The sequence below is a fragment of the Pseudobutyrivibrio ruminis HUN009 genome (assembly GCF_000703005.1).
GTDB classification, from domain to species: Bacteria; Bacillota; Clostridia; order Lachnospirales; family Lachnospiraceae; genus Pseudobutyrivibrio; species Pseudobutyrivibrio ruminis_A.
This window is the reverse complement of record NZ_JNLH01000001.1, coordinates 258,187-719,559: the sequence shown is the minus strand read 5'-3', so window position 1 is coordinate 719,559 and position 461,373 is coordinate 258,187. Positions and strand designations below refer to the sequence as shown.

The 461,373-nt window shown below is 39.2% G+C and carries 403 protein-coding genes and 1 pseudogene (2 of these 404 cut by a window edge); 366 read left to right on the top strand and 38 right to left on the bottom strand.

The window, feature by feature from the left end; translation table 11 throughout:
- The 5 genes from BO15_RS0103200 to BO15_RS0103180 all read left to right on the top strand — a co-directional run.
- Positions 1–716, top strand: partial view of an alpha-galactosidase gene (locus tag BO15_RS0103200; protein ID WP_033152369.1) — the final stretch only. It extends 1,498 nt beyond the left edge of the window; the window shows 716 of its 2,214 coding nt (coding positions 1,499–2,214); its start codon lies beyond the left edge, outside the window; the stop codon is at positions 714–716.
- Positions 717–810: 94 nt separating this feature from the next.
- Entirely contained in the window at positions 811–2,130 is a 1,320-nt protein-coding gene (locus BO15_RS0103195; RefSeq protein WP_033152367.1) for an ABC transporter substrate-binding protein, read from the top strand.
- Positions 2,131–2,217: 87 nt separating this feature from the next.
- Positions 2,218–3,108, top strand: a complete 891-nt coding sequence (locus BO15_RS0103190) for a carbohydrate ABC transporter permease (RefSeq protein ID WP_033152365.1) — start codon at positions 2,218–2,220, stop codon at positions 3,106–3,108.
- A gap of 6 nt (positions 3,109–3,114) precedes the next feature.
- Positions 3,115–3,945 (top strand): carbohydrate ABC transporter permease, encoded by an 831-nt coding sequence (locus BO15_RS0103185; RefSeq protein ID WP_420329327.1) that lies wholly within the window; start codon positions 3,115–3,117, stop codon positions 3,943–3,945.
- Between the two features lie 216 nt (positions 3,946–4,161).
- Positions 4,162–5,637: a PTS transporter subunit EIIC gene (locus BO15_RS0103180; protein ID WP_033152362.1), complete on the top strand. Its 1,476-nt coding sequence runs from the start codon at positions 4,162–4,164 to the stop codon at positions 5,635–5,637.
- 82 nt (positions 5,638–5,719) lie between these two features.
- Here the strand turns inward: BO15_RS0103180 and BO15_RS0103175 are convergent, their stop codons facing one another.
- From BO15_RS0103175 to BO15_RS0103160, 4 genes are all read right to left on the bottom strand, one after another.
- Positions 5,720–6,217 carry a hypothetical protein gene (locus BO15_RS0103175; RefSeq protein ID WP_033152360.1) on the bottom strand — a complete coding sequence of 166 codons (498 nt, stop codon included), beginning with the start codon at positions 6,215–6,217 and terminating at the stop codon, positions 5,720–5,722.
- Positions 6,218–6,289: 72 nt separating this feature from the next.
- Positions 6,290–7,138, bottom strand: a complete 849-nt coding sequence (locus BO15_RS0103170; RefSeq protein WP_052169744.1) for a MurR/RpiR family transcriptional regulator — start codon at positions 7,136–7,138, stop codon at positions 6,290–6,292.
- Positions 7,125–8,279 (bottom strand): N-acetylglucosamine-6-phosphate deacetylase, encoded by a 1,155-nt coding sequence (gene nagA, locus BO15_RS0103165; RefSeq protein ID WP_033152315.1) that lies wholly within the window; start codon positions 8,277–8,279, stop codon positions 7,125–7,127. Before nagA ends, BO15_RS0103170 begins: the two co-directional genes overlap by 14 nt.
- The gene (locus BO15_RS0103160) at positions 8,266–8,976 is read right to left on the bottom strand and encodes an N-acetylmannosamine-6-phosphate 2-epimerase (RefSeq protein WP_033152307.1); all 711 of its coding nucleotides are present in this window, start codon (positions 8,974–8,976) and stop codon (positions 8,266–8,268) included. The genes nagA and BO15_RS0103160 overlap by 14 nt, the downstream gene beginning before the upstream one ends.
- A gap of 249 nt (positions 8,977–9,225) precedes the next feature.
- Here BO15_RS0103160 and nagB point away from each other — a divergent pair, with 249 nt between their 5' ends.
- A complete protein-coding gene (gene nagB, locus BO15_RS0103155; protein WP_033152305.1) occupies positions 9,226–9,951 on the top strand; it encodes a glucosamine-6-phosphate deaminase in 726 nt (241 codons plus the stop codon).
- A 441-nt stretch (positions 9,952–10,392) separates the two neighbouring features.
- On the opposite strand, the gene BO15_RS0103150 is transcribed toward nagB, so the two are convergent.
- The 4 genes from BO15_RS0103150 to murC form a co-directional block, all read right to left on the bottom strand.
- Positions 10,393–11,571 (bottom strand): ribose-phosphate pyrophosphokinase, encoded by a 1,179-nt coding sequence (locus BO15_RS0103150; RefSeq protein ID WP_033152303.1) that lies wholly within the window; start codon positions 11,569–11,571, stop codon positions 10,393–10,395.
- Positions 11,572–11,599: 28 nt separating this feature from the next.
- Positions 11,600–12,589 carry an ATP-binding protein gene (locus BO15_RS0103145; RefSeq protein ID WP_033152301.1) on the bottom strand — a complete coding sequence of 330 codons (990 nt, stop codon included), beginning with the start codon at positions 12,587–12,589 and terminating at the stop codon, positions 11,600–11,602.
- A 14-nt stretch (positions 12,590–12,603) separates the two neighbouring features.
- Positions 12,604–13,731: a DnaD domain protein gene (locus tag BO15_RS0103140; protein ID WP_033152299.1), complete on the bottom strand. Its 1,128-nt coding sequence runs from the start codon at positions 13,729–13,731 to the stop codon at positions 12,604–12,606.
- 211 nt (positions 13,732–13,942) lie between these two features.
- Entirely contained in the window at positions 13,943–15,322 is a 1,380-nt protein-coding gene (murC, locus tag BO15_RS0103135) for a UDP-N-acetylmuramate--L-alanine ligase (protein ID WP_033152298.1), read from the bottom strand.
- Positions 15,323–15,591: 269 nt separating this feature from the next.
- Between murC and BO15_RS0103130 the strand changes: the two genes are divergently transcribed.
- From BO15_RS0103130 to BO15_RS0103040, 19 genes are all read left to right on the top strand, one after another.
- Complete coding sequence (locus tag BO15_RS0103130) at positions 15,592–16,866, top strand: glucose-1-phosphate adenylyltransferase (protein ID WP_033154651.1); 1,275 nt, start codon at positions 15,592–15,594, stop codon at positions 16,864–16,866.
- Positions 16,863–17,996, top strand: coding sequence for a glucose-1-phosphate adenylyltransferase subunit GlgD (gene glgD, locus BO15_RS0103125; protein ID WP_033152296.1), 1,134 nt, complete (start codon positions 16,863–16,865; stop codon positions 17,994–17,996). Before BO15_RS0103130 ends, glgD begins: the two co-directional genes overlap by 4 nt.
- Before the next feature lie 2 nt (positions 17,997–17,998).
- Positions 17,999–18,259 (top strand): septation regulator SpoVG, encoded by a 261-nt coding sequence (gene spoVG / locus BO15_RS0103120; protein WP_028235339.1) that lies wholly within the window; start codon positions 17,999–18,001, stop codon positions 18,257–18,259.
- A 5-nt stretch (positions 18,260–18,264) separates the two neighbouring features.
- On the top strand, positions 18,265–18,840 hold the full coding sequence (gene pth, locus BO15_RS0103115) for an aminoacyl-tRNA hydrolase (protein WP_033152292.1): 576 nt from the start codon (positions 18,265–18,267) through the stop codon (positions 18,838–18,840).
- Positions 18,841–18,946: 106 nt separating this feature from the next.
- Positions 18,947–20,191, top strand: coding sequence for a BTAD domain-containing putative transcriptional regulator (locus BO15_RS0103110; protein WP_033152291.1), 1,245 nt, complete (start codon positions 18,947–18,949; stop codon positions 20,189–20,191).
- A 2-nt stretch (positions 20,192–20,193) separates the two neighbouring features.
- A complete protein-coding gene (locus tag BO15_RS0103105; protein ID WP_033152289.1) occupies positions 20,194–20,616 on the top strand; it encodes a hypothetical protein in 423 nt (140 codons plus the stop codon).
- 19 nt (positions 20,617–20,635) lie between these two features.
- Positions 20,636–21,595 carry a transglutaminase-like domain-containing protein gene (locus BO15_RS0103100; RefSeq protein WP_033152287.1) on the top strand — a complete coding sequence of 320 codons (960 nt, stop codon included), beginning with the start codon at positions 20,636–20,638 and terminating at the stop codon, positions 21,593–21,595.
- Between the two features lie 10 nt (positions 21,596–21,605).
- A complete protein-coding gene (locus BO15_RS0103095; protein WP_033152285.1) occupies positions 21,606–22,658 on the top strand; it encodes a type II secretion system F family protein in 1,053 nt (350 codons plus the stop codon).
- A 1-nt stretch (position 22,659) separates the two neighbouring features.
- Positions 22,660–23,013 (top strand): hypothetical protein, encoded by a 354-nt coding sequence (locus BO15_RS0103090; protein ID WP_081828540.1) that lies wholly within the window; start codon positions 22,660–22,662, stop codon positions 23,011–23,013.
- Between the two features lie 2 nt (positions 23,014–23,015).
- Complete coding sequence (locus tag BO15_RS0103085) at positions 23,016–23,510, top strand: DUF4860 domain-containing protein (RefSeq protein WP_033152283.1); 495 nt, start codon at positions 23,016–23,018, stop codon at positions 23,508–23,510.
- Positions 23,500–23,883 carry a hypothetical protein gene (locus BO15_RS0103080; RefSeq protein ID WP_033152281.1) on the top strand — a complete coding sequence of 128 codons (384 nt, stop codon included), beginning with the start codon at positions 23,500–23,502 and terminating at the stop codon, positions 23,881–23,883. Before BO15_RS0103085 ends, BO15_RS0103080 begins: the two co-directional genes overlap by 11 nt.
- An 8-nt stretch (positions 23,884–23,891) precedes the next feature.
- The gene (locus tag BO15_RS0103075) at positions 23,892–24,254 is read left to right on the top strand and encodes a hypothetical protein (RefSeq protein ID WP_033152279.1); all 363 of its coding nucleotides are present in this window, start codon (positions 23,892–23,894) and stop codon (positions 24,252–24,254) included.
- Positions 24,255–24,264: 10 nt separating this feature from the next.
- Positions 24,265–25,371 carry a type IV pilus twitching motility protein PilT gene (locus BO15_RS0103070; protein WP_033152277.1) on the top strand — a complete coding sequence of 369 codons (1,107 nt, stop codon included), beginning with the start codon at positions 24,265–24,267 and terminating at the stop codon, positions 25,369–25,371.
- Positions 25,372–25,377: 6 nt separating this feature from the next.
- Positions 25,378–27,024 carry a SulP family inorganic anion transporter gene (locus tag BO15_RS0103065; protein WP_033152275.1) on the top strand — a complete coding sequence of 549 codons (1,647 nt, stop codon included), beginning with the start codon at positions 25,378–25,380 and terminating at the stop codon, positions 27,022–27,024.
- Positions 27,025–27,026: 2 nt separating this feature from the next.
- Positions 27,027–30,560 (top strand): transcription-repair coupling factor, encoded by a 3,534-nt coding sequence (gene mfd, locus BO15_RS0103060; RefSeq protein WP_033152273.1) that lies wholly within the window; start codon positions 27,027–27,029, stop codon positions 30,558–30,560.
- Positions 30,561–30,647: 87 nt separating this feature from the next.
- Positions 30,648–31,853, top strand: coding sequence for a hypothetical protein (locus BO15_RS0103055; protein WP_033152266.1), 1,206 nt, complete (start codon positions 30,648–30,650; stop codon positions 31,851–31,853).
- The gene (locus BO15_RS0103050) at positions 31,822–33,594 is read left to right on the top strand and encodes an ABC transporter ATP-binding protein (RefSeq protein WP_330372000.1); all 1,773 of its coding nucleotides are present in this window, start codon (positions 31,822–31,824) and stop codon (positions 33,592–33,594) included. The genes BO15_RS0103055 and BO15_RS0103050 overlap by 32 nt, the downstream gene beginning before the upstream one ends.
- Positions 33,587–35,329, top strand: coding sequence for an ABC transporter ATP-binding protein (locus tag BO15_RS0103045; protein WP_033152262.1), 1,743 nt, complete (start codon positions 33,587–33,589; stop codon positions 35,327–35,329). The genes BO15_RS0103050 and BO15_RS0103045 overlap by 8 nt, the downstream gene beginning before the upstream one ends.
- 8 nt (positions 35,330–35,337) lie before the next feature.
- Positions 35,338–36,633, top strand: coding sequence for a UDP-N-acetylglucosamine 1-carboxyvinyltransferase (locus BO15_RS0103040; RefSeq protein ID WP_033152260.1), 1,296 nt, complete (start codon positions 35,338–35,340; stop codon positions 36,631–36,633).
- A gap of 47 nt (positions 36,634–36,680) precedes the next feature.
- Here the strand turns inward: BO15_RS0103040 and BO15_RS0103035 are convergent, their stop codons facing one another.
- Positions 36,681–37,409: an ion transporter gene (locus BO15_RS0103035; protein ID WP_033152257.1), complete on the bottom strand. Its 729-nt coding sequence runs from the start codon at positions 37,407–37,409 to the stop codon at positions 36,681–36,683.
- An 8-nt stretch (positions 37,410–37,417) separates the two neighbouring features.
- Entirely contained in the window at positions 37,418–37,579 is a 162-nt protein-coding gene (locus tag BO15_RS13605) for a hypothetical protein (RefSeq protein ID WP_157752305.1), read from the bottom strand.
- Positions 37,580–37,741: 162 nt separating this feature from the next.
- Here BO15_RS13605 and BO15_RS0103030 point away from each other — a divergent pair, with 162 nt between their 5' ends.
- Both BO15_RS0103030 and BO15_RS0103025 read left to right on the top strand, forming a co-directional pair.
- A complete protein-coding gene (locus tag BO15_RS0103030; RefSeq protein ID WP_033152255.1) occupies positions 37,742–37,981 on the top strand; it encodes a cysteine-rich small domain-containing protein in 240 nt (79 codons plus the stop codon).
- Positions 37,982–38,089: 108 nt separating this feature from the next.
- Positions 38,090–40,141: a methyl-accepting chemotaxis protein gene (locus BO15_RS0103025; RefSeq protein ID WP_033152247.1), complete on the top strand. Its 2,052-nt coding sequence runs from the start codon at positions 38,090–38,092 to the stop codon at positions 40,139–40,141.
- Positions 40,142–40,197: 56 nt separating this feature from the next.
- Here BO15_RS0103025 and ybaK read toward each other — a convergent pair whose 3' ends face one another.
- The gene (gene ybaK / locus BO15_RS0103020; protein WP_033152246.1) at positions 40,198–40,677 is read right to left on the bottom strand and encodes a Cys-tRNA(Pro) deacylase; all 480 of its coding nucleotides are present in this window, start codon (positions 40,675–40,677) and stop codon (positions 40,198–40,200) included.
- 165 nt (positions 40,678–40,842) lie between these two features.
- On the opposite strand from ybaK, the gene BO15_RS0103015 reads away from it, so the two are divergent.
- The 26 genes from BO15_RS0103015 to BO15_RS0102890 all read left to right on the top strand — a co-directional run bounded on the left by BO15_RS0103015 (position 40,843) and on the right by BO15_RS0102890 (position 73,001).
- Complete coding sequence (locus BO15_RS0103015; RefSeq protein WP_033152244.1) at positions 40,843–42,333, top strand: methyl-accepting chemotaxis protein; 1,491 nt, start codon at positions 40,843–40,845, stop codon at positions 42,331–42,333.
- A 172-nt stretch (positions 42,334–42,505) separates the two neighbouring features.
- The gene (locus tag BO15_RS0103010) at positions 42,506–43,423 is read left to right on the top strand and encodes an ECF transporter S component (RefSeq protein WP_033152242.1); all 918 of its coding nucleotides are present in this window, start codon (positions 42,506–42,508) and stop codon (positions 43,421–43,423) included.
- Positions 43,424–43,495: 72 nt separating this feature from the next.
- Positions 43,496–44,686, top strand: a complete 1,191-nt coding sequence (gene coaBC / locus BO15_RS0103005; RefSeq protein ID WP_033152240.1) for a bifunctional phosphopantothenoylcysteine decarboxylase/phosphopantothenate--cysteine ligase CoaBC — start codon at positions 43,496–43,498, stop codon at positions 44,684–44,686.
- 111 nt (positions 44,687–44,797) lie between these two features.
- The gene (locus tag BO15_RS0103000) at positions 44,798–45,421 is read left to right on the top strand and encodes a class I SAM-dependent methyltransferase (RefSeq protein ID WP_033152238.1); all 624 of its coding nucleotides are present in this window, start codon (positions 44,798–44,800) and stop codon (positions 45,419–45,421) included.
- A gap of 74 nt (positions 45,422–45,495) precedes the next feature.
- Positions 45,496–46,515: an SPFH domain-containing protein gene (locus tag BO15_RS0102995; protein ID WP_033152236.1), complete on the top strand. Its 1,020-nt coding sequence runs from the start codon at positions 45,496–45,498 to the stop codon at positions 46,513–46,515.
- An 85-nt stretch (positions 46,516–46,600) separates the two neighbouring features.
- On the top strand, positions 46,601–48,463 hold the full coding sequence (locus BO15_RS0102990; RefSeq protein ID WP_033152234.1) for a DUF4163 domain-containing protein: 1,863 nt from the start codon (positions 46,601–46,603) through the stop codon (positions 48,461–48,463).
- Positions 48,464–48,583: 120 nt separating this feature from the next.
- Positions 48,584–49,513, top strand: coding sequence for a hypothetical protein (locus tag BO15_RS0102985; protein ID WP_033152232.1), 930 nt, complete (start codon positions 48,584–48,586; stop codon positions 49,511–49,513).
- A 199-nt stretch (positions 49,514–49,712) separates the two neighbouring features.
- A complete protein-coding gene (locus BO15_RS0102980) occupies positions 49,713–50,099 on the top strand; it encodes a GntR family transcriptional regulator (RefSeq protein WP_033152230.1) in 387 nt (128 codons plus the stop codon).
- Positions 50,083–50,982, top strand: coding sequence for an ABC transporter ATP-binding protein (locus tag BO15_RS0102975; protein ID WP_033152228.1), 900 nt, complete (start codon positions 50,083–50,085; stop codon positions 50,980–50,982). The genes BO15_RS0102980 and BO15_RS0102975 overlap by 17 nt, the downstream gene beginning before the upstream one ends.
- Positions 50,957–52,924 (top strand): ABC transporter permease, encoded by a 1,968-nt coding sequence (locus BO15_RS0102970; RefSeq protein WP_033152226.1) that lies wholly within the window; start codon positions 50,957–50,959, stop codon positions 52,922–52,924. The genes BO15_RS0102975 and BO15_RS0102970 overlap by 26 nt, the downstream gene beginning before the upstream one ends.
- 937 nt (positions 52,925–53,861) lie before the next feature.
- Positions 53,862–54,143 (top strand): flagellar biosynthesis anti-sigma factor FlgM, encoded by a 282-nt coding sequence (flgM, locus tag BO15_RS0102965; RefSeq protein WP_033152224.1) that lies wholly within the window; start codon positions 53,862–53,864, stop codon positions 54,141–54,143.
- A gap of 17 nt (positions 54,144–54,160) precedes the next feature.
- The gene (locus BO15_RS0102960) at positions 54,161–54,673 is read left to right on the top strand and encodes a flagellar protein FlgN (protein ID WP_052169743.1); all 513 of its coding nucleotides are present in this window, start codon (positions 54,161–54,163) and stop codon (positions 54,671–54,673) included.
- A gap of 46 nt (positions 54,674–54,719) precedes the next feature.
- Positions 54,720–56,537 carry a flagellar hook-associated protein FlgK gene (gene flgK, locus BO15_RS0102955; RefSeq protein ID WP_033152222.1) on the top strand — a complete coding sequence of 606 codons (1,818 nt, stop codon included), beginning with the start codon at positions 54,720–54,722 and terminating at the stop codon, positions 56,535–56,537.
- A gap of 20 nt (positions 56,538–56,557) precedes the next feature.
- The gene (gene flgK, locus BO15_RS0102950) at positions 56,558–58,444 is read left to right on the top strand and encodes a flagellar hook-associated protein FlgK (RefSeq protein ID WP_033152221.1); all 1,887 of its coding nucleotides are present in this window, start codon (positions 56,558–56,560) and stop codon (positions 58,442–58,444) included.
- A gap of 138 nt (positions 58,445–58,582) precedes the next feature.
- Positions 58,583–60,214, top strand: coding sequence for a hypothetical protein (locus BO15_RS0102945; RefSeq protein ID WP_033152218.1), 1,632 nt, complete (start codon positions 58,583–58,585; stop codon positions 60,212–60,214).
- 16 nt (positions 60,215–60,230) lie between these two features.
- Positions 60,231–60,683 (top strand): flagellar assembly protein FliW, encoded by a 453-nt coding sequence (gene fliW / locus BO15_RS0102940; protein WP_033152217.1) that lies wholly within the window; start codon positions 60,231–60,233, stop codon positions 60,681–60,683.
- 2 nt (positions 60,684–60,685) lie between these two features.
- Positions 60,686–60,907: a carbon storage regulator CsrA gene (gene csrA, locus BO15_RS0102935; protein WP_033152215.1), complete on the top strand. Its 222-nt coding sequence runs from the start codon at positions 60,686–60,688 to the stop codon at positions 60,905–60,907.
- A gap of 210 nt (positions 60,908–61,117) precedes the next feature.
- Entirely contained in the window at positions 61,118–61,516 is a 399-nt protein-coding gene (locus tag BO15_RS13025) for a helix-turn-helix domain-containing protein (RefSeq protein ID WP_052169742.1), read from the top strand.
- A gap of 677 nt (positions 61,517–62,193) precedes the next feature.
- The gene (locus tag BO15_RS13465) at positions 62,194–62,619 is read left to right on the top strand and encodes a flagellar protein FlaG (RefSeq protein WP_081828537.1); all 426 of its coding nucleotides are present in this window, start codon (positions 62,194–62,196) and stop codon (positions 62,617–62,619) included.
- Positions 62,620–62,630: 11 nt separating this feature from the next.
- Positions 62,631–65,117: a flagellar filament capping protein FliD gene (gene fliD / locus BO15_RS0102920; RefSeq protein WP_033152213.1), complete on the top strand. Its 2,487-nt coding sequence runs from the start codon at positions 62,631–62,633 to the stop codon at positions 65,115–65,117.
- A 40-nt stretch (positions 65,118–65,157) separates the two neighbouring features.
- Positions 65,158–65,571 carry a flagellar export chaperone FliS gene (gene fliS / locus BO15_RS0102915; protein WP_033152210.1) on the top strand — a complete coding sequence of 138 codons (414 nt, stop codon included), beginning with the start codon at positions 65,158–65,160 and terminating at the stop codon, positions 65,569–65,571.
- An 84-nt stretch (positions 65,572–65,655) separates the two neighbouring features.
- Positions 65,656–66,138, top strand: coding sequence for a hypothetical protein (locus tag BO15_RS0102910; protein ID WP_052169741.1), 483 nt, complete (start codon positions 65,656–65,658; stop codon positions 66,136–66,138).
- Between the two features lie 1,502 nt (positions 66,139–67,640).
- Positions 67,641–69,122 carry a flagellin gene (locus BO15_RS0102905; protein WP_033152208.1) on the top strand — a complete coding sequence of 494 codons (1,482 nt, stop codon included), beginning with the start codon at positions 67,641–67,643 and terminating at the stop codon, positions 69,120–69,122.
- 143 nt (positions 69,123–69,265) lie between these two features.
- The gene (locus BO15_RS0102900) at positions 69,266–69,763 is read left to right on the top strand and encodes a hypothetical protein (protein ID WP_033152206.1); all 498 of its coding nucleotides are present in this window, start codon (positions 69,266–69,268) and stop codon (positions 69,761–69,763) included.
- A gap of 62 nt (positions 69,764–69,825) precedes the next feature.
- Positions 69,826–71,691 carry a glycosyltransferase gene (locus tag BO15_RS13020; RefSeq protein WP_052169740.1) on the top strand — a complete coding sequence of 622 codons (1,866 nt, stop codon included), beginning with the start codon at positions 69,826–69,828 and terminating at the stop codon, positions 71,689–71,691.
- A 155-nt stretch (positions 71,692–71,846) separates the two neighbouring features.
- Positions 71,847–73,001 carry a CgeB family protein gene (locus BO15_RS0102890; RefSeq protein ID WP_033152205.1) on the top strand — a complete coding sequence of 385 codons (1,155 nt, stop codon included), beginning with the start codon at positions 71,847–71,849 and terminating at the stop codon, positions 72,999–73,001.
- Positions 73,002–73,125: 124 nt separating this feature from the next.
- Here the strand turns inward: BO15_RS0102890 and BO15_RS0102885 are convergent, their stop codons facing one another.
- A complete protein-coding gene (locus tag BO15_RS0102885; RefSeq protein WP_033152204.1) occupies positions 73,126–74,403 on the bottom strand; it encodes a hypothetical protein in 1,278 nt (425 codons plus the stop codon).
- Between the two features lie 481 nt (positions 74,404–74,884).
- Between BO15_RS0102885 and BO15_RS13015 the strand changes: the two genes are divergently transcribed.
- Positions 74,885–76,903 (top strand): right-handed parallel beta-helix repeat-containing protein, encoded by a 2,019-nt coding sequence (locus tag BO15_RS13015; RefSeq protein WP_052169739.1) that lies wholly within the window; start codon positions 74,885–74,887, stop codon positions 76,901–76,903.
- Positions 76,904–77,361: 458 nt separating this feature from the next.
- On the opposite strand, the gene BO15_RS13010 is transcribed toward BO15_RS13015, so the two are convergent.
- Genes BO15_RS13010 through BO15_RS0102865 form a run of 3 tightly spaced genes read right to left on the bottom strand, consistent with a single transcriptional unit; the run spans position 77,362 to position 80,487 of the window.
- Positions 77,362–77,889 carry a serine O-acetyltransferase gene (locus BO15_RS13010; RefSeq protein WP_052169738.1) on the bottom strand — a complete coding sequence of 176 codons (528 nt, stop codon included), beginning with the start codon at positions 77,887–77,889 and terminating at the stop codon, positions 77,362–77,364.
- 53 nt (positions 77,890–77,942) lie between these two features.
- The gene (locus BO15_RS0102870) at positions 77,943–79,085 is read right to left on the bottom strand and encodes a glycosyltransferase (protein WP_033152202.1); all 1,143 of its coding nucleotides are present in this window, start codon (positions 79,083–79,085) and stop codon (positions 77,943–77,945) included.
- Between the two features lie 4 nt (positions 79,086–79,089).
- Complete coding sequence (locus tag BO15_RS0102865) at positions 79,090–80,487, bottom strand: ABC transporter substrate-binding protein (RefSeq protein WP_033152200.1); 1,398 nt, start codon at positions 80,485–80,487, stop codon at positions 79,090–79,092.
- Positions 80,488–80,556: 69 nt separating this feature from the next.
- On the opposite strand from BO15_RS0102865, the gene BO15_RS0102860 reads away from it, so the two are divergent.
- From BO15_RS0102860 to BO15_RS0102180, 135 genes are all read left to right on the top strand, one after another.
- Positions 80,557–81,294, top strand: coding sequence for a ComF family protein (locus BO15_RS0102860; RefSeq protein WP_033152198.1), 738 nt, complete (start codon positions 80,557–80,559; stop codon positions 81,292–81,294).
- Positions 81,295–81,311: 17 nt separating this feature from the next.
- A complete protein-coding gene (locus BO15_RS0102855; protein ID WP_033152197.1) occupies positions 81,312–81,722 on the top strand; it encodes a flagellar protein in 411 nt (136 codons plus the stop codon).
- Positions 81,723–81,830: 108 nt separating this feature from the next.
- Positions 81,831–82,268: a hypothetical protein gene (locus tag BO15_RS0102850; RefSeq protein WP_033152194.1), complete on the top strand. Its 438-nt coding sequence runs from the start codon at positions 81,831–81,833 to the stop codon at positions 82,266–82,268.
- A gap of 14 nt (positions 82,269–82,282) precedes the next feature.
- On the top strand, positions 82,283–83,194 hold the full coding sequence (locus BO15_RS0102845; protein ID WP_033152192.1) for a hypothetical protein: 912 nt from the start codon (positions 82,283–82,285) through the stop codon (positions 83,192–83,194).
- 30 nt (positions 83,195–83,224) lie between these two features.
- Complete coding sequence (cdaA, locus tag BO15_RS0102840) at positions 83,225–84,094, top strand: diadenylate cyclase CdaA (RefSeq protein WP_033152190.1); 870 nt, start codon at positions 83,225–83,227, stop codon at positions 84,092–84,094.
- Positions 84,091–85,359, top strand: a complete 1,269-nt coding sequence (locus tag BO15_RS0102835) for a YbbR-like domain-containing protein (protein WP_052169737.1) — start codon at positions 84,091–84,093, stop codon at positions 85,357–85,359. The genes cdaA and BO15_RS0102835 overlap by 4 nt, the downstream gene beginning before the upstream one ends.
- 1 nt (position 85,360) lies before the next feature.
- Complete coding sequence (gene glmM, locus BO15_RS0102830; RefSeq protein ID WP_033152188.1) at positions 85,361–86,710, top strand: phosphoglucosamine mutase; 1,350 nt, start codon at positions 85,361–85,363, stop codon at positions 86,708–86,710.
- Positions 86,711–86,725: 15 nt separating this feature from the next.
- A complete protein-coding gene (locus BO15_RS0102825; RefSeq protein ID WP_033152187.1) occupies positions 86,726–86,992 on the top strand; it encodes an HPr family phosphocarrier protein in 267 nt (88 codons plus the stop codon).
- 32 nt (positions 86,993–87,024) lie between these two features.
- Positions 87,025–88,710, top strand: a complete 1,686-nt coding sequence (leuA, locus tag BO15_RS0102820) for a 2-isopropylmalate synthase (protein ID WP_033152185.1) — start codon at positions 87,025–87,027, stop codon at positions 88,708–88,710.
- 39 nt (positions 88,711–88,749) lie between these two features.
- Positions 88,750–89,610 (top strand): dTDP-4-dehydrorhamnose reductase, encoded by an 861-nt coding sequence (gene rfbD / locus BO15_RS0102815; RefSeq protein WP_033152183.1) that lies wholly within the window; start codon positions 88,750–88,752, stop codon positions 89,608–89,610.
- Between the two features lie 265 nt (positions 89,611–89,875).
- Positions 89,876–90,961: a dTDP-glucose 4,6-dehydratase gene (gene rfbB, locus BO15_RS0102810; RefSeq protein ID WP_033152182.1), complete on the top strand. Its 1,086-nt coding sequence runs from the start codon at positions 89,876–89,878 to the stop codon at positions 90,959–90,961.
- A gap of 1 nt (position 90,962) precedes the next feature.
- Positions 90,963–92,108 carry a UDP-galactopyranose mutase gene (gene glf, locus BO15_RS0102805; RefSeq protein WP_033152180.1) on the top strand — a complete coding sequence of 382 codons (1,146 nt, stop codon included), beginning with the start codon at positions 90,963–90,965 and terminating at the stop codon, positions 92,106–92,108.
- Positions 92,109–92,217: 109 nt separating this feature from the next.
- A complete protein-coding gene (rfbA, locus tag BO15_RS0102800) occupies positions 92,218–93,096 on the top strand; it encodes a glucose-1-phosphate thymidylyltransferase RfbA (RefSeq protein ID WP_033152179.1) in 879 nt (292 codons plus the stop codon).
- 120 nt (positions 93,097–93,216) lie between these two features.
- Entirely contained in the window at positions 93,217–93,798 is a 582-nt protein-coding gene (rfbC, locus tag BO15_RS0102795; RefSeq protein ID WP_033152178.1) for a dTDP-4-dehydrorhamnose 3,5-epimerase, read from the top strand.
- A 23-nt stretch (positions 93,799–93,821) separates the two neighbouring features.
- Complete coding sequence (locus BO15_RS13005; protein ID WP_052169736.1) at positions 93,822–96,659, top strand: GH25 family lysozyme; 2,838 nt, start codon at positions 93,822–93,824, stop codon at positions 96,657–96,659.
- A 10-nt stretch (positions 96,660–96,669) separates the two neighbouring features.
- A complete protein-coding gene (locus tag BO15_RS0102785; RefSeq protein WP_033152168.1) occupies positions 96,670–98,061 on the top strand; it encodes an exopolysaccharide biosynthesis polyprenyl glycosylphosphotransferase in 1,392 nt (463 codons plus the stop codon).
- 23 nt (positions 98,062–98,084) lie between these two features.
- Positions 98,085–99,251: a glycosyltransferase family 4 protein gene (locus BO15_RS0102780; RefSeq protein WP_033152165.1), complete on the top strand. Its 1,167-nt coding sequence runs from the start codon at positions 98,085–98,087 to the stop codon at positions 99,249–99,251.
- A gap of 29 nt (positions 99,252–99,280) precedes the next feature.
- Positions 99,281–100,375, top strand: coding sequence for a glycosyltransferase family 4 protein (locus BO15_RS0102775; protein ID WP_033152163.1), 1,095 nt, complete (start codon positions 99,281–99,283; stop codon positions 100,373–100,375).
- On the top strand, positions 100,347–101,789 hold the full coding sequence (locus BO15_RS0102770) for an oligosaccharide flippase family protein (protein WP_033152161.1): 1,443 nt from the start codon (positions 100,347–100,349) through the stop codon (positions 101,787–101,789). The genes BO15_RS0102775 and BO15_RS0102770 overlap by 29 nt, the downstream gene beginning before the upstream one ends.
- Before the next feature lie 2 nt (positions 101,790–101,791).
- Positions 101,792–103,219 (top strand): hypothetical protein, encoded by a 1,428-nt coding sequence (locus BO15_RS0102765; RefSeq protein WP_033152159.1) that lies wholly within the window; start codon positions 101,792–101,794, stop codon positions 103,217–103,219.
- The gene (locus BO15_RS0102760; protein ID WP_033152157.1) at positions 103,212–104,192 is read left to right on the top strand and encodes an NAD-dependent 4,6-dehydratase LegB; all 981 of its coding nucleotides are present in this window, start codon (positions 103,212–103,214) and stop codon (positions 104,190–104,192) included. The genes BO15_RS0102765 and BO15_RS0102760 overlap by 8 nt, the downstream gene beginning before the upstream one ends.
- A gap of 92 nt (positions 104,193–104,284) precedes the next feature.
- A complete protein-coding gene (locus BO15_RS0102755) occupies positions 104,285–105,451 on the top strand; it encodes a LegC family aminotransferase (protein WP_033152155.1) in 1,167 nt (388 codons plus the stop codon).
- Between the two features lie 116 nt (positions 105,452–105,567).
- On the top strand, positions 105,568–106,614 hold the full coding sequence (locus BO15_RS0102750; RefSeq protein ID WP_081828534.1) for a sugar phosphate nucleotidyltransferase: 1,047 nt from the start codon (positions 105,568–105,570) through the stop codon (positions 106,612–106,614).
- 19 nt (positions 106,615–106,633) lie between these two features.
- Positions 106,634–107,608, top strand: a complete 975-nt coding sequence (locus BO15_RS0102745; RefSeq protein ID WP_033152152.1) for a DUF2142 domain-containing protein — start codon at positions 106,634–106,636, stop codon at positions 107,606–107,608.
- A complete protein-coding gene (locus BO15_RS0102740; RefSeq protein ID WP_033152150.1) occupies positions 107,577–108,320 on the top strand; it encodes a hypothetical protein in 744 nt (247 codons plus the stop codon). Before BO15_RS0102745 ends, BO15_RS0102740 begins: the two co-directional genes overlap by 32 nt.
- A gap of 23 nt (positions 108,321–108,343) precedes the next feature.
- Positions 108,344–108,586 carry an acyl carrier protein gene (locus tag BO15_RS0102735; RefSeq protein WP_033152148.1) on the top strand — a complete coding sequence of 81 codons (243 nt, stop codon included), beginning with the start codon at positions 108,344–108,346 and terminating at the stop codon, positions 108,584–108,586.
- Between the two features lie 140 nt (positions 108,587–108,726).
- Positions 108,727–109,140: a MaoC family dehydratase gene (locus tag BO15_RS0102730; protein ID WP_033152146.1), complete on the top strand. Its 414-nt coding sequence runs from the start codon at positions 108,727–108,729 to the stop codon at positions 109,138–109,140.
- Positions 109,141–109,151: 11 nt separating this feature from the next.
- Entirely contained in the window at positions 109,152–109,886 is a 735-nt protein-coding gene (locus BO15_RS0102725) for an SDR family NAD(P)-dependent oxidoreductase (RefSeq protein WP_033152144.1), read from the top strand.
- A 33-nt stretch (positions 109,887–109,919) separates the two neighbouring features.
- Positions 109,920–110,543 carry a hypothetical protein gene (locus tag BO15_RS0102720; RefSeq protein ID WP_052169735.1) on the top strand — a complete coding sequence of 208 codons (624 nt, stop codon included), beginning with the start codon at positions 109,920–109,922 and terminating at the stop codon, positions 110,541–110,543.
- 12 nt (positions 110,544–110,555) lie between these two features.
- Positions 110,556–111,752, top strand: coding sequence for a glycosyltransferase family 4 protein (locus BO15_RS0102715; RefSeq protein ID WP_033152140.1), 1,197 nt, complete (start codon positions 110,556–110,558; stop codon positions 111,750–111,752).
- Between the two features lie 521 nt (positions 111,753–112,273).
- Positions 112,274–113,137: a hypothetical protein gene (locus BO15_RS0102710; protein WP_033152138.1), complete on the top strand. Its 864-nt coding sequence runs from the start codon at positions 112,274–112,276 to the stop codon at positions 113,135–113,137.
- On the top strand, positions 113,127–114,176 hold the full coding sequence (locus BO15_RS0102705) for an N-acetylneuraminate synthase family protein (RefSeq protein WP_052169734.1): 1,050 nt from the start codon (positions 113,127–113,129) through the stop codon (positions 114,174–114,176). The genes BO15_RS0102710 and BO15_RS0102705 overlap by 11 nt, the downstream gene beginning before the upstream one ends.
- Before the next feature lie 226 nt (positions 114,177–114,402).
- A complete protein-coding gene (locus BO15_RS0102700; protein WP_033152137.1) occupies positions 114,403–115,104 on the top strand; it encodes a cytidylyltransferase domain-containing protein in 702 nt (233 codons plus the stop codon).
- Positions 115,104–116,267: a DUF6077 domain-containing protein gene (locus tag BO15_RS0102695; protein WP_033152136.1), complete on the top strand. Its 1,164-nt coding sequence runs from the start codon at positions 115,104–115,106 to the stop codon at positions 116,265–116,267. The genes BO15_RS0102700 and BO15_RS0102695 overlap by 1 nt, the downstream gene beginning before the upstream one ends.
- A complete protein-coding gene (locus BO15_RS0102690; RefSeq protein ID WP_033152135.1) occupies positions 116,246–117,793 on the top strand; it encodes a ComEC/Rec2 family competence protein in 1,548 nt (515 codons plus the stop codon). Before BO15_RS0102695 ends, BO15_RS0102690 begins: the two co-directional genes overlap by 22 nt.
- A gap of 53 nt (positions 117,794–117,846) precedes the next feature.
- Positions 117,847–119,055 carry an O-antigen ligase family protein gene (locus BO15_RS0102685; protein WP_167541200.1) on the top strand — a complete coding sequence of 403 codons (1,209 nt, stop codon included), beginning with the start codon at positions 117,847–117,849 and terminating at the stop codon, positions 119,053–119,055.
- A gap of 117 nt (positions 119,056–119,172) precedes the next feature.
- Positions 119,173–120,252, top strand: coding sequence for a Gfo/Idh/MocA family protein (locus tag BO15_RS0102680; protein WP_033152131.1), 1,080 nt, complete (start codon positions 119,173–119,175; stop codon positions 120,250–120,252).
- Positions 120,253–120,312: 60 nt separating this feature from the next.
- Complete coding sequence (locus tag BO15_RS0102675; RefSeq protein ID WP_033152129.1) at positions 120,313–121,281, top strand: hypothetical protein; 969 nt, start codon at positions 120,313–120,315, stop codon at positions 121,279–121,281.
- A 1,017-nt stretch (positions 121,282–122,298) separates the two neighbouring features.
- Positions 122,299–122,673, top strand: coding sequence for a hypothetical protein (locus BO15_RS0102665; RefSeq protein WP_033152125.1), 375 nt, complete (start codon positions 122,299–122,301; stop codon positions 122,671–122,673).
- Positions 122,607–123,545, top strand: a complete 939-nt coding sequence (locus BO15_RS0102660; RefSeq protein WP_330372040.1) for an IS3 family transposase — start codon at positions 122,607–122,609, stop codon at positions 123,543–123,545. The genes BO15_RS0102665 and BO15_RS0102660 overlap by 67 nt, the downstream gene beginning before the upstream one ends.
- A 307-nt stretch (positions 123,546–123,852) precedes the next feature.
- Entirely contained in the window at positions 123,853–124,227 is a 375-nt protein-coding gene (locus BO15_RS0102655; RefSeq protein WP_033152125.1) for a hypothetical protein, read from the top strand.
- Positions 124,161–125,099, top strand: a complete 939-nt coding sequence (locus BO15_RS0102650) for an IS3 family transposase (RefSeq protein ID WP_330372040.1) — start codon at positions 124,161–124,163, stop codon at positions 125,097–125,099. Before BO15_RS0102655 ends, BO15_RS0102650 begins: the two co-directional genes overlap by 67 nt.
- A 442-nt stretch (positions 125,100–125,541) precedes the next feature.
- Positions 125,542–126,900, top strand: coding sequence for a sugar transferase (locus BO15_RS0102645; RefSeq protein ID WP_033152123.1), 1,359 nt, complete (start codon positions 125,542–125,544; stop codon positions 126,898–126,900).
- 8 nt (positions 126,901–126,908) lie between these two features.
- Positions 126,909–128,066 carry an N-acetyl sugar amidotransferase gene (locus BO15_RS0102640; protein ID WP_033152122.1) on the top strand — a complete coding sequence of 386 codons (1,158 nt, stop codon included), beginning with the start codon at positions 126,909–126,911 and terminating at the stop codon, positions 128,064–128,066.
- Between the two features lie 171 nt (positions 128,067–128,237).
- Positions 128,238–128,849, top strand: a complete 612-nt coding sequence (hisH, locus tag BO15_RS0102635) for an imidazole glycerol phosphate synthase subunit HisH (protein WP_033152121.1) — start codon at positions 128,238–128,240, stop codon at positions 128,847–128,849.
- A 21-nt stretch (positions 128,850–128,870) separates the two neighbouring features.
- The gene (locus BO15_RS0102630) at positions 128,871–129,641 is read left to right on the top strand and encodes an AglZ/HisF2 family acetamidino modification protein (RefSeq protein WP_033152120.1); all 771 of its coding nucleotides are present in this window, start codon (positions 128,871–128,873) and stop codon (positions 129,639–129,641) included.
- Between the two features lie 15 nt (positions 129,642–129,656).
- Entirely contained in the window at positions 129,657–130,880 is a 1,224-nt protein-coding gene (locus BO15_RS0102625) for a glycosyltransferase (RefSeq protein WP_033152091.1), read from the top strand.
- Positions 130,877–132,037 (top strand): glycosyltransferase, encoded by a 1,161-nt coding sequence (locus BO15_RS0102620; RefSeq protein WP_033152088.1) that lies wholly within the window; start codon positions 130,877–130,879, stop codon positions 132,035–132,037. The genes BO15_RS0102625 and BO15_RS0102620 overlap by 4 nt, the downstream gene beginning before the upstream one ends.
- Before the next feature lie 17 nt (positions 132,038–132,054).
- Positions 132,055–133,017: a GNAT family N-acetyltransferase gene (locus BO15_RS0102615; RefSeq protein WP_033152086.1), complete on the top strand. Its 963-nt coding sequence runs from the start codon at positions 132,055–132,057 to the stop codon at positions 133,015–133,017.
- On the top strand, positions 133,014–134,096 hold the full coding sequence (locus tag BO15_RS0102610; RefSeq protein WP_033152079.1) for a hypothetical protein: 1,083 nt from the start codon (positions 133,014–133,016) through the stop codon (positions 134,094–134,096). Before BO15_RS0102615 ends, BO15_RS0102610 begins: the two co-directional genes overlap by 4 nt.
- A 40-nt stretch (positions 134,097–134,136) precedes the next feature.
- Entirely contained in the window at positions 134,137–134,964 is an 828-nt protein-coding gene (locus tag BO15_RS0102605; protein WP_033152077.1) for an NAD-dependent epimerase/dehydratase family protein, read from the top strand.
- 11 nt (positions 134,965–134,975) lie between these two features.
- Entirely contained in the window at positions 134,976–135,935 is a 960-nt protein-coding gene (locus BO15_RS0102600) for a glycosyltransferase family 2 protein (RefSeq protein ID WP_033152076.1), read from the top strand.
- A gap of 1 nt (position 135,936) precedes the next feature.
- Positions 135,937–136,500 (top strand): acyltransferase, encoded by a 564-nt coding sequence (locus BO15_RS0102595; protein WP_052169732.1) that lies wholly within the window; start codon positions 135,937–135,939, stop codon positions 136,498–136,500.
- A 6-nt stretch (positions 136,501–136,506) separates the two neighbouring features.
- The gene (locus BO15_RS0102590) at positions 136,507–137,916 is read left to right on the top strand and encodes a hypothetical protein (protein WP_033152074.1); all 1,410 of its coding nucleotides are present in this window, start codon (positions 136,507–136,509) and stop codon (positions 137,914–137,916) included.
- A complete protein-coding gene (locus BO15_RS0102585; RefSeq protein WP_033152072.1) occupies positions 137,913–138,584 on the top strand; it encodes a cytidylyltransferase domain-containing protein in 672 nt (223 codons plus the stop codon). The genes BO15_RS0102590 and BO15_RS0102585 overlap by 4 nt, the downstream gene beginning before the upstream one ends.
- Before the next feature lie 16 nt (positions 138,585–138,600).
- Positions 138,601–140,160, top strand: a complete 1,560-nt coding sequence (locus BO15_RS0102580; protein WP_033152071.1) for an aldolase catalytic domain-containing protein — start codon at positions 138,601–138,603, stop codon at positions 140,158–140,160.
- Between the two features lie 22 nt (positions 140,161–140,182).
- Positions 140,183–141,664 carry an MBOAT family O-acyltransferase gene (locus BO15_RS0102575; RefSeq protein WP_033152070.1) on the top strand — a complete coding sequence of 494 codons (1,482 nt, stop codon included), beginning with the start codon at positions 140,183–140,185 and terminating at the stop codon, positions 141,662–141,664.
- 145 nt (positions 141,665–141,809) lie between these two features.
- Complete coding sequence (locus BO15_RS0102570; RefSeq protein WP_157752303.1) at positions 141,810–143,099, top strand: hypothetical protein; 1,290 nt, start codon at positions 141,810–141,812, stop codon at positions 143,097–143,099.
- Positions 143,100–143,211: 112 nt separating this feature from the next.
- Positions 143,212–143,799, top strand: coding sequence for a hypothetical protein (locus BO15_RS13000; RefSeq protein WP_052169731.1), 588 nt, complete (start codon positions 143,212–143,214; stop codon positions 143,797–143,799).
- A 102-nt stretch (positions 143,800–143,901) separates the two neighbouring features.
- A complete protein-coding gene (locus BO15_RS0102560; protein WP_033152068.1) occupies positions 143,902–145,617 on the top strand; it encodes a glycosyltransferase family 39 protein in 1,716 nt (571 codons plus the stop codon).
- Positions 145,617–147,314, top strand: a complete 1,698-nt coding sequence (locus BO15_RS0102555; RefSeq protein WP_033152067.1) for a hypothetical protein — start codon at positions 145,617–145,619, stop codon at positions 147,312–147,314. Before BO15_RS0102560 ends, BO15_RS0102555 begins: the two co-directional genes overlap by 1 nt.
- Before the next feature lie 126 nt (positions 147,315–147,440).
- Complete coding sequence (locus BO15_RS12995; protein WP_052169730.1) at positions 147,441–148,643, top strand: glycosyltransferase 87 family protein; 1,203 nt, start codon at positions 147,441–147,443, stop codon at positions 148,641–148,643.
- Positions 148,621–150,081, top strand: a complete 1,461-nt coding sequence (locus tag BO15_RS0102545; RefSeq protein WP_033152066.1) for a DUF6056 family protein — start codon at positions 148,621–148,623, stop codon at positions 150,079–150,081. Before BO15_RS12995 ends, BO15_RS0102545 begins: the two co-directional genes overlap by 23 nt.
- Positions 150,082–150,148: 67 nt before the next feature.
- Complete coding sequence (locus BO15_RS0102540) at positions 150,149–151,579, top strand: hypothetical protein (RefSeq protein WP_033152065.1); 1,431 nt, start codon at positions 150,149–150,151, stop codon at positions 151,577–151,579.
- Positions 151,580–151,591: 12 nt separating this feature from the next.
- Positions 151,592–152,521 carry a glycosyltransferase family 2 protein gene (locus tag BO15_RS0102535; protein WP_052169729.1) on the top strand — a complete coding sequence of 310 codons (930 nt, stop codon included), beginning with the start codon at positions 151,592–151,594 and terminating at the stop codon, positions 152,519–152,521.
- 3 nt (positions 152,522–152,524) lie between these two features.
- A complete protein-coding gene (locus BO15_RS0102530) occupies positions 152,525–154,198 on the top strand; it encodes a hypothetical protein (protein WP_033152063.1) in 1,674 nt (557 codons plus the stop codon).
- 14 nt (positions 154,199–154,212) lie between these two features.
- Complete coding sequence (rffA, locus tag BO15_RS0102525; protein WP_033152062.1) at positions 154,213–155,346, top strand: dTDP-4-amino-4,6-dideoxygalactose transaminase; 1,134 nt, start codon at positions 154,213–154,215, stop codon at positions 155,344–155,346.
- Complete coding sequence (locus tag BO15_RS0102520) at positions 155,336–155,875, top strand: GNAT family N-acetyltransferase (RefSeq protein ID WP_033152061.1); 540 nt, start codon at positions 155,336–155,338, stop codon at positions 155,873–155,875. Before rffA ends, BO15_RS0102520 begins: the two co-directional genes overlap by 11 nt.
- On the top strand, positions 155,868–157,097 hold the full coding sequence (locus tag BO15_RS0102515; RefSeq protein ID WP_033152059.1) for a hypothetical protein: 1,230 nt from the start codon (positions 155,868–155,870) through the stop codon (positions 157,095–157,097). The genes BO15_RS0102520 and BO15_RS0102515 overlap by 8 nt, the downstream gene beginning before the upstream one ends.
- The gene (locus BO15_RS0102510; RefSeq protein WP_033152057.1) at positions 157,097–158,560 is read left to right on the top strand and encodes a hypothetical protein; all 1,464 of its coding nucleotides are present in this window, start codon (positions 157,097–157,099) and stop codon (positions 158,558–158,560) included. Before BO15_RS0102515 ends, BO15_RS0102510 begins: the two co-directional genes overlap by 1 nt.
- A gap of 14 nt (positions 158,561–158,574) precedes the next feature.
- Positions 158,575–159,525: a glycosyltransferase family 2 protein gene (locus BO15_RS0102505; protein WP_033152055.1), complete on the top strand. Its 951-nt coding sequence runs from the start codon at positions 158,575–158,577 to the stop codon at positions 159,523–159,525.
- Positions 159,525–161,000, top strand: coding sequence for a DUF6056 family protein (locus BO15_RS0102500; protein WP_033152053.1), 1,476 nt, complete (start codon positions 159,525–159,527; stop codon positions 160,998–161,000). The genes BO15_RS0102505 and BO15_RS0102500 overlap by 1 nt, the downstream gene beginning before the upstream one ends.
- An 8-nt stretch (positions 161,001–161,008) precedes the next feature.
- A complete protein-coding gene (locus BO15_RS0102495) occupies positions 161,009–162,544 on the top strand; it encodes a hypothetical protein (RefSeq protein ID WP_033152051.1) in 1,536 nt (511 codons plus the stop codon).
- A gap of 161 nt (positions 162,545–162,705) precedes the next feature.
- On the top strand, positions 162,706–164,046 hold the full coding sequence (locus BO15_RS0102490) for a hypothetical protein (RefSeq protein WP_033152050.1): 1,341 nt from the start codon (positions 162,706–162,708) through the stop codon (positions 164,044–164,046).
- 142 nt (positions 164,047–164,188) lie between these two features.
- The gene (locus BO15_RS0102485) at positions 164,189–165,568 is read left to right on the top strand and encodes an MBOAT family O-acyltransferase (RefSeq protein WP_242843747.1); all 1,380 of its coding nucleotides are present in this window, start codon (positions 164,189–164,191) and stop codon (positions 165,566–165,568) included.
- Positions 165,569–165,580: 12 nt separating this feature from the next.
- A complete protein-coding gene (locus BO15_RS0102480; RefSeq protein ID WP_033152046.1) occupies positions 165,581–166,867 on the top strand; it encodes a hypothetical protein in 1,287 nt (428 codons plus the stop codon).
- Between the two features lies 1 nt (position 166,868).
- On the top strand, positions 166,869–167,813 hold the full coding sequence (locus tag BO15_RS0102475; protein WP_033152044.1) for a glycosyltransferase family 2 protein: 945 nt from the start codon (positions 166,869–166,871) through the stop codon (positions 167,811–167,813).
- A gap of 26 nt (positions 167,814–167,839) precedes the next feature.
- Positions 167,840–168,823, top strand: a complete 984-nt coding sequence (locus BO15_RS0102470; RefSeq protein ID WP_052169728.1) for a glycosyltransferase family 2 protein — start codon at positions 167,840–167,842, stop codon at positions 168,821–168,823.
- 1 nt (position 168,824) lies between these two features.
- Positions 168,825–170,276 carry a flippase gene (locus BO15_RS0102465; protein WP_033152038.1) on the top strand — a complete coding sequence of 484 codons (1,452 nt, stop codon included), beginning with the start codon at positions 168,825–168,827 and terminating at the stop codon, positions 170,274–170,276.
- Positions 170,255–171,898: a hypothetical protein gene (locus tag BO15_RS0102460; RefSeq protein WP_033152036.1), complete on the top strand. Its 1,644-nt coding sequence runs from the start codon at positions 170,255–170,257 to the stop codon at positions 171,896–171,898. Before BO15_RS0102465 ends, BO15_RS0102460 begins: the two co-directional genes overlap by 22 nt.
- A 29-nt stretch (positions 171,899–171,927) precedes the next feature.
- Positions 171,928–172,548, top strand: a complete 621-nt coding sequence (locus BO15_RS0102455) for a hypothetical protein (protein ID WP_033152034.1) — start codon at positions 171,928–171,930, stop codon at positions 172,546–172,548.
- A complete protein-coding gene (rfbF, locus tag BO15_RS0102450) occupies positions 172,548–173,333 on the top strand; it encodes a glucose-1-phosphate cytidylyltransferase (RefSeq protein WP_033152027.1) in 786 nt (261 codons plus the stop codon). The genes BO15_RS0102455 and rfbF overlap by 1 nt, the downstream gene beginning before the upstream one ends.
- 16 nt (positions 173,334–173,349) lie before the next feature.
- Complete coding sequence (rfbH, locus tag BO15_RS0102445; protein ID WP_033152025.1) at positions 173,350–174,702, top strand: lipopolysaccharide biosynthesis protein RfbH; 1,353 nt, start codon at positions 173,350–173,352, stop codon at positions 174,700–174,702.
- 17 nt (positions 174,703–174,719) lie between these two features.
- On the top strand, positions 174,720–176,552 hold the full coding sequence (locus tag BO15_RS0102440; RefSeq protein WP_033152023.1) for a thiamine pyrophosphate-binding protein: 1,833 nt from the start codon (positions 174,720–174,722) through the stop codon (positions 176,550–176,552).
- Position 176,553: 1 nt separating this feature from the next.
- Entirely contained in the window at positions 176,554–178,128 is a 1,575-nt protein-coding gene (locus tag BO15_RS0102435) for a hypothetical protein (protein WP_033152020.1), read from the top strand.
- A 27-nt stretch (positions 178,129–178,155) separates the two neighbouring features.
- Complete coding sequence (locus tag BO15_RS0102430; protein WP_033152018.1) at positions 178,156–179,046, top strand: NAD-dependent epimerase/dehydratase family protein; 891 nt, start codon at positions 178,156–178,158, stop codon at positions 179,044–179,046.
- A 14-nt stretch (positions 179,047–179,060) separates the two neighbouring features.
- Positions 179,061–179,993, top strand: a complete 933-nt coding sequence (locus BO15_RS0102425; protein ID WP_033152016.1) for a glycosyltransferase family 2 protein — start codon at positions 179,061–179,063, stop codon at positions 179,991–179,993.
- Positions 179,994–180,006: 13 nt separating this feature from the next.
- Positions 180,007–182,706, top strand: a complete 2,700-nt coding sequence (locus tag BO15_RS0102420) for a glycerophosphodiester phosphodiesterase family protein (RefSeq protein WP_081828527.1) — start codon at positions 180,007–180,009, stop codon at positions 182,704–182,706.
- Positions 182,707–182,727: 21 nt separating this feature from the next.
- A complete protein-coding gene (locus BO15_RS0102415) occupies positions 182,728–184,086 on the top strand; it encodes a Gfo/Idh/MocA family oxidoreductase (protein ID WP_033152013.1) in 1,359 nt (452 codons plus the stop codon).
- Positions 184,086–185,339 carry a CDP-glycerol glycerophosphotransferase family protein gene (locus tag BO15_RS0102410; protein WP_033152011.1) on the top strand — a complete coding sequence of 418 codons (1,254 nt, stop codon included), beginning with the start codon at positions 184,086–184,088 and terminating at the stop codon, positions 185,337–185,339. Before BO15_RS0102415 ends, BO15_RS0102410 begins: the two co-directional genes overlap by 1 nt.
- Before the next feature lie 35 nt (positions 185,340–185,374).
- Positions 185,375–185,665 (top strand): hypothetical protein, encoded by a 291-nt coding sequence (locus BO15_RS0102405; protein WP_033152010.1) that lies wholly within the window; start codon positions 185,375–185,377, stop codon positions 185,663–185,665.
- A gap of 68 nt (positions 185,666–185,733) precedes the next feature.
- Entirely contained in the window at positions 185,734–187,875 is a 2,142-nt protein-coding gene (locus BO15_RS0102400) for a hypothetical protein (protein ID WP_157752302.1), read from the top strand.
- A 39-nt stretch (positions 187,876–187,914) separates the two neighbouring features.
- Positions 187,915–189,189, top strand: coding sequence for a 6-hydroxymethylpterin diphosphokinase MptE-like protein (locus tag BO15_RS12990; protein WP_052169727.1), 1,275 nt, complete (start codon positions 187,915–187,917; stop codon positions 189,187–189,189).
- Between the two features lie 38 nt (positions 189,190–189,227).
- Entirely contained in the window at positions 189,228–189,683 is a 456-nt protein-coding gene (locus tag BO15_RS0102390; protein WP_033152002.1) for a YhcH/YjgK/YiaL family protein, read from the top strand.
- Between the two features lie 61 nt (positions 189,684–189,744).
- Positions 189,745–190,467, top strand: coding sequence for a 3-deoxy-manno-octulosonate cytidylyltransferase (gene kdsB / locus BO15_RS0102385; protein WP_033152000.1), 723 nt, complete (start codon positions 189,745–189,747; stop codon positions 190,465–190,467).
- The gene (kdsA, locus tag BO15_RS0102380) at positions 190,460–191,263 is read left to right on the top strand and encodes a 3-deoxy-8-phosphooctulonate synthase (protein ID WP_052169726.1); all 804 of its coding nucleotides are present in this window, start codon (positions 190,460–190,462) and stop codon (positions 191,261–191,263) included. Before kdsB ends, kdsA begins: the two co-directional genes overlap by 8 nt.
- Complete coding sequence (locus BO15_RS0102375; protein WP_033151999.1) at positions 191,248–192,228, top strand: KpsF/GutQ family sugar-phosphate isomerase; 981 nt, start codon at positions 191,248–191,250, stop codon at positions 192,226–192,228. The genes kdsA and BO15_RS0102375 overlap by 16 nt, the downstream gene beginning before the upstream one ends.
- A 278-nt stretch (positions 192,229–192,506) precedes the next feature.
- On the top strand, positions 192,507–192,791 hold the full coding sequence (locus BO15_RS0102365; RefSeq protein ID WP_033151995.1) for a hypothetical protein: 285 nt from the start codon (positions 192,507–192,509) through the stop codon (positions 192,789–192,791).
- A 64-nt stretch (positions 192,792–192,855) separates the two neighbouring features.
- Entirely contained in the window at positions 192,856–193,896 is a 1,041-nt protein-coding gene (locus tag BO15_RS12985; RefSeq protein ID WP_242843746.1) for a glycosyltransferase family 32 protein, read from the top strand.
- 23 nt (positions 193,897–193,919) lie between these two features.
- A complete protein-coding gene (locus tag BO15_RS0102355) occupies positions 193,920–195,044 on the top strand; it encodes a hypothetical protein (protein ID WP_033151993.1) in 1,125 nt (374 codons plus the stop codon).
- A 156-nt stretch (positions 195,045–195,200) separates the two neighbouring features.
- The gene (locus BO15_RS12980) at positions 195,201–197,441 is read left to right on the top strand and encodes a glycosyltransferase family A protein (protein ID WP_052169724.1); all 2,241 of its coding nucleotides are present in this window, start codon (positions 195,201–195,203) and stop codon (positions 197,439–197,441) included.
- Between the two features lie 24 nt (positions 197,442–197,465).
- Positions 197,466–198,614, top strand: a complete 1,149-nt coding sequence (locus BO15_RS0102345) for a glycosyltransferase family 2 protein (protein ID WP_033151991.1) — start codon at positions 197,466–197,468, stop codon at positions 198,612–198,614.
- Between the two features lie 40 nt (positions 198,615–198,654).
- On the top strand, positions 198,655–200,721 hold the full coding sequence (locus BO15_RS13460; protein WP_167541199.1) for an adenylyltransferase/cytidyltransferase family protein: 2,067 nt from the start codon (positions 198,655–198,657) through the stop codon (positions 200,719–200,721).
- A gap of 3 nt (positions 200,722–200,724) precedes the next feature.
- Positions 200,725–202,005 (top strand): ABC transporter permease, encoded by a 1,281-nt coding sequence (locus BO15_RS12975; RefSeq protein ID WP_052169723.1) that lies wholly within the window; start codon positions 200,725–200,727, stop codon positions 202,003–202,005.
- Position 202,006: 1 nt separating this feature from the next.
- On the top strand, positions 202,007–202,738 hold the full coding sequence (locus tag BO15_RS0102330; protein ID WP_033151989.1) for an ABC transporter ATP-binding protein: 732 nt from the start codon (positions 202,007–202,009) through the stop codon (positions 202,736–202,738).
- A 109-nt stretch (positions 202,739–202,847) separates the two neighbouring features.
- Complete coding sequence (locus tag BO15_RS12970; RefSeq protein ID WP_157752301.1) at positions 202,848–204,755, top strand: LicD family protein; 1,908 nt, start codon at positions 202,848–202,850, stop codon at positions 204,753–204,755.
- Positions 204,756–204,760: 5 nt separating this feature from the next.
- The gene (locus BO15_RS0102320; protein WP_081828525.1) at positions 204,761–206,704 is read left to right on the top strand and encodes a LicD family protein; all 1,944 of its coding nucleotides are present in this window, start codon (positions 204,761–204,763) and stop codon (positions 206,702–206,704) included.
- Between the two features lie 84 nt (positions 206,705–206,788).
- A complete protein-coding gene (gene rfbG, locus BO15_RS0102315) occupies positions 206,789–207,898 on the top strand; it encodes a CDP-glucose 4,6-dehydratase (RefSeq protein ID WP_033151984.1) in 1,110 nt (369 codons plus the stop codon).
- A gap of 66 nt (positions 207,899–207,964) precedes the next feature.
- Complete coding sequence (locus tag BO15_RS0102310) at positions 207,965–209,389, top strand: MBOAT family O-acyltransferase (RefSeq protein WP_167541198.1); 1,425 nt, start codon at positions 207,965–207,967, stop codon at positions 209,387–209,389.
- Between the two features lie 11 nt (positions 209,390–209,400).
- On the top strand, positions 209,401–210,480 hold the full coding sequence (locus BO15_RS0102305; RefSeq protein ID WP_033151980.1) for a hypothetical protein: 1,080 nt from the start codon (positions 209,401–209,403) through the stop codon (positions 210,478–210,480).
- 35 nt (positions 210,481–210,515) lie between these two features.
- The gene (locus BO15_RS0102300; protein WP_033151979.1) at positions 210,516–210,938 is read left to right on the top strand and encodes a sugar 3,4-ketoisomerase; all 423 of its coding nucleotides are present in this window, start codon (positions 210,516–210,518) and stop codon (positions 210,936–210,938) included.
- A 9-nt stretch (positions 210,939–210,947) separates the two neighbouring features.
- Positions 210,948–211,880, top strand: coding sequence for a glycosyltransferase family 2 protein (locus BO15_RS13745; protein WP_033151977.1), 933 nt, complete (start codon positions 210,948–210,950; stop codon positions 211,878–211,880).
- A complete protein-coding gene (locus tag BO15_RS13740; RefSeq protein WP_052169721.1) occupies positions 211,880–212,410 on the top strand; it encodes a GNAT family N-acetyltransferase in 531 nt (176 codons plus the stop codon). The genes BO15_RS13745 and BO15_RS13740 overlap by 1 nt, the downstream gene beginning before the upstream one ends.
- A gap of 5 nt (positions 212,411–212,415) precedes the next feature.
- The gene (locus tag BO15_RS0102285) at positions 212,416–213,510 is read left to right on the top strand and encodes a DegT/DnrJ/EryC1/StrS family aminotransferase (protein WP_033151975.1); all 1,095 of its coding nucleotides are present in this window, start codon (positions 212,416–212,418) and stop codon (positions 213,508–213,510) included.
- A gap of 14 nt (positions 213,511–213,524) precedes the next feature.
- Positions 213,525–214,571 (top strand): acyltransferase family protein, encoded by a 1,047-nt coding sequence (locus BO15_RS0102280; RefSeq protein WP_033151973.1) that lies wholly within the window; start codon positions 213,525–213,527, stop codon positions 214,569–214,571.
- A gap of 111 nt (positions 214,572–214,682) precedes the next feature.
- Positions 214,683–214,988 carry a hypothetical protein gene (locus tag BO15_RS0102275; protein ID WP_033151971.1) on the top strand — a complete coding sequence of 102 codons (306 nt, stop codon included), beginning with the start codon at positions 214,683–214,685 and terminating at the stop codon, positions 214,986–214,988.
- 185 nt (positions 214,989–215,173) lie between these two features.
- On the top strand, positions 215,174–215,392 hold the full coding sequence (locus tag BO15_RS0102270) for a hypothetical protein (RefSeq protein WP_033151969.1): 219 nt from the start codon (positions 215,174–215,176) through the stop codon (positions 215,390–215,392).
- Between the two features lie 100 nt (positions 215,393–215,492).
- Positions 215,493–215,741, top strand: a complete 249-nt coding sequence (locus tag BO15_RS0102265; RefSeq protein ID WP_207641073.1) for a hypothetical protein — start codon at positions 215,493–215,495, stop codon at positions 215,739–215,741.
- A 147-nt stretch (positions 215,742–215,888) separates the two neighbouring features.
- On the top strand, positions 215,889–216,986 hold the full coding sequence (locus BO15_RS0102260) for an AbiH family protein (protein ID WP_033151965.1): 1,098 nt from the start codon (positions 215,889–215,891) through the stop codon (positions 216,984–216,986).
- A 39-nt stretch (positions 216,987–217,025) separates the two neighbouring features.
- Positions 217,026–218,012 (top strand): helix-turn-helix transcriptional regulator, encoded by a 987-nt coding sequence (locus tag BO15_RS0102255; RefSeq protein ID WP_033151964.1) that lies wholly within the window; start codon positions 217,026–217,028, stop codon positions 218,010–218,012.
- An 88-nt stretch (positions 218,013–218,100) separates the two neighbouring features.
- Positions 218,101–218,493, top strand: coding sequence for a TIR domain-containing protein (locus tag BO15_RS0102250; protein ID WP_033151960.1), 393 nt, complete (start codon positions 218,101–218,103; stop codon positions 218,491–218,493).
- A gap of 19 nt (positions 218,494–218,512) precedes the next feature.
- Positions 218,513–218,971, top strand: coding sequence for a RipA family octameric membrane protein (locus tag BO15_RS0102245; protein ID WP_052169720.1), 459 nt, complete (start codon positions 218,513–218,515; stop codon positions 218,969–218,971).
- A 45-nt stretch (positions 218,972–219,016) separates the two neighbouring features.
- Complete coding sequence (locus BO15_RS0102240) at positions 219,017–219,943, top strand: DUF4760 domain-containing protein (protein ID WP_033151959.1); 927 nt, start codon at positions 219,017–219,019, stop codon at positions 219,941–219,943.
- A 177-nt stretch (positions 219,944–220,120) separates the two neighbouring features.
- Positions 220,121–221,470 carry a DegT/DnrJ/EryC1/StrS family aminotransferase gene (locus BO15_RS0102235; RefSeq protein WP_033151958.1) on the top strand — a complete coding sequence of 450 codons (1,350 nt, stop codon included), beginning with the start codon at positions 220,121–220,123 and terminating at the stop codon, positions 221,468–221,470.
- Between the two features lie 16 nt (positions 221,471–221,486).
- Entirely contained in the window at positions 221,487–222,251 is a 765-nt protein-coding gene (locus tag BO15_RS0102230) for a glycosyltransferase family 2 protein (protein ID WP_033151957.1), read from the top strand.
- Between the two features lie 11 nt (positions 222,252–222,262).
- On the top strand, positions 222,263–222,940 hold the full coding sequence (locus BO15_RS0102225) for a sugar transferase (protein WP_033151956.1): 678 nt from the start codon (positions 222,263–222,265) through the stop codon (positions 222,938–222,940).
- Positions 222,941–222,961: 21 nt separating this feature from the next.
- Positions 222,962–223,453: a pyridoxamine 5'-phosphate oxidase family protein gene (locus tag BO15_RS0102220; protein ID WP_033151955.1), complete on the top strand. Its 492-nt coding sequence runs from the start codon at positions 222,962–222,964 to the stop codon at positions 223,451–223,453.
- 12 nt (positions 223,454–223,465) lie between these two features.
- Positions 223,466–224,440 (top strand): choloylglycine hydrolase, encoded by a 975-nt coding sequence (bsh, locus tag BO15_RS0102215; protein ID WP_033151954.1) that lies wholly within the window; start codon positions 223,466–223,468, stop codon positions 224,438–224,440.
- A gap of 84 nt (positions 224,441–224,524) precedes the next feature.
- A complete protein-coding gene (locus tag BO15_RS0102210) occupies positions 224,525–225,157 on the top strand; it encodes a flavin reductase (RefSeq protein ID WP_033154625.1) in 633 nt (210 codons plus the stop codon).
- A 12-nt stretch (positions 225,158–225,169) separates the two neighbouring features.
- Entirely contained in the window at positions 225,170–225,568 is a 399-nt protein-coding gene (locus BO15_RS0102205; RefSeq protein ID WP_033154624.1) for a hypothetical protein, read from the top strand.
- A 386-nt stretch (positions 225,569–225,954) separates the two neighbouring features.
- On the top strand, positions 225,955–226,125 hold the full coding sequence (locus tag BO15_RS0102200) for a type II toxin-antitoxin system HicA family toxin (protein ID WP_033151953.1): 171 nt from the start codon (positions 225,955–225,957) through the stop codon (positions 226,123–226,125).
- 51 nt (positions 226,126–226,176) lie between these two features.
- A complete protein-coding gene (locus BO15_RS0102195; RefSeq protein WP_033151952.1) occupies positions 226,177–226,602 on the top strand; it encodes a type II toxin-antitoxin system HicB family antitoxin in 426 nt (141 codons plus the stop codon).
- 169 nt (positions 226,603–226,771) lie between these two features.
- Positions 226,772–227,788, top strand: coding sequence for a Na/Pi cotransporter family protein (locus BO15_RS0102190; RefSeq protein WP_052169719.1), 1,017 nt, complete (start codon positions 226,772–226,774; stop codon positions 227,786–227,788).
- A gap of 59 nt (positions 227,789–227,847) precedes the next feature.
- Positions 227,848–228,516: a response regulator transcription factor gene (locus tag BO15_RS0102185; protein ID WP_033151951.1), complete on the top strand. Its 669-nt coding sequence runs from the start codon at positions 227,848–227,850 to the stop codon at positions 228,514–228,516.
- 12 nt (positions 228,517–228,528) lie between these two features.
- Positions 228,529–229,854: a sensor histidine kinase gene (locus tag BO15_RS0102180; RefSeq protein WP_033151950.1), complete on the top strand. Its 1,326-nt coding sequence runs from the start codon at positions 228,529–228,531 to the stop codon at positions 229,852–229,854.
- A gap of 39 nt (positions 229,855–229,893) precedes the next feature.
- Here the strand turns inward: BO15_RS0102180 and BO15_RS0102175 are convergent, their stop codons facing one another.
- On the bottom strand, positions 229,894–230,394 hold the full coding sequence (locus tag BO15_RS0102175; protein WP_242843745.1) for a TspO/MBR family protein: 501 nt from the start codon (positions 230,392–230,394) through the stop codon (positions 229,894–229,896).
- 201 nt (positions 230,395–230,595) lie between these two features.
- On the opposite strand from BO15_RS0102175, the gene BO15_RS0102170 reads away from it, so the two are divergent.
- From BO15_RS0102170 to BO15_RS0102105, 14 genes are all read left to right on the top strand, one after another.
- Positions 230,596–231,585, top strand: a complete 990-nt coding sequence (locus BO15_RS0102170) for a LacI family DNA-binding transcriptional regulator (protein WP_052169718.1) — start codon at positions 230,596–230,598, stop codon at positions 231,583–231,585.
- Between the two features lie 151 nt (positions 231,586–231,736).
- The gene (locus tag BO15_RS0102165) at positions 231,737–233,029 is read left to right on the top strand and encodes an extracellular solute-binding protein (RefSeq protein ID WP_033154620.1); all 1,293 of its coding nucleotides are present in this window, start codon (positions 231,737–231,739) and stop codon (positions 233,027–233,029) included.
- A gap of 63 nt (positions 233,030–233,092) precedes the next feature.
- Positions 233,093–234,505 carry a carbohydrate ABC transporter permease gene (locus tag BO15_RS0102160; RefSeq protein ID WP_033151949.1) on the top strand — a complete coding sequence of 471 codons (1,413 nt, stop codon included), beginning with the start codon at positions 233,093–233,095 and terminating at the stop codon, positions 234,503–234,505.
- Positions 234,505–235,347 carry a sugar ABC transporter permease gene (locus BO15_RS0102155; RefSeq protein ID WP_033151948.1) on the top strand — a complete coding sequence of 281 codons (843 nt, stop codon included), beginning with the start codon at positions 234,505–234,507 and terminating at the stop codon, positions 235,345–235,347. The genes BO15_RS0102160 and BO15_RS0102155 overlap by 1 nt, the downstream gene beginning before the upstream one ends.
- Positions 235,348–235,450: 103 nt before the next feature.
- Entirely contained in the window at positions 235,451–237,475 is a 2,025-nt protein-coding gene (locus BO15_RS0102150; RefSeq protein WP_033151947.1) for a hypothetical protein, read from the top strand.
- A gap of 2 nt (positions 237,476–237,477) precedes the next feature.
- Positions 237,478–238,299: a hypothetical protein gene (locus BO15_RS0102145; protein WP_052169717.1), complete on the top strand. Its 822-nt coding sequence runs from the start codon at positions 237,478–237,480 to the stop codon at positions 238,297–238,299.
- Between the two features lie 84 nt (positions 238,300–238,383).
- On the top strand, positions 238,384–239,136 hold the full coding sequence (locus tag BO15_RS0102140; protein WP_033151946.1) for a hypothetical protein: 753 nt from the start codon (positions 238,384–238,386) through the stop codon (positions 239,134–239,136).
- Between the two features lie 124 nt (positions 239,137–239,260).
- On the top strand, positions 239,261–241,213 hold the full coding sequence (locus BO15_RS0102135; protein ID WP_033151945.1) for a polysaccharide biosynthesis protein: 1,953 nt from the start codon (positions 239,261–239,263) through the stop codon (positions 241,211–241,213).
- Between the two features lie 15 nt (positions 241,214–241,228).
- Positions 241,229–242,272, top strand: coding sequence for an acyltransferase family protein (locus BO15_RS0102130; protein ID WP_033151944.1), 1,044 nt, complete (start codon positions 241,229–241,231; stop codon positions 242,270–242,272).
- The gene (locus tag BO15_RS0102125; RefSeq protein ID WP_033151941.1) at positions 242,265–243,227 is read left to right on the top strand and encodes a glycosyltransferase family 2 protein; all 963 of its coding nucleotides are present in this window, start codon (positions 242,265–242,267) and stop codon (positions 243,225–243,227) included. The genes BO15_RS0102130 and BO15_RS0102125 overlap by 8 nt, the downstream gene beginning before the upstream one ends.
- A 1-nt stretch (position 243,228) precedes the next feature.
- Entirely contained in the window at positions 243,229–244,815 is a 1,587-nt protein-coding gene (locus BO15_RS0102120; RefSeq protein ID WP_033151939.1) for a glucosyltransferase domain-containing protein, read from the top strand.
- 3 nt (positions 244,816–244,818) lie between these two features.
- The gene (locus BO15_RS0102115; protein WP_033151937.1) at positions 244,819–246,123 is read left to right on the top strand and encodes a DUF4910 domain-containing protein; all 1,305 of its coding nucleotides are present in this window, start codon (positions 244,819–244,821) and stop codon (positions 246,121–246,123) included.
- Between the two features lie 9 nt (positions 246,124–246,132).
- Positions 246,133–246,984: an AAC(3) family N-acetyltransferase gene (locus BO15_RS0102110; protein WP_033151935.1), complete on the top strand. Its 852-nt coding sequence runs from the start codon at positions 246,133–246,135 to the stop codon at positions 246,982–246,984.
- 11 nt (positions 246,985–246,995) lie between these two features.
- Positions 246,996–247,235, top strand: a complete 240-nt coding sequence (locus BO15_RS0102105) for an acyl carrier protein (RefSeq protein WP_033151933.1) — start codon at positions 246,996–246,998, stop codon at positions 247,233–247,235.
- A 62-nt stretch (positions 247,236–247,297) separates the two neighbouring features.
- Here the strand turns inward: BO15_RS0102105 and BO15_RS0102100 are convergent, their stop codons facing one another.
- Positions 247,298–249,547 (bottom strand): TraX family protein, encoded by a 2,250-nt coding sequence (locus BO15_RS0102100; protein WP_033151930.1) that lies wholly within the window; start codon positions 249,545–249,547, stop codon positions 247,298–247,300.
- A 75-nt stretch (positions 249,548–249,622) separates the two neighbouring features.
- Between BO15_RS0102100 and BO15_RS0102095 the strand changes: the two genes are divergently transcribed.
- The 21 genes from BO15_RS0102095 to BO15_RS0102000 all read left to right on the top strand — a co-directional run bounded on the left by BO15_RS0102095 (position 249,623) and on the right by BO15_RS0102000 (position 273,400).
- Positions 249,623–251,407: an HAD-IIIC family phosphatase gene (locus BO15_RS0102095; protein WP_033151928.1), complete on the top strand. Its 1,785-nt coding sequence runs from the start codon at positions 249,623–249,625 to the stop codon at positions 251,405–251,407.
- A 91-nt stretch (positions 251,408–251,498) separates the two neighbouring features.
- Positions 251,499–252,719 (top strand): NAD-dependent epimerase/dehydratase family protein, encoded by a 1,221-nt coding sequence (locus BO15_RS0102090; RefSeq protein ID WP_033151927.1) that lies wholly within the window; start codon positions 251,499–251,501, stop codon positions 252,717–252,719.
- A 115-nt stretch (positions 252,720–252,834) separates the two neighbouring features.
- Positions 252,835–253,992: a non-hydrolyzing UDP-N-acetylglucosamine 2-epimerase gene (gene wecB, locus BO15_RS0102085; protein ID WP_033151925.1), complete on the top strand. Its 1,158-nt coding sequence runs from the start codon at positions 252,835–252,837 to the stop codon at positions 253,990–253,992.
- A gap of 2 nt (positions 253,993–253,994) precedes the next feature.
- Positions 253,995–255,038, top strand: coding sequence for a polysaccharide biosynthesis protein (locus BO15_RS0102080; RefSeq protein ID WP_033151922.1), 1,044 nt, complete (start codon positions 253,995–253,997; stop codon positions 255,036–255,038).
- Between the two features lie 121 nt (positions 255,039–255,159).
- Positions 255,160–256,014: a DUF3990 domain-containing protein gene (locus BO15_RS0102075; protein WP_033151920.1), complete on the top strand. Its 855-nt coding sequence runs from the start codon at positions 255,160–255,162 to the stop codon at positions 256,012–256,014.
- A gap of 10 nt (positions 256,015–256,024) precedes the next feature.
- Complete coding sequence (locus BO15_RS0102070) at positions 256,025–256,522, top strand: hypothetical protein (protein WP_033151919.1); 498 nt, start codon at positions 256,025–256,027, stop codon at positions 256,520–256,522.
- Between the two features lie 64 nt (positions 256,523–256,586).
- Positions 256,587–256,979: a DMT family transporter gene (locus tag BO15_RS0102065; protein WP_033151915.1), complete on the top strand. Its 393-nt coding sequence runs from the start codon at positions 256,587–256,589 to the stop codon at positions 256,977–256,979.
- Positions 256,972–257,343 (top strand): multidrug ABC transporter, encoded by a 372-nt coding sequence (locus BO15_RS0102060; protein WP_052169716.1) that lies wholly within the window; start codon positions 256,972–256,974, stop codon positions 257,341–257,343. Before BO15_RS0102065 ends, BO15_RS0102060 begins: the two co-directional genes overlap by 8 nt.
- Before the next feature lie 12 nt (positions 257,344–257,355).
- Entirely contained in the window at positions 257,356–258,888 is a 1,533-nt protein-coding gene (gene murJ, locus BO15_RS0102055) for a murein biosynthesis integral membrane protein MurJ (RefSeq protein WP_033151914.1), read from the top strand.
- Positions 258,889–259,017: 129 nt separating this feature from the next.
- Positions 259,018–260,193 carry a DegT/DnrJ/EryC1/StrS family aminotransferase gene (locus BO15_RS0102050; RefSeq protein WP_033151913.1) on the top strand — a complete coding sequence of 392 codons (1,176 nt, stop codon included), beginning with the start codon at positions 259,018–259,020 and terminating at the stop codon, positions 260,191–260,193.
- 626 nt (positions 260,194–260,819) lie between these two features.
- Positions 260,820–262,031, top strand: a complete 1,212-nt coding sequence (locus BO15_RS0102045) for a hypothetical protein (RefSeq protein ID WP_033151912.1) — start codon at positions 260,820–260,822, stop codon at positions 262,029–262,031.
- A 642-nt stretch (positions 262,032–262,673) separates the two neighbouring features.
- Complete coding sequence (locus BO15_RS13450; RefSeq protein ID WP_081828523.1) at positions 262,674–262,835, top strand: DUF4160 domain-containing protein; 162 nt, start codon at positions 262,674–262,676, stop codon at positions 262,833–262,835.
- 9 nt (positions 262,836–262,844) lie between these two features.
- The gene (locus BO15_RS0102040; RefSeq protein ID WP_033151911.1) at positions 262,845–263,282 is read left to right on the top strand and encodes a DUF2442 domain-containing protein; all 438 of its coding nucleotides are present in this window, start codon (positions 262,845–262,847) and stop codon (positions 263,280–263,282) included.
- A 115-nt stretch (positions 263,283–263,397) separates the two neighbouring features.
- Positions 263,398–264,015: a superoxide dismutase gene (locus tag BO15_RS0102035; protein WP_033151910.1), complete on the top strand. Its 618-nt coding sequence runs from the start codon at positions 263,398–263,400 to the stop codon at positions 264,013–264,015.
- A gap of 105 nt (positions 264,016–264,120) precedes the next feature.
- The gene (locus BO15_RS0102030; protein ID WP_033151909.1) at positions 264,121–265,398 is read left to right on the top strand and encodes an O-acetylhomoserine aminocarboxypropyltransferase/cysteine synthase family protein; all 1,278 of its coding nucleotides are present in this window, start codon (positions 264,121–264,123) and stop codon (positions 265,396–265,398) included.
- 198 nt (positions 265,399–265,596) lie between these two features.
- Positions 265,597–267,120, top strand: coding sequence for an MBOAT family O-acyltransferase (locus BO15_RS0102025; protein ID WP_033151908.1), 1,524 nt, complete (start codon positions 265,597–265,599; stop codon positions 267,118–267,120).
- 8 nt (positions 267,121–267,128) lie between these two features.
- Complete coding sequence (locus BO15_RS0102020) at positions 267,129–268,202, top strand: hypothetical protein (protein ID WP_033151907.1); 1,074 nt, start codon at positions 267,129–267,131, stop codon at positions 268,200–268,202.
- On the top strand, positions 268,202–268,867 hold the full coding sequence (gene ccmA, locus BO15_RS0102015) for a heme ABC exporter ATP-binding protein CcmA (RefSeq protein WP_033151906.1): 666 nt from the start codon (positions 268,202–268,204) through the stop codon (positions 268,865–268,867). Before BO15_RS0102020 ends, ccmA begins: the two co-directional genes overlap by 1 nt.
- A gap of 4 nt (positions 268,868–268,871) precedes the next feature.
- Positions 268,872–270,113: an ABC transporter permease gene (locus tag BO15_RS0102010; RefSeq protein WP_081828522.1), complete on the top strand. Its 1,242-nt coding sequence runs from the start codon at positions 268,872–268,874 to the stop codon at positions 270,111–270,113.
- Positions 270,114–270,115: 2 nt separating this feature from the next.
- Entirely contained in the window at positions 270,116–271,237 is a 1,122-nt protein-coding gene (locus BO15_RS0102005; protein WP_081828521.1) for an ABC transporter permease, read from the top strand.
- Between the two features lie 15 nt (positions 271,238–271,252).
- Positions 271,253–273,400 (top strand): zinc ribbon domain-containing protein, encoded by a 2,148-nt coding sequence (locus BO15_RS0102000; RefSeq protein WP_033151903.1) that lies wholly within the window; start codon positions 271,253–271,255, stop codon positions 273,398–273,400.
- Positions 273,401–273,437: 37 nt separating this feature from the next.
- On the opposite strand, the gene BO15_RS0101995 is transcribed toward BO15_RS0102000, so the two are convergent.
- Complete coding sequence (locus tag BO15_RS0101995) at positions 273,438–274,307, bottom strand: AraC family transcriptional regulator (RefSeq protein WP_081828520.1); 870 nt, start codon at positions 274,305–274,307, stop codon at positions 273,438–273,440.
- Positions 274,308–274,454: 147 nt separating this feature from the next.
- On the opposite strand from BO15_RS0101995, the gene BO15_RS0101990 reads away from it, so the two are divergent.
- The 14 genes from BO15_RS0101990 (at position 274,455) to BO15_RS0101920 (ending at position 296,189) form a co-directional block, all read left to right on the top strand.
- Complete coding sequence (locus tag BO15_RS0101990) at positions 274,455–276,704, top strand: glycogen/starch/alpha-glucan phosphorylase (RefSeq protein ID WP_033151902.1); 2,250 nt, start codon at positions 274,455–274,457, stop codon at positions 276,702–276,704.
- Positions 276,705–277,463: 759 nt separating this feature from the next.
- Positions 277,464–277,946 carry a hypothetical protein gene (locus BO15_RS0101980; protein ID WP_033151899.1) on the top strand — a complete coding sequence of 161 codons (483 nt, stop codon included), beginning with the start codon at positions 277,464–277,466 and terminating at the stop codon, positions 277,944–277,946.
- Between the two features lie 115 nt (positions 277,947–278,061).
- Positions 278,062–278,916: a VanW family protein gene (locus BO15_RS0101975; protein WP_033151896.1), complete on the top strand. Its 855-nt coding sequence runs from the start codon at positions 278,062–278,064 to the stop codon at positions 278,914–278,916.
- A gap of 149 nt (positions 278,917–279,065) precedes the next feature.
- Positions 279,066–280,673, top strand: a complete 1,608-nt coding sequence (locus tag BO15_RS0101970) for a GGDEF domain-containing protein (protein ID WP_033151895.1) — start codon at positions 279,066–279,068, stop codon at positions 280,671–280,673.
- A gap of 88 nt (positions 280,674–280,761) precedes the next feature.
- Positions 280,762–281,343, top strand: a complete 582-nt coding sequence (locus BO15_RS0101965) for a thymidine kinase (RefSeq protein WP_033151893.1) — start codon at positions 280,762–280,764, stop codon at positions 281,341–281,343.
- On the top strand, positions 281,343–283,334 hold the full coding sequence (locus tag BO15_RS0101960; RefSeq protein ID WP_033151891.1) for a hypothetical protein: 1,992 nt from the start codon (positions 281,343–281,345) through the stop codon (positions 283,332–283,334). Before BO15_RS0101965 ends, BO15_RS0101960 begins: the two co-directional genes overlap by 1 nt.
- A 15-nt stretch (positions 283,335–283,349) precedes the next feature.
- A complete protein-coding gene (locus BO15_RS0101955; RefSeq protein WP_033151889.1) occupies positions 283,350–285,125 on the top strand; it encodes an HAD-IIIC family phosphatase in 1,776 nt (591 codons plus the stop codon).
- 7 nt (positions 285,126–285,132) lie between these two features.
- Positions 285,133–285,942: an ABC transporter permease gene (locus tag BO15_RS0101950; protein WP_033151887.1), complete on the top strand. Its 810-nt coding sequence runs from the start codon at positions 285,133–285,135 to the stop codon at positions 285,940–285,942.
- A gap of 119 nt (positions 285,943–286,061) precedes the next feature.
- Positions 286,062–286,883, top strand: coding sequence for a glycerophosphodiester phosphodiesterase (locus tag BO15_RS0101945; RefSeq protein ID WP_033151885.1), 822 nt, complete (start codon positions 286,062–286,064; stop codon positions 286,881–286,883).
- 115 nt (positions 286,884–286,998) lie between these two features.
- Positions 286,999–288,282 (top strand): ABC transporter ATP-binding protein, encoded by a 1,284-nt coding sequence (locus tag BO15_RS0101940; protein ID WP_033151884.1) that lies wholly within the window; start codon positions 286,999–287,001, stop codon positions 288,280–288,282.
- Positions 288,283–288,294: 12 nt separating this feature from the next.
- Positions 288,295–288,783: a hypothetical protein gene (locus BO15_RS0101935; RefSeq protein WP_033151882.1), complete on the top strand. Its 489-nt coding sequence runs from the start codon at positions 288,295–288,297 to the stop codon at positions 288,781–288,783.
- Positions 288,783–292,313, top strand: a complete 3,531-nt coding sequence (locus tag BO15_RS0101930; RefSeq protein ID WP_033151880.1) for a rhamnan synthesis F family protein — start codon at positions 288,783–288,785, stop codon at positions 292,311–292,313. Before BO15_RS0101935 ends, BO15_RS0101930 begins: the two co-directional genes overlap by 1 nt.
- Before the next feature lie 37 nt (positions 292,314–292,350).
- Complete coding sequence (locus BO15_RS0101925) at positions 292,351–294,816, top strand: glycosyltransferase family 2 protein (RefSeq protein WP_033151879.1); 2,466 nt, start codon at positions 292,351–292,353, stop codon at positions 294,814–294,816.
- 128 nt (positions 294,817–294,944) lie between these two features.
- Positions 294,945–296,189, top strand: coding sequence for a nucleotide sugar dehydrogenase (locus BO15_RS0101920; protein WP_033151877.1), 1,245 nt, complete (start codon positions 294,945–294,947; stop codon positions 296,187–296,189).
- Positions 296,190–296,801: 612 nt separating this feature from the next.
- Here BO15_RS0101920 and BO15_RS0101915 read toward each other — a convergent pair.
- The gene (locus BO15_RS0101915; RefSeq protein ID WP_033151876.1) at positions 296,802–297,245 is read right to left on the bottom strand and encodes a MerR family transcriptional regulator; all 444 of its coding nucleotides are present in this window, start codon (positions 297,243–297,245) and stop codon (positions 296,802–296,804) included.
- A 127-nt stretch (positions 297,246–297,372) separates the two neighbouring features.
- On the opposite strand from BO15_RS0101915, the gene BO15_RS0101910 reads away from it, so the two are divergent.
- Positions 297,373–298,374 (top strand): alpha/beta hydrolase, encoded by a 1,002-nt coding sequence (locus tag BO15_RS0101910; protein WP_033151875.1) that lies wholly within the window; start codon positions 297,373–297,375, stop codon positions 298,372–298,374.
- A gap of 92 nt (positions 298,375–298,466) precedes the next feature.
- Positions 298,467–299,327 carry a YitT family protein gene (locus BO15_RS0101905; RefSeq protein WP_033151872.1) on the top strand — a complete coding sequence of 287 codons (861 nt, stop codon included), beginning with the start codon at positions 298,467–298,469 and terminating at the stop codon, positions 299,325–299,327.
- On the opposite strand, the gene BO15_RS0101900 is transcribed toward BO15_RS0101905, so the two are convergent.
- Positions 299,324–300,037, bottom strand: coding sequence for a zinc metallopeptidase (locus tag BO15_RS0101900; protein ID WP_033151870.1), 714 nt, complete (start codon positions 300,035–300,037; stop codon positions 299,324–299,326). The two genes, BO15_RS0101905 and BO15_RS0101900, sit on opposite strands and share 4 nt — an antisense overlap.
- A gap of 199 nt (positions 300,038–300,236) precedes the next feature.
- On the opposite strand from BO15_RS0101900, the gene BO15_RS0101895 reads away from it, so the two are divergent.
- The 11 genes from BO15_RS0101895 (at position 300,237) to BO15_RS0101850 (ending at position 308,164) form a co-directional block, all read left to right on the top strand.
- Positions 300,237–300,563: a putative quinol monooxygenase gene (locus tag BO15_RS0101895; protein WP_033151862.1), complete on the top strand. Its 327-nt coding sequence runs from the start codon at positions 300,237–300,239 to the stop codon at positions 300,561–300,563.
- 10 nt (positions 300,564–300,573) lie between these two features.
- Positions 300,574–301,194, top strand: a complete 621-nt coding sequence (locus BO15_RS0101890; protein ID WP_033151860.1) for a TetR/AcrR family transcriptional regulator — start codon at positions 300,574–300,576, stop codon at positions 301,192–301,194.
- 48 nt (positions 301,195–301,242) lie between these two features.
- Positions 301,243–302,130, top strand: coding sequence for a DUF362 domain-containing protein (locus tag BO15_RS0101885; RefSeq protein WP_033151858.1), 888 nt, complete (start codon positions 301,243–301,245; stop codon positions 302,128–302,130).
- 12 nt (positions 302,131–302,142) lie between these two features.
- Positions 302,143–303,354 (top strand): class I SAM-dependent rRNA methyltransferase, encoded by a 1,212-nt coding sequence (locus tag BO15_RS0101880; protein ID WP_033151856.1) that lies wholly within the window; start codon positions 302,143–302,145, stop codon positions 303,352–303,354.
- Between the two features lie 21 nt (positions 303,355–303,375).
- The gene (locus BO15_RS0101875) at positions 303,376–303,789 is read left to right on the top strand and encodes a DUF3237 family protein (RefSeq protein WP_033151854.1); all 414 of its coding nucleotides are present in this window, start codon (positions 303,376–303,378) and stop codon (positions 303,787–303,789) included.
- Entirely contained in the window at positions 303,786–304,580 is a 795-nt protein-coding gene (locus BO15_RS0101870; protein ID WP_242843743.1) for a M15 family metallopeptidase, read from the top strand. The genes BO15_RS0101875 and BO15_RS0101870 overlap by 4 nt, the downstream gene beginning before the upstream one ends.
- A gap of 160 nt (positions 304,581–304,740) precedes the next feature.
- A complete protein-coding gene (locus BO15_RS0101865) occupies positions 304,741–305,913 on the top strand; it encodes an AAA family ATPase (protein ID WP_033151852.1) in 1,173 nt (390 codons plus the stop codon).
- A gap of 166 nt (positions 305,914–306,079) precedes the next feature.
- The gene (locus BO15_RS13595; RefSeq protein ID WP_157752297.1) at positions 306,080–306,226 is read left to right on the top strand and encodes a hypothetical protein; all 147 of its coding nucleotides are present in this window, start codon (positions 306,080–306,082) and stop codon (positions 306,224–306,226) included.
- A 145-nt stretch (positions 306,227–306,371) separates the two neighbouring features.
- A complete protein-coding gene (locus tag BO15_RS0101860) occupies positions 306,372–306,851 on the top strand; it encodes a hypothetical protein (RefSeq protein ID WP_033151849.1) in 480 nt (159 codons plus the stop codon).
- 33 nt (positions 306,852–306,884) lie between these two features.
- The gene (locus BO15_RS0101855) at positions 306,885–307,826 is read left to right on the top strand and encodes a hypothetical protein (protein WP_033151840.1); all 942 of its coding nucleotides are present in this window, start codon (positions 306,885–306,887) and stop codon (positions 307,824–307,826) included.
- A gap of 101 nt (positions 307,827–307,927) precedes the next feature.
- Positions 307,928–308,164, top strand: coding sequence for a helix-turn-helix transcriptional regulator (locus tag BO15_RS0101850; RefSeq protein WP_033151838.1), 237 nt, complete (start codon positions 307,928–307,930; stop codon positions 308,162–308,164).
- Between the two features lies 1 nt (position 308,165).
- On the opposite strand, the gene BO15_RS0101845 is transcribed toward BO15_RS0101850, so the two are convergent.
- The gene (locus BO15_RS0101845; protein WP_081828518.1) at positions 308,166–309,230 is read right to left on the bottom strand and encodes a WYL domain-containing protein; all 1,065 of its coding nucleotides are present in this window, start codon (positions 309,228–309,230) and stop codon (positions 308,166–308,168) included.
- Complete coding sequence (locus BO15_RS0101840) at positions 309,220–310,539, bottom strand: WYL domain-containing protein (RefSeq protein WP_033151835.1); 1,320 nt, start codon at positions 310,537–310,539, stop codon at positions 309,220–309,222. Before BO15_RS0101840 ends, BO15_RS0101845 begins: the two co-directional genes overlap by 11 nt.
- A 141-nt stretch (positions 310,540–310,680) precedes the next feature.
- Here BO15_RS0101840 and BO15_RS0101835 point away from each other — a divergent pair, with 141 nt between their 5' ends.
- The 9 genes from BO15_RS0101835 (at position 310,681) to BO15_RS0101800 (ending at position 320,031) form a co-directional block, all read left to right on the top strand.
- Positions 310,681–312,936 (top strand): hypothetical protein, encoded by a 2,256-nt coding sequence (locus BO15_RS0101835; protein WP_033151833.1) that lies wholly within the window; start codon positions 310,681–310,683, stop codon positions 312,934–312,936.
- Between the two features lie 19 nt (positions 312,937–312,955).
- Positions 312,956–313,480, top strand: a complete 525-nt coding sequence (locus tag BO15_RS0101830) for a hypothetical protein (RefSeq protein WP_033151831.1) — start codon at positions 312,956–312,958, stop codon at positions 313,478–313,480.
- A gap of 102 nt (positions 313,481–313,582) precedes the next feature.
- On the top strand, positions 313,583–315,154 hold the full coding sequence (locus BO15_RS0101825; protein ID WP_033151829.1) for a hypothetical protein: 1,572 nt from the start codon (positions 313,583–313,585) through the stop codon (positions 315,152–315,154).
- An 18-nt stretch (positions 315,155–315,172) separates the two neighbouring features.
- Entirely contained in the window at positions 315,173–315,958 is a 786-nt protein-coding gene (locus BO15_RS0101820) for a hypothetical protein (RefSeq protein WP_033151827.1), read from the top strand.
- Between the two features lie 492 nt (positions 315,959–316,450).
- On the top strand, positions 316,451–316,606 hold the full coding sequence (locus BO15_RS13590) for a hypothetical protein (RefSeq protein ID WP_157752296.1): 156 nt from the start codon (positions 316,451–316,453) through the stop codon (positions 316,604–316,606).
- 6 nt (positions 316,607–316,612) lie between these two features.
- Entirely contained in the window at positions 316,613–316,855 is a 243-nt protein-coding gene (locus BO15_RS0101815) for a hypothetical protein (RefSeq protein ID WP_033151821.1), read from the top strand.
- A gap of 46 nt (positions 316,856–316,901) precedes the next feature.
- The gene (locus tag BO15_RS0101810) at positions 316,902–318,560 is read left to right on the top strand and encodes a hypothetical protein (RefSeq protein ID WP_033151819.1); all 1,659 of its coding nucleotides are present in this window, start codon (positions 316,902–316,904) and stop codon (positions 318,558–318,560) included.
- Between the two features lie 110 nt (positions 318,561–318,670).
- A complete protein-coding gene (locus BO15_RS0101805; RefSeq protein ID WP_033151817.1) occupies positions 318,671–319,678 on the top strand; it encodes a hypothetical protein in 1,008 nt (335 codons plus the stop codon).
- Positions 319,679–319,764: 86 nt separating this feature from the next.
- On the top strand, positions 319,765–320,031 hold the full coding sequence (locus BO15_RS0101800) for a hypothetical protein (protein WP_033151815.1): 267 nt from the start codon (positions 319,765–319,767) through the stop codon (positions 320,029–320,031).
- 596 nt (positions 320,032–320,627) lie between these two features.
- On the opposite strand, the gene BO15_RS0101795 is transcribed toward BO15_RS0101800, so the two are convergent.
- Genes BO15_RS0101795 through BO15_RS0101785 form a run of 3 tightly spaced genes read right to left on the bottom strand, consistent with a single transcriptional unit; the run spans position 320,628 to position 324,583 of the window.
- Positions 320,628–322,130 (bottom strand): hypothetical protein, encoded by a 1,503-nt coding sequence (locus BO15_RS0101795; protein WP_033151813.1) that lies wholly within the window; start codon positions 322,128–322,130, stop codon positions 320,628–320,630.
- Positions 322,130–323,593: a flippase gene (locus BO15_RS0101790; RefSeq protein WP_033151811.1), complete on the bottom strand. Its 1,464-nt coding sequence runs from the start codon at positions 323,591–323,593 to the stop codon at positions 322,130–322,132. The genes BO15_RS0101795 and BO15_RS0101790 overlap by 1 nt, the downstream gene beginning before the upstream one ends.
- Positions 323,594–323,650: 57 nt before the next feature.
- Entirely contained in the window at positions 323,651–324,583 is a 933-nt protein-coding gene (locus BO15_RS0101785) for a glycosyltransferase family 2 protein (RefSeq protein ID WP_052169714.1), read from the bottom strand.
- Positions 324,584–324,701: 118 nt separating this feature from the next.
- Here BO15_RS0101785 and BO15_RS0101780 point away from each other — a divergent pair, with 118 nt between their 5' ends.
- The 9 genes from BO15_RS0101780 to BO15_RS0101740 all read left to right on the top strand — a co-directional run bounded on the left by BO15_RS0101780 (position 324,702) and on the right by BO15_RS0101740 (position 337,626).
- On the top strand, positions 324,702–325,685 hold the full coding sequence (locus BO15_RS0101780) for a glycosyltransferase (RefSeq protein WP_033151809.1): 984 nt from the start codon (positions 324,702–324,704) through the stop codon (positions 325,683–325,685).
- Positions 325,678–327,528: a glycosyltransferase family 2 protein gene (locus tag BO15_RS0101775; RefSeq protein ID WP_052169713.1), complete on the top strand. Its 1,851-nt coding sequence runs from the start codon at positions 325,678–325,680 to the stop codon at positions 327,526–327,528. Before BO15_RS0101780 ends, BO15_RS0101775 begins: the two co-directional genes overlap by 8 nt.
- 2 nt (positions 327,529–327,530) lie before the next feature.
- Positions 327,531–328,511 (top strand): glycosyltransferase family 2 protein, encoded by a 981-nt coding sequence (locus BO15_RS0101770; RefSeq protein ID WP_033151807.1) that lies wholly within the window; start codon positions 327,531–327,533, stop codon positions 328,509–328,511.
- The gene (locus BO15_RS0101765) at positions 328,511–329,737 is read left to right on the top strand and encodes a UTP--glucose-1-phosphate uridylyltransferase (RefSeq protein WP_033151805.1); all 1,227 of its coding nucleotides are present in this window, start codon (positions 328,511–328,513) and stop codon (positions 329,735–329,737) included. Before BO15_RS0101770 ends, BO15_RS0101765 begins: the two co-directional genes overlap by 1 nt.
- 39 nt (positions 329,738–329,776) lie before the next feature.
- Positions 329,777–331,198, top strand: a complete 1,422-nt coding sequence (locus tag BO15_RS0101760) for a sugar transferase (protein WP_033151803.1) — start codon at positions 329,777–329,779, stop codon at positions 331,196–331,198.
- A 47-nt stretch (positions 331,199–331,245) separates the two neighbouring features.
- On the top strand, positions 331,246–332,544 hold the full coding sequence (locus tag BO15_RS0101755; protein WP_157752295.1) for a glycosyltransferase family 2 protein: 1,299 nt from the start codon (positions 331,246–331,248) through the stop codon (positions 332,542–332,544).
- 125 nt (positions 332,545–332,669) lie between these two features.
- The gene (locus BO15_RS0101750) at positions 332,670–334,223 is read left to right on the top strand and encodes an LCP family protein (RefSeq protein ID WP_052169712.1); all 1,554 of its coding nucleotides are present in this window, start codon (positions 332,670–332,672) and stop codon (positions 334,221–334,223) included.
- A gap of 133 nt (positions 334,224–334,356) precedes the next feature.
- On the top strand, positions 334,357–336,189 hold the full coding sequence (glmS, locus tag BO15_RS0101745; RefSeq protein WP_033151800.1) for a glutamine--fructose-6-phosphate transaminase (isomerizing): 1,833 nt from the start codon (positions 334,357–334,359) through the stop codon (positions 336,187–336,189).
- Between the two features lie 63 nt (positions 336,190–336,252).
- Entirely contained in the window at positions 336,253–337,626 is a 1,374-nt protein-coding gene (locus BO15_RS0101740; protein ID WP_033151798.1) for a S1C family serine protease, read from the top strand.
- A gap of 159 nt (positions 337,627–337,785) precedes the next feature.
- Here the strand turns inward: BO15_RS0101740 and BO15_RS0101735 are convergent, their stop codons facing one another.
- On the bottom strand, positions 337,786–339,366 hold the full coding sequence (locus BO15_RS0101735) for a DUF5722 domain-containing protein (RefSeq protein WP_033151796.1): 1,581 nt from the start codon (positions 339,364–339,366) through the stop codon (positions 337,786–337,788).
- 354 nt (positions 339,367–339,720) lie between these two features.
- Between BO15_RS0101735 and BO15_RS0101730 the strand changes: the two genes are divergently transcribed.
- The 16 genes from BO15_RS0101730 to BO15_RS0101655 all read left to right on the top strand — a co-directional run bounded on the left by BO15_RS0101730 (position 339,721) and on the right by BO15_RS0101655 (position 358,810).
- Positions 339,721–340,725 (top strand): LacI family DNA-binding transcriptional regulator, encoded by a 1,005-nt coding sequence (locus BO15_RS0101730; protein WP_033151794.1) that lies wholly within the window; start codon positions 339,721–339,723, stop codon positions 340,723–340,725.
- 86 nt (positions 340,726–340,811) lie between these two features.
- Entirely contained in the window at positions 340,812–342,128 is a 1,317-nt protein-coding gene (locus BO15_RS0101725; protein WP_081828517.1) for an ABC transporter substrate-binding protein, read from the top strand.
- Positions 342,129–342,219: 91 nt separating this feature from the next.
- On the top strand, positions 342,220–343,071 hold the full coding sequence (locus BO15_RS0101720) for a carbohydrate ABC transporter permease (protein WP_033151792.1): 852 nt from the start codon (positions 342,220–342,222) through the stop codon (positions 343,069–343,071).
- Positions 343,071–343,913 carry a carbohydrate ABC transporter permease gene (locus BO15_RS0101715; protein ID WP_033151790.1) on the top strand — a complete coding sequence of 281 codons (843 nt, stop codon included), beginning with the start codon at positions 343,071–343,073 and terminating at the stop codon, positions 343,911–343,913. Before BO15_RS0101720 ends, BO15_RS0101715 begins: the two co-directional genes overlap by 1 nt.
- Before the next feature lie 10 nt (positions 343,914–343,923).
- Positions 343,924–345,450 carry a 4-alpha-glucanotransferase gene (gene malQ / locus BO15_RS0101710; protein ID WP_033151789.1) on the top strand — a complete coding sequence of 509 codons (1,527 nt, stop codon included), beginning with the start codon at positions 343,924–343,926 and terminating at the stop codon, positions 345,448–345,450.
- A 107-nt stretch (positions 345,451–345,557) separates the two neighbouring features.
- Entirely contained in the window at positions 345,558–346,784 is a 1,227-nt protein-coding gene (locus BO15_RS0101705; RefSeq protein ID WP_052169711.1) for an FKBP-type peptidyl-prolyl cis-trans isomerase, read from the top strand.
- An 88-nt stretch (positions 346,785–346,872) separates the two neighbouring features.
- Positions 346,873–347,016 carry a six-cysteine ranthipeptide SCIFF gene (scfA, locus tag BO15_RS0101700; protein WP_033151787.1) on the top strand — a complete coding sequence of 48 codons (144 nt, stop codon included), beginning with the start codon at positions 346,873–346,875 and terminating at the stop codon, positions 347,014–347,016.
- Positions 347,017–347,115: 99 nt separating this feature from the next.
- Positions 347,116–348,498: a thioether cross-link-forming SCIFF peptide maturase gene (gene scfB / locus BO15_RS0101695; protein WP_033154610.1), complete on the top strand. Its 1,383-nt coding sequence runs from the start codon at positions 347,116–347,118 to the stop codon at positions 348,496–348,498.
- 19 nt (positions 348,499–348,517) lie between these two features.
- Positions 348,518–350,806, top strand: a complete 2,289-nt coding sequence (secD, locus tag BO15_RS0101690) for a protein translocase subunit SecD (protein WP_033151785.1) — start codon at positions 348,518–348,520, stop codon at positions 350,804–350,806.
- Between the two features lie 54 nt (positions 350,807–350,860).
- Positions 350,861–352,150 carry a serine--tRNA ligase gene (gene serS / locus BO15_RS0101685; protein WP_033151783.1) on the top strand — a complete coding sequence of 430 codons (1,290 nt, stop codon included), beginning with the start codon at positions 350,861–350,863 and terminating at the stop codon, positions 352,148–352,150.
- Positions 352,151–352,471: 321 nt separating this feature from the next.
- Entirely contained in the window at positions 352,472–354,304 is a 1,833-nt protein-coding gene (typA, locus tag BO15_RS0101680) for a translational GTPase TypA (RefSeq protein ID WP_033151781.1), read from the top strand.
- A 7-nt stretch (positions 354,305–354,311) separates the two neighbouring features.
- Positions 354,312–354,791, top strand: a complete 480-nt coding sequence (locus BO15_RS0101675) for a cob(I)yrinic acid a,c-diamide adenosyltransferase (RefSeq protein WP_033151779.1) — start codon at positions 354,312–354,314, stop codon at positions 354,789–354,791.
- Between the two features lie 51 nt (positions 354,792–354,842).
- Positions 354,843–355,625, top strand: coding sequence for a GGDEF domain-containing protein (locus BO15_RS0101670; RefSeq protein WP_033151778.1), 783 nt, complete (start codon positions 354,843–354,845; stop codon positions 355,623–355,625).
- A 9-nt stretch (positions 355,626–355,634) separates the two neighbouring features.
- Entirely contained in the window at positions 355,635–356,396 is a 762-nt protein-coding gene (dapB, locus tag BO15_RS0101665) for a 4-hydroxy-tetrahydrodipicolinate reductase (protein WP_033151776.1), read from the top strand.
- A 24-nt stretch (positions 356,397–356,420) separates the two neighbouring features.
- Positions 356,421–357,077 (top strand): alpha/beta fold hydrolase, encoded by a 657-nt coding sequence (locus tag BO15_RS0101660; RefSeq protein WP_033151775.1) that lies wholly within the window; start codon positions 356,421–356,423, stop codon positions 357,075–357,077.
- Positions 357,078–357,187: 110 nt separating this feature from the next.
- Positions 357,188–358,810, top strand: coding sequence for a GGDEF domain-containing protein (locus BO15_RS0101655; protein ID WP_033151774.1), 1,623 nt, complete (start codon positions 357,188–357,190; stop codon positions 358,808–358,810).
- A gap of 620 nt (positions 358,811–359,430) precedes the next feature.
- Here BO15_RS0101655 and BO15_RS0101650 read toward each other — a convergent pair.
- Positions 359,431–359,691 (bottom strand): hypothetical protein, encoded by a 261-nt coding sequence (locus tag BO15_RS0101650; protein ID WP_033151772.1) that lies wholly within the window; start codon positions 359,689–359,691, stop codon positions 359,431–359,433.
- Positions 359,692–359,780: 89 nt separating this feature from the next.
- On the opposite strand from BO15_RS0101650, the gene BO15_RS0101645 reads away from it, so the two are divergent.
- The 8 genes from BO15_RS0101645 (at position 359,781) to BO15_RS0101610 (ending at position 368,607) form a co-directional block, all read left to right on the top strand.
- Positions 359,781–360,791, top strand: coding sequence for a phosphatidylinositol-specific phospholipase C domain-containing protein (locus BO15_RS0101645; RefSeq protein WP_033151771.1), 1,011 nt, complete (start codon positions 359,781–359,783; stop codon positions 360,789–360,791).
- 44 nt (positions 360,792–360,835) lie between these two features.
- Positions 360,836–361,084, top strand: a complete 249-nt coding sequence (locus BO15_RS0101640; protein WP_049960292.1) for a hypothetical protein — start codon at positions 360,836–360,838, stop codon at positions 361,082–361,084.
- Between the two features lie 2 nt (positions 361,085–361,086).
- On the top strand, positions 361,087–363,081 hold the full coding sequence (locus tag BO15_RS0101635) for a methyl-accepting chemotaxis protein (RefSeq protein ID WP_052169710.1): 1,995 nt from the start codon (positions 361,087–361,089) through the stop codon (positions 363,079–363,081).
- A 13-nt stretch (positions 363,082–363,094) separates the two neighbouring features.
- Positions 363,095–364,096 (top strand): substrate-binding domain-containing protein, encoded by a 1,002-nt coding sequence (locus BO15_RS0101630; RefSeq protein ID WP_052169709.1) that lies wholly within the window; start codon positions 363,095–363,097, stop codon positions 364,094–364,096.
- Between the two features lie 135 nt (positions 364,097–364,231).
- Positions 364,232–365,059, top strand: coding sequence for a DUF5067 domain-containing protein (locus tag BO15_RS0101625; RefSeq protein WP_033151770.1), 828 nt, complete (start codon positions 364,232–364,234; stop codon positions 365,057–365,059).
- 11 nt (positions 365,060–365,070) lie between these two features.
- Positions 365,071–365,736, top strand: coding sequence for a DUF5067 domain-containing protein (locus tag BO15_RS0101620; protein WP_033151768.1), 666 nt, complete (start codon positions 365,071–365,073; stop codon positions 365,734–365,736).
- 183 nt (positions 365,737–365,919) lie between these two features.
- Positions 365,920–366,822: an adenylyl-sulfate kinase gene (locus BO15_RS0101615; protein WP_033151767.1), complete on the top strand. Its 903-nt coding sequence runs from the start codon at positions 365,920–365,922 to the stop codon at positions 366,820–366,822.
- 99 nt (positions 366,823–366,921) lie between these two features.
- On the top strand, positions 366,922–368,607 hold the full coding sequence (locus BO15_RS0101610; protein WP_052169708.1) for an alpha-amylase family glycosyl hydrolase: 1,686 nt from the start codon (positions 366,922–366,924) through the stop codon (positions 368,605–368,607).
- Positions 368,608–368,758: 151 nt separating this feature from the next.
- On the opposite strand, the gene BO15_RS0101605 is transcribed toward BO15_RS0101610, so the two are convergent.
- Positions 368,759–369,208 carry a CYTH domain-containing protein gene (locus tag BO15_RS0101605; RefSeq protein ID WP_033151766.1) on the bottom strand — a complete coding sequence of 150 codons (450 nt, stop codon included), beginning with the start codon at positions 369,206–369,208 and terminating at the stop codon, positions 368,759–368,761.
- Between the two features lie 145 nt (positions 369,209–369,353).
- Between BO15_RS0101605 and efp the strand changes: the two genes are divergently transcribed.
- The 22 genes from efp to BO15_RS0101495 all read left to right on the top strand — a co-directional run bounded on the left by efp (position 369,354) and on the right by BO15_RS0101495 (position 383,633).
- A complete protein-coding gene (efp, locus tag BO15_RS0101600) occupies positions 369,354–369,911 on the top strand; it encodes an elongation factor P (RefSeq protein WP_033151765.1) in 558 nt (185 codons plus the stop codon).
- 2 nt (positions 369,912–369,913) lie between these two features.
- On the top strand, positions 369,914–370,114 hold the full coding sequence (locus BO15_RS0101595; RefSeq protein ID WP_033151764.1) for a hypothetical protein: 201 nt from the start codon (positions 369,914–369,916) through the stop codon (positions 370,112–370,114).
- A 756-nt stretch (positions 370,115–370,870) separates the two neighbouring features.
- Positions 370,871–372,256, top strand: a complete 1,386-nt coding sequence (locus tag BO15_RS0101590) for an MATE family efflux transporter (protein ID WP_081828513.1) — start codon at positions 370,871–370,873, stop codon at positions 372,254–372,256.
- Between the two features lie 103 nt (positions 372,257–372,359).
- Positions 372,360–373,505, top strand: a complete 1,146-nt coding sequence (locus BO15_RS0101585; RefSeq protein WP_033151763.1) for an FprA family A-type flavoprotein — start codon at positions 372,360–372,362, stop codon at positions 373,503–373,505.
- 123 nt (positions 373,506–373,628) lie between these two features.
- The gene (locus BO15_RS0101580) at positions 373,629–374,582 is read left to right on the top strand and encodes an L-lactate dehydrogenase (RefSeq protein WP_033151762.1); all 954 of its coding nucleotides are present in this window, start codon (positions 373,629–373,631) and stop codon (positions 374,580–374,582) included.
- Positions 374,583–374,665: 83 nt separating this feature from the next.
- The gene (locus BO15_RS0101575) at positions 374,666–375,229 is read left to right on the top strand and encodes a GNAT family N-acetyltransferase (RefSeq protein WP_033151761.1); all 564 of its coding nucleotides are present in this window, start codon (positions 374,666–374,668) and stop codon (positions 375,227–375,229) included.
- A 4-nt stretch (positions 375,230–375,233) separates the two neighbouring features.
- Positions 375,234–375,536, top strand: coding sequence for a hypothetical protein (locus tag BO15_RS0101570; RefSeq protein WP_330371997.1), 303 nt, complete (start codon positions 375,234–375,236; stop codon positions 375,534–375,536).
- A gap of 32 nt (positions 375,537–375,568) precedes the next feature.
- A complete protein-coding gene (locus BO15_RS0101565; RefSeq protein ID WP_033151759.1) occupies positions 375,569–376,093 on the top strand; it encodes a nitroreductase in 525 nt (174 codons plus the stop codon).
- Positions 376,094–376,123: 30 nt separating this feature from the next.
- Complete coding sequence (locus tag BO15_RS0101560) at positions 376,124–376,465, top strand: phenylpyruvate tautomerase MIF-related protein (protein WP_033151758.1); 342 nt, start codon at positions 376,124–376,126, stop codon at positions 376,463–376,465.
- Positions 376,465–376,845 (top strand): DUF4186 domain-containing protein, encoded by a 381-nt coding sequence (locus BO15_RS0101555; protein WP_033151757.1) that lies wholly within the window; start codon positions 376,465–376,467, stop codon positions 376,843–376,845. Before BO15_RS0101560 ends, BO15_RS0101555 begins: the two co-directional genes overlap by 1 nt.
- Before the next feature lie 16 nt (positions 376,846–376,861).
- Positions 376,862–377,032 carry a hypothetical protein gene (locus tag BO15_RS0101550; RefSeq protein WP_033151756.1) on the top strand — a complete coding sequence of 57 codons (171 nt, stop codon included), beginning with the start codon at positions 376,862–376,864 and terminating at the stop codon, positions 377,030–377,032.
- A 13-nt stretch (positions 377,033–377,045) separates the two neighbouring features.
- Positions 377,046–377,504 (top strand): HD domain-containing protein, encoded by a 459-nt coding sequence (locus BO15_RS0101545; protein WP_033151755.1) that lies wholly within the window; start codon positions 377,046–377,048, stop codon positions 377,502–377,504.
- A gap of 24 nt (positions 377,505–377,528) precedes the next feature.
- Positions 377,529–377,942 carry an EamA family transporter gene (locus BO15_RS0101540; protein WP_033151754.1) on the top strand — a complete coding sequence of 138 codons (414 nt, stop codon included), beginning with the start codon at positions 377,529–377,531 and terminating at the stop codon, positions 377,940–377,942.
- Between the two features lie 240 nt (positions 377,943–378,182).
- Positions 378,183–378,500: a DMT family transporter gene (locus BO15_RS0101535; protein ID WP_033151753.1), complete on the top strand. Its 318-nt coding sequence runs from the start codon at positions 378,183–378,185 to the stop codon at positions 378,498–378,500.
- A gap of 13 nt (positions 378,501–378,513) precedes the next feature.
- Complete coding sequence (locus tag BO15_RS0101530; RefSeq protein WP_033151752.1) at positions 378,514–378,990, top strand: pyridoxamine 5'-phosphate oxidase family protein; 477 nt, start codon at positions 378,514–378,516, stop codon at positions 378,988–378,990.
- A gap of 116 nt (positions 378,991–379,106) precedes the next feature.
- Positions 379,107–379,376, top strand: a complete 270-nt coding sequence (locus BO15_RS0101525) for a type II toxin-antitoxin system RelB/DinJ family antitoxin (protein ID WP_033151751.1) — start codon at positions 379,107–379,109, stop codon at positions 379,374–379,376.
- The gene (locus tag BO15_RS0101520; protein WP_033151750.1) at positions 379,376–379,633 is read left to right on the top strand and encodes a Txe/YoeB family addiction module toxin; all 258 of its coding nucleotides are present in this window, start codon (positions 379,376–379,378) and stop codon (positions 379,631–379,633) included. Before BO15_RS0101525 ends, BO15_RS0101520 begins: the two co-directional genes overlap by 1 nt.
- A 152-nt stretch (positions 379,634–379,785) precedes the next feature.
- The gene (locus tag BO15_RS0101515; RefSeq protein ID WP_033151749.1) at positions 379,786–380,280 is read left to right on the top strand and encodes a hypothetical protein; all 495 of its coding nucleotides are present in this window, start codon (positions 379,786–379,788) and stop codon (positions 380,278–380,280) included.
- A 62-nt stretch (positions 380,281–380,342) separates the two neighbouring features.
- Positions 380,343–381,014: a hypothetical protein gene (locus tag BO15_RS0101510; RefSeq protein WP_033151748.1), complete on the top strand. Its 672-nt coding sequence runs from the start codon at positions 380,343–380,345 to the stop codon at positions 381,012–381,014.
- Positions 381,015–381,118: 104 nt separating this feature from the next.
- On the top strand, positions 381,119–381,886 hold the full coding sequence (locus BO15_RS0101505; protein ID WP_033151747.1) for an alpha/beta fold hydrolase: 768 nt from the start codon (positions 381,119–381,121) through the stop codon (positions 381,884–381,886).
- Between the two features lie 32 nt (positions 381,887–381,918).
- Entirely contained in the window at positions 381,919–382,542 is a 624-nt protein-coding gene (locus BO15_RS0101500; protein ID WP_033151746.1) for a DUF4317 family protein, read from the top strand.
- 86 nt (positions 382,543–382,628) lie between these two features.
- A complete protein-coding gene (locus BO15_RS0101495; protein WP_052169707.1) occupies positions 382,629–383,633 on the top strand; it encodes a PAS domain-containing protein in 1,005 nt (334 codons plus the stop codon).
- A 2-nt stretch (positions 383,634–383,635) separates the two neighbouring features.
- On the opposite strand, the gene BO15_RS0101490 is transcribed toward BO15_RS0101495, so the two are convergent.
- On the bottom strand, positions 383,636–384,289 hold the full coding sequence (locus tag BO15_RS0101490) for a Crp/Fnr family transcriptional regulator (protein ID WP_033151745.1): 654 nt from the start codon (positions 384,287–384,289) through the stop codon (positions 383,636–383,638).
- Positions 384,290–384,394: 105 nt separating this feature from the next.
- Here BO15_RS0101490 and hcp point away from each other — a divergent pair, with 105 nt between their 5' ends.
- From hcp to BO15_RS0101470, 4 genes are all read left to right on the top strand, one after another.
- Complete coding sequence (hcp, locus tag BO15_RS0101485; RefSeq protein WP_033151744.1) at positions 384,395–386,026, top strand: hydroxylamine reductase; 1,632 nt, start codon at positions 384,395–384,397, stop codon at positions 386,024–386,026.
- A gap of 104 nt (positions 386,027–386,130) precedes the next feature.
- A complete protein-coding gene (locus tag BO15_RS0101480) occupies positions 386,131–388,095 on the top strand; it encodes a fructose-1,6-bisphosphatase (RefSeq protein ID WP_033151743.1) in 1,965 nt (654 codons plus the stop codon).
- A 66-nt stretch (positions 388,096–388,161) separates the two neighbouring features.
- Positions 388,162–389,490: an MATE family efflux transporter gene (locus BO15_RS0101475; protein ID WP_033151742.1), complete on the top strand. Its 1,329-nt coding sequence runs from the start codon at positions 388,162–388,164 to the stop codon at positions 389,488–389,490.
- Positions 389,491–389,647: 157 nt separating this feature from the next.
- Entirely contained in the window at positions 389,648–389,974 is a 327-nt protein-coding gene (locus tag BO15_RS0101470; RefSeq protein WP_157752294.1) for a DUF3783 domain-containing protein, read from the top strand.
- An 11-nt stretch (positions 389,975–389,985) separates the two neighbouring features.
- Here BO15_RS0101470 and BO15_RS0101465 read toward each other — a convergent pair whose 3' ends face one another.
- Entirely contained in the window at positions 389,986–391,197 is a 1,212-nt protein-coding gene (locus BO15_RS0101465) for an EAL domain-containing protein (protein WP_033151740.1), read from the bottom strand.
- Positions 391,198–391,444: 247 nt separating this feature from the next.
- Here BO15_RS0101465 and BO15_RS0101460 point away from each other — a divergent pair, with 247 nt between their 5' ends.
- On the top strand, positions 391,445–392,980 hold the full coding sequence (locus tag BO15_RS0101460) for a DHH family phosphoesterase (protein WP_081828510.1): 1,536 nt from the start codon (positions 391,445–391,447) through the stop codon (positions 392,978–392,980).
- A gap of 98 nt (positions 392,981–393,078) precedes the next feature.
- On the opposite strand, the gene BO15_RS0101455 is transcribed toward BO15_RS0101460, so the two are convergent.
- Complete coding sequence (locus BO15_RS0101455; RefSeq protein ID WP_033151739.1) at positions 393,079–393,441, bottom strand: hypothetical protein; 363 nt, start codon at positions 393,439–393,441, stop codon at positions 393,079–393,081.
- Positions 393,442–393,574: 133 nt separating this feature from the next.
- Here BO15_RS0101455 and pepF point away from each other — a divergent pair, with 133 nt between their 5' ends.
- The 19 genes from pepF (at position 393,575) to BO15_RS0101360 (ending at position 421,114) form a co-directional block, all read left to right on the top strand.
- The gene (gene pepF / locus BO15_RS0101450) at positions 393,575–395,371 is read left to right on the top strand and encodes an oligoendopeptidase F (protein WP_033151738.1); all 1,797 of its coding nucleotides are present in this window, start codon (positions 393,575–393,577) and stop codon (positions 395,369–395,371) included.
- A gap of 71 nt (positions 395,372–395,442) precedes the next feature.
- Entirely contained in the window at positions 395,443–398,949 is a 3,507-nt protein-coding gene (locus BO15_RS0101445) for a DNA polymerase III subunit alpha (RefSeq protein WP_033154601.1), read from the top strand.
- A gap of 100 nt (positions 398,950–399,049) precedes the next feature.
- Positions 399,050–400,036, top strand: a complete 987-nt coding sequence (pfkA, locus tag BO15_RS0101440) for a 6-phosphofructokinase (RefSeq protein ID WP_033151737.1) — start codon at positions 399,050–399,052, stop codon at positions 400,034–400,036.
- Positions 400,020–400,826 (top strand): TrmH family RNA methyltransferase, encoded by an 807-nt coding sequence (locus BO15_RS0101435; protein WP_033151736.1) that lies wholly within the window; start codon positions 400,020–400,022, stop codon positions 400,824–400,826. The genes pfkA and BO15_RS0101435 overlap by 17 nt, the downstream gene beginning before the upstream one ends.
- A 137-nt stretch (positions 400,827–400,963) precedes the next feature.
- Positions 400,964–402,193, top strand: coding sequence for an OFA family MFS transporter (locus BO15_RS0101430; protein ID WP_033151735.1), 1,230 nt, complete (start codon positions 400,964–400,966; stop codon positions 402,191–402,193).
- 231 nt (positions 402,194–402,424) lie between these two features.
- Positions 402,425–404,548: an FAD-dependent oxidoreductase gene (locus BO15_RS0101425; protein ID WP_033151734.1), complete on the top strand. Its 2,124-nt coding sequence runs from the start codon at positions 402,425–402,427 to the stop codon at positions 404,546–404,548.
- The gene (locus BO15_RS12965; RefSeq protein WP_052169705.1) at positions 404,548–405,654 is read left to right on the top strand and encodes an NADH-ubiquinone oxidoreductase-F iron-sulfur binding region domain-containing protein; all 1,107 of its coding nucleotides are present in this window, start codon (positions 404,548–404,550) and stop codon (positions 405,652–405,654) included. The genes BO15_RS0101425 and BO15_RS12965 overlap by 1 nt, the downstream gene beginning before the upstream one ends.
- 190 nt (positions 405,655–405,844) lie before the next feature.
- Complete coding sequence (locus BO15_RS0101415; RefSeq protein ID WP_033151733.1) at positions 405,845–407,293, top strand: FAD-binding protein; 1,449 nt, start codon at positions 405,845–405,847, stop codon at positions 407,291–407,293.
- Between the two features lie 27 nt (positions 407,294–407,320).
- Positions 407,321–407,713, top strand: a complete 393-nt coding sequence (locus BO15_RS0101410; protein ID WP_033151732.1) for a C-glycoside deglycosidase beta subunit domain-containing protein — start codon at positions 407,321–407,323, stop codon at positions 407,711–407,713.
- A gap of 17 nt (positions 407,714–407,730) precedes the next feature.
- The gene (locus tag BO15_RS0101405) at positions 407,731–408,786 is read left to right on the top strand and encodes a sugar phosphate isomerase/epimerase family protein (protein WP_033151731.1); all 1,056 of its coding nucleotides are present in this window, start codon (positions 407,731–407,733) and stop codon (positions 408,784–408,786) included.
- A 3-nt stretch (positions 408,787–408,789) separates the two neighbouring features.
- Complete coding sequence (locus tag BO15_RS0101400) at positions 408,790–410,280, top strand: sugar ABC transporter ATP-binding protein (RefSeq protein ID WP_033151730.1); 1,491 nt, start codon at positions 408,790–408,792, stop codon at positions 410,278–410,280.
- 12 nt (positions 410,281–410,292) lie between these two features.
- Positions 410,293–411,240 carry an ABC transporter permease gene (locus tag BO15_RS0101395; protein WP_033151729.1) on the top strand — a complete coding sequence of 316 codons (948 nt, stop codon included), beginning with the start codon at positions 410,293–410,295 and terminating at the stop codon, positions 411,238–411,240.
- 26 nt (positions 411,241–411,266) lie between these two features.
- Positions 411,267–412,349, top strand: coding sequence for a sugar ABC transporter substrate-binding protein (locus BO15_RS0101390; RefSeq protein ID WP_033151728.1), 1,083 nt, complete (start codon positions 411,267–411,269; stop codon positions 412,347–412,349).
- Positions 412,350–412,443: 94 nt separating this feature from the next.
- The gene (locus BO15_RS0101385) at positions 412,444–414,861 is read left to right on the top strand and encodes a GH39 family glycosyl hydrolase (protein ID WP_033151727.1); all 2,418 of its coding nucleotides are present in this window, start codon (positions 412,444–412,446) and stop codon (positions 414,859–414,861) included.
- A 183-nt stretch (positions 414,862–415,044) separates the two neighbouring features.
- On the top strand, positions 415,045–416,115 hold the full coding sequence (locus BO15_RS0101380; RefSeq protein ID WP_033151726.1) for a Gfo/Idh/MocA family protein: 1,071 nt from the start codon (positions 415,045–415,047) through the stop codon (positions 416,113–416,115).
- A gap of 172 nt (positions 416,116–416,287) precedes the next feature.
- On the top strand, positions 416,288–417,709 hold the full coding sequence (locus tag BO15_RS0101375) for an MFS transporter (RefSeq protein WP_052169704.1): 1,422 nt from the start codon (positions 416,288–416,290) through the stop codon (positions 417,707–417,709).
- Positions 417,710–417,916: 207 nt separating this feature from the next.
- Entirely contained in the window at positions 417,917–418,924 is a 1,008-nt protein-coding gene (locus BO15_RS0101370; protein WP_033151725.1) for an NAD(P)H-dependent oxidoreductase, read from the top strand.
- Between the two features lie 26 nt (positions 418,925–418,950).
- On the top strand, positions 418,951–419,790 hold the full coding sequence (locus tag BO15_RS0101365) for a sugar phosphate isomerase/epimerase family protein (protein ID WP_033151724.1): 840 nt from the start codon (positions 418,951–418,953) through the stop codon (positions 419,788–419,790).
- Between the two features lie 40 nt (positions 419,791–419,830).
- On the top strand, positions 419,831–421,114 hold the full coding sequence (locus tag BO15_RS0101360) for a Gfo/Idh/MocA family protein (protein ID WP_033151723.1): 1,284 nt from the start codon (positions 419,831–419,833) through the stop codon (positions 421,112–421,114).
- On the opposite strand, the gene BO15_RS0101355 is transcribed toward BO15_RS0101360, so the two are convergent.
- Positions 421,115–422,392: a PucR family transcriptional regulator gene (locus BO15_RS0101355; RefSeq protein WP_033151722.1), complete on the bottom strand. Its 1,278-nt coding sequence runs from the start codon at positions 422,390–422,392 to the stop codon at positions 421,115–421,117.
- Between the two features lie 146 nt (positions 422,393–422,538).
- Here BO15_RS0101355 and BO15_RS0101350 point away from each other — a divergent pair, with 146 nt between their 5' ends.
- The 10 genes and pseudogenes from BO15_RS0101350 to BO15_RS0101310 all read left to right on the top strand — a co-directional run bounded on the left by BO15_RS0101350 (position 422,539) and on the right by BO15_RS0101310 (position 431,616).
- Positions 422,539–423,486 carry a flavodoxin family protein gene (locus tag BO15_RS0101350; RefSeq protein ID WP_330371995.1) on the top strand — a complete coding sequence of 316 codons (948 nt, stop codon included), beginning with the start codon at positions 422,539–422,541 and terminating at the stop codon, positions 423,484–423,486.
- A 28-nt stretch (positions 423,487–423,514) separates the two neighbouring features.
- Positions 423,515–423,976 carry a hypothetical protein gene (locus BO15_RS0101345; RefSeq protein WP_033151720.1) on the top strand — a complete coding sequence of 154 codons (462 nt, stop codon included), beginning with the start codon at positions 423,515–423,517 and terminating at the stop codon, positions 423,974–423,976.
- 13 nt (positions 423,977–423,989) lie between these two features.
- Positions 423,990–426,032, top strand: coding sequence for an FAD-dependent oxidoreductase (locus BO15_RS0101340; protein ID WP_052169703.1), 2,043 nt, complete (start codon positions 423,990–423,992; stop codon positions 426,030–426,032).
- A 147-nt stretch (positions 426,033–426,179) separates the two neighbouring features.
- Positions 426,180–426,683: a DUF1097 domain-containing protein gene (locus BO15_RS0101335; protein WP_052169702.1), complete on the top strand. Its 504-nt coding sequence runs from the start codon at positions 426,180–426,182 to the stop codon at positions 426,681–426,683.
- Positions 426,684–426,836: 153 nt separating this feature from the next.
- A complete protein-coding gene (gene buk / locus BO15_RS0101330; protein ID WP_033151718.1) occupies positions 426,837–427,937 on the top strand; it encodes a butyrate kinase in 1,101 nt (366 codons plus the stop codon).
- Between the two features lie 159 nt (positions 427,938–428,096).
- Positions 428,097–429,413 (top strand): annotated as a pseudogene (locus BO15_RS0101325) (thiolase family protein); the annotation flags it as partial.
- Entirely contained in the window at positions 429,393–429,860 is a 468-nt protein-coding gene (locus BO15_RS13900; RefSeq protein ID WP_207641085.1) for a Zn-ribbon domain-containing OB-fold protein, read from the top strand. The pseudogene BO15_RS0101325 and the gene BO15_RS13900, both read left to right, overlap by 21 nt.
- A 121-nt stretch (positions 429,861–429,981) precedes the next feature.
- Positions 429,982–430,221: an acyl carrier protein gene (locus tag BO15_RS0101320; protein WP_033151717.1), complete on the top strand. Its 240-nt coding sequence runs from the start codon at positions 429,982–429,984 to the stop codon at positions 430,219–430,221.
- Position 430,222: 1 nt separating this feature from the next.
- Positions 430,223–431,227, top strand: coding sequence for a phosphate acyltransferase (locus BO15_RS0101315; protein ID WP_033151716.1), 1,005 nt, complete (start codon positions 430,223–430,225; stop codon positions 431,225–431,227).
- A gap of 2 nt (positions 431,228–431,229) precedes the next feature.
- Positions 431,230–431,616 (top strand): holo-ACP synthase, encoded by a 387-nt coding sequence (locus BO15_RS0101310; protein ID WP_033151715.1) that lies wholly within the window; start codon positions 431,230–431,232, stop codon positions 431,614–431,616.
- 45 nt (positions 431,617–431,661) lie between these two features.
- Here BO15_RS0101310 and BO15_RS0101305 read toward each other — a convergent pair whose 3' ends face one another.
- The gene (locus tag BO15_RS0101305; RefSeq protein ID WP_157752293.1) at positions 431,662–432,702 is read right to left on the bottom strand and encodes an AraC family transcriptional regulator; all 1,041 of its coding nucleotides are present in this window, start codon (positions 432,700–432,702) and stop codon (positions 431,662–431,664) included.
- 180 nt (positions 432,703–432,882) lie between these two features.
- Between BO15_RS0101305 and BO15_RS0101300 the strand changes: the two genes are divergently transcribed.
- The 3 genes from BO15_RS0101300 (at position 432,883) to BO15_RS0101290 (ending at position 436,970) form a co-directional block, all read left to right on the top strand.
- Positions 432,883–435,468: a glycosyl hydrolase gene (locus tag BO15_RS0101300; RefSeq protein WP_033151714.1), complete on the top strand. Its 2,586-nt coding sequence runs from the start codon at positions 432,883–432,885 to the stop codon at positions 435,466–435,468.
- Positions 435,469–435,571: 103 nt separating this feature from the next.
- On the top strand, positions 435,572–436,453 hold the full coding sequence (locus BO15_RS0101295; RefSeq protein ID WP_033151713.1) for a ParB/RepB/Spo0J family partition protein: 882 nt from the start codon (positions 435,572–435,574) through the stop codon (positions 436,451–436,453).
- A gap of 16 nt (positions 436,454–436,469) precedes the next feature.
- Positions 436,470–436,970: an HAD family hydrolase gene (locus tag BO15_RS0101290; protein WP_081828671.1), complete on the top strand. Its 501-nt coding sequence runs from the start codon at positions 436,470–436,472 to the stop codon at positions 436,968–436,970.
- 33 nt (positions 436,971–437,003) lie between these two features.
- On the opposite strand, the gene BO15_RS0101285 is transcribed toward BO15_RS0101290, so the two are convergent.
- Positions 437,004–438,545, bottom strand: coding sequence for a DUF5597 domain-containing protein (locus tag BO15_RS0101285; RefSeq protein ID WP_033151712.1), 1,542 nt, complete (start codon positions 438,543–438,545; stop codon positions 437,004–437,006).
- A gap of 161 nt (positions 438,546–438,706) precedes the next feature.
- Positions 438,707–439,531, bottom strand: coding sequence for an AraC family transcriptional regulator (locus tag BO15_RS0101280; protein WP_033151711.1), 825 nt, complete (start codon positions 439,529–439,531; stop codon positions 438,707–438,709).
- 140 nt (positions 439,532–439,671) lie between these two features.
- On the opposite strand from BO15_RS0101280, the gene BO15_RS0101275 reads away from it, so the two are divergent.
- From BO15_RS0101275 to BO15_RS0101255, 5 genes are all read left to right on the top strand, one after another.
- Positions 439,672–441,894 carry a glycoside hydrolase family 3 N-terminal domain-containing protein gene (locus BO15_RS0101275; protein WP_033151710.1) on the top strand — a complete coding sequence of 741 codons (2,223 nt, stop codon included), beginning with the start codon at positions 439,672–439,674 and terminating at the stop codon, positions 441,892–441,894.
- Positions 441,894–443,516, top strand: a complete 1,623-nt coding sequence (locus tag BO15_RS0101270) for a glycoside hydrolase family 43 protein (protein WP_033151709.1) — start codon at positions 441,894–441,896, stop codon at positions 443,514–443,516. Before BO15_RS0101275 ends, BO15_RS0101270 begins: the two co-directional genes overlap by 1 nt.
- Positions 443,517–443,619: 103 nt before the next feature.
- Positions 443,620–443,883: a hypothetical protein gene (locus BO15_RS0101265; protein ID WP_033151708.1), complete on the top strand. Its 264-nt coding sequence runs from the start codon at positions 443,620–443,622 to the stop codon at positions 443,881–443,883.
- Between the two features lie 110 nt (positions 443,884–443,993).
- Complete coding sequence (locus BO15_RS0101260) at positions 443,994–444,674, top strand: GTP pyrophosphokinase (protein WP_033154594.1); 681 nt, start codon at positions 443,994–443,996, stop codon at positions 444,672–444,674.
- A gap of 60 nt (positions 444,675–444,734) precedes the next feature.
- A complete protein-coding gene (locus BO15_RS0101255; RefSeq protein ID WP_207641084.1) occupies positions 444,735–445,589 on the top strand; it encodes an undecaprenyl-diphosphate phosphatase in 855 nt (284 codons plus the stop codon).
- 601 nt (positions 445,590–446,190) lie between these two features.
- On the opposite strand, the gene BO15_RS0101250 is transcribed toward BO15_RS0101255, so the two are convergent.
- On the bottom strand, positions 446,191–447,072 hold the full coding sequence (locus tag BO15_RS0101250; RefSeq protein WP_033151706.1) for a serine O-acetyltransferase: 882 nt from the start codon (positions 447,070–447,072) through the stop codon (positions 446,191–446,193).
- Positions 447,073–447,273: 201 nt separating this feature from the next.
- Complete coding sequence (metF, locus tag BO15_RS0101245) at positions 447,274–448,125, bottom strand: methylenetetrahydrofolate reductase [NAD(P)H] (protein WP_052169700.1); 852 nt, start codon at positions 448,123–448,125, stop codon at positions 447,274–447,276.
- A gap of 187 nt (positions 448,126–448,312) precedes the next feature.
- On the opposite strand from metF, the gene BO15_RS0101240 reads away from it, so the two are divergent.
- The 6 genes from BO15_RS0101240 to BO15_RS0101215 all read left to right on the top strand — a co-directional run bounded on the left by BO15_RS0101240 (position 448,313) and on the right by BO15_RS0101215 (position 457,229).
- The gene (locus tag BO15_RS0101240; RefSeq protein ID WP_207641072.1) at positions 448,313–451,009 is read left to right on the top strand and encodes a glycoside hydrolase family 3 protein; all 2,697 of its coding nucleotides are present in this window, start codon (positions 448,313–448,315) and stop codon (positions 451,007–451,009) included.
- A 110-nt stretch (positions 451,010–451,119) separates the two neighbouring features.
- A complete protein-coding gene (locus tag BO15_RS0101235; RefSeq protein WP_033151704.1) occupies positions 451,120–452,469 on the top strand; it encodes an SLC13 family permease in 1,350 nt (449 codons plus the stop codon).
- Positions 452,470–452,542: 73 nt separating this feature from the next.
- Positions 452,543–453,145 (top strand): AAA family ATPase, encoded by a 603-nt coding sequence (locus BO15_RS0101230; protein WP_033151703.1) that lies wholly within the window; start codon positions 452,543–452,545, stop codon positions 453,143–453,145.
- Positions 453,146–453,167: 22 nt separating this feature from the next.
- Positions 453,168–454,772 carry a response regulator gene (locus BO15_RS0101225; protein ID WP_033151702.1) on the top strand — a complete coding sequence of 535 codons (1,605 nt, stop codon included), beginning with the start codon at positions 453,168–453,170 and terminating at the stop codon, positions 454,770–454,772.
- Positions 454,769–456,217, top strand: coding sequence for a sensor histidine kinase (locus BO15_RS0101220; RefSeq protein ID WP_033151701.1), 1,449 nt, complete (start codon positions 454,769–454,771; stop codon positions 456,215–456,217). The genes BO15_RS0101225 and BO15_RS0101220 overlap by 4 nt, the downstream gene beginning before the upstream one ends.
- A 40-nt stretch (positions 456,218–456,257) precedes the next feature.
- Positions 456,258–457,229, top strand: a complete 972-nt coding sequence (locus BO15_RS0101215; protein ID WP_242843742.1) for an ABC transporter substrate-binding protein — start codon at positions 456,258–456,260, stop codon at positions 457,227–457,229.
- Here the strand turns inward: BO15_RS0101215 and BO15_RS0101210 are convergent.
- Complete coding sequence (locus BO15_RS0101210; protein ID WP_033151699.1) at positions 457,226–458,194, bottom strand: GntR family transcriptional regulator; 969 nt, start codon at positions 458,192–458,194, stop codon at positions 457,226–457,228. The genes BO15_RS0101215 and BO15_RS0101210 overlap by 4 nt on opposite strands.
- A 348-nt stretch (positions 458,195–458,542) precedes the next feature.
- Here BO15_RS0101210 and BO15_RS0101205 point away from each other — a divergent pair, with 348 nt between their 5' ends.
- The 3 genes from BO15_RS0101205 to BO15_RS0101195 all read left to right on the top strand — a co-directional run.
- Positions 458,543–459,652: an ABC transporter substrate-binding protein gene (locus BO15_RS0101205; RefSeq protein ID WP_033151698.1), complete on the top strand. Its 1,110-nt coding sequence runs from the start codon at positions 458,543–458,545 to the stop codon at positions 459,650–459,652.
- 75 nt (positions 459,653–459,727) lie between these two features.
- Positions 459,728–461,242, top strand: a complete 1,515-nt coding sequence (locus tag BO15_RS0101200) for a sugar ABC transporter ATP-binding protein (protein WP_033151697.1) — start codon at positions 459,728–459,730, stop codon at positions 461,240–461,242.
- On the top strand, positions 461,242–461,373 hold the 5' portion of the coding sequence (locus tag BO15_RS0101195; RefSeq protein WP_033151696.1) for an ABC transporter permease. 915 nt of this gene lie beyond the right edge of the window; the window shows 132 of its 1,047 coding nt (coding positions 1–132); its start codon is at positions 461,242–461,244; its stop codon lies beyond the right edge, outside the window. The genes BO15_RS0101200 and BO15_RS0101195 overlap by 1 nt, the downstream gene beginning before the upstream one ends.

Sequence of the window (461,373 nt, the reverse complement as noted above, 5' to 3'; positions counted from 1 at the left end):
ATCACAAATACATCATGGGAGTGTACAGCTTGTATGAAAGATTGAGAAAGGCATTCCCACATATCCTGTTTGAATCATGCGCCAGCGGTGGTGCCAGATTCGATGCGGGCATGCTTTATTATGCGCCACAGGCTTGGTGTTCAGATGACACAGATGGACATGAGAGAGTGAAAATCCAGTACGGCACCAGCTACGGCTATCCTGTGTCAATGGTTGGCTCACATGTATCGGCATCACCAAATTTGCAGACACATCGCGCTATGACCATAGATGACAGAGCTAATGTGGCTTACTATGGCACATTTGGTTATGAGCTTGATTTGAATGAAATATCCGAAGAGGATTTCGAAAGTGTAAAAGAGCAAATCAAGTTTATGAAGGAGTACCGTGAGCTGTTCCAGTACGGCAATTATTATCGTCTCCAGTCTCCTTTTGAGAACAATATCTCTGCATGGATGGTTGTTTCGGATGATAGACAGACAGCAATCGTTACTACTCACAAAACAGAAAACATTCCAAACTGGGGAATTGAGAGAATAAAGCTTCAAGGGTTAAATCCGGATATCGTATATACGATAAATGATAAGGACGATATTTATGGTGACTATCTGATGAATGCTGGAATTTCCCTTATGAACAAGGAAAGAAACTGGTATGAGAGCGATGGAGACTACACAACTCATATGTACATCCTAAAAGGGAAAGTCACAAAATGACATCTTTTGGAATAATAAATCCATATAAAGATATGACAAAGAAAGCTAATATGAATTTAGAATAAAAATCGGCAAAACCGAAAGGGAGGTTATTATGAAGGTAAAGAAAGTGACTAGTTTATTGCTTGCTTCATTAATGGCAATGTCAATGATGGCATGTGGTAGCTCTGGGGATGGCTCATCAGATGCATCAGCAGATGGTGGTGATTCTGCAGCAGCAACAGAAATGAAGGGCAGCGTAGAAGGCGAACTTACAGTTTCTATCTGGGATGAAAACCAGAGAGCAGGTTTGCAGGAAATCATTGATGAGTGGTCAGAGCAGTCAGGTGTAAAGGCTACAATCCAGGTAGTTGGCTGGGATGATTATTGGACATTACTTGAGGCTGGTGCTTCAGGTGGTGAGCTTCCAGATGTATTCTGGATGCACTCAAATCAGGCACAGAAATATATGGAAAATGACATGCTCATGGATTTGACAGATAAGATTGATGCCAGCGATAAAATCGATATGGCTAATTACTACGAAGGTATCGTAGATCTTTATCAGTTAGATGGTAAGCAGTATGCAGTTCCAAAGGATATCGATACAATCGCTCTTTGGTACAACAAAACAATCTTTGACGAGATGGGCGTTGATTATCCAGATGACACATGGACATGGGATACATTTGTAGATGCAGCAGCAAAGCTTACAAACGATGAGCACTGGGGATATGCAATTGCACCTTCAAACAACCAGGACTCATTCTACAATGCAGTATATTCAATGGGTGGAGAAATCATCAGCGATGATAAGAAGTCTTCAGGCTATGACAACCCTAACACAATCAAGGCAATTCAGATGTTTGTAGATATGGTTCAGGACGGCTCTTGCCCAGACCTTAACACAATCTCTGAATCAGGCGCAGATGTACTTTTCGAGTCAGGAAAGGTTGCAATGGTAACACAGGGTTCTTGGATGGTATCAGCTTTCAAGGACAACGAATACACAGCAGCAAACTGTGACGTAGCAGTTCTTCCAAAGGATGCAACAACAGGTAAGAGAGTTTCTATTTACAACGGACTTGGCTGGGCAGCATCAGCAACAACAAAGAATCCAGATGCAGCATGGTCTCTTATCGAATGGCTCGGCTCTAAGGAAATGCAGGAGAAGCAGGCAGAGCTTGGTGTAACAATGTCAGCATACGAAGGATGCTCAGACCTTTGGGTTAACTGCACAGACGTATTCGACTTAAGCGGACATATGGATATGCTTGATGCAGACTTAGTATTCCGCCCATATTCAAAGTACACAACAGTTTGGGAAGATATGCAGACAGAAAAGCTTAAAGAAGCTTGGACAGGCGAAAAGGATGTAGAAACAGTTTGTCAGGAAATTTGTGACAGCATGAATCAGACCCTCAGTGAGGAATAACTTCTTCTTTATTATTGTTTAAATTGCAGATAAAGGTGCAGTAGTCCATACTGCACCTTGTCTGTCTTAAAGCAGGAGACTAATGTTATGGATAAAAAAAGAGTTACAAAGCGCGAAAGAAGCGAATTTATTTGGGGATGGCTTTTCATTGCGCCAACAATGATTGGTTTAATCATCCTAAACATCATTCCAATTTTTCAAACTATATATCAGAGTTTTTTCAAAACTGGAGATTTTGGCAAAGGAAATATCTTTGTTGGACTCGGTAATTATCAAAGGGTTTTCTCAGATACTGAAGTATGGCAGGCACTGTGGAACACAATTAAATATGCAGTAGTTGAGGTACCAATCTCTATCATTATTTCGTTAGTATTAGCAGTATTTTTAAATGGGAAAATAAAAGGAAGAAGTGTCTTTAGAACCATCTTTTTCCTACCAATGGTTGCAGCTCCAGCAGCAATCGCTATGGTTTGGAGATGGCTATATAATTCTGAATTTGGACTATTGAATCATATCTTGCCTGGAAAGACCAACTGGATTTCTAACCCGGATATTGCAATCTATTCAATCGCAATCATCGGTATCTGGTCAATCATCGGCTACAATATGGTTTTGTTTTTGGCAGGCTTGCAGGAAGTTCCAAGAGACTACTATGAGGCTGCGTCTATAGATGGAGCAAATGGAGTACAGCAGTTTTTCAGCCTTACAGTTCCACTTATTTCTCCAACAATTTTCTTCGTGCTGGTTACAAGAGTTATTGCCGCTATGCAGGTATTCGATGTTATCTACATGGTAATCGATAACAACAATCCAGCGCTCTTTAAAACACAGTCACTTGTTAGCTTGTTCTATAAATACTCATTTACTCAGGGCAACAAGGGCTATGGAGCAACAGTTGTAGTAGTGCTTCTTGTAGTAATCATGCTTTTGACTGTGCTACAAATGATTGGTCAAAAGAAGTGGGTTCACTACAACTAATGTGAGGTGAAAAAAATGGGACGTAAAAACAAAATAATAATTTATATAATTCTTATAATCATGTCTTTTATAATGCTGGTGCCATTTGCGTGGATGGTGCTCACAGCATTCAAGACGGTTGGCGAATCTACTCAGATGGATCCGTTCGTAATCTTTCCATCGAAGTTTCGAGTAGATAATTTTGTAAAAGTATTACACAATGTAAACTTTGGACGACTATATTTCAACACAATAATGATGATTGCCCTTCGAGTTTTGTGTGCAGTCCTCACAGCTACACTTGCAGGATATGCTTTTGCCAGACTTCAGTTTAAGGGCAGAGATTTCATGTTTGGTTTGGTTCTTTTCCAGATGATGATTCCATCACAGATTTTCATCATCCCTCAGTACGTAATGGTAAGTAAGCTTGGCTGGACCAACTCCTTACTTGGACTTTTATTCCCAGGTCTGGTATCAGCCTTTGGAACCTTCCTTCTTCGCCAGGCCTACATGGGCTTGCCAAAGGAACTGGAGGAAGCAGCAAGACTTGATGGCTGCAACATCGGTCAAACATTCCTGTTTATCATGGCGCCTCTTACAAAATCAGCCATGGTAGCCCTTGGAATCTTCACAGCAGTATTTGCTTACAAGGATTTGATGTGGCCAATGATTGTTTGTCCAGACACAAACAAAACTACCCTTGCCAGCGCACTTTCAAAGATGCAGGGACAGTTCTCATCGAACTATCCAGAACTTATGGCAGCAGCATTAATCGCATGCTTGCCAATGATTATTCTTTATGTCATTTTCCAAAAGCAGTTCATCGAAGGTATTGCTACATCCGGTGGAAAGCTTTAATAAAACCCAAATACATGAAAGGAAGCCCAAGCATATGCTTGGGCTTCTTTTGCGTGAAAGTACTGTCAGGGAAAATGATAGGGGTGGTAGAAATATGAAAGAGGTTTCAGAGTAGGGCGATTTCGTTGACACAGATTTTATCAAATGACTATAATTTAGTTAGTACTTAATAAGGAATCTTATTAGGGAGTTAGGGGATAAAAAGGAGGATAATGTATGAAGTTTTTACAAAAACTTGGTAAAGCCCTTATGCTACCAGTAGCGGTATTACCTCTATGTGGTCTTTTGATGGGTATCGGATACGCTTTATGCCCAGCAACAATGCAAGGAGGAGACATCACCGGTGCAAAAATGCTTATCGGTTTGTTTCTGGTAAAAGCTGGTGCCGCTTTAATTGACAACATGGCACTACTTTTCGTAATAGGCGTCGGTGTTGGTATGTCAGATGATCATGATGGTACAGGCGGTGTAGCTGCTCTTGTTTCATGGTTAATCATGACAACACTTCTTGGCACAGGATTTGTTACAACAATCATGCCATCAATTGCAGAAAGTGCTACACGCACAATTGCATTTGATAAGATTGCAAATCCATTTATCGGTATTCTTGCTGGTGTAATTGGTTCTTTGTGCTACAACAAATTCAAAGGCACAAAGCTTCCAGACTGGCTTTCATTCTTCAGTGGTAAGAGAAGCGTAGCAATTATCTCAGGTCTCATTTCTATCTGTGTTTCTGCTGTATTGCTTTTTGTATGGCCATTACTTTTCACAGGCCTTGTAGCAATCGGTACTGGAATTTCAAAGATGGGAATCGTTGGAGCTGGTATCTACGCATTCCTTAACAGACTTCTTATTCCAACAGGTCTTCACCACGCACTTAACAACGTATTCTGGTTCGACACAATCGGACTTGGTGATTTAACAAACTTCTGGGCAGGCAAGACATCTGCTGATGTTTCATGGGATTTAGGACTCTACATGTCAGGCTTCTTCCCATGTATGATGTTTGGTATTCCTGGTGCTGCAATCGCAATGATTAGACGTGCAAAGACAGGTAAGAGAAAGATTGCAATCGGTATCCTTTCATCTGCAGCTATCTGTGCATTCGTTTGCGGTGTTACAGAGCCATTCGAGTTTGCATTCATGTTCCTTGCTCCAGGTCTTTACGTAGTATACGCACTTCTCTATGGTGTGTTTACAATTATCACAGGCTTGGTAGGATTTAGAGCAGGCTTCTCATTCTCAGCTGGTGCAACAGATTTAATCTTCTCAGCATCACTTCCAGCTGCTCAGAACACATGGATGATTATTCCACTTGGCATCGCAGCATTTGTAGTATTCTATCTTGTATTCTATTACATGATTGGTGCTTTTGATTTCAAGACACCAGGTCGTGAGGACGATGAGGAAGACTATGCTGAAATTGATAAAGATGTAAAACTTTCAGATAATAACTATGCTGTAGTAGCATCAAAGGTTTTAGCTGCTCTCGGCGGAAAAGAAAACATCACATCAGCTGACTACTGTGCTACAAGACTCCGACTTGAAGTAAAGGATCAGTCAGTGATTGATGAAAAAGCTGTAAAAGCTGCTGGTGCTGCCGGTATGATTCGCCCAGGCAAAACATCAGTACAGGTAGTCATCGGAACTCAGGTACAGTTCGTATATGACGAATTCAAGAAATTACTATAATTCACATTCCCATAACTCCATTCTAGAATGTAAAAAGGCCACAGCGAAAGCTGTGGTCTTTTTCTATGTTGTAATATATTTTTTATACGTCTGGAACGTTAGGAACTATGATTTGGACTTCTTGATTTGATGTGGCGTTAATTTGGATATCGCCCTTGGCTTTCGTTCCCACAATTTTGATTAATGAAGTTCCTTCTTCAACATCGATATTTAAAGTTCCTTCTGCTGTAGCATCATCGAGGTTTTCCCAAAGTGTAATAACTTCTTTATCAGGAGTTATCTCAATAATTTTAAAATTACCTTTTTCCACATCAAAGGAATAGTCAAGTGAAAACTCACTGGTTTCATCAGCCGTTAAATACCAAACATAGTCGTTTCCAGTGAAACCTTTAAATTGTAAATCAACAGAGTCAGAAGTGACATTTCCCAGCCTCTCAGCATAGGTATAGCTGCAACTGTCGTCAGCAAGAAATGAATCATCATCATAACCACGACTTTGCATATCAGTAATACTATTACTGCAACCACCTAATAACAATCCGAAGATACTCAATGTTGTAATAATTATATGTTTTCTCATGATAAAAATCCCCTTAAATGTATTTATAGGGATAAGTATACACATATAATATTGCGTGGTCAATTGCTGAATCTACAAAGGAGAAATGTTTTTCTCAATCTCCAATGCTGATAAAGTACGCTTGTATTTTTCAGCTTTGAAGAATGAGTCGTTAGCAAAATAGTAAGAGTAAAGAACATCAATAAGTATCAGCAGAGATATTTGTGGGGAAATCTTGGTGCCCTTTTCAAGCTCCTTGAGGTAGGCAACTTCAACGATTTCATCGCAAAGCTCTGCTAATTTTTTGTCTTTTGAAGCGGTGAAAAGAACAACTCTGGCTCCGTTTTGCTTTGCCTTTTTAATGCCGTCGATAACAACTTTTGTAGTACCGCTGATAGAAAAAGCCAACACTAAAGAGCCTCTTTTTACTAAAGAGGCATTCATGGCAATCATCTGTGAATCCGTAATTGCGATAACATCTAGACCTAGTCTCATAAATCGAAGCTGGAATTCTCTGGCAACATACCCGCTGGAACCCATGCCATACACTGGGACAGTGTACTCGGTGTTGCTGAGCTTGGTGGCGATGCGTCGCATCTGATCTTCATCAATCAAATCAAAGGCCTTCACCATAATGTCTTTATAGTTTTTGCGAACAGAGCGAGTGATATCAGAGATTTCCTTTTCTTCCTTTTCAGTGAAGTAATCCTTGAAATCCAGCTCGTACATGTAAACAAATTCACGGTAGCCCTTAAAGCCGCATTTCTTGGCAAAACGAGAAAGTGTTGCCTCAGAAACGTATAGCAGCAAGGAGATGTGCTTTGATGAAAAATCGCTGATTTCAGTGTTCTCCAAAAAGTAATCTGCAACCTGCTGCTCTGATTTGGTCAAATTATCGTAAGCTTCTCGTATTTTATCTTTAGTTGAATCAACTGTTGACATATTTACCTCTTACTATGACTTTTTTAATACTTAGATCGGATTTATTAATTATAACAAAATCCGCCTGTTTGCCAATAGTGATGGAACCAACGGTGTTGTACACGCCAATAGCTTTTGCTGGATTTCTAGAGGCACACAAGATAGCATCTGCAAGAGGAATGTTCATTTCCTTAACAGCTGTCATCATACAGTCGAAGAGGTTAGTAGCAGAGCCGGCGATGGTGCCATCGTGAAGAGTTGCCAGGCGGCCCTTTACTGTGACCGGCTGACCTCCAAGCTCGTATTCTCCATCAGGCAGTCCTGTGGCACGCATAGAATCACTAATCATAATAAGTCTGTCAGCACTGAAAACCTTGTACATCATATTTACTGCAGCAGGATATACATGGACTCCGTCGCAGATAAGTTCTGGTGTGACATTTTCATTTTCTGCAGCAGCTCCGATTGGCCCGGGCGCACGATGTGTAAATGCAGGCATAGCATTGAACAGGTGAGTAAGATGTTTTGCACCGCGCATAAAAGCTTCCTTGCATGTGTCATAGTCAGCAGTGGTGTGAGCCAAGGATATTCTTGTTTCCTTCTTTGCTTTATCAATAAACTCCATAGCACCTTCAGTTTCAGGTGCAATATCGCATAAACGAACTGAATTACCGCTGGCTACGTTTATACGGTGGAACATATCGTAATCTGGGTTTTGTATATACTTAGGATTCTGAGCGCCCTTCTTTTCAGGTGAAATAAAAGGACCTTCCATATTTATGCCGTGAATAGTGGCAAAACCTTCTGTGTCATTATCGTATTTACGATAGTCGGCAACAGCCTTAGCAATAGTAGTAAGAGTCTCTTCTGGATATGTCATGGTTGTTGGCAGGATAGAAGTGACGCCTACGCTTGCCTCGTATTTTGCCATGGCAGCAAGAGCTTCCTTTGTACCATCACAAGCATCAAAACTCATGCATCCATGGAGATGTATATCACACAAACCAGGGATAACATAGCAATCGCTGGCATCAAATATTTCTGTATCGCTAGATGAAGCAACATCCTGGCCGATATCCGAAATCAACCCATCCTTACAAACAACGTCCACCTCATCAAATTTTCCATCTTCCAAAAACACGCTACCGTTAATTATTTTCATTTTTAATCTCCTTGATTGAATCGGTAAATCGTTTTGTGATTAGCTGAGGCCTGGTGATTGCGCTGCCAATAACAGCGCAGTGACATCCAAGCTCAAAGGCCTTTTGAAGCTGAGCTAACTCCCAAATGCCGCCTTCGCAAATTACAGGAATACTGAGTGAATCGACGAGCTTTTTTAGCATATCGAAATCCGGTAATTCACGTCCGGCAGTTTCTTTGGTGTAACCAGCAAGAGTAGTGCTGACGATATCGAACCCAAGCTGCTCGGCTTTAACTCCTTCTTCGTAGGTAGAGCAATCTGCCATAAAAAGCATATCCGGATACTTTGCGCGAACTTTCTTGAAGAAGCTGTCTAGTGTAATGCCACCTGGCCTGATCCTATTTGTGGCATCAGTGGCAATGATATCAACACCTGCTTCAGCGAGAGCATCGATTTCTGTCAGGGTAGGAGTGATGTAGATTTCTGAATTATCGTAATCCTGCTTCCACAATCCAATAATAGGAACGTCGGTAGTCTTTTTTATCTCGGCAATGTCATCAGGCCCGTTTACTCTGATTCCAACTGCGCCGCCTTCCACGGCTGCTTTTGCCATCCTTCCCATAATGAAACTACTATGGAGAGGTTCACTATCAAGCGCCTGGCAGGAAACCACCAACCCACCGTTTATTTGATTTAAGATTTGAGACTTTTGATTCATAGTTAACTCCTTATGTTTCTATTGTAAGAAACATATTTTTATTCCTCAATGATTTAGCACATTTATGAAAGTACTAACATCAAATGTATGGCAATAGATTATTTGCGTGAAAGCCGTTTCAGAAGTGCTCTGTTTAATTGACGCTAAACTCTGGCGGTCCATATAATGAGTTTACAAAAGAGATAGCGCAAACTCTAAACACATATTGTTAGTACAATAATATCATAATAAAACTGAGGTATTTAGGAAATGAAGATTTACAAAGAAAAAGATTACGATGCTGTAAGCAAGAGAGCAGCGGCCCTTGTAGCAGCTCAAATGAAAGAAAAAAATAACAGTATCCTTGGCCTTGCTACTGGCTCATCACCAGTAGGCATGTACAAAGAGCTTGTGGACATGTACAACGCAGGCGAAATATCGTTCAAAAAAATCCGTACAGTAAACCTGGATGAATATGCGGGCCTTGCCGACGATGATGTAAACAGCTATCACTACTTCATGAACCAGCACCTATTCTCTAAGGTAGACATAGACCCTGCCAACACCCACTTACCAAACGGCATAGCAGCTGACCCTGAAGCAGAATGTGCATCATACGAAGCCATGGTACAATCCCTAGGCGGAACAGACCTTCAAGTCTTAGGCCTTGGCGAAAACGGCCACATCGGCTTCAACGAACCAGGCACTCCATTCACCGAAGTCACTCACCTGGTAGATCTGACTGAAAGCACCATCCATGCCAACTCCCGCCTCTTCGAAAAAATCGAAGATGTCCCAAGACAGGCCTACTCCATGGGCATCAAAACCATCATGAGCGCCAAGCGCATCCTACTCATCGTAACCGGCACAGCAAAAGCCGACGCCCTGGCCAAAGTCATTAACGGACCTGTAACCGTCGACGTGCCAGGCTCAATCCTCCAAACCCATCCGGACGTAACCGTAATTTGCGACGAAGCCGCCGCATCCAAACTCTAAACCGCACCCTACAGGGCCCCAGGAACCACGCCGGGGCTCTTTTTTCAATTCTTTGCACTTCTAACGCCGCTGTTGGTAGAGTGGGCAGACACACACTATTTATAAGTATTAATCTCCACATCAAGCTTAGGAATAATTGTCGCGACATTTGAAGTGAGCCTAGAAAAATAGAAGCAGGTTTTGTTAAGTTTATATACGGGTTGCCATGGACGGCAACCCGAGCCTGATAGTGAAACGGATTGAACTTGAAGGCGGTATATAAAATTACAAAACCTGCTTCGTTATTTTTCTTGGCAAACGGAGTATGAGCGCAATTATCCTAAGCCTTGTGTGGAGACTAATATGTAGACTACAAGTGTCTGCCCTCTACCCACAGTGGCTTCGAAGTGCAAAACCAATAAAAAGAGCCCCTCATAAGAGAGGGGCCCAGAAGGGTGCGGCTTAGTATTCGCCGTTTTTGTACTTTGTGATGAGCTTTTCGATACGTCCGTATGGGTTGAGGAGCTCTGAGATTGAGCACTCGTGGTTGAGAGTATCGATGATGTATGCGATGTACTTTGACATGTCGCATTTGATGAAGTAGTCACGTGCTGTGATTTCTTCAGGAAGGTATGTGAGGTTTGTTGTAACTACCTTGTAGATTACGCCATCCTCAACGGCCTTGTCGAACTTCGCCATTCCGTTTGTGAAGAGTCCGAATGTAGCTACTACGAAGATGCGGCTTGCGTTGCGCTTCTTGAGCTCTGTAGCTACGTCTATCATTGACTCGCCAGAAGAAATCATATCATCTACGATGATAACGTCCTTGCCAGCTACGTCGTTTCCAAGGAATTCATGAGCTACGATAGGATTACGTCCGTCTACGATGCGGCTGTAATCACGACGCTTGTAAAACATACCAACATTAACACCAAGAACTGAAGCCATGTATACGGCGCGCTTTGTACCACCTTCATCTGGAGAGATGATCATAAGGTGATCGTTGTCGAGCTTTAAGTCCTTGCAGTTCTTAAGGATGCCCTTAAGGAACTGGTATGTAGGTGAAACAGTTTCAAAACTATGAAGTGGAATAGCATTCTGTACACGTGGGTCGTGAGCATCAAATGTGATGATGTTGTCTACGCCCATGCTTACAAGTTCCTGAAGTGCCATAGCACAGTCAAGAGATTCACGAGCACTTCTGCGGTGCTGTCTGCCTTCATAAAGGAATGGGATAATAACTGTGATGCGCTTAGCTTTTCCCATTGCTGCTGCGATGATACGCTTTAAGTCACAGAAGATATCGTCTGGACTCATGTGGTTCTCGTGACCACAAACGGTGTATGTAAGGCTGTAGTTTGTAACATCTACGAGGATGTATAAATCAAGTCCTCTAACTGACTGGTTGATGATACCCTTTGCTTCGCCTGAACCGAAACGTGGGCAGTCAGCCTTTACGATGTAAGAATCGCTGCGGTAACCAGCGAGAGTAATGATTGACTGATCACTCTTGCGCTCCTGTCTCCACTGAAGAAGATAGTCGTTAACGCGTTCTGCGATGGCTGTACAGCTCTTGTGAGGAATAATTCCTAGCTCTGCCATAGGTGGTGTGTTTTCCAACACGATTTCATTGTTTGGCATGTTTTGCTCCTTGCTAATATTAAATTAATTATTTTGATATTACTTTTTTGATGCGAATATCATTTCCAATGAGCTTGATTGTCTCATAGTTAGAGAATACTCGCGAAGTAATACGTTCGCTGTAGGTGTCTCTTAAATCTTCAAGAGAAAAATTAGTTGAAATTATAGTTGATTTACTACGAAGTAATCTTTCATTTAAGCATTGAAATAGGCGTGCTGTAGTGAAAGAATTCTGAAACTCTGTGCCTAAATCATCGATGATTAATAAGTCACAATCGAATATTTGATCATGAAGATCCGCTACGTTTGCGTTCTTCTTGAAAGTCTGTTCTTCGAAAACTCTGAAAAGCTCTGATGCTGTGAAGTAAATAACAGATATGCCTTCGTCTAAAAGAGCTTTTGCGATACAGTTGGAAAGAAAGGTTTTTCCACACCCTGTCTGTCCAAGCAACAAGAGATTACCACCTTTTTCTCTAAAATTCTGCACAAAGTTTTTCGCTCTTTCTAGCGCTATTTTAGCATTTGAACGAGCATCTATATCAGAATTATCCTCATAATAATCCTCATCGTATACATTTAAATCAAATGCATTGAAGTTTTCTTTTGCAAGAATGTTGCTGATATTAGACTGTTTGTAGACAATGTTGATGGCTGCCTGCTTGAAGCAATGGCAGCGTTTTCCATTGATATAGCCAGTGTCTTTGCAATCAGGACAATCGTATGGTGGCTCAAGATAATCTACAGGGAAACCTGCAGATTTAATAAGCTGCATACGACGCTCCTTAAGCTGAGAAAGTTTGCGCTTTGAATCTGCGGAAGCTTCAGAAATACTTTTACCTTCAAAGATAGCAGTGATAGAAGATACTGAAACCTTTGATACTTCGTCATCTAGCTCTGAAAGGGCTGGAACAGCAGAGTATAACTCTTTCGTGCGGTAAGAAACAATCTGGTTGTTACGAGACTGCTTGTGATTGTATTCACGCATAAGTGCGTCATACTGCTCATTAGATAATGCCATAAATTAACCTCCCTTTAGTGCCCAAGAAGCTTCTTTTCCAGTGCTTCAAAATCATAATCTCTCTGTGAGAAATTGTGGAACTTGTTGTTGGTCTTTGCGCGGGCCGCTGTGGCGTTGTTTGCCTGAGCTGTTTTTGCACGGTTAGCAGAAGAAAGCTTAGCAACAGTAGCCTTTGTAAATTCCGAATCAAGCTTAGCGATGTCATCAAGAGTCTTTACTCCTGAATTGTGCCAGCTAGTAATGATTGTGTCTGCATATTTAAAGCTTGGTTTATTAGTCTGTGTGATGGTGCGCTCACATGCTTCTGTGATGATATCAAGTGAGAAGCTGTAAACGTTAACCCATTTGTCGATGTAGTTTAACTCTGAATCAACTAAATCGCGATTTCCGATGCCAAGTGCACGCTTGATTGTGTAAGCTGCGTTTGTGTGTGCACTGCTGGATTTAATTGCTTCAGCCACTGTAGTGATTCCATCGTCGGCCCAGTTACGAGCAACAGTGTCCATGTAGTGGATGCTGCTATGACCTTCGTCGATGCTAGTCTCAATGAGATACTGAATCAAATCAACAGACATGTGGAGACTGTCGTACCAGAATAATAATGTGTTCATATCTGTTACAGAAAGTGGTCTCTTGAAGTAAGTCTGTGTAGCGAAAATAAGATCGCTAACCTCATCGTTCTCCTTGAAAGCATCAAGCTGATCTGAGCTGTAGCTTGGTCTGAATGGTACAGTGTTGTTAATAACCTTATCTGAAACTGCAGGTGCACCTGTGGCAGCAGCGACAGAAGCTGGAGCCGCAGTGGTAGCTGCAGTGTAGTTTACTGATGTGAATGAGTGCATATCATTCACATCCACTAGACAGATTCCTGAAAGTTCATTATCTGCAGAGTACTCAAGACGAAGCAAGCCTACTTTCTCCCAATAAGTAAATGCACGCATTACATCTTTTTCTGTGTGGTCTAAGCAGTCCGCCAACTGCGAGATGGAAAAATCATAATCCTCTCTATTAAGACAACGAAGCAGATAAAGGTAAATCTTTACGTACTCTCCATTGGCATCTTTCATGTAATCGTCAATAAAAGTATTAGAAATGCAAGTAAAACCAGTGTTATTACTGGTATGTAGCATGATGTCAGCCATATTCAAATCCTCTCCCTCTTAATGAACCGAATTATATCAAAGTAATTCTGAAAAGAAAAGAGGCGAAACCCCGCAAACCCTTGTAAATAAAGGGTTTGTGGCTTCTGTGGATAATGTGGATAACTAGTTTGACCCATTGAAAATAGGGCATAAAAAAATCCACATTTTCGAGGGGGATAAACCCGGTCAAAAATGTGGATAATGTGGATAACTACTTCTGGAGTAGGTGCTCGCCTACTAAATACACATTTCCTGCGCCCATAGTTATCAACAAGTCATTGTTTACAATATTTTTTTCTAAAAATTTTTCACATTGGTCAAAAGAACCCAAATAATGAACTTCGGTTCCTAGCTTTTCAATCCTATCTGCAATGTCCTTTGAGCTGACACCGTAGATGTCTGGTTCTCTAGCTGCGTAGATGTCTGCAAGAACAACAACATCTGCTGCTGAAAGAGCCTTAGCAAAATCGTCAAGGAAGCTAAGAGTACGAGTGTATGTATGTGGCTGGAAGCAAACAACCACTCTGTTGTGTGGGTAGTTTGCAGCGGCTGCAAGGCTGGCAGCGATTTCTGTTGGATGATGAGCGTAGTCATCAATTACAGTTGCGCCATTGAAATGTCCCTTGAGCTCGAAACGTCTGTGAGCACCGCCGAACTTTGCAAGTCCTGCCTTGATATGGTCAAATGAAATCCCCATCTCAGTAGCAAGTGCAATAGCGGCAAGTGAATTGCTGATGTTGTGGTCGCCAGGTACGTTTAATGAAACGCGGTCCATAGCTTTTCCGTTGAATACAGGAGTAAAGCTAGCAAAGCCCTTTTCATTATATGTAATGTCTGTTGGATAAATATCAGCGCCTCCCTTAAGAGAATAAGTGATAACCTGACATTTTAATCCCTCAGTAAAAAACTTAACGTCATCAATCTCATTATTGATAATAAGAATACCGTCGTCGGAAGTGTTGCCGGCAAACTTCTTAAATGAAGCACGATAGTTTTCAAGATTCTTGAAGAAGTCAAGGTGATCTGCTTCTACATTAAGAATGATGTTGTATTTAGGGAAGAATGAATGGTAGCTGTTTGTGTACTCACAAGCTTCTGTGATAAACACATCGCTGTCACCAACATGAACATTGCTTCCGATGGCATCCAAGATACCGCCTACAGAAATAGTAGGGTCGTCAGCTGTCTCCAGGAGAATCTGGCTAACCATAGATGTGGTAGTTGTCTTACCGTGGGTTCCTGCAACAGCAATTGAACGAGCGTAGTTCTCCATAATCTCGCCAAGGAGCTCAGCTCTTGTAAGCATTGGCTTGCCAGAAGCTTTTGCAGCAGCAAACTCAGGGTTATCCTCATGGATTGCAGCAGTGTAAACAATAAGGTCGATATCTGAAGTGATATTTTCAGCTGCCTGTGGATAACTAATCTTTGCTCCAAGTGCTGCTAAATGAGCAGTGAGATCGCTTTCTTCTCTATCAGAACCAGAAATAGTAAAGCCTGCACCAAGCAATATCTCAGCAAGGCCACTCATGCTTATTCCGCCGATTCCAATAAAATGGACATGTATCTTGTTATTAAAATCAATTTTGTACATGAAAAATTTCCTTCTTTATATATTATTATACCTTCAATAATTTAAACCTAAAAACCTTGAGTTTCAAGCTACATTATATGAATTGGTAAAATTGACAGGGAATTGTCTAACTATTAACGATGATATAGTAAAAAATTATGAATATTATTGCACCAAAATATCCACTTTGTTATACTAAATGTACAAGATTGTGAATTTAATTACAATTCACAACGGGGAGTGCGTTATGCACATCCTTAACTGACACCATGAGAAAGGCAGATGATAGGATGATTAGAAAAGAAATGATTGCCATGCTTCTCGCTGGCGGGCAGGGAAGCAGACTGGGGGTTCTAACTTCAGATGTAGCGAAGCCAGCAGTTTCTTTCGGAGGTAAATATCGAATAATCGATTTCCCTCTGTCAAATTGTATCAATTCAGGAATTGATACCGTTGGCGTACTTACTCAGTACCAGCCATTAGTACTTAATTCACACATAGGAATTGGTATTCCTTGGGATTTGGACAGGAATAATGGTGGTGTGACCGTTCTTCCTCCTTATGAGAAGAGCGACACAAGTGAGTGGTATTCAGGCACAGCCAACGCCATTTTCCAAAACCTTAAGTACATGGAGAATTATAATCCAGAGTATGTTCTGATTCTCTCCGGAGATCATATCTACAAGATGGATTATGAAGCCATGTTAGATTTTCATAAGGCAAAGGGTGCTGACGTTACAATCGCAGTAATACCAGTACCAATCGAAGAGGCATCTCGATTCGGAGTGGTTATTGCTGATGATGAAAAACGTATCAGCGAATTCGAAGAAAAGCCAGAGCATCCAAGAAGCAACCTTGCTTCAATGGGTATCTATATATTCAGTTGGAAGGCATTAAAGGAATCACTCCTTGCTCTAAAGGATCAGAGCAATTGCGATTTCGGTAAACACGTTTTACCATACCTCCACGAAAAGGGAGCACCAATGTATGCCTACGAGTTCAATAGTTATTGGAAGGATGTAGGAACACTTGGATCATATTGGGAAGCCAATATGGAGCTTATTGATTTGATTCCAGAGTTTAACTTATATGAAGAGTTCTGGAAGATTTACACTAATCAAAATATCATTGAGCCACAGTTTGTTGCATCAACAGCAGTTGTTGAAAAAGCAATCATCGGTGCAGGAGCTCAAATTTACGGAGAAGTGTACAACTCAGTTCTAGGCGCAGGTGTAGTAATTGATGAAGGTGCGGTGGTTCGCGATTCAATTATTATGGAAGGCGCAATCATCGGAAAGAACTGTGTAGTAGATAAATCGATTATCGCCGAGAATACAGTCATAGGCGAAGGAACAAAAATCGGACAGGGAGCCGAGGCTGAGAGCAAGCTTAACGCTAGCATCTATTCATTTGGATTGGCAGTTATCGGGGAGAACTCAGTTGTTCCAGCAAACGTTACTATAGGTAAAAATACAGCTATCAAGGGCGAGACTAGCGAAGCAGATTATCCTGACGGACAGTTGGCTAGTGGCGGCTATATTATCAAGGCAGGTGATCGAGTATGAAAGCATTAGGTATTATTCTAGCAGGTGGAAACAGCAGTAGAATGCATGAGCTTACTGAGAAGCGCGCCATTGCAGCGATGCCAGTAGGCGGAAGCTATAGATGTATTGATTTTGTCCTTTCAAATATGACAAACTCACACATCCAGACAGTTGCTGTGCTGTCGCAGTACAACGCACGTTCATTGAACGAGCATCTTAATTCAGCAAAGTGGTGGAACTTTGGTAGAAAGCAGGGAGGTCTCTTCCTATTTACACCAACAGTTACAACAAACAATAGCTGGTGGTACAGAGGTACAGCCGATGCCATTTGGCAAAATATTGATTTCTTAAAGAAAAGACATGAGCCATATGTTATTATTGCAAGTGGTGATTGTGTTTACAAACTTGATTTCAATAAGGTACTTGATTACCACATCAAGAAACAGGCAGACATGACAGTAGTGTGTGCAAAGTTGCCAGAGGGTGACGACATCAACCGCTACGGTGTTGTAGAGATGGATAGAGACGGCAGAATTACAGAGTTCGAAGAGAAGCCAATGGTTGCTACTTCAGATATTGTTTCAGCTGGTGTCTATGTCATCAGAAGAAGAGCTCTCATCGATTTGCTTGAGGAGTGCAATAGAGAGGGCAGATACAACTTTGTAACAGATATTCTCATTAGATACAAAAACATGAAGAGAATCTACGGCTACAGAATGGAAGGTTATTGGGCAAATCTTGCAGACGTAGATAGCTATTTCAAAGCAAACATGGATTTCCTTAGAAAGGATGTCAGAGATAGCTTCTTCCACACTGAACCAGGAGTTTTCTCAAAGACACATGACCTGCCACCTGCAAAATACAACACAGGTTCAAAGGTCACAAATTCATTGGTTGCAGGAGGATGTATCATCAATAGTACGGTTGAGAATTCTGTACTATTTAAAAAGGCCTTTGTTGGCAACAATTCAGTTGTTAAGAATTGTGTCATTTTAAATGGAGCATACATAGGGGACAACGTGCACGTAGAGAATTGCATTGTTGAAAGCCATGAGACATTGCTCAGCGGATCCACATATATTGGGGAAAATGGAGTCCGCATAGTTACCGGAAACAAAAACAGATACGATATGCCAGTTGGGGAGGTATAACAATGCAAATCACAGACATTAGAATCCGTAAGATCGAAAAAGAAGGTAAGATGAAGGCAGTTGTTTCAGTGACAATTGACGAAGAGTTTGTTATTCACGACATCAAGATTATTGAAGGAGATAAGGGACTATTCATCGCTATGCCATCTAGACGTGGTTCAGAAGGCGGTTATAAGGATATTGCACATCCTATTCGCTCAACAACAAGAGAGCAGATGCAGACAATGATCCTTAACAAATATAAGGAAGAGTTCCCAGAGTAAGATTTATGTTTTTAATTGTTGGTCTAGGCAATCCTGAAAGGAAATATGAAGGAACAAGGCATAATGTTGGATTTGAAGCCATCGACGCCATCTCAAAAAAGTTTGGGATAGAAGTCTCTCACAAGGAGCACAAAGGCATTGTAGGAAAGGGCGTTATAAATGGCCACAAGGTTATGTTGGTAAAGCCTCAGACATATATGAACCTTAGCGGAGAATGCGTTCGCGAGATGTGCGACTATTACGAAGTGGACCCAGAGACAGAGCTTCTAGTTATCTCTGATGATGTATCACTTTCTACAGGCAACATCAGAGTTAGAAAAAAGGGAAGTGCTGGTGGCCACAACGGGCTGAAAAATATAATTGCACATACCGGTTCGAATGTGTTCCCTCGAATTCGAGTGGGAGTTGGAGAGTGTGAAAATGGTGACATGGTTAGCCACGTGCTCGGTCACTATGACGCTGAGGACAGAGAGCGTGTTGACGCCTCTATGGACAAGGTGATTGGAGCGTTAGAGTTGTTTTTAGAAGATAATTTGGATGGAGCCATGAACCAATTCAATGTCAAAGAAAAAGTTGAATAGCTGTTATAGCCTGCAGAAAGCTGCAGGCTATTTGGTTATTTACAATAACATTTTGTTATTTTATACTTTTATTTGTAATGAAATGGATTAGCGAAAAGGGAGAACTATGTACGATTCACAAATTCTTATTAAAGCAGATTTTTTAGGTAAGTTAGACATCACATGTAATGATGTACCTATTGTACTAGAACGAAATAACACAACTAAGGTAAATCAGCTTTTCCAGATGCTGATTTATTACACAAACGGTATTGCTAGAGATCAGGTTATTTACAATCTTTTCCATAATGAAGAGATTGCTGATGAATCTAATAGCCTTAGAGCTATTGTATTTAGATTAAGAAAATCCCTGGCTGCCCTTGATATTCCAAATGAAGACTATGTTTACATCAAGCGTGGAACATATTCTATCAATCCATTTGTAACTATCGAGTGCGACGCAGTCAAATTCGAAGAGCTTGCAAAGAATGCCCTTGGTGCAGAGGATGCCAAAGAACAGCAAAAGCTTCTTGAGGAGGCTTGTGCTTTATATGATGGTGATTTTCTTGCTACACTTAGCGGCTATGAGTGGGTTGTTACCACACAGGTAAGGCTCAAAAAGCTTTTTGACCGTTGCTTAAAGCAGCTATTAGAAATATACGAATTACAAAAAGAATACAAAAAGATGTATGAGCTTAGCCACAAGGCTAATGGTATCTATCCTTACGATGGATGGCAGACATACGAGATGCGTGCCCTCATCGAGGTTGGTAACACAAAGGATGCATTAAAGCTATACGAGGATACTGAGACTCTCATGTTCGAGGAGCTTGGTGTTTCTGTTGCATCAGCTATGAATGACCAGCTGGATAGACTAGGCGCACAAATTAAGAACAATACAGATATGATTAGCGAGGTAAAGAGAAACCTCGATACATCAAAGGAAGAAATACAGGGTGCATTTAACTGCACATACCCTACTTTCGTTGAGACATACAGATACATCAAGCGTGTCATCAGACGTTCGGGCCAGGCAGCATGGCTTATGCTTTGCACCATCACAGATGGCAAGGGCTTTGGACTTAATGATTCCGACCGACTTGAAAGTCTTGCTGAGGAGCTTTCAGAAGCAATCCGCACATCAGCAAGAGGTGGCGATATGTACGCCAGATATAGCAACAACCAGTTTGTAGTTTTACTTTTAGATATTACCCAGGAGGACTGCGTTTTGGTTCAGGCCAGAATCAACGAAAACCTCAGCAAGGAATCTAGAAAACGCTACATTCAATATCATCTTGCACCAGTTAATCTTGCAAGCGCAGGAACAGATGCAGATACAGCAGAGCTTCAGGATATGGTTAAAGGGGAATAGTTATGAATATCTCTGACAGAATGAAACGAATGCACAATTGTGTTGGTATCACCATAGAAAATAAAGAAAGCTTTAGTGGCAAGCTATACAACTGCTACGATAAAGCGCCAATCAGCTATACCGATGTTGATGATTTCTTTAATATCATGAATAGCTTTTTGGATACTGTGGAGTTTCCAGCTCAGAAATTTAGATATAGAGCTTTCAAAAAGACATATCCTACTCTTAAGATTGTAGATATCGATCCAAAAGAAAAGCTTTTTGAAACAACGGATTTACTTCCTTTGATAGGAAAAGACAGCTTCATCCTTATGGTTACAGGCAGAGATCATGCTTCATGGCAGGGCAAAATCTACAGCGTTGCACAGGATGAAGAATATGATTTCAACAGTGAAGTGGAGTTAATTAGAATTTTAAATAAATAAGGAACAGTGGAGGAAGCAAGTGAAGAAATACAAATATTTGCTTTCACTGATTGTTCTTACTCTTAGCTTTATAGCTTGTGGAGACCAACAGCCAGCTTTTACTTCCAATTCATCTACCACAGAAAGCTCATCTGGAGCGGTGGCAAAGGAATCAAAGGGTTCCAGGGACAACACCATTCGGGTGCTTACACCAGAAGCCAGTGGCGTTGAGGTATACTCAAATGCGGATGCATCCATAGATGCGAGCAACGCCTCAGAAGGCTATGTTATGGTGAAATACACAGGCTCAGCGGCTAAGGTTAGAATGCTAATAGAAACGCCAGCAGGAAACACTTATAACTACCTGATGGATTTGGATGGCAATTATGATGTCTATCCTCTATCCGAAGGCAGTGGCACCTATAAAATCGGTGTCTATGAAAACTTGCATGATGATCAGTATGCGGCGGCATTTACTCAGTCAGTGAGCGTAACACTAAAAGATGAATATAGTATGTTCCTGTATCCAAATGCTTACGTGGATTTCAATGCAAATTCCAAGGCGGTGAAAAAGGGCCAGGAGCTGGCGGCTAGTGCCAATAATGACATTGAGGTGGTTCAGAACGTTTACCATTACATCACCCAAAATGTTAAGTACGACTATGACAAGGCCGAGACAGTTCAGTCTGGATACATTCCAAATGTAGACAGTACATTGGCTACCAACACGGGAATCTGTTTTGACTATGCATCCCTTATGGGGGCGATGCTTAGGTCGCAAGGTATTCCAACACGGCTTGAAATCGGATACGCCGGCACGGAATATCACGCCTGGATATCCGTATATACGAAGGAGACAGGCTGGATTGATAAAATCATTCAGTTTGATGGAACAGATTGGACACTTATGGACCCAACATTAGGTTCATATGCAAGCAACAGTCAAGTAAAGAAAACTTTAGATGACACTACTTACTATCAACTAAAGTATAAATATTAAAGGTGTAACTATGAGCGAAAAGATTAGAAAACAACTTACTCCCGAGGAACTATATGCATTCTCAGATGAAATGGGAATGATGATTTCCAGTGGTGTTTCAGCAATACAGGGAATCACAATGATGCTTGATGAGTCCCAGGGTGGTGAAGAAAAAGAGCTCCTTACAGAGATGGAGCAGGTAGTTGGAGAGACAGGTTCACTTTCAAAGGCAATCGAAAGTGTTGGGGTTTTCCCAGACTATTTCGTAGAAATGGCAAAGATGGGCGAGTCTACAGGTAAGATGGATTCTGTTCTCATCAACCTGGCAGCACATTATTCAAGAGAGATGGCAATTTCAAATGCAATCAGAAGTGCAGTTACATACCCACTTATGATGGTTTGTATGATGCTTGTAATTATCATCGTCCTTGTAACAGAAATCATGCCAGTATTCAACAGAGTATTTAAGCAGCTTGGTGGCACAATGGACGGCCTTTCAGCTGGTTTCCTTGCTGTTGGAACATTTATGAAGTCAAATGGTGTGATTCTTTTATTGATTCTTCTTGCTATCATTATTTATGTAATTGTTCTCAACAAAACAGAGTGGGGCAAGAATCATCGTAACGACATTCTTTACAAGAGTCGCCGTTTCAAATCAATCCATTCTAAAATTGCAACAAGCCGTTTTGCATCTGCAATGGCAATGACACTTTCAAGTGGTATGGATGTTATGCAGGCACTTGATGTCAGCGGTAATATTGTGGAAGCTCCTGATTTCGAGGACAAGGTTGAAAAGTGCAAGGATTCTTTTGCAGAGACTATGGATATCGGAAAGGCATTTTCAATGTCAGGCATTTTCGGTGGTCTCTACGGACGTATGGCAATCCTTGGTGCTAAAACTGGTAATATGGAAAACGTTCTTGAAAAGGTTGCAACAACCTATCAGGAAGAAGCAGATGAAGAGATTAACGATTTAATTGCAGTAGTGGAGCCAACACTTGTAATTGTTCTTTCAGTTATTGTAGGAATTATTTTACTTTCAGTTATGCTACCACTTTTGAACATTATGTCGGGGATGATTTAACATGGCAAAGACAAGATTTGGAAGCCTAGACGGCATTCATCAAATCAAACAGAAGAACGTGGCCGGTAGCACTATGATTTCTGCAGGGCTGTTTCTTCTCATATTTATCCTGTTTTTGTTTGCAGTATCAAAGGCATCAGCAGGCTCCGTTCAAGAACAGCGCCAAAGCTTAAGTGATGCCATCGACAGGGCAATCATCCAGTGCTATGTCACTGAAGGCAGATACCCTGAGAGCTTTGAATACTTACAGGAAAACTACGGAATCATCTACGATGATGACCGTTTTAGAGTTGATTATGTTATCTATGGTTCAAATATGCGACCAGAGGTTACGATTATAAACCTGGAGGATTAACGTTGAAACAAGGACGACTTAGAAAACATAATATAGACATCATGTTTCTAATGGTCTTATTTTTGATATTCACCTTTTCTGCGGTGAGTGTTCTTTTGATGGCTGTAAATTCCTACAGATCAGTAGTTTTAGCAAATGAAGCTAACTCAAGTGCACGTACAGCAATCGCATATATTCGCGAAGAGGTAAGACAGCACGATGCTGAGGGCGCAGTTTCCCTTGATACTTTCGATGGTGTTGATTGCATCAAAATGTCAGAGGGCAGTGGATTTAATCTTTATATCTACGAGTACGATGGATATTTGATGGAACTGGAGGCAAAGGATACTGCCGGTGCCACAGCAGATTTTGGAAATAAAATCATGGAAGTAAATAGCATCAGCTTTAGTCAGGGAGAAAATGACACTATCAATGTTCAGCTTGAGGATTCCCTTGGTGCAAAGCATGATGTTGTAATAGGCATCAAATCAAAGGAGGGCCAGTCTAATGAAGAATAGAAATAACGGCTCTCGAATTTTTATGACTGAGCTTATGTTTGCAATTTTCTTTTTTATCATTGTATCAGCCGTTTGTATTCAGTGTTTTGCTGGAAGCTTTGCAAAAAGTGGTGAGGCAAAAGAAATCACTGAGGCAGTAAACCTTGCAAGTAATGCAGCAGAGGATTATCTCTGTAATGATGACTATACTGGATTTACTAATTACTACGACGACAACTGGAATTTAGTGGACGATTCAGAGGCAACATACAAGGTCACAAGCCTCGTTATTGAGCCAGAATCAGAGGGCATGTGCCAGACAATGCACGTGGTAGTTTCCACAATTTCAGATGAAGAAATATACAGCTTAGCAGTTGAAAAAGCTCTTAAATAGGAGTGACAATGGAGCATACAAAAAGAGAAAACAGGACAATAATAAATATAGGTACCTCGTTGATGGTTGTTATCCTGATTGGCATGGCATTTGCGGTAATTGCTGCCCTTGCCATTTCATCTAGTCACAACAACTACAATCTCAGTATGAAGCTTCTTAATCATACTGATGAATACTACAATGCATCCAACCAGGCATACGAGATAATTGCAGATTCAGATTGGGCGGATCAGGAATTTACAGTTGATATTAATGAAAATCAGGTGTTAAATGTAAAGGTTGAATCTAAAGAGATTACTTGCTGGCAGGTGCAAAATGTTTCTTCGTGGGAAGCAGACAGCACACAGCCAGTTATAACATTGGAGGATTGAGGGGGATAGAATGAGTACAAATATTGTAACTTACTTAACAGATGCAGTTAGAAAATACAAGGCTTCAGATGTATTTATTGTTACAGGCCGTGAGGTTTCATTCCGAGTAAACGACCTCGTTCTTACTCGTTCAGAATTGGAGCAGGGCTATACAGAAAAGGCTGAGCCAGATGACGGTCCAGTTATGCCAGCAAAAGCAGAGGAGTTGGTTCGCCAGATTTATGAGCTTGCAGGTAGAGATATTACAAAATACATCGAAGGCGGCGATGACGATTTCTCATTTGCAATCAAGGATGTTTCTCGTTTCAGAGTAAATGCATTTATGCAAAGAGGTACTTTTGCAGCGGTAGTTCGTGTCATCACATTCACACTGCCAGATTACAAAGAGTTACTCATTCCAGAATCTGTAATCAATCTTTCAAATGAGTCAAAGGGCTTGGTGCTTGTAACAGGTCCTGCCGGAAGTGGTAAGTCTACCACTTTGTCTTGTATTGTGGACAAGATTAATAAAAACTATAACAAGCATATTATTACCCTTGAGGACCCTGTGGAATACCTTCACAGACACGGCAAATCAATTGTGTCTCAAAGAGAAATCCACTTAGATACAGAGAACTATGTGACTGCACTTCGTGCCTCACTTAGACAGAGTCCAGATGTTATTTTGCTTGGAGAAATGCGTGATGCTGAAACAATTTCCGTTGCAATGACTGCGGCTGAGACAGGACATTTAATTCTGTCAACATTGCACACCATTGGAGCAGCAAACACAATCGATAGAATTATCGACGTATTCCCTTCTGAGCAGCAGCACCAAATAGCATTACAGCTTTCTATGGTTATAAAGGCAGTTGTATCTCAGCAGCTTGTTCCAGCTGTTGATGGTTCGCTTGTGCCTGCATTTGAAGTCATGACAGTGACTCCAGCCATCAGAAATATGATCAGAGAAAACAAGGTACCACAGATTGAAGGTGTCATCTATTCAAGTGACACAGACGAAATGGTATCAATGGATTCTAGCCTTTTCAAATTGGTGCGTGAAGGCAAAATCACAAAGGAGACAGCTATGGAATTTGCTGTCAATGCAGAAATGCTAGGAAGAAGATTAGGAGTTTAGTTAGAAATGGAAAGTTTTAAACCTATGCTGTTTACTTGCATGAAGAAGTATAGCAAGGAGCAGTTCTTTAAAGACTTAGTATCTGGAATCATTGTGGCAATCATCGCATTGCCACTTTCTATTGCCTTGGCTTTGGCCTCAGGTGTTGGCCCAGAGCCAGGATTATATACAGCAATTGTTGCTGGATTTTTGATTTCCTTCTTCGGAGGAAGTACAGTTCAGATTGCTGGACCTACAGCAGCCTTTGCTACAATCGTAGCAGGCATCATTGCAACTGATGGAATGGATGGACTCATCATTGCAACAATCATGGCAGGTATCATTCTTATTATCTTAGGTGTGGTAAAAGCCGGCGCACTTATCAAATTCATCCCATACACAATCACAACTGGTTTCACAGCCGGTATCGCAGTTACAATTTTAATAGGTCAGTTCAAGGATTTCTTTGGTGTAGATTTCCACGGCGAAAAGCCAATCGAAACAATCGACAAATTAAAAGTATTCTTTGGCAACATTGATTCACTTAACTGGCAGGCAACTTTAGTTGGTGTTGTTTGTCTTGCAGTGCTTATCATTTGGCCAAAGTTCTTCTCAAAGATTCCTGCATCAATCATTGCTGTATTCGTCAGCATTGCAATGGTACAGGGACTTCACCTTAACGTAAATACGATAGGAACTCTTTATCCAGATTTGAAGGCAGGCTTGCCAACAATCTCAGTTCCACATTTCTCACTTGCGGTAGTAAGAAACGAAATGCCTAACGCATTTACGATAGCGATTCTTGCTGCAATCGAGTCACTTCTTTCTGCAGTAGTTGCAGACGGAATGGTAAACAGCAAGCACAGAAGTAATCAGGAGCTTATCGGTCAGGGTATCGGTAATATCGGTTCAGTTCTTTTTGGTGGTATCCCTGCAACAGGGGCTATCGCTCGTACAGCTGCCAACATCAAAAACGGCGGTCGTACACCAGTAGCTGGTATGGTTCATTCCATTACACTTCTTATCGTACTTGTTGTACTTATGCCATACGCAAAATTCATTCCAATGCCATGTATCGCAGCAATCCTTTTCCAGGTTGCATACAACATGTGCCAGTGGAGACCTTTCGTAAGACTTGTAAAGTTTGCTCCAAAGTCAGATATCATCGTACTTGTACTTACATTCGTTCTCACAGTAGTATTTGATCTTGTAGTAGCAATCGAGTGGGGCATGATTGTTGCATGTATCCTCTTCATCAAGAGAATGAGCGAGGAGACTCATGTCAGCGGATGGACATATCAGTCGGACGATGCTGAGTTTGTTGATGATTTACGTCCAGTAGAAAAAGAAATCAGAGTATTTGAAATCACAGGACCACTTTTCTTTGGTGTTTCTGATATGCTTGCAGAAAGCATTAACGTAAAGGATTATACAAAGGTGCTTGTTATCAGAATGCGTTCTGTTCCAGCCATTGATGTTACAGCTCTTAGAGCACTTCGCGATTTGGTTGAGCGAGCAAAGAAAAAGGGAGTTACAGTTGTATTCTCACACGTAAATGAACAGCCACGTCACATGATGGAGAAGGCTGACTTCGTAAATACGGTAGGTGCTGAAAACTTCCAGCCAAACATTGATGCAGCACTTGATAGAGCTGAAAAGATTATAGGCAAGTAATTATGAAAACTTTTTTGGAACCATTTAAAAATTTAACAGCTGTTGAGTCTCTTCGCGAGGCTCTAGCTCGTTATGGCAAGGTTTACGATATCACGGGGTGTGCTGATAAAGCGCACCTCATTTTTGGTATTGGGCATGATGTCAGCCACAAGCTGATTATCACTTCTGACGAGCTGAAGGCTAGAGAATTATACGAGGAATATCGTTTTTACGATAATGATGTGGTGTATTTTCCTGCAAAGGATTTCCTCTTTTATCAGTCTGATATTAGAGGTAATGCCCTTACACGTGAGCGAATGAGCGCTATTGAGGCAGTTATAAATAACAACAGCTGCACAGTCATCACCACCATCGATGCCCTCATGAATAAGCTGCCAGATGTGTCTTATTTTGAGGAGGGTGTAGTTGCCATTTCCGATACTGATACTATTGAGCTTGAGGCTTTGCGCCGCAAGCTAGTTGCTATGGGTTACGAGGCAGTGGGCACCTGCGAACATCCTGGAGAATTTGCAGTGCGAGGTGGAATCATTGACGTTTTCCCTCTTACTGCAGATTTGCCAGTTAGAATCGAGCTTTGGGGCGACGAGGTGGACAGCATCCGTTCCTACGATGCCAGCAACCAAAAGTCAATTGAGAATATCAGCTCGGTAATCATCTTCCCGGCAGTGGAGCTTATCCTATCAGCTGATGAGGTAGAGGCAGGTCTTGCCAGAATCGAGGCAGAGCGAGATGAGCGCTACGAAGCATATCGCAAGGAAATGAAAACAGAAGAGGCATATCATCTGAAAACCTACGCCGACAGGGTAGTGGAGGAAACCAGAGAATGGGGCCTTAGCCAGGAGCTTGAGACAAATCTCACTTACTTCTGCGATAAGCTTGGTTCATTCATCGATTTCATGCCAAAGGGCACCTATGTCTTTATCGATGAGGTGCAAAAGGTAATTACAAAGGGTGAAGTTACCCAGACAGAATTTTCCGATGCCATGACTCGCCGAGTAGAGGCTGGCTATATGCTTAAGGGCCAGATGGATATGCTTTACGGTGTGGAGGAAATCTTTGCCAAAATCGAAAAGTGTCCAACCACACTTATGTCAGTTCTCGATGCGAAAAATAAACTCCTTAAATCAGCAGACCATTTCAGCATCGCGGTGCAGGGAGTAAACGCATACAACGGCAGCTTCGAGCTTCTCACCAAGGAGCTACTTCAGTACAAGAAACGTAAATACAAAGTGCTTCTTGTGACAAGCTCTTCAACCAAGGGACAGCGCCTTGCAGAGGACTTGCTTCAGGAAGGATTGAATGCATACTTCACATCAGATTTGGATCATCAGATAAATCCTGGTGAAACTATGCTTTGTGTAGGAAATATAAAGCGTGGCTACGACTATCCTGATAGCGCCTTTGTAATGCTTTCAGATGGGGATATCTTCGGCCACGTCCGTAAGAAAAAGCATCGTGTAAAGAAGTATGAGGGAGAGTCAATTTCATCCTTCTCTGATTTGCATGTGGGCGATTATGTCGTTCATGAAAACTATGGCCTCGGTGTCTACAAGGGTACCGAGCAGATGGAAATAGACAAGGTTATTCGAGATTATATCAAGATTGAGTATGCAAAGGGCAGCAACCTTTATGTTCTTACATCTCAGCTGGATATGATTCAAAAATATTCCGGTCCAGACGGTAAAAAGCCAAAGCTCAACAGTCTTGGCGCAGGTACTCAGGAGTGGACTAGAACAAAGCAAAAGGTTCAGTCTGCCGTTGGAGTTGTGGCGAAGGAGCTTGTGGATTTGTACGCTCTTCGCCAAAACACAGATGGCTTTGTATATGGTCCAGATACTGTATGGCAAAAGGAATTCGAGGAAAGCTTCCCATACGAGGAGACGGAGGGCCAGTTGTCTGCAATCGAGGCAGTTAAGTCGGATATGGAGTCCACCAAAATAATGGATAGACTTATCTGCGGTGATGTTGGTTTCGGCAAAACAGAAGTTGCCATGCGTGCAGCCTTCAAGGCAGTGCAGGAAGGCAAGCAGGTGGCATACTTGGTTCCAACCACGATCCTTGCCCAGCAGCACTACAACAACTTCGTCCAGCGAATGGGCGGCTATCCAGTAAACATTGGGCTTTTGTGTCGATTTAGAACACCAGCAGAGCAAAAGAAAACTATCGAAGGGTTAAAGGCTGGAACAGTAGATATCGTTATCGGAACACATCGTTTGCTTTCAAAGGATGTGGAGTTCAAGGATTTAGGTCTGCTTATCATCGATGAGGAGCAGCGATTTGGTGTAAATCACAAAGAGCGCATCAAGCAGATGAAAAAGACAGTTGATGTGCTGTCACTTTCCGCTACCCCAATTCCTCGTACACTTCACATGTCGCTGGTTGGAATCCGTGATATGAGTGTTTTGGATGAGGCTCCAATGGAGCGTACTCCAATCCAGACCTTCGTATTTGAATATAACGAAGAGATGGTCCGAGAGGCAATCGTTCGAGAAATGGCTCGCGACGGTCAGGTATATTATGTTTTCAACCGTGTCCGCGGTATCCAGGATATGGCGGCAGAAATTGAGCGACTTGTACCGGAGGCAACTGTGGGCTACATCCACGGCCAAATGACCGAGGCCAAGGTTGAGGATGTTATGATGCAGTTCATCAACCACGAAATCGATGTGCTTGTTGCTACAACTATTATTGAAATTGGTTTGGATATATCTAACGTAAATACGATAATCATACATGACTCAGACAACATGGGATTGTCCCAGCTATATCAGCTTCGCGGCAGAGTTGGTCGAAGCAACCGTACCGCATATGCGTTTTTGATGTATCGCAGGGACAAGATGCTAAAGGAAGTTGCAGAGAAGCGACTTGCTGCAATCAAGGAATTCACAGACCTTGGCTCTGGCTTCAAAATCGCTATGCGTGATTTGGAAATCCGCGGTGCAGGCAATCTCCTTGGCGTAGAGCAGCACGGCAACATGACAGCAGTAGGTTACGACCTATACTGCAAGATGCTTAATGAGGCTGTAAAGATTGAAAAGGGTGAAGCGAAGGAAGAGAACTTCAATACATCAGTGGATATCAATATCGAGGCATACTTGCCAGATACCTACGTATCCAACGAAGAGCAGCGAATCGATATCTACAAGCGTATTGCTGCCATCGATTCTGAGGAGGCTCGCGATGAAATGCTGGATGAGCTTGTGGACCGTTTTGGCGAGCCAAAGCGCTGCGTACAGAATCTTCTCTGGGTGGCAATGCTCCGCGTAAAGGCCCACGACGCATATGTCACAGCCATCGAGCAAAAGGGCGACATCATCCGCATCGTCATGTACGAAAAAGCCAAAATAGATGTGGCTCAGATACCAGCTCTCTTAGAGCGCAACAACCCACACATCACATTTGCGGCAGATCCAAAGAACCCAGCCTTCATCTTCAACACCAAGGCCAACACCCGCATCAAACCAAACGAAGTGTTTGATTACCTGCAGGATTTCTTGTTGGATTTGAAGTCTATAAAGGAGGTAAACCATAATTAGCCCCCAATAATTGATTAATTTGGCAGGATTAACTATAATAAAAAGGCTTGAAAAAATATGGGTGGGTTCACTCAGGAGGAATTTATAATGAATAAGAATATTGTTAAATCAGCAGGTATTGCTGCACTTGCAGCAGCAGTTCTTTTTACAGGATGTAGTAAGTTCAATCCTGACACTACTCTTGTAACAATAAATACAGGAGATGGCACAAAGGATACAATCTCCCTTGGCTATGCAAATTTTGCAGCCAGATATCAGCAGTCAATGTACGACCAGTACTTGCTTTCATACTATGGTGAGGGCATGTGGTCAACAGATATGACTGGCACAGGCTCTACAATGGAGGATGATACAAAGGAAGGCGTGTTGGAGGATATTGAAAATCAGTATTTAACAAAGCTTCACGCTGGTGATTATGATATCGCTCTCACAGATGAGCAGAAAACAGCCATTGCAGATGCAGCTGCAAAGTTTATTTCTGATAACCCAGAAGAAACACTTGAGGTGATGGGTGCTACAGAGGAATATGTTAAAGAGTACTTAGAGTACAGAACATACTATTCATTAGTTTCTAATGCAGCAATGGAAGAAGCAGGCGAAAGCATTTCAGATGAAGATTGCTGGATGCGTACATTCTCATATGTGCTTTTCGATACAACAGGCACTAAAGATGAGGAAGGCAATGCAGTTGAATATACAGAAGAAGAAATCGCAGATTTAAAGGCTAACGCTGAAGAACTTGCAGCAGCTGATGATTACTCAGCAAAGGCAGAGGAGCTTGAGACAACAACATCTACATACTCTTACCTTAAGGGTGAGGAAGAGGATGACACAATGGATATGGCCATCATCGAAGCAGCAGAAGCACTTGATGAGGGCGACACATCAGATGTTATCGAAATCGATGGCGTAGGCTACTATGTAATTCACCTTGATGCAGATCATGATGAGGATGCTTCTCAGACAAAGAAGGAATCACTTGAGTCAGATGAATTTGATAAGCTTCTTGAGACATGGAAAGCAGCTATCACATGGAAAGTTGACGAGAAGGCTTGGGCAAAGGTAGAGTTTGATACATTGTTCAAGACACTTGAGACTGAGACAGAAGAGACAACAGAAGAAACAACAGATGATGCAACTACAGAGGAGACAACAGATACAGAAGAGTCTACAGAGGACGCATCAGAAGAAACAGAAGTAGAAGACACAGAAGATACATCAGCAGAAGAGGATACTGAAGAAACATCTGAAGAGAATTCAGATGAATCAACTGAGGAAACAGAAGCAGAGTAATATGAGTTTTATACTTACTTATATCAAAAAATATAAAATACGAGCAATACTTGCCCCACTATTCAAAATGTTAGAGGCGATATTTGAGCTTTTGGTACCACTTGTTATGGCGTCAATCATAAATAAAGGTATCGCAAGCTCAGATACCCACTACATCATTAGGATGAGTGGGGTTTTGCTTTTGCTGGCAGTTGTAGGTTTGGTCTTTTCGCTTACAGCCCAGTACTTTAGCGCAAATGTAGCTGTATATGTAGCAGCTGAAATAAGAAGAGATCTTTTTGCAAAGATTCTTTCACTGTCTCAGGGCACAAAGGAAAAGATTGGTGACGAGGTGCTGACAACACGAATCACAAACGATATCAATCAGATTCAAAATGCCATTAATATGGTTCTTCGCCTTTTCTTACGTTCACCATTTATCGTGTTTGGCGCGACCATTATGGCATTTATCGTAGATGTTAAATCAGCACTTATTTTCTTGCTCGTGGTAGGTGTGCTTTCATTAATAGTGTTTATCATTATGAAGTACACATTACCTAGATACAAAACAATAGCAGCAAGGCTTGAAAAAGTGCTCCATGCCACATCTGAAAATCTAGAAGGTGCCAGAGTGCTTCGTGCATTCAACCAGGTGGATAAGGAAAAGGAAGGCTTCGAAAAGAGAACAGCAGAGCTAGCTTCTATGCAGATTTCCACAGGAAAGATTTCAGCTCTTTTAAATCCAGTCACTTATGTGGCAGTGAACCTGGGCATAGTTCTTTTGATATATGTTTCAATGAGACGTGTAGATGGAGGATTTATCCTTCAGGGTGATGTAGTTGCGCTTGTAAACTACATGAGCCAGATTTTAGTGGAGCTTATCAAGCTTGCCAACCTCATCGTTCTTCTTATGAAGGCATTCCCATCAGCAGATCGTGTACAGGAGCTGATGGAGATGAAGTCTGATGAAAGAATGCACATGAATAGCACGGGCAATACGAAGACCGAAAATGCCGGCTCAATCCAGCTTTCCAATGTATCATTTAGCTACAATGGCACAAACGATTACGATGTAGAGGACATCACTTTGGATATCCCTGCGGGCAGTATCCTTGGCGTAATCGGCGGTACTGGTTCAGGTAAGAGCACATTACTTAAGCTTATGAACCACACTTATGATGTTTCAAAGGGACAGGTTTCCATCGATGGAACAGATGTAAAGGCCATGACTGATGGAGAGCTATCAAATCTATTTGGAATTGTTCCACAGAAGGCATCCCTTTTCAGCGGAACAATAAAGTCCAACATGACTATGAAAAAGCAGGATGCTGATGATGAGGAAATTAAATCAGCACTTAACATAGCGCAGGCTTTAGATTTTGTAGAAGCAAAGGAAGGCGGCATAAATGCAGAGGTTTCCGGCAAGGGAACAAACTTCTCAGGCGGTCAGCGTCAACGACTTACAATTGCAAGAGCATTAGTAGGTCAGCCAAGAATCCTTGTCCTGGATGACTCGGCCAGCGCCCTGGATCTTGCCACTGAGGCAAAGCTTCGTAAGGCACTTCACAGCCTGCCATGGAAGCCTACAATTATTTTGGTTTCCCAGAGAGCATCTTCTGTAATGGATGCAGACCAGATTCTCGTGCTAGAAGATGGAAAGGCAGTTGGCCTTGGCACACATAGCCAGCTTCTTGAAAGCTGCGACACATATCAGGAAATTTACTACTGTCAATTCCCTAGAGAGGAGGCTTGCAATGAATAAAAAGTCTCAATCTCGTATATTAAATCGCGTTTTAATAGAACTAAAAACATACAGTTTTAAAATATTTATTTCACTCATCTGTGCCCTGGCAACAGTTTACCTGACCCTTAGAATTCCAATTCTCACAGGTCAGGCAGTGGATTGCATCGTTGCTCCAGGCCAGATTGATTACAACAGATTAATCCAGGTGCTAAAGATTATGACAGTGACAATCGCTGCCACATTCTTTACTCAGTGGATAATGAATCGTGTCAACAACGACATTACCTACAGTGTTACAAAGAGTCTTCGAGACAGAGCTTTTGTTAAGCTACAGCATATGAAGCTTTCCACTGTGGACTCACATCCACATGGTGATTTTGTCAGCCGAATAGTTTCCGATGCAGATACTTTTGCAGATGGACTTTTGATGGGCTTCACACAGTTCTTCACAGGAGTACTTACAATCCTTGGCACTATCTATTTCATGCTGATGATTTCAGTAAAGATTGCCTTGATAGTAATAATTGCAACACCAGCATCTTTGCTTTTGGCAAAGTTCATTTCCGAGAAAACCTACAAGTTTTTCGGCGAGCAGGCAAAGCTTCGTGGAACAGAAACTTCTTATATAGAAGAAATGATTTCAGGCAAGAATATCATCCGAAATATGGATTACGAGGATGATGCCTTAGAACGATTTGAGATGATGAATGATAGATTGGCAGATGCATCTATGAAAGCCACTTTCTATTCATCAACGGTAAACCCAAGCACACGCCTCATAAATAATATTATCTACGCAGCAGTTGGCGTGTTTGGTGCCATCCTGGCAATCGGAGGAGGCATAACGGTTGGTGGCCTCACCAGCTTCCTATCATATGCCAGCACATACGCAAAGCCATTTAATGAAATCTCAGGTGTAATCACCGAGTTCCAAAATGCTTTGGCCTGCGCTGCCAGATTGTTTGAAATGATAGATGCAGAAGTTGAAGTTGATGAAGGAGAAACATCCATCCCTGATGTAAAGGGCGAGATTCAGTTCAACGATGTATTCTTCTCATATGACAAGAGCAAAAAATTAATCGAGCACCTTAACTTAAATGTTAAAAGTGGGCAGCGTGTAGCAATCGTTGGACCAACTGGTGCTGGAAAAAGTACAATCATAAATCTTTTGATGCGCTTTTATGATGTTGATGCCGGCGAGATTCTTGTAGATGGCGTTGATATCAGAGATTTATCATTGGAAGATTTGCGAAGCAAATTTGGAATGGTACTTCAGGAAACCTGGTTAAAGAATGCATCAGTAAGAGAAAATCTTAGAATGGCAAAACCAGATGCCACAGATCAGGAAATTATTGAGGCTGCAAAGGCAACTCATGCCCACAGCTTTATTAAAAGAATGCCTTATGGATATGATACAATACTTTCATCGGTGGGCGGCTCATTATCTCAGGGCCAGATGCAGCTTTTGTGTATCACAAGAGTAATGCTAAATATTCCACCAATGTTGATTCTGGATGAAGCAACCAGCTCAATCGATACTCGCACAGAACAGAAAATACAATCAGCATTTAATAAGATGATGAAAGGCCGTACTACATTCATTGTAGCCCACAGACTTTCAACAATTAGAGAGGCTGACGTTATTCTGTTTGTAAAGGATGGAAGCATCGTAGAGCAGGGAAGCCATGTGGAGCTATTGCAGAAAAACGGCTTTTATGCTAAATTATATCGGAGTCAAATTGAGAATTGTTAGGAGTTAATATGGAGCAGTATGTTATAAAAGGTGGCACAGCCCTTTCAGGAGAGGTTGAAATCAGCGGTGCCAAAAACGCAGCTCTCGGTATTTTGGCGGGTGCCATCATGACAGACGAGACTGTTACAATTGAAAATCTGCCAAATGTTAAAGATATAAATGTTCTTATTGGAGCAATCGAAGATATTGGAGCATCAGTTACACGTGTGGATGAGCACACTGTAAAGATTAACGGCTCTAGCATCTCTCGTCTTTCAGTAGATTATGAGTACATCAAAAAGATTCGTGCTTCTTATTATTTAATGGGAGCACTTCTTGGCAAATATAAAAATGCAGAGGTAGCACTTCCAGGTGGCTGCCTTATTGGTTCGCGTCCAATCGATTTGCATGTTAAGGGGCTCAAGGCTCTTGGTGCCAATGTAGACGTATCTTATGGCCTTTGGTCTGCACGTGCTGACAAGCTTGTTGGTAACCACATCTACCTTGATAAGGTATCTGTTGGTGCTACCATCAATATTATGCTTGCAGCTGTTCTTGCAGAAGGCAAGACTACTATCGAAAATGCAGCTAAGGAGCCACACGTTGTAGACGTGGCATCATTCCTTAACAGTATGGGAGCAAATATCCGTGGTGCTGGTACAGATGTTATCCGTATCGTTGGTGTTTCAGAGCTTCACGGCACTTCTTACGCAGTTATTCCTGACCAAATTGAGGCAGGTACATACATGTGTGCGGCAGCAGCTACACACGGTGATATCCTTGTCAAGAATGTCATCCCTAAGCATTTGGAGGCTACATCAGCAAAGCTTATCGAAGCAGGTTGTGTAATCGAAGAATACGATGATGCTGTTAGAGTTATCGCAAAGGGACGTAAGCTTACACATACTCACGTTACCACATTGCCATACCCAGGTTTCCCTACAGATATGCAGCCGGAAATCACTGCTGTTCTTGCTATTGCAGAGGGAACTAGCACAGTATCAGAGTCAATCTTTGAAAACCGCTTCAAATATGTTGATGAGCTTGCTCGCATGGGTGCAAGCATCAAGGTCGAGGGCACAGTTGCTATCGTTACTGGTGTTGAGCGTTACACAGGTGCTCAAGTACAGGCATCAGATCTACGTGCAGGTGCAGCACTTATCATTGCAGGTCTTGCAGCGGATGGCATTACAGTTATTGATGATATCAAGTACATCCAGCGTGGATACGAAGATATCGTTGGAAAGTTCTCAAAGCTTGGCGCAACTTTAGCAGAAGTTGATTCAGAGCATGATCTTCAGAAGTTCAAATTAAAAGTTTCATAAAAACAATAAAGGCACTGCATTATGCAGTGCCTTTAATAATCTAGATTTTACAATTCATATTTCGATTTCTTTTTATTAATCTCATTCATGTAGGCCGCAGTAATGATACCAGACGGCAATGCAATCACAGCAACACCCACCAAAGCAGATATCATGGTAATCATACGGCCGATTGGTGTCACAGGAGATATGTCTCCGTAGCCGATAGTTGTAATGGAAATGGTTGCCCAATAAAGCGCGTCAAAAAAGTTATTGAAAAGGTCAGGCTCCAGTTGGAATATCAGCATGGCAGACATAAAAATATATACAGTAATTAAAATCAAAACCGCCATCAGTTGCTTTTTAACTTTTCTGATTACATTAGAAATGACAATCATTGTCTTGGAATATCTAACCAACTTGATTGCACGGAAAGCTCTAAAAAGGCGAAGTAGTCCAATCCAGGATTTGACTGGAGTAAACCAATATATAATTGGAAGGATTGATATGAAATCAAACAATGCTAGCGGCGAAAGAATATAGGCGATATAGGCCTTATAGCTTTTGTAGCCCATCTTATAGTCTGCGGTATAAACACGAGCAACATAATCTATTAAGAATATGAATGTGACAAATAATTCCAGCCAGAAGGTCATTGCCATATCCTTTTTAAAAGTCATAGGAATTAAACTTACGATGATGGCAGTATTCATCATAATATCGTAAGCTCGGCTGGATTTGTCTCCCATGCTGGAAACTTCTACAACTTCATAGACTCTTCGCTTAAAATCTTCCATATTTCCCCTCAAATATTTCCGTATACCAGATTCAGTACACCAAGAACAATAAGAATGACTGTAACGAGGCGACACAGCCCTACAAAGAAGGTTATCTTTTTTACTTTTGTATCTTCATGAATACCAGTGTCATCCACCAGAGTATGGGATTTCCTATCGTGCTTAAACATATTTTTTACCTCACATAGGTGTTTATAGGGCAATCCTAACAAATAGGTGTGAAAAAATAATGATAATCTGATGTATAATAAGAGTAGGGTTTTCCGAGCAAAGCGAAGGAAATACCCTGCTCGAGTAGGTTTTCCGAGCAAAGCGAACAAAGAGGTTTACATATGGAACATTACAAATATTTTCAAAATAGAGAGTGCGAGTATTTCCCTTGCCACAAGACAGATGACCCAGACAATTTCAATTGTCTGTTTTGCTACTGCCCACTTTATCATCTAGGGGACAAGTGCGGTGGCAATTTCACATACACAAGCAAGGGTATAAAGTCTTGTATCAACTGCTTGCGTCCACACCTCAAGGAAAATTATGATGTCATAAAGGACATACTTGTGAAGAATCAGTGAAATAAATAAAATCCTCCAATAATTAACAGAAAAGTAACAATTATGCGTGATAATGGTGAAAGTGAACATATGCAGATTGCGAATCTGTGGAAATAGGAGGAGAGCATCATGGCTAAAAAAGGTAAAAAAACGGCTAATGCGCCAAAAGTAAAACGCAGTATAGGAACCATGTTATTGGTAATACTGCTTCCAGTAATTGCTATTGGCATTGCAGGAATCATAGTGTTTATTTCCTATAATGCAAGAAAGATTATCACAGAAGTATCTCTTATGGATTTGGAGGCAGAGGGCCAGTACAATGCTGCTAAGCTCGGTTCGGAATTCCAAATGCTTACATCCAAAGATGGACAGTATTGTGATACGCTTGAAACAGTTTACTTTGAAGATCATGCAGCAATGCTCAAATATATAGAGCCATCTGCAGACTATGATTCTGTTGAGAACACTGGTATCTACATAGGTTTCTCAGATGATTCATATTTCTTCGCAAATCATCAGGTTCAGCCATCTGACTGGAGACCAACAGAACGTGGTTGGTATGCAGAAGGCAAAGACCAGGAGACATTTGTATGTACAGAACCATATATCGATGCCAATAATGGCGAGCTTTGCGTAACATTTGTAAGAAATGTCAACTGCGCAAATGGCGAGTTTGGTGTTGCAGCCATTGATGTGTTCTTGACAGCATTACAAGAGGACGTTAATGCACTTACACCAATGAAGACTGGTGGTTCCATGGTATTAGATGGGGACTATATTATTTCTTACTTTGACACTGATTTAAACGGTACCTTGGTTTCAGAGTCAGGAAGTAAATATCTTGAAAACGTAAAGGCTTATGTAGAAAGTGGAAGTGACGAACCTGTAGTTATTAATCAAGATTCTACAAATACAGATTACTATGTAGCAGCAGCAACTATTCCTGGAACTACATGGACACTTGTTTCATCAGTAGCAGTGGATGATGTAATGGCAGAAGCAAATAGCTTTATGCTTATATCACTTGGAGCTATGCTTGTTCTTGTTGGTGCAATTATTGCGATTATCCTTATTACAATTAATAAAGTTATTACAAAGCCAGTTAATGGCCTCTCAGAGAGCATCCTTAAGATTTCAGATGGTGACTTTACAACAACGATGCCAGCTGATAAGGGTGATGAAATTGGACTTATCAGCCGTGAAATGACAAGGTTCGTTCAGATTATGAACGGAGCGATTGGTTCTATTCAGGGCCGTGCGGAACAACTGCAAGAGGATTCTGAAAGCTCAAAGAATGCGTCTAGTAAGATGAGTACAGAGGCTGGAGACCAGTCAGTATCTATGGGACAGATTCAGGAGACCATGGACGATATTTCAAATGCTGTTGGCGAGCTTGCTGAAAATGCAACAAATCTTGCTCACGCAGTATCTGATTTGACTGATAATGGAAACAGCACAAACGAAACAATGATGGCTCTTGTTGATCAGGCAAAGATTGGTCAGGAAGATATGACAGAGGTTCAGCGCAGTATGGACAACATCAACGAGTCAATGAGCGAAATGAACGACGTAGTTGTAACTGTTGGAGATTCTGCTAAGCAGATTACAGATATCGTTCAGATGATTGATTCTATCGCAGAACAGACCAACCTCCTTTCACTTAACGCTTCAATTGAAGCAGCCCGTGCCGGTGAAGCTGGTAAAGGTTTCGCAGTTGTTGCAGATGAGATTGGAAAGCTTGCTCAGAATTCTCAGGATGCAGCTAAAGAAATCGGAGATATCATCAGACAGATTACAGGACTTATTTCTGATTTGGCTGAAAAGTCACAGAGAAATATGGAATCTATCAATGAAAGCGGTGAGGTTGTAGAAAAGGCAGGAACAAGCTTCTCTAAGATTTACGAAGATCTTAATTCTGCAGCAGCAGTAATGCAGGATATGATAGGAATGATGGGCGAAGTTAACGACATCGCATCATCTGTTGCAGCTATTTCAGAAGAGCAGTCAGCAAGCTCAGAAGAAATCACCGCTACAATCTACACATTGGCAGAAAGTGCAAACCAGATTGCCACAGAAAGCCAAGGCGTAGAAAACGTAGCCAACTCAGTATCAGATTCTGCACTTGCTATCAATGATGAGCTTTCTAAGTTCAAGATTGAAAGTGACATGCCTCAGGAATAAAGCGAATAGTATAGGTGTAAAAGGATTCAGAAATCATGGATTTCTGAATCCTTTTTTTACTTTATAATATCCTCATACTCAACTCTGATAATTTTAGAAATATCTTCTACTGCAATTTTTACTTGGTGGCCTACCTTGCCAGCTGAGAAATAAATCTGGTCAAAATTTTCAGCAGAGGCATCGATGACTGTGGTAAAGAATTTCTTCATGCCGATAGGAGAGCAGCCTCCGTGTACATATCCAGTAAGTGGGAGTAAATCCTTCTGTTTGAGCATTTCGATAGATTTCTCAGAGACAGCGCTGGCTGCCTTTTTTAAATCAAGTTCAGCGGCTACTGGAACTACGAATACATAGTGATTGCCAGTTTTGCCTGTTGTTACAAGTGTTTTAAATGCCTGGGCTGGATTCTCTGAAAGCTTATCAGCTATCTCTTCTCCAGAAAGACCATCAGCACCTTCTAATGAAAAATGTTCATAAGGAATTTTCTTCTGATCAAGTAATCTCATTACGTTTGTTTTGTCTTCTTTTTTAGCCATATATATGTAAACTCCTTTATAAAAACAAAAAAATACAAAAAATATTTAAAATTACAGGAATAAAATTCACAAAATGAAAAAATTTATGATTTATACTCTAGTATGACAGTGATTTCATGTGGTACAGTTAATAATATATCACATATTAGTATGGAGGACACAATAATGGGTGAGGCAAATGAAAATATGAGCATCCAAACAAGACAGATGTTCGAAAAAAACAGACTAGCTAGATATTGTGGAACAATCACAGCCATGGCATTGATATTTTTCAATGTTAGAGCATTGGTTATGACAGGCATCAATGTGCTGGATATTGTCAGATTGGCTGTGGCAGTACTTGATATTATTTTGTTCCAGGTTTGCTTTAATGCGTTTGGGGAGAAATATCGTTATAAGTATTGCATAACATTATCAATGATAGCGCTGTTCTTAATGACTATTATTCGCCCTAATGATGAGCATATGTATGTTTTCATGTATGCCATCATTTTGATTGTAATGATATACGGTGAGGCTGGAACAGTTAGAATAGGTGTTATTATTGCAAACTTTAGCTTACTGCTCTCGGGAATAAATGAGATTTTAAGAGGTAATCTTGAAGTAAGCGAGCTTATTACACAGATGGTTTTCAGTTTGATTGGTTGTACAATCGCAGTTATCGTTTGTAAGCAGCAGCGCCGTCAGACAACAGAGACTCTTGATACTATTAAAGAGCATGCAGAGGATATAAAAGAGACATCAGAAACAATTGTTGATTTGGCAGAGCAGCTCAATAAGAAATTTGAGGAAGCTAATGAAGTTTCTACAAACCTCAACGATTCTATGAATACAGTTGATGATTCAGTTGCAGAAATTGTTGAAGGTACAAAGAATATTGCAGAAGCTATTGAGAATCAAACAAACAAGACTGCAATCATTCAGGAAAGCATCCAGTCCGTTGGTGAGGAAGCTACTACAATCGATGAGGTTTCAATCCGAGTAGAAGAATCTGTAAATGAAGGTGTTGATCTTATCAACCAGCTTAAGAGCCAGGCTGAAAAGGTTGCAAATATAAATATCGAAACAAGCACAACTACACAGGCTCTTAACGATAGCATTCAGGATATCCAGGGTATCACAGAGACAATCCTTGGTATTTCAAGTCAGACAAACTTGCTCGCTCTTAATGCTTCAATCGAGGCAGCTCGTGCAGGCGAGGCTGGTAAGGGATTCGCAGTAGTTGCTGATGAGATTCGTGCTCTTTCAGAAAGCACTCGCGAGGCTACAGAAGAAATCGCAAAGATTATCGAGCGCCTTACATCCGATGCTCGTTCAGCTGCATCTGCAATGTCAAAGTCAGCAGAGTATGCTAACAAGCAGAACGAACTTATTTCTGAGACAGGTACAAAGCTTGATACTATCAAAGAAGGTACTGATGAACTTCGTAACGGAGTTGTTCAGGTTAAGTCTTCTGTGGATGAAGTTATTTCAGCAAACTCACAGATTATGGATAACATTACAAACCTTTCTGCAACATCAGAAGAGGTTGCAGCAGCTACAGATACAGTTGGATCTGTCAGCGAAAATGCAATGGATGCCCTCCATGATATGAACGATACTCTTGATGTAATCAACCGCATCGCTCGTGAGATGGAAGAGATGGCACTCAAATAAGAAAATTAGTTACAGACCAGCTCCACGGGGCTGGTCTTTTTTGCCAGAAAACAGACATTGTTAAAAATTTATTGTTCTTCTGAAAAAAAGATGGTAATATATGGTTGCTACGCTTTACGCAAGGTTTTACTAGGAGGAGACCCGTCGAGGCTTCTACCAAAAGGAGGAACAAATGCAAAGCAGAAATTCTAAGACCTATGAGCTTGTGCTCACAGCGTTATTCACAGCCATTATTGTAGTAATGGCTTCAACACCACTCGGATTTATTCCACTTGTAGTTATTAATGCAACAACACTTCATATTCCAGTTATCATTGGTTCTTTATTCTTAGGACCAAAGAAGGGCGCATTTCTTGGAGGTGTATTCGGACTCAGCAGTTTCATTAAGAGTTCAATCGCACCAGCAGCATCAGCATTCATCTTTTCGCCTGTAGCTGCGTTGACAATGCTTCCACATGATTCAGTTGGAGCAGCACTCTTAATCGTATTCAAGAGTACATTCATCGCTATCGTACCAAGAATTCTTATCGGTGTGGTACCTTACTTCGTATACGTTGGTATCAAGAAGGCAATCAGCTCTGATAAGAAGGCTGTAGTTGGTTCAATTATCAATGCAGTTGTGTCATTCATTCTTGGATTTGGCGTGTTCGCATTCTTTAATAAAATGATTTCAGAAGGCGTACTTGGAATGTCAGTTTCAGTTGCAAGAGTAATCGGTATCGTTGTTGGTATCGCAGCATTCGCTGGTATTGAATACCTTTTCATGAACAAGGATGCAAAGGCTCTTGGCTTTATCACAGCTGGTATTGCAGGCGCAATGACAAATACACTTCTTGTTATGGGAAGCATCTATCTTTTCTATAAGGTTCCATACGCTGAGCTTTTACAGATTGACCCAGATGCTCTTATGGCAGTAATCGCTGGTGTTATCAGCTTCAATGGTGTTATCGAAGCTATCGTAGGTGCTGTAATTGTTTATTTAGTAGGCATCGTACTTGATAAGATTCAGCCAGCAGGTGTATATTCAGATAAGGCAATGAAAATCAAAGCTGTAGCTTCTGATAATTCAGCAAAGCAGGCAGCACTTTAATATAAACAACTAGGGAGAAATAAGCGTAAAGTAGCAATCTAGTTAGTAGTTTTCGGAGGTATTAAAAGGATTATGTTAAAAGGTAAATGTGTAGTCCTTGGAGTAACAGGCTCCATCGCAGCATACAAAATTGCAAGTCTTGCTTCGGCACTTGTAAAGCTCGGGGCAGATGTAAATGTCATCATGACAAAGAACGCCACCAATTTCATCAATCCAATTACCTTCGAGACTCTTACTTCAAATAAATGTTTAGTAGACACATTCGATAGGAATTTTCAGTTCAACGTTGAACATGTGGCACTTGCCAAGAGAGCCGATATTTTTATGGTGGCACCCGCTAGCGCCAACGTAATTGGCAAGATGGCCCATGGAATAGCAGACGACATGCTTACTACAACAATTCTCGCAGCAAAATGCAAAAAGCTTGTCAGTCCAGCTATGAACACAAACATGTTTGAGAATCAAATCGTTCAGGACAATCTTGAAACACTTCGTAAATACGGATTTGAAATAATCAATCCAGCTAATGGATATTTAGCATGTGGAGATACAGGGGCAGGCAAGATGCCTGAACCAGAGGTACTTCTTCAGTACATTCTTCGAGAGCTTGCCCATGAACACGATATGGTTGGCAAAAAAGTGCTTGTTACAGCAGGCCCTACAGAGGAGGCAATCGACCCAGTCCGCTATATCACAAATCACAGCACTGGCAAGATGGGATACGCCATCGCCAAGGCTGCCATGGAGCGCGGTGCCGATGTCACACTTGTGTCTGGCCCAGTTGCAATTGAGCCACCTATGTTTGTAAATGTTGTTAATGTACGAAGCGCTGCTGAAATGGCTGAGGTAGTTAAAAACGCGGCCGGGGAGTGCGACATTATTATAAAGAGTGCGGCAGTTGCAGATTACAGACCTATCAATGTTGCAACGGAGAAGATAAAGAAAAAAGATGGTGAAGCTAGCTGTATAGAGCTTGAGAGAACGGAAGATATTTTGGCATACCTTGGTGCCCACAGAAAAGAAGGACAGTTTATTTGCGGATTCTCAATGGAGACGGAAAACATGCTTGAGAATTCAAGCGCTAAGCTGAAGAAAAAGAATGTGGACATGATTGTCGCCAACAATCTACGTACATCGGGGGCAGGCTTCGGCACAGACACCAATGTGGTAACTCTTATCACGGCTGATGGTGCCAAAGAGCTTCCAATCATGACAAAAGAAGAAGTGGCACATGCCATTTTCGACGAAATAGTAGGGAGATAATAAAATGGGCAACCCTTAAGTGGGCTGCTCATTTTTTAGGTTGTTTACTTTTGCGGGTTAAATTGATAAAGTGAACAGGTAAGAAAATTACATACATAGAGGAGGAAGAATATGTTAGACAACAAAGGATTTGATTTATGGGCAGATGGATATGACGAGGCAGTTGGATTATCAGAGGAGAGCAATGTTTATCCATTTGCTGGCTATAAGAATGTGCTAGGCTACATCTATGAAGTGATTATGGAAAAGCCTGGTGCAGCAGTTCTAGATATCGGCTTTGGAACAGCCACACTTACTTCTAAGCTATATGAGAATGGCTGTGAAGTATATGGTCAGGATTTCTCGGCTCGTATGATTGAGCTTGCCCAAGAGAAGATGCCAGATGCAAAGCTTTATCAAGGAGATATCACTAAGGGATTGGTGCCAGAGTTACATGAGAAGAAATTCGATTTCATCGTTGGTACTTATTCAATTCACCATCTTAATGATGAGCAGAAAGTGGAGTTCATCAAGGAACTTCTTGGCTTGTTAAATGATGGAGGAAAAATCCTATTTGGAGATGTTGCTTTTGAAACTCGCGAAAAGCTTGAGCAGTGCAAGGTAGAAGAAGGCCAACGCTGGGACGATGATGAAATCTACTTTGTGTTGGATGAATTGCAGCAGCATTTCCAAGGAATTAAGTACGAACCAAAGAGCTACTGCTCTGGGGTTGTGGTGATTGAGAAGTTAAGTTAAAAAACTTGATGCATTTCTAATTCTAATGGACTACAATAATGACAATAGATGTTTTACAAAAGGGAGGACATTTTATGGGATTTTTAATTGTTGTATTAGTCTTAGTTTTGATTGCAGTTGGATTTGGAATCCGCATTGTACCACAGGGATACGTATTTGTCATTGAAAGACTTGGTAAGTATCACAACACATTGGTACCAGGTTTCCATGTAATCATTCCATTCATTGATCGTGTTGCAAAGCGTGTTTCATTAAAGGAACAGGTCGCAGATTTTCCACCACAGGATGTTATCACAAAGGATAACGTTATCATGAAAATCGATACTGTAGTTTACTTCAAGGTACAGGATCCAAAGCTTTACGCTTATGGTGCTGAGCGCCCAATCCTTGCTCTTGAAAATCTTACAGCTACTACTCTCCGTAACTTGGTTGGTGAGTTAGAGCTCGATCAGACACTTACATCTCGTGACAACATCAACTCAAAGATGCGTGTTATACTTGATGAGGCTACTGATCCTTGGGGTATCAAGGTAGGCCGTGTTGAGCTCAAGAACATCATCCCACCAGAAGAGATCCAGCGTTCAATGGAAAAGCAGATGAAAGCTGAGCGTGATCGTCGTGAGACTCTTCTTGAGGCAGAAGGTCACAAGCAGGCTTCAATCACTCGTGCAGAAGGTGATAAGCAGGCCCTCGTTCTTAAGGCAGAGGCCGAAAGAGATGCTGCTATCGCAAGAGCAACAGGTCAGGCTGAGTCAATCCGTCTTGTATACGAGGCAGAGGCTCGCGGTATTGAAATGCTCAAGGAAGCAAACATGGACGAGCGAGTTCTTCTTATCAAGAAGCTTGAGGCTCTTTCAAAGCTTGGCGATGGCCGTGCTACAAAGATTGTAGTTCCTACAGATCTTGCAGGCGCTGCATCAGATCTTACATTCAAGACAGAGATGCTTGGTTTTGGCAACAACACTCCAGTAGACAAGGCTCCAGCATCAAAGCCAGTTGAAAAGAAAGCTGATCCTTGCTGCAATGATGGTGAGAAGAGTGCAACAACACAGCACTTCGCCACAACACATACAGATTTTGAAGGTCAGAACTAATCCTATAAATCATTAATAGAATGCAAAAAAGCCGCACAGCACCGCTATGTTGTGCGGCTTTACAAATGTTTAAATGGAGAAATATATGAAAAAGAGTTTTATATGCCTGATGCTGGCTATATCAATGGCATTCGCAATCACAGGCTGTAAGAAGGATGAGGCTAAACCAGAGGTTTCCATTCAGGAGAAACAGACAGAGGCCAAAACCGAAACAACAACGGAAGAAAACAAACAGCTTGATGATGAGTATTATTTTGAATCAGATTATGACACTGATATTTTCTATACTGTCGACGCCGATGGAAATAAGATGAACACCTATGACAGAAGCGTTATTAAGAAGATTTTAAAAGACAACGGCTGTGATGAAGATGCAACGATTGAAGCAATCCATGATGGAAAGCTGTACTTAAGACAGTATGCCACTGATGATAATGGAAACAGCACATACGAATTCATTGCGCTAGATTTAAGCACAGAAAAGGCTGATGTGTTCTTTGAAATGGAATCAAGCTATTGGTCTAATTACTCGGATTTTTATGACGGAAAGCTGTACATTGCTGGCATAAACAATGATGCTGAAAAGTTCAAGGAGTTCTGCTTTGTTCCATCTGACGATGGCACGATGACTGAGGATAAGGATTCTGAGACAGAGATTGACGGATATTCAGTGGACACAAATGATAACGGTAGAGGAGACTGCATTGCCAGAGAAATAGATATGTTCGGCTATGTCGAGTTGTCCTCATATGATTATGAAAATAAGCGGTTTGCCACAATGGATGCCGAAGGAAATATCACTGAGCTGGATGCCCTTAGTAACAATGCCTCATATGTGATGGCCTACAATGACAAAGTTATTATTTATGACATCGACGATGGTGACGATTACAAAAGCACGTCATATGTCTACAATATTGAAACTGGCAAAGCAAAGCAGTTTGGGGATGCTGAGTCTGTAATAGTAATTGGCGTGACAGATGACAAGGTATATTACGCTACCACAATCGAAACTGACCAGTACAATGTAACTACAAAAAAGATTACAGAATACGATGCGGTAGCAGATACCTATAGTGAGATGTACGAAAGTGAATTTGCGCCAGGAGCTTCATATGCTGATAATGTAATCTTTAGAGCAGGAGCACCATATGTAATAAAGTTGGAAGGGGCCGATGTAAAATGGTACAGAGTAGATGGAGCTGACAAGCTTACAGATATCGACATTTTAAGTGATACAATTCAAGCATACGAATACGGCACCATAATCTACGGAACAAGCAATTTTGTCTGCCCATATTGCGGCACACCTTTGTATTCGTGCTATGCAGAAGCATTTGTGCTTGATGGCAAGTACTCACCGGTGGCAGACCAGATTAATGCAAAGCTGAAAGAGTATATGGATGGCCAGGTTTCTTATGAGCCGGAGTCAGTTGCGGAAGCAGCAGAAACTGACTGCGAGGACCACAAGGAATATCCAGACATATACCATGAGACAGATACATATGATGTTTCAGGTGTGAATATCATAAATGACAGGTATCTCATTGTGGACTTCAACGGATATTGGTATGGCGGCGGCGCCCACGGCATGCCTAGCATGTACGAGTACATCTTTGATTTGCAGACAGGCGAGGAGCTGACATTTGCTGATTTCTATAAAGGCACTGAGGAAGAGTTTAAGACCTTGGTCGCTGAGAAGGTTCGCCAGGATTACTTGGAAAACAGTATAGACGGCGATAATGGCGGATACTTTGCAGCCACAGACCAGGATGCCTATGACACTGCGTACGAATATGCATCTATTAATTCAGGGAATGTTGCATTCCAGGATGATAAGGTCCTAGTATATTTTTATCCTTATGATTTAGGTTCATACGCAGATGGCTTCAAGTTCTATGAGTTCTCATACCAGGAGTTATTTGGAACAGCAACAATGGTTAGATAATCAGTTAAGTAGTAAAATTGTACTTATTCAAATACATTGAAAGTATTATGTTACTACCTATTGACAAGCGGATAAATAATTATTATGATAAGTACAGTTCTTAGATAAGGAGAGAAAAATATGAACAAAGGACTTAGAAAGATTTACGACGAAGTAGGTCAGGCAACAGGTTTACGCATAAATGAGCAAACAGAAGTATTAATGGGAGAAGCAAATGGATTCCATCTCAAGGTGGATATGACAAACAACAACTACATGGTATACGCGTCAGTTCGCAAGAACGGTCAGCTTCCAGACAAGGAATTGTTAAAGAGCATTTGCAAAGCAAATAAGGGCATGATGTCTCTTGGCGTTCAAGGTAATTATGTAATCGCTACAGTCAGAGGCATGACAACTAAAAAGGTCATCGAGAACCTCATCAATGCAATAAAGGCTTTGACAGAAGCTTTCAACATGTACGGTTTTGAGGATGTTTGCGAATCTTGCGGCAAGCCTCACACAAACATTGGCAGCTATTGCGTATCAGGTAGCGTAGCATTCCTCTGCGATGAGTGTTACACACAGGTGACACAGTCATTGCAGCAGAGTGAAGTAGAAATGAGCAACACAAAAGAAAGCGTTGTTGCGGGAGTTGTAGGAGCTTTCCTTGGTTCAGTTATCGGCGTGATAACAATCATTATTCTTGGTCAGCTGGGTTATGTAGCAGTTATTTCTGGTCTCGTTATGGGTGTATGTACTGTAAAGGGATACGAAATGTTAGGTAAAAAGATGAGCACAAAGGGCATCATCATTTGTTCAATCGTTATGATCATCATGACATACTTCGGAGAGAAACTTGATTGGATGATCACCATGATGACAGAGGCAGACTTCTCATTATCAGAAGCTTCCTTCTATTTCTGGGATATTTTGGAATACGCAGATGCAACATCAACATTCATTGCTGATCTTGCTCTTGTATACCTCTTCACAGCAGGTGGTGCAGTTCCAACAATCTTGAATGTTATCAAAGCTAGAAAGCAAGCATTCACTTCTTATCAGATTGGATAAATTTTTTTAGTGAATAGAAATTCAGTGAAAAATTATTCAGTAAAACGTATTAATGAAAGAGTCTATCTACTTAGTTGGATAGGCTCTTTTTGTTACAATTTTACACTTAACCCTTGACGAAAAAAATCAATCGTGCTATAAGTGTATTAGAACACGTAATACAGTGTCATACACACATACCTAGTAGGGGAGGTATTAGATGATTCAGTTAAACTACCGAGATTCGAAGCCTATATATGAGCAGATAAAGGATGGGCTTCGGCGCCTTGTAGTATCTGGTGCGGTAAAGCAGGATGAAAAGTTGCCTAGTGTAAGGGAGCTAGCCACCAACCTGTCAATAAATCCAAATACTATTCAGAAGGCGTATCGAGAGCTAGAGCAAGAAGGTTACATCTACACGATTGCGGGCAAGGGAAGCTTCGCTGCACAGCGAGCTGACGTTGCATCAGGGAGGAATGAAGAATTGATGAAAGAATTCGATGAGATTGTAAAAGAACTTCTGTATCTGTGCGAGGATAAGGACATTCTTATCAAACGTATTGAAGAGCTTGCGAAGGGAGGGACTGAACATGATACAGGTAAATAACGTAACTAAAAAGTTTGGCGATTTTGCAGCCCTCGACGGATTAAATATGCACGTTGAGCGCGGCGCTATCTATGGCCTAGTGGGACCAAACGGCGCTGGTAAATCCACAATCATTCGCCATCTTTGCGGTGTATATAAACAGGATGCTGGTGAAATCACAATCGATGGCAAGCCAGTATATGAAAACACTGAGTTGAAAAAGATGTTCACTGTAATTCCAGATGACATTTTCTATTTCACTCAGGCCAACACCATGGATATGATGAAATTTTATAAGGACATGTATCCAAAGTTTGACGAAGTACTATTCAAGAAAATCATGGATTGCTTCCCAGCTATCAACCCAAAGAAAATGGTTCGTACACTTTCAAAGGGTATGCAAAAGCAGGTTGCATTCATGCTTTCCATTGCAGCACGTCCAGAGCTTATGATTTTGGATGAGCCTGTTGATGGCCTTGATCCTGTAATGAGACGTCAGATTTGGAGCCTTATCATGTCTGATGTTTCCGAGAATGGACTTACAGTCTTGGTCAGCTCACACAACCTTCGAGAGTTGGAGGATGTATGTGACCATGTGGGAATCATGAATAATGGAAAGATTCTCATCGAGCGTTCACTTGATGAGTTGCAGACATCTATCACAAAGATTCAAATCGCATTTGACGGTGATATGCCTGCCCTCCCACCAGAAATAGAAGTGCTTAAGAAGATTACAAATGGACGAGTACACACACTTATTGTTAAGGGCGAGCCTAGAGCAGCAGAGCGAGCAATCGGTGCACTCAATCCACTTTTGATGGATGTACTTCCACTTACATTGGAAGAAATCTTTATTTATGAGTTGGGAGGTGAGAACTATGCAGTCAAAGACATCATTTTTTAACATGGCTTTGTTTAAGAAAAATCTTAGTAGGACTTGGATAGTAGGACTGTTATACTTCATCGCCTTATTACTCATGATTCCTATATCATTTGTGCTTACCATGGCTGATTTTGATAATTCATGGTATGTAGAATCAGGATACACACGTGAAATCATGCTATATCAGCATATGCAATATGTACCAAAGGCAGGACTTGCGCTTACTGTTGCTATTGTAGTCACAGGCATTACATTCTGGTTCTTATTTAATAAGCGCGACAACTACATGATGCACGCATTTCCTGTTAGTAGAAAGAGCTTGTTCTTTACAGGATTTACAACAGCATCCATTGTGAGCCTTGTGCCACTTGTAGTAAACAGCATCATCATGACAATCGTTGCCTTTGTTGAAAAGGCACCAGCTATAGATGCTATTTGGTATTGGACATTGATAGTTGCAGTTGCAACAGAGCTGTTTATTTCCATAGCAGTTTTCTCAATGATGACATCAGGCCAGATTATTACAAGCGTAGTATTCTACTTCATCTTCTGTTACTTATATACATTGATGGAGGTTGCATTTAGAATCACAGCATCATTCTTGATGTTTGGTATGTCATCAGCATTGTCTGATTTAGACACAACAATGCTTACTCCAGCTTTCTTCATCAGCGCAAATTGTGGAGTAAACGCAGTTGTCGATACAGATGATTATGGCAAACTTATAGGCTTCTCATATGAATTGACTGGAGCCAAATATCTTGCTATTTACGCAGTAGCAGCAGTAGTGATTACATTCATCGCTTACATGCTTTACAAATACAAGAAGCTTGAAACAGTACACGATTTCATTGCCGTACCATTCCTCAAGCCAGTATTTACTGTTGGAATGTCATTCTTTATTTCAATGGTTGCAGGTGGATTTGTTGCAGAAATGATTAATGCGGCAAAAACACTTACATACAGCACAAAGTTTGCAATCGCTATCGTATCGGCCATTATCATCGGATGCATACTTTTCTACGCGACACAGATGATGATAGAGAAGACTGTACGAGTATTCTCAGCAAAGAAGTTTATATACTGCGCAGGTTATTCTGCAGCAGCTTTGGTAGTTCTTCTTTGTCTTAGACTTGATGTATTCAAGGTTGAGAACAAAGTGCCAAATGCAAACGACGTTGAATGGGTAGGTTTCAACTGTGATTATGCAATGGTATTTACTGATGAAGACGAAATCGGAACAATGATAGAGCTTCACAAGGGATTCCTTGATGACAAAAAGGAGCTTCGTGATGTAAACGTGCTTTACTCAGATGTACCAGGCAACTCATTTACAATCAAATACAAGCTCAAGAATGGTAAGACCATTGTCCGTGACTACTCAGTTGTAGACACAGAATCAGAAAAGGTTAGTGCACAGTATGTTGCAGCTACAGAGCCAATCCTTGATTTTGTAAATTCGCCAACCATAATCAAAGAGCACGTTATAGGCAACACTTACGATGATTGCACAATCACAGAGATGAGCTTTAGCGGCTACCTCTATGATGAAGGCATTGACGATTATTACTCTACATACGTAGATTTTGATTATCTTACAGACCGTGAGAAGCAGGAAAAATTCGCAAGAGTTTACGAAGCAGTATTGAAGGACGTAGATGCCGGCGAAGTATTTACTACAAGCTTTGGTACCGACTTCTACAATGATGAAGACAAACTATACAATGACTTCAGCTTCACAATCCAGAACAAGAAGACTCCATACTTCTCAGACACAGACTTCTTCTGGGGCTACGAATACTCAAGCTCGTATATCAGATATGAGCAAAGCATCTACGTACAGCTCACACGTGACTGCACCAACACATTGCAGGCCCTCAAAGAAGAAGGCTTCTACACCGATGATGAGGAAATCCTCACATACGGCGAGTATAACCAGCGTATGGGTTATGACTACTATTAAATTGCTTACATCTTAATTCTCTATCCGATACAATTCTCTAACAGCCCCAGGGACCTCTCACCCCTGGGGCACTTATTTTGCCCAAATCCCGCCGCCCCGCCTGGGTAACTGTGGGGCCCTCATCCCTCCCTATGAAGTAGATTGTAATGCCACGCCCACTGATAGGAAGGAATCTACCTACTTATTTACGCTGACAGCGCAAGGATTATAGTTTTTCTTAGCATCACAAGGGAGCATTAAGTGCGTGTCCTTTAATTGGTTTTGCACTTCGAAGCCACTGTGGGTAGAGGGCAGACACTTGAAGTCTACGTATTAGTCTCCACACAAGGCTTAGGATAATTGCGCTCATACTCCGTTTGCCAAGAAAATTATGAAAGGGGATTTTGGATGCTTAGGCGCCGCCCTTTAACTCAGTCCGTTTCGTTGTCGGGCTCTCGGCGCCGTCCGTGGCGCCTCACGCCTATTCATCGCAAAATGCCCCTTTCTAATTTTCTAGGCTCACTACAAATGTCGCGGCAATTATTCCTAAGCTTGCTGTGGAGATTAATACTTATAAATAGTGTGTGTCTGCCTACTCTACCAACAGCGGCGTTAGAAGTGCAAAGAATTTAAAGAACACGCACCATAAAAAATGCGACACGTGATGCTTAGAAAAACATAATCCGCAGACGATGCAAGTAAATAAGTAGGTAGATTCCTGACGTATTAGTGGGCGTGGCATATATAAAGTGTCCCATAGGGAGGGATGAGGGCCCAGCCAACTAGAGGGGCGGGGCGGCGGGCCAAGTGCGATTTTTTCAGAAAAATTTGAAAAAAATTTAAAAATGCTCTAAAGTTTTGGTTGGGAGTACCGATAAATGAGTTGTAAAGAAAAGTGTATCTAGAATTAATGTGACATAAAACGACGTAAACACAGGGAGGAAAGGAGTGTGGCGATATGCGTATAGAGGCTTACAACCAGGTAGCTCAGCTCTATCAGACATCAAACACTAAAAACACATCACAGGCTGCAAAAACAAACAGCATGGGTCGCGATGAGGTTCAGATTTCATCTACTGGTCGTGATTTTAATGTTGCAAAGGCAGCAGTATCTGAGGCTTCAGATATCAGAGAAGATCTTGTAGCTGACATTAAGGCTAGAATTAAGGCTGGCACTTATGAAGTTAGCACAGAGGACTTTGCTGATAAGCTTATGTCTCAGTTTGGTTCTATTCTTTAGTTTTGTGAGGGAAAAGCGTGGCTAGTTTACTGGATGAATTGATCCTAACTATGGATGGTGAAAGGTCGAAATATGAAAAGTTAATTAATCTTAATGGAGAAAAGAAGGATTCTATTATCCATAAGAAGCTTGACGTACTTGAAGCTATTACCATTCAGGAGCAGGCCATTGCAGACTCCCTGCTTAAACTGGAGGATAAACGCGCCCATTTATTGAGGAGTATTGCTTCGGTAATGGGGCATGATGGTGAGCAGGTTACTGTTTCATGGATGATAAATAATCTGGCTAACCAACCTGTAGAGCAGGAAAGACTTACTGTAGCACGAGATCAATTGGTGAAGGTTGCTGATGAAGTTCAGGTGCTGAATTTTCAGACTCAGAACTTGCTGAAGCAGGCAATTGAAATGGTGGAGTTTGACATTACTCTTATTAAGAGTGTGAAACAGGCACCACAGACAGCAAATTATGGAAAAGATGCTACAACTACAGGCGAAATATTAGGTAATATACGATTTGATGCTAAACAGTAGGAAAAGGATGTCCTTAAAGTTTTAGTAAGACTTTGGAGGATAGACTATGGCTAATAGTTTTGGAAGCTTATATGTTGGGGCATCAGGCCTACAGTCAGCATCACATGGATTAAATACAACTGCAAACAACCTTTCAAACGTAAATACTGAAGGGTATGTACGTGAGCAGGTTGTTTACGAAGACAGAGATTATAGAAAAATAGGAAACGCATCGGTCAGCAAACAGTACGCTGGCCTTGGTGTGCAGGTAGGAACAATCGTCCACGCTCGCGATATCTTTTTAGATAAAGCATATCGCTCAGAGAATGGACGATATTCTTTTTATAGCGCTAGTTCAGAAGCAGTGCAGGAAGTTCAGACTCAGCTTCAGGAGACTCAGGGCGAAGCTTTTAGACAAGCAATTGCCGATTTTGAAGAGGCATTTGAAGAGTTCGCCAAGGATCCTTCTGATACAGTTTATCAGAATCTTGTATTGCAGAAGGCTAGTCTTTTTTTGTCTAGAGCTCAGGCTGTAGAGGATGGATTTGAAGATTATCAGACTATTATAAATTCAAAGATTACAGAGGATTTAAATACAATCAATGATATAGGAAAGAAGATAGTCGATTTAAATAAAAGAATACAGGCAATCGAAGCTGCCGGTGTTGAAAAGGCCATGGATCTTCGAGATACCAGAGATTTGCTGTTGGATAAGCTTTCCGGCTTAACAAAAATGAGCTATAGAGAAGATTACAACGGTATAGTTCATGTGGATATTGAGGGCGTGGAGTTTATCGATGAGAACAATTTTTATGAAGTCGGTATTTTAAGGGATAAAAAGACAGGATTTGTCACACCATACTGGCCTCAGCTTTCAGATATTGTAAGTAAGGAAGATGAGTCTCTTAACACATATTATCCTATCTTCAACTTAGGAAATATTAGTGCAGAAAGAGATACAGATAAAGGTGAAATCAAAGCACTTCTTCTTGCAAGAGGAGACAGCTGGAGTAACTACCTTGGCTATTGTGATTCCGAAGGAAATCAAATATCATCCGCTGATTATGAAGATGGAATCTCAAATTCTATCATGATGAATTCAGAAGCAGAGCTTGATACATTGATTCATAGATTGGTTACAGAAATCAATGATTTATATAGCCCACTTACATCAATGTCAGCTGCACTTGGAAACGTTTCAAATGTTTCTTACTCATATGTAGATGAAAATGGCAACCAGGTTGACGTAAACCCTACTGCAGATGAATGGAAAAAAGTAAGAGTTCTAGATGAAGCAAACTGTTCAGTGGGTTCTGATGGAGAACTTCCACCACGTGAGCTTTTTGTTAGAAACGGTTGCTCTAGATATACAGTGGCGACAGTTACATACACTGACGAGAACAATGTAGCTCAGACTAAGCAGGTTTACCTTTACAATGAGGAAGATTTAACCGACACAGCAAAATGCTATACTCTTAAATCTTTGACAGTTAACGAGGATTTAATAAAACAGGAATCATACATTCCAAACAAGGTATATAAGGATCAAACACAGGTAGATATGAAACTTGGTCAGAACCTTAGTGCTATTTGGAATAGGACAGATTTTAACTTAAATCCTAGCGATACAACACCATGTGGATACAACGGATTCTATGTGAAATGGATTGGTGAAATCGCAAATACAGGTAGCGTATACTCTACTACCGAAAAATCATTGGAAGGTACAAAAGAAGAAATCGAATTTAGCCGACAGGGTGTTATCGGCGTATCTTCAGATGAAGAACTAACAATAATGATTAAATATCAGTCAGCTTACAATGCAGCTAGCCGATATATAAACGTAGTAAATGAAATGATAGAACATCTGCTTACATCTTTGTAAAGCAGGAAAGGAAATAGCTTATGTCATCAACATTCTTTGGATTGACAATTGCATCTTCTGGATTAAATACAGCTCAGGCTCAGATTAATACAACTGCAAACAATATCTCTAATGTAAACACTAATGGATATAGTAAGCAGGTTGTAAACACTGTTGCAGCATCAGCGCTTCGAGTTTACCAGGCATATGGCACAACTGGTACAGGTGTTGAGGTTGAGTCCGTAACTCAGAGCCGTGATGCGTACTATGACGAGAAATACTGGAATAATAGTACAGCGTTGGGCTTCTATGAGAAAAAGCAGTATTACATGAATCAGATTCAGGATTACTACAACGAGACAAACAAGGATTCAGGATTTACAACTATTTATACAAAAATGTTTAACGCCATGAGCTCCCTTCAGGGAAGCCCTGGTGATGATACAGTTAGAAAGCAGTTCATTTCTACAGCAAAGCAGCTTACAGAATACTTTAATCAGTTATCAACAAAGCTTCAGGATTTACAGAATTCTATCAACGATGAAATAAAGACAGCAGTGGATGATATAAATGCTGTTTCAGAAAAGGTTGCTATCCTTACAAAGCAGATTAATGTAATCGAGCAGGGCGGTGGACATGCAAATGAACTCCGTGACCAGAGAGCGCTTTTAATTGATAAGCTTTCTAAAATTGTTGATGTTTCAGTTAAAGAAACACCAGTTACAAACACTAATAATCCTGATATGTATACAGGTGCAACCTATTATCAGGTATACATCAACGGTCAGCAGCTTGTAGATACATACGAATACAACAGACTTAGTGTAGTATCCAGACAACCAGACGAGATGTTCAATCAGTCAGATATTGATGGATTATATGAAATCGTTTGGGAAGAAGATGGAAATAAATTCAATGCCACACCTAGTTCAAGCGGCGGCGAGTTAAAGGCAATGTTTGAGGTTCGTGATGGAAATAATAATGAAAACTTGCATGCAAACGTTCAGTCTGCAACTGCAACCTCTATTACTGTAACAAACCTTAGCATTACAGATATAAATGAATTCAACATGCCAAACAAGGGCCAGATAAGCACAAACAATATGTTGTTTAGCTATCAGAGCTTTGATTTTACTACAGATTCTAAAGGCAATGTAGTTTCAATTACTTTTAATTTAGATACTGAGGATGCTATTACAGCCGATGTAGCCGCTACATTAACAGGTCGTTCACTTCAGGTTGGAGATGATGTGGATTACATGGGTATTCCTTATTATCAAAATCAGATGAATCTGTTCCTTAGAAGTTTCTGTCAGAAATTCAATCAGATTGAGCAGAGCGGTGTTGATTTAGATGGAAATGACATGACAGCATTCTTTATTGCAAAGGATGATATAAATTCTATCATCGAACATCAGATGAGAGAAGAGTTGGTGGACAAAGTATTAGACGCAAATGGAAATGTTGTATCTACTACTGGCAAAACATTTACAAATGCTGAAGAGACATATTATCTGATGACAGCGGGTAATGTATCTATCATTAAGGAAACAGATAAGGATGCAAGAAAATTTGCAACCACAGTTAAGGAGAATTACACATCAGGTGTTGATGCAGCTGATCTTGTTGTACAGCTTCAGAGGCTTCAAAGTAAGCAGACAATTTTCAGAGGAGGCGGTGGTGATGCCTTTCTTCGATGTATTTATGCAGACGTAACTATCGATACGCAGGAGTGCCAGATTTTTACAACAAACTTTACAAACATCCAGTCATCAATTTCTCAGCAGAGAATGTCAGTTTCTGGTGTTGATGAAGATGAAGAGGCTTTGGACTTAATCAAGTTCCAAAACGCATACAACCTGGCATCTAAATGTATTTCCGTATTTTCCGAAATATATGATAGGTTGATACTTAATACGGGTGTTTAGTAATCCGAATGAATAGAACAATTTAAGTTTTTCAATGAGTTAGTAGTTATCAAGCTATCATGTTACTCAAGTGAAACATGTGTTGAACTGAGTAATATGATGCTTGAGAACGTAACTAACGGACTAGAGGTAAGTATTATGAGAGTAACTAATAAGATGATAATGAACAATTCAGCTTCGAATATTAATAGCGCGAAAGAGGTAGTCAACACTAGAAATAAGCAGATGACATCTCAGAAGAGAATTGACAAGCCATCAGATGATCCTGTAATCGCAGTTCGCTCGCTGAGACTTTCAACAACATTATCACAGGTATCACAGTATTATTCAAAGAACATCCCTGATGCAAATCAGTGGCTTGATATTACTGAGACTGCTCTCATTAATATCAAAGATGTTGCTACAGACTGCAAGACAATCTGCGTAGGCGGTTCTACTGATTCTTACAACAGCCAGAGTGATAGAAAGACTATGCTTACTCAGCTTGAATCTCTTCAGAAGGCTCTCTTTGCAGAAGGTAATGCAGACTATGCAAACCGTACAGTTTTCACGGGATACAGAACAAACTCAAATCTTACATTTACAGAAGACGAGATGAAGACAAAATATCGAATCGACCAGACTCTTAGCATTGAGGATTTAATGGAAGAGCACAGATATTATTCTGGAAATGTAGTTGTTCCTACAACAGAGGCAGAGGTTATTGCACCAAAGGATAATGCAACTCTGATTTCGGATATTACTGAGACAGACTATTACAGACTTCGCCTTAACTACAAGGATATAGATTCTGTAAATAGTATTAATATAAAGTACGAGGGCAATACCACAGATACACCTGATATATCTTTTGCGTTTACAGAAACAAACGGAGTATACAATGACGATACTTCCGGTGGAGCGTTAACATCCAATGGTTTTTCATTGAGGGTATACGAGAATGAAACTGATTGGGCTAATGCAGATATAACCGATAAGGTAAAGAAGGTTGACGATAACGAAATAGTTTTTATTAGAGAAACAGGCGATATTATTTTTGGTGATACTGTTGCATCTACATTAAAGACTAACAAAGCTGAGCTTGCAGTTCAGTACGATAAGACAGGATTCAAAGAGGGACAGCTTCGTCCAGAGTATTACTACAACTGCACCAAGATGAAAGACAGCACGGGCGCAGAGCTTACATCCAACAATGAATACACAAAATTCGATGCAAATGGAAAAGTAATCCACTTTGATATCGAATATACAATAGCTGCAAATCAGACTATCGCAATTAATACAGAGGCTTCAGATGTATTTGACAGCTCTCTTCAGCGCGACCTTGATGAGATGATGAATGCGGTTCAAAGAGTTATCTCTGCATACGATAAATTAGATACAATCAAGAATATGAAGAGTGAAACTCAGTACGCTTCCGACGAGGATCAGGAGTGGCTTAATAAGTGGGAAGACGCAGCTCAGAAGGAATATGATTACTATAATAACAATATGAGAAAACTTTTTGACTCAGAAATAGGCAATATTAAGTCATATTGTGATAAAATAACATTAGCTTTAACTGATTTGGGTTGTAAGGAGCAGTCTTTAAGCCTCACAAAGGTTCGAGTAGGTGATCAAAGAGAGACTGTTCAGCAGTTACAGACAGAGAATGATGATGTAGATCTATCCCAAATCATCATCGACTACACAGCAGCTTACACCGCATATCAGGCTTCGCTCACCGCAGCAGGAAAGCTGGGTGATTCGACATTACTAAATTACATCTAAAAAAGGAGAAGGGATAATGCAGGTAAAAACTAGACTGTTCGGCGAAATTGAAATTGCAGAAGAAAAAATCATCAATCTCATCCATGGTCTTATTGGTTTCCCAGACATGAAGAGATACACACTCATTTTCGACGAAGAGAAGAAAGACAAAGGTAATATCATGTGGCTTCAGTCACTTGATGAGACAGACTTTGCTATGCCAGTAATGCTGCCTCATGTGGTTAAGCCAGACTATGCACCTGAGCTCAACGTTGATGCACTTGAGCAGCTTGGAGAGCTCACAGCAGAAAATACTTACATACTTGTCACAGTCAGAGTACCAAAGAACCCTAAGGAAGCATCGATTAATCTTAAGGCACCTATCATCATCAATACAGACACAAACATCGGTGACCAGATTATCATCGAGGGCAATGAGCCAGTACGCTACCTTATTCATGACGCAATACATGGAAAGGATGGTGAGTAACGATGTTGGCATTAACAAGAAAAACAGGCGACGCTATCATGATCAACAACAACATCGAGATTACAGTCCTTGAGGTTCGCGGTGATCAGGTAAAGATCGGTATTTCAGCTCCAAAGGAAGTATCAATCTACAGAAAAGAAGTATACTTAGAAATTCAAAAAGAAAACGAGGAAGCACAGGCAATCAGCATGGACGACCTGGAAGCACTCAAAAATTTACTTTAGTAAGGATAAATCCAGCAACTGCGGTTGCTGGATTTTTTTAAAGGAAATTTCTCCTGCGGAGAAATTTTTATTAAATAAGGTCAAAATATATCATTCTACCAAAAGTAGAGTGACAAAAATGAAAACTTGGTACATTATAAAGGCATAGTTTCTTGCTGGTAGTTTCCTGTAAATCAGCAAAAGGGCATAATGATTGAAGGAGGGGGATATATGGATTGCAATGAGTTTGGTATGTTAATACGTGAAAGCAGATTAAAAAAGAGTATGACGCAAAAGGACTTAGCAAAAATTGTAAATGTGTCAGATAAGGCAGTGTCAAAATGGGAAAGAGGAGAATGCTTTCCAGATATTAATCTTTTTGAATCACTTTCGGAAGCTTTAGATGTTTCAATCGATAAGCTGATGCTACAGCCCGATGAGCATAAGAAAAGCAAAAATAGTGTTAAGCGAATAGTTGCTGTAGTTTTATGGGTTATACTAGGAATTACTTTATGCATAGTATATCTAATGCTTCCAGTGGGTGTGTATGTAAAGCGTATTAGTATTTTTTTTATCGTGTGTAGTTATTTGGCGGTTTTCGCCATATTAGTTCATTCATTCAATCATTGATGAGAGTAATGTGTAATCTCTCAATATATGCCTGAATTTTTAAGTGAAAAATTATTATGGATGTTTTTCACTTAAAAAGTCGTAGTGCGGTTAAGTTTATTCTAGAAAAATATAAATAAACTTAAAATAGGTTAAATAATTTGAATTAAAGTTAAGTTTATTTTTGGCAAGTGTTTTTTCACTTAAATAATCATGGGATTGAGTTAAGTGAATATGACATTTTTCAGAATAAACTTAAGTAGCCTAAGAATTGGGACTGAAAAGTTAAGTGAATTTAAAGATAATTATAAATCCACTTAACGGCAAGTTGGACTTTTAAGTGGAAATAATCCAAATAGAAAATACACTTAACTTTCACCCGAGAATTATATAAGTGAAATTTGAAAATGATGTAATTCACTTAACTCACGCCCCATGTCGCCAGCAAAACATTAAAAACCTCATCAAAGAGCCACCCCAAAGGCTATCCAAAAGTCCATCAATTGAAAACACACATCAGAACATCATCATTTTTTTCTAAGAAAAAAGAAAAATTTTTAAATTCTCTATAAACTTTAATATCTCACAGGTCGATATAGCAATTAGAAAACTAATAATTTCCCATGGTACAAGGATGTATATTGTCCAAACGGAGTTTAGAATGGGACTAAATTCTCTTGGGCGTAAGGAGGAAAACAATGAAAATAGGCGAAGTAAGTAGTGCAGTTAGCAACTACCAGGGACAGGGAAGTTCAGCAAAAGCGGCGCCAGCACAAGCAGTGCAAAAAGATAATGCTATAGTTGATTTTTCAGCTGCTGTAAAAGAAAGCAAAGCTGCTGAATTAGAGAATAGAAATTATTCTACACACCCTGAATTTGAAGAAGAGGAGAACTCTTCTAAACAGGCAACTTCTTCATTAAAAGAAGCTGTAGAAAAGATTAACGCCGCACAAGGAAATGCGGAGGCTGTATTTGGTATCCATGAGGGAACAAATCGCGTAATGATTAAGATGGTCGACAAGAGGACAAAGGAAGTCATTAAGGAATTCCCAGCAGAGGAAACACTTGACCTTATTGCAAAGGCTTGGGAGCTTGCGGGAATCATGGTCGATGAGAAGAGATAGGAGGTAGGGTTATGCCTATTAGATTATCTGGTTTGGCTTCGGGCTTAGATACCGAAGCGATTGTAGGTGCCCTCGTATCTGCATACAGTTATAAGAAAGACAAATATGTAAAGGCGCAGACAAAGCTCTCATGGAAACAGGAAGCTTGGAGCACCCTTAATAGTAAAGTTTATAGTTTGTATACTGACGTTGGTAACATGCGTTATTCATCAAACTATTCAGCAAAAAAGACTACAGTTAGCGATACTTCTAAGGCTACAGCAACAGCCAGTGGTACCGCTATTAATGGTACCCAGACACTTAAAATTTCAGAGCTTGCAAAGACTGCATTTATAACAGGAGCGGAACTTGATGGTACAGTCAAAGGAAATTCAACTATGATTTCCCTTGGTATCAAAAATGAAAGTGCAGTAGATAAAGCAAGCATTTCTGTTAGAACTGGTAATAAGGTTACAAATATTGATCTAGACAGTTCTATGACAGTGAATCAGTTTGTAAACAAATTGAACGACGCTGGAGTTATTGCTAACTTTGACGAGAAAAATCAGCGATTCTTCATTAGTTCAAAGACATCTGGTGAAGAAGGCGACTTCTCGATATCAGCAAACAGCTCGCAGGGTCTAAATGCATTGAATAAATTGGGATTGCTGTCTGATGAGGAAGTTACAAGTATTACAAACTCATCTGATAGCAAGAATTTGGCGAAAAAACTGTATGAGTTTACACCAGATGGAAGTTACTACGATTTAACGGAAACAAAGAGTCTTTTGAAAAGCATAAAAGACTATAAGACTAATGATGCAGCTACTTATACAGATGCGCAAAAGGCAGAATTTGATAGTTTTGTTACATATATAGAAGCCAACGCTACAGCATTTGGTGCAGTAGACTGGGCAACTATATCTGATGATGATCTTTCTAGCCTGGCAACTAAGCTTTACAATTCAGCAACATACGATACTACTGGTACAAAGAGTACAGCTATCACAAGAACACTTACATTCACGGTTGGCGAGGATGAAGATAAAAAGGAATATACCTTCGCAAAGAACTTGGCTGAGTGGAAAGAAACATTGGCTGGATTAGCTGATAGCACAGATGAAGAGTCTACAGCTCTTAAGGAATACTTAAGCAAGACATTTGCTAATGAAGTATACAAAACTGAAACTACAGATGCAGGTATTGCAGTTATAAAGTATGGAACAGATGGAGAAATTGACTGGGCGGATATTGCAGCAGATGAAGACAAAATGTCTGCACTTGCCAAGCAGATTTACTCTAAATCAACATATAATCTGTCCAATGACTCAACATATCGTGAGATTTCGAAAGCAGTAAACGCAATTCGAGATGGTTATGTTGCTGTAGCAGAAGCAAAGGCTCTTCCAACATCAAATTCTGAAGAAGCTGCAATTAGAGCAGCAAAGCTGGAAGCTGCTCAGGCTCAGCTTGATGAAGCATTGGCTGATCCTACAAATCAGAAATGGAAAGAATATATTGAGGCGAACTTTGGCGCGAAAAACTCAGAGTATGATTCAAGCTATAGTAATTTCTGGATACAGAGTGACAACCTCGAATTAACACAGAGTGTATTCTATCGAGTTGATTTGGCAGCGAATGTAGCTGCAGGAAATATCACTGTAGACAATTCGAAGACTGCAACAAAAGTTAAAGGTCAGGATGCAAGTATCGAATTAAACGGCGTTACTTATACATCCAATACAAATTCAATTACTGTAAATGGCCTTACAATTGAGGCGATGGCGAAGACTCCAGATGAAATATCTGTCACAGTTGCAAATGATACAGATGCTCTCTATGATAAGGTGAAGGATTTCCTTACTTCATATAACAACTTGATGAATGAGATGCAGAAGCTTTACAATGCAGATTCGGCAAAAGACTACGAGCCACTTACAGATGATGAAAAGGCTGAAATGTCTGAGACAGAAATCGAGAAGTGGGAGCAGAAGATTAAGGATTCACTTCTTCGTAGAGATACAAGTTTGAACGGTATCATTTCTGCAATGACAATGTCAATGATGCAGGTGTACGAGGTAAATGGTGAGAAATTATCATGGTCCGTATTTGGTGTTCATACTCTTGGAACATTAAATGCTGAAAAGAACGAGGGCTATGCATACCATATTGATGGCGACTCTGAAGACAGCAAGACATCTGGTAATGAAGAAAAACTTCGTGCAGCATTAGCATCAGACCCAGACCGAGTTATTGAATTCTTGAAGCAGGTAACATCTGGCCTATACAAGTCGCTGGATGAAAAGATGAAATCTACAGCAGTTAAATCTGTTTACACTGTTTACAATGACAAGGAAATGGCATCTGAGTACTCAAACTACAGTTCATTGATTAAAACATGGACTGATCGAGTTCAGGACATGGAAGATGCTTATTATAAGAAATTTGCAGCAATGGAGTCTGCATTGGCTACATTACAAAGCAATTCTTCTTCAATATCATCACTATTAGGTGGTTGATAGTAAGTATATACAATATTAGATTTTTGGAGGCGATACTATGACACCAACAAATGGTTATGATGCGTACGCAAAAAACAGAATACTTACAGCTAGCCCTGCTGAGTTAACATTGATGCTATATGAAGGAGCAATCAAGTTTTGTAACATAGCAATCGTAGCTTGCGAGAATCACGATATTGAAAAAGCGCACATCAATATAAGAAAGACAGATAGAATTATCGAAGAGTTTGAATTAACTCTCGATGAAAAATATCCAGTGGCAAAGGATTTTCATGCAGTGTATACTTATCTTAGGAGCTGCTTGAGACATGCCATGATCACCAAGGATGCAGCACAGCTCGAGGAAGTGCTTAAGCACCTTCGAACAATGCGCGATACTTGGAAGGATGTAATGAAGCTTACCGCCAATGGAAAAAAGCTTGACGGATCTTCAACAAATATTGCAGGTTAAAGGATGGCCCCTCACACGAGGGGCTGTCTTTATGTGGAGGGTAAGCTATGCACTTGCGCTCGAGATAAAGTCTAGGAGGGAACAATGGATAACAGAGATTACGTAATAATGCTTAGAGAGTCGCTGGAAAAGAAGGCAGATATTCTTAGAGTTCTTCTTATTAGAAACAAGGAACAGGAAGCCATTTTAAAAGATCCTAATTCCACTCCAGACGATTTAGAGAAAAACATGAACATGAAGGCTGAGCTTATCGATAGAATAGTGATGCTTGATGATGGCTTTCAGCAGTTGTTCAACAGAGTAAAGACTATCCTTGATGATGACAGAGCTGCTTATGCAGATGAAATCAAGCTGATGCAGGAGCTCATCAAAAAGGTTACAGACCTTACAGCTGACGTAGAGGCTACAGAATATCGAAACAAAGAGTACGCCAAAACACGCTTCGCAAATGTAAAAAAAGAAGCCCGTGAAATCAAAAGATCCGGCGATGTTGTCAGCTCATACTATAAGCACATGATGAGTCCACAAACCACCGCTGACCCAGCTTTTTTGGATAAGAAAAAATAAATATAGATTTTTGTTTTTCATCAGAAAAACAGAAATCGTAAATACCAAGAAAATAGATTCATCTATTTTCTTGTCCTGCAAAGCAGGATTCTTGCTGACAATTTCATTTTCTGTCGTGGTAATAGGCATAGATATCTGGTTAAGATTACTCTGTCATCCTGTTAAAGCTGATTGAAATGAAGAATGTAGCTCATTCCGGAGAGGAAGCTTGGCAAAGGAAGCTAGGTTGAGAAAAGAATAGGCATAGATACTTGGTTAAGACTATTCTGTCACCCTGGTGAGAGAAAAAGTTAAGTGAAAATCTCAAATTTTTAGGCTTCACTTAAAAACTGAGGGAGCTGTTAAGTTTATATAAGAAAAAATGAAATAAACTTAAAACTAGTTAAATGATTTGAGACAAAGTTAAGTTTATTATGGAGATTAGGATTTTCACTTAATAAAATGTGATATGTGGTTAAGTTTATTTCTATTTTTGTAGAATAAACTTAACTTCACTTCAAATCAAAACAAAAAAGTTAAGTGGAATTATATAAATCATATATAAACTTAACAGCAAGTTACGCTTTTAAGTGGAGATTAAGTAGATTTGAAATCCACTTAACTTTTTGTCGAATTCTATATAAGTGAAAATGAGGAATTATCAAATTCACTTAACTCGATCACTTTTTATCAGAGTGAGCCATCTGTTAGAGACAATGTGTATGCCATGTTCTGTAAAAAGTTAAGTGCATTTCAAAGAAAGGTATATAAAGCTTACTTTTTTTCGAAAAAGATGAGTGTATCTAGGCGGAAGAGCAGAAACACTTATAGGAATTTACATACTATAAAAAGAAGTTGAGTGGTTTTCATGAAAAGCAGAAATAAGCTTATCCTATACTATGGCATAGTTAAGTGTTTCCTGTAGGGATTGATAAAGCACCCATATCTATATAAGTGTTTTATCAACTGCAGTAGAATTCCACTTAAATATTCCAATAAAAAGTAAGCTTTTTCAGTATGTGGGATAATTACGCTTAACTATTGGAACAAACAGGTAAGTGTCTTAAGGAGAAAATACAATATCACGCAACAATTTATCTCTAAAAACCCCCTGAATCCATCTCAAATTTCCTCTCTAATCACCGCCAATTAACCTGCAAATTATGAGAATATAATAGATTTTATGGCAAATTTTACAAAAACTTTGTTATAAATTTTAACAAAAATAAAAGTCGCAGAAACCCAGTAAAATCAAGGGCTCAGCGACTTTTTTCTATTGCACAAACAATAAGAAAATTGGAACAAAATAAAAATTTTTTTCATAAAGGGGTAAAGTTTTTTTGCCCCAGAACGATAAATAAGGTGTAAGGAACAATTGAACACAAAAACTTTACCTTACAAATCGAATTCGAATCTTTTTAAAAATCAAATTTAATAACCAGGCCAGACACGGATGTTGGGCTATCACAAAAACGGATTTAAATGCTAAACGGATTTAGCAGAATCTCATGGAGGAATTTATTATGGTAGTACAACACAACATGCAGGCAGCTAATGCTTCAAGAACATTGAACATTACAACTGATTCTCAGTCAAAGAGTACAGAGAAGCTTTCATCTGGATATAAAATCAACAGAGCAGCAGATGATGCAGCTGGACTTTCAATTTCTGAGAAAATGAGAAAACAGATTCGTGGTTTGACCCAGGCTTCTACAAACGCATCTGACGGTGTTTCATCAGTACAGACAGCTGAAGGTGCCCTCACAGAAGTTCACGACATGCTTCAGAGAATGAACGAGTTAGCAGTACAGGCAGCTAACGGAACAAACTCAGAGTCAGATCGTGATGATATCCAGAACGAAATTTCACAGCTTACACAGGAAATCGATCGTATCGCTTCTACAACAAAGTTCAATGAGACATTCTTATTAAAGGGTGATATCGGACTTAAGAAGATGTATATTTCAGCACATGATGCAGGTCTTGAAGGTACATTAGTACAGAACACAACAAGAGCTACATTTACAATGGAATCGCTTGAAGCTGGTGAGAAATATACAATCGGTGGTACACAGTACACAATCGGTGCTAAGACAAAGGAAGAGGCAGCAAAGGCTCTTCACCTTGAAGATAAGCATGATGAAGGTGCAGAAGGTACAAAAAATGAGTGGAGCTTAACAGCTGGTGATACAATTTCAATCGATGGAAAGACATATACAATCGTTGATGGATCTACATCAGATGTAGCTAACTCAAAGGTAACAAACGGATACCTTAACAACCTTATCGTTGCAGGATCTACTCTTAAATATAATGGTAACGAAGTAACAATGTTTGCACAGCTTGCAACAGATGGTTCAGGTATTGATAAGGCTAATGCAACACTTATCACAGCATCAGCAGCTTACAACATGGTAGCTATCGAGCTTAAGGCAGCTTCTTCAGTAGGTGCAACAGATGGTGCAGCAGATGTTGATAAATCTGGTAATGCATATACATGGGTAGAAAGAACAGTTGAGCAGACAAATGGTGTTGATACAACTCCTACAAAGACTATCAGCTTCTCTATTACAAAGGGCTTCGTAAACGTACAGAACGCTCTTACACTTAACCTTCATGTTGGTGCTGACGCTGCAATGTCAAACAAGATCAACGTTAACATCGAAGCTATGAACTCTAAGTCAATCGGTATCAACGGACTTAACGTTTCCGATGCAACTGGTAAGGCAGCTACATACGCAATCGACGCTATCGCAGATGCAATCCAGAGAGTTTCAGCACAGCGTGCAGAACTTGGTGCTATCCAGAACAGATTAGAGCACTCTATCAAGAACCTCGACAACGTAGTTGAGAACACAGAAGCAGCAGAATCTCGTATCCGTGATACAGATATGGCTGACCAGATGGTTGAGTACTCAAAGAACAACATCCTTCAGCAGGCTGGACAGTCAATGCTTGCTCAGGCAAATCAGGCTACACAGGGTGTTATGAATCTTCTTCAGTAACCTAAGGTTTGAAAACCATAAATAAAATGTCCCCACCTCTTTCATAGGGGTGGGGATGATTTTAAAAAGAAAAATTGAATAGTAACTTTAAAATCGACTGCAACTCCTTCGAAAGAGGGATTTATAGAATAGAGGTAAGGCGTATGGCATATTTCACAAGAAACAAGATGTTAACAATGGTATTGGAGCTTTACACAGCAAACCATAGATTTGCACAGGGAAGTACAGGCGATGACGCAGCAGATTTACAAGTGCTCATCGGATGTCAGCAAAAAGCCTTAGTATTGGGAGAGTACTTGGAATCCATGGGAATGGATTACTCGGACATCGTTGAAAAGTTTGAAAAGTACTGCAATATGATATACGATATAAGTGAGAACCTTAGAGATACAAATCTTATTATTAGTCATAAAATTGATATCGAAATGGTTCTTAGTGAGATTCTTAGAGAAATCGAAAACAGAATAATCGAAATTAGAAGTATCGATGTATATGACTTCAGAGGCTTGGTTGAAGCACCTGGCGAAAAACTCATTGTTAGCAAAGAAATCAATCGCTTGATTGATAGTTGCCTGGGCAAGGTTGAAGGCCTCGTGGAAGGAGAGGAAATGTACCGACCACTTGTAATTGGAACATATTAATATTAATAAAGTAAGGCTCGTCAAATGACGAGCCTTTTAGTGATTAAAGGGTGGAACAATATATGAACAATAAACCAAAAACTAAATTGCTTACAATATCCCTTCTTTGCTGTGGCAGACCAGATACAACTGAGCGCTGCCTCAAGTCTTTGATGCCAATCAGAGAGGTAATAGATTCAGAAATTCAGGTTGTGGACACAGGCTGCAGCCCTGAAACTAGAGCGGTTATTGAGAAATATGCAGATGAAGTTTTTGAATTTGAATGGTGCAATGATTTTGCTAAGGCTAGAAACTTCCAGTTGGATCAGGCCAACGGCAAAATGTTCTTGTATATCGATGATGATGAGTGGTTCCTAGACTGCAAATACATCATCGAATTTTTTCAACAGCCAGATTGCACAAACTACAATATCGGCGGATATTTCCAGCATAATTATCTCGATTTTGAAGGTAAGGAATACCAAGATATAGAAGTGTGTCGTATGTGCTTGGTAACACCAGAAACTCACTTTGAAGGAAAAATACATGAATATATTTTGCCGGCATCAGGAAATGCTATGTTTATGGAAGCCTATGCGGCGCATTTTGGCTATGTATATGAAACGGAAGAAGACAATATAAAGCATTCTATGCGAAACATCCCATTGATTAAAGAGATGATGGAGGAGGATCCGGATAATCTCCGCTGGCCATATCAGCTTGCGCAGGAGCTGAAAGCCATTAAGCAATATGATGAGATGTTTGATGTATGTGAGAATGCGGTAAAACAATCATTTGAGAAAAATGACACCGAGGATTTGCGCTATAGAGGCAGTTTTGTGTGCGGAATGGCAATAGCTCTCCATCAGGAGGAGAAAGATGATGAGATGATTGCCTTGTATGAAAAAGAGGCGGCAAATCCAACCATAATGGAAGTGCCACTAGCATGCTTGGCTTTTTATGCAGCAGCAGCTTATTTTATAAAGCATGATAACGATAAGTGCCTGGCGGCCTGCAATTACTATTTGAAGATGTGTGAAAAGCTCGCTCATGATAAAGTGGCGATGTATATCCAAGGAGGATTATTCTCCTCTGATACATTTGATACCACAAAAAACAATATGATTTATTGTTATATCATGACCATAGGCCTTGATAACAATGATTACGGTCCGTTGACACGCTATTATAGAAAAATAGCCTGGGAGTCAAAGATTGTTCGTCTGAACCGTGGATTTATCGTAATGCTGCTTAAGAAAAGCTCAGAAGTAGGTTATAAGAAGGAAATAAGAGACGTACTAAATAAATTCTTTACCTCATCTGGCTTCAGGGATATGATTGAAAATCAGATTGATAAATTGGCACCAAATATCAGCGAGCAGGAGCTTGAAAACATAGCGGCGGCCTTCAAAAACACTGATGGTGAGAAGGAAATTCGCCTATATATCGACATTCGCATACTGGAAAAGCAGTTTGCAGAAATCGAATATTGGGATAGGTATGATGAGCTTATTGAAGCCCTCGCAAATTATGGCAACATGACATTGACTTGGCAACAGATGCATGACAGCTGGTTACTTGAAGAGGATGATGACAAGCCATTGAACCACTCTACAAAGCTGGGCCAGGGCTTGCAGCAGTTTATTGGTGAGGCAGATGTGGATGTGACCGCCAGCCTAAAAATTCTCAAGAATCTTTTTGGATTCAGACCAGCCATGACAGGGGCACTTGGTGAGCTGTCGCGCCTGTATACTATGCGCATAAAGATTCGTGACGCTAAGCGTAACGATCCAGATAAATTCAACGAAATGTATAAGCTGGAGGAAACCATTCTGGCTCAAATCGCCGAGCTTGACACAGCCGGTCGCAGCGACGAAGCCGTAGCCACCTACCGCCAACTGGTGGATATCTTACAATCGTCGTTCGGCGTGGAATCATTACATATATAGGACGGGCTCGTAGGGTATTGAGAGTTTACATATTTAGATGAGCTAGTAGACAGCAAGCTCTACTATTTCTCAAGTGAGATATGTTATCGAACGGAGAAATCAGTAGGCTTGTAGGCGTAACTAGCGGACTACAGGGCTAGAGGTATGAGAACAATATGAAGATTTTGATGTATCGCTGGAAAGCATACAATTACAAAGATATAAAGCACACATTTGAGGTGCTAGGCTATGAGGTTGAGGAGGTTTATCAGGACCTCCTTAATTATGATGTGGATGAAGAGTTTGCAGAAAAGCTTAGAGGTCTAATTCAGGCCGGCAATTATGATTTTTTCTTTACTGTAAATTACTTTCCGCTGATTTCAAACGTGTGCCAAGAGCAGGGCCTCCGCTATGTTTGCTGGAGCTGCGATAACCCTCTGATTTCCATGTATCACAAGTCAGTTTTCAACGATGTGAACCGCATTTTCCTGTTTGACCTGACAAATGTAGAGGAATTCCGTGGCATGGGAGTGGAGCATGTCTACCATCTTCCACTAGCCGTAGATTGCAATAGACTTGATTACCTGTTTGGTAACTCCACAGATTTGGAGGCCTACAAAAACGAAATCAGCTTCGTAGGCTCACTCTACGAAAAGAATTCCTACGACAAAATGGAATACACATTGCCCGATTATCTTCGCGGATATTTCGAGGCAACCATGGAGGCTCAGCGGGATTTGATGGGCGTGAATATCATCGACAGAATGCTTACACCAGAGATTCTCATGGAGCTTGAAAACTATTTTGAATTGGAAAAATCTGAGGATTCGCTTTCAGATTTAAACCTAATTTTTTCGGTAACAACCCTTGGCTTCAAAATCGCTGAAAAGCAGCGTAGACGTATCCTTATCGACCTATCAAAGCACCATGACGTTAGCATCTACACCAACTCATTTACCAGGGATTTGCTCCGAGTAAACTATAAGGGCAGCGTCGATTATTGGAGCGAGATGCCAAAGGTATTTAACCAGTCCAAAATCAATCTAAACATGACCATCCCAAATATCAAAAGCGGAGTGCCGCTTCGTGTTTACGATATTTTAGGAGCTGGTGGTTTTTGCCTAACAAATTTCCAGGCGGAGCTGCCAATGTTCTTTGAAAATGAAAAGCATCTGGTTTGGTATTACAACAATGAAGACCTATACGAAAAAGTAGACTTCTATCTAAAGCATGATAGCGAGCGAGAACGTATTGCAGCAGCTGGCCGTGAGTATGTAAGAACGAACTGCACTTACGAAGCTAGAATCAAGGAAATGCTAGAACAGATATGAAAAATCCCCTGTAATTCAAAAGCTCTTAGGTTTCTCAAATGAGACGTGTTGTCGAATTGAGAAACACTAAGGCTTGTGAATGTAACAGGGGATAACACAAAAAGCACTGGGAAACCAGTGCTTTTTATAATCCGTAATTCATCATCATACCAGAGTAAGCGCTTGACGCATATGGTGCGCTAAGAGTCTTTCCAGGATTCTTGTACTCTACAATCGATTTATCTACGTAATTCATCGGATTGATAGAGGCCTTTGATGCGGCTTTTGAAACGGAGTTCTTAAGGTTGTTAAGAGTTTCAAAAGCTGTTTCTTTATTATCGCTATTAATTGCATCGGATAGAACATCTTTGTCTAAGTACAAATGCTGCATCTCATCGCTTTCAATACCAACAGCCTGCAATTGAGCTGCCTGGTTCTTTGCAATAGATGAAATCTCGTTGAACAGAGTACGATTCTGATGAGCATTATTATATTTTAATCCGATGTCCAACATTCCGTTATAGCTATCCAGCAGCTGTGTAATGCCATTTGAAAGAGCTTCAGTATCGTTCATAAGACCGATGCTTACTTCGCCATTGGATGGTTTCTTTAAAACAAGCTCATAGGTCTTGTTTACCGTAAATGTATTGGACAATGACTGATGCGAAACCCCATTCAGCTTGAAATCTGAATTGGAAGGCTGCTGTGTAACATTGTCAATTCCAAGGATGTTCAGCTCTCTCCATGAGATTGATGATGAAATATTAAACAATGTGTTTTCGTCATCTGCGACGCCTGTAGATTTGGAAACAATCTGTATAGCCTTGCTTCCGGCTCTGTCATTTGAAAGCAACTTTGCACTTAAACCTACATCGGAAGTATTAAGCAAACGCACAATCTTATTCTGAACGGTAAGATTGGTTTCGTTCTTATTTACATTGAATTGGAACTCATATGAGTGATTTCTAATGTCCAAATCAAATGAGTACTGGCCTTCCTCGAAATCATGTCCTTCCGAAAGCAGGAAATTACCAGTGTTCACCTGAGGCTTTGCAAGAGCATCTACTTCGATTGTGAAATCCTCAGCACCATCCGCACTATCGCCAACGTAAAGCACATCAACAGAATTTGGATCGGATGAAGATGCAATTCGTTTCTCTAAAACGGAAGAAATATCATCGCCAGCAGATGTCAGATTAGATACTGAAAGAGTCATAGCATTGGCGTGCTCTTTAATATCAATGGCAAACTGACCGATGTCCTCAGAATCATTTATCTTGTACAGAGGAGCTTCTTTGTTCGCTTTAACTATTCTGTTGTAAGTGTCGCGTAGTTCGCTTTTCTTATGAGATTCGTAGCGTGATCCTATGTTATTACCATAGGTCGTCATGAAATAATTATACGCAGCATCAATGCGTGCCATAAGACGCCCCTCCTTTCTTCCTTGAAATTTGAGTCATCGACAATCCTTTGTCTACGCCAGGGCAAAGATTTCGATATTTATAGTTACTATCATAATACCATAAGTCAAACTATTTGAAAACCCCATAGATTTAGAAATATTTTCAGATTATTCACAATATGTAGATGTTGGCTAGCCTAGTACGCCTGTTACGTTCACAAACCTGATGAATTCTTCGCTCGACGACATGTCTCGCTTAAGAATTATCAGAGTTTGTGAACTACAGGCTCATAGAATAATCTCATAAGTAACCTCAGAGCTTGATGCCTACAGACTCATAGGATAATTTAAACATTTAGAAACCAATCACATAATCAACACTTTTTAGTACCGTTAATTTTCACAATGCGGTGTTTAACTATAACACGTAACGCGCTGAGGTTGGAGCGCAGATAAATATTGACCATTGGGGAAACCCGATGCAGATAATGGAGGACATAAAATGAGGAAAAGACTTACTGCATTAATGATGACTGCAGCACTTGCTTGTGGTTCATTGATAGCTTGCGGATCAGATTCCACAACAGCTTATGCCAGTGAAACTATCTACGGAGAGGTAACAGCAGTCAGTGATACGGGATTTACAATCACCGTAGGAACTTATGAAAACAATGAACTTACATTGGGTGAGGAAACAGCAGACGTCACAGTTAGCGACAGCACAACTTACTCTATGGCAATGTCAGGCGGTGGAGAAGCACCAGCAGACGGTGAGGCTCCTACAAAGCCGGAGGATGCAGCAACAGAAGAATCTACAGAAGAGACAACAGATGAGACAACAGAGGAAACAACAGAAGAAACTACAGATGAAGAGACAACAGAAGATACAGAGGATTCTTCAGATGATACAGCAATGACAGAAGCTACTGTAGAAGCAGGCGCTGAGACACCAGCAGATGGCGAAGCTCCTTCAGGAGACAAACCAGACGGTGAAGCACCATCAGGTGACAAGCCAGAGGGCGAGGCTCCATCAGGTGATGGCGAAGCAGCAGAGGGCGAAGCACCATCAGGTGGCGGGGAAGCACCAGCAGATGGTGAGACTCCATCAGGTGACGGGGAAGCACCAGCAGATATGGGCGATGCTCAGACAGAACTTACACTTTCTGATATCGAAGTAGGCACACAGGTTGCAGTTACATTCGACGCAGATGGTAACGTTGAATCAGTAGAAATTCTTGGTGGTACTCAGTCAGCCATGGGTCAGCCAGGTGGAAACATGACATCAGCTTCAGACATTACATACTCAGCATTATATGAGTACAGTGCAGATGAGACTGTAGAGGGCGAGACAATCGCCTCTACAGGCACTGATGAAAATGCAATCCTTGTAACAGATGGTGAAGTTACAGTAAAGGATTCAACAATTACAAGAACTTCAGATGACAGCACAGGTGGCGACAATTCTTCTTTCTATGGAGTTGGCGCCACTTTACTTACAACAGGTGGAACACTTACAGTTGACAATGTGACTATTGACTCAGATGCAGCAGGTGGTGCTGGCGTATTCGCATATGGCGATGGTGTGGCTTATGTATCTAATTCAACAATCACAACACAGCAGAACACATCAGGTGGTATCCACGTTGCAGGTGGCGGTACACTTTACGCTAACGACAACACAGTTGAAACAAACGGCGAATCAGCAGCTGCAATTCGTTCAGATAGAGGTGGCGGAACAATGGTAGTTGATGGTGGTACATACACATCAAATGGTTCTGGCTCACCAGCAGTATACTGTACAGCAGATATCACAATCTCAAATGCAACACTTACAGCAACAGGCGCTGAGGCCGTATGTATCGAAGGTCTCAACTCACTTACACTTACAGATTGCGACTTAACAGGTAACATTCCAACAAGCGAGCAGAATGACTGCGATTGGAACATCATCCTTTACCAGTCAATGTCAGGTGATTCAGAAGTAGGTAACTCTACATTCTCTATGACAGGCGGCAGCATCACTGCAAAGAATGGCGGTATGTTCTACACAACAAATACAGAGTCAACATTCATTCTTGAAAACGTTGATATCACATACGCTGATGAAAATGACTTCTTCCTTAGGGTTACAGGAAATGCAAACCAGAGAGGTTGGGGAACAAGCGGAGAGAACGGAGCACAGTGCTCATTCACAGCTATCAACCAGGAAATGGAAGGCGATATCATCTGGGATACAATCTCAACACTTGATATGGAAATGACAGATGGCTCAGTTCTTACAGGTGCATTCATCGATGATGAGTCAGCTGCAGGAAACGGTGGTGATGGATACGCAAACCTTACAATCGACTCTTCATCTAAGTGGGTTGTAACAGGCGATTCAGTTCTTACATCACTTACAAACAACGGAACAATCGTTGATGAAGACGGAAACACAGTTTCAATCGTTGGTACAGACGGCACTGTATACGTAGAGGGCACAAGCTCATACACAATCACAATATCTGAGTACGCAGACTAACATACCCTAAAAGCACATTTGAATTCTCTTGTGCTTCGGCCAGCCTACGGGCTGGCCTTTTGCTATATATAAGGGACTTTTCCTGATTTTATAGCAGAAATAAGACTGGGGTTGCTATAAGAATTGGAAAAAAGAAGAATATATAGTCACACACAGCAGCTTATGACTATATAAAACAAGAATAACTGAAGATGTATAGTCCTAAAGAGTCAAAATGACTATATATACTAAAACTAATAAAAAGATATAGTCAGAAACAGTCAGATTACAACAAAAATGACTATATATTCCTGCTAACACAGAAATATATAGTCATATCACTACTAAATGCACTATAAAATTCAATAACATGAATAATATATAGTCAGAACAAAAAAAGGAGACTATAAAAGCCGAAAGATATGAAAAAATATAGTCATCCTAGGTTAATACAGCAAAAGTAAAAGCCTGAGCACCGACTATTTACTCACTACGTGCCCTGGATTGCCAACAACAGTGGCTCCGGCAGGCACATCGTGAACAACTACAGCATTGGCTCCAATGCGTGCACCCTTGCCAACGGTGATAGGCCCGATGATTGCGGCACCTGCGCCGATGTCTACGCCGTCCTCGATTACTGGCACGCCGCGGCCGTTTGTGCCTATTACGCAGCCTTGGCGGATTGTGACGCCACTTCCGATGACAGCGTCCACATGAATGACGATGCATGAAAAATGATCAATCATGAACCCAGCCCCAATCTGCTTGATGTGGCTTGGAATATCGATGCCGTATTTAACTGCGACACTATGAAAGCGAAGCCTGGTGATGAAGGCAAGTGGCTTCATCCAGCTATGGGAATTCTGATAGCAGAACTTTCTGTACCAGTAGCTCCAAGCATAGCCAGGCTTCATTTTATAGGCCTTGAAACGACCTATAAAAGTATCATCATTTGAATATCTTAAAAAATCACTTCTGAGTAATTCCTTGTATTCTTTTTTTGTCATAAATTATCTCCAATAATGATTGTTAAACAGCATTGCGACTGCCATCATACCTTCTATTGAAATGATTTGTAAATGTCTAGCAGCTTTCCGCAATACTCATCGATATTATTATATTCTATGGCACGCTTGGTTGCACCAGAAGATTTGTTGGCATATAAATCAGCATCAGTCAAAAGAGATGTGATAGCAGCCACAAATTCATCTTTGCCTTCACAGATGAAGCCACAGCTATCATCCATGATTTTTACTAGTCCGCCGCTATTTGTGCTGACGACAGGAACTCCAAGAGACATAGCTTCTAAAGCGACAAGTCCGAAACCTTCCCATTTTGAAGGCATCATCAAAACCTCTGTGCAAGCCATATAATCATAAGAATTCTTTTTGAATCCCTCTAATACAACCATATCAGAAAGTCTATTATCAACAACAAATTGCTGAAGCTCTGGCATCAACTCGCCGTCCCCAACAATTCGAACTCGCTTAACTAATCCGGCCTCAGCTAACTCTTTAGCAACCTCGAGCACAAGCATAGGATTCTTTTGCTCTGTAAGACGTCCCACAAAAAGCAAATCACTGTCGTAGCTCTGAAACTCGGAAACACTCGAAACCCCGGTGCCATCTGAAACATCAGCCCTAGAACCAACCGAATTGCTGGCTTCAGCTGAAACTCCGGCGCCATCAGCCTCAAAAAGCTCCCTCTTCACCTGAGACTTCACCCCATCCACAGAAAAAGGATTTCCCACGATGGTGATAGGACATTTAATCTTGCTGGTGTAGCGATACTCATCCCTGACAGCATCGGAAACCATTAAAATATGGTCGATATACTTGCAGGCCATCAAATAAGAAATTGTCTTATAATGAAATTTTTGAATCCATGGTGGATTGTTGTGTAGATGGGAAATGATAGGCACGCTGCCTTTAAGCGCAAAAGCGCAGAGAACACTGGCTGTGAAATCGTGGGCGTGAACCACTGTTGGATGAAACTTTTCAACAGCTGCCTTTATTGAAGCAACATCGAGCTTGTTGATGCCGTAGTAATTGTCGTAAAGACCGATAGATTTGAGCTTGTCCTCTATAGGACCATGAGGAGCCATATAAATGAACTCCTCACGATCAGAAAGACCTTTTATAATTTGACAGACAACATTTTCTGCCCCTGAATATATGTTGGATTTGATTACATGTAAAATCATGAATTTATTCTCCTGCAATAGAATAGCGGGCGGTATTGCTGCCGTACACATATGTGCTTAAAAATTCTTCGATTTCGCTGAATGACTTAGGGAATTCTACGCCAAATTCCTCAGCAATTTTTCCATTGTATAGCTTAACAGAATCATCTGCGCTTCCGTAGCCGATTTTGATTGTTGTAATATCGTCGCCGTTGAAAACACGCACTGCTTTTTTGCCAGCTGCATATCCAAGTGAATATGGGTCTGAGAAAAGTGTTACAAGTGCATTTTCACCGATTGTTGTGTCGCCTGCAACAACAGTAACTTTAGATTCTGTGGCGATTTCACCGATAATATCCATCTGGTCGGTAAGCATGCTTCCAAATGGGATGTAGATTGCTGAGCACTCATCACAGGCTTCTTGGATGCGAGACTCTAGAGTGATTTCTTCCTCTGATTCTTCAGATAATGAATTGCTTGAAGATTTAGTATTATCTGAATCACCAGATTCTTCTAATTCTTCCTCGTCCTCCGAAGTCTCATCGTCTACCTTGCTAGATGCTCTTACAACCTTGCCGCCAGTCCAGAAATCTGACTGAAGGGCAACTCGTGTTGATGATTGTGAGTTCAGACCTAAAACAGAGTCCTCGTTAAGAGCAACTACATTATTGTCCATTCCCTCTTTCGCAGAGAATGCAACGTATTTACTAGGAGTCAAAGCTGTGGAATTCTGTTCTTCTTCCTCCTCTGAATAATCTGTTGCTGTATCTGATGCTGGAATCAAATATTCCTTCCAAGGGATTCCCGCCTGATCCAGATATGCTTCGAAAATCTCGTTCTGATAAATGGCATCAGTATCTTCTGGTGAGAAGAAAATGCCTACAGTCTGCAAATCATCAGTTGCTTCTATCATAAGTGAAACCTGATCAACAATGCTTGGTTTGCTGCTGATACCGGTAACATTTTTGCCTGTAGTCTTGTCCCAAGATTTACCATCAAGGCTGGCGATTCTAAGTGTGCCTTTGAAATCGATAATTCCAGTGGCGATGATTGGGATAGTGTCTGTAGCAGATGTTGCTGATGAAAGTGTCTGCTTTCCAGCAGTGAAAATCATATCTGAACCGTCTTTTACAGCAGCCTTTGCAATTTCTTCACTGGTTGCATCTTCTGATACAGAAGATGTAGTGATTACAAAATGTTCCTCACCTAGATAATCTGAAAGAGCGTCAGAAAAACCCTTTAGAAGATTTTCATTGTAGGTATTGTCTTCGGATAAGAGTGCTGATATATTATATTGATATGAATCCTCAGTGGATTCTTCATTAACTTCTTTTTCAGACTCGGATTCATTGTTGCTTCCACAGGCAACTGTTGAAAGACCGAGAGTAGCAGCTAATGCTATGCTTAAAAATCTTTTTTTCATATTGTTCCTTTCAAAGATTCAGTTACTAAATAATAATTAGAAATCCCAAATTAGTCAAATAGGAGTCTTATGAAACAATTCGACAAAGGTATTATAGACTTTTGCCTAGAGTTATTATATCCAAAACGATGTGTAGCTTGCGATAAAGTTTTATTAAAAATAGAAAAAGATATGGGAATCTGTAAGGAATGTGCCTCCAAAGTGAAATTGGTAGGCGGAACCTATTGCATAAAATGTGGAGGCCCTATCAACAATTCATCGGAAGAGTTCTGTAAAAATTGCAAGGAGACAAAGCATCATTTTGACCAGGCAAAAGCGGTGTTTCGATATACTGGCGGCATGAAAGATGCCATGTACCGTTTTAAATATTCTAATAGGAGATGCTACGGCAAAGTTTTTGCCACCCACGCATTAAAAAATTATGGCAGTTGGCTGCGCGCCATCAACATAGAAGCTATAGTTCCAGTTCCTATGTATGGTCCAAAAGAAAAGAAGCGTGGTTACAACCAGGCGGAGGTATTTGCGAAGGCATTGAGCAAAGCGACAGGTATACCAATTGCGAATAAAATTGTCAGACGAGAAAGAGATACTGTTGCGATGAAAGAGTTAAATAGCATAAAAAGAAAGAAAAATCTGTTAAAAGCTTTTATATTAACGGAAAATGTTGTACAATTTAGAAAAGTACTTATAGTTGATGATATTTACACAACTGGCACAACGATGGATGAAGTGGCCAGAGTGTTGAAGAGTGGGGGAGTAAAAGAGGTATTTGGTATGTGCGTCTGCATTGGCGAGTGCAGCGACTAAAGTAGGAGGAATCATCTATGGAGGTACGTAATTGTAGAACTTGTGGCAGATTGTTCAATTATATAGGAGGCAATCCTAACATGTGCCCTGCATGTCGCGACGATTTGGAGAAGAAGTTCCAGGAGGTAAAGAGTTATATCCAGGATAATCCACGTGCTACCATTCAGCAGATTTCAGAAGACAATGAAGTTAGCACAAATCAGCTTCGTCAGTGGATTCGTGAGGAAAGATTACAGTTTACTGATGACTCACCAATTGGTATCGAGTGCGAAAATTGTGGCGCTAGTATCAAAACTGGTAGATTCTGCGAAAATTGTAAAAACACTATGGCAAATACTCTGGCTCAATCTATTGAGAAACCAAAGCCAATTGAAGAACCAAAGAAAAAGCCAGACAATAAAAATAAGATGCGTTTCCTTGAAAAATAGTGCATTAATTCAAATACCTGCTAGCAAAAGCTAGTAGGTATTTCTTTTTCAGCCAATTTTATGCTATACTCATTCTGTATTACTAGGTAAAAAGATGAGAGGATTGTTATGATAAATGAAGAGCGCGTAAAGCACATGACATCCATGGCCATTTTCGAAAAGGAATTAGGCCCTGAATATCAGCCTATGCTTCGCTACTCAAAAAAAGAATACATAGCACTACATGGCTGGGGAGGTTTCCTCGCCGGCACGGTTTTTTTTGCAGTTATTTATGTGGGAATTGTTTTGTATATCGCAGGCAATGTCCTTGAAAATATCACCACAATGTATATTTTACTTATGATTTTAATCGGGTTATTGGTATACGCTCTGTACATCATCGTACATGTTCACAATACCCGCCGCAGGGCTGCAAAGCAGTACAGAATGGGCAAACGCCTTATCAAAGAATTGGCAGCTAAATATTCAAAGCTCAACCTCATGTATGAGGATGAAGCTCAACAGACCAAACCATTACTTGCTAGAAACAAAGAAGAAATATACTAAAGGATCAATATAAAATGAACGCATTTATCAGATTACGAGATGACATTAGAAGATTCATTCTCTCAAGAGAAATGATTTTTTTGAAAATATGGAGCGCACTTATTGCCTTCGTAGGTCTTATGTGCATCAAATCCAACTTTGGCTACAATGATACAGTTAGCCAGCTTTGGGTTTCTATTATCATTACCATTATAAGTGCATTTTTCCCAATTCAGGGTGTTTCCCTTATTTTATTGTTAGTTTTATTGGTTGATTTAGCGGAGCTTGGCGCTCAAGTTGCTCTTGTTGCACTAGCTTTGGTGGTCATTGGCTATCTCGTTTGTGCATATTTTAGAAGCAAAAATACTTACAATATGGTCATGGTTCCAGTTTGCTATTCATTGCACTCACCATATGTGATGGCACTTGGCACTGGCCTTATGTCAAATATCAACGAGCTTTGCTCAGTTATTTGCGGAACAGTTACTGCATATTATCTACACGTAATTAAAATTAATGCGGCCGCTATCTTGGATGAGACTAGCGATGTTTCGGTTTTTTCTTTATTAAACGAGCAGCTTATCAAGAGTAAGATGTTCTACTTCTTCCTAGCTGCCATGGTTGCAATGTTTTTAGTTGTTTATTTACTTCGTCAGGCTAGCATCAATATGTCATGGATAGTTGCAAACTTTGCAGGCGTTGTCGTAGAGTTCATTATTATGATTGCCGGCTTTTTGCTCACTAGCCAAAAGGGCGAAATCCCAGGGCTCATCCTTGGCAATATTATCGTTTTAGTTGTAGGTTTCATTTTAAATTACTTCATTCTCGATTTAGACTACTCACGAATTGAAAAGGTTCAGTTTGAGGATGATGATTATTACTATTATGTAACTGCAGTACCAAAGATCAGAATTGTAGAAGAAGAAAAAGAAGTAAAGAAAATATAATCCCCGACAGGGTAGTAAGGAAGTGGATCATTGGTTGATTTTGTCAATGCTGTAGATGCCTTCATCGATGATTATTTCAATGTAAATATTCCAGATGTTTCCATTACAGATGTAATTGAAATTTTCATAATTGCATACTTCGTATATCACTTATTGGTATGGGTGAAAAACAGCAGGGTTTGGATGCTTATTAGAGGCGTCATTTTTATCATGCTGTTTTTTGTGCTTGCAGCAATCTTTCAGATGAACACTATCCTCTGGTTGGGCGAGAGATTCGTCTCAGTTGCTGTTACGGTATTGATCGTGGTGTTCCAGCCAGAGCTTCGTCGTGCCCTGGAACAAATAGGACGTCGTAAAATCACTTCACTATTCACCTGGAACTTGCTCAAGCCAGGTGCTAAGAAATTCGACGATTCAACCATCACCGGTTTGGTATCTGCTTGCTATGAAATGGGAGCAGTTAAAACAGGAGCCCTTATCGTTGTTGAAAACGATATGCAGCTTACAGAATTCGAAAGAACAGGAATCAGTCTGGACGCTCTTGTAACCAGACAGCTTCTTATCAATATATTCGAGAAAAACACACCACTTCACGATGGTGCTGTTATTGTGAGAGGAGACAGAGTTGTTTCTGCAACATGTTACCTTCCTCTTTCAGACAATATGGCTTTATCAAAGGATTTGGGAACTCGTCACAGAGCAGCTGTTGGCATCAGCGAAGTTTCCGATTCCCTTACAATCGTTGTTTCAGAAGAAACTGGAACAGTATCATACGCAAGAGAGGGACGCATCGTTCGAGATGTCAAGGAGGACGAGCTTATTGCAGAGCTTAAGCGCATCCAGAATCCTGATGTTGAAGAGGATGGTACAGCCCATACTTCAGAAGGAGGTATGGCATGAAGCAAAAAATTATTAATGCCCTTACAAAAGATGTAGGATTAAAAATTTTAGCGGTGGTGTTTTCATTCCTGCTTTGGTTGGTTGTTGTAAACATCGATGACCCAACCCAGACTAGGACATTCACTGCTGTTGTTACAGTAACCAATGAAGACGTCCTCAAGAGTGCGGGAAAGCTTTATGAAATAAAAGATGGCGTAAACACAGTTAGCTTCCGAGTTACTGCAAAGCGTTCCATCATAGAAAAGCTTTCATCTTCAGACTTTTCTGCTACTGCAGATATGAACAGCCTGGAAAATGAAGAACGTATACCTGTTACAATTGCTGCAAAATCCTATGCAAATTACATCACTATTTCAAGCAAGCAAAACTATCTATACGTAGTGCTTGAGGATGAGAAGACAGAGCGTTTTGTTATCGAGGCACAAACTACAGGTACCATCGAAACCGGCCTGACAGTAGATTCTGTATCGAGCAGCCCTACTGTTATCACAGTTACAGGTCCTGAGGATGTTGTTTCTACAATTGATAAAGTTGTTGCTTCAGCAAACATCACAGGTGTTACAAGCAACTTTACAGAAAGCGTCATCCCTAAGTTCTACGACTCCGATGGTGAAGAAGTAGATTCAAAGGAACTGACCCTTTCGGTACCTACGGTTAGCGTTAGTGTTGTATTTTCTAATATCAAAACAGTAGATTTAGTAGTTAAAACAAGTGGCACATTATCACCACATCTTACACTTGATTCAATAAAAACTGATCCATCATCAGTCGGCATAAAAGGTGATGTTACAGCACTCAATGATGTTACATCTATCACCATACCTGATACAGTTATTAACCTTTCAGATTTGACAGGTTCATTTACCACCACAGTAGACATTTCGTCTTACTTGCCAGAAGGCGTCACTTTGGCAGATGGCTCGTCATCAAAGGTTACAATATATGTGTTGATGTCTGGCGAAACAGCTTCCACAGCAGAAGTCAGCGCAGACAACATCTCACTTATAAACATACCTGAAGGACTTGCAGTTTCACTGGATGTTACTTCGGTACAGGTTAACGTGTTTGGTACAACAGATATGTTAGCAGCTTTAGACGCAACAGCTATCAAGGGCACTATTGATTGCACCAACCTTACAGTTGGTGAATCACAGACAGTTGTTGTTCAGTTTGAAAATATTGAAGGAGTCACCATTCAAAATACATCGGTGACAGTTACCGTTATAGAAGATACATCAGCGGCAACAGAAAATTCAGAGGAGTAATATGGGAAGATTATTTGGAACAGATGGAGTCAGAGGTGTTGCTGGCTCAGAACTTACTATTGAGCTTGCAAAGGCTTTGGGTCAGGCAGGCGCTTACGTACTTACAAAAGAAGCATCACATCAGCCTACAATCATCGTAGGATGCGATACACGTATTTCTGGAACAATGCTTGCTTCAGCACTTATGAGTGGTATCTGCTCAGTTGGCGCAAATGCAGTATACGTAGGAGTTTTACCTACACCAGCAATCGCTTACCTTACACGTAAGCACAAGGTAGATGCAGGAGTTGTTATTTCTGCCAGCCACAACCCAATGGAATTCAACGGAATCAAGTTCTTCAATGGCGAAGGCTTCAAGCTTTCAGACGCTCTTGAGGATGAAATCCAGGAGCTTATCGAGAGCGATATGAAGGGCATCAGCCTTCCAACTGGCGCAGAAATCGGTAAGGTAGATTTCAGATTCGACCTTGGTCGTGAGTACGTTGATTTCTTAAAGCAGACAGTACCTATCGATTTATCAGGATTAAAGATTGTTATCGACTGTGCAGAGGGCGCTTCTTACAGAACTAGCGTTGCTTGCCTTTCAGAAATGGGCGCAGAGCTTATCACAATCCACAACAATCCAGATGGAACAAACATCAACTCAAACTGCGGAAGCACACACATGGATGAGCTAAAGGCTCGTGTTGTTGCAGAAAACGCTCACATCGGTCTTGCATTCGATGGTGATGCCGACAGAATGCTAGCTGTAGATGAAAAGGGACGTCTTGTTGATGGCGACCAGGTAATGGCTATCTGTGCAAAGCACATGAAGGATAAGGGCACACTTAAGAAAAACACATGTGTAGTTACAGTAATGACAAACCTTGGATTCACTTTGATGGCAAAGGAACAGGGCATCAATGTTGAGTCAACAAAGGTTGGCGATAGATATGTTTTGGAAAATATGCTTGCGAACGGTTATAATATCGGCGGCGAGCAGAGTGGTCACGTTATCTTCTTAGATGACAACACCACAGGTGATGGACTTCTTTCAGCCCTTCACCTACTCAGAGTTCTTGTGGAGACAGGCAAGTCACTTTCTGAGCTTGCATCTATTATGGAAGTATTACCTCAGGCACTTGTCAATGCAAAGGTTCCAAACCACAAGAAGGAAAGCTATATGGAGTATCCTGAAATTGCAAAGGCAATCGGAGAGCTTGAGGCTAAGTTTGCTGGTGAAGGACGTGTACTCATCCGTCCATCAGGCACAGAGCCACTCGTTCGTGTTATGATTGAAGGCAAGAATCAGGAAGAAATCGATGCAGATGCACATGCACTGGCTGAGTTAATTACTAATACAATGTTGTAAACTAGGATAATTGATATGGTTTCAAAAAAGGTAAAGATTGTGAATGCAACTGGCTTGCATCTTAGACCTGCAGGGGTTCTTTGCGAAACAGCCATGAAATATAAATCAAAGGTTACATTCACAACGGATAATCACTATGAAGCAAATGCCAAATCAGTACTTGGCGTTTTAGGTGCTTGCGTCAAAGCAGGCGAAGAAATCACTATCATCTGTGATGGTGATGACGAAAACGAAGCCTTAGAAGATATAATTTCTTCTATCGAATCGGGATTAGGAGAATAACAGACAATAATTAAATACTAGGAGGAAGAATAATGTTGAACTACAAGCGTTACAAAGCAAACCCAGTGTTAGAGTTTCCACAGCGTACATGGCCTAACAAGCAGATCACCAAAGCTCCAATTTGGTGCTCAGTAGACCTACGTGACGGCAACCAAGCCCTCGTCGAGCCAATGAATGTCGACGAAAAAATGGAACTATTCGACCTCCTACTAAAATTAGGCTTCAAAGAAATCGAGATTGGCTTCCCTGCAGCTAGCCAAATCGAATTCGACTTTTTAAGACAACTTGTTAAGGAAAATAAAATCCCTTCAGATGTTAAAGTTCAGGTGCTTTCACAGTGCCGCGAGGAACTGATTGACCGCACTTTTGAGGCAATTCAGGGAATACCAAATGTAATTTTCCACATTTACAATTCCACATCTACTCTTCAAAGAGATGTGGTTTTTAATGCAGACAAAGACGAGATTATCGAAATTGCCAAAGCAGGCACACAGATGGTAAAGGACAGACTTGACCGCTACAACGGCAACCTTCAGCTGGAGTATTCACCAGAATCATTCACCGGCACAGAGGTAGAGTTCGCCCTTGATATTTGTACAGCTGTCCAGGATACATGGAATCATGCAACAGATGCACCTATCATCTTCAACCTGCCAGCTACAGTAGAAATGAACACACCAAATGTCTACGCAGACCAGATTGAATGGATGAGCACTCATTTCAAAGACAGAGAAAACATCATCCTCTCAATCCATCCACACAACGATAGAGGAACAGGTGTTGCCATCACAGAGCTTGGACTTCTTGCAGGTGCGGACCGCGTAGAAGGCACACTTCTTGGAAATGGTGAGCGTACAGGTAATGTAGATATTCTTACAATTGCTTACAACATGTTCTCTCAGGGTGTAAATCCTGAGCTTGAGCTTGATGATATAAAAGAAATCGTGGAGGTATGTGAGAGAGTCACAAAGATGCCTACCGATGCAAGACATCCTTATGCAGGAGAGCTTGTATTTACAGCTTTCTCTGGTTCACATCAGGATGCTATCAACAAGGGCGTTGCAGCAATGCGCAATCGCCAAAACATGTATTGGGAGGTCCCATATCTTCCAATCGATCCAGCTGATATCGGAAGAAAGTACGAGCCAGTGGTTCGTATCAACAGCCAGTCTGGAAAGGGCGGCGTTGCTTTCGTTATGGATACAGTATACGGCTACAAGCTTCCAAAGAAGATGCAGCGTGAATTTGCTGACGTTGTTCAGTACATTTCAGAAAAGCAGGGCGGAGAGGTTACACCTCAGCGCATTATGGAGGCATTCAAGTCTCAGTACTTGGAAAACAAGGAGCCACTTACACTGGAATATGTTGTTATCAAGGACGACAAGGATACAGATGATACAGTTGCTATTCTTGACTTCAGCTACCACGGAGAAAAATTCCACTCAGAGGCTGAAGGAAATGGTCCTATCGATGCTGTTAAGCTTGCAATCAAGCAGTGCATACCAGAGCTTGACTTCTCACTTATTGACTACACCGAGCATACACTTGCTCAAGCACAAGGTTCTGGAGCAAAGGCTGCAGCATACATCGAGATGCGCGACGAGCGTCATGGCAACACCACATTTGGTGTTGGCGTAAGCTCAAACATTACACGTGCATCAATTCGCAGTATGTTTAGTGCTTATAATCGTCTTATAGCGAAAGCTAAAGACATTTAAAATAGCAAACTATTTGCATAAAGTTAAAGAGGAAATAAAATGAGAAAGATTTTAGTAACAGGATGTAACGGCCAGCTTGGTCGTGCCATTCAGAAGGAGTATGGAACTGAAGTAGAATTCATACTCACAGACGTAGTAGAGGGAGAAAAGATTTCTCCGCTCAACATTATGGACCTGGAAGAAGTTCTTAGCTTCGTAGAAGATAAGAAGCCAGATGTTATCATCAACTGCGCAGCAGCTACAAACGTAGATGGATGCGAAAAGGACTGGGATTTTGCTTACAAGCTTAATGCACTTGGTCCTAGAAACTTGGCGATTGCAGCTTCAAAGGTAGGAGCAAAGCTTGTGCATGTTAGCACAGACTATGTTTTCCCTGGCAACGCAACAAAGCCTATCACTGAGTTTGATCAGCCAGCACCAATCAGTGCTTATGGCAAGACAAAATACGAAGGTGAAAAGTTTGTTCAGCAGTTCGCAGACAAGTGGTTTATCGTACGTACAGCTTGGCTCTACGGCGATGGCAAGAACTTCGTTAAAACTATGCTTTCTCTTGCAGAGACACATGATGAGCTTTCAGTTGTTTGCGACCAGCTTGGTTCGCCAACATCTGCAGTTGAGCTTGCCCGCATGATTCACCACCTTGAGCCTACAGAAAACTATGGTATTTTCCATGGCACATGCGAAGGTGACACAAACTGGGCAGATTTCACAGAGGAAATCTTCAAGCTCAAGGGAATCAATGTAAAGGTCAACCACGTTACTAGCGAGGAGTACAAAAAGATGAACCCAGCTAGTGCCGATAGACCTCACTACAGCATCCTCGACAACTACATGCTTCGTCTTACAAGCGGCTACAAGATGGCCGACTGGAAGGACGCCCTCCGCGAATACCTCGCATAAACCGTTAATGGACGCATGAAACCTTTTTCACGCGTTTAATAAATATTTAACGTTAATCGTTGTTCGAATGAACAATTATTATAAATAGTATTGAATTAGAATTTTAAGTAGCTATTTTTTATTACAACTTGGAGAGCGCGAGCAGGGGATACCGTGCCGAGTGTGGGAGGGCCTACGCCGGCGGGAGGACCCACACGAGAGTGCGGAGGGTGCCCTGCGGGAGCTTAGAAAAAGTAGAGAAAAAATAGCGAGAAAGGGTTAGAAAATGAGAACATATTTAGTAACAGGTGGAGCTGGTTTCATCGGCTCAAATTACATTCATTACATGTTTAAGAAATATGATAATGAAATCAGAATCATCAACGTAGATAAGCTTACATATGCAGGTAACCTTGAGAACCTCAAGGACGTTGAAAATCGCGACAACTATACATTCGTAAAGGCTGATATTTGCGATAAGGAAGCTATCCGCAAGATCTTTGCTGAGAATGACATCGATAGAGTTGTTCATTTTGCAGCTGAGTCACACGTTGACCGTTCAATCAAGAATCCAGAAGTTTTCGTACAGACAAACGTACTCGGTACAGCTGTAATGCTTAACTGTGCAAAGGAAGCTTGGGAGCTTCCTGACGGCACATTCAAGGAAGGCAAGAAGTTCCTTCACGTTTCAACAGACGAAGTTTACGGATCACTTCCAGATGATGACAACGCTTTCTTCTATGAGACAAGCCCATACGATCCACATTCACCATACTCAGCTTCAAAGGCTTCATCAGACATGCTTGTAAAGGCTTACATGGATACATACAAGTTCCCTGCAAACATTACAAACTGCTCTAACAACTATGGCCCTTACCAGTTCCCAGAGAAGCTCATTCCGCTTATCATCAACAATGCGCTTCAGGGCAAGGACCTTCCAGTATACGGTGATGGAAAGAACGTTCGTGACTGGTTATACGTAGAGGATCACGCTAAGGGAATCGATATGGTTCAGGAGCAGGGTAAGCTTTTTGAGACATACAACATCGGTGGTCACAACGAGAAGCAGAACATCCAGATTATCCACATCATCCTTGATACACTTCAGGAGATGCTTCCAGAGGGAGATCCACGTAAGGAGCTCGTATCTGAGAACCTTATCAAGTATGTTACAGACCGTAAGGGCCATGATCGTCGTTACGCTATTGCTCCAGACAAGATTAAGGAAGCAGTAGGCTGGTATCCAGAGACATGCTTCGAAGAGGGAATCAAGAAGACAATCAAGTGGTTCTTCGAGCACGAGGAGTGGATGAAGAACGTAACAAGCGGTGACTACCAGAAATACTATACAGATATGTATTCAGGAAAATAATATGAAAAAATACGATTACTTAGTGGTCGGTGCAGGTCTTTTTGGCGCTGTATTTGCTTATGAGGCAATGCAGCGCGGCAAGTCTGTTCTTGTGATTGACCGACGCAACCACATAGCCGGAAATATTTATACAAAAGAAGAAGATGGAATTAATGTGCATGTTTATGGCGCGCACATCTTCCACACTAGCGACAAAAAGATTTGGGAATACATGAACCAGTTTGCTGAGTTCAACAACTACATCAATTCCCCAGTTGCCGTTTACGGCGACGAGCTTTACAATCTTCCATTCAACATGAACACATTCTCAAAGATGTGGGGCATCAAGACTCCTGCAGAGGCAAAGGCTAAGATTGCAGATCAGATCAAGGAGCTAAACATCACAGAGCCAAAGAATTTGGAAGAACAGGCACTTTCTCTTGTTGGAACAGATGTATACGAAAAGCTCATTAAGGGCTACACACAGAAGCAGTGGGGACGTCCATGCGACGAGCTTCCAGCTTTCATCATCAAGAGATTGCCACTTAGATTTACATACGACAACAACTACTTTAACGATAGATTCCAGGGAATCCCAATGGGCGGTTACACCCAGATTGTTGAAAAGATGCTTCAGGGCGCAGACGTTGTTCTTGAACAGGATTTCTTCGATATGGTTGGCGGCGTAGAAAACGCACCAAAGTCTACAGAGGGAACTCTCAATGACGGTAGCCAGGTTTCATGGAATAAGCTTGTTTTCACAGGCCAGATTGATGAGTATTACAATAGCTGCTATGGCGATTTGGAATATCGCTCAGTTCGATTTGAGACAGAAAAAATCGATTGTGACAACTACCAGGGCAACGCAGTTGTAAACTACACTGCAGCCGATGTGCCATACACTCGTATCATCGAGCACAAGCACTTTGAGTTTGGCACACAGCCTACCACAATCATTTCAAAGGAATACTCAAGCGAGTGGCAGCCAGGCGTTGAGCCTTATTACCCAGTAAATAACGATAAGAATAATGCAGTTTACGAAGAATATGCAAAGCTTGCATCAAGCGAGTCAGGTGTTATCTTTGGAGGCCGTCTTGGTCAGTACAAATACTACGACATGGACAAGGTCGTTATGGCTGCATTGTCAGTGGTTGAGGAAGAGTTTTAATGAGCATGTAGCTATCTAGCTCTTGTGAATGCTTAAGCGAGACGTGTTGTCGAGCGAAGCTTTACAAGGCTTGAGAGCGTAACATGCGGATTAGAGATTAGGAGGAAATATGAAAGGTATTATTTTAGCAGGTGGATCAGGCACTAGACTTTACCCACTTACAAAAGCTATTTCAAAGCAGATTATGCCAATTTATGATAAGCCAATGATTTATTATCCATTATCTACACTTATGCTTGCAGGCATTCGTGAAGTGCTTATCATCTCTACACCAAGAGATCTTCCAGTATTCGAGGAGCTTCTCGGTGATGGTAGCCAGCTTGGTATGGATATTCAGTATGCTGTTCAGGAAGCTCCAAACGGACTTGCTGAGGCATTTATCATCGGCGCAGATTTCATCGGCAAAGATGCTGTAGCACTTGTACTTGGCGATAACATTTTCTATGGCCAGTCATTCTCAAAGGTGCTTCAGACAGCAGCACACCGTACAGAGACAGAGCCAGGCGCTACAATCTTCGGTTACTATGTTCGTGACCCAAGAGAGTACGGCGTTGTTGAGTTCGACGAGAACGGCGTAGCTATTTCTATCGAAGAAAAGCCAGCTCAGCCAAAGAGCAACTACGCAGTTCCAGGTCTTTACTTCTACGACAACTCAGTAGTAGAAATCGCAAAGACAATTAAGCCATCAGCACGTGGTGAGCTAGAAATTACAGCTGTTAACAACGAATACTTAAACCGTGGAAATCTTCACGTTGAGACACTCGGCCGTGGATTTGCATGGCTTGATACAGGAAACCACGACATGCTTCTTGCAGCTGCTGAATTCGTTAGCACATTCCAGAAGCGCCAGGGTATGTATGTATCATGCATCGAGGAAATCGCATTCAAGCGTGGCTTCATCAACAAGGAGCAACTCCTTAAGCTCGCCGAGCCACTCATGAAAACCGAGTATGGTAAATACTTAGTAGACGTAAGCAACGGTTTATAAAAAATTAAGCTTGTAGCTATCAAGCTCTAAGTGTTACTGAATGAGACATGTAGTCGAATGAAGTAATACTTAGGCTTGAGAGCGTAACAAGCGTAGAACTTAGAAAGTGTAGAGTAAAAAATGGCAATTACAGTTGAAAAGAACGTAAATGGAATAGAGGGTCTTTGTGTAATAACTCCAAAAGTCTTCGGCGACGAAAGAGGCTATTTCATGGAGACATACAACGAAAATGATATGAAGGCTGAAGGACTTGATTATGTATTTGTACAGGACAATCAGTCTGCAAGCAAGAAGGGCGTACTTCGTGGTCTTCATTTCCAAAAGAACTTCCCACAGGACAAGCTTGTTCGTGTAATCAAAGGTGAAGTTTATGATGTAGCAGTTGACCTCCGCCAGGGATCAGCTACATTTGGAAAGCACTATGGAATTCTTCTTTCAGAAGAAAATAAAAAGCAGTTCATGATTCCAAAGGGATTTGCTCATGGATTCTTAGTAGTCAGCGACTATGCAGAGTTCTGCTACAAGGTTACTGATTTCTATCATCCAAACGATGAGGGCGGTCTTATGTACAACGATCCAGATATCGCTGTTCAGTGGCCAATCCCAGAGGGAATGACAGAGGCAGATTTAATCCTTTCAGAAAAAGATAAGGTAAACGCATCATTTAAGGATTACTGCGCAGAGAGAAATATTAACGCATAGGTTTTATTTGGGAGAATTATAAAATGGAAGAATTATGGGAGAGTTTGAAATTCTTTATAGCATCGCATAAGGCGGCCAGTATTGCTGTTGCCAGTGCTGTTGGTGTTACAGCGGCAGGTGCAGGCGGTTATGGTGTTTACAATCTTGTTACTGACGATGAAGAGCCAGTTGAGGTTGTAGAGGTCACAGAGCAGGCTGCTAATAATGATGTCTATATCCCAGAATTTGTTAATGTAAAAATCACAAGTGAATCATTAGAGAAGGATTTGACAATCTACATCTCGGACGAGAACGACAATCCTATCACAGGAATTCCTTTTGAAGTAAAGCTTTTGACTGAGGAAAATGCGGAAAGCCTCCAGTCATATGTTGATGCAATCAAGGATATTGATGCTCAGATTGCTGAGTACACAAAGGATTATGACTTCTCTACAGACACAGAGGAAACAGGTTCTGAAGAAGAAAGCGATGCCCTCCCAGTGGACGGAGAAGAGATTGACTTCTCTAAGGATGATTCAGAAGAGTCATCAGAAGACAGTTCAGAAGATACAACAGAGACTGCAAGCAATGAGGCAACAGTTACAATACCAACTAACTCGTTCCAGATAATGCAGATTCTTCAGGATAGAAACGCTGCAGTCACTGTCACAGATGAAAACGGTGATGTTGTAGAGACACAGACTGGAGACATCAGCTCAGATCCATTGTATCTTTTATATCTTGATAAAGAGACAGCAGTTCAGGCTTACACAGTAGCTGTTAATGAGGCAGAGGGTACTGTTTATACAGACGATGATATGGACGGTGTAATCACTCAGACAGAGATGGAGCCTGGCGACTATGTACTTTGCTTAGTAAACGACTTGGACACAGAAGTTAGCTACGAGCCTACAACATACACTACTGCAGCTAATGTAAAGGATAAGGTAGAGTTCAAGGTTCAGAAGGAAATCACAAAGCAGATTAAGAAGGATGTGGCTTCCGAGGATGGACAGAAGGCTGCCGCTGCAGAGGTTCCAGTAGAGAACAAGCTTACAGATACAGTTGAGTACGTTGAATCTAAGAAGGTTGAAAACGGCTCAGGTGAGGTTAAGCAGGCCGAGGCAGTTGCTCCAAAGAGCACAGCAAGCACAAGCAAGGCCGCTGCAAAGAGTGGTGGTATCACAAAGGTAACACACGATGTTGTTAAGACAGCATCACGCTACTTAAGAACAAAGGGTTATGTTGCCGCAGCTAGTAAGCTTGATTACATCGATGCACTTATGATGAAGGCTACTATGGTGGCTACTGTAAGTGATGAAGGCGGTCAGAGTGCGGATAAGGCTGATGATACTGCAAATACAGAAACAGGTGGTACACCAACTACTGATACAGGCAATACTGGTAATACAGGTAATGGCTCAGGTTCTGGTTCAGCAGGAGGCAGCGATGCTGGTAATGACTCAGGTTCTGGATCGGCAGGAGGCAGCGATGCTGGTAATGGCTCAGGTTCTGGATCGGCAGGAGGCAGCACTGGTGGTACTGAATCAGGCTCTGGAAGTCAGACTCCAGCATCAAAGCCAAAGCATACAATCACTGTTAAGTATGTAGACGAGGCAGGAAATGAAATTTCTGGTTACAACGCAATCACTGAGACAAAAGAAGAAGGTGCAACATACGAATATGTGGCACCAACAATCACAGGCTATACATTAACATCAACTACACCAGCAAAAGGTACTGTTGGTACTAGTGATATAACAGTTACATTCACATACAAAAAGACAACAACTACCACAACCAAAGAAGAAGCTACCTTGGATATGAGCTACTCAGCGGGCACATTCACAATCAAAGCTTCTGCAAATGTTGGTAATGTCACAATAAATGGCGCAGCTGTTACAATGTCAAATGGAAGTGGTACTTTCAAGGTTACAAAGGATGGAGACTATACACTTAAGGGTGTAGCAACATTCTCTGATGGAGCTACAGATAGCACACTTGCTGTCACATACACAGTATCAGGATATGGCTCAGGCGATTCTACAGAAAAGCTTAAGGATGCAGCTGGCAACCAGCTTTATGTTGATGAGCAGTGCACAAAAGAAGCAACTGCAGCCGATTACGAAAAAGGTAAGAAGTTCTATTATAAAGAAGCTAGCTATACATACTATGGTTGGCAGTCAATTGATGGCAATACATACTACTTCGACAAGAACGGCAATAAGGTAACAGGCACTCAGGTAATCCAGGGTGTTAGCTACGATTTCGGAACAGATGGCGTTTTAGCAAACAAGGGAACAGGTATTGATGTTTCTAAGTATCAGACAAACATCGACTGGTCACAGGCTAAGTCAGCAGTTTCATTTGCTATCGTTCGTTGCGGATACAGAGGAATGTATGATGGACAGCTCCACGAGGATCCATATTTCTACAAGAATATGTCTGGAGCAAAAGCAAATGGAGTAAGCGTAGGTGTATACATTTACTCAACTGCCCTCAATGAGGCAGAGGCTGTTCAGGAAGCATCAATGGCAGTAGCTATGGCTCAGAAGGCAGGCGGATGTTCATACCCAATCTTCATCGATATGGAGGACAAGGTTCGTGGACAGGGCTCACTTTCAACAGCACAGCGAATGGCAATCCTTAATGCATTCGTTTCAACAGTTCAATCATCTGGCTACAAAGCAGGTGTTTACTGTAGCAAAAACTGGATGATAAGCTTGATGGATGCAAACTCAATTCCAGGCTCATGCAGCGTTTGGATTGCACAATATAATACACAATGTACATATTCTGGCAGAAAGAATATTTGGCAGTACTCAAGCAAGGGTTCTGTTCCAGGTATCAAAGGATATGTAGACATGAATAAGAGTTTCTAGTAGGAGTATTATGAATCATAACGTAAGAAATATAGAAACTGGCAAAAGAATGTTTCGCTTCGTAAGTAGCGTGGTTTTAGTCACTGTACTAGCCACGCTCTTTGGCGTTATGTGGTATATGCGTTTACAGATGCTTATGTCACAGCGATTCTTGAGTATCGGTAACTATTTAATGATTGGCCTTTATGTGGTTTTGACAGTTCTCATGATTAACACATTCAAAGGCTTCAACATCGGAAGTGGAAGAATATCAATCCTTACAATGTCTCAGGCTATCGCCATGGGACTTGTAAACATGCTTGAATTCATCATCGTAATTTTGATGACACGTATCAAGCAGTTGATGTGGATGACATTGGCATACATTATTGTGCTTACAATTGCAGATGCTATAGCTGTGCTTGTTATCACATATGTCAGCACAAAGCTTTATCGAGCAGTGTTCCCACCATTCACAATTCTAAATATCTATGGTGATTATCAGAACGACCTGGTTCGTAAGATGAATCGTCGTGCAGATAAATATCGCATCACAGGCGAAATGAGCTGTATGGAGCCACTTGATAAGATTATCCGTGAGCTTGAAAACTACGATGCAGTTCTTGTAAACGATGTTCCATCGGAAATCCGAAACGACATTGTAAAGGCATGCTTTGCAACAGATAAGCGAGTATATTTCACACCAAAGATTTCAGACATCCTTATCAAGGGTGCAGAGGAGGTTAACCTTTTCGATACACCTCTTTATCTTTGCAAGAATGTTGGAATGGATGGCATTTCAGCTACACTTAAGCGTCTTGGTGATATTTTTATTTCCCTTGTCGGAATCATTCTTTCATCACCAGTTATGCTTGTGACAGCTATACTTATCCACAAATACGACGGCGGCCCAGTGTTTTATAAACAGACCCGTTGTACTATTGGTGGAAAAGAATACAAAATCATGAAGTTCCGTTCAATGATTACTGATGCAGAAAAGGATGGAAAAGCAAGACTTGCCAGCGAAAACGACGATAGAATTACTCCAATTGGACATTTTATCAGAGCTACTCGTATTGATGAGCTTCCACAGTTCTTCAATATCCTCAAGGGTGAAATGTCAGTTGTTGGCCCTCGTCCAGAACGTCCAGAAATCATTGCAGAATACATCAAGGATGTGCCTGAATTTGCCTTCCGTACACACGTAAAAGCTGGTCTTACAGGATATGCTCAGGTATACGGAAAATACAATACCACATCTTACGACAAGCTTAAGCTTGATATGATTTACGTTGAAAAATGTTCAGTATTCTTGGACATCCAGCTCATCCTTATGACCCTTCGTGTTATCTTTACAAAGGATGCCACAGAGGGTGTTGCCGAAGGAGCCGTAGATGCCAATGTGCATCAAAAGAATAAATAACATCCAAGAGAAAGACTAGGATTATGAAAAAAGCTTTAATGCATGCACATACTGCATACATGGTGACTCAATTCAATATTGATAATATTAAGATCTTGCAGGACCTTGGCTACACAGTAGATGTGGCTTGCTGTTGGGCAGATGATGATAGCGCTCTTTCACCGGAGGCTATGAAGGCTCGCAGAAAGATGCTTGATGACCTAGGCTGTCGCGTGATTGAGACAGCCAGCCTTAGAAAGATTTTCAATATTTCAGAGCTTTCAAAGGCTTATAAACAGTTGAAGCATGAGGTGGAAACAAACAAGTACGAAATTGTCCACACTCAGTCCCCAATCGGAGGAGTTATCTGCAGATTAGCCTGCCGAAAGGCCAGAAAGCTTTACGGTACAAAGGTTATTTATGCAGCGCATGGTTTCCATTTCTTCAAAGGTGCACCACTTAAGAACTGGTTGGTGTTCTACAATGTGGAAAAGTACTGCAGTAAATTTACCGACCTGTTGATAACTATCAATCAGGAAGATTATGAAAACGCTCAAAAGTTCAAGGCCAAGGAAGTGGCTTATGTGCCAGGTGCGGGTGTTGATACAAACAAATTTGTAGCTAGCCCAGACGGTCGCGATAGAATCAGAAAAGAGCTTGGCATCGACGATGAAACTACAGTTTTATTGTCAGTAGGAGAGCTGATTCCACGTAAGAATCACGTGGAGGTTTTGGAAGCCTTGAAGCAAATGAAGGATGCCGGCAAAGACTACAAGATTAAATATCTTATCGCAGGAAGAGGCAAAATCGCTAACGAGCTTCAGGCCAAGATTAACAAGCTTGGTCTTCAGGAGCAGGTTCAGATGCTAGGCTTCAGAAGTGACGTGGCAGATGTTTTTGCAGCCAGTGATATTTACGTGTTCCCTTCTCATCAGGAGGGCCTTCCAGTTGCATTGATGGAGGCAATGTCAGTTGGCATGCCAGTTGTATGCAGCCGTATTCGTGGAAATGTTGATTTGATTGAAGAAGGCGTTGGTGGATATCTCTTCGACTCTAAGGATGTGTCCACACTTGTGACAGCCCTTGATCGAATGATGGTCAAAGCCGAAATCGACCGCAGAGCCATGGGCTCACACAATGTAGCTGTGATGGAAAATTTCGACAAGAATCACGTAAATGCGGTAATGAAAGAAATATATAGTAACCTATAAACGTAACTATTTGCGGGGGTAGAAGTACTATGAAAGTTTTACATGTATCTAAGTCATCAACTTACAGTGGCATGGAAAACGTTGCGATTAATATAATCAACGCCATGCCAGAAGATATTCACAGCGTGTATCTCACAGCCACAGGCTCTGTTGAGACAAAGCTGCTGGAGCATGACATCGAATACATCGGTGTTGAAAAGGTTGATGAAAATGCTATCAAAGAAGCTATTGATGAGGTAAAGCCAGATATCATTCATGCCTATGAGTATGACTGCAGCCTCATGTGCACAAAGGTGACTGACACTATTCCAATCATCAGCCACATTTATTCTGTGCCAAAATGGGTTCAGAAAATTGGCCCTAAATCCGTAATTTATGGCGGAGCATGTAAGAACTTTACAAAGATAATCATCCCAAACAAAATCGTGGAAGAGAAAGCTTGGTTTAAGGATAAAATGGCAGGTAAGACTGTGGTCCTTGGCACACCTTTCAATGCAGTAAAGATTTTTGAAAAGGGATATTTACCAGGCACAGAGATGTCAAAAGAAAAGCTGGAGAAATATAAATCAGACTTGCTTTTCGTAGGATATCTCACAGATGACAAGAACCCTTACGAGTTCGTAAGAATAGTTAAAGAGGTCAAGGAGACTCATCCTGACATCAAAGCCATTATTGTAGGCGGCGGTGATTTAGGAAGCGAGTGCCTTGAATTAATTGGAAGATACAATCTTTCAGAGAATATTACAATGGTGGGCCTTCAGCACAATCCATACATCTACATGAATCAGACCAAGATTCTTGTGGCACCTTCCAAATTCGAAGGCTTTGGTATGGCAGCTGTTGAGGCAATGGCCTTTGGCAAGCCTGTGCTTGTCAGCAAAGTTGGTGGATTTCTCACCACCGTAAACGATGATTGTGGAAAAATATGCGGCACAGACAAGAAGCCTGTGGATAGAGATGCATTTGTTTCCAATATCAATGAGCTCCTGGACAATCAGGAGATATACAGAATGAAGTCAGATGGCGCCAGAAGGCATGCCAAGGACTTAAATAATTTTGAAACATACATGGAAGAAGTAAAGAAGATTTATGAGGATGCTTACCAAACTGCTAGAAAAAATTAAAAGTGCAGATTTTATACTAGTGACTATTTCCACAGTTATCTGCTCGGGAATATCATTTATATTTAGCGTATACTCAAAGTCACTTGTTCCAGTAAAACCACTGGGTATTTACAGCACCTGCTTACTTGCCCAGACATATATGAATTACGCCCAGTTCGGCGTGCTCAACGCCTACAATAGGGATTATCCTCAGGCCCTTGGCCGTAAGGATTATGAAACAGCAAACAAACTCAAAAACACAGCTACCACATTTATGCTGATGATATATCTCATCATCTTTGTGGTATTTGAAGCATGGGCTTTCTTTTACTATCGCGGCCGCATCGGCATGGACCAGTACCAGGCTTATTACGCCTTTGGATATGCTATGTGCCCAATTATGATTCTGCTGAAGAGCTTTGATGATATGTCAAATGCCACAGTCAGGATGAATGGAAAATACAATTATTCAGCAGCCATCGGATTCCTTCGCACAATAATTGCCTTCGGAATTGGTGTTGCTGCGCTAAACGTAGTAGGCTACTACGGTCTTTACGCCATGACAATGTCATCAGCGTTACTCGGAATTATTATGTTCCGCAAGAATGCACTTAAGGGAGTGCGCCTCAGCTTCGACTTTTCATATATGAAAGTCATGATTATCGGCGGCCTTCCACTTTTAATCAATAGCTTGATTTGGACTTTGGTTCAAAGCGTGGATAAATTTGTTATCCTTGGATTTTTGACTACTGACGACTTGGGAGTTTACTCAGTGCCTTTGATGGGATTCACTACTATGGTGCTTGTCCCACAGACAATTTCTCAGGTGTTTTACATAAAGGTTTCTCATTTGTATGGGGCCAATAAAGATGAAAAGCAGCTCCTTGAAAAGGCTAGCTATTTTACCAACATCACATCAGTTATTTCCGGAGCAGCATGTGTTTGCGTATTCTTCATCATGCCAATATTTGTGCAGATGTTTATGCCAATGTACACAGATGGAACCCCTGCAACTCAGATTCTTATCATCGGCGTTGCAATCTACTCCACAACCATGCTTTTCGGAAACATTTTCAGTGTGCTTAAGCTGAACAAATCATTGATTGCAAACTCAGTTGCACTTTGCATTTTCAATGTAATTTTCTCAACTGGTTTAGTTGTATTTGTAGAGCGCAGCATCAATATGGTTGCCATCGGCACAGGAATGAGCTATGCCCTATACTCACTGCTTTTGATGATAAAGCTTTCAAGAAAGTTCAACTACTCGTTCTTAAAGCTTTTTGCCAACAGCTGGCTACCACTTTTAGCCATCGTAATTCCAGGCATACTTTATTACATGCTCATAGAAAACATCTATGTTGCCGCAGCTTTGGCTTTGTTTACCATACTAGTGGTCTGTGGTATACTTACTAAGTTAATTTTCTTTAGGAGATAAAAATGCTTAACTTATGTTTTATGGGGCGCGAGGCCTTCCTCGACTACACCCCATTGATATTTAAGGATATAAAAGAAAAACACGATAGCGAGGCCAATGGTGTAATTGTTGTGCTGGATTCCAGAGAGAAGCAGTACGTTGAAAGCAAATACGGCGATGCAGTTACTGTTGTTGTCCTTTCAGATTTCATGAACGCCCATTGGGACGAATTCACTTTGGAAAAGCTTTGCGAGTATGAGAAAAAGTACGACGCAGCCCCAATGTGGAAATACATCTATACAGATAGATTCTTAATTAATAGAGATTATGATTATTGCGTGCACACAGCCGCTGGTTTGTTTGCATTTTGGGAGTATGTGTTCACCACATACAAAATAGATTTTTACTTTGATGAGGTTATTGCTACATTATTCAGCTATGCAGGATACCTTGTAGGCAAGAAGCTAGGGGCACATTACTATTCGTTGCTTCTGATGCGTTCCGTTGGAATGGATTTGACTCATCACTATATCTTGAACGAACCATTCGAGATGATTTACAACATGCCAGATGATTATCTGGACAGAGAATACACTGACGAGCAGCTCAAGCAGGCAGAGGAATATCTAGATTCTTTCGAGGAAAAGCATTCAAAGCCAGCTTTCATGAACTTCTCAGGCAAGGTGCCAAAGTTCAAGCCAAGCTTTTTGATTTTGCCACTGTTTTGGATTCGTCAGAGATTCTTCAATCCGCACACATTGGACAAAGGCAACTACATGTACTACAAGGACTACGAGACAGCCTTTGATCCATGGAAATTTTATAGAAGATATAAAAAGAGCAAGAAGTATTACAACAAGGCAGATTTAACAAAGAAGTTTGTTTACTATCCTTTGCATCTTCAGCCAGAGGCATCCACAATTGTTTGCGCTCAGAAATATGAAAAGCAGCTTTTCTTCCTGGACAATTTGGCAAAGTCAGTTCCAGCTGACACTTTGATTTACGCAAAGGAGCACTACTCATTCCTTGGCAGCAGGGACAATAGCTTCTACGAGGAGCTGAAGAAATATCCAAACATCGTTCTTATCGACCCATGGGAGGATTCCTTCGCACTCATCAAAAACTGCCAGTGTGTTGCAACACTTACAGGCACAGCTGGTCAGGAAGCAATGCTTCTTCGTAGACCAGTCATCATGGGTGGCGACATTCTCTACAAGAATGCACCAGGCATCATGCGCATCGAGGATGTTTATGACAATTATCTTGAGGCCATGGCCAATTGGAAGCAGCCATCTCGTGAGGACGTTATCAAATATTTGGCAGCCTACATGAGCTGCGCTAGAGTCGGCAACACATATGTGCTTAGCGCCGACCGCTTAAAGCCAGACAACATTTCACTTATAGCAAAGTCTATGTATGATTATTTTTTAGAGGTAAAAGAAAATGAGTAAAGTTTTAGTTACAGGTTCAGATGGATTCATCGGTTCACACTTAGTAGAAGAGTTAGTAAAGAAGGGCTACGAAGTTCGTGCATTCGTTTACTACAATTCATTCAACAACTGGGGATGGCTCGATACACTTCCAAAGGATATTATGGACCACGTTGAGGTATTCGCTGGTGATGTTCGCGACCCTAACGGTGTTCGCGAGGCTATGAAGGGATGCGATGCAGTATTCCACCTTGCAGCCCTTATTGCAATTCCATTTAGTTATCACAGCCCTGATGCTTACGTTGACACAAACATCAAGGGTACATTGAATATTTTACAGGCAGCCAGAGACCTTGGCACAGCTAGAGTATTAGTTACTTCTACATCAGAAGTTTACGGAACAGCACAGTACGTTCCAATCGATGAGAAGCACCCATACCAGGGCCAGTCACCATACTCAGCTACAAAAATCGGTGCAGATAGACTTGCAGAGTCATTCTACCGTTCATTCGATTTGCCTGTTACAATCGTGCGTCCATTCAACACATTCGGACCACGTCAGTCAGCACGTGCCGTTATCCCTACAATCATCACACAGCTTCTTGCTGGCAAGGAGGAGATCAAGCTTGGTTCACTCACTCCTACACGTGATTTCAACTACGTAAAGGATACAGCTCACGGCTTCATCGCTATGTACGAAAGCGATAAGACAATCGGCCAGGAAATCAACATCGCAACACAGAAGGAAATCTCTATCGGACAGCTCGCCGAGGAGCTCATCCGCCAGATCAACCCTAATGCAAAGATTATCTGCGATGAGGATCGCCTCCGCCCAGAGAAGTCTGAGGTAAACCGTCTCCTTGGATGCAACAAGAAGATTCTTGAGCTCACAGACTGGAAGCCACAGTACACATTCGAGCAGGGTCTCGCCGAAACTATCGCGTTCTTACGTGAGAATATGGATAAATATAAAGTGGATATATATAATATCTAATCGCGGTTTAGCGAATGGAATAAATTTTAATGTTTAGATGAGCCCGATATGTGACATATGGCACATAGAAGGGCGGACTAGAGGTATTAGAAATGTCAGATGAATTTATAGCCCTTTCGGTTCCAAACTTAAAGGGAAATGAGCTAAAGTATGTTACAGATGCAGTAGAAACTGAGTGGGTATCCACAGCGGGCCCATACGTTTCAGATTTTGAGAAGAAGATTGCAGAGTATGTAAAGGCTCCAGGTGCAGTCAGCACTCAGAATGGTACATCAGCCCTTCACATCAGCTTACTCCTTAGCGGAGTTACTCGTGAAGATGCAGTTATCGTGCCAACTCTTACATTCATTGCAGCGGTAAACCCTACAAAGTACATCGGCGCCGAGCCAGTATTCATGGATTGCGACGATAGCCTTTGCATGGACCCAGTGAAGCTTCAGAAGTTCTGTGAGACAGAGTGCGACTTCACAGATGGCAAGCTTATCGACAAGAAGACAGGCCGTCATATCAAGGCTATGGTAGTTGTACATGTCTTCGGAAATATGGCCGACATGGAAGCCATCATGCCAATCGCTGAAAAGTACAACATCAAGGTTGTAGAGGATGCAACAGAGGCACTTGGAACATATTACACTGAGGGCAAATACGCTGGAAAGTTTGCTGGTACAATCGGTGATATGGGTTGCTATTCATTCAACGGAAATAAAATCATCACCACAGGCGGTGGCGGAATGATTGTTTCAAATGATGAGAAGCTTCTTGCACACGCAAAGCATTTGACAACTCAGGCCAAAGCAGATCAGGCCAACTTCATTCACGATGAAATCGGCTTCAACTACAGAATGACAAACCTTCAGGCAGCTCTTGGAATCGCTCAATTAGAGCAGCTTGAAGATTTCATCAAGACAAAGACAACAAACTATCATTTATACAAGGATGCAATTGATAAGATGCCAGGACTTCACGTTCAGGATTTCAGAGAAGGCATCCGCAGCAACTACTGGTTCTACTCAGTAGTATTTGAAAATGACGAGAAGGGCCGCGACCAGCTCATCGAAGCATTAAAGGAAGCGCACATCCAGTCTCGTCCAATCTGGGGACTTATCTCAGATCAGCTTCCATATCAGGGAGCTCGTACATACGAACTTGAAAAAGCACCATGGTACTGGAAACGCGTCGTAAACGTACCATGCTCAACCAACCTCGACGAGGCCGGTGTCCGCCGCGTTCTTGATGTGGTACGAACCTTTAGTAAATAGCAAATTTAGATGAGCATAATCTAATTAACAAAATAATTGTTCTCTGAAAGGAACATCTAGTGACTGAAAGAGAATCTATTTTTTGTTAATGTAAGATTATGCGGAGTATATTAATTATGGAAAATGTATTTATACATGAGGAAGATTCTGTTCTTCAGGCCATGAGAACATTCGATGCCAGCGGCAGAAGAACAGTCTTTATAGTCGATGAAAACAATAAGCTAATAGCTGCACTATCCGAAGGCGATGTAAGACGATTCATCCTCTCAGGCGGAGATTTAAATGATGAAGTGCGCACAATCGCAAACTACAAGCCTCGTAGCCTTAAGGCCGATGAAAAGGAGGAGGCAAGGGATTTCTTGCGCCGCCACAACATCGAAGGCTTGCCAATCGTAGATGAAAATGGTGTTGTCATCGATACAGTCTTCTGGAGTGAAAATCATTATAAAAAGCAGAGCGAGTTATCTTGCCCAGTTGTTATGATGGCAGGCGGCAAGGGCACTCGTCTTTACCCATACACACGCATTTTGCCAAAGCCACTTATCCCAGTTGGGGAGAAGCCAATTGCGGAGCTCATCATGGATAGTTTCGCAGAATATGGCATCAACAGAATGATTCTTGTAGTAAACCACAAGAAAAATATGATTAAGTCATACTTTGGTGAGGTTGAAAAGCCATACACTATTGAGTACGTTGATGAGGACAAGCCACTTGGCACAGGCGGCGGTCTTTCACTTCTTCGTGGCAAGGTTGATGAGACATTCATCCTTACAAACTGCGACATTCTTATCGAGGAAGATTATTCCAAGATTTACGCTCATCACAAGGCTGAGGGCAACATGATTACAATGGTTTGCTCACTTCGCAACTTCCAGGTTGCCTACGGTGTTGTTGAATTTGGCGAGCACGGTAACATCCTTGATATGAAGGAAAAGCCAGAGTTCAGCTTCTTCACAAATACTGGTATCTACATCGTAGAGCCAGAGGTTTTGAAATATATTAATGATGACGAATTTATCGGTTTCCCTGATATCATCAACCGTTTGAAGGATGATGGTAAGAAGGTTGGCGTTTATCCAATCAACGAAAATACATGGATGGACATGGGCCAGTTGGACGAGCTAGGAAAGATGGAAAATCGTCTACGTGGAATTAACAAATAATAGATAGAGAGGATTATCCTTGGAAAAAATAAAGAGTTTCTTTTATCCAATGACAATGGATAAGGCGTTTAAACTGGGGACAGTTTTAGTCAGCGCATTTGGAATCATCTTTTCAATTGTGTTCTTCTGCCTCAACGCATTCGACACTTCAAAGACAAAATTTTACAATGGTTATTTTGCCCTTATATTGATTGTGATGATAGCACTCACTATCTACTTGGCTAGGTTTTTGCTTCTAGATAAAGAGTGGAGTTACTCAAAAATCTACCTGGTATTGGCGATTGGGTGGAGTATCTGCATGCAGTTGGTAATGCCACCTATCTCCGGAGCAGATGAGGTTCAACATTTCTACAGTGCATACCATTGCTCCAATATTTATCTAGGAATGAAAGACCACGATTTCGATACTACTCCAGGTAGCTACGGCAACTGGATTGAAGGCACATCTTATTTCTACATGCGAGCAGAAGACTACTACAGATTGCCTTACATCGATGTTACATTCCCATATCAGTATCAGATTCTGTCTGATGGCAATTGGTTCCATACCGATGACGATATGAAGGAATTGGTACAGTGTTATACAAAGCCTACACAGGCTAGGCGTTATCTGCTTTCCGGACTTGGAATAGCTATTGCAAGATTGTTAGGATTCGGATTATCAGGCCTTGTATTTATGGGCCGATTCATGAACAGCCTTACACTCGTGCTGGCTGGTTGGGTTTGTATCAAGCTGCTTCCTGTTGGAAAGCTGCAGCTGCTGATGTTCTCACTCTTCCCAACCACCTTGCAGCTTTGCTCATCATATTCATACGACAATATGAGTATCCTGTTTTCATTCATTTTGTTGACAGTCTGCCTGTATTTAAGTCAGGAAAAGACAAAGGTTCATGCATGGCATGTATACTTAATCGGATTGATAGTAGTAATCCTTATTCCAAACAAAATGGTTTATACCCTGTTTGCAGTATGGTTTTTTTGCTATTCCACTTAAGAAATGGTGGACAGATGTAGCAAAGAGCAAAAAATGGTATGAGTATGTTTTGGCAGGAGCATTTATAGCAGGAGCCCTTGTAGTAATCAAGAAGTTCGCTGGAAAGTATAAATACCAGTTATATGATATGTTTGTTCTTTCACACAACCATGCAACTATAGAGCAGGATGCTAGCCGTGCAGCATACAGCATGTACGATGTTATGGCAGATCCTATTGGCACACTTAAGTTTGCTTGGGAGGGAATCAAAGTAGATTTCTGGTACAACATCAACCATGTTATTGGTTCTGAGCTTGGTCATATCAAGCTTAATGCACAGGTACCTATGGCTTGCATTATTGTGATGCTCGTAGTTTTAATTGTTGGTTTGATTATTAATAAAGGCAATCGCCTTAAAAAGTGGCAATACGTTATTATTGGACTTGGCCTATTGGCTTGCGTAGTTGCTATTTTTGCAGGCTGCCTGGTTCGATTCACACCAGCTGAGGGCAGTGAGCGTATTCAGATATCTTACCGCTATCTAATCCCGGTTTATATGTGCATGTGCATTGCTCTGGGTTCTGATGCCAAGGAAAATAAAAAAGCATTAGCATTGATTTTGATTCAAAATGTAGCCCTTATGGTTGGCTTGTGCGGTACCATCTACTTCTTAATGCATTTAAGAGATGGCATGGCAGCACCAGAGATTTTGAATTCAATTGGAATATACTAATCAATTGATTTGGAGGAAATAAAATGACAAGAGAAGAAGTATTTGCAACATTAACAGATATATTTAGAGATGTATTCGACGATGATGATATCGAGCTTACAGATGCAACAACAGCTGACGATATCGAAGATTGGGATTCACTTGAACAGATCAACCTTGTAGTTGCATGCGAAAAGAAGTTCAACGTAAAGTTCGACATGAAGGAAATCCAGTCACTTAAGAACGTAGGCGAAATGGTTGACACAATCGTATCGAAATTATCGTAGAAAAGTATTCAAGTAAATAGATACATAACAGATTTAGATGAAGCTTGTAGCTATAAATCTCTGAGTATTGCTCAAGCGAGACGTGTTGTCGAGCGGAGCATGCTCAGGATTGAGAGCGTAACAAGCTGGATGAAAAGTATATGAATAACTATAAATTTGATGAATTAACTGTGGGGATGACAGAGAGCTTCAAGGTGACAATCACTGAGGCCATGCTCGATGCTTTCAAGGGCATCACAGGGGATGTCAACCCACTTCATAATGATGAGGAGTTTGCAAAGGCAAAGGGCCATCCAGGCCGTGTGGCTTATGGCATGCTCACAGCAAGTTTCCTTTCTACATTAGCTGGTGTCTACATTCCTGGTGAGCGCAGCCTCATCCAGCAGGTGGAGACAAAGTTCGCAAAGCCAGTATATATCGGCGACGAGCTTACAGTTACAGGCGAAATCGTAGAGCTTGTGGAAAGCGTTCAGCGTCTTGAATTAAAAGTAACCATCACAAATCAGGATGGAAAAAAGGTACTGCGAGGAACCATGGGTATTCTCGTGGTATAGAGGGAGATTAGATGAGAGAAAACAAGACATTATTCGTGACAGGTGCGTCCTCAGAACTAGGAACTGCACTTATTGAATTGGTGGCTGACAATTACGATACCATCGTGGCTCACTATCGCAGCAGCGCATCACGTCTTCTTCCATTAGAGGAGAAGCTTGGAGATAAGCTTGTTATGGTACAGGCTGATTTTGCTGATGCAATGTCGGTGAGAAAGATGCTTGATTTTATGGCTGAAAGAGAACTCAAGCCTGATCACGTGGTACATCTTGCTGCAGCTCCAATGGAAAATGAAAAATTCAAAAAGCTCGGCTGGTGTGATTTTGCAGCAGCAACTGAGACAGACCTTCGTCCAATAGTTGATATACTGGGCGATTTTTTGCCCTTTATGACAAAGCAAAAATATGGCAAGGTAATCTTCATGCTTACATCATGCACAGTTGGCATGCCACCTAAGTACAAGAGCGTCTACACCACTACAAAATACGCCCTTTTAGGTCTTATGAAGTCACTAGCTGTAGAGTATGCAGATAAGGGGATTACAGTTAATGGCGTCAGCCCAGAGATGATAGAGACACGCTTCCTTGATAATCTTCCAGACCTCATCAAGGAAATGAATGCAGCTGATATGCCTATGGGCAAGAACCTCACAGTTGACCAGGTTGTGCCTACACTTGCATTCCTACTTTCTGACGGCGCGGATATGATCAGCGGCCAGAATATTGCTATTACAGATAGCAAGCACTAATAAACATTCGTAGAGAATTGAATTGGAGAAAATATGAGAAACTTAGTTATTGCAGGAACAGGCGGAGCCGGCAAAGAGACAAAGTGGCTGGCAGAGCGCATCAATGCAGTAAATCCAACATGGATTATTTTAGGTTATATAGATATTGAACCAGGCGAAGATGTAGTTGGCGATGATAGCTTCGTTACTGAAGCTACTGAGGATTTGGATGTAGTCATCGCCATGGGCTCAATGGAGCGCAGAAAGTTTTTGTATGAGCTTTATAAAAAGAATCCTCATGTACACTTTCCTAATCTCATCGACCCATCTGCAACTTTGTCAGATAGCGTCGCAATGGGAGAGGGCAATGTTATCTGCGCAGGCGCTATCCTTACAGTTGATGTAAAAATCGGCAACCAGAATCTTATCAACTTCAACTGTACAGTGGCCCACGATAGCACACTTGGTGATTTCAACACACTCAACCCTAACGCCAACATTTCCGGAGCTTGCACACTTGGCAACCTCATCGAAGTTGGCACCGGCTCACAAATCGTACAGGGCAAGACAATCGGAGACGAGACCCATATCTGGGCTGGCTCTTGCGTTATCAAAAACACGAAGGGAAGATGCGAAGTCGTTGGCGTCCCAGCAAAAACCGTACGCCGTTTCGACTAGCGGGAGATAAATTTGAAAAAACATATTTTGATAATTTGCCAGTACTTCTATCCTGAACAATTTAGGATAAATGACATGGCCTTCGAGTGGGTAAAGCGCGGCTACAAAGTAACTGTAGTTACAGGCATTCCAAATTACCCGGAGGGTAAATTCTACCCAGGCTATGGCTGGTTCAAAAATACAAAAGAAACAATTAATGGCGTGGAAGTCCACCGCATTCCTCTTATCGCTAGAGGAAAAGGAAAGTTTGGCTTGGTAATGAATTACTTTAGCTTTCCATTCTTTGGCTTTTGGTGGAGCTTGTTCACAAAGATAAAGGCTGACGAGGTGTTCATGTTTGAGACATCTCCTATGAATCAGTGTAAAGTGGGAGTGAGATATGCAAGAATGCATCACATCCCATGCTATTTGTATGTGCAGGATTTATGGCCTGATAACGTAGAAATGATTACAGGAATCCATTCGCCACTTGTACTCAAGCCAATCGAGCGAATGGTTAGAAAAATCTATAAAGGCTGCACTCACATATGGGGCACCAGCCCAAGCTTCGTTACAGAGATTCGCAAGCTTGTGGATGAAGACGAGCAGGATAAGGTTTCCTTCTGGCCACAGTATGCCGAGGAATTTTATCAGCCACAGCCAAAGAAAGAGCATAAAGGCTTCAATGTGATCTTCACAGGAAACATTGGTCAGGCTCAGGGTCTGGAAATTCTTCCATATGCGGCTAAAAAAATCCGCGATGAGGGAATCAAAAACATCAGATTCACGATTGTTGGAGATGGCAGAGCTAGAAAGTCATTTGAACACTCCATCACACAAAATGGAGTTTGGGATATGTTTGAATTTGCTGGCCGTGTAAAGCCAGAGGAAGTGCCAGCACTTCTTGCAACAGGCGATGCAGCGTTCATTTCATTTGCAGATGACGAGCTTTTTGCTAAAACAATCCCAGCAAAGCTTCAGTCATACATGGCCTGCGCAATGCCAATCATTGCCTCAGCCCGCGGCGAAACAGCCCGTATTATAAACGAGGCTGATTGCGGTATGTGCTCAGATATCGGGGATGCAGAGGAGCTTGCTGTCAGCATTGTTGCTATGAGTAAGCTATCACCAGAGCGCCTTGCGCAGCTTGGTGAGAACTCTCGCAACTACAACAAATCCCACTTCGACAAGAAGACTCTCATGGATGAGATGGATGCATTTATAGGCTAGTTATTATGTTTTATACATGAATCTACAGATTCTTACTGGAATGTTAAAAACATTTAACTAATATCGCCTCGGCAATCTACGCTTGAGGCGAAACATAAAAATGAAAGTATTAATAATAGAGAAAATCACTATTTAATACCTGGAAATATAGAATACTCAAGCAAAAAGTATTAATAAAAGCATATAGGTTAAATTAATACTTCAGGTCTTTTGAAATAATAGGCATAGATGGAGTGATGGTTATTTATTCTATTTTCCTGGTATTAAAAATATATAATTGCAGTATTTAATACTTTTGAAGACTTCAGGAAAGCAAAAATAGAGATGTCAAAGTATTAATAATCAATTTTAGTAAAAAGTAATACCTATGAAGTCTCTATAAGAGTGTAAATAAAAGATTTCAAAGTATTAAAAGTTAGCTTCAGTGCATAGCAATACTTTTTATAAAAAAATAGGCATAGATAGAGTGCAATATGATTACTCTGTTAACAAGAGTAATACATTTGTAAGAGGTAAGCAGTATGAAAGCTGTTTTAGGGACAGTTATATACAAGCAGGCGGAAGTTTTCCTCCAGGATTTACTCACATCCGTGGATAACCAGCAGGATAAAGACTTCGACTTGTTGATAACTAATGACAATTACACAGATGAGGATTTGATTAGGCTTAATATGATTAATGACCAGCAGGATGCAAATCAAAACCTGGTCCATCTCAATGGCAGAGTCAATTTCCTCAACCTACGCCCGCTGGGCTGCACCATCGCCCAGACTCGCATCGAGATGATTAAGAAAGCCAAGGCTCTAGGCTATGATTTGTTAGTGGTATGCGATGCAGATGACACATTTGTACCAACCCGCATCCAGGCTTTCAAGGAGGCCTACCAATTAGACAAATCATATGCTTTCTACTATAATGGATTAGTTACAGAGGACGGTAAAACAGTCCTTGAAAACATGCCTAAAACAGTTGATAGTGCTAGGCTTATATCCCAGTCCAACTTCATCGGAATGGGCACCACAGCAATCAATCTTCACATGCTGACCGACGATTTCATGGCCACACTTTCAGAGGGAGATTGCCCAGTGTTTGATTGGTATTTCTTTACAAGGCTTCTTATGGACATTGGCCCTGGCAAGCTTGTTGAAAATGCCGACACCATCTATCGCATTCACGATAGCAATCAGGTTGGCACCAGCCACAATGTGGAGCAGGAATATCAAGTAAAGCTTACACACTATAAAAACTTGGCAAAGAGATATCCTTACTTCGAGCACCTGTATCAGGATTTGCAGAAGCTGGATATTGATTCAATAGATACAAGCCATGACCGCAATGGTTATTGGTGGAGCAATATTTTAATGGAGGATTCCTATGAGATTTAATTATCAGGATATGGTAACAGGTGGCAAAAAGCCATACGTAATTGCAGAGCTTGGAGCAAATCACAATGGTGATATGGAGCTTGCAAAGACAATGATTAAGACAGCAAAGGAGTGCGGTGCCGACTGCATCAAGCTTCAGTCTTTCACAAAGAGCAATGTATTCTCAAAGAAGAATTACGACGACAACTATTTCTTAGGCGATGACTATCGCAACAGAACAGACTATACACTTGAGTCAATCGTAGAAGCTTACGCCCTTTCAAAGGAGCAGCATCACGAGCTTAAGGCATACTGTGATGAGCTCGACATCGACTTCACATCAACACCTTTCGACAAGGCAGGCGTGGATCTTCTTGTTGATGAGCTTCATGTTCCATTCATCAAGGTCGCATCTATGGACGTTGAAAACGTACCATTCCTTAAGTACATCGGAAGCAAGGGTGTGCCAGTAGTTATCTCTACAGGACTTACAGGCATGGATGATGTTGTTAACGCTATCGCAGCTATCGAGGCAGGCGGATGCAAGGAAATCTGCGTGCTTCACTGCGTATCAATCTACCCACCAGCAGATGAGCAGGTTAACCTCAACAACATCGATATGTACCGCATGGCATTTGGATATCCTACAGGATACTCTGATCATACATTTGGTGTGGTTGCACCTATCATGTCTATTGCAAAGAATGTTTGCATCATTGAAAAGCACTTCACAATGGACAAGAACATGAAGGGATGGGATCACAAGATCTCAGCTAACCCTGAGGAAATGAAAATCATCTGCGACGCTGCAGAGCAGGGCTACAAGATGATGGGAAGCTTCCGCAAGGTTGTAAACGAAAGCAAGCATCAGCGTGAAGAGTACAAGCGCTCAATCGTAGCAGCTCATGACCTCAAGAAAGGCCACATCCTCACAGAGGAAGACCTCGACTACAAGCGCCCAGGTACAGCAATCTCACCTAAGTTCTACGAAATGCTCATCGGCAAAGAACTTAAGCGTGACATCGAAGCAGACGAATTATTCCAGTGGGGTGATTTCTAAAGGAAGATTCTACTTCGTAGAATCTGTGATTGAATAAATTAATAAAAGTTTAAATAGCTTGTAGCTATCAAGCTGTTGAAAAACTAAATGTGATTTGTAGCTATAAAGCTCTGACTCTTGCTCAAGCGAAACATGTAGTTGAGCGGAGTAAGATGTCAGGCTTGAGAGCGTAACAAATCATTAGAAGAGTATATTCAGATTGATAGTATACAAGCGAGAGGAAAATATGATTGCATTTATTCCAGCACGTGGGGGTTCTAAGGGAGTCCCAGGAAAAAATATTAAAGAGATTTGTGGCAAGCCTCTTATCGCATATACGATAGAAGCAGCCAAGAAAGCAAAGGGCGTAGATCGTGTCATCGTTACTACAGATGATGAGGCTATCGCCGCAGTTGCACGCGAGTACGGAGCTGAGGTTCCATTCATGCGTCCAGCAGAGCTTTCAAGCGATACAGCATCAGCTATCGATGTTTATCTTCATGCAACAGAGTTTGTTATGAATGAAACAGGAGAGCAGATTGAAAAGTTCATGGTGCTTCTTCCAACAGTGCCTCTCCGTACAGAGCAGCACATCGATGAAGCATTGGAGCAGTTCAAAAAGGATGGTGCCACTACACTTATTTCCTTTGCAGAGGCAGAGGTTCCAGCTAGCTGGTATCACAAGCTCAACGAGCAGGGCCGTGTTGAAAACGCAGGTTTTGGCCAGGGCATTACCATGACAAACCGCCAGAACAACGAGACATACATCGTGCCAAACGGAGCTATCTACATCTTGGATTACAAGCTTCTTAAGGAAAAGCGCACATACTACTGCGACAATACAGTTGCATACATCATGAAGCGAGAGGATTCAATCGACATCGATTATCCAATCGACTTTGAATTTGCAAAATGCCTTTTACAAAAAAGATTAGATGAGAATAAATAATGATTTTAATTAGAGCTTTAGCCTTCCTGCTACACTTCACACTTGTGCCTGTAGCAGTGGGCAGACTAATTACATACAGAGCAAAGAGTCAAATATTGAAAAGCCCGATTGTTTGTTACATTGCAGGATTCTTCAGTCTTCAGGCAGTTTTCTATATGCTGAATTTTGGGTTCTGCTGGTACCAGAACAAAACCATGACCACAAAGCTTATTGTGGGAGGCTTTCATAGATTGTCTATCATCTATTCGTTGATAGTAGTAGCGCTTGTTATTCTTTGGATCGTAATCGATGGCAAGAAATTCAAAACGGATTTAGGAATCTACAGGATTGATTGCAGAGAAACATTTGGAGAAATAAAAACAAACAAGCTTAATATCGTATATGCGATAATTCTTGCGGTTCTCATGTTGCTTCAGATTTATGCAGCATACCGCTACGAGATTAACGAATGGTCTTATGATGATTATGATGTTGTGGTTACTTCCGTAGACGATATCAACAGCGATATGATCACCAATGTAAACTTCATCACGGGTGAGGCACCATACACATCACCAAAGCGAGTGGCACAGTCTTGGACCACTTATGTAGCCTATCTTTCTGTTGTATCATCATTTGATGTCACAACAGTTTGCCACACTATTTTGCCTGTAATTATGCTTTTGGTAGCATATGGTATTTATTATTACATGGCTAGATTCCTATTTGCCAAAACGGATGATAGGTTGATTTTTATGATTATCCTATCGGTAACATACATCATGGGAATGTTTTCCCATTATTCACCAACCTTCCGTTTGCTTTGTGCATTGTGGCAGGGCAAAGCGGTGCTCACAGCAGTTGTAGTTCCGTTTATGATTTGCTTTTTAGCTAGAGCATTTGCTGAAGAACTTGATAAGCGAGTAGCACTGACTATTTGCTTGGTGTCACTAGGCGCATGCTCTCTTACAGTCACATCAGCGTTGCTTGTCACTATTATGGTGGTGGGAATGTTCGTTTTGATGTCAGTATACAACCGTAGAATCTACGGCATACGCTATTTGCTTGCCGGTCTGTTTGGCCCTTTTGTTCAGGCAATCATTTATGTAAGCGTAGCACTGTTACTACAAAGACAATGGGAGCCAAATTTCTTTTATAATTTATGGAATGGATTAATGTCATAACAGGAATATCAGCCACATTTTGGGGCAAGCTTGCATATGCATTATTGTTTGTAGTTGCTTTAGGGCTGATTCTATTCTTTGAAAAAGAAAAAATAAAACGATACACATTTCTATGGTATACAGGACTTGTGTTAGTTTTCATATATAATCCGTTGACCTTGATAATCGGCAAATGGATTCTCAAGGAAAACGCATTTGAACAATATTACTTGCGCTTTTATAGTGTGATTCCAGTGCTGATTATTGTGGCATATGGCCTGACACTTTTTGTAATGAGATTTCAAGGTAAGCAAAAGCTTATAGCACTGGTTGTCAGTCTGGCAGTAGTGTGTATCTGTGGCAGATGCCTTTACACTGAGGATTGGTTTACAAAGGCTGAGAATCGCAATAAGGTTCCTCAGGATGTTATCACCATCAGCGATGTATTTGCTGATTATGAAGGTGATACAATCCGTATCATGGCGCCATTGGATGTCACAATTTATCTACGTCAAATAGACAGCAGATTCTCTATGCCATATGGCAGAGAAATTGATGATATAGCATACGAGCTTACAAATCCAACACCTAATCCAAAGGCAGTTGCAGACTACTGCGCTGAAAATAATGTGGATTATGTTGTTGTATCAGCGGCAGAAGATATCCTGAATACATATCTTAATTACGGGTTTGAGCTTTACGGCCGCACACCATATTATGCAGTTCTCACTCCAATCTACGGAGATTGGATTTTGACAGAGTACGATGACGGTTCAGATTTGCAGTGCATGTGCTACACAATGTACAACCAAAAGGATGGTACACTTATCGTCATCGATGGTGGACACGGTGAAAACGACGATACACTTCGCGAGAATATCAAAGCATTGGGAGGCGAGGTCGACGCTTGGATAATCACTCATTATCACATGGACCACATCGATGCTTTCAATGCAATTTACGAGGATCCACAGGGCATCACTATCGATCAGGTTTATATCACACCACTGGATGCTGATTTGTTCTACAGCGTAGCACAGGAATGGGATGATGTTGATTCTTTCAACAAGTTCCAGGAAATCACAGCAGAGGCAGACAATATCAATTATGTCCAAAGAGACGATGTTTTAACCTTCAGTGATGATTTGACTATCACCTTCTTCAATGCATTTGATGATGTGGTTGTAGATTGTCGTGAGGATATTCCAAATAACGATTCGCTAGTTTTTAAAATGGCTACACCAAATCGCAGCATTCTTATTTGCGGTGATTGCCATAGCGAATACATGGCAAACTATTTAGTTGAAACTTATGGTGATGAATTGAAGGCAGATATTCTTCAATGCGGACACCATGGCAATAATAGCATGCCTACTGAAACAGGTTTTTACGAGTTGGTCAATCCAGAAGTTGCAATCTTCGATACGACAGATGCAATCATGACCAGCCCTAACTATACAGCGGGAGCTTTGGCAGCTTATTTAAGCGAAGCTGGAGCTCGCCTTGTTTGGTTCAAATCAGCGCCAAACGTTTTTGTTTTTAATTAATGGAGATTATGATGGATAAGATTTACAAACATAAAAGGCTAATATCCATAATAATGGTAGCTGCTATCGTGTATGCTCGATGCGACCTTGGTATTGCCCTTGGAATGCAATACGTGCTTGCCAATGTAGTGGCAAATGTTCTTGGGGCAGCCTGGTGTTTTCTTCTTTTTGTAAAGGATAAAAATACAACAAAACAGGCTTTACTGAATCCAGCTATGGTATGGCTTATAGCTTTTTCAGTACTAGTATTTATATATGGTCATTTCAAACTTGGCGTTTACACTGATATGTACAGCCGTCAGTACCACATTCTGACAGTTGTTCCTGCTATTTTTATTATGATTATTCTCTTCCACAACAAAGAGGATATGCTTGATGTGATTTCTTGGGCCGGCAACATCGTCATAGTGGCTACGCTTATTACAAGCCTTATCTTTGATCCGGTGTGGGGCGAATGGCTAGAAGGCATGACATCCCGCGTTGGTGCTACACCAGCAGGCACATGTGTTGATACAGGAAATCTGCTATTGGTTATGTTGATTCCACTTTTGTATCAGGTAATCATTAATAGACAGTTCAAAAAGCATTTGCCAGGAGTTTTGCTCGCAATATTCCAGATTGTAGCATCTGGTTCAAAATCGTCAGTGCTTCCAATCGTACTTGTATTTGCAATTATGCTTCTCGGTTCGGCAAAAGATAAAAAGACAGTTAGAAGAAACATTCTAATCCTTGTAGTTATTGCTGTGGCAGGTTCAGCAGCTATTATGTTGATTCCAGCGTTATATGGAATCATCGGAGATAGAATCGTTGAAATGTTTTCAGGAATCGGCGCTACAGAATACGATTTGCACACCAGCACAGGACAGCGAATGGCAGTTATCGCTGCGGTGAAGGAGCATTTCTGGGAACACCCAATTTTCGGCCACGGCTTCTATGCATTCAAGCAAATGCCATATTCATTGCTTGAAGAGTACAGACCAAACGAAGGAACAGTTATTGCATACCGAAACATTCACACCCACATGAATTTCCTCGAGCTATTATTCTCTTTTGGAATCTTTGGGTTTATAATGTATTACTGGTTCCCAGTTTACCTAATCATTAAATCATTCTTTACCAAAAACAAAATGGCAAAGTTGATAATATTTTCATTTATGATTTCATTTGTGTTTATGGACTTGGGCATCGATATGTTCTATAAATACATGACACCATACTATACGTATCTCGTATCGTATAGTCTTTTGAAAAAGGAAAGCTAGGCTGATTTCTAGCTAACAAGCTCCTAGTGCTCTTTTGTAGAACGTTTCATAGTTCAAAAAAGAGTACAAGGGCTTGTGAGCGTAAGAAATCATCACAGCATAAAGGAGGAAATAGTAATGAGATATGCAATTATTGGATGCGGACGTATTTCACCAAACCACGTAGTAGCATCACAGAAAACAGGCCTTGATTTAGTTGCACTTTGCGACCTTGACCTTAAAAACACAGAAGATAAAATCAAGAAGTTCGATCTTGATGCAAGCTATGTTAAGCAATACACAGATTACAAAAAGATGCTTGAGGAGATGAAGCCAGAGCTTGTAGCAATCGCTACAGAGTCAGGTAAGCATGCACAGATTGCCCTCGATTGTATCGAGGCTGGCTGCAACGTTATCATCGAAAAGCCAATTGCTCTTTCACTTGCAGATGCAGATAAAATCATCGAAGCAGGACACAAGAAAGGTGTTAAGGTTTGTGCTTGCCACCAGAACAGATTTAACAAGTCAATCCAGATGATTAGAGAAGCTCTTGAAAAGGGCAGATTTGGTCGTCTTTTATACGGTACAGCTCACATTCGCTGGGCTCGTGACCACGAATACTATGACCGCGCTTCATGGAGAGGCACATGGGAGCAGGACGGCGGAGCACTTATGAATCAGTGTATCCACGATATCGACCTTCTTCGTTGGATGATGGGTGATGATGTTGTTCGTGTCGTAGGTATGACAGACAGATTAAAGCACGACTACATCCAGGCCGAGGACCTTGGTATCGCTCTCGTTCAGTTTGCAAACGGTAGCTACGGTATCATCGAAGGAACTACAGACGTATTTCCTAAGAACCTCGAGGAGACACTTTACATCTTCGGCGACAAGGGTACAGTTAAGGCCGGCGGCGATGCTGTAAACCTTCTTGAAGAGTGGAATTTCTCAGATTACATTGACGAGCCAGAGCAGGTTAAGAAGGAATGCTCAGAGCTTCCTCCAAACGTATACGGCTTTGGTCATACAAAGCTCTATCGTGATGTTATCGACGCTATCGAAAACGACAGAGAGCCATATGTAAACGGCGAGGCAGGACGTCGCGCCCTTGAAATGGTTCTTGCTATTTATAAATCAGCTGCAACAGGAGAATCAGTTGAATTCCCAATGAAGGATTGCAGCACAATGGACTTCGTAGGAAGATTCGACAAATAATTATAATAATTTTGGAATCCGGCTATTAAGGCTGGATTCCGTTGTATATGGAGAAAAGATATGCAGAAGGAATATGGCGGATGCTTGCCACTAGAAATCAATAAAATTAATACGGATTATTTCCCAGGCTTTGACTATGTAGCGTTGAACAGTGGTCGTAATGCCATTGCCTATGCATGTCTTGCATTCAACTACAAAACTTGCTACATCCCATACTACACTTGTAAGACAGTAGAGGCTGGTCTTTTAGAGGCCGGCGTGGAAGTTCGTTATTATAATATTGATGAGCAGCTTATGCCTATCGAGCCTGAAGATGGATTTGATGACAGAGCCCTCTTTGTATATACGAATTACTTTGGCATCATGACACATGTGATGCAGCAGGATATTATTGCAGAGCATAGTCATGTCCTATTTGATAATACTCAAGGCTTTTTTACAGAGCCAATGCGTGGAACATTAAGTGCATACAGTTGTCGTAAATTCTTTGGCGTGGCTGATGGTGCTTTCTTAGTTGGCGCTGATATCCCTCGTTTGGATATTCCTACAGGGGAAAGCGCCGATGCAGCAGGCTTTTTGTTGAAAGCAATAGAAGCAGGGCCAAACGAAGCCTATGCTATGTCAAAAGAAAACGAAGAGCACATCAATGTAGAAGGAATGTGCTACATGTCAAAGTTGACAGAGACAATGATGTCAGGCATCGATTTGGCATCAGTAAACGAAAAACGTATTTCTAATTTCAACAAGCTCCATGAATTATTAGGCCAGTATAACGAGCTGAAACCAGTTCTCGAAAATGGAGCCCCTATGGTTTACCCATTCTTGTTTGAAAAGGAAGGTCTCAGGGAGATGCTTGTTGAAAATAAAATCTATGTGCCACGTTGGTGGAGATGGATTGAAGAATCCAAAGACACAAACGCATTCGAAAAGAAGCTCTCCAAGTATTTGGTACCACTACCAATCACACAGACATATGACGATGCTGATATGGAGTACATCGCAGACATTCTACTAAAAGGAATTCAATAATGATATCTTGCGCCCTGCGGGGCGCTTTTTTGTTGTCAGGGGAGAGGCTATGCTGATGTGGAAGCTAATTGCAGGACAGTGGTTTGTTTGAGTTTGTTGGCTAGTCTGAAGAGCTTGTTTCAACCTGCTAGCCACAGCATATCAGCCATCGGCCTAGCGTCAAGAGCAAGGCCTGCGGCGCTACGCCTCTTGACCCTAGCCCTCCAACTGATATTGGGTGGTCAAGCAGGTTTGAAACTGGGACTGTGGCAAAGCCACCAGTGCCAGGGGAAGGCTTTGCTGCTGTGATGGCTAATTGAAGGGGTTGAGGCTTTCTCTAGTTTTCTGGCTAGCCTGAAGAGTTTGTTTCAACCTGCTAGCCACAGCATATCAGCCTTCGGTCTAGCGTCAAGAGCAAGGCCTGCGGCGCTACGCCTCTTGACCCTAGCCCTCCAACTGATATAGGGTGGTCAAGCAGGTTTGAAACTTGGACTGTGGCGAAGCCACCAGTACCAAGGGAAGGTCGGAGACACGAAGAGTTGGCGGAAGTCTAGATTTTCGTGTCTGGATTTAAAGCGAAAGACACGAAGATTCGGTGCAGCTGGAGATTTTCGTGTCAATTTTTTAAGTGAGAGACACGAAGACTCTGAGGAAGCAGGAATCTTCGTGTCTATGAAAGAGAAAAAAGACACGAAGAATTAGTGAATCGTAGAATTTACGTGTCGGAGATGTGAATTAGAGACACGAAGAAACGGAGTATAGCGTAATCTTCGTGTCAGGGAGAGGTAATGGCGACACGCAGAATTTAAGATTTGTAGAATCTTCGTGTCGGGGCAGTGAAATATAGACACGCAGAAGTGCAGAATTGCAAAATCTGCGTGTCGAAGGATTAGTCGGAGACACGCGGAAATGGAAAAAGTGAAGTGGTAACGTAAAAGTAGACACTACACGCATTATGTAGACATCTGTATTTTATAAAGGTAACATCTATTTATAAAAGTATTCTTGTTTACATAATCAAAGACAGTGAGGTGCTATATGCGATACTCTAAAGAACAAAAATTAGACATAGGACGCCAGATTTATAACCATGAATTAACCAGAGCGGAGGCAATGGAAAAATATGGTTGTAAAGGAACTTTTCTGGATACAAGCATCAGAGCTTATAAAGAATCCATTGGGGTTCCTACATCTACAACAATCAATGGAAAAAAATCTAAATGCAGCAATATAACTGAGCTTTCTTCCAAAGAGGCTGATATTGATGCATATATGGCAATGTCTAAAGAAGAACTTATTGATGAACTTATCAAAGCCAAAGCAAATGAACTGCGAGCAAAAAAAGGATACGAAGTGAAAGGAGTTGGTGTAGACAAGGAGTTCATTTCTTTAAACAACAAGAATACGAAATAATTTTTGAACTGTCTGGCAAGTTCCCTGTAAAACATTTATGTAAGGTACTTGATGTTAACCGTAGTGGCTTTTACAAGTGGAAAAAGCGCCTTGAGCATCCTTCTGACAAAATGAAATCATTTGTCAGTGACATGCTTGTGTTCAAAGAATATCATGCTAAGTATCCATCTCACGGATACCGTTGGCTTAATGCAAAAATAAGACTTGATACAGGTCTCATTATGTCTGATCAACGCGCTCACAGGATATGTAAAGCGGCTGGGATAACAAGTATTGCAAAGCATTATAGATACAAAAAGCCAGGAGATCCATACAAAGTATTTCCAAATCTTTTATTAAGTGGCATGAATATCAATGGTCCAATGGAATGTGTTGTAAGCGATATGACCGCATTCTGTCTTGGTGGAGTTTACTATGAGCTAACACTTTATATGGATTTATGGAACAATGAGATTCTTACTTATTCATTGTCATCAAAGCGTGGAGATAGACGAACGTATATCAGCGGCCTTAATGAGCTTATAAATATCAAATCTCAATACCCTGACCTTCAGATGATTCTGCATACCGACCAAGGGTCCGTTTATGCATCTAAAAACTTTAATGAAATACTGCCACTTTATAACATAATTCACTCTATGTCCCGTGCGGGAACTCCTACTGATAATGCTGCTATGGAAGCGATTAATGGTTGGATTAAGGCAGAGATATTTAGTGATCTACATATAACAAGCAATGCCACTATTGAAAAAGACATTGCCAGCTACATAGTGTTCTTCAATGAAGAACGCCCTGCCTACTCTCTGAGTTATCTGACTCCAAAACAGTATCGAGAGTATTACAGTGGAGAAACTATGTGTAAAAACACGTAAACCTGTCTACTTTTGCTTGACTAGTGCAAAGTGAAAATCTGCGTGTCTTCTAAAAGGACGAAAAGCACGCGGAAAAGAGAAAACGACGAAAGCGCGTGTCTTCCAGAAGGGCGAAAAGCACGCGGAAAAGGAAGATTGCTGAATCCGCGTGTCTAGAAGAAGGAGAAGAAGCACGCCGAAATTTAAAATGAAGTGGTAACGTAAAAGTAGACACTACACGCATTATGTAGACATCTGTATTTTATAAAGGTAACATCTATTTATAAAAGTATTCTTGTTTACATAATCAAAGACAGTGAGGTGCTATATGCGATACTCTAAAGAACAAAAATTAGACATAGGACGCCAGATTTATAACCATGAATTAACCAGAGCGGAGGCAATGGAAAAATATGGTTGTAAAGGAACTTTTCTGGATACAAGCATCAGAGCTTATAAAGAATCCATTGGGGTTCCTACATCTACAACAATCAATGGAAAAAAATCTAAATGCAGCAATATAACTGAGCTTTCTTCCAAAGAGGCTGATATTGATGCATATATGGCAATGTCTAAAGAAGAACTTATTGATGAACTTATCAAAGCCAAAGCAAATGAACTGCGAGCAAAAAAAGGATACGAAGTGAAAGGAGTTGGTGTAGACAAGGAGTTCATTTCTTTAAACAACAAGAATACGAAATAATTTTTGAACTGTCTGGCAAGTTCCCTGTAAAACATTTATGTAAGGTACTTGATGTTAACCGTAGTGGCTTTTACAAGTGGAAAAAGCGCCTTGAGCATCCTTCTGACAAAATGAAATCATTTGTCAGTGACATGCTTGTGTTCAAAGAATATCATGCTAAGTATCCATCTCACGGATACCGTTGGCTTAATGCAAAAATAAGACTTGATACAGGTCTCATTATGTCTGATCAACGCGCTCACAGGATATGTAAAGCGGCTGGGATAACAAGTATTGCAAAGCATTATAGATACAAAAAGCCAGGAGATCCATACAAAGTATTTCCAAATCTTTTATTAAGTGGCATGAATATCAATGGTCCAATGGAATGTGTTGTAAGCGATATGACCGCATTCTGTCTTGGTGGAGTTTACTATGAGCTAACACTTTATATGGATTTATGGAACAATGAGATTCTTACTTATTCATTGTCATCAAAGCGTGGAGATAGACGAACGTATATCAGCGGCCTTAATGAGCTTATAAATATCAAATCTCAATACCCTGACCTTCAGATGATTCTGCATACCGACCAAGGGTCCGTTTATGCATCTAAAAACTTTAATGAAATACTGCCACTTTATAACATAATTCACTCTATGTCCCGTGCGGGAACTCCTACTGATAATGCTGCTATGGAAGCGATTAATGGTTGGATTAAGGCAGAGATATTTAGTGATCTACATATAACAAGCAATGCCACTATTGAAAAAGACATTGCCAGCTACATAGTGTTCTTCAATGAAGAACGCCCTGCCTACTCTCTGAGTTATCTGACTCCAAAACAGTATCGAGAGTATTACAGTGGAGAAACTATGTGTAAAAACACGTAAACCTGTCTACTTTTGCTTGACTAGTGCAAAAATAGCAAAACGGCGTGTTCAAGTAGCCTAAAATTGACACGCTGAATTGAAGGCATAGCAAAAGCGCGTGTCCGAGGCCTGCAAAAAAGACACGCCGTATTGCAGAAAGCGCCAATCCGCGTGTCGCCATCTACTCATAGACTAGTGGCTCCGCCACAGTCCCAGTTTCAAACCTGCTTGACTAACATTTATCTGCCAAAAGTTATGAAGTCAAGGGAGCGAAGCTCCGGAGGCTTGCCCTTGACTGACATAACTTGGCAGATATGATGTGTCTAGCAGGTTGAAACAAAACCTCGCGTTGCCATATTAATAAAATGAGCATTTTAGCCCAGATAATGGTATAATGTTAAGGATTGCATTTTGTAATAAATTTATATAGACTACTGAATGTTGTTTCTAGGAGAAATAAGATTTGAAAAACAAGAATACTATAAGAAAAATAGAGAGCGTTATAGAGCTTGCTATCATGGCAGTTGCATACTATTTCGTTTGGAAATATATGATATTTGATAGGGAGTATTTCTTCCCATTCCTTGGCCGTGGTAAGTATGTGCTTATGGGAATATACTTCATATTGATGCTGGTAATCATTCATCTGTGTGAAGGTTTTAAATATGGCATTTTGAAAATCGCAGATGTGTTGTTCTCACAGTGGATTGCAATCTTTATCGTAAATGCGGTTACATACTTGCAGCTCTGCTTGATGGCAAACATCATGATTCCAGTGAAGCCAATGCTTCTTTTAACAGTTGGGAATTTCCTGATTTCTGGAATCAGCGTATATATCTTCTTCGCAATATATGAGCGCCACTCAAAGGCTAGCAAGCTTTTGATGGTGTACGGAAATAAAGAATCTGTTGGGCTAAAGCTCAAGATGGACACTAGAGCAGATAGCTACAACATCAAAAACATTGTCAGCATCGATGAAGGCATTGATAAGATTTGCCAGATGCTTGCTGACTACGATGGTATCGTAATTTCGGATGTTAGTGCTGAGCAGCGAAACGATTTGTTGAAATACTGCTACATGCACGAAATCGAGACATACATCACTCCAAAGATTTCAGATGTTATTATCTCTGGAGGCGAGGGCATTCACCAGTTTGATACTCCACTTGTGATGATCAACACAACAGGCCTCACACCTGAGCAGGAAATCGTTAAGAGATTCTTTGATGTGATTCTGTGTGTTATTGCTGCAGTTGTCCTTTCACCACTTATGCTTATTGTTGCACTTGCAATCAAGTTTGAGGATCATGGCCCTGTTTTCTACAAGCAGGCCCGCGTCACAAAGGATGGCAAGGTATTCGATATCTTGAAGTTCAGAAGTATGGTTGAGGATGCAGAGCAGCGCCCAGCCACTGATGATGACGACCGTATCACAAAGGTAGGACATGTAATCCGTGCAACTCGTATCGACGAGCTTCCACAGATTTTCAATATTATAAAGGGCGATATGTCAATCGTTGGCCCACGCCCAGAGCGCACCGAGCACGTGGAGAAATACACAGCCGCCATCCCTGAATTTGAATTCAGAAACAAGGTAAAGGGAGGCCTCACAGGTTACGCTCAGATTTATGGCAAGTACAACACATCAGCTTACGACAAAATTAAGCTCGATTTGATGTACATTGAAAACTATAGCTTTTTACTTGATTTGAAGCTCATCCTCATGACTATCCGCATTGTCTTCAAGAAGGAAAGCACAGAAGGCTTCGACAAAGTGGTTAGCGTCGACGAAATATTGGATGAGATCAATTCAAACAGATAGAGGTATTTATGGCAATTTACATTCCTAAAATTAAGAGAGAATATCAGCGTTGCACACAGTGTGTTATGGACACAACTGACTCCATGATTGAATTCGACGAGCAGGGTGTCTGCGACCACTGTCGCAACTTCGAGAAAAATATCAAGCCATACTGGAATCCAAACAAGGAAAACAGGGAGGAGCTTGAAAAGGTAGCAGCTCAGATTCGTAAAGACGGAGAGGGCAAGGATTACGATTGTATCCTTGGTATGTCCGGCGGTGCAGATAGTTCATACCTTGCATATATCGCAAAGGAAGTTATGCACCTTCGTCCACTTATCTATGTTGTAGATACGGGATGGAACCTGAACGTAGCTGTTGAAAATATTGAAAAAATCGTCAAGGGTATGGACCTTGATATGTACACAGACGTTATTAACTGGAAGGAGATGAGCGACTTCCAGCTTTCTATGTTTAAGTCAGGAATCAGTAGCTGCGATGCTCCTCAGGATCATGCAATCTTCGCATCTCTTTACAACTACGCCGTAAAACACGGCATCAAATGGGTGCTTACTGGCTCAAACAACAGTACTGAGTTCGTTCGCCCACCAGTAGAGTGGATTTACATGAACGACCTTCGTATGTACAAGGATATTCATAAGAAATTCGGCAAGCGTCCACTGAAGACATACCCAACCTGTGGCATTCTCAAGTATCGTTTGCTTTACAAATATGTCTACGGAATGAAGCGTTTCTATCCACTTGATTACGTAGTTTACGACAAGGCAAAGGCCGAGGAATTCTTACACGAGAAATATGGCTGGACTAAATACGAAAACAAGCATTATGAAAACGTATTTACCAGATTCTTTGAGGGATATTACCTTCCATACAAATTTGGATTCGACACCAGAAAGAATGTATTCTCAACTCAGATTTTAGCTGGCACAATGACTCGTGAGGAGGCTCTTGAAAAGCTTAAGACCAACCCATACGACACAGACCAGATGGAGCAGGATAAGGAATACATCGCAAAGAAGCTTGGCATTTCAACTGAGGAATTCGATGAAATCATCAACTCCCCAGCCCACACCCCAGACGACTACAAAAACTCTATGTGGATGATTCGTCTCGGCGTTCGTATCTGTCAATTGTTGGGAATAGAGAAGAGAAATATGCGATTCTAAAGGACTGGTCAAGGTGAGACTTGTAACAATGTATGCCGAATCTTGCTTGCAAGAAAGAGGAATACATTTTACGAGTATCATCCTGCATTGCAGGACCAAAACGACATGAGTATTTTGCGAAGCAAAATGCGAATGAGGTTTGGCCTTGAACAGCAATAGATAGGAGATTTTATGGTAGCAATTATAAATTATGGCCTGGGCAACTTAGGTAGCATTGCCAACATGCTTAAAGTAATAGGCGAGAAAAGCGTCATCACTGCAGACCCAGAGAAAATTAAGGCAGCAGATAAAATTATCTTGCCAGGCGTTGGCGCATTCGATGCCGGCATGGGAAAGCTTAACGAAACAGGCCTTGTAGATTTAATTAAAGAAGAGGCAAGAAACGGCAAGCCAATTCTTGGTATCTGCCTTGGCATGCAGCTCCTTGGAAATGGCTCCGAGGAAGGCCAGCTCCCTGGCCTTGGTCTCATAGATTTCAGCTGCAAGCGCTTCGACATCCCTGCAGAAATGAACCTAAAGGTTCCTCACATGGGATGGGACATCGTGGAGTTCAAAAAGAACGTGCCACTTTTAGATGGAATAGAAGGTCGCCAGAGATATTACTTCGTCCACACATATCATGCTGTTTGCAAAAACGATGAAGATGTGATGATGACATGCGACTACGGATATGAATTCGCCTGCGCAGTAAACAAAGGCAATGTGTACGGCGTCCAGTTCCATCCGGAAAAGAGCCACGACTTCGGAATGAGACTATTAGAAAATTTCGTAAGAAAATGTTAGTGATAGCCAAAGGATAAAATTATGTTTAATAGACCAAGAATCATCCCAGTTCTTCTTATTGATGATAGGGATTTGATAAAGACAATAAACTTCAAAAAGCCAACATACCTTGGAGACCCAGTCAATGCGCTGAAAATTTTCAATCGTAAGGGTATCGACGAGATGGCGGTGCTTGACATTTCAGCCAGCAAAAAGGGGTTGGAGCCAGACTTCGAGCTTCTTACAGATATGGCATCGGAAGCATTCATGCCACTTTCATATGGCGGCGGAATCAAGACTTTAGATCAGGTTAGAAAGCTTCTTGCAATCGGCTATGAAAAGGTTGTTTTAAACACAAGCCTTATTGAGGACGAGCAGCTTGTTAAGGACGCAGTTGCACTTGCAGGTTCTCAGTCGGTGGTTGCTTCCATCGATGCAAAAGTGGTAAACGGCCAGTATAAATGCGTCATCTGTGATGGCACAAAGGTCATCGACATGAGCCCAGTAGAGCTTGCAAAGCATGCGGAGGAGCTTGGCGCTGGCGAAATCTTCCTTAACTCAATCGACCGCGATGGCGTGATGCAGGGGTATGATATCGACCTTGTAAATCAGGTGGTTAACGCCGTAGATATTCCTGTTACAGCCTGTGGCGGTGCCGGTGGCATCTCAGATTTAAAGGATGTTATCGAAAATGGTCATGCTCACGCAGCAGCAGGCGGTAGCATGTTCGTATATTACGGCCGCCTCAAGGCAGTCCTCATCACAGCTCCAACAGAGGAAGAATTGACTGATGCAGGAATCTACTCTGAGTAAATCAAGGACGAAACCATGAAAATTTTACTATTAGATGTTAACTGCAAATACAGCTCCACAGGCAAGATAGTGTATGACTTATACCGCCGTCTGAATGCAGATGGCCACGAGGCTCGCATCGCCTACGGCCGTGGAGATGTCATAGATGAACCAGGCATTTACAAATTCGGCCTGGACTGGGAGACAAAAAAGCATGCCCTGCTTGCTAGAATCACTGGCAAAAACGGCTGCTACTCACCAAAGTCCACAGCAAATCTTATCCAGTACATAAAGGATTTTCAGCCGGATTTGATTCATATACACGAGCTTCACGCATACTTTGTAAATATCACAGAGTTGCTGGAGTTTTTGAAGGAGCAGCAGATTCCTGTAGTGTGGACATTCCACTGCGAATACATGTACACAGGTAAATGCGGCTTCGCATATGAGTGCCAGGGTTATAAAAGCGGATGCGGCAACTGCCCATATCTTCGTCAATACGTAAGCTCACTGGCAATCGACAAAACAGCTCAGCTCCTTGCTGAGAAAAAGGCTGCCATGGATGGCCTGAATCTTAAAGCAATCGTCACACCTTCCAAGTGGCTGGCAGACAAAACAAAGGAAACATACCTGTATTGGCAAAACATTCAGGTTATACATAACGGAATCGACACCGACGGGATTTTCTATCCAAGACCAAAGGACGACGCTATCCGCAGCCAGTTTGGCATTCCGGCTGATGCTAGGCTCATCCTTGCAGTTGCACCAAACATCATGGATGTGCGAAAGGGCGGCCAGATGGTGATTGATTTAGCAGAAACAATGCCTGACACACACTTCGTGCTTGTGGGGGCAGATGAAACAAAGCGCCACTCTGCAAATGTGCAGCTTATCGCCCGCACAAAAGACCAGGACGAGCTTGCTCGTTGGTATTCTGAGGCAGATTTGTTTATAATATGCTCGAAGGCGGAAAACTTCCCAACCACATGCATCGAGGCATTGTGCTGCGGCACGCCCGTTGTAGGATTGGATGAGTGCGGTACAAAGGAAACCGCACCTGAGCCTTACGGCACCTTCGTCCGTGTAGATATTGCTGGCGATGCAGATGTGAAATATGCTGCCACTTTAGAAGCACTGCAGAAAGCCATCAGCACACAGCTTGGCCGTGGCCTTACTGCCGAGGAAATCCGCAATTACGCGGTGGCAAATTATGACAATGCGGTAATGTACCGTAATTATTTGGAGATTTACAATAAATGAAAGTTTTACATATAGGAATGCCTTCTCATTTTACAGAAGGCATGTTGTATCAAGAAAATATGCTTATAGCCATGAATCGTAAGGATGGCCATGATGTTACAATCATCACCGATGTCTATCATTACGAGGGCAGCAAGCTTGTGAAGGGGTCAGAGGAGGATAGAATCCTTGATAATGGCGCCCGTCTTATCAGACTTGAATACGACAGAGTTTTCAATAGCGACCTTTGGACTGAGAAAATCCAAAAGTGCCGCAAGCTCAAAAAATATCTTAATGAAATCCAGCCAGACACTATCCTTTATCATGGTGTGTGCGGATTCGAAATGATGGATGTGGCAGATTATTGCAAGCATCACCCAGAATGCCTGTTTTTCATGGATAGCCACGAGGATTACACAAACTCAGCCATGACACCACTCAGCAAGGCATTCTACAAATTCATCCATGGCCATTTTGTTCACAAGGCGTTGCCACAGGTAGATAAGATTCTTTATCTGGGGGTTCAGATGCGTGACTGGCTCAAGGATATCTACGGCATACCAGATAGCAAGATGGAGTTCATGGCTATCGGTGGAATCATTTATTCTACTGAGCAGCAGCGCGAAGCTCGCCAGAACATCATCAACAAATACAGCCTTCCTCAGGATGCAATCATCATGGCTCACTCAGGAAAGCTTTCAGCAGGCAAGCGTACAGCAGAGCTTTTACAGGCTTTTTCACAGGTACAGGATCCACGCCTTGCCCTATTTGTATTCGGTTCCATCCCAGAGGATATGGAATCTACCCTTCGCCCTCTTTTGGAGTCTGATAATCGTATCCGCTTCATGGGTTGGAAGGTCAATAAAGAAATCGAGGAGTTCCTTGCAGGCGTTGATTTGTACTGCCAGCCAGGCGGCCAGTCATCCACATTCGAGACTGCCATGTGCTGCGGATGTGCCAACATGACATATCCACATGAAACCTACAAGGATGCTACATACAGCGATTGCAACGGAGAGAATTATTTCTTCGTTGAAACAGTTGACGACATGGTAAGCGTATTCAAGAGCATCACTGAAACACCGATGCTTTTGGAGCAGACAAAGGCCAAGTCATTTGCATTTGCAAAGCTTCAGTTTGATTACGAAGTAATCGCAAGAAGAATCTACACAGCTTAAAAGCTAAAGAGGATAAAATGAGTAATAAAGAACAGTTTGAAAAATTTTGCCAGGACAATTATGTGTGCATCTATTCAAAGCCATGGTGGCTTGATGCGGTAGTTGGCCCTGAGAATTGGGATGTATGGCTCTATGAAAAGGGCGGCCGCATTTGGGCTGCTATGCCATATTATCTTGAACAGAAAAACGGAATAAAGCGTATCACCAAGCCACCTCTTACACAGACTAATGGCTTGATTGTCAGCTATCCAAAGGACCCACAGTCATTGGCAAAGCGCGCCAGCTATGAGGAAGAAATCTGCGACGCTGCCATCGAGTTTATCGAAAGCATGGGCCTTGATATTTACGAGCAGCAGTTCCAGTATAAGTATCAGAACTTCCTTCCATTTTTCTGGCACAGATATAGCGTAATACCTCGCTACACTTATGTTATCGAGGATACATCTGATATGGAACAGGTTGATAAAAACATTAGCAGCAAATACAAAAACATGATCCGCAAGGGTGAGAAAAACGTTCACCACTTCGGCACTATCGATGCAGATACATTCTACACCGAGCATGAAAAGATTTTCGCTCGCCAGGATTTGCCAGTTCCATTTTCAAGAGAGCAGTGGCATCGTATATACGAAGCAGCTTATGCTCATAATGCAGGTGAAGTTTTCGCAGCACTTGGTGAGAATGACGAAGTTCTTTCACTTAGCTTTTTAGTTTGGGATGAGGAAAGCCTCTATCTTGATGCAGGCGGCCCAATTCCAGAGCATTCAAGATTACAGACATACGACGCACTTGTCCACAAATCAATCGAAAAGGCCCACGACCTTGGCCTTAAGTTCGACTTCGAAGGCAGCGTTGTAAAGCAGATAAATCACAGCTTCCGCGAGTATGGCGGCAGACCAGTGGAATACTATCGTTTCCGTAAGGTCTTCAATCCAGAAATCATCCGTAAGGAAGCAGAGGAAACTATTGCAAGATTATGATGAACACAGAGTTTGATTACAAAGTAGACTTAAAATCCAAGAACATTCTTATTATCATGCCAAAGTTCTATACTTATCAGAATGAGATAAAGAAGGACTTGGTGGCCCGTGGTGCCAATCCTCATTTTTATGATGAGGAGCCTGAAAAGACAAAGTTCTTGATTATGAAAAATATTGAGAGCATTTTCCATAAGCCAAACATCTTTGATAGGTTCAATAAAAAGCTTACCAATCAGATTTTGGCAGAGATGCCAGCTGGCGGATACGATTATATGCTAGTTATCCGCGGTAACGTTCTAAACGAATTGACCATACACGAGCTAAAGCTCCACGCTTTAAAGGCTAACGGAAAATCCATCTATTATTCATGGGATTCTTTCGAAAATATGCGCCACAAAGGCGAGCTTGGTCGACTCTTCGATTGGAGAGGCACATTCGATTCGGTAGATGCAGCTAATTCTGATATGGATTATAAGCTTCTTCCACTTTTCTATTCAGATGAATTCGACGCAAACAATATGGATGAGGTGCAGGAATACAAGTACGATTATGTCAGCGTATCTGCATTCTTCCCATTCCGATACAGATATTTCAAGGCATTCAAGGAAGCCAACAAAGACAAAAATCTTTGCCTTAAGCTTTATTTAAATCCAAGCGTATATCGCGGCAAAAAGCTGAAGGACCCTAAGCTTGTAAAGAATCTTGATATGGATATTGTAAGCTTCGAGCCATTCAGCCCAGATATCATCCGCGATATGGTAAAGCATTCCAAGGCTGTCATCGACCTTGCTCACGAAAAGCAGCAGGGATTGACAATGCGTACAATGGAAACCCTTGGAATCAAGCGAAAGTTGGTAACAAACAACATTTATTTACGTGACTATGAGTTCTATAATGAAGACAATGATTTAGTCATGGAGAATTTACCAGGCAAGTGCGATGCTGCAGAAGCTTCCGGCGATTACTCGGCTTTCGTCCTTCCGGATGCGGAATGGCTAGACAAGCCATACGCGGAGAACGAGACCGTCCGTCGGAGATATAGTATCCATTCTTGGATTGATAATTTGTTTAGTATTTAGATGAGCCAGTAGAAACTGGCGGATTAGGATTGGAGAATTTATGAAGTATTTAATTACAGGTGCAAATGGATATATAGGCCAGGGAGTTGTGAAGACTATGCTGGATCTTGGAGCAGAGGTCGTTGCTACGGATTTCCACACAGACGACGTTGACCCACGCGCGAAGCGTATAGATGCGGATCTCTTCACACTTGAGGACCCATATGGCTATTTTGAAAAGCCAGATGTTGTAATTCACTTGGCTTGGCGCGATGGCTTCCGTCACGCTTCAGAAAACCATATGAACGATTTGCCACATCACTATGATTTCATCGCAAAGATGTGCCGCGCTGGCATCAGAAAGATGTGCGTCATGGGTACAATGCATGAGATCGGCTTTATGGAAGGCTGCATCAAGGCAGACACACCATGTGCACCACAGTCACTTTATGGTATTTCAAAGAATGCTCTTCGCCAGGCTACTATGCTCCTCTGCAAGGAGGCAGGCGTAAAGCTTCAGTGGCTCAGAGGCTACTATATAGTTGGTAACGCTCACAAGGGATGCAGCATTTTCTCTAAGCTTACAGCTGCAGCAGAGGCAGGCGACACCACATTCCCATTCACAACAGGTCAGAATCAGTACGATTTCACAGACTACGATTTATTCTGCGAGCAGGTTGCTAAGGCAGCTATGCAGGATGAAGTGTTAGGCATTATCGAGTGTTGCACAGGCAAGCCAATGAAGCTTGCAGATCGTGTTGAGAAATTCATCGAAGACAATGGATTCTCTATCAGCCTTGCTTATGGCACATTCCCAGATCGTCCATACGATTCCAAGGCGGTGTGGGGTGATAGCTCGAAGATAGATCAAATTATGGCTTTATATTAAGGAGAATATTTATGAAACCAATTTTATACATAGTAATTCCATGCTACAACGAGGAGAAAGTTCTTCCTATCACGGCCCCTATGTTCCTCGATAAGATCAAGGAGCTTGTATCAGCAGACAAAATCGATGATAAGTCACGTGTAATGTTCGTAAACGATGGTTCAAAGGACACTACATGGGAAATCATCAAAGATCTTGCAAAGCAGGACGAGCACTTCGTTGGCATCACACAGAGCCGTAACCGTGGTCACCAGAACGCAGTTCTTGCGGGCCTTATGGAAGCAAAGGAGCTTTGTGATATCACTATCTCTATCGATTGCGATGGCCAGGATGATATCAACGCAATGAACGAAATGGTAGATGCATATTTAGATGGATGCGAAATTGTCTACGGTGTTCGTAACAGCCGTGCTACAGACACATTCTTTAAGCGTTTTACAGCTGAAAGCTTCTACAAGCTTCTAAATGGTATGGGTGCAGAGGTTGTCTTCAATCATGCTGATTACAGATTGGTTTCAAGCCGCGTCCTCAACGAGTTTGCAAACTTCAAGGAGGTAAATCTTTTCCTTCGTGGAATGTTCCCACTTGTTGGTTTCAAGAGTACTAGCGTATACTACGCAAGAAATGAGCGTATCGCTGGTGAAAGCCACTACCCACTTTCAAAGATGCTTTCCCTTGCATTTGATGGTATTACTAGCTTGAGCGTTAAACCTATCCGCATGATTACAGGCTTCGGTGTGTTCGTTGCATTTATTAGTCTTATTCTTTTGATTTATTCAATTGTTCAGCATTTCCTTGGAAACACAAATGCTGGTTGGTCAAGCATTATGGTCGCTGTTTGCTTCCTTGGTGGAATTCAGCTTATTTCTCTTGGTGTAATCGGAGAGTATGTTGGAAAAACCTACATGGAGACAAAGCATAGACCACGCTACATTATTAGCGAGCGCACATACGATAAAGAAGAGAGATAATATGTCATTTATTAAGAATATCCTTAAATCAATTAGATATATATGGCTGTATGTTATTCGCTACCATAAGTTCGAAAGAGTGGGCAAGCATACTGTTATGTTTAAGCCACTTTTAGTACTTAATGGCAAGCATGTTAGCATCGGAGACTATAGCTACATACTCAAAGGCATGCGTCTTGAGTGTGTGGAACGTTATAATGAGCAGTCATTTAGTCCAAAGGTGACGATTGGAAATGGCGTTGAAATTGGTCAGGGTGTTCAGATTTCGTGCGCTAGTTCGGTAGAAATAGGGAACAATGTAGGTATAGGTCCTTATTGCATGATAAATGATGTTACCCATGGCCATGAGCCTACTGGTGTTCCGTATCTCAAGCAGGATATCACTACCAAGCCAATTTCTATTGGTGAAGGAACTATGCTTGGCTACGGAGTAATGGTTTTGCCAGGTGTACATATTGGAAAATATTGTATGATAGGCGCTTACTCAATTATTGCTAAGGATATACCAGATTACACTGTGGTAACTAATCACAGCGACCTTAGAATGAGAAGTATGAAAGAGTAGCATTAAATGAAAGAACCAACAATAGAAAACTTCCTCGCCTTTGAGAGGGAGCATAAATGTAATCAAATAGAAATTGAAGGCATGCATGTATGGGCTTTATATAGATATGAAATCCATAATGCCATCAAGGCCGAGACAGTAGGTCGTACTGAGGGTGATGCTCAGGGCTTCACCAAATCAGAGCTAATCAAAATGGCAATCAATGCATTAAAGCCTTTTACATATAAAAATGTGGATGTGCTTTTCATCGGAAATGGTCGTCGTACCAAGAATGCCGACACTGGCATCTATGAGGACATCTACTGCGATGAGATAGCAAAGAAGTACAACAGCGTAATTCTAGAGCATCCTGAAAATCATGGACATTGCACACCTAACGGCATGGACAATGTCTATTTTACTGATAGGGTGGCATTCCAGACCAACCTTGCAGTAAAGCTTTCAAAGAAATTCAACACTAAAGTTAGACAGCGACGCACAGCTGCAGTCACAGAAAAAATTGGCCCAATCCTTGATGCAATCAAAACAGAGTTTGGTCCAGATTTAAGAGCAAAGCTTATTCCTGATATCGTTGATAGAATGTACTACATCGATATCACTAAGAAATATTGTGGCAAGATTTTGGATAAGGCTAATCCAAAGCTTATCATCGAAATCTGCTATTACGCAATGGAAAGCTACGCTATGAGTATTCTTGGGCACGAGAGAGGGATTCATACTGCGGAATATAGCCATGGCTTCGCATTTCCTACTCACACACCAATGCAGTACAATCCAGAGGATCATCTCACTGAGCTTCCGGATGATGAGCTCATCTACAGCGAGACCCAGCTTCCAATTGTACACCTGCCTGACAATGTAAATATGATTACAGTTGGCTTCCCATTCTTCGAAAAGCAGAGAGCCCACTACCAGGCGGAAAATCCAAAGGATGACAAAACCATCTGCTTCATTTCCACCCTTGCAGAGGGCGAGCAAATCAGCAAGGTGGCAGCAGCAGTAGCAGATATGATTGGTGATGAATATCACATCATCTACAAGCTCCATCCACTGGAGTTTGGCTACTACAAAAAGCGTTATCCTTGGCTTGTAAACGACAAACTCGATGTGATTGACAACAATGAAAATCACATCTTCAAATACCTTGCTTCGTCAAGCGTGGTTGTCAGCACTCGCACAGCCTCAGTTTGGGAGGGCATTGGCTTCGGTTGTGACACCATCCTCTTAAACTATGGTGACACCGCCGTAAATATGGAGTATTTTATAAAAGAAAAGAATGTACCGCTGGTTGATACAGCAGAGCAGGTTGTGGACCTCATCAAAACAGGCCGCGCCGGTAAAGTGGATCCTAACGGCATGTTTGAGCCAAATGCGTTTAACAACATAAGTAACTACATAGAGAGGTATATAAAATGAAAACAGTAGCGTTTGTACCTATTAAGATGAATAATGAAAGATTACCAGGCAAGAACACAAAGTGTTTTAGCGACGGCACACCCCTTGTGCGTGTCATCACTGAAAAGCTTGCAGCCCTCAAGGGTGATTGCATAGATGAAGTTTACTGCTATTGCAGCAACCCAGCCATCAAAGAGTATTTGCCAGAGGGAGTAGAATTCCTTGAGCGTCCTACATTCCTTGATGACAAGTTCTGCAAGGGCCGTGCAATTTACGAGGAGTTTGTAAAGACAGTAGAGGCTGATGTTTACATTCTTTGCCATGCAACAGCTCCTTTCACAACTACAGAGCACATCAAAGAGTGTATCGAGGCAGTGCAGGCAGGCAAGGCATCATCTGCATTTGCAGGACAGAAGCACCAGACATTCTTCTGGAAGGATGGCAAGCCATTCAATTTTGACTTAAGCAATCCACCACGTACACAGGATATGGAAGCATTCTACACAGAGAATCCATCTCCATACGTATTCACAAAGGAGTGCTTCGCAGAGACTCACGCTAGATGTGGTCTCAACCCATACATCGTTGAGTGCGATGCAGCAGAGTGTGTAGATATTGATAATGCTGATGATTTCGAGTTGGCAGATGCAGTATACACATTCCTTAAGTCAAAGGGAAAGTTAAAGTAAGAAAGTAAGGTTTTTTATGGAACAGCACATTAGATTATTAGACTGTACTCTTCGTGACGGTGGCCACATCGTTCAGGGTAAATTTGGCGAGTCAGTTATTAAAAATACAATTAAGAGTCTTGTAGAGGCTGGTGTAGATATCATCGAGGTTGGCTTCCTTTGGGACAGCGTCAATGATAAAGATACAGCTCGTTACTACACAATCGAGGATGTTAAAAGAATTTTGCCAGAGGATAGAGGTCATTCTCATTTCTCACTTATGGCAGATTTCATCGATTTGGAACACTTGGAGCCATGCGACGGCACTATCGAATACATCCGTCTTTCATTCAAGAGATGGCGTCTCGACTGGGGTCTAAAGACAGCCCGTATCCTTATGGACAAGGGATACAAGGTCTTCATCAACCCAGTAAACAACAACGTTTATTCAGACAAGGAATATATCGAGGTTCTCGAGAAGGTTAACGAGCTTCACCCATACGGTTTCTCAATCGTAGATACCTTCGGTGTAATGCGTGTTAACGACCTTTCACACAGATACTATTTGGTAGAGAACAACCTTCTTCCAGATATCACTATCGGTGTTCATTTGCACGAGAATCTTGGTTTGGCATACAACCTAGCTCAGCACGTAGCGCAGATTGCCAACCCAACACGAAACATCGTTATCGATGGTTCACTTCTTGGAATGGGCCGTGTGCCTGGCAACCTTTGCATCGAGCAGATTGCAGACTATATGAACGAGCAGTACGGTACAAGCTACGCCCTTGAGCCTATCTATGATGCAATCGACGATTACATCGCACCAATCAAGGCTCGCGAGCCATGGGGCTATGCAATTCCATACGCCCTTTCTGCAAAGTACTACTTGCACCGTACATATGCAGAGCATTTGATCAACAAAAAGCGTCTCAAGACAAAGGATATCCAGCGTATCCTTTCACAGGTGGACCCTTCCGAGGCAGAGACCTTCAACGAAGAATACATCGACAAGCTCTATATGGAGTATATGGATGTTAAATACGATGACAAGGCAGATTTAAAGAACCTTTCAGATATCCTTGCTGGCTACAAAAACATCCTTGTTATGGCTCCAGGCGAGAGCCTTAAGACATCTGCTGACAAGATCGCAGCAGCAAAGACAGCCGACACATGTACTATCGCAGTCAATTTTGTGCCAGAGGCAGGTGCTGATATCATCTTCCTTACAAACACAAAGCGCTACGATAGCATCAAGGATAAAAAGGGCGATAGCAAGCTTGTTATCACATCAAACCTTATGCGTGACATCGAAAACTACGATGCAGCAATAGCATACAACGAGCTTGTATATTTCAACGACGAATACAATGATGATTCCACATTGATGCTTATCAACCTTCTAGTTAAGCTTGGCGTAAAAGAGCTTAGCTTCGCAGGCTTCGATGGTCGCAAGAATGGCAAGCTCAATTTCGTGGACAATTCACTTGATGGCCACCAGGATAACCCTGAGCGTAGCCAGAACACAAAGCGAATCTTGGATACCGTATTTGCGGATGTTAAAAAGACTTTCATTACTGAATCAGAATATCGATAGGAAAAAGAGGAGTATAAATTAAATGTTATTCAATTCAATAGAATTTATTATCTTTTTTCCTATTGTTGTTTTTTTGTATTATATTATTCCAAGAAAATTAAGATGTGTATGGCTTTTAATTGCAAGCTATTATTTTTATATGTCTTGGAATGCTAAATACGCTGTATTAATACTATTTTCGACAACAGTCACATATCTAAGTGGAATTTTAATAGGCAAAGGGAAAACTATAGCACAAAAGAAAATAGTAGTAGCTTTGAGCTTTATGTCAAACCTAGCAGTGCTAGGTTTCTTTAAGTATTTTGATTTTTTGATTGATAATATTAATTATCTATTTCATGGTTTCAATATAACTGTTAGTAATCCATTCTCGTTTGTACTACCTGTAGGAATATCTTTTTATACTTTTCAGGCTCTTAGTTACACTATGGACGTATATAGAGGAGATATTGAACCAGAATCAAATTTCTTAAGGTATGCTCTGTTTGTATCTTTTTTTCCACAACTTGTTGCTGGTCCAATTGAAAGATCAGGTAATCTGTTAATTCAAGTTCAGCAAGTTACTAAAGAAAAGATGTTTACATATGAAAAGTTCGTGTCAGGATTAATTCTCATGGCATGGGGAATGTTTCAGAAAATGGTTATTGCTGATAGATTGGCGATATTTGTAGATAGTGTTTTTGCTGATACATATAGAGTTGGAACATTTGATGGATTGCTTGGCGTTGTTGCTTTTGCTTTTCAAATTTATTGTGATTTTGGAGGCTATTCGAACATTGCTATAGGCGCAGCTCGGGTGATGGGATTTGAACTTATGGAAAACTTTAGTGCTCCATATTTATCGGAAAGTATATCAGAGCTGTGGAGAAGATGGCACATATCATTAAGCGGCTGGTTTAAGGATTATCTTTATATTCCATTAGGTGGTAATCGAAAAGGAAAATTGTATAAATATCGCAATATTGCCATTACATTTGTGGTGAGTGGATTGTGGCATGGAGCCAATTGGACTTATGTAATTTGGGGAGGATTACATGCCATATATCAAATTGTTGGGGATTTTACAAAGCCATATCGCAAAGCAATTAACGAGCGGCTTAGTTTAAATACAGATGCATTTAGCTATCATTTGGGTCGAGTGTTAGGAACTTTTGGGTTACATATTGTTTCGTTGGTCTTTTTCAAAGCGTCATCTGTAAAAGAAGCTTTAAAATACCTTCTTAATATTTTTACAAGATGGAATCCATGGGTAATATTTGATGAGTCTTTGTTTAATTATGGATTAGATAGGCGAGAAACTGGTATTATAATTTTTGCACTGTTGTTACTTGTGGCTGCTGATTGCCTGAGAAAATACAAAGACAGAACAGTTGATGCTTTTATTCTGGAACAAAATTATGTGTTCAGAGTACTCGTTATAGCATTTTTGATTCTATATGTTCTAGTGTATGGTGAATATGGAATAACGTTTAATTCGGCAAAATTTATTTATTTTGATTTCTAAGATTTGGTGAGAGATGGAAGTTATAAAGAATATAAGGGTAAAACATGTTTTTAGGCTATTAATAGGCATGCTTGTGGTATCACTTTCAATTAAAATTACCTATGATTGTTTAAAGTGGAAGGACACTACAGGAGATTATTTATCAGTGTACGAGCAACTTTATAATACACCTGATGATACAATAGATATAGCGTTTGTGGGAACAAGTCACGTCTTTTGCGGCATATATCCATGCCAGCTTTGGGCGGATTATGGAATGACAGCTTTTGATATGTCCGTATCTGGGATGGATAAAACCTCCACATATTATGCAATAAAAGAATTACTAAAAACACAGTCACCTAAGGTGGTGGCTGTAGATGTTTATGCATTGTTATTTGATGAGATGGATGTAGAGGCTAATGAATATAGAAACCTTTTAGGTATGAAAACATCCAAGAATTCAGTGGATTTAGTTAATGATTATGACTATATTGATGATGAAACAAGAAGAGAGTATATATTTAGGTGGCCATTCATTCATACACGTTATACGGAATTGACTAAATATGATTTTGTCCAATATGATCCAAGTGAATTTGGGCGAGGGGCATTCTATACATGGAGTGCGAATGGGTCAGAAATTCCAGATTTATTGGCATTGCAGAATGCTGGCGTTGGAGAATTGAGCGAAAGTAATATTGAATGGCTGGATTCATTAGTTGAATTATCCTACGAAAATGACTTTGAATTGGTTTTTTTTGTGGCACCTGCACTTATTGACACAGAACAACAAAGTATTATTAATGCGGCTGCATCTTATGCCTCTGCCAGCGGTATACCATTTTTTGATTGCAATGCTTGGAGAGAAAAATTACATATCGTAGATGGTATTGATTATTTGGACAGTGATCATTTGAATGCTTATGGTGCAGAAAAACTTACCAAATATCTTGGAGATATTATTTCGGCCAACTATCAAATAGAAGACAGAAGAAATGATGTAAATTGTAGTCTGTGGAATGAGGATTTGGAATATTACAACCATCTGAAATTGGCCAGTGAGTTGGAACAGGCAGACAATCTAGAAACAGTTTTAGAAAAATCTATCAGTGATGAAGACTTATTTACTATTGTTAGCGTAGAAGGAATTGGTGCATGGATGAATTATCAGGATCAACTATCTTTATTTGGCATTTATTCTGATGATGGAGACATGGATGCTAAGTGGCTATATACTGAAGCAGGATTTGTTAAAATACTTGATTATTTGTCAGATGAAGAATTGGTTTTCTACTTAGAAGATGACGATGTTGTAAAGGTAATGAATAATGGCCAGTTTTCAGGAGAAAATATAATATTTAATGGGGAAAACTATTCTAATTCAGGTTCTAGTGTTGAGGTATTTGTATATGATAGAAATCTAAAGAAAATAGTATGTAATAAAGAATTCTAATATTTATACAATCTTCAAATAATATACTTGATTTACACATTATTTTGAGATATTCTCAAGATACGATAAAATCCATATTTTGTGGATAATAAATTAAAAGGAAGGTATTACAATGAAGAGGTTTAAAATCACAAAGGTTCTTTCTCTCGCATTGGCAGCAGCTTTTGCTGTATCAGTATTTTCGACAAATGTATTTGCAGCTAGCAGAGCTGATGAATACAAAAGAGAATTAACCGCAGAAGAGATTCAGTGTATCTATTCAATGTTTGATGCAGAGTATTATGCTAAAGCAAATGCAGACGTTGTTGATGCATTAGGTACAAGTGATGCAAGTGTATTATTTGCACATTTTCTTAATTATGGCCTTTGGGAAGAACGTCAGCCAAGCGCGATTTTTAACATTGATGTGTATGCAACACGAAATATTGATCTTCGTGCTGAATATGGTGATGATATTGTCGCATATTATGTTCATTATGCAACACATCCAGAAGAAGTTACTTGGAGAGTTGTCCCAACACTTGGAGATGCAAGTAGAAACAATGTGACAGTATACTCTGTATATGACATGGTAAAGGGCTCTCAGTCAGCAGTTAAGGAAGGCGCATGGCCAGTACAGGTTCCATTATCTTCTCCACAGGCTGGTATGACTGATACTCAAATTATTCAGGCGTACATTGATGCAGGTATATTACAATAATTTGGACTTAATTTTAAATCCACTCGATTAAATGTCGAGTGGATTTTTTATTATATTCCGATTATAATAATCTGAGTATAAATAAGCAGGAGATTATTATAAATGAGTGAATCATCTAATATAAAAAGAACAATTTTTAGAACACTGGTAGCTATAGGCATAATTGTTTGGTGTGCCTTCACATTAAATACAGGATTGTATGTAGATGAAAATGGTCTACTTACAATATACAAAGGCATTTATCAGGGACAGCATATGTTCACTGATAGCTGGGAATCTTTGCAAACTGGTGGCTTTTTAGCATGGCCGCTTCTTGCTCTTTATTATCAGGTGTTATCACCTTTATTTTTATCCGTTGGAATTAATATAGGCTTGGTATTGTATATGCGAATTGTCTATATGGTGGTTCGAGGTCTTATTGCACTTTACCTTTTCTACACTATCAAAAACACGAAATATGAAAATAGTGCTTATTACGCAGCCCTTTTCTATTTTATGTTTGTTGTTACATGGAAGAATTTTTCGTACAAGTCATATTGTGAGATGGCTGTAATGATGATTATCTGTTTTATGATCAGATATTATGAAACAGAAAAGGTCCGTTATTTTGTGCTAATGGGCATAGCGTGCTGTGTTGGAATTCTTGGATATCCAACTATGATTATTATGGCAGTATTCATTGGCTGCGCAATCATCTTTGGAATGTATCAAGGTCAGGTTCCTGGCAAGGCACTTGTGGCATTTGTAATCACATGCCTTGTTATAGGCGGAGCATTTATCCTTTATTTGCATTTAACTTCGGGATTGCCACAAGCTATTTCAGAGCTCCAGTTCCTGGGAGATCAGGACTATGAAGAGAGTGTTGCTGTACGTCTTGGCAAGCTTCTTCTTAGCTATGCAGCCCTTGCAGTTGTTGCATACTTCCCGATTGTAGTAATCAACCTAATCAGAAAAGCTAGATACTTTTCAGAATATGCTGAGGCAGTTATTCTTACAATTTATTGGGTGGCATTTTTAGTTGGAATTTGTTTGCTTAAATGGGATGGTGTTTCTAATTCAAGATTCGTATATGCGTGCATTATACTTTTCTTTTGGTTGCCTTACTTCCTTAGGGAAAAAGAAAAATCTTCTTACACAAGAATCGGTGCATACAATAACACTCTTGGAAATGATAAAGGCATCCTTTGGATGATGTTTACTGTATCAGTGGCTGCACAGCTGATTTGGTGCGTATCAACAAATCAGGATATTTCCGTTCCAGGGCACATGTCAGTGTATGCAGTTATAGCAGTACTAATTATTGCTGCAGATGATGAAATGGAAATGATAGGCTTGGTGAGATTTGTAATTGCAGCTGCCACATTCTTCCTTTGCTTCTGGGTTGCAGAAGGCAATGGCGGATACTCAGATGTTACTAAGGAGCGCTGGATAGTTACAGAAGGCGAGCTCAAAGGAATCGCACTCTTGCCAGAGGATTACATGGCTAATCAGTCCGTGTACAATTTAGTGAGTCAGTATGTTGGTGAGGATGATTATCTGTTGGTTGCATTTGGAAGCAATAGTACAGGATATCTCAATAGTGTGGCTCATCAGGGCACATATTCAGTGTACGCACGCACACAAAAGAACACAAAGCTTTTGGATTACTATACATTGCATCCTGAGAACATGGCTGATTATGTTTTGATTGATCAGTCTAACGTAAAATATGAGGCATTCCGCGAAGGCGAAACAGGTCTTTTCCTTCTTAATACATACACAAAGGAAATTGCTACAGATGGTAACTTCGTATTATTAGGACGAGGTGATGCTCAATAATGAAAAAAATATTAGATAGAAATCGCATTTGCATTACCATAGCATTGCTTGCACTTGTATTCATAGCAAGTCTTCCAGCTTTTAGAAGTGGAATTTATCAAGGGCATGATTTGGATTTTCATTTAGGACGAATTCAAGCTATAGCGCAGGAACTTCAAAAGGGACAGTTTCCAGTACGCTATGAATCGGAGGCCTGGTATGGTCATGGATATGTGAGTACCATATTTTACGGAAATATATTCTTGTATATTCCGGCGTTGATGTATTTGGCAGGAATGCCAGTGTGGAGAGCTTACAATGTTTATGTAATACTTGTTAATATAGCTACAGTGTTGGTAGGCTTCTATAGTTTTAAAGGAATTTTCAATTCCAGAAGATGGTCGTTGATTGCAACTACCATATACGCACTTTCAGGATACCGCCTTTCTAACCTTTATGTTCGAACTGCCCTGGGGGAGTTCACAGCAATGATATTTGTGCCCCTTGTAGCATATGGAGTTTACCGTATATACGTTACTAAGAGGGAATGTCACAATAGGTTGAAACTTACGATGCCACTTATAATTGGCACTTCAGGACTGATAGAGAGCCATATACTTACAACAGAAATAGTTGCAGTGTTTGTTTTCATATTTGCTATCATAAATTTCAAAAGGACCATTGCGGTCATAAAGGAATTGTTGATTGCTTTGGTAGCAACGCTAGGATTAAACGCATTTTTCCTGGTGCCATTTGTTAGTTCTTACAGTTCCATGAAGCTTTATATAAACAGTGCCATGACTCAAACAAGCATTCAAGGAGATGGGTTATATCTGAGCCAGATATTTGGCTTAGTGACCATTGGCCGTGGAAGCAATTGGCCATGGTCCGCAGAAAACGAAGGCTTTTTGAATCTTGGATTACTAACGGTGTTATGCTTCGCCATTATCGTAGTTACGATAGTGATTGTGCTTACAAAGCGACATTGGCTAGCCCCGAATCATACCAAAGAAAAGTTTAAAATGGCAATGACAATGTTTGGATTCGGAGTGATATCAGCTTGGATTTCTAGCATATACTTCCCTTGGGATGAGTTTGCAGGAGAAAGTACAGTGGATAAGCTTATGAGCTCAGTTCAATATCCATGGCGTTATTCAATGTTTCAAACCTTCTTTTTTATAGTTGCAGCAGTATATTGCCTTAAGCTCGTTGGAACAAAAATATCCGATAGGACAGATGGCAAAGTAATAGAGTTTAATTTGTTGAAACGAATAGATACATTTTCTATGATAACTTTTGTTATTGTTGGACTGCTGGCTGTTGCCACAACAGGGATTTTCGATTACACCCTCTCATGGGGCAATGTAACGGTCACATACACTGATGCACCGGCAGATTGGGCCGACAACCTATATCTTCCAATCGACACAGATAGGGGCTTACTAGAAGCCACTGAAGTTGTCATTGATGAAGACTTAGGCACTGTAACACTTCCTGTTTTGGCATACAATAACTTACATGTCTATGACGAATCTAGAAACGAACTTGAATGGACAGCAGGAGAAAACAACTGCATTCAGGCTGCTTACAGCGGCAACGCAAGTAATCTTACAGTGGAATTTGTAGAGCCAGCAAGCTGGCGCGTAGCAAGCATTATTTCATTCATCTTATTTATATTATTCATAATAAGAATAATTATTACCTATACACGGCATTGATATGTACCCTCTTTACTGGTCATCCAGTAGGGAGGGGCTTTTTATGTGATGCTTTTGATATGAATGTTAAGGTATGTTATAATGAATCGAATTTGTATAGAAAAATATATGATTTGGAGATAGCGTATGATATTTAAATTCGAAGACAAAATTCTGAAATTTCTAAAAGAAAATATAGCGGTAGTGGCATTGTTTGCCGCTATTATTATCAATTTTATAATTCGTTATTCATTAAGGGATTTTACTAACTCTGATTTGAGTAACCCTCTTACTAGTTGGTATAACGAGTTGAAAGCAACGGGTGGGTTTGCTGGATTAGGACATCAGTTAAATGATTGTAGTTACAATTTACCTTATCTAACACTCATTGCTTTTTTTACGTATTTGCCGGTAAATCCAGCTGATGCATTTAAGGTTTCTAGTGGGATATTTGATTTTATTCAAGCGTTTGCAGTAGCATGGTTTGTTTTTGATATCACAAATAAGAATAGAAACAAAGCAATTCTTTCTTTTATAATTGCAATTTCTTCACCAATTGTATTACTCAATTCGGCTGGCTGGGGGCAGTGCGATTCAATCTATACTGCATTTGCAATATTTGCTTTAATCTATTTGAATAGAGAAAAGTTCCTCGTTTCTTTTATTTTATTAGGAATATCATTTGGTTTTAAATTACAGGCTATATTTGTACTACCATTTTTTGTTTATTATTATTTCACAAAAAGGAAGTTTTCTATTCTTTATTTTGGAATAATTCCTATAGTTATGGAAATCCTTAGTCTTCCAGCAGTTATTGCGGGGAGAGGATTTTTAGATGTATTTAGAATTTATCTCAGTCAGACAGATTGGTATCCTAAAATGTCTATGAATTATCCAACATTTTGGAATCTTCTTAATAATGAATATACTATCTCTAGCGCAGATACATATGTAATTATGAAAACAATGGCTGTTATGACTCCAATACTTATAATTGGATGTTTTATGTTCTCGTGGATTTATAACAATATTGAAATAAATACAACAAACATGATTTATATGACTTTTGTTTGTGTGATGACATGTGTAGAATTTCTCCCAGGAATGCATGAAAGATATGGATATACTGCTGAAATATTGCTTATAGTAATGATGTTTATTAGTTGGAAAGTGATTCCACTTGTTTTGGCGCAGTTATTAATATTGATTACAACATATGGAAACTTTTTGTTTGATCAATTGGTTAACTTTACAACAATGGCTTGGTTAAATGCAATTGTTTATTTTGCAACTATGATTTACATTACATATGAAATGGTGATAGTGAGTGAAAAAAAAGGTAAAAACTAGTTTTGAAAAATTAAAAATGGTAGTAGATATCAGGTTTTTGTTCTTGGTATTTTTATGTGCGCTTCCATTTGTTTGCACGATATTTTTTGCATTGCCAGTAAGTGATGATTTTGCCATGGCGAAAGATATAATCCCCAATGGAATATCTCTAGCAGAAATAATACAAAAAACCAATGAGCAATACATGAATTGGATGGGATTGTGGCCATTTTTCTTTCTAGAGTATTTGCTTAATCCACTTTATGTGCTTGGATATTATAAATATGCTACAGGAGTGTTTCTGATTAGCACATTTCTGTTGTTTATATATGTTCTCTACATTTATATAAAGAATATAATGGAACATATACTTAAAATAGAAAATGATAAAGCAATTAAAACAGTATACATATTGTTATTGATAGCGTTTTTCAATAGTGCAATATATGACGAAATATACTATTGGTTTGTGGGGAATGTGTATCTCTGGAATGTAATTTTTATGATGTGGAATCAAATCTTAATCATAAAGCTGTTTAAATCTGAAATGTCAAAGCCTCAATATATCATATTATGTTTTATTGGATTTATAGCTTGTTTTGCATTTCAATTGGATTTGTTTTCTGGAATAATATATTTGGTTGAAATTATAAAATATCTAAGGGAGCATGGAAAATTTGAAACTGGAAAATTATATCCTCTTTTATTTATGATTCTTGGGGGTGTGATTTCGGTTTTCGCTCCTGGAAATTTTGCTAGAAGCAAATCCTATACAACAGAGATTAAAGTGGGAGATGCTCTCATAAATGCACTTTCAAATAATGCACAATGCTTATTGAAATCAGTAGAGAATCCATATTTTATTATTATGCTATTTTGCTTTGTTGTTATAGGATACTTATATTTGAACAATAGCAATAGAGTATCGATAACTTTATTAATAGCAATGGCGCTTGTATCACTTTTTGGATTAACGTTTTCAGTTGCACTTGGATATTCTAATGCTGATATACCAAATAGAATACTTTTTATGATTAACTTTATCATATATATGTACTTAGGGCTGATATTTATCCAGATTGGTGCTAAGATTTCAGAAATGAATTTAATAGATACCAATGCCATAATAGCAATAGCGATTGTATTATGCATAAGTGCTTTATTCGGAGAGTTAGGAATCAATAATTATGGCACAATAAAAGCAGAAAAACGTCCTTGGTATGTTACCATTACTAGCATAGATAAAGTAAAAAAAGAATATGATTACAACATGTCCGTACTCCGTGCTTGTTATAACAAAGAAGACAAAAAGAATTTAGAAATATATTTTGATTATAATGCTTATGAAGAAACGCACATATTGAAAGGCATAGGGTTTGAAAGTCAAGAAGTAGTAGAAAATATTAGAATATGCTCAGGAAATGAAGAGATTAGTGTTATTGTCATACCAAAGCACTAGAAATGGAGTGAATAATTAGATGAATAGGCTTATAAATAAAAGAAATATAGTATTTGGAGTACTATACATGATGCTAGTATTTCCTTGCGTATATTCAATATATTATTCAGTCCCAGCTAGCGATGATTTTGCTATGGCACTAGGCAGAGACGCATATGCAAATGGAATTATAGAATTCTTTAATGCGATTCCTTTTTTCTTTATGAAACGCGGTGGGACAATGGTTGCTTTTGTTTTTGAGCTATTGTTAAACCCTTTAAATCTACACGTTCATTTAGGTCATGCATATGGTTTATATATGATTGCCGCTTTTCTATTATGTATGGCGGCTGTTTTATATGGAGTAAAGGCAGTCGTTGTTTATACAATTAGAAATCATAGTAATTTGGATTTAATTGCATCCGTTATTACTTTTCTTGTTGCAATTATGCTTATTGAAAACTATTACTATGTAGAGGCATACAGCTGGTTTGTTGGAATGGTTGCGTATCCTATGAATGTTGCTTTTATGTTTATTGCGGCAGCTTGCATCATTCGATTTGGAAATACAGGCGAAAAGAAATATTACATTTGGGCAATCATAACAGGAACTCTTGCTGCAAACACAACAGCGCTTGATATTCCTCTAGGAATTTTTTTCTTATATGTTGTTTCTATCAGGAAGGAATTTGATAAGCATTTCTCTCATAATGTGTTTAAGAAATATTTACCACTGATTTTTTACATTATTGCTGGCTTAATAGCAGTAGCAGCACCAGGGAATTTTGCTCGTCAGAGTCAGTATACGGAATCTGTTTCGGCTGGTAATTCAATAATACAAACAATTGCTGATGTAAAGTTTTTTGGAATGGCTATTATAACAGAACGCCCAGTTACAATAATTATTCTCGCTGTACTTATTATTGTGGGGGTTGCAATTAGTGCCGGCAAGAATATTAAACCAGGAAATATCATACTTTATGGACTTGCTTCAGTTTGTATTTGGTTAGGTTGCTTGCTTCCATATGTATATGGTCGCGGTATGACTCGTACATACCTTGATGTTCGTATGCAATATGTGTTTGATTTCTTATTTGAAATTACAATTTGCATTGGTGCGGTTATATTAGGTCAATGGATTGGTTACTTCGTAAAAACGAATTTTGAAAAGTTGGGCTATGTTGTAGCAGGTGGTGTAGCAGTGCTTGGTGCATGTGCTTTAATAATCACAGGAAGATACGCTACAACAGTTTCCTATGAAGTCTATGTAAAACGTGCTGAAATTGCAGCAAGCTATGATTTATGGAACGGTATTTTGCTTGAAATAGAGCAAAGTGATTCAGATGATGTAGTTGTTAATAGGGATTATAACATCCCTTGGAATAAATACTTTTTGTACTCTGGCATGGAGCCAGGTGAGGTATATGCAGTGGATTTAGATGCTTTCTATGATTCCCAGCAGATACTTCCAAATGTTTACTACAAAAAGAATTCAATTACAGTAAATTATCCAAGATAAGAGGAAATGGCGTTGAAAAAATTACTTTCAATCGTGGTGCCTTGTTTTAACGAAGAAGAGGCCACACCTATTTTTTACAAAACAATACATGAAATGGAGTCCGAACTTCCTTCTGTGGATTTGGAGTTTGTGTTTGTTGATGATGGTTCAAGAGACAATACTTTAAAGGTCCTAAAGGAATTACATCAGCAGGACGAAAGAGTTCACTACGTATCGTTCTCTAGAAATTTTGGCAAGGAGGCAGGCATTTATGCCGGTCTTGAAAAAGCAAAGGGTGATTATGTAGTAATCATGGATGTGGATTTGCAGGATCCACCATCAATGCTACCTCAGATGCTTTCGGAAATAGAAAGTGGCGAATATGAATGTGTATCAACTCGTCGCGTAGATAGAAAAGGGGAACCACCTATTCGTTCATGGTTTGCTCGTAAGTTCTACAAGATAATGAATAAAATCAGTAGTGCTGATATCGTAGATGGAGCTCGTGATTACCAGATGATGACTAGAAAGGTCGTCAATGCCATCCTTTCAATGGGAGAGTACAACCGCTTTAGTAAAGGAATCTTCGGTTGGGTTGGTTTCAAACGCAAATGGTTAGAGTTTGAAAATGTAGAGCGTGTAGCAGGAGAGACAAAATGGTCATTCTGGAAGCTTTTCATTTATGCCATCGATGGTATCGTCGCTTTCAGTACAGCGCCACTTACACTTGCATCAGTTTTTGGAAGCATCATGTGCTTGGTTGCATTCCTTTTCATTATTGTAATTATCGTTCGTACACTTATCTTTGGTGATCCAACAAGTGGCTGGCCATCAATGGTATGTATCATACTTTTGGTTTCAGGGATTCAGTTACTTTGCCTTGGCATTCAGGGCCAATACATGGCAAAGACATATCTTGAAACAAAGAAGCGCCCTATTTATTTGGTGCAGGAAGAGGAGTAAGTCATGGTACTTAAAAAAAATTGGCTTATTTCATTAATAGTGGTAGCTATATCGCTAGCGTTGCTATGGATAATATGCCCTGTATGCTTCCAAAATAATGATGACAAAGTTTTAATGTATCTAACAGCAGGCTATACCACTGGCACACCTGAAGCAGGCACCATATTCGGAAGCTTCTACTACTACGGCATAATTGCTTTGTTTTATAGATTGTATAATGGCATTGCATGGTACACAGTTTTCGAGCTTGCCATGGTTGCAATAAGCCTTTGGATCATTGCAGACAGCCTATTGGGCGGATGCAAAGCTACTACTAAGCAAAAGCTAATTGGTTTATTTACATTCATCATAATGTTTTTATTCTGCTTCATGCATTTTTCTACAGCATTGCAGTACACAGCTACAGCGGGGCTCGTGGCAGGTGCAGCAGCCAGCAGCTTAATTGCAAGCATGAAGTCGGAAAAGCTTATAAATGCTCAATTCGTAATTGCGATAATTATGCTGGTATTGGCATATGGCATCAGAAAGCAGTTTGGATTGGTTGGACTTGCAGCGGTACTTATTGTTTTGTTCTTTGAGTTTTTTGGAGAAAACAAAAAGCAGGTAATAAAGAAGACAGCAATAATTATCATTGCGATGGTTATAGCCTATGCAAGCAATGCAATTTATGAAAAGGCTACTGGCATTGCAGATTTCAATGAATATTACGCGCAGGCAGGAACTTGGATTGATTATCCTCATTTGCCATATGAAGAAGATGTAAATGGTGTTTATGAATCAGTGGGTTGGGATGAGACTCTTTACAATGCTGCCAGCAACTGGTTTTTCATGGATGAGAATCTCACCACAGAAAACTTCGAGACAATACTAAATGCTTATGAAGGCACAAGCCTTTCTACAAAGGATTATATAAAAAGAGCCTACAACCTCATCATGCCAAGCATGGTGGTGAATCTACAGGTTGTAATTTGGATAGCATTATTGATTTTTACAAACATCTTGTCCATCAAAAAGCTAATAGATAAAAAAGCAATACTCACTATAGATGCTTTATTTGGAATGTTTGCGCTGGTTTCAATATATTTCCTAATCCAGGCAAGATTTCCGATGAGAGCATATCAGGCTCTTGTGTTTATCTTCTTTATTCCATCAGTGGTAAAGATGATAAATGAGCTAGGCAAAATAGAAAACAAAAAGCCGCTAATTACAACCACATGCCTGATGGCTCTAATAATGATGGCAGGTTTTATATTAAAGCCTGACACTAATATGATTAAATATACATACACGGTTGCACATGATGTTTATCGAGATGCTGATATTGCTCAGTCAAATAGCCTTGAAAACTATGTGATAGAACATCCAGATAATATGTATATTTATGATTTATCACTGGCGTTGCCAGCGGATCCGTTCACCGTATATAAAAATGGTGTTCCAAAAAATATGGTATTTTGGGGCGGATGGGTGTACAATACACCAATGTATTGGAAACAAATTCATGCCAATGGTTTGGATACACTTTTCATTGATGATTTCTTCAATGGTCATGTGTATTTTTGTGGCACAGAGATTTCCAACACATTATGTGATTATATAAAAGTCAGAAACACTTCAGCGCAGGTAAAGGCTGATGATGAGTTTGACGGTATTATAGTTTATGATTTTTTTGAATAAAAAGGAGCAAAGAAATGATTCCATTTAACGTACCACCTTTCGTAGGAACAGAGACAAAATACATTAACGAAGCTATCGCACAGCACAAAATCTGCGGTGATGGTGAATTCACAAAGAAATGTAACAATTGGTTAGAATACAGAACAGGTGCCGCAAAGGTGCTTCTCACAACATCTTGCACACATGCTACAGAAATGGCTGCTCTCTTATGCGAGATTAAGCCAGGCGATGAAGTTATCATGCCTTCATTCACATTCGTATCAACAGCAGATGCTTTCGTTCTTCGTGGAGCAACTGTAGTATTCGTAGATATCCGTCCTGATACAATGAACATCGATGAGACAAAGATCGAGGCAGCTATCACAGACAAAACTGTAGCAATCGTTCCTGTTCACTATGCAGGTGTTGCTTGCGAGATGGACACAATCATGGACATTGCAAAGCGTCACAACCTCAAGGTTGTAGAGGATGCTGCACAGGGCGTTATGAGTAAATATCATGGCAAGGCCCTTGGTACAATCGGTGATTACGGTGCATTTTCTTTCCATGAGACAAAGAACTACTCAATGGGTGAAGGTGGAGCTCTTCTTATCAATGATCCAGCAAATGCTGAAATGGCTGAAATTATCCGTGAAAAGGGTACAAACCGTGCTAAGTTCTTCCGTGGACAGATTGATAAGTACACATGGGTTGAGGCTGGTTCTTCATACCTTCCATCAGAGCTTAATGCTGCATATCTCTATGGTCAGCTTGAAAAAGCAGACGAGATTTTTGATGACAGAATGAATTCTTGGAATAAGTATTATGATGCATTCAAGGAGCTTGCAGATGCAGGTAAGGTAGAGCTTCCTACTATTCCAGAAGGATGCGAGCACAATGCTCACATGTTCTACCTCAAGTGCAAGGATCTTGAAGAGCGTACAGAGCTTATCAACTACGCTAAGTCAAATGAAGTACTTATGGTATTCCATTACATCCCACTTCACTCAGCACCAGCTGGTAAGAAGTATGGTCGTTTTGATGGCGAGGATGTATACACAACAAAAGAGAGCGAGAGACTTGTACGTCTTCCTCTTTACTATGGTCTTACAGATGAGGATCATGCAAAGGTAGTTAAGGTTGTAAAGGATTTCTATAATGGACGCTAGTTTAAAAATTGAGGGTGAGAAGATTTTTCTCACCCCAATGTCTTTAGAAGATGCAGAAATATTTGTCAAATGGCGAAATAGTGATTTTGTAATGTCGAGATTTTTACTAAGAGAACCATTCACTGTTGAAGGCCAGAAAAATTGGATAAAAAATAAAGTGCTAACAGATGATATAGCCCAATTTGTAGTGTGGGATAAGGCTGATAATGTTAGAATCGGTAGTACATATTTAATACACCTTGATAAGGATAATAAAAAATGCGAGTATGGAATATTGCTTGGTGAAGAGAAATATTCTGGAGGTGGTCGTGGCTCTGAAGCACTAAAACTGACTCTGGATTATGGATTCGATTATCTAGGTATGTACAAAATATACGGTAGAATATTGGCTGACAATATAGCTTCTTTCAAGGCTGCACAAAAAGCTGGGATGTCTATGGAAGGAATAGCACAAGCTGATGTATGGATTGATGGAAAACCAAATGATGTGATTTTTGTATCAAAGATTAGACGGGGAGCAAATGAGTAAGAAAGTAATTAAAATAATAGATTATATATTGTTTTTTATCTTGTTATATATTTCTTCAAAAGCGATGTTCCATCTGTTTCTTAATCAGGCAATCACAGTAGATGGGACATTCTTTTCTGATATAAAGGCATATGTGCAAGAAGTTCTTGGGACAAATGAATTGTACGATTTCCCTTACAGAATAATGTTTAAAACTGCTAGCTTTCTTATGAAATTTTGTGGATATGCAGAATTGGCTATGGCATACACAATAACATTTTATAATGTGTTGGCGATATTCATAACCAAAATATTTATTACAGTTGTCACCAAGGATAGAATAATATCAACATTGGCAACGTATGCATTGTTTTTTTCTTCCATGATTTATGCCGATTGGATTTCATTGAAAGTAACAGGTTATTATTATCTAGGTGTTTTTACTCCTAATCCTTGGCACAATGGAACATATATGGCTGCAAGGCCATTTATGATTTTGGCGTTTATTTTGGGCATGTTAACAGTAGCAAGATATGAAGAGGATTTTAAAGCAAAACCACGCGTTAAGGTGCTGTTTTTGTATATAGCTTATGCTATTTCTCTCTTGTTAGTTACTGAAACAAAGCCTAGCTATACTATAATTCACTTGTTTACATTGGCAATTATAATGCTATATAGATTTATAAAAGCAAAGTTTGGAAATTTTAAACAATCATTTCTATATGCATTGTGTTATGTGCCTACTTTGATTGGTCTTTTATCCCAGTATTCTGGAGTGTTCCAAGGAAAATCAGCTAGAGGAGAAGATAATGGACTAGGAATAGAATTGTTTAGGGTATGGAAACTATACACAACAAACCTTCCTGTTTCGATGCTTCTTGCCACAGCTTTTCCGTTTGTTGTTTTGATTATTCATTTTAAACTTTTGAAAAACGATTCTGGCTTTAGATTTGCTTGGCAAATATATTTATCAGGATTAATAACATCCATTGTTTTTTATGAAAAAGGTTTTAGAGAAGGTCACTTTAATTTTGCGTGGGGATACATGTGTGGACTTTTCATAGTATTCATGTATTCGTTTATAGTATGGATAAAAGACGTAAAATCGATACAAATAAAAGATAAAACCCAGATGATTAAGGCCACAGGGATTATTGTTTTGGAAGCAATTCCTATGATTGCGCATATTGTGCTTGGATTGAAATATTTTGTTTTCCTTAGCAAAGGCGGATTATACTATTAATGTTAAAAAATATATTTTCTGATAAAAAGAATACTACAATATTTGCTATTGCCGCATTGACAACACTTGTTTCAATGATTGTTTATATGCTGGCACAAGGGCTTTGGTTCAACAAACTATCCATATCATGCTCTATGTGGAATGATGAAATGTTTTATTATAAACAGATAGAAGGCATGGTGGATTATGGAAGCCCTCAAGGCGTGTTTGGTTATACAGAAAGCCATGCAATAAGAGGCACTTATGGCGCTTGGGGGCCAGTGATTCTTATGCCGTTTGTTATATTTGGCAAGGTCTTTGGATGGAATCTTGCTTCACCAATAATATTTAATGCTTTGATTATGACAATAGCCTTTATCTGCTATTATTTTTTATTAAAGCCAACTATTGAGCAGCAAATATTCACATCCTTAATTTTTATATCATATGGTATAAGCACCAGATACATTTTTTCCGGAACACCTGAAATAATGGTTACAGCTTTAGGCTTAATATATTGCTTATTGGTGTACAAAGTGATAAAGGAAGAAGATTCCATTGGAATGCGAATTGCTAGCTATGTAATAATAGCCTATCTGACTAGTGCAAAGGGTTTTTTTGCAAGTTTAAGCTTGCTCATGATGGTGGCATTATTAAAAAGACGCAAATATGTGGAACTGATTATTCAAGTTATTATAATCCTCACTACAATGTTTGCATTTCTTTACATAAGCAAATATTATGCTGCTCCATACTTTTTCACACTTATAGATATGGAGGCTTTAAAAAATCCGTCAGCAGTAATAGATTTATTCAAATCAAGCGCAGAGGAATCCTTTGGATACATGAAAGAAGCATTGCTTCTTAGGTCTTCAATGAGAGGGTCATGGTATCTATTGTTTTTCGTTCTGGGAATTTTGTTGATAAAAGATTTGATTACAAAAAGAAATCTGTATAGACTTGCAGCTGTTATTGTGTGGCTTTCTCTTATAGTAGCTATGTGGGTTTTGTATGATGCGACAGAGGGTTGTAGACATTTAATGAACTTCACTATCATAGGGTTTCTGATGGTGGCCCATGATTATAAAAGTAAGATTATTAAAGTAGCAATAATTGCGGTAGCTTTGTACTGTTGTTGGCTTACAACAGATACATACTATACTGGTTTGCCAGAAAAGGACGAGGCACTGTATAACGCGATTCAAGACCAGTCTTTGGAAGAAGTAATGCCTATCACGGATGACGAATGGGACAATACTGTTGTATGGACACTGACATCATCGTTCAATGAACTATATGCACTACCAAGTGGGTTTGGAATAAGTTGTTGTTTTGAGGATTATCCACTTTACTATATACAAAATGTTCAATCTAAATATGTGACAACTTGTATAGATGGAGATGTAGATAAACTCTTAAGTGCCTATGGCTGTCAGGTGGTGGCTGAGTATGGTCAAATAAAAATATACAAAATAAGAGAATAGAAACGGAATAAGAAATGAAAATATCATTCGTAATACCATGTTATGGTTCAGAAAACACACTAACAATTGTAGTGGGTGAAATCAAAGAAAAAATGAAGTTAATGACACAATATGAATATGAAATCATATTGGTTAATGATTGCTCGCCTGATGGAACTCTTTCTGTCATAAGAAAACTTTGCAGAGAAAATGATAATATTATAGGAATAAGCCATGCGAAAAACTTCGGACAGCATGCAGCATTGATGGCTGGTTTTAATTTTGTGTCTGGAGATGTGGTGGTTTGTTTAGATGATGATGGTCAAACACCAGCTTCTGAGGTGGATAAACTTCTGGCTAAAATTGAAGAAGGCTATGATGTTGTTTATGCTGAATATGATAACAAACAGCATTCAGGGTTCAGAAATTGGGGAAGCCATGTGAATAAAAAGATGACAGAGGTTATGCTTAATAAACCTAAAGAGCTGTATGTGTCTAGCTATTTTGCTGCAAAAAGATACATAATTGATGAAATTCTTAAATATAAAGGCGCATATCCATACGTTATAGGATTGGTTCTTAGAACAACAAAGAGCATATGCAATGTGCCAGTTAATCATAGAAAGCGCTTAGAAGGTGAGTCAGGATATACTCTCAAGAAGCTATTAGGCTTGTGGATGAATGGTTTTACTTCATTTTCTATTATACCCTTAAGAATAGCTTCCTATAGCGGCTCACTAATAGCTTTCTTAGGATTCATATATGCAATTTATGTAATTGTACGAAAGATTGTTGATCCAACCAGAATGTTAGGTTGGAGTTCTACTATATCAGTAATTCTGATTTTGGGAGGCTTAATCCTATTGGTGTTAGGCTTGATTGGAGAGTATGTAGGAAGAATATTTATTAGTATAAATAATTCACCACAATATGTTATCAAGGAAGTCATCAACTATGATGGACTAGGCAATTCGGAGAAGCAGTAATGACAAAAAAAATAAAGCTTTACCATATATTTTTATTAATTGGATATTGTTTGGTGTTTATACCATTCATATATTCTATATTCTATTCAATGCCAGCAAATGACGATTTCGCATGGGCTATTGAGTGGTGGTCTAAAAATCGTGTTGTAGAAATGTTTCATAGAATCAATTGGAATTACAATAATTCATTTGGTAACTCTGGAATATTCGCAATAGCCATACAGATATTGTTTAATCCATTATACTTATTTAATAATGTGGGACATAGTTTTGGAATATGCATGATAATAGCCAATGTTGTTATTATGATTGGAATACTATGGGCAGTAAGAACTATATTTAAGTACATGTTTCAAATAGAAAATCAGTTAGTATTAGATGTCATCACATTTCTGGTAGCTTTGTTAGTTACAACAAGCTATTACTACAGTGATGTGTATAATTGGTGGTCTGGAACGCCAGGGTATTCGGGAATGATGATGATGTGTATGATAACATGTGCTTCAATTCTTAGATATTTGGCTGATACATCAAATAAAAAAAGATATATATGCATGATAATAGTAGGCATGATTACATGTACAAGTATGATGTATTGTGTTGCAATTGGTACTTTTTATGTATTGTTTGTTTTTATTGAAAATTTCAAAAACAGAGATTCTTTCAAGAAAAAAGCTTTGCCTTTAATTCTTTATATTGTATCAGGTGTGCTTATGGTTATTGCACCTGGAAATTATACCAGAATGTCCAATGAAAATAGCACAGGGTATAGTATTGTTGATGCTGTATCTGTTACGGGACACAGGATTATTTCAAGATTTACCACTACGATACAAACTAAACCATGGGTGCTTGCTATAGTGCTTTTGATAGCACTTATAGGTTTATGTCAAAATTCAAAAAAAAGGCAGAATCTCATAATTATTACTTTAGGCACAATATGCTTATTTGTTTCTGCATTTAGTGGTCTACTTCTTTATGTGTATGGTTCGGCAAAGACTATTGATTCTGAATTTACACCAAGAGTTTATTATGTAGAAGATTATATGATGTTTATAGGCTTTGCTGTCATTGCGTATGGAATTGGTGTATTCATAGCTCAATGTGTAAAACAAGAAATTGCATTTAGATATGCAATAGTTGTTGGCCTTATAATAGCAAGCGTTGGTTGTTTAAACACATACAAGGGAGAAACGTATAAACAGCTCATCCAATATGATATACATGAGAAGGCGCTTCTCATCAAGGTGAGTTGGTATTTTTGGGATGATATATTGAACGAAGTAATTACTGCAGAAGATGGTGCTGATGTTGTAATCGATAGAGAGAATGTTGATTGGTGTCAGTACTCTTATTATGTCAGCTTGGACGATATTCCACGAGAAACGCTTGGCGAAGATGCTAAATATGGTAACTGTAACCAGTGTGCATCAAAATACTACGGAGTGGATTCAATAATAGTTAATCTATATTAGAGGTGGAGATGAAAGAAAAAATACATGCTATAGCTCCATGGCTATTTTCATTAGCGGGAATAATATACGATATTGCTTTTTTTCTAAATCATGGTAGAGCGATGCTTGATTCAGATATGGCTGCAGAAATGGTGCTTGCTGATTTGATGAATCAAGAACATGCTCTAATTACCAAAAACTGGATATACTCGACTGAAATAAAGGCTGCAGGCATGCAATGGTTTTATTGCATAGGTCTGTGGCTTTCTCAGGATAATTGGCTAGTTGCAAGAACCATAGGCGCGGCTATGGCACTGGTTCTGTATTTGCTTAGTTGGTTGTATTTGGCACATGCTCTTGAATTAAAAAATGGTGGCAAATGGATTATAGCAATATTGAGTTGGCCTTTTGGTTTTTGGTATTTCTTTGATGTGATTTGGGGAGCCTATTATATTCCTCATTCGATGTTTATTGTTTTGTCTTTTGGATTGATGCTTACGCTCGCAAAAGACCTCAAAAAGTATTTTGCGTGGGTGCTGCTTGCGTTGTTTAGTGTACTGGCTGGATTAAATGGTATGAGAATGCTTGTGCTGTTTTATTTTCCTGTCGTATTTGCATCATTGTGCATCCTATATATGTCATTCAGGAAGGAGTCTAAATCTGGATTTTTTAATAAGAATGATTTGAAACACAAGTTTGCACTGGCAGCTTTTGCAGGGATGTTTTTTAACTTAATAGGATACGGAATCAATTTAGTATTTTTTGTTAATAAATACCATTTTGTAAATCAGGAAGGCATGGTATGGGGCAAAGGATCTGGCTCATGGCTTGAAACATTCAAATGGTATTTTGATAGCTTTGGACTGACAGATTTTGCCACAAAGAAGTTCTTTTCATTAAGTGGCATAGGTGCAGGTTGTGGCTTGGCTCTGGGGATTTTAGTCTTTATTTCTGTAATTCGATTGATTGTGAACTACAAGAAATTAAGTGAGCTATGTCAAATATATGTTGCATCATTATTAGGCATATTTTTTGTGGTAGGGATGGTGTTTACATATGTTTGGGGCGAAGAACAATACTGGTTACCCATTGTGCAATTTGGCGTTGGTGCTTTAATTATAGAAATCAAAACAGATCCTATATTAAAGGTATTTGAAAGAGTTGCTTTACATTATGCTGTGGTGTTATTTGCTATAATTTCAGCAATAGGAATTGTCAAAGCAAATATATCTCAGCCACTCAGGGCTAATATAGATTTTGAGCCAGTTATCAGCTTTTTAGAGGAATCTGGCTATACTCAAGGTGTGGCTTCATTTTGGCGAAGCCAAGTGGTTACTGAGCTCACAAATGGAGATATAGAAATGTGGACTATGAATGATGAGTTTGATTCTACATTTTTGTGGCTTCAACACAACTCGCATAGAGATATACCTACAGGAGATTTTTTTGCTATATATACAGTAGACGATGAAGACGCTATTAAAACATTTAGTGAAACATTTGATTTAGAAGGCAAAAAAGTATATGGGGATGATAGATACCAAGTGTATCTATATGAGAATTAATGGGATGAAAAGGGATTTAGGGAGATATATGAATAATAGCACAATGAAGGATATTTGAAAGAAGGACAGAAGTTTTGAAGAAGATAATGAAATTATTACTTAAGTGTGCGCTTGTATCGGTACCCATATGGGGCTTATCTATATGCTTATGCTTAGGTAAAATGCATTATAGTAACGAGGATTTTGCATATACATTTTGGAACAAGATTTTTACAGAAACAAAACAAGATAAGGATTACAAATATATAGTTATAGGGGATTCCTCTTGTAATTCGGCCTACATGCCAGAAGTTATATCTGATTCCATGGTGAACCTTTCAATAGGTGGTTCATCTACAGTAGAAGGGTATTATGTTTTAAAAGATTATTTAAATAATAATGCTTTGCCAACAGATGTATTTTTGTCGTATCATGATTCTCATTTTAAATATACGGAAGCATATTGGGATAAAATCGTACCGGCTCATAGATTTAGTCTATTAGACAATTTGGAAATAATAAATAATGCACGCATATTGGAAGATGATACAGGGTTATTTTACGCAGATTTTGGGTCATACGCAGATGCTGTTGCATGTCAAATATATTTTCCTAGTAAATATATAACAGCGCTTTTGAATTCTACAGAAGAAGACAGGTATACAACTAATTTAGCTGCATTTGAAAAAGTGCAGTTGCATAAGGGAAGGTATACTACCATTGGTAATGCTCAGTTTGTGACAACCCAATACAGACCATATACAGAGTTTCCAGTTAAACCACTTTATGATTATTATTTTAAGAAAACAGTGGAACTTTGTGTGGAAAACAATATAGCTGTTCACATTATCAAACCACCGATGCCTGATAACTCTCAAATGACAGAAGAATACATAAATCAGGTTAATGAATACTATAATTATTATGTGCAAAACTATCCCAATGTGACATTTAACTGGGATGAAGAACAGCGAATGTATACAGCCAATGATTTTGCGGACGAAATACACTTGAATAATGATGGTGCATTACGGTTCAGCACATATGTTAAAGAAGAATTTGCAGATATATTTGCAGATGAAACTAAATATACCTCATCTCAAATGCTTGGAATAGATGACAGTATCGCAATGGAAAATGTTCCAGAAGATTTGTTTTACTTTATGGGAGATAGAAACTATACAATACTTGTATACGACCAGTCAGGTTATATTAATAAGTTTGAAGAAGAGTATGCAGAACCTAATGGTTTCACTATTTCTCAGATGGATGACAATGAGTTAAATAATCATGACAATAATATTTATTATTGTAAGGGAAATAATGTTGAGCTTGAGAATTATGAGATAAGTGATGATGAAGAAAGAATAGTTATTACTGTAGATGGGAAAGAAACTAGTTGGGTGTTTAATGATGAAGCATCGATAAGTATGCTTATCATAGATAATGTTAACGATGAAGTTGTAGCTATCAAAAATTTACAGTACACGGAAGGTTATGGATTTTCGCGTTACTTGCTTTAAATAATATTTGAAAGAGAGAAAATAAATGCTATTTAATTCAACAGAATTTTTATTGTTTTTTCCGATAGCAGTGCTTTTATATTTTATTTTTCCAAAGAAAATCAGAAATTATTGGCTGTTAATCTGTAGTTATTTTTACTACATGTGTTGGAATCCAAAGTATATAGTGCTTTTAGTGGCATCCACAGTTGTTACATACCTTAGTGGTCTTGTAATGGAATTGGCAAAAAACTCAGGCAAGGCCGAAGCACAAATCACTAGAATAAAAAACTGGACTGTAGCTGCTAGCTTTGTTTTGAACATTGGATTGCTCTTTTATTTCAAATATATCAATTTTGCCATGGATACAATCACAAGAATCATGGCAAAGCTTGGCATTACGGTAACAGCGCCAGTATTTGATGTAGTACTTCCAGTAGGTGTTTCATTCTATATTTTCCAGGCTCTTAGCTACACAATGGATGTATATCGCGATGAAATATATGCCGAGAAAAACTTCTTCAGATATGCTTTGTTCGTATCCTTCTTCCCACAGCTTGTGGCAGGTCCAATTGAGCGTTCAAAGAATCTGTTAAAGCAGCTTGCTACACCAGGTGAGTTCAACTATGACAATGTACAAAGCGGTCTTCTCACCATGATGTGGGGCTACTTCTTAAAGATGGTAATTGCCGATAGATGTGCAATTTTAGTAGATACAGTGTATAATAACGTGTCTGGCTATTTTGGATATCAGCTTGTGCTTGCAAGTGTATTGTTTGCGCTTCAGATATATTGTGATTTCATGAGCTATTCTACAATAGCTATTGGAGCAGCTAGAGTGCTTGGATATGACCTTATGGAAAACTTTCATTTGCCGTATTTTGCCACATCTATAAAGGATTTTTGGCGCAGATGGCACATATCACTTAGCACATGGCTTAGGGACTATTTATATATTCCATTGGGCGGCAATCGCAAAGGCAGAATCAGAAAGTATTTCAACATTATGGTTACTTTCTTTGTCAGCGGATTATGGCATGGTGCAGCATTTACTTATATTTTCTGGGGTGTGCTTCACGGCATCTATCAGATTATAGAGGATGTATTAAAACCATTCACAGACAAGCTTTTAGAAAAGACAAAGATTGACCCAGATAATAAATTACTATATGTTTGTAAGATTGTTGTAACCTTTATTTTTGTAGATATAGCATGGGTATTCTTTAGAGCAAACAGCATAGGAGATGCGTTTACTGTTTTAAAGAATTCTTTATATACAGCAAATCTTGCTACTATAAAGGTTGATCTTTGGGCGCTTGGTCTTGATATGAGAAATATGGGAATGCTAATGGTAGGTACCTTAGTTCTTTTCATTTCAAGCGTAATGAGAGCAAATGGAAATCAGGGCAACAAGACACTTCTTGTTGAATGGATTTCAAGAAGAAACTTTATTATTAGATACGCTCTTTATTGGAGCTGTATGCTTATGATTATCTTTTCGATGGATATTACAGGGCAGGAGTTTATTTATTTCCAGTTTTAGGAGATTTAATTTATGAAAGAGAAAATATTTAACGAGAAAAATGACATAATTCTTTACTACATCATGGTTGGTTTTGTTTTTATATATGGTGCGATGTATTACTATATAGGGCAAAACACTAACATGAATATGCTAATGTTTGTATTGGCGTTCTATGTGGTTTATGGTGTATTTAATCGCGGAAAAATCGAGTTTGACATTAGGTTTCTACTCTTATTTGCCTTGTATTATTTTGGGGCCTCTAGAGATTTAGGGTTTGTAGATTATGATTTAAAATATAAGACTGTGATTCCAGTTTTGGTATACGCCTTTGGAAAAGAAATAGTTGGGAATAAAAAGACAGAGTCTGATAAAAGAATATTTATATCAATGCTTGCATTGGCTTTTGGTATGTATGTTCAGGCGATGCTGGATTTTAGTGTTAATTTACAATTGGAAGAATTACAAACTGAAAACTGGAATAGATTTTGGTCAGGAACAGAACAAGCTAGAACGTTATTTGATTTTGAGTTTATTTTTGTTACTAGCATGGCTTTTGCTGCAATTATGTTTTGGAAAAGATATAAGGTGTTATTTTCAATAGTTATATTATTGAATGTTGTACTTCAAATCATAGATGTGATGGTAGAAGGGCGCTTTAATCTCTTTTTCTTGATGATAGATATATGCGCACTTGCATTAGTATTTATTTTTGATAGATGGAGCGAATTATCACAAAAAATTCGAAAAACTATAATTGGTGTTGCACTTGGATTAGTAGCTTTTGTTGCAGCTTTTTTTGTGGCTTTCAAAATAAATTTGTTCGGATTACATGATATGTACTCTAATTCATATCTATCTGGAAGTGGTGGTATTTTTCATAATATAAGATTCCAAATATTTAGGGCAGCTTGGAGCGAAATGATGAAAAATCCTGATACAGGTTATGCACTAGGAGTATTTGGAACAGCATTTAATACTAGTCATAATACATATATGGAATTCGGCAAAGAATTTGGATTAACTGCATTTTTCTATATAGCAGTATATGAGCTTTTTGTACTAAAGGATGCAGCAATGCTTGCATTAAATAAAAATAAAAATGATTTGATAAAATATATTTTGATTGCATCAACTATAAATTGTTTTATATATTTCTTTATGGAGCCAAGTGGTAACAGATATTTCTTTGTATTTATGATTACATTTTTTGTACACGGTATGCAAAGAAGAAAGTGTGAATTAGATAAAGATAATTGCGCAAAAACAAATTGGGCTAAGATAAGAGAAATAATGCAAAACCAATATGTTGGAGAGTAGAATGGATAATACAAGTTTGGAACCATATTTTACTATATGTATTCCCACATATAATAGGGCAAACTTATTAATAAGGACGTTAGAAAGTATACGAAAACAACAATTTGATTCTTATGAAGTATTGATAATAGATGATGGCTCAGTAGATAATACTAGAGAAGTTGTGGAAACTTATATTACTAACTATGGACTAGAAAAGAAGTATAAGTATTATTATAAGGTTAATGGTGGTAAGCATACAGCAATTAATGTTGGCCTAGACAATGCGACGGGTAAATATTTTATAATATTCGATTCGGATGATTATTTTACTGAAAAAGCTTTTGAAAATATATATAACTATTGCCAAAAAATCGACAATGATATGAGTTATAGTGGGGTAATGGGGCGGTCAATCGATATTAGTAACAATAAGATTATTGGAGATTTGTTTGCTAAGGAAGATTTGATATCTTCATATTTCGATTATCATTTTGTATTACCATTTAAAATGGATATTATAGATTGTTTGTCTGTAGATAAAACAGAGATATTAAAAAAATACAGATTTCCAGAACCTGATAATACAAAGTTTGTTAATGAAGCATGGCTTTTTGATCAAATCGGAGTAAGATACAAGATGTTATTAACAAACGACGTGTTCAGGTATGTAGAATATCAACAAGATGGAATTACAAAAAATCAAAAGGTATTCAAAGAAAGAAATATTGTTGGATTCCTATATCACTATATTTCTAGAATAGAAAATGTTTTACCATATGCGTCGATAAGAGGAATGCAAAAGGTTAAGCTGTATGTTATTGCTTGGTGGAGATATTGGGAAGCGGTAAAAATTGATTCTAACAATCTAGGGCCAAGAATTGATAGAGTTTCATTACTAGGACAAATTGTAAGGGTAATAATGCCTTTATTGAATATTGCTGCAAAGCTTGTTCATGTGAGATGATATAGAGAGGATTAAACCATAATTAGATGAGTGAAAACGATAATATAGCTGTAAGCGTTGCGGTCGCAACATATAATGTGGAAAAATATATATCAAGATGTCTGGATTCATTTTGCGATAATCGCTTTAAAGGGAAACTGGAAGTTTTAATTATTAATGATGGCTCAACGGATTCATCAGTTCGAATTGCAGAAGAATATGTCGATAGATTTCCTGAGATATTTAGAATAGTAAACAAAGAGAATGGTGGATGGGGCTCAACTATTAATAGTGGAGCAGATTCAGCTAGAGGAAAATACTTTTATCAATTGGATGGCGACGATTACTGCGATACAACGGCTATGCTAGAGCTTGTAAGTGTGCTTGAAAAAGAAAACGCTGATTTAGTACTGACAAATTGGAAATCATTTATAGATGGTAATGAAAAAGATGAAACTCTTGTTAAATATCTTAAAGAAGAATCAGCAGGATTGTACGAAGAGATATTTTGTAATAATACTTTTCCATCAATACATAGTTTATGCGTAAAAACGGAATTGCTAAAAAAAATATCAATACAAGAGAAATGTTTTTATACAGATGTAGAATATGTTTTTAAAACAGCACTTATGTCAAAGACTTATCATTATGTCCCTATTTATGTTTATTGCTATAGATTGGGAAGAAGTGGTCAAAGTGTAAGTTTTTCTGGAATAAAAAAGCATTACAAGGATCACATGAGAGTGGTTTTTGAATGTTTGCAATCCGTGAATGTAGCTAAAAATAAATCAATAGCAAATGGCTTGATAGATTATATTTCTAAAGTGGCAGCTAATCAATATGCTATGTTTATGATATGTCCAACTAATAGACAAGTGTGGATTGAATTAAATGACTATTCTCAAAAGATTTTTGAAACATATAAACTGGCTATTGATAAAAAACATAAAGCTCTTGCATTATGTTGTAAAAACTATTTAGGATATATAATCATATCTAATATTTACAAGAAAACTAAAAAAGTAGATTGATATGGCAAAAAAAAGCATAAAGAAGAACTACATATACAATGTGATATATCAAACATTGATGGTTTTTGTACCACTTATTACCACACCATATATATCAAGGGTTTTAGGAAGTGAAGGAGTAGGAAGCGTAAGCTATGCTGAATCGATAACTTCGTACTTTGTATTGTTTGCAAGTATGGGAATAGCGACTTTTGGACAACGAGAGATTTCGTACTATCAAGATTCTGCAGAAGAGCGTTCTAGAGTGTTTTGGGATACAAAAATACTGGGATTTTTAATATCGGGAATTGTGTTTGTGTTTTATCTTGCATATGCTCTATGTAAGCAAGATTTAGTATATATAGTTTTATCGGCTAATATACTGGTGGTTTTCTTTGATGTTACTTGGTTTTTCTATGGAGTTGAAGAATTTGGTATTATCATATTAAGAAACGCAATAATAAAAATATTACAGATTTTATATTACTTCAATTTTGTTAAGGAGCCAGATGACATAGCGAAATATGCTCTTGGTCTTGGTATGTTTACAGTTTTGGGTAATATATCTTTGTGGCCAAGATTACGTAAATATATAGTAAAAGTTCCTATATCTAAACTTCATCCGTTTAATAATTGCAAAGTAGTACTTTCGTTATTCATTCCAACAATAGCAATACAAATATACACAGTATTAGACAAAACAATGATTGGCAAAATAACTATGGATGCTGCACAAAATGGGTATTATGAGCAGGCAACAAAGTTATGCCGTGTAGTATTGACGATAGTAACTTCTCTTGGAACAGTTATGATTCCAAGAATAGGGTTTTATTTTAAGAAACAAGATTTTAATGGAATACAAGAACTGATGTATAAATCTTATAGATTTGTCATGTTCTTAGGAGTACCATTATGCTTAGGCTTGGTAGGGGTAGCAAGTAATTTAGTTCCTTGGTTTCTGGGAGAGGAATTTTTAGGAGCTATTCCACTTGTTCAGATATTAGCTTTTTTGATAATAGCTATAGGCATTAATACGGTTACAGGCAATCAGTACTTAATACCAACAGGACAACAAAACATTTATACAAAAACTGTTATATTAGGTGCGATATCTAATTTCATATTAAATTTATTTCTTATATATTTCCTAGAGGCGGAAGGTGCAGCGGTAGCATCTGTAATGGCAGAGAGTATAATTGCTATAGTACAATTGGTTTATGTTAGAAAAACGATAAGCATCAAGAATATTATAGCAAATAGTCGCAATTATATATTGGCTGGGATGGTTATGTATTGCATAGTATATATGTTGAGCAGAAATCTAAGTAGTTCAGTACAGCATACTCTTTTGATTACTTTTGTAGGTGCATGTACGTATATAGTTATGTTGTTAATAACAAGAGATTCTTTTTTTATGAGCGAATGCAAGGAAGTTAGTGAAAGGATAATTCAATGCAAAAAAAAGACATATTAAAATCGTTAGCATATATATATATATTGGCACCGTTAGCGATTTTTTTATTAGGGTGGACTAAGCTGTATTTGGTAGGGATTCCTCTTACTATAGGTATTGTAATTAGTTTGTATTCTATGATAGGCAGTACTAAAACACAGTTGGTTTCAACGACTAAAATTGATGTTTTAAAAATAATAGTCATAGTATTAATCATTTCGGCCTGGGTATTAGTATCTGGCGTAGGTGGTTTTTTTTGGCAAAATGAAGATCATTATTGGCGAAATGAAATTTTTGAGATATTGGTAAACTATAAGTGGCCTGTGGTTGTAGGGACAAGTAGTGGAACTAAAGGTTTATCATATTACGTAGGCTTTTGGATGGTACCAGCAGTTGTTGGTAAACTTTTTGGCGTCGACTCTGGATATTTTGCGCAGCTTATATGGGCTATTGTTGGAGTGACACTTGCATATTTGTTAGTTTGTAGACGATTTAAAAGAGTATTGATTTGGCCGTTGATTGTATTTATATTTTTTAGTGGCTTGGATATTGTTGGACAGATAGTATTCAATCAAGGAAACTTTGTCGAATATGCAATAGGTGATCACATAGAAAATTGGATAAGTGGTTATCAATATTCTAGCATGACAACCCAATTGTTTTGGGTTTTTAATCAGGCAATATATGCATGGATTATCACAGCAATTATTTTGGAAGAAACAAACGCAGGTGTAGTTTTAATTATGGCGGCTGGAATATTTTCATCTACACTTCCAATGGTGGGATTGGCGCCCATAGTACTAGTTGTCATATATAACAATATCATGAGGAAAAAGAAATATAGCGGAAAACGATTTTTAAAAGTATTCTTTGAGTCTTGTATTACATATGAAAACATGATTGGTGGACTGTGTGGTATTGTTCTAATAATGCTGTTTATTGGAAATGGAGCCATAGCATATTCACCAGAATTAATATATAAGCTAATTGGAATAGCTATTTTTATATTGATTTTTGCTTGTATTATTTATTATTTTATAAAAATAAAAGGGTTTAAAATAAATCTAGAAAATATCAAGAATAAAATTCATGATAATACTAAAATAAAAGTGGCTAGTTATGTTGGCTTGGTTACAATAATAGTTGTATTGGGCTATCTTATAAATTTTATTTCTGGTAGTGGAAATGAGAAAACACAAGATAATAATCTTTTCACATATATTATCTTTTTGTTGATAGAAATCGGATTATATGTTTTATTTACAATAAAAGAGGGTAGAAATAATAAAATATATGTTTGTAGTTTGATAGTTTTGCTTGGATGTCCATTAATAACAATAGGAACTAGCATAGATTTTTGTATGAGGGCAAGTATACCGGGGCTTTTTGTTCTTTATATAGCTGTTATAGAATGTATGAGTGATGCATTTGAGAAAAAAAATACAAAAAAAATGGTCTTTATCGTAGGAACCCTTTTAGTGGGAATGATAACTCCAACGGAAGAGTTTATTCGTACAGCTATTAATCAAAGTGAATATGTAGAATCAGGAAAACTAAGCGTGGGATCTAATAGCATTCTAGAGGGAATAAATTTTTCATCTTATACAGATAATAATCTATTTTATGAATATATAGCCAAATAGAGCTATTAAATTTGGTAAATGAGTGATTTATGAGAATTAAAATAAGAGAATTAATAAAAATATTTGTTTTTTGCATATTAATATCTTTAATACTGACTGGTTTAGCGTGTTATTTTTTTAAAAAAGATATGTTTTATCATTACGATGAAATAACATATACTGATTGGAGTCAATTTGATTCTAATGGATATGATGTGGATGGTAACCATTACATATCAACTCAGCCAGATCCATGTATATATTTCGTGTGTGATAAAGATGTATACCAGGTGGATATTGAGGTTACTATGTATTCTAGTCCTGAATCTCAATATAATAAAGGATTTTATGGGGAAGAAATGATATTTTCTGAACTATTTTGGGCCGATGAGAACGGTGAAATAAAAGCAGAGAATTCAATCCCATTTAAAATAGCTGCAAGACGGGATTCGTACTTATTAGATGTTGAATGTCCGGCAGGAACGTTGTATAGACTGGATATCGGTGAGGGATTAGATGTAGAATTTGATGCAAATGCAATTACATTTAATACTTATGAGGAGTACACATTTGAAGAAAAAATTCGAAGTTCGTTATGTTTATTTATTATGACATTTATAGTGATATCAACAGGATATTTGTTATGTATAAAATCTAAGGAGCGAAACTAGTGAAAGTCGTATTACTAGCTGGTGGACTCGGCACCAGAATTTCAGAAGAATCTATATATAAGCCAAAGCCAATGATAGATATAGGGGAACAGCCTATTATTTGGCATATCATGAAGGAATACTCATACTATGGACACAATGAGTTTATTATTTGTGCTGGATACAAGCAGCAGGTGATAAAGCAGTGGTTTGCGGATTATTTCATGAGAAAAAGTGATATCAGCTTTGACTATAGAAATGGCTCAAATGAAATGATTATTCATAAATCAAATGTAGAGCCATGGAAAGTCACCATAGTTGATACCGGCTTAGACACTATGACTGGTGGTCGTATCAAACGTATTCAGGAATATGTTGGCGATGAGACGTTCTTAATGACATATGGCGATGGTGTTTGTGATGTAGATATTAATAAGCTTATTGAATTCCACAAGGAAAATAATAAGATTGCTACACTGACAGCAGTACTTCAGGATCAGACTAAGGGTATTTTGGATATAGGCGGAGATAATGCAGTAAAGTCATTCAGAGAGAAAAAGCTTGATGATGGGGTGCCTATCAATGCGGGATATATGGTTTTTGAACCAAAGATTTTCGATTATATCGATGGAGATAGAACTGTCCTTGAGCGTGGTCCATTAGAAAAGCTTGCAGAGCAAGGAGAGCTTATGAGCTATATTCATAAGGGATTCTGGCAGTGCATGGATAATATGCGTGAAAAGGAAACCTTGGAAAAGCTTATAAAGGCAGGTAAAGCCCCTTGGATGAAATGGGAACAGAATTAGTTTGGAGGAAATAGAATTGTCCAATTGGAAGAATGAAGAAGAAGCAAGAGAACAGATAAAGGCCATGGTGGCCGATTATTATAACGATTTTAAAAAGTCTAGTGAATCAAAAGAAAATTTTAAGCCAGGTGATCGTATTAGCTATGCATCCCGTGTTTATGATGAAAAAGAGATGCAGGCTCTTACAGATGCCATGCTTGATTTTTGGCTCACTACAGGAAGATTTTCAAATCAGTTTGAAAAAGAGTTTGCTGAGTGGATTGGTGTGAAATTTGCGCATCTTGTAAATTCCGGTTCATCAGCAAACTTAATTGCGTTTATGACATTAACAGCTCCAGAGCTTGGAGATAGACAGATTAAGCGTGGTGATGAGGTTATCACAGTTGCAGCTGGATTCCCAACTACTGTTACACCAATACTTCAATATGGAGCGGTACCAGTATTTGTTGACGTTACAGTGCCTCAGTACAATATTGATGTTACAAAGCTTGAGGCTGCACTCAGCCCAAAGACAAAAGCAGTTATGATTGCTCATACACTTGGAAATCCATTTGATCTTAAGACTGTAAAGGAGTTCTGTGATAAGCATAATCTTTGGCTTGTAGAGGACAACTGCGATGCTCTTGGTACAAAGTACACAATTGATGGTGAAACAAAATTCACAGGTACATTGGGAGATATAGGAACATCTTCATTCTACCCACCTCATCATATGACCATGGGAGAAGGAGGATGTGTATATACTAATAATCCACTTCTTCATAGAATGATTCTCTCATACCGTGATTGGGGACGCGATTGCATCTGTCCATCTGGTCAGGATAATTTCTGTGGCCACAGATATGACGGACAGTATGGTCAGCTTCCACAGGGATATGACCATAAGTATGTTTATAGCCATTTTGGATATAATCTCAAAGTTACAGATTTACAGGCTGCAGTTGGCGTGGAACAGCTCAAGAAGTTCCCATCATTTATAGAAAGACGTCGTCATAATTGGGCTAGACTTCATGACGCACTTGCTAATAGTGCAGTGGCAGATAAACTAGTTCTTCCAACACCTGCAGAAAACTCAGAACCAAGCTGGTTCGGTTTTATTATTTCTGTAAAGCCAGAAAGCGGTGTGAGCAGAAATGATGTTACAAGATATATTGAAGAGCATAATGTGCAGACTCGCCTTCTCTTCTCTGGAAACTTGATAAAGCACCCATGTTTTGATCAAATCAGAGATACAGATGCATACAGAGTCGCTGGTAGCTTGGATAACACAGAATATGTTATGAACAATTCATTCTGGGTAGGCGTATATCCAGGAATGACAGATAAAATGATTGATTACATGGCTCAGGTAATTATTGAGGCTGTGTAGCAGTAAGAGGCGTTAAAATGAAGATAAGATTAGCAGATTATGTTGCAAACTTTTTAGTAGAACATGGAGTAACAGATGTATTTAGTGTTGTAGGTGGTGGTGCTATGCACCTCAATGATGCACTAGGGCATCATGAAGGATTAAAAGTAACTTACAATCATCATGAGCAAGCTTGTGCTATTGCAGCAGAAGCATATGCAAGACTTGATAATAAAATAGCAGCAGTATGTGTAACTACAGGCCCAGGCGGAACCAATGCGCTCACTGGAGTATTAGGTGGCTGGCTTGATTCTATCCCAATGTTCATTATCAGCGGTCAGGTTAGATATGACACAACTGCTAGATATGCTATGCAATACACAGGTGAAAGACTTCGTGCTGTTGGTGATCAAGAGTACGATATAGTTCGCTCAGTAGAGCCAATGACAAAGTATGCAACTATGATAGAAGACCCAATGGATATCAGATATTCATTGGAGAAGGCATGGCACTTGGCAAACACTGGTCGTCCAGGCCCAGTCTGGATTGATATCCCAGTGAACTACCAGGGGATGTACATAGAAACAGAGGACCTTAAGGGATATGACGCAGCTGAAGATGATGCGAAGCTTCCACCTAAAGTAAGCGAGGAAGTAGTAAAAGCTGTTATCGAAAAGATAAAGAATGCTAAAAGACCTGTATTCCATACTGGTTATGGCATACGCCTTTCAGGTGGGTACGATGTATTTCGTCAGGTAGCAGAAAAGCTCAATATTCCAATTGTTACCTATTGGAATGCAGTTGATTTGATTGAGGATGATAACCCATTATATGTAGGCCGTGCAGGAAACATGGGAGATAGACCGGGAAACTGGGCTATTCAGAACGCAGATTTAATCGTAGCTATTGGTACACGTATTTCCATTAGACAGGTTGGTTATAACTGGAAGACATGGGCTAGAGAAGCCGAAGTTATCATGATTGATGTGGATGCAGGGGAAATGAAAAAGCCTACAATCCATGTAGATATGCCAATCTGGGCAGATGCCAAGGATTTCCTTGAAACAATGAATAGTTGCCTTGCAGATGAAAAGTTGTTCGATGGAAATGATTGGCTTGAGAAATGCCAAAGCTGGAAGAAAAACTATCCAGTAGTAGACGATTCAAAATGGAATGAAACAGGCGAAGGCGCTAACGTATATGCGTTTATAAAATATATGAGTAGCAAGTTGCCGGAAAATAGTTTAACCGCTGTTTCAAATGGTGCATGTTGTGTGGTTGGTAACCAGACATATGTTATTAAAAAAGGAAGCAGAATGGCCAATAATAGCGCAGTAGCCAGCATGGGATATGGATTACCAGCTGCTATAGGTACATGCATTGGTGGCGGACGTAAAGAGACTATCTGTCTCGAAGGTGATGGAAGTATCATGATGAATTTGCAGGAATTGCAAACAGTCATCACTAATAAACTTCCGATTAAAATATTCTTGATAAACAATAATGGTTACCACTCAATTAGACTGACTCAGAACAATCTCTTTAAAGAGCATTGTAAGGTTGGTATAGGCGAAGAATCAGGAGATTTATCATTCCCGAAATTTGAGGGAATTGCTAAAGCTTTTGGATACCCATATTACAGCGCTCATTCAAATGAAGAAATGAAGAATGTGGTAGATAAAGTGTTGGCAGAAGAAGGACCATTATTCTGCGAAATTTTCACTGATACAAAGCAAGTATGGGAACCAAAGAGCTCGACAAAGAGATTGGAAGATGGAACATTAGTAAGCCCACCACTTGAGGATTTGGCTCCATTTTTACCACGAGAAGAACTAAAGGAAATAATGATTGTTCCTATGATGGAGGAATAGAATGGGAAAAGTAAATTTGCTTGACTGCACATTGAGAGATGGCGGTTATGTAAATGACTGGATGTTTGGTGAACAGAATATCAAAGGCTTTTGTAGCAAAATAGCTAGGACGGGAATAGAGTTTCTGGAAGTAGGCTTCCTAAAAGAGACAGATTTTAATCCTGATAGAGCAATTTTTCCGACGGTGGAATCATATATTCCTTTCATTACACCAAAGAGCCCTAATATGGAATATGTTGGAATGCTTGATATGAGTGCACCAGTTGCGCTGGATAGCATTCCAAAATGTGATGGGACATCCATAGACGGAATAAGAGTTATTTTTAAAAAGAATAAAATAGAAGAAGCTTATGAGTATTGTAAGCACATCCAGGAACTAGGATATTTTATTTCAGTTAACTTCGTAAATACGGATGAATACACAGATGAAGAATTCATTCATGGAATTAAAAAGTTTAATGACTTAAATCCTTTTGCAATGTCCATTGTAGATACATTTGGAGCTATAAAGCGCAAGCAGTTTTTGCGTATGGTATACATAGCGGATAACAACATGGCAGAAGGAATCACACTTGCATATCATGCCCACAATAATTTGCAGCAGGCCTTTGGTAATGCAGAAGCACTTGTAGAATTAAATCTTAAAAGAGATGTGCTTGTAGATGCTTGTGTATTTGGCATGGGACGAGGTGCTGGAAACCTTAACCTAGAATTATTTGCTGAGTATATGAATGAAAACTACGATACTGACTATAAGATTGAGCCAATGCTTGAGATTATGGACGAGTATCTGGCTGATATATACAGAGATAAGTTCTGGGGTTATTCATTGCCGCTTTATATATCAGCAACTATGAAGTGCCATCCAAACTACGCAATATATCTGGCTGAAAAGGACTCTTTGTCAGCTAGTGATTTTATGGAAATCCTTTCAAGCATTCCAGAAGAGAATAGAGCAATCTTTTCTAGAGAAAAAGCAGAAGAGATATATGATAGATTCCTTTGTAGAAATTACGATGATTCAAAGTCTGTTGAAAAGCTAAAAGCGGCAATTGCTAATAAACAGATAATGCTAATTGCTCCAGGTCATACATTAAAAGAATGTGATGACAAGCTGCAGCAGTATTACAAGAATAAAGAAATAATCAAGATTGCTATAAATTTCTGCCCGGATGATATAGAAGTGGACTACGTATTTAGCAATAACATGAAGCGCTATCGTAAAATGCAGGATAACTGCAAAGTACCATGCATACTTACATCAAATCTTTCTACAGATGATAGCGATAAATATATAGTTGATTACTGCAAATATATGTCCGATGATAGAGATATTGCAGATAACTCAGGTATCATGCTTTTAAATCTGTTAAAGGCGCTTGGAATCAAAAACGTAATGCTTGCAGGCTTTGATGGATATTCGGAGTATTACGGCAAGGATTATTACGACAAGACTTTGGAATATGCATTTTCAGATAGGGCTGAAATGCGTAATAAAAGGATATCTGACGAGCTCTCGAAGCTCTCGAAAGATATAAGAATTGAATTTATAACGCCAACATATTATACTCTATAAGTTAAGGTATATTGAAAGAGGATGTGCATGAAGGCAGTTGTGACAGGTGCAGCAGGTTTTGCTGGCTATAGCTTAACTGAAGCACTATTGCAAAAAGGGTACGAGGTATACGCGATACTTCGTCCAAACTCAGAACATAATAATAGATTTTCAAAATCAGATAATGGTTTACACTTAATAGAGTGTGATTGTAATGACTTTGATAGCATTGCAGAAGCTGTTAATACTGATTGCGATGTGTTTTATCATCTCGCCTGGTTTGGAGAGCGGGATGATTTTGTTGTTCAAAATAATAATATAGCTTATAATTTAAAGGCAGTTGAGTCTGCAAAAAAGCTTAATTGTAAACGTTTTGTGGGAATTGGTTCACAAGCGGAATATGGTGTTGTATCAGATTTAATTAAAGAGGATAGGATGCCATTGCCAATCAATGCCTATGGAAGTGCCAAGGTTTCTGCAATGTATTTGTCAAAACGACGTTGCGAGCAGCTCGGTATTGAATGGATATGGGGCCGTATATTTAGCTTGTATGGTGATTACGAACCTAGCGGACGTATGCTTCCAGATTTACTTAGAAAGCTAAGTAAGAATGAAGAAGTAAGGCTTAGTAGCTGCGAGCAGAACTGGGACTATTTACATGTGAAGGATGCAGCAAAGGCTATTATTGCTCTTGGTGAGAATGGCCATTGTGGTGAAATATATAATATTGCAAATGGTGATTACAAGCCACTTAAGGACTATGTGTTAGAGGCTAAGGAGACATTGAATTCGAAGTCTATCATAGATTTTGGCACTAAGGCAAACCCATTTGTTTCACTTCAGCCAGATGTTAGCAAGATAAAAGAACATACAGGTTGGAAACCAACCATTGAGTTTAGCAAAGGAATAGGATCCTTTGTGGAAAGTATTAATCAGTAGAAGAGGTAAGTTTGATGAAAAAGATTAGTATAATGATTCCTTGCTATAACGAGGAAGAAAATGTAGTTCCTATTAGCAAGGCAGTTGTGGATGTAATGAATAAAGAACTTCCTCAGTATGATTATGAAATTCTTTTTATTGATAATTGTTCTAAGGATAATACCAGAAGTTTAATTAGAGGAATATGCAAAGAAAATCCAAAGGTTAAAGCAATTTTCAATGCAAAGAATTTTGGACAGTTTAATTCGCCATATCATGCCATGTGCCAAACTACAGGAGACTGTACAATTAGTTTGTGTGCCGATTTCCAGGATCCAGTAGAACTTATCCCTAAGTTTGTAGCAGAGTGGGAAAAGGGGTACAAGATTGTATGCGGTATAAAAACTGCAAGTAAAGAAAATAAAATCATGCGATTCCTTCGTTCATGCTATTACAAAACAATCAGAAAGATGAGTGATGTGGAACAGATAGAGCATTTTACAGGATTCGGGTTATACGATAAAAGCTTTATTGATGTGCTTAGAGATTTAAAGGATCCGACACCATTCCTTAGAGGAATTGTAGCAGAGCTTGGTTATAAGCGTAAGGATATAGAGTATACTCAGGCAAAGCGTGCAGCAGGAAAGACTCACAACAATTTCTATACACTATATGATGCCGCAATGCTTTCATTTACTTCGTATACAACGATGGGGCTTAGAGTGGCAACTATCGCAGGGTTTATCTTTTCATTCATAAGTATTATTGTTGCGTTGGTATATCTGGTACTGAAATTAATATTCTGGGAGAGATATCCTGCTGGAATGTATCCGGTACTTTTGATGGTATCTGTAATGGGATCACTGCAGTTGTTCTTTATAGGATTTTTGGGTGAGTATGTTCTTAGCATGAACAAACGAATCATGAATAGACCACTTGTTATAGAAGAAGAGAGAATAAACTTTTAGGGGATTATGGTAGATGGATATTAGTTACCTGCTTTTTATACAAAAAGCTAGATTAGCTTGTGGAAGTATTTTCGACCAGTTGTTTTTATTTATAAGTGAATTAGCAACACCGCTGACTACATTTCTCTTGATGGCGTTTACGTATTGGTGCATTGATAAAAAAGCTGGAGCGCTGATGGGCTGGAATGTTGGAGTTGGATGCACTTATAATACGACGCTTAAGCGATTCTTTAATGTAGAGAGGCCTTGGGTAAAGGATGCAAGGATTATACCTGTAGAGGCGGCTCTTTCGGGAGCAGGAGATGCTTCATTTCCTAGTGGACATACTTCTAGAGCAACAGCTGCCTGGGGAGCATTAGGAACAGTTTTTTTCAAAAAGAAAAAGGAAACTCGAATTATAGGTATTGCTAGTTGGTTAGTTGTCTTAGCAGTAATGTTTTCGAGAAATTACCTGGGCGTTCATACTCCACAGGATGTTGTTGGAGCATTATTATTAGGAATTGTAGTAATGTATGCCACTGCTAAAGTTATAGTGTGGGCAGATACAAATGATGGCAGATATGATTTAGCTATTACGCTTGTGGGTATGATTATATGCTTCGCTCCAATGCTTCGTTATGGATGTTTTGCAAATAGCGGAGCTGGTATGGGATTGATAGCTGGATGGTATGCCGAAAGAAAGTGGGTAAAATTCTCTACTGAAGGAAACAACTCGCTTAAAACCATAAGATTCGTATTTGGCGCGGTACCATTATTGTTAATTATAAAAGTATTACCATCTTTATTGACTCTTTTCATGGAATCTAAGTATGCTGGGTTCTTTACTTATGGAATAATTGGATTCTATATTATGGCCGTGTACCCACTATTATTTATAATAGTAGAGCAGGATTTTGATAAGAATATAAAAAGAGCCACAGCAGGAATTATTATATTTGTGTTGTTATTAGCAGTTATAGGATACGGCAGAAATCACGCTCTCAGAGTAGCTGCAATTAAAGAACAAGCGCAAGTTACAACAGAAAACACGATTGTAAACCCATCTGGAACAATAGGATATATGCAATATAGTATTGCAGAAGATGGAACAATTGTTACCGAAGATAACATGGGGTATCAAATAGTAGATCAAGGTGACTCTTGGTACTACAGTGATGGCCGTATCAACACGGTTGATGATTCACGTAAAAAGATGGATGTTATAGGACATCGAGGATATCCTGCAGTTGCTCCTGAAAATACAATACCATCATTTAAGGCTGCTATGGATTTGGGAGTAGACTGGATTGAGACAGATGTCCAGGAAACAAAAGATGGTGTGCTAGTATTATTCCACGATGATGATTTAGCTAGAATCACAGGCGTAAGTGGAAAAATTGCTGATTATACATATGATGAATTGCTCCAGATGGATTTTGGCGCATGGTTCTCTGATGGATATGCAGGTACAAAGATTCCTACTCTTCAAGAGTTAATGGATTTAGTAAAAGATGATGATGTTAGAATTTACCTAGAGCTAAAGGATATTGGAGAAGTAGATGGATTTGTAGAAGCTATCTACAATGTCATAGAACAAAATGGCATGCATGATAGAGTTGTGTACGCGTCATTTAATTATGGATATTTGCAGCAGTTTAAGGCAATAGATGCATCAGTTCAGATTCTTTGCAACACAATGGTGGCAAATGAATCTATGCTTACAGATACACCAGCTGAATACTATGGACTGCATTCAGAAAATGTAAGTATAAGTCTGGTTAACGCGATACATAAAACAGGAAGTAAGGTGTTTGTATGGACTGCGGATAGCCCGCAACAGATACAAAACCTTTACAGAATGGGCGTAGATGGTGTATGTACAAATCAGTCTGGTGTCGCCATGGCTGCGAGCCATCCAGAATATGGATATCTAGCAGATCATGCAGTTTGGAGTCACACCTTGCCTGGTTTATATGGAAAAGACTTGCCTGAATACTGTTCGGATATGATATTCCAGGGCTTTACAAAAACTTCTAGCAACTTAATATCTGCTGCTTACAGTAAAAGTGGTGAATATAATAGTGTTTTATATATCATGGATTTAAATGGCAATCTATTAAATATAGTAGACACAGGATTTAAAGCACATATGGGAGGTATCGCATATGATGCTAACCATGATATACTATGGACAACTGGTATGGATGGTATGGTATATGCTTTATCAATGGCGGCTGTATTGGATGGTTCATATAATGGCGAAATATTGGCTCAGTTTGATGCAAATTTGTATAATGCAGCAGGCGGACATGTAGCCAGCTTCTTGACTGTTGATGATGGATATTTATATGTTGGAAGCTATTCAAATGGTTCCAACGGTGCATTAAATAAATACGATATATCGGATTACGTTAATCCAACATTGATTTCTACTGTTACAATTCCTGAAAGAATACAAGGTGTGACATTTAGAGAGCTATCAGATGGAAGCAAGACTATATTAATGACTCAAGGATATGAAATGTATGAAGGATTTTTACTTGAGTTTAATTATTCAGAGAGTAACACAGAGTACATAAATGCTGATAGAACATTGCATTTACCAGAGGGACCAGAGCAAATCCTTTGGACATCAAAAGGTTTATATTTACAGCTTGAATCGGCAAGCACACCATATTTGCCAACGGCACGAAATGCTTGTGATCAGCTGTGGTTGCTGCAGTTAGAGGAGTAACATAATAGGAAAGGGAAGATAATGACAAAAGTTATTACCTATGGAACATTTGATTTGTTTCATGAAGGCCATTACAATTTGCTAAAGCATGCCAAGGAACTTGGTGATTATTTAATAGTGGGAATCACTACAGAACAATACGATCTTACACGTGGAAAGCTTAATGTGGTTGATTCATTAATCACACGTATTGATAATGTTCGCGCTACAGGCTTTGTAGATGAAATTGTTATAGAAGATCATACAGGCCAAAAGGTAGAAGATATCCAGAAATATGGTGTGGATATTTTCACTGTAGGTTCTGACTGGGTAGGTACTTTTGATTATTTGGAACAGTATTGCAAAGTGGTTTATTTACCTAGAACTAAAAATGTATCTTCAACTATGAAACGTACAGATAGAAGTCCGGTTCTTAATATTGGTATAGCTGGTACCGGTAGGGTGGCAGAGCGCTTTCCAAATGAAATAAAGCTCGTATCTGGCGCAAATGCAGTAGGCGTATTTAATCCCCATTATGATCATGCTAAGCCTTTTATGGAAAAGCATGAGTTGGCATTTTGGACCAATGATTATGATGAGTTCCTTGATAAGATAGATGCGGTCTACATAGCTACACCGCATGAGACACATTACGATTATGCTAAAAAAGCCATATTAGCAGGCAAACATGTGTTGTGTGAAAAGCCAATGGTATTCAAGAAAGTAGAAGCTGAAGAATTATTTAAGCTTGCTAAAGACAACAATGTTGTGCTTATGGAAGCGATAAAGACAGCATATTGCCCAGGATTCAAACAGCTTATCAGTGTTGCTCGTAGTGGAGTTATAGGAGATATATGCGATGTGGAGGCAAGTTTTTCACGCATCACGGCACCGGACAAGCGTGAAATGAATGATTTGAAGTATGGCGGGGCCTTCACTGAGTTTGGCAGCTATTGCTTGATGGCAGTTATTAAATTACTTGGAAAAGACTATAAGGATGTCAGATTTGAAAGTGTAAAAATGGATAATGGCTTAGATGCCTATACTAAAGCTCATTTTACATATGAAAATGCGTTGGCGACTACTAAAAATGGTGTTGCAGTTAAAACAGAAGGTGGTCTTATTGTTGCTGGAACTAAGGGCTATATTTTAGCACCTTCGCCATGGTGGCTTACAACAAACTTTCAAGTTCGCTATGAGGACCCAAATAAAATAGATGATTATACATCTAAATTTTTAGGATCAGGAATAAGATATGAAATAGCGGAGTTCACAAGAGCAGTTGGCAATTTAAGAAATGGCGAGCCAAATGCTTCAGCTAATATATATATGCTGACTAGAGGTGAATCTATAGCTCTTGCTGGCATATATGAAAAATTCTTGTCACAAAGGAATAATTAATGACTGAAAGACAATATATAAACTATCGAAAACTTAAAGCTTTTGGAAACCGACTCTGCTTTTACCTATGCAGAGTTTTTCCGATTAAAAGGAATTTAATTAGTGTATGTACATTTGAGGGGAAAGGTGGATTCGGGTGTAATCCTAAATATGTTGTAATGGAATTACACAGGCAACATCCAGAGTATGAGTTTGTATGGTTTGTAAATGATATGGACAAGGAGTTTCCAGATTATATAAAAAAAGTCCCTAATACTTTATGGAGTAGAGCATACTGGTTATCGCGCTCAAAAGTGTGGATTGATAATTATAGAAAACCATACGGGACTACAAAACGTAAAGGCCAATACTATTTGAATGTTAATCATTATACTATAGGTATTAAATGTACCGGATTGTGGCGCGGTGATGGATTCTCAGAGATGGCATATCTTGTTAGCAAGAATGATTCAGATATGATTGATGATTTGGTTATTGATTCCAAATGGTGCGAGGTAGTATCGCCTAAAGGCTTAGTTTATAATGGGACATATTTGAAAACGGGCGCACCAAGATGTGATATTTTGTATGGAGATAGAACGCAACAAAAACTTGCTTTCCGTAGGAAACATGGAATTCCAGATAATGCAAAGGTTGTAATGTATGCCCCTACATTTCGTGAAGGTGCAAAGGATGGAAAAAGATTTGTTTTTTCTGAAATATGGTCCATAGATTTTAAAAGGCTATTAGCAAATCTAGAAAAGAAGTTTGGTGGAGACTGGTATTTGTGTGTGAGAGTTCATCCACAATTGGCACCAACTTTCGAAGATTATCATGATTCTGAACTGAAAGGAAGAATCATAAATGAGAGTCAAGCAGATGATATGTATGAGATATTAGCCGGAATGGATGTGTATATTACAGATTATTCTAGTGCATGCTTTGAAGCAGGTTTTACTGGCATGCCGGTATTTTTGTATGCGGATGATGTACAAAAGTATGCTAATGCTAGAGGGCAGTTGATGTGGAATTTGGCGACGGATTCAAGGCATGCTGTCGGTAATAACAAAGAGATAACATCAGCTTTTGATTTGATAATGCCATTTTCATTAGCACATAATAATCAGGAATTGGAAGAAGATATTTTGAAATTTGACCCAATGGTTTATGGAAAGAATTTGGACGAAATGTATGAACAAATGGGCTTGGCGTTTAGTGGCGAGGCTAGTAATAAGATTGCAGCGGTCATAGAACACTTCTTAAAGGCAAGATAAAATATATATTGATTATGTGCAAGGATGAAATACAAATGAGTTATACATATTTTGTGATAAATATTGATGATTTTATTATAGAAAAAGCACACCCTTATACAATAGTATTTAAAGCAACATGCCCGGTATTTCATAATGCTACTTTTGATTTGAGATACACTGGATCTGATATTGAGTACAATGTTTCTTTACCCGAAGAATACATGGATAAGGTGAGGAGTAAAATGCAAGAAGTATTTGGGAATGGACCATATAATCATGCTAAAATTAAAAAGCTGTTATCTTCAAACAGGCAATTCAGAATAGGCATGGGTGACGAAGAATAATAAAGCTAGATTAAAATACAGTGTTAAAAGCTTAAAAAGTGGTATAAATGGAGATTAATTGTCAGAAAATGAATGATAATAATACAAAAATGACAAAAGACAAATTCGATATGGAGTACGAGCGCTTCTGCAACGATTGTGCTGACTTGGTCGAAAAAAAAATAGTAATCTATGGAACGGGGCGTATGACAGCAACATTAGTTGAAAAGAATGATAAGTTCCATATAGTTGGACTATGTGACCGAGATGCAGAAAAGATAGGCTCAGAATTATATGGAATGCGTGTGTTATCGCAAGCAGAAGCGGAGAAAATGGCTGATGTAATTGTGATTAATACATCACCGTCCTATTGGAACACTATTTATTCAAGAATTAAGGATTGGAATATACCTATTTACTTCAAAAATGGAAAAAGGGCGATTATTGAAGAACGAGACATAGCAAGTAATTCATATTGGGAAATTAAAGAAAATAAGCTTATTAATGAAATAAGAAAGTATGATGTTATAAGTTTTGATATTTTTGACACATTAATCTGTAGACAATACTGTAATGATATAGATTTATTTAGATTAATAGAAAAAAAGACTCGGTGTAATGATATTGATTTTGTTTCAATGCGAAAAAGTGGCGCAGCGCGCGCAGAAGTTAATGCAAATCTTACTGAAATATATCAGATAATCAGTAGTGAATTAGAAGGTCTGGGCTTGAATACACAAGAAATTATGAATCTTGAATGGGCTATGGATTATTCTATGATGGTTCCTAGAAAAAAACTAGTTGAAATATGCAAAAGAGTAATACATGAAAAACAAGTTATCATCACATCTGATATGTACTATTCCAAGCAACAAATAAGTGCTATTTTAAGGAATGTTGGTATTGATATAGCGGATAACAATCTTTATATATCATGCGAAGCAAAAGCAAGTAAAGAAGATGGCTCAATTTGGAAAATAGTAAAAAAAGATTACCCTGAGTCACGAATTCTTCATATAGGAGATAATGAGGAGAGCGATGTTAAGAAACCTCAGAAATATGGGATAAGTACTTTCTGGGTTATGAGCCCATGGAAAATGTTTGAAGAATCATCTATTGGCGAGTTGAGTAAGGATATTCTTTCACTACATAGTTCGTTGCAGATGGGATTGATTAATTCAAAAATATTTAACGATCCGTTCAACTTGGCAGAGTCAAAAGGTTATTTATCATGTTTATCTGTACAGGATATTGGATTTTGCTTATTGGGAGATATGGCATATACTTTTTCGGATTGGTTGATAGAAAAATGCCAACAAGAAAACATCTGTGAATTAGGGTTCTTTTCACGTGAAGCATTTTTTTTAATTAAACAATTTGAGCACCTAAGAAAATTGAAAAATTGTATTGTAGTTAAAGCAAAAGAAATCAAAATTTCTAGAAGAGCTATAATGAATGCTGCTATTTTTAGTCGTGAGGATATAGAAGATGCGTTAAGTTTTCCTTATAAAGGAACAGTAGGCGAATTGCTTTATGATAGGTTTAATATTCAATCAAAAGATTTTGATGGTAGACCTGCAGAGATATTAAAGAAAGACGCCTATGAGTTGAATACCTTTATTGACAAATATGAAGATGAAATATTGCAAGAGGCACAAAGGCAACGTAATAATTATCTGTCGTATTTAAAAAAAATAGAACTTGCAAATGATATTACTGTTGTTGACTCATTTATATATGGTTCTACTCAATATTATTTATCAAAAGTGATGAATAATAATCTTTCAGGATTATATATGTTAATTAACAAATGTGAAGATAATAGGTGCATACAAGGGAAAAAAATCGATTCGTGCTTTCAAGAGGCAAATGATATAGCAGGAGTTAATAATGAGATATATGAAAATGCATTGTTCTTGGAGGCATTCTATACTGCTCCTAATGGAATGGTGCGAGAAATTGATGACAATGGGTTGCCTATATATGAGCGAATTGGAAATAATCAAAGATTTTTTGATGTAAGATTATCTTTAGAGGAAGGAATCGAAGCTTACTTTGATGACTTTTATAAAGTTATTAATGGATTAGAGATAGAACGAGATATTTCATTCACCAAGAAGGCTTTCAATGCATTCATGAAAAGTGGAGTGTTACAGAAAGAAGTGATAAAAAGAAGTTTTTTCTATGACAACGGTGTACTTGGAAGAGATGAAAATAGGATAGTGGAATAAAAGATATAAACTTAAACTATTAAAGAGGGATAAATACTGATGAATAATAAGTTTGTAGTTTGGGGAACAGGATATCGTACAAAAAAATTAGTGGATATTATTGGATTGGATCATATTAAGGTATTTATAGATAATAATATTACAAAACAGCAAATTGGGTATGAAGGGATTAAAGTCATATCGTTTGAGGATTATAAAAGAGAATACAGAAACTATGGTATTATTGTTTGTCCTATATATGATGAAGATGAAATTGTATCACAATTAGAAAGTGAAGAAATATATCACTATCTTTTACTATCTATGAATCCTTCCGAGATACAAGGATATGGTATAAAAGATTATGTACAACGTGCTTATGAAAAAATAGATAGAGGATGTCGTAATATTATTATTGGAGACAATTTATTCACTTATTTATTGTATGAAAAGGCGCATAGAGTTTTAAATGATAATCAAATAGGAATATGCTCTGATAACTTACAAAATGAAAAACAGTTTAAGGCTATTTCTAAAATGTTAGGATGCAACCTTATAGCACGAGAGGATATCCAGCCTACTGATAGGGTATTATTGGCAATAAAAGATAGAGAGTATTACACATATAATTATGAGAATATATATGATATGTCGAAAGAAATTCCAGATTATTATAATGACAAAATTTTGTCGTTGAAAGATACTCACTTAGGAGAGACATGTTTTGTAGTTGCGACTGGGCCGAGTCTATTAACAGATGATTTGTTAAAATTGAAGGCGAATGGTGTGTATTCATTTGGTGTTAATAGAATTTTTAATATTGATGCAGAATATTGGAAACCGAATTGTTATGTGTTTATAGATAAAAAAGGAATAGAGGACTATAGTAACGAAATAGAGAATTATCAAATAGAAACTAAGTGTTTGAATGCTGATACAAAAAATATATTTAAAGATGACGGTTGTAACTATTTTATGCATGTTGCAGTGCATGATCATTATGATTTACAGAATGCGTTTTCAGAGAATGTTGAAAGCGTTGTTTATGGTGGAGGGACGGTTGTATATGCTGCAATTCAAATTGCAGTATATATGGGATTTAAAAAAATATATTTATTAGGCGTAGATTGTAATTATGAGAAAAATAGTAATGATAACTATTTTTTTAAAACAGAAAAACCAGATATTTTGAATCACGATGTCAGGAGGATGTTTGATAATTTTGAGATAGCTAAAAAATATGCGGATGAAAAAGATATAAAGATTTATAATGCAACTCGTGGAGGCATGTTAGAAGTGTTTGAAAGGGTTGACTTTGATACTTTGTTTAAATAATTAAGTTTGTTTTTATTTGATAAAATTAGGAAATTATTATGAAGAATATAGATTTGTCAATGATAAATAAGTTATCAAAAAACGTATGCGATTTTTTCCTTGATAATATTCAAGGTCGGGACACGGGTAGATTTGATTTTGAGGATGGCATATACATAAATATTGAAGAATATAGAACATCTGATAGGGAAAATAGAAAATATGAAGTACACAAAAAATATTATGATTATCAATATATAATTTATGGTCGGGAAACTATAGAAACAAAAGAAAAACAGGGTGATGAATGTAGTATGCCATATGATGAGAACCGTGATATTGCATTTTATAATAATACAATACCAGGCAAAAAGAATATATTGATGGCAGGACAGGGATTGATTATCCCGACGGATATATTACATATGCCATGTCTTAATATTAATGGAAATTCGGAATATGTAAAAAAAGCCGTAGTTAAAATTCCAAGAGAACTAATAGAACGCGTATTATAGTAAGTTTTAATATTTGTTTGGTTATGCAATAGAATAAATAAACATAATGTGAGGTTTATGTATGAAAAAAATAGTAGCAGTTATACCTGCAAGATATGAGTCTAGTAGATTCCCAGGAAAGCCTTTAGCGGTTATAACGGGGAAAACAATGATACACAGAGTGTACGAGAGAGTAAAATGTGTTGAGTGTTTTGAGCAAGTTATTGTTGCGACAGATGATGATAGAATAAAAGATGAGGTGGAATCGTTTGGCGGAATTGCAGTAATGACTGGAGAGTGTACATGTGGAACGGAACGCGTTTTTGAGGCAGTAAAGAATATTGATGCTGACATTATTATTAATGTTCAGGGAGATGAACCACTTATAAAAAAGGAAATGATAATGGATCTTGTTAATGCATTTTCCGATGAAAGTGTATACATGGCTACGCTAAAGAAAAGAATTGAATTACAGAGAGAGATAGAAGCCACAAACGTTGTTAAAGTTATAACTGATTGTAATGATGATGCTATTTATTTTTCTAGATATACTATCCCGTTTAATAGAGAAAATATGAAAACTACATATTATAAGCATATAGGTATATATGGATATACAAAATCTTTTTTAGAAAAATATGTGTCTATGCCGGAATCGTTTCTTGAACGTACCGAAAAATTAGAGCAGCTTAGAGTTTTAGAAAATGGATATAAAATCAGAGTGAAAGAAACACAATATGAGAGTGTTGGAGTGGACTTGCCAGAACATATCAAAATAGTAGAGGAAGAACTTGCAAATGAATAATAAATTTATTGTTATATCAGGTCCCTGCGTTATAGAGTCAGAGGATATTACTAGAATAATTGCAGAAAAGCTAAAATTAGAATTGGAACCATTTATCAAATCGGGGGCAGTCGATTTCTATTTTAAAGCATCTTTCGATAAAGCAAATAGAACAAGTATTAATTCATTTAGAGGACCTGGTATCGAAGAGGGGTTAAATATTCTTAAGAGAATAAAAGAGGATTACAGTTTTAAAATTGTAACGGATATACATGAACCATACCAAGCAGCACTGGCAGCAGAAGTGTGTGATATACTTCAGATACCGGCTTTTTTGTGTAGGCAAACAGATTTACTTGTGGCAGCAGCAAAGACTGGTAAATTACTGAATATTAAGAAGGCGCAATTTCTAGCCCCATGGGACATGTCGAACGTTGTAAAAAAAGTACGAGATTCAGGAAATGATAAAATAATGCTGTGTGAACGCGGAACAACTCATGGATATAACCAGTTGGTTGTGGATATGACATCAATAATGGAAATGCATAAAAATGGATGCCCAGTTATTTTTGATGCTACACATAGTGTTCAAAAACCTGGAGGAAATGGAACATCTACATCTGGTAATAGAGATTATATTCCGTATTTAGCTAAAGCAGCTGTTGCAGCGGGGGCAGATGGTTTGTTTATGGAGACACATGTAGATCCTTCCAAAGCATTGTCTGATGGACCTAACATGATTAATATAAATGATATACCTGCTTTATTAAGTCAATGTATAGCAATTAGGGAGATTATTGAATGTCAAAACAATTAAGAATAATAAATGCAGAGCAAGTGTTTGATGAAGAGATTAATACTTTGAAAAGAGTAAAGACGTCTTTAAGTCAAAATGATGCATTTAATAATGTAGAAGATGCTATTCGAGGTTGCAAGGGAAAGGTTATCTTGTGTGGAATGGGAAAATCTGGCCATATAGGACGGAAAATTTCTGCTACTTTTGCTAGCTTGGGAATACCGTCATTCTTCTTACATCCGGGTGAGGCTATGCATGGTGATCTTGGAATGGTTGATGCAAAAGATGTTTTGATTTTAATAAGCCATAGTGGAGAATCTACTGAAGTAGTTAGTATTTTACCAAGTATTAAGGTAATTGGGGCAAAGACGATTGCCTTAACTGGAAATGAGAAATCGACACTTGCAAGAGAATGCGACGTAACTTTTATTCTAGATGTACCACATGAAGCGTGTGCATTGGATTTGGCTCCAACATCGAGTACAACTGCTACGTTAGTTTTAGGAGATGCGTTGGCTGTTGTTGCATCTGAAGAAAGAGGTTTTACGAAAAGTGACTTTGGACTTCGTCATCCAGCAGGAACTCTTGGAAAGAAGGTTCTTACAAGGGTTAAGCATTTAATGGCAAAAGGAAAAAATATTCCATTTGTGTTTGAAGGATGTTCTATAACAGAAGCTATAATGGAAATGAGTAAAAAGGGACTTGGAGTAGTCGCTATTGTTGATGAGGATAAGATTTTAAAAGGACTATTAACGGATGGAGATTTAAGGAGAGCAATCGAAAAAAAAATCGATCTCTATAACGGTATTATAGACGAGGTAATGACGGTTAATCCCAAAAGTATTACTTCAGATTTGCTTGCAGTGGATGCTTTGTCGAGATTAAAGGAGAATCATCTGAACAACTATCCTGTTGTAGACGGAAAAAAAAGATTGGTTGGAATGCTGACATGGCAGATGATTATTAGGGAGGGAATAACACTTTGATTTATTAGGAGTTGTTTCTAAGAAAGTCAAAAAATAGGTTGGTTACTGATAACGAAGAATTTTGTGAGAAAGCCAATGTTCAAAGAATTAAGGTTGTATTTATTGACTATGTTGAAGGAAATAAACTGGAATTGAATGTCTTTGAAGGGGAGGATGTTTTAACTATTAAGTTAAATGGTAAAAGAATTGTCAACTTCATATAGGAACGGAAAAATGTATTAATAGAGAGATAGTATTCTTGGCACTACTAGTATACTCCCCTCCCTGAAAAAATGTATGTGAGAATCGGGGTAGATAGTATATTTAATGGAAATGTTTTTATTGATGCTCCAGAGGGGGCATTATGGAATAACGAATGGGATGATAATTTATTTGCAAATAGAGTTTTGTTAATGGAACCAGAAAATCTTGGAGTATTTGACGTAACTACATGTGCAAATAATTATGTTGTTGCACTTAGTGTAGTTAACATAGAGCATGAAGTTGATACTTGTATGTTGGCGGCAATTCCAGTGCAAGTTAAAAGAAAAGATATTTTTGGTGACATAAAGATAGAACTGTGAGAGGAAAGGTTTTACAAACTTGAAAATCGTACAATTTAGAGACTATAGCGAATTAAATGAATATTTGAAAGAAAAAAGAATAGTTTGTTTTGGTGCCGGTAGAGCAGCACAAAACTTTTTTGAATGGTACAAGGATGAATTAATTGTAGACAGAGTGAATTATATATTAGATAACAACTCTGCAAAGTGGGGACAGGTGTTATCGATTACTACTGGTAGAAATATTATAATACAATCGCCAAAATATTTGGAACGAGATATACTAAATATTGATACAATTATTATTACAAATCTCACACCGGAACCAATTATTGAACAGTTAATGAGGATATTTAATGATATAGATTTTGATGTGATTTTATATCAAAATTTAAAAAACATTTTATTTGAAAATAGAATGCATACAGCGATTATTCCAAATAATATTCGAGTGACTAAGGAGCCTCTTATTCCGAAAGTTATTCATTATTGTTGGTTTGGCGGAAAGACATTGCCAGAAAAATATAGAGAATGGATGGCATCATGGAGAAAATACTGTCCTGACTATGAAATAATAGAGTGGAATGAGTCAAACTATGATTTTAAGAAAAATCAATATATGTATGATGCTTATAAGGCTGGGAAGTGGGGATTTGTTTCTGATTATGCTAGGCTAGATATTATTTACAATCACGGTGGAATATATTTAGATACAGATGTTGAAGTTGTGAAAAATTTGGACGATTTCTTGTATCATGAAGGATTTGCGGGTTTTCAGCCAGATGGGCGTTTGGCAACAGGATTAGGATTTGGAGCAGTCGCTGGATTAGGTATTATTCGTGAATTAAGAGATGAATATGATAATTATGAATATATTGATTTTTCATCGAGAAAAGAAATAAACAGTAAACAAATAAAACCATGTCCGACTTTACAAACTGATTATTTATTGAATAAAGGATTAATTTTCAAAAATGCAGTTGAATGTATTGATGGGTTATATATTTATCCTGCGCCAGTTTTATGTGGCAAAGCCACGGCTAACTCAAAACCAATGATTGATGAAAGAACGTATACAATACATCATTTTGAGGGTTCATGGGTTAATTCGTTGAAGGATGAGTAGGGGGATGGCGAGGTCTTTATATAATGAAAAAAGAAGATTATGTTTTGTTTTTAACAGGAACAATAAACACTAACGATAATGTACCATTTTTAACAGTTAAGGATAACAATATTAGGCGACAACAATATATTGATGCTTTGAGATTTTATATTACAAAGTGCAATGTAAAGAAAATTTTGTTTTGTGAAAATTCGGGAGAACCGTGTCCAGATGAGGTGAAGGCTTTAGCGAAAAAAAAAGATATAGATTTCGAATGGTTAACGTTTATTGGTGACATTGGAGGTACCGTTGATATAGGTAAATCATTTGGTGAAGCTGAACTTATGGACTTTGCTATGAATAATAGTAGGCTTTTAGAAGAAAATGATTATTTTATAAAAACAACAGGACGTTTGATTATTAGGAATATCAATCAAGTAGTCTCCCTGGTGTCATCGAAAAGAAACTATTTTGTGACATTTGGAAAAGATGTTCTTGAGAAAGTTGATACAAGATTTTTTGCACTGAATGTTGAAACTTTTAAAAAGTATTTTTCACGTCCATATAATAAAAAAATTAATATAAAATCAAATTCAATTGAAAGCATGTATCCTGAAATAATTAGAAATGAAAGCATTCCTGTTGTTTCGCTTCCGATACAAATTTGCTTTGAAGGAATATCTGGAGGATATGGGCTGCCATATACGACTACACGAAGGGATGAAATTAAGTGTTCATTTAAAAAGTATATACTGACATTAGGGGGACATAGAATTTATCTGGAAGAACCGGGGGATTGGCAAGGAGACATGCAAATACCAGAAGAACTTACGGATAGATATTTTTCCAGACTTTATAAAAAGCGGATTGTTTTATGTGGAGCTGGAATGGCTGGAATGCGTTTATACAGAAATATTAAGAATAAGTGCAAAATTGTTGCATGGACAGATGCTAATTATAAAAATATAAATAAACGATATGGAATTAAACTAAGATCATTAGAGGAAACATATAGAAAAAAAGTAGACATTTATGTTATATGCGTTAGAAGTAAAAAAAACTATGAATCTATAAAAAAAAGCATTGAAAAAAATCACAGGGAATCAATTCAGATTGAATGGGTGGTGGATTTGGTATATGACGAAAAAGATAGAAAAATATTTGTATAGAGATAATAGTCATAAAAATGCAAAAACAGTTTTTTAATATCCCTAAGAAATGGCACATACAACTTCTTTAGTGTATAATGAAAGCTGTGACTCGTTAGAGCACAGCTTTTTTCAAGATATTAAGGAGATAAAGCTCTAAATTTGGAGGTATATTAATTGAGTAATCCAAAAGTAAGTGTAATAATGCCAGCATACAATGCTGAAAAATTTATAGAAAAAACTATAAATAGTATCTTAAATCAGACATACACTGATTTTGAACTTTTAATAATTGATGATTGTTCCACAGATAACACAATGGATGTTGTGAGAAGAATTAAGGATAATCGTATTCGTATAATTAATAATAAAACTAATCAAGGAATTGCCAAAAGTAGAAACATTGGATTGGCAAACGCTAAAGGTGAATATATAGCGCTTATGGATAACGATGATTTGACTGTAGTAGATCGCTTTGAAAAAGAAGTGTGTTATTTAGAAAATCATCCAGAAATAGGAGCTGTAGGTGGTAATGTTATAACAATAGATTCTAGAGACAATCAGATATCTGATTGTGCAAAAATGATAAATAATCCACAGTATTTGTGGCTTGATATAGTATTTCAATGTCCAATGGCTAATAGCTCCACGATTTTTAGGAAATCTACGCTTGAGAATAAAAAAATATGTTTTCATGACAATATGTTGGGGATGGAAGACTATAGGTTTTGGACTGAATTTTCAGCAGTCGCGGATATATATAATTTTACCGATGTTTTCCTTAAATGGCGTTGCAGAGATGGAAATGAAACTACACGTGTTCGTGGCGAATTAGCTGATGAACGAGCAAAAAAATTTGCGGAGATACAGCGTCTTGGATTAGAAAAACGAGGTGTAGAGCTTGAGGAAGATGAGTACAATGTATTTTGTGAGGCCTATAGTGAATATAAGGATTCGATATCGTATGACGTGCATAAATTATTTTTGGTAATGAAGAAAATCCAAAAACAATTAATCGAAAAGCATCCACAGAGGCGTGAATATATCACAATTGTCCTTAGAAATAGATTTCTGGAAGCTGCCAGACGAAAGAAAGTAAATTCAATGGATGCACTAGAAAACATAGGATTTGGAGATTTCTCTGATGAAGAACCATTGGTTTCGGTAATTATTTCAACATATAATAGAGCTGACAAACTACCGATGTCAGTTGGTAGTGTTTTGAATCAGACATATAAGAATATTGAGATAATTATTTCGGATGATTGCTCTACTGACGACACAGGAAAAGTTGCAGAAAGGTTATGTAAAGAGCACGAAAATATAAAGTATATTAAAAATGAGAGTAATAAAGGGCCTTCTGCCACTAGAAACAATGGTGTGAAAAACTCAAGTGGAAGGTATGTGGCCTTTCATGATGATGACGATGAATGGCATCCGGACAAACTTGCAATTCAAATGTATAGAATGCTGAATGATTTAGAAATTGATATGACATTCGGACAAATGTGCAGATTCAGAAAAAGTCAATTCTTAAATATTGTTGATGAGCATTTGGATTGGGAGAAAATGTCGAAAGACTTTGGACAGGAATTACTTCTGGATAATTATGTAGGTGCTCCGACTATAGTTATAAAGAAAGATTCCTTCGAAAAAATTGGTGGATTTAGCGAAGAAATATCCACAATTGAGGACTGGGAATTTGCAATCAAAGCAGCTTTTAATTTAAATGTTGATTTTTTGGATACACCGCTTATGGATGTTCATGTTTCTGATAATTCTGTAACTCACAATTACATGAATTATATTAAGTCAATCTGCTATATCATAAAAAAATACAGTGAGTGTGCTAATGACAGAAATGAGTACTTTAGAAGGACAATACAGCATATTAATGGTAACTGCAGAAATATAAAGGATACCGAAATACCAGTGGTGAAGGATTATTTAAAAAAAGAACTGTACCCAGATTATATTCATGATGAATTAATCATGGATTATATAATTGGAAATAGTAATGCTATAAATAATTCTAATACAACCACAAGTGTTTCTATGACTAATCGTTTGCAACGATATAAAAATGTAGCTATAAAACTTATGAATCCAGAAAAAACAATAGCAACATGGTTAAAGGATAATAACTACAAGAGAGTTGCTATTTATGGGACCGGAAGACTGGGTAAATGTTTGATAGATCGCTTGGAAGGAACAGAGATATCTATTGTTGCCTTAATTGATCGAAAGGGTGGTATGTATAAAGATTACCCTATTTATAAACGTGATGATTTTTGTGGAATGTCAATAAATCCTGATGCAGTAATTATAACTCCTTTATATGAAGCAGAAGGAATTAGTGCAGAGATTAAAGAAAAAAAGGATGTTATTTGTATTTCAGTAGAAGAACTATGCGAATAATAATTTAATATTACGGGGGAATAGATGAAGCTATCAGTACTTATACCTATTTATAACGTAGATAAATATTTGGAAGAGTGTTTAAGCAGCATTCAAAATATCTCTTATAAAGATGTTGAAATTATATGTATTAACGATGGGTCTACCGATGCATCAAAAGATATTATCGATACATTTTGTAAAACTGATGAGAGATTTATTATTTTGGATAAAATGAATTCAGGATATGGTGATTCGTTAAATCGTGGTTTGGATATTGCTAAGGGAGAGTATGTTTCAATTCTTGAGAGCGATGACACAATTAATATCGCTGTTTTGGAAGAAATGCTGTCTATTGCAGAGAATAAAGAATTAGATATTGTAAAAGCGAATTACAATCTTTTATATGAAGACAGAATTGAGCCATTTCAAAATTTCAAAGATGTTACATATAATGAAGTGTTTTGCCCAACAGAACATTGGAACGTTTTTCTGAGCGCGCCTGCAATATGGAGTGCCGTTTTTAAACGTGAGTTTTTGGTGGAAAATAAAATTAAATTTTTAGCTACACCCGGGGCGTCTTATCAAGACACTTCTTTCATGTTCAAGTGTTGGTGTAATGCTAGTAGAGTATTGCTTATTAATGATTACCTCATCAACTACAGACAAACAAATGAAAATTCGTCTAGTAATTCAAGCAAAAAGATATTTGATATTTTAAATGAAACAAACGAAATGAAATCGTATGTAATGAGAAATAAAAAGTTGGATATTTTGCCGATTTGCATGAGAACTAAATGGCAAAGTTTTGCGTGGACTTTGAATAGATTAATAAACACAGAAGATAAGTTATTGTTTTTACTAAAAGTTCATGAGGATATAATTATAGATTTTTATGAAGGTTGTTTTGAAAAAACATATTGGGATGAATCCAATTGGAATATAGTATTTAATATTATTTGCGACTTTGGCAAGATTATAACGGCGAGTGGGTATTCTCACAGTGAAAAGAATATAATTCATTCTATAGTTAATAATACATTGAATGGAAGAATTGTTGAGATAGATTTATCTTATAATGTAGAAAATATTGAGATTGATAAATTATATGTTATCAATAGCAGCCTTGTTGGATATGAAAATATCGTAAATGTCTTTGTGAAAAAGAACATGAGAAATTATTTGGTGTTGTGATTGTGCGATATAGGATTGGACTGAGAAATTAATGAATTATATGAAACAGTTGGAAAAAGGAATATTGTTATGGTATCCGTTCAAAGAAAATTCAAGGATATTAGGAATAAATACACCTGATTCATTAAATGATATCGTATATACTGGTAAGCCTATAGGAAAGTACGATTATGTAGTTCTTTATGATGCGCTTGATAAGATTGAGATAGCAAAAGATTATTTAACTGAGGATGGCGTCCTAATCACAATAATAGATAATTTGCTCGGTGCAAGATTTTTTTGCGGAGAATCTCGAAGAGAAGGATTATTTCAAAAATCTCAAATCGAAAACATTCTAGAACAAAATGGATTTAATAATAATAAGTTTTATTCGGTATTTCCAAATTATAAAGAACCACAATTGATTTTTGCGGCTGGAACAGATATAAAGGAATCACTCGAATGTAGATATATACCAAAATACGAAGATAATAAAAAAATATATATATCAGAGGGAAAATTGTGCGATGGGTTTGCTCAAGAAGGCGTTTTGGATGTATTTGCAAATTCTTATTTTATAGAAAGCACAAATGGTGAAAATATAGCAGATGTTGAATCAGTGACATTATCATTAGATAGAAGCTGTGAAAAAGCGATGATAACTATACTTTCAAAAGATAGAGTTATTAAGAAAGCTGCAAATATAGAGGGTATAGTAGCGTTAAAACAAACATATGATAATCATAGTTATTTGCAGAAGCGAAATATCTCTGTTATACCAACGGAGTTGATTGGTGATATGCTGACTATGCCCTATATAGATTACTCACTTGCAAATAATTATTTAATGAATTTGTTAGTGACAGATGCTGAGCTATTTAAAAAGCGTTTTGATGAGTTTTATAATGTAATAATTGAATCATCTGAAGTTGTAGATAATAATAGTCTGGGACCAATTTTAAAAAAAGGATTTATAGATCTTGTCCCAATTAATTCTTTTTGGGACGGTGAAAAGTATATTATATTTGATCAGGAGTACTGTATTCCGTGTTTGCCTGCGAATGTTATGGTATTTAGAGCGATTGTAATTATTTATGATGGCATAAATGAGAATGAGGCTTTGGTAAGTAGAGAATATCTATATGAGAAATATAATATGTCAAATTGTCTTAACGAGTTATCTGCGATATCAAGTTCATTTATTAACCAACTACGTGAAAAAGAAATATATGAGTATAATAAAAAACATCAAATATTTCCGCAGCAAATAAATGAAAATTACCAAAGGATGTTTAGCAAAATGAACGAAGATTCACATATAGATGGTATAGAAGAGAAGATTATAGATGAATATAAAAAACACTGTTTTGATGGGATTGAAAACAAAGAAATAGTTGTTTGGGGAACTGGCGCTTGGGCTGATAAGTTTATGAACTTTTATAGAAATGATTATAAGATTATTTCTGTAATAGATAATAATGGGGAAAAAAATGGACATAGTTTTTATGGGGTAAAAGTTGATTCCCCAGAAAGTTTAAAATCTCCAACATATAATTTTAAGGTTATTGTTTGTGTTAAAAATTGCTTATCAATAATAAAACAGCTTTATGATATGGGGGTAAGCAATATTGGAGTGTATGATGCAAATTACTTATATGAGCGTACTATTCCGATGAGATTTAGCCAAGAAAATGTAAAGAAGAAATATAAAGTTGGTTATGTGTCAGGCGTGTTTGATTTATATCATATTGGACACATAAATATGTTTAGACGCGCAAAGGAACAATGCGAGTACTTAATTGTAGCTGTGACTTCTGATGAATATGTTAGAGAACATAAAAAAAGAGAACCTTTTATTCCAGTAGATGAAAGAGTAGAATGTGTTAAATCATGTAGATATGTAGATGAAGTTTTTATTACACCATATAAGTATTGTGGGATAGACGATGCATATAGAAAATTCCATTATGATGTCCAGTTTTGCGGAAGCGATTATGCAAATAATTCGTGGTGGCTCGACCAAAAGCGATGGTTAGAAGAGCATGGCTCGCATCTAGAATTTCTGTCATATACTGAACAAACAAGTTCAACGAAAATAAAAGAATTAATTCAAAAAGGATTATTGTAAAAGATGGGTAAAAATATAGGCATTTTTCGAATATTGAAGAGAGTATTGATAATAGTATTTCTTGCTTCCGTTGTGGTATTTGCTATTTATCCGATTAGAAATCAAGATGTAACTATTGTCGTCGATACAAATGATTATTTTTATGAAAAAACATATAGTTATGACGAATTATTATCGAATTCGGAATTGATTTTTGAAATCAATAATATACAAGATAAGAATATTCGTGAGATAAGGTTTCATAGATATTTTAGATCTATTGCGGTAGATAAAATAGTGGCAGCTAATATTCCTCAATATGCAGAAATACGAGAAGATCATATATTATTTAATAGTGCTACAGTAGAAAAAATGCTTTCTTTGTCAAAGTCAGCACTATTGGAAAGATTAGTATTTACACTCGTTGCATTATGTGTCACTCTTTTATTATGGATTATTATTAATGCGGCGGACGAAAAGCTGGACCCTTCAAATAATGATAATCATGGACCCATCAATGAGGTAGGTAGATTTTTTTCAGATTTGAAAAAATACAAACAATATATGATATTTGCTGCGAAAGCAGACCTAAATGCGGAAGTGGCAAACTCTTATTTGAATAGATTATGGTGGATTTTGGAACCATTCTTTAATATGCTTGTGTACGTGATTGTGTTTGGAAAGGTAATGGGAAATTCTATTCAGAACTATGCAACATTTACTTTTTCAGCGCTTCTCATGTGGAAGTATTTTGATCATATAATTAATTATAGTGTTAAATGTGTAAGAGCAAATCGAGATATTGTAACAAAAATATATGTTCCTAAATATGTTTTGTTGCTTACTAATATGGTACTTAATTTTATAAAGTTGTTATTTTCTGTAGCAGTTTTAGTTATAATGCTGGGAATTTTTAAAGTACATATTAGAATTAGTATTATATATGTGATTCCGGCATATACTTTGATGATATTGTTTGCATTTGGTGCAGGAATGATTCTGCTTCATTATGGTGTATTTATTGATGATTTAAGTTATGCGGTTGGAATACTCTTACAGATGGCTATGTTTTTAACGGGTATTTTCTTTGATGTAGTCACAGCGTTGCCAACTCCTTTAAATGGAGTCATGCTTTGCATAAATCCGTGCACAGTATTTATTGATAGCATGCGAAATGCACTATTGTATGGAGTTATAGCAAATGTTCCGCTAATAATTATATGGATTATATTAAGCATGCTGATTTCATATATAGGTATTCACATAGTATTTAAAAATGAAAATGGTTATGTAAAGGTAATATAAGATGAAAGATAATATAGCACTAACAGTAGATCATGTGAGTATTGATTATAGAGATATTTCACATATGTCATTAGCGAAAAGCCTTCGTAAAGACGGAGTAAAAAAGGCGAATATTTTTAGAGCTGTAAACGATGTGTCATTTGAAGTAAAAAAAGGTGAAGTAATTGGGATTGTCGGTAGAAATGGGTCAGGAAAGACTACTATGCTTCGTTCGATTGCTGGTATATTTCAACCTGATGAAGGAACTATAGATACTCATGGGAATCGAGTATCTCTTATGGCAATTGGTATAGGATTTAATCCTAACAACACAGGACGTGAAAATATATTAAAATCTGGAATGTTACTTGGTTGTTCCTTAGATTACATTAATGATCATATGGATGAAATAATAGAATTTTCGGAGCTTGGTGAGTTTATTGATAGGCCGGTTAGAACATATTCTTCTGGTATGTATTCGAAGTTATCTTTTTCAGTGACAGCTGTATTGGATACAGATATTATGCTGGTTGATGAAGTACTATCGGTGGGTGATGAACATTTCAGACAAAAGTCATTTGCTAAAATGGAAGAATTAATAAAATCTGACAGAACTGTATTGATAGTTTCACACGCAACCAATACTCTTGAAAAATTCTGTGATAGAGTGTTATGGATAAATGATGGGCAGTTTATGAAAATTGGCCCAACATCTGATGTGTTGGCAGAGTATAACGCTAGTCAGCAACTATAGGAGTGGAATATAAATATCAATAGTAAAATGATTATGCTATAATATGGGCAGCCTGTATAGGCTGCCTTAGTTACTTTTGGGGCTGATTATATTAATTGGGAGAATGAAAGTGAATTTAGTACAAGTCGATAAAAATATACTTAATATAATAAAAACATATCAAACAGAGTATTATGATAAATATCTAGAATATGAATCTAGAGAAAATGTATTTTGGAATCTATCTGCGATACGTAGAAAATCATTGGAATGGTATAGAATTGCAAAAAATCATAATGTATTAATAATAGGTGACAACTATGGAGCTATAACAGGCATAGCTAGTGAAATGGCGGGAAATGTAGATGTTATAGTTCAGACTGAAGATTGTTTGGATGCGATTAGAGTAAGATATAAATCAAGGAATAATATTGCAGTCTACACATCATCAAATGACTTGCCTGAAAGACAATTTGATTTTGTTATTATTAGTCTAGACAATGTTGTCGATTATGATTGGCAAAACTCCTTTGTGGTAGACACATACATAGATGGGATTTCTGATAGAATTACTGATGATTGTATGATATTGGTTCTTGCCAGGGGAGAGAAAGAATATGACTTAGAGCGGATTTTGTATAATCACGGTTTTAAATATCAAAACGAAATTGATTATGCTAGCTTAGGATTTATCTTTATTGAAGTATGTTATCAACCATTTGAAAAGTTTGAGATTCCTGCTACTATTGTTGAAAGTAATCGAAATGAACTTGTGGACTGTTCTTGGGTTAGAAAGAATTATCTTCCTATTGGTGGGCCAGAAGTTATAGACCAAGATACAAACTTAATAGAAGATGTAAAGAAAGTAGAAATTGATTTATTGGCGGAGCTGAAGCGTGTTTGCGAAGCAAATTCACTACAACTGTATCCTATATATGGAACTTTGTTAGGCGCTATGAGAGACGGCGGCTTTATTCCGGGAGATGATGATGTGGATGTTGCGATGCCAAGAGCAGATTATAACAAGCTTATTGAGCTTCAGGAGGAGTTTACTGGAGACTATTTCTTACAGACTCCTTATAATGAAAACTGTTTTTATGGCGGTTATCTAAAACTACGTAATAAATCAACCACCGCAATCAATCCTCAAAATGAGTTTGTAGATATATGTGAAGGCATTGGAATAGATATTTTCCCGTTGGACACTGTTTATTCTAATAGCTTTAAGGAAAAAAGAAAGAAAAGAAGCATTAGATTTTTACAAAGGCTTTTGTTTGCTAAATCATATGGTTATTTTAGGCAGTTTCGAGATATGCCAATGTTGAAATGGAAAGCCTATAAATATGTTGGAAAGCTGTTCGATAAGAAAAAGCTTGTGGACAGGCTTTACGAAAAAATGGAGGAAGGGCAGCATGAATCTGGCAAGTATGCTATATATTGCCACTACAATGGTAGGTTAGATATAGCTAAGTATTTCAATAAAAAGGATTTCAAAAAGACATTCAGTCTTAATTATGAGGGGCAATTATTAGATGTTCCTGCAGGTTGGAACAATGTTTTGATAAGTACTTATGGCGAAGGCTACCTTGAGAAACCTGGCTTCAATGAATGGAAGCAACGGCATGGATTCTATGATGTTAATGTTCCATACCAAGTATATAAAAAGCGATTTGGAGGGCTAAAATATCCATCTACTATTTCAGAACCAATTATTCTATTCGGAGATGGTAGTGTGTTTAAAGGTTGTCTAGAGTATTATCAGTCGCGAGTAAATATTATATACCTTGTGCAATTGCCAGGTGAATCAAAAATGGAATCTGTAATGGGGATGCAGGTGCTTTCTTGGGATGAATTTGAAAAATTAAAAGTACCTAGAGAATCATATAGAGCTGTTATTTGTTCGGGGGATTCTAGACGAGCTGAATCCATTCTTAAAGATAATGGTTTTGAAGATTATTACATTTTTTGGTACAACAGACAATGGATGTTGCATGCGAACCAGTCTGCTATTTGGGCTGAGATTGAAAGGAGTAAATAATTATAATGTCGCAATTATTTAATATATTTGAAGACAGTGATAATAGAAACATAGTATTATTTGGAACGGGGAGGTATGCTTCGTATTATATGGAAGTATACGGAAAGTATCGTAAACCAATTTTTATGGTTGATAATAATTCCGGTAAGTGGGGCAATAGTTATTTTGGATGCGAGATTAAGAACCCAAATGTATTATCAAAAATAAATGTAGATAGGGTCAGAATTATTATCGCTGTCAAGGACTATGAAGTTATACTACAACAACTGAAAGAAATCGGTATAGCTGAGGAATTCATTAGAGTATTAAGAGTTGATCAACCAGTTCAGAAACTATACGAGATGGGATATGCCATGGCAATAGTGGATGATAAAGGAGATGAGCAGCTCGAATATATAAGGAACTTTGCAAGAGTTTGTAAGCGATTTGTTTTAGGAATTCCAGATGATTTGATTATGGGGCGCTTATATACAGAGGCTAGAGGATATAATTCGAATATATTAACAGATTCTTTATTATCTAGAGATTGGATAGATGATGTAGTTACTTTGGACTATTCACATTTACGATATCCAGAGATGCATAAAGAGTTGCAATTTGATGCTTGTCTATATGGCTCAGCTTATGGAAAAGAATTTGAATCTGATAAGAAATACTTTATGGAGCAAGGTGTTGAGTTTATAAGTGCTGTTCCTGAGGGACGATTAGGCAAAATGCCAGGCGACCCATTAGAGCTTGGAATAGATAATATTCATACTACAACAAAGAAAATAGTTATATTTGGAACAGGTTTGTATGCACAAAAGTTTATGCAAGAGTATCCGGATTGTCCTGTAGCATATGCTATCGATAGTAATCCAGATTTGTGGGGAAATACATTTGGTGATTTAATAGTACATTCTCCTGTAAAACTAAGGGAGGAAGTTGTAGATAACACGGTTGTTATCATATGTGCAAAAGATTACGATAGCATTATTTCTACTATACATGAATATGGTGATTTCCATTATTTAACTATGGTATATCGTCAGGAAATAGCGCTTCTAGAAAACTTTGGAGTTGTTGAGCAGGATGAGCAAGATTATATCGTAAAGGCTCACAATATTCTTTATAAGTTAGTCGAGGAGTTTAAGTCTGTTTGTGATGAATATGGGCTTCACTACTACATTATTTGTGGGTCATTGATAGGTGTGTTACGCCACCAGGATATGGTTCCATGGGATGATGATATCGATATTGCTATGCCTCGCGAAGACTATAATAAGTTGAAAAAAATAGCCAAAGAACGCTGGGATAATGATACATTCAAATTTTTAGATTATAAAGATTATGGCGGAGGTGCGTTCTTAGATTGTATGCCTAGACTATTCTATCTTAAATCCAAGTTACCAACAAAGGTCTTCAAAAAGGTACAAGGAAAAGCGACTGCAGACGTTGCGGATAGAATGTTCTTAGATATATATGTAATGGACAATGCTCATCCAAATCCAAAGGTTCATGCATTCTGTATGGGATGTATGAAGGGAATCTATAATCTTTGTATGGGACACAGAGGTGTTAAGGATTATAGTGAATACGAAGGATATGTCTCTAAAGACGTACTGATGCTTATGAAGACATTACATGCTATAGGAAGTATTTTACCACTACCATTTTTGATATGGATGTACGAATGCTTCAGTCAAAGTGCAAATTGGAATAAGAAGTGTGATTCGTACTTTATGAATGCATGTGCGATTGTTTGCATCGAAAGAACTTTTAAAAAGGAGTTCTTTGAAGAAGGTGGACATGGTATGCTTCACGGAATAGATGTTAAGATACCAAAAGATCCAGATGGATTATTTACAGCGATGCACTATGGTGGACTTGCATCTATTATGAATTATCCACCTTATTCGATAAGAAAGCCTTCGCACTATTTCAATTGTGATATTGAAATTTGGAGATAGAATAGAAATATCTTTAATAAATCACTTATGTTATAATTTAGGCAGTCCTTAGGGGCTGCCTATTTTTAAGGTTGAGGTTTGCAAATGAATTTAGATTTTTATAAGAATAAAAAAGTATTAATAACAGGACATACAGGATTTAAGGGCTCATGGATGTGTAAAGCGCTTATAAATGCAGGAGCTGAGGTTACAGGTTATGCACTTTCAGCACCTACAAATCCATCACTATTTGAATTATGTAATATGGCATCGCAGATGAACTCTATTGAAGGAGATATTCGCGATTTAGAGCATTTACTGTCAGTGTTCAAGGAAGTACAGCCAGAAATAGTAATCCATATGGCTGCACAGCCAATAGTTCGTGATTCATACAAAGATCCAGTGTACACATATGAGACCAATGTTATGGGAACGGTTAATATATGTGAAGCTGTTCGTCAGACACCAAGCGTTCGTTCATTTGTTAATGTGACTACAGATAAAGTTTATCTAAACAAAGAATGGCAGTGGGGATATCGTGAGAACGAGGAGCTAAATGGATTTGATCCATATTCAAATTCAAAGTCTTGTTCAGAGTTAGTAACATCCTCTTATAAGAACTCTTTCTTTACAGATTTGGAATATCAGAGAGCTTATGGTTGTGATGCTCCCGCTGTATCTACCTGCCGTGCTGGTAATGTAATCGGTGGTGGTGATTTCGCTAATGATAGAATCATTCCAGATTGTATTAGAGCGGTTTCTACTGGACAGGAGATTGTAGTACGTAATCCATATTCTACACGACCATATCAGCATGTATTAGAACCTGTTATGGCATATCTAATGATTGCAGAGGCCCAGTACAAAGACAAATCTTTGGCCGGAAGCTATAACGTTGGCCCTGATGATGTTGACTGCTGGACTACAGGTGAATTAGTACAGTTGTTCTGCGATAAGTGGAATGTGGCTAATGAGGGAACTTCATTTAATAATGCAGCTTGGGTTAATAAACATGACGGTGGTCCACACGAGGCAAACTTCCTTAAGTTAGATTGTAGTAAGTTGAAAAACACATTTGGTTGGAAACCTGTTTGGAATGTAGAGACTGCTATGGAAAAGATTGTAGAGTGGTCCATGGCATATCTGAATGGGGAAGATGTGGCTGAGGTCATTGATAGGCAGATTAATGAATACATATATGGAGAATTAAAGTAAAAAATCGTTGACAGAAAGGTTTATAGTATGGCGGAATTCTATAGTTGAATTCGAAACCATATAGAGTTGAAGGAAGAAAAAATGCTTTTTAACACACCGCAGTTTGTATTTTTCTTTATAGCAGTTATCTGCCTATGGTATATTTTACCGACTAATTTAAGAAAAATACTATTGCTTATCACAAGTTACATATTTGCATATTTATTAGGAGGAATATCTACAATTGTTGTGATATTCTTTATTACTGTACTTACGTATTTTGCTGGCTTATCTATGAGTAAGTGCAATAACAAAAAGGGAATATTATTTGGCTTTATAGCGGCAACAATAGCGGTGTTAGTATATGGTAAATACCTTACATACATGCTTAATGTTTTCAACAGTAGTTTCAATACATCAATATCAATTTCAGTAGTATCCATGGTTGGCGTATCTTACTACGTTTTTTCAGCTATTTCTTATATGGTTGATGTTTACAAGGGAGAAGAAGCTGATAGAAACTTTATTGATGTTGCAGTGTGGATTTCCTTCTTTGCAAAAATAATAGCAGGACCAATAGAACGACATAGGGATTTTAAACAACAGCTTGTTCATATCAGAGATAGCAGATTTGATTTTGAACCTATTAAGAGAGGCTTATTAATTTGTTCATTAGGATATTTTTATAAAATCGTCATTGCTGATAGATTATCTATCATTGTTGATTTCGTATATGCGAATTTGTATGATTATGCAGGAATAACACTTTTTGTTGTAATGGTATTATATTCATTACAAATATACTTTGATTTTTGCGGATATTCGCTTATAGCATATGGCGTTGCATTAACCATGAATATTCGAATTACATCTAATTTTAATCATCCATATTTTGCTGATTCCATATCTGATTTTTGGAGACGTTGGCATATTTCATTATCATCTTGGTTAAAGGATTATTTATATATCCCTCTTGGTGGCAATCGGAAGGGCAAACTCAGACAGAAAATAAATATAATGATTACATTTTTGATAAGCGGAATATGGCATGGAGCTGGCTTAAATTATTTAGTATGGGGCGGTCTGCATGGTCTTTTCCAAATTATTGAAAGAGGTTTAGGGTTTAGAAATAAAGTATCTAAAACAGTAAATGTAGTTATTACCTTTTTGCTGGTAAGCTTTGCTTGGATATTTTTTAGGGCAGATTCTATTAAAACGGCGCTTGTTTTTGTAAAGCGTATGTTTTGTTGGAATCCATGGGTCATTACAGATGGCACACTTTTTAACCTTGGACTAGATATTTATGATCAAAGAGTACTTATTATTGCTTTGATAATTGCTTTTGCCATTGAATTTGCCCAATATAAAAATATCAGTATTTACAACCAGTTGCAAAAACATAGCATAGTAATTAGATGGTTTGTCTATTATGCCATTATTGCTTCTATAGTCGTATATGGAAAGTATGGCGTTACTTTTGATGCTAATAATTTTATTTACTTTAAGTATTAGAGGGGCTGGTTATGGAAAAAAGACAATCAACAAAAATCATATTATTAAAGATTTTAGCCTTCGTAATAGGTCTTTGCCTTATGATGAATAGGCTGACAACTTTGCTGATGTTAAAAGAGTATCCAGTTGGAGCGAATGTCAATATTTTGTTGAATCCGTATATATTGGGGGAAAAGCCGACTGGTTTTTATAGCTTAGAGGATGATACATTAGATGTTGTATTCTTAGGATCGAGCAACGTACATTGCAACATTAATCCTAATATTATCTGGAATCAATACGGAATAACTTCATATGATTTTACGGGCGACCAGCAGGATTTGGGCACTACATACTATTATTTACAGCAAGTCTTTAAAACTCAAAGTCCTAAGTTGGTAATGATAGACATTTTGAATGGAGGAGCACAAGAATCATTGGCAAATGACCAGGCTCACTTTTCCTACGACTATATGAAAAATGATATGTCTAAAGTGCTGGGGATATGGAACAGAACCAAAGGCTCCAGGTTGGAAATGTATTTTCCAATTATCACATATCATGATAGGTGGAAAGAACTTACCCAAAGAGATTATACATATTCAAAAGATTTCCACAACAGCTTGAATGGCGCATTTATCTATATGGTTCAAAACGAACAACCAGGGGTACAATTACCTGAAGACATGCCAGTAGAAAATCTTTCAAATAAAACTATCAAATGGGTTCAATCGATTCAAGCGTTATGTGAAAAGAATAATTGTCAGTGCGTATTTATAAAAACACCTTTTTCGCAGTACAAGGAAGATTACTTTCCTTACTTTGCAGCTTTTGGAGAATACTGCCAGGAAAACAATATACAGTTTATCGATATGAATAACTATGCAGATGCGATAGGTATTGATTATGCGACAGATTTCGTAGACGAAATGCATATGAATTGGATAGGACAGCAGAAGTTATCTAACTACATTGGCGATATAATAAGTGGTAATTATGAATTCGAGGACAAGAGAAATAACTCAGAATTTAGTCAATGGAATGACGATTACGATACAATGATGTATTATATAAATAATTTTGATGTTTTGTACAGTGAAAGTGGTGTATAATACATAGGCTTATATGGTTTTTCAAAGGAGTTGTAATGAACGTAATAAATAAAGCAGAAATGCTAGAATTTACAGAAAGAGGCGACGAAAGAGGCCACCTGGTTATCTGTGAAGGTGGAATAGATATTCCATTTGATATTAAAAGAATATTTTACATATATGGATCTGACTCAGAAGTCGTTCGTGGGCAGCATGCAAATCGTAATAGCGAGTTTGTCTTAATAAATGTAGCAGGCACGAGTAAAGTCAGTGTAAAAGACGGTAAGGGGAATGAAACGGTTTATGCCTTGAATCGTCCACATACAGGAATCTATTTGCCAAAGATGGTATGGAAAGATATGTACGATTTTAGTGAGGATTCTGTATTGTTGTGTTTGGCAAGTACTCATTATGATGCTAACGAATACATTAGAGATTATGATGAATTTGTTAGAATCATAAGTGAAGAAGGAAAGTAGGAATATTCCATGAAAGTATCGTTAGTTATTCCAGTATATTATAATGAGGACAATCTTCGTCCATTATATGCGGATTTAAAAGAAAAGTTTATTGACAAGATTGATTATGATTATGAAATAGTTATGGTCAATGACGGGTCAGGTGATAATAGTTGGCAGGTAATGCAAGAAATCGCCACACAGGATAATCACGTAAAAATTTATAGTTTATCTCGGAATTTTGGAAGCCACGCAGCATGTCTGTGTGGCCTTTCGAGGTCTACAGGGGATTGTGCTATTATCAAGGCGGCAGATCTTCAGGAGCCAACTGAATTAATTCTAGATATGGTAGAAAGCTGGAAGCAAGGAAATAATGTGGTGCTTGCATGCCGTGAGGCTCGCGAAGAAAGCAAAGCGCAGACCGGATTCGCAAACCTGTATTATTGGCTTGTTCGTAAAACATCTCTCCCAAATATGCCAAAGAATGGATTTGATATATATCTATTAGACAGAAAAGTAATTAATGTATTGGATTCACTTGACGAAAAAAACAGTGCTATCACAGGGCAAATTCTTTGGAGTGGATTTAAAACCGGGATAGTCTATTACACACGTAAAGCAAGAGAAATAGGGACTAGCAGATGGACGCTGAAAAAGAAAATTAAGCTTGTATCGGATACCCTTTTTAGTTTTTCAACAATGCCGGTAAGATTTGTTGAAGTAGTAGGTTTTGCGTCCTTTGTCATAGGTTTGATATGGGCTATTTTTGAAATAATAGCTAAACTTGCAGGATTGATTGAAGTGGAAGGTTGGACCACCTTGTTTATTTTTAATTTGCTCTCATTTGGTATAGTAATGATATCATTGGGAATTCTTGGGGAGTACGTTTGGAGAACATTTGATGCTTCAAGAAATCGTCCACCTTATATAGTTGAAAAAGACAATGATGAGGAAGAAAGATAGTGATTCATTTAAGAGAATTAAGACCAGAAGATGCACCGCTGATGTTAGAATGGATGCATGACAGTCAGGTTCAAAAAGGGTTTCAGAAAGATATGTCTTCAATGACAATAGAAGATGCAAAGAAATTTTGTGCAAATTCTAAAATTACTGATACGATTTCAGAAGGTCAAAGCCTGAACTTTGCTTTTGTAAGTGAGGAAGATGAGTATTTAGGGACTATCAGTCTGAAGGATATTAGTATTGTAAATAAGACGGCTGAGTATGCTATTAGCATGCGCCGCGCCGCATGGGGACATGGATATGCTTTTGAAGCGTCAATGATCCTGTTGGAAAAAGCATTTTGTTATTATGGATTGCATAGAGTGTTTTTGACAGTATTTGCAGATAATGAAAGAGCCATCCATCTATACGAAAAATGTGGTTTCAAAAAAGAGGGGCAACTAAGAAAGCATATACATAAAGATGGGGAATATGTTGATTGGTGTTTATATGGTATTTTGGATGATGAATATCGTTCGATAGAAAGGTAGTACATATGGAAAAAATAATGCCTAATAGGCTTGATAGAGGATTTTATAAATACCAGGATGAGTTTGAAGCGAAAGCTATAGAAGTGCTTAGATCTGGTTGGTATGTGTTAGGAAATGAGGTAAAACAATTTGAAGAAGAGTTTGCAAAATACGTTGGGGCCAAACATTGCGTTGGCTTGGCTAGTGGACTAGATGCTTTATGGATCGCTTTTCGTATTTTAGGCATTGGAGCTGGTGATGAGGTTATTGTTCAGGGAAATACATATATAGCTAGCGTTATGGGTATAACAATGAATGGAGCAACGCCAGTTTTTGTTGAACCTGACGAGTTCTACAATATAGATGCTTCAAAAATCGAAGAAAAGATTACGGATAATACAAAAGCGGTACTTGTCGTTCATTTATACGGTCAAGCATCTAACATGGCGCCAGTAGTTGAACTATGTAAGAAATACAATCTTCGTTTGGTAGAAGATTGCGCTCAGTCACATGGAGCTAAGTTCGATGGTCAGACTACCGGAACATTTGGTGATATAGGATGTTTTTCATTCTATCCTTCAAAGAATCTTGGAGCATTTGGCGATGCAGGTGCTATTGTTACAAATGATGATAAAATAGCAGAGGACACTAGAGTATTTAGAAACTATGGTTCTGAAAAACGCTATTACAATAAAGTTGTAGGAGCTAATTCGCGCCTTGACGAAATGCAGGCTGGATTATTACGCGTTCGCTTATCTCATCTTGAAGAGCTTGCTGAGGAGAAGCGTGTTATTTGCGAAAGATATTTGAATGAACTTCACAATGATAAGATTAAATTGCCTATGATTCGTGAAGGTGCAACTCATATTTGGCATCAGTTTGTAATTAAATCAGATTATAGGGATGAGCTCATTAAATACTTGGATGAAAATGGAATTGGAACGATAATTCATTATCCAATTCCACCACATATGTCAGAGGCCTACCAGTACCTTGGAGTAAAAGAAGGTTCGCTTCCTATCACAGAAAACTATGCACAGACTGTCCTTTCAATTCCTCTTTATAACGGAATGACAAAAGAGGAACAGGATTATGTCATTGAAATGATAAATAAGTTCTAAACAGGAGTTTGAAAATGAGAAAAAGAGAAATATGGGTTGATATAGCTCGCTTTATCGGTATTATTGGAATGATGCTGGATCATACGTACACAATCACTTATCAAAGCTATGGTATGGCTTGTGTCTCATATTATGCTTTGGGATTATACATATTACTGAGCGGATATAATGCATATCAATCATGGTCTCACAAACCTTATGGATTAAAAAAGGTTTGGAAGAAATGTATGGCAATGCTGGTGCCTTATACAGCGGCTACTTTCATATACGATTGGGTAGATGATTATACTTTCTCTTTTGAAGAATTCCTATTTAAATGGATACACTTTAATGCCAACATGCCACTTTATTATGTATTCCTATTTATTCAGTTGATAATCATAGGACCAATTCTTTGTTATGTTGTTAGGGAAAACAGTGGATTTGTTAGAACGATTTTGGTACTACTAGCAGTATCTATAATTGCGATTCCGGCAACTAATTGTACCAATATTCTATCTATCTACGGCGCGGGCGGCAAATTGTTTGGCGGTACGCTTATTATCTTTTACACACTCGGTATGTATGTTGCTAAGCATAGAGATTTTATAGATAAAATTGGCAAAAAGACACTAGTTTTGATTCCGATACTGGCTGTTTGCATGGTTAGATGGGTGATGTTCATTACACAGGATCAACTACAAATCGAAACAAAATCAATATACCATACAGACTTGAACCCAGCAGGAATAAGTACAGGCTTGTACGCAATTCTTCTTTTTACAATAATACTGTTTATAGATGTTTTATTTAAGACAATGACATTGCCTGTATGGGTGGAGAAAATTGCTGAGTTTTTTGCATATCTTGGCCGACATACCATCTACTTCTTTATGTACCATCAGCTATTTTTGTACTATTTACACTGGTTCTTATTGAGGAGTCAACTATACACAAAATTGTACGAGAATATCGTTTTCAGATGTGTCTGGCTGTATGGAATCATGATTGCAGGACCACTGGCCATAGAGTATGTGCTAAAATGGGCTAAAGGGCATTTTGCAAAGGCTTATGTGGAGTAAAGGGGCGATGTGTAGGTCGCTGAGTTCGACTACAATTATCTGAAACCATTGGGAATGGAGTTATCGGTCCTAAGATTATTACCTCCACGGGCAAGAATCAGAATCACTTTTATGTTGATTAAGAAGCGTTTTCTTAGAGCAGAATACAAGTTTATGAAAAATAAAAACAAGCTTGGATATTATTCCATCATTGCAATTAACAAGTTTGTGAAGTGGCTATTCTTTGCTAAGCGAGCTGTCCTTAGGCCACATGAGTCTCAGGTATATGCGGTACACGGAAGCTTTATTATTTTCCATCGTGATGCATTGGAAAAGCTTGGTCGAGTCTTCGATGAAAACATGTTTCTTTTCTGTGAAGAAATGGCCTTGGCAGAGGAGATGCGCTTAAAAGGCATAACTGCGACATACACAGATTGAATCGTTATTCATCATAAAGAAGATGGTAGTACGCGTTTCCTCGATGGAAGCATGTACGACGAGGAGGTTAAGAGTAATGGGTATGTGGTGGAGAAGTATTATAGTTAATAGCGATATGTGTAGCAGTATTTGAATATCGTAGGAATTGTACTTTGTAAAGGGATAGAAAAGAGGAATTATAACAAATGGAGGAATATTCAAGAATTCTTATAGAACAATACTGTATGACACATACAAGCACAAAGAAGAGCAAGTTCTTGCAGGAATTAGTGGAACTCTCATATGACGTAGAGTGTGAACCGGAAGAAAAGGCAGCTCTTCAGCTTGAAGCCTACATCAATCAAGAAAAGGATGAGGAATTGAGGGAAGCTTTAGAAGATCTAGATGAGTTCTTGTTTGGGTAGTAGGGCTGAGTTATAAAGAAGTATTCTTACATGAGTTTTCACAGATATATAACAACTAGCATTTATAATGTCTCATACTAGCTACATGGAGGTGGTAGGTATGAAGAAAGTAAAAATGTTTGGAGCAATTGTCTTTTCGTTGGTATTTTTAGTGGCTTTTCAACCACCGATACCGGTATATGCTGCTAGTGGCGATACTGTGGTATACGTTACTAAAACAGGTGAAAAGTATCATGTGGACGGATGCCGTTACCTGAAAAAGAGTAAGATTGAAAAAAGCCTCGAGGATGCAGTTGATGATGGCTATGAGCCATGTAGCGTCTGCAAGGCTCCAAAGCTAAGTGAATAGAGATATGTGTTGTGCCGTGGCTGACGCCACGGCACTTTAATAAATATTTATAAGGCAGAGAATTGTGCACTCAGAACTTGAGCTGTAAGAACATAATTCAAATAATGCAGCGGCATTTGGGCTTGCAGAGATTGTAGAAGGAAAATAATGGATAACCAAGTTTTCAATCGTCTTTTTATAATAGGGAATGGATTTGACTTAGCACACAATTATCCGACCAGATATTATCATTTTAGAGATTGGATGGAAGCTAAACTAAGGGAGATATATCCGGATATTGAGTGTGATCATGATGGAGGTATCTATGCAGATGAATATCCTCAAATTCCAATTGCTATTACTGGTAAGCATGGTGATGAAATTATGGATGAGAGGCAATTGTTATATCTTCTTATGTGGCTGCTTTTGACAAACATGAAAACAGATGATGATTTGAATAGATTCGAGGAAGAACTTTATCATCTCGATTTGGAGACGGTATTGTATGCTAACGATTGGGGGATAGAGGATGCTGCAAAGGATAAGGACGGTGTAATCAATCCATTCCATGTGGATGCAGACTTATCGGAGTTAGCATCTAATATAGAAAGTGCAGTGCAACTACTGCCTAAATTGTTCGAAAAATGGATTGAAGATATAGAGATAATTAAACCGCCAAAGAATTTGATTAAAGATGCTGACTATTTACTTCCAATTGGAAAAATAATGGATGCAGAAAGTCTGTATTTAACATTTAATTATACTGAGACGCTTGAGAAGGTTTATGGTGTGCCAGGATACCTTGTTGATCATATTCATGGGTTAAGAAATAGAGCCAAAAAATTTTTTAGCAATAAATACAATTTGCCTAATACCCTTGGGCAAATCATTGTTGGACATGGTGTTGATATAGCAAGGGAATTTGATAAAACATACATAGAAACAGAGAATATTCTTGAAGAGACAATTAGTGGGCTTAGAAAACCCATAGATAGCATCATTGAAGAACATTCGAATTTTTGGAGCTTGATTCAAAATGGTAGAGTTAAAGAGATTTATAGTTTTGGATTTAGTTATAGCAATGTGGATATTCCATATATTAAACGGATTGTATTGGCGCTTAAAGGTGGCAGGGATGTTACCTGGTATTTAAATAGGTTTGATGATAGCTGGGATGAAAAGGATTCTCCGCTTACAGTAAACGAAGGTTTTGAGAAAATTATAAATAGTTGTGGCTATCAAGGGAAATTTGGAAGATATTGTTGATATTTGATTAAGCTGATTAATAGTGAGGATGTAGTGCCAATGGAAAAGTATGCTAAAAATCGAGCTATGGTTCTTTATAGAATTCTAAGGGATAAAACTGATCAGAACCATCCAATGACAATGAGGAAATTGCTAGAAGAAATGGAGGCCATAGGGTATCAGTGTAGCGTAGATACTATTCGTCGATATATAAAGCAACTACAAACAGAATTAGATGTTGATATTATTACTACGCAAGGACGAAATGCTAGTTATTACATGGGGAGTAGATTGTTGGAAAAAGAGGAGATACAGTTGCTAATTGATGCAATTAATTCTTCCAGTGTAATAGGTAAAAGCGTTTCGAAAAACATTATTTACAAACTTACTTCGATGCTAAGTATATATGAGCAAGATGAAACCAATAGAACAATTTTGAGTGCGAAGAATTCCACAAAATCAAATAAAAAAATATTGTATAACATTAATTATATTCAGGAAGCTTTGGCTAGCGATAGTCAGATAGAATTTGATTATATGGAATGGGATATTAATAAACAAATGCGAATACGCGGCAATAAACATTACTTAAATCCTTGGGGGTTAATATGGGCAAATAATCGGTATTACTTATACGGATATAGTGTTGATGATAATATTGCAAACATTTGTGAGCGTACTTATAGAATCGATAAAATCAATAATATTAGGATTAATCATATTAAGAGACAAGGCGAAGATAGATTCAAAAAATTTGATGTAGGTAAATATGTTTCACGAAGAATGGACATGTTTTCTGGTGAAGAGACTACAATTAGGGTAAAAACATCAAATAACTTGGTGGGGGCTTTTATTGATAGGTTCGGAGAAGATATTCAAATCCAGAAAATAAGTACCAATTATGTTGAAATCGAATTTGTTGTTGCGGTGACAGATTTGCTATTTGGCTGGCTGATGGGACTTGGAGATACAGAAATTGTATATCCGTTATATGTAAGAAAAATGCTTGTTGAGAGGCTTGAATCATATAGAAAAAACTATAATTAATTTGCGCATATATGCATAAATTAAAGTTGCTATGAATGAAAAAAACATGTAAATTAATCCTCATCACAAATTATGAGGAGGTACTACAATGTATAATCTATTTGTTAGCCATTCGTGGGCATATTCAGATGCGTATGATAAATTAGTGAGGTTACTAAAAGCAAAGTCAGGATTCGATTATAGGGATTATTCTGTTCCTAAAAATGACCCCATTCACCATGCTAATAATGATTATCAGCTAAAACAGGCTATTAGAGCACAGATGCAACATGCTAGTTGCGTGCTTGTATTGGCAGGAGTTTATTCAACATATAGTAAATGGATAAATATTGAAGTTGAGTTGGCAAAAGAGATGCACAAAACAATTATTGCTGTTGAACCATGGGCTGCTGAAAGAACATCTCAATTTGTAAAAACAAATGCTGATTATATAGTAGGCTGGAATACAGATTCTATTGTTAATGCAATTAGGAAATGTTAAAGAGTGAGGATATTGAGTCATGACGTTATTTAATGATATCGATAACACGAATACGGAATTATTTGAAATATATAAGATGTATGTAGAAACTGCTGAAAGAGTAAGTGAAAAAAGAGGAAACACAAATAACTTTTTCCTGGCGATAAATATGGCTGTGGTTACAGTGATTAATATAAATGGATTTGATTGTTCCAATTATTGGTGGGCAATCTCATTTGCGGGTATTTCAATATCTGTATTGTGGTTCGCTTCTATTAATAGCTATAAACAGCTAAATTCAGGCAAATATAAAGTAATTGAGGAACTTGAAGGCAAACTATCTGCGAATGTTTTTTCATATGAATGGGAAATATTAGGTAGGGGAAAAGATAAAACAAAATACTGTAAGGTATCGAAGTTGGAAAAAATAATCCCATGCTTGTTTGGGATTATATATATTGTATTTGCAATTGCAAATCTATATTGTCTCTGTACTTAGATGGTGACATAGTTTCGCAATATATTAAAAGTAGGGAAATCTAGAATGAAAAAATTAACAAAAAGAAAAATTATAACTCTAGTATTAATAATTGTATATATTATATTTTCGATAATTTTATCTATTGTTTTTAAAACAAAAGGCGAAAGTCTATTAGAAAGTCTGTATTATTCGACACAAATATTGGCATCAATTTATATTATAGCTGGTGTAATAATTGCTGTATGGCAGTACTATAATACCACAAGGACCAACATGGCAAATATGGAGATTACTCAGATTCAAAGAGCTATAGATATGTCTGAATATTATAAGGATAATATTTTGTACAAATATCCACCGATAAGGGATATATTTAGTACCGCCGGAATACAGGATATATTTGATAGATGTCTAGGTGGTCATGAATTTAAAAGCTTTGATAATGCTGAATTAAGTAAGTTTATATCTGAAAGTGACAGAAATAAAATAGAAGAAAAATGGAATTCAGCTGAATTTATATTAGCTATAATTGAAGCTGATACTATATATAATTTAGATTTAAAAACAGAGTCTTTTGAGGATGAGCTTAATAATGTCTTAGAGAAGATAAAAAATGGTGAAACAATTGAAAAGGGAGATAAAAATGGGAAAAAGCTAGCCTATGATTTGTCAGGAATCGTATCTAGATTTATGGTGAATTACATAACTGAAACGTTGAATGCAATGGAATTTTTTGCCATGCATTTTAATCATAATACTGCTGATGAGTCTGTAGTATATCAATCTCTGCACAGTTCATATATTCAGATAGTAGAGTGCTTTTATTATGTTATAGCGCGACAGAATAGTGATGCTGCAAAGCGTTATTATACAAATGTTATTTGGCTATATGGTGTATGGAAAACGCGTGCACAAGAACAGGAGCTGGCAAGGCAAACGTCTGTTGTAAAGATAGAAAATCATGGTAATAAAGTGTCGAAAATCGTATAAAATTGTTAATAGTCTTGACTTTATCCTAATGAAAGAATAATATATAGAAACAAGAACAAAATAGTTTTTGTAGGAGGTTAAAGCATGAGTACAGGAGATGTTAAACTTTTTTAGAATTACATAATATTGTTTAAGGCTACGGTGAAGTCGTAGCCTTTTTTATTTAAGGAGATTACCATGTCAGAAAATGAAATTTTATTAAGAAATATACCTTTCAGCCCACCAGATATATCTGATGCTGAAGTTGAAGAAGTTGCTAAGGCTCTTAAGAGTGGCTGGATTACAACTGGTCCACGTACAAAGCTTTTAGAGAGACGCCTTGCAGCATATATTGATACAGGAAAAAATGATGTAGATTGCGAGAGCGAAGCTGGCGTTGCGAAATATAGCAACAGAGTGGTTTGTCTTAATTCTGCTACCGCAGCTGAGGAGCTCAATCTTCGAATTTGGGGTGTTGGCCCAGGGGATGAGGTAATCGTTCCAGCCTACACATACACTGCTTCAGCTAGTGCAGTTTGCCATTGTGGAGCTACACCTGTTTTTGTAGATATTCAGCCAAATGGTAATAGCACATCACATATGCCAGAATATGACTATGAAGCCCTTGAAGCAGCTATTACAGAGAAGACAAAGGCAATTGTTGTAGTTGACCTTGGTGGATTAGTTGGCGATTATGAGCGAGTATTTGAAATCGCAGAGCGTCAGAAATCAAAGTTTGTGCCAAAGAGCACAGCGGAGGATTCATTGGATGAGCTTTCTTCAAAAATTCAGCAAGGCCTTGGCCGCGTTGCTATTGTTGCTGATTGTGCACACAGCCTTGGTGCAAGTGCAACTTTTAAGGGACAGAAGACATACGCTGGAAATTTAGCTGATTTCTCTAGCTTCAGCTTCCATGCAGTTAAAAACTTTACTACTGCAGAGGGTGGCGCATCTAGCTGGAAGCTTCCAAAATCAGTTTATGATACAGGAGTTACTGATGCAGAAATCTATCATATGTATCAGTTGTTGTCACTTCACGGTCAGAGCAAGGATGCTCTTGCAAAAACTCAGATTGGTGCGTGGGAGTATGATATCGTTGGTCCATGGTACAAATGTAATATGACAGACATCATGGCAGCTATTGGCCTACGTCAGCTTGATAGATATCTTGGCTTGCTTGATAGACGTCTTGATATCATTCGTAAATACGATAATGCCTGTGATGAGCTTGGGCTTCTTCATTTGGATCATCACATGGATGGAATGGACAGCAGCAATCATTTATATCTCATGCGTGTGCCAAATGCCACTGAGCAGCAGCGCAACGAGTTCATCATCAAGCTTGCAGAGCGAGGAGTTGCAACAAACGTACACTACAAGCCACTACCAATGATGACTGCATACAAAAAAATGGGATACGAAATTAAGGATTTCCCAAATGCATATGATTACTACAGAAATGAAATTACACTTCCTCTTCATACTAACCTTTCCGACGAGGATGTTGATTACATCATTGCCAGCTTGAAGGCAGTATTTGCAAAGTAATTTGGAGGACTAATATATGGATAGAGGGCTTGTTTCAGTAATTATGCCTTCATGGAATACAGCAGGTTACATCATGGAATCTGTTGAGTCTGTTTTGAATCAGACATATCAAAACTGGGAGCTCATCATTGTGGATGATGCATCTACTGATGGAACAGTTGATCTTTTAAAGCAGGTCAACGACCCTCGTGTTAAAGTATTTGTTAACGAGCAAAACTCAGGAGCGGCGGTCACCAGAAATCGAGCCATGCGCGAGGCAAAGGGAGATTGGGTTGCCTTTCTAGATTCCGATGATCTTTGGTCTCCAACAAAGCTTGAAAAGCAGCTTGAATTCATGGTAGAGCATGACTATGTTTTTTCTTATCATGATTTCGAAAAGATAGATGAAGCAAGTAAGCCTATTGGTATCAGAGTGTCTGGCCCAGATGTTGTGACAAAGCACAAAATGTACAACTATGGTTATCCAGGCTGCCTGACTTTCATGTATAAAGCATCTGCTTTTGGTGTAATACAGATAAAAGACATTAAAAAGAACAACGACTACGCTATCCTTTTGCAACTCTGCAAAAAGGCTAGCTGCTATCGCTTGCCTGAGAACTTGGCGCAGTACAGAATTCGTACTGTATCCATATCGCATGATAAGCTTAGCAAAAAGCTCCGTAGTCATTATGACTTATTCCACATGTGTGATGAAAAGCCTGCACTTATCGCTTTCTGGTTTGCATGCTGGAACATGTTTTATGGCGTTTTGAAAAAAATAAGATACGAGAATCAGATATAGGAAAAAGATATATGAAAAAGTGGGAAGATTTGCCTGAATATATGCAAATTGAAGAGGTCAGGCCTTATTACGATTTGCTTAAGAAAAAAGGCTTATCCTTGTTCTTTAAAAGATTATTTGACATAGTGGTGGCACTAATTTTGCTGATTTTGTTGGCTATTCCAATGCTTGTAATCGCAATCATGATTGCCATAGATTCACCAGGCGGCGTGTTCTATCGCCAGGAGAGAGTCACCACATACGGCAAACATTTCAGGATATTCAAATTCAGAACTATGGTTTCAAATGCTGATAAAGTGGGAGCGCATGTTACTACAAGCAACGATTCCAGAGTTACTAAAATCGGAGCAAAGCTCCGTGGAGCAAGATTGGACGAGATACCACAGCTTTTGAATGTTTTAACTGGGGACATGACATTCGTAGGCACCAGGCCGGAAGCAGTCCGATATGTAGAAAAATACACAGGCGCCATGTGGGCCACTCTTTTATTACCTGCAGGCATCACTAGCGAAGCTAGTATTTTGTATAAAGACGAAGCAGACTTGCTTGATAATGCAGAGGATGTTGATACAGTCTACGTGGAGCAGGTGCTTCCAGCAAAGATGGAATACAATCTCAGAAGCCTAAAACAGTTCAGCTTCTGGGGCGATATAAAAACAATGTTTAGAACTGTGGGGGCGGTTTTGTAAAGTTAGATTATGGGGGGACCTATGCGACGAAGAGACAGAGAAATCACAGATGTAACTCATATTGAATCCATATTAAACGAATGCAAATACCTTCATCTCGGCTTAGCAGATGAGGGTATTCCTTATGTTGTTCCAATGAACTACGGCGTAACTAAAGATGAAGCTGATGGGCATTATGTGATTTATCTTCATGGAGCCCATGAAGGAAAGAAGTTGGATATCATCCGCAAGAACTCTAATTGCTGCTTTTCACTAGAAAGAAATGTTAAGCCATTTGAAGGTAGATTAGCGTGTCAATATGGTATGGTTTACGAATCAATTATGGGATTTGGACAGATTACCATAGTGGATGGACCAGTCGAGAAAATGCAAGCGTTAACAGCCTTGATGAAAACTCAAACAGGAAAAGAGGACTTCCAGTTTGATGAGAGAATGGTATCTATTGTTACAGTCTTTAGAATCGATGTCAAAGAGTTAACTGCAAAGCAGAGATTGATGCCGGGGGAGAAATAGGAGGAGTGGAAAATGTGTACTGCTGCAACATACTATAGCAAAGATCATTACTTTGGTAGAAACCTGGACTTAGAGTTTTCTTATCACGAGACAGTAACCATCATGCCTAGAAACTACAAGTTTCCTATCAGGCATCAGAATGATTTGGATAGCCATTACGTTCTAATTGGCATGGCTTTCGTGGTGGATGACTATCCTCTCTTCTATGATGCAATCAATGAAAAAGGTGTTGGTATGGCTGGGCTGAACTTCCCTGGCAATGCAGACTACAAGGAAGAGAGTCCGGACAAAGATAACATCACACCTTTTGAGTTTATTCCATGGATTTTAGGACAGTGTGCTTCTGTGCAGGAAGCTAGATTATTGCTGGCTAAAATTAATCTCATAAATGAAAACTTCAGTGAGGAACTTCCACTATCGCCTCTTCATTGGATGATTTCTGATAAATCAGAATCTATAGTTGTCGAACAGACCCAAGATGGACTACGTATTTACGATAATCCTGTTGGCGTTATGACTAACAATCCAACTTTTGATATCCAACTATTTGAATTAAATAAATACATGTCACTTTCTACTGAGCCAGCTAAAAATTCTTTTGCTAAAAACTTATCCTTGCAACAGTATAGCCGTGGCATGGGAGCCATCGGCCTGCCAGGAGATTTATCATCTACATCCCGTTTTGTGAAAGCGGCATTCACTCGAATGAATTCTGTATCAGGCGAATCAGAGCTGGAAAGTGTAAGCCAATTCTTCCACATCCTTGGTTCGGTGGACCAGCAGAGGGGATGCGTGCATCTAGGTGAAGATGCATATGAAATCACCATCTACACCTCTTGCTGTAATTTGGATAAGGGAATCTACTATTACAATACATATGAAAACCACCAGATTACTGCAGTGGATATGCATAAGGCAGATTTGGATGGAACAAAGCTGAGTATATATCCACTGAGACATGGTGAGAATGTGTTGTGGGAGAATTAGGGTTTATTATTACATCAACTTTACACTAGATAACTATATTAATTACATAATTTTCAATTTAAGAGGAGGCAGTGTATGGGTGAAATGAACACAAAGGCAATGTACAAATTATCTTATGGGCTGTTTGTGTGTACGGCAGTACAAGGCGACAAGATCAATGGCTGTATTGTCAACACAGCTATTCAAGTTGCATCAGAGCCAAACAGTATTTCAGTAGCTATCAACAAGGCAAACTATACTCACGATATGGTGAAAGCCACTGGACAGTGCAATATCTCTGTCATTAGCCAGGATGCTACCTTTGATTTGTTCAAGCATTTCGGCTTCCAATCCGGTAGGGATGTAGATAAGTTTGCTGCTTATCCAGCCGCAAATTACCAGACTTCAGAAAACGGCATTCCATACATTACAGTAGGAACCGACGCGTATTTTTCATTGAAGGTAGAACAGACTATAGACCTGGGCTCTCATACTCTTTTTATATGCGAGCCAGTAGCCATGGAAGTCCTTTCGGATACAGCCTCTGCAACATATGAATATTATCAAAGCAACATTAAACCAAAGCCAGAGGCGGTTGGAACCACTCCAAAGGGAGAGACAATCTGGCGTTGCCGCATTTGTGGATATGAGTGGGTTGGCGAGGAGCTACCAGACGATTTCATCTGTCCTATCTGCAAACACCCTAAGGCAGACTTTGAGAAAATAGAGCAAAGGTAAAAAGGAATCAACATGAAAAAATCTATCATAGAAAAAGCACATGATTTCATCCTAAAAATGCCAAGCTTCTTAGAAAAGATAGTGGCAGCCATATTGTTAGTGGGTGTTGCGTACAGCTGCATCCAATTGGGAATACATGTGGTATCGCTGACTGAGCTGGCATTTGATGAATATATCGAAGATATTTTAATAACTGCATTTAATGCAATTATTGTTATCGAATTTATCAGAATGCTTATAAAGCATTCCATGAATACTATTGTAGAGGTTTTGATATTTGCCATCGCCAGGGGACTGGTGGTTGGCCACGAAGCTCCATTGGAAACATTGATACGTATAGTTTGTATTGCAATTCTGTTGGCTTGCCGCAAGTATCTGTTTTATGAGAAGGATTTTGAGGAAGAGATGTAGGGGGCAAATTTATATTTGGACATTAAAAAGGAGAACCGGACGCATCCAGTTCCCCTAAGTACGCTCCGTAGAAACGTACCGCTATTCACGTTTAATGATATCAAATTCTTTAACATATGAAAACATTAACCTAGAAGATTATAGGTGAATAATATGACAGTAGTATATAGCGGAATGTAAATGCCGATGAATTTGTTTGTTGCTAGCGATTAATTGACAATAATGATTTTCTACACAAAGTGAAATAATATAATTTATTCATAAAGATATAAGAACTACTGATAATAGTTGTGTCTTTGTTTTCTTATCGGACTTTTGTAGCACCTTGACAATACGCATAGAATGCGTATAATAGTAAGTGAAAATACATTTTCGAGGTAACTGAAATGAAAAGACAAATTTTAATTAAAAACCTTGAAAATGCTGGCTATTATCTGTTGAGAAATGGCGGAAGTCATGATATTTATACTAACGGTACAACACAGGTTGTGATACCGCGGCACAGAGAACTTAACGAGATAACAGCTAAGCAGATTATCAAGAAGGCGGGGATTTAATCCCTACCTTGCTTGATTTTTCTGTAGGGGGGAGAGTGGAAAGGTGCTATTATGAAGGTTGCATATCCGGTATTAATTAAACAATCTGGCGATGAATTTTTGGTTTATATTCCTGATTTAGATGGCTACACTGAGGGGGCAGATTTAGCAGATGCTATAGAAATGGCTAGAGATTATATTGGCTTAGCTTGTATGGGGCAGGAAAATGATTTACCTGAAGCTTCTACATATAAAGAGGCTGTAAAAAAGGCCAAAAAAAATAATGATATTTTTGATTATTCCGATGGTTTGCAAACAATGGTAGATGTCGATTTGGCTGAATACCGTAGACAATATGACAATCGCGCAGTTAGAAAGAATTGCACTGTTCCATATTGGATGACAGTAAAGGCTGATGAAGCGGGGCTAAATTACTCCAGAGTTCTTCAGGACGCTATTGCAAACATATTGAATTTAAACTATAATTTAGGAAATTAAAATTTGTCTTTTTAAAGGGGCTAGCTGTTATATATGCAGCTGGCCCTTTTGTATAGAAGGGAATACTATAATGTACTAATTTATTCCCCACTTTACCCACCCTTTACATTTCCCCTCCATAATACAAGTGCAAACATTTGGAAAATTTCTTGTATTAAGGAGGCATGAAATGGACATTTTTATGATTTTGAAGCTGCTGGGTGGGCTGGCCCTCTTCCTGTATGGGATGAAGCTCATGGGAGACGGCCTACAGGCGCTAGCTTCGGGGAAGATGGCTCAGATACTGGAGCGTCTTACCAACAAAACTATTTATGGTGTGCTGTTAGGCGCAGGTGTCACCGCGGTGATTCAGTCGTCATCGGCCACCACAGTAATGGTTATAAGCTTTGTGAATTCGGGAATTATGAGCTTGCGTCAGGCAGTTGGCGTAATCATGGGCGCCAACATCGGCACCACAGTCACATCCTGGATGCTATCTATGGTGGGAATCGAAAGCGATGCGGTGCTTATCAAAATGCTAAAGCCATCATCATTTGCACCAATACTTGCCATGATTGGCGTGGTGCTATACATGAAGGCTAAGGAAAACGCAAAGCAGACCAATATCGCACATCTGCTAATTGGATTTTCGGTGTTGATATTTGGAATGGATGCAATGAGCGCTTCAATGGAGCCACTTGCACACAACCCATATTTTGAGAATATGCTAGTTGCAGTTTCAAATCCACTCTTTGGAATTCTTGTTGGTATGGTATTTACGGCTATCATTCAAAGCTCATCAGCATCGGTGGGGATCTTACAGGCGCTTTCATTGACTGGAGCTGTCAGCTTCGGTGCAGCCTTTCCTATCATCCTGGGGCAGAACATCGGCACATGTTCCACAGCGTTGATATCCTCAGTGGGAGCTAGCAAAAATGCAAGGCGCGCATCCATGATTCACCTATACTTCAATGTAGTCGGTGTTACCGTATTTACGTTAGCTTTTTATGGATTAAACATGATTTTTAATTTTGAATTCTTAACGGCGGCTGTTGGGCCTGTGACAATTGCAGTTATCCATTCGATTTTCAATGTGGGAAGCACCGTGCTAATCTACCCATTTTCGAAACACTTAGTGAACCTGGCAGAATACACAGTGCCGGATGATCGTGTGAGCAATGGTTATTCCTCTTTACATAAAATTTAGATAATCATACTATAGTATCACATAGATTGATTGTTTATGTACATATGAAGGAGGTCACTATGGCTCTTGTTTACATTGTTGAAGATGATGAAAATATTAGAGAGATAGAGGAGTTTGCTCTGACAAACGCTGGCTACGATGTAGAAAGCTTTGCCAATGGAGCAGACTTTTTTGATTTTTTGGAGCACAATCTGCCTGATTTGGTCCTGCTGGATATCATGCTTCCTGATGAAAACGGGTTTGAAATAGTAAGGCTGATTCGCTCTAGTGAAATCACTGCGGCTATTCCGGTAATTATGGTCACTGCCAAAACTGGTGAAATAGATTTGGTTCGAGGCCTTGAAACAGGGGCCGATGATTATATAAAAAAGCCATTTTCAGTGATGGAACTTACCTCCAGGGTGAAGGCTATGCTACGCCGTACAATGGATGATGCTATGGATATGATTACCATCGAAGACATTGTGATAAACGACAAGCGCCACCAGGTCACAGTGGCAGGCCAGCCTATAGAGCTTACTTACAAAGAATACGAGCTGTTGAAATATCTAGCGCTGAACCGTGGTATCGTCTTGAAACGTACTCAGATAATGGACAAAATCTGGGGCATAGATTACGAGCTGGAATCACGCACCCTGGACATGCACATCAAGACCCTCAGGACTAAGCTTGGTAGCTGTGGCAGTCTGATTCGCACAATTAGAAACGTTGGATACGTGATTGATTAAAGTGGAGGTATCATGGCACAGAAAATATACCTTAGATTTTTGGCGCTGATTATCGCCACGGTGCTTTGCACATCCCTCTGCGTGACCCTTGCCTACTATGCGTTGCTGGAGAGGCAGGTGCACCAGGACATGCAGGTCACCGCTCAGATTTTTAAAGATACAGAATTTTTTGACACCGCAGATGTGGCCGCCTTGGAGGACAATCCAAAGCTGATGGACGCAAAACTGCGAGTGACATTGATAGATACAGATGGCACGGTTCTTTTCGACAATACCGTAAATGCGGAGCAGATGGACAATCATGCCAGTAGGCCGGAGATTGTCAGCGCTATGGAGAACGGTTCTGGCGAAATAGAAAGGCAGTCTGACACCATGGGACTGAAGGATTATTACTACGCCCTTCGCCTAAACGACGGTCGAATTCTTCGTATTGCCCAGGAAGTGGACGCAGTGTGGGTGGTATTTGCTAGCGGCTTGCCAGTTTGTCTCAGCCTCATTTTACTTATATCATTTTTCTGTGTGCTGGCTTCGCGCATCCTTACACGTCAGCTTATGAAGCCAATTGAGGATGTGGCAGGCAAGCTCAACGATGATTTTGTAGACTCCCCATATCCTGAGCTTTATCCGTTCATTAGCAAAATTCGAAAGCAACACGAGGAAGTATTGGCGGCGGCAAAGATGCGGCAGGATTTCTCAGCCAATGTTAGCCATGAATTGAAGACTCCTCTTACCGCAATCTCTGGCTATGCGCAGTTGCTTGGCTCTGACGATACACATCCGGAAAAGAGAAAGCACTTTGCTGACGAGATAGATAAGAATGCAAATCGTTTGCTGGCCCTCATAGAGGATATCATCAAGCTTTCCGAGCTGGATAGTGACGACAATGATGAACAGTTCGAAACAGTGGATTTATACGAGCTGGCCGCCGAGGAGCTGGATTCATTAACTATGGCTGCCAGCCAGCGAAATATTGATATCACCTTATCTGGTGCATCCACCTCAGTGCGCTGCCGTCCGGATCTTATCCGCGAGTTAATCGACAACCTTGTGCAAAACTCAATCCGCTACGGCAATGAAGGCGGACACGTGTCAGTTGCAGTCCTTGAAGAATACGGCTACAAAAAGCTCATCGTAGAAGATGACGGCATCGGCATCCCTGCCGGCGACCTAGACCGCGTTTTCGAGCGCTTCTACCGCGTCGACAAAAGCCGCTCCAAAGCCTCTGGTGGCACAGGCCTAGGCCTTGCTATCGTAAAGCACATCGTGGAAATCCACGACGCCAAAATCCAAATAGAAAGTGAACTGGGCGCAGGAACCAAGGTTACTGTGCTGATGTAAAAATGTAGTGGGAACCTCGATGAGGTTCCCACTTTTTCATTAGTTCAATATTGAAATCATCAAATTCAAATAAGCTGCAAAGGTGCACCACAGTAGATAAGGGAGAAACATCAATGTGGCTTTCCAACATACTTTAGAAGTTTTCCATATCATTACGATAATCATTACCCAAAGAATCATCAGCCAAATGAAGGCTAGTGTATATTGGCCTGCGTTGAAAAATATCAGCGACCATACAAAGTTAAAGCAGAGCTGGATAAAGTAAACTATCATCGCTATACACTTGGCACTTTTCTTTTCTGTAGTATCTGCAGGTGCCAGCAACAGAAAATAGCTACCTAGGCCCATCAGTACATATAGAATTGTCCATGCTATTGGAAACAGCCAAGCCGGCGGAGCCAGTGGCGGTTGTATCATCACTTGATACGAATCCATGGCATTTCCTGTAAGTAATGCGCTGATTCCTCCCACAATCAGCGGCAAAGCAACCATAGGAACAAATCTTAATATTTTCTGTGGGCATGTTAATTCCTCATTCATAAAAAACCTCCTCAATGAAAGTGTTATTAGATACAAGTTAAATATGAACTAGGCAGGTATAAGCTATGTAAAGTGATATTGACGCATTGTTCGAATAGTGGCATGCAATTTTGTTAGTATTTAACAAAAAGTGCGCAACCGTTTGCAAAACCGATTCTATTGTGATAGCTTGATAGAAGACCACAGTATTAGGGGGAAACTATGGGTTATACATTAGATAAAATCGCAAAAGAATTGGGGCTTTCCAAAACAACAGTTTCTAGAGCCATTTCCGGTAAAGGTAGAATTTCCGAGGAAACTAGAGCGAGGGTTAACGCCTTCATCAAAGAAATAAATTACAGACCTAGCGCTGTTGCTAGGTCGTTGGCAGCTAGCCGCACATTCAATGTGGGGCTGGTTTTCCCTGCCGATTCAGCCCTCGGCGAGATGCCATATTTCCAGACTCTCATGACAGGTGTCTGCGACAGAGCCATGGAATACGAATACGACGTTCTTATCATTCTTGCAGATAACGACGGCATATCAGCGTTGAAGCACGCAGTGCGGAACAAAAAAATCGACGCTGTAATGGTCAGTCGTTGCGAGAAGGATTCTAAAGTTATCAATTTCCTAAAAGACGCAGCAATTCCATACATCGTAGTGGGCAACCCAATGGAGCCAGGGGTTCCTTTTATAGATCACGATAATGAGGGGGCAGCTACACGCATGATTGAAACACTTATCGACAAGGGCATCACTCGGATGGCCCTTATTGGTGGGGGCGAAAATATCAACGTTACTCACAGCCGTTTGGCAGGCTTCCGCCAGGGCTTTATTAATCGTGGAATGAAGGCTGATGAAAATCAGATTTATTTAAATATGCACAAAAGCGACCGCATGGACAAAGTCTTGAAGACTGCCATCGCAGAGGGGGCAGAGTGCATTGTTTGCATGGATGACATGCTCTGCAATTCAGTTCTTAATTGTCTGCACAACGATGGCTTATCTGTTCCAGAGGACATCAAGCTGTGCAGCTTTTACGATTCAAATTTATTATCTACATCAAAACCATCTATCACTAGCTTGTATTTCGATGCAAAGAAACTGGGCGCCGAGGGGTTGTCTATGCTTATGCGCAACTTAGATGGGGAAGATGTCACAAATCTCACTTTAAGCGACTTTAATATCCAAATGCGAGACAGCACAAATTAGTAATATTAACAAAAATGTCATAAAATAGTTGTCGGAAATGCTTAATTGACGAAAAATGACAGAAGCATTAGGATTATGTATGAAGAACAACCGATTGCGCAAAGTCGCAATCACGGGAGTATAAAAAATGAAGAAAATGGAGGAAGTAATAATGAAGAAGAAGTTATTATCAGCACTTCTTGTTTCAGCAATGGCTACATCAGCTTTTGTTGGATGCGGGGGCGCAGCAGAAGAGACTACAGCTGAGACAGGTTCAACAACAGAGGAATCTGCAGAAGCTACAGAGGAAGCATCATCTGAGGATGCTATCGCAAATCTTATTGCTGCAACAGAAGGTACAGTAAACATCGAGCTTTGGTGCTCAGAGACAGAAGAGTACCAGACAGTTATGAAGGAACGCTGCGACGCTTTCGAAGCAGAGTATCCTGACGTAGATTTCAACATCACAATCGGTGCTGTATCAGAAGCTGATATGAAGGACCGTGTACTTGAGGATGTTGAGGCAGCAGCTGATGTTTATGTATTCCCAGACGATCAGCTTGAGGCACTTGTTAAGGCAGGCGCTCTTAACGAAGTGGCAGCTCAGTACACATATGACATGAACGAAACAGACACAGCAGCTACAGTTGAAGCTGGACAGTACGATGGCAAGCAGTATGGCTACCCATTCACAGCTTCAAACGGCTATTTCTTATACTATGATTCATCAGTTCTTTCAGAGGAAGATGTAGCTTCTTGGGAAGCACTTACAGCTAAGGCTGAGGAGCTTGGCAAGGAAGTTGGATGTGAGGTAGCAAACGGCTGGTATCTCTACGGTTTCTTCCAGGGCGCTGGATGTACACTTACAGAAAATGAAGATCAGTCAAACAACTGCGATTGGAACTCTGAGACAGGTCTTGCAGCTGCAGAATCACTTCAGAGCATCGCATCTTCAAGTGCATTCAAGAGCTATGGCAACGATGATCTTCTTGCAAACCTTAACGATGGCAAGGTTGTAGCATACGTTTCTGGTACATGGAATGTTAACGCATTCTCAGAGGCTTATGGCGATGGCTATGCAGCTACAAAGCTTCCTACATTCCAGGTTAACGGCGAAGACAAGCAGATGGCTTCATACTCAGGATACAAGTTCGTAGGTGTTAACGCATACGCAGAGAACACAGGTTGGTCAATGCTTCTTGCTGAGTACCTTACAAACGCTGAGACACAGGAAGCTGTATATGCAGCTACAGGCGAAGGCCCTTCAAACACAGAGGCACTTGCACAGGCTTCTTCAGTAGCACTTGACGCTCTTGCAGCTCAGTCAGAATTCGCAGAGCTTCAGAGAGTTGGCGGCAACTACTGGACACCAGCAGAGTCACTTGGAAAGAACATCCTTGACGGCAAAGTAAGCCAGGAAGTTCTTGATGATGCAGTAGCTGGAATCACTCAACCGGTAGAGTAGATTTAAAACTTTTTCGGGCTTCTCCGAATGGAGAAGCCCTTTTATAAATCAGAGGAATAATCTATGAAGAAAATTGGCGTTTATTTCAAAGACTTTTTCACATCCATAACCAAAGGTGACATCTGGGTCAAGCTCTCTCTTTTGATTATGGGTGCTGGATATTTTGGGAGAAAACAATTCATCCGCGGAATACTTATGACTTTACTTGAGGTAGGAGTGCTAGCCTCAATTTTTCGCGTTTTCGCACCATACATGTCAAAGCTTTCAACTCTTGGTACAGTCCAAAGAGAGGAAATTTTTGATCCATTAACTATGCAAAAAACAGTAAATGATTATGATAATTCTCTTTTGATTCTACTTTACGGAATCATTGGAATCCTTGTTATCATTGCATTTCTGGCACTATATATTGCAAATATCAAGACAGTTTATCGTCTTCAAAAGATGCAGGAAGAGGGAGAACACTTAAGTACATTTAAGGAAGATATCGTGAGCTTCAAAAACGAGCGTTTCCACATCACTCTTCTTACATTGCCAAGTATTGGAGTAATTCTCATCAACATTATTCCAATTCTATTCATGGTAGGTATCGCATTTACGAATTACGATGAGAACCATCAGCCACCAACATATCTTTTCACATGGGTTGGATTCAAGAACTTTATCAACCTCTTTACAACCAGCCAGACCATCACATTTGGCTACGCATTTGTAAGAGTATTAGTGTGGACATTAATCTGGGCTGTCCTTGCAACAGCAACAACATTCCTTGGTGGAATTCTTTTAGCTCAGTTTATTAACCATGACGACACAAGGCTCAAGGGCATGTGGAGAACCCTTTTTGTTATCACAATCGGTATTCCACAGTTCGTTACATTGCTTCTTATCAGCAAGATGTTTGGTGATTATGGTATCGTAAATACGTTTTGTGAAAATGTAGGAATCTTAGATTTTCTTAAAAATATAGGACTTCTTAACGCAGGCGATGCCTTCATCCCATTTTTGTCACGCCCAGGCTGGGCTCATGTGACCATCATCCTGGTAAATATCTGGGTTGGTATTCCATATCAGATGCTTGTTGCAACAGGTATCCTGATGAATATCCCATCAGACCAGATTGAATCAGCAAAAATCGATGGCGCCAACAAATTCCAGATTTTCTGGAAGATTACAATGCCATACGTAATGTTCATCACCGGCCCATCATTAATCCAGTCAGTAATTGCAAATATCAACAACTTCAACGTTATATATTTGCTTACATACAACTACAAGACAACAAACATGTCTATGGCAAACTCACATGCCACCGAAGTAGACCTGCTCATCACCTGGCTATTCAGATTGACAAATGAGTACTCAAACTTCAAGATGGCATCAGTTATCGGTATCATAACATTTATAGTTTGTGCAGCCCTTTCACTTCTTACTTTCTCAAGAATGATAGGTGGAGATAAAGAGGGGGTATATAGATAATGAAAAAAACAGGTAAAATAATCGGAAGACACGTATTTTTAGCTATCTTGGCTTTCATTTGGTTGATACCAGTTTTCTGGCTGGTTGTCACCACTTTCAGCACACAAAAGGGAATCAACACAAACCACTTTTTCCCTGCTCACTGGACACTTGCCAACTATCACCAGCTGTTTTTCGAACCAGACTCAACTGCTAACTTCCCAGCATGGTTCAAAAACTCTATGATAATCGGTGTATTCAGCTGCCTTGTTTCATCTATCTTTGTAATCATGACCGCATATGCGTTTTCATTCATCGAGTTCAAAGGTAGAAAGAAGCTCATGAGCTTTTCATTGATCCTCGGCATGTTTCCAGGCGTCCTTTCAATGATTGCCATGTACTTCATTTTGAAGATGCTTGGCCTGACAGATAGCGTTGTTGGACTTATCATCCTCTATTCAGGAGCATCAGGACTTGGCTATCTGATTTTGAAGGGATTCTTCGACACAATTCCAGTATCTTTGCATGAAGCAGCAAAGCTGGAGGGCGCATCGGAGGCTACCATCTTCGCAAAGATTGTGGTGCCACTTTCAAAGCCAATGATTGTTTACACCGTAATCAATTCCTTCCTGAATCCATGGATGGATTTCGTTATGGTTCGTTTGATGATTAAGTCAAAGGATGCATCAGACTGGACAATGGCCCTCGGCCTTTTCAATCTTTTGCAGAGAGCCCTGGTTAACCAGTACTTCACATACTTCTGCTGCGGTGGACTAATGATTGCCGTACCAATCTCTATTTTGTTTATCATCATGCAGAAATTCTACGTTGAGGGTGTAACCGGCGGAGCAGTCAAAGGATAGCAGTGAGAATATAATATGGTTAAGCCATAAAAATATGTGTATAATAAACTATGATTGGGAATCCAGTCATAGTTTTTTATTATAGAGAAAATAGGAAGAGAACATGAAAAAGGTATTTAGTAGTTTAAAAAATTGGACAGTAAATTTATCGCTGAAAGAAAAAATCCTGGCTATTCTTTGTCTTATCGTTTTGTTCGCTTGCGCAGTCCTTACCATGACCTACGGTCGTACAGTGGTAAATTCAGATATGGCCATTGCCAGCTTGTTTGCAGATTCATTCTACAAGCATCACAACTTTTTCTCTGGCACATGGAGTTATGCCAACGGAGATATTTGGACACTGTACCCAACGGTAGGTATTTTGTCGATACTGGTACATCCATTTCTTGGCGCTGGTGATGTTGCTCGTACAATTGTGGTCGTTATCCAGATGATTCTCGGCGCCGTAGCACTTGGAACTCTTTCTAAGAAATATTTCAAAGACGAATCATGGATGCTAATGGTTCCCCTTGGAACAATGTATTTGTTTGGAATCGCAGTGTATGTTCTTTATGACGGTTGCTACGGCGATTTCATCATTTGGCAGCCATTAGTGTGCATGCTTTTTATCAATGCTTACAGAAAGTACACCGAGGGCAAGCTGTTTTCGGTGAAGCTTGCAGTGTATATGGTGATTCTTTACATCCTTTCAGTTCGTGGCCCACGAACCCTTGCAGATTTTGCACTTCCAATGATTATGACAGTGGTTGTTATGGTCTACATCCGTGCAGCAGAACGCAAGTCAGTGATTTGGAAGACAGATTTGAAGGATGCAATATATTGGATTTTTGCCAATGCTATCCCAGCCGTACTTGGGCTTATCACATACAATTGGCTTGCTACATGGCACAACATCAACAACGTCAAGGAATCTCTTATGGTATTCTCTGGCTCAATGTCTGATGTGTGGAACGGTTTAATCAAAACTATTCTTTACTATTTTGAGGTGTTTGGTTTCCAGCCAGATGTTTCTGTCTCATCAATGATAGGCCTTCGCAACTTTGTATCAATTGCAATGTGTGCAATAATTTGCATTGTCGTTCCAATTCTTCAAGGTCGCAAAATTTTAAAAGAAACAAAGACTATTCAGTTTATATATTTCTATGCAATGCTTCACAACCTTGTGATGCTCCTTTGCGGCGTGTTCTTTGATTTTGTAATCAAGTATCACATGACATCATCCGTTGTTCTGTTTGTTATTGTTTCAGCTAGATATATCTATGTCTATTGGATTAAGCAGGAAAACGAAGTTCGAGGTTATGCATGGACGGTGCTTTTTGTTGTGGCTTCACTCATCGAGTGCGTAGCTATGCTTTCAAATGTCAGTGGTTGGAAGAATCGCTTAGAAGCACAGGAAAAGGTTTCTGACGTTTTAGAGGATCATGGCCTTACAAAGGGGTATGCAACATTCTGGAATGCTTATGCAAATCAGCTTTACTCAGATGACAAGGTTCGCATCGGTGGCATCACAGTCGAGCAGAATCGTCTTCAGGAGTACTGGTGGCTTGTAGACAATTCCATCTACGAACCAGAGGAAACACAGTCATTTATCATGCTCACAGATGAAGAGCTTGCAGGTGAGTACAATTATGAAACCATCCTTTATGGTTACGAGCAGCCAATAGATGAATTCATTATCGAGGACGCTCTTTGCTACAACGATGTCCGTGGAGAATACAGAACAAACTTAAATGTATACGTATATGCGGATGATTATGCAAAATACCTCGTCAACGGCAGCAACGATGGCGTTGTCGAGCCAAAGGAAATGTTCTTCAACGGCATGGGTACTATCGACGACAGTCAGGTTGCACTTACAAACGGTGGTCTCATCTTTGGTCCATACTCAAGCCTTGATAAAGGCGAATACATCGTTTCATACAACGGTGGTGGTCTTTCAAAATGCGAAGTTGAAATTCTTTCAGAAAACAACCCTGGTGACTACAGCTACGAAGTAGTATCTACATCAGATACAGTCATAACTGTTAAGCTTACAGTTACCTCCCGTGTTGAAGGAATCCAGTATCGTATTTCCAATAATACAGATGAACTTGCAATTGTGTTGAATATAACAGTTGATAGGGAATAAATATGAAAATCATCGATTACAAGAATTCATTAGTGGATAGCTATAAAAAGAATAAGCGTACCTTCATTTTTTATTTGATTTTACGTGGACTTGTTATACTTACACTTATCAGATGCATTCTGACTAAGAATTATGAAAGTGCGGCAATCTGTATATTGTCGCTACTTTTGTTTTTGATGCCTGCATTCTTGCAGCAGAAAATGAAGATAGAATTTCCAGCTGTGTTTCAGGCTATCATCTTTGGCTTTATATACGCAGCCGAAATTCTTGGTGAAGTAAATCATTACTATGTGATTATCCCAGGCTGGGACACCATGCTTCATACCATGAACGGGTTTCTGTGTGCGGCTATTGGATTCTCTCTTATTTATTTGCTGAATCGTGGTAGCAAGCATTTTAATTTGTCACCATTTTACCTGACGCTAGTGGCTTTTTGCTTTTCTATGACTGTAGGAGTAATCTGGGAATTCTTCGAGTTCACAATGGATTATTTCTTCTATTTAGATATGCAAAAAGATTTTGTAGTGCAAACAATCGGCTCAGTAACACTTGATCCAAACAATAGTGGCATGCCATTCATTATTTCAAACATCACAGATACTATAATCAACACTGCCGATGGCCAGTCTTACACAGTACCTGGCGGCTATCTCGACATAGGCATCATCGACACTATGAAGGATCTGTTAGTGAACTTGGTTGGAGCAGTAGCCTTCAGTATCATTGGTTACACCACCCTCAAGTTCTCTAAGAAGTCAGCGATAGCTGACAACCTTATGATAAAGCCAGTGGATGGGCAGGAGGATAATTCTAAAACTTTCTAAAGCACTACACATTTAATTTGCATTCATCCATGAATATGTAGTATCATTCTTGAAGTGCTTGAATTAAATCTAAGGAGGTTTATTATGGCAGAAACACAGCAGAAAAAAGGAAGTAAGAAATTTATTATAATTGCGATATTGATTGTACTTGCAGCAGCTGCAGGAGCAGCGTTCTATTTCTTAAATGCTCCAAAGACAATGGATATCAACGATTATGTTTCAGTTCAGTTCACTGGATATGACTCAATGGGAACAGCCACAGTCACATTTGATAATGAGGAATTCTTGTATGATTTCGCACAGAATGCAAAATTAGATGCAAAGATTCAGCGCGAGGCTGATAAGCAGCGCCTCGAGGATCCACTTGATATTTTCAAGGAAGGTTCATTTGCAGATCTTGACTTACAGTCACGCATCACATACGAGCTCAACGCTTCAACAGACCTTTCAAATGGTGACGATGTAGTCCTTTCATGGAGCATTGATGAGGATTATATTACAAAGCATTATGGCATCAAGCTTGTATCAGATGCACAGGAGCTTTCAGTAGTTGGCCTTGCAGATGTAGTTACATTCAATCCTTTCGATGACTTGAAGGTTACATTCTCAGGAAATGATGGCGAGGGTGTTTGCGAGCTTGAAATCACATCTGATGACGATATCTACGAAGGCATCACATTCCGTGCAGATGTTACAACTGGTCTTTCAAATGGAGATAAGGTTACAGTTACATATGGACCAAACTTTGGTAAGGACTTGCAGACATACTGTGCACAGAACTTCGGTTTAATTCCTGATCCAGTTACAATGGAATATAAGGTTTCAGGTTTGAAATAATAGTCATTACCTATATTATTAAACTAAATATGTGTTATAATACGGTATCATGGGCTTAAAGTGTTACTATTCACAGTGACCTCAGCCTAGATACTGTATTTTTTATTTGGAGGACTAATCTTAAATGGAGATTATGAATAGAATGAAGCATTGGCACAAGGTGGCATATTTCTTACTTGCCTACGATTTTATTACCGTTGTGCTTTCTTATTTTCTAGCTCTTTGGCTTAGGTTCGACTGCCAGTTTTCACACATTGAACCACCATATTTGGAAAAATATTATGTAATCATAATTCCATACGCAATTTTCACAGTTATTATTTATCAGCTCTTTGGTCTCTACCGAAGCATTTGGCGTTTTGCCAGCTTCTACGAGTTAAAAAAACTAGTGCTTTCCACAGCAGTTACACTTGCGGCTAATGCATTTGTAGTTACAGCATTCATTTATAGAATGCCAATTTCATATTATGTATTTGGAATCGCATTCCAGTTTTTCTTTGGAGTTAGCATTCGCTTCTCTTATAGATTTATCTTGCTTCTTCGAGATAGTCGCGAAACAAACGCTGCCGATACCAACGTACTCCTTATTGGTGCTGGCTCAGCAGGACGTATGATTCTTCGTGATGTAAACTTTGTAAATGGCGGCGCAAATGGTTCTGCCAAGGTCGTTTGCATCATCGACGACAACCCTAACAAGTGGGGCCGTTACATCGATGGAGTAGAAGTAATCGGTGGCCGCGACAAAATTCTTTATGCCGTTGAAAAGTACGAGATAAAGGAAATCTACATCGCCATCGCCACACTTGCTCCTAGCGAAAAGCGTAACCTCATCAATATTTGCAAGGAAACAAACTGCCGCATTAAGCAGCTTCCAAATATGTACGCTGAAAAGGCTGGCATCATCAGCGCTGGCAATCTTCAGAACATCACAATAGAGGATGTTCTCGGGCGTGATCCAATCAGCCTCCATCAGGAGGATGTTGCTGCTCAGCTTCAGGGCAAAGTTGTTCTTGTTACAGGCGGTGGCGGTTCCATCGGTTCAGAGCTTTGCCGTCAGATTGCAAAGTATGGCCCAAAGCAGCTCATCATTTTTGATGTATATGAAAACAATGCTTATGATATTCAGCTTGAGCTTAAGCGCAAATATCCGAATCTTGATTTAGTTACACTTATCGGTTCAGTTCGCGATGCTCGCCGTATTGAATCAGTGTTTGAAACATACAGACCAAACATCTGCTATCACGCAGCAGCTCACAAGCATGTGCCTCTTATGGAGGACAGCCCTTGCGAGGCAATCAAAAATAATGCAGTTGGTACTTACAAGACAGCCTATGCTGCTATGAAATATGGATGTGACCGTTTTGTTCTTATCAGTACAGATAAGGCAGTTAACCCTACAAACGTCATGGGTGCCACAAAACGTATATGCGAAATGATTATCCAGACTTTCGACAACATGGTTCGCAACAACCACGAGGATATGCTTCCAACACTTATCACTCACCAGGTTGATATTGATACAGCAGATTCAGAAAAGGTTCCAGCAGGCAGCGGTCACACAGAGTATGTTGCAGTTCGTTTTGGTAACGTGCTTGGTTCAAATGGTTCTGTTGTACCTCTTTTCAAGAAGCAGATTGCAGAGGGCGGTCCAGTTACACTTACACACAGGGATATCATCCGATACTTCATGACAATTCCAGAGGCTGTCAGCCTTGTGCTTAAGGCAGGCGCTAATGCATCTGGTGGAGAGATTTTTGTTCTTGATATGGGAGAGCCTGTAAAGATTCTTGATCTTGCTCGCAACATGATTGAGCTTGCAGGTCTTCGTCCAGACGTTGATATTGAAATAGAAGAAATTGGCCTTCGCCCAGGCGAGAAGCTTTACGAAGAAAAGCTTATGAGCGAGGAAGGCTTGAAAGAAACTGAAAATCATCTGATTCACGTGGCTGAGCCAATTAAGTTTGATTCAGACGAATTTATAAGAAATCTTCAATCACTTATGACACTTGCATACAGCAACGAGGGCCCAGAGGTGGTTCAGAAGATTAGAGAAACTGTGCCTACATTCAAAGGCTAGATACTGGAGAGTATAATGAAACAACGTATTTACACATTAGATATTTATAAAATTGTGCTTACTGTTCTTGTGGTATTTCACCACTTCCAACAGGTTACTGGCGTGGTTTACCCAGGTATTAATTTTTACGGTGGCACAATCGACATGTACCCAATTCTTGAATTGTTCTTTATGATTTCAGGATTTATGTGCGCACCTTCCGTAGCCAAGATGCTTAATGACAGCTTCGGCAAATACTTCATTAAAAAGGCAATCCGTATTTACCCTATGGTTGCCATCACAATGATTACAGGTGCCATCATCATGTTCAGCTATTTCAGAATGACTGGCTCATGGTTCTTCGATATAGCCGTTACATATTGGCGTACATTCAGCAGTATGCTTCTTATCACAACTGGTGGTCCAATCAACAACGGTCTTTCATTAAACCCACCACTTTGGTATCTATGTGTGTTGATTTATTGTTATGTGCTTTTATATTTCATTGTTTGGCTTTGCAACAAGCTCCAGGTGAGCCATTTGGTTGGCGCAGGAGTGATGGTTGTTGTTGGTACATGCGTTGTAGAATATGGCGTTGCATTCCCATTCTTCACAGAGGAAACAGGCAGAGGTTATTCAGCATTCTTCCTTGGCCTCATCATCTACAGCATGTGGGATAAGCTTTCACACAAGGCACTTACGATCTATGGATTTGCAATGACAGCACTTTGTGCTTTCGGATATTTGTTTAAGTTTGAATACATTCAGGGAAATCACCGTGCAGTCATGACATACATGCTTTGGCCTGCAATGATGTTTGTTGCCCTCAGCACAGCCAGATTCTTCCATTTGAAAATCTGGAGCGTTTTGGCAGCAATCTCATTTGAAGTGTATATTTGGCATTTCATTGGCCTTGCATTTCTTATGTACATCAGCACCAGATTTGGTTTAACATTCCCAAATCCAATGCACTTGATGATTGAGTTTTTACTTGGTCTTTGTGTGTTTGCAACTATTGTTTACTATCTTATTGAAAAACCACTTACAAAATGGTTGAAAGGATTAATCCAAAATGGCTAAGAAATTATCGATTGTAGTTTCTGTTTATAATGAGGCTCTTGGCTTGCATCAGTTTTATGAGCACACCAATCAGGTTCTTACTGATGATTTTGCGAAGACAGGATGGGACTATGAGCTTATTTTTGTAAATGATGGCAGTCAAGATGACAGCTTGGAAATACTTCGTGAATTTGCTGAAGAGGATGACCATGTTAAGGTTGTAAATTTTGCAGCCAACCGTGGCCATGAAGCAGCAATGATTGCTGGCATCGATTATTCTTCAGGTGATGCAGTTGTGTGCATGGATGCAGATTTACAGCATCCACCAGAAGTGTTACCTGCCATGGCTCACAAGTTTGATGAGGGATATGATGTTATTTCTATGATTCGTACAGCTCGCCAGGATGCTGGCCTTATCAAGCGCATCACATCTTGGGGCTTCTACAAAGTCATGAATATGCTTTCCGGCAAGACAAAGTTCGAAAACAACTCATCAGATTTCTTTGGCATCTCCCGCAGAGTTGCACTTGTTTTAAAGAAGGATTATCGTGAGCGTGTTCGCTTCCTTCGCGGATATGTTCAAAACGTTGGCTTCAGAAAGACTACACTTGAGTTTGAGGCGTCATCACGTATTGCCGGCGAAAGCAACTACAATATCAAGTCACTTATCGCTCTTTCCCTTAATGCCATCTGCAACTTTTCAGATGCGCCACTTAAGATGGGAATTTACGCAGGACTTGTATCACTTGTAGCTGCATTTATTCTTATGATTTATTCCATCGTTCAGTACTTCCTTGGTACTGCGCCTGATGGATACTCAACAATCATCGTCTTGCTTTGTTTCATGTTCGGTGTATTGTTCATCATTCTTGGATTCGTTTCAGAGTACCTCGCAATTATTTTTGCAGAGGTTAAGAACCGTCCAATTTATATCGTTGACAGCGTAATTACAAAAGATGGAGAGGAATTGCAATAATATGAATTTCACATCTCAGATAGAGACAGCTTTTTCGAAAATCAAAAATCATTTCACAGGCACACAGATCACAGCCCTAATTTCAGCATTGGTGGCTGGGCTTGTGGCCCATGGATATGTTTTGTTCAACCGCATTTCATATCATGACAATGCAGCCTGCCTATTCTCATTGGGCGGCACATACGAATCAGGCAGATGGGTACTTGGTTTCATCTACGACATTCAGATGATGACCACAAAGCTTTTTTCAGTGCCTGTATTTAATGGCCTTTTGTCTCTGATTTTCATTGGCTTTGCAGCAATGCTTATTGTGGATATGTTCCAGATTAAGTCAAAGGTTGCAGCTGCTTTCATCGGCGCAATCATGTCCGTATATCCGGTAGTCACCAGCATCTTTTCTTTCATGTTTACAGCATGGGAATATTTCTTGGCACTGCTTCTTGCGGTTCTTGCAGCAAAGATTTTGCTTAAGTCTTTATCAGTGAAAAACGTCATTCTTTCCGCTGTTGTTTTATCACTTAGCCTTGGTATTTACCAGGCCTTTTTTGCTGTTACAATAGCAACATTTCTTGTGTCACTTACACTTGGCGTTTTGAAAAATGAAATCACTTCTATCGGTGAGTATGCAAAACGCGGTTTCACATATCTTGCAGAGCTTGTAGTTGGTCTTGGTATCTGGGGCGTTATGCGCTTCATCACCCAGCATATCAAGGGTATCGAAGCCGTTGATTACAAGGGAATGGACGATGGCTACAGCCTCGCACTTCTTCCAAAGCAAATCATTGAAAGTGTCGCAGCTTTCTTTGGATTCCGTCAGGCTGGCATCAACGCTTTGTTATATCTTAGAGCCTTCACAGCGCTTGTCGTTGTCGTTACAATCATCCAGCTTGTAGTGATGCTGGTTCGTAGCTCAAATAAGGTCGGCGTTAAAGCTATTTCATTGGTAGGTCTCATTTTCCTTCCAATAGGAATGAACGTGGTCTATCTTCTTTCTACTAGTGAGGAATATCACGTAGATTCGCTGATGGTTTACGGCAATATTTTCGTTTTCCTTCTTCCAGTATTTTTGATTGAGATGTTGGATGCACAGGAGTTCAAGGCTGGCGCAGTACGCAGCCTTACATCAATCGCCACATGGATTCAGATTCTTTCACTTGCAGTCCTCACTGTGGGTTACATATATCTTGATAACGCTGCCTACATGAAGGCAGAAATCGCAGAGGAGCAGGCCACTGCCTACTACACCGAGCTTGTTGCAAACATCAAAGCCACAGAAGGCTTTTCCGATGATATGGAAATCGTCTTCGTTGGTTGGGAAAATCTTTCCGATGGCACCAATGCCAAAGTGGATTCAGTAGACCAGCTCGAGGCAGTGCAGCTTGAAAAATATCCTCGCTTCACCGACATCATCACTTACGGCGGCTCAAGATTTTTCATGCAGGAGCACCTTGGATTTGGCAATGACCTTCTTATCGAGGATGATGGCACATACGCTGATAACGCTGAGGTTCAGGCTATGCCAACATATCCAAACGATGGTTCAATCGCAGTGATTGACGGAAAAGTAATTGTTAAGCTAGGAGAGTAATTCATGAGTTCAATTGGACAGAGTATGTATGATTTTGCCACAGAGCTTTTTCCTATCAACCGAAGCATCACAGGTGAGGGCGTTCGCCAGACTTTAAAGATGTGCTCCGATAGGATTGCAGGCGATGATGGCGTTACATTTGAGATAAAAAATGTTGCCAGTGGTACACAGGTCTTTGACTGGAATGTGCCAAAGGAATGGAAGATAAACGCAGCTTACATCGAGGACGAGGCAGGCAACCATATAGTAGATATGGCTGTTAGTAACCTCCACGTGATGGGTTATTCTACCCCTATCGATGAGTGGGTAGATTTGGAAGAGTTGAAGCAGCACATCTTCACATTGCCAGATCAGCCAGATATCGTACCTTACGTTACCAGCTATTACAAGGAACGCTACGGATTCTGCATGAGCCAGAATCAGTTGGATAGCCTTAAGCCAGGCAAGTACCACATGTACATCGATTCAGAGCTTTTCAATGGTAATCTTACATACGCTGAGCTTGTTTTACCAGGCGAGTCCGATGAAGAAATCTTCTTCTCAACATACGATTGCCACCCATCTATGGCCAACAACGAAGTCTCAGGCCCAGTACTGATGTGTGAGCTTATCAAATACGTAAAGACGATAAAGAATCGCCACTATACATATCGATTCATCATCATTCCAGAGACAATCGGTTCTATCACATACATCGCTACAGATGATCACTTGCAGCATATGAAGCAGCATATCGTTGCAGGCTTTAATCTTTCTTGCGTAGGTGATGATAGGGATTATTCAATTGTCCATAGCAAATACGCAGATACTCTTGCCGACAGAGTTCTTACGAATGTTCTAAAGACTCATACAGAAGGAAAATATAGCGACTACAGCTTTTTGAAGCGCGGCTCAGACGAGCGCCAGTACAATTCCGCAGGCGTGGACCTTCCAGTGGTTTGCTTCTGCCGTAGCAAGTTTGGCGAGTACCCAGAGTACCACACCAGTGCCGATGATATGACTCTCGTTAGCCCAGAGGGATTCCGGGGAGCATACGATGTTGTCACTCAGGTGGTAGATGCTCTTGAAAACAACAAGACTTTTGTCATGACAGTACCTTGCGAGCCACAGCTTGGCAAGCGCGGGCTCTTCCCAACAGTTAGCAAAAAGGGAAGCTACGATGCAGTCATGGCCATGATGTATTTCATGACATACGCCGATGGTCGCAACGATTTGATTGGCATTTCGGAAATCACAGGAGTGCCAGTAAAAGAGCTAATCGACATCGCCCACAAGCTTCATGAAAATGGCTTGGTAGAAGTAAAATAAGAGGAAAAAATGACATCACAAGATTTATTAAATGATATAAAAAATGAAATCGCATCTCTTGGCATAGCACGTGGCGACATGGTTTACGTTGCCAGCGACATCACAAACCTTTTATTCGTTGCCAAAAACGAATGCCAGGTTAAGGTAAAGCAGAGAAACGATTTCTTAAATGAATTCGTAAATACGTTACAGGATTTAGTCGGAGAGGAAGGAACACTTCTGTTTCCAGTTTTCTCCTGGGACTTTTGTAGAGGAAATGGCTTCGATTATTTAAACACACCAGGCGAGGTTGGTGCTCTCAACAATTGGATTCTTAAAAACAGAACCGACTTCATTCGCACCAAGCACCCAATGTATTCTTTTATGGTTTGGGGCAAAAATGCACATCGCTTGGCGGCCATGAATAATCAGGATGCCTGGTCCGATGCAGGTCCATTCACCTATCTTCGTGACAACGGCGGTAAGCAGCTGTTCTTTGACATCCAGGCCCACCAGGGTATCACCTTCGGTCACTACGTAGAGCAGTGCGTTGATGTTCCTTATCGCCATCCAAAGTATTTCTTTGGCGACTACACAGATAAAAATGGCGTCACAGAAAAACGCTGCTACTCAATGTACGTCCGTGATTTGGAAGTTACCCAGGAAATCAGCATCACCAATGAATGGCTTGTTTCAAATGGCGTTGCAAAAGCTGGCGAAAGCCACAGCCTTGGCCTTTGCGTATGCGACCTTGGTGCAGCTTATCCAGTCATCGCAGCAGATATGCGCGCAGACGGTGCCAACACATTAAAATTCGAAAACTACACCTTGGACTGGTCAAAGCCAAAGACCGTTCCTTACGAAGTAAAAGGATTAGAATAAAGGAGATTACAATGAACAGAGAAGAAATCTTATCTAAAATAAACGAAATCTTTCAGGATGCCTTCGACGATGAAAGCCTTGAAATCAGCGAAGCAACCACAGCAAACGACATTGAAGGTTGGGATTCACTTATGCAGATGAACCTTATCGAAATGATCGAGGATGAATTTGAATTCCAGTTCACTATGGACGAAGTTGCCGCCCTCAAAAATGTAGGCAGTATCGTGGATGTAGTGGCTAGCCACGCATAACTAGAATTAATGCATATAAAAAAGAGCTATCTGAAGGTCATTGCCAACAGATAGCTCTTATTTTATCTAAACGCAAATGTCTTCTTGCCAGCACCCTTGGCAATATAGAGTGCTTCGTCAGCATCTTTGTAAAGCTGATTGTATGTCTTGGCTGGTGCCAGCTCGCTGCCGCCTGTCAGGGAGATGCCAAGTGAAATAGATGTAACTCCAGGATAAGCAGTGGCCAGCAGCTTGTTGTCAAAATTGTCGATAAGCAAGTGAGCAAAGTTGCTGAGGGCTCGCTTGTCTGTGATGCCTTCATAGTACAGAGTGAACTCATCACCACCCACACGTCCCGCAATCAGGTTGTGATTCATGTCGCGAGTTTGTTCGTGTTTGATTACAGCAGAAAGGGTGCTTAGAATAACATCTCCAGCATCGTGACCGTAGTTGTCATTGACGTGCTTAAAGTTGTCCAAGTCCACCATAAAGAAGGCGCCGCCTTCCTTTCTCTCAAGGGCCTCACCCACTCTTTTCTCAAAAGCTTTTCTATTAAGTAGCCCTGTAAGTGAATCCGTATTTGCGGATTTCTCTATAGAGCTAAGATACTCAAAATGTTCAGTTAAATCAAAAATCCAAAGGATGGAACCGATGTTGTGGCCTTGCTCAGTAAGAGGCTCAACTCGTATCTCGTAAGTGTGACCGTCCTTTGTGATTGTAGATTCTCCACTTGTCAAAGCTTCATAAAGCCCAGGCACATTTCTTGCAGAATCAAATCTCATGAACTTGCCAAATAACTGATGTACCACTTCGTTGTGATACATGATGCTAAAGTTTCTATCTACAACCAGGATTCCTTCGTTACCACGATTAATGGCATTTGCAAAATCCAAAGCAACAGAATCAAGGTAGCTGTATTTCTTCAGAGAAAGAACAACGAAATATGCAGTAAATGGAATGGTCAAAGCAGGAATCTCGTACTTATCAAAAAGACCGATCATCTTGCTGATGTATGGAATCCACATGGTAACCATTCCAAGAAGCAAAAGCCTGAGACGCTTTCTCTGCAAATTATCGTGATTACGAAGTGAGTAAAATCCCACGCCAATGGCCATCAAGCAAATGGCTAAGCAGTATAACACGAATGCATAGAAAACAATTCCGTATTCCACCACGTACATTCGTGGAAACGGACCGTCAAAGTCCATAATCACATCCTTATACATCAGATGATTCTCTCGCCAGGTGAACATGCAGTACATGACAAATGTGGAGAAAACAAACTCGAAAACATAAACAGGATATGGCAATCTGGTATGTGTCAACTCCTGGATGCAAAGAGTGATTGCGATAAACACAAAGCATTCTGCAAAGTACTGAAGCTTGGTTGCAGTGTAAACGCCCTCGATGTCATAGGTGGTAATCTCCATTAAAAATCCAAACAGGTACATGGCTGCACTAGTCATGAAAAATGTAACAGCCATTTGAGCTCGTGTGGTGTGCAACGTAAGCACATACGAAAGGATGATTAGCGCAATCAAAAGTGCTATCACATGGATATCGATGTAAAGATTTTGCAGAGTGTATCCACGAACAATGTGCCTTATGTAAGCAAGCAGCAAAAAGTGGCTAGGATAAAAGATGTAGAAGAAATATCTGCCTACACCTGAACCGCCAAATAAATCCTTGCCTCTCCCTCCGTTGTAAAAATACAAAGGAATTAACGCAAATACGAATCCAAGCAAATATAGTCTTTCCTGAACTGTCCAATCATACTGGGAGAAATGGTACTGTTGATTGAGTACTATCATCACTGAAAGAACTGCACTCATAAGCACAGTGGCGCCAGTAAATATGATGGCCTTATCCTTGAAATCCCTTCCATAGTAAAAAATGAAAACATAGATGATTGGCATCACAACCCATCCACCGATTAGTAAAGAAATCAGCACAAGTAGGGCAATCAAGCATATCTTCATCCATCTTTTGAAAATCTTTCCCTCAGAAATGCAAAGGCAAAGCAACGCCAGCGTCAAATCGAAAATGATATTTTGGCGATAGCCATATTCCTCATGAAAGAAAATATAAAACGGAATTACAGAGATGGCAGAAAAGGCCAACATCCTATAGATATAATCCTGTAGATTTTTGGTGTGCCTGTATCCTTCGGCGATAAAAAAGCACATGATAGGAAGTGTGAGCCTTCCGAAAATGTGCATTAACTGTCCTAAAGGAGACATGAAATCTACAAATCCCCAAGCGGTGTGATCAACCACCATGGCAATGATTGCCAAAATTTTTAATTGTGTTCTATCTAGTCCGCGATTTTTCATACTAGAATAATACCATAAAATCCCTTAAAATAAGTCATAGATTTAAACAAAAGTAGATTATAAAAAGGAGAAAAAATGGATTGTTTTAATTATCCTTTAGATACAAAAACATTGCGTAGAAAACGCGCCAAGATATACAGAGAGCTATCTGAAAAGCCAGGACTCATCGAAAAGAAGATTGCAGTGCTGGGCGGTTCCACTACAAATGATGTGGTAGATATGCTTTCTATTTTTTTGTTGAATCACGGAATCAAGGCCAGCTTCTATCAGTCTGAGTACGGTCAGTACTGGCAGGATGCCATGTTTGGAAGCCCTGAGCTAGATGCCATGAATCCGGACATCATATATATCCACACCAGCTGGAGAAATATCACTGATTTTCCACAGATGGATATGGACAAATCCACAGTGGATGATTTGCTTGAAAATCAGTATCAGCATTTTGAGGCTATGTGGACAGCTCTTGAGGAAAAGTTCCATTGCCCAATTATTCAGAACAATTTCGACCGACCAAACTACAGATTGATGGGCAACCGCGACATCTGGGACTACAGAGGTCGCAGCAATTTCATCTCAAGGTTGAATCAACGTTTCTATGATTATGCAAATAATCACACAGGCTTTTACATCAATGATATCGATTATCTGGCACAGGACTACGGCCTTTCTCAGTGGAACGACGCCAAATACTGGCACATGTACAAGTGCGCCATGAATATGGACGCCATCCCATACGTGGCTCAGTCCGTTGCTTCTATTATAAAGTCCATTTATGGACGCAATAAAAAAGTCCTTGCCCTTGATTTGGACAACACCCTTTGGGGCGGCATCGTGGGAGATGACGGAGTGGAAGGCATCGCAATCGGCCCAGAGGTTCCAGCGGGACAGGTGTATGCCGAGTTCCAAAGCTACTGCAAGAATCTTAAGGACATCGGCGTTGTACTTGCTGTTGATTCTAAAAACGACGAGGCAAATGCAATCGCCGGACTCAATCATCCAGACGGCATCCTTCGTCCAGATGATTTCGTTTCAATCAAGGCCAACTGGGATCCAAAGGATTTAAATCTTTCTCAGATGGCAGACGAGCTTACTCTTGGAGTGGACAGCTTCGTATTTGCGGATGACAATCCTGCGGAGCGAGAGATTGTTCACAGCCAGCTTGGTGTAGAGACTCCTGCTATGGACGGTGCAGAAAATTACATCAAGGTTCTTGATCACGGTGGATATTTCGAGGTTACCAACTTCTCCGGCGAGGATATGAAAAAGACACAGATGTACCATGCCAAGGCTGAGGCTAAGAAAGCCCAAGCAGCTTTTGCCGACTACGGCCAGTATCTGGACAGTCTTGATATGACAGCTTACATCACAGGTTTTGAGCCAATCATGATTCAGCGTGTGGCCCAGCTTACAAATAAGTCGAACCAGTTCAACCTCACTACACTTCGCTGCAGCGAGGACGACATCCGTCAGATGCAGGATGGTGGAAAACACATCTGCATGGCTGGCAAGCTTGTTGATAAGTTCGCCGACAACGGCATCGTAACTGTTGTTGCAGGAGAGATAAAGGACAGCACAGTTGATATCAAATTGTGGCTCATGAGCTGTCGAGTTCTTAAGCGTGGCATGGAAGATTTGATGATGAACGAATTTGTCAGCCGCTGCAAGGAAAAAGGCGTTGATAAAATCGTGGCTCATTACTATCCAACTGCCAAAAACGCAATGGTGAAGGATTTCTATGGAGACTACGGCTTCACTCTCGAAAGCGAGGACGCTGAAGGCAACAGAACTTACACAATCAACGTGGCTGATTATGAACAAAAGCCAGTACATATAAAATACATGAGTTCGAGGACAGATTAAGTTTGTCTTCGAACTCTTTTTAGTTTAATGCACTTATTTTATTGTTGTGCTATAATTAATGAGTTTAATTATATAAAAATGGAGAACAGATTTGAGAATACTAATTACAGGGGCTGCAGGCTTCGTTGGAAAGAATCTTGTTGAGACTCTTAAGTGTGCAGCTGATGGAAGAGACAGGTTCCATTTTGTTGATGAGGACCTGACAATTTATGAATATGACAGAAATTCTTCATTGGAGGAGTTGGATCGATTCTGCGCTGATTGCGATTTCGTTTTCAATCTTGCAGGTGTCAATCGTCCACAGAACACAGAGGAATTTATGGAAGGCAACTTCGGCTTTGCCAGCACTCTTTTGGATACTTTGAAAAAGCACGGCAACACTTGCCCGGTTATGCTTTCATCATCTATCCAGGCCACACTTCTTGGCAGATATGCCGGCAGTGATTACGGCAAAAGCAAGCTAGCCGGTGAGGAGCTTTTCTTTAAATATCAGCAGGAGACAGGGGCAAAGGTTTTGGTTTATCGTTTCCCAAATCTTTTTGGAAAATGGTGCCGTCCAAACTACAACTCAGCAGTTGCCACATTCTGCCACAACAAGGCAAATGGCTTGGACATCACAGTAAACGACCCGGCCACAGAGCTTACACTTGTTTATATTGATGATTTGGTTAACGAAATGGTTGCAGCACTTCGCGGCCAGGAGCATCGTTGCAATTATGATGATCAGGGCCAGGTGGTAGAAGCAGCAGATGGTCGCTATTGCCACGTGCCAGTCACACACACAGTGACACTCGGCGAAATCGTGGAGCTTCTTGATAGCTTTGTGGAAGAGCCTCATTCACTCATCATGCCAGCCATTCCAAATGGCAGCTTTGCAAAGAAGCTTTACAGCACATACCTTTCATATCTTCCAAAGGAAAAGGCGTGCTTCGATTTAAAAATGAACGTGGACAACCGCGGTTCATTCACAGAGCTTTTAAAGACAACCGACCACGGCCAGTTTTCAGTTAATATATCAAAGCCTGGCATCACAAAGGGCCAGCATTGGCATCACACTAAATGGGAGTTCTTCATTGTAGTCAGCGGCCACGGCCTCATCCAGCAGCGCCGCGTGGGTGTGGATGAAAACGGCAATCCATTCCCAGTGCTTGAATACGAAGTTTCAGGGGAAAGGATTCAGGCAGTACACATGCTTCCTGGCTACACCCACAATATAATCAATCTTTCTGATTCTCAGGATTTGGTAACCCTTATGTGGGCCAACGAACTGTTAGAGCCGTTGAGGCCTGACACTTATTATGAGGAAGTGTAGATTATTTAAATGAGCTTGTAACTGACAATCTCTTAGATTTCTCAAGCGAATCGTGTTAGATGAGCGGAGAAATACTAAGGATTGTAAGTGTAACAAGCGGAGTAGAGGTAATAGTATGTTTAAAAATAATGGAAAACTAAAGTTATTAATAATAGTAGGAACAAGACCTGAGATTATCAGACTTGCAGCTGTAATCAAGAAGTGCCGCAAGTACTTTGATTGTGTGCTTGCTCACACAGGTCAGAACTATGACTACAATTTAAATGGTGTATTCTTCAAGGATTTGCAGCTTGATGATCCTGATGTTTATATGGAAGCTGTTGGAGACAACCTTGGTCAGACAGTTGGCAACATAATTGCTAAATCATACGAGCTTATGGTTGAAATTCAGCCTGATTCCCTTTTGATTCTTGGCGACACAAACTCATGCCTTTCAGCTATTGCTGCAAAGCGTCTTCATATTCCAATCTTCCACATGGAAGCTGGAAACAGATGTAAGGATGAGTGCCTTCCAGAGGAGACAAACCGTCGTATCGTAGATATTATTTCAGATGTAAATATGGCATACTCAGAGCACGCTCGTCGCTACTTGGCTGAGTGCGGGCTTCCAAAGGAGCGCACATACGTAACAGGCTCTCCTATGGCAGAGGTCCTTCATGCAAACCTTGAGCAAATCGAGGCAAGCAACGTTCTTGAGACACTTGGTCTTGAGCCAAAGAAGTACATCCTTCTTTCAGCTCACCGCGAGGAGAACATCGACACAGAAAAGAACTTCACAAGCCTTTTCACAGCTATCAATGCATTAGCAGAAAAGTACGACATGCCAATCCTTTACAGCTGTCATCCACGCTCACGCAAGCGTCTCGAAGCTACAGGCTTCAAGCTCGACCCACGTGTTCGCATGCACGAGCCACTTGGCTTCCACGACTACAATCACTTGCAGATGAATGCATTTGCGGTTGTTTCCGATTCAGGTACACTTCCTGAGGAATCAAGCTTCTTCACAAGCATTGGAAAGCCATTCCCTGCAGTGTGCATCCGTACATCAACTGAGCGTCCAGAGGCCCTCGATAAGGCTTGCTTTATCATCGCTGGTATCGACGAAAAGTCATTACTTCAGGCAGTTACTACAGCCATCGATTTGAATGAAAACGGCGATTATGGTATACCTGTACCGGATTACATCGAAGAAAATGTATCCACAAAGGTTGTTAAAATTATCCAGTCTTATACCGGTGTGGTTAACAAAATGGTTTGGAGAAAAGAGGTTTAATAATGAATTGTGAATTATTTAAAGATAAAACACTTATGATAACTGGAGGTACTGGTTCATTTGGTTCCACAGTTTTAAAGCACTTCCTTGATTCAGATTTAAAGGAGATTCGTATCTTCTCACGTGACGAGAAGAAGCAGGATGATATGAGACATCAGCTTCAGGCTGAGCATCCAGATCTTGCTGGTAAGGTAAAGTTCTACATTGGAGATGTTCGTAACATGCGCTCTGTTCAGGATGCTATGCCAGGCGTAGATTTCATCTTCCATGCAGCAGCATTAAAGCAGGTTCCATCATGTGAGTTCTTCCCAATGGAAGCTGTTCGTACAAACGTAGAAGGAACTGACAATGTTCTTCATGCAGCAGTAGAGGCAGGCGTTCAGAGAGTTGTTTGCCTTTCAACAGATAAGGCTGCTTACCCAATCAACGCTATGGGTATTTCAAAGGCTATGATGGAAAAGGTTATCGGCGCAAACGCTCGTGTTGCAGCCGGTAAGACTACAATCTGTACAACACGTTACGGCAACGTTATGTGCTCACGTGGTTCAGTTATCCCTCTTTTCATCGACCAGATCAAAGCAGGCAACCCAATCACAATCACAGATCCAGAGATGACTCGTTTCCTCATGAATCTTGATGAGGCAGTTGCACTTGTTATGTTTGCTTTCGAGCATGGTGAGCCAGGCGACCTCTTCGTTCAGAAGTCAGATGCTTCTACAATCGGAGACCTTGCAAAGGCTGTTCAGCAGCTCTTCGGCGACACAGGCACAAAGATTATTGGAACACGTCACGGCGAGAAGCTTTTCGAGACACTTATGACAAACGAAGAGTGCGTTCGTTCCGTAGATATGGGCAACTACTATCGTGTACTTCCAGATGGTCGTGACCTCAACTACGACAAGTTCTTTGTAGATGGCCAGGTTCACACAATGGCATCTGAAGCATACACATCACACAACACAAAGCGCCTCGATGTACAGGGTACAGTAGACAAAATCATGACTACAGATTATGTACGTGAGATGCTTGCAAACTGGAATAAGTAAAAAGGAAGCGAGGCTCGAGCCTCGCTTTTATTAGGACGCTAAACTTCTTTAAGTAATGTGATATAAACAAGTTTATTGAACTTCTTTAAGTAATATGATATAAATAAGTTGGAGGTACACAATGGAGTATAATTTTTCACAAGATTTAAAGTCTATAAGAGAAATTCTCAGTATCAGCCAAGAAGAACTTGCTAAGGAGTTAGGTGTACAGCAGATAACATTATCACGTAATGAAAGTGGTGTTACAAATCCTAGTGAGCAATTATTGGAGATGGTATATGAATATGCTTTTAAAAATAATATAAAGATTAATAGACTGAAAGAAATGCTATGTAGAGATAATTTGCCTATCAATCATAAGCAGCTATTTCATGGAGCAAAGAGTGAGATTAAAGGTGAAATAGATGTTTTCTATGGAAGAGATAATAATGATTTTGGGAAAGGGTTTTATACTGGAGAAAAATATGAGCAGGCTGTATCTTTTGTGTCAGGCTTTGATAAATCTTCAGCATATATTATAGATTTTAATCCTGAAGGACTAATGTCTAAGGAATACAAGGTAAATCAGGAATGGATGATGACTATTGCATATTATCGAGGAGCTTTAGATGAATATAAGAATCATCCTAGAATTAAAAAGATAATTGAAGAATCCAGAGAATGTGATTACATTGTTGCCCCAATAGCCGACAATAGGATGTTCCAAATAATAAACTCCTTTATAAATGGGGAAATCACTGATGAACAGTGCAAACATTGCCTGGCAGCTACAAATCTTGGAAATCAATATGTGTTTATTAGTGAGAAAGCTGTTAGTCATATAAAGTTATTGGAACGTTGTTATGTTTCACAAAGCGAGAGGGATTACTATAAAAAGATAAGAACGGAAGAGGCCAAACTTGGAGATGATAAGGTAAAGTTGGCCAGAAGAACCTACAGAGGACAGGGTAAATATATAGATGAAATTCTTGAGTAGGAGATGAAATATGAATGCAAGAAAAATTGATAAAGATGGCTTATTGCTATGTGATATACAGGCAAAAACATTTGAATTATCGATAGAAAAAATGAATTCAAGCTCAGAAATTTTCATCAGAAGATATATGCATAGTGATATTGCGAAAAAGCTGGATAATGGTTCATTGTTGGAAACCAATCTACAAGCGGGTGATATCTTAGAGTCAGTAAATGAGCAGTATGGAACATCCAATTATGGATCAGTGAAATACTCAAATAACGAAATGTTTTGGATTGGGTATTTCTATAGATATTTTTGCTATTCTTATGAAATCTCTTCATCAAGAGCCTATAAAATTGTAAAGCCTAAGGAACTGCGAGGACTGTATTTACCATATCATACATTAGATGTTTCTCAGGCCATTGAAAGAGTTTTGGAGGCAAAAGGCTTATTGACAGATGAAGAAACAGAGCTTCAAAGGCAGTATGAAATATTTAAGAAATATCGTTTGAATAATCAAAACTAGATTTTCAGCATAGCTAGCGTTATACTGTAATAGTTTATAAGAATTAAGAAAGTAGGACAAATTCATGAAAAGAGATACTATAAAGTGGTTTGCCATTTTACATGTAATTATTTTGATATTTTCGGTAAATAGCATTTGCTCTAAGTTTGCATCACAGAACCAATTCCTTAGTCCAAAGTGGATTCTTTTCTATGGAATAGTTATTTGCATCCTTGGATTCTACGCTATTGCATGGCAGCAGGTTTTAAAGCATCTGCCACTTATCACTACATATGCAAACAAAGCTGCAACAACAATCTGGGGTCTCATATGGGGCTTTGTTGTGTTTGGCGAGCAGATTACACTTCAGAAGGTAATCGGTGCAATCGTTGTTATCATCGGCGTTTACCTTGTTGTTAGTGGTGATGAGGAAGTCAACGGAAAAGCTAGCAAAGAGGAGGTAAGCAGCAATGAATAAATTTATGTTAATTATGCTTACTGGTACATTCATCGCCTCTTGCTCACAAATCGTTTTAAAGAAGGCTGCTGAAAAAGAATACCCAAGCAAAATTGCAGAGTACCTTAACCCAATGGTTATGGGAGCATACATTGTTTTCTTTGGAGCATCACTTTGCTCAGTAATCGGCTACAAGGGAGTACCACTTTCACTTGGACCAATTCTTGAGGCAACAGGTTATATCTGGGTTGCTGTTTTAGGAAAAATATTCCTTGGTGAGAAAATTGGTGCCAAGAAAGCAACAGGACTTTGCGTAATCATTATAGGAATCGTTATTGCGAGCTTCGGTTCAGAGATTCTTACAGCGATAACATCACTTTTCTAATAGGAATTAAATATGAGTAAACAAACAAAAAGTATCGTAAGCACAACTATCGTAATTACGATACTTACTTTGTGCTTTAAGCTACTTGGCTTTGTTAAGCAAATGGTCATAGCTTATTTCTTCGGCACAACATTCGAAACAGATATATATTTCGTAGCCTTCAATTTTGTAGGCACGCTATCGTCAGCTTTTATCAGGGCTATCACCATTTCACTGGTAAGCATTTACACTCACTGCCTGGTGCAGCGAGGTAGGGATGCAGCATCAAGACTTATGAGTGCATGTCTTGAAATCTTGCTACCGGTAGTGCTTTTTGTGTTGCTGATTGTCTACATGATTACACCATACATCGCATCAGCACTTGGCCAGGGCTACACACCAACAGAGCTGGAATACTTACAGCAATATCTAAAGATTTGCTATCCATTTTTCTTGTTTGCGGTAGTCACATTGGTATGGACATCTATGATGGATGCCAACAAAGACTTCGTAGTCAGCCGTACCGAATCAGCAATCACAAGTATCACAACAATCTTGTGTATCCTGATTCTCTACAACGTGCAGGCAGTTACATCACTAATCATTGCCCAGTATTTAAGCTACATCATCTTTGGCTCATTGCTTTTGATTCGTGGACGCAGATATTTCAAGTTCACATTCGTAGCATTCAAGGATGTGCCAGAGATTAAAACAGTACTTTTGACGGCGGTGCCACTATTCATAGGCAATTCCGTTTCGCAGATAAACAAGCTGGTTGATAGTGCTCTTTCCACAGGCCTTGGTCACGGAAATGTATCGGCATTATCATACTCAGTTTCCCTGGAAGATTTTGTTACTATCATCTTGGTAAACAACCTGGTGGATGTTTTATATGTAAACTTCTCCACATACACAGCCCAGGGTGATTATGACAGCCTTATCGACACCATGAAAAAGGCTATCAACGTCATGATTTGCATCATGATTCCAATCACACTTGTTACCTGTATGTGTGCAAGGGAAATCGTTACTATCGCCTTTGGACGTGGTAACTTCGGCGAGAAATCCATCGCCCTTACAAGTGCAGCTCTCATCGGTTATGCTGTCGGTTTTACTAGTATGGGCGTACGTGATATTATTTTAAGAGGACTTTATTCTTTTAAGGACACCAAGCGCGCGATGATTTCAGGAATCTTCGCTGTGGGCGCCAACATCATCTTTAGTATTGCGCTGTCACATGTCATTGGAGTTATGGGTATTTCAATTGCTAGCTCCATCAGCTTGACAGTCAACTTTTTGATTAACTCACAGATGCTGAAGCGCCACATCAAAGACTACAGATTCCTGGACCACATACCAGTTTTACTAAAACAAATTCCAGGTGCAATTTTTGTAGTAATCGTAGTGCTTTTGATGAAGTATTTATTTGATAGCAACATCATTATCTTTGGCCTCTCAGCCGTAATCGGCATCGGTGGCTACATCGTCATCCTCATGATGATGCGCATCGAAGAGGTTGAGTACGTTAAAGGTAAAGTGGTAAGCCGACTAGGTAGGAATAGTTAAGTATTAAAGATAGCTTGTAGCTATAAAGCTCTAGACAAAACTAAAGCGAAACGTGTTGTTGAGCGTAGTTTGTCTAGGCTTGAGAGCGTAACAAGCGAGCCATAGAGTAGTGGTAGTTAGGAGGAAAATATGATACCAGTTATGAATGTGCAGAGACAGTATGCGTCTCTTCAGGATGAGCTTGATGCAGCAGCACTTGAGGTGCTTCACTCAGGCGGATATATTTTAGGACCAAAGGTTCAGAATTTTGAAAATGAATTTGCATCATACTGTGGTGCAAAGTATGCAGTAGGTGTTGGCAATGGCACAGATGCCCTTGTAATCGCACTTCTTGCAGCAGGCATTGGTGAGGGTGATGAAGTTATCACAACAGCAATGACATTTGTTTCTACAGCAGAGGCAATTGCTCAGGTTGGGGCAACTCCAGTATTTGTAGATATCACACCAGAGACTTACACAATGGATCCAAGCAAGCTTGAGGCTGCTTTCACATCAAAGACAAAGGCTGTTATTCCAGTTCACATCTACGGCCAGGCTGCAGATATGGATGAGATTTGCAGAATCGCTCACAGCCACAACGCACTTGTAATCGAAGACTGTGCACAGGCTGCAGGCGCTAAATACAAGGGACGTCGCACATGCTCACTTGGCGATATTGCATGCGTCAGCTTCTTCCCAACAAAGAACCTTGGTGCAGCAGGCGATGCTGGTATCATCGTTACAAGTAACGAAGACTTATACAAAGCTGCTATGGCTTTCCGTGTTCACGGTTCAGGTCTCAATGGCGCTTACACATACGCTAGATTAAATGGTCAGGAGTTCGACGAGTCAAAGATTGATTTCCACGGAAATCTTCCAAAGTACTACAATTACTTAGTAGGCTTCAACTCTCGTCTTGATGCACTCCAGGCAGCAATGCTTTCAGTTAAGCTTCCTCATCTTGATGATTGGAACGCTCGCCGCCGTGAAATCGCAGCAATCTACAACGAGAAGATTACTAACACAGCTTTCGCAAAGCCAGTAGTTGCTGACTTCAACGAGCACATCTTTTACGTTTATCCACTTCGCGTAAACGACAGAGCAAAGTTTAGAGCATACATGGAAGAAAAGGGCATCGCCACAGGCGTTTACTTCCCAGTTCCAATGCATGAGCAGGCCTGCTTCGGCAAGCTTGGCTACAAGCACGGAGACTTCCCAGTTGCCGAGGACCTTGCAGAGCACGGCGTAACAATCCCTATGTTCCCAGAGCTCACTGACGACGAAATCAACCAGGTCATCGACGCAATGAACGCATACACAGAGTAATGATTAATGGCACCTCAGCTAAGGCTGAGGTGTTTTTTTATTGTTTCAACCTGCTAGACACATCATATCTGCCAAGTTATCTCAGTCAAGGGCAAGCCTTCGGAGCTTCGCTCCCTTGACTTCATAACTTTTGGCAGATAAATGTTAGTCAAGCAGGATTGAAACTGGGACTGTGGCGAATCCACAAGTCACATTAAAAGGAGGGGCTGGCGGCGGCCATTTATCACAAGCCAACGTATTTAAAAGGATTGTGGGAAGTTTGTGATAAAAATATAGACAACTTACCACTGCCTGCGTGCTCACTCTAAATACAGTGGTAAAGAGGCGGTCAGAGAATATGGCGAGCCTAAAGCTAGCTAAACTATAGATTTCTGTTTTTCATCAGAAAAACAGAAGTCATACCTTTGAGGCATCGCAAGATGTCTCTTTTTTTGCCAGAAAATTACTTCATAATCTTATTCAAGTCAGAACACGTTTTGTTTAAAAATATTGTATGAACAAATGGTGAATAGGGTTTAAATGTTCATTTTTTTTTTTTATAATGGCAATTAGTCAGACAATGAAGAAAATGTATATTGTCTCCTGTGGGAGGATAATGAATTTACATTCATTTGAGGAGGTTTTATATGAGAAGAAAAAAGGTATTAGCATTCATGTTGGCAGCAGCAATGGTGGCATCATGGACAGGTCCTACAATTGTGGCAAACGCAGAAGGACTTACACAAGCTACAGATTCAGCAACTGTTAGCTATCAAACATTGACAGCGGAGCAAATCGCATTAATTAGAGAATTGTTTGATGTTGATTATTATAGAGTGAATAATTTGGAGCTTCCAGAAGACATATTAGATGATGATGAAGCTCTCTTTGCACACTTTGTAACATGTGGAATTTTTGAAGGCCGTGAAGGCTGGAAAGATTTCAACCCATCTGCATATGCAAGTGCATATCCAGAATTAAAGGCTTTGTACGGAAATGATATTTTCAAATATTATGAGCATTATCTCACTATAGGAAAAGATAATGGCTTTAATATTACCACATTAGAGGCATGTGCCAATAACAATATTACAGTTACATCTCTTGCTGATGAATCAATTGTTATTACACCTTATGTTTACAATATGTGTAAGCAGTTTGGTGTAAAAGATGCAAGAAGAATTCAAGGAGTTGTTGCAGCAGCTGAAAAGGCAGCAGCAGGGGAAGGCTATGCGGTTATAGCGGTCCCTGAAAGTCAATCTTCTATGATGGCAGGATTAACAAAGGTTGGAACAATCTCTGTTGGTGAAGGCGATTCGTATAAGATGTATTCTCTTTATATTGTACAAGGAACTGTAGGATATGGTGCATACGACGGATATGGCAGTATGGCGGATGCTACACTAGTATATTCTACACCGGGATATGAAGCACCTGAAAATCTTGTAGATAATATAGTAATGACCGTGGATGTTCAGCTATTTGATAATGCCGCAGAGATTTCTGAGTTAACAAGTAATGGAAATACTATTACAGGAGTGCCTGATAGTGGAATTGGGACAAGTGCTCACTTAAGAAAAGGAAATGAAATTATTTTTCCTACTAATAGAGAGGGTACTGGTGCATATGAGTTTACTGAGACAATAGTTAATACCATGGGTAGTGAGGAAGCTACTGGAACGCACACGGGAACAACTTATATAGATGCTTTGGGAACAACATCTACAGTATATGATATAGGCCTAAATATAGTGGATAATGGTGATACTATCGATGTAACAGTAGGTATATCAAATGATGCTAATAATTATGAATACGTTACAGAGTTTGAGGGAGTTGATGTACCTTCAGAAGAGTAAACCACTGTAGAAGTCGGTGATGGGATTTGATAACTTAGCTGATAACTATTAAAATAGCCTAGATTACTAAAATAAAAACATCCTTCTTTGTGTCTTATTTGATACAAGGAAGGATGTTTTCTTTACTTTTGGCAGATAAATGTTAGTCAAGCAGGCTTAAAAACTGGGGCTGTGGCAAAGCTACAGGGTTAATGTAAGGCTGAGTGAGCGCTGTGTTTGGCGAGGGCTGTTTGTTTGTGGAGGGCTGGAGTGTGAAGTATTGAATTGGCGGGATGTTTAATAATAATACTTGGCGAAAAATGAAAAGTATTGAAATGAGGAGATTTCATTTTTTAATACGTGAAATCAGTGATTTTTGATGGAATTAGAGCTTTAAAAGTAGTGAAATCAAATGATTTTGATTTTTAATACTATGATAATTATCATGCTGTTAAAAATGACGATTAAAATGGAGGGGTTGCGTATTAAAATGAAAAAATATCTTGATTTAATACTTTTGAAGCCCAAAATGTGTTGGAAATATAGCATTTCAGGTATTAAATCTTTGAATATGATTAATTCAATACTTTTGGAGCGGATTATGGAACTATTTTCTTGCTCACATCACGATAACGTGATATTATTCTATTGAGGAGTAATGTTATGCCAGTTATTTCAAGATTTAATGGTATTGTGATAAGAATGTATTTTCGTTCTAGTGAACACAATCCACCCCATCTTCATGCCATATATGGTGAAGATATTGCAGCTATTGATCTTAGAACATATGAATTATTAGAAGGTGAATTGCCACCACTTGAATAGGAGGTAAATATGTTTCATAAGATAAAAGATGTAAAGGCGATGCCTGATTATAAATTACAAGTTCATTTTGTTGAAGGTCAGACAAAGGAATATAGTATTAAAGATTTAGCAGAGACAATACCAGCTTTTAACCAACTAATGGAGGATAGTTCTTTATTTGAATCAGTATCAGTTGATGTTGGTGGATATGGAATTATCTGGAATGATGATTTAGATTTGTCCTGTGATGAATTATGGGATAATGGTAAGAAGATAGATTCTCCATTTGATGGTTTAATGTCTATGCGAGAGGCTACAGAAATGTGGGGGCTCAACGAAAGTACTCTTAGACGAGCTATAATATATGGAAAATTAATAGAAGGTATTGATGTTCATAAATTTGGTAAGCAATGGGTTGTAGTTTTTAATTCGATGGTCAGAGAATATGGCGAGCCTAAAGCAAGCTAAACTATAGAAACTTTTTACATAGATTTGATTATAATTGCGTAGGCAATATGTTAAAATGTGTATACAAATCCAAAGGAACTGGCGGAGACCAGCTGAAAACGAAAGGAGAATACACATGTACGAACAAATCAAATTGCCTTATGCAACAGATGCTTTGGAGCCATATATTGATAAGCTCACAATTGAGACTCATCATGGCAAGCATCATGCAACCTATACAAACAATTTCAATGATCTTGCAGCTAAAGCTGGTGTGGCGGACAAGCCAGCAGCAGAAGTTCTTGCAAACTTAGATAAGATTTCCGATGAGACTTTGCGCAAAGGTATCAGAAATCAAGGTGGTGGATATTATAATCATAATCTTTATTTTGAAATGTTTTCTCCTAATGCTGTAAAGGAGCCAGCAGGTAAGCTTGCTGATGCAATTAATAAAGCATTTGGAAGTGTTGAAGCATGCAAAGACGAACTGTCGAAGCTTGCAGCAGCTCAGTTTGGTTCAGGTTGGGCTTTCCTTTCAGTTGATTCTGCAGGAGAGCTTCATGCATCAAACTCTTTGAATCAGGACAATCCATTATCAGAGGGCAAAGGCTGGACGCCTATACTTGCTCTTGATGTTTGGGAGCATGCTTACTATCTTAAGTATAAGAATCTGCGTCCAGATTACATCAAAGCATTTTGGGAAGTGCTTGACTGGTCCAAGGTTTCAGCCCGTTATGATGAAATAATTAGATAGAATTAATATTTAAAATGCCGCTTTAATATGGTAAAGTTTATGGGTGTGTAGTGATTATAATTATTTCACTACACACCTATTTTTAGTATTTCAGGAGGGCAAGACATGAATAAGCAGGGAATTGGAACTAGATGTGTGCAGGCAGGTTATACACCAGGAAATGGTGAGCCAAGACAGATTCCAATTGTACAATCTACAACTTTCAAGTATGACACTAGTGAGGATATGGGAAAGCTTTTTGACCTTGAGGCATCAGGCTATTTCTATACAAGACTTCAGAATCCTACAAACGACTACGTGGCTGCAAAAATCGCAGCACTTGAAGGTGGTACAGCTGCAATGCTTACATCCAGCGGACAGGCAGCCAATTTCTACGCATTATTCAACGTATGCGAGTGCGGCAGTCATATCGTTGCATCTTCATCAATCTATGGTGGAACATTCAACCTTATCGCTGTTACAATGAAGAAGATGGGTGTTGATGTTACATTCGTTTCACCAAATGCATCAGAGGAAGAGTTGAATGCAGCATTCCAGGATAACACACGCGCAATGTTTGGCGAGACCATCGCAAACCCAGCCCTTACAGTTTTAGATATAGAAAAATTTGCAAAGGTGGCACACGCTCATGGCGTACCACTTATTGTTGATAACACATTCCCAACACCAGTAAACTGCCGTCCAATCGAGTGGGGCGCAGATATCGTTACACACTCAACTACAAAATATATGGATGGCCACGGCGCAGGCGTTGGTGGATGTATCGTAGATTCAGGAAAGTTTGATTGGATGGCTTATGCTGATAAGTTCCCAGGACTTTGCACTCCAGATGACAGCTACCACGGAATCACATACGCAGAGAAGTTTGGTAAAGAGGGAGCTTTCATCACAAAGGCTACAGCACAGATTATGCGTGACCTTGGAAGCATCCAGTCTCCACAGAATGCATTCATCCTCAACCTTGGATTGGAGTCGCTTCACGTTCGTATGCCTCGCCATGCTGAAAACGGACTTGCCGTTGCAAAATTCCTTCAGTCTTGCCCAGAGGTAAAGAAGGTTACTTATCCAAACCTTGAGGGAGATGAGTACTACGAGATGGCTCAGAAGTATCTTCCAAACGGAGGATGTGGTGTAGTTTCATTCGAGCTCAACGGAGGCAGAGCTGCAGCAGAATCATTCATGAAGAAGCTCAAGCTCATCGCTATCGAGACACACGTTGCTGATGCTAGAAGCTGCTGCTTAAACCCAGCTACATCTACACATCGTCAGATGACAGATGAGCAGCTTGAGGCAGCTGGCATCCCAGCAGGCCTTATCCGCGTATCTTGCGGCCTCGAGGACAGCGAAGACCTCATTGCAGATATCGCCCAGGCTCTCCACTAACCGTGGTTAATAAAAAATATAATATTTAGATGAGCAGGTAGTTAACAAGCTCTCAGTGTCAAGAATGTAGGTAGGAGACAAGCTCTTGGTGTTGCTGAAGTGACCAATCTCGGAACGAAGCAATACCAAGGCTTGTATCCGTAACCTACATCAAAAAACTAGGGCGCTTGTATCCGTTACTTGCGGAGTTAGAAGTAGATGTTATTTAATTCTTATATTTTTATTTTTGTTTTTTTACCAATTTGCATACTAGGATATTTTTTACTTAATAAGACTAAGCGATACAAGCTTGGTCTTGTTTTTCTGCTTGGAATGTCCCTGTGGTTCTATGGATATTTCAATCCGGGTTACCTGCTAATTATCATTTCCAGCGTAATCGTAAATTATCTGTTTTACCTGTGGATGAAGAGATTGCAAAACGGTGCCATACTTGAAGCGACTACAATGAATTCAGAGTTGGATTCAGTTACTATAGATAGTGTTGGATATTTGAAATCCTGCAAGCCGGTTATGATACTCGGTGTGGCAGTGAACCTTGGGATAATCTTTTATTTCAAGTACATGGATTTCTTCATCGATAACGTAAATACGATATTTAAAACCGACTGGCCATTTATGAATATTGCTCTTCCTCTTGGAATCAGCTTTTTCACATTCCAGCAGATTTCATTTATCGTGGATACTTACAGAGGACAGGTGCCTAAGTACGATTTCCTTACATATGCTTGCTACGTCACCTTCTTCCCACAGCTGGTTGCCGGCCCAATCGTTACCCATGATGAGATGATTCCTCAGCTATTAAATCCAAGTAAAAAGACTGTGGATTGGGACAACATGGCAAAGGGCTTCTACATGTTTGCCATGGGCCTTGGTAAAAAGATATTAATAGCAGATGTGTTTGGCGTTGCTGTAAACTGGGGCTACACTCAGGTGGCAGATCTGAAAGCTACCAACGCAATCCTTGTGATGATTGCATATTACTTCCAGCTGTACTTTGATTTCAGCGGATATTGCGACATGGCAACAGGTCTTGCAAAGATGCTCAATATAGATTTGCCGGTAAACTTTGATAGCCCATACAAGACGCTCAACATTGCAAGCTTTTGGAATCATTGGCATGTCACACTTGGCAGATTCTTTACCAAATACGTGTACATCCCTCTCGGTGGAAATCGCCGTGGAAATGTAAGAACATGCTTCAATCTTTTCATAGTATTCTTGCTCAGTGGATTCTGGCATGGTGCCCAGTGGACCTTTGTAGTTTGGTCTGTGCTAAACGGTATCTTTGTTATCATCACTCGCATGAACAAAAAGACCTTCGATGAAATGCACCCTGCCCTTGGATGGATGCTGACACAGGTATTCTTTGCTATGTCACTTATCTTTTTCAGAGCAGATACAATCGGCGATGCAATCGAGTTTATAAAGCAGATTTTATATGTAGATTTCACCAACATCGATGTGAACATCCTTAGCGCATTCCAGACACCAGTGTTGAAATACTTCCTGGATGGAACAGCGCTTACAAATTCACTTCCATTTATATATGTTGGAATCTATTATTTCCTTGCACTGTTCATTGTGCTTGGAGCAAAGAATTCAAAACAAAAGATGCAGGTGTTCCAGCTAAAGATAAGCACTATGCTTTGGACAGCATTTTTGATTGCCCTCAGTATCTTCTCACTTAGCGGAATCAGCACATTTTTATATTTTAATTTTTAGGATTATATATGTTTAAAAGTAGTAAAAGATGGATGGCCGCTATGCTTGCGGTGTTGATGATACTGTTGGTGGGATTTGCCAGTGTGATTATTGTGGTAGATCCATACTTCCATTATCACGGACCACTTTCAGGCCTTTATTACGAATTGAATAATGAACGAAGCCAAAACGATGGAATTATCAAGCACTTCGATTATGATGCTATGGTGATAGGCACATCTATGGCGGAAAATTACAAGACTAGCGAAGTTGATGAATTGTTTGGAGTAAATTCAATTAAGACCACATTTGCTGGTGGCACTTACAAGGAGCTTAACGACAATATTGCAAATGCCATTGAAGTGAATCCAGACCTTAAGCTTGTAATTCGTCCTCTGGATTATTCCTACATCATGGATGATGCAAATAGAATTCGTGATGATTTGGGAGATTATCCAGATTATCTTTACGACGATAACATCTTCAATGACGTAAACTATTTCTTCAATAAAGAAGTATTATTCGACATCGCAATCCCAATGCTTGCAGATGCAGCAGCCGGAAAGGAAGCCGGCATCACTAGCTTCGATGATTATGCCAACTGGATGGACACAGCGGAGTTTGGAGCTGATGTAGTTTTGGGAGATAGAACCGAATTTGCGGAGCCAACCTCTAGAGAGCCATTTGTTGATGAGGTAAAGCAGCAGGTTGAGGAAAACATCACACAGAATGTTGTTCAGCTTGCAAAGGACAATCCTGACATTCAGTTTTACTATTATTTCACACCATACTCCATCGCATGGTGGGGCTCACAAAATGAGCTTGGAACAGTTCAAAGATGGATAGCAGCGGAGAAATATGCAATCGAGCTTATGCTTGAGTGCGATAATATCCATCTGTACTCATTCAACAATGAGTTTGATGTTACAACAAATCTGGACAATTACAGTGATGAGTGTCATCATGGTGATTGGATTAATTCGCAGATTTTAGGTTGGATGTATTCTGGAACAGATGAACTGACAAAGGACAACTACGAGGAATACATTAATGTAGAGCTTGATTTTTACACAACCTACAATTACAAGGGGCTATTTGAGTAATGATTGAAATAAAAAATGTTAAAAAGAAATATGGGAAACACACAGTCTTGACAGGTATCGACTTTACGGTAGAGCCTGGCGAGATTGTGGGAATCCTCGGGGAGAATGGTAGTGGAAAATCTACACTTCTTACAATTCTAGCGGGACTTCAAAAGCCTAATTCTGGCTTTTTCAATATCGATGGCAAGGATTTGCTGAAAAATACAAAATTAAGAAATGAGCTTGTGGCATACGTTCCACAGGAGACACCTCTGATTACAGAGCTTACTGCCTGGGACAATCTGCGCATGTGGTACAAACCTGACAAATTGAAGAAGGAGCTTCAGGACGGCTTTCTTGCGATGCTTGGAATCGACCAGTTCATCAAGGTTCCTGTAAATCAAATGTCAGGCGGCATGAAGAAGCGTCTCACTATCGGTTGTGCTATCAATTCAAACCCAAAGCTTATGCTTTTGGATGAGCCAACAGCGGCTCTTGATTTGGTGTGCAAGGAGAGAATCTACACATACTTTGAGCAGTTCAAACGCCAGGGAGGTTCTTTGATTATTGCAACACACGAGGTGCAGGAGATAGAGCTTTGCGACAAATGCTTCATCCTTAAGGAAGGCAAGCTTGTGCCTTACAAGTACGACGGGGACATTCCTCATTTGATAGGAAGATTATAGAGTTATGGTAAAGTTTAAAGATTATTTGCTAATTCAATATAAACGAATATTTAAACTGCTACCCGGAATACTCGCAATGATTTTAGTGGTGGCTTTTTTGCTGTCTGTGGCAGGTTATGCTCTCATTTATAGCGACACATACGCATCAGAGCAGCAGCGCTACAAGCTAGGTGTTGTTGGTGACACTGATGATGAAATGATAAGCCTTGGAATCTACATGGTAGGCACCCTTGATGAGAGCCGATACATGATTGAGCTGGTAGAGTACGATGATGAAGAGGCTGCCAAGCAGGCTTTAAGAAACGCTGATATTTCTGCCTATATCGTAATTACGGAGGAGTTCAGCAATGCCCTTGATGCAATGACAAATGATGCAAAGCTAAAATACTATGCTACATCAGGTCAAAAGGGCATTTCAAATGTGATGATGGATGAGATTTCATCTATTGCAACCCACATCATCATTTATTCCGAGACAGGTATCCTTACCCTCAGGCAGCTGATGAAGGAAGAGGGCTTCGATAAAAACTATCGCTCCGAGAAAATAAACGATTTGTTTATGCGATATATTTCGGCACTAATCGTCAGAACCAATGTGGCAGAAATCACAGAGCTTGGCCTCTCAGATGGTCTATCCACACCAGCCTATTATTTCCTTGGAATACTTTTGTTTTTCATGCTTCTGCTTTCATTCTGTGCCATCTCATTTTTCCTTGGCCAAAAGGATGGAAGAATTCGGTTCATGAAATCAAAGGGCATCGGTGCTGTGGCCCAGGTGCTTGGTGAGTATATCCCATTTTTGACCATCAACATCATTTGCATGGCTGTGATATTTGGATTGATGGCAGCTGCTATTCATTTTGGCGTGCTGGATTCTGTGGAGATAGATGTAAATCTGATGAAGACATTAGGAGAAATTGCAGGCAAATTGCTTCCAGTATCCATCATGTTTGCTGCATTAGGATTTATGATTTTTGAGATTCTGGTAGGTGTCATCAACAAAATTCTGGTGGCATTTATGCTTTACATTGGAATGGGATATGTGTCTGGATATTTCTATCCAAAGACATTCTTCCCTGCAATCGTTCAAAAAATTGGCGAGTTCATTCCGTCCGGTGTAGCATTTTCATACATGGGCGGTGTGATTACCGACGATGAGACAGGATTATACTTTTGGATTATGTGCGCTTACACCGTGGCATTCCTTGGAATTGCAATGGTTGTAAGAAGACAGAAGATGAAATAAGGATGAAATACTTACTACTATTAAAAAGGTTATTAAAAAAGAAAAGTTACATAGCCATGCTTTTGGTAGTTCCATTGATGGTGCTTATGCTGAATGCTATGAGCGCTGCACCATCGGGACTCATGACAATTGGCGTCTACATCCCAGGTGATGACAGCTGCTCCAAATGGCTGAAAGAGAATCTGGAATCCAATCCAGGTAGTCTGCTATTTAAGTTTTATGACGATGCAGATGCAGTGGTGAAGGATGTGGAGTCACAGCAGCTCACCGAAGGGTGGATTGTGCCAGAAGATTTGGATACCCTTGTGGATAACATGGCTACAAAGGGCAAGACCAAAACAAAGATAGAAATTGTTATCCGTGAAAGTGGTCTTACACACATGCTTGGCAGGGAGGTACTCGCCAGCAGAGTTTATCCTATGATTGCCAGACAAATGGCTATTTACTACATTTCAAAAAATGTGTACGATGACAATCCAACTGAGGATCAGTTGAACCACATCATCGAAACATATGATAATTACGAGATTAATGGCAATCTCTTTGAGATGGGCTATGTTGATGGCACAGACAATTCATCTGAAGATACTAATTATCTGATGATGCCGCTAAGAGGAATCCTAGCGCTGTGGCTTCTCCTTTGTGGAATAGCTGCATCCATGTATTATCTTGAGGATGAGGCAAATGGCTTGTTTATCTGGTGGAAGACAAGGGTCTTTATACTCAGAGATTTGCTTTACTATCTAGTTATAATTTTTATTCCGACAATAATGGTACTTGTTGGCATGTACTGGGGAGGTGTGTTCACATCCTTGGGAAGAGAGATTGCGACTATTGCTGCATATGATTTTGTAGTCATCGTGGTGGCTATTTTTATCAGAGAAATCATTCACAGCATTAAGGGACTTGGAATCGTTACACCGATTCTTATCATGGCATCGGCAATACTTTCCCCTGTATTCATCGACTTCAAAGAAGGTCGTATGTTACAGCGATTTTGCCCAACATTCCACTATTTATATAGCATCCATGATTTATATTATTTAAAAAGTTTATTAATTTATGGTATTGCTTTTTTAATTTTATGGTATATAATTAATACCATTAAGCGACACTCAAAGTGAGAGGGAGGAAGATTTATGTTTTGTACTAAATGTGGATTTGAACTTAGCGCAACTGCAAAGTTCTGTCCAAAGTGTGGGACTCCAGCTAAGCAGCCTGCAGCTCCAGCACCACAGGAAGCCCCTGTAGAGGAGCCAGTTGTAGAGGCTGCTTCAGAGGTAGAGGAGCCACAAGTAGAAGAGGCTCAGGCTGAAGAACCTGTAGAAGAGGTATCTGAGACAGGGGAAGCTCCAGTAATCGAAGAGGCTCCAGTAGAAGATAATACAGAAGAAAAAGTTCTTACAGTAGATGAAGTGATTTCTGACCAGGCTGAGGAGCAGCCAGTAGCAGAAGAGGCTCCAGTAGAGCAGCCTACTCCACAGTGGTCACCAATTCCACCTGCTGAGGAAGCTCCAGCTCCTAAAAAGGGCAAGAAAGGAATTATCATTGCTATTGTTGTAGTGGTTGTAATTGCACTTCTTGCAGTAGGCGGATTCTTCGCATATAAATTCATCAACAACCCTGCAAAGATGCTTTCTAAAGCAATCGACAATCAGTCAGGTAGCCTTGTTGAGGAATATGAAGTTAGCTACAATTCCATCCAGGAATCATACGCTGATTTAAATGGTGATATGACTCTTTCAGTAGATTTTACACTTGGCGACAAAATCAAGAGCCTTTTGGCTGACGAAATGGGCATGACTGCAGCTGATATTTCTTGGTTTAATAGTGCAGGTGCAACAATCGCTATGGATGTTCAGGATAAGTCATTAGGACTTGATGTAGATGCAAGCATCAATGGAACACACATCACTACATTCCAGGCACTTATTGATGCTAATGCAGGCGAGGCTTACGTCTCAGCCCCAGAAATCGTTTCTGATGCATCATTCATTGCTGGCTCAGATTTTGACAAGCAGGAAATTGTTAAGGCAATCGCTGATTACACAACACAGCTTTCAACATACGCAGAGACATATCCAACACCTGCTCAGATGAGCACAACAGCTGATAACTACGCAAGCATCATCAAGAAGGATCTTGCAGGCGCAGATATCACAAAGGACAAAAAGGAAATCAAGGCTAGCGGAGTAAAGGCTACATACACAGAGCTTGCTATTACAATCGACGCAAAGACAGATGCTCAGCTTACATATGATTTAGCAGAAGCATTCGAGGAAGATGATGATCTTAAGGAAATGCTTATGCCATTCCTTGAGGCAGAGATTCAGTCAGATGAGGAATCTGAGTATGCAGATGCAGAGGAGTACTGGGATGACATCACTTCAGATGTTTCTTCAGCAAAGAAGGATGCCAAAAAGACATTAGAGAAGATTGAAAAGAATCCAAAGAAGAACAAGGATGTTGGTGTTCTCTATGTTTATCTTGATAGCGCATTCAACATCAAGGGTATCTCATATGACGATGATGCTGAAGGCGAAGTATTTACATTATACATGCCAGAAGATGGCGCTGATTCAGGTCTTAAGCTAAAGATTGTTAATACTGAAGGCGAGGCACTTACAATTGATGGTAAGGGCACATCACAGGATGAGTTCTTAAACGGTACATACACTGTTGCATTAGATGACGAAGAGTACTTTACAGTTGAGGTTAAGAACTTCGACCAGAAGACATACAGCAAAACACGTGGTGTTAACGCAGAGTTCCTTGTTACACTTGGAGAAGGAATGACAGAGTCAATCTATGAGGATGACATGCAATTCCTTGCACTTGCTCAGTACGATTTCGTTGTTCAGACAGAAGGCACTACTGGTAAAATCGACATGAACGTCATGGCAGACAACGATTCACTTCTTCAGGTAAATCTTTCATATTCAATGGAAGATGTGCCAGATATGGCAAAGGCCGGAACAGTTTACGACCTTGAAAACATGGATGGAGAAGAGATGATTGATCTTCTCAAAATCGTTGATTTGTCATCAACAGTTAGCAACCTTGAGGCAGCAAAGGTGCCAAGCGAATACGTAGAAGTTCTCAAGACAATCAGCGAGACATTAAAGTCTGGCGATGATGAAGCTATCTATTCGTTGGTTCTTGGATTGTACGGATATGATAGCTACTACGATGATAGCTACTATTATGATGATTATTATGATGACTATTACGATTATGACGATTATTACTACGAGGATGAAGCTTACGATTCCTACGGTTGGTATTAATTAGAAATGAAAAGATAAAGCATAGCAGTTTAGGCTGCTATGCTTTTTTGTATTCTCTGGGAGTTTTATTGTATTTGCGTTTGAACTGACGGTTGAAGTGGGAGAGGTTTTCAAAGCCCACCTGCTGGGATATGGTAAGGATTGTCTCCTCTGATTCTAAAAGCAAGCGGGAGGCCATGGAAAGTCTGTAGTCGTTTAGATATGTGATGAAGCTTACGCCGAAGGCTTCCTTGAAAAATCGCATAAAATGGGACTCGGAAAATCCTGCTAAATCTGCCATTTCAGCAACGGTGATTTGATTACCATAATTCAATTCTACATATTTGATGACAGGCTTTAGCTTGTCGATTTTCTTCTTATTCTTTGTATCAATCTTATCTTCATAAAGCGTTACTAAATTAAAAAGAAGCAGATAGAGATTGCCTTTGATGGCAAGGCCCCATGCCCCTTCTCTGTGGCTGGAGATGTTGTCGTTGCTATCCAGATATTTCTTTATACTTTCATATCCGGTGACACCAGGCCTAAAAACTTGGGGAATATCCACGGTGTTCTCGAAAAATGGCTTGAGAAATCTGTCATAGAATTCGTCTAAGTTAGAGGCGAACATCTTTGAATCAAAAATGATATTTTCGTATTCCATAGAATTATCCGAAAGCTGATAAATACCGTGGACCTTGCCTGGCAGTATAAAGGCAATATCCCCGGCAGCTACAGTGTTCTCATTTCCGTCGATGATAATGATTCCAGCCCCCTTTTTTATATAGATAAATTCGGCATCCTCATGCCAGTGCAGTGGCACCGAATCAAAATCCAGCGGAATAGTACAAGGATATGTGTTGTATGGAATGTTGTAGTCAAAGTGGCTAGTAACCTCATGTATGGACTGATAATCGTTAATATTAATCATGTGTCTATCTCCTATAATGATAGAATAGTATCACTTTATAGCGGGTTTGTGCAAGTTTTTGAAATGGTAGGCGCATTATAATACTAATTGTAATGATGAAAATATATTGAGCCGGTTAAAGGCGGACTATAGTTTAGGAGGGTAATTATGACTGCAAATGAGTATATTAAGATTCGATTTGGTCGCCACATGGATCAGTGCACAAATGAAGAGATTTATGTTGGCTTACTTGAGTATGTAAAAGATAAGGCTAAAAGTAAGGAGATTGCTGGTGGCAAGAAAAAGCTTTATTACATCAGCGCTGAGTTTTTGATTGGTAAGCTCCTTTCAAATAACCTTATCAATCTTGGAATATATGATGAGGTTAAGGCTGAGCTTGAGGCTTGTGGAAAGTCTCTTGCAGAAATAGAGGAAATCGAGGTTGAGCCTTCACTTGGAAATGGTGGACTTGGTCGTCTTGCAGCTTGCTTCCTTGATTCAATTGCAACACTTGGTCTTAATGGTGATGGTGTTGGATTGGCATATCACATGGGACTTTTTAAGCAGGTCTTCAAAAACAATTTGCAGAACGAGGAACCAAACCCATGGATGTCAGAGCACAGCTGGATGACAAAAACAGAGCGCACATATCAGGTTGATTTTGGTGGCTTCAATGTAACATCTCGCATGTATGATATAGATGTAACAGGTTATGATTCTGTTACAACAAAGCTTCATCTTTTCGACGTAGATACAGTAGATGAATCAATTATTAAAGATGGAATTAATTTCGATAAGAGCGAGTTCACAAAGAATCTTACATTGTTCTTATACCCAGATGATTCTGATGACAATGGTAGATTACTCCGTGTTTATCAGCAGTATTTCATGGTTTCAAATGCAGCTCAGCTCATCCTTGATGAAGCTGTAGAAAAGGGCTCAAACCTTTATGATTTAGCAGATTATGCTGTAATTCAGATTAACGATACACATCCATCAATGGTTATACCGGAACTCATTCGACTCCTTCAGATTCGTGGGCTTACAATGGACGAGGCAATTGATGTGGTTTCAAAGTGCACAGCTTACACAAACCACACAATCCTCGCAGAAGCCCTTGAAAAGTGGCCTATCCACTTTATGATGAAGGCTGTTCCACAGCTCATGCCTATCATTCGCGAGCTTCACAACCGCATTGCAAAGAAGGTTGCAGACCCTGATGTTGCCATTATCAAGGATGGTCTTGTACACATGGCACACATGGACATCCACTATGGCATATCAATCAACGGTGTTGCTGCCCTTCATACAGAAATATTAAAGGAGACAGAGCTTCATAAATTTTATGAGCTCTATCCTGAAAAGTTCAACAACAAGACAAACGGAATCACATTCCGTCGTTGGTTACTATATTGCAACCCAGAGCTTTCTAAGCTTATCGAAGAGCTTATTGGTCCTGGCTTCAAGAAGGATGCTACAGAGCTTAAGAAGCTTGAGCAGTACATGAATGACGATGCAGTTGTTCAGCGTTTCCTTGATGTTAAAAACACACGCAAGACTGTTCTCAAGAACTACCTTGCAAAAACACAAGGCATCGAAATCGACGACAACAGCGTATACGACATTCAGATTAAGAGACTTCATGAGTACAAGCGTCAGCAGATGAATGCCCTCTACGTAATCAACAAATACTTTGAAATCAAAGAAGGCAAAAAGCCAGCTCGTCCAATCACAGTTATCTTTGGCGCAAAGGCTGCACCTGCTTACGTTATCGCAAAGGATATCATTCATCTTATCCTCTGCTTATCAGAAATCATTGCAAAGGATCCAGAGGTAAGCCCATATCTCAAGGTTGTTATGGTTGAAAACTACAACGTAACACTTGCAGAAAAGCTTATCCCAGCCTGCGATATCCATGAGCAGATTTCCCTTGCATCAAAAGAAGCATCTGGTACTTCAAACATGAAGTTCATGCTCAATGGAGCCGTGGCAATTGGAACAATGGACGGCGCTAACGTAGAAATGCACGAATTTGTAGGTGACGACAACATCTACATCTTCGGTGACGATTCAGACACAGTAATCAAGCGCTACGCCGATGCAAGCTACTGCTCACGCGACTACTACGAAAAGGATGCAAACCTCAAGAAGTGCGTAGACTTCATCGTATCAGACGAGCTTCTTGCAGTAGGCCAGAAGGAGAACCTGGAGCGTCTCTACAACGAACTCCTCAACAAGGATTGGTTTATGACCTTCCCTGACTTCAAAGACTACTGCCAGACCAAAGAGAAAGCCTTTGCCGACTACGAAGACCGCCTCACATGGGGCCGCAAGATGGTTAAAAACATCGCAAACGCAGGCTTCTTCTCAAGCGACCGCACCATCGCCCAGTACAACGCCGATATCTGGCACCTATAAACCATGCGGCAACCAAGGACTTTAACTGGCCCATCTACCTGCCCTTCTTCAAGGTAAATTGGCCCAGCCAGCCCTCCCCTACAGACCCAACCACCCTGCCCCTCCAAGGGACATCGCATGAATATTATGTTTTTCTAAGGTACAAGGAGAACACACTAATTTGTGGTGTCTTTTGCAGGTCTGTACATTTTCTGAATCTGTATGTCTATGGACGGACACACAGTTCTTGATTATGATATGGATTTCAAAAACTATGGATACCTTTGGGTGATTTTGGAATGAGCTTAGTAGAACAAAAAGAGATATTTGATATGGATGAGCAGCTGCCGCTAGGACGGCGGCAGCAGTGGTCACTTGAAACACGACGTTGAATGTGCCACGGTGCTCATACATACAAATATCTCTTTTTTAGTTCTATTTAGCGAATGTAATATGAACCCAAGGTACCATAGCTTTGGAAATCCATATTATAATATAAAAGTGTCCGTCCTAGCCTATACAGATTCAGAAAAAGTTCATCCCGCAACAAGACACTCACAGTGTGTTCTCCTTTTGTACCAAGAAAAACTATAATATTCGCGAAATCGTCCCTTGGAGGGACCTGGTGGTCGGGCCTGTAGGGGAGGGCGGGCTGGGCCAGTGCGAATAGATGGAAAAGGGCAGGTAAGATGGGCGGGAGATATTGATTTTGAGGGGAGTGCATGGTAAAATAGCTTCTAGTTGTGGCTCAGGGGAGCCGGAGATTAGGAGGATGTTTTTATGAGCACAGTGACTATTGTACTCATCGTTATTGCGGTCGTTATGGTTGCCGCAATCGTTGTATTATATTTTCTTGGTAAGAAGGCACAGGATAAGCGTGCAGAGCAGCAGGATCAGATGGATGCAGTTGCACAGCAGGTTTCAATGCTTATTATTGATAAGAAGCGCATGAAGCTTAAGGAAGCTGGTCTTCCAGAGGCAGTTGTTGCTGCTACACCATGGTATGCTAAGAATTCAAAGATTCCAGTTGTTAAGGCTAAGGTTGGCCCACAGATGATGACTCTTATCTGCGATGCAGAAATCTTTGATGAGGTTCCTGTAAAGAAGGAAGTTAAGGCTACAGTTTCTGGTCTTTACATCACAAAGGTAAAGGGCATCCGCGGTGGCAATGCTACTCAGGATACAAAGAAGAAAAAGGGACTTCGTGCTTGGGCACTTCGCAAGCAGAAGGAGCTTGATCAGGAAACAAGAAAGAATAAATAAGTTTTTATTAACACCTCGGCTAAAAAATGGCCGAGGTGTTTTATTTGTCTAAGAAAAGTGATAAAATGGCGTTACTAAGATAATTTTCAGACAACTTAGTTTGGGAGGAACGAGGATGAATTTAAAGATTAATAAAGCCATCTTGTCACTTTTTGTTTTAGCTTTTGCTGTTGTGCTTATGCCACATATCGATGCAAAGGCAGCTACCCAGGAAGAATACCAGATTTATTCGCAGGTTTTAAATGCTGATTACTACGCAGCTATGAACCCGGATGTGGCGGCAAAGGCAGATGGTAGTTACATATATTATCTTGAGCATTACATCAAATACGGTGTGTACGAGGGACGAAATGCCAGCGGCACATTCAATGCTACCGACTACATGATCAAGAATCCTGATCTTGCGGCAGTGTTTGGAAATAACATGCCAGCATACGTTGTTCATTATGTATTGTCAGGAAAGGCAGAGGGACGCGATGGAACACCTTCTGTAGGGGCTTTGGCAACAGATATGCCACAGAGCTACACTTTGCTTGGAGCCTACACTACTGAGTACGATTCAAATGCAGCTAGAGGCCATAATATTGAGGTGGCCGCAGAAAAGGTAGATGGTACAGTGGTGGCACCAGGTGCAACTTTCTCAGCATCAAATTCAATTGGTAAGCGTACATCAGCAAATGGTTTTGTTGAGGCGCCAGTGTTCATTAATAAACAACATGCAACAGGAATCGGCGGAGGCGTTTGCCAGGTTTCTTCAACCATATATGCAGCTATGAAGACTGCAGGAATTAAAGCAACTGAAAGACATCCTCATTCTCTTCCAGTTTACTATCTGCCAGAGGGCTGGGATGCCACAATTTCATGGGGCTCATTAGATCTTAAATTTGTGAATACATACGATTCAAATATAGTAGTTTTTGTTTTTGCAGATGAGGGACATCTTACAGCGGCACTTTATTTGCAAAATTAAACTTTACGCACAATTAATTGTAGTCACAGTCTAAGAATCATGTTATAATACGCCCCAACAGGGTAAAATTCGGATTTTACCAGTAGGGGAAAGGATTCCCCTGCACAGCTTAGGGCTGCAAAATGGATTTTGACCGAGGGGAAGAATAAGTGGAAGAATTGTTGAGTAAGCAAGCTCCGGAAGTACAGGAACTTATCAAAAACGTAAAAAAGTATCGCAAGGTGGATAACGAAAAACACCTTAGCTTTGCTTGCGATTTGTTTGATTTAGCACAGGAATGCGGAAACGAGGATTTAAAGGATTATGCAAGCTGTGCTCTTGGCGATGCCTGTTGCCAAAATCAGGACTATTCGCAAGCTTTATATTACATTTCGGCAGGTGTTCAAGGCCTTGCCAAAACAGACGAATATCAGCTTACATGCGTATGCTACAATGAGCTAGGTATTATTTTCAGAAGTAAAGGTCATTTCATCACTAGTGAAGAGTATTTCATAAATGCCATGGAAATCGCTAGGGCACACAGATTGTACGCCATTGAAGCTATGGCGTGTTCTAATTTCGCTTCTTTATGCGAGGAAATGGATGCTATCGAGAGAGCACTAGAATATCATTACCGTTCCATTGAATGTTGCAGTTTCATAGATGACGAAGATTTCAAGCTTAGCCTTATGGCAGGGGATTACGCTTTTATTGTGAAGCTATATGTAATCCTTAAGGATGAGGAAAGCGCGGATCAGGCACTTGCTGAGATGGAAAAGATAATTGCAAAATACCCAGAGATAAATGATCTTTTTGATATTAGAATTGCCAGATACGTATACTACAAGTTTAAAAATGACACAGCAAAGACTCAGGAAATGAAGGCCCTTTGTCTGGAGTCATTCTATGCTTGTCAGGAATATATTGTTTATTTCGATGAGACTAAGCAGCTTATTGAAATACTCACAGAAGAAAAAGATTATCAGGAACTTCAAAAGATGTTTGATAGGACTGAACAGGTTTTATCAAAAGACGATTTAATAAACCTAAGAGTATTCCTTGAGGAGTACAAGATTAAGATGTACGAAGCATTGGGCGATAAAGAACGCCTCATGGCTAGCTACAGCAACTACTATAGATATAACACTATCAAAACAGTTGATAATAAGCGTTCATTTTTGACCACTCTTCGTCTTCGTTCAGAGCTTGCTCAGCAGCGCACAAAGAATCTGTTTCTTTCGGCTGCCGCAGAGACAGATCCTCTTACAGGAATCGCAAACAGACTCAAGCTTAATACAGTTATTGATGAGCTTTTTGTGCTGGCAAATGAGCAGGGCAAGACACTTGCAGTAGAAATGATGGATATCGATTTCTTCAAGGAAGTTAACGACACATACGGTCACGCCAAGGGCGATGAGCTTTTGGTGATGCTAGCAAACATCTTAAAGAGCGTTGAAGATGACAAGATCTTCGTTGCAAGATATGGTGGTGACGAATTCATCATTTACTACTATGACATGACAGATGAGCAAATAAAAGAGGTTGCTCGTCATATACAAAGGTCTATGGAAATTGCAGGTGAGGCCCTTGGAATAGGAAAGGTCACAGTTTCCCAAGGAATTGTTAATCATATTCCTAGACCACTCAATAGAGCATGGGATTATATGAATGCTGCAGATTTAGCATTGTATTTTGTTAAGAACCATGGCAAGGCTAATGCTCGAATTATCCACAGAGCCACAGAATTAGAGACTCTTGCATGGGACAAAGTTTTTTGACTTTTATACAAGTAATTATTAAAATATTTATAACCAGACAGAAGGCTAAGCTTGGTCTTCTGTCAATTTATGTAAAGGGGTTTTTTGTATGGCAAAATTGTACTATTATTATGGAGCTATGGGTTCTTCAAAGACAGCTAATGCCCTTATGACTCATTTCAACTATCAGGAAGTTGGTCAGAATGCGCTTTTGGTTAAGCCAGAAATGGATACCAGATTCGGCGAGAGAATTGTTCGCTCTAGAATTGGTTTGGAGAACGAATGCGTCTTCCTTGAGGATTTAATAAAAATGCCTGAGGAGGAAATCAAAAAATATGATTGCATCATTGTTGATGAGGTACAGTTCGCAACCCCAGAACAGGTAGATTTTCTATCTGACATAGTTGATTTTATGGATGTGCCTGTTGTTGCTTATGGCCTTAGAGCAGATTTTAGAAATAAGCTCTTCCCAGGCTCAGAACGACTTATCACAATCGCTGATGTTATTCACGAGGTTAAAACAGTGTGCTGGTGTGGACGTAAAGCCACCTGCAACACTAGATATAATGAAAGCGGAGTTGTACGCTCAGGTCCACAGGTTATGCTTGGAGCAAACGACTCCTATGTGGCACTCTGCCGCAAGCACTTTAAACTGGGACAGCTTGCCCCAGATGAGAAAGAGGAGAGTTAATGACTTTTAGCTTTGCAATTACAGTAATATTTTGGTTATATGTTATTTTTTGGATACAGGTGCCAGGAATGCTCCTTGTGGACTTTCTCTTGCCTAGACGATTAAAGGCATACACCAGACTTTTATCTGGATTCTTTCTAGGCTTCATCTGTCTTGCTACTATTTATTTTATCGAGTCAATAATCGGCGTTAATGGCCTTATTGCCATAGCTGGTCCAGTCCTTTCTGTGATAGCTTTTATCCGTTATTTCAAAAAGGGACGCCCTTCAGTTTACAATGCCTACGAGCATTTTAAATGGCTTGGAATAATTATATTTGGATTTATTTTTATAGTTTCTACTATCAATTTCCAGCTTAAATATGTAGGTGCCTTATCAGGACAGACTACTCAGGTTTACCACGATTTCCTTTTTCATACAGGAAACATTGTATCCTTGAGCCGCTCTTTCCCAAATGGAGATATTAGAATCTCTGGCCTAACATTTTATTATCATTATTTTTATGAGCTTATTTTTGCCATGTGCAAGCACATCTTTGGTATGGATGCATTTAGGTTATACATAAATGGCAATGCGTTGATTTGTGCGTGGCCACTTACTCTTGCCATGATGATTGTAGGCGAGAGACTTCGCGGTGACAGAAGCATTCGTGGCGTTAGATATTATTCTTACTATGTAGGAATGCTAGTGTCTTGCATTTGCTTGCTTCCTGTAAATGTTGTTGGAGCAAAGCTACCTACATCATGGTTGAATAATCATTTGTTTGGAAACGGCAATGCCATGGGACTTGCCCTTTCTATTACAGTTCTTTTGGTAGATGTTTTAGTAGAGGTTTGGTACGACAAGTTCTCTGTCAGAGTGATGATAGCCATCTATCTTTTAGCTGCTACAGCCACTGGTTTCAAGGGAACAACAGGAATCGTTCTTGTGACAATTTCCTGGTCAGTATTCATTATTGAGTCAATCCTGGTTAAAAAGATCCACATGCCTAGATTCTTCTATGTATTTTGTGCATCACTAGGTTTTGTTCTTACTTACTTGATAGTTACAGTAGGTTTAAATCCATCTGGCTCCAACAACAGGGCTATGGAGGTTACACCAGCAGGTACACTTGATGCCAGCCGTGTAGGTCAGGTTTTCTCAAAGCTCGGCCTTGATTATATGGCTTTTCCTTGGGTGATTATTGCAATCCTTCTTTGTGTTGTATGTATTGTTGGCCCATGCATTTTAGCATTTACCGCTTTTGCATACAGCAAATTTAAAACACTTATAAAAGAAAAAGTTATTGGCGATATATTTGATTGGTTTGCCATTGGCTCTGTGATTATTGGTGTGATAGCTTTTTGTTCAGTTAGCGTGCCAGGATTATCTCAGGGATATTTCGTTATTACAAATGCCGCATTCATTTTTTACGGTGCAATGAAATATCTCATAGACAACAAAAAGACCTTGATTTCATATGTCACATATCTTTTCTTTGGCATTGGAACAGCCTCTTTAATTATCGATATTGCATATTTTTGCTACGATGATATCAAACAAGAGGCAATTTATGAATCAGAGGCGGGAGACCGTCAGGATTTAGTATCTGCAGGCACCATGGAAGCGTACCTATGGCTTAGAGACAATACATCAGAGGATGCGATGGTTGCTGTTGATAGATTTACAGAGGACTTAGATTACAGAAGCATTTATTTCTATTGCAGTGCTTTTTCAGAACGTCAGGTTTATTTAGAGGGCTATGATTATTCTGACATTACAGAAAAGCAGGTTGAGGCTATGCTTTCCATCAACGAAAAATTTTATAGCGAAGACACTGCAGTGGCAGAGGCAGCTATGGAAATGAGTGGTGTTGATTATTTGGTTGTTACTAAATTGAATCATCCGGATTATCAGGAGAATAGCCCAAAATTAAAACTAGTTTTTAGAAATGATGATGTTAGCATTTATAGATATTATTCTGATGGCGGTATGTCTGCTGTTAATAATTAATTATAAGAGGTGCTTATGAAGGAATTAGAGTATCCATTTGATAGCGACTATTTACTATCAAAGAAAAAAAGAATAAAAAAAGAGCTCCTTGCTACGGACACAAAGTTTATAGATAAAAAGATAGCTGTCCTAGGAGGAGGTACTACTGCCAATATCATTCTTATGCTTGAATTGTTTTTGCTCAATAATGGCATTCGTCCTGAGTTTTATGAGAGCGAATACAACAAGTATTACGAGGATGCTGTATTTCCTAATCCTGAATTAGAAGAGTTTGCACCTGACATTATTTACGTATGTACTAGCAATCGCAACATCACAAGCTATCCTAACCTTGCAATGGATAGGGGAGCCGTTGATGAGCTTTTGGATGCACAATATACAAAGTTTGAAACAATCTGGAAGTCACTTGCTGAAAAGTATAATTGCCCAATCATCCAGAACAATTTCGAAATGCCTTTATTTAGACTTCTTGGCAACAGAGATGCATACGATTACCGTGGTTCCATGAACTTCATCACACGCTTAAATCAGCGCATGTATGACTACGCTATGTCTACAGAGAATTTTTATATCTGCGATATCAATTACATCTCAGCAGATTACGGTTTAAAGGAATGGTCTGATCCATTCTACTGGTACATGTACAAATACGCTATGTGCGTTCCAGCAATCCCATCACTTTCTTTCAATGTGGCCAACATTATCAAGTCACTTCTTGGAAAGAATAAAAAGGGCTTTGTTCTTGATTTGGATAATACTCTTTGGGGTGGCGTTATTGGTGATGATGGAGTAGATGGAATTGTCCTTGGCCCAGAGGAAGCAGAAGGACAGGCATATACCGAGTTCCAGCGTTACCTTAAGGCACATCAGCAGCTTGGTATAATATTAAATGTAGATTCAAAAAATGACATGGAAAACGCTATTGCAGGTATTAACCATCCAGATAGTGAGTTCCAGGAAAAGGATTTCATTTCCATCAAGGCCAACTGGGATCCAAAGGATAAAAACTTTGCAGATATTGCATCAGAGCTTACCCTCCTTCCCGAAAGCTTGGTATTTGTTGATGACAATCCAGCAGAGCGCCACATTGTAACAGAACAGCTTAAGGGTGTATGCGCACCAGAGCTTGATAATGTGGTTCACTATATCCAGACAATTGACCGTTCAGGCTTCTTTGAAGCAACAAACATTTCCGCAGACGATTTAAAGAGAAATGAAATGTATCAGGAGAACGCTGCAAGAGCTAAGCTTCAGAGCAGCTTCACTGATTATGGCCAGTATCTTGACTCATTAGAGATGCAGGCAGAAATAGATAGCTTTGCACCAGTTTACATGGCTCGTATTGCTCAGCTTACAAACAAGTCAAATCAGTTCAACCTTACAACAAAGCGTTTCACTCAGACAGAAATTGAGGAGACAGCAGCTGATTCAAATTATGTTACACTTTACGGAAAGCTTATTGATAAGTTTGGTGACAATGGTGTTGTTACTGTCGCAATCGGACACGTTGATGGCGAAGCATGTGACATCGATCTATGGCTTATGAGTTGTCGTGTACTCAAGCGCGATATGGAATTTGCAATGATGGACGAATTGGTAGCACGCCTTAAGGCTCGTGGAGTTAAGGAGCTTAGAGGTCATTATCTTCCAACAGCTAAAAACAAAATGGTTAAGAACTTCTACGGAGACATGGGATTCACTCTTGTGGAAGAAAAGGAAGATGGTTCATCAGATTGGACTCTTGACTTAAGTGGTTACGAGAATCAGAATAAGCACATAAAAATGAATTAGGAATATTATGATTAAAGACATTTTAACAAACAAAAAATTAATACAGAAACTTGCTAAGAACGATTTCAAGCAGAAGTTTGCAGGCTCGACACTTGGTGTTATTTGGGCTTTCGTTCAGCCAATCATTACAATCCTGGTATATTGGATTGTTTTCGATAAGGCTCTTAATCAGGGAACACAGGGCACAAAGGCTGGCATCAGCGCTCCATTTGTACTGTGGCTTTCAGCTGGTATCGTTCCATGGTTCTATTTCAGCGAGGTACTTTCAGCAGGCACCGTTGTTCTACATGAGTACAATTATCTTGTTAAGAAAGTTGTATTCCCTATCAACGTATTACCTGTTGTAAAAGCAGTGTCATCCCTTTTTGTGCACGGCTTCTTTGTATTATTTACTTTGCTTGTATATCTGTTATATAGATTTCCAATTACACCATATATTTTACAGGCCCTTTATTATTCATGTGCCATGATGGTACTTACAATCGGACTTATTTATCTTACAAGCTCCCTTTGCGTATTCTTCAAGGATATGGCTCAGCTTGTAAACATACTTTTACAGGTAGGCATCTGGGCAACACCAATCATGTGGAACTTTGATGCCATGGTTGACAAGATTCCAAACTGGTTAAGCATTGTTCTCCAGCTCAACCCAATGTACTACATCACAAGTGGCTATCGTGACAGCTTTATTGGTCAGATAGGATTTTGGGAAAAGCCGGGCTTAACACTTTATTTCTGGTGCTTTACAATCGTTGTTTTCCTTCTTGGAACACACGTATTTAAGAAGCTCCAGCCTCAGTTTGCAGACGCTTTGTAAAGACTACAAATTGTATAAATTATAATGGCAGATTTCGGACAATATTTTTGTTTGAGGCCTACTGTCAGACAATTGAATTAGTGGTAAAATATAAGTAACTTGATAAAGGGGGCCTGAATATGAAAATACCACGTTTTTTCAAAGCAAGAAGAGCCGTCGCTGTCAGCATGGTGACCTTGCTATTGTCTCTGGTTTTCTTAAACGAATTCTATTATTTACCGGCAAATGCTGATGAGGATATTGTGGTGCAGGTAGTAGCTCACAGAGGCTACTCAGGTATGTACCCCGAAAATACCCTTAGTGCTTTTGCAGGAGCCTACGCATGTGGCGCCAAAACAGTAGAATTTGACGTCAGAAAAACCAAAGACGGAGAGCTGGTTATCTACCACGACGACACTCTTGAAAGACTAACAGGCGACGATAAATCAGTCGCTGACTATACATACGAAGAACTATTGCAAGTTGACGCAGGTGAATGGTTCGGCAGAGAATACCGCCTCGAGCGCATTCCAACCCTGGATCAAACCCTAGCTCTTTTGCAAGCTACTAACATGCGTATTTTTTGCGAGCTCAAAGACATCGGTGACGACCCTGATTTTGCCAACGAAGTCTATGAAAAATGCGCAGAATATAATCTTCTAGACCGCGTAGTATTCCTATCATTCAAGTACGATTACCTATCACAAATCAAGGAAATCGCACCTGAACAACCAATCATGATGCTGGCATCCTTTGGTAAATCAACCTTACCTACCAGATACCCAGCCGAATACTACGGAGTCAACATGAAGACCCTCACACCTAAAACCGTTCGTGCAATCCACGAAGCCGGGGCCATGGTTTACTGCTACACCCCAGACACCAAGGGCCAAATGCTTTCGCTCCAGCGTCTAGGCGTGGATGGCGTCATCACCGACTTCGCCGACCTATCCGCAATCTAACACAGCCCATAAAGCACCGCATCCGCGGTGCTTTTTTTATGCCCGCCAGACTTTGCGGATGCGGGGTTTTATGGTAAAATGTTGGGATAAAAGGCAAGATTTTTTAGGAGACGTTATGAGCGATTACGTTATAAATGTGGAGCATGTGGACAAGGTCTATAAGCTCTACGATAGCAATAAGGCTAGGGTGGCTGATACACTGGGCCTTACTAGAAAGAAGAATTATAGAGAGCATTATGCTTTGAAGGATATGAGCTTTGCTGTGAAGCAGGGCGAGTGTGTTGGACTTATCGGTACTAATGGTTCGGGAAAGTCCACCATTTTAAAGATTATTACTGGTGTGCTTTCACCTACTAGAGGTGAGGTTACGGTGGACGGTCGTATATCGGCTTTGCTGGAGCTTGGTGCTGGTTTCAATCAGGAATATACAGGTATGGAGAATATTTATTTGAATGGTACCATGCTTGGCTATACCAAAGAGGAAATTGATGAGAAGCTTGATGATATTTTGTCATTTGCTGATATCGGAGATTTCGTTTTCCAGCCGGTGAAGACATATTCAAGTGGTATGTTCGTTAGACTTGCATTTGCCGTGGCTATCAACATCGATCCAGAGATTCTCATCGTTGATGAGGCACTTTCTGTTGGTGATGTTTTCTTCCAGGCAAAGTGCTATAAAAAGTTCGAAGAGTTCAAGGCAGCCGGAAAGACAATTCTTTTTGTTTCCCACGATTTGGGTGCCATCAGCAAGTATTGCGATAGAGCAGTGCTTATCAATAAAGGCGATAAGGTTGCTGAGGGTGCTCCAAAGGATATGATTGATATCTATAAAAAGATATTGGTTGGCCAGGAGCCCGTGCTTAATAGCAAGGTAGATACACTGGATTCATTCAGTGGGGCAGATGATAATTCTGGCGATAATTGGAAGTCTAATTATCAGCTCAATCCTAATGTTAATGAGTATGGCGATGGCCGTGCTACTATCGTAGATTTTGCTGTTATCGATGATAGCGGTAATTATACAAATGCAATTATGAAGGGTAGCACATTTACTGTTAAGTCAAAGGTGCACTTCAATACAGATATTGAAAATCCTATCTTCACACTTACTTTCAAGACTCTCAAGGGTATCGATGTTACTGGCACAAATACCATGTACGAAAAGTGTGATGTGGGTCTTTGCAAGGAGGGCAGCGAATACGTTGCTACATTTACTCAGAAAATGGATATGCAGGGCGGCGAGTACCTGATGTCTATTAGCTGTACTGGTTTTGATGGTGTTGATTTTGTGGCTTATCATAGATTGTACGATGTAATGAATATCACAGTTGTTAGTACTAAAAACACTGTTGGTTTTTATGATATGAATTCAAAAGTTAGCGTAAGCCAGGTTAAGTAAAGGGGAGCGGCTATGATTCAGGAAAAGTACAATAGAAGGATTTTTGATGAAGGAACAGAGGATGCCATCCTTAGGCTTTCTCACCTGAGAAGCAATGTTTTGTCGCCAGTAGGAATAGGTGAAGGGGACAATGTGCTCATCATTGATCCAGATAGCGAAGCTTTGGTTGAATGGCTAAAGGAGCAGGCAACACAGGTTACTGAAGTTGCTACAGAAATGCTTTCAGATATTAAAGGTACATTTAATATCATAATAAGCCTTGGCCATTTGAACGAAACACCAGCCACTCTTAAAAAGATGCTTTCAGCGGATGGCAGATTGGTATATGCCCTGCCAGAAAAGGATCGAATTGCAGATTTTACAAAGCGACTTTTAAAAGAAGCTGGCTTCAGTGAAATCACCACATATCGCGTCAGCCCAGATTATTTGTTTACAACAGAGATTTATGCTGAGGATTATATAGGGGGAGGAGCAGGTGACTATCTGCTCATTGCAAAATAATGGATAGACTACTATATGAAAAGCTTTCGAACGAGCGTAACCCAAAATACAATATCATCACCGATATTGTGGAAAGGGATGGACGAAAGGTAGTAATTAAACGCCCTTACGATGAACAAGGAATAGCACATATAAAAAGAGTTTTTGATAGTTACAGAGGCTTGCAGGACGCATTGCAAGGCTCTGATTTTTGCGTTAACGAAAGTAGTTTGGTTGACGACAAAATCGAAAGTGAATTCCTTGAAGGTGAGCATCTCACATCAGCCGATGCTCAGCAGTTTATCGAAGCTGTTAAAAATGCTTACATGAAAAATGCAAAGGAATTTGCTGTTTCAGATGGTTTCAGAGAGGTCTTTGGAGATGTTGATTTGCCAAGAGGCGTTCTTGCAGCAAATTACCTTGATGTTGATTTGATTTTTGACAATGTTATCAAGACAGCAAAAGGATGGGAGATTATTGACTACGAGTGGACCTTCGACTTTTTGGTGCCAATCAACTATGTGTTCTATAGAGCCTGCAAGTTCAGCGATTTGCCAGAGCACTTGGTAGACATTCCAGATGCAGAACGAGAAGTATATCAAAAGATGGAAGACCACTTCCAGTCTAGATACATTTTCAAGGATGTCAAAAATCTTCACGAGCTTAGAGAGCATGCAAACAGTCGTAGCAAGACAGGTGCAGATTTCGCCATTGCCAGCCGTGATTATCAAATCAAGCAGCTCCAGGAATTAATCGAAGCAAAGGATGTGCACATCAGAAACATCGAGGCTGTAAATGCTGAGCTTCGTACAATTTACGAGAATACAGTTAATACTCGTGGCTACAAGACCTTGGAAAATATCCGCGCATTCAAATCATTTTTGACAGGCAAGGATACTCCTGCTCGCCAGGCAAAGCGTGTAGCCAAAGAAGAGGCAAAGCGTGCCAAGGCAGCTGCCAAGGAAGCAAAACGCCGTGCTGCGCAAGGTGAGCCACAGCTATCGGTGGCAGTGCATCTTCATCTTTTCTATGTAGATTTGTTGCCAGAGTTTGTTAGCTATTTTGCAAACATCCCATTCAAGTTTGATTTATATATTTCCTGCCAGGAGGATGCAGATGTAAATGCAATCAAGGCAGGCTTAAAGGAGCTTAAGCAGGTTCAGAAAATCGATATCCGCAACCTTCCAAACAGAGGCCGCGACCTTGCACCTCTTTATGTAAAGTTTGGTCCGGAGATTTTGAATCATGATTATTTCCTTCATATCCATTCAAAGAAATCTTTGTATTCAGGTGAGGAAAAGGGCGGATGGAGACGATTTTCTCTTGAGCTGCTACTTGGTTCGCCAGACAAGATTAATCAGATTTTTGATTTGTTTAAAAACAGCAATGCAGGTCTTATCTATCCTGATATTCAGGAGGAGGTTCCAACCATCGCTTATTCATGGTTGAAAAATGCAGGCATTGCAAAGGAACTTTTTGATGAGTTTGATTTAGGCGAGATGCCATCAGTATTCAACTACCCAGCGGGTTCATTCTTCTGGGCTAGAACAGATGCACTTCGTCCACTATTTGAAAAGGGATACACATATGATGATTTCCCAAGGGAGCAAGGCCAGACAGATGGCACATTTGCTCATGCCTTGGAGCGTATTCTTCCATTTGTTTCAAGAAAGCAGGGATACGACGATTTCATCCTTTATCTTGATTCAGAGGACACAGTTAAGAACAAGAGCCTTCGTCCATTTTTCAACACCTTCAAGGTGGATAAAGAGCTTCTTGCAATGAAGCTTGGTGGATATGATGTGGTATCCTTCGATATTTTCGACACATTGATTACTCGTACCATCTTCAAGCCAGATGATGTATTCAATCTTATAAGCCGTATTATTCTTGAAAAGTACGGCAAGAAAGTTGATTTCCTTAAGATTCGAAAAAATGCCGAGGCAGCTGCAACAGCTCAGTTTGGTCCAATGACAACTTTGGACAAGATTTATGTGGAGGTGGCAAAGGATAGAACACTTGGCGATTTCGCGATGGATATCAAAAAGCTTGAGGTGGACATCGAAACACGCCTTTGCGTTCCTCGTAAGGATATGGTGGATGTGTTCAACGCAGTAAAATCCATGGGACGTCATGTTATCCTTGTCAGCGATATGTATCTCAACCGTGCACAGGTTGTTGGACTTCTTCACAAGTGCGGAATTGGTGGTTATGATGAGCTTTTCATCTCATGCGAAGTTGGAGCAAGAAAAGATGATGGCTCAATGTGGGATATGCTTTTGTCAGGTATAAACCCTTCAAGCTTCATCCATGTCGGGGACAACTTCTGTTCTGACTCACAGATACTTATGGATAAGGGCGTGGCTAGCCATATCGTCCTCAATCCAACTGCTATGCTTGAGCTATCAGACTTTGATTATTTGAAGGACTATGCAAGTAAGAGTATTGCAAACTCACTTGTACTAGGACAGGTTATAAACGGAGGAATTTTCAATTCTCCATTTGCCTTTGATGAAAAGGGCGGTCTTCATTTCAAGAATAACTACGACTTTGGTTATTCCACAATGGGGCCTTTGATGGCAGGATTTGTTCAGTGGCTTGTTAATAAAAATGCCAGCGAAAAAGAAAGTCTGCTTCTATTGTCTCGAGAGGGCTATATGCTTGAGCAGCTCATTAAAGAGTACTGCAATCAAAAGGGTGAGGCTTTGCCAGACATCCATTACTTCCTTACATCAAGAAGAGCATGCGCAGTGCCTGCTCTTGAAAATGACGAGGATATTCGAGAGCTCCTTTCTCAGAAATATCAGGGAAGCTTCAGCAATCTTTTGAATGAAAGATTTGGCATTCAGCTTCACGAGGATGATGAGGACAAGCAGTTCGATTACGAGACAGACACAGACGAGCTTATGAAGGCTATTCAGCCATACAAAGAAGAAATCTTTGAAAGAAGCAAAACTGAAAAGAATGCATACATGAACTATGCCAGTGAATTCCTTGCAACATCTTCGGATTTAGCTGTCGTGGATGTGGGATTCTCAGGTACAATTCAGTACTTCTTGATGAAGCTTACAGGCAGAGATATCGCAGGCCATTACTTGGCACTACATTCAAACAAGCCTGAGCGAATCGGTGGAAGAGCAGATGCTATCTACACCATCACTGATCCAAAGGAGATTCCTAACAGCAAGCTTCTCAAGTATCAGCTGTTTTTGGAGAGCGCTTTGTCAGCACCATTTGGTCAGCTTATTAATTTCACTATGGAAAATGGCGTACCTACTCCGCACTTCAAGGACGACGATTATGTTAGCGATGATGTGAAAATGCTTCAGTCTGGTATTTTAGACTTCGTGAAGCAGTATGCAAATGCCAGCAGAAATCTGTCAGATGGTCTTTTAGCTGATGCAAAACTTGTAGAAGATTTATTCTATGATATAATTGCAGACGGTACGTTAACAGAAGAGATTGTATCCACACTCACAGTTGAGGATGGTTACAGCCGTGGTGGCGTCCAGACATTTGATGTAAAAACTGGTACCTGGGTTGTTAAATAATCCCTGCACCAAATAATTACTTAGAAGGAAATATATTTTGAGAGATACTTTTAATGTGGTATTCATCAGATATCACCTATTAAAGAAAAATACATTATTATTCCAAGGCTTTTATCCATTTGATAATCCAAAGGGATACAGTCTTGTTTGTGAGATGAATGGCAAGCCATATGATTTGGATTTGACCATCAACGAAGGCAATGAAGTTCGTCGTAGATACATTGCCGCTCACAAAAGCGTTTCCAAGGAATACGTTGGTGAGATTAACTTGCCAGAGGATTTGCGTCAGGTAAAGAGCTTGAAGCTTATCTGTGTTCTGGGAGAAGCAGGAGATAAAAATCAGGTTCGTTCAGTGGTTTACAAGGCCACTGGCAAGGATTTGATTAAGCTTAAAAAAGAGTACGAATACAATCTTGAGCGTGCAGCAGTCACAGACGACAAGATTCAGATTCTTGGTTGGGCAATCGGAAATGTTCCTGAGGAGTTCCATCTTTATGATGGGGATAAAGAGATTCCAATCTCTGTTAAGCGTATGTTCAGAAAAGATGTTTATGGAGTTTATCCTGAGCTTACTGAGAAATGTGATTCTGGTCTTGAGATTGTTTTTGACAAGGGCGATTATAAAAAGCTTCGTATGACAATCACTGCAAACGGTCAGGTTTATGATTGCAAGGTAGATACAGAGCACGTTCTTACTGGAGGCAACCTTCTTCCAAAGAAAACTCTCTGGGAGCGTATCGAGCTTTACCGTCAGGACAACGGCCTTGGTGCTACAATCAAGCATGCCATCGACAAGCTGAAGGATGCAGATGCTCCTAAATACACATACATGGATTTCCTTACAAGCTTTGGCCCTACAGAGGTAGAGCTTCAGCGTCAGAGGGATGAGAAATTCGAATACAATCCACTTATGAGTATTGTAATTCCAATGTATCAGACTCCTGAGAAATTTCTTGTGGAGCTCATTGATTCCATCGTTGCTCAGACATATCCAAATTGGGAGCTTTGTCTTGCAGATGGTAGCCCTGATGATACATTAGGCCAGTTCATTAATAAAAAATACGGTTCTGACAGCAGAATTAAATACACACACCTAGATGACAACCTTGGTATTTCTGAAAACACTAATGCCGCAATTGCACTTGCAACAGGTGACTACATCGTCCTTTCAGATCACGATGATACACTTGCTCCAAATGCAATGTACGAGTGTGTTGCTGCAATCAACAAGGACCGCAGCATAGATGTTATCTACACTGATGAGGACAAAATCTCAATGGATTCTAAGGAATACTTTGAGCCTGTCTTCAAGCCAGATTTCAATCTGGATTTACTTTGTTCAGTAAATTACATCTGCCATCTTTTCATCTTCAAGCGCAGCTTGTATGACACAGTTGGCGGATTCAATAAAGAGTATGATGGAGCTCAGGATCACGATTTGATTTTGAGATATTGCGAGGCTGCAAAAAACATCCATCACGTGCCAAAGGCCCTTTATCACTGGCGTAGTCATGCAGCATCTACAGCCATGAGCGCAGAAAGCAAGCTTTATGCTTTTGATGCTGGTTGCAAGGCTGTTCAGGCACACTACGACAGAATGGGTATCCCCGCAAAGGTTGAGCAGGATACCTTCTATGGCACATACCGCACAGTATACAACTGGGGCAAGGAGCCACTTGTTTCTATCATCATTCCAAACAAGGATCATACAGATGATTTGGATAAGTGCATCAAATCAATCGACGCCCGCAGCTCATACAAAAATATTGAGTTCATCATTGTAGAAAACAATTCTACAGAGCCAGAAACTTTCGAATATTACAAGAGCATCGAGAATCGTCCTGATGTTAAAATCGTTCGCTACGAAACACCAGGCTTCAACTTCTCAGCAATCAACAACTGCGGCGCCAAGGCAGCCAGCGGTGAGATGTATTTGCTCTTAAATAACGATACAGAGATTATCAATGAAAACTGCATCAAGGAAATGGTTGATGTTTGCCTTCGCCCTGATGTTGGTATATGTGGTTCACTTCTTTATTATCCGGACAACACAGTGCAGCATGCCGGTGTTGTTATGGGTATTGGCGGTATCGCAGGTCACACATTCGTTGGTCTTGAAAGAAGCGAGCCAGGATATATGTTCAGAGCTGTAACAACTCAGGATTTATCTGCAGTTACAGCAGCCTGCTTGATGGTACGCAAGGATGTATTTGAAGAGGTAGGCGGACTTACTGAAGAATTGGCAGTTGCCTTTAATGATGTGGACTTCTGTATGAAGGTCCGTGACAAAGGTTACTTAGTGGTATATAATCCTCATGCAGAGCTTTACCACTACGAGTCCAAATCTCGTGGATATGAAGACACAGGAGAGAAGGTTGCTCGTTTTAATTCAGAGGTAGAAAAATTAGAAAAACTTTGGCCTGATATCTTAGAAAAAGGCGATCCATACTACAATCCAAATCTTTCAATCTTGGATGGGTGGTATCGCTTAAAAGAAGAATAATAATTTGTGTACAATAATATTTATGTGAGCCAGTAGACAGCAAGCTCTAATATTTCTCAAGCGAGATGTTCTGTCGAGCGGAGAAATTATTAGGCTTGTAGGCGTAACTGGCGGACTAGGAGATTATTATGAATAGAAAAATTGCAGTGGCTGGTACAGGTTATGTTGGACTTTCAATAGCTACACTTTTGGCGCAGCACAACCACGTAACAGCAGTTGACGTTATTCCGGAAAAGGTTGAATTAATTAACAATAGAAAGTCTCCAATCGTTGATGCAGAGATTGAAGATTATCTTGCAAACAAGGAGCTTGATTTGACAGCTACTCTTGATGGAGAGGCTGCATACAAGGATGCTGAATTCGTAGTTATCGCAACACCTACAAACTACGACAGCACAAAGGATTACTTCGATACATCTGCAGTAGAGGCAGTTATCGAGCTTGTAAAAAAGGTTAATCCAAATGCGTTCATGGTTATCAAATCTACTATCCCAGTAGGTTACACAAAGCGCATCCGTGAAAAGATGGACTCTGACAAAATCTTATTCAGCCCAGAGTTCCTTCGCGAATCTCGCGCTTTATATGACAACCTTTATCCAAGCCGTATCATCGTTGGTACAGACGAAAAAGATGCTGAGCTTACAAAGGCTGCTCATGAGTTTGCAGCACTTCTTCAGGAAGGCGCAATCAAAGAAAACATCGACACACTTGTAATGGGATTCACAGAGGCAGAGGCTGTAAAGCTTTTTGCTAATACATATCTTGCTCTCCGCGTCAGCTATTTCAACGAGCTTGACACATACGCAGAGACAAAGGGGCTTGATACACAGGCTATCATCAAGGGCGTTTGCCTTGACCCTCGTATCACAGATCAGTACAACAACCCATCATTCGGTTACGGCGGATATTGCTTACCAAAGGATACAAAGCAGCTTCTTGCAAACTACAACGATGTTCCACAGGAGCTTATACGTGCAATTGTAGAATCAAATCGTACACGTAAGGATTTCATTGCTGACCAGGTTCTTAAAAAGGCTGGCTACTACGGCTACGAAGAGGCCAACCAGTACAGCAAGGAAGCCGAAAAGGAAGTTACAATCGGCGTTTACCGCCTTACAATGAAGTCTAACTCAGACAACTTCCGTCAGTCTTCAATCCAGGGCGTTATGAAGCGTGTTAAAGCCAAGGGCGCTACAGTAGTCATCTACGAGCCAACACTCGAAGATGGCACAACATTCTTCGGCTCCAAGGTCGTTAACGACCTTTCAAAGTTCAAGGCCATGAGCGATGCAATCATTGCAAACCGCTACGACAAATGCCTGGACGACGTAAAAGACAAAGTATACACCAGAGACGTATTCTCTAGAGACTAAAGGAAAGGACGCCACACGGCGTCCTTTTTATTATGTTTTGGGCCTGGCACACACAGCATCACCCCGCCCGCTAATATCATTTGAGCAGATTTATGGATTACCTTAATGTGTAAAGTCGCCCATATGTAGGTGTACTTACGAAGCTTTTACTATTCGAAGGTAATGTGTGGGTGGGGCGGACAATTTTAGTTTACATAATCATCTAGTCTTAACTAGTCTTTGTATTATTACTTTTGCTACTCCGTTCACCAAGAATAATTAAAAAACAGGTTTTGTATATATAAGCACCGCCCTTTAACTCAGTCCATTTCGTTGTCGGGCTCTCGGCGCCGTCCATGGCGCCTCATGCTTATCTATTACAAAACCTGTTTTTATTATTCTACGTTCACTCCAAAGCAAATAGTAATAAATACAAAGCTAGCTTAAGACAGATGATTACTCAGAGTAGTGTTTGTCCGTCTCCACCCATAACTTACCGATAGAATTGTAAAACTTTGTAAGAACACCTACTAATAAATATGGGCGACTACACATTTAGGTAATCCTAAATCTGCGATTGTATTAGCGGGCGGGGTGATGCTGTATGTGCCAGGCCCAAAACAAACTACAAGCCTAGTGGCGTCCGTTTCCGCTATCGTAGAGTTTTTGGATTTCTGGTGGAAGTTTGTCGGGGAGCATGGCATTGATGCGGTCTTCACTGCCGTCGGCCATGGCCTGCTCGTAGTACCAGCATTTGTATTTGAGCATGTCGAGCGTCTTTTGCAGGTTGGCGATTTCTGCTTCTACTGCATCACGGCGGGCTTCAAAAAGAGCTTTTCTGTCGGCGTAGGTTTCGGCGCCTTTGGTGGTCATCTCCATAAACTGCTTGATTTCTTTTATTTCTAAGCCGGAGCTTTTTAGGCATTCTATGATGTGAAGAGCTCCGATTTCTCTATCTGAGAATTTTCTGATTCCAGATTGACGTTCCATGTTTGGAAAGAAGCCTTCTTTGTCATAGTATCTAAGGGTTGATACAGGTATATTAAACATTTCTGAAACTTGTCCAATTGAGTACATAGATATTCCTCCAAAATTTTTTCAAATTAAAGCTTGACCTAAAGTTAACTTTAGGTATTAACATACAATCATCGTACCACGATTTTGAAATAAATTCAATTTATAATAGCAAATGGAGGTATTTAAAATGATTAAGGTTGAGAGTTTAAATTTAGTAATAGATTGGGATAAGACATTTCCGAAGAGCGACAAAGTGGATCATCAGAAGGTTACATTTGTAAACCGCTATGGCATCACTCTTGCAGCAGATATGTATGTGCCTAAGAATGCTGAGGGCAAGCTTCCTGCAATTGCAGTATCTGGCCCATTTGGTGCAGTAAAGGAGCAGTGCTCAGGCTTGTATGCTCAGACTATGGCAGAAAGAGGATTCCTTACAATTGCATTTGATCCATCATTCACAGGTGAGTCTGGTGGAAATGTTAGATACATGGCGTCTCCTGATATTAATACAGAGGATTTCATGGCTGCAGTAGATTTCCTTTCATTAAATGAAAAGGTAGATCCTGAGAGAATCGGCATCATAGGTATCTGTGGTTGGGGCGGAATGGCACTTAATACAGCAGCTCTTGATACAAGAATTAAAGCAACTGTAGCCGCTACTATGTACGACATGACAAGAGTTAATGCAAATGGCTACTTCGATTCTGAGGATAATGAAGAAGCTAGATATCAGAAAAAGGCTGCTATGTGCGCACAGCGTTTGGAAGATTTAAAGGCAGGAGAGTACAAGCTTGGCGGAGGAGTTGTTGATCCACTTCCTGAGGATGCCCCATTCTTTGTTAAGGATTACTATGATTACTACAAGACTGACAGAGGATATCATAAGCGTAGCCTTAATTCTAACGGTGGATGGAATGTAATTGGATGTGAGTCATTCATGAATCAGCCAATACTAAAGTATACAAATGAAATCAGAAGCGCAGTTCTAATTATCCATGGAGAGAAAGCTCATTCCCTTTACTTCGGCAAGGATGCATATGAGAACATGACAAAAGACAGTAAATATACTGCAAACAAAGAGCTTATGATTATTCCAAATGCAAGCCATACAGATCTTTATGATGGTGGTGATAGCAATTATATTCCATTCGATAAGTTACAGAGCTTCTTTGAGGAAAATTTGAAGTAATTATCATATTGACATTTGGGAATACAAGCCGTACTCTATTAGTCGCCTAGTTAATTAAAACAAGGATTAAGAACATAGGGTAGGTAAACAATATGAATGTTAAATCCGTTATCAAAGAACTTTTCATTCTTACAATTGCCAGCATAATTATAGGTTCGGCTGTATTCTTTTTTATGATGCCAAGTCATGCAGCAGTCAGCAGTATTTCAGGCTTTGCCATTGTGCTGACAAATTTTATTCCATATTCAGTGTCACAAATCACTATGGTGCTTAATGTGGTATTGCTCATAATTGGCTTTATCACTTGCGGTCCAGAATTTGGTTACAAGACAGTATATACATCAATTTTGCTTCCTGTTGTAATTGGTATATTTGAAAAAATGTTGCCAGATTACACATCTCTCACAGGTGATGCTACTCTTGATGTTGTTTGCTATATTTTTGTGGTTAGTATTGGTAGCGCAATTCTATTTAATAGAAATGCATCATCAGGTGGACTTGATATAGTTGGAAAGATTCTTAATAAATATTTTCGTATAGATATTGGAAAAGCCATGTCTATTGCGGGGCTGTGCATAGCATTGTCTTCAGCACTGGCTTATGATTCAAAGACAGTTGTTTTAAGTATACTTGGAACATATTTGAATGGAATGGTGCTTGATCATTTTATATTTGACCAGAAATTAAAAAGACGTGTATGTATAGTTTCACCATATGAAGCTCAAATTAGAGATTACATTCTAAATGAGCTTCACAGTGGTGCCAGCGTTTACAAGGTGACAGGAGCTTACAGAATGGAAGAGCACGATGAGATCATCACTATTGTTGATAAAGGCGAATTCCAAAAGCTCATGGCCTATATAGATAAGGTAGACCCAAAAGCATTCGTTACTGTTTATAAAGTTAGCTATATGCAATATCAATCAAAAAGTATGCCGGAAAGAGTGTTTTAGTCGTCATCACGACTTACCCTGCTTACAATCAAAACTAATCTAAGTAGTTGAAGGATAGTAGTAAATAAAGCTGCCACATAGGTAAGCGCTGCTGCCTTCAACACTTTTTTTGCACCTCTATGCTCATCCTCTTCTAATAATCTATCCTCATCGAGAATTCTAAGTGCACGAGCACTAGCATCAAATTCCACTGGAAGAGTAATCAACTGAAAAATAACTACAAATGAAAAAAGGTAAACACCAAGTTCTGCGATTGTAGAGTACCCTAGTAAAAGTCCGATGAGAATAATTGGCCATGAAACTTTTGAACCAATATTTGCTAGCGGCACTGAAAGGGCGCGAAGTTTAAGTGGTGCGTAGGACTCTTTATGTTGAATGGCATGACCGCATTCGTGAGCGGCTACACCGATTGCAGCGACACTTGTCTGCCCGTAGGTTGCATCGGAAAGACGAAGTACTTTTTCATTTGGTGAATAATGATCAGTCAGATTTCCTCTTATCCGTTCTATTTTTACATCATAAATACCAGCGGAGTGAAGTATATGTTCTGCCACTTGGTTAGATGTAAGTCCTCGATAATTTCTAATTCTATTGTATTTGCTAAATGTGCCCTGAACATTCATAGATGCAAGAGCACTGATAGCAGCACCTATCAATACAAGAATAAGTGTTGGATCTATGCCATAACCGTATCCATATCCGTAGTACATTATTATTCCTCCTATTAATAATCTTTTTTATTAGTATAAATCTATCCACTGATTTTTACTAATTAAAAAGTCTAAAAAGATTATTAATTTAAAGGATGTCAGGAAAATGCAAGGCTTTTGGTTATTGAAATTGACATCGTGTCAGCAAGATGGTATAGTATAGATAATTGACATGGTGTCATCAGATTGGAGGGGCGTTATGAGCATAGCAGTAAATCTTAGATATAAGGGCGAAAACGGAGCAGCGAAGAAATTTGCTGAGGAAATGATAAGCAGTGGTACTGTTCAGAAAATCAGGGAAGAGGCAGGTAATCTTCGCTATGAATATTACACTTCCTTTGATGACCCTGAAACAGTATTATTGATAGATAGCTGGGAGAACCAGGAAGCAATTGATGTGCATCATGCATCACCTATGATGGCTAAAATTGCAGAGCTTAGAGAGAAATATGATTTGCATATGACAGTGGAGCGTTTTACTTCAGATGAGCTTCCTGAGCAGGATCAGTCATTTATAAGAAAGTAGTGGTGGCCAAATGGCAGTTGAATTAAAAGAAACTATTGATAAACGTAGAGAAGAAATAATGGATGCTTGTGAAAAGCTTTATGAAACAAAAGGCTTTCATAGTATCACAATAAAGGATATCAGCACAGAAACCAGTTTTTCTCGTCCATCTATATACAATTATTTCCAAACAAAAGAGGAAATATTCCTAGGCATTCTTACTAGAGAATATTTAAAGTGGAACGAAGATTTAAAAGCAATCACAGAGACTAGAACAAAGCTTGATGCAGATAATTTGGCTAAGGCCATTGCAAAGACAATGGAGGAAAGAAAAACACTTCTAAAGATATCTGCAATGAATCTCTATGAGATTGAGGATAACAGCAGACTGGAATTATTGGCAGAGTTCAAAAGTGCTTTCAAGGAATCTGTAGATATTTTCGAAGAGTGCCTGGCAAAGAATTTAGAGGGGATTGATAAGAAAAAATGCGAACAGATTAGATATGCATTCTTCCCTTACATGTATGGCATCTATCCTTATGTTTACCCTACGGACAAGCAGATGGAGGCTATGGACCAGGTAAAGCTGTCATATGCAAAGACTACTATCTACAACATGTCATACGATTTTTTGAAATTGATTTTTGAATAAATAATAAACTAAAATAAAAAATATAAAATGATTTGTAGGAGGGTATCTATGGCATCAAAAGTTTATTTTATTAAGGACGTTACAGCAGAAGCTGTAGTAAAAATGTACGATAAGCTTGGAATCACATTACCAGGTAAGGTTGCCGTAAAGGTGCATTCTGGTGAGGAAGGCAATCAGAATTATCTAAAGCCTGAATTCTGGAAACCAATGGTAGAGCATGTGAACGGCACTATTGTAGAGTGCAACACAGCCTACGAAGGTGAAAGAAACTACACAGATAAGCACATCAAATTATTAAAGAGACATGGCTGGAATGAGTTTTTTGATGTTGATTTGATGGATGCTGAAGGACCAGATATCGAAATTCCGATCAAAAACGGTACCCATCTTAAGACTGATATAATGGGAAAGAACTTCCTTAATTACGATTCAATGCTTGTACTTTCTCATTTTAAGGGACATCCAATGGGAGGCTACGGCGGAGCTTTAAAGCAGCTTTCAATTGGCTGTGCATCATGTGCAGGCAAGGTACAAATCCACTCGGCTGGCAAATACAATAAAGCTAGTGAGCAGGATATTGTTTGGAACGACTTGCCAGAGCAGAACGCTTTCCTTGAAAGTATGGCAGAGGCTGCGTCAGCAGTAGTAGACCACTTTGGAAAGAACATTGCATTTATCAATGTTATGGCAAATATGTCAGTAGACTGTGATTGTTGTGCAGTAGCTGAGGACCCATGCCTTAAGGATATTGGTATCCTTGCAAGCTTGGATCCTGTTGCAATCGATAGAGCTTGCCTTGATTTAGTATATGCTTCAAAGGATGTTGGACGTGATCACTTCCTTGAGAGAGTTACATCCAGAAATGGCGAGCACACACCTGCTACAGCTGCAAAGCTTGGTGTAGGAAGTCTTGAATATGAATTAATTGAATTATAGAGATAGGTTATTATGAACGAAGCAATTGTTACATTAAAAAAAGGCGAGGGCCGTACAATTAAGGCTGGAGGCGCCTGGATATTTGATAATGAGATAGACTCAGTTATGGGTTCTTTTGAGAATGGAGATATAGTTGTTGTCCATGATTTCGATGGATACATGATGGGCCGTGGTTTCATCAACACTAATTCCAAGATTCGTGTTCGCATGATGACACGTAAAAAGGATCAGATAATTGATGATGACTTCATTAAAATGAGAGTGCAGAATGCCTGGAATTATCGTAAAAACGTATTACTTGAGAAGGATTTGAACTGCTGTAGAGTGATTTTCGGGGAGGCTGATTTTCTTCCGGGCCTTGTAATCGATAAGTACGATGATGTGCTTGTTGTGGAATCACTTGCACTTGGCATAGATAAGTTTAAGCTACAGATTGTAGATTACCTTAAAGAGGCAATGGCTGCAGACGGATTTAGCGTGCGTGGCGTTTATGAGCGTAGCGATGCAGCAGTCCGCAAGAAAGAGGGCTTAGCACCATATAAGGGATTTATCGGAGACGAGTTCGATACAAACGTGGAAATCGTCGAGAATGGTGTTCACTACATGGTTGATGTAGTAAATGGACAGAAGACAGGTTTCTTCCTTGATCAGAAATATAATCGTCTAGCTATTCAGCGCCTTTGCAAAGGCAAGAAAGTTTTGGATTGCTTTACACACATGGGTACATTTGCCCTTAATGCTGGAATCGCAGGAGCAGCAGATGTAACAGGTCTTGATATTTCAGAGTTCGCAGTATCTCAGGCTACAGCAAACGCAAAGCTCAACGGCTTGGATTCAACTGTTAAATTCCGTCAGGCCAATGTTTTAGATGAACTACCAAAGCTTGCAGAAGCTGGGGAAAAGTACGACGTTGTAATCCTCGACCCACCTGCTTTCACAAAGTCGCGTGAGGCTACAAAGAACGCAATGAAGGGCTACCGTGAAATCAACATGAAGGGCCTTAAGCTTGTTAAGGACGGCGGCTACCTTGCTACCTGCTCATGCTCTCATTTCATGACTCAGGAACTCTTCGTAAAGGTAATTGGCCAGGCTGCACAGGCTGCCCACAAGCGCCTACGCCAGGTAGAATTCCGCACACAGGCTCCAGACCATCCCATCCTCTGGGCCGCTGACGAAAGCTACTACCTCAAGTTCTTAGTGTTCCAAGTTGTTGACGAGAAATAAAGAGTAAAAGGGACTCTTGTTATGAAGAAAGAAATATTAACAGTAAACGTAAAACTGACAAAGTTTGATGAAGTGAAAGGGCAAAATGGAGAAGCATTGATGATTCACTTCGATGGTGATGCTACTGGAGAATACTTCAACGGAATTATTCTTCCAGGCGGCGTGGACACCCAAAGGGAAATGAAAGGCAGTGCCAGAGCATTATCAGCTAGATATATTCTTGAAGGAAAAGATTTCAAGGGTAATGCTTGTAAAATTTTTGTAGAGAACAATGGCTCATTTGATGAAAATGGAAATATTGTTACTCATCCAACTATTCTTACCGACAGCATCGATTTAGCGTTTTTGGAGACTGCTGATATCACTGGAACGATATCGGATATTCCTGGTGGAGTTCAGATACATTTGTGGATGGATGATTTAGAGGAATTATGAAAAAGAAATTATTAATTGGCTTTATAGTAATTCTTATAGTGTTAACATGCGCTGTGGTACTCTTTTATCATAAGTCTGCTGAATCTACACCTGAAGTGACATCTGAAGGTGCTCCTTCAGTTGAATCCGCTAATCCGGAATCTGCCGAGCAACCACAAGAATCTACACAGCCAGGGGAAACGAAAATGACTACAACAAATGTAAAAGACACAGAGAACTTTTATGGAATAGAATTCACAGAGGATAGCGAGATCTTTGCACGAATCAAAGGAAAATCCTACAAGGATGACTGCACAATTCCCGTATCGGATTTACGATACCTTCACGTGCTCCACGTAGGCTTTGATGGACAGACTCATGAGGGCGAAATCATCTGCAACAAATCCATAGCAGAAGACCTCCTTGAAATCTTCGAAGCTTTATATGAGGCGGAATATCCAATCGAAAAAATAAAGCTAGTGGATGAATACAACGCAGAGGACGAAGCCTCAATGGCTGACAACAACTCCTCGTGCTTCAACTTCAGATTCATCAGCCATACCACAAAGGTTTCAAACCATGGTGCAGGTCTAGCTATCGACATCAACCCTTTGTACAACCCATACGTTAAAACCGTGGACGGCGCCCTCAGCATCGAACCAGCCAACGGAGCACCATACGTAGATCGCAGCGCCGACTTCCCATACAAAATCGACGAAAATGATCTGGCCTACCAGCTTTTCACAGCCCACGGCTTCACATGGGGCGGTGCCTGGACCTCCTCCAAAGACTACCAACACTTCGAAAAATAACATCAGTATATAGCAAAACCCAGCCACGAAGGCTGGGTTTTTAGTTTGATTTATCCTTTCTCCCGACAGTTCTACGATAAGCTTTTTCAACTATCCGTTTATTTTCAACGCAGATGGTAGGTGATAAAGTTTTACCATAAACATAATAGGGAGGTTGACTATGATTAATAATGTTAATACAGATAATATATCACAAAATGAAACGGATGAAGGAGTAATAAATGATGCTCTAGAAAATCAAGAAAAACGCCCAATTTGGATTACAAACCGTATTAGGTTTATGGCTCACAGATGGGTTACACAGGTTTCTTTTAATGACTTTTATGAGGATATTGCTTGCCACGTGATTGGACAGCCTAACTTAAAGGTATTTTTAGCTAATCTATACAACTATCTTAATAGACTTGGCGAGAAGCTTCCTACTAATAACAATGTTATATTGGCAGCACCTTCAGGAAGTGGAAAGACAGAAACATATAGAGCTCTAAAGCGGTATTTTAATGAGAAAATACCGGGATTTCCTATAAGTATACTGGATTTATCACAGATTACCGCAACAGGATATAAAGGAGCCGAGCCATGCGATATGATTAATCCTTTTATAATGGGAAATGAGGCTTTTGGTATTTGCTTCCTTGATGAGTTTGATAAGAAACTTGAGCCTTCTTATGCAAGCAGGGGCATAGATGTAAACAGAGAAGTACAAAACAATCTACTTACAATAATAGAGGGTGGAAATATTAATACAAAGGCAGGATTAATTAATACTTCAGACATAATGTTTGTGGGGTTAGGATCTTTTGATAAGTTTAGGGAAAAGCGTGAGAGCAAAGTCAATGCTATAGGATTTGGTGCCGAAAACGATGAGGCAGAAGTAGATCATTATGAACCTATTACAAGGGAAAATATGATTGAACATGGTGGTACTAATGAGCTAATAGGAAGATTTCCGTTCATTATTAACTACGGTGTTTTGTCTGATGAGGCAGTAAACGGAATCATAAAGAAGGATTTGGAGAATATTCAAGAAAACTATGGATGTGAAATTACATTATCAAATACATTTAAGGATGAGCTATTAAAAATGGCGACTTCTAAATTTGGATGTCGACAGATTGACTCTGCTATTCGAAGTCTTGTTCTTCAAGAATATACACAGTCTTTATGTGAAACTGGCGGTGAAAAACTAGTGGTAAAACTTGAGGATTATAATAACGCGACCCATTATTGGAGAAACTATACGAACGAGGAGGTAGACAAGGCATTAATTGAAATGCTTAGCGAAGATGAGTTAAGACAGATTTTTGAAGAGGCGGCAAATGATGTATCGTAGGTAGCCATTAAATAAAGATTAGTATAGGGGGGTAGTTTATAAAGGCTATGTTGTTCATGTTTGACATGAATGATATAGCTTTTTTAGTGTTCAGATTTTTCAAAACGTATATTGCTATATTTATTTCATCAGTTGAACAACACTAGATATATGGAGGTAAGAATATATGACACAGATGGAATTATTAACAACATATGAGCAGGGTGAGTATGAGCTTTATGAAACAACACTTGCTGAAGATGCAAGAGTGGTTGTTGGGGAGGTTGGACCTAATCAAATCCAGTACGTGTTCAATAATTTTGAAACAGCCTAATGTACTATATACACATCAAGGGAGGTGATTGAAATGTAATCTTTAAAACATACTAGCAAGTAAAAAAGATAAACTACTAGTTTATTTTAAGTAGTTACTTAACAAACTATTATATTTATACAAATTGAAAGAGAGGAAATAGATTATGAGAAAAGAAAAGAAAGAATTTTTTGAGGAAATGAGATTTGATGATGTGCTTTTTGCACAGAACACATTGAAGGAGTGTGAAGAAAAACTTAAGAGGAACAAGATAGGCGTTATTGTATCATTGATAGTTCCGGTGTTTGATGTGATCGTATCCATGATTCTGGAAAAGATGAATATGGGCGATACAGCATTAGCATATTGGATTATAGCTGCTGTTGTGGCTTACATCATTGGTGGAGGCATAATGTCATCACTTAAGATGGTATGGAAAACTACAGTGTTCTCCTGGTTCATCATTCCAGTTTTCCCGGTTGACCTTTGCGTAGCTTTTGTTGCGTTCTGTACAGCTGGTGCGGCTGCTCTATTCTTGCCAATAGTATTTGTGTTGATGACTAGATACCAGATTGGTAAAGATAAGAAGGCTGCGGAAGAATACTTAGCATGCTGCAAACCTGTTGTGGATGCGGAGGCTATGTAAAGTAAGAAGACACTTATTTAGGAGGAAATGATTATGAGAAAGAATATATTATCTTTTGGAATGGCGATTATTATGGGAGCAGCTATGTTTGTTGGCTGCGGAAAGACAGAGGATGAGAAGGCTGCCGAGAATCTTGGAATTAGCTTAGAAGAATATCAGGAGCTAAAAGAATTTATTTCAGATGATGAAGACTTATATGAAGAATCTGATGATGTGGTCGATGAGGATATGGATGAGTCAAAAGTAGAGGAGGAAGAACCTGTCGTTCTCACCTACGATGCTAGTGATGAGATAAAGAATGCCAGGTTTACAGATTTAAAATTTCAGGTGGATGATTTGGTAGTTACAGTGAATTACAGCGAGGGTGTTACTGATATGCTGAATCAGTTTCCAAGTGATGTTTATACCTTCAAGAACGTAGACCATGAGGATGTAAATATGTCCAAACTGGTAACTACTAATGGTCAAGAAAAGGTGTATGTATACAACAATAATCAACCAGATGAAGCAGGATGGTTAATGTGTGTAGACGTTCAAAACTTGGGGGATTCCACATGTGACTTAAGTGAATGTAATGTTGTGGGTATGGATCTTAATAAGTATTATGATGGATCAATTTACTTTGCAAAAGGAATTCCACTTAACGCTGATGTATTAGCAAGTGATGAAGCTTTCTCTTATGAGAACTTACCAACTTTAATAGATTCCTATGATTTAGAATCCTGGGATGCCCACTGTAGCGAGGAAGGTACAGAGAATTGCGGAAGACAATTTGTCAGAAATGAAAATGATGGCATGATTTACACAATAGAGACATATGGTCCTGAGGATAAGATTGTATGGTGTGGTGACACCTGGGGTGAGATGCATCTCAATAATCGATGCTATTACACAATTACTCTAAGAGTTGACTCAGATACAAGAGCTTGTAATGAGATATCATTCTATTTTGGAAGCGAAAGTGTTTGGGAATAGGATTCGAAAACCTACTGCCCTCTAGTGTTCAAAAATGCCAAAACGCCTATTTATAAAATGACAATGTTACATAGATAAATTGTTTTATAGGGAGGTATGTTATGGAATATCCAGTATTAAATGTAATCGCTACCGGTGAAAGAATACGAGAACTTAGAATGCAGAAGGGGTTGAAGATAGATGACATAAGAGAGTTTATGGGGTTTGAATCCTGCCAGGCAATATATAAGTGGCAAAAGGGCGATAGTCTCCCAACTGTAGAAAACTTATTCGCCCTTAGTCGCTTGTTTGACACCAGTATTGATGAGATACTGGTTGAAAATGAAATGGAGATGTAGATTAGCTGTAATTTTCGAGTATTTGCTTAAATGATGCTATTCTTTGTTCTGCTAGTATTTTTGGCTCAAGAATCAAGGCTTTGCTGCCAAAGGTTCTTAGCCAGTTGTCAAAGGAATCGACCCCATAAATATCATCTTCAAAATAGAAATAACCGTCTTTACAATCAGTAATACTTATTGCTGGAAGGCGTAAAGATAAGTCTTCAAGTACTCTTGTATATACATCCTCAGAAAAACGGACTTTAACATGAGTCGCTTTCTTTTGTGAGAATGCAAGCTTCCACACATGAGGAGCCTTTTCATTTAGATTGTTGGCATCATAGCTTTCTGATTCGAGGTTTAGAATATGTACTGTGGCTTGGTGTTTTGAACTTACGGAGGCGTCAAGAAGACTTAAACCTTCAGGGATATCCTTCACAGAGGACAACTTAATAAATCTAATATCATAAACTACATAGTTTTTATTTTTAATGCCAAGGATATGGTAAAGATTCTCCTCATTATCGTATATGATTTTAATAGGTGAAATTTGATAAAAGTTTACTTTATTATTTTTGCTGTATTTAAAATAGATTTGATGTTTTGTGTCAATGGCCATATTGAGCAACTCAATAGTTTTATATAATTCAGAAGGGGACTTATAATATCTGAAGTCTTTGATGATATCAAAATCTACCACTTTATTATTGAATGAGAACTCTTCATTAATAGCTTTTTGTTCTTCATCAGTAAGAGTCAAGGAATGATCATCACGATTAATGGATATTGCACTGACTAGTGGAATATTATCCCAATCACCAGATAGGATAGAGTCAGTGACTTCTGTGAGTTCTTCGTATTCTATTTCAGTATCACGAGGATAGATTACAAGGTATTCATTGTATTTTTTATAAGCTAATAAAATCGATACAAAATCACCTCTAACAATGCTTATTGGTATTTCATAGTTAGAGGAAAACCATGAAATTGTTACATCCTCAGATGAGTCATCATACAAGTCATATGGTAGGAAAGTAAAGTATAAATCTATTCTATTCAGCGAATCAAAGTATTTGTTAGACATCATATTCCTCCTTAGAATAGGAATCTAGAGCTGCCATTATATCTTGTTTAATATCTTCTGACATGTTAGTAGGCTCTAAAACGGTACAAGCTCGTCCATAACCCATAAGATAAGGCTTAATGAGTTCTAAATCAGATATATCATCCTCGTAATAACTAGCTATGTGTTTGTCACCTTCGTGGATTGGTAGTATCTTAGCTGAATTTGAACGAGAACTGTATAATCTATTTAGTTTTTGAGTAGTTGGCAAATAATCTGCAACAAATTTTGCCTTAAGATGAATAGGTTTATTTGTAGATATATCCAGCATGTGATTGCATATATCATCATAAACAACATTGTTATACTCGGTGTTCTTTTTTTTCGTTGTTGATACGCTGGTTATGAGGGATAGTTTCAAGTAGTCATATTCACTAGTTTTGTCTGTATGTGCATAACGTTTTCCCAATATATATACTTCACCAGATATTTCAGAATATACTATTTTTCCCACAGAAAACAGTAATACTTCATTATTATATTTTGTTTCAATAACATAGTTTTTATAGTCAGCAGATGCGAGAATTTTCAAATCACTTGTGATTGAAGAAAATGTGCGTCTTTTTTTCCCATATACAATAAAATTGGCATCTTCGTCGATGAAACTACTTCTGTGAAATAGCTCCATAGAAATTTTATCTCGTGCATTACTTAATATAGGATAGTTCTTGTGTTTTTTTGGAAGTTGATCAAGAATCTGGAGGGCATTAACAAGATCCTTTGTGGTAAAAAGTGATTCGTTGTTATTAGGTCGATATACGATGCCCACCGGACCTTCATTAGTACAGGTGATTTTCCCTTCGTTTTCCAAATCAGATAAAAGTTCTCTAAATTTTGATTCACCTATATTTATAGGAATGGAATTGTTATCTTCTGTGTCGCAAGTAATGTTGTAGAATACATCAAAAAGATATTTGTAATCGTTTTGTTGTTCCTTTATAAGTATTCGATTACGTTTACTGGCGCGTTTGGCAGGATTCTCTAATAGCATTCCGTCACGGTTTCGATTTAAAGTTTCCAGAATCATATATTTATAGAAATCATCAGATGACGAAGGGTTGTATGATGACAGATTATCAGTACTTGTTAAGATGTATCTTTTGGATTTAGATGCATCATTAACTATTACAAACTTGTAGCCAGATGCTTCTAGAGATTGTATTGTATTATAAAATGTTCCCCTGCTTGTTTTTCCAGTAAGAGCTTGAAAGTCTTTGACTGTAATAGAGTCATGTGTTTTTAAGTATTCTAAGAGAAATTCCTTTGTACCCATTAGTACCCTCCATACCAAGTGTATAAAAATTTCAAAACCAAAACCATTATACAATAGCGTAAAAAGTTAGGGTAGTACTAGAATATAATGTAAATCCTTGATAGAATAACCGTAAAGTGGTTATTAGTAGGAGGAATTCTTATGTTAACAATATCTTTAGATGAAGCAGGAGTATTTGAAGATAAAAACAATATATCAAAAAACGATAGCAGCACAACACTTATTGCTGGGGCTGTATATGATGATAAAGGAATCGAAGGGGAAAAGGATAATGAAATCAAGCGAATAGAGGCTTATTATAGAGCTGTATTTGAAAGTGCTCAAAAAGAAAATCCCAAAGTTACATTTTTGTTTCCAATGGATTTGCATTATAAAAATAAGGCCCGTAGTAGACAATTAGTAATAATAAAAGAGACTGTACGAAAGACATTACCGGAGTTTATTCAATTGGGTACGTTTGACGGGACAGACCTTCTCTTTAATGGGGTGACATTACCATCTAGAAATGGATTTTATCGAATAGGGGCAATTGTCAAAAGTAATGAGGGGAAAACTTCATACTCTAATTCTAATCAAGGTGAATTCTTCAGAGATAATATAGCTTCTAATACGTATTTTCACATGATGTCTGAAGCAGTAGAACATTTGGTATTTCATAATCCATTAGATAAGGATCATAGATTCTGCTTTTTTATAGCAACTAGACAAAGCGAGCGTTTTATCGATGATAATGATAAATTTGAAAGCTATCTTAAGCAAGGATTTGAAGGAAATAAAGCGTCATATCTAGAAGAGGATGAGATACAGTTTTCAATTTTAAATAGCGATGTGTTTAGGACCATATTAATGGAACAATATATAGATAATCCAGGAAACGTCGTGGCAGTTGAAGAATTGAATGTACAGCCAATTCGTTATTATAAATTGAACGATGATGATTACTCGAAGCAAGTATTTTTATATCTTGCAGATTCAATTTGTAGCTATTTGACATTTGAAATAGGTACAGATGATATATCTGAAATTCGCAAAAGATCACAGCGATTAAGTAATATAAAAAATTTAATCTTTTCTTATGACGAAGCAGATGTATTTTTTAAGCGTGCATGGCGTGATATGGAAGTGAATGAATACTATGACGCTCTTAAGGAAATGTACAATATTAGTGTGATGAATACAGTTGCTTCATCTATATATAAGAATGATTGGTTCAAGAGTATTAAAGAGCGAATGTACAGCGAGACAGAGGCTGCTACAGCAGAAGGTAAAGAGCCACACGCTTTGGTGGAAGCACTGACAGAACTTCGTTTATCATATTTAACAAATATTCTAAATTCTAGTGAAGGAGAATTTATCTTTAGAGTTTTAGAAAATGCTACAAAACGTATCAAAGATAGAGAAAGATTTGCTAAAATTTTCTATTACATTAATGACATAGGAGTTGTATCAAATTGCCATAAAGGAAATAGTACTGAAGCTGCAAAATACTTTGCTGAATGTGAGAAATATGCCCATGCAGTTGATATGGAAGACTATATTAGGACTAGAAATAGATATACGAATGCATTATTAGATTCATTTAATTATGAAGAGGCATTAAATGTAGTTAGAACAACGGTGAAGATAGCTGGCGGTCTGTATGAATTATCAAAATCTGTATTCGGTGCAGAATGTAAAGAACATTTTGGCAAAACTGAGTTTGCAAAGACATTGAGTCAGGCAGGACAGTGTGCCGCCTTCTTGAGAAATGATGAAGCACAGGGATTTTTTGATGATGCATTAAAACTTTTAAAGGGCAATATTGCAAACACAAAAATAACGGAATCTTATAAATTGCATTATCTGATTGATAAAGGAAGTAAAGAAGAATATGAGAAGGTAATGTCTGATTATAATGATGGAGCAGAATCCATTGTAGATCAGTTAAGTACCATTAGACAGAATGGTGCTAATGAGAATGTTAATATTAGTTTTGCCTTTTTGCTTTATATTAAGGGACTTAATAAGTTTTACACCGATAAAGAAATATCCGTAGTGTGGGAAGATATTAAATCACTAGAAATGTCTATAGATGATAAGAGGAAAAGCACACATCCATGGGAACTAATATATAAATATCTTGGATTGCTCGCAGTCAAGATGGGAGAAAATGACCTGGCTAGAAAGTACTGCGATGAAATAGCATTATTAATAAAGGATGATTATACAATCGTAAATACGATATGCCTTTTCTCAGAAGCAGTACTTCTCGAAGCACTGGGAAATACAAATCTTTCAAAAGAAAAATATGGTATTATTTATGGTATTTTAAGGGATAATTATCCTTCATCGGTACCATATGAACCAGATGATATTATGAAACATTTAAGCACAAGATATACATTTATGTATGTATAAGTAGAGGAGGTTTTAAATCGTGAAAAGTGACTTGGCTAAAGAATGGGAAGAATCTATTTTTTCAGGTATACAATACAATTGTTTGGATTATAATTTTGGGTTGGATATTAATATAGATGGATGGAAAGATTTGCTTATAAAGCGTAGAAAAATTATTTCTATTCCTTTTTTAATACTAGGTTTTTATCTTTTTATAGGAGCTCTTTTTTGGGCTTCAGAACTTGATGTGTCTATAGGTGTCGGAAAATATATGGAATCTCTGGGAAATCAGCATCCATTTTTGGCGTTGCTGGTCTTTATTCTTTTAATGAATTTATGCGGTTTATTAATTGGTATTGGTAGTATTGCAAGTAAAGCTTATTCCAATCGAGTAGGATTGCTCCTAGTTGTATTACCTATTATTTTTGTAATTGTCGAAGCTATTTATGAGATTAATCTAGACTATAGTGGAGTGGTGGATACAATTTTACTATTGGTGATATTTATAATAATACCTTATTTCATTGGGGTAAAAGCAGGTGCTTCTTTTCGTACGGTAGAATAAGCCATAGGAATAAGAATGACAAATGAAAGTATTACAAATTAATTAGCCATACACATGTAAGGCTTGTGAGGCTAAAGGTTAGATTTTTAGATAGAGGTGCATATGAATTCAAAAAATTATTCTACAAGAGAAGAATATCATATAGGTCTAGAACTGGAAAATAAATGCTTTACGATGACAATTAAAGTTTTAAATTCCGCTATAGAAGTCATGGAGGAAAAACCCATTGAGGATATACTAAAATCTAGTAAATATAAGTTGCTGAGAGAAGTTGTTGATCTTAAGAATTATACTAATAATAATAAGAGACTTGATGTCGGTGATGCAGTCGGGGTATTTACTAAGTATTATTATGATTATTACAATAAAGATAAAAAAGATAAAAAAGATGAGAAAGGAAAAAGGGGGAATGACGGGTATGATAAGCGAATGATGCTTATTACTAATAATGTAAATACTAAAGAATGGGAAGATATCGATGGTAAGCAATTCAATGCAACAAGCGTTCGTACTAACTTAAGAAATGGTAGAGCAGAGCTAGCTGAAACTGCAGATCAGCTCAGGGATGATAGAAATAAATATCATGGGCATCCTGATAACGACGCTACTGAGGATGCATCAGATTTTGTATTACCTCCACTTCATGAATTGCGTAGATGGCCGATTCATATTATTGACTTTATCGATGCTTTTATTAAACAAATTGAAGATGTAAATAAATATGTTGAGGGGTATTCTTTAAAATATAAGGGGATATTTGATAAATATAAAGAAGATGTAAATAGGTTTATAGATGAGGCCCATTTTGATGTATCAAAAGAGGAACATATTGATTATGATTTTAAAGGAGAGAAATATTCTATAAGTTCAAATCCAGGATGTATGTTTTCGAATCTCTTGCGTAATATGGTATTGGAATGGGAGGATGGAATTAATACCATATATTATAACGTTTCAGAGTTTGATAAAATTGTAGAGTTATACTATTCTAACAATACTAGTGTCATTGGATGTTATAAAAGGGTACTTGATAGGTTAAAAAGTGAGAAAAGAGATTCTGAAAAAGTTAATTATTATTTTTTGGATGTGATAAATACAATCAATCCATATGTTGAAAAAATATATTGGGATGGAAATAGTTATTCAGAATCATATTTTGCCTCCTTGGTATTATATCCACTAATTAGACATATAAATCAGAATTCACTTGAAGCAAAAAAAGATGCCTTAATAAGACAGATTAATAACATGGCAGAAAAACCTCAGAAGAAGTCAATTCAAATAGATGTATTCATGTTGGCAGAATGTAGTATTCTATCACACTACTATGAACTAAAAAAAGACGATAAAGGAAAGGATTTAAGCTTAAAATTTGAAGCTGCAATTAATGAGTTGAAAGTAACTGTGGATAGTAGTGAGGATTCAATATCAGCAAGATTATATAAAACTGTAAATATGGCGTCATTAGAGCTTATTGAACATATGAAGGGGACAATTACATATTTGTTACCTCTAATCAGTTCGGACAGTAATAATCTAACTATATTCAATAGTATAGATGATTTCAAATACTTTATTGATGAGTATATTAAAGAACATCCAATAGAACAATCAGCTAAGCTGATAAAAATAATTAATAACGATGATAATTTTAAGTATTTTCAAAATAGATAATGTAATAGAGGAACTATTATGAGCCAATTGATTAATGAAATAAGACGCTCAGTATTCAGTGATAAGTTTTCAAATGAGCAAATGAAGCGTAGAATTGAGGATATAACAACTATTTCCGAGTTTTTCAAGAAATTGGATACTGGTGGAGAAGTAGAACTAATGATGCCATCATATTTGGTCAGTGAGAATAATGCAAAAACAATACGATATGATACCTTAGAATATATAATTACCAGTTATTCAAAACTAATTGAAGATTGCACTTTGTTAAAGGTGAAGGAAATTCAAGCTAGACGACAAGGGCATCCACATGAAGAATTTTGGATTCCAGAGATAGAAGATGTGGTTAGTCTGTTTTTAATTGATAATGCCGCTGCAAATATGGTAAAAAAATACAATAATTATCATAGTTTCTTAAAAGACCTTAACTGTGAATTGTTTGAGTTATTAGATAAAAAGATGGGACGGAATAAAAATCATACTAATCACAACGAACAGTTGGCATTGATATTACGGCTTTCGTGGGAGATGTCCTATATAAAAAAAGTCGCAGATTCGGTTAAAGAGTGTGAGTATAGTAGTGATTCTAGTAGCACAGAAAAACGTTATAAGGACAGAGAAAAGAAAAAAATAATCAAAGAGTTCAAAGCTAGCGGAGTACAAGGCGAGTGGATTAAGGACATATCACTTTTAGCAGCACATACTGATTCGAATGGTTTATGCCATGAAGCTATGATGATAGTTAATCAAGTGCAGGTCAAATATAAGTGGCTATTTGATTGTATCGAGAGTAGTTCTTATTAGATGTGTCAAATATATGTAACCTCCAAATTTTAACCGATTGGAATACCAATCGGTTAAAATGCTTGAAGCAAGTCAACTGAGTTTTATAAGGGTGACAGTTTTGGTTTTATTAAAATCTTTTCCAATGCCTTAACTCTGTATGATGAACAAAAATTAATAAGATGGATGCGGAAAAGTTATTAGTGATGCAAAAGCTAATTTGCACAAAATCAAGAAATAATTGATGACCAAGCAAAAGCTTTAGCTAGTAGTAAAAATAGACAAAGTGCCTATATCACGAATTAGCTAGGGGTATAGATTTTGAAAAAGCCCGACATGGGCTTTTTTTATATGTCCATTTTTATCAAAACATGGATGGATATATTCAATAAATCAATTGAGTTGCTTGGCTGGGCGTTGAATCCTTTATGGATTTAACTTCTAAAAAAGCTTCCAGGTGCTTTATTGATGAGTTCTTATGTAATTAGTAAAATTGATGCGGAGGGATTACTTATGGCAAATAGAGTGTTGAGAGTATTAAATTTAGAAGATAATGCGATTAAGCATAGCAAGATAGCTAGAGTGATTAAGCGTATTGGCGAGGCTAATATTGATTGGGTAAGAAATCTAGAAGATGGTATGGAGTTGATTGAATCATTTTTACAATAAGATGAAATGTATGACTTTATTATTTCTGATATGTGGTATCCACTATATTCTGGAGGAGCAGATCATGGTTCTGGAGACGAATTAATAAAGAATCTTCAATTGCAAAGAATAGCAATCCCTGTTATTATTTGTTCTACTATTCAGTATAACTACGCTGGTTCATCAAATGTTATTGGCGCAGTGCAATGTCAGGATAGTTTGGATTGGGAAACTGTGCTAGAGCAGCTACTAAAGTCTGTTATTATATAGATTAGTATTAAAAATTCTCGCTAGATTAGTTGGAGGAAATATTTACATGGAAAAGAATTATAGTGTTCAGTCGTTGAGTATGAGATATGTAATTCCGTTTAGAGTGGGTGAGGAATATAGCTTTGAAGAGGCAGTCGATATGATAGAATGCCAAACCGCCTCTACTAAAAGTGGGAAAGAGGTTTCTCTATGGATTCGACAGACAGAAGCTAAAGCCGAAAGTGATATTTACGAATATGTTCGAAATGAATTCAGATTTGATGATCAATCCAGCGAGGAAGGCATTGGCGATAACAATGTTGGCGCTAGTTGGTTACATAAAGATAGTTCTTTAAGTGAGGAGAGTAACGGAAAGGGGTTGTTAGGTGCTGATTCGTTGCTTTATGATAACACTTTTGGAAAAAATGGATTCTTCAATAATAGTTGGAAGATTATAATTAATAACCTAGGTTTGCTTTTATTCAAAAATGGTATAGGAATAATCTGGTATGAACTAATGCTTCCGGATAATATTAGTTCTGACGAATTGATTGCTTTTCAAAATAATATTAAAGAATTAAATAGAACGGAAAGCTTAAATCTTTGGCGGACAACAATGTGTCAACCAGCTTTTGGATATATTTGTGAAAGAAAAATAATAAAGGATAATAAGGAAATCATTAGATATGGAGCTCCTTTCTCGTTAGCGGAATGGATTCATGAGCAAATTGCAGATTTAAAACCATCATATTTTGCATGTCGAAAATCATCCTATAAGTCAAAATTAAAAATGGCATACTCATTACTTAGTGGAAAAGATTGTGAAATTGTGGGGAATCCTGATATTCAATTGGAAAAGAATATGGTTCCAGATAAGAGCCTGTTGTTTTCATATGTTTCCTTCGGAGAAAATTTAACATCAAACGAATTACTGGAAGTTGCATTTTACTTATCTAAGGGATATACAGATTCCTACAAGATGACTTCTGAAGTTGAGAATGAAGGTTATAAACCTTTTGAAAATATACAGTGGTATGCAGCTAAGGAAGGCAGTGCAATTATAAGTGCTGGTGATACCGAGATGATGAAAAGTGGGCTCCTAAAAAAGGTTGAAGGAGATTATTTTGATCTTTTCCTTAGAATAGTATTCCAGTCATATTCCCTTTTACATTATGCAGAGAGAATTCAATCGGATTTATCTGGTGAAGTATCCAAGTATCTAGTTAATCCGATTGACAGTGAGATTACTAAATTATACGGGGAGATTAATCTATTTCTAGCAAAAAGCATGGCAACATCTGTTAGCTATATTCACCATCAAAATGAGTATTACATTTATCTTAAAGATAGATACAGAATTCATGAAGATGTAAAAAGTGTGAGCAGTGGTCTGGCGGCATTAGATAGTCTACAAAGGGAAGAAAGAGAAGCTGAAGACGATCGAATCCAAAAGGAGCAAGAAGAAAAAGAGAAGAAACGAGACAACAAACTTCAAGCAATAATGGGATTGTTTGCATTGCTTGGAATATCATCTGCTCTAACAGACTGTTTTGATTTTATAGCTAAATTTAGTGGTCCGCAAAGTGAATATTCACAACTCAGTCCAACGGCACATGGAGCTGTTATATTTTTCTTGCTGGTTGTAGGCTTAATTAGTGTAGGAGCTATTTACGCTGGAATAAAGGCAGTAATAAACGCATGGTTTGATGATAATGATAAAAACTAGATGTGTACAGTATTTTCAAAACGTATTTTACTATTATATCTTCATAAGCAACAAATGTTACAAAAGAAGGTAGCAATATTTTGAAGACTGTACAAAATGGAGGAATGAAAATGAGAAAGAATTTTAGTTTTTTAATGTCACTTGTGATGGCTACAGTGATATTTTCAGGATGCGGAGCATCAAATACCAATGTAGAAGTTGTTGAAGACACACCTCAAGTTGTGGAAGAAATAGCAGCTGATACTAGTTCTAATATTATAGAGGAAGTTTCGGAAGATGAGATAATTGAATATCAAGAGCCTGAAGGTATGGTGACTTCTGGACCAGGAGCTGTTTATGACGGAATCCTTTATTATGCAGTTGCAGGAGGTGGATGTCATACGGGCATAATAGCAAGGGATTTATCTACTGGCGAAGAAATAGAGATAGTTTCTAATGACGGCACAAATGGATTTAACAGTATAAGTGTTTACAAGGGATATATTTATTGTGCGTGGGATAAATATGTTGGGACTGATGATTCTCAATATCAAATATATAGATTTTCTCTAGAGGATTACAAAGGGGAATATCTCACAGACGGCGCAAAGCCTATAGTTGCAAATGACACACTGTACTATTGGACCTATGTGTACGAGATGGGCACTGATTCTGATTATGAATATGCAACGTTACACAAGTTTGATTTAGAATCATGTGAAGAGATTGAGGAGACTGAATTACAACATATTACTTTTGGAGTGGAAGATGGATATATCTATCAGAATATGTACGATTCATTTTACCTAGATGGCGAGATAGTTGCTGAGATTAAGTATGAAGAGCTTGGGGAATATGATGAAAGTGTAGGTGGCTATCTTTGGAATGAAAATGCTGAAAGAGGAATTCGTTTATATGATATTAGTGGGAACGAAAAGGATACTAACGCTTATGATGTCAAGTATGTAGACTATTATAGTGACGGAAGTTCTTATGGAGTAGATACGATTTATGCTTATTCTAAGGTAATGGGCGGTGGAGAATTAGTAAATGGCATTAGTGGAGAAAACCAGGTACTTAATTATATTGCTGAAGACGGCTCCATTACCACTCTACAGACATGGATGCCGGCAGAGTAAATAGGAGTGAATTGAAATGTAAAAATCGAAGGAATTTTAACATGACTTGATTTCAATGATTTGTTTTATATACAGGGAGGATTAATATGTTAACAATTATTTTCTTATCTAAGATAGATACTATTATATTACCAGTTGTTGTATTACTTTTACTTGAGGCTTTTAATGCGATAACGAAGAATGCTTTTACTTTGAAGCATGTAATTATTGCAGCCATAGTATTTTTGACAGGACTTATATCACCTATCGCTTGGTTTACAGCGCAGGTATCACTCAAACCATTTGCTGTTATTCATGTGGTTGCTACAATAATACTTGCTATTGTTTATTTATATAGGTGTTTTGAACAGTAGTATTGCTTCGCGAGATACAACAAACAAAGGTGAGTCTTTTGGCTCGCCTTACGTGTAGTGTAACAAGAAAAATGGGAAGTTCCCATAGAATAGTAAAAAGGTGTATATCAGTGCTATAACGTAAATGATTGTATTGTAGAGAAGCTTTTTGCGGTAGGTTGGGAAGTCGCCCAGCTATTTATGAGTGTGGAGGGACAGCCAGCCTTGCGGGTTGATGCATCACTTCGGATTATGATTACCTAGGTGTAATGTGTCGCAAGTCTGATTGCGTGTGTTCTTTAAATTCTTTGCAATTTAGTTGCCACTGTATGTAATACACAGACAGCATAAACTTTATATAAGTTTTCATAGCAAGACTTAGGGTTAATTGCGTGATTTTGGAATGCGCTTAGTAGAACAAAAAGAGATATTTGATATGTATGAGCAGCTGCCGCTAGGACGGCGGCAGCAGTGGTCACTTGAAACACGATGTTGAATGTGCCACGGTGCTCTTACATACAAATATCTCTTTTTATGTTCTACTTAGCAAATGTAATATGAACGCAATTATCCTAAGCCTTGTACGAAAACCTTTTGTACAATTTCATGTCTGTGCTTTACATACTTGCGTAGTGTAGCAGGAAGAATGGTAGGCTTCCGTAGTACATGAGGAAGGCAAAGGCCAGGGCTAGGGTGTAGATTAGTGTGTTGTACAGGAGGCGGCGTCGGTAGGTTGGGAAGTCGCCGGAAATTGTGGTGACGCCGGTGCTTGGTTCGAATCCATTGTCTGCGTGCATGCCAAGGAATAGTAGGGCTACGGCCAGTGCGAAGATTGGCATGAATGGTATGTAGTAACGGGATGCGAAGCCTCCAAGGTAGCCGCGGCTTTGGAATGAGCCGTAGGCGCTTTTAAACTGGTAGAGGGATGTTACTATTAGTGAAATCCATCCTGCGATAACTGGTAGGCTGAGTCTGCCAGCACATTTCTTTACAGCAGGTGTGAATACAAGTGCTGGGATTACCCAGAGGATTTCGTATGGTATGGCTGTGAGGCTGTATATGTAGGTTTTTGTGAAACGATATACAGATTCGATGCCTGACCATGATAGGAAGAATCGCTCTATGTAGTACGATAGGTATTGGCTGAAGTTGTAAGTGCGACGCTCTGACTCAGCAACGTAGTATATCGTATTTTCGAAGTATTCCTTTGAAGAGATAAGCTCTAAGGAAGGATGTAGTGTTCCGTAGCGCGAGTAAATGATTCCGTAGTAGGCTATGGCTACGGCGTATATAGGCAATGATATAAAGAAGGCCTTGCAGATAAGTGGTGCGAGGCTTTTTTCTTTTATCATGGTTACAATCAATACGATGAGTGCCATTAGGATGCAAAGGATGGCTGCAGTAAGTTTTGTCAAAAGTGATGCAGTGATGCCCAGGGCAATTAAAACATAGGTTAGTATGTTGCGCTTGCCTTCACTAAATCGAATCAATCCAAGGATGCAAAGTGCTGCTGTTGTAAGTGTAAGTGCATCATTTGTTACGGCGCAGAGCTCATATGAAAGCATTGGGATTGATGACACAGTCATTGCGTATACAAGATGAACCCATGGCATGTCCTTTGATAATCTTGAGTATCCGATGTAGAAGAATAGTAAAAGTCCAATGATACTGATGCCTAAGCTGAAGTATCGAAGCTGCATTTTTTGGATTGTAATAACTACATCTGATTCTGTAGGAGAAAAGCCACCAGCAAGACGCATGATGTGATAATAAAGAGGTGGGTGGCATAGATAGTTTACAAGATCTTCCATGTAAGCATAGTTTGGAATTTCCGACCACTTCATAACAACATTGCTGAAGATGTGCATGTCTTCGAAATGAGGAATTATCTCACCTGTGCTTTCCAGGTAATAAACATATGCAATGTGAGCTGATTCATCTGGTGATGTGTCAGGCACATAGTTGGCGTAAAAGACGCCTGCGCTTGCAGTGAATACTAAACAAAACAGGTATATTAAAGCTATAAATGCCTTTCTGCCTTTTACGTTGATTGCAAAATAAAAGGCAGCGATAGCTAATATAAAAAATACTGCGATTAAAATATAAGCTACTAATTTCATTATTTCTTAACTCCACTCAATTTACTTGAAATCTTATTAATAACTGATTTTGCATTCTCAATGAAGAATGAATCAGCAAGTATAAGCAAAAGAATAAAATATACTGCGGCTCCTGTGACAATCATGATAAATGTTGCAATGATTGTGTTTGGCAGGAGACGACTTTCTACTATAAGTAATAGTAACATCATAGCTGCGGAGAATAAATACTTTGGTATTGGCGCTATGATGCGCTTGATTTCCAGCTCTTTTCTAATGACAAAAAGCTGGATGATTGCGATTGATGCTTCGGCGATGACAGAAGCAAATGCAGCTCCATAGGAGCTAAGCTTTGGTATTAACATCAGGTTGAAGCAGAAGTTGATAACTGCTCCGTAAAGCACTGTCTTTGTGTATAAGTTCTCTCTTTTGGTTGGCACTAAATACTGGATGCCGGTTACATTGTTGATTGAGATGGCAACAGTGATAGCTGAAACAATCTTTAAAAGCACAATTACCTTTTCATAGCCTGGGCCGTAGAACCATGGAATGAAATTGTCGGCGATTCCGAATAATCCAAACATAAGAGGCAAGCCTAAAAACCATGCAAATCTGTAGGCCTTGTACATTGCATTTCTAATGGCATCCTTGTTGCCTTCTTCAAAATACCTGCCGATGCGAGGCACCATAACTGTAGACATTGATGTGACAAGTACTAGCACCATTTTTGTGATTCGCATAGCCTGTTCATAGTAGCCGTTTTCAGTGCTACCGCCGTTGATGAGGCGAATCATAATCTTATCTAAATATTGATATATTTGAACTGCAATGGTTGGCAAGAATAATCCAAGAATCACATGTGTGTCAGCAAATGGTGTAAGCTCTGATTTTGAAACCTTTGTGAGATACTTTGGAAGGTATGCCCAAAGCGAAACGTGTCCGGCCATGGTGATGATGGCAGTGGCTGCAGTGTAGAGGGCCAGGTCGTTTTCATCTTTGATAAGGGTGAAAACCATCGCCAGGTTTATTAATCTAAATATGGCATTACGTCCAACAATTTTGCCAAACTCCTCAAGACCTTGGAAGAACCATGATGTATCACAGGCAACATTGATTATTTCTATGAACTGAATGATGTAAATAATCATCCATTCTGGTCTTAGGGCAAAAACAAAAATGCCGTAGATTAAAAGGAATATGGCAGTGGAAGTACATCTGAAAATTACTGTGTTCCAAAATACCACAGAACGTCTGTGAGCATCAGCCTGCACATAGGAAATCTCACGCTGACCATAAGTAGATGTGCCCAAGGTGGCAAAAATAATGAAAAATGCAGCAATGGCAGTTACATAAGAAAATACACCGATGCCATCTACGCCCAGCACTCTGGAAATGTAAGGGGCAGTCAGAAGTGGTGTGATAATAACCAGTAACTGATATGCTACATTATATATATAATTCTTTTTTACGTTTTTCTCTTTCATGAAAGTATTGTCCTAAAGGTATTTACGATTTCTGTTTTTCTGATGAAAAACAAAAATCTATAGTTTTCCAAGTAATAGAATTAGTCGAAGCATAACTTCTCCTGAAAAACTTCTGCGAAGATGCTTATGATAAAAAGTCTTTTTGAAGATTTTTTTTGAATTAAAAACATCCAAAAATTTTTTTGTCTCAGTATCAACCTGGCAGTAAAACAATCCAGAAAAGCATTTTAACATCTGCCTTGTTCGAGGACAGAAATCACCATTTAAAACCTTATCCACTCTCCATTTAATCTTTTTGATGATACCAAGATTTGTGGATGATACTGCGTCACTGTGGCGTCTATATTTGGCTAAAGGCTTTTCACTGTAAATGATTTGCCCCTTTAACCCAAGAGCAATTAAAGTGACCCACTTATCATGATAATAAATATTTTTGGAGTAATTGTTATCAAATGAAAGCTCAGCAAGCTTTCTGTTTATCATCATGGTGAAACCAGGAAAGACTCCTTCAAAGAAAAGATTCTCAAAGGTGACTCCTGTCATAGGATTAGTTTCGTTGAAAGTGCCGGTCACATTCAACACATCATCACATATATAGTAATTTGACGCAAAAAGAATAGGTGTATCTGAGTTAGCCTTTTCAAAATAAGACAAAGCTACTTCCAATTTATCCTCTTCCCAATAATCGTCTTGATCGCAAAAAGCAAAATATGAGCAATCACTGTGGGTAAGAGCATATTTGGAGATAGTGCTGAAGCTTTCTCCAAATCCTAAATTTGTATTTGTATCCTTTGAAACATCGTTGATGATAACAATTCTTGAATCTGTAGAAGCTAAATTATGAATGATGTTTAAAGTGTCATCACTAGAACCGTCATCTCGAATATATAAAACAAAGTCTGAAAAAGTCTGTTTCAGTATGCTTTGTATTTGTTCGGTAATATATTTTTGCCCATTGTAAGTGGACAATAAAACTGAAATGGTTGCCATAAAAGCGCGCCTTTCACATGTAATTAGTCATAAACTATTCTAAAACAATACCCTAGGCAATGCAAGGAATGTGCAAGTGTGGTATACTTATACAAACTGTGTTGTCAGGGATTATAATATGGAACAATTTAGTCAACTGGATTCCCTCATCAAAGGGAAGAAGGTTCTTTATATAACAACTAAAAATTTAGATTACATCAGAGTTTCCCAAGAGATTAATTATCTATCGCATTTGGCATCTCAGGTGGAGATAATCGGAAGCAAATCTTCTAGCTATCCAAAGCGTATTGCATTTGTGTTTGCTAGCTTGCTCAAGCAACCCATGAAAGACATTGATATTGTATTTGTGGGATTTGCTCCTCAGCTGGTTATGCCATTTTTTTCTTGGAAGTTTAGAACAAAGACTGTCATCATCGACTTCTTTATTTCTGTTTATGACACTATGGTGCTTGATAGAAAGAAGTTCAAGGATGGCGGTTTTCTTTCGAAGTTCTGTCACAGCCTGGACGAAGGCACACTTAAAAAGGCAGATTATATAGTGTGTGACACAAAGGCTCACGGTGAGTTTTTTGCAGATGAGCTTGGTGCTTGTCAGGAAAAGCTAAGGGTTCTATATCTTGAGGCTGATGCAAGCATCTATTATCCTAGGGACAAAAAGCCATCCGGTTCTCAGAAAAAGGTTCTTTATTTTGGCTCAATTTTAAACCTTCAGGGAGTGGATGTGATTTTAGATGCACTAAAGCAGTTCAAGGATGATACAGATATTTCATTTGAAATAATTGGTCCAGTGCCATCAGCTATGGACAAACCAATCCAGAATAATATATCTTATATAAACTGGCTCAGCCAGCAGGATTTGGCGGAGCATATTGCTCAGGCAGATTTATGCTTGGCAGGCCACTTCTCAGGAACTATCGATAAGGCAAAAAGGACAATTCCTGGAAAGGCATACATATATCAGGCAATGGGCAGGCCAATGATTCTTGGAGATGGCCCAGCCAACCACGAGCTGTTCACTGCGGACAGCAACCATATTTTTGTAAAAATGGGAGATTCTACAGCATTAGCTGAAGCAATAAAAGATTTTTTCGACTATGAGTGAAATAAAAGAATACAAGCAACCTACTAATAAAATAGAAAAAGGATTACTTTATCTACAGCATTATGGCTTTAAAAAGACTGTAGCAAAGACAGTTAGAAAGCTTATGAAACACGACCAGGAGCACTACAGCTACAGACAGTTCCTGAAAGAAAATCCAATTACAAAAGAAGAATTAGACAAGCAAAAGCATACTGTTTTTAAATACAATCCAGTTATCAGTATCGTAATTCCGTTATATAACACAAAGGAAGAATTCCTTATTGAATTAATTCAGTCCTTTACAGCTCAGACCTATCCACACTGGCAGCTTTGCCTTGGGGATGGCAGTCCAGAGGAAGGCTTGAAGGATATCATTCTAAAGGCTACCAATGGCATTTGGGATGAAAGAATCATCTATAAAAAACTAAGTGATAATACAGGTATTGCAGGCAATACAAACGCAGCAATGGAGCTTGCTACTGGAGACTATATCGGATTTACGGACCACGATGATCTAATCACTCCAGATGCAATGTACTATATTGCAAAAGCTTTAAATGAAGACGGTACAATCCAGGCTATCTATTCTGACGAAGATAAAATAGACATGGAGGGCAAGGAATATTTCCTCCCTCACTTCAAGTCAGATTTCAATATTGATTTGCTTTGCTCTCACAACTACATCACGCATCTTTTTGTAGTTAGAGCAGACATCGTAAAAGAGAGCGGCGGAATTCTCTCTGAGTTTGACGGCGCACAGGACCACGATTTCGACCTTAGAGTTTTGGAGAAATGTACCAATATATATCACATCCCTAGGGTCCTTTACCACTGGAGATGTCATCCGGATTCTACGGCAGATCATCCAGAGGCAAAAATGTACGCCTATGAAAATGGTCGTCGAGCAGTGGAAAATCACTACAAGCGCTTGGGCATTCCAGCTCGCGTAGAGCTTGATACACACCTTGGATATTACCGTACAATCTATCAGTGGCCAGATTCACCACTTCTTTCTATTGTGATTCCAAACATGAATCACGTAGAGGATTTAAAGGCATGCATCGATAGCATTGTGGAGAAAAACGATTATCCAAATGTGGAGTTTGTAATTGTAGAAAACAATTCCACAGAAGAATCAATCAGAAACTACTATACACAGCTTGTAAATAGATCTGATATTAAAGCGAAGGTTGTTGATTTCACAAAAGAACATCCAGATACCATGGGAGTCTTCAACTATTCAGCACTTATGAATTATGGTGTTTCCCATTCTGATGGTGAGTACATTCTGATGCTCAACAACGACACTCGCATGATTAATGCTGACAGTATTTCCGAGATGATGGGATTTGTTCGCAGAAGTGATGTAGGTGCTGTAGGCGCAAGACTTTACTTTGGAAACAATACTGTGCAGCACGCAGGTCTCGTACTTGGCCTTGGTGGAGTTGCCAACTCACAGTTTTTAGGAAGCGGCCGTGAGCAGGTTGGATATTTCTACAGAAGCACCTGCGTGCAGGATTTATCAGCTCTTACTGGCGCATGCTTGCTCACTAGTAAGTCAGATTTTGAGGCAGTTGGAGGATTTGATGAAGGTCTTGCAGTTGCCTTTAATGACGTAGATTTTTGCTTGAAACTTCGTGCCAAGAATTTACTGTGCGTTTACACTCCATTTTCAGAGTGGTATCATTTAGAGTCGGTGAGCCGAGGACTGGACCTTGAGGATGAGGGCAAAAAGGCTCGTATGGAATCAGAGACAGAGTACTTTATGTCAAAGTGGCAGTCTGTACTTGATAAGGGTGATCCATACTACAACCCAAATCTATCACTCACCAAATTCGACTATTCATTTAGAAGTAAGGAGTAGCTATGAAATTAATCATTCAGATTCCATGCTACAACGAGGCAGAGACACTTGAGATAGCCTTAAATGATTTGCCTAAGCATATTGATGGAATCGATGAAATTGAATATTTAATTATAAATGACGGAAGCGCAGACAACACTGTTGAGGTTGCAAAGCGTTGGGGTGTGCATCACATTGTAAATCTCCGTCGTAACAAAGGTCTTGCTTATGGATTTATGGCAGGTATCGATGCTTGTCTTCGCCACGGGGCAGACATTATCGTAAATACGGATGCAGACAATCAATATGTTGCAGACGATATAGAACTTTTAGTTAGACCAATTCTAGAGGGACGCTCAGATATTGTTATTGGTGCAAGACCAATCGATGAGACAGAGCATTTCTCACCACTGAAAAAGAAGTTACAACACTTCGGAAGCTGGGTAGTTCAAAAGGCCAGCAACACAGATATCCCTGATGCTCCGAGTGGATTTAGAGCATATTCAAGGGATGCAGCCATGAGGCTCAACGTTACAAACGATTATACATATACACTTGAGACTATTGTGCAAGCGGGGCGCAATAAAATCGCTCAGACCAGTGTGCCAATTCGTACTAATGGCGAGCTTAGACCATCAAGACTGTTCAACAGCATGATGGGCTATGTTAAAAAGTCCATGGTTACAATTCTTAGGGCTTATTTAATGTATCAGCCTTTGAAGACATTCAGTCTTTTGGCTATAATACCATTTATTGTTGGATTAGGGGTTATCATCAGATATTTGGTATATGTTTCAATGGGTAATTCAGCGGGACATGTTCAGTCACTTATACTTGGCTGTACTCTTTTAATCATGGGATTCATTTCCCTAATGATTGCGCTCATTGGTGATCTTCTTGCAAAGAATCGTAAGATTTTGGAGGATATTGAGTACCATACAAGAAAGATGGATTACGATGGGGTGAATAATAAAGATGGATATAAAAAGGAGAATAATTTATAATGTTAACTAAAGAAAAAGCACTCGAATTACTGAGGGAGAATAATCAGGAACACGTAATGAATTTCTTCGACCAGCTTCCTGAGGAGAATAAGAAAGAGCTTCTTAATCAGATTGAAAATATTAATTGGCCAGACTTCAAGCTTATCGGTTCAAACGAAGCTGCATCAAGAGGAGAGTTTAGCGTTCCTCCAGCAGTAAGTATTTCTGAAATTGCAAAGAAGCACGATGAGTTCGAAGCAATCGGATTAGAGGCAATCAAAAAAGGCGAAGTAGCAGCAGTTCTTCTTGCAGGTGGAATGGGCACTCGTCTTGGATTTGATTTACCAAAGGGATGCTTCAATGTTGGCGAAACAAAAGAGCTCTACATTTTCCAGTGCCTTATCAACAACCTTATGGATGTTGTTAATCAGGCAGGTTGTTTTGTCCCTCTTTATATTATGACAAGTGAAAAGAATGATCAGGCTACACGCGAATTCTTCGCAGAGCATGATTATTTTGGATACAATCCTGAGTACGTTAAATACTTCATTCAGGATATGGCTTGTGCTGTTGATTACAATGGCAAGCTTCTTCTTGAGGAGAAAGGCCGTCTTGCTACATCACCAAATGGAAATGGTGGTTGGTATGCATCAATGGTAAAAGCAGGCCTTGATAAAGAAATGAAGGCAAAGGGTGTTAAGTGGATTAACATCTTTGCAGTAGATAATGTATGTCAGCGAATTGCAGATCCAGTATTTGTTGGAGCTACAATTGCAGGCGGATACGAAGCAGGCTCAAAGGTTGTTCGTAAGGTAGATCCACAGGAAAAAATGGGTCTTCTTTGCCTTGAGGACGGTAAGCCATCAATTGTTGAGTACTACGAAATGTCAGATGAGATGGCAGAGGCAAGAGCTGAGGACGGAAGCCTTCTTTACAAATACGGTGTTATCCTCAACTACTTATTCTCACTTGAGAAGCTTGATGAAATCGTTAACAACAACATGCTTGTACACGTTGTTGAGAAAAAGATTCCACACATCGATGCTGATGGAAATCACATTTCACCAGAAGAACCAAACGGCTATAAGTTCGAGCTTTTAGTTCTTGATATGGTTCACATGATGGATTCAAACCTTGCATTCGAGGTAGACAGAGTACACGAATTTGCACCAATCAAAAATCTTCATGGCGTAGATTCAGTGGACAGTGCAAAAGAATTGCTTAAGAAAAATGGAGTTATACTCTAACTAAAGGTGGCTTAGCTGCCTAGGTTAAAGGAGAAAGACTTGTACAAAAAAAAGAAGCGTTCCTGGGTAAAACATTTGGATTTTATAATCCTTGATATGATTGCTGCGGAGTTGGCACTATTTATTGGTGTTTATATTAAGTTCCACAGCGTAATCTTTTTGGATCGTTTTGAGTGGTACAACCTCTATCAAAGCTTGGCAAAAATATTGCCATTCATTGATTTAACAGGTGTACTTTTTACTGAGACTTACACAGGAATTTTAAGAAGAACAAAATATCAAGAAATTACTTCCACTGTATGGCACAGCTTGATAAACTTCCTTGGCGTCTTGCTTTACATGTATGCCAACCAAACATCATACTACTATTCTCGATTTGCGTTAGGTGCTTTCGGAATAGCAATGATTGTTGTTACATACATTGTTAGAGTTTTCTGGAAGAGGATTATCCGTAGAAGAAAACTATTGGATGTAAACAAATCATCCATGGTTGTTGTTGCGGAGTCTACTACAGTGGAGCACTGTCTTTCAGAAATAGCTCACAGCCCATATACAGAGTTTAAGGTTGAGGGCGTTGTAGTTGTTGATAAGGATATGACTGGTCAGGAGATTCAAGGAATCCCAGTAGTTGCAAATGCGGATAGCCTTTTTGAATATCTCAGGACAAATGTAGTAGATGAAATTTTCCTCGATGGAAACACTAGAGCTAGCGAGGAAAGCTTGGCAGGACGTTTGGTTGAGCAGGGACTTACAGTTCATATGTCTTTGATTCATACAAATAATCTTATGCCAAACCGCATTATGGAAACATATGGCGATTATGTTGTACTTACAACAAGTATGCATATTGCCAACAATAGACAGGCATTCTTAAAGAGATTGATGGATATCTGCGGTGCAATCGTAGGATTGGTTTTAGCATTTATTGCCTTTGTTATATTTGCACCAGTTATAAAGCTTCAGTCTCCAGGACCAGTATTTTTCACTCAGACACGAATCGGAAAAAATGGTCGTAGATTCAGATTCTACAAATTCAGAACTATGTATATTGATGCTGAAGAGCGTAAAAAAGAGCTTATGTCTCAGAACGAGATGAAGGGAAATATGTTCAAGATGGAAAATGACCCACGTGTCACACCAATCGGACATTTCCTTAGAAAATATTCTATCGATGAATTACCTCAGTTCTGGAACGTTCTTATAGGAGAGATGTCTCTTGTTGGAACAAGACCACCACTCGAAGATGAATATGAAAACTATGCTCTTCATCACAAGGCTAGATTGTCCATCAAGCCAGGTCTTACAGGAATGTGGCAGGTTAGCGGACGTAGCGATATAAAGGATTTTGAGCAGGTAGTTGCTCTTGATACAGAATATATATCTAATTGGTCTCTTGGATTAGATATCAAGATAATATTCAAGACTATAGCTGTTGTTTTTGGCGGAAAGGGCTCGAAATAGTGGCGGATACATATTTTTCTCTGGTCATATGGACTATAGATACAGATATGGATTATTTCAAAGATTGTCTAGAGTCTATTGATGAGCAGGAATACCGTAATTTTGAACTTTATATACTAGATAATAATCCTTCCAATGCCATCGAAGTTACCATTAAGGAGTTTTTCCCGGACATTGTGGATAAGGTTCATTATCGTCGACTGAAAAAGAAATCTGGAGGTGCCTATGCGTATAACATAGGCGCCCATTTTGCAGAAGGGGATTATCTAGTCTATTTAGGACAGCATGATCGACTAAGTCTTAAGACTTTGGCATTTCTAAATGAAAAGATTTCGCAGCTGGACAATGATAGTATCATATATACGGATAACGATGAAATCGTCGGTCAGGATAGAATGAATCCTCATTTTAAATGCGATTTCAACAAAGAACTTTTATTGCAGACAAACTACATTGGCGAGTTTGTTGCAATTTCAAGGAATGTTTACAAACGCTTGGGAGAATTCAATGAAAAGGCTCAGACTGCCTATATCTATGAATATCTTCTTAGGGCAGCATTCAAAAAAGAATCTATAGAGCATATTCCATCACTTTTGTATCACAAACGTACTTCCGACAAGCTTCTTACAAAGGAGCAAAGAGCTGAAGCCAATTTTTACTGCAAGGAGCACATGGCGCTTGCTATATCTTATCTTCGTCAAACCGGAGTTGTGGCTGAGGGAAGAATTGATGCATCTTTAAAGAAATGGCATTTGGATTACGATGAAACATCATTTAGACGTTTCTCTAAGGACTATATGTTTTTTAAAGAGGATGATGTCAAACTCTATACCAGAAATAATGCTAAAAAAATGTATGCATATCTTAATCAGCCGGATGTGGCTGTGGTAGGTGCTCGTTTTATAGATAGAGGTTTCACTTACGATAATGTGGGATATGTGTTTGATACAGATGGAGCATGGTATCCGGCATTTCATGGACAGCGAATTTTCAGAGATAGCTATGAGGGTTTGGCTAGCATGCCAAGAGATGTAGCCATGATAGATGCAGGTTGTTGCATGATTGATTCGAAGGTATATCGAATGCTTCACGGTTTCGACACCAGATTGTCTGGTCAGGATGCAATGTTTGATTTTTGTTTGAGGGCAAAGGCTAGAGGATTTAGGACTATCGTCATTCCAAAAGTTATTGCTAGAAAAAAGAACAGAGTGACAATAACATCCACCGATTCTCATGAAATATTGATGGAAAAACATGGTGAAATCATCAAGAATGGTGACACATTCTACAATAGGAACTTACCTGTTGGAATGGAAAATTATATATTGCCGGGAACACAAGAGTAAAAATGATAAATTTTTACCTCGTTTTTTATAGAATGTGACAGAAATATTTCAGATTTCTTGACAATATATTAAGCCATAGAGTAGACTAGCATAGTTATTAATACTAAGATGGGAGTAATAATCCGATGAGTAATTTCGAAGATTACGATTTAAGAAGAAGTTCTGGTGCAACTAGAAACGCAAGACCTACAAACAGAACTTCTGCCAATAGAGCATCTGGTAGACCAACATCAGGAAGACCAGTATCTAGATCATACGGTAGAGATGCTGATATTTCTCCAGATCTTTCATTGGACGATGAAATCGATTTATATGATTATGATTTACAGAGCGAATCAATGAGTGCAAGTAGATCAAGTGCTAGCCGTAGCGCAAGCGGAAGCAGACCACGTAGCTCAGCTAGTTCACACAGAACATCAGCAGCGGCTGCTCATTCATCATCTGCTAGAAGAAAAAAGAAGCCTTCTTCCTCGCATTCAAGCAGACCAGCTAGAAGCACATCTTCATCAAGAGGAAGAAATGTTCCTAGTGGACGCAAGGGCGGCGGAAAGAATGGACGCGGCGGAAAGAAGAAAACAAGAAGAAATATCATTGTTATAGAGATAGTTGTATTGTTGCTTCTTTTACTTATCTTCTTCTTCTGGAACAAATTCGGCAAGGTTAACTGGGACAACATCAATATGGATGAAATCGAAGTTAACAACCTTGATACAGAAACAGAGGAACTGTTAAGTAACTACACCACACTTGCATTATTTGGTGTTGATAACCGTTCAAATGGTAACCTTGATAGTGGTAACTCAGATACAATCATTCTTGTTTCTATAAACAACGATACAAAAGAAGTTAAGATGGTTTCTGTACAGCGTGATACATATCTCCAGGTTACAGAGGGCACATACAGAAAATGTAACTACGCATACAACCATGGTGGTGTTGAGACTGCTATCAGCATGCTTAATACCAACCTCGACCTTAAGATTTCTGGTTACGTATCAGTTGACTTCTATGCACTCGCTACTATCGTCGATGACTTAGGTGGCTTGGAGCTTGAAATCACTCAGAAGATGATTGATACAGATAATCCAGAGACACATCAGAATGCTCTTGCAGGTTACATTGCTGAGGTTGAAAACGTACTTAATTACTATCCAAAAGAAGAGGATGGATGGAAGTATTCAGACTGCTACTTCGACAGCCCAGGAACATACACACTTAACGGTGCACAGGTTGTTGGTTACTGTCGTAACAGATATGCAGTAGATAACGATTACGGTCGTGCTGAGAATCAGCGTGCTGTTATCAAGCAAATTATTGAAAAAGCAAAGAATGCTAATGTGGCTACATTAAATGATATTGCAAATGACGTCTTCCCTAGCATTTCAACAAGCTTATCACTTTCACAGGTGCTTTCAATGGCAGCATCAGTTGGTGATTATGAGATTGCTGATTCAACAGGATTCCCATTTGCACTTAAGGACACTACAATAAGCAAGACTACTGGTGCAGTATTGGTTCCATGTACACTTACATCAAATGTTGTTCAGTTACATGAGTTCTTATACGACCAGCAGGATTACGATCCTACAGACGATATGGTTGATGTTATTAGCGACCACATTGTTAATGAAACGGGATTCACGGAAGATAGTGCGACAGTCACACAAACCGCGGATTAAAAGATTAATAAAGTGTATTTTCAGGGACTTGCCTTTAGGCTGGTCCCTGTTTTACTTTTGGGCCAAATAGTAGTAAAATCAAATGGCTTGTATTTATTAAATTATGCGAGTTTATGAAAGGAAAAAAGGACATATGTGTGGAATAGTAGGATATGTTGGTAAGTCACAGGCAGCGCCTATTTTGTTAGATGGACTTAGCAAGCTTGAGTACAGAGGTTATGACTCGGCTGGTATGGCTGTTTATGATGGCACCAAAATCGAATATGAAAAGGCAAAGGGACGTCTTCGTCTTCTTAGCGAGAAAACTCATGATGGTGAGACAATGCAGGGAACAATCGGTATTGGTCACACACGTTGGGCTACTCACGGTGAGCCAAGCGAGACAAATGCTCATCCACATCTTAATGAGGAAGAGACAATCGCAGTAGTTCACAACGGTATCATTGAGAACTATGCAAAGCTTAAGGAAAAGCTTATCAAGCGTGGATACAACTTCAAGTCTGAAACAGATACAGAGGTTGTTGCTCACTTACTTGATTATTACTATAAGCAGGGAAATGATCCTCTTACATGCGTAACAAAGGTTATGCATCGTGTAGAGGGTGCTTATGCTCTTGGTATTATTTTTGCTGATTATCCAGATCAGATTTACTCAGTAAGAAAGGACAGCCCACTTATTGTTGGTCTTGGAAAAGATGGCAACTTAATCGCATCTGATGTACCAGCTGTTCTTAAATACACTAGAAACGTTTACTTCATTGAGAATGAAGAAATTGCACGCCTTACAGAGGATACAATCGAATTCTTCGATGTTGATGGACAGCCAATCGAGAAGGAAGCTAAGACAATCGATTGGGACGTTGATGCAGCAGAAAAGGGTGGTTATGACCACTTCATGATTAAGGAGATTCATGAGGAGCCAAAGACGGTTCGTGATACTCTTAATCCTAGAATCAAAAATGACACTGTTGATATTGAAGAACTTGGCATGAGCGATGATGAAATTAAATCTATTTCACGTATTCGTATCGTTGCCTGCGGTAGTGCATATCATACAGGTGTTACAGCTAAATATGTTTTCGAGGAGATGGCACGTATCCCTGTTGAGGTAGATATCGCTTCAGAGTTTAGATACAGAAATCCAATACTTCAGGAGAACGAGCTTGTTATTGCAATCAGCCAGTCTGGTGAGACAGCTGATACAAAGGAAGCAGTTCGTATGGCTCGCGCAATGGGCAACATGACACTTGCTATCGTAAACGTAGTAGGTTCTTCAATTGCTCGTGAGGCTGAAAAGGTTATGTACACATGGGCTGGTCCTGAAATTTCAGTTGCTACTACAAAGGCATACTCAGCACAGCTTATTGCATTATACTTACTTGCTATGAAGTTTGCTGATGTTAGAGGTCTTCTTTCTGCAGATGAAATGAAGTCACTTATCACAGACTTAAAGAAGCTTCCAGAGCAGATTGAAATGCTTCTTGGAAATAAAGAGCGTATTCAGAAATTTGCTAACAGATTTGTTGCTGCAAAGGATGTATTCTTTATTGGACGTGGAATCGATTATGCAATTGCTATGGAAGGTTCCCTAAAGCTCAAGGAGATTTCATATATTCATTCAGAAGCATATGCTGCTGGTGAATTAAAGCATGGAACAATTTCTCTTATTGAGGATGGCACATTAGTTGGTGCTGTAGCAACACAGGAAAATATCTATGCAAAGACTGTTTCAAACATCGTAGAGTGCAAGACACGTGGTGCTTTCATTCTTGCTGTTACAACAGTTGGACATGAAGATATTGAAGAAGTAGCAGACTATGTAATGTATATTCCACAGACAAACAGATACTTTACTAACTCATTGGCGATTATTCCACTTCAGTTGTTTGGTTACTATGTATCTGTGGGCAAGGGCTTTGACGTTGATCATCCAAGAAACCTTGCAAAGTCAGTTACTGTTGAATAAACCGTCACCTGACTATCACATTACTGGGGTATTCTTACTAAAAGTTTAAATGGAGGCGAGTTTATGAGTGATTTATACAATGGAGGCTCAAACAATGGGCCAGAAAACAACAACGGTTCATATTCCTACAAGAAGGACGAGATAAACCAAGGTGAGTCCTATTATCAATGGTCACCTTACGACAATGGTAATAAGAACAAAAAGCAGAAGAAGTCTACAGGTTTTGCAGGAAAGCTTGGACGTGCAGTTGCAATAGCGCTAGTATTTGGCTTGGTTGCAGGTACAGCATTCCAATCAGTGGTATATGTTTCAAACAGATACCTGCCTATGTCAGCATCATCAGAAGAAAAAATCGAATCTACTGAGACAGAAGACACATCTGAAAGTGCAAGTGGTACAGCTCTTTCTACAACATCAAATAAAGTATCTACAACAGTTACTTCAGATGTATCAGAAATTGCAGAAAACGTACTTCCAGCAATCGTACAGGTTACAAATGTAGGTCTTACAGAATATCAGACATTCTTCGGAACAATGCAGCAGGAAACAACATCAGCTGGTTCCGGAATCATCATTTCACAGGATGACGACTACATCTACATTGCAACAAACAATCATGTAGTAGCAGGTGCGGAAACACTTACAATTACTTTCAACGATGGTGAAGCAGTTGAAGGAACAATCAAAGGAACTGATTCATCATGTGATCTTGCTGTTGTAGCAGTTGCAGTAGCAGATATTCCTTCAGATACTCTTTCAGTAATCAAGGTTGCTACTCTTGGCGACTCAGATTCAACAGTCGTTGGTGAGGCAGCTATCGTAATCGGCAACGCTCTTGGATATGGTACATCAGTAACAACAGGTATTATCTCTGCTAAGGACCGTGAGGTTTCAATCACAGACGAGGAAGGAAATCTTGTTACAAACAGCCTCATCCAGACAGATGCAGCTGTTAACCCTGGTAACTCAGGTGGTGCATTACTTAATGCCACAGGAGAGGTTATCGGTATTGTGTCTGCTAAGCTTGCAGATGAATCTGTAGAAGGTATGGGATATGCAATTCCTATCTCTTATGCATGGGATATTATCCAGCAGATGATTGACAACGATGTTGTATCAGAGCTTGATGCTTCTTACCTCGGAATCGCAGGTAAGGATATTACATCAGAAATGTCTGAGCAGTACGATGTTCCAGTTGGTGTATACGTAGCTCAGGTAGTTGCAGGTTCAGGTGCTGAAGAAGCAGGTATCGAAGTTGATGACGTAATCACATCATTCAACGGACGTACAGTTACATCTGTAAATACCCTCAATAACATCATGAAGTACCTTCCAGCCGGCACAACCGTAGAGGTCACTGTCGCTAAGGCATCAAATGACTATAAAGAAGAAACTGTAGAAGTAACTCTTACACATAAGGTTGACGCAGTACAATAAATCGTAAAAAAGGCTAGCCATAATTACTTGGCTAGCCTTAAATTATATGAGCCATGCTGTAGGCATCAAGCTCTACTATTTCTCAAGCGAGACGTGTTGTCGAGCGGAGAAATCAGTAGGCTTGTAGCCGTAACGGCATGGCTCTCTTAGTGTAGAGGTTTATCTAGGTGTGATGCGTGTGTTGAGGTCCACGCCTGCGATTGCGCTGGCTTGTGCGATTATGTTAGGGTCTGCACAGTTCTGGTAGAAGGTGTAGGACATCTTCTTGGAACCGTCTACGTTGCAGAGTCCATTAGCGAGACCTTGTGCGATTTCGCCTGGATCATCCTTCTCACGTGAAAGAATCATTCCATCAATGTGATTGTTGTTCATAGCAACAAGGTATGCGTATACAACAGCTGCTGCCTGAAGTTCTTCACCTGAAAGAGATGTGTAGCCCTGCTCAGAGAGCTTTACAGTTCTAACTGCACCTGTAGGTGAAAGCATATCTTTCTGACACATAAAGTCTGTTACAACATCAATATTCTGAAGTGAAATGTAAGGAGTACTCTGGCTGTGTGTTAAGCTGCCAGATGGTGCCCATGGTGTTGCGCTTGTAAGTGGTGTCATGTAAGCGTGTGTAGCAAGTCTCCAGTCAACATTTCCCTCTGCCTTAATCATTGAGTTGAACTGAGTTAAGAAAGACTTTCCAGCGTAGTAATTTGCTGCGCCTGCTCTAGCCCACTGCTGATCTGTACAAACGTATACGTTAGCTGTTGCGTTTTCAGATTTGATTCCGTTGTACATAACGCGGAATGCATTTGTGTACTGCTGTGTGAAGGCTTCTAATGAACCGCAATTCATGTAGTTCCAATCGCCCCAAGCATTTACTTCGTTACCAATGATATAGTTATCAACCTGACCAAATCCGTGGCCTGAATATCTGTTGCCAAGGAATGCTGCTGCAGCACTGAGAATATCTACACCTTCAGCTGTTGATGCATTCAAACCATAGTAATTGTGAAGTCCTAATCCATCATAAGAATAAGGATTTATGAACTCTGTCTGAGCTGCCTGGTCTACAACGATAATTAATGTAACCTGGCATCCCATTCCGTTGTATTTTCTAATAGCGTTATCATATCCAGAAAGTCTAGCTGTCTCAAAGTGATAAATCTTTCCGTTATAACTATATGAACCACCACCATTTGAAATCCATGAAAGTGGAAGAGTTAACTGAACCTGCTGGCAACCAAGGTCTCTTGGCTGGCTCTTGTTAAATGTTGCAACATCAAGTGCTGGAAGAATACCCTTCTTTCCATAATCCATTCTTGCACATGCATAAGTTGCACAGCCTTCAGGGTTTGTAATATACATGCTGTTTGAAACTGGTGTAAGAGCTCCACCCTTCATAACACAAACAGTAAACTTCTTGAAAAGCATTGTGTTTGCAGTTCCTTTACCAAGTGGAACAGCAAATGTTGCACCAGAAGCAGCTGTAGCTTGCGCTACGTCTATACCTAATGGTGCTATTTGGTTTGCATCAGATGCTACAAGGTGGTATAAGCCATCCTCTGATGATGCTGCACCTGAAGTTGTAACAACAACATCAGTGCCCTGAATCAAAGCTGCAGCGATTGTAACACCACTAGCTGCTGACTTTGTTTTAGCCTCTGCGTTAAGGCTAGGTACTGCTAGAAATGCACTAAGCGAAAAAACTAATGCGAAGGCAATGCTAGCAATTCTTTTAGAAATCTTCATATATCATAGCTCCTTTCAGCCGATGAATCTTCTCCGGTAGCCGGAGTCACTTAAAAATATATCATGATTATTATCAAAAATCTTAGAAAATATAAAATATACAAAAAAATAACATAGAAAATACATAAATAGAAAACAAAAGTATTTCACAAAATTTTTACAGCTGATTTGTGAGAATGGACGAAAAGCCCTTGGAGATATTGACGGGACGGGGATAAAGAGCTAATATCAACATGTACTGGAAACGTTACCAGTAACGGTTCCAGAAACTGATAATAGCTCTTAACAGGAAGGATTAGGCCCCGGAATGTTAAATAAAAAGGCTATTAAGTTTCAATAAAGGAAGGAAAAATCATGACAATTAAAGACATTGCACGTTTATCAGGTGTAAGTGTCAGTACCGTTTCAAGGGTGCTTAACGACCATCCTGACGTAAGCGCGGAAGCTAAGGAAAAGGTATTAGCTGTTGTGCAAGAGTACAACTATATACCTAACACTAGCGCAAGGGAGCTTGGTAGAACTTCATCAGACAACATTGGAGTTGTGGTGAGAGGATTGTCCAACCCATTCTATACAAAGATTATTACTGAAATTGGAAGTGGCATTGAAAAGGCTGGATACACTATGGTGATGCAGCAAATCGCAGCAGGCGAGGATGAGATTATGACCGCCGCCAAAATGGAAAGGGATAAGAAGCTCCAGGGTCTGATTTTTCTCGGAGGAAATTTGGATTATACAAAGGAACGGATGACTAGCATCAATGTCCCTTATGTATGTTGTACATTCAATAATCAGTATGGAACATTAGATAAATCTGATTATTCGAGTGTATGTATAGATGATAACCAGGCTGCATATGATGCAGTGGAATATTTGGTTAATGAAGGCCATAAAAAGATAGTGGTTTTGCTATCTGGCGTGGATGATGGCTCTGTTAGCCAGGTGAGATTTGCCGGCTATAAAAGAGCGTTAAAGGATTTTGGAATACAACTAGATGAAAATCTGATAATAGAAATCAATAGTTTCAATATTGCGGATGCCTATTCAGGCATGAAGGATTGGTTAAAAAAGAATAGAGAATTCACAGCAGTATTTGCTATCTCAGATAATATGGCAATGGGGGCGATGAAAGCTTTAAGAGAAGCTGGTAAAAAGATGCCAGATGATGTTGCGGTTATTGCGATTGATGGAATAGAAGCTTCTGAATACATGAATCCTGTGTTATCAACTCTATGTCAGCCGATGGAAAAAATGGGCAGTGAAGCAGTGAAATTATTGGTAGATATCATTAATGGAAAACGCACATACAGACATGTGATTCTTCCGACTACTTTAAGAGAAGGTGAGACTCTTAAGTAGGTAATTCTCTTGGTTTTTACAAAGGAGGTATAGAGTCCTTTGTTGAAACATAGAAATTATCATACACAAAAAGGAGAGTGTAAGAAATGAAGATGAAGAAAGTATTGGCATTAGGGTTAATCGCAATGATGTCGACAGCTGCATTTGCAGGCTGTGGTTCAAGCGAAAGCAGTGATGGTGGTTCTGCAAGCACAGGCGATAGTGCAAGTGCAAGTGGACAGGTTTATTATCTTAACTTCAAGCCAGAGGCAGATGAGGCTTGGCAGGAAATCGCTGCACAGTACAAAGAGGAGACAGGTGTTCCTGTAACAGTAATTACAGCAGCTTCTGGTACATACGAGGAGACATTGTCATCTGAGATTATTAAAGACGAAGCTCCTACATTATTCCAGGTAAACGGTCCAGTAGGTCTCGCTAACTGGAAGGATTATTGCTATGACCTTAAGGGTTCATCTCTCTATGATGAGTTAACAAGTGATTCATTCGCACTTTACGATGGAGATGCTGTTGCAGGTATTGCATACGTAATCGAGTCTTATGGACTTATCGTAAACACAGAATTACTTGAGCAGGCTGGATATACACTTGATGATATCGCAAGCTTTGATGACTTAAAGACAGTTGCAGAGGATATCACTGCTCGTTCAAGTGAGCTTGGATTCTCAGCATTTACATCAGCAGGTATGGATGGTTCTTCTGATTGGAGATTCAAGACACACCTTGCAAACCTTCCTATTTACTTCGAGTATCAGGACAAGGGCATTGATTCTACAGATGCTATCGAAGGAACATACCTTGATAACTACAAGGCTATGTGGGATCTTTACATCAACAATGCAACATGTGATCCTTCTGAGTTAGCTGGTAAGACTGGTGATGATGCAGAAAACGAATTCGCAGAAGGCAAGGCAGTATTCTATCAGAATGGTTCATGGGAATATAAGAACCTTACAGACAAGGGTATGACAGATGATCAGCTTGCAATGATTCCAATTTACATTGGCGCAGGCGATGAGGCTAATCAGGGACTTTGCACAGGTACAGAAAACTACTGGTGTGTAAACTCTGAGGCATCAGAAGAAGATATTCAGGCAACAATTGATTTCCTTACATGGATGGTTACATCTGAGGAAGGTACACAGATGCTTTCTGAAAACATCGGTGTAATTCCTTTCAAGAATGCAGCAGATACAACTAACCTTTTCGTACTTAACGATAGAGCATACACAGAAGCAGGCAAGACACCAGTTTCTTGGAACTTCACAACTATGCCTTCAGAAGAATGGAAGAATGGCGTAGGTAGTGCTCTTACAGCATATGCAGCAGGCACAGGTTCATGGGACGATGTTGTTTCAGCATTCGTTGATGGCTGGGCATCAGAATACGCTGCAGCTAATAACTAAAGAAAGACTCTTTTTAGAGTATTTTTTCTTCTTTTATTCTTAGGAGGGCGAGGCCTAACGCCCTCCAAATTTTTTGGGATTGGAGATTGCTATGGAGAAAGCTATTAGAAAATACTGGCCCATATTTGTACTACCTACTTTAGCGGCTTTTTGCGTCGGTTTTATATATCCATTTGTACAAGGTTTGTATTTATCATTCTGTAAATTTACAACTATTAAAAAAGCAACATTTATTGGAGTAGACAATTACGCGTATGCAATACTAGATAGTGAGTTTTGGCATTCATTCTGGTTTACAGCGCTTTTTACTGTGGTATCCACAGTGTTAATAAATGTAATAGCATTTGCTATTGCTCTGGCACTTACAAACAAAATAAAAGCATCTAACTTTTTTAGAACAGTTTTCTTTATGCCAAACCTAATCGGTGGTATTGTTCTTGGTTACATTTGGCAGATTCTTTTAAACTGTGTCCTTTCACTTTTGGAAAAGCCACTTCTTGCTCTTAATGCAACATATGGATTTATCGGTTTGACAATTCTTATGTGTTGGCAGCAGATTGGTTATATGATGATTATCTACATCGCAGGCTTACAATCTATTCCTGATGATTATATTGAAGCTGCGAAGATTGATGGTGCTACAACAAATCAGATTCTTTTCAGAGTAAAGATTCCAAATGTAATGCCTTCAATTACAATTTGTACTTTCCTTACAATCACTAATGGATTCAAGCTATTTGATCAGAACCTGGCATTGACTGGTGGTGAACCTGCTCATGCATCTGAAATGCTTGCACTTAATATCTATAATACCTTCTACAGCCGTACAGGCCCACAGTGGAAGGGCTACGGACAGGCAAAGGCTGTTATCTTCTGTATTATGGTAATCATTATCTCCATGATTCAGTTGAAATTTACTAAATCAAAGGAGGTGCAGCAGTAATGAAAGCAAAAGAGAATATTGCCAAGACTATTGTATTTATAGTTTTATGCATTTTGGCTGTACTTTGGATTTATCCAGTTTTTATGATATTAATTAACTCACTTAAGGGTGATACATTTATTAGTACAAACACAGTTTTTCAACTGCCAGATGCGAAGAGCTTTATAGGTCTTGAAAACTATAAGGATGCTCTTTCTTCAAAGGGATTTGCAGCAGCTTTTGGATACAGCTTAGTTATCACTGTCACATCTGATGTGCTTATTTTGATTGGTACATCAATGTGCGCTTGGTACATAACTCGAGTTCACGGAATGCTCTCAAAAGTATGCTATGCTCTTTTCGTGTTCTCAATGGTAGTACCATTCCAAATGCTTATGTTCACACTTTCATCTACAGCTGATAGATTGGATTTGGATACACCATTCAATATATGTATAATATATTTAGGTTTTGGCGCTGGACTGGCGGTGTTTATGTTTACAGGTTTCATGAAATCAATTCCTCTGGAAATTGAGGAAGCAGCAATGATTGACGGCTGTAATCCAATCCAGACATTTTTCCAAATTGTTTTACCTATATTGAAGCCTACACTTATTTCAGTAGCAATTCTTGAGACAATGTGGCTTTGGAACGATTACTTATTACCATATCTTGTTCTAGACCGTAAGAAATACATGACTATTCCAATTCTTATTCAGTATTTCCGCGGCAGCTATGGACATGTTGAAATGGGACCAATGATGGCATGCATTATGATGACAGTTTTACCAATCATCATCATGTACATTTGCCTTCAGAAATATATTATCAAAGGCGTAATTGCGGGAGCTGTAAAAGGCTAGGAGAGAGAATATGAAAAGAAGTAGCGGTATTTTACTGCCTATATCTTCATTGCCATCTGCATATGGCATTGGCACATTTGGTAAGGCAGCATATGAATTTGCGGATTTTTTGAAAGCTTCAGGTCAGAAGTATTGGCAGGTTTTACCACTAGGACCAACCAGCTATGGTGACAGTCCTTATCAGAGCTTTTCTACATTTGCCGGAAACCCTTATTTCATAGATCTTGAAATGCTGATAGAGGAAAAGCTTCTTACAAAAAAGGAAGTAGAGGCTGAAAACTGGGGAACAAATCCAAGATACGTGGATTATGGACAAATCTACAGCAGCAGATTCAAGATTCTTGAAAAGGCTAAGGAAAGAGGCTACAAGGATGCACTAGGTGAGATTTCTCACTTTAAGAAGAACAATCCATGGGTAGAGAACTATGCCCTATTTATGTCTATTAAAAAGCATTTTGGACAGCTTAGCTGGCAGGAGTGGCCAGAGGAAGATATTCGTCTTCACAAGCCAGAGGCAGTAGAGAAATACAAAAAGCAATTAGAACAGGACATTGAATTCTTTGTATATATTCAATATTTGTTCTTCAAGCAGTGGGCCAAGCTTAAAAAGTATATCAATGATTTAGGAATAGAAATCATTGGAGATTTACCAATATATGTAGCGCTTGACTCATGTGATGTTTGGGCTGAGCCAGAATTCTTTAGCTTAGACGAGGAAAACTATCCTGTTGAGGTGGCCGGTGTTCCACCAGATTATTTTAGTGAAGACGGTCAGCTTTGGGGTAATCCATGTTACAACTGGAAAGCCTTAAAGAAGGATGGCTATCGTTGGTGGATACGAAGAATCGAGGGCGCAGCAAAGCTCTATGATGTATTACGTATTGATCACTTCAGAGGCTTTGATGAATATTGGGCTGTTCCAGCAGGACAGAAGACTGCAAAGAAGGGCAAATGGAAGAAAGGCCCTGGAATGGATTTGGTAGGCCTTCTATCAGAAAAATTCCCAAATATAGAATTTATAGCAGAGGATTTAGGTGAACCATCTCCAACTGTTGTAGAGCTTCTTCAGGACAGCAAGTGGCCAGGCATGAAAGTCCTTGAATTTGCATTTGATTCTGGAGAACCAAACAACTACCAGCCACACACATATGACAAAAACTGCGTATGTTACACTGGCACCCACGATAATGCAACAGTCATGGAGTGGTACCAGGAAGCCAACAAAAAAGACAAAGACTACGCCTGCAAGTATTTAGGTATCTCTAAATCAGAAGGCTTCAACTGGGGCATGATTCGTGGTGGCATGAGTTCTGTGGCCATACTCTTCGTAGCACAGATGCAAGACTTCCTTGGTCTTGGCAAATACAACCGTATCAACATCCCAGGTACAGACTCAGGCAACTGGCAGTGGCGCCTCATCGACGGAGAAATCACAGAGGACCTTGCAGAAAAAATCTACAAAATGTCTGTCATGTACGACCGCGCCAAGAAAAAAGAAACCCCTAAAAAGCCTGCAAAATCAAAGGCTAAAAAATAATAGACTAATTAAAACAGCCCTGCAAATGCGGGGCTGTAGTTTTTTGATTTCGAGGGGTATATGTGGTACAATAGCGCAAGATTCGCATATTTGACGGAGGTTTTGTGATGAAAAATAGAGTTTTAGCGTTGGCTTTGGCTACAGTGATGGCTACTTCTATGGTGGCTTGCGGAAAATCTTCTGATGAGGCTACAGAGGAGACTACACAGGTAGCAGAGATTGAATACAATGTTGACGATTATGTTACACTTGGGGATTACAAAGGGCTTGAAGTTACAATCGAAGGGGAGTACGAATATACTGACGAGGGATTCGCTCAGTATGTAGCAGATACTATTGAGTCTGCGGCAGTTTATGCTGAGGATGATAGCCAGACAGAGGTTCAGGAAGATTCAATAGTAAACGTTGATTATGTTGGTTCACAGGATGGAGTGCCTTTTGATGGTGGTTCAGCAGAGGACCAGATGATTGATGTGGCAGGCAATTGTATGGCTGGTGGTACTACAGGCTTCATCGATGGATTTACAGCAGGTCTTGTAGGACATAGCGTTGGTGATGAGGTTGCATATGATGTTACTTTCCCAGAGTCATATGGCAATACAGATTTAGCTGGCCAGACAGTAGTATTTACATTCCAGATTAATTACATCGCAAAGGCTATCGAGTCAGAGGATGATTTGACAGACGATGTTGTATCAGCAAACTTAGGTTATGATACAGTTGATGAATATATGGATTCTCTCAAGGAAGAATATACAGCTTCATTAGAGGATAATCTTGAGAATGATACAGAGACAGCAGTATTAAATGCTCTTATTAACAACTGTACTGTTTCAGAGGTGCCAGAGGGACTTCTTCAGGCAAGAGTAGATCTTATCCTTTCTATTCAGAGCAAGCAGTATGAAGCATACGGCACAACAATGGAAGCATACCTTACATCTATGGGATATGATTACCAGGAAGTAATCAATACTCTCACAGAGAATGTTAAGGAATCAACTAAGACAGAGCTTATCCTTGAGGCTATTGCCAATAAGGAAGGTATAGATGTTGATGAAGAGGGTTACACAGAGTTCATCACACCAATTTATCAGAAGATGGGTTACACAGACCTTGATACATTCTATGCTGATTTCACTGTAGATGGATATGGCGGACAGAAATATTTTGAGCTTGCATATCGTACAGAAAAGGCAACAGATTTCTGTGTAGAGAATGCTGTAGTTAATTCTACAAACGTTCTTAATGCAGATGCTGATACAGAGGAAGATTCTGAAGTTGTAACAGACGAAGAATTGGAATCTGAGGTAGAAGTAGAACCTGATGGACAGTAGGAAATACTTTCTATTTTTACCTAGCTGTAGTATAATTTACTCTAGCTTTTTGGCTCTTAGGAGCAATTAATATAAAAGGAGAAATAAGATGGAACACATTAAGACACTTAACACAAAGAGATTACAGAACACAGTTAAAGAAGGTGGATGTGGCGAGTGCCAGACATCATGCCAGTCAGCTTGCAAGACATCTTGCACAGTTGGTAACCAGAGCTGTGAGCACAAGAACTAATCTCACAAAGATTATCTATATTTAACGCGAAGGCCGGTCCTGTCTAATGTAAATTAGGGGAACGGTCTATTGTGCGTTTATGAAAGGACTTTATTTTTAGTGATACACCAGTTTAAAAACAACGGTTATAACGTTGTCATAGATATTAACAGTGGCGCGATTCACGTAGTTGATGATGTCACATACGATTACCTTGCTCTCTGGCAGGAGCATGGTGCAGACGAGGCGTTTGCAAAGATGAAAGAGAGCCATTCAGAAGTTTCAGAGGAGGAGCTTAACGCTATCAAATCCGAAATTCAGCAGCTTATTGACGATGGCTCATTATTTACAGAGGATAACTACGAGCCTCACATTGCTGATTTTACAGCACGCCCTACAGTGGTAAAGGCTCTTTGCCTACATATAACACACGATTGCAACTTGGCATGTAAATACTGCTTCGCAGAGGAAGGCGAATACCACACAGGTAAGCGCGAGCTCATGAGCTACGAAGTTGGTAAGCAAGCACTTGATTTCTTAGTTGCTAATTCAGGCAGCCGTCGTAACCTTGAGGTTGATTTCTTCGGTGGTGAGCCACTTATGAACTGGCAGGTTGTAAAGGATCTTGTTAAGTATGGTCGTTCAATTGAAAAGGAACACGGAAAGAACTTCCGATTCACTCTTACAACAAACGGCGTTCTTTTAAATGACGAGATTCAGGAATTTGCAAACAAGGAAATGGCCAATGTAGTACTTAGCTGCGATGGTCGTCCAGAGATTCATAATCTTATGCGTCCATTCAGAAAAGGCGCACCAAGCTACGAAATCGTAATGCCAAAGTTTAAAAAGTTGGCAGAGTCAAGAAATCAGGATAAATATTACATCAGAGGAACATTCACTAGAAACAACCTTGATTTCTCAAAGGATGTTATCCACTTGGCAAACGAAGGCTTCAAGCAAATCTCAGTTGAGCCAGTAGTTGCTCAGGATACAGATGATTACGCTATCCGCGAGGAAGATTTACCTAAGCTTTTCGAAGAATACGATAATCTTGCAGCAGAGATGATGAGACGTCAGGGCACAGATGAGGACTTCAACTTCTTCCACTTCATGATTGATTTGGAAGGTGGCCCATGTGTTTACAAGCGTCTTTCAGGATGTGGTTCAGGAACTGAGTACATGGCAGTTACACCTACTGGTGAGCTTTATCCATGTCATCAGTTTGTTGGAAACACAGACTTCTGTCTTGGCGATGTATATAACGGAGTGAAAAAGACTGATGTTGTTAATCAGTTCAAGCACTGCAATGTTTACGCTAAGGAAGAATGTAAGAATTGCTTCGCAAGATTTTACTGTAGCGGTGGTTGCGCTGCTAATGCATATAACTTTACTGGCAGCATTTTGGGGAACTATCACGTTGGCTGCGAGTTACAGAAAAAACGTATTGAATGTGCTATTGCATTAAAGGTTCACGCAAGCGAGCTAGAGGCTGAGGCACAATAAATAGAATAGGAGAATAAAAATGAAACGTTTAAAAAAGGGACAGGGTATTGCCTGGCTTGTTGCGTTTGTAGTAATCCTTGGTTTACTTGGTTACTATGCAGCACTTGTTCTTACAGGCACAATCAATAAGACTGACGACAGCCTTAAGTTAGGACTTGATCTTGACGGTGGTGTCAGCATTACATACGAAGCAGTTGGAGATACACCTACTGACGAGCAGATGGAGGATACAATCCTTAAGCTTCAGCAGCGTATTGAAAACGACTTGGGCGAAGAAAGCTCAACTACAGAAGCTAATGTTTATCGTGTAGGCGATAAGCGTATCACAGTTGAAATTCCAGGTGTTACTGATGCTAATGCTCTTTTGGAAGAGCTTGGTACACCAGGTACACTTTACTTCATTACTCAGTATGATATTGATGGAAATCCAAACTACACAATCAACGGGTATGATGCAGACGGCAACATCGATGGCACACTTAACTATGACATCGATACATTGATTGATAATGGCTCAGTTATTGCAACTGGTACAAATGTTACCAGCGCACAGGCAGCTACTCAGACAAACCAGACAACAAACGCTACAGAGTATGTTGTTCAGCTTCGTTTCGACGATGAGGGAACAACAGCATTCTCAGCAGCAACTACAGCAGCTTCATTAACAGGTGATTCAATTGCAATCTACTATGATGGTAAGTTTGTTTCAGTTCCTACAGTAAAGAATGCAATCTCAGATGGTAACTGTATCATCGAAGGAATGGATTCATACGAACAGGCTCAGAAGCTTGCTTCATACATTCGTATTGGTGGACTTGATATTGAGCTTACAGAGCTTGAGTCTCAGGTAGTAGGTGCTCAGCTTGGTTCTGACGCTCTTAGAACATCACTTATCGCTGCAGGCGTAGGTCTTGTAATCGTTATGTTATTCCTTATTGCTATGTACTTAGTACCAGGTGTTGTTGCTTCACTTGCACTTGCTCTTTACACAGCAATGCTTATCGGAATCTTAAAGGCATTTGATATTACACTTACATTGCCAGGTATCGCTGGTATGATTCTTTCAATCGGTATGGCGGTTGATGCAAATGTAATTTGTTTTGCTCGTATCCGCGAGGAAATCAAAAGCGGACGTCCTGTTATCTCAGCAATTGAAACAGGATTCTCAAAGGCCCTTTCAGCTATCCTTGATGGAAACATTACAACACTTATTGCAGCAGCAGTTCTTGGAATCCTTGGTTCAGGTACTGTAAAGGGATTCGCAATTACTCTTGCGCTTGGTGTTGTTTTATCAATGTTCACAGCACTTGTTATTACACGTATTCTTATGAACTCTTTCTATGCACTTGGCGTTCGTTCACCAAAGGCATACGGTAAGGCTAAGGAACCTACAAAATTCGATTTTGTTGGAAAGAAAGCAATCTTTATTGGCATTTCAGTAGCAATCATTGCCGCTGGCTTTGTAACAATTGGCGTATTTAAAGCAAAGGATGGTGCAGGACTTAACTACTCGCTTGAATTCCTTGGTGGTACATCAACAACAGTTGATTTCAACGAAACATATACACTTGAGCAGTTAGATAGCATCGTTGTTCCAGATATCGCTTCTACACTTGATATTAGCGAGGGTAGTATCCAGACAACAACAGTTGATGGAACCAACCAGGCAATTTTCAAGACACGTACACTTACACTTGATGAGCGTACAGCTTTAAATGAAATGTTCGAGTCAAAGTACTCAGTTGCAGAGGATTCAATTACTTCACAGAGTATTGGTTCTACAATCTCAGGCGAGATGCGTAGTCAGTCAACAATAGCGGTTATCGTTTCAGTACTTTGCATGCTTGTATATATTTGGTTCAGATTTAAAGATATCAGATTTGCATCATCTGCAATAATAGCGCTTATCCACGATGTACTTGTTGTATTGTCACTTTACGCATTTGCACGTATATCAGTTGGTTCAGCATTTATTGCATGTATGCTTACAGTTATCGGTTATTCAGTTAACGATACAATCGTTGTGTTTGACCGTATCAGAGAAAACCACAAGGCAATCAGAACAGAAACAGCGGAGAACCTTAAGGAACTTGCTAATAGCTCATTGTCACAGACATTGTCTCGTAGTATTTCAACATCAATCACAACAGCAATCATGGTACTTATGCTTCTCATCCTTGGTGTTTCATCAATCAGAGAGTTCGCATTACCACTTCTTGCTGGTGTAATTGCTGGTACATATTCATCTATCTTTATCGCAACACAGCTTTGGTACATATTTAGAGTTAGTGGTAAGAAGTCGAATTAATTATCACTCATCAAATAGTTATTAAAGTATTTAGTATAGATTAGGAGATATAGTATGATCGACATTAAATTTTTACGCGAAAATCCAGACGCAGTTAAAGAGAATATTAAAAAGAAGTTCCAGGAGCACAAGCTTGGTCTTGTTGATGAAGTAATTGAGCTTGATGACAAGAGACGTGCTGCTCAGCAGGAGGCAGATGACCTCCGTGCTGAGATGAACAAGGCATCAAAGCAGATTGGCGCATTAATGGGACAGGGCAAAAAGGAAGAAGCTGAGGCTGCAAAGAAGGAAGTTGCAGAGCTTAAGCAGCGTATAAAGGACCTTGAGCCAGTTGAGAAGGAGCTTTCAGACAAGGTTGAAGAAATCATGATGAAGATTCCTAACATCATTGATCCTTCAGTTCCAATTGGTCCAGATGATTCTTGCAACGTTGAAATCGAAAGGTTTGGTGAACCAGTGGTTCCTGATTTCGAAATCCCATATCACACAGATATCATGGAGAGATTCAATGGTATCGATATGGATGCAGCTGGTAAGGTTGCAGGTAATGGTTTCTACTACTTAATGGGAGATATTGCTCGTCTTCACTCAGCAGTTATCTCATATGCTCGTGATTTCATGATCGATAGAGGATTTACATATTGTATCCCACCTTTCATGATTCGTTCAAACGTTGTTACAGGCGTTATGTCATTCGAAGAGATGGACGCTATGATGTACAAAATCGAAGGTGAAGATCTTTACCTCATCGGAACATCAGAGCATTCAATGATTGGTAAGTTCATCGATACACTTAATGATGAAGCAAACTTGCCATATACACTTACAAGCTACAGCCCATGCTTCCGTAAGGAAAAGGGTGCTCATGGTATTGAAGAGCGTGGTGTATACCGTATTCACCAGTTCGAGAAGCAGGAGATGATTGTTGTTTGTAAGCCAGAGGATTCAAAGATGTACTACGATAAGCTTTGGCAGAACACAGTTGATTTATTCCGTAGCTTAGACATCCCTGTACGTACACTTGAGTGCTGCTCAGGAGATTTGGCAGATCTTAAGGTTAAGTCTTGTGACGTTGAGGCATGGTCACCACGTCAGAAGAAGTACTTTGAGGTTGGTAGCTGCTCAAATCTTGGTGATGCTCAGGCACGTCGTCTTAAGATTCGTGTTAAGGCTGAGGATGGTACAAAGTACTTTGCTCACACTCTTAACAACACAGTTGTTGCTCCACCACGTATGCTTATTGCATTCTTAGAGAACAACCTCCGTGAGGATGGTAGCGTAGCTATCCCTAAGGCACTCCAGCCTTACATGGGTGGCAAGACCGAACTCATACCTACAAAATAATCGTAGCAATAAATATGCGGCATCCTAGTTTTTCATGCTCCCGGAGGCCAGATGTAAGCTTCGCTTACTAGACCATCATTTTCCTTCATTACACTCGGAAAATGATGGTCATATCCTCCTCGCGCTTGCCAAGACTGAGATGCCGCTGTATTATGTAAAGGTTGATAGGTATGGATGTTAAATGAGCTGGTAGGCAGCAAGCTCTTAGATTTCTCAAGCGAGACGTGTTGTCGAGCGGAGAAATACTAAGGCTTGTAGCCGTAACCAGCGGACTAGGGGTTTTTACTGTAACTATAGGTTTGCAGTAGAAAAGGAAGTTTTATGGCAATTCAGAGTAGAGAAGATATTAGAAATATTGCGATTATCGCACACGTAGATCATGGTAAAACTACACTTGTAGATGAGCTTTTAAAGCAGTCTGGTGTATTCCGTGAGAATCAGGAAGTAGCTGAGCGTGTCATGGATTCAAATGACATTGAGCGTGAGCGTGGTATCACAATTCTTTCAAAAAACACAGCAGTATATTATAAAGGCACAAAGATTAACATTATTGATACACCAGGTCATGCTGACTTCGGTGGTGAGGTTGAGCGTGTTCTTAAGATGGTAAACGGTGTTGTTCTTGTAGTAGATGCATTTGAAGGTGCAATGCCACAGACAAAGTTCGTTCTTATGAAAGCACTTGATCTTGATTTACCAGTTATTGTATGTATCAACAAAATCGATAGACCAGAGGCTCGTCCTGATGAAGTTATCGATGAAGTCCTTGAGCTTTTCATGGATCTTGATGCATCTGATGAGCAGCTTGATTGCCCATTCATTTATGCGTCAGCAAAGGAAGGTTACGCTATCAGAAGTCTTGATGAAGAGCATAAGGATATGACAGCTCTCTTCGAGACAATCGTTGATTACATCCCTGCACCTCAGGGAGACCCAGAGGCTCCTACACAGGTTCTTATTTCTACAATCGACTACAACGAGTACGTTGGTAGAATTGGTATCGGTAAGGTAGAAAATGGTTCAATCAAGGTAAACCAGGATGCAGTAGTAGTTAATGCTCATGATCCTGAGAAAAACAATAAGGTTCGTATTTCAAAGCTATTTGAGTATGATGGACTTGACAAAGTAGATGTAGATTCAGCTGAGATTGGTTCAATCGTAGCTATTTCAGGTATTTCAGATATTCACATCGGAGATACTATTTGTGCAGTAGATGCACCAAATCCTATTCCATTCCAGAAGATTTCTGAACCTACCATTTCAATGAACTTTATTGTAAATGATAGTCCGCTTGCTGGTCAGGAAGGAAAGTACGTTACATCACGTCATATCAGAGAGCGCCTTATGAAGGAGCTTAACACAGACGTTTCACTTAGAGTTGAAGATACAGATTCACCTGATTCACTTAAGGTTTCAGGACGTGGCGAGCTCCATCTTTCAGTTCTTATTGAAAATATGCGTCGTGAAGGTTTCGAGTTTGCAGTATCAAAAGCTGAGGTTCTTTACAAGACAGATGAAAAGGGACACAAGCTTGAGCCAATGGAGCGTGCTTATGTAGATGTACCAGATGAGTTTACTGGTGCAGTTATCGAAAAGCTTTCTCAGAGAAAGGGTGAGCTTCAGAACATGACACCTATCACAGGTGGTTATACACGAATCGAATTTAAGATTCCTGCACGTGGACTTATTGGATATCGTGGAGAATTCATGACAGATACAAAAGGAAATGGTATAATCAATACAATTTTCGACGGTTATGAGATATACAAGGGTGACATTGCTTATCGTAAGCAGGGCTCACTTATTGCATTCGAGTCAGGCGAGTCTGTTACATACGGACTTTTCTCAGCTCAGGAGCGTGGTACACTTTTCATTGGACCAGGCGAAAAAGTATATTCTGGTATGGTAATTGGACAGAGCTCACGTGCTGAAGATATCGAGCTTAATGTATGTAAGAAAAAGCATCTTACAAATACTCGTTCATCATCAGCAGATGAGGCACTTACTCTTGTACCACCTAAAGTTCTTAGTCTTGAGCAGGCTCTTGATTTCATCGATGTAGATGAGCTTTTGGAAGTAACTCCAGAATCTTTACGTATCAGAAAGAGAATCCTTGATCCTCTTATGAGAAAGAGAGCTAGCATTAGAAAGTAGGAGATTTATGGAAAAGGGAACTATACAGGTCTACTACGGAAGCGGACAGGGCAAATCAGCGGCAGCGCTTGGATATGCTCTGCGCTTTGCTTCAGAAGGTAGAAGTACAATCATAATACAGTTCTTAAAATCAGAAAACGATTCAGATTATCTTGAGAAGCTTGAACCAGAAATCAAGCTTTTCAGATTTGAGCGTTCAAAAGAAGGTTTTCAAAATCTTACAGATGAGCAAAAGCAGGAGGAGAAAATCAACATTCTCAATGGCTTGAACTATGCAAAAAAGGTTCTTGGTACAGGAGAATGTGATTTACTTATTCTTGATGAAATCCTCGGCGTTGTTGACGAGGGAATAGTTTCAGAACAGGATATTATGGAAGTATTAGAAGGCAAGTCGGTTTTCACAAATGTGATATTGACTGGTCTTAACATGACGCCTGGATTGTTTGAAATAGCAGACAGTGTATTAAACATTAAGCCAGAGAAATAATCTCTGGCTACTGTTATATTCTCAATTGTAGGGTTTTTACGAGGAGAAGCTATGGTTAGAGGGTGGATAATTGGAACTAGCAGCGGTCTATTTTTTGGCATGTTTTCATGTGTGGCTTTGATTGTGTTCATATTTACAATGAGAGCTTTTGATCACAAGGTAAAATTTAGATTTATCTATGGAGCTACAGCTCTGTTAATTGCCATGGTTGGAACAATCATATATTCAACATCAGGCTTTGTAATAGTTACTGTGCTTTCTTATGTTCTGCCACTTTTGGCTATTGGAATCCTATTTTTATATATGTATATGTATGCGGCCAGATATAACATAGATTCTGTATCTAGATGTTATAAGCGTAGGTGCTTTTATGCAGATGCAGAAAGACATGCAAAGAATAAAATGGCCATCATATCTATGGATTTAAATGATCTAAAATATATAAATGACAACTTTGGTCATAAGGCTGGCGATATTGCATTGCTAACTTTTGCTGAAGTATGTCGTTCCGTAAAGCCTAGCAAATTTATTCTTTACCGAACAGGTGGAGATGAGTTTATGATGCTGGGAATAAAAGCCACCAAGGAAGAGGCTGATACGCTTATACATAATATAAAGGTGAAGCTTCAAGAAACACCATATACATGCTCCTTTGGAATAAATATGTACAATCCATCCGATGATTTTGATGATGTTGTGGTAAAAGCTGATCAGGCCATGTACGAAGATAAACGAATGTACAAGGAAATGAAAATTAAAGCTAATCCTTCAAAAGATGAGGAATACGACGAATCACTTAGGATGTTTACTAGTAATATAAGTTTTTTAGATTGAGGTGACAAAATGACAAAAGTAGTTATGCACGGCTGCAATGGCCACATGGGACGAGTTATTACTGATTTGTGTAAAGCGGACAGCGAAGTATCAATTGTTGCTGGTGTAGATAAATTCAAAGGAATTGATAATGAATACCCAGTATTTGATTCTATTTCCGATGTAGATGTAGATTTTGATGTAATTATTGATTTTTCAAATGCCGCAGCTGTAGATGGCCTTTTGACATACTGCGAATCAAATGGCAAGCCGGTTGTTCTTTGCACAACAGGACTTACAGATGATATGATTAATCATGTTGATACAGCTAGCAAGAAAGTGGCAGTGCTTCGTTCTGCAAACATGTCACTTGGAATTAATACATTATTTGATCTTTGCAAAAAGGCAACTCAGGTATTTGCAGATGCAGGATATGATATCGAAATCGTAGAGAAGCATCACAATCAAAAATTAGATGCTCCAAGTGGAACAGCACTTGCACTTGCAGATGCTTGCAATGAAGCATTAGATGAAAAGTATGAGTACTGCTATGGACGAGCAGACAGAAGAGAAAAGAGACCTAAGAACGAAATTGGTATTTCTGCAGTTAGAGGTGGAAATATTGTTGGTGAGCATGAGGTTATTTTTGCAGGACTTGATGAAGTTATTACTATCAAGCATACGGCATATTCTAAGAGCGTATTTGCTAAGGGAGCTGTTGAAGCAGCAAAATTCTTAGCAGGCAAGCCAGCAGGGCTTTACGACATGAAGCAGGTTATTGCTGAGAAATAAGAGGAAAGATATAGAGGGCGAATTATGTATATTCAACTCAATTCACAGGTAATATGCTATGAGAAGACCGGCGAGGGTACGCCGGTTATTCTTATACACGGAAATAACGGAAATCTTCATGATTTTGATGCTTTAGCAGAGACTATGAGCATGTATCATACAGTTTACGCTATGGATTCAAGAGGCCATGGAGAGAGTGCAACTCCAAAGGAATATCATTATAGAGATATGGCAGATGATGTAATCAATCTTATTACAGCTTTAGATATTGAGAAACCATATCTTGTAGGATATTCAGATGGTGGCATAATTGCTCTTTTAGTTGCTATAAAAGCAAGCAAACTACTTTCAGGTATTGTATGCTGTGGTGCGAATCTTTCACCAGCAGGAATACATCACAGAGCGCTTCGCGAAATGAAAAAGGATTATAAGAGAACAAATGACCCTAAAATTCTTATGATGCTTGAGGAACCTGATATTTCTCCATCGGACTTGCGTCGCATATCGGTGCCAGCCATGATATTTGCGGGAGAGGATGATTGCATCAAGGAGAAAGAGTCTGAAAAAATAGCTGCCAACATTCCTGAGGCAGAATTACACATCTTACCAGATGAAAATCATGACAGTTATATAGTGGGGACAAACCGCTTATTTAAGTACATCTCAGGCTTTTTGAGGTAGAAGTATTCCTTGTCTTTGTGTACTATCCATGGTAAAATTGTTATAAAATTATGAAAAAGAAAATATGCGTTATAAAATATAACGCACGCTAGGCAAGTTCAGGGGTAGTTATGGCACAAGATAATAAGGGTAAAAAAATAGGGTTATTAGCAAGAATAAACATAGCGATAGTTATAGCAGCTGCTATAGCTCTTGCTTTATGTTATTTTACAACAACAGACACGGTAGATAATGTAATAACAGAAGAAATAGAGCCATATTCCGTGGCTCAATTATCTGATGGTTCAAAGGAATATTTCTTTAAGCTAGTAGATTATGATTATAATTATTCAGGTATAGCGTTCTATACATCCCACCAGGAAGTTACGGCTTATAATATGGGCCGAGAAATCTATTCTTTTAATAAGACTGGTGGCTTCTGGACATCTAGCCCAGGTTCATCTTATCACTTTGTTGAGATTAATGAAAAAATGGTTCAGATTGCCATTATTGTTAAGCCAACATATGATATCGTGGCAAATCAAAAGCTTACATTTTATATAGGTAGTTCTTATGGAATGTATGATCATCTTATGGCAGCTTCAATGCCAAGATTCTTTGTTAGTTTATTAATTGTTTTCCTAAGTTTATTACTGTTCATATATTATGCAGTTATGCATGAAAAACAGAATCTCAGTAGAGAATTATTGTATTTAGGTTATTTCTCTTTTTTCTGCGGTATTTGGTCGATAAACGAGACGGATGTATCATCCCTTTTAATGAATAATAAAGTTGTTGATTCATTGATACCATACTTTTGCTTAATGCTTGTTGTGCCTTCTATGATTATGTTTTTCGATTCATATCTAGGAATCAAAAGCGTTTTCTTCCGTAAGCTTATTATTGGATACTCAGTAGTACAGACAGTTGTATTATCTGTGTTGCATTTCACAAAGATTGCAGAGTATAGAGAGACCCTTGTGTACACGCAGGTTCTGTTGATGATTACAGCTGTTTATCTCATCGTTGGAATGGTTGGACAAATTATTAGAAGAAACTTCTCACGCAGACTTGAAATATGTGCTGCCGGGCTTTCGTTATTCGTATTTGCGCTATTTGTAGATATAGCTCAATATTACAAATCCCTTGGAGACGCTGATGAAGTAGGCAGATATGTATTCTTTATATTTGTATTTATGCTTGCTTGGGACATGATTAAAGAAGCAAATGAAATACTTGAAAAAGGACGTCGTGCTAAACAGCTTGAAGTATTTGCTCTTACTGACAGCATGACAGGTCTCTACAACAGAAATGCATTTGAAAGACAGACAAAGGTAGAAGCGGAAAAAGGCAGTAGCCTAGATGGACTTGTTGTAGTCGTAGCTGATGCCAACGGACTAAAGCACTGCAACGACACATATGGACATGAAGCTGGTGATGAATATATCACAATCGTGGCCGAACTATTTAACAGTGTTTATGGTAAATACGGAAACTGTTACAGAACAGGTGGAGATGAGTTCTGTTGTATAATTCCAGCAGGCCGCCACATAAATATGGAACGCCTCAAAAAGCTTTTCATGGCAAAAGTATATACTGCCAACCTTGAAGGCGACCATATCTTCGACATTGGCGTAGCTGTCGGAGATGCAAAATACGACGCCTCTCTAGACAGAGACTTCCGCACCTTACTAAAGCGTGCAGACACTCATATGTACGAAAACAAACGTGAGCTCAAGGCCGCCATATCCTAACCGTCTGAATTCCACCGCCGTATGTAGAGCGTGGTGTGGCTTGCTTGCACCTGGGGGATTCGGACTCCCCTGCCTGCCCTGCATCATTTGAGCAGATTTATAGATTATCTTAATGTGTAAAGTCTCCCATATGTAGGTGTACTTACGAAGCTTTTACAATTCGAAGGTAATGTGTGACCTAGACGGACAAAAATAATATTTATAATCAGCTAGTCTAAACTAGTCTTTGTATTATTACTTTTGCTACTCCGCTCACTAAGAAAAATAAAAAAGAGATATTTGTATGAATTGGCACCGTGGCACATTCAACGTCCTGTTTCAAGTGACCACTGCTGCCGCCGTCCTAGCGGCAGCTGCCAATCCATATCAAATATCTCTTTTATTTTTTCTAAGTTCACTACAAAGCAAATAGTAATTAATACAAAGCTAGCTTTAGACAGCTGATAATTTAATGTAAAGAATGTCCGTCTAGGGCATACCTTACCGATAGAATTGTAAAACTTTGTAAGAACACCTACTAATAAATATGGGCGACTACACATTTAGATAATCCTAAATCTGTGATTGTGCCGGGCAGGCAGGGGAGTCCGAAGCCCCCAGGTGCAAGCAAACCGCGAGGGTTACTCTACGGGGGTGGAATTCATCCAGTCTACCAGCTCTTGGAGGCCGTCCTCGGTAAAGGGGGCAGTGTTTGAGAGCTTTTTTTCGTCGGGCGTGTTTTCGGAGCTGAATGGGCCAGGCCAGATGGTTGCTTGGAATTTGTCATCAGCACCTTCTTCACTTAATTTTTGAATTTTGTAGCATTTGTTGCCATCGCTTCCTGTGAATGAGGGAGCTTTTTTGTAATATCCTATTGAAAGGAGTCTCTTTCGTTCTATCATAAGCTATATTTTAAAGAAACTATAAGACTTTGTCACTAATAAATGGTAAAATGAGCATAAGAAAAAATGGAGATAGGGGGATGTACCATATGGGAAAAGGACGAATCTTTAGAATTGTGTGCGGTATAATGATTGCAATTATAGTAGTCATTCTTGTGGTACTTTTTGTAAGTGATGATGACACTTATTCAAGCGTAAGTATTGATGAATCCGTTCCTTATGCCGATACAACTAGTTGGATGGGCAACCTGTCTGACGACCTTTACTTATCAGAAATTACTATTCCTGGAACACATGATAGTTGTGCTAGAAATGTAATGTTGGGGTATGTGATGAGATGCCAGGATACTGATGTTTCTGAACAGTTAGATAATGGCTATAGATATTTAGATTTTCGCGTTGCCTTAGACGAAAAGACAAATAAAGTAAAGATGGTACATAATTTTGCCAGCTGTCATGAAGATGGCAATCTATTTTCGGATTATCTATATTTTGATGATGTGTGTGCTGATGTATATAGCTTTTTGCAGCAGTATCCTACAGAGACAGTTATTGTAAATATCAAGATAGAAGACGATGACCATTCGGTAAGCGATATCCAAAATTTATTAACTGAACAGATTAGTGCTAATAAAGATTATTGGTACACAGAAGATGAAATACCTTTGCTGAGTGATGTGAGAGGGCGTATTGTGCTTGCTACAAGATTTTCAGATGCAGCTGCAACAGATATGATGGGCCTTAATATGCAGTGGGCGGAGCAGGATAATAATACACCTATCGATATTCCATATGAGCTTTATGTGTATAACAATTACAGAGCGTGGATACAGGATCGATATAAATACAACGTTGAGGACAAGTATGAAGCAATCGTAGATGGACTTGAAAACTGCGAGGCAGATGAGAATACATTGTTTCTGAATTTTGTTAGTACGAGTGGCGATGGAAAGATTGGACATCCACGTGGATACGCAAATACATTAAATGAACTTTTGATGGAATACCAGTTAAAAGATGATACTAGCTATGGAATTATTATTGTAGATTTTGGAAATAAGGATTTAGCAAGACATATATATTATACAAACCAGTTTTAAATACAATTTTATTTTGATAGAAAATTTTTATAGGAGGAAATTACATGGAAAAGCTAGAGAATGAAGAGGTAAATCCAATACTATTGGAATTCCTTGATGCGGATTCCTTCGAGGACAAATACAAGCTTTTGGTTGCAACACCAACAATGGATTTTGATGATCTCCTTATTGATAACATGGCATCATCCATTGATGTTGTAATCGATGATGGGGACATCGAATCAAGACTACAGGACTTAAAGGTTTGTGTACGTACTAGAGCTAAATACGAGACAGAAAGATTCAGGAGATAGAAATGGCAAACACAAAAAACAAAATGAGACAAAAGAAGATTAAGAACAAGTTAATCTTTTTGCTTTTACCAGTGGTAATAGTCACTATTCTCGTTTTAGTTGGAATAGCGACAGTTCTTTCGAGAAAAAGCATGACAGACATGGCAACGGCACAATTAGATTCATCAATTTCTAATCAGGCAGATAATATCGAAGCCTGGCTCGACGAAAATCTTGAAAACTTCTCAACAGTAAAACAAGTAATCGAAAAGACCCAGCCAGATGAAGAGGGATTGCAGAGAATTCTTGATTCCTTTTATGGATACAATAAATATTGTACAGAAGGCCCATACGTTGCAACAGCGGATGGGAGATTTTATGCAGCAAGTGCATCAGGTTTAAGAGTTGCAAATCCTACAGAAGAAAATTTCTTTAAACAGGGAATTACTAGAGTAAACATGAACTACGGCACAGCCTATACAAATGATGAAGGCAAATCTGTAATTAGTGCATCTGGTATCTTAAATGATGGCAGTGGTGAGCTTAAAGTAATTGCGGCAGATGTATCTCTTGACCAAATCAGTATCATTGTAAACTCAGGAGTAAAGATGGATTCAGCAGCATCATTCCTTATCGATGCGTCAGATAATACCATTCTTGCCCACAGAGATCCAGAACGTATATCTACTACTCTTACAACTTCAGATAGTGACAAGCTAATGGCATCAATCGCAGAAAAGCTTGAGACTAGAGAGTACGATACAGTTGCATTGAATGGATATGAAGTTGCATTTAGCGAGATTCAGGGAACAGACTGGGTGCTTGTTTCATATATTGCAGATTCAGTCATCCTTAAGGATGTAATGATGCTGACAAATCTCCTTATTATAGTAGGAATTATTGCAGTAATTGTTATAGTAATTATGATCAACCTCCTTGTATCCAAAGTTATTGCTCCACTTGGACATATCACAAAGAACATTACAGATATGTCAGCTGGCGACTTCACAATCGAGGTTAAGCAGGAGAGCGATGATGAAATTGGCTTGATGGGAAGCAAGGTTAGTGAATTTGTGGAATCAATGCGCACCATGCTTTCTACAATTAATGAGGAGTCTGAGAAGCTTAAAGAGCAGTCAGACAACTCTGATAGAGTTTCAAAAGATATGTTTGAGGCATCACGTTCACAGGCAGATGCTATGCAGAACTTAAATAGTACTGTTGATCAGTTGGCAGTGGCAGTTAATGAAATTGCAGAAAACGCTACAACTCTTGCTATGGTTGTTTCTGACACAAGGGAGAATTCTAATCAGGCTAATGCCAGCATGAAGGAAACAGTTGAAATCAGTAAGAAGGGCCGAGATGATATGGAACAGCTTTCTGTTGCTATGCAGGGTATCAAAAATAGCAACGATGAGCTTGTTAATAAGATTAATGATGTTGGCAAAGCATCAGAGGAAATCACAAAGATTGTTGGTTTGATTGCAGAAATCGCAGACGAGACAAATCTTCTTTCTCTTAATGCTTCAATTGAAGCTGCAAGAGCTGGAGAGGCTGGAAAGGGATTTGCAGTAGTAGCAAGTGAAATCGGAAAGCTTGCACAGAATTCAGCAGCAAGTGCAGATAATATATCAAGACTTATAAATGATGTTCAGAAGGCTATCAATTCCGTAGTTGAACAGGCTGAGGCAAGTGCCGAAAACATCGATGCAAACAGCCAACTTATCGATACAGCCGTTGATACATTTGATCAGATTTACCAGAATATTGAAAAGTCAAATGAATTGCTTGATTTAATGATTCAGGATGTCCAAAAGGTTGATGATGTTGCAGGCAACGTTGCAGCTATTTCAGAGGAGCAGGCAGCTAGTGCTGATGAAATCCTTGAAACAAGTCATCACATGGTTGAGCAGGCAAATAGTATCACTGCCAGCAGCCAGGACGTTGCAGACAATTCACATGAGCTTGCAAGTACATCAGATACACTTTCAGCTTATGTTCAGCAATTCAAGATATAGAGGGGGCTATGGCATGAAATCAAAGATTAAAAAACTATTATGTATGACAATGATAGGCGTTTTAGCTATAGCTTCTATGGTTGGATGTGGAAGTGCTAATTCGTCTTCAGGAAAGGTTTCAGCAAAGGGAACAAATATTTATTTTTCAATTCCTGACGTTGATGATACTTTCAGAGCAGCACTTAGTGATGCTATAAATGAGGCTGCAGCAGAGTCTGGAGCAACAGTAACAACTGAGTATTGTGGCAACAGTACAGATGACCAGCTTCACATGATTGAAGCAGCAGCGGCATCTGGAAAGTACAATGCAATTATCTGTCGTATCGTTGATATTTCTACTGCACTTCAGATGGAAATTGCAGCAGGAGATTTACCTATCGTATTTGTAAACAATGAGCCTAGTTCAGAGTATTTAAAGGCAGACAAATATATTTATGCAGGTTCTTTTGAACAGGATGCTGGAGCGTTCCAGGCTGAATATGTTTGGAATAAGCTTGGCAATCCATCATCCATGAATATTGTGATTCTAGAGGGCGAGAAAGGCCATGCAGGAGCCATTGGTAGAACAAATGCTATCAAGTATTTTTACCGTGATAATGGAGTAGATGCAAACATAGTATTTATGGACCATGCAAACTGGTCAGATACAGAGGCATATGAGAAGCTTGATGTGTTTAAGCTTACAAATCAAAGCTTTGATGCAATCTTCTGCAACAACGATACAATGGCACTCGGTGCAGTTAAGTGGCTTAAGGATAATGGATATGATCCTTCGAAGTACCTTGTAGCAGGAGTAGACGCAACTGCAGATGGATGCGCTTCAATCAAGGCGGGCGATATGTATATGACAGTATTACAGGATGCCCAGGGCCAGGGAGTTGCGGCGGTAAATGCATGTGCAGCTTTGGCAAAAGGGCAGTCAATTTCATCAATTGAAGGGGCTACAGATGATTTGAAATACGTGCTGGTTCCATTTGTTCCAGTAGACGCTTCAAATGTGTCAGAAGTTCAATAATAGACTGGATAAAGTCGATGTGTAATATTACTCATCGACTTTTTTTATTTTGTCTTAATTTATTGAAATAAGTTCAAAGATGATATAAAATTAACTAGCTATAAAATTAGAAAAAAAGCGTTTAGGAGGATGATTATGAAAAAAGTAACGCTATTAGCTGCCACAGTTCTTATGGCAGGCTCACTATTCACAGCATGTGGTAAAGGCTCTACCCCACAGTACGAGGCAACAGTTGACGAGGTTTTTACATGTGGCACTTACGACGGAACAGCATTGGTTGTAAATCTTGATGCTACAAACAACACAGATTCATATTTAGACAACTACACAGTTGCATATAGTCTTGTAGCTACTCTTGATGGCACAACACTTAGCACATCTTATTTAGGATCTGACAACCCATATGCTATCGCCGATGGAAAGATTAAGAGTGGCGAATCTGGAATGGTTCAGGCAGCATTTGATATCTCAGGTGTTGATTATGATGAGGATTCAGAACTTGAACTTGAATTAACATCATACACAATCAAGGATTACAAAACTGTAGGCGTTCTTGATGAGACTATTTCAATGGCTGATGTCGAGGCTAAGGTTTCTGAGAGCGAATTTGATGTTTCAATTGACAATGTAACAGTTACAGATGATGGAGAAGGAACAAACATCGTAGTTATTGATTACACATTTACAAATGATTCTGATGAGGCTACAAGCTTTGGTTCTGCAGTTACAGAGGAACTCTTCCAGGATGGTGTAGCTCTTCAGCGTGGATACCTTCCATACAATCACCCATTACGTGAGGATATGGATGATGACAATGTATACACAGACATCAAGTCTGGTGCAAGCATTCAGGTTCGTGAAGTATTCGAGCTTACTAGCGATTCAAATGTAGAAATCAAGCTTACAGATAGACAGAGCTTTGATCAGGCAGTAATCTTGGAAAAGGAAATCCAGGTTAAATAAGGGAGGCCAATATGAAAAAGAGATTATTAGCAGCTCTTCTTGTTTCATTTGCACTTGTATTTGGCGTAACAGGATGTGGCAAATCTTCTGCTATCAAGGATAAGGTTGAACAGTCAGCAGATTCTGAAGAAGACGAGGATGATGAGGATGATGACGAGGACGATGACAAGGATTCAAAGAAGAAGTCTAAGGACGACGAGGATGATGACGATGTTATCGTAGCAGGCACAATTGATACTTCAAGCAAGTACGCATTTAATGTTGATACAGCATTACTTGGAACAGATGAGTATTATGATGATGTAGTTATTGTTTACCTTGTTGGTGAGTTCACAAACAACTCTGATGAGGTAATGGATTTTGCGAGTGTAGTTAATGTTGAAGTAAAGCAGGATGGTATTTCTCTTGATAGAGCATACATTTCTGGTACATCAGAGCTTAACTATGCAGAAATTAAACCAGGAGAGTCTATTCCAATTATCTTAGGATATGAGTTGGATAGTGCAGATTACGATGTTGATATCGTTTGCACAGATTACACTCACTATGCAGATGAGGTTCTTTTCGAAGGCTCATTCTCAATCGATGAGTTGATTGATAACACAAATGAATATATTGATGAGTACGAGGATTACATCAGCGACGAAGGTATTGATGAATTTGAAGATTCTCTTTAATCATTAGCTTTTAATTAGGCTGTCACACTATGAAAGTGTGGCAGCTTTTTTGTTTGTGCATTCAGACAGATTTTTCGGTAAATTAAATAAAATTGGGTTAAAGCGGTTTAACGTTAAATATATTTTGGTATACTTATTGCGTGTTGTTTATGTCATATCTATAGTGAGCAGGAGGATATTATTATGGCTATTGATCTTAAACAATACGAGGCACTTCCACATGGCGATATGCCAGGTGACAAGGTAGAAATAGGTGAGGAGCATGTTAGAAAGGCAACTCTTATTATGGAGAAGCTTGAGGGCATGCTAGATGAGGTTATCGCAAAGGACGGCAGAGCTGTCATAGCAGTTTGCGGTGGCTCAGGAGTAGGAAAGTCTGAGACAGCGTCTCTCATTTCTTATTTCTTGAATGAGAAGGGCATTGGTGCTTATACAATGTCAGGAGACAACTATCCTAGAAGAATTCCTATGTACAACGATGCAGAAAGACTTCGCATCTTTAGAACTAGCGGTGTAAGAGGCCTTGTAAAGGCTAACGAAGCAACACCTGAACACTTCGACAAGCTTAGAGCTTGGCAACAGGAGGAGACAGATGCTTCAGCGGACCATGTTTCAACTGATCCATGGATGAAGGCTTACCTTGATGCTGGTAGAGAAGGACTCACAGGCTATCTTGGAACTACAAACGAAATTGATTTCGATGAAGTAACTGGTATTGTTAAGGCTTTCAAATCCGGCCAGGATAAGATCTACCTTAAGAGAATGGGTAGAACCGATTCTGAACTTTGGTATGATGAAGTTGATTTTACAAACAAAAAAGTTCTAGTTATTGAATGGACACATGGTAATAGTGATAACTATGAAGGCGTGGATATTCCAATCCTTCTCAACAGCACACCGGAAGAGACACTGGCTCACCGCAGAGCTAGAAATCGTGATGGCAAGACTGATAGTGCATTCACTATGCTTGTGTTGGAACTCGAGCAGAACCTTTTAAAGTCACAGGCTCACAAGGCAAAAATTATTCTTTCTAAATCAGGTGAGTTACTTTCATATAGCGAATACCAAGCTCTAATGAGTAACTAATAATGTAGTAATGTAATATTTAAAATTTAGATGAGTCTGTAGATAACAAGCTATTATAATTCTCAAGTGAAGCTTTTTATGCTGAACGGAGAATTCATAATGCTTGTTATCGTAACAGACGGACTAGGAGGATTAATTGTGAGCAATGGACCAATGTTAAATGCCTATCCAGATTCTATGGGTGGCACATTAGATGATATTGTAAAGGTTCTTAGTAAGGATGAATTGAAGGACGTATTCGAGTCATTCTACATCCTTCCAAGTATTTTTAATACAGATTTAGACAGAGGCTTTTCAGTAATTGATTATGGAATCAATGAGGAGCTTGGTAGTAAGGAAGCCATTGAGGCTATCAAGGATATGGGCATCGACCTTAAGCTTGATTTCATCCTTAACCATGCGTCTGTATTATCAAAGGAGTTCCAGGATATCATCAAAAATGGTGAGAATTCTAAGTACAAGGATTTCTTCATTGACTGGAACAAATTCTGGGAAGGTTGCGGTACTCTCACAAAAGAGGGCTACATTCAGCCAGATGAAAAATATATCAAGGATATGTTTTTCCGCAAGCCAGGTTTACCAATTCTTATGGTAAGATTCCCAGATGGCAGAAACGTACCATATTGGAACACATTCTACCAGGAGGTTCGCTACAAGAATCTTGAAGCGGAAGACCTTATGGAAAAGATGGATATCCAGTATGTGGCTGCTACACGTTTAGCACAGTGTGTTAATTCCCAAATCAGCCAGGGAACAAGCGTAGCAGATTTGAAGCTTGGAAAATACGAACAGTATCGCGATGAGGTGGTTGATTTACTTGAGAGCAGCCGTAGATACTTAGGACAGATGGACTTGAATATCAAGTCTCCACTTGTTTGGGAGTTCTATGAAAACACTCTTAAGACACTTTCATCATATGGTGCTAAAATCGTCAGACTTGATGCATTCGCATATGCTCCTAAGGAGCCAGGAGAAAAGAATTTCTTGAATGATCCTGGAACTTGGGATTTACTACAGAAGGTTAGAGAGCTTGCAGACAAAAACGGAGTGACATTACTTCCTGAGATTCATGCAAGCTACGGCGAGAAGATTTATGAGTTAGTAGCAGGCAAAGGCTACATGACATACGATTTCTTCTTACCAGGACTTCTTATATACGCAATCGAGAATCACAATCCAGAGGTTCTTATCAACTGGGCAAAAGAGCTTGTTGAAAAGGATATCAGAGTTGTAAATATGCTTGGTTGCCACGATGGTATTCCACTTCTTGATTTGAAGGGACTTCTTCCAGAAGACGAAATCCAGAAGATGATAGATGTACTTGTTTCTAGAGGAGGATTTGTAAAGGATCTTCACGGAGCAAAGAACATGTACTATCAGGTAAATGCTACATACTACAGTGCATTAGGTGAAGACGATAAGAAGATGCTCTTTGCCAGAGCAATTCAGATGTTCATGCCAGGTAAGCCACAGGTATGGTACTTAGATTTGTTCGCAGGTAAAAATGATCACGAAGCTGTTGCTCGTGCAGGCGCAGGTGGTCACAAAGAAATCAACAGAACAAATCTTACAATGGAGCAAATTGAGGAAGGACTTAAAAAGGATGTTGTTAAAAAGCAGATAGAGCTTTTGCAGCTTCGTAAGTCACATCCTGCATTTGGTTTTGATAGTAAACTTTCAATCAATACCAATGGTTCAGTTGTTTCCTTTACATGGACAAAGGATAATGACACCATTACTCTAGAGGCAGATTTTGAAAGCCTAGAGTACCAAATTATTAAATAATTAAGGAAAGCCAGTATGTTACGGCTACAAGCCTACTGATTTCTTCGCTCGACTACATGTCTCGCTTAAGAAATAGTAGAGCTTGATGCCTACATACTGGCTTCTGTTTTTATGAGTATAATCTACACTATGTAAAATCTTTCTAGGTAATTTACGAGAGCGGATTTCCGAAGATCATATTCGAATTGTGGTAGCGGCGGTCATTGGTGACATCTTCGCCGAACCATTCTGGTGGGGTGAAGGAATTGGCTTCTTCCTCGGTTGGGAACTCTACCTCAGCCATAATGAGACCTTCCATATGACCTGAGAATACATCAAGTTCGATTGTGTATGGATCAAGTGGAATAAGATAGCGTCGCTTTGTGATAGGATAACCGTCAATCTTTTCTAGAAGATGTTCATAAGCTTCCTTTGTGAGAGCAGCTTCGATTTCCTCACGAGCCATCAATCCACTTCCTTTATATGTTAGAATGTATGCGTCATCTTTTCGACGGATTCTAACAACAGGACTTGTAGAAAGGTATCCCTGTTCAATTTCAACATACTTATATTGGCCTAAATCAGGCAATTCTTTGATTAAAAATTTTCTTTCAATTTCCATGGATTTATAGTAGCAAATAAAGAGAGAAATGAAAATATATTGAAAAAAACAGAAATTTGCGGTAAAATTACCATTACGAGTGCTAATATATCCGGGCGATGTGGTAGGGCTCGGTATAGGTATAGCTTTTAAGGAGGAATTTATAATGATTACAGCCGGTGATTTTAGAAACGGTATGACTATCGAAATGGATAATCAGGTTTATCAGGTAATTGAATTTCAGCACGTAAAGCCAGGTAAGGGTGCAGCTTTCGTTCGTACTAAGCTTAAGAACATAAAGAACGGTGGTGTTACAGAAACATCTTTCCGTCCAACAGAGAAGTTCCCAGCAGCACGTATCGATCGTAAGGATATGCAGTATCTCTACAACGATGGTGACCTTTACAACTTCATGGATGTTGAGACATACGATCAGGTAGCGCTTACATCAGATCAGATTGGTGACGCTCTTAAGTTCGTTAAGGAAAATGAAATCGTAAAGATGCTTTCACACAATGGTTCAATCTTCTCAGTTGAGCCACCTATGTTTGTTGAGCTTCAGATTACAGATACAGAGCCAGGTTTCAAGGGCGATACAGCTACAGGTGCTACAAAGCCTGCTACAGTTGAAACAGGTGCTGTTGTATACGTTCCACTTTTCGTTGAGAATGGTGAGACAATCAAGATTGATACTAGAACTGGAGAGTATTTATCAAGAGTTTAATTATGGATTATAGAGAATACCCGCTTTCGGAGCTTTTAAAAAATCGAAAAATATTTGCCGTATTTGACGAAGAATTTCAAAAGGGCACTTGGCTGGATGCCACAGCTCTACTTGGAAGCGAAAGCACAATAAATCAATTATATCGTGACGGCACAGTACCTCGCGATACATTAGACAGGATTGTTGAGCGTCTCTCTAAATAATGCAAATCAAGGACCTTAGGATTACCTAGGGTCCTTTTTTATACCCTGCCGTCCGGGATTAATGTGGGCTAAATGTAAAGTTCTGCTGGGCTCCCTGCCCGCCACATACTGGTGGTTGCTAGGCGTGGACGATTTCGCGAATATTATAGTTTTTCTTAGCACGAAAGGAGCCCACACTGCTGGTGTCTTATTGCGGGATGAACTTTTTCTGAATCTGTATAAGCTAGGACGGACACTTTTAAACTATAAATATGGATTTTCAAAGCTATGGTACCTTGGGCTCATATTACATTCGCTAAGTAGAACTAAAAAAGAGATATTTGTATGTATGAGCACCGTGGCACATTCAACGTCCTGTTTCAAGTGACCACTGCTGCCGCCGTCCTAGCGGCAGCTGCTCATCCATATCAAATATCTCTTTTTGTTCTACTAAGCTCATTCCAAAATCGCCCAAAGGTTACCATAGTTTTGAAAACCCATATATACGCCATGAACAGTGTGTCCGTCCATAGACATACAGATTCAGAAAATGTACAGACCTGCAAAAGACGACAGCTAACAAGTGTGGGCTCATTGTGCTCTAGAAAAACATAATATTCATGCGATGCCCACGCCTAGCAACCACCAGTGTGTGGCAGGCAGGGAGTCCAGCTTCACATATTGGAAAGCCCACATTAATCCCAGGGTCGAATTTGCAAGTTAGTTACGGAATAAACCTATTGTGTTTGCGGGAGTTATCACGTACTATTGGAGAAAATGAGAAAATTGGAGAAGGATGTAATGACAAAGGATAGTGCAGTTAAAATAGACAATAGGCATTTTTACAGTAGGTTGGCGACCATAGCGGGTCCGATAGCATTTCAGAGTTTGATGTTGGCGCTGGTGGCGGCCTGTGATGCGTTGATGCTGGGGAGAGTGGCACAGGAGCAGATGACGGCTGTGTCGTTAGCTACTCAGATTCAGTTCGTCCAGAATATGCTGATTATGGCTATTACGGGAGCGGGAGCAATCCTTGGAGCCCAGTACTGGGGCAAAGGTGATAAGAAAACTATACAGAAGCTTTTTGATATGATGCTGAAGTATGCAGGGGCTATTTGCATAGCCTTCTTTATTGGATGTGAGTTTTTCCCAGAGGCCTTGATGCATGTGTTTGCAAGCGACCAGACTTTGATAGAGCTTGGTGCAGATTATCTTCGCATTGCTGGATGGTCTTACCTGATAACTGGTGTATCCCAGAGTTATCTTGCTGTAATGAAGGTTACGGACCATGTAAATGAAAGTGCATGGATTAGTAGCTGTGCGGTTGTGATGAACGTGGTGTTCAATCTGATATTTATCTTTGGTTTCCTTGGAGCTCCTAGAATGGAAGCGAAAGGTGCTGCTCTTGCAACAACCATTGCACGAGTAATCGAGCTTGTTATTTGTCTTGTGATTTCCGGTAGGGCAGGCTACATTAGGCCGGCACTAAGCAAGATGTTTAAAATCAGCAAGGAACTTACAAAGGACTTCTGGAAACAGTGTCTGCCACTGATGGGAGGTTCTCTTTTCTGGGGTGTAGGCTTCACTTCTTACACTGCAATAATGGGACATATGGGCGTTGATGCAGCTGCAGCGAATTCTATTGCAGCAGTCGTAAGGGATCTGATTTGCTGTGTTTGTAATGGTATCGGAAGTGCTGCTGGCATCATTGTTGGAAATGAGCTTGGTGCTGGTAATCTAGAAATGGGAAAAGCTTATGGTATCAAGCTTATGAAGATTTCTTACGTAATCGGCATTGCATCTATGATTATCGTATTTGCGGTAACACCACTTACCGTTCACATGGTTCTTTTAACTGATGAAGCCAGAAAATATCTTACAGGCATGATGTGCATAATGGCTGTGTACATGATAGGACGATGTGTAAACACTGTCACAATTAACGGAGTGTTAGATGGCGGCGGAGATACCATATTCGATATGTATAGCCTGGCAGTGTGCATGTGGGGAATAGCAATTCCTCTGGCGCTGTTGGGAGCTTTTGTATTCCACTGGCCAGTGCTACTTGTGTATTCATGTACATGCCTTGATGAAGTAGGTAAAATTCCATGGGTAATGATTCGCTTCCGTAAATACAAGTGGGTTCAGAATCTGACCAAATAGTTTAGTAATTTCTATTTGAGAACTTTTTATCGATAAAGCTGAAATCATAGATAGTTATATTGCTATTTGGTAAGATAGAGATATGTAAAAGGAGGATTTGGTAATGACAATTTCAGAAGCTATTAAATATATAGGCTGCGATGATAAGACTATCGATTTGTTCGAAAGTCAGTATCCAGTTCCTAACGGAGTATCATACAATTCATATGTGATTTTGGATGAAAAGGTCGCTGTCATGGATACAGCAGATCCTAGAGTGACAGACCAGTGGTTGGCAAATCTTGATAAGGAGCTGGCTGGACGTACACCTGACTATCTTGTGGTTTCGCACATGGAGCCAGATCACTCTGGTTCAATCAAGGTATTCCTTGAAAAATATCCTGATACCACAGTAGTTGGAAATGCCAAGACATTTACAATGATGGCGCAGTTTATGGATGCCAGCATATTTGAAAATAGAAAGCACGTGGTGGCTGAGGGAGACACACTTTCTCTTGGAAGCCATGAGCTTACATTTATCATGGCACCAATGGTTCACTGGCCAGAGGTAATGGTTGAGTACGAATCTACAGAGAAGGTCCTTTTCTCCGCAGATGGATTTGGAAAGTTTGGTGCGCTTGATGTGGATGAGCCATGGATTGACGAGGCTCGTAGATATTATCTTAATATTGTGGGTAAGTATGGTGCGTCTGTTCAGGGATTGTTGAAAAAGGCAGCAAATCTTGATATCCAGAAAATCTGCCCATTGCATGGACCAGTTTTGACAGAGAATTTAGATTACTACATTAATCTTTATGATACATGGAGTAGCTATAAGCCAGAGGAAGAGGGTGTGCTTGTTGCATGCGCTTCTATCCACGGTAACACTAAGAAAGCAGCCCTTGAGCTTGTAGAAAAGCTAAAGGCGGCAGGCAATAAGGTGCAGTTTATCGACCTTACAAGAGAAAGCTTGTCAGAGGCCGTTGCCAGAGCATTTTATTGGGATAAGATGGTGTGCTGCGCTTGCACTTATGACGGAGGATTATTCCCACCAATGCAGGATTTCTTACATCATCTTACAGCAAAGGCTTATCAGAATCGTAAGGTGGCATTTGTAGAAAATGGTACATGGGCGCCTCAGGCAGCTAAGTGTATGAAGGCAATTCTTGAGCCAATGAAAAATATGGAATTCGTGGAGCCAGTGGTTTCCATTAAATCAACACTTCAGGACCCAGCCCAGCTGGATGCGCTTGTAGCTGAACTAAAGTAAGTAATTTATATGTTTAAGTGAGCAAGTAGTACACAAGCTCTGATAATTCTCAAGTGAGACATGTTGTCGAACGGAGAATTCATCAGGCTTGTGGACGTGACTTGCGGACTACAGGAGGTGCGTATGGCAGTAGAAGTAAACCAGAGAAAAGTAGCGATTATAGGAGCAGGATTTGTAGGCTCAGCTACAGCTTTTGCTCTTTCGCAGAGCGGTCTGTTTTCAGAGATGGTTTTAATTGATGCAGACCATGAAAAGGCAGAAGGTGAGGCAATGGATATTTCCCATGGCGCACCATTTACAAAGCCTATTAAGATTTATGCGGGAGATTATGATGATGTGGCAGATGCAGCTATTTGCGTAGTCACAGCTGGTGCAGGACAAAAGCCAGGTGAGACAAGACTTGATCTTGTACACAAGAATGTTGGCATCTTTAAATCAATCATTCCAGAAATTTCTAAGAGAGATTTTGGCGGAATTTTGCTTATCGTAGCAAATCCTGTTGATGTTCTTACTCTTGCAGCTTTAAAGCTTTCTGGTCTTCCAGAAAATAGAGTAATCGGCTCAGGTACAGTTCTCGATTCTGCTCGTCTTAAGACTGAGCTTGGTGAGCATCTTGGTATTGATAGCCGTTCAGTACATGCTTTCATCATCGGAGAGCATGGCGATAGCGAAATTGCTGCATTCTCAAGTGCTAATGTTTCTGGTATTCCTCTTAATGATTTCTGCGAAATGAGAGGTCATTTCAATCACGAAGCATCTGAAAAGGCCATTGCAGAGCGTGTAAAAAATGCTGCTTACGAGATTATAAAGAGGAAACATGCTACATATTATGGCGTAGCTGTTGCTGTAAGACGTATCTGTGAAGTTATCATCCGTGATGAGAAATCAATCCTTCCAGTATCATCTATGATGCATGGAGAATATGATATCGATGGCGTATGTCTTTCAATGCCAGCCGTTGTTGGTGCTGATGGATTGGAGACAAAGGTTCCAATTTCTCTTGATGAAGATGAGATAAAGGCACTTCAGGAATCTGCCAAAACTCTTAAAGAGGTAGTAGATACTATTGAGTGGTAAAATAATGTGATAACTATATAATTAATAAAGGCGAGGGTTTCCCTCGCCTTTGATATCAATGTCATATTATGGAGCAGGTGGAAATGAATCTACAGCAGTTAAATGAAAAACAAATTTCAAAGCTCTATGAAGAGCATATGGTTATAGACTTTCCTAAAGATGAGCTGAAACCATTAAAGATGATTCTTAAATCTGTTGAAGAAGGATTTTATGAATGTCTTGGCCTTTTTGAAAAGAAAAAAATAGTAGGTTACACTTTTTTAGTAAGATTTGATAATAGCTATCTTATAGATTACATAGCTATTTTCCCAGAATTACGAAATAAAGGTATAGGAGCCAAACTTCTTAGTCTTATAGACGAATATCTTGAAAAAGCAGACAGAATCATAGGAGAAGTGGAAGATCCTACTTATACAAAAGATGAATCTCAAAAGCAGCTTCAGACTAGACGTTTGAATTTTTACCTTCGCAATAACTGTAGTGATACAGGATTAAGAGTAGAGTGCTTTGGAGTAAATTACATTGTCCTAGAGGCTGGAAATAAGCTTTGTCAAAATCAGGATGAGGCTTGGAATTTATATGAGAAATTCTATAAGAGTTTTTTACCGACAGATAAATTTATAAAAAACATAAAGAGGCTAAATTAAAGAAATGTTAGATATGAGAAATAAATCACCACTTAGTATAGAACTTTATAATACGCTAGTTCAGGATGGCTATGGGCACCAGTTTGCAACGTTGATAACAGATAATTTAAATACCGATTTTACAGCTGGGCGAATGCTAGGATATCTTGCTCACTATGACCATCTGCCAGAAGTAGAAATTGCGGATGAGATGCTTGCTATATTAAGTGATAGAAAGCAAATCATGGATAAAAAGGCTGCAGAAAGCTATAATGCAGCTTGGAATAATTATAGACAGGCTGGAATATTTGATAATATCGAGGAATAATTATTTCTAAGGAATAAAGGGGGATTATTACAATGAACGAAACATTAAAGGTACTTGAAAGTCGACGCAGCTGTAGAAAATTTAAATCGGACGCAATTGCAGAAGAGGATTTAGATGCAATAATTAAAGCTGGAACATATGCGGCCACAGGTATGGGAAAACAAAGCCCAATTATTATTGCAGTTAAAGACAAAACACTTAGAGATGAACTCTCTAAAGAAAATGCTAAAATTGCTGGCGCGCCTGAGGGATTTGACCCATTCTATGGAGCACCTGTTATCTTAATTGTTTTAGCTGATAAAGATGTTGTTACTCATGTATACGACGGTTCTCTTGTAATGGGAAATCTTATGAATGCAGCTGAAAGTTTAGGAATTGGTAGTATCTGGATTCATAGAGCCAAAGAAGAATTTGAATCTGATTTTGGAAAAAACATTCTTAAGAAATTAGGCATTGAAGGAGATTTTGAGGGAATCGGACACTGTGCACTTGGCTATGCTGAAGAGCCAGCGAAACCAGCTGCTCCTAGAAAAGATAATTATGTATACTATATATAGATTAACAACACAAGATAGGAGATTATTGTCATGCCATTTATTGATTCAAAAATAACAGTACCAGTTACTTCCGAATTAAAGGAAGAAATCAAATCAGAATTAGGAAAGCTCATAACTACTTTAGGTAAAAGCGAAACCTATCTAATGGTAGGAATCGAAGATGCCTATGACTTATGGCTTGGTGGAAAGAAGCTTGATAAAGGAGCTTATGTTTCTGTAAGTCTATACGGAAATGCTCCTGCAGAATCATACGATAGGCTCACTGGCCAAATCTGTAATTTGTTTGAGGAAAAGCTTGGTATTCCAGGTAATGCCGTATATGTAACTTATCACCCTGTAAATGACTGGGGTTGGAATGGAAGTAACTTTTAATGAATAGAGAAGAATGGTTTGCTCAGCTGTTTACGCGGCTGGGCAATTCTAAATTTAGAACAAGTTTTAAATTAAAGCAAAAAGATATAGACTATATACATGAGAAAGGGCTAGATACTATAAGAGCTCACGCTGCAGATTTCATTGCTAAAAGAGAAGCTCCTGCTGTTATCCCTAATGATGGCAAGCAGACTCCTACAAAGGGCCATCCTGTATTCATTGCTCAGCATGCAACAGCTACCTGTTGTAGAGAGTGCATTAGAAAGTGGCACAAGATAGCGCCTGGTAAAGAGCTTAGTCAGATTCAGCAAGAATATTTAGTGGATGTAATCATGACATGGATTGAGAAAGAATTAGAAGAGAATAAACGTACAAGATAATGGGAGGGTATATGGAATGGAGACTTGGTATTACGTTGTAGAAAGCATTGATGGCGATTACGCTAATTTAAAGAGAACTGATATTGAATCAGATGAGCTTAAATTAGTAGCGCGTGCCTTACTCCCTGCAGATATAGAAGAGGGTAGTAATTTAAAATATGAACTGATGCAATATTTTCTAATCTAGGGGAGGATAGCAAATGAGCAGATTAAAAACACTTCGTGAATACGTAGATAAAGAATTAAATCTTTTGGAAGAAGAGAAGCGCACCAGTGCTACAGCACATCTTTACGGTGTATCTCTTGCAGCCACTATTCTTGCCAAGAAACGTGGGCTTAATGAAGAGCTTGCAGCTATGGCAGCAATGCTTCATGATATGTATGCATATAAAAGTGGTTCTTACGATGATCATGCTCATTTAGGGGCTGATTTGGCCAGAAAGATTCTTGATGATTTGGCCATAACTACTTCAGCAGAAACTGATATTATCTGCTCTGCAATATATCATCATGATGACAAACTAGTAATTGATTCGCCTATGGATGAACTACTAAAAGATGCTGATGTAATCGATCATTGCTTTAAAGATTCATCTAAGCCTATCAAGGAAAAAGAGCAGAAGAGATACGAAAACCTTTGTAAAGAGTTAGGTTTATAGTAATAAAATTGAGGGAGGACTATTATGTGGTTTGTATTTGCTTTATTATCAGCTATATTTGCTGCCTTAACTTCAATCTTAGCAAAGATTGGTATTGAAGGAGTAAACTCAAACTTAGCTACAGCTATTCGTACTGTAGTTGTAGTAGGTATGGCCTGGATAATGGTGTTTATCACAAATACTCAAAGTGGCGTATTTGCTATAAGCAAAAAGAGCTGGATTTTCCTAATATTATCAGGCTTGGCCACAGGTGCATCCTGGTTATGCTACTACAAGGCCTTACAGCTTGGTGATGCATCTAAAGTTGTTCCGATTGATAAGCTAAGTGTTGTTATCACTCTAGTTTTAGCTTTTGTATTTTTACATGAAGACTTTACTATAAAATCACTTGCAGGATGCGCACTAATTGGTGCTGGAACCTTATTGTTGGTACTTTAAGGATATTAATATTGCTATGCTTTATAACAAGGAGAACGATATTAATGGTTTTAGAAAATGAAAAAGTCAGAAGCGAAAAGCTGTGTCAGTTATTGACTAACCTAGCTGAATTGAGTTATCATCACATCAATGAAATAATACAGACGCCTATTGCTACCGAGTAATGGGATTCACGTCATTCCTTTGCCGTTAGGTCTTAGCAGGTGAGGGGGTGGCGATTTTTGTTATATGGAGGCTTTTATGAAGTGGATTATTTTATTAATTGCAGGAGCGCTTGAAATCACTTGGGCTGTTGCAATGAAGATGTCAAACGGATTTACAGTTCTTATTCCATCCATTATTACTGGAGTAGGGTATATAGCTAGTGCAGTCTTTCTAGCTATTGCATTAAAACAACTGCCTTTAGGCACTGCTTATGCCATGTGGACTGGAATGGGAATCCTTGGAACGACTCTTTTAGGAGTGGTTCTATTCCAAGAAAAAATGTCAATTCCGCAGGTGATTTGCGTTATTCTTATAATAATTGGAATAGCTGGATTAAAAATATTATCAAAATAGAGAGGCGTTAATTATGTTTAGAAAAATGAGAAGATTTAAGCAACAGGTATCAGATGAGGAATGTATCGAGATATTAAAGACAACCAAACGTGGTGTACTTTCTGTAATTGGAGATGATGGTTATCCATATGGTTTGCCTATTAACCATTATTATTGTGAAGACGATGGAAAAATATATTTCCACGGGGCAAAAGCAGGACACAAAATTGATGCAATAAAATCATGTGATAAAGCAAGTTTCTGTGTATATAACGATGGTTATCGCAAAGAAGGGGATTGGGCTCTTAACATTACAAGTGTAATTACTTTTGGAAGAATCCATTTGGTGGAGGATGAAGCTACAGCTCTAAAAATCTGCTCTGAATTGACCAAAAAATTTACTGATGATGACGAATATCTAAAGCAGGAAATTCAAAACTCATTTCGTAATGTACAATGTCTTGAGCTTATACCAGAGCACATAACTGGTAAACTAGTGAATGAATCTTAAAATAATCTTATTCATTCTACTTAAAATTATCATTACATTGTAATGACGTCTCTTGCATTTTTTTTATGTCATGATATAATCATAGTAAGAAAACTTTTACTACGGAGGGATATATTATGGCTAATGCAGTAAATGTTAATTTTAGAATGGATGCAGATTTAAAGAAGAGTATGGAAGCTCTTTGTGATGAACTTGGTATGTCTATGACTACTGCTTTTACAATTTTTGCAAAGAAAATGACTAGAGAACACAAAATACCATTTGAAGTCTCTGTAGATCCTTTTTATTCAGAGGCCAATATAAAATATCTTGAAGGAATTGCCAACGATATTAAAACTGGAAAGGCTCATTTTGAACAACACGATTTACTGGAGGATGAAGAATAATGGGGCTTCTTTGGGAAGATCGTGGTTGGGATGATTATCTCTATTGGCAAACACAGGATAAAAAGACATTAAAAAGAATAAATGCATTAATAAAGGATGCTCAACGTGATCCATATAACGGCATTGGAAAGCCTGAACCCCTAAAGGAAAATCTTAGTGGCTTTTGGAGCCGAAGAATTAATGATGTGGATCGCTTAGTTTATGATTTTGAAGATGGAAACATAAGAATTCTTTCATGTAAAGGACATTACGAATAATATAGGATGCTTTCAAGGGCATCCTTTTTTTATAGGGGAAAAGCCATCAAATTAACTAAATTGAACAAGGTAAAATATCAATTAAATACGAAGGCTCAATCTCGGTTTATGATTTAAAGGCTATAGGATTGAATGATTTGGAGGAAAAATAAGTGAGATTCGAAAACAAAACTTTCAACGAGCCATATTATGCCATGAGGCTAGAAGATGCAATACTTTTAGATGGAAAAGACATCGATATATCTTCCACTAAAGAAAAAATACAGATGCATTGTCTGTTTCATCTATTAGCCAATGGAGCAGTTGCTGTTGCTGTTATTTTTTTATTCTTTTTTTTCGTAAATAATACAGATGGTTTTATTGTATCTATTTCCTTGATACTTATATTGATTATTGCAATAATTAACATTGCTACATACATAGGTGTCTCAGTGTTTAAACGCTTTAAAGGAATCTGTTGTGTTTGTGATAATATCATTAAGACGCGTGGAAAAAATGGAACATATTATGCATATCATTGTACAACCGAATTGGGTGAGCATGGGATTGCATTTGTAAATTCAAATAGAAATTGTGTCGAAATAGGAGACCGTGTACTTTATTTGAAAATAGGTTTTCACGACTTAATATACAAACTTAATGCATAGCTGAGCAACTTTTTACATGGCTTCTATCGCTGCTATTAACATAAATTAATGAGGCTAAATATATGAGTATATTAAATGATTTATTTACAGATATTATAACAATTGTAATTGCTATACCTTTAGTATTTTTCTTTATAAATACATATATTAGATTTGTAACCAAAGTATTGGGGGAAGCCTATATTCCTGCTTTTATGATGCTGCCTGGATTTATTATATTTACACCTTTATCTACACTATGTCTCTACATATCTGATGGCTATTTCTTATTAATATTTATTGGAGTGTTATTTGCACTCCTTGCATTAGCGGGCTTAATAATGACTATATTTTTTTGGCCTAGTGCAAAAAAGGATATTTATCTTTTTAATAAATACCTAGGAATATATAAATTTATAAAATGGGGAAGACAGGAAACTTTCGGGATAAATGAATATGATTACTACATCCAAGATTTCTTTAGAAATAAACTGGTAATCATTAAATCACGAAAAGAATATTGCTTTATTACTTGGTTTGGAAAAAAGAAATATTTCATAAAAGAAGACGTGAAAAGAGTAGATCATTGGATTGGTAAAAAAGGTTCATTGTATGGCAAATATGTAATATGGGGCCACGATGAAAAGAAACTTGCGTCCATCGATGATAGTGGCTTTGGAGATATTACTAGATTATATAGTGAGTTATCTGGTTTACAAGGGATTGACTATTGTACTCATCTAATAAAAAGATAGTAAATTATTATAACCTTTTCTTGTTAGCAACAACTAACTCAATATGATATTATTTTATACAGAATTAAGAAACATGTGAATAATATCAGAAAGAAGGTATAGTAATGCAATTTGAGGAAATGGGAAATATGTCGGGAAAGACATTGATGTTATTGCCAGGGACATGCTGTGACTGGCAGACGAATTTTGGCTCAGTTATAGACGGTCTTTCTGAGAAATATCATCTCATATGTGTAAACTATGATGGTTTTGATGGAAGCGATGACATCTTTCCAGATATGATTACAGTAACTGAAAAAATAGAGAACTACATTAAAGAACATCATGCTGGCGTGCTGGACGGAGCAATCGGCTCATCACTAGGTTCTAGTTTTGTGGGACAGCTTGTCATGCGAAAGAACGTACATATAAATCATGCCATTTTTGGCAGTCCAGATCTTGATCAGAGCGGAAAAGTAGCTGCAAAGCTACAATCGATGCTTGTGGTTCCGCTCCTCACTAGCTTTACTAAGGGAGAAAAGAAGCGAAATAAGACTAAAGAAAAGTTAAAAAGTTTTTTCCTTATGAGCGATGAAACGGCTGAGAAATTTATTAATTGTTTTTCAAAATTCAATCCCGAATCGATTAAAAATGAATACTATACAGATTTACTGACGCATTTAGAAGAAGATATTAATGTAGATCACACAAAAGCCCATTTTATTTATGCAAACAAAATGGGAGAGAAATATCTGAAGCGCTATAAGAAGTATTTTCATAATCCTGAAATTCGAGAATTTGATATGCAGCATGAGCAATGGCTATTTGGAGAAAAAGAATATGCTGAGCCTGTGCTTGAGGCAATAGACGAATTTATGGATGCAGCAGTTTAAGGGATAATTCTAGAGGATAATCAAAAATAATAATGGGACAGATTAATAGAGAAGACATGCTGGAGCTTACTAGAAGAATGACTTCAGCAAGGAGCAACCTTGTTAGAATAGCAGGGGCATATATAGATGAAGAAGGTTACATTGACGGTACTTTCAATACAAGCTTTTTAAGCTTGAAAGGTGAAGAGAAAAGAAGATGCCTTGAGATAGCGAAAGCTATTCCTTTTGCAAAGCCAAACGAGGAGCTCATTTCATATAAGATTCCAGGTCTTGGACCAGGTTCCATCTGGCAGATGATATATGCATTAAAAGACTGTGGCTTGCAAAACGATGCATTGATGCTAAATCTTTATGAGCTTATAGCAGAGAAATATCCTAAGGGAAGACCTTATGCTATCTATATGTATTACGGAGCGTATGACGTTCCTATCAAAGGATCTGATAAAGCTTACCAGGATGAATCCGAGGAAGTTTATCAGTATCTGATACTTGCTATTTCGCCAGTTGATGAAGAGCAGGTTCCACATAGCCCAGAGACTGGATTTCTTTATCCTGCATTTACAAATAGAAGCACAGATAAAGCTCATGTGAACTTCTATAGCAAGGATTATGAAGAGGCTCAGGAATTAATGGCGTTTTTGAATATTAAAGCATGAAAACTGTTGCAATTGCAACAACTCCAGTTTTGACAAATTGCTATATTGTACGTGTGAATAGAAATTGTTTGAATTGGAGGTTAGCCATGGAAGAGAAGAATATTGAAGCATCAGCTGCAAGAGTTACATCCAATATCACTATAGAAAAAAGAGAAGCTACAAAAAAGCAGGCTGAAATAGTGGGACATCCACTTCATCTTTTTACTAAGGAAAATGTAGCTCTCACGGAAGTGATTAATAAAACCAAGTGTTTTATTAAAGATATTAAGATTGATCCATCTGATGATAACAATAGAAAAATAATTGAAATTATAGATAGCCTTAGAAAAGTAGCTATCCACTATGCTAAGAAGGGTGATTTACTTTATCCTCATATGAAGGCCAAATATGACATTTCGGGACCTTCAGATGTTATGTGGTCTGTTGATGATGAGATAAGAGATGAGCTGAAATTTATAGCTGACTCTGATTTTAGAAATGCTGAATATTTGGGAAGATTAGAACATGCCATTACCCGCATGGAGGAAATGATTTATAAGGAGCAGAATATTCTTTTTCCTATTTGCGCTAGATTTTTCACTGAGGAAGAATGGTACCAGATTTATCAGGATTCAAAGGACTATGCGCCTTGCTTGGTTGATTTTGTAAAATGGCCTGAGGCAGAAGAGGCGTTGTCTAAAGAAAAATCACTTAGTAATGCTTCAGAAGATATGATTAATCTACCAGGTGGTCATTTCACACCCACCCAGCTCAGAGCAATGCTCAATACTCTTCCCGTAGAAATATCATTTATAGACGAAAATGATATTAACTGTTTCTTCAATGAAGGACCAAAGTTATTTAAGCGTGCAGGCATGGCCATAGGACGTGATGTGTACAGTTGCCATCCACCAAAGATAGAGATGATGGTTCGTTCTATAATTGGAGATTTTAAATCTGGCGCCAGGGATAAAGTGTCAGTTTGGATGGAAAAAGAAGGCATCCCAGTGCTTGTAGAGTACATTGCAGTTAGAGATGACAATGGACAATATATCGGCACAATGGAATGCGTTCAAAAAATGGATGAAGCAAAAAAGCATTTTGAAAAATAAAATTATTTGATGACAAAGGTATTTCTATCGAAGTCGATAATTCCTTCGTCACGCATTTTACCAAGCTCTCTTGTCATGGCGCTACGGTTGATGGATAAGTAATCAGCCAGCTGTGTTCGTGACAGGGGGGCTTTTATATATTTAGACTTTTGCTGTTGAGCGAGGGTGGAAATATATGCCATAAGCTTTCCGCGAATAGATTCTTTTGACATGATTTCCAGTTTATTCATATAGGAGATGCTTTTTTGTCCTAATAGATGAAACATGTTTTCTGCTATTCTGGCATGGAAGCTACAAGCGTTTTCGCATGTGTGGATGATTTTTGAAGCAGCAAGAAATAATACTCTTGTTTTTTCTACGGCAACAAAAGTAACGGAAGATTCCTGCTCTACACTGACAGCAAAATTTTCTCCAAACAGTTCCCCTGGTCCAACATAGGATAGAAGCGATGAGTTACCCCATATATCTTCTTTCAGAAGGTGCACATTTCCAAAAAGAACAATTCCGATATAAGGGACTTTGTCCTTTTCCATAATGATGGTTTCCCCTTTTTCAAAATCCTTTTTAAAGGAGTTGATGCAAATCAGTAGTTTATTCAAATTGTCCGGGTGAATTCCCTCGAATAGGGGAATATCATTGTAATCTATTTCTTTCATGAGCTTATTATAAAATCAAACTGTTGCAATTGCAACAAACTGACTCCCGTTCTAGCTGTATATTATGAGCATCAAAGAAATCCGGTTAGAAAATGGAGGTAAACAATGGAAAATAAAATGTTTTGTTATCAGTGTCAAGAAACAGCAGGCTGCACTGGCTGCACAATGTCAGGTGTTTGTGGAAAGAAGCCAGAGGTAGCAAATCTTCAGGATTTATTGGTATACGTTACCAAAGGAATTTCATTTGTAACAACAAAGCTTAGAGCAGAGGGTAAAGAGGTTTCAGAAGATATTAATCATATGATTTCGGTAAATCTTTTTACAACAATTACAAATGCAAATTTTGATTATGATTCAATAGCCCAGAAGATAGAAGAAACTATTAACGTTAAAGAACAGTTATTAGAAAAGCTTACAGATAAGAGCAATCTTCCAGATGCCGCTATCTGGAATGGTGATAAAACACAGTATGATGAGAAGGCGAAGACTGTAGGTGTTCTTTCAACAGAAAATGAAGACATTCGATCATTGAGAGAATTAATAACATATGGCCTTAAGGGGCTCGCTGCTTATTCGAAGCATGCAAATGCTCTTTTAAAGGATAATGAGGATGTTGATGCATTTCTTCAAAAAGCGCTTGCAGCTACTTTAGACGATAGTCTTTCTGTAGATGATTTGGTTGCCTTAACTCTTGAGACAGGAAAATATGGAGTGGATGGTATGGCACTTCTTGATGAAGCCAATACGTCAGCTTATGGTAATCCTGAAATCACAAAAGTAGATATAGGTGTAAGAAATAACCCTGGTATTCTTATCTCAGGTCATGATTTGAAGGATTTAGAGATGCTTTTAGAGCAAACTAAGGGCACCGGAGTAGATGTATATACTCACTCAGAAATGTTACCAGCCCACTATTACCCATTCTTTAAGAAATATGATAATTTTGCTGGAAACTATGGTAATGCATGGTGGAAGCAGAAGGAAGAATTTGAAAGCTTCAATGGTCCAATTCTGATGACAACAAACTGTATTGTGCCACCTGCAGATTCTTACAAAGATAGAATGTTTACAACAGGTGCAGCAGGATATCCTGGATGTAAGCATATTGATGCGCCTTATGGTGAAACAAAGGATTTTTCAGAAATCATAGAAATGGCTAAGAAATGTGATGCACCTACGGAAATTGAACGTGGAGAAATTGTAGGTGGATTTGCTCATGAGCAGGTATTTGCTCTTGCCGATAGTGTAGTAGATGCAGTAAAAACGGGAGCAATCAAAAAGTTTGTTGTAATGGCTGGTTGCGATGGAAGAGCAAAATCTCGTGAGTATTACACAGAATTTGCTAAGGCGCTTCCAAAAGACACAGTGATTCTTACGGCAGGCTGTGCAAAGTACAAATACAATAAGCTAAACCTTGGTGATATCAATGGAATTCCAAGAGTTTTGGATGCAGGACAGTGTAACGACTCATACTCGTTGGCGCTTATCGCATTAAAGCTCAAGGAAGTGTTTGAACTTGATGATGTTAATGAACTTCCAATTGTTTACAACATTTCATGGTATGAGCAGAAGGCTGTAATAGTTCTTCTTGCACTACTTTACCTTGGAGTAAAGAACATCCACCTTGGCCCAACACTTCCTGCATTTCTTTCACCAAATGTTGCAAACGTTCTTGTGCAGAATTTTGGTATAGCAGGAATCACAAATGTAGAAGATGATATCAAGGCATTGATATAACTATATATCTAAAAATATTATATAAATTATTGTTTCTTTCGCTCCTTTGATAGTGTAAAGTTTAATTAAAGATGTAGGGAAAAGGGAATACAAAAGGAGAGAAGATGCAACAGAATGAAATGGAAAAGCAGTATTTAAGGATTTTGTCCAAGCAATTTCCTAATGTAGCATCCACTGCTACAGAAATTATTAACTTGCAGTCGATTCTTAGCCTTCCAAAAGGTACAGAGCACTTTCTTTCGGATATTCACGGTGAATATGAGCAATTCGCTCATGTTTTAAGAAATGGCTCGGGAGCGGTGAAGCGCAAAATCGATGAAGAGTTTGGCAACATGCTTTCGGAGAAAGAAAAGAGAGATTTAGCCACCCTTATTTATTATCCAGAAGAGCGAATCAGAATGATTAAAGAATCAGGCTGGGGTAATTCAATGGACGACTGGTATGTTGTGATGATTAACCGCCTGATTCAAGTATGCAAGGCAGCTGCTAGCAAATACACCAGGTCAAAGGTGCGAAAAGCTTTGCCAAAGGATTTTGCATACGTTATTGAGGAGCTTATTACTGGCAGACGAGACCACAGTGACCAGGAAGCATACTTTAACGAAATTATCCACACGGTAATTCGTATTGGAAAAGCGCCAGAGCTTATTGTGGCGCTATCGAATGCAATCAGCCGTTTTGTGGTGGATCATCTTCATATTGTAGGAGATATTTACGACAGAGGGCCAGGTCCACATATCTGCATGGATATTCTTATGAAGTATCATAGTGTGGACATTCAATGGGGAAATCATGATGTAGTTTGGATGGGAGCTGCAACAGGACAGCTTGCTTGTATCGCCACAGTGCTCAGATTTTCTGCTAGATATGGAAACCTTGATATTCTTGAAGATGGCTATGGCATAAATCTTCTTCCACTGTTCAAATTTGCTATGGAGACCTACAAGGAGGATCCTTGCGACCAGTTTGCTTTACACTATCGTGAGGGCGAGTATGATTTGGCAAATGCGGAAATTGACAGGAAGATGCATAAGGCCATAGCAATCATTCAGTTCAAAATTGAGGGGCAGCTCATAAAGGAACATCCTGAGTTTAATATGGATGACAGACTTCTTCTAGATAAGATGGATCTAACAAGGGGAGTTGTCCTTATAGATGGTAAAGAGTATGAGCTTTTAGATTGCAATTTTCCAACAGTTAATCCAGAAGACCCTTATGCTTTATCCAAAGAAGAAAAGGATGTAATGGATAAGCTTCGAGTAGCTTTTATGAAGTGTGAGAAGCTACAGGAGCATGTAGGATTTTTATATCGTAAAGGCGGATTATATAAGACTTACAATAACAACCTTCTTTTTCATGGTTGTGTCCCTCTTGATGACAAGGGCCAATTCAAGGATGTGGAATTGTGTGGCAAACACTATAAAGGAAAAGCATTGTATGACGCCCTAGAACAGCTTCTTAGAAAGGGTTACTATGCAATAGACCCGGAGGAGAAACAAAAGGGCATGGATATGCTTTGGTATACATGGTGCCACGCAAATTCTCCTGTGTTCGGGAAAGACAAAATGGCCACATTTGAGCGCTATTTTGTAGCAGACAAAGAGACACATGTGGAGAAAAAAAATCCATATTACACTTGGTATGACAAAGACGAAACTGTAACTATGATTCTCAATGAGTTTGGTCTTAACGCACCTGAGAGCCACATTATAAATGGTCATGTTCCAGTGGAAGCAAAAAAGGGTGAGTTGCCTATCAAGTGTGGTGGAAGATTAATAGTAATCGACGGAGGATTTTCAAAAGCTTATCAACCAAAGACTGGTATCGCGGGATACACACTTACATATAATTCATATGGTTTCTTACTTGCGGCACATGAGCCTTTTGAATCTGTAGAAAAAGCAGTGGAAACTGGAAGCGATATTCATTCTGACACAGTGCTTGTTCAACACGTGGACAGACGAAAGACTGTGGCAGACACAGACAATGGACAAGCATTAAAGCAGAATATTATGGAGCTTGAAGAATTGCTTGAAGCATATCGCACAGGTATATTGGTTGAATCATAAAATAGTTGAATTTTAAAGGATATTTAGAGTAGAATAGAGCCCAAATTTAGTTAGGAGAATAAACTCATGGAGAAAAATCTTACACAAGGCAGCTTACTAAAGAACATTATGATTTTTTCAGGGCCTTTTCTACTCTCTTATTTTTTACAGACTCTCTATGGAATGGCTGATTTGTTTATAGTTGGCCAGTATAATGGAGCTGCATCTATATCAGGTGTATCAATCGGTTCCCAGGTAATGCACATGATTACGGTTATGATCGTGGGACTTGCTATGGGTTCTGTTGTTATGATTGCAAGAAATGTAGGAGCTAAGGACCGAGCTAAAATATCCAAGACTATCGGAAACACGATAGTTTTATTTGCTATAGTTGCTGTATTATTAGCAGTACTTTTGCTGGCTTTAGTGAATCCAATTGTTTCTGTTATGAGTACTCCAGTGGAAGCTGTTGATGAAACTACAGCATATCTTATTGTTTGTTTTGCAGGCATTCCATTTATTGCTGCATATAACGTAATTGCAGCGATTTTCAGAGGCCTCGGGGATTCAAAAAGCCCAATGATTTTCATAGCAATTGCTTGTGTTTTCAACATTGCATTGGATTATTTGTTTATCGGTGGCTTTGGAATGAAGGCTGTTGGCGCAGCATGGGCTACAATTATTGCTCAGGCGTTCAGTGTCTTAATCTCCATTATTGCTATTTATAAAATGAAACTGGTGACAATATCTAAAACGGATTTACGAATTGATAAATCTGTTTTAGGTAGCATTTTAAGAGTTGGAGTGCCTGTATGTCTTCAGGATGGATTTATCCAGATTTCCTTTCTAATCATTACAATTATTGCCAATACAAGAGGTGTTGAAATATCAGCGGCGGTAGGTATCGTAGAAAAGATTATTTCATTCCTATTCTTAGTACCTTCATCAATGCTATCAACTATTTCAACAATATCGTCTCAGGCAATCGGCGCAGGGGACAAGCCTCTGGCAAGGAAAACACTTTTCTATGGCATGACTATAGCAGTGTCAATTGGTCTTGTATTTGCAATTGCATTCCAATTTATTGCAAGCCCAGTAATTGGAATGTTTACTGATGATATGGTGGTAGTTGCACTTGGCGTATCGTATATCAAATCATATGTATTTGACTGTACGGTTGCCTCATTCCACTTCTGCTTTAGCGGATTTTTTGTAGCATCAAACTATTCATATATTTCATTTATCCACAACGTGGCATCCATCATTTTGATGAGAGTACCAGGAGCATATTTTGCATCAATTTATTATCCAGATACTCTGTTTCCAATGGGCCTTGCAGCACCACTTGGAGGAGTCATTCAGTTAATCATATGTGTGGTAGCTTATATGATTCTAAGGAGAAAAGAGAAAATATAAAACGTTCGAAAAAACAACACATGCACATCACATAAGCGGGCTATCATTCGATTATGCATATAGATGTGTAGCTGTAATGGAATGGTTATTTGAGAACTAGCATTCTCCTGATAAATTGTTTACAATCATAATCATGAAAGTATACGTTTATAATTTAATGTTTAATAAAATAGCAGCAGTCAGCAAAGCCTGTAGCGTAGCGGGGGCAGAGCTTGTGACAATTTCCAAGGATGATATTCATAAATCGGTGGAGCATATTATTGGGGAAAGCAAAAATCCTAAGCCAATGAAGGATTCTAGCAATGTGATTACAGAGCTTATGATTTTTGATGGGTTTACAAGTGATAATCTAGATGTGTTCTTAGATGCATATAAACAAACAAAGGCGCCAGCCATAGTATATAAAGCTATGGTGACACCTATAAATAAAAAGTGGTCGTTGACCTATTTATATTCCCATTTAGTAGAAGAGGCAGGACATTAAGTCCTGCCTTTTTATACATATGTTCCGTCTTCAAAATCAAGATTCTGAATGAATGACACTACATATACATCGCTGTTTCTTTCACTTTCCATGAAGTAGTCTTCTATGGCAACCTTGTGGAGTTCATCGTTCTCATCTTTCTGGTAGACGATTCTAATTACTCTCTTTTCACCATTCTTATATGCTTCAAGAAGGCTTTTTCTGTTGAAAGCATTTAAAACTTCCTTTTGTGATTCAGGTACTGTGACAGCTACAATTTGTCTTAGGCATTCATCGTAAGAACCTGTTTCAGGTAGAGTTGTATTTATGAAGTTCTCATGCCTCATAAATGTATATGAGTTTTTACTTATGTTGGCAAATTTGATAATTTGAAACTTCTTGTATACCGAATCTATTAGAATTTTAACTTGTTCAAATACAGCCCCTTCTTCGAAAGGTTCCATTGAGCCGATTTCTACTGGTGCTTCCTCAATACACATGCGAATAAATTCACTTTTTTCAAGAGGTTTAGAAAAAATAAATCCTTGAATATAATCGCAATCGCATGTATTGATAAATTGAAGCTGGGCTTCTGTTTCTACACCTTCGACAACTGTAAGAAGATGTAGCCTGTGAGCAAAATAGAATACTGATTCAAGAGTCATCTTTCCGCGTTCTGTTTGACAATTGTCAGCCAAGAAAGATCTATCAATTTTTAGAATGTTGGCTGGGACATCTTTTACAAATGAAAGAGAAGACATTCCAGAACCAAAATCATCAATTGAAACTGAATAACCGGCGGCAACGATATCATTAACCCATTGAATAACTTCTTGCTTATCTGTTGCTACGTCAGATTCAGTGATTTCAACTCCTAAGAGAGACTTATCAATATTATAAGACTCAACAAGTTTATCTAGCTTTTCTATGAAATGAGAGTCATGAGCATGTTCTCTTCCGAAATTAACGCTTATTCTAACAGCTCTGCTTTTAAGTAGCTTGATAGTTTTACATGCTTCTTCAGCAATGAACCAATCTACAATAGAAAGTTGGCCGTTCTCTTCTAAAACAGGTATGAAATCCTTTGGTAAGATGACAGTACCATCTGGTTTTATCCATCTTACAAGAGCTTCAGCTCCTCCCACAACACCTTTTTTGGCATTATACTGTGGCTGGTAATACGCTTGAAGCTCACCGTTTTCTATTGCGTTTACAATATCATTTAATAATATTTGATTTTCCATAACTTCCTTAAAACGTTATAAAAATATTAATAGAGACAGAAAGAAATTATAATGTTACAAATTGGAACTGTCAACGAAAATAGTCGCTGTAATCGCTGAAAATTCAATGTTTGTGCAAAATTGTAATAAGTTGTCAGGAAACTGGAATGAAAGTGTACAGTTTTCATAATTGAGAAAAAAGACAATAATTAGACTATTGGGGAGATAGTTCTTTTATTTTAATAGTTAAAACTATATAATAGTTTTTATGAAACTAGAACAATTATTACAATTCGACAATATCATAGTGCAATGCCACAATAATCCGGATGCAGACGCTCTTGCATCTGGTTTTGCTGTCATGAAATATTTAAAATCAAATGGCAAACATGCCCGATTTGTATATGGTGGTAATTTTGAAATATCTAAAAGCAATCTGCGACTTATGATTGAGGATTTGGATATTTGCATTCATCATGTGCGCTATCAGGAGCAGCTAAATGAAATCCTTGGAATTGATAAGAATGGTTTGCCTGATGTACTTGTGACAGTAGACAGTCAGTACGGAGAAGGCAATATTCAGCAGTTCAAGGCTAAGAATATTGCAATTATCGACCATCATCAGGTGGCAAATGAGCTTCCAGAATTAGCAGAGGTTCGTTCATATCAGGCTAGCTGTGCCACAGTTGTGTGGGATATGCTTAGGGAAGCTGGCTACGATGCTAATGATGATGTAAAGCTTGCAACGGCCCTTTATTATGGCTTGATGACAGATAGCAACAATTTCTCGGAGCTTCATCATCCTTTAGATATGGATATGCGCGATGAGTTAAAATATAGTGCGTCTATTATCACCAAGTTTAGAAATTCTAACATTTCCCAGGCGGAGCTTCGAATTGCCGGAATTGCACTGCTTGGTTCGGAATATTACAGCGATAATCATTACTCAATTGTAAAATCAGATCCATGTGATCCAAACGTTTTAGGCATTATTTCAGATATGCTTCTTGAAGTAGAGGATGTACATTGTTGTCTTGTATATTCTATCCACGAAGGTGGCGTAAAGATTTCCGTACGAAGCTGTATAAAAGAAGTAAAGGCAGATGAGCTTGCCAGATTTATCTGTGCAGGTGTTGGTGATGGCGGTGGTCATTTGATAAAAGCTGGTGGACAGATTCGCCGTTCTCTTTTGGAATTACAGGAGATGGAGTACACAGCCCCAGCTATTCAGCAGTTCTTCAGAGAACGAATGAAGGAATATTTCAAGGACAACGAAATAATCTATACAGATAATTATATTGCTAATACCAAAGGCATGGCTAAATATAAAAAGAAACGTCTCCATGTAGGATATGTTAAAGCTACAGATATTCTTCCAGCATCAAGCAGATGTGTCATTCGTACTTTAGAGGGTGATGTGGAACTTGAAATTCAGGAAGACACAGTTATCGCCATTGGCATAAAGGGTGAGGTTTATCCTATGACATGGGATACATTTGTAAAGAAATATGAAATTTCTGATGAAGAATATGATTATCCTGGAAACTACCCACCTACAATAAAAGATGTAGATAAAGGCACTAGCCGAGAATTATTGCCATGGGCACATAGTTGTATATCGATTGGCACAAGCGAGATATATGCAAAGGAAGTAAGTGTTCGCACAAAGGTCTTCACAAAGTGGGACCCAGAGCATTATTATCTTGGCAAGCCAGGGGATTATATGGCTGTTTCAGCTACAGATAAATCAGATGTATATATAATAGAAAGAAATATTTTCGGCGATACATACGAAAAAATTTAAAAATCGGGCTCTGGATTCCAACTAAACTGGGAGGTCTCCAGAGCCCTTTTATAATAAGTTACCTGAAGCATGTAGCTTCAAGTAGCAAATGCACATGATTAAAATGCTACGATATAATAGCCTTCTTTTAATCCATTAATCTGTAGATATGATTTTACATCAAGTACACGTTTTGTAAGCTTGTGGCCTGTTTGAGTAAAGCCATCAGCTTCTACTTCGTTAAATGTAATATCGTTACCGTCTTCGATTCCGCGGCGGTCTGTTACGTGATATTTTGAAACACCGCTTGCAATTCTTCCAAATTCTGCTTTCGATACAAGAACACTAACTTCTACGTTTCCACCAGCAGCACCTGTCTTTAAAGTGTTTGTATCTGCAAAAAATTGACGACCAAGTTCGTCTTCTTTGTTGCCATTCATTGCCTGGCTTAGTCCTTTGATTAAATCCTCACGGCTATCCATGGAATCCTCCTATAAATTATGATAAATATTATCGCCATTTCCCGGTGGGAACATTTTTATAATACAATGTATCTTTGAATAATCTGTGATAGAATAGTGAAAGATTCAGTGGATTTAGATGGAGGATAATGAGATGGCAAAGGAGTTACTTACAAGAGACCAGGTCAAGGTGGAAGATACTTGGAACCTTAAAGATATGTATGCAAGCGACAGTGACTGGGAAAAAGATATAAAAGTTATTCTTGGTAAAGCGGAGGAGCTTGTTAAGTTTGAGGGAAAAGTGTGTGAAAGCGCAGATACTCTTTTGCAGGTGCTTGAGCTTTCAGCCTTCATTTCTGAAAAGCTTGAGTTCGCATACAACTATGCAGCTCGACTTTTTGATGAGGACCAGGGAAACACTCTTCATCAAAGCATGAATCAGAAGGTCTTCAGCATTATGGCCAAAATCAGTTCTGATGTATCCTTTATCGACCCTGAAATATTAGCCTGTGATGAAGCAAAGCTTGAGGAGTTCTACAATAAAGAGCCAAAGCTTGATTTATATAAGAAGCAGATAAAAGAAATCCAAAGATTAAAGGCTCACACCCTTTCGGCGGAAATGGAGAAGGTTGTTGCTATGACAACAGAAATGTCCAACACTGCATCAGAAGTGTATGAGGCATTCACAAATGTTGATATGAAATTCCCTACCATCAAAGATGAGAACGGGGAAGAAGTAGAGCTTACACATGGACGTTTTGTTCCATTTTTGATGTCAGCTAACAGACGCGTCAGAAAAGATGCATTTAAGGCATACTACGACACAATGAAGGGGTATATTAATACATTAGCATCTTCATATAGTGGAGAAGTAAAACAGAGAGTATTTCATTCAAGAGTGAGAGGATACTCATCAAATCTTGAAGCTGCAGTGGACGCAAACAATGTTTCACCAGAGGTTTATGACAACTTGGTCAAGACAGTTAATGCAAATCTGGATAAGCTTCATGCATATGTTTCACTTAGAAAAAAGTGCCTTGGTGTAGATGAGCTTCATATGTATGATATCTACACACCAATGATTGCTGATGTAGCTAAAAAGGTTACTTATAAAGAGGCTCAGGAGACTATCTGTAAAGCACTTGCAGTTCTTGGGGATGATTATGTAGAGCTTTTAAAAGAAGGTTTTGCAAATCGTTGGATTGATGTATATGAGAACAAAGGAAAGCAGGGTGGAGCATATTCAGCAACTGCATACGGCTGCCATCCATACATGCTTTTAAATTATAACGATACATTTGATGATATGTTTACAACAGCTCATGAAATGGGACACTCAATGCATAGCTACTATTCAAATAGTGCACAGCCATACATCTATTCAAATTATAAAATCTTTGTTGCAGAGGTTGCTTCAACCTGCAATGAAATATTGCTTTTAGAGTACTTGCTTAAAAACTGTACAGATAAGAAGGAAAGAGCATATCTTTTGAACCACTATCTGGACAGCTTTAAGGGAACTGTTTATCGTCAAACACAGTTCGCTGAATTTGAAAAGATTACAAACGAAATGGTAGAAAATGGAGACAGCTTGAACGCAGAAAACCTGTCGACCATATATAAGGACATAAATGAGCGTTATTATGGACCAGATATGATTTCTGATCCAGAGATAGCATATGAGTGGGCTCGCATACCTCACTTTTATTACAATTTCTATGTATATCAGTATGCAACATCATTCTGCGCGGCAGTAGCTATTGCAGAAATGATTCTTACAGAAGGTGAGCCAGCTGTGGCTCGCTACAAAAAGTTCTTATCATCAGGTTGCACTGATGCACCTGTTGAGCTTTTGAAAATAGCAGGCGTTGACCTCACCACCCCAGCCCCAATCGAAGCAGCTTTAGCGAAGATGGGCGAAATCGTGGAGGAGCTATCGTCTCTCGTATAATCTAAAATAATAGAGGAGTCTGTAGTTAACAAGCTATGCTTGTAAACGTAACAGACGGACTAGAGGTTTTTATGAGTTTTGTTCATTTGCATACACATACAGAGTATTCACTACTGGATGGCTCGAATAAGATAAAGTCATATGTTAAGAAATGCGTAGACATGGGTATGACTGCAGCAGCTATCACAGACCACGGAGTAATGTATGGTGTTATAGATTTTTATAAAGAGTGTAAAGCAGCAGGAATAAATCCTGTATTAGGATGTGAGGTCTATGTTGCTCCAGGTTCGCGTTTTGATAGAGAGCGAGTACAGGGAGAGGATAGATACTACCATCTTATTTTGCTTGCAGAAAATAACGAAGGATATCAGAATCTCATAAAAATCGTTTCTGCAGGTTTTGTAGATGGATATTACTACAAGCCACGTGTGGATTTTGAAATTCTTCAGAAATATCACGAGGGTATTATTTGCTTATCTGCTTGTCTTGCAGGTGAGGTGGCTAGGCTTCTTGCCCGTGGATTATATGATGATGCCAAAAAGGTTGCTATCAAATATCGCGATACATTTGGAGCAGATAATTACTTCCTTGAGATGCAGGATCATGGTATTGATGAGCAAAAGACTGTTAATCAGGGGCTTCTTCGTCTTTCAAAGGAGACTGGCATTCCACTTGTTGCTACAAACGATTGCCACTACACCAACAAAGAAGATGCAGCTAGCCATGATGTGCTCCTTTGTATCCAAACAGGTAAAAAGCTTCAGGATGTAGATAGAATGCGTTTTGAAACAGACGAGTTCTATGTTAAATCAGAAGAAGAAATGCTAGAGCTCTTCCCTTATGCAAAGGAAGCGGTTTATCGTACCCAGGAAATAGCAGATAGATGTCATGTAGAAATCGTTTTCGGTGAGACAAAGCTTCCTCATTTCGAGGTTCCAGAAGGCTATGATTCATGGACATATCTGAATAAGCTTTGCTATGAGGGCTTGGACCGTCGTTATGGTGACAAGGCTGAAAGCCTCAAATCTCGTCTTGAATACGAATTAAATGTTATTAAAAACATGGGATATGTTGATTACTTCCTTATTGTTTGGGATTTCATCAACTACGCTAGAACTCACGGCATTCCAGTAGGTCCGGGACGTGGTTCTGCTGCAGGTTCTCTCGTCAGCTACACCACAGGAATTACCAATATCGATCCAATCAAATACAGCCTGGTGTTTGAGCGTTTCCTTAACCCAGAGCGTGTATCCATGCCCGATATAGATATTGACTTCTGCTACGAGCGTCGTTCAGAAGTAATCGATTACGTTATTGAAAAGTACGGCAAGGAATGCGTAACTCAGATTGTTACCTTCGGTACATTAAAGGCTCGTGGTGTTATCCGTGATGTAGGCCGAGTAATGGATTTACCATATGGCTATGTGGATTCCATTGCCAAAATGATTCCTATGGATTTAGGCATCACTTTGGACAAAGCGCTTGAAATGAATCGTGACCTTAAGGCCATGTATGATGCGGATGATCAAATCAAAAATCTTATTGATGTAGCTCGTACTCTTGAGGGACTTCCACGAAACACTGGTATGCATGCGGCAGGCGTTGTTATTGCCGGAAAGCCAATGGATGAATATGTCCCTCTTTCAAGAGGTGGTGACGGTACAATCGTTACACAGTTTGTTATGACTACCATTGAAGAGCTTGGTCTTTTAAAGATGGACTTCCTCGGTCTTCGTACCCTTACAGTTATTAATGATGCAGTAAAGCTTGTAGAAAAGAATCATGGCATCAAGCTTGATATAGATAATATAGATTATAATGACCAGGGTGTGATGGAAATGATTTCCGCTGGTAAATGCGAGGGTGTTTTCCAGCTTGAATCCACTGGTATGAAAAACTTCATGAAGGAGCTAAAGCCTCATTCAATCGAAGATATTATTGCCGGTATTTCACTATATCGTCCGGGTCCAATGGATTTCATTCCTAACTACATAAAAGGTAAGAATAATCAGGATGGCATTGTTTATGAATGCCCAGAACTAGAGCCAATCCTTGCTCCTACCTACGGATGTATCGTATATCAGGAGCAGGTTATGCAAATCGTTCAGTCATTGGCTGGATACTCACTTGGTGGCGCCGATGAAATTCGTCGTGCCATGAGTAAAAAGAAGCAGTATGTCATCGAGGAGAACCGCGAGATTTTCGTTAACGGTGGTCAAATCGAAAACCATATCACTGGAAAGATTACTAAGATTCCTGGATGTGTAGCAAATGGCATTTCAAGCCAGGTGGCTAATGGAATCTACGATCACATGGTTGATTTCGCCAAGTACGCTTTCAACAAATCCCATGCTGCCGCCTATGCTGTTGTTGCCTTGCAGACAGCATATTTGAAGAAATATTATCCAATCGAATTCATGGCAGCTCTTATGACATCTGTTATTGATGCCAGCGGAAAGGTTGCTGAATACATTGGTGTATGCCGTTCTTCAGGAATAGAGGTACTTCCTCCAGATGTTAATTATGGAGATGGCCGTTTCTCTGTTGATGGCAAAAGCATTCGCTACGGCTTATATGCAATTAAATCAGTTGGTCGTCCAACAATCGACGCCATTAAATATGAGCGTGAAAAGAATGGACCATACCATGATTTGGAAAACTTTATAGATCGTGTTAGCAAATATGATGCCAACAAACGAACCATTGAAAACCTTATCAAATCAGGAGCACTTGATTCTCTTGATGGAAACCGTAGACAAAAATGCATGATTTTCCCAAGCATTTTGGATTCCATGAATAGCAAAAAGAAAAATGAGATTGATGGTCAGATGTCTCTTTTTGATTTTGCCAGCGAAGAGCAAAAGGAAGATTTGAAAATCTCATTGCCACCTGTTGAAGAATTCGATAAGGAAATGTTATTAGCCTTTGAGAAAGAGCTTATGGGAGTGTATGTAAGTGGTCATCCACTTGATGATTACATAGCGCTTCTTGAGAAAAATGTTACAGCTCATGCCAGTGAATTCCTTGTTGATGATGAAACAGGAATGGCCAAGGTCGAAGATAATAAAACAGTTGTTGTAGGTGGAATGATTACAGATGTAACGATTAAGTACACTAAAAACAACAAGGCTATGGCATTCATTACTTTGGAAGACCTTACAGGTCAGGTGGAAGTAATTGTATTCCCTAACAGCTTCGAGCCAGCCCGTTCTTTGATTGCAGAAAATAATAAAGTCTTTATCAGCGGTCGAGTTCAGGCAGAGGAAGAAAAGGACGCAAAAATCATTTGCCAGGATATAAAGAGCTTTGATGATTGCAAACGAGAAATCTGGATTCAATTTAGCAACAAGGCAGAGTACGATTCAAAGGAACAGCTTCTTTCTGACACAATTCGCAGTATGGATGGCAATGACAATATGGTTATCTATTTAACCGAGGAAAAGGCTGTAAAACGTATGCCAGACAACTGGGGAATAGGCGCAACAGCTGAGAATCTCGAAATCCTTTACGAGAAATTTGGAGAAGCAAATGTAAAGGTTGTAAACAAAAAGGTTCAATTTGCCTCTAGAAGGTATTAATTTCAATGAAAAAGAGTGATTTTTATTGAAATAAGCGAAAAAAGAGGATAAAATAGATTGGAATTGTTTTCAGAGGGATATTTTAGGAGGATTTATCAAAATGGCAGATAAAGTAAACACAATTGGTGTCCTTACCTCAGGTGGTGACGCTCCTGGCATGAATGCCGCTATTCGTGCTGTTGTTCGTCAGGCAATCGCTAGAGGCAAGAAGGTAAAGGGTATTAGAAGAGGTTACGCCGGATTACTTTCAGGCGAGATTATAGATATGGACGCACACAGCGTTTCAGAGACTATTCAGCGTGGTGGTACTATTCTTCAGACAGCACGTTGTTTAGAGATGCTTAATCCTGAGTACCAGGAGAAGGCTGCTATGAATGCAATCGCTGCAGGTATCGATGGCCTTGTTGTTATCGGTGGTGATGGTTCATTCAAGGGTGCTCAGAAGATTTCTAAGTACGGAATCAACACAATCGGTCTTCCAGGTACAATCGATCTTGATATAGCATGTACAGAGTACACAATCGGTTTCGATACAGCTGTAAACACAGCTATGGAAGCTATCGATAAGGTTCGTGATACATCTACATCTCATGAGCGTTGCTCAATCATCGAGGTTATGGGTCGCGGCGCTGGTTATATCGCTCTTTGGTGCGGTATTGCAAACGGTGCTGAGGATGTACTTCTTCCAGAGCGTTATGATTATGATGAGCAGAAGCTTGTAAACCACATCATCGAAGGACGTAAGAAGGGCAAGCAGCACCACATCATCATCAATGCAGAGGGTATCGGTCACTCAACATCTATGGCTAAGCGTATCGAAGCTGCTACAGGTATTGAGACACGTGCTACAATCCTTGGTCACATGCAGCGTGGTGGTTCACCTACATGTAAGGACCGTGTATATGCATCTACTATGGGTGCAAAGGCTGTTGACCTTCTTTGCGAAGGAAAGACAAACCGTGTAGTTGGATACAGACATGGTGAGTTCGTTGATTTCGATATCGACGAGGCACTTGCTATGAAGAAGGACGTTGATGAGTACCAGTACTCACTTTGCAAATCTTTGAACAATGATTACAAGTACTAATAACAATCAAATCAAAAATATTATTGCACTTAACAAAAAAGCCAGAGAGCGTAAAGCTCAAAGGCTTTTTGTGATTGAAGGAATTCGTGCAGTTGCAGAAGTTCCAGCCAATCTTTTGGATAGTGTATATATCATAGAGGGCTTTGAATCCACAGCCGAGGGCAAGTCTTTCCTTTCACAGCTAAAGGAAAAGGCTCCTAATGTTCGCGTAGAAGAGGTGGCTACAAACGTATTCAAAACCATGTGCGACACGGTTACACCACAGGGAGTTCTTGCTCTTGTAAAGATGCAGGATTTCACTATGGATGATGTGCTAGGCATTGCTTCAGGCAAGCCAGCTCATGTGGTTATTCTTGAGTCGTTACAGGACCCTGGCAATATGGGCACCATTGTTCGTACTGCTGAGGGGGCAGGTGCTACCGGTATCATTATGAACAACACCACCGTGGATATCTATTCGCCAAAGGTTGTACGCTCTACTATGGGAAGCATTTTTAGAGTGCCACACATGATAGTTTCAGACCTAGGCGCTACTATCAAAGAGCTTGAAGAAAAGTATGGACTTTCAGTTTATGCTGCTCACCTAAAGGGCGAGAAATTCTACGACGAGCTTGATTTCACTGGCCCTACAGCTTTCATGATTGGAAATGAAGGCAATGGTCTGACTGACGAAATGTCGGCCCTTGCAACCAGCTACCTAAAGATTCCAATGGAAGGTCAGTTAGAATCTTTAAATGCATCAGTTGCAGCTAGTTTGCTGATGTATGAAACACACAGACAGAGAAAATAATAAAATATAAGCTATAGAAATAAATGTCGATGCAAATTGACATTTATTTTTTTTATAGTTAGAATGCAATTGCTGCGAAATTTTATAACTCATTATTATTCTCCAATCTTCAACCTAAGGATTAGAAGGAGAATAAAATGAATTTAGACAAAAAAAGATGGATTATTTTATTGGCAGGATGCTTTATTAATCTCTGCCTTGGCTCTATCTATGCATGGAGCGTTTTTTCTGCCGCAATGGCAGATTATTTCAATGCCACAATGGGTGGCAATATCACACCAGGTGATTTAGCAATTGTTTACACTATTGCAAACTCCGTTGGACCAATCACAATGATTTCAGGAGGATGGTTCAATGACAAATTCGGTCCTAAGAAAGTAATTCTTGTTGGAGGAATTATGTGGGGCCTTGGCATGTTCTTATCAGGATTTGCCACAAGTGTAGGATATTTAATTGTCACTTACGGTATTATCGGTGGACTTGGTCTTGGTATGGCCTATGGAAGTGTTATATCTACATGCGTCAAATTCTTCCCAGATAAAAGAGGATTAATTGGTGGAATAACAACAGCGGTTTATGGTGCAAGTTCAGTAATTTTACCACCAATTGTTACAGCAATTGTTTCAAGAACAGATGCAAGCTTTGCATTCAAGCTTGTTGGCATTATCTTTATTGTGCTTATTGCTGTTTCTTGTATGTTTTTGGAACAGTGCCCAGAAGGATATACACCTGCAGGATATACTTCAAATACAGCTGGAGCAAGTGCGGATGTAGTAAACAAAAACTGGAAAGAAATGCTTAAGACACCAGTATTTTATGTGATGCTGTTTTTATTAACATGTGGTGCTTTCTCTGGCATGATGATCATTTCTCAGGCATCTTCAGTTGCTCAGAACATGATTGGAATGACAGCAGTACAGGCTTCACTTGCCGTATCTTTACTTGCACTTTTTAACGCCTTTGGACGAATTCTTGCAGGCTACATTTCAGATAAGCTTGGAAGAATTAATACACTTATGATTGCATGTATGCTTGGTTGCATTGGAGGAATAATTCTTTATAATTGCGGAACCTCAGCAGCAGGCTTGTTCTATGTTGGTCTTGCAATCGTAGGAATCAGCTTTGGTTCATTTATGGGTGTTTATCCAGGATTCACAGCAGACCAGTTCGGTCCAAAGAACAACAGCGTAAACTATGGAATTATGTTCATTGGTTTTGCACTTGCAGGATATTTTGGTCCACAAATTATGAGAAATACATATGCAACAACAGGTGCTTATCAGCAGGCATTTATAATTGCATTAAGCTTTTCTGTAGCTGGAATCATATTTACATTCCTATACAGAATCCTTGCTAAGAACAAGTAAATAAAGGCTTTTTAAGGTTATTTTGGCCATAGATTTTTGAGATTGTAGAATCCAAAAGTCTATGGCTTTTTTGTTGCAATAAATAACAAGCATGTGTTGCAATATTAAATAATCAGCAGGGCCTATGCAAAATGAGAAAACAAATAGGAAAAAAATATAAAAGCAGGTAAGACTCATTCTGAATAAAATAAATGCAAACATTAAGATTAGATTTAGAAGGAGTCTTTAATTATGGCGACAGTTAGTTTGATAATTGATGGCAAAGCTATTGTGGCTGATGAAAACCAGACTGTACTTGAGGCAGCCTTGGATAATGGCATATATATTCCACATCTTTGTCACCATCATGATTTACATCCAAATGGCGGATGCCGTCTTTGTGTTGTAAAACAGGATGGAGTAGATGGTGTTATTACATCTTGCTCAACAAAAGTAAAAGAAGGAATGGTTATCAGCACTAAGGATGAAACAGCTGAAAAGGTTAGAAAGCTTTCAGTTGATTTGATGTTTAAAACACATCCTAGTGAGTGCGTTGGTTGCCCTAAATATGGTAAATGCCAATTAGCATCTATTTCACAGTATGTTGGTGATAGTGGACGTGATTTGAGAAGTCAGAAGCTTCCAACTATCGAAAATGAATCAAATCCTTTGATGCTTCATGAAATGTATAGATGTATTCTTTGTGGCAGATGTGTTCGTGCTTGCTCTGAATTGAGAGGTGTTGGGGCATTAAAATTCGAAAAAGTTGATGGTAGGATGAAAGTTGTTATCAACGGTAATAGCCTTGAAGAGGCAGGCTGCCAGTTCTGTGGAGCATGCGTAGAGGTTTGCCCAACGGGTTCAATCAGAGATAAGGTTGGTGTGTTTAAGGATGATCCAGGTTTAAGCAGAGAAATGACACTTGTTCCATGTAGCGAAGGATGCCCTGCACATATTAATGTCCCAAAATATATTAGATTCATTAAAGAAGGAAACTATCCAGCAGCAGCTGCTACAGTCCGTGAAAAAGCACCTTTCCCAGAATCACTTGGATATATTTGCGTTCATTCTTGTGAGCTTCAGTGTAAGAGAAATCATCTTGATGGACCTCTTTCTATTAGAAACCTCAAGAGATTTGCGGCAAGCCAGGATGATGGAAGCTGGAAGGCTAATGTATTTATGAAAGAGGCAACTGGTAAAAAGGTTGCAGTTATTGGAGCCGGCCCAGCAGGATTAACAGCGGCTTATTATTTAAAGAAGCTTGGCCATGAGGTTACTATTTTTGAAAAGTTACCTCAGGCAGGAGGACAGATGCGATATGGAATTCCTTCATATCGACTTCCAAGAGAGGTTCTTGACAGAGAAATAGCTGAAATCGAATCTATCGGTGTAGAGATTAAGTGCAATAGTGATGTTAAATCAGCAGCTGAGTTAAAGGCACAGGGGTATGACGCAGTATTTGTTTCTGTTGGAACACATGCTGGAAATAGACTTCCACTTGAAGGAAATGATTTACCAGATGTTTATTTAAATGCTGATTTCTTAAGAGCTATCAATTTAGGAAATCCACTTCCAGTAGGAGAGAATGTTGTTGTTCTTGGCGGTGGAAATGTTGCAATTGACTGTGCAGAGTCTGCACGTCGTTTAGGCGCAAAGAATGTTATTATGACTTGTCTTGAGGCTCCAGACAAGATGACAGCATCAGCTGAAGAAGTAGCATGGGCAAAGGAGGATGGAATTATTGTAGAAAATTCTAGAACCTTTGATGCCATTGAATCGGAAAATGGTAAGGTTACAGGACTTACAGTTACAGGAATTGAGGGATTAAAGTTTGGACCTAAGGGCCCTGAGTTTACAAGAATTCCAGATTCTACAGTTACATTCAAGGCAGATACTATTATCTTTGCTGTTGGCCAGCATCCAGATATCACTGATGAATTTGGATTAGATCTTAACAGAGGACGAATCATTGTAAGTGATGGTCATAAAACATCTGTAGATGGAATCTATGCAGCAGGTGATGCAGTAACAGGAACTCGTTCAGTTATAGCAGCAATTGCGGAGGCAAGAGCAGCTGTATCAGAGATTGATAAGTATCTTGGTGGTGATGGAAACATTGAAGAAAGTCTTGCACCAGAACAGATTGCAAACCCATATATTGGCAAAAACGAGAATCTTACAAAGACGCATAGATGTGAACCTAATGTCACATCAGCAGATAGCAGAGTTAATAACTTTGAGCCAATGGACCTTGGATTTGATTGCAGTAAAGCAGGTTGTGAAGCTAGCAGATGCTTACAGTGTGACCTTCGTTTACAGATATCTCCACAGAAATTCTGGAGTGATTATGTTGCAGAGGAAGGAGGAGCACAGTAATGGAAAAACTACTAGTTGTTAGCTGTGTAAGTGATGATGTTAAGGCACCTATTTCTATATATTTATTAAAGAATTATCTTGAAGATGTAGTGACAGGTGTGGAAAAATATGCGGCAAATATCGATGCAAGGGTGATGTATTTGCTTCCAGAGAATACAGATGTGGAAGGATTAGATGGTGAGGTTAGATACACAGGATATGTATCTCCAACATTAAATAATCCATATTCTGTTGCGCAGGTATTATCAGGAAATCTTCCTCGTCCTATGATTCAGGATGACTTTGTAGCTGAATATGAAAATCAGGAAGTGTTTGTAATAACACCAGAGACTGCATATGGCATCGCAAAAGGTACAGACGAGAAATTTGTTGTAATCAACAATGGTGATAAAACAGATGTAAAGAAGGTTAATGTAGGAACAAAGATTTCTGAAGTTATTTCTTTGGATGGAGTAAAAGCTTTACTTCTTGGCGGTTTAAAAGGTGAGTTTGTTTTGCCATCAAATGCTGCTGATTATTCAATTGAAGCAGCAGAAAAGTACAGTTCTATTACCGTATATACGAATGAAGATTGTATTGTGGAGAGCTGTGTAAAGCTTATGAATCAGGCCAAGGACGCCTCATGTGGTAAGTGTGTGCTTTGTAGAGAAGGTACATCTCAGTTCAATCAGATTGTTGAAGAGATGACTACTGGAAAAGCGAAGATGACAGATGTCGATTTGATAAAGGAAGTGTCAGAGCTTATTTCTATTGGAGCTTACTGTCCATTTGGTCAGAATATGACAAAGCCTTTAGTTTCAGCTTTGGAGCTGTTTGCAGAAGAGTTCGAAGAGCATATTAAAAGAAAGGTTTGTAAGTGTGGTAAGTGCTATAAAGCGGCAGAGCTTTACTACATTGATCCAGATGAGTGCCAGGGCTGTGGCGATTGTATTGACGCTTGTCCTGAGGATGCAATTGAAGGAAAAGATGGATTTATTCATGTGATAGATCAGGACCTTTGTGAACAGTGTGGCAAATGCGTTGCAGCATGTGATGAGGGCTGCATTAAGACTGCGGCAAAGCTTCCTAAGTTGCCAAAAAAGCGCACAAAAGTAGGAAAATTCTAATTAAATAAAAGGTTATTTGAGGCGTGCAACAATACATAGTTATTTGTTGCACGCTTTTTTTATGCCGTGATTTTGATTGCAATAATAGATAAGGTTTCAGGAAAAATAAAAAGGTTGAGATTAAGTGGTGATGTTAAGTTATGTATAAGAAAAAAATCCTAAAACAAGGTTGAAGATTTAAGGAGAAGTAATGGAAGAATTAAAAACACAAATCGTCGTAATTGCTGGAGGTCCTTCAGGAATGTCGGCAGCAGTTCAGGCGGCAGAAGATGGAGCAGATGTAATTGTTATTGAAAAAGCATCTATCACAGGTGGTGCTGCCAACATGGGTATGGGACCACTTGGAATTGGAACAAAATATCAGCAGCAGCAAATGATTGATATTTCAGTAGAAAAAGCATTTAACATGTTCATGGATTACACTCACTACAACGTTGATGCAAGACTTGTAAAAAGATATTTTGAGCAGTCTGCTGAGACAATTGAGTGGTTAGAGGATATGGGCGTAGAATTCGAAGGCGCTTTCAAATATTTCCCACAGTCAGAAGCAACATGGCACATCGTTAAGACTGGTAACAAAATTGGTCCACGTGCAGCAGGTCATATGAACAAAGCTCTTTTGAAGAGAGCCCAGGAACTTGGAGTTAAAGTTCTTCTTGAGACATCTGGAAAGAAGATTCTTAAGGATGATGAAGGAAAAGTTTGCGGCGTAGTTGCAGTAAACAAGGCTGGTGAGGAATTCACAATCCAGTGTAAGGCAGCAATCATTGCTACTGGTGGCGCTGGATGCAATAAACAGTTCATCCTTGATGAAATCGGTGTTGAGCAGGGGAAGGATGTGTTTAACTTTGCTATTCCAGGAATCATGGGTGATGGCTTAAAGATGGCTTGGGATGCTGGTGCAGATCACCTTCAGGTTCGTATTGAAGCAGCTTGTGATCCAGGTGCTGGTGAGGAAGCAAGAGCAAGCGTTCTCAATGTATTTAAGCAGCCAAACCTTTTAGTAAACAAGTTTGCTAAGCGTGTTATGAACGAAGAGTTCATGCAGAACACAACATACCTTAGCAATGTTGCAAGCCACCAGAAGGATAAAGTTGTTTTCAGCATTATCGATTCAACAATTGCAAAGACATATATGAAGAAGGGCGTTGAGGTTACAAACCTTGTTAACCCAGATGCAGATGTTTCAGATTTCCTTGAGGGAATGGACGAAATTCTTGCAAGAGGTTCAAAGAATTTCTTCAAGGGTGAAACAATTGAAGACCTTGCAGCACAGATTGGTGTTGATGCAGAGGTACTTGAGGAAACAATTGATGACTACAACGATTACTGTGAAGGCCGTGATGAAGAGTTCTTCAAGAACTATAAGTACTTAAAGAAGTTAAAGAAGGGGCCATACTATGCAGCAGCTATTCGTCCAGGCGGATACGGCACAGTTGGTGGAATCAGAATTAACGAGAACTGCGAAGCATGTGATAAAGATTTCATGCCAATTCCAGGTCTTTATGCAGTTGGTGCTGATTCATGCAATATTTACGAAGATAGCTACATGTTCCTTCTTCCAGGTAACTCAATGGGATACGCAGTAAATACAGGACGTATCGCAGGTATGGAAGCAGCAGAATATGTAGAGAATTAGATTTAAAGTTTTAGGGAGGAATAGAAAATGGCAGGAAGACCAATATATGATCCAGCCAGCTTTAAGAATGTAGAAGAGAATGGAAAGATTGTAGGCTTCTCTTTTGATTGGAAGGCGCAGTACTATCGTTCATTTACTCTTTCAATTTTAAGAGACATCATTCTTAATGTTGATGGTCAGGATGTAAATCGAGATGACATTATACTTACAGTAAATGGTGAGAAATTTACATTGGAGGAATGCAGAACAGTCATTGACCCAGAGTATCGTTGGGAATTTGGCGAGTATGCAACAGTAACAGTTAAAAAAGAAGGTGGCCTTGCAAAGGGTAAGCACAGCATTGTAGGAAAGCAGATTATTGCACCTTCATACATGCCATTCCAGATTGAGGCACCATGCAACATTGAATTTGAAATTTAGTAGGGAGGATACTAAAAATGAGTGATATTAAAAGATGCGTATCTCTCTACAGCTATCAGGATGAGTTTTATCTTGGAAAGCTTGATTTAGAGGGATGCCTTAGAGAGACAGCGAAAACAGGTGCAACAGGCGTTGAGCTTCTTGCAGAGCAAATGATTAGAAAGTTCCCACTTCCAATCGAGACACAGGATTTCAGAGATCAGTGGTTTGACTGGATGAAAAAGTACAATCTTACTCCAGCATGCTACGATGCGTTCTTAGAAAACCGTATATACGATAATCGTACTCTTACTCTTAAAGAGCAGGTAAATATGATGAATCGCGATATCAGATTAGCATCACTTCTAGGATTCCCAGTACTTCGTACATTGGTTTCTACTCCTATGGATGTAATTGAGGGAAGCTTACCATATGCAGAAGAGATGGGTGTAAAGATTGGTCTTGAGGTACATGCACCATTCTCACTCAACTCGGGATGGGCAGATGGCTATATGGAAATGATAAACAGAACTGGCACTAAGTACTTCGGATTTGTTCCAGATATGGGTATCTTCTGCAAGAACATTCCAGATGTTGTTCGTGATAAGGCACGTCGTCACGGTGCAAAAGAAGAATGCATCAAGATTGTTGATGACGCTTATGCAAATAGAGTAGCTAAGGGATTTACTAAGATTAAGTATGATTTAAATCTTGGTAAAGCCAATATGGAATATCGTATGGCGAATGGTATGGCTGAGATGATGGATGCAGTAAAGGCTGCAGGCGGCGGCCCAGCAGATTTGGAATATGCAGGTACATCATTTACATATTCTTGGTCTGAGCCACAGGATATTATCGATAACATTGATTATATCTTCCATACACATGCTAAGTTCTACAATGTACACGAAGATTTGGAGGAGACAGCAGTAGCTATTCCAGAGGTAATTGAAGCATATAAGAAGGCTGGTTACACAGGATTCCTTAGCTCAGAGTATGAAGGCGGAGAGCACCTTAGAATGGATCTTGATGTAGATTCAATCGAGCAGGTTCGTCGTCATCAGGCAGCTATGGCAAAGGCAATTGGAGAGTAATAATTGAAAAATGGGGGTGATTTTACGGAAATACTATCGTTAAAGAATATTACCAAAGATTACCCTGGTGTTAAGGCTCTTGATAATGTTTCAATTTCATTTGAAAAGGGAGAAGTTCATGCACTAGTTGGAGAAAATGGAGCAGGAAAATCTACCTTTATTAAAACAATATCAGGAGCCATTAAACCAACATCAGGTTCGGTGGTAATTGAGGGAAAAGAGTATTCGCAATTAGAACCATCTCAGGCGATCGAATTGGGGGTCGCTGTTGTGTATCAGGAAATGATACAGATGGAAGCGAGAACAGTTGCTGATAATATTTTTGCAGGAGTAAAGGACGGATTAATTGTTGACGACAAGGCCAGATATGAAAAGACAAAGGCTTTGCTTGATAAGTTTAACAGTAATATCGATCCAAATGCATATATCAGAGACTTGTCTATGGCAAACAGACAGATAGTGGAATTAGCAAAAGCTATTTCAAAGAATGCAAAAATCATAATCATGGATGAGCCAACGGCATCGATAACAGTTGCCGAGCAACAGAATCTTTATAGATTAGTAAAACAGCTTAAGGCCGATGGGGTAACGGTAATTTACATATCTCACAGATTAGAGGAGCTGTTTGAAATTTGTGATAGAGTTTCGGTACTTCGTGACGGTCAGTATGTCACAACAGTGAATATTGAAGATACATCGAAGGATGACCTTATTAAATATATGGTAGGTAGAGAGCTTTCGGAAACATATCCAACAAAGGAGCCTGCTAAGGATGAAGTTATTTTTGAAGTAGAGCACCTGACAGGTAATGGCGTTTCCGACATTAGCTTTAAACTACACAGGGGAGAGATTCTAGGGTTTGCAGGATTGGTAGGAGCTGGACGTACAGAAATCATGCAGATGATTTATGGAGTAGTTCCTAAATCCTCAGGAGTTATAAAGAAATATGGTGTTGAAATAAACCCACATTCTCCTAGAGAAGCAATGCACGAAGGCATAGGACTCATTCCGGAAGATAGAAAATATCAGGGATGTTTCTTGGATAAATCTATACTTTGGAATATTTCTATTTCCAACTTAAAAACATTAAGCAGACATTTCATTATGAATGCTAACAAGGAAGTGGAAGTAGCTGAAAGTTATAGAAGCAAAATGAAGATTAAGGCACCAAACCTTAAACAGAAGGTAGGAGGCTTATCAGGAGGAAACCAGCAGAAGGTTGTTATTGCAAAAGTGCTGGCAGCAAATCCTGATATCTTAATTTTTGACGAGCCTACCAGAGGCATTGATGTTGGCGCAAGACACGAAATATATACTCTTATGAATGAACTTACTTCAATGGGTAAGAGTATCATAATGGTTTCCTCTGATATGGAGGAGCTTTTAGGAATGTCTGAAAGAATCATAGTGATTCATGAAGGCAAGTTTGCTGGTGAAATACAAAAGAGCGAATATGACCAGCAAACAATTTTGAAGAAAGCGTCTGGATTGTAGGAGGAAAATGGAATGAAAAATAAGAAATCTATTGGGCGAATCATTTCTGATTGGTCTATGGTTATTTTACTTTTGGTATTAATGGTATTTTTTAGCATAATGTCACCTGCGTTTTTAACACCATTAAATATTACTAATATTTTGGTACAGAATGTTCACGTGGCAGTATGTTCAACAGCAGTATTTATCATCATGGTAAGTGGCGGCTGTGACCTTTCAATTGGATATCAAATGTCAGTAGCGGCAGTACTTTGCACAAAGCTTTTAGCTAATGGAACAGTATCAGTTCCTGTAGCTGTAATATTGGCAATTGTTGTTTGTTCTATATTGGGAAGCTTTAATGGCTTGATGACACTTGTTTTAAAAAGTAATGCAATGATAGTTACACTGGGTACAATGGCAATTTTCCAAGGTATTTCATATTTAATATCTGGATCTAAGACATTCCATAATTTGCCAAAGAGTTTTATGTATATTGGCCAGGGAAAGATTGGGGTTATTCCTTTAAATGTAATTATCATGGCTGTACTTGTTGCAATAGCAATCTTCGTTTTAACAAAGACATCAATTGGTAGAGATGTATATGCAGCAGGAGATAATCCTGAAGCAGCAAGACTTGCTGGATTAGATGTAGCTAAAATCAAAGTTTTAGCATTTACGGTGGCAGGTATTTTGGTTGGTATTTCTGCAGTATTGTTAGCATCTCGTTCAGGTTCCGCTGACTCAAGCACTGGTGTAGGTATTGAGTTCACTGGAATCACAGCCTGTGTTCTTTCAGGTGTTGCTCTTAAAGGTGGTGAGGGTACACTTTGGAAGGCAATTGTAGCGGTATATGTTCTTGGTGTTCTTGCAAATGGTATGCAGCTTATTAATCTCGGTACATATCCACAGTACATTGCAAAGGGATTAATCATGCTATTCTCACTTTACCTTAGCAATAGAGAACAGAAGAGTATATAAAAAACAAAATAATTGGAGGGTATTAAATGAAAAAGAAACTATTATCAGTGGTAATGACAGTAGCTTTGGTTGCTTCCTTGTTCGCGGGATGCGGAAGCTCAAAGACAGGTGACACTCAGGCGACAACTTCAGATTCTAAATCTGAAACAACAGAGTCAGCTGATAAGCCAGGTGAGGGCAAAACAGTTGGTTTCGTAACATTTGGATTGGGTGGAGATTTCTTCCAGATGTTAGCAGATGAATTTGTAACAGTATTTGAAGAAGCTGGTTATGATGCTCAGTATGCAGATGGTGAGTTCAATCCAACAACTCAGATTGAAGCATGCGAAAACTTCATAGCAATGGGTGTAGATGTGTTATTCTGCTGGTCAGTAGCACCAGAGTCAATGGACGGAATTGTTACTGAGTGTCAGGAAAAAGGCATTAAGTTTGTAGCATTCGTTGCACCTACATCAGAGTACGATGCACTTATGGTTTCAGACGATGCAGAACTTGCTGACTATGCTTGTAAGCTTGCTGCAAAGTGGATTGATGAAAAGTATGCAGATGCTGACGACCATTCAGTTCCAGTAGTTGTTCTTTCTTGTAGAACAGCTGATACTGGTGTAATTCAGGCAGACGAGCTTGATAAGATTGAGGAATTCTCTACAAAGGCAAAGTTTGTAAAGGAAGTTGAATGCCAGGATGAGACTGTAGATGATGGTATGAAGGCAACAGAAAACCTTTTTGCTACAGATGATTCAACAAAGGTTATTTTAACTGCTCATTCAAACATTGCTACAGGTGCAAACAACTATTTAACAGGCCTTAGCTCACCAGTTCAGGATTATTCTGATATGGCAATTTTTGCTATCAACGGTGATAACGCTATGGCAGAGCTTATCAAAACATCAATTAATGATGAGTGCCCACTTCGTGGTATGGTTATGACAGGTTCTGTTAATGATACAGCATCTGAGATGCTTTACGTTTGCAATGGTATTTTAGATGGTTCCTTAGAGGAAGGTCATATTCAGAAGGCAGGAACATTATTTGTATACTCAGATACTGTTGATGAATATCTTGAAACTGGTACAGTAAAATCTGTAACAAATGCTGATTTTGATTAATAGTATACTAAGTTGAAAACAGGGGAGAGGCTTTTTGCTTCTCCCTATTTCTTATTGTATAATGTTTGTCGAAAACTAATTCTAAGGAGTACTAATGAACAGTTTCAATCAGTTTAAGGTAAACGTATATAGAAATATCTCTGAACCTCAGCATCTTCATACTGATGTTGAATTATTGTATATAGTTGAGGGGACTATAAATGTAAAAATAAAAGATACCGTCTTTACACTTGGCCGTGATGATGTAATGGTTATCAATTCCAGTATCCAGCACAGCATAGAGACGGTTGAGAAAAGTATAGTATGTTCAATTATGTACGATTATCAAATATTAGTGCATATGTTGAAAAAGCCAAACAGCTTCTTTTTGTGCAACAGTTCAGTAGATAAAACAAAGTCTTATAAAGAAATAATTAATAGTTGTCGTGACATTATATATCAGGAGGTCACTTCCTTTAAAAGAACAGACAGCCTTAAATATAGTATGCTCTACAAGCTTCTTGATGAGCTGATTGAGCATCATATGGTGGATGATACAAACACAGAAATATCAGAGAACTTCGATGCAGATGAAAAGCTTCAAATCATCATCCACTATGTACATACAAATTATCAGGACGGCATCAGCCTTTCTGATTTAGCGAAGCAGATGTATACCTCTACTTCGACTCTGTCTCGATTGTTCAAGAAACAGACTGGTACATACTTTGCAGAATATGTTAATCAGGTAAGAACTCGCTATGCCATAGACGAGCTTTTATACACTGAAAAGAACATGACAAAGATTGCCATGGATTGCGGTTTCTCAAATGCTTCTGCATTTACAAAGGTATTCAGAGACATATACAACATGGCTCCTACTGAGTATCGTCAAAAGATGAAGGGGCAGGTAGAAAAAAATACAAACAACATTGATGAGGATGTTAAAAAGATTATTCAGGCAGACTATAAATGGAATGAAACATCCGTTGATATAGAACCTAAAGTAGTGGAGGAAATCGATGTTAAGCAGTCATCTGATTTAAAGCGCAGCTGGAATAAGCTTTTCAATGTTGGATTTATTCATGATATTTTAAATGCCAATGTTCAGTACCACATTCAATATTTGGCAAAAGAAATAGGTTTCACATATGCCAGAATCTTTATGGTATTCAACACAAAGACAATGGTATCTGATGGTGTTACTGTCGGAGATTACAACTTTGACATGATTTTTGAAGCCTTGGATTTCTTGGTAGAAAACAGAATTACTCCATGGCTTGATTTTACAAATCGACCATATGCCAATGTTACTAATTCTGAGGAGACAGCATGGTTCGAAGATATTTCTATCAAATATAAGGATAGGCGAGTTTGGGAAAATCTTTACAAATCATTCTTCAGAAGTCTGGTACGTAGATACGGAGAAAAGGAAGTATCTAGATGGCGTTTTGAAGTAGGTATGGAAGGTGTCCATGCTGCTTACACAAACCTTACAGATGATAGAAAGAACTTTGGTGAAGCATTTTCATGTATCTCCAAAGAGCTTAAAGCTGTAGCACCAGATGCTCAGTTAGGATACTGCACAGGTGCTGGCGTTACTGGAACTGTAGACGTAAGCGATTTGGAAAAGGATATTGCTATGCTATATGCACAGGAGAATAAACCTGATTTCTTATCAGCATTATTCTTCCCATACATGACTAAGCATTACACGGTTGATTCAGTTAAAAAGACTGGATTCGTTCGTTCGGCGGACAGAGATTTTGAAGGTCATGAATTTGAAAAGCTATATGGCATAATGGACAAATTAAACATCCCTCATGAAAAGCTTGTTGTTAGTGAATGGAATATTACAGTATCCAACCAAAACTATCTAAATGATAGCTGTTTCAGAGGCTGTGTCCTTATCAGAAATATTGTAAAGCATGCAATGGAAGCAGAAATATTTGGTATGTGGATTGCAACAGACTGGCAGTGTAACTCTTATTCAGCTAGAAGAGTAATCAATGGTGGTGGCGGATTAGTTTCAAAAGAAACAATCAGAAAGCCAATTTTCTATGCACTAAAGATGCTAAACCGTCTTGGCTCAAAGGTAATTGCGCGAGGTGATAACTACATTGTCACAAGAGTTGCAGATGATGAATATCAAATCATTTGTTTCAATACTGTTTGGTACAATTCTAGCTATTTTATTGATGCTGAAAACCAGTCTACTGTAGAAGATGCAAAGGCATACTTTGATCCTCATGATAATAAAAAGCTGGAAATCAAATTAAAGGGTGTTAGTGAAAATAGCGGATACTACGTCAAGAAGAGAACTGTAAACCAGGATAATGGTTCTATTATTGATGAATGGGCAAAGTTCGATAACGATAGCAGACTTGAAAGATCAGACGTTAAGTTTCTTCGCGACAAGTGCGTTCCAGATTTATCAAGAACACTCATTAAATCAAAGGGCAATGTACTTACTTTAAACATTGATTTGCAGGCTGAGGAGTTCTGTGCACTGCATATATTCCCTGAGTTTTAAAGTGGCCGCAATAAACTACATTGTTTTCTTGCAGATGAAAAACCTCTTAAAATCATTATTGCAACAATATATAAAATATTTAAAAGTATAAAAGAGAATAAAACACTGAGAATCGGTATATTTTAATCATAAAATATACCGATTTTTTAATAGCGCTATGTTGAAATAAATAGGAGGTTTTAAATGGAAACAATAAGAATAGGTATTATTGGCCATGGTTTCATGGGACACGAACATGAAACAATGCTTACAAAGCTTGATGGCTACAAAGTTGTTGGTATTTCAGATATTGATCCAAAGCAGCTTGAAGATGTAAAAGAAGGAATTAAGAGATATTCTAGCAATGAGGAAATGTTTAATGACCCTGAAGTTGATGTTGTATTAATTGCAGCAAACAACAATCAACATCATGATTTGGTAATTCAGGCAGCAAGAGCTGGCAAAGATATTATTTGTGAAAAGCCAGTTGCCATGAGTGTTGAAGAACTTGATGATATGGTAAAGGTAGTTGAGGAGTGTGGAGTAAACTTCACAGTTCATCATCAGAGAAGATTTGATAAAGACTTCCGTACAATGAAGAATGTTTTTGACAGCGGGACACTCGGTGATGTCTATACAATCAAGAGCAGCCTTTATGGATTCAATGGAAACATGCATGATTGGCATGTATATGTTGCAGAAGGTGGCGGAATGCTTTTTGACTGGGGCGTACATCTTTTAGATCAGATGCTTTGGATGATGCCTGGAGCAAAGATTAAAACAGTATTTGCAGATGTTAGAAACGTAATCAATTTTGAAGTAGATGATTACTTTAAAATCCTCATGAAATTTGATAATGGAATTATGGCAGAGGTTGAGCTCGGTACATATTTCCTTACAGATAAGATGGATAACAAGTGGTTTGAACGTCATTGGATTATGGGTGGAAACAAAGGTACAGCATACTTAGATGGATTTGATCCACAGGGAGCAATTGTTCGTACAAACGGACTACTTCAGAATGTAGGTGGACAGCGAACCATGACTGCAGCGGGCCCAACACGTTCATTTGGTCCACCACCAGCAGGAAAGCTTATCACAGAGCCACTTCCAATTGCTGATACAACTCATGAGAACTATTTTGAAAACTACCAGAATGCTCATGAAGGTCAGGAAGACTTCTTGGTAAAGATACCAGAAACAAGACGTGTTCTTAGACTTATGGAAGCAGCAAGAGAGTCAGCTCGTACTGGTAAATCTGTCGAATTTGAATAAGAAAAATTGTGAACAAAGTGTGTGCAATGAATGATATGATTTCATTGCACACATTTTTTTGGTTGCTAATATTTGCAATATATAACAAGTATTTGAAATTGGAAAATAAAGTAGATATCAAGTTTGATGCTAATATCTTATCATCAAAGGACCGAAAGGGAGGTATTTACAAATGAGCGATGTAACATTGTCAACAGAGGCTAAAGTTGACGCATCCGCAAAGAGAAAGGCTAATCCTAAACTGGCAGTAGGATATGCTTTTGGAGAGGTTGGTTGTCAAATGTCATGGTACATGATTAACAACTACCTTACACTTTTTTACAGAGATATTGTTGGTTTAACGGCAACAGCAATTTCTCTTATCATGTTAATTGCACGTGTTTGGGACGCAATTAACGATCCAATGATGGGTTCTATTGCAGATAGAACAAACACTAGATGGGGAAGATTTCGTCCATACTTATACTTTGCTCCACCATTCCTTGCAATATTTAACATTTTGACATTTACAGTATGGCCAATGGAAGGTGCGGTAAAGGTTATTGTTTGCTTACTTTGCTATGTGGGAACAGGTATGGCATATACAGCATGTTCAATTGCTTATCAGGCATTACAGAACGTTGTTGCTATCGATTCAAAAGAAAGAATGCTTCTTGCAACTTGCAGAAATATTGGTTCATCTGTTATTGGTATCGTACTTTCTGCAACAGCTGCACCACTTCTTTTAAAGCTTTCTAAGCCAGGTGTTGAGGCGGCAGATGCTCAGGGTTATTTCAGATTCGCAATAATCATGGCAGTAGTATTACTTGTTCCATTCTGGATTTGTGCAACAATCTGTAAAGAAAAATATACAGATGTGCTTCATGCAAACAAGGGTAAGACAGAGAAACTTAATTTCTTCCAGGCAATGAGAGAAATTGTAAAGAACGATCAGCTTCTTATGGTTGTACTTGCAACATTACTTGGAACAATCTGTGTATCAGGCCGTATGGGACTTCTTACATTCTATATAATTTATGTAGTTGGTGATTTCAGACACATTGCAACATTCTTCACAGTTATGACTGTTGCGCAGCTTATTGGTAGCTTCATGCTTCCATGGGGAACAAACACATTTACAAAGAAGGGCTACTTAATCATCCTTCAGATGGTCATGAATGTTGGCTTCCTTGCAATGTTCTTCCTTCCAAACGCAGGAATGCCTGTATTACTTGGTATTTCATTTGTTTGTGGTCTATGCAATTCTGCATCAGGTATTTGCTATGGTCTTGTGGGTGATTCACTTGAGTATGGTGATTGGAAGCTTGGCCGTCGTCAGGAAGGTGTTGCAGCATCAATGCTTAGCTTTGGTGTTAAGATTGCAACAGCTATCTGCGGCTCAGCAGGTATCCTTCTTTTGGATGTAGCAGGTTATGTTCCATTGGCTGAGCAGACAGCAGCAGCTCGACAGGGAATCAATGCAGTAGTTAACCTTATTCCATTTGTAATTGGTATGCTTTCAATTGTTCCAATGTTCTGGTACAAATTAACACCAGCAAAAGTTGAAGAAATCAGAAATGATCTTGAAAATGGTGTTCATCAATATGAAAAATAATTATTAGCTTAAAGCTCCGCATTTTGCGGAGCTTTTTTAATACCAGAAGACTGCAATGAAAAACAAACACCCATTGCGTTCATTTGTAAAAAGCTTTTTTGATTGCAAAATTTGACAAAAGAATATGTAACAAAATAAAAGATGGTGATTATTTATTACACTATATTATTCCTATAAACAAGGAGTACTACGGAGGTTAATAATTTTATGGAAAAAAAGAAAGTTCTTGGCATTTCATTTGGACGTAAGATGTCCAACTGCGATGTTATGGTAAAGGAAGCTCTTATGGAGTGCCAGCGAGAAGGCTGCGATGTTGCATTCATCAGAGCAGATGATTTAGATATCAGCAACTGTACTGGTTGCATCGCTTGTACAATCGGAACAATGACTGGCAGAGGACGTGGATATTGTGTAAAACATGATGATTTCGATATTCTTGACGAAGCTGTTATGCAGGCAGATGCAGTTATTCTTGCTTGCCCAACTTATGAAACATCTGTAACAGGTCGTTTCAAGACAATTTGTGATCGTATCGGACCTAGCCATGATATTACATTTAGAAAAGCTAGATATGATGAAGGTAAGGCTGCTGGTGAGCCAGAAGAGAAGCTTCCAGATGCACGTGCATTTAAGAAGCGTTCTGCAGCTCTCATTTCTGTTGGTGGTGCTATGACTGAGGAATGGATTGCACTTACACTTCCAATGATGTTTGAATTTACATTCCCAATGGGAATTGATGTTGTTGATACAGTTGAATATTATGGTGCAATGGCTTGCGAGAACGTTGCAGGCAATCCAGAAATGATGAAGAGAATGACTCGTGTAGGTAAGAACATTGTAGAGTCAATCAATTCAGAAGATGAGGATGAGAGAATCAAGTATCGTGGAGATGAAGAAGGTACATGCCCAATCTGCCACACAAGACTTATTCAGTTTGCACATGATAAGAAGACAGCTTCATGCTTAGTATGTGGTAGCATTGGTACTTTCGATATCGTTGACGGTGAATTTGTAATGCACTATACACAGGAAGAGCTTGATCGTTCACGTCTTCGTTGGGGTGGAAAGTTAGAGCATTCTACAGAGATTAAGACACAGGCTCAGCCATCAGGAACAATTAAGAATCTTAAAGAACTTAAACAGCCATATGCAGATTTCAATCCTGGAATTTGGCCAGTTGATACAAATGCATATGGAAATGTAAAAACAAAGTAATAGATAAGTAGTAAAGGAGAAATGTGATGAGTAAGAAATTACCAGTTGGTATTCAAGTTTATGGTCTTAGAGACTTACTTGAAAACACACCAGAAAACTTTAAAGAAGTAATGACAAAGGTTAAAGAACTTGGCTATGACGGTGTTGAGCTTGCAGGTCTTTATGGACTTGAGCCAGAGTTCGTTAAGAAGACATTAGATGAAGTAGGTCTTATTCCAATTTCAGCTCATGTAGCATTCGCTGAAATGATGGATGACATTGATAAGGTTATCAAGGATTACTCAACTATCGGTGTTAAGTATCTTGTTATGCCGTACATGGCAGAGGAATATCGTCCAGTTAATCCAGAAGGATTTAAGGAATTCCTTCCACTTTTAAATGAAGTTGGAAAGAAGATTCATGACGCAGGAATGACTTTCCTTTATCACAACCATGACTTTGAGTTCGTAAAGCTTTCAAATGGCAAGTGGGGTTATGATGAAATGTTCGACAGCATTCCAGCTGAGAACCTTCAGTCAGAGCTTGATACATGCTGGTGTGATGTTGCTACAGGAGAAGCACCTGAATTTATTAAGAAGTACACAAATCGTATTCCAGTAGTTCACCTTAAGGATTACATCAAGAAGGGTGAAGTTAAGAATATGTACAAGCTTATCGGAATTGAAGAGGAAGAGTCAGAAGGCGATACAGGATACTTTGGATTCCGTCCAGTAGGCTTTGGACAGATGATTTGGGAGCCCGTTCTTGAAGCTTCACTTGAGGCAAATGCAAATTGGGTAATCGTAGAGCAGGATGAGCACTACGAACTTGAGCCACTTGAGTGTGCTCGTCGTAGCCGTGAATATTTAAGAATTTTAGGATGGTAATAGTAACTTATTAAACCAGGCGGAATGTAAGGAGTAAGAAATGAAAAAAGAATTAAGAATTGCAATTATCGGATGTGGTATGATTTCACATCGTCATATGACAGTAATTGAGAACCTCAACAAGAGAGGCGAGAATTTAAAGGTTGTAGCTGCAGCAGAAATTGATAAGGATAGACTTATGGCTTGGGGCAAGCAGTACGGCATCGATGAGAAGGATCTTTATGTAGACTTCCGTGAGATGTTAAAGAGAGATGATATTGATGAAGTAGAAGTATGTGTACACAACAACCTTCACACATCAGTTGCAACAGCAGTTATGGCAGCAGGCTTCCCTTGCTACTCTGAGAAGCCAATGTCAGCTAGCTATGCAGATGCAAAGATTTTATATGATGCTCAGAAGAAGTATGGTCAGAAGCTTGCTATCCAGATTAGCTCAATCTACAATCCACAGACACGTATTGCTAAGGAAATGATTGCTGATGGAAAGCTTGGTAAGGTATATCACGCACGTTCAGTAGGTCACAGACGTCAGGGCCGTCCGGGCTATGATATGCCATTCTTCAGCCGTGATTTCGTAGATCCAGAGGTTGGTGTACACGGACCACTTTTCGACCTTGGTATTTATCACTTAGCTCAGATGCTTTATGTAATGGGTATGCCAGAGCTTGAAAGCGTTTATGGTACAACTACATGTGATTACTGGAGAGATAAGAAGATTGATGACGCAGTAAACTGCCATACACCAGTTGAAGATTTATCTGTTGCTATCGCTCGTTTTAAGAACGGTCTTTCAATGGATATTTACGAGGATTGGGCTATTCACATGGATGAAGTTGGCTCAACATTTATCGCAGGTTCTCTTGGTGGTCTTAAGTTTACAGATGTTGACCAGACAGGCGGTCCAATGGCTGTACCTGAAGGCGGAGCTATCGTAGGTGGTGGCGATTTACAGAAGCCAAGACTTCAGTACTTTGGTGTTGATGAAAAGGGACGTCTCTTTGATACAAAGCTTGAGTGTGCAATCGGTGATATTACAGGTCAGCAGGAGCTTGCCCTTCATCCAGAAATGGAAATGTACAATGACAATCAGCTTCATTGGTATTCATATCTCCGTGGAGATCTTACAGATGAGACAAGAATTGACTCACCTTATATCGCAATGCAGACTGCATTCCTTTCAGAAGGTGTTATGCTTTCAAATGAGCTTGGTCGCTCAGTAACTGCTGATGAAATCAAGAAGATGTCAAAATCAATTGCTATTCGTGAGCAGAAAACAGACTTTGGCGTAATTACTTATGACTTCGATGAGTATAAGCCAGAATAATCAATACCGGTATTTCTTGGAAATATCCAAAATCTTAAGGGATATTTCATAAGCAAACATGTTATCAGGATTCGATATGTCAATGTTGAATAATGACTTCATCTTCTCAATTCTATAAAAGAAAGTTGATTTATGTATGTGGAGTGCCTCGGCTGCGGCTGGAGCACTCCTATTACATTTTATGTATGTCTCTAGTGTATTCAAATATTCGGTAGAGTTTTCCATGTCATAGGCTTGCAAAAATTTTATTGCAGGATGAATAGTTGCAAGGAAAAGAGATGGATCATCCAACAATGTTGCAATGTGTCTGAGACAATACTCTCCATATCTAAGTATATTTCCAATATTTTCTTCCAAATCAACCATGTTAAAAATACATCTACATTGACCAAAGTAAGTTGGTGCTTCCGTTAGTTCCGTAAATACGAAGCTTATTGTACAAAGCATTCGGTTCATTGTAAGGAAGGTAGATAGTCGGTCTTCAGTAGCTATGCTAAATGGTGAAGTGCGCTTTGCTGGAAGAAGTGTAACTAATTGTCCTTCGTAGGTTCCTGTAATGGCAGCTGGAAATATGGACTGGAGTTGCTGACAAAAATAGTTTGTTGATAGCAGCTTTGGATCAGAATCAACAAATTCATAGGCCATCAAATAATAGTAAGCGCTAGGTTTATATCCGATAGAGCCAATCTGAGATTTGATAGTATCTTCATTTTCGAAATGTCCTAATAAAAGCTGCTTTAGGAAACGGTCTACAGTTATTCCGTTTGGATTAATGTAGGCATTATTTTTCTGTAGATAGACAGAAATAATATGTGAAAGGTGATGAATAATTTCTAAATCATCATCTGTAAAGTCTCTGTTAATGCCTCTAACGCAAATGTATCCTACAACAGCTCGATTGATACGTATGCTTTCAAAAGCCCAGTCATATTCAAAGGCATCTACTTTAGTTGTAAATGGGTAAATGCTGTGGAAAATGTGGTCTGTAAGATTTGACTCTTTCATGTCGCTTGAGAAGACATTCTTTAGGGAAAGACGATCATTTCTTACTTCCAGTGAACGAGCATCATCAACTGTTGGATAGGAGTCCAAAATAGAAAAGCTACTATCACAGATGTTTATAGGATTATTCAAATAGCCATACGCCTTTTGTAGGATAAGATTTAATTCATGTCCATGACGAAGGACGGTGAAAAGGGATTCTTTTTTCTGCTGAAGTTGTTGATAACTTTTAATAAAGTCCCGCATATCTTCTAATTCGTTGTTCAATTCTTCCATAATAACCTCCAAAGGATACTTACTGAGTATATCAGACAAATGTCGGAAAAGTAATCTCCTTTTTATAGATTTAATTGAATTTATGTCTGATGAATATATAAAAAAAGATTGTTATATTTTTATCAAACAAAAGTAAAAGGAGAATAATGATGGCTATTAAAGTTATGGGTGTTGCTGCCGGTAGAAAGGACAGCAACAGCGAAATTTTGTTGAAGGAGGCGCTTATCGCCTGTGAGGAGGCTGGTGCAGAAGTCACTATGATCAACCTCAGAGACTACAACATTTTGGATTGTACAGGATGTACTTCTTGCACTATCGGAATGTCTCAGGGTAAGCATGTTGGATGTATCCTCGATAAGAAGGATGACAAGAAAAAGATTATGGATGTCATGCTTAATCAGGACGCTGTAATTTTTGCAGCACCAACATATGATTTGATGCCAGCATCAAACTATCTTACATTCGCACAGCGCAGTCTTAGCTACGAGACAGCATTCCTTGAAACAATCGGTGCTATAGAGCACAAGGACCGTGTAGCAGGTCTTATCTCAGTGGGTGGTTCCACAAGAGCATGGCAGGCAATGGCTCTTGAGGGTATGCAGGCAACAATGTTTACTACAGACTTCAAGGTAGTAGATATGCTTCTTGCAACTCAGGTTCCTGGCCCTTCTCAGGTACTTCTTAAGGATGATTTAATCGCAAGAGCTCACAAGATGGGTGAGAACATCATCAAAGCAGTCCAGACTCCAGTTGAAGAAAGAGGATGGCTTGGTGACGAGGACATGGGATGGTGTCCAAACTGCCACAGTAATGCACTTGTTCTTGGAGAGATGCAGTGGGATGGTCTTCACTATCCAATTGAGTGCCAGGTTTGTGGAGCAGGTGGAAATCTTGAACAGACTGCTGATGGCAAATGGAAATTTGTTATTCAGAAGGATGGCCTTATCAAGGACAGAACCACAGTAGCAGGACGTGCAAAGCATCTTGAAGAGATTGCTCACACCCAGGGCGGTTTCTTTGCAAATCCAGAAAACAGGGAAATCGTAGCAAGCAAAATTGGTCGCTACAAAAACAAGCAGTTTAAGGGTATCTAAAAATTAAATAACAGGGAGATGTACGATAATGAACATGAGCAAAAAATGTAAAGTTTTAAACGTATTGATAACAAATATTCCTATAGCGTTTGCTATTTCTTTAGCTGCACAGCTTATCGCAACACGTACCGTTGTACCTAAACTTTTATTAATCAATTTTACACTTGCATATATAATCTCGTTTTTTGTTGGAATGTTTATTCCAGCAGTACCTTGGGGATTAAAGTTTGCAAGCGCTTGTAAGGCAAAGCAGGATACATTACCATTCGGACTTTTAGTGAATGTAATTGTCAATCTTGTGTATGTAGTAGTCAACTGTATTTTCCTTACTTACTTTAATGTTGTTATTTTGAGTCACGCTCCAGTCGTTGCATATTTCTTTGCAATGATTTCTACATTCATTCCTATCTACTTAGTAGGATATGTTGTTTCATTCTTATGGAACAGACCAGCAGAAATGCTGGCCAGAAAAATTACTGGAGAAGTGTAAAAGGAGAAAAACCATGAAATTTGAACACTTAATGAGTCCAATGAAAGTTGGAAATGTAACTTACAAGAACCGTATTGTAAGTGCGCCTATGGCATTCGGATTAATTGTACAGAATCCTGAGGCAAGAGATTTTACTTATCGCAAGCTTGAGAGCGGCGCAATCGGCGGTAACGCATGCGTTATTGTTGGCGAGACAGATGTTAACTTCAGAGATGCTGTTCGTATTCCAGGCTTTAGACCATTCGACTTTGCTAAGCCAGAGGAAGATATGGAAACTTTCAATGCCGTTGCAGAGTATGCAAAAAGAATTAAGAGCCATGATTGTATCGCTCTTGCAGAGCTTGTTCACTGTGGTAAGGAGAAGGTTCCTTTCAGACCAGAGGAAGAAGCAATCGGACCAGTAGAATGCACAAACTTAGCAGGTGTACATGTACGTGCTATGAACGAAGATGATATGGCTCGTATAGCAAATGATTTTGCTGTAGCTGCAACTTATATGCAGAAGGCAGGCTTTGATGGTGTACTTATCCATGGTGGTCACGGATTCTTATTTACACAGTTCTTAAGCCCACTTATGAATACAAGAACAGATGAATACGGCGGATCGCTTGAAAACCGTGCAAAATTCCCAATTCAGATTATCAAGGCTATGCGTGAAGCAGTAGGCCCTGACTTCTTAATCGAGCTTCGTATCGATGGAACTGATCACCAGCCAAATGGTATCACACCAGAGGAGACAGGTAAGTTTATCAGCTGGGTTGAGGATTACATTACATCTGTTCACGTAACATGTGGTATTTACGAGGATTCAGTTAAGTCTGGTACAGAAAGCTCTATGTTCCATGAGCACGGTCTTAACATCGAACCAGCTTCTATTATCAAGAAGTATACAAAGCTTCCAGTTGGTGCAGTTGGTGGAATTAACTCACCAGAGATGGGTGAAAAGGCAATCGCTGAAGGTAAGATTGATTTCATTATTCTTGGCCGTCAGATGCTTGCAGATCCAGAGTTTGCTAACAAATGTAAGTGTGGTGAAGAGGATTGCATCAGAAGATGTTTACGCTGCTACCTTTGTTTCCCAGGTTCACCTGAGGAAGGATACACAGACTTACCATTCACAAGCGAGGAGCTTGCTCTTTATGTAGGTCATTGTAGAATCAATCCTCTTGCACATTTACCATTTGACCCAGCTACACTTCCAGCTGCAACAAAGAGCAACAAGGTTCTTGTAATTGGTGGTGGCCCTGCAGGTCTTCAGGCTGCAATCACAGCATTCGACAGAGGACATAAGGTAACTCTTGTTGAGAAGAAGGGAAATCTTGGAGGACTTCTTTACTTCACAGATATCGATGTTGATAAGCCAGACCTACGTAACTTCAAGAACGTACTTATCCGCGAAGTTGAAAAGCGTGATATTGATGTTCGTCTCAATACAGAAGTTACACCAGATTTCATTAAAGAGTTTGGGGCAGACACAGTAATCATTGCTACAGGTTCACTTCCATCATGCCCACCAATTAAGGGTATCGAGAATGCTCATCAGGCTATGGAAGTTTATGATGGAGAGCTTAAGGTTGGCAAGAAGGTTGTAATGATCGGTGGAGGACTTGTAGGTTGCGAAACTGGATTACACCTTACAAAGTTAGGTCATGAAGTAACAGTTGTTGAAATGCTTGACCGTGTTGCAAACGAGGCATTCGGTAGCTACCGTGAAGCTCTTGTTTGGGAGATGGAAAACTATGGCATGAAGACAATGCCAAAGACAAAATGTCTTGAAATCTTACCAGATGGAGTAAGAGTTGAGAATGCTGATGGAGAGCAGACACTTGAGGCAGATACAATTCTTTTTGCACTTGGTATGAAGACTGTTCCTTACGATGAATTAAAAGCTGCTGCAGGCGATGCAGAGGTATTCGTTGTAGGTGATTCAATCAGACCAGGTCAGGTTGATCAGTGTACTCGTTCTGGATATCTTGCAGCTGTTGATATTGCAAAGCCAGAAAACTTCGTAGATCACGAGTACAGAGGAATTATTGATAAATATTGCAACAAGTAAATGTTGCTGATTGCGGTCAGATGCCTTTAGGGCATCTGACTTGCAAAATATGAAAAGATATAAAACTAATAAAAATATAATTTGCTCCATTTTGAACCTAAACTAATTTTGCAATAAAAAATGGAAGCTAGAAATGGAGAGTATTTTATGAAAGAAAAATGGATTAATGCTTTAACATTAGCATTTACAGTAGCTTTACTGCCACCAATTTGGGCAGTTTTATCCCCTTACATTGGAGTTACAGTAGGGGCAGTTGCACTTATTTGCGCAGGTCTTTTTGCTTGTCTTGGAAATGACATTAAGAAGGCGATACCTGTTACAGCAGGATTTCTATTGGGAGATGCTTGGGCGGTTATCGCACTTACAATAATGGCTCATTCAACTCTTAATCCAAATCTTACACTTTACCTTACTCTTTTTGTTATGGGTGGACTTGCAGTCATCTTTGGAACAATCGGAGAGAAAGTGATTTTTGTTCCTGCATGGTTAGCAGGATGGGCAATCGGTCTTACAATTATGGGTCCTATGGACATTGCAACAGTTGGTTTTATGCCATTGCAAATCGCAGCAGCAATGGTAGCAGGTGTTTGGTATGTAGGAGTTATTGGAGACTTGTTCCAAAAAATGCTTGTAAAAAATCTAAAAAAGTAGAATGCAACACATAAAAGTGAATTATTGCAAAAGACCATTTTGAAATCTTTATTATGCAAAATATGCAAAAGATATCTTAGTTTACAAATATGATAATTTCAAAATCGAAATTAGAATAATCATAAATCAAGAAATGATTATTAGGAGAATAAAATGAGTTATAAGGTTTTAACAATCAACCCAGGCTCTACTTCCACAAAGATAGGTTACTTTGATGGAGACAAATTAGAGTTCTCGGTAAACGTATCACATGACGCAGCAAAGCTGGCAGAATTTGCCAGTATCAGTGATCAACTTCCTTATAGAAGAGATTTAATTCTTGAGGAAATTAAAAAAGCCAACATCGATTTATCTCAGGTAGATGCATTTGTTGGTAGAGGTGGCGGACTTCTTGCAGTAGAAGGCGGCACATACAAAGTAGATGAAACAATTCTTGATCATGCAAGAAGAGGAGCAAATGGAATCCAACATCCAGCTCAGTTAGGTTCTCAGCTTGCAGCAGAATTTGCAAATCAGTATTCAAAACCAGCATTCGTAGTAAATCCACCAGACACTGATGAATTTATTATCGAAGCAAGAATGACAGGTATCAAAGGTGTATACAGACAATCACATTTACATGCTTTGAACCTTAAAGAGACAGCAATCAGACATAGCAACCTTAATGGTGTGAAGTATGAAGATAAGAACTACGTTGTTTGCCATATTGGCGGTGGCGTATCAATTTCAGCACACCGTAAAGGAAAGATGATTGATGGAAATGACATTGTTACTGGAGATGGCCCAATGGCTCCAACTCGTTGTGGCTCAATCCCAGCAGCACAGATGATTAGATATGCTTATGATCATCCAGATAAAAAAGAAACATTGTCACTTACAACAAAGACAGGTGGTTTTGTTAGCCATTTAAATACTTCAGATGCCTTGGAGGTCTTCAACAGAGCAGAGGCTGGAGATAAAGAAGCAAAATTAATCTGGGACACAATGACATATCAGATTATCAGATACATTGGCTCTATGGCAGCAGTCCTTCATGGACAGGTAGATGGAATTTTACTTGGTGGTGGAATGGTTCACAACAAGAAGTTAGTTGCTGATATTACAGAGGCATGTTCTTGGATTGCACCAGTAACTGCCTACCCAGGAGAATTCGAGCTCGAGGCTATGGCTGCAGGAGCAATTCGTGTTCTTGACGGCGTAGAAGAAGCGAAGGTATACACAGGTGAACCTTGTTGGACACCAACCTCGCTATAGCCGTCTTCATCGAATACGACTTTATAGCTAATTAAAGTATTTAAGTGAGCTAGTAGCTATCAAGCTCTTAGATCTCTCAAGTGAGACGTGTTGTCGAACGGAGAGATACTAAGGCTTGATAGTGTAACTAGCGGAGTAGAATGTTAAAGGAGAATAGAGATGAATCAGACTAAGATTAATAAGTATTCAAGAAGCGTCTCAATTGTAGGCGTTAGTTGCACTCCATTTATGAATACGCTTGATAATCCAGAGACTGCTGGATTAACTGAAGGCGAAATGTTTGGATACGCAGCTCTTAAGGCAATGGAAGATGCAGGTGTTGAACCTAAGGATGTAGATTATTATTTCCATGGTGAGGCTAGCCCTCTTAACGGTTCTAACTACATCACACCAAACGTACAGGTTGCTAACTGGTTTGGTATGAAGGGCAAAGGCTCTATGCATCATTCAGAGGCTTGCTGTACAGGTTATCTTGCACTTGAAATCGCAGCAAACGCAGTCGCATCAGGTAAGTATGATTGCGTACTTACAGGTGCAGTAGAATTTGGTGATGCTGTACCAACACCAAGTGAAAGTGTTGAACAGCCAAAGCACCCATACAAGAGAGACAAGATGACAATGGATAAGTTCTTGAAGACAACTTCATGGATTTATGACAAGACATATGCTAGACCACTTATGGCACCAATGGAACTTATCTATGATGACTGTGCTGAGGACTATGTTAGAACACGTGGAATCACTCCAGAACAGATGGATGACACATTAAATCATATGGCAATCAACAATAGACATAATGCAGTTCATAATCCTCTTGCTATTACACATGAGGAGTTTGAGGATATTGCAAAGGAGAAGGGCTTTGATGATGTAATGGATTATATGAGAAGCCCATACAATCCAAAGTCTGGTGATTTCCTTAGAATGGAAGGAATCGAGCGTAAGTGTGACGGTGCAGCAGCTTGTATCGTAATTGCAACAGAGAAAATTCCAGAGCTTTGCAAAAACTTGAGACATAAGCCAATTGAAATCATTGGTATTGGTAGTGCTGCTTGTGAAGCATCAACACCTCACTTTGAAATCAACGCAACTAAGGAAGCTGTTCGCCAGGTATATGAGCTTACAGGAAAGTCAGGAGATGATCTTGATATCTTCTTCGCAAATGACTTTATTATTACATCTCATCTTTATGCAGCTGAAATCGCTGGATACTTACCATACGGTGAGGGCTGGAAATATATTTGTGATGGAAGAACAGCATTTGATGGTGACAAGCCAATCAATACAAACGGTGGACGTACTTCATTTGGTCATGCACATGCAGCTTCAGGTCTTGCAGACGTTTATGAGTGCTGTATGCAGATGCGTGGTGAGTGCGGTGAACACCAGGTTAAGAAGCTTCCTAAGACAGCAATGCTTAGAGGTTACGGCGGTTCTCAGAATGTAGCAGCTATCATGCTTGAAACAGTAGATGATTTCGAACCATCTAAGGAGCCAGCTAAGGAGTCACATCTTAAGCTTGAAAAGGTTGTTCAGACATATTATGAAGGCTTAGAGCAGGGCAAGTTACTTGGTAGAAAGTGTAAGAGATGTGGAGCTGTTGAGTTCCCACCAGTATACGCTTGTAATACTTGCGGTTGCGATGACACAGAGTGGGTTGAGCTTAGCGGTAAGGCTGTTATGAAGTCTATAGTTCTTCCAGCGCCACTTTCATCAAAGCCTGAGTACAAGGAAAGAATGGGCAAATATGCTTATGGCGTTATCGAGACAGAAGAGGGCGCTGAATTTAATGGTGTAGTTATTGGAATTAGCAAGAAGACACGTCCAGAGCTTTTGGATAAGCTTCCACTTCCAGTACATGCAAAAATCATCGACAGAGATGGTGGATTCAAAACTGTAGTCTACGAATTAGACGAACAGTAATTTTATTATTTAGATGAGGCAGTAGTGCACAAGCTCTTAGATTTCTTAAGCGAGACGTGTTGTCGAGCGAAGAAATACTAAGGCTTGTGTGCGTAACTGCCGGACTAGGAGGATTAGAAAAATGGAAAGAAAAGAACTTGAGGCACAGATTATTAAGATGGTAGCACAGTGCTACAACGCAGATGAGGCAAAGCTTAGCGTAGATTCAGAATTTGGTAAGGATATCAGTGGAACATCAGTAATGATGGTTGGACTTGTATCAGAAATCGAGAATGAGTTAGATGCAATGATTCAGCTTGCAGATGCTGCAGCTTGCAAGACAATCGGAGATCTTGTTGATAAGGTTGAAGAGGAACTTTAAGATGAGTGTACTTGATAAGATTTATGATAAGGCCAAGGCTAACCCACAAAGGGTAGCCTTCCCAGAGGCCGAAAATGAAAAGATGATGCAGGCCGCTTATGAGTGTGGACAGGAAGGTTATATCGTTCCTGTACTTGTAGGTGATGCTGCAAAGATTAAGGAACTTGTAGCTGAAAGAGGCTATGATGAATCCGTATTTACGATAGTTGATATTGCAGAGGAAAGCTACAAGAATGAAATTATTGCAAAATATGTAGCTCTTCCAAATACACGTCTTAAGGAGAAGGCTCTTGGACGTCGTATGGAAAATCCTCTTTATTATGCAATGGCTATGCAGGCTGTTGGAGAGGCAGATGTTACTTTCGCAGGTATCGACAATACAACAGGAGATGTTCTTCTTGCAGGTCAGATGATTATCGGACTTAAGGAAGGCATCAGCACAGTTTCATCTATTGGACTCTGTGATATTCCTGGATTTGAAGGAAGCGAAGGTCAGCTTCTTGCAGTTGGTGATAGTGCTGTATGTACAAATCCATCAGCTGAACAGCTTGCTGATATTGCAATTTCTGCATGTGATACAGTTAAGGGACTTCTTGATTGGGAACCAAGATGTGCAATGATTTGCTATTCAACACTTGGATCTGGTCAGGGTGAGCTTATTGATAAGGTTAAGGAAGCCCTTGCTATAGCAAACGAAAAGCGTCCTGACCTTGACATTGATGGAGAATTCCAGCTTGATGCAGCAATTGTTCCTGCAGTAGCTGCAAAGAAGGTTAACCGTGAAAGCAAGGTTGCAGGTAAGGCTAATGTACTTATCTGGCCAGACCTTAACGTAGGAAATACAGCTGTAAAACTTATTCAGCAGTTTGGTCATGCAGATGCTTATGGCCCTATGCTGCAGGGATTCAACAGCATTGTATGTGATTGCTCAAGAGGGGCACCTGTTTCAGAAATCAAGGGTAATGTTGTTATTTCTGCAGTACGTGCCATGGGACAGAAGAAGTAATTATGTCAAATGTCTTAGGGGTCGGAATAGACCTAGTTTCGATAAGTGAAATACATAATCTGGACGAAAGACTAAACGGGAGCTTCGTCCGACAAACATTTACAGACAGGGAACTGAAAGATGCAGACTCCTCACTTGACTATTATCAGTTCCTTGCTGGAAGGTTTGCGGTAAAAGAGGCTGTCTACAAAGCAATTTGTGGCAGCTTTACAGATATAAACTTTGATTTCAGACGGGTGGAAACAATCAGACAATCCAATGGCGCACCAAAATTCATATCAAATGAACAACTCCTTAAGATTCTTAAAACAATAGGCGCCACAGATGTGAAAATTTCCATCTCAAATCAAGGGGATTTAGCAATTGCTATAGCAGAATTAATAAGTTAAAGAAAATCACGCTGAGACATTTATTAGTGTTTCAGCGTGATTTTTTTATTTTACAGCCGATGAATTTGAGAGCTTTGTTTTAATGTAGGCTTTAGGTGATATGCCGTAATAGGCTTTGAATTTTTTGCTGAAATGACTGGAATCAAAGCAGCCCACCTCAAGTGCAATATCGGTGAGATTTGTTTTGCCATTTTTCAGGATTTCCAAGGCATGCTCCATCTGCAATTCGGTGATGATATTTGTAAAGCTTTTACCGGTGGTTCTATGGATAAGGCGGCTAAGATACGCGGTGGAATATCCAAAAAACTGGGCGGTGCCGTCCAAAGTGGCAGTTTTGTAGTTGATGCTTAGATAGCCTAGAATAGCTACCATCAGGTTGTTCTGTGATTGAGATTTCAGGTTTGGTACAATAGCTTTCATTTCGTATTCACGTACCAGATGAAGCAGGAATTCCTGGGTGAGAAGGCTTATGGAATACTCATAGGCATGTGGCTTTTGTACCGCTTCCGATAGCAGATGTATGGCTATTTCCTTTAACCATTCATCATGGCCTGTAGGAAATAAAATGTAAGGGCTGTTATCCCTTTGATATATGATATTTTCCAGATAATTTACAAGTACCTTGCCGCCTCTTATCAGACTCAAAAAATTCTGGTCGAAATAATCCTTGTTCATCATCAGATTTAATATCACGGAATCATCGTTGGCGCAGGATAGTGCATGGATGGAGCTAGGTGTCATGATGCACACATCACCAGTATTCATATCAAAGGAATACCCCTCAAAGCAGTTGGTGCAGTGGCCGGTGGCAACATAGACTATCTCCACATAGTTGTGATTGTGCAAAACAGGATAGCTGTAGCGGCGATGTCGTGTGATGCATACATTTGAGCTACTTTGTACATCGCTTATGGTGACACCCTTCTTGTTTTCACTTTTATCTAAAAAATAATGGGAAGTAGAGGTAATAACTATTTTGCCCTGGTCGGCTAAATCCAGGTATTCGCCAATGGGGATGGCTTTTGACCATAGACTGTGATCAGAGCTTAGATAGGCTGCTCTGCAGAGACGTTCTTCTTCATCCATAGGCAATTCCTCAAAGTTTTCGTATCTCAAATCTTACCATTCTCCTTCTGTTTTCATAACAGTAATGATATCACAAAATGTCAAAAATTTACATGTTTGGGGCTAAACATATACAAGCTAATAACATGCCGGATGCCGTATTATCATGACATGAAATGGTTACATGGAGGATTTGTTGTGATGAAAGATAATCATATTTTTCCATTTTTATGGATGCGTGGTGAAGATGAAAATATAATCAGAACAGAAATCGAGAAAATCAATGAGGCTGGTATTAAATCAGTTTGCTTAGAGGCGCGTCCTCATCCTGAGTATGCAGGTGATAAATGGTGGCATGATGTAGATATCGTCATTGACGAAGCAAAAAAGCGTGATATGACAATCTGGATTTTAGATGATGCACATTTCCCAACAGGAATGGCAAATGATGGCATGAAGAACCAGCCGGAAAAATGCAGACGTTATTTATTTACACAGTTTGTTGATGTGGCAGGCCCACTTCCACAGGGACAGGTGGATGTTGAGCTTCTTACTACAAGACAGTTTACATGGCAGGATTTTGGCAAGCAGTTCTCAGAGCCAATATATGATGAGACAAAGCTGATATCTGTTACAGCTTACAAGGTCAACAAGGATGACGAGCTGACAGGTGAATACATAGATTTAACTGATAAGGTTAAAGATGGTTACCTTACAGCAGATTTCCCTGCAGGAGTATGGAGAGTATTTGTCACTTTCTCAACTACAAAAATAGGTCCAAAGCTTGACTACATCAATTATATTGAGGATGGTTCAGTTCAGGTGCTTATTGACGAGGTTTATGAAAAGCATTACGCAAGATACAAGGACTTATTTGGTACTGTAATTGCAGGATTTTTCTCAGATGAGCCTGGCTTTTACAATTCAGAGGGCTACGGTGGAATGAAAATCGGAGACCATTCTACCTTACCATGGGGACAGGAATTGGAAGGCTTGCTAAAGGAAGAGCTAGGAGATGACTTTGGACTGAAGCTGCCACTTTTATTTGCAAAGGATAGCAAGGACGAATATCGCAGCCTTAGAGTGTCCTATATGAATATGGTGTCAAAGCTCTATTCAAAAAATTTCAGCTGCAAGCTGGGCGATTGGTGCCAGGCTCACGGAGTTCAATACATTGGTCACATCGTAGAGGATTACAACAACCACATGCGCCTCGGTGCCGGTGTTGGTCACTATTTCAGAGCCATGAAGGGACAGGCTATGGCAGGTATCGACAATATCGGCTATCAGCTTATGCCAGGCAATGACATGGTATGCCGTCACACTGGTTTTTCCGATATAATACCAGATTTATTCCATTATCAGGTAGGAAAGCTGGGAGCATCCGATGCAGCTATAGATCCTGCAAAAAACGGCCGTCTTATGTGTGAGACCTTCGGTGCATATGGATGGAGACTAGGTGTACGTGATATGAAATGGATTGTGGATTATCAGGTGGCTCAGGGTGTAAATTATTTTGTTCCACATGCATTTTCAATGGCTGAATACCCTGACAATGATTGCCCGCCACATTTCTACGCAAGAGGCAACAACCCTCAGTTCAAATATTTCTGTCATCTTATGAAATACACAGACAGACTGTGCAACCTGTTTTCAAATGGACAGAACGTACCACAGGTAGCTGTGCTATACGAGGCAGAATCAGACTGGGCTGGAAATACAATGTTTGGTCATGAAATCGGACGTGAGCTTCTTACACATCAGCTAGATTTTGAATTTATTCCAGCAGATGTATTTGTAAACAAGGATTACTATGGCTGCAAGGTTGAAGAGGGCAACCTTATCGTAAATAACAGGAAAATGAAAGCACTCATAGTTCCTGAGTGTGAATATATTTCTAAAACAGCTGCAAGCTTTATTGTGGAGAATCCTCAGCTTAAGGTGTTTTTTGTAAATTCAAGACCACTGGGCATTGCAGAAAATGATGATGTAGCTTTACTTGAGAAGGTGTTGATGTCAGGAGAGGTTTTCGAGCTTTCAGCATTGTCCGCAGAGCTTACAAAAGCAGGTATTAAGGATGATTTGGTTCTTTCTGAAGCAAATAATAATCTTCGCCAGTATCACTATAAAAAGGATGGCAGAGATATCTATTTACTTGTCAATGCATCTGTTAGTGATACGATTGAGGGAGATATTGTATTGCCGCAGGCTGAAGGCTATGGCTGCTACGATGCAATGAAGGATGTGGTTACGAGGCTTGAGACTGCTGATGGCAAGATGAAGCTTAAGCTTAGACCATACGATTCAATTATCGTATTTACGAATCCAGATAATTGTGTAGAGCCTGAAGCTGAAAAAACTGTTAACACAGTGATGGCTTTAGATACCTTTGATGTACAGCTTAATCAAATAGCCTGCGATACTCCACGATATGAAAAAGCCTTCAAGCTACAGCCTATTTCAAATGTGTACAGAGATTTCTCAGGCGAGCTAGTGTACACTACAGAATTTGATGTAGATTCAATTCCATCTAAGGTGACATTTTTCGCTGAGCATGTATATGAGTGCATGACTGTAGAATTAAATGGAAATGAGTGTGGATACAGGATTACTCCACCTTATGAAGTGGATATTACAAAAAATATTGTCCAGGGAACTAATAAATTAACTGTAAGGGTTTCAACAACAGCCTTAAGAGATGCCAATACAAAGCCTGGCATTTTTGGAAAAGAGAGAAGCATCATCGAACCAACTGGTATGTTTGGTGAGGTGCAGGTGAGATTTTAGATTATCAGTGGAATGAAGCGTTTACCATTTCTTCACTATTTTCTTTTTTAAGTGTGATATTATACCTCCATAGGGAGAATCAGACGATAGTGTGAGGCAACCTATGAACAAAAGTATTGGTGTAGCGTTTGAACAGTATATAGCTGATGACATTGCAAAATACGCTGGAGTTACAATGCCTGTTAAGGCAGGTTTTTTTAATCGTATTATGGTGACGAAAGCCTTGTGCACAGCTCTTCATCCTAATCCAGATGATGAGTTTTCTATTCCATCCGTGGGACCAAGCTACCGAATTATTTCAGAATACGAAAAGAAATATATTTATAATTCAAACCACAGTATGAATTATTTTGATGGCGAAGAGCCTATCATGGTAGAGAAAATCAGACCAGATGGATATATGATTTTAAATGGTCATCATAGATGGGCAGCAGCTCTTAAATTAGGATATGAGAAGATTCCTATTCAAGTCATAAATGTGACTCGCAATCAGGAGATAAAGGATATTATCAAAAATTCGAAGCATGACAAGAGAGTTACTTTGGATTTAGATGAGGTTGTTTTCTGGAATCCTAATAATGGTCCTGCTGAAAATGATTTGCCATTTCCTCTTAATAAGTTTTACAAGGATAAGCTGAGATTAGGAATACCAGCTTTATTCAGGATGTTGAATCAAGCTGGCTATGATATTTGGGTATATAGCTCAAAGTTTTATGCAATGGAGTATATAAGGGCATTGTTTAATAAGTACCATGTTCATGTGACAGGAATTGTAACTGGCACATCTAAAAGAAAACAAACATCCCAAGAAAAAAATGAAATGCAGGATTTATATGTTAAAAAGTATTTATTTACATTGCAAATAGATAATGACTCAGTTTTTATGATGGATAATGTGAGAAAAGAATTTCAGGAGTTTACAATTGATAAAGGCATAAATTGGTCAAAATCAGTTATGGATATTATTAAAGAAATTGATGCCTAATAATGAGGGCAAAGGGATGAATAAAAAGAAAAATCACGAGGAAAAGATGAGGGTTTCCTTTGATTTGGATGAGGTGTTGTTTGTTTCACCAGACCATTTCAAAACGGAGCCACCATTAAAGTTCCCCTTAAATATTTTTTATAAAGAAAGACTCAGACTTGGTACACCAGATTTGATAAATGAATTGCAGCAGCTGGGGTACGAAGTTTGGATTTATACGTCTTCCTTTAGACCGGAGAAATATATCAAAAGACTATTTAAGCATTACAATGTCCATTTTGATGGTATAGTAAATGCTCAGCGTCATCTGAAGGAAGTACAGCAGGGAAACAAAGATATACTTCCTCAAAAACTTCCGAGCAAATACAGAATTTCTCTTCACGTAGACGATGAAACTGTGGTATGCTCGTTGGGGCCTCAGTATGGTTACACCACATACAAGCTTGAGGCGGAGGATGATAACTGGAAAGAAAAAATAATAGAAAAAGCAGAGCATATAAAGCATTTGCCCAAATAAAAGCACGCATCATTGCGTGCTTTTTGCTATTTATTAGTACTTATATAATTCAAGCATATAGACCGATGGCATATTTCCAAATCGGATGGCCATTTTTTCGTCTCCGTTTAACAATTTATCAGAAACGAACTGGCCCTTTTCAATATGACCCGCTTCAAGCTTGAGAATGCCGGCAGTTTTGCCCTCTCCAATTTTCACTGAAAAATCTGCTGAACATTCTAAGCCAATTAAAAGGAATTTGTTTTCTTCCAGCTCGAAAACTGAAAAACTTCCTAAAGGCTTGCCTGACATTCTAGGTGAATATCCTATTTTAAAATCGTAGTTGGAGCATTTTACATAGCAACCATAATCATTTTCACCATGACGAACGAAAGATTGTAGCTTATTTGTTCCACGATATTTAAGATAGAGTGGTTCTAATTCGTCAAGCAATTTATAAGTTGCAGAAAGTGCTTCTTTACTTCCGTGAGTGTCAAAAGCAGATGGGTCGATATTTAAAGCAATCATTACTTCCATAGGTGGCTTATCAACAAGCTCAGGATCAAGTGCTAATTCCTCGATGCCAAATGGTGAAAAGCATACAGCGTTGTGATGTAGCTGAGCATATAAAGCGTAAGATGATGCAACTGCATCTTTTCTGATTTCTGGTACAAATAATGCATTGTCAGCTGAAGTATATTCATCAAATATGTCTGCGCAATATGGTACATAAATATCTGGTGCTAATGTAAACAAAGATGGCGCCAAAGCCTTCCAAATTTTGTGGACAGATTTGTTAGGACCACCTGAAGGGTATGAGCCTGGGTACCAAGGATACTGCTTCAACCATGCATTGGCGTAGCATGGAAGATTGTATTCCTTTTGGCCTGCAGCAGTGATTTCCTCTACAGCCTTTGCAAAATGATATGCCATAAAGTATTCTTCTGCATCATCATTAAATGCTTCCTTCCAGCTTCCAGTTACTTTATAAAGCTTTTCAATTTCAGAAGGAACGTTACAGTCGAAATTCTTATTTGCAATTTCAGAATAGTCTCTTGCAGTTTTAAGAAGTCCTATTTCATTTTCCACTTGCATAGCAATAACAGTACATTCATTTTCATCAATTGATTTAATGTGGCTCATTATTGCTGTAAAGGCTTTTTTGTCTGCCTCAACTGCTTCGTGACATAAAGGAGATACAGTGTTGATTTTGTCTCCATTTACCTTTTCAGCTAAGAAATATTTATCTGGATTTTTCTTTATCCAGCTTGGAACATACATGGACTCTGCATTCTTCCATAGTCCAAACCATAAGAAAACAAGTTTGGTGTGCTCAATTCTTGCTTGTTTAATGATTCCATCTATCAAGGTAAAATCAAATCTGCCTTCTTCCGGCTCAATACATTCCCAATAAATTGGTACAATTAAAGAATTGAGATTAAGTTCTCTGATTTGTGGCCAAATCTGGTTTTCCATCTCTGATAAAGTAGATGCACTAGAATTGTGAATCTCTCCGCTGTGCATGAAAAATGGCTTACCATCAACGTATAATGTGCCAATGCCTTTTTCATCAACTTTAAATACTGACTTGCTCATAAAAACCTCCTGATAACCCTGAATTAATCAGGGCAAATATATAATAAACTCTCCCCTGTACTTAATAATTTAATATCAAAAAGGTTGTGGTTCAATCTTAGGTATCTAACGTTGATGGTAAAATATTAATGTATTGTATAACAATTTGTTTAGACCATAAACTACATTAAATGACTCATGCGATACTGGTTAGGTGTAAGACCATATTGCTTAAGAAACACCTTGCCAAAATAGCTTGCACTGCTATAACCGCAATTTTTGGCAAGCTCGTTGACAGACATTGATGGTTCCTGAACAAGCAATATTTTGGCATGTAGAAGACGAATGCCATTTAGGTATTTAACAATAGTAAGTCCGGTATGCTCTTTGAAGATATTGCAAAGATATTCTGGCGTTCTAGATGTAACTTGAGCCAATGTATCCAAGGAAATATCCTCACTGTAGTGGGATTCCATGTATTCAATGACATGGGTAATAATGGGATTTCCATAGTCAGCAGAGTCGGAAACAATATGTGTTAAGGAATAGGTCAAATCTGTAAGTAAAGCATATGTTTCCTGAGAAAGAAGCATATGTTTGTGCGGACTGTTTTGTTCTGATATTTCAAGAAGCTTTTGGTGGTGAGCTTCAAGTAATTCGCGATTGCTTAGAAGGTATGCTCCTGATGAGCTGATTTTTAAAGCCCTAAGCAACAGTGGAACAATGCTTCCGTTAAATCCAACTATATCCAAAATCCATTTTCCACCGGTGCTGTGATATTCGTGGGGAGTGTTTTTTAGAATGATGAAACACTGACCTTTATCGATTATATATTTTCGATTATCTAGTATTAATTCACCCTGTCCTTCTTTGCAGTAGAGAATCTGATTTATGTTGATTCCGTGCATTCTGTAAACAGGTTCCTGATCATGATTATGCCCCAATAGAACTAGCTGTAATGGGATGGTGTCATACTCTTTTTTCTTATATTGAAATGATTTAATCATAGCTGCCTCGCGTATCTTAAAAATTTACCATATATATTACTATGATAATATTGAGGGTCTAAAATCGTCAAGTTATACTGTATTTATATAAGAAATAAAAGCCTTAGAAATTGGCGTAAAAAATGATTTTGGGGGACAAAATGAAGTTAAATGTTGAACAAAGGGAGTTTGTTGAAGAGTTACTTGAAAAAATGACTCTTGAAGAGAAAGTTGGTCAGCTAAATCTTGATTCACCATCTATAGTTGGTGGCTTTGATGTGCCTTTCGAGGAATTGATAGAGATGGTGACAGATGGCCGCATGTCTCAGGAAGAGTTTGGAAAAATAATGGCTACTGCTGAAAGAGATTTCCATGAGGATGATATCAGAGCAGGAATGGTCGGAGCTATTATGGGAAATGACCCAGTAAAAGCTAATGAGCTTCAGAAGATTGCTGTGGAGGAAACCAGATTAGGAATACCTCTTTTAATGGGATTCGATGTTATTCATGGTCTGAGAAGCGTGTATCCAATTGCCATTGCCGAAGCAGGAAGCTTTGATGATGACTTGATGGAACGCACAGCAAAAATGGCAGCAAAGGAATCTAGAGCATACGGCATTAACTGGAATTTTGCACCTATGCTTGATGTTGCACGAGACTCAAGATGGGGACGAGTTTCAGAAGGACCAGGAGAGGATCCTTATCTTGCAAGCAATTTTGCAAGAGCCAAAATAAAGGGACTTCAAAATAACACTGAATCTACAGAAAACTATGTTGCCGCATGTACCAAACATTATGTAGCCTATTCTGCTTGTGAGGCAGGACGTGATTACAATACAACATCCATGTCTACATCACAGCTATACAATGTTTATCTTCCACCTTTTAAAGCGGCGATGGAAGAAGGCGCATGTTCTGCAATGGCATCATTCAACGACTTAAATGGCGTGCCATGTACAGTAAACTCATATACTTTGCGAGATATTCTAAAAGACAAATTTGGTTTGGAGGGATTTGTTGTAAGTGATGCAAACGGAATTCGTGAATGCGTTACTCACGGTGTCGCAGAGGATGATGGGGATGCTGGCATCAAAGCTCTAAATGCAGGCCTTGATATGGACATGGGAACTAGAATTTTTTATAACCATATTGCTCAGGCAGTAAAAGACGGCAAAATTCTTATGGAAACACTTGATGATGCTGTTAGAAGAATACTTAGTGTAAAGGTATGGCTGGGACTTTTTGAAAATCCATATGTATCAAAGGCTGTAATTGACGAATATGCCAAGGCTCTGCCTAAGGAACACAAAGATTTATGTCTAGAAGCAGCAGAAAAATCGATTGTTTTACTAAAGAATGAGAATGGAATTTTGCCACTTGGTAAAGAGCGTAAATTTACACTTGTTGGTGAACTTGCAGACAGAGCAGATGAAGTGGTTGGGGCTTGGTCTCTGGGATGGGAAATTGATGACTGTGTTTCAGTAAAACAAGGTCTTGAAGAAGCTGGAGCACAGTTTGAATATTACCCGGTATGTGGCCCAGAAAGTGATATTGATGAGAATGAACTTAGAGCGGCAATTGAATCTGATTCAGAAATAGTAATAGCAGTTGTTGGCGAATATAAAAGCATGAGTGGAGAAGCATCATCAAAGGCGGATATTACTTTGCCGGGCAATCAGCAGAAGATGCTGAAAAAATTGGTGGCTGCAGGCAAGCAAGTAATAGCAGTATTGATGAATGGCCGCCCACTGGCACTTGGATGGGAAGCTGAAAACTTACCAGCCATAATTGAAGGATGGCATCTTGGAATTCAAATGGGAAATGCTATTGCAAAGGTGATGTTTGGAGAGTGTAATCCATCAGGAAAGCTTTCTAGCACATTTTCATCTGTAAACGGCCAGGAGCCAATGTATTACAATCATCCAAACACAGGACGCCCAGGCTCAAAGAGCAAATTCACATCCAAGTATCTAGATGCACCTGTGGAGCCATGTTTCCCATTTGGATTTGGTTTGTCTTATACAACCTTTGAATACAGTAATCTAAAGGTGGATGAAAATGGTGATGAAATCTCGGTTTCAGTGATGTTAAAAAACGCAGGAAACTATGATGGTACAGAAGTGGCTCAGCTATACATGCAAGATGTGACTGCAAGTTTAGTTCGACCAGTGAAGGAGCTTAAGGGATACAAGCGTGTAACGCTTAAGAAGGGGGAATCTTCAAGAATAGATTTTACACTCCGTAAATGCGATATGGGATTTTATGATAATCAGGGTAAATACACTTTGGAAGATGGATTGTTCCGTATATACGTAGGAGGTAATTCCAAAGATGTTCTTGATACAGAGATATCAGTTAGTTTTAGAAATGGAGAAGTTAAATAATGTCATATAAGTTACATAATCCAATTATACCTGGATTTTATCCAGATCCATCAATTATTAGGGTGGAAGATGATTTTTATATTGCAGTATCAAGCTTTGAATTGTATCCAGGAATACCTATTTTTCATAGCAAGGATTTAGCTCATTGGGAGCAGATTGCAAACGCAATGGGACCTAATAATGGGTTCCATATGGAGAAAAACTGTGGTGTGGGTGGTGTTATGGCACCTACATTACGTTATCACAAGGGCACTTACTATATAATCAACACAAATTTTGCAGACAAGGGTAACTATATTATTACTGCAACTGACCCTAAGGGACCATGGTCTGAGCCTCATTGGCTGGATGATGTTCCTGGCATAGATGCATCGATATTTTTTGATAATGATGATAAGTGTTATGTGATGGGCACTGGAGATTGCTGGGACAATGGAACAGGCCACATGGAAAGAGGAATTTGGGTTGCTGAATTTGATATTGATAATTTCAAACTAAAATCAGAGCCATTCACAATATTTAATAGTGCTCTTAGAAATGCCGCCTCTCCTGAGTCTCCTCATTTGTATCACATAGGAGATTACTATTATTTGATGATTGCTGAAGGAGGAACAGAACACTATCATTCTGTGGCAGTTGCTCGCTCAAAAGAGCTGTTTAGCTTTTTCGAAGGAAATCCAGCAAATCCTGTTCTTACTCACAGACATATGGGATTTAGATGTCCAATTACAAATGTTGGACATGCAGATTTGGTGCAGCTTCAGGATGGAAGCTGGTATGCTGTAATGCTGGCGTCTCGACTTATTGATGGAGAGTTTAAAAACCTTGGCCGAGAGACATTTATCTGTCCTGTTATTTGGGAACGTGATTGGCCTGTCTTCGCACCAGAAACTGGCAAGGTAGAGTGGGAGTATGAGGGACCAAATTCACTTGCAGAATGTGCGGTTAAAACACATGATTCAATTGTAGAATTTGATACCGATGAACTTCCTCTTGATATGATTTTCTGGGGACAGCCCAAAGACGACATTTGGAAGATTGAAGATTCAAAGCTAAAGCTAAAATGCATTCGTCAAAAATTAGATGATGACATGAGGCAAATGAGTTTTGAAGTGGAGCTTTCAGAGGATAATTATGTATCTTTCCTTGGTAAAAGACAGACAGGCATTAATCAGTCTTTCTCGTGTGAAATGAACTTTACTGCAAAGGGATACGAGGCAGCTGGTCTTGCATTATCTCAAGCATTCAATCATCAGCTGTTAATAGCAAGATGTGAGGAAGCTGGTGAGCAGATGCTAAAGGCAATTGTTGTAACATCAGACTATGAGATTCCACCATATATCCCTGGCTTTACCAGTAAAACAAACAGAAATGTTGTGGCGTCAATACCGTATAACAATAACACTGTTGTACTTAAGCTTAAAATGGAAGGCGAAGATTTCACAGTTTATTATGGTGAAAGTGAAAATGATTATAAGGAACTATGCAAGGTTGATGGCAGCGTAATTAACCCAGAAAAGGTTGGTTGCATGACTGGTACGATTGTCGGTATGTTTGCAACTGGAAATGGATTTGATAGTAACAACTGGGCTGAGTTTGACTGGTTTAAAACCGAAGAATAATTTATTGTTTGCCTAAAGAAAATATTTTTTATATACTCAAAAGGACCAATGGTTATTGGTCCTTTTGTTTGCAATAAACTTCAAGATAGTAGGAGAATAATAAATGCGAATTTGGTTTAAGTCGTGGAAAGACAATCACATGTTGAAAGATTTTGTTGTGGAGGATGACTCAGAAGAGACACGTACTCACAAGATCTTTGCAGCAGTTGATAAGGCCAGCTACGAATTTGATACAAGTAAGCCAGTGTGGCTAGATTCCACAATCAGAGAATTTAAACGTCATGGAAAAGCCCGTTTTACACAGGATAATTTTGTAGACGAAATTCCATTTGATTATTTGGAAATTCATGTATTAGAAGAAGACTAAATTACTCTTTTCAATCGGTAATTTAAGAAACTGTTAATAATTTATTTGTAAAAATATGCTATTATATACATGGAATAAAAACGGGGAGGTGATTCATTGTGGATTTAGGTATGTTTCCAGATGATGGAGTGAATTCTTGGAACACCGTTATGCTGCTATATGAGTCAGCCATTAAAAAGTTTCGTACTAAGGTAGAAATTCTAAACGACGAATTTCAGCAGGTACATCAATATAATCCAATTGAATACATTAAAACAAGAGTAAAAACACCAGAGAGTATCGTTAAGAAATTAAAAAAGAATGGATATGAAATTTCCATTCCAAACATGATTGAACACTGTAACGATATTGCAGGCGTAAGAATAGTTTGTTCCTTTACATCTGATATTTATCAGATTGCAGAAATGATTGGTCGACAGACAGATGTTACAGTTGTTTCCATAAAGGACTACATCAAGAATCCAAAGGAATCTGGCTACAAGAGCTATCATATGCTTGTTACAATTCCTATCTACCTGTCAGACAAGACAGTTGATACAAAGGTAGAAATCCAGATTCGTACAATCGGCATGGACTTCTGGGCAAGCTTGGAGCACAAGATTTACTACAAGTTCGAAGGCAATGCTCCTGAGTACATCAGCCGTGACCTTCGTGAGTGTTCTGAAATCGTTTCAATGATGGATACCAAGATGCTTCAGCTTAACAACGCAATCATGCAGACAAAGCTGGAAGAGGAAGAAAAGAAACGAGAAGAGCGACTCCTCAAGAACAACTGGAAGGAAAATATATAAAAGTATATAATGAGAACTGCTGTGTATGCAGCAGTTCTTTTTAATTAATGGAGGATAATGATGATAGAAATTTTAAAAGCCATATTATTCGGTATAGTTGAAGGAATCACAGAATGGCTACCAATCAGTAGCACTGGCCACATGATTCTTTTAGATGAAATAGTAAAACTCAACGTATCAGAAGAGTTTTACAGCATGTTCCAGGTGGTAATTCAGCTTGGTGCAATCCTTGCAGTAGTATTGATTTTCTGGAATAGCATTTGGCCATTTGGCAAGAAAAACAACAATGCACCACTTTCAGAAAGCGGAATTGGAGCATGGATCAAAAAAGACATTTTCGTTCTTTGGTTCCACATTTTAGTATCATGTGTTCCAGCTGCAATCGTTGGAGTTTTATGGGACGATTTATTCGAAGAACTTTTCTACAACTACACTACAGTAGCAATCATGCTTATCATCTTTGGTGTAGCATTTATATTGGTAGAAAACAAAAAAGCTGGTCACACAGCCAAAATTAATGCCGTAGCAGACATCACATACACCACAGCATTCTTAATTGGTATGTTCCAGCTCATCGCCGCTATTTTCCCTGGTACATCTCGTTCAGGTGCCACAATCGTAGGCGCTCTTTTGATCGGTGTTGCCAGAACTACAGCCGCAGAGTACACATTCTATCTCGCAATACCTGTAATGCTTGGCGCCAGCCTTCTCAAAATCCTAAAGTTTGGCCTCAGCTTCACAGCAATGGAAGCAGCAATCCTCATCGTAGGCATGGTAGTGGCCTTCGTCGTATCCATGTTCGTAATCAAATTCCTCATGGATTACATCAAGAAGCACGACTTCAAAGTCTTCGGATGGTACCGAATCGCGCTAGGCCTCATTGTACTAGCATGCGGCATCATCGGGGTAATCTAGATGTAGGGACACCTACCCTGCCCCCGGCCCGCGCTATGGAGCTGTGGTGGTGTCGATTTCGCGAATATTATAGTTTTTCTTAGCACAATAGGAGAGCATGCTGCAGGTGTCTTGTTGCGGGATGAACTTTTTGGCGATTTGTATGTTCTAGTACGGACACTTTAGGTTATCTACATGGATTTCAAAAGTTATGGTTCCTTGGGTTCATATTCCATTTGCTAAGAATAATTAAAAAACAGGTTTTGTATATATAAGCACCGCCCTTTAACTCAGTCCATTTCGTTGTCGGGCTCTCGGCGCCGTCCATGGCGCCTCATGCTTACATATTACAAAACCTGTTTTTATTATTCTAAGCGCATTTCAAAATCACCCAAGGTAACCATGACTTTTGAAATCCATACTAGCTTAAGTATATGTGTGTCCGTATCTAGAAATACAAATCGACAAAATGTACAGACCTGCAAAAGACACCTGCAAATAAAGTATGCTCTCCTTGTGCTTTAGAAAAACATAATATTCATGCGATGACACCACCATAGCTCCATAGCGCGGGCCAGGGGCAGGGGAGGTGTCCCCTATTTATTATGCCCCGATGATGCCGCTACTTTACGTCGTAGTAGATGCGGGATTCGGGTGGTACGGATTCGGTTATGAAGGTTGAGCCACCGATGATGGAGTCGTGTCCGATTACGGTGTCACCTCCAAGGATTGATGCGTTGGAGTAGATGGTTACGTTGTCTTCGATGGTTGGGTGTCTGCGGACACCGCGAAGGCATTGGCCACCGCGAGTTGAAAGGGCTCCAAGGGTGACGCCCTGGTATACTTTTACGTTGTTGCCGATGACTGTTGTTTCACCGATTACGATGCCGGTGCCGTGGTCGATGAAGAAGTATTCACCGATTGTTGCGCCTGGGTGAATGTCGATACCTGTGTTTGAGTGAGCGTACTCAGTCATGATACGCGGAATGATAGGCACTCCAAGTAAGTATAGCTCGTGTGCAAGACGATAGATTGTTATTGCTAAAATGCCAGGGTAAGCAAAGATGATTTCATCGATGCTTGTAGCGGCAGGGTCGCCGTCGAAGGCAGCCTGCAAATCTGTATCGAGAAGTGCACGAACATGAGGAATTCTCTTAAGGAATGCTAATGAAAGTTCCTCAGCCTTTGTAGTGCAAATCTCATCACCACAACCGTCAAATATAGAGTTGTAGCAAAGTACAAGTGAAATCTGCTTGTTAAGATTGTAAACAACATCCTCCATAAGAGTGTTGATGTTGGTTTCTACGTTGTAGACCTTGTATACGTGATCACGATAATAGCCAGGATAAACAACACGAAGAAGCTTCATTGTGATGTCGATGATGCTGTCTTTGTTTGGCTGATGATATGTATCAAGTTTATCTATTGCTCTGTCGGATTTGTAATCCTTCATAAGCTCTTTTGTAATTTCGAGCATTTCTTGCTCTATCTTTTTTCCATCCATAAATAGTACCCCCGTGGTATCGTAAATAAGTAAATCTATTGTATCACATTCAATAGCATGTATCTAATAAATAAGCATGTATCTAATAAATAAGCATGTAGCTAACAAGGTATAGTGTTACTCAAGCGAAACATTCTTAGTTGAGCGGAGTAATACTATTCTTGTTAGCGTAACATGCGTAAAATTTAGAACATCTGGTATTTAGATAGATTTACAGATTTCTGTAGTCATCTTAGGTTTGTTCATACAGTAGATGTGGATATGACCTACTCCGCATTTACGAAGGTCTCTGATTTGGTCAATAGCGTACTCGATTCCGGCCTTGCGCATGTCATCTGGTGACTCTCCATATCTTGCACAGATGTCAGCTAATTTCTTTGGTACAGACGAACCTGCAAGTGTAACGGTAGATCCAATTTGTTTTGCAGATGTGATAGGCATGATTCCAGCTACAATAGGAACTGTGATGCCAGCTTTGTCTGCACGCTCATTGAAGCGATAAAAATCTGCATTGTCAAAAAATAGCTGGGAGATAAACATCTTTGCTCCCATATCCTGCTTCATTTTCATGAATGCTAAATCAGAATCCATAGACATTGCTTCTGGATGCTTTTCAGGATAGCAGGAAGCGGAGATATCAAGCTTTGTGTTTTCGTTTAAGAAACGAATCAAATCGGTAGCGTGAGGAAAAACACGTTGATTGAACTGTTCGTCAGACATGTCGCGAGGCTTGTCACCGCGAAGTGCAAGCACATGGTTAACGCCTACTGCCGCCAAGTCACGGGTTACTGCAAGAATGTCTTCTGAAGTAGAACCGACACATGTCATATGAGCCATAGCGTCTGTGTGTAATTCGTTCTGAATATAAGAAGCTATTTCAACAGTCTTCTTTGAACGGCTTCCACCGGCACCATAAGTAACGCTTATGAAATCTGGCTTTAATTCAGAAAGTGAGTCTAGTACCTTGTAACAATTTTCGAATTCATCGTCCTTCTTTGGAGGAAATACTTCAAAAGATAGAGATGAATCATTAGCAAACATATCTTTAAACATAAAAATCTCCTATAAACTAGCCAAAGTTAACAATTTAGACACATATTTTAAATAAAAAGATAGTATCATATTCACTAACGAAAAAAAAGCTTTTTGTGGGGATAATAAGGGAAAAAATTGTTGATTTTGGGAGTATTACATTATGGACATCAAACGTTTAAGGGGAGTGTTTTCTAAAACCAGCAAAATGCAATTTCCTGAACACAGAGATGTAGTTCGTGGATTAGGCGCAGACGGTATGGTGTTGCTAAAAAACAGCGGAATTTTGCCAATGAATAAGGGTAATGTAGCGTTGTTTGGCGCAGGTGCAGTAGACACAATTTTTTGTGGTCTATACTTCAACTACGTATTTACGGATTCAACTGTAAACGTTAAAGAAGGTTTGCTTAATAACGGATTTACGTTAACTACCGACAGCTGGCTGAGTAAGATGGAAAAGGCGGTAAAGCTTAACGACAAGAAGGAGAAGCAGGTAGCGAAGAAGGGGTTGGCCTTCGAGGGGAAACGTTGCTGCACTCCAGAGGTACCTATTTCTGTTGCAGATATGGCAGAAGCAATATTAGGTACTGATACGTGTATATATGTAGTACGACACGGAATTATAAGTGAAGGCGAGGAAGGTAGTGAAAATCAATACCAACTCACAGAAACGGAGCTTAGCAATATCGGATTGATTGCCAGCTCTTTCAAAAATGTAATTTTAGTTATTAATTCCGGAATGCTGGAGCTTTCATCTGTTGCAAGGATGAAAAGCATTAAGGCGATTATTTATATGGGTGTGCCTGGCATGGAAGCAGGCAACTCATTAGCTGATGTATTGACGGGCGCAGTTAATCCAAGCGGTCGCCTTACTGTAACGTGGGCTAAAAAGTATAAGGATTATTCGACTTGCTATAGCCCATCAGTTTTAAACAAATCGGCAAAATCAAATGAAATCGATTATAAAGAGGGTATCTTTGTGGGATACCGTTATTTTGATGCATTTGATGTGACACCTCTATTTCCTTTTGGCTTTGGTCTAAGCTACACATCCTTTGATATGGAATTAGAATACTTAGAAGCAAGCTGGATGGCTGTTGTATTGCGTGTAAAAGTTACCAATACAGGCGAATGCGCAGGACGTCAGGTTGTTCAGTTGTATTGCAGCCAGCCTCAGGGAAATATTGAAAAGCCATATCAGATTCTTTCAGGATTTGGCAAGACTGGAAAGCTAAAACCAGGTGAATCTGAAGAAATGACAATAAAGATTCCAATAATGGAATTGTGCTCATTTGATGAGGAAAGCACTGCATGGGTAATGGAAAAGGGAGACTATCTCTTTAGACTAGGTTCAAATTCAAGAGATACAAAGCTTTGTGCTAAGGTTGTTCTAGATAGAATGACTATTATCAAAAGAGTTACGAATGTAATGGAACCTACAAAGGAATTGAAATTCCTATCACCATCTCCTAGAGCAGAGGAAGATACAGGCTATATAAAGGTAGCTTCATTATCAGGGGACGATTACAATTCAGAAAATAAATATGTTCCGGTAAAACAGGAGGTTACAACCTATCTTACAGAAGGTAGCAAGTATGCTTCTTATGTAAATGAGAATCCATACAGTATGCCTACCAGAGTTCATGAAAATCTGGAGTATATCAAACCGTGTGGCTCAACAACATTGTTTGATGTTATTAAAAATAAAGTATCGATGGAGGAATTTGTTTCTTCATTATCACCGGAAGTATTAGCCTGCATAGTGGCTGGCGAATGTGGCGAGTCAAAAGTAGAAAGCGAGAATCGTTTCAATTTTGATATTATTCATGAAAAGAATAAGCTTGGAATATCCGCAAGAACCACATCACAGTTTGCAACTACACTTGGTATTCCAGGGGTAACATTTGCTGATGGGCCATCAGGTTTAAGAATCGAAGGGGTGGCATGTACATGTTTTCCTTCGCCTATGAATATGGCCCAAACCTGGGATATGTCTGCAATGGTTCGTATGGGTAGAGTGTATGGAAGGGAGATGGAATACTACAATATAGATTATTGTATTGCACCAGCTCTTAATATTCACAGAAATCCTATGAGAAATAGAGCCTATGAATTTTATTCTGAGGACCCTTCCCTTGCAGGAATACTTGGCGCGGGATTTGTTATTGGCGTTAAGAGATATGAAGGCCGAGATGTCATTATGAAGAATGTGGCCACTTATAATCAGGAAAGTGGTACTTCGGATGTAAATATTAATGTATCAAGACAGGCTTTTGGCGAACTTTATCTTCGCCCATTTTCTGCTTGCCAAATGGTAGCTGCACCAGCAGGTCTGTTAAATTCTGGTAACAAGATTAATGGACTTTATGCTTCATCCCAAAGAGGATTGAATACAGATATTATTAAAAGCGACTGGGGTTCTACTGGAATGGTACTTTCAGATTGGGCTTCTAAATCAGAAAAGGCTTATGATTTGCATGCAGGTTGTGATTTGATTATGCCTGGCTTCGATCCAGATCATATTCTTGAAGCAATGATTAAAACAGCTCCTACATTTGAGGCAGATGGATATGTAACTGTTGTAAACAAGAATTATGTTTATAATGAGCCAATGATTACATACGAAAAATGGGGGTCATTCCTTTTGGACAAGAGTGGCGATGCGCAAGTATCAACAGTAGTCGTTGCTGATGCTCAGATAAGTGAAAAGGTATTATCACTTGAAAAGCAAGGTCTCTGCAGTATAAAAACACAGGATGACGGAAGCAGACTGATTACCTATAAAGGTATTGATAGAGGTGCATATCTTGCACTTGGAGAATTACAACAGGCCGTTATTAATATTTTGGGTACTATAAAGAATTCAGCATCAATGAAAAAGCTGATGGAAAACGCTATAAATTAGCATTTTTTACTTTAAAAAAAATACAGCCTAATATAAAATAAAAAATGTCGTGGACAATAATATATTGTCCACGAGTTTTATTTATTTTAATTAAAGAAAGGGAGTATTTTATGTTAGCAGAAGTACTAGCTATAGTAATTTTTATTTCTATGTTTGTGCTTATTGTTTGGGATAGATTTCCTAAGCATTACGTTACTCTTGGCTGCGGAGCCTTGACCAGCATTTTTGTTTTTGGTGTTGGAATGAGAAGCGTAGAGGCATTTGTTAACACTCTGGCGATAGGAGGTATTTTCAAACCATCTTTTTGGTATGAAGCAGGAGAATCTGCGGAGCAGACTTCAGGCGTCAACTGGGCTACAATCATTTTCCTTTGGGGAATGATGATCATGGTTGAAGGAATGGCAGAAGCAGGATTCTTTGATTGGCTTTGTCTCAAGATTGCAAAGCTTGCCCACTTTGAGCCAGTTAGAATATTCGTTGCATTTATGATTCTTTCATCTGTACTTGCAATGTTTATCGATTCAATTACAGTAATCTTGTTCCTTGCAGCAGTTACTATCAGATTGGCTAGAACACTTAAGTTCAACCCAGTTCCAGTTATCATGGCAGAAATCTTTTGTGCCAACCTAGGCGGAAGTGCCACTATGTGTGGAGATCCACCAAACATTATCATTGGTACATCATTGGGATTTTCATTTTCAGATTTCGTAATGAACACAGGTGCAATTGGTGCAGTTTCACTTGTTATCATCGTTCTCTATTTCTATTTCACAATGAGAAATAGATTACAGGATCCAGCAGACAAAGTTGATCCAGCAACTATCGATGTTGAAATTAAAATCGATAACATGAAAGAGTTTTTAACAAGTACTATCATTTTTGCAACAGCAATTGTATTACTTGTTACACATGCTACAACAGGACTTACAGTAGCATTCATCGGTACATTTATTGCAATCATCACACTTGCAACTTCAGGTCGCAAGGCATTGACTCTTCTTAAGAGAGTTGACTACCACACATTATTATTCTTCATTGGATTGTTTATTGTAGTAGGTGGTCTTGAGGAGACTGGTGTACTTGTTGTTATTGCAGAATTCATTGCAAAGGTATCAGGTGGAAATGCTTATCTTATGATTGCAATTATCCTTTGGGTAAGTGCTTTTGCATCAGCATTCATCGACAACATTCCATTCTCAGCAACAATGATTCCTGTTATCAGAACACTGGCGGCAACTACAGGTGTTGATTTGTCTACAATGGCATGGACACTTGCAATCGGAACAGATATCGGTGGAAGCATGACGCCAATCGGTGCCAGCGCAAATGTTGTTGGTATCTCTACAGCAGGTAAGGAAGGTTTTCCTATCAGCTGGGCTACATACTGTAAGGAGCTAGTTCCAGGAACAATCATCGTTCTTGCAGTATCTATGATTAACATTTTTGTAAGATATTTCTAAAGCTTATAAACTCGACTTCTTTGCTTGAATCAATTAGAATATAAGTATAAATCAATACTGAAGGAGGAAACTTATGGGGCAGTTTATTATTTCAGTAGGTAGAGAGTATGGAAGCGGTGGACACGAAATTGCTTCCAGATTGGCGGAAAAGTTTAATGTACCACTTTACGACCGCAACATGCTTGATCAAATGGCGGAAAGAAATGGTATAGATGCTGAGGAGCTTCACAAGCACGAAGAAACCAAGCGTCAGGGATTAACCAGGACAGTTAGGGGACATTCTTCAAGTGTGCAGGATCAAATCGCACAGCTTCAGTTCGACTTCATCAGAAACAAGGCAGAAAGCGGAGAAAGCTTTGTTGTAGTTGGACGTTGTTCAGAAAATGTATTGAGAGATTTTCCTGGACTTATTTCTATTTTCGTTAGAGGTGAAGAGGAGGCAAAGACAGAACGTATCTGTCGTTTGTATAAACTCAACAGACTTGAAGCCAAAGCAAAGATGTTCAGACATGATAAAAAACGTAAGGCATATCACAACTACTATTCAAAAATGAAATGGGGTGACAGTAGAGGATATGACTTATGCGTGAATAGCTCGCTTATGGGTGTAGAGGCAACAGCGGACGCCTTGTACGCCATGATTTCAGAGTATTTAAAGAACAAAGCAGAGCAGTAAAGTTTAGGGGATATGGGGAATAATGTATAGTGTTTTTTTAGTTGAGGATGAGATTGTCATTCGAGACGGATTAAAGGCCAGCTTCCCATGGGAGCAATATGGCTTTGCATATGTTGGTGATGCCGCCGATGGGGAGGTGGCATTACCTCTTATTAGGCAGACAAAGCCTGATGTGTTAATCACAGACATCAGGATGCCTTTCATGGACGGAATCTCTCTGTCCAAAATGATTAAAAAGGAACTTCCTAATACAAGAATCATTATCATCAGTGGTTTCGATGATTTTTCTTATGCCCAGGAGGCAATCAGCATTGGCGTAGATAATTATCTTTTAAAGCCTATCACAAAGGATAAGCTTGGGGATGTTATGAACGATGCCAAATCAAAGCTGGATAAAGAAAATGAGCGAGACAAATATCTAGATCAATTCAAAGCGGAAAGTCAGGAATATGAACAGTTCGCCAGAGTCAGATTTTTTAATCAGCTGGTTAGTGGAACTATGTCCGTATCTGAGGTTTATGAGAAGTCGGAGGAGCTTGGTCTTTCTCTAGATACTACTCATTACAACCTTGTTCTTTTGGATTTTACCCCAATGACAGGAATGCATACAGCACCGGTGTATTCAAAGCACATGGCTCGTTTGTCAGAACAGCTGATGCAGTATCTAAAATGCTGCCCAGAATACATTGTGTTCCATTGGAATATGGATACCTATGCGATTATTGTTAAGGGCGATGAATCCACAATCGAAAGTAATACAACTAATTTAATAGAAAATATCAATCGTAGATGTATGGTCTATGATGATGAAATACATTGGTATTTGGCACAAAGTGGTGTGATAACTAGACTGTCGGAGTTTGCAAAAGCATGTCAGCAAGCAAACAAACGACTTAGCTGTCGATTTATTAATCCGGATGGTCATATCTTCACAGAGCAGGATGTAGAGTCTATGCGCACATTTGGCGAGGATAGTGCAAACACAATCGACCAGCGACTTGTTATGCTTTTCCTTGAAAACGCCGGCGAATCTGAGATAGACGATTTCCTTGATAACATAGTAAATCAGCAGACGAAAAGTGCGTTGAGCTCTAGCATATTCTGTAAATATTTTGCTATGACTATGTACATGTGCGTTTGTGATTATCTGAAAAAGCTTGGAGTTGATTCAGATAATGTTTTGGATTCAAGCACAAGAGGAAACTTGGAAAAGGTTACAAGTGATACAGTTTTGAATGTTGTTTCGGATATGTTTAGAGCAGCTATTGCAAAGAGAAAGGATTTGGTAGGCAACCAGTCAAAGTCACAGCTTTCTGCGGCAATTAATTATGTAAACGAGCATTACTGTGATTCTAGCTTGAGCCTTAATGAGGTGGCGAAAGAAATAAATATTTCTCCTAGCTATTTGTCTGCAATGTTCTCAAGAGAAAATAAAACTACCTTTGTTGAATACATTACATCAAAGCGTATGGAGCATGCCAAGGAATTGCTTTTAAATACAAAAGAGAAGACCTCTGCAGTTGCAGAAAAGGTGGGCTATAAGGACCCACATTACTTTAGCTATATTTTCAAGAAAACTTATGGAATTAGCCCTAAGGAATTCAGAGCGAAAGGGCAGGGAGTATGAGTGTTGAAGTGACAAACAAAAAGCAAAAGCCTTCAATGAGCGTCATGCTTAGAAGGTTAATAGTGGTTATTATTGTACCTATGAGTATCGTAATTGCGGTACTCATAGGTCTCTTATGTTGGAATGCTTTTCAATACAGAACAATTCTTCATAATGTTACAGCTGCATCTGCATTCAACCAGGATTTCAAAAGTGATGTAGATTTAAAGATGTTCTATTACGTTAGTGATAGTGCCTATGCAGATGGAAAGCCAACAGAAGAGGTTGAAAAAGCCAGGGAGTTGGCGGAGCGGCTTTTGGAGCAAACCACAGAAAAAGACAGTATTGATTCCATAGAATCGGTGCGAGATTTGTGCATAACCTTGGAAACCAGAATGGAAGAGGTGGATAATGCTGAAACCTATGATGAGGGAATGACTCAGCTGGAAAACAATATCTACATTCTGACAGATTTGATTCAGACATACATGTATGATTATTTATATTATGAATCAGTTCATCTTAGTGAGCTTCAGGAAGAGATTACCACACAGGTTGAGTACATCCTTATAGGAACAGTTGCGGTGTTTGTAATAGTGGTATTTCTTATTATCTTTTATGTTGCAAAGACTACTGAAGCCATCACCTCACCTCTTACGAAGTTGGCAGGCAGAGTGAACGATATTACAAATGGAGATTTTGAACCAAAGACTCCTGTTGATGCAGCCCAGGCAGAAATACAAACTCTGTCAGATGGTTTTGAGGAGATGGTTGGAAAGCTAAATACTCTTATTCAGGAAAATAAGAGGGCTGAGCGAAGAAAGCGACATGCAGAGCTTGAACTTTTGCAGGCTCAGATTAATCCTCATTTTTTGTATAATACTTTGGATACAATCATCTGGTTAATCGAGGCTGATAAAAAAGAAGAGAGTATAAAGATGGTTAGTGATCTTTCTGATTTCTTCCGTTTTTGCTTAAGCCGAGGAAAGGATATCATCTCTCTTCAAGAGGAAGAAAAGCATGTCCTCAGCTATTTGGCAATTCAGAAAACCAGATATCAGGATAGAATGGATTATCAGGTAAATATACCTGAAAGTCTTTATGGGTACTCAGTTCCAAAGCTTACACTTCAGCCACTTGTTGAAAATAGTATTTATCATGGAATAAAGCTTCAGCGCGAGAAGGGCTCAATAAAAGTTGAAGCGGTGGATTTGGATGACAAAATTGAGCTTGTAGTAAAGGACAATGGTGCGGGCATGACGGAAGAACGATTGCAGGAGATGCGGGCTGCAATCGTAAATGGGGAAAAGATAGGATTTGGTCTTCGCACAGTTCACGAGCGAGTGCAGCTTTTGTTTGGCGAGGAATATGGACTTACAATTTCCAGCACAGAGGGAGTTGGAACCACAATCACTGTAGTCATTCCAAAACAAAAGCATGATGAGAAGGGGATAATCAATGTTTAGAAAAAAGAGGGTTTTAAGCTTTATATTGGCTTGTATAGTCATGGCAACTTTTATCAGCTGCGGAGCCTCAAAAAAGACTGAGGAGGCAGAGGATGAAAGCTCGGACTTAATAGTGGTGGGCTTTTCTCAGCCAGGTGCAGAATCAGCATGGAGAGTGGCGCTTACTGATTCAGTCAAAGAATCTTTTTCAGAGACGAAGGGTTACAAGCTGATTTATAAGGATGGCCAGTCAAAGCAGGATAATCAGATTCGCGATATTCGTACTTTTATCCAGCAAGGCGTGGATTACATCATTCTTAGTCCTATAGTGGAAACGGGATGGGACACTGTTTTATCAGAGGCCAAGCAGGCAGGCATTCCTGTAATTATCTGCGATAGAAATGTAAATGTATCAAATGAAGCTTTATACACAGCATTCGTTGGCTCAGATTTTAAATCGCAGGGAGAAGCTGCAGTAGCATATTTGGAAAAGTTGTATGATTCTGATGGTGATGGGGTGACTGAGGATTTAAATATAGTCCACATTCAAGGAACACTGGAGTCATCGGCCCAGCTAGGTAGATCGAAGGCTTTGGAAAAAGCTATGGAGGAACATACTAATTGGAACATCGTTGCGGAAGATTGTGGTGAGTTTACCAAAGCTAAAGCCAGAGAGATAATGGAGAACACATTGGAGGAAGTAAATCCAAGTGATATTGATGTGCTTTATTGCGAAAACGATGAAGAGGCAATGGGCGCCATCGCAGCGCTTAATGAAGCTGGTGTGAAATATGGTGTGGGAAGTAAAATTACCGTAGTTTCCTTTGATGCTACAAGAAATGCATTGGAGCTTTGTATGAATGGTCAGATAAATTTTGTAGTGGAATGTAATCCTCTGCAGGGGCCATATTTGTACAACATAGTTAATATGCTAAATCAGGGAAAGACGGTTCCTAAAATAACTTATGTTGATGAAAATACCTTTACACCTGATGAATTGACAGAGGACTATATCCAAAATAGAAAATATTAATTAGCCTTAAATGGAATGGTGACAGATTTGCTGTTGCCATTCTTTTTTATTTCCATGATTGCATTAGCACATTCCTTGCCCAATGATTTGGATGGAGTAAGGCTAGATGTAAAAATTGGAAATGTGCCATCTCCGGTGATGTTAGGATCGTCCACATAAACAGCTGATACTGTATCATAGGCATATTTTAAAAATCGATTGATGCCGGCAGTGGTTCGTGAGTTGACACCCTGTGGATCGTGGTAGTTACAAAAATGAAAACTGTTATCCATTATTTCAAGATTGGCGTCGCGGACAGCATCAGTGAAACCAGAAAATGCCTGGATGGAAGAATAATTGTCATTAATAAAAATACCGCCAAGCTTTTTATGACCACGATTAATAAGGTGACGGGCCATCTGGTAGCCTCTACCGTAATTATCTACAGAGATAATTACAGGATTATAGATAGTTGAAGGTGCATTATCTATAAAAACGATAGGAAGCTGGCGTTTGCATTGAAGCTGAAGCAAATCGGCATTTGTGGATGGAAAATTAGAACGAGCCATCATAATAATCAGCCCTGCATAAATATCGTTTATAAGAAGCTGAAGGTACTGGCGCTCAAGCTGATAGCTGTTTTGAGTACTGTGAAACTCCACTTCAAAACCATTTTTCATCAGCATGGAACTGATATCAGCATATACATCAGAAAAAACAGAATCCTTATTGTTTGGAAGCAATACCATTACAGTTTTGCTTTTGGAATTGTCACTTTTGGCGATTACCGTGTTTCCGCTACCCCAATGTTTGTCGATGATTCCCTGTTCTACCAGAAGGTCTAAGGCCTGTCTTACAGTGGAACGGCTGACATTATATTCTTTTGCCAATTCTACCTCAGTGGGAAGCTTTGAGCCGATCGGGTATTTATTTTTCAATATGTCATTGTTTAATTTATTTTTTAATGAAATATATTTTGGAATCATAAAATTTCACCTTTAATCATAAGAGTTTCCACGTTATCTATAAAAATTCTAACATATATCAATGAAAATTGGTATGAAATTTATCAATAGTGAAAGCATACCAATCATAAATTTTCCACATTTATTTCAAAAAAATTTCACTGTAAAAACGAAGAACAGGGAAATGTTTGTGAATTGGTATGGGAAATATTGAATATTAAAATATTGGTACTATCGCATTCTTAGAAAGCCTTTAAATTAGGGTAATTTTATTGTTGCTATTTTTCACCTTTGCTAAATTAATTATAGAAAATAAATAACAACCAGGAATAAGGGGCCTGGTTAAGGAGAAGGAAGGAGAAAAACCTTATGAAAAAAAGAATAGTAGCAGGAATGCTCGTAAGCCTTATGGCTACATCAATGGTAGCTTGTGGTGGCGCATCAGACACAGCTTCAACAGATACATCATCTGACACAGCTGCAGCTGAGACAACAGAGGATGCTGGAAGTGATGATGCAGCAGCAAGCGGTGATTTAATCACAGTTGGATTCGCACAGGTTGGTCATGAGTCAGATTGGCGTACAGCTTCAACAAACTCAGTACAGGAAGCATTCTCAGAGGAGAATGGGTATGACCTCCAGTTCGTTGATTGCGATAATGATTCAGCAACACAGATCGAAGCAGTTCGTCAGTTCATCCAGGATGATGTTGATTACATCGTAATTGATCCTATCGTTTCAACAGGTTGGGACACAGTTCTTACAGAGTGTGAGGATGCTGGTATTCCAGTAATCGTAATCGATAGAACAATTGATGATTCAGACAAGTATGTTTCATGGGTTGGTTCAGAATTCATGAACGAAGGTCTTGCAGCTGGTACATGGTTAAAGGATTATGCAGCAGCTAAGGGTATCTCAGATCTCAACATCCTTGTAATCGAAGGTTCTAATGGTTCATCTGCTCAGATCGGACGTACAGATGGATTTAAGAAGATCGCTGATGCTGAAGGTTGGACAATCCTTGATTCACAGGATGGTGACTTCACACAGGATGGTGGACAGCAGGTTATGGAATCATACTGCAAGTCTTATGAAGGCAAGTTCAACGTAGTTGTTTGCCAGAACGATAACGAAGCATTTGGTGCTATGGACGCTATGAAGGCAGCTGGTGTTTCTTATGGTGTAGACAAAGACGTTATCCTTATTTCTTTCGATGCTTGCAAGGCTGGTCTTGAGTATGTACAGTCAGGCGACATCAATGCAGACTTCATGTGCTACCCACTTCAGGGCGAGTATTGTGCAGATATCGTACAGCAGCTTGAGGCTGGTGAGACAGTTGCAAAGCAGACATTCATGACAGAGCCATGGTATGTTGCTGAGGATATCCTTTCAAGCATCACATACACAAACAATGCTGGTGAGGAAGTTACAGAAGATCTTGTAGTTGTAACAGACGCAGCATCACAGGCAAGCTACTAAATCGTATTAACATGTAGTTTTCATAGGGGAAGGGCAATTCCTTCCCCTTTATTTAAAAGGAAAGGTTGAAGAATTATGGATGAAAATTTGTTGATTACAATGCGAGATATCTCTAAGTCCTTTCCCGGAGTTAAAGCTTTGGATCATGCACAGTTTACTCTCAGAAAGGGAGAGATACATGCACTGATGGGAGAAAATGGTGCGGGAAAATCAACACTGATTAAGGTGTTGACTGGTGTATATTCTCTTGATGCAGGTGAAATCCACGTAGCTGGAGTTGATGGACCTGTAGTTAATCATTCAACATTAGAAGCCCAGGAAAAGGGCATTGCAACAGTTTACCAAGAAGTAAACCTCTGTCCAAACCTCACTGTTGCAGAAAATTTATTTATCGGCCGCGAGCCAAAAACAAAAATTGGAACCATCGATTGGCGAACAATGAACAAGAGAGCCAAGGAAATAATGGATGGTTTGAAAATTAATATTGATGTAACTATTGCTCTTGAAAATTATTCTCTTGCAATCCAGCAGATGATAGCTATTGCAAGAGCTGTAGATATGGATTGTAAAGTTCTAATCCTTGATGAGCCAACATCATCACTTGATGATAACGAGGTAGAAAAGCTCTTTAAGGTAATGCGTGACTTGAAAGCAAAGGGAGTTGGAATAATATTTGTAACTCATTTCTTGGAGCAGGTATATGAGGTGTGTGATACCATCACTGTTCTCAGAAATGGCGAGTTTGCAGGAGAGTACACAGTTGAGGAGATGCCACGTGTCAAGCTTGTAGCGGCAATGCTTGGTAAGGATTTCGATGATCTGGCATCCATCAAAAAGGAAGGGACAGAACACACATCTGATGAAGTTGTAGTGGAAGCCAAAGGCCTTAGTCATAAGGGAACAATCAAGCCTTTTGATTTCGAAATCAAGAAAGGTGAGGTTGTTGGCGTTACAGGACTTTTGGGATCTGGTCGTTCAGAAATGGTTCGTTGCATCTACGGTGCTGATAAAGCTCAAACTGGTACTCTGAAAATGAACGGCAAAAATCTCAATGTAAAAGAGCCTCTTGATGCAATCAAAGCAGGTATGGGATATTTGCCAGATGATAGAAAGGCAGACGGCTGTATAGGCGACCTTTCAGTAAGGGAGAATATAATTCTTGCCCTTCAGGCTAGAAACGGAATGTTCAAAAAGATTCCAGTTGCAAAACAAAATGAACTTGCAGACAAGTTTATCGATATGCTTCAAATCAAGACAGCATCTCGCGAAACTCCTATTAACCAGTTGTCAGGTGGTAATCAACAAAAGGTTATCCTTGCAAGATGGTTATGCACACATCCTGATTTCTTAATTTTGGATGAGCCAACCAGAGGTATTGATATCGGAACAAAGACAGAGTTCCAGAAGTTGGCTTTGAAATTTGCGGAAGAAGAGGGAATGAGCATTGTATTTATTTCCTCTGAAATTGAAGAAATGCTTCGTACATGTTCAAGAATGTACGTAATGCGCGATGGCGCCCAGGTTGGAGAAATTACTGAAAATCTTAACCAAGAAACAGTTATGGCAGCCATAGCAGGAGGTGCAGAATAATGGAAAACTTTAAGAAATTAACAAAACAACCACTATTCCTACCAATCTTCTGTATGATTTTGGTTTTGCTTATCAACTTGATTAAGAGCCCTGCATTCTTTTCAATCAAGATACAGGATGGTGTTTTGTTT

Coding starts and splice junctions, on each gene's coding strand:
- BO15_RS0103195 (WP_033152367.1), top strand. CDS start 811: ATGAAGGTAAAGAAAGTGACTAGTTTATTGCTTGCTTCATTAATGGCA.
- BO15_RS0103190 (WP_033152365.1), top strand. CDS start 2,218: ATGGATAAAAAAAGAGTTACAAAGCGCGAAAGAAGCGAATTTATTTGG.
- BO15_RS0103180 (WP_033152362.1), top strand. CDS start 4,162: ATGAAGTTTTTACAAAAACTTGGTAAAGCCCTTATGCTACCAGTAGCG.
- BO15_RS0103175 (WP_033152360.1), bottom strand. CDS start 6,217: ATGAGAAAACATATAATTATTACAACATTGAGTATCTTCGGATTGTTA.
- BO15_RS0103170 (WP_052169744.1), bottom strand. CDS start 7,138: ATGTCAACAGTTGATTCAACTAAAGATAAAATACGAGAAGCTTACGAT.
- nagA (WP_033152315.1), bottom strand. CDS start 8,279: ATGAAAATAATTAACGGTAGCGTGTTTTTGGAAGATGGAAAATTTGAT.
- BO15_RS0103160 (WP_033152307.1), bottom strand. CDS start 8,976: ATGAATCAAAAGTCTCAAATCTTAAATCAAATAAACGGTGGGTTGGTG.
- nagB (WP_033152305.1), top strand. CDS start 9,226: ATGAAGATTTACAAAGAAAAAGATTACGATGCTGTAAGCAAGAGAGCA.
- BO15_RS0103150 (WP_033152303.1), bottom strand. CDS start 11,571: ATGCCAAACAATGAAATCGTGTTGGAAAACACACCACCTATGGCAGAG.
- BO15_RS0103145 (WP_033152301.1), bottom strand. CDS start 12,589: ATGGCATTATCTAATGAGCAGTATGACGCACTTATGCGTGAATACAAT.
- BO15_RS0103140 (WP_033152299.1), bottom strand. CDS start 13,731: ATGGCTGACATCATGCTACATACCAGTAATAACACTGGTTTTACTTGC.
- murC (WP_033152298.1), bottom strand. CDS start 15,322: ATGTACAAAATTGATTTTAATAACAAGATACATGTCCATTTTATTGGA.
- BO15_RS0103130 (WP_033154651.1), top strand. CDS start 15,592: ATGATTAGAAAAGAAATGATTGCCATGCTTCTCGCTGGCGGGCAGGGA.
- glgD (WP_033152296.1), top strand. CDS start 16,863: ATGAAAGCATTAGGTATTATTCTAGCAGGTGGAAACAGCAGTAGAATG.
- spoVG (WP_028235339.1), top strand. CDS start 17,999: ATGCAAATCACAGACATTAGAATCCGTAAGATCGAAAAAGAAGGTAAG.
- pth (WP_033152292.1), top strand. CDS start 18,265: ATGTTTTTAATTGTTGGTCTAGGCAATCCTGAAAGGAAATATGAAGGA.
- BO15_RS0103110 (WP_033152291.1), top strand. CDS start 18,947: ATGTACGATTCACAAATTCTTATTAAAGCAGATTTTTTAGGTAAGTTA.
- BO15_RS0103105 (WP_033152289.1), top strand. CDS start 20,194: ATGAATATCTCTGACAGAATGAAACGAATGCACAATTGTGTTGGTATC.
- BO15_RS0103095 (WP_033152285.1), top strand. CDS start 21,606: ATGAGCGAAAAGATTAGAAAACAACTTACTCCCGAGGAACTATATGCA.
- BO15_RS0103090 (WP_081828540.1), top strand. CDS start 22,660: ATGGCAAAGACAAGATTTGGAAGCCTAGACGGCATTCATCAAATCAAA.
- BO15_RS0103080 (WP_033152281.1), top strand. CDS start 23,500: ATGAAGAATAGAAATAACGGCTCTCGAATTTTTATGACTGAGCTTATG.
- BO15_RS0103075 (WP_033152279.1), top strand. CDS start 23,892: ATGGAGCATACAAAAAGAGAAAACAGGACAATAATAAATATAGGTACC.
- BO15_RS0103070 (WP_033152277.1), top strand. CDS start 24,265: ATGAGTACAAATATTGTAACTTACTTAACAGATGCAGTTAGAAAATAC.
- BO15_RS0103065 (WP_033152275.1), top strand. CDS start 25,378: ATGGAAAGTTTTAAACCTATGCTGTTTACTTGCATGAAGAAGTATAGC.
- mfd (WP_033152273.1), top strand. CDS start 27,027: ATGAAAACTTTTTTGGAACCATTTAAAAATTTAACAGCTGTTGAGTCT.
- BO15_RS0103055 (WP_033152266.1), top strand. CDS start 30,648: ATGAATAAGAATATTGTTAAATCAGCAGGTATTGCTGCACTTGCAGCA.
- BO15_RS0103050 (WP_330372000.1), top strand. CDS start 31,822: ATGAATCAACTGAGGAAACAGAAGCAGAGTAATATGAGTTTTATACTT.
- BO15_RS0103045 (WP_033152262.1), top strand. CDS start 33,587: ATGAATAAAAAGTCTCAATCTCGTATATTAAATCGCGTTTTAATAGAA.
- BO15_RS0103040 (WP_033152260.1), top strand. CDS start 35,338: ATGGAGCAGTATGTTATAAAAGGTGGCACAGCCCTTTCAGGAGAGGTT.
- BO15_RS0103035 (WP_033152257.1), bottom strand. CDS start 37,409: ATGGAAGATTTTAAGCGAAGAGTCTATGAAGTTGTAGAAGTTTCCAGC.
- BO15_RS13605 (WP_157752305.1), bottom strand. CDS start 37,579: ATGTTTAAGCACGATAGGAAATCCCATACTCTGGTGGATGACACTGGT.
- BO15_RS0103030 (WP_033152255.1), top strand. CDS start 37,742: ATGGAACATTACAAATATTTTCAAAATAGAGAGTGCGAGTATTTCCCT.
- BO15_RS0103025 (WP_033152247.1), top strand. CDS start 38,090: ATGGCTAAAAAAGGTAAAAAAACGGCTAATGCGCCAAAAGTAAAACGC.
- ybaK (WP_033152246.1), bottom strand. CDS start 40,677: ATGGCTAAAAAAGAAGACAAAACAAACGTAATGAGATTACTTGATCAG.
- BO15_RS0103015 (WP_033152244.1), top strand. CDS start 40,843: ATGGGTGAGGCAAATGAAAATATGAGCATCCAAACAAGACAGATGTTC.
- BO15_RS0103010 (WP_033152242.1), top strand. CDS start 42,506: ATGCAAAGCAGAAATTCTAAGACCTATGAGCTTGTGCTCACAGCGTTA.
- coaBC (WP_033152240.1), top strand. CDS start 43,496: ATGTTAAAAGGTAAATGTGTAGTCCTTGGAGTAACAGGCTCCATCGCA.
- BO15_RS0103000 (WP_033152238.1), top strand. CDS start 44,798: ATGTTAGACAACAAAGGATTTGATTTATGGGCAGATGGATATGACGAG.
- BO15_RS0102995 (WP_033152236.1), top strand. CDS start 45,496: ATGGGATTTTTAATTGTTGTATTAGTCTTAGTTTTGATTGCAGTTGGA.
- BO15_RS0102990 (WP_033152234.1), top strand. CDS start 46,601: ATGAAAAAGAGTTTTATATGCCTGATGCTGGCTATATCAATGGCATTC.
- BO15_RS0102985 (WP_033152232.1), top strand. CDS start 48,584: ATGAACAAAGGACTTAGAAAGATTTACGACGAAGTAGGTCAGGCAACA.
- BO15_RS0102980 (WP_033152230.1), top strand. CDS start 49,713: ATGATTCAGTTAAACTACCGAGATTCGAAGCCTATATATGAGCAGATA.
- BO15_RS0102975 (WP_033152228.1), top strand. CDS start 50,083: ATGATACAGGTAAATAACGTAACTAAAAAGTTTGGCGATTTTGCAGCC.
- BO15_RS0102970 (WP_033152226.1), top strand. CDS start 50,957: ATGCAGTCAAAGACATCATTTTTTAACATGGCTTTGTTTAAGAAAAAT.
- flgM (WP_033152224.1), top strand. CDS start 53,862: ATGCGTATAGAGGCTTACAACCAGGTAGCTCAGCTCTATCAGACATCA.
- flgK (WP_033152222.1), top strand. CDS start 54,720: ATGGCTAATAGTTTTGGAAGCTTATATGTTGGGGCATCAGGCCTACAG.
- flgK (WP_033152221.1), top strand. CDS start 56,558: ATGTCATCAACATTCTTTGGATTGACAATTGCATCTTCTGGATTAAAT.
- BO15_RS0102945 (WP_033152218.1), top strand. CDS start 58,583: ATGAGAGTAACTAATAAGATGATAATGAACAATTCAGCTTCGAATATT.
- fliW (WP_033152217.1), top strand. CDS start 60,231: ATGCAGGTAAAAACTAGACTGTTCGGCGAAATTGAAATTGCAGAAGAA.
- csrA (WP_033152215.1), top strand. CDS start 60,686: ATGTTGGCATTAACAAGAAAAACAGGCGACGCTATCATGATCAACAAC.
- BO15_RS13025 (WP_052169742.1), top strand. CDS start 61,118: ATGGATTGCAATGAGTTTGGTATGTTAATACGTGAAAGCAGATTAAAA.
- BO15_RS13465 (WP_081828537.1), top strand. CDS start 62,194: ATGAAAATAGGCGAAGTAAGTAGTGCAGTTAGCAACTACCAGGGACAG.
- fliD (WP_033152213.1), top strand. CDS start 62,631: ATGCCTATTAGATTATCTGGTTTGGCTTCGGGCTTAGATACCGAAGCG.
- fliS (WP_033152210.1), top strand. CDS start 65,158: ATGACACCAACAAATGGTTATGATGCGTACGCAAAAAACAGAATACTT.
- BO15_RS0102910 (WP_052169741.1), top strand. CDS start 65,656: ATGGATAACAGAGATTACGTAATAATGCTTAGAGAGTCGCTGGAAAAG.
- BO15_RS0102905 (WP_033152208.1), top strand. CDS start 67,641: ATGGTAGTACAACACAACATGCAGGCAGCTAATGCTTCAAGAACATTG.
- BO15_RS0102900 (WP_033152206.1), top strand. CDS start 69,266: ATGGCATATTTCACAAGAAACAAGATGTTAACAATGGTATTGGAGCTT.
- BO15_RS13020 (WP_052169740.1), top strand. CDS start 69,826: ATGAACAATAAACCAAAAACTAAATTGCTTACAATATCCCTTCTTTGC.
- BO15_RS0102890 (WP_033152205.1), top strand. CDS start 71,847: ATGAAGATTTTGATGTATCGCTGGAAAGCATACAATTACAAAGATATA.
- BO15_RS0102885 (WP_033152204.1), bottom strand. CDS start 74,403: ATGGCACGCATTGATGCTGCGTATAATTATTTCATGACGACCTATGGT.
- BO15_RS13015 (WP_052169739.1), top strand. CDS start 74,885: ATGAGGAAAAGACTTACTGCATTAATGATGACTGCAGCACTTGCTTGT.
- BO15_RS13010 (WP_052169738.1), bottom strand. CDS start 77,889: ATGACAAAAAAAGAATACAAGGAATTACTCAGAAGTGATTTTTTAAGA.
- BO15_RS0102870 (WP_033152202.1), bottom strand. CDS start 79,085: ATGATTTTACATGTAATCAAATCCAACATATATTCAGGGGCAGAAAAT.
- BO15_RS0102865 (WP_033152200.1), bottom strand. CDS start 80,487: ATGAAAAAAAGATTTTTAAGCATAGCATTAGCTGCTACTCTCGGTCTT.
- BO15_RS0102860 (WP_033152198.1), top strand. CDS start 80,557: ATGAAACAATTCGACAAAGGTATTATAGACTTTTGCCTAGAGTTATTA.
- BO15_RS0102855 (WP_033152197.1), top strand. CDS start 81,312: ATGGAGGTACGTAATTGTAGAACTTGTGGCAGATTGTTCAATTATATA.
- BO15_RS0102850 (WP_033152194.1), top strand. CDS start 81,831: ATGATAAATGAAGAGCGCGTAAAGCACATGACATCCATGGCCATTTTC.
- BO15_RS0102845 (WP_033152192.1), top strand. CDS start 82,283: ATGAACGCATTTATCAGATTACGAGATGACATTAGAAGATTCATTCTC.
- BO15_RS0102835 (WP_052169737.1), top strand. CDS start 84,091: ATGAAGCAAAAAATTATTAATGCCCTTACAAAAGATGTAGGATTAAAA.
- glmM (WP_033152188.1), top strand. CDS start 85,361: ATGGGAAGATTATTTGGAACAGATGGAGTCAGAGGTGTTGCTGGCTCA.
- BO15_RS0102825 (WP_033152187.1), top strand. CDS start 86,726: ATGGTTTCAAAAAAGGTAAAGATTGTGAATGCAACTGGCTTGCATCTT.
- leuA (WP_033152185.1), top strand. CDS start 87,025: ATGTTGAACTACAAGCGTTACAAAGCAAACCCAGTGTTAGAGTTTCCA.
- rfbD (WP_033152183.1), top strand. CDS start 88,750: ATGAGAAAGATTTTAGTAACAGGATGTAACGGCCAGCTTGGTCGTGCC.
- rfbB (WP_033152182.1), top strand. CDS start 89,876: ATGAGAACATATTTAGTAACAGGTGGAGCTGGTTTCATCGGCTCAAAT.
- glf (WP_033152180.1), top strand. CDS start 90,963: ATGAAAAAATACGATTACTTAGTGGTCGGTGCAGGTCTTTTTGGCGCT.
- rfbA (WP_033152179.1), top strand. CDS start 92,218: ATGAAAGGTATTATTTTAGCAGGTGGATCAGGCACTAGACTTTACCCA.
- rfbC (WP_033152178.1), top strand. CDS start 93,217: ATGGCAATTACAGTTGAAAAGAACGTAAATGGAATAGAGGGTCTTTGT.
- BO15_RS13005 (WP_052169736.1), top strand. CDS start 93,822: ATGGAAGAATTATGGGAGAGTTTGAAATTCTTTATAGCATCGCATAAG.
- BO15_RS0102785 (WP_033152168.1), top strand. CDS start 96,670: ATGAATCATAACGTAAGAAATATAGAAACTGGCAAAAGAATGTTTCGC.
- BO15_RS0102780 (WP_033152165.1), top strand. CDS start 98,085: ATGAAAAAAGCTTTAATGCATGCACATACTGCATACATGGTGACTCAA.
- BO15_RS0102775 (WP_033152163.1), top strand. CDS start 99,281: ATGAAAGTTTTACATGTATCTAAGTCATCAACTTACAGTGGCATGGAA.
- BO15_RS0102770 (WP_033152161.1), top strand. CDS start 100,347: ATGCTTACCAAACTGCTAGAAAAAATTAAAAGTGCAGATTTTATACTA.
- BO15_RS0102765 (WP_033152159.1), top strand. CDS start 101,792: ATGCTTAACTTATGTTTTATGGGGCGCGAGGCCTTCCTCGACTACACC.
- BO15_RS0102760 (WP_033152157.1), top strand. CDS start 103,212: ATGAGTAAAGTTTTAGTTACAGGTTCAGATGGATTCATCGGTTCACAC.
- BO15_RS0102755 (WP_033152155.1), top strand. CDS start 104,285: ATGTCAGATGAATTTATAGCCCTTTCGGTTCCAAACTTAAAGGGAAAT.
- BO15_RS0102750 (WP_081828534.1), top strand. CDS start 105,568: ATGGAAAATGTATTTATACATGAGGAAGATTCTGTTCTTCAGGCCATG.
- BO15_RS0102735 (WP_033152148.1), top strand. CDS start 108,344: ATGACAAGAGAAGAAGTATTTGCAACATTAACAGATATATTTAGAGAT.
- BO15_RS0102730 (WP_033152146.1), top strand. CDS start 108,727: ATGAATAACTATAAATTTGATGAATTAACTGTGGGGATGACAGAGAGC.
- BO15_RS0102725 (WP_033152144.1), top strand. CDS start 109,152: ATGAGAGAAAACAAGACATTATTCGTGACAGGTGCGTCCTCAGAACTA.
- BO15_RS0102720 (WP_052169735.1), top strand. CDS start 109,920: ATGAGAAACTTAGTTATTGCAGGAACAGGCGGAGCCGGCAAAGAGACA.
- BO15_RS0102710 (WP_033152138.1), top strand. CDS start 112,274: ATGAAAGCTGTTTTAGGGACAGTTATATACAAGCAGGCGGAAGTTTTC.
- BO15_RS0102705 (WP_052169734.1), top strand. CDS start 113,127: ATGAGATTTAATTATCAGGATATGGTAACAGGTGGCAAAAAGCCATAC.
- BO15_RS0102700 (WP_033152137.1), top strand. CDS start 114,403: ATGATTGCATTTATTCCAGCACGTGGGGGTTCTAAGGGAGTCCCAGGA.
- BO15_RS0102695 (WP_033152136.1), top strand. CDS start 115,104: ATGATTTTAATTAGAGCTTTAGCCTTCCTGCTACACTTCACACTTGTG.
- BO15_RS0102690 (WP_033152135.1), top strand. CDS start 116,246: ATGGAATGGATTAATGTCATAACAGGAATATCAGCCACATTTTGGGGC.
- BO15_RS0102685 (WP_167541200.1), top strand. CDS start 117,847: ATGGTAGCTGCTATCGTGTATGCTCGATGCGACCTTGGTATTGCCCTT.
- BO15_RS0102680 (WP_033152131.1), top strand. CDS start 119,173: ATGAGATATGCAATTATTGGATGCGGACGTATTTCACCAAACCACGTA.
- BO15_RS0102675 (WP_033152129.1), top strand. CDS start 120,313: ATGCAGAAGGAATATGGCGGATGCTTGCCACTAGAAATCAATAAAATT.
- BO15_RS0102665 (WP_033152125.1), top strand. CDS start 122,299: ATGCGATACTCTAAAGAACAAAAATTAGACATAGGACGCCAGATTTAT.
- BO15_RS0102655 (WP_033152125.1), top strand. CDS start 123,853: ATGCGATACTCTAAAGAACAAAAATTAGACATAGGACGCCAGATTTAT.
- BO15_RS0102640 (WP_033152122.1), top strand. CDS start 126,909: ATGGCAATTTACATTCCTAAAATTAAGAGAGAATATCAGCGTTGCACA.
- hisH (WP_033152121.1), top strand. CDS start 128,238: ATGGTAGCAATTATAAATTATGGCCTGGGCAACTTAGGTAGCATTGCC.
- BO15_RS0102630 (WP_033152120.1), top strand. CDS start 128,871: ATGTTTAATAGACCAAGAATCATCCCAGTTCTTCTTATTGATGATAGG.
- BO15_RS0102625 (WP_033152091.1), top strand. CDS start 129,657: ATGAAAATTTTACTATTAGATGTTAACTGCAAATACAGCTCCACAGGC.
- BO15_RS0102620 (WP_033152088.1), top strand. CDS start 130,877: ATGAAAGTTTTACATATAGGAATGCCTTCTCATTTTACAGAAGGCATG.
- BO15_RS0102615 (WP_033152086.1), top strand. CDS start 132,055: ATGAGTAATAAAGAACAGTTTGAAAAATTTTGCCAGGACAATTATGTG.
- BO15_RS0102610 (WP_033152079.1), top strand. CDS start 133,014: ATGATGAACACAGAGTTTGATTACAAAGTAGACTTAAAATCCAAGAAC.
- BO15_RS0102605 (WP_033152077.1), top strand. CDS start 134,137: ATGAAGTATTTAATTACAGGTGCAAATGGATATATAGGCCAGGGAGTT.
- BO15_RS0102600 (WP_033152076.1), top strand. CDS start 134,976: ATGAAACCAATTTTATACATAGTAATTCCATGCTACAACGAGGAGAAA.
- BO15_RS0102595 (WP_052169732.1), top strand. CDS start 135,937: ATGTCATTTATTAAGAATATCCTTAAATCAATTAGATATATATGGCTG.
- BO15_RS0102590 (WP_033152074.1), top strand. CDS start 136,507: ATGAAAGAACCAACAATAGAAAACTTCCTCGCCTTTGAGAGGGAGCAT.
- BO15_RS0102585 (WP_033152072.1), top strand. CDS start 137,913: ATGAAAACAGTAGCGTTTGTACCTATTAAGATGAATAATGAAAGATTA.
- BO15_RS0102580 (WP_033152071.1), top strand. CDS start 138,601: ATGGAACAGCACATTAGATTATTAGACTGTACTCTTCGTGACGGTGGC.
- BO15_RS0102575 (WP_033152070.1), top strand. CDS start 140,183: ATGTTATTCAATTCAATAGAATTTATTATCTTTTTTCCTATTGTTGTT.
- BO15_RS13000 (WP_052169731.1), top strand. CDS start 143,212: ATGAAGAGGTTTAAAATCACAAAGGTTCTTTCTCTCGCATTGGCAGCA.
- BO15_RS0102560 (WP_033152068.1), top strand. CDS start 143,902: ATGAGTGAATCATCTAATATAAAAAGAACAATTTTTAGAACACTGGTA.
- BO15_RS0102555 (WP_033152067.1), top strand. CDS start 145,617: ATGAAAAAAATATTAGATAGAAATCGCATTTGCATTACCATAGCATTG.
- BO15_RS12995 (WP_052169730.1), top strand. CDS start 147,441: ATGATATTTAAATTCGAAGACAAAATTCTGAAATTTCTAAAAGAAAAT.
- BO15_RS0102540 (WP_033152065.1), top strand. CDS start 150,149: ATGATGCTAGTATTTCCTTGCGTATATTCAATATATTATTCAGTCCCA.
- BO15_RS0102530 (WP_033152063.1), top strand. CDS start 152,525: ATGGTACTTAAAAAAAATTGGCTTATTTCATTAATAGTGGTAGCTATA.
- rffA (WP_033152062.1), top strand. CDS start 154,213: ATGATTCCATTTAACGTACCACCTTTCGTAGGAACAGAGACAAAATAC.
- BO15_RS0102520 (WP_033152061.1), top strand. CDS start 155,336: ATGGACGCTAGTTTAAAAATTGAGGGTGAGAAGATTTTTCTCACCCCA.
- BO15_RS0102515 (WP_033152059.1), top strand. CDS start 155,868: ATGAGTAAGAAAGTAATTAAAATAATAGATTATATATTGTTTTTTATC.
- BO15_RS0102510 (WP_033152057.1), top strand. CDS start 157,097: ATGTTAAAAAATATATTTTCTGATAAAAAGAATACTACAATATTTGCT.
- BO15_RS0102505 (WP_033152055.1), top strand. CDS start 158,575: ATGAAAATATCATTCGTAATACCATGTTATGGTTCAGAAAACACACTA.
- BO15_RS0102500 (WP_033152053.1), top strand. CDS start 159,525: ATGACAAAAAAAATAAAGCTTTACCATATATTTTTATTAATTGGATAT.
- BO15_RS0102495 (WP_033152051.1), top strand. CDS start 161,009: ATGAAAGAAAAAATACATGCTATAGCTCCATGGCTATTTTCATTAGCG.
- BO15_RS0102490 (WP_033152050.1), top strand. CDS start 162,706: ATGCATTATAGTAACGAGGATTTTGCATATACATTTTGGAACAAGATT.
- BO15_RS0102485 (WP_242843747.1), top strand. CDS start 164,189: ATGTGTTGGAATCCAAAGTATATAGTGCTTTTAGTGGCATCCACAGTT.
- BO15_RS0102480 (WP_033152046.1), top strand. CDS start 165,581: ATGAAAGAGAAAATATTTAACGAGAAAAATGACATAATTCTTTACTAC.
- BO15_RS0102475 (WP_033152044.1), top strand. CDS start 166,869: ATGGATAATACAAGTTTGGAACCATATTTTACTATATGTATTCCCACA.
- BO15_RS0102470 (WP_052169728.1), top strand. CDS start 167,840: ATGAGTGAAAACGATAATATAGCTGTAAGCGTTGCGGTCGCAACATAT.
- BO15_RS0102465 (WP_033152038.1), top strand. CDS start 168,825: ATGGCAAAAAAAAGCATAAAGAAGAACTACATATACAATGTGATATAT.
- BO15_RS0102460 (WP_033152036.1), top strand. CDS start 170,255: ATGCAAAAAAAAGACATATTAAAATCGTTAGCATATATATATATATTG.
- BO15_RS0102455 (WP_033152034.1), top strand. CDS start 171,928: ATGAGAATTAAAATAAGAGAATTAATAAAAATATTTGTTTTTTGCATA.
- BO15_RS0102440 (WP_033152023.1), top strand. CDS start 174,720: ATGAAGATAAGATTAGCAGATTATGTTGCAAACTTTTTAGTAGAACAT.
- BO15_RS0102435 (WP_033152020.1), top strand. CDS start 176,554: ATGGGAAAAGTAAATTTGCTTGACTGCACATTGAGAGATGGCGGTTAT.
- BO15_RS0102430 (WP_033152018.1), top strand. CDS start 178,156: ATGAAGGCAGTTGTGACAGGTGCAGCAGGTTTTGCTGGCTATAGCTTA.
- BO15_RS0102425 (WP_033152016.1), top strand. CDS start 179,061: ATGAAAAAGATTAGTATAATGATTCCTTGCTATAACGAGGAAGAAAAT.
- BO15_RS0102420 (WP_081828527.1), top strand. CDS start 180,007: ATGGATATTAGTTACCTGCTTTTTATACAAAAAGCTAGATTAGCTTGT.
- BO15_RS0102415 (WP_033152013.1), top strand. CDS start 182,728: ATGACAAAAGTTATTACCTATGGAACATTTGATTTGTTTCATGAAGGC.
- BO15_RS0102410 (WP_033152011.1), top strand. CDS start 184,086: ATGACTGAAAGACAATATATAAACTATCGAAAACTTAAAGCTTTTGGA.
- BO15_RS0102405 (WP_033152010.1), top strand. CDS start 185,375: ATGAGTTATACATATTTTGTGATAAATATTGATGATTTTATTATAGAA.
- BO15_RS0102400 (WP_157752302.1), top strand. CDS start 185,734: ATGAATGATAATAATACAAAAATGACAAAAGACAAATTCGATATGGAG.
- BO15_RS12990 (WP_052169727.1), top strand. CDS start 187,915: ATGAATAATAAGTTTGTAGTTTGGGGAACAGGATATCGTACAAAAAAA.
- BO15_RS0102390 (WP_033152002.1), top strand. CDS start 189,228: ATGAAGAATATAGATTTGTCAATGATAAATAAGTTATCAAAAAACGTA.
- kdsB (WP_033152000.1), top strand. CDS start 189,745: ATGAAAAAAATAGTAGCAGTTATACCTGCAAGATATGAGTCTAGTAGA.
- kdsA (WP_052169726.1), top strand. CDS start 190,460: ATGAATAATAAATTTATTGTTATATCAGGTCCCTGCGTTATAGAGTCA.
- BO15_RS0102375 (WP_033151999.1), top strand. CDS start 191,248: ATGTCAAAACAATTAAGAATAATAAATGCAGAGCAAGTGTTTGATGAA.
- BO15_RS0102355 (WP_033151993.1), top strand. CDS start 193,920: ATGAAAAAAGAAGATTATGTTTTGTTTTTAACAGGAACAATAAACACT.
- BO15_RS0102345 (WP_033151991.1), top strand. CDS start 197,466: ATGAAGCTATCAGTACTTATACCTATTTATAACGTAGATAAATATTTG.
- BO15_RS13460 (WP_167541199.1), top strand. CDS start 198,655: ATGAAACAGTTGGAAAAAGGAATATTGTTATGGTATCCGTTCAAAGAA.
- BO15_RS12975 (WP_052169723.1), top strand. CDS start 200,725: ATGGGTAAAAATATAGGCATTTTTCGAATATTGAAGAGAGTATTGATA.
- BO15_RS0102330 (WP_033151989.1), top strand. CDS start 202,007: ATGAAAGATAATATAGCACTAACAGTAGATCATGTGAGTATTGATTAT.
- BO15_RS0102320 (WP_081828525.1), top strand. CDS start 204,761: ATGTCGCAATTATTTAATATATTTGAAGACAGTGATAATAGAAACATA.
- rfbG (WP_033151984.1), top strand. CDS start 206,789: ATGAATTTAGATTTTTATAAGAATAAAAAAGTATTAATAACAGGACAT.
- BO15_RS0102305 (WP_033151980.1), top strand. CDS start 209,401: ATGGAAAAAAGACAATCAACAAAAATCATATTATTAAAGATTTTAGCC.
- BO15_RS0102300 (WP_033151979.1), top strand. CDS start 210,516: ATGAACGTAATAAATAAAGCAGAAATGCTAGAATTTACAGAAAGAGGC.
- BO15_RS13745 (WP_033151977.1), top strand. CDS start 210,948: ATGAAAGTATCGTTAGTTATTCCAGTATATTATAATGAGGACAATCTT.
- BO15_RS0102285 (WP_033151975.1), top strand. CDS start 212,416: ATGGAAAAAATAATGCCTAATAGGCTTGATAGAGGATTTTATAAATAC.
- BO15_RS0102280 (WP_033151973.1), top strand. CDS start 213,525: ATGAGAAAAAGAGAAATATGGGTTGATATAGCTCGCTTTATCGGTATT.
- BO15_RS0102275 (WP_033151971.1), top strand. CDS start 214,683: ATGTTGATTAAGAAGCGTTTTCTTAGAGCAGAATACAAGTTTATGAAA.
- BO15_RS0102270 (WP_033151969.1), top strand. CDS start 215,174: ATGGAGGAATATTCAAGAATTCTTATAGAACAATACTGTATGACACAT.
- BO15_RS0102265 (WP_207641073.1), top strand. CDS start 215,493: ATGAAGAAAGTAAAAATGTTTGGAGCAATTGTCTTTTCGTTGGTATTT.
- BO15_RS0102260 (WP_033151965.1), top strand. CDS start 215,889: ATGGATAACCAAGTTTTCAATCGTCTTTTTATAATAGGGAATGGATTT.
- BO15_RS0102255 (WP_033151964.1), top strand. CDS start 217,026: ATGGAAAAGTATGCTAAAAATCGAGCTATGGTTCTTTATAGAATTCTA.
- BO15_RS0102250 (WP_033151960.1), top strand. CDS start 218,101: ATGTATAATCTATTTGTTAGCCATTCGTGGGCATATTCAGATGCGTAT.
- BO15_RS0102245 (WP_052169720.1), top strand. CDS start 218,513: ATGACGTTATTTAATGATATCGATAACACGAATACGGAATTATTTGAA.
- BO15_RS0102240 (WP_033151959.1), top strand. CDS start 219,017: ATGAAAAAATTAACAAAAAGAAAAATTATAACTCTAGTATTAATAATT.
- BO15_RS0102235 (WP_033151958.1), top strand. CDS start 220,121: ATGTCAGAAAATGAAATTTTATTAAGAAATATACCTTTCAGCCCACCA.
- BO15_RS0102230 (WP_033151957.1), top strand. CDS start 221,487: ATGGATAGAGGGCTTGTTTCAGTAATTATGCCTTCATGGAATACAGCA.
- BO15_RS0102225 (WP_033151956.1), top strand. CDS start 222,263: ATGAAAAAGTGGGAAGATTTGCCTGAATATATGCAAATTGAAGAGGTC.
- BO15_RS0102220 (WP_033151955.1), top strand. CDS start 222,962: ATGCGACGAAGAGACAGAGAAATCACAGATGTAACTCATATTGAATCC.
- bsh (WP_033151954.1), top strand. CDS start 223,466: ATGTGTACTGCTGCAACATACTATAGCAAAGATCATTACTTTGGTAGA.
- BO15_RS0102210 (WP_033154625.1), top strand. CDS start 224,525: ATGAACACAAAGGCAATGTACAAATTATCTTATGGGCTGTTTGTGTGT.
- BO15_RS0102205 (WP_033154624.1), top strand. CDS start 225,170: ATGAAAAAATCTATCATAGAAAAAGCACATGATTTCATCCTAAAAATG.
- BO15_RS0102200 (WP_033151953.1), top strand. CDS start 225,955: ATGAAAAGACAAATTTTAATTAAAAACCTTGAAAATGCTGGCTATTAT.
- BO15_RS0102195 (WP_033151952.1), top strand. CDS start 226,177: ATGAAGGTTGCATATCCGGTATTAATTAAACAATCTGGCGATGAATTT.
- BO15_RS0102190 (WP_052169719.1), top strand. CDS start 226,772: ATGGACATTTTTATGATTTTGAAGCTGCTGGGTGGGCTGGCCCTCTTC.
- BO15_RS0102185 (WP_033151951.1), top strand. CDS start 227,848: ATGGCTCTTGTTTACATTGTTGAAGATGATGAAAATATTAGAGAGATA.
- BO15_RS0102180 (WP_033151950.1), top strand. CDS start 228,529: ATGGCACAGAAAATATACCTTAGATTTTTGGCGCTGATTATCGCCACG.
- BO15_RS0102175 (WP_242843745.1), bottom strand. CDS start 230,394: ATGAATGAGGAATTAACATGCCCACAGAAAATATTAAGATTTGTTCCT.
- BO15_RS0102170 (WP_052169718.1), top strand. CDS start 230,596: ATGGGTTATACATTAGATAAAATCGCAAAAGAATTGGGGCTTTCCAAA.
- BO15_RS0102165 (WP_033154620.1), top strand. CDS start 231,737: ATGAAGAAGAAGTTATTATCAGCACTTCTTGTTTCAGCAATGGCTACA.
- BO15_RS0102160 (WP_033151949.1), top strand. CDS start 233,093: ATGAAGAAAATTGGCGTTTATTTCAAAGACTTTTTCACATCCATAACC.
- BO15_RS0102155 (WP_033151948.1), top strand. CDS start 234,505: ATGAAAAAAACAGGTAAAATAATCGGAAGACACGTATTTTTAGCTATC.
- BO15_RS0102150 (WP_033151947.1), top strand. CDS start 235,451: ATGAAAAAGGTATTTAGTAGTTTAAAAAATTGGACAGTAAATTTATCG.
- BO15_RS0102145 (WP_052169717.1), top strand. CDS start 237,478: ATGAAAATCATCGATTACAAGAATTCATTAGTGGATAGCTATAAAAAG.
- BO15_RS0102140 (WP_033151946.1), top strand. CDS start 238,384: ATGGCAGAAACACAGCAGAAAAAAGGAAGTAAGAAATTTATTATAATT.
- BO15_RS0102135 (WP_033151945.1), top strand. CDS start 239,261: ATGGAGATTATGAATAGAATGAAGCATTGGCACAAGGTGGCATATTTC.
- BO15_RS0102130 (WP_033151944.1), top strand. CDS start 241,229: ATGAAACAACGTATTTACACATTAGATATTTATAAAATTGTGCTTACT.
- BO15_RS0102125 (WP_033151941.1), top strand. CDS start 242,265: ATGGCTAAGAAATTATCGATTGTAGTTTCTGTTTATAATGAGGCTCTT.
- BO15_RS0102120 (WP_033151939.1), top strand. CDS start 243,229: ATGAATTTCACATCTCAGATAGAGACAGCTTTTTCGAAAATCAAAAAT.
- BO15_RS0102115 (WP_033151937.1), top strand. CDS start 244,819: ATGAGTTCAATTGGACAGAGTATGTATGATTTTGCCACAGAGCTTTTT.
- BO15_RS0102110 (WP_033151935.1), top strand. CDS start 246,133: ATGACATCACAAGATTTATTAAATGATATAAAAAATGAAATCGCATCT.
- BO15_RS0102105 (WP_033151933.1), top strand. CDS start 246,996: ATGAACAGAGAAGAAATCTTATCTAAAATAAACGAAATCTTTCAGGAT.
- BO15_RS0102100 (WP_033151930.1), bottom strand. CDS start 249,547: ATGAAAAATCGCGGACTAGATAGAACACAATTAAAAATTTTGGCAATC.
- BO15_RS0102095 (WP_033151928.1), top strand. CDS start 249,623: ATGGATTGTTTTAATTATCCTTTAGATACAAAAACATTGCGTAGAAAA.
- wecB (WP_033151925.1), top strand. CDS start 252,835: ATGTTTAAAAATAATGGAAAACTAAAGTTATTAATAATAGTAGGAACA.
- BO15_RS0102080 (WP_033151922.1), top strand. CDS start 253,995: ATGAATTGTGAATTATTTAAAGATAAAACACTTATGATAACTGGAGGT.
- BO15_RS0102075 (WP_033151920.1), top strand. CDS start 255,160: ATGGAGTATAATTTTTCACAAGATTTAAAGTCTATAAGAGAAATTCTC.
- BO15_RS0102070 (WP_033151919.1), top strand. CDS start 256,025: ATGAATGCAAGAAAAATTGATAAAGATGGCTTATTGCTATGTGATATA.
- BO15_RS0102065 (WP_033151915.1), top strand. CDS start 256,587: ATGAAAAGAGATACTATAAAGTGGTTTGCCATTTTACATGTAATTATT.
- BO15_RS0102060 (WP_052169716.1), top strand. CDS start 256,972: ATGAATAAATTTATGTTAATTATGCTTACTGGTACATTCATCGCCTCT.
- murJ (WP_033151914.1), top strand. CDS start 257,356: ATGAGTAAACAAACAAAAAGTATCGTAAGCACAACTATCGTAATTACG.
- BO15_RS0102050 (WP_033151913.1), top strand. CDS start 259,018: ATGATACCAGTTATGAATGTGCAGAGACAGTATGCGTCTCTTCAGGAT.
- BO15_RS0102045 (WP_033151912.1), top strand. CDS start 260,820: ATGAGAAGAAAAAAGGTATTAGCATTCATGTTGGCAGCAGCAATGGTG.
- BO15_RS13450 (WP_081828523.1), top strand. CDS start 262,674: ATGCCAGTTATTTCAAGATTTAATGGTATTGTGATAAGAATGTATTTT.
- BO15_RS0102040 (WP_033151911.1), top strand. CDS start 262,845: ATGTTTCATAAGATAAAAGATGTAAAGGCGATGCCTGATTATAAATTA.
- BO15_RS0102035 (WP_033151910.1), top strand. CDS start 263,398: ATGTACGAACAAATCAAATTGCCTTATGCAACAGATGCTTTGGAGCCA.
- BO15_RS0102030 (WP_033151909.1), top strand. CDS start 264,121: ATGAATAAGCAGGGAATTGGAACTAGATGTGTGCAGGCAGGTTATACA.
- BO15_RS0102025 (WP_033151908.1), top strand. CDS start 265,597: ATGTTATTTAATTCTTATATTTTTATTTTTGTTTTTTTACCAATTTGC.
- BO15_RS0102020 (WP_033151907.1), top strand. CDS start 267,129: ATGTTTAAAAGTAGTAAAAGATGGATGGCCGCTATGCTTGCGGTGTTG.
- ccmA (WP_033151906.1), top strand. CDS start 268,202: ATGATTGAAATAAAAAATGTTAAAAAGAAATATGGGAAACACACAGTC.
- BO15_RS0102010 (WP_081828522.1), top strand. CDS start 268,872: ATGGTAAAGTTTAAAGATTATTTGCTAATTCAATATAAACGAATATTT.
- BO15_RS0102005 (WP_081828521.1), top strand. CDS start 270,116: ATGAAATACTTACTACTATTAAAAAGGTTATTAAAAAAGAAAAGTTAC.
- BO15_RS0102000 (WP_033151903.1), top strand. CDS start 271,253: ATGTTTTGTACTAAATGTGGATTTGAACTTAGCGCAACTGCAAAGTTC.
- BO15_RS0101995 (WP_081828520.1), bottom strand. CDS start 274,307: ATGATTAATATTAACGATTATCAGTCCATACATGAGGTTACTAGCCAC.
- BO15_RS0101990 (WP_033151902.1), top strand. CDS start 274,455: ATGACTGCAAATGAGTATATTAAGATTCGATTTGGTCGCCACATGGAT.
- BO15_RS0101980 (WP_033151899.1), top strand. CDS start 277,464: ATGAGCACAGTGACTATTGTACTCATCGTTATTGCGGTCGTTATGGTT.
- BO15_RS0101975 (WP_033151896.1), top strand. CDS start 278,062: ATGAATTTAAAGATTAATAAAGCCATCTTGTCACTTTTTGTTTTAGCT.
- BO15_RS0101965 (WP_033151893.1), top strand. CDS start 280,762: ATGGCAAAATTGTACTATTATTATGGAGCTATGGGTTCTTCAAAGACA.
- BO15_RS0101960 (WP_033151891.1), top strand. CDS start 281,343: ATGACTTTTAGCTTTGCAATTACAGTAATATTTTGGTTATATGTTATT.
- BO15_RS0101955 (WP_033151889.1), top strand. CDS start 283,350: ATGAAGGAATTAGAGTATCCATTTGATAGCGACTATTTACTATCAAAG.
- BO15_RS0101950 (WP_033151887.1), top strand. CDS start 285,133: ATGATTAAAGACATTTTAACAAACAAAAAATTAATACAGAAACTTGCT.
- BO15_RS0101945 (WP_033151885.1), top strand. CDS start 286,062: ATGAAAATACCACGTTTTTTCAAAGCAAGAAGAGCCGTCGCTGTCAGC.
- BO15_RS0101940 (WP_033151884.1), top strand. CDS start 286,999: ATGAGCGATTACGTTATAAATGTGGAGCATGTGGACAAGGTCTATAAG.
- BO15_RS0101935 (WP_033151882.1), top strand. CDS start 288,295: ATGATTCAGGAAAAGTACAATAGAAGGATTTTTGATGAAGGAACAGAG.
- BO15_RS0101930 (WP_033151880.1), top strand. CDS start 288,783: ATGGATAGACTACTATATGAAAAGCTTTCGAACGAGCGTAACCCAAAA.
- BO15_RS0101920 (WP_033151877.1), top strand. CDS start 294,945: ATGAATAGAAAAATTGCAGTGGCTGGTACAGGTTATGTTGGACTTTCA.
- BO15_RS0101915 (WP_033151876.1), bottom strand. CDS start 297,245: ATGTACTCAATTGGACAAGTTTCAGAAATGTTTAATATACCTGTATCA.
- BO15_RS0101910 (WP_033151875.1), top strand. CDS start 297,373: ATGATTAAGGTTGAGAGTTTAAATTTAGTAATAGATTGGGATAAGACA.
- BO15_RS0101905 (WP_033151872.1), top strand. CDS start 298,467: ATGAATGTTAAATCCGTTATCAAAGAACTTTTCATTCTTACAATTGCC.
- BO15_RS0101900 (WP_033151870.1), bottom strand. CDS start 300,037: ATGTACTACGGATATGGATACGGTTATGGCATAGATCCAACACTTATT.
- BO15_RS0101895 (WP_033151862.1), top strand. CDS start 300,237: ATGAGCATAGCAGTAAATCTTAGATATAAGGGCGAAAACGGAGCAGCG.
- BO15_RS0101890 (WP_033151860.1), top strand. CDS start 300,574: ATGGCAGTTGAATTAAAAGAAACTATTGATAAACGTAGAGAAGAAATA.
- BO15_RS0101885 (WP_033151858.1), top strand. CDS start 301,243: ATGGCATCAAAAGTTTATTTTATTAAGGACGTTACAGCAGAAGCTGTA.
- BO15_RS0101880 (WP_033151856.1), top strand. CDS start 302,143: ATGAACGAAGCAATTGTTACATTAAAAAAAGGCGAGGGCCGTACAATT.
- BO15_RS0101875 (WP_033151854.1), top strand. CDS start 303,376: ATGAAGAAAGAAATATTAACAGTAAACGTAAAACTGACAAAGTTTGAT.
- BO15_RS0101870 (WP_242843743.1), top strand. CDS start 303,786: ATGAAAAAGAAATTATTAATTGGCTTTATAGTAATTCTTATAGTGTTA.
- BO15_RS0101865 (WP_033151852.1), top strand. CDS start 304,741: ATGATTAATAATGTTAATACAGATAATATATCACAAAATGAAACGGAT.
- BO15_RS13595 (WP_157752297.1), top strand. CDS start 306,080: ATGACACAGATGGAATTATTAACAACATATGAGCAGGGTGAGTATGAG.
- BO15_RS0101860 (WP_033151849.1), top strand. CDS start 306,372: ATGAGAAAAGAAAAGAAAGAATTTTTTGAGGAAATGAGATTTGATGAT.
- BO15_RS0101855 (WP_033151840.1), top strand. CDS start 306,885: ATGAGAAAGAATATATTATCTTTTGGAATGGCGATTATTATGGGAGCA.
- BO15_RS0101850 (WP_033151838.1), top strand. CDS start 307,928: ATGGAATATCCAGTATTAAATGTAATCGCTACCGGTGAAAGAATACGA.
- BO15_RS0101845 (WP_081828518.1), bottom strand. CDS start 309,230: ATGATGTCTAACAAATACTTTGATTCGCTGAATAGAATAGATTTATAC.
- BO15_RS0101840 (WP_033151835.1), bottom strand. CDS start 310,539: ATGGGTACAAAGGAATTTCTCTTAGAATACTTAAAAACACATGACTCT.
- BO15_RS0101835 (WP_033151833.1), top strand. CDS start 310,681: ATGTTAACAATATCTTTAGATGAAGCAGGAGTATTTGAAGATAAAAAC.
- BO15_RS0101825 (WP_033151829.1), top strand. CDS start 313,583: ATGAATTCAAAAAATTATTCTACAAGAGAAGAATATCATATAGGTCTA.
- BO15_RS0101820 (WP_033151827.1), top strand. CDS start 315,173: ATGAGCCAATTGATTAATGAAATAAGACGCTCAGTATTCAGTGATAAG.
- BO15_RS13590 (WP_157752296.1), top strand. CDS start 316,451: ATGGCAAATAGAGTGTTGAGAGTATTAAATTTAGAAGATAATGCGATT.
- BO15_RS0101815 (WP_033151821.1), top strand. CDS start 316,613: ATGTATGACTTTATTATTTCTGATATGTGGTATCCACTATATTCTGGA.
- BO15_RS0101810 (WP_033151819.1), top strand. CDS start 316,902: ATGGAAAAGAATTATAGTGTTCAGTCGTTGAGTATGAGATATGTAATT.
- BO15_RS0101805 (WP_033151817.1), top strand. CDS start 318,671: ATGAGAAAGAATTTTAGTTTTTTAATGTCACTTGTGATGGCTACAGTG.
- BO15_RS0101800 (WP_033151815.1), top strand. CDS start 319,765: ATGTTAACAATTATTTTCTTATCTAAGATAGATACTATTATATTACCA.
- BO15_RS0101795 (WP_033151813.1), bottom strand. CDS start 322,130: ATGAAATTAGTAGCTTATATTTTAATCGCAGTATTTTTTATATTAGCT.
- BO15_RS0101790 (WP_033151811.1), bottom strand. CDS start 323,593: ATGAAAGAGAAAAACGTAAAAAAGAATTATATATATAATGTAGCATAT.
- BO15_RS0101785 (WP_052169714.1), bottom strand. CDS start 324,583: ATGGCAACCATTTCAGTTTTATTGTCCACTTACAATGGGCAAAAATAT.
- BO15_RS0101780 (WP_033151809.1), top strand. CDS start 324,702: ATGGAACAATTTAGTCAACTGGATTCCCTCATCAAAGGGAAGAAGGTT.
- BO15_RS0101775 (WP_052169713.1), top strand. CDS start 325,678: ATGAGTGAAATAAAAGAATACAAGCAACCTACTAATAAAATAGAAAAA.
- BO15_RS0101770 (WP_033151807.1), top strand. CDS start 327,531: ATGAAATTAATCATTCAGATTCCATGCTACAACGAGGCAGAGACACTT.
- BO15_RS0101765 (WP_033151805.1), top strand. CDS start 328,511: ATGTTAACTAAAGAAAAAGCACTCGAATTACTGAGGGAGAATAATCAG.
- BO15_RS0101755 (WP_157752295.1), top strand. CDS start 331,246: ATGGATTATTTCAAAGATTGTCTAGAGTCTATTGATGAGCAGGAATAC.
- BO15_RS0101750 (WP_052169712.1), top strand. CDS start 332,670: ATGAGTAATTTCGAAGATTACGATTTAAGAAGAAGTTCTGGTGCAACT.
- glmS (WP_033151800.1), top strand. CDS start 334,357: ATGTGTGGAATAGTAGGATATGTTGGTAAGTCACAGGCAGCGCCTATT.
- BO15_RS0101740 (WP_033151798.1), top strand. CDS start 336,253: ATGAGTGATTTATACAATGGAGGCTCAAACAATGGGCCAGAAAACAAC.
- BO15_RS0101735 (WP_033151796.1), bottom strand. CDS start 339,366: ATGAAGATTTCTAAAAGAATTGCTAGCATTGCCTTCGCATTAGTTTTT.
- BO15_RS0101730 (WP_033151794.1), top strand. CDS start 339,721: ATGACAATTAAAGACATTGCACGTTTATCAGGTGTAAGTGTCAGTACC.
- BO15_RS0101725 (WP_081828517.1), top strand. CDS start 340,812: ATGAAGATGAAGAAAGTATTGGCATTAGGGTTAATCGCAATGATGTCG.
- BO15_RS0101720 (WP_033151792.1), top strand. CDS start 342,220: ATGGAGAAAGCTATTAGAAAATACTGGCCCATATTTGTACTACCTACT.
- BO15_RS0101715 (WP_033151790.1), top strand. CDS start 343,071: ATGAAAGCAAAAGAGAATATTGCCAAGACTATTGTATTTATAGTTTTA.
- malQ (WP_033151789.1), top strand. CDS start 343,924: ATGAAAAGAAGTAGCGGTATTTTACTGCCTATATCTTCATTGCCATCT.
- BO15_RS0101705 (WP_052169711.1), top strand. CDS start 345,558: ATGAAAAATAGAGTTTTAGCGTTGGCTTTGGCTACAGTGATGGCTACT.
- scfA (WP_033151787.1), top strand. CDS start 346,873: ATGGAACACATTAAGACACTTAACACAAAGAGATTACAGAACACAGTT.
- secD (WP_033151785.1), top strand. CDS start 348,518: ATGAAACGTTTAAAAAAGGGACAGGGTATTGCCTGGCTTGTTGCGTTT.
- serS (WP_033151783.1), top strand. CDS start 350,861: ATGATCGACATTAAATTTTTACGCGAAAATCCAGACGCAGTTAAAGAG.
- typA (WP_033151781.1), top strand. CDS start 352,472: ATGGCAATTCAGAGTAGAGAAGATATTAGAAATATTGCGATTATCGCA.
- BO15_RS0101675 (WP_033151779.1), top strand. CDS start 354,312: ATGGAAAAGGGAACTATACAGGTCTACTACGGAAGCGGACAGGGCAAA.
- BO15_RS0101670 (WP_033151778.1), top strand. CDS start 354,843: ATGGTTAGAGGGTGGATAATTGGAACTAGCAGCGGTCTATTTTTTGGC.
- dapB (WP_033151776.1), top strand. CDS start 355,635: ATGACAAAAGTAGTTATGCACGGCTGCAATGGCCACATGGGACGAGTT.
- BO15_RS0101660 (WP_033151775.1), top strand. CDS start 356,421: ATGTATATTCAACTCAATTCACAGGTAATATGCTATGAGAAGACCGGC.
- BO15_RS0101655 (WP_033151774.1), top strand. CDS start 357,188: ATGGCACAAGATAATAAGGGTAAAAAAATAGGGTTATTAGCAAGAATA.
- BO15_RS0101650 (WP_033151772.1), bottom strand. CDS start 359,691: ATGATAGAACGAAAGAGACTCCTTTCAATAGGATATTACAAAAAAGCT.
- BO15_RS0101645 (WP_033151771.1), top strand. CDS start 359,781: ATGGGAAAAGGACGAATCTTTAGAATTGTGTGCGGTATAATGATTGCA.
- BO15_RS0101640 (WP_049960292.1), top strand. CDS start 360,836: ATGGAAAAGCTAGAGAATGAAGAGGTAAATCCAATACTATTGGAATTC.
- BO15_RS0101635 (WP_052169710.1), top strand. CDS start 361,087: ATGGCAAACACAAAAAACAAAATGAGACAAAAGAAGATTAAGAACAAG.
- BO15_RS0101630 (WP_052169709.1), top strand. CDS start 363,095: ATGAAATCAAAGATTAAAAAACTATTATGTATGACAATGATAGGCGTT.
- BO15_RS0101625 (WP_033151770.1), top strand. CDS start 364,232: ATGAAAAAAGTAACGCTATTAGCTGCCACAGTTCTTATGGCAGGCTCA.
- BO15_RS0101620 (WP_033151768.1), top strand. CDS start 365,071: ATGAAAAAGAGATTATTAGCAGCTCTTCTTGTTTCATTTGCACTTGTA.
- BO15_RS0101615 (WP_033151767.1), top strand. CDS start 365,920: ATGGCTATTGATCTTAAACAATACGAGGCACTTCCACATGGCGATATG.
- BO15_RS0101610 (WP_052169708.1), top strand. CDS start 366,922: ATGCTTGTTATCGTAACAGACGGACTAGGAGGATTAATTGTGAGCAAT.
- BO15_RS0101605 (WP_033151766.1), bottom strand. CDS start 369,208: ATGGAAATTGAAAGAAAATTTTTAATCAAAGAATTGCCTGATTTAGGC.
- efp (WP_033151765.1), top strand. CDS start 369,354: ATGATTACAGCCGGTGATTTTAGAAACGGTATGACTATCGAAATGGAT.
- BO15_RS0101595 (WP_033151764.1), top strand. CDS start 369,914: ATGGATTATAGAGAATACCCGCTTTCGGAGCTTTTAAAAAATCGAAAA.
- BO15_RS0101590 (WP_081828513.1), top strand. CDS start 370,871: ATGAGAAAATTGGAGAAGGATGTAATGACAAAGGATAGTGCAGTTAAA.
- BO15_RS0101585 (WP_033151763.1), top strand. CDS start 372,360: ATGACAATTTCAGAAGCTATTAAATATATAGGCTGCGATGATAAGACT.
- BO15_RS0101580 (WP_033151762.1), top strand. CDS start 373,629: ATGGCAGTAGAAGTAAACCAGAGAAAAGTAGCGATTATAGGAGCAGGA.
- BO15_RS0101575 (WP_033151761.1), top strand. CDS start 374,666: ATGAATCTACAGCAGTTAAATGAAAAACAAATTTCAAAGCTCTATGAA.
- BO15_RS0101570 (WP_330371997.1), top strand. CDS start 375,234: ATGTTAGATATGAGAAATAAATCACCACTTAGTATAGAACTTTATAAT.
- BO15_RS0101565 (WP_033151759.1), top strand. CDS start 375,569: ATGAACGAAACATTAAAGGTACTTGAAAGTCGACGCAGCTGTAGAAAA.
- BO15_RS0101560 (WP_033151758.1), top strand. CDS start 376,124: ATGCCATTTATTGATTCAAAAATAACAGTACCAGTTACTTCCGAATTA.
- BO15_RS0101555 (WP_033151757.1), top strand. CDS start 376,465: ATGAATAGAGAAGAATGGTTTGCTCAGCTGTTTACGCGGCTGGGCAAT.
- BO15_RS0101550 (WP_033151756.1), top strand. CDS start 376,862: ATGGAGACTTGGTATTACGTTGTAGAAAGCATTGATGGCGATTACGCT.
- BO15_RS0101545 (WP_033151755.1), top strand. CDS start 377,046: ATGAGCAGATTAAAAACACTTCGTGAATACGTAGATAAAGAATTAAAT.
- BO15_RS0101540 (WP_033151754.1), top strand. CDS start 377,529: ATGTGGTTTGTATTTGCTTTATTATCAGCTATATTTGCTGCCTTAACT.
- BO15_RS0101535 (WP_033151753.1), top strand. CDS start 378,183: ATGAAGTGGATTATTTTATTAATTGCAGGAGCGCTTGAAATCACTTGG.
- BO15_RS0101530 (WP_033151752.1), top strand. CDS start 378,514: ATGTTTAGAAAAATGAGAAGATTTAAGCAACAGGTATCAGATGAGGAA.
- BO15_RS0101525 (WP_033151751.1), top strand. CDS start 379,107: ATGGCTAATGCAGTAAATGTTAATTTTAGAATGGATGCAGATTTAAAG.
- BO15_RS0101520 (WP_033151750.1), top strand. CDS start 379,376: ATGGGGCTTCTTTGGGAAGATCGTGGTTGGGATGATTATCTCTATTGG.
- BO15_RS0101510 (WP_033151748.1), top strand. CDS start 380,343: ATGAGTATATTAAATGATTTATTTACAGATATTATAACAATTGTAATT.
- BO15_RS0101505 (WP_033151747.1), top strand. CDS start 381,119: ATGCAATTTGAGGAAATGGGAAATATGTCGGGAAAGACATTGATGTTA.
- BO15_RS0101500 (WP_033151746.1), top strand. CDS start 381,919: ATGGGACAGATTAATAGAGAAGACATGCTGGAGCTTACTAGAAGAATG.
- BO15_RS0101495 (WP_052169707.1), top strand. CDS start 382,629: ATGGAAGAGAAGAATATTGAAGCATCAGCTGCAAGAGTTACATCCAAT.
- BO15_RS0101490 (WP_033151745.1), bottom strand. CDS start 384,289: ATGAAAGAAATAGATTACAATGATATTCCCCTATTCGAGGGAATTCAC.
- hcp (WP_033151744.1), top strand. CDS start 384,395: ATGGAAAATAAAATGTTTTGTTATCAGTGTCAAGAAACAGCAGGCTGC.
- BO15_RS0101480 (WP_033151743.1), top strand. CDS start 386,131: ATGCAACAGAATGAAATGGAAAAGCAGTATTTAAGGATTTTGTCCAAG.
- BO15_RS0101475 (WP_033151742.1), top strand. CDS start 388,162: ATGGAGAAAAATCTTACACAAGGCAGCTTACTAAAGAACATTATGATT.
- BO15_RS0101470 (WP_157752294.1), top strand. CDS start 389,648: ATGTTTAATAAAATAGCAGCAGTCAGCAAAGCCTGTAGCGTAGCGGGG.
- BO15_RS0101465 (WP_033151740.1), bottom strand. CDS start 391,197: ATGGAAAATCAAATATTATTAAATGATATTGTAAACGCAATAGAAAAC.
- BO15_RS0101460 (WP_081828510.1), top strand. CDS start 391,445: ATGAAACTAGAACAATTATTACAATTCGACAATATCATAGTGCAATGC.
- BO15_RS0101455 (WP_033151739.1), bottom strand. CDS start 393,441: ATGGATAGCCGTGAGGATTTAATCAAAGGACTAAGCCAGGCAATGAAT.
- pepF (WP_033151738.1), top strand. CDS start 393,575: ATGGCAAAGGAGTTACTTACAAGAGACCAGGTCAAGGTGGAAGATACT.
- BO15_RS0101445 (WP_033154601.1), top strand. CDS start 395,443: ATGAGTTTTGTTCATTTGCATACACATACAGAGTATTCACTACTGGAT.
- pfkA (WP_033151737.1), top strand. CDS start 399,050: ATGGCAGATAAAGTAAACACAATTGGTGTCCTTACCTCAGGTGGTGAC.
- BO15_RS0101435 (WP_033151736.1), top strand. CDS start 400,020: ATGATTACAAGTACTAATAACAATCAAATCAAAAATATTATTGCACTT.
- BO15_RS0101430 (WP_033151735.1), top strand. CDS start 400,964: ATGAATTTAGACAAAAAAAGATGGATTATTTTATTGGCAGGATGCTTT.
- BO15_RS0101425 (WP_033151734.1), top strand. CDS start 402,425: ATGGCGACAGTTAGTTTGATAATTGATGGCAAAGCTATTGTGGCTGAT.
- BO15_RS12965 (WP_052169705.1), top strand. CDS start 404,548: ATGGAAAAACTACTAGTTGTTAGCTGTGTAAGTGATGATGTTAAGGCA.
- BO15_RS0101415 (WP_033151733.1), top strand. CDS start 405,845: ATGGAAGAATTAAAAACACAAATCGTCGTAATTGCTGGAGGTCCTTCA.
- BO15_RS0101410 (WP_033151732.1), top strand. CDS start 407,321: ATGGCAGGAAGACCAATATATGATCCAGCCAGCTTTAAGAATGTAGAA.
- BO15_RS0101405 (WP_033151731.1), top strand. CDS start 407,731: ATGAGTGATATTAAAAGATGCGTATCTCTCTACAGCTATCAGGATGAG.
- BO15_RS0101395 (WP_033151729.1), top strand. CDS start 410,293: ATGAAAAATAAGAAATCTATTGGGCGAATCATTTCTGATTGGTCTATG.
- BO15_RS0101390 (WP_033151728.1), top strand. CDS start 411,267: ATGAAAAAGAAACTATTATCAGTGGTAATGACAGTAGCTTTGGTTGCT.
- BO15_RS0101385 (WP_033151727.1), top strand. CDS start 412,444: ATGAACAGTTTCAATCAGTTTAAGGTAAACGTATATAGAAATATCTCT.
- BO15_RS0101380 (WP_033151726.1), top strand. CDS start 415,045: ATGGAAACAATAAGAATAGGTATTATTGGCCATGGTTTCATGGGACAC.
- BO15_RS0101375 (WP_052169704.1), top strand. CDS start 416,288: ATGAGCGATGTAACATTGTCAACAGAGGCTAAAGTTGACGCATCCGCA.
- BO15_RS0101370 (WP_033151725.1), top strand. CDS start 417,917: ATGGAAAAAAAGAAAGTTCTTGGCATTTCATTTGGACGTAAGATGTCC.
- BO15_RS0101365 (WP_033151724.1), top strand. CDS start 418,951: ATGAGTAAGAAATTACCAGTTGGTATTCAAGTTTATGGTCTTAGAGAC.
- BO15_RS0101360 (WP_033151723.1), top strand. CDS start 419,831: ATGAAAAAAGAATTAAGAATTGCAATTATCGGATGTGGTATGATTTCA.
- BO15_RS0101355 (WP_033151722.1), bottom strand. CDS start 422,392: ATGGAAGAATTGAACAACGAATTAGAAGATATGCGGGACTTTATTAAA.
- BO15_RS0101350 (WP_330371995.1), top strand. CDS start 422,539: ATGATGGCTATTAAAGTTATGGGTGTTGCTGCCGGTAGAAAGGACAGC.
- BO15_RS0101345 (WP_033151720.1), top strand. CDS start 423,515: ATGAACATGAGCAAAAAATGTAAAGTTTTAAACGTATTGATAACAAAT.
- BO15_RS0101340 (WP_052169703.1), top strand. CDS start 423,990: ATGAAATTTGAACACTTAATGAGTCCAATGAAAGTTGGAAATGTAACT.
- BO15_RS0101335 (WP_052169702.1), top strand. CDS start 426,180: ATGAAAGAAAAATGGATTAATGCTTTAACATTAGCATTTACAGTAGCT.
- buk (WP_033151718.1), top strand. CDS start 426,837: ATGAGTTATAAGGTTTTAACAATCAACCCAGGCTCTACTTCCACAAAG.
- BO15_RS13900 (WP_207641085.1), top strand. CDS start 429,393: ATGCTTGAAACAGTAGATGATTTCGAACCATCTAAGGAGCCAGCTAAG.
- BO15_RS0101320 (WP_033151717.1), top strand. CDS start 429,982: ATGGAAAGAAAAGAACTTGAGGCACAGATTATTAAGATGGTAGCACAG.
- BO15_RS0101315 (WP_033151716.1), top strand. CDS start 430,223: ATGAGTGTACTTGATAAGATTTATGATAAGGCCAAGGCTAACCCACAA.
- BO15_RS0101310 (WP_033151715.1), top strand. CDS start 431,230: ATGTCAAATGTCTTAGGGGTCGGAATAGACCTAGTTTCGATAAGTGAA.
- BO15_RS0101305 (WP_157752293.1), bottom strand. CDS start 432,702: ATGGATGAAGAAGAACGTCTCTGCAGAGCAGCCTATCTAAGCTCTGAT.
- BO15_RS0101300 (WP_033151714.1), top strand. CDS start 432,883: ATGAAAGATAATCATATTTTTCCATTTTTATGGATGCGTGGTGAAGAT.
- BO15_RS0101295 (WP_033151713.1), top strand. CDS start 435,572: ATGAACAAAAGTATTGGTGTAGCGTTTGAACAGTATATAGCTGATGAC.
- BO15_RS0101290 (WP_081828671.1), top strand. CDS start 436,470: ATGAATAAAAAGAAAAATCACGAGGAAAAGATGAGGGTTTCCTTTGAT.
- BO15_RS0101285 (WP_033151712.1), bottom strand. CDS start 438,545: ATGAGCAAGTCAGTATTTAAAGTTGATGAAAAAGGCATTGGCACATTA.
- BO15_RS0101280 (WP_033151711.1), bottom strand. CDS start 439,531: ATGATTAAATCATTTCAATATAAGAAAAAAGAGTATGACACCATCCCA.
- BO15_RS0101275 (WP_033151710.1), top strand. CDS start 439,672: ATGAAGTTAAATGTTGAACAAAGGGAGTTTGTTGAAGAGTTACTTGAA.
- BO15_RS0101270 (WP_033151709.1), top strand. CDS start 441,894: ATGTCATATAAGTTACATAATCCAATTATACCTGGATTTTATCCAGAT.
- BO15_RS0101265 (WP_033151708.1), top strand. CDS start 443,620: ATGCGAATTTGGTTTAAGTCGTGGAAAGACAATCACATGTTGAAAGAT.
- BO15_RS0101260 (WP_033154594.1), top strand. CDS start 443,994: ATGTTTCCAGATGATGGAGTGAATTCTTGGAACACCGTTATGCTGCTA.
- BO15_RS0101255 (WP_207641084.1), top strand. CDS start 444,735: ATGATAGAAATTTTAAAAGCCATATTATTCGGTATAGTTGAAGGAATC.
- BO15_RS0101250 (WP_033151706.1), bottom strand. CDS start 447,072: ATGGATGGAAAAAAGATAGAGCAAGAAATGCTCGAAATTACAAAAGAG.
- metF (WP_052169700.1), bottom strand. CDS start 448,125: ATGTTTAAAGATATGTTTGCTAATGATTCATCTCTATCTTTTGAAGTA.
- BO15_RS0101240 (WP_207641072.1), top strand. CDS start 448,313: ATGCAATTTCCTGAACACAGAGATGTAGTTCGTGGATTAGGCGCAGAC.
- BO15_RS0101235 (WP_033151704.1), top strand. CDS start 451,120: ATGTTAGCAGAAGTACTAGCTATAGTAATTTTTATTTCTATGTTTGTG.
- BO15_RS0101230 (WP_033151703.1), top strand. CDS start 452,543: ATGGGGCAGTTTATTATTTCAGTAGGTAGAGAGTATGGAAGCGGTGGA.
- BO15_RS0101225 (WP_033151702.1), top strand. CDS start 453,168: ATGTATAGTGTTTTTTTAGTTGAGGATGAGATTGTCATTCGAGACGGA.
- BO15_RS0101220 (WP_033151701.1), top strand. CDS start 454,769: ATGAGTGTTGAAGTGACAAACAAAAAGCAAAAGCCTTCAATGAGCGTC.
- BO15_RS0101215 (WP_242843742.1), top strand. CDS start 456,258: ATGGCAACTTTTATCAGCTGCGGAGCCTCAAAAAAGACTGAGGAGGCA.
- BO15_RS0101210 (WP_033151699.1), bottom strand. CDS start 458,194: ATGATTCCAAAATATATTTCATTAAAAAATAAATTAAACAATGACATA.
- BO15_RS0101205 (WP_033151698.1), top strand. CDS start 458,543: ATGAAAAAAAGAATAGTAGCAGGAATGCTCGTAAGCCTTATGGCTACA.
- BO15_RS0101200 (WP_033151697.1), top strand. CDS start 459,728: ATGGATGAAAATTTGTTGATTACAATGCGAGATATCTCTAAGTCCTTT.